This window comes from Amycolatopsis lexingtonensis (assembly GCF_014873755.1).
In the GTDB taxonomy this organism is placed as follows: Bacteria; Actinomycetota; Actinomycetes; order Mycobacteriales; family Pseudonocardiaceae; genus Amycolatopsis; species Amycolatopsis lexingtonensis.
The window spans coordinates 3,585,949-4,047,321 of the sequence record NZ_JADBEG010000001.1; the positions used below are offsets into that span (position 1 = coordinate 3,585,949).

At 70.8% G+C, this 461,373-nt stretch carries 363 protein-coding genes, 14 pseudogenes and 1 riboswitch (1 of these 378 only partly in view); of the genes and pseudogenes, 186 read left to right on the forward strand and 191 right to left on the reverse strand.

The window, feature by feature from the left end; translation table 11 throughout:
* The first annotated feature begins 99 nt into the window (after positions 1 to 99).
* The 4 genes from H4696_RS16260 to H4696_RS16275 all read left to right on the forward strand — a co-directional run bounded on the left by H4696_RS16260 (position 100) and on the right by H4696_RS16275 (position 4,200).
* Positions 100 to 510 carry a hypothetical protein gene (locus H4696_RS16260; RefSeq protein WP_086861295.1) on the forward strand — a complete coding sequence of 137 codons (411 nt, stop codon included), beginning with the start codon at positions 100 to 102 and terminating at the stop codon, positions 508 to 510.
* 899 nt (positions 511 to 1,409) lie between these two features.
* Positions 1,410 to 2,183 carry a polysaccharide deacetylase family protein gene (locus tag H4696_RS16265; RefSeq protein ID WP_086861293.1) on the forward strand — a complete coding sequence of 258 codons (774 nt, stop codon included), beginning with the start codon at positions 1,410 to 1,412 and terminating at the stop codon, positions 2,181 to 2,183.
* 4 nt (positions 2,184 to 2,187) lie between these two features.
* Complete coding sequence (locus H4696_RS16270) at positions 2,188 to 3,378, forward strand: YVTN family beta-propeller repeat protein (RefSeq protein ID WP_086861291.1); 1,191 nt, start codon at positions 2,188 to 2,190, stop codon at positions 3,376 to 3,378.
* Positions 3,379 to 3,798: 420 nt separating this feature from the next.
* Positions 3,799 to 4,200 (forward strand): transposase, encoded by a 402-nt coding sequence (locus tag H4696_RS16275; protein WP_225955709.1) that lies wholly within the window; start codon positions 3,799 to 3,801, stop codon positions 4,198 to 4,200.
* 425 nt (positions 4,201 to 4,625) lie between these two features.
* Here H4696_RS16275 and H4696_RS16280 read toward each other — a convergent pair whose 3' ends face one another.
* Entirely contained in the window at positions 4,626 to 5,552 is a 927-nt protein-coding gene (locus tag H4696_RS16280; protein WP_086861287.1) for a GlxA family transcriptional regulator, read from the reverse strand.
* On the opposite strand from H4696_RS16280, the gene H4696_RS16285 reads away from it, so the two are divergent.
* Complete coding sequence (locus H4696_RS16285; RefSeq protein WP_225955710.1) at positions 5,547 to 6,290, forward strand: HD domain-containing protein; 744 nt, start codon at positions 5,547 to 5,549, stop codon at positions 6,288 to 6,290. The two genes, H4696_RS16280 and H4696_RS16285, sit on opposite strands and share 6 nt — an antisense overlap.
* A gap of 26 nt (positions 6,291 to 6,316) precedes the next feature.
* Positions 6,317 to 6,739 (forward strand): Rid family hydrolase, encoded by a 423-nt coding sequence (locus tag H4696_RS16290; RefSeq protein ID WP_086861283.1) that lies wholly within the window; start codon positions 6,317 to 6,319, stop codon positions 6,737 to 6,739.
* A gap of 46 nt (positions 6,740 to 6,785) precedes the next feature.
* Here the strand turns inward: H4696_RS16290 and H4696_RS16295 are convergent, their stop codons facing one another.
* Both H4696_RS16295 and H4696_RS16300 read right to left on the reverse strand, forming a co-directional pair.
* Positions 6,786 to 7,541, reverse strand: coding sequence for an alpha/beta hydrolase fold domain-containing protein (locus H4696_RS16295; RefSeq protein WP_192782339.1), 756 nt, complete (start codon positions 7,539 to 7,541; stop codon positions 6,786 to 6,788).
* Positions 7,542 to 7,632: 91 nt separating this feature from the next.
* Positions 7,633 to 8,538, reverse strand: a complete 906-nt coding sequence (locus tag H4696_RS16300; RefSeq protein WP_086856630.1) for an alpha/beta hydrolase family protein — start codon at positions 8,536 to 8,538, stop codon at positions 7,633 to 7,635.
* 135 nt (positions 8,539 to 8,673) lie between these two features.
* Here H4696_RS16300 and H4696_RS16305 point away from each other — a divergent pair, with 135 nt between their 5' ends.
* Complete coding sequence (locus tag H4696_RS16305; protein ID WP_086856629.1) at positions 8,674 to 9,249, forward strand: TetR/AcrR family transcriptional regulator; 576 nt, start codon at positions 8,674 to 8,676, stop codon at positions 9,247 to 9,249.
* An 18-nt stretch (positions 9,250 to 9,267) separates the two neighbouring features.
* On the opposite strand, the gene H4696_RS16310 is transcribed toward H4696_RS16305, so the two are convergent.
* Entirely contained in the window at positions 9,268 to 9,846 is a 579-nt protein-coding gene (locus H4696_RS16310; RefSeq protein ID WP_086856628.1) for a TetR/AcrR family transcriptional regulator, read from the reverse strand.
* A 49-nt stretch (positions 9,847 to 9,895) separates the two neighbouring features.
* On the opposite strand from H4696_RS16310, the gene H4696_RS16315 reads away from it, so the two are divergent.
* Positions 9,896 to 10,822 (forward strand): SDR family oxidoreductase, encoded by a 927-nt coding sequence (locus H4696_RS16315; RefSeq protein WP_338064856.1) that lies wholly within the window; start codon positions 9,896 to 9,898, stop codon positions 10,820 to 10,822.
* 16 nt (positions 10,823 to 10,838) lie between these two features.
* Here the strand turns inward: H4696_RS16315 and H4696_RS16320 are convergent, their stop codons facing one another.
* The gene (locus H4696_RS16320; RefSeq protein ID WP_086856626.1) at positions 10,839 to 11,054 is read right to left on the reverse strand and encodes a hypothetical protein; all 216 of its coding nucleotides are present in this window, start codon (positions 11,052 to 11,054) and stop codon (positions 10,839 to 10,841) included.
* Between the two features lie 126 nt (positions 11,055 to 11,180).
* On the opposite strand from H4696_RS16320, the pseudogene H4696_RS51525 reads away from it, so the two are divergent.
* Both H4696_RS51525 and H4696_RS50090 read left to right on the forward strand, forming a co-directional pair.
* Positions 11,181 to 11,363, forward strand: a pseudogene (locus H4696_RS51525) (alcohol dehydrogenase catalytic domain-containing protein); the annotation flags it as partial.
* Between the two features lie 512 nt (positions 11,364 to 11,875).
* Positions 11,876 to 12,016, forward strand: a complete 141-nt coding sequence (locus H4696_RS50090; RefSeq protein WP_249026856.1) for a zinc-binding dehydrogenase — start codon at positions 11,876 to 11,878, stop codon at positions 12,014 to 12,016.
* Between the two features lie 213 nt (positions 12,017 to 12,229).
* Here the strand turns inward: H4696_RS50090 and H4696_RS16330 are convergent, their stop codons facing one another.
* A complete protein-coding gene (locus tag H4696_RS16330) occupies positions 12,230 to 13,141 on the reverse strand; it encodes a helix-turn-helix transcriptional regulator (RefSeq protein ID WP_086856625.1) in 912 nt (303 codons plus the stop codon).
* Between the two features lie 129 nt (positions 13,142 to 13,270).
* Between H4696_RS16330 and H4696_RS16335 the strand changes: the two genes are divergently transcribed.
* Positions 13,271 to 14,224 (forward strand): aldo/keto reductase, encoded by a 954-nt coding sequence (locus tag H4696_RS16335; RefSeq protein WP_086856624.1) that lies wholly within the window; start codon positions 13,271 to 13,273, stop codon positions 14,222 to 14,224.
* A 42-nt stretch (positions 14,225 to 14,266) separates the two neighbouring features.
* Here the strand turns inward: H4696_RS16335 and H4696_RS16340 are convergent, their stop codons facing one another.
* Positions 14,267 to 14,503 carry a hypothetical protein gene (locus tag H4696_RS16340; protein WP_143264931.1) on the reverse strand — a complete coding sequence of 79 codons (237 nt, stop codon included), beginning with the start codon at positions 14,501 to 14,503 and terminating at the stop codon, positions 14,267 to 14,269.
* 106 nt (positions 14,504 to 14,609) lie between these two features.
* On the opposite strand from H4696_RS16340, the gene H4696_RS16345 reads away from it, so the two are divergent.
* Positions 14,610 to 15,350, forward strand: coding sequence for a GntR family transcriptional regulator (locus tag H4696_RS16345; RefSeq protein ID WP_086856623.1), 741 nt, complete (start codon positions 14,610 to 14,612; stop codon positions 15,348 to 15,350).
* 191 nt (positions 15,351 to 15,541) lie between these two features.
* Positions 15,542 to 16,438: an oxidoreductase gene (locus tag H4696_RS16350; RefSeq protein WP_086856621.1), complete on the forward strand. Its 897-nt coding sequence runs from the start codon at positions 15,542 to 15,544 to the stop codon at positions 16,436 to 16,438.
* 41 nt (positions 16,439 to 16,479) lie between these two features.
* Here H4696_RS16350 and H4696_RS16355 read toward each other — a convergent pair whose 3' ends face one another.
* On the reverse strand, positions 16,480 to 17,532 hold the full coding sequence (locus H4696_RS16355) for an SDR family NAD(P)-dependent oxidoreductase (RefSeq protein ID WP_086856620.1): 1,053 nt from the start codon (positions 17,530 to 17,532) through the stop codon (positions 16,480 to 16,482).
* Positions 17,533 to 17,621: 89 nt separating this feature from the next.
* Between H4696_RS16355 and H4696_RS50095 the strand changes: the two genes are divergently transcribed.
* Positions 17,622 to 18,080 (forward strand): MarR family winged helix-turn-helix transcriptional regulator, encoded by a 459-nt coding sequence (locus H4696_RS50095; RefSeq protein WP_086856619.1) that lies wholly within the window; start codon positions 17,622 to 17,624, stop codon positions 18,078 to 18,080.
* Between the two features lie 62 nt (positions 18,081 to 18,142).
* Here H4696_RS50095 and H4696_RS51530 read toward each other — a convergent pair.
* Positions 18,143 to 19,213 (reverse strand): annotated as a pseudogene (locus H4696_RS51530) (MFS transporter); the annotation flags it as partial.
* Between the two features lie 151 nt (positions 19,214 to 19,364).
* Here H4696_RS51530 and H4696_RS16365 point away from each other — a divergent pair.
* Both H4696_RS16365 and H4696_RS16370 read left to right on the forward strand, forming a co-directional pair.
* Complete coding sequence (locus H4696_RS16365) at positions 19,365 to 19,820, forward strand: MarR family winged helix-turn-helix transcriptional regulator (RefSeq protein WP_169734828.1); 456 nt, start codon at positions 19,365 to 19,367, stop codon at positions 19,818 to 19,820.
* 87 nt (positions 19,821 to 19,907) lie between these two features.
* Positions 19,908 to 21,029: an epoxide hydrolase family protein gene (locus tag H4696_RS16370; RefSeq protein WP_086856618.1), complete on the forward strand. Its 1,122-nt coding sequence runs from the start codon at positions 19,908 to 19,910 to the stop codon at positions 21,027 to 21,029.
* Between the two features lie 66 nt (positions 21,030 to 21,095).
* Here the strand turns inward: H4696_RS16370 and H4696_RS16375 are convergent, their stop codons facing one another.
* Together H4696_RS16375 and H4696_RS16380 are read right to left on the reverse strand one after the other, a co-directional pair.
* Entirely contained in the window at positions 21,096 to 22,055 is a 960-nt protein-coding gene (locus H4696_RS16375; RefSeq protein ID WP_192782340.1) for an SMP-30/gluconolactonase/LRE family protein, read from the reverse strand.
* Between the two features lie 44 nt (positions 22,056 to 22,099).
* Positions 22,100 to 22,960 (reverse strand): SDR family oxidoreductase, encoded by an 861-nt coding sequence (locus H4696_RS16380; RefSeq protein WP_086856617.1) that lies wholly within the window; start codon positions 22,958 to 22,960, stop codon positions 22,100 to 22,102.
* A 125-nt stretch (positions 22,961 to 23,085) separates the two neighbouring features.
* On the opposite strand from H4696_RS16380, the gene H4696_RS16385 reads away from it, so the two are divergent.
* Positions 23,086 to 23,493: a winged helix-turn-helix transcriptional regulator gene (locus H4696_RS16385; protein ID WP_420831503.1), complete on the forward strand. Its 408-nt coding sequence runs from the start codon at positions 23,086 to 23,088 to the stop codon at positions 23,491 to 23,493.
* Positions 23,494 to 23,617: 124 nt separating this feature from the next.
* Here the strand turns inward: H4696_RS16385 and H4696_RS16390 are convergent, their stop codons facing one another.
* Positions 23,618 to 24,196, reverse strand: a complete 579-nt coding sequence (locus H4696_RS16390; RefSeq protein ID WP_086856616.1) for a TetR/AcrR family transcriptional regulator — start codon at positions 24,194 to 24,196, stop codon at positions 23,618 to 23,620.
* A gap of 72 nt (positions 24,197 to 24,268) precedes the next feature.
* Between H4696_RS16390 and H4696_RS16395 the strand changes: the two genes are divergently transcribed.
* Positions 24,269 to 25,084, forward strand: coding sequence for an SDR family NAD(P)-dependent oxidoreductase (locus tag H4696_RS16395; RefSeq protein WP_086856615.1), 816 nt, complete (start codon positions 24,269 to 24,271; stop codon positions 25,082 to 25,084).
* 198 nt (positions 25,085 to 25,282) lie between these two features.
* Here the strand turns inward: H4696_RS16395 and H4696_RS16400 are convergent, their stop codons facing one another.
* Entirely contained in the window at positions 25,283 to 25,492 is a 210-nt protein-coding gene (locus H4696_RS16400; RefSeq protein ID WP_143264929.1) for a hypothetical protein, read from the reverse strand.
* A gap of 38 nt (positions 25,493 to 25,530) precedes the next feature.
* Here H4696_RS16400 and H4696_RS16405 point away from each other — a divergent pair, with 38 nt between their 5' ends.
* Positions 25,531 to 26,436, forward strand: coding sequence for an NmrA family NAD(P)-binding protein (locus H4696_RS16405; protein ID WP_086856613.1), 906 nt, complete (start codon positions 25,531 to 25,533; stop codon positions 26,434 to 26,436).
* Positions 26,437 to 26,494: 58 nt separating this feature from the next.
* Here the strand turns inward: H4696_RS16405 and H4696_RS16410 are convergent, their stop codons facing one another.
* From H4696_RS16410 to H4696_RS16420, 3 genes are all read right to left on the reverse strand, one after another.
* Positions 26,495 to 27,400: an IS110 family transposase gene (locus H4696_RS16410; RefSeq protein WP_211299599.1), complete on the reverse strand. Its 906-nt coding sequence runs from the start codon at positions 27,398 to 27,400 to the stop codon at positions 26,495 to 26,497.
* A 759-nt stretch (positions 27,401 to 28,159) separates the two neighbouring features.
* Entirely contained in the window at positions 28,160 to 29,500 is a 1,341-nt protein-coding gene (locus H4696_RS16415) for a HAMP domain-containing sensor histidine kinase (RefSeq protein ID WP_086856612.1), read from the reverse strand.
* A gap of 20 nt (positions 29,501 to 29,520) precedes the next feature.
* Positions 29,521 to 30,198: a response regulator transcription factor gene (locus tag H4696_RS16420; protein WP_086856611.1), complete on the reverse strand. Its 678-nt coding sequence runs from the start codon at positions 30,196 to 30,198 to the stop codon at positions 29,521 to 29,523.
* Between the two features lie 167 nt (positions 30,199 to 30,365).
* Here H4696_RS16420 and H4696_RS16425 point away from each other — a divergent pair, with 167 nt between their 5' ends.
* The 8 genes and pseudogenes from H4696_RS16425 to H4696_RS16450 all read left to right on the forward strand — a co-directional run bounded on the left by H4696_RS16425 (position 30,366) and on the right by H4696_RS16450 (position 37,123).
* Positions 30,366 to 31,613, forward strand: coding sequence for a bifunctional glycosyltransferase family 2/GtrA family protein (locus H4696_RS16425; protein ID WP_086856610.1), 1,248 nt, complete (start codon positions 30,366 to 30,368; stop codon positions 31,611 to 31,613).
* Positions 31,610 to 33,751: an ArnT family glycosyltransferase gene (locus tag H4696_RS16430; RefSeq protein WP_086856609.1), complete on the forward strand. Its 2,142-nt coding sequence runs from the start codon at positions 31,610 to 31,612 to the stop codon at positions 33,749 to 33,751. Before H4696_RS16425 ends, H4696_RS16430 begins: the two co-directional genes overlap by 4 nt.
* Positions 33,752 to 33,987: 236 nt before the next feature.
* A pseudogene (locus H4696_RS50815) lies at positions 33,988 to 34,080 on the forward strand (sigma factor); the annotation flags it as partial.
* Positions 34,081 to 34,208: 128 nt separating this feature from the next.
* Positions 34,209 to 34,355, forward strand: a pseudogene (locus H4696_RS50105) (sigma factor-like helix-turn-helix DNA-binding protein); the annotation flags it as partial.
* 226 nt (positions 34,356 to 34,581) lie between these two features.
* Positions 34,582 to 34,737: a hypothetical protein gene (locus H4696_RS50110; RefSeq protein ID WP_225955712.1), complete on the forward strand. Its 156-nt coding sequence runs from the start codon at positions 34,582 to 34,584 to the stop codon at positions 34,735 to 34,737.
* A gap of 106 nt (positions 34,738 to 34,843) precedes the next feature.
* Positions 34,844 to 35,185, forward strand: a complete 342-nt coding sequence (locus H4696_RS51535) for a helix-turn-helix domain-containing protein (protein ID WP_086856608.1) — start codon at positions 34,844 to 34,846, stop codon at positions 35,183 to 35,185.
* Positions 35,089 to 35,457: a TetR family transcriptional regulator C-terminal domain-containing protein gene (locus H4696_RS51540; protein ID WP_476693091.1), complete on the forward strand. Its 369-nt coding sequence runs from the start codon at positions 35,089 to 35,091 to the stop codon at positions 35,455 to 35,457. Before H4696_RS51535 ends, H4696_RS51540 begins: the two co-directional genes overlap by 97 nt.
* A 397-nt stretch (positions 35,458 to 35,854) precedes the next feature.
* Positions 35,855 to 37,123 carry a recombinase family protein gene (locus tag H4696_RS16450; RefSeq protein WP_225955713.1) on the forward strand — a complete coding sequence of 423 codons (1,269 nt, stop codon included), beginning with the start codon at positions 35,855 to 35,857 and terminating at the stop codon, positions 37,121 to 37,123.
* A 148-nt stretch (positions 37,124 to 37,271) separates the two neighbouring features.
* Here H4696_RS16450 and H4696_RS16455 read toward each other — a convergent pair whose 3' ends face one another.
* Complete coding sequence (locus H4696_RS16455) at positions 37,272 to 38,567, reverse strand: SEC-C metal-binding domain-containing protein (protein WP_158104263.1); 1,296 nt, start codon at positions 38,565 to 38,567, stop codon at positions 37,272 to 37,274.
* Between the two features lie 1,110 nt (positions 38,568 to 39,677).
* Here H4696_RS16455 and H4696_RS16460 point away from each other — a divergent pair.
* Positions 39,678 to 40,088 (forward strand): PDDEXK family nuclease, encoded by a 411-nt coding sequence (locus H4696_RS16460; protein WP_086856605.1) that lies wholly within the window; start codon positions 39,678 to 39,680, stop codon positions 40,086 to 40,088.
* A 220-nt stretch (positions 40,089 to 40,308) separates the two neighbouring features.
* On the opposite strand, the gene H4696_RS51250 is transcribed toward H4696_RS16460, so the two are convergent.
* Positions 40,309 to 40,845 carry an Ltp family lipoprotein gene (locus H4696_RS51250; RefSeq protein ID WP_211299598.1) on the reverse strand — a complete coding sequence of 179 codons (537 nt, stop codon included), beginning with the start codon at positions 40,843 to 40,845 and terminating at the stop codon, positions 40,309 to 40,311.
* 240 nt (positions 40,846 to 41,085) lie between these two features.
* Positions 41,086 to 41,751 carry a hypothetical protein gene (locus tag H4696_RS16470; RefSeq protein WP_143264928.1) on the reverse strand — a complete coding sequence of 222 codons (666 nt, stop codon included), beginning with the start codon at positions 41,749 to 41,751 and terminating at the stop codon, positions 41,086 to 41,088.
* 363 nt (positions 41,752 to 42,114) lie between these two features.
* On the opposite strand from H4696_RS16470, the gene H4696_RS16475 reads away from it, so the two are divergent.
* Together H4696_RS16475 and H4696_RS16480 are read left to right on the forward strand one after the other, a co-directional pair.
* Positions 42,115 to 43,476, forward strand: coding sequence for an SNIPE associated domain-containing protein (locus H4696_RS16475; RefSeq protein WP_086856603.1), 1,362 nt, complete (start codon positions 42,115 to 42,117; stop codon positions 43,474 to 43,476).
* A 3-nt stretch (positions 43,477 to 43,479) separates the two neighbouring features.
* On the forward strand, positions 43,480 to 44,061 hold the full coding sequence (locus tag H4696_RS16480; RefSeq protein WP_086856602.1) for a DUF2510 domain-containing protein: 582 nt from the start codon (positions 43,480 to 43,482) through the stop codon (positions 44,059 to 44,061).
* A 94-nt stretch (positions 44,062 to 44,155) separates the two neighbouring features.
* On the opposite strand, the gene H4696_RS16485 is transcribed toward H4696_RS16480, so the two are convergent.
* Positions 44,156 to 45,043: a competence protein CoiA family protein gene (locus H4696_RS16485; protein WP_086856601.1), complete on the reverse strand. Its 888-nt coding sequence runs from the start codon at positions 45,041 to 45,043 to the stop codon at positions 44,156 to 44,158.
* Between the two features lie 325 nt (positions 45,044 to 45,368).
* Here H4696_RS16485 and H4696_RS16490 point away from each other — a divergent pair, with 325 nt between their 5' ends.
* From H4696_RS16490 to H4696_RS16500, 3 genes and pseudogenes are all read left to right on the forward strand, one after another.
* The gene (locus H4696_RS16490; RefSeq protein WP_225955714.1) at positions 45,369 to 46,784 is read left to right on the forward strand and encodes a recombinase family protein; all 1,416 of its coding nucleotides are present in this window, start codon (positions 45,369 to 45,371) and stop codon (positions 46,782 to 46,784) included.
* Between the two features lie 368 nt (positions 46,785 to 47,152).
* Positions 47,153 to 47,503, forward strand: a pseudogene (locus H4696_RS16495) (glycoside hydrolase family 15 protein); the annotation flags it as partial.
* A 151-nt stretch (positions 47,504 to 47,654) separates the two neighbouring features.
* Positions 47,655 to 48,056 carry a hypothetical protein gene (locus tag H4696_RS16500; RefSeq protein ID WP_225955715.1) on the forward strand — a complete coding sequence of 134 codons (402 nt, stop codon included), beginning with the start codon at positions 47,655 to 47,657 and terminating at the stop codon, positions 48,054 to 48,056.
* A gap of 62 nt (positions 48,057 to 48,118) precedes the next feature.
* Here H4696_RS16500 and H4696_RS16505 read toward each other — a convergent pair whose 3' ends face one another.
* Positions 48,119 to 49,042 (reverse strand): NADP-dependent oxidoreductase, encoded by a 924-nt coding sequence (locus H4696_RS16505; protein WP_086855742.1) that lies wholly within the window; start codon positions 49,040 to 49,042, stop codon positions 48,119 to 48,121.
* Between the two features lie 104 nt (positions 49,043 to 49,146).
* Between H4696_RS16505 and H4696_RS16510 the strand changes: the two genes are divergently transcribed.
* The 4 genes and pseudogenes from H4696_RS16510 (at position 49,147) to H4696_RS16525 (ending at position 52,524) form a co-directional block, all read left to right on the forward strand.
* The gene (locus H4696_RS16510) at positions 49,147 to 50,073 is read left to right on the forward strand and encodes an AraC family transcriptional regulator (protein ID WP_192782342.1); all 927 of its coding nucleotides are present in this window, start codon (positions 49,147 to 49,149) and stop codon (positions 50,071 to 50,073) included.
* Between the two features lie 83 nt (positions 50,074 to 50,156).
* A pseudogene (locus H4696_RS16515) lies at positions 50,157 to 50,708 on the forward strand (SDR family NAD(P)-dependent oxidoreductase); the annotation flags it as partial.
* A 319-nt stretch (positions 50,709 to 51,027) separates the two neighbouring features.
* A complete protein-coding gene (locus H4696_RS16520) occupies positions 51,028 to 51,516 on the forward strand; it encodes a MerR family transcriptional regulator (RefSeq protein WP_086855740.1) in 489 nt (162 codons plus the stop codon).
* Between the two features lie 139 nt (positions 51,517 to 51,655).
* A protein-coding gene (locus H4696_RS16525) for an IS5 family transposase (protein ID WP_249026799.1) occupies positions 51,656 to 52,524 on the forward strand; the annotation gives its coding sequence in 2 pieces (ribosomal slippage) (positions 51,656 to 52,027 and positions 52,030 to 52,524; 867 coding nt in all).
* A gap of 15 nt (positions 52,525 to 52,539) precedes the next feature.
* Here H4696_RS16525 and H4696_RS16530 read toward each other — a convergent pair.
* The 3 genes from H4696_RS16530 to H4696_RS16540 are packed head-to-tail and all read right to left on the reverse strand — an operon-like array spanning position 52,540 to position 54,424.
* The gene (locus H4696_RS16530; protein WP_249026798.1) at positions 52,540 to 52,884 is read right to left on the reverse strand and encodes a putative quinol monooxygenase; all 345 of its coding nucleotides are present in this window, start codon (positions 52,882 to 52,884) and stop codon (positions 52,540 to 52,542) included.
* Positions 52,881 to 53,636, reverse strand: a complete 756-nt coding sequence (locus H4696_RS16535; RefSeq protein ID WP_086855739.1) for an MBL fold metallo-hydrolase — start codon at positions 53,634 to 53,636, stop codon at positions 52,881 to 52,883. Before H4696_RS16535 ends, H4696_RS16530 begins: the two co-directional genes overlap by 4 nt.
* Positions 53,633 to 54,424, reverse strand: coding sequence for an alpha/beta fold hydrolase (locus H4696_RS16540; protein ID WP_086855738.1), 792 nt, complete (start codon positions 54,422 to 54,424; stop codon positions 53,633 to 53,635). The genes H4696_RS16535 and H4696_RS16540 overlap by 4 nt, the downstream gene beginning before the upstream one ends.
* Positions 54,425 to 54,489: 65 nt before the next feature.
* Here H4696_RS16540 and H4696_RS16545 point away from each other — a divergent pair, with 65 nt between their 5' ends.
* The gene (locus H4696_RS16545) at positions 54,490 to 54,912 is read left to right on the forward strand and encodes a MarR family winged helix-turn-helix transcriptional regulator (RefSeq protein ID WP_086855737.1); all 423 of its coding nucleotides are present in this window, start codon (positions 54,490 to 54,492) and stop codon (positions 54,910 to 54,912) included.
* An 86-nt stretch (positions 54,913 to 54,998) separates the two neighbouring features.
* On the opposite strand, the gene H4696_RS16550 is transcribed toward H4696_RS16545, so the two are convergent.
* The 3 genes from H4696_RS16550 to H4696_RS50115 form a co-directional block, all read right to left on the reverse strand.
* Positions 54,999 to 55,637, reverse strand: a complete 639-nt coding sequence (locus tag H4696_RS16550) for a hypothetical protein (protein ID WP_143264895.1) — start codon at positions 55,635 to 55,637, stop codon at positions 54,999 to 55,001.
* Positions 55,638 to 56,020: 383 nt separating this feature from the next.
* Entirely contained in the window at positions 56,021 to 57,199 is a 1,179-nt protein-coding gene (locus H4696_RS16555) for a serine hydrolase domain-containing protein (RefSeq protein WP_086855735.1), read from the reverse strand.
* Positions 57,200 to 57,665: 466 nt separating this feature from the next.
* Positions 57,666 to 61,043, reverse strand: coding sequence for a CHAT domain-containing protein (locus tag H4696_RS50115; RefSeq protein WP_249026796.1), 3,378 nt, complete (start codon positions 61,041 to 61,043; stop codon positions 57,666 to 57,668).
* Between the two features lie 303 nt (positions 61,044 to 61,346).
* Here H4696_RS50115 and H4696_RS16565 point away from each other — a divergent pair, with 303 nt between their 5' ends.
* Together H4696_RS16565 and H4696_RS16570 are read left to right on the forward strand one after the other, a co-directional pair.
* Positions 61,347 to 61,622, forward strand: coding sequence for a hypothetical protein (locus H4696_RS16565; RefSeq protein ID WP_086855734.1), 276 nt, complete (start codon positions 61,347 to 61,349; stop codon positions 61,620 to 61,622).
* Positions 61,623 to 61,655: 33 nt separating this feature from the next.
* On the forward strand, positions 61,656 to 62,312 hold the full coding sequence (locus H4696_RS16570) for a hypothetical protein (RefSeq protein WP_192782343.1): 657 nt from the start codon (positions 61,656 to 61,658) through the stop codon (positions 62,310 to 62,312).
* On the opposite strand, the gene H4696_RS16575 is transcribed toward H4696_RS16570, so the two are convergent.
* The 15 genes from H4696_RS16575 to H4696_RS16645 all read right to left on the reverse strand — a co-directional run bounded on the left by H4696_RS16575 (position 62,233) and on the right by H4696_RS16645 (position 73,163).
* Positions 62,233 to 63,693 (reverse strand): NF041680 family putative transposase, encoded by a 1,461-nt coding sequence (locus tag H4696_RS16575; protein WP_338064941.1) that lies wholly within the window; start codon positions 63,691 to 63,693, stop codon positions 62,233 to 62,235. The genes H4696_RS16570 and H4696_RS16575 overlap by 80 nt on opposite strands.
* 347 nt (positions 63,694 to 64,040) lie before the next feature.
* The gene (locus H4696_RS16580; protein WP_086865299.1) at positions 64,041 to 64,226 is read right to left on the reverse strand and encodes a hypothetical protein; all 186 of its coding nucleotides are present in this window, start codon (positions 64,224 to 64,226) and stop codon (positions 64,041 to 64,043) included.
* A 3-nt stretch (positions 64,227 to 64,229) separates the two neighbouring features.
* Positions 64,230 to 64,469 (reverse strand): hypothetical protein, encoded by a 240-nt coding sequence (locus H4696_RS16585; RefSeq protein ID WP_143265476.1) that lies wholly within the window; start codon positions 64,467 to 64,469, stop codon positions 64,230 to 64,232.
* 126 nt (positions 64,470 to 64,595) lie between these two features.
* Positions 64,596 to 65,087 carry a CHAD domain-containing protein gene (locus H4696_RS51545; RefSeq protein WP_086865300.1) on the reverse strand — a complete coding sequence of 164 codons (492 nt, stop codon included), beginning with the start codon at positions 65,085 to 65,087 and terminating at the stop codon, positions 64,596 to 64,598.
* Positions 65,032 to 65,838 (reverse strand): hypothetical protein, encoded by an 807-nt coding sequence (locus H4696_RS16595; protein WP_143265477.1) that lies wholly within the window; start codon positions 65,836 to 65,838, stop codon positions 65,032 to 65,034. The genes H4696_RS51545 and H4696_RS16595 overlap by 56 nt, the downstream gene beginning before the upstream one ends.
* A 102-nt stretch (positions 65,839 to 65,940) precedes the next feature.
* Positions 65,941 to 66,732, reverse strand: coding sequence for an FHA domain-containing protein (locus tag H4696_RS16600; RefSeq protein ID WP_086865310.1), 792 nt, complete (start codon positions 66,730 to 66,732; stop codon positions 65,941 to 65,943).
* Positions 66,729 to 67,877 carry a right-handed parallel beta-helix repeat-containing protein gene (locus tag H4696_RS16605; protein ID WP_086865303.1) on the reverse strand — a complete coding sequence of 383 codons (1,149 nt, stop codon included), beginning with the start codon at positions 67,875 to 67,877 and terminating at the stop codon, positions 66,729 to 66,731. The genes H4696_RS16600 and H4696_RS16605 overlap by 4 nt, the downstream gene beginning before the upstream one ends.
* 125 nt (positions 67,878 to 68,002) lie before the next feature.
* Positions 68,003 to 69,805 (reverse strand): serine/threonine-protein kinase, encoded by a 1,803-nt coding sequence (locus H4696_RS16610; RefSeq protein WP_158104446.1) that lies wholly within the window; start codon positions 69,803 to 69,805, stop codon positions 68,003 to 68,005.
* A 43-nt stretch (positions 69,806 to 69,848) separates the two neighbouring features.
* Positions 69,849 to 70,442 carry a PH domain-containing protein gene (locus H4696_RS16615; RefSeq protein ID WP_169735224.1) on the reverse strand — a complete coding sequence of 198 codons (594 nt, stop codon included), beginning with the start codon at positions 70,440 to 70,442 and terminating at the stop codon, positions 69,849 to 69,851.
* Between the two features lie 4 nt (positions 70,443 to 70,446).
* Positions 70,447 to 70,734, reverse strand: coding sequence for a hypothetical protein (locus H4696_RS16620; protein ID WP_169735222.1), 288 nt, complete (start codon positions 70,732 to 70,734; stop codon positions 70,447 to 70,449).
* Positions 70,686 to 70,979: a protein kinase domain-containing protein gene (locus H4696_RS51045; RefSeq protein ID WP_276328964.1), complete on the reverse strand. Its 294-nt coding sequence runs from the start codon at positions 70,977 to 70,979 to the stop codon at positions 70,686 to 70,688. Before H4696_RS51045 ends, H4696_RS16620 begins: the two co-directional genes overlap by 49 nt.
* Positions 70,892 to 71,101 (reverse strand): hypothetical protein, encoded by a 210-nt coding sequence (locus tag H4696_RS51050; protein WP_169735223.1) that lies wholly within the window; start codon positions 71,099 to 71,101, stop codon positions 70,892 to 70,894. The genes H4696_RS51045 and H4696_RS51050 overlap by 88 nt, the downstream gene beginning before the upstream one ends.
* Positions 71,102 to 71,249: 148 nt before the next feature.
* Positions 71,250 to 71,636 carry a DUF805 domain-containing protein gene (locus H4696_RS16635; RefSeq protein ID WP_086865307.1) on the reverse strand — a complete coding sequence of 129 codons (387 nt, stop codon included), beginning with the start codon at positions 71,634 to 71,636 and terminating at the stop codon, positions 71,250 to 71,252.
* Between the two features lie 40 nt (positions 71,637 to 71,676).
* Complete coding sequence (locus tag H4696_RS16640; RefSeq protein ID WP_086865308.1) at positions 71,677 to 72,663, reverse strand: hypothetical protein; 987 nt, start codon at positions 72,661 to 72,663, stop codon at positions 71,677 to 71,679.
* The gene (locus H4696_RS16645) at positions 72,660 to 73,163 is read right to left on the reverse strand and encodes a hypothetical protein (RefSeq protein ID WP_086865309.1); all 504 of its coding nucleotides are present in this window, start codon (positions 73,161 to 73,163) and stop codon (positions 72,660 to 72,662) included. Before H4696_RS16645 ends, H4696_RS16640 begins: the two co-directional genes overlap by 4 nt.
* Before the next feature lie 278 nt (positions 73,164 to 73,441).
* On the opposite strand from H4696_RS16645, the gene H4696_RS16650 reads away from it, so the two are divergent.
* The 6 genes from H4696_RS16650 (at position 73,442) to H4696_RS16670 (ending at position 82,114) form a co-directional block, all read left to right on the forward strand.
* Entirely contained in the window at positions 73,442 to 73,606 is a 165-nt protein-coding gene (locus H4696_RS16650) for a hypothetical protein (RefSeq protein WP_158104284.1), read from the forward strand.
* Between the two features lie 15 nt (positions 73,607 to 73,621).
* Positions 73,622 to 78,136 (forward strand): 5-methylcytosine restriction system specificity protein McrC, encoded by a 4,515-nt coding sequence (locus H4696_RS16655; RefSeq protein WP_158104285.1) that lies wholly within the window; start codon positions 73,622 to 73,624, stop codon positions 78,134 to 78,136.
* A 543-nt stretch (positions 78,137 to 78,679) separates the two neighbouring features.
* Entirely contained in the window at positions 78,680 to 79,591 is a 912-nt protein-coding gene (locus tag H4696_RS16660) for a hypothetical protein (RefSeq protein WP_086858385.1), read from the forward strand.
* 165 nt (positions 79,592 to 79,756) lie between these two features.
* Positions 79,757 to 79,882 (forward strand): hypothetical protein, encoded by a 126-nt coding sequence (locus H4696_RS50830; protein WP_264086325.1) that lies wholly within the window; start codon positions 79,757 to 79,759, stop codon positions 79,880 to 79,882.
* Between the two features lie 392 nt (positions 79,883 to 80,274).
* On the forward strand, positions 80,275 to 81,780 hold the full coding sequence (locus H4696_RS16665; protein WP_086858386.1) for a hypothetical protein: 1,506 nt from the start codon (positions 80,275 to 80,277) through the stop codon (positions 81,778 to 81,780).
* Between the two features lies 1 nt (position 81,781).
* A complete protein-coding gene (locus H4696_RS16670) occupies positions 81,782 to 82,114 on the forward strand; it encodes a hypothetical protein (RefSeq protein WP_086858387.1) in 333 nt (110 codons plus the stop codon).
* Positions 82,115 to 82,146: 32 nt separating this feature from the next.
* On the opposite strand, the gene H4696_RS16675 is transcribed toward H4696_RS16670, so the two are convergent.
* The 6 genes from H4696_RS16675 to H4696_RS16700 form a co-directional block, all read right to left on the reverse strand.
* A complete protein-coding gene (locus H4696_RS16675; protein ID WP_086858388.1) occupies positions 82,147 to 82,734 on the reverse strand; it encodes a zinc ribbon domain-containing protein in 588 nt (195 codons plus the stop codon).
* Positions 82,735 to 83,821: 1,087 nt separating this feature from the next.
* The gene (locus tag H4696_RS16680) at positions 83,822 to 84,076 is read right to left on the reverse strand and encodes a hypothetical protein (protein WP_086858389.1); all 255 of its coding nucleotides are present in this window, start codon (positions 84,074 to 84,076) and stop codon (positions 83,822 to 83,824) included.
* A gap of 771 nt (positions 84,077 to 84,847) precedes the next feature.
* Positions 84,848 to 89,338 carry a type VII secretion protein EccCb gene (eccCb, locus tag H4696_RS16685; RefSeq protein ID WP_086858391.1) on the reverse strand — a complete coding sequence of 1,497 codons (4,491 nt, stop codon included), beginning with the start codon at positions 89,336 to 89,338 and terminating at the stop codon, positions 84,848 to 84,850.
* Positions 89,331 to 89,729: a hypothetical protein gene (locus H4696_RS16690; protein ID WP_086858392.1), complete on the reverse strand. Its 399-nt coding sequence runs from the start codon at positions 89,727 to 89,729 to the stop codon at positions 89,331 to 89,333. The genes eccCb and H4696_RS16690 overlap by 8 nt, the downstream gene beginning before the upstream one ends.
* A 156-nt stretch (positions 89,730 to 89,885) precedes the next feature.
* On the reverse strand, positions 89,886 to 90,671 hold the full coding sequence (locus tag H4696_RS16695; RefSeq protein WP_086858393.1) for a hypothetical protein: 786 nt from the start codon (positions 90,669 to 90,671) through the stop codon (positions 89,886 to 89,888).
* The gene (locus H4696_RS16700) at positions 90,668 to 91,465 is read right to left on the reverse strand and encodes a hypothetical protein (RefSeq protein WP_086858394.1); all 798 of its coding nucleotides are present in this window, start codon (positions 91,463 to 91,465) and stop codon (positions 90,668 to 90,670) included. The genes H4696_RS16695 and H4696_RS16700 overlap by 4 nt, the downstream gene beginning before the upstream one ends.
* A 761-nt stretch (positions 91,466 to 92,226) precedes the next feature.
* Here H4696_RS16700 and H4696_RS16705 point away from each other — a divergent pair.
* Both H4696_RS16705 and H4696_RS16710 read left to right on the forward strand, forming a co-directional pair.
* Positions 92,227 to 93,324: a NucA/NucB deoxyribonuclease domain-containing protein gene (locus H4696_RS16705; protein WP_158104286.1), complete on the forward strand. Its 1,098-nt coding sequence runs from the start codon at positions 92,227 to 92,229 to the stop codon at positions 93,322 to 93,324.
* A gap of 38 nt (positions 93,325 to 93,362) precedes the next feature.
* A complete protein-coding gene (locus tag H4696_RS16710) occupies positions 93,363 to 93,821 on the forward strand; it encodes a hypothetical protein (RefSeq protein WP_086858396.1) in 459 nt (152 codons plus the stop codon).
* Between the two features lie 189 nt (positions 93,822 to 94,010).
* On the opposite strand, the gene H4696_RS16715 is transcribed toward H4696_RS16710, so the two are convergent.
* Positions 94,011 to 94,823, reverse strand: a complete 813-nt coding sequence (locus H4696_RS16715; protein ID WP_143265023.1) for a hypothetical protein — start codon at positions 94,821 to 94,823, stop codon at positions 94,011 to 94,013.
* 188 nt (positions 94,824 to 95,011) lie between these two features.
* Between H4696_RS16715 and H4696_RS16720 the strand changes: the two genes are divergently transcribed.
* Positions 95,012 to 97,912, forward strand: coding sequence for an AfsR/SARP family transcriptional regulator (locus tag H4696_RS16720; RefSeq protein WP_086858398.1), 2,901 nt, complete (start codon positions 95,012 to 95,014; stop codon positions 97,910 to 97,912).
* Positions 97,913 to 98,474: 562 nt separating this feature from the next.
* Here the strand turns inward: H4696_RS16720 and H4696_RS16725 are convergent.
* Positions 98,475 to 99,245, reverse strand: coding sequence for a squalene/phytoene synthase family protein (locus tag H4696_RS16725; protein WP_086858399.1), 771 nt, complete (start codon positions 99,243 to 99,245; stop codon positions 98,475 to 98,477).
* Positions 99,242 to 100,258, reverse strand: coding sequence for a terpene synthase family protein (locus H4696_RS16730; RefSeq protein WP_086858400.1), 1,017 nt, complete (start codon positions 100,256 to 100,258; stop codon positions 99,242 to 99,244). The genes H4696_RS16725 and H4696_RS16730 overlap by 4 nt, the downstream gene beginning before the upstream one ends.
* Before the next feature lie 481 nt (positions 100,259 to 100,739).
* On the opposite strand from H4696_RS16730, the gene H4696_RS16735 reads away from it, so the two are divergent.
* Complete coding sequence (locus tag H4696_RS16735; RefSeq protein WP_086858401.1) at positions 100,740 to 101,018, forward strand: hypothetical protein; 279 nt, start codon at positions 100,740 to 100,742, stop codon at positions 101,016 to 101,018.
* Positions 101,019 to 101,070: 52 nt separating this feature from the next.
* A complete protein-coding gene (locus tag H4696_RS16740) occupies positions 101,071 to 101,811 on the forward strand; it encodes a DsbA family oxidoreductase (RefSeq protein ID WP_158104287.1) in 741 nt (246 codons plus the stop codon).
* Here the strand turns inward: H4696_RS16740 and H4696_RS16745 are convergent.
* From H4696_RS16745 to H4696_RS16775, 7 genes are all read right to left on the reverse strand, one after another.
* Positions 101,790 to 102,080, reverse strand: coding sequence for a cupin domain-containing protein (locus tag H4696_RS16745; RefSeq protein WP_192782344.1), 291 nt, complete (start codon positions 102,078 to 102,080; stop codon positions 101,790 to 101,792). The two genes, H4696_RS16740 and H4696_RS16745, sit on opposite strands and share 22 nt — an antisense overlap.
* A 100-nt stretch (positions 102,081 to 102,180) precedes the next feature.
* A complete protein-coding gene (narI, locus tag H4696_RS16750; RefSeq protein WP_086858403.1) occupies positions 102,181 to 102,948 on the reverse strand; it encodes a respiratory nitrate reductase subunit gamma in 768 nt (255 codons plus the stop codon).
* Positions 102,945 to 103,586, reverse strand: a complete 642-nt coding sequence (gene narJ / locus H4696_RS16755) for a nitrate reductase molybdenum cofactor assembly chaperone (RefSeq protein ID WP_086858404.1) — start codon at positions 103,584 to 103,586, stop codon at positions 102,945 to 102,947. The genes narI and narJ overlap by 4 nt, the downstream gene beginning before the upstream one ends.
* Positions 103,583 to 105,277 carry a nitrate reductase subunit beta gene (narH, locus tag H4696_RS16760; protein WP_086858405.1) on the reverse strand — a complete coding sequence of 565 codons (1,695 nt, stop codon included), beginning with the start codon at positions 105,275 to 105,277 and terminating at the stop codon, positions 103,583 to 103,585. The genes narJ and narH overlap by 4 nt, the downstream gene beginning before the upstream one ends.
* Positions 105,277 to 108,978, reverse strand: coding sequence for a nitrate reductase subunit alpha (locus tag H4696_RS16765; RefSeq protein ID WP_249026935.1), 3,702 nt, complete (start codon positions 108,976 to 108,978; stop codon positions 105,277 to 105,279). The genes narH and H4696_RS16765 overlap by 1 nt, the downstream gene beginning before the upstream one ends.
* Before the next feature lie 95 nt (positions 108,979 to 109,073).
* A complete protein-coding gene (locus H4696_RS16770; RefSeq protein WP_086858406.1) occupies positions 109,074 to 109,547 on the reverse strand; it encodes a hemerythrin domain-containing protein in 474 nt (157 codons plus the stop codon).
* Positions 109,540 to 110,727 carry an MFS transporter gene (locus H4696_RS16775; RefSeq protein ID WP_192782345.1) on the reverse strand — a complete coding sequence of 396 codons (1,188 nt, stop codon included), beginning with the start codon at positions 110,725 to 110,727 and terminating at the stop codon, positions 109,540 to 109,542. Before H4696_RS16775 ends, H4696_RS16770 begins: the two co-directional genes overlap by 8 nt.
* Positions 110,728 to 111,019: 292 nt before the next feature.
* Here H4696_RS16775 and H4696_RS16780 point away from each other — a divergent pair, with 292 nt between their 5' ends.
* The 3 genes from H4696_RS16780 (at position 111,020) to H4696_RS16790 (ending at position 114,774) form a co-directional block, all read left to right on the forward strand.
* The gene (locus H4696_RS16780; protein ID WP_211299655.1) at positions 111,020 to 113,569 is read left to right on the forward strand and encodes a multicopper oxidase domain-containing protein; all 2,550 of its coding nucleotides are present in this window, start codon (positions 111,020 to 111,022) and stop codon (positions 113,567 to 113,569) included.
* Positions 113,566 to 114,015 carry a hypothetical protein gene (locus H4696_RS16785; RefSeq protein ID WP_086858409.1) on the forward strand — a complete coding sequence of 150 codons (450 nt, stop codon included), beginning with the start codon at positions 113,566 to 113,568 and terminating at the stop codon, positions 114,013 to 114,015. The genes H4696_RS16780 and H4696_RS16785 overlap by 4 nt, the downstream gene beginning before the upstream one ends.
* A 150-nt stretch (positions 114,016 to 114,165) precedes the next feature.
* The gene (locus tag H4696_RS16790; RefSeq protein WP_192782346.1) at positions 114,166 to 114,774 is read left to right on the forward strand and encodes a DoxX family membrane protein; all 609 of its coding nucleotides are present in this window, start codon (positions 114,166 to 114,168) and stop codon (positions 114,772 to 114,774) included.
* A 65-nt stretch (positions 114,775 to 114,839) separates the two neighbouring features.
* On the opposite strand, the pseudogene H4696_RS16795 reads toward H4696_RS16790, so the two are convergent.
* A pseudogene (locus tag H4696_RS16795) lies at positions 114,840 to 116,589 on the reverse strand (sensor histidine kinase).
* A gap of 121 nt (positions 116,590 to 116,710) precedes the next feature.
* Between H4696_RS16795 and H4696_RS16800 the strand changes: the two are divergent.
* Positions 116,711 to 117,709: an Acg family FMN-binding oxidoreductase gene (locus tag H4696_RS16800; RefSeq protein WP_192783036.1), complete on the forward strand. Its 999-nt coding sequence runs from the start codon at positions 116,711 to 116,713 to the stop codon at positions 117,707 to 117,709.
* Between the two features lie 66 nt (positions 117,710 to 117,775).
* Here the strand turns inward: H4696_RS16800 and H4696_RS16805 are convergent.
* Positions 117,776 to 118,040 (reverse strand): annotated as a pseudogene (locus tag H4696_RS16805) (universal stress protein); the annotation flags it as partial.
* Between the two features lie 1,902 nt (positions 118,041 to 119,942).
* Between H4696_RS16805 and H4696_RS16810 the strand changes: the two are divergent.
* The 3 genes from H4696_RS16810 (at position 119,943) to H4696_RS16820 (ending at position 120,754) form a co-directional block, all read left to right on the forward strand.
* Positions 119,943 to 120,113, forward strand: coding sequence for a hypothetical protein (locus H4696_RS16810; RefSeq protein WP_158104346.1), 171 nt, complete (start codon positions 119,943 to 119,945; stop codon positions 120,111 to 120,113).
* Between the two features lie 39 nt (positions 120,114 to 120,152).
* On the forward strand, positions 120,153 to 120,317 hold the full coding sequence (locus tag H4696_RS16815; RefSeq protein ID WP_158104345.1) for a hypothetical protein: 165 nt from the start codon (positions 120,153 to 120,155) through the stop codon (positions 120,315 to 120,317).
* 149 nt (positions 120,318 to 120,466) lie between these two features.
* Positions 120,467 to 120,754, forward strand: coding sequence for a hypothetical protein (locus tag H4696_RS16820; RefSeq protein WP_143265168.1), 288 nt, complete (start codon positions 120,467 to 120,469; stop codon positions 120,752 to 120,754).
* 223 nt (positions 120,755 to 120,977) lie between these two features.
* Here H4696_RS16820 and H4696_RS16825 read toward each other — a convergent pair whose 3' ends face one another.
* From H4696_RS16825 to istA, 3 genes and pseudogenes are all read right to left on the reverse strand, one after another.
* On the reverse strand, positions 120,978 to 122,150 hold the full coding sequence (locus H4696_RS16825) for a helix-turn-helix transcriptional regulator (RefSeq protein WP_249027059.1): 1,173 nt from the start codon (positions 122,148 to 122,150) through the stop codon (positions 120,978 to 120,980).
* Between the two features lie 80 nt (positions 122,151 to 122,230).
* Positions 122,231 to 122,647, reverse strand: a complete 417-nt coding sequence (locus tag H4696_RS50125) for an NUDIX hydrolase (protein WP_249027058.1) — start codon at positions 122,645 to 122,647, stop codon at positions 122,231 to 122,233.
* Between the two features lie 502 nt (positions 122,648 to 123,149).
* Positions 123,150 to 123,893 (reverse strand): annotated as a pseudogene (istA, locus tag H4696_RS16835) (IS21 family transposase); the annotation flags it as partial.
* A gap of 768 nt (positions 123,894 to 124,661) precedes the next feature.
* Here istA and H4696_RS16840 point away from each other — a divergent pair.
* From H4696_RS16840 to H4696_RS16850, 3 genes are all read left to right on the forward strand, one after another.
* Positions 124,662 to 128,936: a P-loop domain-containing protein gene (locus tag H4696_RS16840; RefSeq protein ID WP_086861894.1), complete on the forward strand. Its 4,275-nt coding sequence runs from the start codon at positions 124,662 to 124,664 to the stop codon at positions 128,934 to 128,936.
* A gap of 446 nt (positions 128,937 to 129,382) precedes the next feature.
* A complete protein-coding gene (locus tag H4696_RS16845; protein ID WP_143265166.1) occupies positions 129,383 to 129,874 on the forward strand; it encodes a hypothetical protein in 492 nt (163 codons plus the stop codon).
* Between the two features lie 257 nt (positions 129,875 to 130,131).
* Positions 130,132 to 133,110 carry a hypothetical protein gene (locus H4696_RS16850; RefSeq protein WP_143265165.1) on the forward strand — a complete coding sequence of 993 codons (2,979 nt, stop codon included), beginning with the start codon at positions 130,132 to 130,134 and terminating at the stop codon, positions 133,108 to 133,110.
* Positions 133,111 to 133,273: 163 nt separating this feature from the next.
* Here H4696_RS16850 and H4696_RS16855 read toward each other — a convergent pair whose 3' ends face one another.
* The gene (locus H4696_RS16855; protein ID WP_249027057.1) at positions 133,274 to 133,576 is read right to left on the reverse strand and encodes a peptide deformylase; all 303 of its coding nucleotides are present in this window, start codon (positions 133,574 to 133,576) and stop codon (positions 133,274 to 133,276) included.
* Here H4696_RS16855 and H4696_RS16860 point away from each other — a divergent pair.
* Together H4696_RS16860 and H4696_RS51550 are read left to right on the forward strand one after the other, a co-directional pair.
* Positions 133,548 to 133,973, forward strand: a pseudogene (locus H4696_RS16860) (transposase family protein); the annotation flags it as partial. The gene H4696_RS16855 and the pseudogene H4696_RS16860 sit on opposite strands and share 29 nt — an antisense overlap.
* Before the next feature lie 3 nt (positions 133,974 to 133,976).
* Positions 133,977 to 134,114, forward strand: a pseudogene (locus tag H4696_RS51550) (IS256 family transposase); the annotation flags it as partial.
* Between the two features lie 149 nt (positions 134,115 to 134,263).
* Here H4696_RS51550 and H4696_RS51255 read toward each other — a convergent pair.
* Positions 134,264 to 134,884 (reverse strand): helix-turn-helix domain-containing protein, encoded by a 621-nt coding sequence (locus H4696_RS51255; RefSeq protein ID WP_086861899.1) that lies wholly within the window; start codon positions 134,882 to 134,884, stop codon positions 134,264 to 134,266.
* A gap of 437 nt (positions 134,885 to 135,321) precedes the next feature.
* Between H4696_RS51255 and H4696_RS16870 the strand changes: the two genes are divergently transcribed.
* From H4696_RS16870 to H4696_RS16880, 3 genes are all read left to right on the forward strand, one after another.
* Positions 135,322 to 136,353, forward strand: a complete 1,032-nt coding sequence (locus H4696_RS16870) for an alpha/beta hydrolase family protein (RefSeq protein WP_225955718.1) — start codon at positions 135,322 to 135,324, stop codon at positions 136,351 to 136,353.
* Positions 136,354 to 136,444: 91 nt separating this feature from the next.
* The gene (locus H4696_RS16875; protein WP_086861891.1) at positions 136,445 to 136,960 is read left to right on the forward strand and encodes a hypothetical protein; all 516 of its coding nucleotides are present in this window, start codon (positions 136,445 to 136,447) and stop codon (positions 136,958 to 136,960) included.
* 377 nt (positions 136,961 to 137,337) lie between these two features.
* On the forward strand, positions 137,338 to 138,105 hold the full coding sequence (locus H4696_RS16880) for a hypothetical protein (RefSeq protein WP_086861890.1): 768 nt from the start codon (positions 137,338 to 137,340) through the stop codon (positions 138,103 to 138,105).
* A gap of 67 nt (positions 138,106 to 138,172) precedes the next feature.
* Here the strand turns inward: H4696_RS16880 and H4696_RS16885 are convergent, their stop codons facing one another.
* Both H4696_RS16885 and H4696_RS16890 read right to left on the reverse strand, forming a co-directional pair.
* Entirely contained in the window at positions 138,173 to 139,078 is a 906-nt protein-coding gene (locus H4696_RS16885; RefSeq protein WP_192782348.1) for an NUDIX hydrolase, read from the reverse strand.
* Positions 139,079 to 139,199: 121 nt separating this feature from the next.
* Positions 139,200 to 139,751 (reverse strand): hypothetical protein, encoded by a 552-nt coding sequence (locus H4696_RS16890; RefSeq protein WP_192782349.1) that lies wholly within the window; start codon positions 139,749 to 139,751, stop codon positions 139,200 to 139,202.
* Positions 139,752 to 139,801: 50 nt separating this feature from the next.
* Here H4696_RS16890 and H4696_RS16895 point away from each other — a divergent pair, with 50 nt between their 5' ends.
* From H4696_RS16895 to H4696_RS50140, 4 genes are all read left to right on the forward strand, one after another.
* On the forward strand, positions 139,802 to 140,035 hold the full coding sequence (locus H4696_RS16895) for a hypothetical protein (protein WP_143265164.1): 234 nt from the start codon (positions 139,802 to 139,804) through the stop codon (positions 140,033 to 140,035).
* Positions 140,032 to 141,846, forward strand: a complete 1,815-nt coding sequence (locus H4696_RS51260; protein ID WP_143265163.1) for a pentapeptide repeat-containing protein — start codon at positions 140,032 to 140,034, stop codon at positions 141,844 to 141,846. The genes H4696_RS16895 and H4696_RS51260 overlap by 4 nt, the downstream gene beginning before the upstream one ends.
* A 68-nt stretch (positions 141,847 to 141,914) precedes the next feature.
* A protein-coding gene (locus H4696_RS16905) for an IS3 family transposase (RefSeq protein ID WP_192782350.1) occupies positions 141,915 to 143,074 on the forward strand; the annotation gives its coding sequence in 2 pieces (ribosomal slippage) (positions 141,915 to 142,193 and positions 142,196 to 143,074; 1,158 coding nt in all).
* Positions 143,040 to 143,450: a 3'-5' exonuclease gene (locus tag H4696_RS50140; RefSeq protein WP_086857893.1), complete on the forward strand. Its 411-nt coding sequence runs from the start codon at positions 143,040 to 143,042 to the stop codon at positions 143,448 to 143,450. The genes H4696_RS16905 and H4696_RS50140 overlap by 35 nt, the downstream gene beginning before the upstream one ends.
* Before the next feature lie 60 nt (positions 143,451 to 143,510).
* Here the strand turns inward: H4696_RS50140 and H4696_RS16915 are convergent, their stop codons facing one another.
* From H4696_RS16915 to H4696_RS16935, 5 genes are all read right to left on the reverse strand, one after another.
* Positions 143,511 to 145,055, reverse strand: coding sequence for a peptide deformylase (locus H4696_RS16915; protein WP_225955719.1), 1,545 nt, complete (start codon positions 145,053 to 145,055; stop codon positions 143,511 to 143,513).
* Positions 145,056 to 145,496: 441 nt separating this feature from the next.
* Positions 145,497 to 146,672, reverse strand: a complete 1,176-nt coding sequence (locus H4696_RS16920) for a methyltransferase domain-containing protein (RefSeq protein ID WP_192782351.1) — start codon at positions 146,670 to 146,672, stop codon at positions 145,497 to 145,499.
* The gene (locus H4696_RS16925; protein ID WP_225955720.1) at positions 146,669 to 147,175 is read right to left on the reverse strand and encodes an MvdC/MvdD family ATP grasp protein; all 507 of its coding nucleotides are present in this window, start codon (positions 147,173 to 147,175) and stop codon (positions 146,669 to 146,671) included. Before H4696_RS16925 ends, H4696_RS16920 begins: the two co-directional genes overlap by 4 nt.
* Positions 147,176 to 147,186: 11 nt before the next feature.
* Complete coding sequence (locus tag H4696_RS16930) at positions 147,187 to 148,422, reverse strand: sugar ABC transporter substrate-binding protein (protein WP_158104279.1); 1,236 nt, start codon at positions 148,420 to 148,422, stop codon at positions 147,187 to 147,189.
* A gap of 876 nt (positions 148,423 to 149,298) precedes the next feature.
* Complete coding sequence (locus H4696_RS16935) at positions 149,299 to 149,784, reverse strand: tetratricopeptide repeat protein (RefSeq protein WP_086857897.1); 486 nt, start codon at positions 149,782 to 149,784, stop codon at positions 149,299 to 149,301.
* Between the two features lie 378 nt (positions 149,785 to 150,162).
* Here H4696_RS16935 and H4696_RS16940 point away from each other — a divergent pair, with 378 nt between their 5' ends.
* Both H4696_RS16940 and H4696_RS16945 read left to right on the forward strand, forming a co-directional pair.
* Positions 150,163 to 152,388, forward strand: a complete 2,226-nt coding sequence (locus tag H4696_RS16940; RefSeq protein WP_338078682.1) for an ATP-binding protein — start codon at positions 150,163 to 150,165, stop codon at positions 152,386 to 152,388.
* A 342-nt stretch (positions 152,389 to 152,730) separates the two neighbouring features.
* The gene (locus H4696_RS16945; protein WP_158104404.1) at positions 152,731 to 154,092 is read left to right on the forward strand and encodes a serine/threonine-protein kinase; all 1,362 of its coding nucleotides are present in this window, start codon (positions 152,731 to 152,733) and stop codon (positions 154,090 to 154,092) included.
* A 519-nt stretch (positions 154,093 to 154,611) separates the two neighbouring features.
* On the opposite strand, the gene H4696_RS16950 is transcribed toward H4696_RS16945, so the two are convergent.
* Together H4696_RS16950 and fxsT are read right to left on the reverse strand one after the other, a co-directional pair.
* Positions 154,612 to 154,827, reverse strand: a complete 216-nt coding sequence (locus H4696_RS16950) for a hypothetical protein (RefSeq protein WP_143265344.1) — start codon at positions 154,825 to 154,827, stop codon at positions 154,612 to 154,614.
* A 1,119-nt stretch (positions 154,828 to 155,946) separates the two neighbouring features.
* Positions 155,947 to 158,538, reverse strand: coding sequence for an FxSxx-COOH system tetratricopeptide repeat protein (fxsT, locus tag H4696_RS16955; protein ID WP_143265345.1), 2,592 nt, complete (start codon positions 158,536 to 158,538; stop codon positions 155,947 to 155,949).
* A 785-nt stretch (positions 158,539 to 159,323) separates the two neighbouring features.
* Here fxsT and H4696_RS16960 point away from each other — a divergent pair.
* Positions 159,324 to 160,211, forward strand: coding sequence for a 1-aminocyclopropane-1-carboxylate deaminase/D-cysteine desulfhydrase (locus H4696_RS16960; RefSeq protein ID WP_249027183.1), 888 nt, complete (start codon positions 159,324 to 159,326; stop codon positions 160,209 to 160,211).
* A gap of 3 nt (positions 160,212 to 160,214) precedes the next feature.
* On the opposite strand, the gene H4696_RS16965 is transcribed toward H4696_RS16960, so the two are convergent.
* On the reverse strand, positions 160,215 to 161,240 hold the full coding sequence (locus H4696_RS16965) for a hypothetical protein (RefSeq protein ID WP_143265346.1): 1,026 nt from the start codon (positions 161,238 to 161,240) through the stop codon (positions 160,215 to 160,217).
* A 329-nt stretch (positions 161,241 to 161,569) separates the two neighbouring features.
* Here H4696_RS16965 and H4696_RS16970 point away from each other — a divergent pair, with 329 nt between their 5' ends.
* The 14 genes from H4696_RS16970 (at position 161,570) to H4696_RS17035 (ending at position 175,894) form a co-directional block, all read left to right on the forward strand.
* On the forward strand, positions 161,570 to 161,926 hold the full coding sequence (locus H4696_RS16970) for a hypothetical protein (protein WP_086864001.1): 357 nt from the start codon (positions 161,570 to 161,572) through the stop codon (positions 161,924 to 161,926).
* A gap of 77 nt (positions 161,927 to 162,003) precedes the next feature.
* A complete protein-coding gene (locus H4696_RS16975) occupies positions 162,004 to 162,510 on the forward strand; it encodes a hypothetical protein (RefSeq protein WP_086864002.1) in 507 nt (168 codons plus the stop codon).
* A 245-nt stretch (positions 162,511 to 162,755) separates the two neighbouring features.
* On the forward strand, positions 162,756 to 163,055 hold the full coding sequence (locus tag H4696_RS16980) for a hypothetical protein (protein WP_143265318.1): 300 nt from the start codon (positions 162,756 to 162,758) through the stop codon (positions 163,053 to 163,055).
* 189 nt (positions 163,056 to 163,244) lie between these two features.
* Positions 163,245 to 163,715 (forward strand): helix-turn-helix domain-containing protein, encoded by a 471-nt coding sequence (locus H4696_RS16985; protein WP_086863713.1) that lies wholly within the window; start codon positions 163,245 to 163,247, stop codon positions 163,713 to 163,715.
* A 50-nt stretch (positions 163,716 to 163,765) separates the two neighbouring features.
* Entirely contained in the window at positions 163,766 to 164,716 is a 951-nt protein-coding gene (locus tag H4696_RS16990; RefSeq protein WP_086863714.1) for an SAM-dependent methyltransferase, read from the forward strand.
* A gap of 385 nt (positions 164,717 to 165,101) precedes the next feature.
* Positions 165,102 to 165,518, forward strand: a complete 417-nt coding sequence (locus tag H4696_RS16995) for a hypothetical protein (protein ID WP_086864767.1) — start codon at positions 165,102 to 165,104, stop codon at positions 165,516 to 165,518.
* A gap of 309 nt (positions 165,519 to 165,827) precedes the next feature.
* Positions 165,828 to 166,736, forward strand: a complete 909-nt coding sequence (locus tag H4696_RS17000) for a trypsin-like serine protease (RefSeq protein WP_086864766.1) — start codon at positions 165,828 to 165,830, stop codon at positions 166,734 to 166,736.
* Positions 166,737 to 166,995: 259 nt separating this feature from the next.
* Positions 166,996 to 167,220 carry a hypothetical protein gene (locus tag H4696_RS17005; RefSeq protein WP_086864765.1) on the forward strand — a complete coding sequence of 75 codons (225 nt, stop codon included), beginning with the start codon at positions 166,996 to 166,998 and terminating at the stop codon, positions 167,218 to 167,220.
* On the forward strand, positions 167,217 to 168,479 hold the full coding sequence (locus H4696_RS17010; RefSeq protein ID WP_086864764.1) for a hypothetical protein: 1,263 nt from the start codon (positions 167,217 to 167,219) through the stop codon (positions 168,477 to 168,479). The genes H4696_RS17005 and H4696_RS17010 overlap by 4 nt, the downstream gene beginning before the upstream one ends.
* A 42-nt stretch (positions 168,480 to 168,521) precedes the next feature.
* Entirely contained in the window at positions 168,522 to 169,322 is an 801-nt protein-coding gene (locus H4696_RS17015; protein ID WP_086864763.1) for a 2'-5' RNA ligase family protein, read from the forward strand.
* A 211-nt stretch (positions 169,323 to 169,533) separates the two neighbouring features.
* The gene (locus H4696_RS51265) at positions 169,534 to 171,123 is read left to right on the forward strand and encodes a helix-turn-helix domain-containing protein (protein ID WP_338078683.1); all 1,590 of its coding nucleotides are present in this window, start codon (positions 169,534 to 169,536) and stop codon (positions 171,121 to 171,123) included.
* A 121-nt stretch (positions 171,124 to 171,244) separates the two neighbouring features.
* Positions 171,245 to 172,117 (forward strand): hypothetical protein, encoded by an 873-nt coding sequence (locus tag H4696_RS17025; RefSeq protein WP_143265179.1) that lies wholly within the window; start codon positions 171,245 to 171,247, stop codon positions 172,115 to 172,117.
* Positions 172,118 to 173,000: 883 nt separating this feature from the next.
* Positions 173,001 to 175,553 (forward strand): Scr1 family TA system antitoxin-like transcriptional regulator, encoded by a 2,553-nt coding sequence (locus H4696_RS17030; protein ID WP_086862001.1) that lies wholly within the window; start codon positions 173,001 to 173,003, stop codon positions 175,551 to 175,553.
* Positions 175,550 to 175,894: a helix-turn-helix domain-containing protein gene (locus H4696_RS17035; protein WP_086862000.1), complete on the forward strand. Its 345-nt coding sequence runs from the start codon at positions 175,550 to 175,552 to the stop codon at positions 175,892 to 175,894. The genes H4696_RS17030 and H4696_RS17035 overlap by 4 nt, the downstream gene beginning before the upstream one ends.
* A 1,478-nt stretch (positions 175,895 to 177,372) precedes the next feature.
* Here H4696_RS17035 and H4696_RS17040 read toward each other — a convergent pair.
* Both H4696_RS17040 and H4696_RS17045 read right to left on the reverse strand, forming a co-directional pair.
* Positions 177,373 to 177,549 carry a hypothetical protein gene (locus tag H4696_RS17040; protein WP_158104321.1) on the reverse strand — a complete coding sequence of 59 codons (177 nt, stop codon included), beginning with the start codon at positions 177,547 to 177,549 and terminating at the stop codon, positions 177,373 to 177,375.
* Positions 177,550 to 178,362: 813 nt separating this feature from the next.
* Entirely contained in the window at positions 178,363 to 181,524 is a 3,162-nt protein-coding gene (locus tag H4696_RS17045) for an AfsR/SARP family transcriptional regulator (protein ID WP_143265113.1), read from the reverse strand.
* A 432-nt stretch (positions 181,525 to 181,956) separates the two neighbouring features.
* Between H4696_RS17045 and H4696_RS17050 the strand changes: the two genes are divergently transcribed.
* Positions 181,957 to 183,186, forward strand: coding sequence for a hypothetical protein (locus H4696_RS17050; protein WP_143265114.1), 1,230 nt, complete (start codon positions 181,957 to 181,959; stop codon positions 183,184 to 183,186).
* Between the two features lie 269 nt (positions 183,187 to 183,455).
* Here the strand turns inward: H4696_RS17050 and H4696_RS17055 are convergent, their stop codons facing one another.
* Positions 183,456 to 185,558, reverse strand: a complete 2,103-nt coding sequence (locus H4696_RS17055; protein ID WP_086861054.1) for an ATP-binding protein — start codon at positions 185,556 to 185,558, stop codon at positions 183,456 to 183,458.
* 1,119 nt (positions 185,559 to 186,677) lie between these two features.
* On the opposite strand from H4696_RS17055, the gene H4696_RS17060 reads away from it, so the two are divergent.
* From H4696_RS17060 to H4696_RS51555, 3 genes and pseudogenes are all read left to right on the forward strand, one after another.
* The gene (locus H4696_RS17060) at positions 186,678 to 187,076 is read left to right on the forward strand and encodes a DUF7715 family protein (protein WP_086861056.1); all 399 of its coding nucleotides are present in this window, start codon (positions 186,678 to 186,680) and stop codon (positions 187,074 to 187,076) included.
* Positions 187,077 to 187,114: 38 nt separating this feature from the next.
* Positions 187,115 to 188,086 carry a DNA-processing protein DprA gene (gene dprA / locus H4696_RS17065; RefSeq protein ID WP_086861058.1) on the forward strand — a complete coding sequence of 324 codons (972 nt, stop codon included), beginning with the start codon at positions 187,115 to 187,117 and terminating at the stop codon, positions 188,084 to 188,086.
* Between the two features lie 441 nt (positions 188,087 to 188,527).
* A pseudogene (locus H4696_RS51555) lies at positions 188,528 to 189,427 on the forward strand (IS5 family transposase).
* 200 nt (positions 189,428 to 189,627) lie between these two features.
* On the opposite strand, the gene H4696_RS17075 reads toward H4696_RS51555, so the two are convergent.
* The 5 genes from H4696_RS17075 to H4696_RS17095 all read right to left on the reverse strand — a co-directional run bounded on the left by H4696_RS17075 (position 189,628) and on the right by H4696_RS17095 (position 202,832).
* The gene (locus H4696_RS17075) at positions 189,628 to 189,891 is read right to left on the reverse strand and encodes a MafI family immunity protein (RefSeq protein ID WP_211299695.1); all 264 of its coding nucleotides are present in this window, start codon (positions 189,889 to 189,891) and stop codon (positions 189,628 to 189,630) included.
* Positions 189,892 to 190,242: 351 nt separating this feature from the next.
* A complete protein-coding gene (locus tag H4696_RS17080) occupies positions 190,243 to 190,728 on the reverse strand; it encodes a DUF2247 family protein (RefSeq protein ID WP_158104322.1) in 486 nt (161 codons plus the stop codon).
* Positions 190,729 to 190,733: 5 nt separating this feature from the next.
* Entirely contained in the window at positions 190,734 to 197,525 is a 6,792-nt protein-coding gene (locus H4696_RS17085; protein ID WP_143265117.1) for an RHS repeat-associated core domain-containing protein, read from the reverse strand.
* Between the two features lie 43 nt (positions 197,526 to 197,568).
* A complete protein-coding gene (locus H4696_RS17090; RefSeq protein ID WP_249027023.1) occupies positions 197,569 to 201,714 on the reverse strand; it encodes a LamG domain-containing protein in 4,146 nt (1,381 codons plus the stop codon).
* Positions 201,715 to 202,049: 335 nt separating this feature from the next.
* Positions 202,050 to 202,832 carry a hypothetical protein gene (locus H4696_RS17095; RefSeq protein WP_192782353.1) on the reverse strand — a complete coding sequence of 261 codons (783 nt, stop codon included), beginning with the start codon at positions 202,830 to 202,832 and terminating at the stop codon, positions 202,050 to 202,052.
* Between the two features lie 268 nt (positions 202,833 to 203,100).
* Here H4696_RS17095 and H4696_RS17100 point away from each other — a divergent pair, with 268 nt between their 5' ends.
* A complete protein-coding gene (locus H4696_RS17100) occupies positions 203,101 to 204,072 on the forward strand; it encodes a DUF4192 family protein (RefSeq protein ID WP_192782354.1) in 972 nt (323 codons plus the stop codon).
* Between the two features lie 220 nt (positions 204,073 to 204,292).
* Here the strand turns inward: H4696_RS17100 and H4696_RS17105 are convergent, their stop codons facing one another.
* Positions 204,293 to 204,808, reverse strand: a complete 516-nt coding sequence (locus H4696_RS17105) for a DUF4328 domain-containing protein (protein ID WP_158104433.1) — start codon at positions 204,806 to 204,808, stop codon at positions 204,293 to 204,295.
* A gap of 665 nt (positions 204,809 to 205,473) precedes the next feature.
* Between H4696_RS17105 and H4696_RS17110 the strand changes: the two genes are divergently transcribed.
* The 3 genes from H4696_RS17110 to H4696_RS51270 all read left to right on the forward strand — a co-directional run bounded on the left by H4696_RS17110 (position 205,474) and on the right by H4696_RS51270 (position 209,512).
* Positions 205,474 to 206,625, forward strand: a complete 1,152-nt coding sequence (locus tag H4696_RS17110; RefSeq protein ID WP_249027247.1) for a DUF932 domain-containing protein — start codon at positions 205,474 to 205,476, stop codon at positions 206,623 to 206,625.
* Between the two features lie 938 nt (positions 206,626 to 207,563).
* Entirely contained in the window at positions 207,564 to 207,944 is a 381-nt protein-coding gene (locus H4696_RS17115) for a hypothetical protein (protein WP_143265434.1), read from the forward strand.
* Positions 207,945 to 208,297: 353 nt separating this feature from the next.
* A complete protein-coding gene (locus H4696_RS51270; RefSeq protein ID WP_192782355.1) occupies positions 208,298 to 209,512 on the forward strand; it encodes an FAD-dependent monooxygenase in 1,215 nt (404 codons plus the stop codon).
* A gap of 120 nt (positions 209,513 to 209,632) precedes the next feature.
* Here H4696_RS51270 and H4696_RS50160 read toward each other — a convergent pair whose 3' ends face one another.
* Positions 209,633 to 210,346: a hypothetical protein gene (locus tag H4696_RS50160; protein WP_211299840.1), complete on the reverse strand. Its 714-nt coding sequence runs from the start codon at positions 210,344 to 210,346 to the stop codon at positions 209,633 to 209,635.
* 1,022 nt (positions 210,347 to 211,368) lie between these two features.
* Between H4696_RS50160 and H4696_RS17130 the strand changes: the two genes are divergently transcribed.
* Positions 211,369 to 211,512, forward strand: coding sequence for a hypothetical protein (locus tag H4696_RS17130; RefSeq protein WP_158104439.1), 144 nt, complete (start codon positions 211,369 to 211,371; stop codon positions 211,510 to 211,512).
* A gap of 19 nt (positions 211,513 to 211,531) precedes the next feature.
* On the opposite strand, the gene H4696_RS17135 is transcribed toward H4696_RS17130, so the two are convergent.
* Complete coding sequence (locus tag H4696_RS17135) at positions 211,532 to 212,986, reverse strand: protein kinase family protein (protein ID WP_086865156.1); 1,455 nt, start codon at positions 212,984 to 212,986, stop codon at positions 211,532 to 211,534.
* A 402-nt stretch (positions 212,987 to 213,388) separates the two neighbouring features.
* Between H4696_RS17135 and H4696_RS17140 the strand changes: the two genes are divergently transcribed.
* Complete coding sequence (locus tag H4696_RS17140) at positions 213,389 to 214,807, forward strand: RtcB family protein (RefSeq protein ID WP_192782356.1); 1,419 nt, start codon at positions 213,389 to 213,391, stop codon at positions 214,805 to 214,807.
* 178 nt (positions 214,808 to 214,985) lie between these two features.
* On the opposite strand, the gene H4696_RS17145 is transcribed toward H4696_RS17140, so the two are convergent.
* Positions 214,986 to 215,468 (reverse strand): hypothetical protein, encoded by a 483-nt coding sequence (locus H4696_RS17145; protein ID WP_086865158.1) that lies wholly within the window; start codon positions 215,466 to 215,468, stop codon positions 214,986 to 214,988.
* Between the two features lie 217 nt (positions 215,469 to 215,685).
* Between H4696_RS17145 and H4696_RS17150 the strand changes: the two genes are divergently transcribed.
* Positions 215,686 to 216,489, forward strand: coding sequence for a ribosome hibernation promotion factor (locus tag H4696_RS17150; RefSeq protein WP_338078684.1), 804 nt, complete (start codon positions 215,686 to 215,688; stop codon positions 216,487 to 216,489).
* Positions 216,490 to 216,502: 13 nt separating this feature from the next.
* Here H4696_RS17150 and H4696_RS17155 read toward each other — a convergent pair whose 3' ends face one another.
* Positions 216,503 to 217,831 carry a phosphoribosyltransferase family protein gene (locus H4696_RS17155; protein WP_192782358.1) on the reverse strand — a complete coding sequence of 443 codons (1,329 nt, stop codon included), beginning with the start codon at positions 217,829 to 217,831 and terminating at the stop codon, positions 216,503 to 216,505.
* Positions 217,832 to 217,998: 167 nt separating this feature from the next.
* Between H4696_RS17155 and H4696_RS17160 the strand changes: the two genes are divergently transcribed.
* Positions 217,999 to 218,919, forward strand: a complete 921-nt coding sequence (locus H4696_RS17160) for a sigma-70 family RNA polymerase sigma factor (RefSeq protein WP_225955722.1) — start codon at positions 217,999 to 218,001, stop codon at positions 218,917 to 218,919.
* A gap of 197 nt (positions 218,920 to 219,116) precedes the next feature.
* Here the strand turns inward: H4696_RS17160 and H4696_RS17165 are convergent, their stop codons facing one another.
* The 6 genes from H4696_RS17165 to H4696_RS17190 all read right to left on the reverse strand — a co-directional run bounded on the left by H4696_RS17165 (position 219,117) and on the right by H4696_RS17190 (position 224,100).
* Positions 219,117 to 219,356, reverse strand: coding sequence for a hypothetical protein (locus H4696_RS17165; RefSeq protein ID WP_086864835.1), 240 nt, complete (start codon positions 219,354 to 219,356; stop codon positions 219,117 to 219,119).
* A 125-nt stretch (positions 219,357 to 219,481) separates the two neighbouring features.
* Positions 219,482 to 220,117: a DUF2267 domain-containing protein gene (locus H4696_RS17170; RefSeq protein WP_086864834.1), complete on the reverse strand. Its 636-nt coding sequence runs from the start codon at positions 220,115 to 220,117 to the stop codon at positions 219,482 to 219,484.
* 71 nt (positions 220,118 to 220,188) lie between these two features.
* Positions 220,189 to 221,334 (reverse strand): CapA family protein, encoded by a 1,146-nt coding sequence (locus tag H4696_RS17175; protein ID WP_086864833.1) that lies wholly within the window; start codon positions 221,332 to 221,334, stop codon positions 220,189 to 220,191.
* Positions 221,335 to 221,337: 3 nt separating this feature from the next.
* On the reverse strand, positions 221,338 to 222,081 hold the full coding sequence (locus H4696_RS17180) for a universal stress protein (protein WP_158104430.1): 744 nt from the start codon (positions 222,079 to 222,081) through the stop codon (positions 221,338 to 221,340).
* A gap of 678 nt (positions 222,082 to 222,759) precedes the next feature.
* Positions 222,760 to 223,506, reverse strand: coding sequence for a calcium-binding protein (locus tag H4696_RS17185; protein ID WP_192782359.1), 747 nt, complete (start codon positions 223,504 to 223,506; stop codon positions 222,760 to 222,762).
* Positions 223,507 to 223,581: 75 nt separating this feature from the next.
* Positions 223,582 to 224,100: a GNAT family N-acetyltransferase gene (locus tag H4696_RS17190; RefSeq protein WP_086857956.1), complete on the reverse strand. Its 519-nt coding sequence runs from the start codon at positions 224,098 to 224,100 to the stop codon at positions 223,582 to 223,584.
* 215 nt (positions 224,101 to 224,315) lie between these two features.
* Here H4696_RS17190 and acsA point away from each other — a divergent pair, with 215 nt between their 5' ends.
* Both acsA and H4696_RS50165 read left to right on the forward strand, forming a co-directional pair.
* On the forward strand, positions 224,316 to 226,082 hold the full coding sequence (gene acsA / locus H4696_RS17195) for an acetate--CoA ligase (RefSeq protein ID WP_086857957.1): 1,767 nt from the start codon (positions 224,316 to 224,318) through the stop codon (positions 226,080 to 226,082).
* Positions 226,083 to 226,144: 62 nt separating this feature from the next.
* Positions 226,145 to 226,897: a thiamine pyrophosphate-dependent enzyme gene (locus H4696_RS50165; RefSeq protein ID WP_225955723.1), complete on the forward strand. Its 753-nt coding sequence runs from the start codon at positions 226,145 to 226,147 to the stop codon at positions 226,895 to 226,897.
* On the opposite strand, the gene H4696_RS17205 is transcribed toward H4696_RS50165, so the two are convergent.
* Complete coding sequence (locus H4696_RS17205; protein WP_086857958.1) at positions 226,861 to 227,706, reverse strand: GerMN domain-containing protein; 846 nt, start codon at positions 227,704 to 227,706, stop codon at positions 226,861 to 226,863. The two genes, H4696_RS50165 and H4696_RS17205, sit on opposite strands and share 37 nt — an antisense overlap.
* A 447-nt stretch (positions 227,707 to 228,153) precedes the next feature.
* The gene (locus H4696_RS17210; protein ID WP_143264999.1) at positions 228,154 to 228,630 is read right to left on the reverse strand and encodes an MFS transporter; all 477 of its coding nucleotides are present in this window, start codon (positions 228,628 to 228,630) and stop codon (positions 228,154 to 228,156) included.
* Between H4696_RS17210 and H4696_RS17215 the strand changes: the two genes are divergently transcribed.
* From H4696_RS17215 to H4696_RS17230, 4 genes are all read left to right on the forward strand, one after another.
* Positions 228,623 to 229,411, forward strand: a complete 789-nt coding sequence (locus tag H4696_RS17215) for an enoyl-CoA hydratase-related protein (RefSeq protein WP_086857966.1) — start codon at positions 228,623 to 228,625, stop codon at positions 229,409 to 229,411. The genes H4696_RS17210 and H4696_RS17215 overlap by 8 nt on opposite strands.
* A 61-nt stretch (positions 229,412 to 229,472) precedes the next feature.
* Complete coding sequence (locus tag H4696_RS17220) at positions 229,473 to 229,985, forward strand: dihydrofolate reductase family protein (protein ID WP_086857960.1); 513 nt, start codon at positions 229,473 to 229,475, stop codon at positions 229,983 to 229,985.
* A gap of 85 nt (positions 229,986 to 230,070) precedes the next feature.
* Entirely contained in the window at positions 230,071 to 230,454 is a 384-nt protein-coding gene (locus H4696_RS17225) for an RNA polymerase sigma factor (protein ID WP_143265000.1), read from the forward strand.
* A 107-nt stretch (positions 230,455 to 230,561) separates the two neighbouring features.
* On the forward strand, positions 230,562 to 230,906 hold the full coding sequence (locus H4696_RS17230) for a hypothetical protein (RefSeq protein WP_192782361.1): 345 nt from the start codon (positions 230,562 to 230,564) through the stop codon (positions 230,904 to 230,906).
* Here H4696_RS17230 and H4696_RS17235 read toward each other — a convergent pair.
* From H4696_RS17235 to H4696_RS17245, 3 genes are read right to left on the reverse strand one after another with little or no spacing between them, the layout of a single operon-like run.
* Complete coding sequence (locus H4696_RS17235) at positions 230,903 to 232,450, reverse strand: acyl-CoA carboxylase subunit beta (protein WP_086857961.1); 1,548 nt, start codon at positions 232,448 to 232,450, stop codon at positions 230,903 to 230,905. The genes H4696_RS17230 and H4696_RS17235 overlap by 4 nt on opposite strands.
* Positions 232,447 to 233,217 (reverse strand): SDR family oxidoreductase, encoded by a 771-nt coding sequence (locus H4696_RS17240; protein WP_086857962.1) that lies wholly within the window; start codon positions 233,215 to 233,217, stop codon positions 232,447 to 232,449. The genes H4696_RS17235 and H4696_RS17240 overlap by 4 nt, the downstream gene beginning before the upstream one ends.
* Positions 233,214 to 233,966, reverse strand: a complete 753-nt coding sequence (locus tag H4696_RS17245) for an SDR family oxidoreductase (RefSeq protein ID WP_086857963.1) — start codon at positions 233,964 to 233,966, stop codon at positions 233,214 to 233,216. The genes H4696_RS17240 and H4696_RS17245 overlap by 4 nt, the downstream gene beginning before the upstream one ends.
* Before the next feature lie 150 nt (positions 233,967 to 234,116).
* On the opposite strand from H4696_RS17245, the gene H4696_RS17250 reads away from it, so the two are divergent.
* Positions 234,117 to 234,887 (forward strand): hypothetical protein, encoded by a 771-nt coding sequence (locus H4696_RS17250; protein ID WP_249026906.1) that lies wholly within the window; start codon positions 234,117 to 234,119, stop codon positions 234,885 to 234,887.
* 34 nt (positions 234,888 to 234,921) lie between these two features.
* On the opposite strand, the gene H4696_RS17255 is transcribed toward H4696_RS17250, so the two are convergent.
* The gene (locus H4696_RS17255; protein ID WP_249026907.1) at positions 234,922 to 235,725 is read right to left on the reverse strand and encodes an alpha/beta hydrolase; all 804 of its coding nucleotides are present in this window, start codon (positions 235,723 to 235,725) and stop codon (positions 234,922 to 234,924) included.
* 78 nt (positions 235,726 to 235,803) lie between these two features.
* On the opposite strand from H4696_RS17255, the gene H4696_RS17260 reads away from it, so the two are divergent.
* Positions 235,804 to 236,766 carry a GNAT family N-acetyltransferase gene (locus H4696_RS17260; protein WP_086857964.1) on the forward strand — a complete coding sequence of 321 codons (963 nt, stop codon included), beginning with the start codon at positions 235,804 to 235,806 and terminating at the stop codon, positions 236,764 to 236,766.
* A gap of 87 nt (positions 236,767 to 236,853) precedes the next feature.
* Here H4696_RS17260 and H4696_RS17265 read toward each other — a convergent pair whose 3' ends face one another.
* On the reverse strand, positions 236,854 to 237,876 hold the full coding sequence (locus tag H4696_RS17265) for an aldo/keto reductase (RefSeq protein ID WP_086857965.1): 1,023 nt from the start codon (positions 237,874 to 237,876) through the stop codon (positions 236,854 to 236,856).
* Between the two features lie 116 nt (positions 237,877 to 237,992).
* Between H4696_RS17265 and H4696_RS17270 the strand changes: the two genes are divergently transcribed.
* Positions 237,993 to 238,562: an SbtR family transcriptional regulator gene (locus H4696_RS17270; RefSeq protein ID WP_192782362.1), complete on the forward strand. Its 570-nt coding sequence runs from the start codon at positions 237,993 to 237,995 to the stop codon at positions 238,560 to 238,562.
* Here H4696_RS17270 and H4696_RS17275 read toward each other — a convergent pair.
* The 3 genes from H4696_RS17275 to H4696_RS17285 are packed head-to-tail and all read right to left on the reverse strand — an operon-like array spanning position 238,559 to position 240,494.
* Complete coding sequence (locus H4696_RS17275) at positions 238,559 to 239,290, reverse strand: metallophosphoesterase family protein (RefSeq protein WP_086863444.1); 732 nt, start codon at positions 239,288 to 239,290, stop codon at positions 238,559 to 238,561. The two genes, H4696_RS17270 and H4696_RS17275, sit on opposite strands and share 4 nt — an antisense overlap.
* On the reverse strand, positions 239,287 to 240,096 hold the full coding sequence (locus tag H4696_RS17280; protein WP_086863445.1) for a nucleotidyltransferase family protein: 810 nt from the start codon (positions 240,094 to 240,096) through the stop codon (positions 239,287 to 239,289). The genes H4696_RS17275 and H4696_RS17280 overlap by 4 nt, the downstream gene beginning before the upstream one ends.
* A 29-nt stretch (positions 240,097 to 240,125) precedes the next feature.
* Positions 240,126 to 240,494, reverse strand: a complete 369-nt coding sequence (locus H4696_RS17285) for an STAS domain-containing protein (RefSeq protein WP_086863446.1) — start codon at positions 240,492 to 240,494, stop codon at positions 240,126 to 240,128.
* A 122-nt stretch (positions 240,495 to 240,616) separates the two neighbouring features.
* Between H4696_RS17285 and H4696_RS17290 the strand changes: the two genes are divergently transcribed.
* Together H4696_RS17290 and H4696_RS17295 are read left to right on the forward strand one after the other, a co-directional pair.
* Complete coding sequence (locus H4696_RS17290) at positions 240,617 to 241,207, forward strand: HD domain-containing protein (protein WP_086863447.1); 591 nt, start codon at positions 240,617 to 240,619, stop codon at positions 241,205 to 241,207.
* A gap of 5 nt (positions 241,208 to 241,212) precedes the next feature.
* On the forward strand, positions 241,213 to 242,115 hold the full coding sequence (locus tag H4696_RS17295) for an NADP-dependent oxidoreductase (RefSeq protein WP_192782363.1): 903 nt from the start codon (positions 241,213 to 241,215) through the stop codon (positions 242,113 to 242,115).
* 253 nt (positions 242,116 to 242,368) lie between these two features.
* Here H4696_RS17295 and H4696_RS17300 read toward each other — a convergent pair whose 3' ends face one another.
* Positions 242,369 to 243,139, reverse strand: coding sequence for a hypothetical protein (locus H4696_RS17300; RefSeq protein ID WP_086862748.1), 771 nt, complete (start codon positions 243,137 to 243,139; stop codon positions 242,369 to 242,371).
* Positions 243,140 to 243,240: 101 nt separating this feature from the next.
* Positions 243,241 to 244,119 carry an SDR family NAD(P)-dependent oxidoreductase gene (locus H4696_RS17305; protein ID WP_086862749.1) on the reverse strand — a complete coding sequence of 293 codons (879 nt, stop codon included), beginning with the start codon at positions 244,117 to 244,119 and terminating at the stop codon, positions 243,241 to 243,243.
* An 89-nt stretch (positions 244,120 to 244,208) separates the two neighbouring features.
* Between H4696_RS17305 and H4696_RS17310 the strand changes: the two genes are divergently transcribed.
* Entirely contained in the window at positions 244,209 to 244,850 is a 642-nt protein-coding gene (locus H4696_RS17310) for a TetR/AcrR family transcriptional regulator (RefSeq protein WP_086862750.1), read from the forward strand.
* A 27-nt stretch (positions 244,851 to 244,877) separates the two neighbouring features.
* Here H4696_RS17310 and H4696_RS17315 read toward each other — a convergent pair whose 3' ends face one another.
* Complete coding sequence (locus tag H4696_RS17315) at positions 244,878 to 245,981, reverse strand: serine hydrolase domain-containing protein (protein WP_086862751.1); 1,104 nt, start codon at positions 245,979 to 245,981, stop codon at positions 244,878 to 244,880.
* 92 nt (positions 245,982 to 246,073) lie between these two features.
* Here H4696_RS17315 and H4696_RS17320 point away from each other — a divergent pair, with 92 nt between their 5' ends.
* Together H4696_RS17320 and H4696_RS17325 are read left to right on the forward strand one after the other, a co-directional pair.
* A complete protein-coding gene (locus H4696_RS17320) occupies positions 246,074 to 246,730 on the forward strand; it encodes a TetR/AcrR family transcriptional regulator (RefSeq protein WP_086862752.1) in 657 nt (218 codons plus the stop codon).
* A gap of 51 nt (positions 246,731 to 246,781) precedes the next feature.
* Positions 246,782 to 248,623 carry a glycoside hydrolase family 5 protein gene (locus H4696_RS17325; RefSeq protein WP_086862753.1) on the forward strand — a complete coding sequence of 614 codons (1,842 nt, stop codon included), beginning with the start codon at positions 246,782 to 246,784 and terminating at the stop codon, positions 248,621 to 248,623.
* Positions 248,624 to 248,782: 159 nt separating this feature from the next.
* On the opposite strand, the gene bglX is transcribed toward H4696_RS17325, so the two are convergent.
* Together bglX and H4696_RS17335 are read right to left on the reverse strand one after the other, a co-directional pair.
* Positions 248,783 to 251,038, reverse strand: a complete 2,256-nt coding sequence (gene bglX, locus H4696_RS17330; protein WP_192782364.1) for a beta-glucosidase BglX — start codon at positions 251,036 to 251,038, stop codon at positions 248,783 to 248,785.
* A 78-nt stretch (positions 251,039 to 251,116) separates the two neighbouring features.
* Positions 251,117 to 252,064 (reverse strand): sensor histidine kinase, encoded by a 948-nt coding sequence (locus H4696_RS17335; RefSeq protein ID WP_086861493.1) that lies wholly within the window; start codon positions 252,062 to 252,064, stop codon positions 251,117 to 251,119.
* A gap of 160 nt (positions 252,065 to 252,224) precedes the next feature.
* Here H4696_RS17335 and glgX point away from each other — a divergent pair, with 160 nt between their 5' ends.
* Positions 252,225 to 254,396, forward strand: a complete 2,172-nt coding sequence (gene glgX / locus H4696_RS17340; RefSeq protein ID WP_086861494.1) for a glycogen debranching protein GlgX — start codon at positions 252,225 to 252,227, stop codon at positions 254,394 to 254,396.
* Here the strand turns inward: glgX and H4696_RS17345 are convergent.
* A complete protein-coding gene (locus H4696_RS17345) occupies positions 254,384 to 254,722 on the reverse strand; it encodes a DUF4383 domain-containing protein (protein ID WP_086861495.1) in 339 nt (112 codons plus the stop codon). The two genes, glgX and H4696_RS17345, sit on opposite strands and share 13 nt — an antisense overlap.
* A gap of 134 nt (positions 254,723 to 254,856) precedes the next feature.
* Between H4696_RS17345 and ctaD the strand changes: the two genes are divergently transcribed.
* Together ctaD and H4696_RS17355 are read left to right on the forward strand one after the other, a co-directional pair.
* Positions 254,857 to 256,566, forward strand: a complete 1,710-nt coding sequence (gene ctaD, locus H4696_RS17350; RefSeq protein WP_086861511.1) for an aa3-type cytochrome oxidase subunit I — start codon at positions 254,857 to 254,859, stop codon at positions 256,564 to 256,566.
* 78 nt (positions 256,567 to 256,644) lie between these two features.
* Positions 256,645 to 257,082, forward strand: a complete 438-nt coding sequence (locus tag H4696_RS17355) for an Hsp20/alpha crystallin family protein (RefSeq protein WP_086861496.1) — start codon at positions 256,645 to 256,647, stop codon at positions 257,080 to 257,082.
* Between the two features lie 57 nt (positions 257,083 to 257,139).
* Here the strand turns inward: H4696_RS17355 and H4696_RS17360 are convergent, their stop codons facing one another.
* The gene (locus H4696_RS17360; RefSeq protein WP_086861497.1) at positions 257,140 to 258,342 is read right to left on the reverse strand and encodes a PP2C family protein-serine/threonine phosphatase; all 1,203 of its coding nucleotides are present in this window, start codon (positions 258,340 to 258,342) and stop codon (positions 257,140 to 257,142) included.
* 176 nt (positions 258,343 to 258,518) lie between these two features.
* On the opposite strand from H4696_RS17360, the gene H4696_RS17365 reads away from it, so the two are divergent.
* The 6 genes from H4696_RS17365 to H4696_RS17390 all read left to right on the forward strand — a co-directional run bounded on the left by H4696_RS17365 (position 258,519) and on the right by H4696_RS17390 (position 262,856).
* Complete coding sequence (locus H4696_RS17365) at positions 258,519 to 258,935, forward strand: MarR family transcriptional regulator (protein WP_086861512.1); 417 nt, start codon at positions 258,519 to 258,521, stop codon at positions 258,933 to 258,935.
* Positions 258,936 to 259,009: 74 nt separating this feature from the next.
* Positions 259,010 to 259,870 carry an STAS domain-containing protein gene (locus H4696_RS17370; protein ID WP_086861498.1) on the forward strand — a complete coding sequence of 287 codons (861 nt, stop codon included), beginning with the start codon at positions 259,010 to 259,012 and terminating at the stop codon, positions 259,868 to 259,870.
* A complete protein-coding gene (locus H4696_RS17375; protein ID WP_086861499.1) occupies positions 259,867 to 260,256 on the forward strand; it encodes an STAS domain-containing protein in 390 nt (129 codons plus the stop codon). Before H4696_RS17370 ends, H4696_RS17375 begins: the two co-directional genes overlap by 4 nt.
* Positions 260,246 to 260,668, forward strand: a complete 423-nt coding sequence (locus tag H4696_RS17380) for an ATP-binding protein (protein WP_086861500.1) — start codon at positions 260,246 to 260,248, stop codon at positions 260,666 to 260,668. The genes H4696_RS17375 and H4696_RS17380 overlap by 11 nt, the downstream gene beginning before the upstream one ends.
* Positions 260,665 to 261,657 carry a SpoIIE family protein phosphatase gene (locus tag H4696_RS17385; RefSeq protein ID WP_086861501.1) on the forward strand — a complete coding sequence of 331 codons (993 nt, stop codon included), beginning with the start codon at positions 260,665 to 260,667 and terminating at the stop codon, positions 261,655 to 261,657. Before H4696_RS17380 ends, H4696_RS17385 begins: the two co-directional genes overlap by 4 nt.
* Complete coding sequence (locus H4696_RS17390) at positions 261,657 to 262,856, forward strand: PP2C family protein-serine/threonine phosphatase (protein ID WP_192782365.1); 1,200 nt, start codon at positions 261,657 to 261,659, stop codon at positions 262,854 to 262,856. Before H4696_RS17385 ends, H4696_RS17390 begins: the two co-directional genes overlap by 1 nt.
* A gap of 31 nt (positions 262,857 to 262,887) precedes the next feature.
* Here H4696_RS17390 and H4696_RS17395 read toward each other — a convergent pair whose 3' ends face one another.
* Positions 262,888 to 263,664 (reverse strand): GntR family transcriptional regulator, encoded by a 777-nt coding sequence (locus tag H4696_RS17395; RefSeq protein WP_086861503.1) that lies wholly within the window; start codon positions 263,662 to 263,664, stop codon positions 262,888 to 262,890.
* Between the two features lie 93 nt (positions 263,665 to 263,757).
* Here H4696_RS17395 and H4696_RS17400 point away from each other — a divergent pair, with 93 nt between their 5' ends.
* The 3 genes from H4696_RS17400 (at position 263,758) to H4696_RS17410 (ending at position 266,597) form a co-directional block, all read left to right on the forward strand.
* Positions 263,758 to 264,627 carry a Cgl0159 family (beta/alpha)8-fold protein gene (locus tag H4696_RS17400; protein ID WP_086861513.1) on the forward strand — a complete coding sequence of 290 codons (870 nt, stop codon included), beginning with the start codon at positions 263,758 to 263,760 and terminating at the stop codon, positions 264,625 to 264,627.
* Positions 264,628 to 264,676: 49 nt separating this feature from the next.
* Entirely contained in the window at positions 264,677 to 266,161 is a 1,485-nt protein-coding gene (locus H4696_RS17405; RefSeq protein ID WP_192782366.1) for a CoA-acylating methylmalonate-semialdehyde dehydrogenase, read from the forward strand.
* Positions 266,162 to 266,237: 76 nt separating this feature from the next.
* Positions 266,238 to 266,597, forward strand: a complete 360-nt coding sequence (locus H4696_RS17410) for a hypothetical protein (protein ID WP_192782367.1) — start codon at positions 266,238 to 266,240, stop codon at positions 266,595 to 266,597.
* On the opposite strand, the gene H4696_RS17415 is transcribed toward H4696_RS17410, so the two are convergent.
* Positions 266,594 to 267,160 carry a TetR/AcrR family transcriptional regulator gene (locus H4696_RS17415; RefSeq protein ID WP_086861504.1) on the reverse strand — a complete coding sequence of 189 codons (567 nt, stop codon included), beginning with the start codon at positions 267,158 to 267,160 and terminating at the stop codon, positions 266,594 to 266,596. The genes H4696_RS17410 and H4696_RS17415 overlap by 4 nt on opposite strands.
* A gap of 208 nt (positions 267,161 to 267,368) precedes the next feature.
* On the opposite strand from H4696_RS17415, the gene H4696_RS17420 reads away from it, so the two are divergent.
* From H4696_RS17420 to H4696_RS17450, 7 genes are all read left to right on the forward strand, one after another.
* Positions 267,369 to 267,821, forward strand: a complete 453-nt coding sequence (locus H4696_RS17420) for a (2Fe-2S)-binding protein (protein WP_086861505.1) — start codon at positions 267,369 to 267,371, stop codon at positions 267,819 to 267,821.
* The gene (locus H4696_RS17425) at positions 267,808 to 268,770 is read left to right on the forward strand and encodes an FAD binding domain-containing protein (protein ID WP_086861506.1); all 963 of its coding nucleotides are present in this window, start codon (positions 267,808 to 267,810) and stop codon (positions 268,768 to 268,770) included. The genes H4696_RS17420 and H4696_RS17425 overlap by 14 nt, the downstream gene beginning before the upstream one ends.
* On the forward strand, positions 268,767 to 270,941 hold the full coding sequence (locus H4696_RS17430; protein ID WP_086861507.1) for a xanthine dehydrogenase family protein molybdopterin-binding subunit: 2,175 nt from the start codon (positions 268,767 to 268,769) through the stop codon (positions 270,939 to 270,941). Before H4696_RS17425 ends, H4696_RS17430 begins: the two co-directional genes overlap by 4 nt.
* Positions 270,942 to 271,086: 145 nt before the next feature.
* Positions 271,087 to 272,517: a carboxylesterase/lipase family protein gene (locus tag H4696_RS17435; RefSeq protein ID WP_086861508.1), complete on the forward strand. Its 1,431-nt coding sequence runs from the start codon at positions 271,087 to 271,089 to the stop codon at positions 272,515 to 272,517.
* Positions 272,518 to 272,675: 158 nt separating this feature from the next.
* Positions 272,676 to 273,953 carry a sensor histidine kinase gene (locus tag H4696_RS17440; protein WP_086861509.1) on the forward strand — a complete coding sequence of 426 codons (1,278 nt, stop codon included), beginning with the start codon at positions 272,676 to 272,678 and terminating at the stop codon, positions 273,951 to 273,953.
* Positions 273,954 to 274,039: 86 nt separating this feature from the next.
* Positions 274,040 to 275,476 (forward strand): APC family permease, encoded by a 1,437-nt coding sequence (locus H4696_RS17445; RefSeq protein ID WP_086861510.1) that lies wholly within the window; start codon positions 274,040 to 274,042, stop codon positions 275,474 to 275,476.
* 153 nt (positions 275,477 to 275,629) lie between these two features.
* A complete protein-coding gene (locus tag H4696_RS17450) occupies positions 275,630 to 276,520 on the forward strand; it encodes a transposase family protein (RefSeq protein ID WP_192782368.1) in 891 nt (296 codons plus the stop codon).
* A gap of 150 nt (positions 276,521 to 276,670) precedes the next feature.
* Here H4696_RS17450 and H4696_RS17455 read toward each other — a convergent pair whose 3' ends face one another.
* On the reverse strand, positions 276,671 to 277,027 hold the full coding sequence (locus tag H4696_RS17455; protein ID WP_086865340.1) for a hypothetical protein: 357 nt from the start codon (positions 277,025 to 277,027) through the stop codon (positions 276,671 to 276,673).
* A gap of 135 nt (positions 277,028 to 277,162) precedes the next feature.
* Between H4696_RS17455 and H4696_RS17460 the strand changes: the two genes are divergently transcribed.
* Positions 277,163 to 277,588, forward strand: a complete 426-nt coding sequence (locus H4696_RS17460) for a DUF2269 family protein (RefSeq protein ID WP_086865339.1) — start codon at positions 277,163 to 277,165, stop codon at positions 277,586 to 277,588.
* Here H4696_RS17460 and H4696_RS17465 read toward each other — a convergent pair.
* Positions 277,585 to 278,262 carry a GNAT family N-acetyltransferase gene (locus tag H4696_RS17465; protein WP_169735228.1) on the reverse strand — a complete coding sequence of 226 codons (678 nt, stop codon included), beginning with the start codon at positions 278,260 to 278,262 and terminating at the stop codon, positions 277,585 to 277,587. The two genes, H4696_RS17460 and H4696_RS17465, sit on opposite strands and share 4 nt — an antisense overlap.
* Positions 278,263 to 278,337: 75 nt before the next feature.
* On the opposite strand from H4696_RS17465, the gene H4696_RS17470 reads away from it, so the two are divergent.
* On the forward strand, positions 278,338 to 278,970 hold the full coding sequence (locus H4696_RS17470) for a hypothetical protein (RefSeq protein WP_169735227.1): 633 nt from the start codon (positions 278,338 to 278,340) through the stop codon (positions 278,968 to 278,970).
* Here H4696_RS17470 and H4696_RS17475 read toward each other — a convergent pair.
* From H4696_RS17475 to H4696_RS17490, 3 genes are all read right to left on the reverse strand, one after another.
* A complete protein-coding gene (locus H4696_RS17475) occupies positions 278,889 to 279,527 on the reverse strand; it encodes a hypothetical protein (protein WP_086865337.1) in 639 nt (212 codons plus the stop codon). The two genes, H4696_RS17470 and H4696_RS17475, sit on opposite strands and share 82 nt — an antisense overlap.
* A gap of 309 nt (positions 279,528 to 279,836) precedes the next feature.
* Positions 279,837 to 280,394, reverse strand: a complete 558-nt coding sequence (pspAB, locus tag H4696_RS17485) for a PspA-associated protein PspAB (protein ID WP_086865336.1) — start codon at positions 280,392 to 280,394, stop codon at positions 279,837 to 279,839.
* A 224-nt stretch (positions 280,395 to 280,618) separates the two neighbouring features.
* Positions 280,619 to 281,608 (reverse strand): zinc-binding dehydrogenase, encoded by a 990-nt coding sequence (locus H4696_RS17490; protein WP_192782369.1) that lies wholly within the window; start codon positions 281,606 to 281,608, stop codon positions 280,619 to 280,621.
* A gap of 86 nt (positions 281,609 to 281,694) precedes the next feature.
* On the opposite strand from H4696_RS17490, the gene H4696_RS17495 reads away from it, so the two are divergent.
* The 5 genes from H4696_RS17495 to H4696_RS17515 all read left to right on the forward strand — a co-directional run bounded on the left by H4696_RS17495 (position 281,695) and on the right by H4696_RS17515 (position 286,258).
* Positions 281,695 to 282,015, forward strand: a complete 321-nt coding sequence (locus H4696_RS17495; protein WP_086864503.1) for an ArsR/SmtB family transcription factor — start codon at positions 281,695 to 281,697, stop codon at positions 282,013 to 282,015.
* Between the two features lie 70 nt (positions 282,016 to 282,085).
* On the forward strand, positions 282,086 to 282,526 hold the full coding sequence (locus H4696_RS17500; RefSeq protein ID WP_086864504.1) for a MarR family winged helix-turn-helix transcriptional regulator: 441 nt from the start codon (positions 282,086 to 282,088) through the stop codon (positions 282,524 to 282,526).
* On the forward strand, positions 282,523 to 283,326 hold the full coding sequence (locus tag H4696_RS17505) for an ABC transporter ATP-binding protein (RefSeq protein ID WP_143265385.1): 804 nt from the start codon (positions 282,523 to 282,525) through the stop codon (positions 283,324 to 283,326). The genes H4696_RS17500 and H4696_RS17505 overlap by 4 nt, the downstream gene beginning before the upstream one ends.
* Entirely contained in the window at positions 283,286 to 284,107 is an 822-nt protein-coding gene (locus tag H4696_RS17510; protein ID WP_086864505.1) for an ABC transporter permease, read from the forward strand. Before H4696_RS17505 ends, H4696_RS17510 begins: the two co-directional genes overlap by 41 nt.
* 72 nt (positions 284,108 to 284,179) lie before the next feature.
* On the forward strand, positions 284,180 to 286,258 hold the full coding sequence (locus H4696_RS17515; RefSeq protein ID WP_169735171.1) for a transglycosylase domain-containing protein: 2,079 nt from the start codon (positions 284,180 to 284,182) through the stop codon (positions 286,256 to 286,258).
* Here H4696_RS17515 and H4696_RS17520 read toward each other — a convergent pair.
* Complete coding sequence (locus tag H4696_RS17520; RefSeq protein ID WP_192782370.1) at positions 286,255 to 286,680, reverse strand: nitroreductase/quinone reductase family protein; 426 nt, start codon at positions 286,678 to 286,680, stop codon at positions 286,255 to 286,257. The two genes, H4696_RS17515 and H4696_RS17520, sit on opposite strands and share 4 nt — an antisense overlap.
* Before the next feature lie 154 nt (positions 286,681 to 286,834).
* Here H4696_RS17520 and H4696_RS17525 point away from each other — a divergent pair, with 154 nt between their 5' ends.
* Positions 286,835 to 287,278: a zinc ribbon domain-containing protein gene (locus tag H4696_RS17525; protein ID WP_192782371.1), complete on the forward strand. Its 444-nt coding sequence runs from the start codon at positions 286,835 to 286,837 to the stop codon at positions 287,276 to 287,278.
* A gap of 280 nt (positions 287,279 to 287,558) precedes the next feature.
* On the opposite strand, the gene H4696_RS17530 is transcribed toward H4696_RS17525, so the two are convergent.
* On the reverse strand, positions 287,559 to 288,170 hold the full coding sequence (locus H4696_RS17530) for a PhoU domain-containing protein (protein ID WP_192782372.1): 612 nt from the start codon (positions 288,168 to 288,170) through the stop codon (positions 287,559 to 287,561).
* Positions 288,171 to 288,295: 125 nt separating this feature from the next.
* Here H4696_RS17530 and H4696_RS17535 point away from each other — a divergent pair, with 125 nt between their 5' ends.
* The 3 genes from H4696_RS17535 to H4696_RS17545 all read left to right on the forward strand — a co-directional run bounded on the left by H4696_RS17535 (position 288,296) and on the right by H4696_RS17545 (position 290,292).
* Positions 288,296 to 288,730 (forward strand): single-stranded DNA-binding protein, encoded by a 435-nt coding sequence (locus H4696_RS17535; RefSeq protein ID WP_192782373.1) that lies wholly within the window; start codon positions 288,296 to 288,298, stop codon positions 288,728 to 288,730.
* 183 nt (positions 288,731 to 288,913) lie between these two features.
* The gene (locus tag H4696_RS17540) at positions 288,914 to 289,204 is read left to right on the forward strand and encodes a hypothetical protein (RefSeq protein WP_086865653.1); all 291 of its coding nucleotides are present in this window, start codon (positions 288,914 to 288,916) and stop codon (positions 289,202 to 289,204) included.
* A gap of 92 nt (positions 289,205 to 289,296) precedes the next feature.
* Complete coding sequence (locus H4696_RS17545) at positions 289,297 to 290,292, forward strand: pirin family protein (protein WP_086865654.1); 996 nt, start codon at positions 289,297 to 289,299, stop codon at positions 290,290 to 290,292.
* Here the strand turns inward: H4696_RS17545 and H4696_RS17550 are convergent.
* Positions 290,266 to 291,111 carry an alpha/beta fold hydrolase gene (locus H4696_RS17550; RefSeq protein ID WP_086865655.1) on the reverse strand — a complete coding sequence of 282 codons (846 nt, stop codon included), beginning with the start codon at positions 291,109 to 291,111 and terminating at the stop codon, positions 290,266 to 290,268. The two genes, H4696_RS17545 and H4696_RS17550, sit on opposite strands and share 27 nt — an antisense overlap.
* Positions 291,112 to 291,158: 47 nt before the next feature.
* Complete coding sequence (locus tag H4696_RS17555; RefSeq protein ID WP_225955726.1) at positions 291,159 to 291,821, reverse strand: GntR family transcriptional regulator; 663 nt, start codon at positions 291,819 to 291,821, stop codon at positions 291,159 to 291,161.
* Between the two features lie 14 nt (positions 291,822 to 291,835).
* Here H4696_RS17555 and H4696_RS17560 point away from each other — a divergent pair, with 14 nt between their 5' ends.
* Complete coding sequence (locus H4696_RS17560) at positions 291,836 to 293,470, forward strand: thiamine pyrophosphate-dependent enzyme (protein ID WP_192782374.1); 1,635 nt, start codon at positions 291,836 to 291,838, stop codon at positions 293,468 to 293,470.
* On the opposite strand, the gene H4696_RS17565 is transcribed toward H4696_RS17560, so the two are convergent.
* Positions 293,467 to 294,852 carry a pyridoxal phosphate-dependent decarboxylase family protein gene (locus tag H4696_RS17565; protein ID WP_086855824.1) on the reverse strand — a complete coding sequence of 462 codons (1,386 nt, stop codon included), beginning with the start codon at positions 294,850 to 294,852 and terminating at the stop codon, positions 293,467 to 293,469. The two genes, H4696_RS17560 and H4696_RS17565, sit on opposite strands and share 4 nt — an antisense overlap.
* Before the next feature lie 133 nt (positions 294,853 to 294,985).
* On the opposite strand from H4696_RS17565, the gene H4696_RS17570 reads away from it, so the two are divergent.
* Both H4696_RS17570 and H4696_RS17575 read left to right on the forward strand, forming a co-directional pair.
* Entirely contained in the window at positions 294,986 to 295,291 is a 306-nt protein-coding gene (locus tag H4696_RS17570; RefSeq protein WP_086855825.1) for a PadR family transcriptional regulator, read from the forward strand.
* On the forward strand, positions 295,288 to 295,878 hold the full coding sequence (locus H4696_RS17575; RefSeq protein WP_086855826.1) for a hypothetical protein: 591 nt from the start codon (positions 295,288 to 295,290) through the stop codon (positions 295,876 to 295,878). Before H4696_RS17570 ends, H4696_RS17575 begins: the two co-directional genes overlap by 4 nt.
* On the opposite strand, the gene H4696_RS17580 is transcribed toward H4696_RS17575, so the two are convergent.
* Entirely contained in the window at positions 295,866 to 296,780 is a 915-nt protein-coding gene (locus H4696_RS17580) for a phosphatase PAP2 family protein (protein ID WP_086855827.1), read from the reverse strand. The two genes, H4696_RS17575 and H4696_RS17580, sit on opposite strands and share 13 nt — an antisense overlap.
* Positions 296,781 to 296,890: 110 nt before the next feature.
* Here H4696_RS17580 and H4696_RS17585 point away from each other — a divergent pair, with 110 nt between their 5' ends.
* The 3 genes from H4696_RS17585 (at position 296,891) to H4696_RS17595 (ending at position 299,471) form a co-directional block, all read left to right on the forward strand.
* Positions 296,891 to 297,580, forward strand: a complete 690-nt coding sequence (locus tag H4696_RS17585; protein WP_086855828.1) for a response regulator transcription factor — start codon at positions 296,891 to 296,893, stop codon at positions 297,578 to 297,580.
* A 62-nt stretch (positions 297,581 to 297,642) separates the two neighbouring features.
* Positions 297,643 to 298,986, forward strand: a complete 1,344-nt coding sequence (locus tag H4696_RS17590; RefSeq protein WP_086855843.1) for a sensor histidine kinase — start codon at positions 297,643 to 297,645, stop codon at positions 298,984 to 298,986.
* Positions 298,983 to 299,471, forward strand: coding sequence for a hypothetical protein (locus H4696_RS17595; RefSeq protein WP_249026803.1), 489 nt, complete (start codon positions 298,983 to 298,985; stop codon positions 299,469 to 299,471). The genes H4696_RS17590 and H4696_RS17595 overlap by 4 nt, the downstream gene beginning before the upstream one ends.
* Here H4696_RS17595 and H4696_RS17600 read toward each other — a convergent pair.
* Entirely contained in the window at positions 299,459 to 300,067 is a 609-nt protein-coding gene (locus H4696_RS17600; RefSeq protein WP_086855830.1) for a TetR/AcrR family transcriptional regulator, read from the reverse strand. The two genes, H4696_RS17595 and H4696_RS17600, sit on opposite strands and share 13 nt — an antisense overlap.
* Before the next feature lie 65 nt (positions 300,068 to 300,132).
* Here H4696_RS17600 and H4696_RS17605 point away from each other — a divergent pair, with 65 nt between their 5' ends.
* Positions 300,133 to 301,368, forward strand: a complete 1,236-nt coding sequence (locus H4696_RS17605; protein ID WP_086855831.1) for an FAD-dependent oxidoreductase — start codon at positions 300,133 to 300,135, stop codon at positions 301,366 to 301,368.
* A 6-nt stretch (positions 301,369 to 301,374) separates the two neighbouring features.
* Here the strand turns inward: H4696_RS17605 and H4696_RS17610 are convergent, their stop codons facing one another.
* Entirely contained in the window at positions 301,375 to 301,965 is a 591-nt protein-coding gene (locus H4696_RS17610) for an NADPH-dependent FMN reductase (protein ID WP_086855832.1), read from the reverse strand.
* A gap of 90 nt (positions 301,966 to 302,055) precedes the next feature.
* Between H4696_RS17610 and soxR the strand changes: the two genes are divergently transcribed.
* Complete coding sequence (gene soxR / locus H4696_RS17615; RefSeq protein WP_086855833.1) at positions 302,056 to 302,532, forward strand: redox-sensitive transcriptional activator SoxR; 477 nt, start codon at positions 302,056 to 302,058, stop codon at positions 302,530 to 302,532.
* Here soxR and H4696_RS17620 read toward each other — a convergent pair.
* From H4696_RS17620 to H4696_RS17630, 3 genes are all read right to left on the reverse strand, one after another.
* Entirely contained in the window at positions 302,523 to 303,035 is a 513-nt protein-coding gene (locus H4696_RS17620; RefSeq protein WP_086855834.1) for a mycothiol transferase, read from the reverse strand. The genes soxR and H4696_RS17620 overlap by 10 nt on opposite strands.
* 72 nt (positions 303,036 to 303,107) lie before the next feature.
* Positions 303,108 to 303,638 (reverse strand): hypothetical protein, encoded by a 531-nt coding sequence (locus tag H4696_RS17625; protein ID WP_086855835.1) that lies wholly within the window; start codon positions 303,636 to 303,638, stop codon positions 303,108 to 303,110.
* 2 nt (positions 303,639 to 303,640) lie between these two features.
* Positions 303,641 to 304,303, reverse strand: coding sequence for a hypothetical protein (locus tag H4696_RS17630; RefSeq protein ID WP_086855836.1), 663 nt, complete (start codon positions 304,301 to 304,303; stop codon positions 303,641 to 303,643).
* 224 nt (positions 304,304 to 304,527) lie between these two features.
* Between H4696_RS17630 and H4696_RS17635 the strand changes: the two genes are divergently transcribed.
* A complete protein-coding gene (locus H4696_RS17635) occupies positions 304,528 to 305,271 on the forward strand; it encodes an SDR family oxidoreductase (protein ID WP_086855837.1) in 744 nt (247 codons plus the stop codon).
* A gap of 23 nt (positions 305,272 to 305,294) precedes the next feature.
* Here H4696_RS17635 and H4696_RS17640 read toward each other — a convergent pair whose 3' ends face one another.
* On the reverse strand, positions 305,295 to 305,732 hold the full coding sequence (locus H4696_RS17640) for a DUF6314 family protein (RefSeq protein ID WP_086855838.1): 438 nt from the start codon (positions 305,730 to 305,732) through the stop codon (positions 305,295 to 305,297).
* Positions 305,733 to 305,800: 68 nt separating this feature from the next.
* Between H4696_RS17640 and recQ the strand changes: the two genes are divergently transcribed.
* Positions 305,801 to 307,639, forward strand: a complete 1,839-nt coding sequence (recQ, locus tag H4696_RS17645) for a DNA helicase RecQ (RefSeq protein ID WP_086855839.1) — start codon at positions 305,801 to 305,803, stop codon at positions 307,637 to 307,639.
* A 1-nt stretch (position 307,640) separates the two neighbouring features.
* Here recQ and H4696_RS17650 read toward each other — a convergent pair whose 3' ends face one another.
* A complete protein-coding gene (locus tag H4696_RS17650; RefSeq protein ID WP_086855840.1) occupies positions 307,641 to 307,871 on the reverse strand; it encodes an antitoxin in 231 nt (76 codons plus the stop codon).
* Between the two features lie 128 nt (positions 307,872 to 307,999).
* On the opposite strand from H4696_RS17650, the gene add reads away from it, so the two are divergent.
* A complete protein-coding gene (add, locus tag H4696_RS17655) occupies positions 308,000 to 308,965 on the forward strand; it encodes an adenosine deaminase (protein ID WP_086855841.1) in 966 nt (321 codons plus the stop codon).
* On the opposite strand, the gene H4696_RS17660 is transcribed toward add, so the two are convergent.
* Both H4696_RS17660 and H4696_RS17665 read right to left on the reverse strand, forming a co-directional pair.
* A complete protein-coding gene (locus H4696_RS17660; RefSeq protein ID WP_192782375.1) occupies positions 308,943 to 310,307 on the reverse strand; it encodes a VWA domain-containing protein in 1,365 nt (454 codons plus the stop codon). The two genes, add and H4696_RS17660, sit on opposite strands and share 23 nt — an antisense overlap.
* On the reverse strand, positions 310,304 to 311,185 hold the full coding sequence (locus tag H4696_RS17665) for an AAA family ATPase (RefSeq protein WP_086863106.1): 882 nt from the start codon (positions 311,183 to 311,185) through the stop codon (positions 310,304 to 310,306). The genes H4696_RS17660 and H4696_RS17665 overlap by 4 nt, the downstream gene beginning before the upstream one ends.
* A gap of 63 nt (positions 311,186 to 311,248) precedes the next feature.
* On the opposite strand from H4696_RS17665, the gene mgrA reads away from it, so the two are divergent.
* Together mgrA and H4696_RS17675 are read left to right on the forward strand one after the other, a co-directional pair.
* Positions 311,249 to 312,277, forward strand: coding sequence for an L-glyceraldehyde 3-phosphate reductase (gene mgrA / locus H4696_RS17670; protein WP_086863105.1), 1,029 nt, complete (start codon positions 311,249 to 311,251; stop codon positions 312,275 to 312,277).
* A gap of 150 nt (positions 312,278 to 312,427) precedes the next feature.
* Positions 312,428 to 312,601, forward strand: coding sequence for a hypothetical protein (locus tag H4696_RS17675; RefSeq protein WP_211299767.1), 174 nt, complete (start codon positions 312,428 to 312,430; stop codon positions 312,599 to 312,601).
* A gap of 6 nt (positions 312,602 to 312,607) precedes the next feature.
* Here the strand turns inward: H4696_RS17675 and H4696_RS17680 are convergent, their stop codons facing one another.
* The 4 genes from H4696_RS17680 to sigC all read right to left on the reverse strand — a co-directional run bounded on the left by H4696_RS17680 (position 312,608) and on the right by sigC (position 317,397).
* Positions 312,608 to 313,831, reverse strand: coding sequence for a PucR family transcriptional regulator (locus H4696_RS17680; protein ID WP_086863104.1), 1,224 nt, complete (start codon positions 313,829 to 313,831; stop codon positions 312,608 to 312,610).
* Positions 313,832 to 313,967: 136 nt separating this feature from the next.
* A complete protein-coding gene (locus H4696_RS17685; protein ID WP_086863103.1) occupies positions 313,968 to 314,426 on the reverse strand; it encodes a (2Fe-2S)-binding protein in 459 nt (152 codons plus the stop codon).
* Between the two features lie 14 nt (positions 314,427 to 314,440).
* Complete coding sequence (locus H4696_RS17690; protein WP_086863102.1) at positions 314,441 to 316,687, reverse strand: xanthine dehydrogenase family protein molybdopterin-binding subunit; 2,247 nt, start codon at positions 316,685 to 316,687, stop codon at positions 314,441 to 314,443.
* 164 nt (positions 316,688 to 316,851) lie between these two features.
* Positions 316,852 to 317,397 (reverse strand): RNA polymerase sigma factor SigC, encoded by a 546-nt coding sequence (sigC, locus tag H4696_RS17695; protein WP_086863101.1) that lies wholly within the window; start codon positions 317,395 to 317,397, stop codon positions 316,852 to 316,854.
* A 58-nt stretch (positions 317,398 to 317,455) separates the two neighbouring features.
* On the opposite strand from sigC, the gene H4696_RS17700 reads away from it, so the two are divergent.
* On the forward strand, positions 317,456 to 318,145 hold the full coding sequence (locus tag H4696_RS17700; protein WP_169735091.1) for a hypothetical protein: 690 nt from the start codon (positions 317,456 to 317,458) through the stop codon (positions 318,143 to 318,145).
* Positions 318,146 to 318,163: 18 nt separating this feature from the next.
* On the opposite strand, the gene H4696_RS17705 is transcribed toward H4696_RS17700, so the two are convergent.
* Positions 318,164 to 318,646: a nuclear transport factor 2 family protein gene (locus H4696_RS17705; RefSeq protein WP_086863100.1), complete on the reverse strand. Its 483-nt coding sequence runs from the start codon at positions 318,644 to 318,646 to the stop codon at positions 318,164 to 318,166.
* A 71-nt stretch (positions 318,647 to 318,717) separates the two neighbouring features.
* On the opposite strand from H4696_RS17705, the gene H4696_RS17710 reads away from it, so the two are divergent.
* Complete coding sequence (locus H4696_RS17710) at positions 318,718 to 319,335, forward strand: winged helix-turn-helix transcriptional regulator (RefSeq protein ID WP_086863099.1); 618 nt, start codon at positions 318,718 to 318,720, stop codon at positions 319,333 to 319,335.
* 5 nt (positions 319,336 to 319,340) lie between these two features.
* Here H4696_RS17710 and H4696_RS17715 read toward each other — a convergent pair whose 3' ends face one another.
* The gene (locus H4696_RS17715; protein ID WP_192782376.1) at positions 319,341 to 320,081 is read right to left on the reverse strand and encodes a DUF427 domain-containing protein; all 741 of its coding nucleotides are present in this window, start codon (positions 320,079 to 320,081) and stop codon (positions 319,341 to 319,343) included.
* 139 nt (positions 320,082 to 320,220) lie between these two features.
* Between H4696_RS17715 and H4696_RS17720 the strand changes: the two genes are divergently transcribed.
* Positions 320,221 to 321,375: an ROK family protein gene (locus tag H4696_RS17720; RefSeq protein ID WP_225955728.1), complete on the forward strand. Its 1,155-nt coding sequence runs from the start codon at positions 320,221 to 320,223 to the stop codon at positions 321,373 to 321,375.
* Here H4696_RS17720 and H4696_RS17725 read toward each other — a convergent pair.
* A complete protein-coding gene (locus H4696_RS17725; protein WP_086863097.1) occupies positions 321,372 to 321,833 on the reverse strand; it encodes a pyridoxamine 5'-phosphate oxidase family protein in 462 nt (153 codons plus the stop codon). The genes H4696_RS17720 and H4696_RS17725 overlap by 4 nt on opposite strands.
* Here H4696_RS17725 and H4696_RS17730 point away from each other — a divergent pair.
* Positions 321,832 to 322,308 carry a MarR family winged helix-turn-helix transcriptional regulator gene (locus H4696_RS17730; RefSeq protein WP_086863096.1) on the forward strand — a complete coding sequence of 159 codons (477 nt, stop codon included), beginning with the start codon at positions 321,832 to 321,834 and terminating at the stop codon, positions 322,306 to 322,308. The genes H4696_RS17725 and H4696_RS17730 overlap by 2 nt on opposite strands.
* Positions 322,309 to 322,395: 87 nt before the next feature.
* On the opposite strand, the gene H4696_RS17735 is transcribed toward H4696_RS17730, so the two are convergent.
* Entirely contained in the window at positions 322,396 to 322,902 is a 507-nt protein-coding gene (locus H4696_RS17735) for a PaaI family thioesterase (protein ID WP_086863095.1), read from the reverse strand.
* A 124-nt stretch (positions 322,903 to 323,026) separates the two neighbouring features.
* On the opposite strand from H4696_RS17735, the gene H4696_RS17740 reads away from it, so the two are divergent.
* Genes H4696_RS17740 through H4696_RS17750 form a run of 3 tightly spaced genes read left to right on the forward strand, consistent with a single transcriptional unit; the run spans position 323,027 to position 326,538 of the window.
* Positions 323,027 to 323,395 (forward strand): ArsR/SmtB family transcription factor, encoded by a 369-nt coding sequence (locus H4696_RS17740; RefSeq protein ID WP_086863094.1) that lies wholly within the window; start codon positions 323,027 to 323,029, stop codon positions 323,393 to 323,395.
* 9 nt (positions 323,396 to 323,404) lie between these two features.
* A complete protein-coding gene (locus tag H4696_RS17745; protein ID WP_086863093.1) occupies positions 323,405 to 324,136 on the forward strand; it encodes an HAD family hydrolase in 732 nt (243 codons plus the stop codon).
* A complete protein-coding gene (locus H4696_RS17750; protein ID WP_086863092.1) occupies positions 324,133 to 326,538 on the forward strand; it encodes a glycoside hydrolase family 65 protein in 2,406 nt (801 codons plus the stop codon). Before H4696_RS17745 ends, H4696_RS17750 begins: the two co-directional genes overlap by 4 nt.
* A gap of 9 nt (positions 326,539 to 326,547) precedes the next feature.
* Here H4696_RS17750 and H4696_RS17755 read toward each other — a convergent pair whose 3' ends face one another.
* Both H4696_RS17755 and H4696_RS17760 read right to left on the reverse strand, forming a co-directional pair.
* Positions 326,548 to 326,730, reverse strand: a complete 183-nt coding sequence (locus tag H4696_RS17755) for a hypothetical protein (RefSeq protein WP_086863091.1) — start codon at positions 326,728 to 326,730, stop codon at positions 326,548 to 326,550.
* Between the two features lie 41 nt (positions 326,731 to 326,771).
* Positions 326,772 to 327,713 (reverse strand): Ppx/GppA phosphatase family protein, encoded by a 942-nt coding sequence (locus tag H4696_RS17760; RefSeq protein WP_338078686.1) that lies wholly within the window; start codon positions 327,711 to 327,713, stop codon positions 326,772 to 326,774.
* Between the two features lie 242 nt (positions 327,714 to 327,955).
* On the opposite strand from H4696_RS17760, the gene H4696_RS17765 reads away from it, so the two are divergent.
* Complete coding sequence (locus H4696_RS17765) at positions 327,956 to 328,552, forward strand: class F sortase (protein WP_249027206.1); 597 nt, start codon at positions 327,956 to 327,958, stop codon at positions 328,550 to 328,552.
* 10 nt (positions 328,553 to 328,562) lie between these two features.
* Here H4696_RS17765 and H4696_RS17770 read toward each other — a convergent pair whose 3' ends face one another.
* The 3 genes from H4696_RS17770 to H4696_RS17780 form a co-directional block, all read right to left on the reverse strand.
* Positions 328,563 to 329,603 carry an LLM class F420-dependent oxidoreductase gene (locus tag H4696_RS17770; protein ID WP_086864419.1) on the reverse strand — a complete coding sequence of 347 codons (1,041 nt, stop codon included), beginning with the start codon at positions 329,601 to 329,603 and terminating at the stop codon, positions 328,563 to 328,565.
* A 126-nt stretch (positions 329,604 to 329,729) separates the two neighbouring features.
* Positions 329,730 to 330,680 carry a quinone oxidoreductase family protein gene (locus H4696_RS17775; protein ID WP_086864404.1) on the reverse strand — a complete coding sequence of 317 codons (951 nt, stop codon included), beginning with the start codon at positions 330,678 to 330,680 and terminating at the stop codon, positions 329,730 to 329,732.
* Between the two features lie 9 nt (positions 330,681 to 330,689).
* Positions 330,690 to 331,193 (reverse strand): nuclear transport factor 2 family protein, encoded by a 504-nt coding sequence (locus tag H4696_RS17780; RefSeq protein WP_086864405.1) that lies wholly within the window; start codon positions 331,191 to 331,193, stop codon positions 330,690 to 330,692.
* A 103-nt stretch (positions 331,194 to 331,296) separates the two neighbouring features.
* On the opposite strand from H4696_RS17780, the gene H4696_RS17785 reads away from it, so the two are divergent.
* Positions 331,297 to 331,905, forward strand: a complete 609-nt coding sequence (locus tag H4696_RS17785; protein WP_086864406.1) for a TetR/AcrR family transcriptional regulator — start codon at positions 331,297 to 331,299, stop codon at positions 331,903 to 331,905.
* Here the strand turns inward: H4696_RS17785 and H4696_RS17790 are convergent.
* The 3 genes from H4696_RS17790 to budC all read right to left on the reverse strand — a co-directional run bounded on the left by H4696_RS17790 (position 331,879) and on the right by budC (position 333,924).
* The gene (locus tag H4696_RS17790) at positions 331,879 to 332,103 is read right to left on the reverse strand and encodes a hypothetical protein (protein ID WP_086864407.1); all 225 of its coding nucleotides are present in this window, start codon (positions 332,101 to 332,103) and stop codon (positions 331,879 to 331,881) included. The two genes, H4696_RS17785 and H4696_RS17790, sit on opposite strands and share 27 nt — an antisense overlap.
* A gap of 64 nt (positions 332,104 to 332,167) precedes the next feature.
* Positions 332,168 to 333,151, reverse strand: a complete 984-nt coding sequence (locus H4696_RS17795; RefSeq protein WP_086864408.1) for an alpha/beta hydrolase fold domain-containing protein — start codon at positions 333,149 to 333,151, stop codon at positions 332,168 to 332,170.
* 11 nt (positions 333,152 to 333,162) lie between these two features.
* A complete protein-coding gene (gene budC / locus H4696_RS17800) occupies positions 333,163 to 333,924 on the reverse strand; it encodes a meso-2,3-butanediol dehydrogenase (protein ID WP_086864409.1) in 762 nt (253 codons plus the stop codon).
* Between the two features lie 115 nt (positions 333,925 to 334,039).
* Here budC and H4696_RS17805 point away from each other — a divergent pair, with 115 nt between their 5' ends.
* A complete protein-coding gene (locus H4696_RS17805; protein WP_169735163.1) occupies positions 334,040 to 334,606 on the forward strand; it encodes a TetR/AcrR family transcriptional regulator in 567 nt (188 codons plus the stop codon).
* On the opposite strand, the gene H4696_RS17810 is transcribed toward H4696_RS17805, so the two are convergent.
* Positions 334,599 to 335,063 (reverse strand): MarR family winged helix-turn-helix transcriptional regulator, encoded by a 465-nt coding sequence (locus tag H4696_RS17810; protein ID WP_086864411.1) that lies wholly within the window; start codon positions 335,061 to 335,063, stop codon positions 334,599 to 334,601. The genes H4696_RS17805 and H4696_RS17810 overlap by 8 nt on opposite strands.
* Before the next feature lie 79 nt (positions 335,064 to 335,142).
* On the opposite strand from H4696_RS17810, the gene H4696_RS17815 reads away from it, so the two are divergent.
* Positions 335,143 to 336,117: an amidohydrolase family protein gene (locus H4696_RS17815; protein WP_086864412.1), complete on the forward strand. Its 975-nt coding sequence runs from the start codon at positions 335,143 to 335,145 to the stop codon at positions 336,115 to 336,117.
* Positions 336,118 to 336,148: 31 nt separating this feature from the next.
* Here the strand turns inward: H4696_RS17815 and H4696_RS17820 are convergent, their stop codons facing one another.
* Complete coding sequence (locus H4696_RS17820) at positions 336,149 to 338,089, reverse strand: pentapeptide repeat-containing protein (protein ID WP_086864413.1); 1,941 nt, start codon at positions 338,087 to 338,089, stop codon at positions 336,149 to 336,151.
* A 163-nt stretch (positions 338,090 to 338,252) separates the two neighbouring features.
* Here H4696_RS17820 and H4696_RS17825 point away from each other — a divergent pair, with 163 nt between their 5' ends.
* Positions 338,253 to 338,627: an IclR family transcriptional regulator gene (locus H4696_RS17825; RefSeq protein ID WP_143265379.1), complete on the forward strand. Its 375-nt coding sequence runs from the start codon at positions 338,253 to 338,255 to the stop codon at positions 338,625 to 338,627.
* Between the two features lie 449 nt (positions 338,628 to 339,076).
* Here the strand turns inward: H4696_RS17825 and H4696_RS17830 are convergent, their stop codons facing one another.
* From H4696_RS17830 to H4696_RS17845, 4 genes are all read right to left on the reverse strand, one after another.
* Positions 339,077 to 341,023: a hypothetical protein gene (locus H4696_RS17830; RefSeq protein ID WP_143265380.1), complete on the reverse strand. Its 1,947-nt coding sequence runs from the start codon at positions 341,021 to 341,023 to the stop codon at positions 339,077 to 339,079.
* A 1,065-nt stretch (positions 341,024 to 342,088) separates the two neighbouring features.
* A complete protein-coding gene (locus H4696_RS17835; protein ID WP_086864416.1) occupies positions 342,089 to 343,018 on the reverse strand; it encodes a YhjD/YihY/BrkB family envelope integrity protein in 930 nt (309 codons plus the stop codon).
* 67 nt (positions 343,019 to 343,085) lie between these two features.
* The gene (gene fahA, locus H4696_RS17840; RefSeq protein WP_169735164.1) at positions 343,086 to 344,291 is read right to left on the reverse strand and encodes a fumarylacetoacetase; all 1,206 of its coding nucleotides are present in this window, start codon (positions 344,289 to 344,291) and stop codon (positions 343,086 to 343,088) included.
* Positions 344,288 to 350,908 carry a DUF885 domain-containing protein gene (locus tag H4696_RS17845; RefSeq protein WP_086864417.1) on the reverse strand — a complete coding sequence of 2,207 codons (6,621 nt, stop codon included), beginning with the start codon at positions 350,906 to 350,908 and terminating at the stop codon, positions 344,288 to 344,290. Before H4696_RS17845 ends, fahA begins: the two co-directional genes overlap by 4 nt.
* Positions 350,909 to 351,042: 134 nt before the next feature.
* Here H4696_RS17845 and H4696_RS17850 point away from each other — a divergent pair, with 134 nt between their 5' ends.
* Entirely contained in the window at positions 351,043 to 352,077 is a 1,035-nt protein-coding gene (locus H4696_RS17850; RefSeq protein ID WP_192782377.1) for an AsnC family transcriptional regulator, read from the forward strand.
* Positions 352,078 to 352,308: 231 nt separating this feature from the next.
* Here the strand turns inward: H4696_RS17850 and H4696_RS17855 are convergent, their stop codons facing one another.
* The 9 genes from H4696_RS17855 to ileS all read right to left on the reverse strand — a co-directional run bounded on the left by H4696_RS17855 (position 352,309) and on the right by ileS (position 364,398).
* Positions 352,309 to 353,238 carry an RluA family pseudouridine synthase gene (locus H4696_RS17855; RefSeq protein WP_086862175.1) on the reverse strand — a complete coding sequence of 310 codons (930 nt, stop codon included), beginning with the start codon at positions 353,236 to 353,238 and terminating at the stop codon, positions 352,309 to 352,311.
* Positions 353,235 to 353,876: a signal peptidase II gene (gene lspA, locus H4696_RS17860; protein WP_338064935.1), complete on the reverse strand. Its 642-nt coding sequence runs from the start codon at positions 353,874 to 353,876 to the stop codon at positions 353,235 to 353,237. Before lspA ends, H4696_RS17855 begins: the two co-directional genes overlap by 4 nt.
* A 23-nt stretch (positions 353,877 to 353,899) precedes the next feature.
* Positions 353,900 to 354,514, reverse strand: coding sequence for a hypothetical protein (locus H4696_RS50175; protein WP_211299744.1), 615 nt, complete (start codon positions 354,512 to 354,514; stop codon positions 353,900 to 353,902).
* 16 nt (positions 354,515 to 354,530) lie between these two features.
* Positions 354,531 to 355,889: an aminotransferase class V-fold PLP-dependent enzyme gene (locus H4696_RS17870; RefSeq protein ID WP_086862174.1), complete on the reverse strand. Its 1,359-nt coding sequence runs from the start codon at positions 355,887 to 355,889 to the stop codon at positions 354,531 to 354,533.
* Between the two features lie 39 nt (positions 355,890 to 355,928).
* A riboswitch (SAM riboswitch) is annotated at positions 355,929 to 356,043 on the reverse strand.
* A 73-nt stretch (positions 356,044 to 356,116) separates the two neighbouring features.
* A complete protein-coding gene (locus tag H4696_RS17875; RefSeq protein WP_086862173.1) occupies positions 356,117 to 356,767 on the reverse strand; it encodes a M23 family metallopeptidase in 651 nt (216 codons plus the stop codon).
* Between the two features lie 447 nt (positions 356,768 to 357,214).
* Positions 357,215 to 358,693: a potassium/proton antiporter gene (locus H4696_RS17880; protein ID WP_086862172.1), complete on the reverse strand. Its 1,479-nt coding sequence runs from the start codon at positions 358,691 to 358,693 to the stop codon at positions 357,215 to 357,217.
* 97 nt (positions 358,694 to 358,790) lie between these two features.
* A complete protein-coding gene (locus tag H4696_RS17885) occupies positions 358,791 to 359,474 on the reverse strand; it encodes an ArsR/SmtB family transcription factor (protein WP_086862171.1) in 684 nt (227 codons plus the stop codon).
* Between the two features lie 66 nt (positions 359,475 to 359,540).
* Positions 359,541 to 361,163 (reverse strand): penicillin-binding transpeptidase domain-containing protein, encoded by a 1,623-nt coding sequence (locus H4696_RS17890; protein WP_086862170.1) that lies wholly within the window; start codon positions 361,161 to 361,163, stop codon positions 359,541 to 359,543.
* 76 nt (positions 361,164 to 361,239) lie between these two features.
* Complete coding sequence (gene ileS, locus H4696_RS17895; RefSeq protein WP_192782378.1) at positions 361,240 to 364,398, reverse strand: isoleucine--tRNA ligase; 3,159 nt, start codon at positions 364,396 to 364,398, stop codon at positions 361,240 to 361,242.
* Between the two features lie 371 nt (positions 364,399 to 364,769).
* On the opposite strand from ileS, the gene H4696_RS17900 reads away from it, so the two are divergent.
* Together H4696_RS17900 and H4696_RS17905 are read left to right on the forward strand one after the other, a co-directional pair.
* Entirely contained in the window at positions 364,770 to 366,539 is a 1,770-nt protein-coding gene (locus H4696_RS17900; protein WP_086857554.1) for an HSP90 family protein, read from the forward strand.
* The gene (locus H4696_RS17905; protein ID WP_086857555.1) at positions 366,536 to 369,253 is read left to right on the forward strand and encodes a hypothetical protein; all 2,718 of its coding nucleotides are present in this window, start codon (positions 366,536 to 366,538) and stop codon (positions 369,251 to 369,253) included. The genes H4696_RS17900 and H4696_RS17905 overlap by 4 nt, the downstream gene beginning before the upstream one ends.
* Before the next feature lie 39 nt (positions 369,254 to 369,292).
* On the opposite strand, the gene H4696_RS17910 is transcribed toward H4696_RS17905, so the two are convergent.
* Positions 369,293 to 370,594, reverse strand: a complete 1,302-nt coding sequence (locus H4696_RS17910; protein ID WP_086857556.1) for an MFS transporter — start codon at positions 370,592 to 370,594, stop codon at positions 369,293 to 369,295.
* Between the two features lie 64 nt (positions 370,595 to 370,658).
* Here H4696_RS17910 and H4696_RS17915 point away from each other — a divergent pair, with 64 nt between their 5' ends.
* Positions 370,659 to 371,405 carry an ArsR/SmtB family transcription factor gene (locus H4696_RS17915; protein ID WP_086857557.1) on the forward strand — a complete coding sequence of 249 codons (747 nt, stop codon included), beginning with the start codon at positions 370,659 to 370,661 and terminating at the stop codon, positions 371,403 to 371,405.
* 3 nt (positions 371,406 to 371,408) lie between these two features.
* On the opposite strand, the gene H4696_RS17920 is transcribed toward H4696_RS17915, so the two are convergent.
* The 11 genes from H4696_RS17920 to H4696_RS17970 form a co-directional block, all read right to left on the reverse strand.
* Entirely contained in the window at positions 371,409 to 371,948 is a 540-nt protein-coding gene (locus H4696_RS17920) for a hypothetical protein (protein ID WP_086857558.1), read from the reverse strand.
* 122 nt (positions 371,949 to 372,070) lie between these two features.
* Positions 372,071 to 372,919, reverse strand: a complete 849-nt coding sequence (gene wag31, locus H4696_RS17925; protein ID WP_086857559.1) for a DivIVA-like cell division protein Wag31 — start codon at positions 372,917 to 372,919, stop codon at positions 372,071 to 372,073.
* Between the two features lie 52 nt (positions 372,920 to 372,971).
* Positions 372,972 to 373,247 (reverse strand): YggT family protein, encoded by a 276-nt coding sequence (locus tag H4696_RS17930; protein ID WP_013224824.1) that lies wholly within the window; start codon positions 373,245 to 373,247, stop codon positions 372,972 to 372,974.
* Positions 373,248 to 373,363: 116 nt separating this feature from the next.
* Entirely contained in the window at positions 373,364 to 373,963 is a 600-nt protein-coding gene (locus tag H4696_RS17935; protein WP_086857560.1) for a cell division protein SepF, read from the reverse strand.
* Positions 373,964 to 374,060: 97 nt separating this feature from the next.
* Positions 374,061 to 374,789: a YggS family pyridoxal phosphate-dependent enzyme gene (locus tag H4696_RS17940; RefSeq protein WP_086857561.1), complete on the reverse strand. Its 729-nt coding sequence runs from the start codon at positions 374,787 to 374,789 to the stop codon at positions 374,061 to 374,063.
* On the reverse strand, positions 374,786 to 375,490 hold the full coding sequence (gene pgeF, locus H4696_RS17945; RefSeq protein ID WP_192782379.1) for a peptidoglycan editing factor PgeF: 705 nt from the start codon (positions 375,488 to 375,490) through the stop codon (positions 374,786 to 374,788). The genes H4696_RS17940 and pgeF overlap by 4 nt, the downstream gene beginning before the upstream one ends.
* Positions 375,491 to 375,571: 81 nt before the next feature.
* Positions 375,572 to 376,879 carry a cell division protein FtsZ gene (gene ftsZ, locus H4696_RS17950; RefSeq protein WP_086863006.1) on the reverse strand — a complete coding sequence of 436 codons (1,308 nt, stop codon included), beginning with the start codon at positions 376,877 to 376,879 and terminating at the stop codon, positions 375,572 to 375,574.
* A 243-nt stretch (positions 376,880 to 377,122) separates the two neighbouring features.
* A complete protein-coding gene (locus H4696_RS17955) occupies positions 377,123 to 377,893 on the reverse strand; it encodes an anti-sigma factor (RefSeq protein WP_225955730.1) in 771 nt (256 codons plus the stop codon).
* A complete protein-coding gene (gene sigK / locus H4696_RS17960; protein ID WP_143265254.1) occupies positions 377,890 to 378,495 on the reverse strand; it encodes an ECF RNA polymerase sigma factor SigK in 606 nt (201 codons plus the stop codon). Before sigK ends, H4696_RS17955 begins: the two co-directional genes overlap by 4 nt.
* Positions 378,488 to 379,222: a DUF1365 domain-containing protein gene (locus H4696_RS17965; protein WP_086863009.1), complete on the reverse strand. Its 735-nt coding sequence runs from the start codon at positions 379,220 to 379,222 to the stop codon at positions 378,488 to 378,490. Before H4696_RS17965 ends, sigK begins: the two co-directional genes overlap by 8 nt.
* Positions 379,216 to 380,484, reverse strand: a complete 1,269-nt coding sequence (locus tag H4696_RS17970; RefSeq protein ID WP_086863010.1) for an NAD(P)/FAD-dependent oxidoreductase — start codon at positions 380,482 to 380,484, stop codon at positions 379,216 to 379,218. The genes H4696_RS17965 and H4696_RS17970 overlap by 7 nt, the downstream gene beginning before the upstream one ends.
* Positions 380,485 to 380,566: 82 nt before the next feature.
* On the opposite strand from H4696_RS17970, the gene H4696_RS17975 reads away from it, so the two are divergent.
* Positions 380,567 to 381,832, forward strand: coding sequence for an SAM-dependent methyltransferase (locus tag H4696_RS17975; protein WP_086863011.1), 1,266 nt, complete (start codon positions 380,567 to 380,569; stop codon positions 381,830 to 381,832).
* Positions 381,832 to 382,593: a DUF1295 domain-containing protein gene (locus H4696_RS17980; protein ID WP_086863012.1), complete on the forward strand. Its 762-nt coding sequence runs from the start codon at positions 381,832 to 381,834 to the stop codon at positions 382,591 to 382,593. The genes H4696_RS17975 and H4696_RS17980 overlap by 1 nt, the downstream gene beginning before the upstream one ends.
* On the opposite strand, the gene H4696_RS17985 is transcribed toward H4696_RS17980, so the two are convergent.
* Entirely contained in the window at positions 382,580 to 383,086 is a 507-nt protein-coding gene (locus H4696_RS17985) for a DinB family protein (protein WP_086863013.1), read from the reverse strand. The two genes, H4696_RS17980 and H4696_RS17985, sit on opposite strands and share 14 nt — an antisense overlap.
* A 77-nt stretch (positions 383,087 to 383,163) precedes the next feature.
* Here H4696_RS17985 and H4696_RS17990 point away from each other — a divergent pair, with 77 nt between their 5' ends.
* Entirely contained in the window at positions 383,164 to 383,622 is a 459-nt protein-coding gene (locus tag H4696_RS17990; RefSeq protein WP_086863014.1) for a MarR family winged helix-turn-helix transcriptional regulator, read from the forward strand.
* Positions 383,609 to 384,043, forward strand: coding sequence for an OsmC family peroxiredoxin (locus H4696_RS17995; RefSeq protein ID WP_086863015.1), 435 nt, complete (start codon positions 383,609 to 383,611; stop codon positions 384,041 to 384,043). Before H4696_RS17990 ends, H4696_RS17995 begins: the two co-directional genes overlap by 14 nt.
* A gap of 96 nt (positions 384,044 to 384,139) precedes the next feature.
* Here the strand turns inward: H4696_RS17995 and H4696_RS18000 are convergent, their stop codons facing one another.
* Positions 384,140 to 384,679 carry a CGNR zinc finger domain-containing protein gene (locus H4696_RS18000; protein ID WP_086865016.1) on the reverse strand — a complete coding sequence of 180 codons (540 nt, stop codon included), beginning with the start codon at positions 384,677 to 384,679 and terminating at the stop codon, positions 384,140 to 384,142.
* Positions 384,680 to 384,752: 73 nt separating this feature from the next.
* Here H4696_RS18000 and H4696_RS18005 point away from each other — a divergent pair, with 73 nt between their 5' ends.
* Positions 384,753 to 385,922, forward strand: coding sequence for an MFS transporter (locus tag H4696_RS18005; protein WP_086865015.1), 1,170 nt, complete (start codon positions 384,753 to 384,755; stop codon positions 385,920 to 385,922).
* Here the strand turns inward: H4696_RS18005 and H4696_RS18010 are convergent.
* On the reverse strand, positions 385,919 to 386,749 hold the full coding sequence (locus H4696_RS18010; protein ID WP_086865014.1) for an NAD(P)H-binding protein: 831 nt from the start codon (positions 386,747 to 386,749) through the stop codon (positions 385,919 to 385,921). The genes H4696_RS18005 and H4696_RS18010 overlap by 4 nt on opposite strands.
* A gap of 58 nt (positions 386,750 to 386,807) precedes the next feature.
* On the reverse strand, positions 386,808 to 387,458 hold the full coding sequence (locus H4696_RS18015; protein WP_086865013.1) for an FG-GAP repeat domain-containing protein: 651 nt from the start codon (positions 387,456 to 387,458) through the stop codon (positions 386,808 to 386,810).
* Between the two features lie 251 nt (positions 387,459 to 387,709).
* Between H4696_RS18015 and H4696_RS18020 the strand changes: the two genes are divergently transcribed.
* Entirely contained in the window at positions 387,710 to 388,372 is a 663-nt protein-coding gene (locus tag H4696_RS18020) for a lytic polysaccharide monooxygenase auxiliary activity family 9 protein (RefSeq protein WP_086865012.1), read from the forward strand.
* On the opposite strand, the gene H4696_RS18025 is transcribed toward H4696_RS18020, so the two are convergent.
* Positions 388,369 to 389,838, reverse strand: a complete 1,470-nt coding sequence (locus H4696_RS18025) for an FAD-dependent oxidoreductase (protein ID WP_192782380.1) — start codon at positions 389,836 to 389,838, stop codon at positions 388,369 to 388,371. The two genes, H4696_RS18020 and H4696_RS18025, sit on opposite strands and share 4 nt — an antisense overlap.
* A gap of 86 nt (positions 389,839 to 389,924) precedes the next feature.
* Between H4696_RS18025 and H4696_RS18030 the strand changes: the two genes are divergently transcribed.
* Positions 389,925 to 390,527 carry a TetR/AcrR family transcriptional regulator gene (locus H4696_RS18030; RefSeq protein WP_086859790.1) on the forward strand — a complete coding sequence of 201 codons (603 nt, stop codon included), beginning with the start codon at positions 389,925 to 389,927 and terminating at the stop codon, positions 390,525 to 390,527.
* Here the strand turns inward: H4696_RS18030 and H4696_RS18035 are convergent.
* A complete protein-coding gene (locus H4696_RS18035) occupies positions 390,517 to 393,357 on the reverse strand; it encodes a P-loop NTPase fold protein (RefSeq protein WP_158104302.1) in 2,841 nt (946 codons plus the stop codon). The two genes, H4696_RS18030 and H4696_RS18035, sit on opposite strands and share 11 nt — an antisense overlap.
* A 193-nt stretch (positions 393,358 to 393,550) precedes the next feature.
* Positions 393,551 to 393,931, reverse strand: coding sequence for a winged helix-turn-helix transcriptional regulator (locus tag H4696_RS18040; protein ID WP_086859786.1), 381 nt, complete (start codon positions 393,929 to 393,931; stop codon positions 393,551 to 393,553).
* Positions 393,932 to 394,030: 99 nt separating this feature from the next.
* Here H4696_RS18040 and H4696_RS18045 point away from each other — a divergent pair, with 99 nt between their 5' ends.
* Complete coding sequence (locus H4696_RS18045; protein ID WP_420831504.1) at positions 394,031 to 394,873, forward strand: alpha/beta fold hydrolase; 843 nt, start codon at positions 394,031 to 394,033, stop codon at positions 394,871 to 394,873.
* Here H4696_RS18045 and H4696_RS18050 read toward each other — a convergent pair.
* The 4 genes from H4696_RS18050 to H4696_RS18065 all read right to left on the reverse strand — a co-directional run bounded on the left by H4696_RS18050 (position 394,853) and on the right by H4696_RS18065 (position 398,424).
* Complete coding sequence (locus H4696_RS18050; protein ID WP_420831565.1) at positions 394,853 to 395,770, reverse strand: ABC transporter substrate-binding protein; 918 nt, start codon at positions 395,768 to 395,770, stop codon at positions 394,853 to 394,855. The two genes, H4696_RS18045 and H4696_RS18050, sit on opposite strands and share 21 nt — an antisense overlap.
* A gap of 76 nt (positions 395,771 to 395,846) precedes the next feature.
* Positions 395,847 to 397,130 carry an NtaA/DmoA family FMN-dependent monooxygenase gene (locus H4696_RS18055; RefSeq protein ID WP_086859781.1) on the reverse strand — a complete coding sequence of 428 codons (1,284 nt, stop codon included), beginning with the start codon at positions 397,128 to 397,130 and terminating at the stop codon, positions 395,847 to 395,849.
* Positions 397,127 to 397,693 carry a TetR/AcrR family transcriptional regulator gene (locus H4696_RS18060; RefSeq protein ID WP_086859779.1) on the reverse strand — a complete coding sequence of 189 codons (567 nt, stop codon included), beginning with the start codon at positions 397,691 to 397,693 and terminating at the stop codon, positions 397,127 to 397,129. Before H4696_RS18060 ends, H4696_RS18055 begins: the two co-directional genes overlap by 4 nt.
* Positions 397,690 to 398,424: an alpha/beta hydrolase gene (locus H4696_RS18065; protein ID WP_086859777.1), complete on the reverse strand. Its 735-nt coding sequence runs from the start codon at positions 398,422 to 398,424 to the stop codon at positions 397,690 to 397,692. The genes H4696_RS18060 and H4696_RS18065 overlap by 4 nt, the downstream gene beginning before the upstream one ends.
* Before the next feature lie 173 nt (positions 398,425 to 398,597).
* On the opposite strand from H4696_RS18065, the gene H4696_RS18070 reads away from it, so the two are divergent.
* Positions 398,598 to 399,275, forward strand: a complete 678-nt coding sequence (locus tag H4696_RS18070) for a MerR family transcriptional regulator (protein WP_211299676.1) — start codon at positions 398,598 to 398,600, stop codon at positions 399,273 to 399,275.
* 103 nt (positions 399,276 to 399,378) lie between these two features.
* On the opposite strand, the gene eno is transcribed toward H4696_RS18070, so the two are convergent.
* The gene (eno, locus tag H4696_RS18075) at positions 399,379 to 400,662 is read right to left on the reverse strand and encodes a phosphopyruvate hydratase (protein WP_086859773.1); all 1,284 of its coding nucleotides are present in this window, start codon (positions 400,660 to 400,662) and stop codon (positions 399,379 to 399,381) included.
* 206 nt (positions 400,663 to 400,868) lie between these two features.
* Here eno and fbaA point away from each other — a divergent pair, with 206 nt between their 5' ends.
* The 4 genes from fbaA (at position 400,869) to H4696_RS18095 (ending at position 410,554) form a co-directional block, all read left to right on the forward strand.
* A complete protein-coding gene (gene fbaA, locus H4696_RS18080; RefSeq protein WP_086859772.1) occupies positions 400,869 to 401,900 on the forward strand; it encodes a class II fructose-bisphosphate aldolase in 1,032 nt (343 codons plus the stop codon).
* 101 nt (positions 401,901 to 402,001) lie between these two features.
* Positions 402,002 to 404,824 (forward strand): ATP-binding protein, encoded by a 2,823-nt coding sequence (locus tag H4696_RS18085; RefSeq protein WP_338078687.1) that lies wholly within the window; start codon positions 402,002 to 402,004, stop codon positions 404,822 to 404,824.
* A 160-nt stretch (positions 404,825 to 404,984) separates the two neighbouring features.
* Positions 404,985 to 407,849, forward strand: a complete 2,865-nt coding sequence (locus H4696_RS51275; protein WP_338078688.1) for a helix-turn-helix transcriptional regulator — start codon at positions 404,985 to 404,987, stop codon at positions 407,847 to 407,849.
* Between the two features lie 5 nt (positions 407,850 to 407,854).
* Positions 407,855 to 410,554 (forward strand): AAA family ATPase, encoded by a 2,700-nt coding sequence (locus H4696_RS18095; RefSeq protein WP_086864037.1) that lies wholly within the window; start codon positions 407,855 to 407,857, stop codon positions 410,552 to 410,554.
* A gap of 267 nt (positions 410,555 to 410,821) precedes the next feature.
* On the opposite strand, the pseudogene H4696_RS18100 reads toward H4696_RS18095, so the two are convergent.
* A pseudogene (locus H4696_RS18100) lies at positions 410,822 to 437,623 on the reverse strand (SDR family NAD(P)-dependent oxidoreductase); the annotation flags it as partial.
* Positions 437,624 to 437,921: 298 nt separating this feature from the next.
* Between H4696_RS18100 and H4696_RS18105 the strand changes: the two are divergent.
* Entirely contained in the window at positions 437,922 to 438,701 is a 780-nt protein-coding gene (locus H4696_RS18105) for a DUF2306 domain-containing protein (protein WP_158104344.1), read from the forward strand.
* A 203-nt stretch (positions 438,702 to 438,904) separates the two neighbouring features.
* On the opposite strand, the pseudogene H4696_RS18110 reads toward H4696_RS18105, so the two are convergent.
* Together H4696_RS18110 and H4696_RS18115 are read right to left on the reverse strand one after the other, a co-directional pair.
* Positions 438,905 to 445,018, reverse strand: a pseudogene (locus H4696_RS18110) (type I polyketide synthase); the annotation flags it as partial.
* A gap of 12 nt (positions 445,019 to 445,030) precedes the next feature.
* Positions 445,031 to 461,373, reverse strand: partial view of a type I polyketide synthase gene (locus tag H4696_RS18115; RefSeq protein WP_420831566.1) — the 3' portion only. The gene runs 3,169 nt beyond the window's last position; 16,343 of the gene's 19,512 nt are visible here — the last part of the coding sequence; the start codon falls outside the window, past its right edge; it ends in the stop codon at positions 445,031 to 445,033.

Below are 461,373 nucleotides of genomic sequence, written 5' to 3' on the forward strand. Positions count from 1 at the left end.
CGCGAAACGGGTTCGAAGCAGGCCTGGCCTATCGGGGGACAAAATGGACCACCCCACGAAAACTTCGCGCGCCGCGGCGCCGACCTGACCACCGCTGCGGTGCACGAGCTCGACCGCGGGCACGCGGTGCTGGCCGCTCAGCACCTGCTCGACACGGTCCTCACCACCGGCACCGCCACGTTCGGCCGCTACACCGCGAGCCCGGCGCACCGGCTACTCACCGATCCGGCCGTGCTCGCGTCCCGGATCCTGCGCACCGCCGAAGCGCCATGCGCCGCCGATCCCGATATCGGAGACCCGAGCGACGCCACCACCCGTGCTTTGTCCGTACTGGGCGCCGCCGACGAGACGAATGCCGTCGCCCTGCTGGCCTCCTTGTGCGCGTCTGGCAGTGCGGGCCGGAGTCTGGTCGCACCGCACCACTCCCGGCAGCGGCCAATCACTCCGCAGCTGGCCTGCGTCCTGCAACAGGCTCGCCGCACCCTGAACACACGTTCGATGACATCGTGAGCAACTCAGGTATATACCGTTATACAACTCTAAGTTTCGGCCTTCACGCATGGATCGCGCCCGCGCGCGTCAACGGCCAGATGGGTCTGGCTGCAGACGTGAGGAGCACAGTGATGTCGCCCCGGCCGGGCCCACCCGCTGTGGTCCATCCCCGCGGCGCTTCGGCACGGCGAACCGACGCCGGGCCGGACGCCTCAGCATGTACGGGTCGGTCGCGTGGCTGCTGTCCGGTTTCGGCGTCGTCGCCCTGCTCGTGTCGCCATGGTTCGGCAGCTTGTGGCGTGCTCTGGACGGCCGCCTTGTGACGGTGTCGTACAACCGACCCGCGCGAAGACCGGCCGGGTGATCCTGTGACTGGGCGCCTGCCGCGACGCACCGGGCGCGGGGAACGCTCGAGCGGCCTGTCGTTCGATCTGGCGAAGGAAGCGTGCGGCCGCGCGAACCGATCCGAATACCGCACGGGTGAAGATGGCCGAAGACGAGCCGACCAGGCGGACGGGCTCCGACTTCGGCGTCGCTTATGGTCTTTCATCATCTTTGCCTTCCCGGCGGCGGATTGATCCACCAGCAGCCGTATCGGCCGATCTGGCCGCTCGCCGCCGGGATCTTGGCCTTCGCCGGTGGGTGGGGGCGGCGGCTCCGGGCCAAGCGGAACAAGACCTGATTCCGAGCCGCCCTCATCTCCTGATCCGGCCGAAGTCGCGGCCGGCGCCGAGTACCGCGGCGGCCCGGACGCGAGCGTCAGCGACCCGAAGCCCGCCTGCGGCCGCCCGTGCCAGCCCGGTTCCGGCACACCGCTGTGAGGACACTAAGTCCGGCCGGCTTTCTCAGCGTCCTCACAGCGGTGTTCCGACAGGGTGCGGGTGCGGCAGCGTCTCCTCCGAGAATCGAGACCGGTTTTGAACGACCCCCTCACCCGCCGGGGCCTCTTCGGCTTCGCGCTGGGTGCCGCCGCGCTGACGGCGTGCTCGGCTCCCTCGCCGTCGCCCGCTCCGGGACCCGGCTCCGCGAGCCATTCCCCGGTCACGACGACGCCGTTCGCGACGTCGGCCCCGGCCTCCCCGCCGCCGTCCGGCCCGGCCACCGAGGTGAGCCGCTCGACCTCCGGCCGCCCCCAGGTCGGGCTGACCTTCCACGGCGCCGGTGACCTCCAGGTCACCCGCGAGGTGCTCGACGTCGTGCACCAGCACGGCGCGCGGATCACCGTGCTCGCCGTCGGGACCTGGCTCGCCGCGCACCCCGACGCCGCCCGCATGGTGCGCGACGGCGGGCACGAGCTGGGCAACCACACGTGGAGCCACCCGGCGCTGTCGGGGTACGCGGCCGAACCGATGTACGCCGAAATCCAGCGCTGCCGCGACAAGCTCGTCGAGCTCACCGGGTCCCCGGGCGGCTTCTTCCGCCAGTCCCAGGGCCAGCACGCCACCCCGCGGGAGCTCGCCGAAGCCGGGCACGCCGGCTATCCGAAGGTCCTCTCCTACGACGTCGACTCCCTCGATTGGACCGACCCTGGGCCCGCCGCCATCCGGGCGGCCGTGGCGAAGGCCCGCGCGGGCAGCGTGGTGAGCATGCACCTGGGCCACCCCGGCACCGTCGCCGCGCTGCCCGGCATCCTCGCCGATCTCGCCGACCGCGGCCTCGCTCCGGTCACCGCGTCCGAGCTGCTGGCGTAGCCCGATGCGCTTGCTCCCCGTCCTCGCCGTCGTCGCCGTGCTCGCCACCGGATGCTCGTCGGGAGGTGGCGACCCGATGTCCGGCATGCCCGGCATGAGCGACCCGCCGCCGGCCGGGCTCCCGCACGAGAGCACCCCGCCCATCCCGGGTACGCACCCGCTGCCCGGCATGCCCGCCGTCCCCGACCCGCACGACGTGGACGCCGCCGCCGGGGCCGGCATGCTCGCCCCCGCCGTCGCCGCGGACAAGCCGCTGGTCTACGTGCCCCACAGCGGGTCCGGTGACGTGTGGGTGATCGACCCGGCCACCTTCCAGGTCGTCGCGAAGTACCCGGCGGGCAAGGAACTGCAGCACGTCGTGCCCTCGTGGGACCTGCGCACGCTGTACGCCACCGACGACCGCGGCGACCACGTCCTGCCCTTCGACCCGCGGACGGGGCAGCCGGGCAAGCCGTTCCCGGTCGTCGACCCTTACAACATGTACTTCACCCCCGATGGCCGGTACGCGATCTCGGTGGCCGAGCGGCTGCGCAAGCTGGTCTGGTACGACCCGCATACGTGGCAGGTGCATGACGAAACGCCCGCCCCGGGGTGCGCGGGCATCGACCACGCGGACTTCTCGCCCGACGGCCGTACCGCGGTCTTCACGTGCGAGTTCGCCGGCCGCGTCGCGGTGGTCGACGTCGCCTCCCACCACCTGCTGCGGATGGTCGACATGCCGCACCGCAACACGCGCATGGGCCCGCAGGACATCAAGCTCGCCCCCGACGGCTCGGTGTACTACATCGCCGACTCCGACGCGAACGGCCTCTGGATCCTCGACGGCGCGGCGACGAAGGTGCTCCGCTTCATCTCGACCGGCCGCGGCGCGCACGGGCTGTACTTGTCGCGGGATGCCAAGCAGCTCTACGTGACCAACCGCCACGAGGGCAGCGTCAGCGTGCTCGACGCATACACCGGCGCACCTGTGACGGTGTGGCACATCCCGGGCGGCGGCAGCCCGGACATGGGCAACGTGACGTCCGACGGCACACAGCTGTGGCTGTCCGGCCGCTACGACCGAGTCGTCTATGTACTGTCCACAAAGGATGGTGCGTTACTGGCGAAGATCCCCGTCGGGAACGAGCCGCATGGTCTCTGCGTGTGGCCGCAGCCGGGCCGATATTCCCTCGGCCACACGGGGATCACCCGTTGAGTCAGCGGAATTCCCGTGACACGCGGCCGGTTGAGGCGCCTTCCGGTCCGGCATCACCGGCTCTGTTGCGCCACCGGCCGGCGTGGCCGCGTCGAAGACCTGGTTGGTGCTGACGTCAATGCCCCAGACGGTCTGAGCACGCTCTTCACCGCGTCGAGTTCGTTCTTCACGCCGGTCAGTTCCGCCCTGCTGTGCTTGAACTTTCGCCCAGTCAACCCCGCCGCGTGCACCTCGGCCACGGACGCGGGTGCTCAGGCCGAGGCCGCCGGCGAGGCCAGCGTCCCGATGCCGCGCAGGTCCAGCCACGGGCAGCCGCTGTGGGGGAGCGACATTCCGAGCACCTGAACCTGAACCTGAACCTCGCCGGGATACACCGGCAGCGAGCAGACCGTGCGCCGCTACTTGTACCCTTTCCGTGAGATGCTCATCCCACCCCCGGCGCCGCCGGTCGTGCCCAAGATCCGCCACGTTACCGGTTGGCTGCTGCGCCGTCCCGGCGATCTCGAGGACGACGAGCAGCGTCAACTTGACGGCATCCGGTCGCGCTGTTCGCACCTGGACCGCCTCGCCGAGCACGTCAAGTCCTTCGCGACCATGATGGTCCAACGACAAGGCCAAAACCTCGACACCTGGCTGTCCACAGTGGAAGCTGACGACCAGCCCCACCTGCACTCATTCGCCACCGGAATCCGCCGCGACCACGACGCCGTCACCGCCGGGCTCACCCTGCCCCACAGCTCCGGCAAGGTCGAAGGCAACGTCAACCGGCTCAAGGCCATCAAACGACAGATGTACGGCCGTGCCAGAGCCAATTTCGCTTAGCGCCATCATCTCGACGTACTAGTTGGTCATTTCGACTCCGATCCCGTTCCAGGTAGGCGGAGTCGCTGTCGGACGCTGTCCTGTTACTCGTGCAGGCGTCGCCGGCCGAACGGCCCGCGTGGTCTCGGAGGCACTGGTCGCCGCGTTCCGGGTCGCGTTCGAGTACTAGGGCGAGCACCCCGACCGGGAGCTGCCGCAACTGGTGGACGAGGCGATGGAGGAGCTGGGGAGCACCCTCGGGATCGCCGCCCGGTCGACCTGATGACATTGCATGCTGTCAGTCTGATTACTGCACGTAATCACGACAGTGCACTCGTGGGTTCCGTTCACTTCCGACTCGGCGGTCGCCGACCGAGTCGGGAGCGACCCGCGCAACCGCACCCTGTCGTTCGTGATGACATTGAATGTCGTCAGACGGCCCGCGATCAGTGCGCGAAGGTGCGACGGTACGCAGTGGGAGTGGTGCCCAGTGCACGCCGGAAGTGCAGCCGCAGGTTGGCTGCGGTGCCGAGGCCGCACTCACGGGCCACCGCGTCCACCGAGCGGTCGGTGGATTCCAGCAGTTCCCGTGCCCGGCCGAGGCGGGCGCCGAGCAACCACTGCAGCGGGGTCATGCCCGTCTCCTCGGCGAAGCGGCGCATGAAGGTGCGTTGCGAGACGCCGGCGTGCCGGGCGAGCACGCGCAGCGTGAGCGGCTCGCCGAGCCGCTGCAGCGCCCATTCCCTTGTCGCGGAAAGCGAGGCGTCGCCGGATACCGCTACCGGGACCGGCACATACTGGGCTTGGCCGCCGTCCCGGTGCGGAGCGGCGACCAGGCCGCGGGCGATCTGGTTGGCCACCACCGCGCCCAGGTCGCGGCGCACGATGTGCAGGCACAGGTCGATGCCGCAGCACACCCCGGCCGAGGTGAGCACATCGCCTTCGTCGACGTAGAGCACGTCGCGGTCGACCGTGACCGCGGGGAAATCCCGTTCGAGCTCGTCGGTGTGCTTCCAGTGGGTCGTGGCGTGGAGCCCGTCGAGCACGCCGGCCGCGGCCAGCGCGAAGGCACCCGTGCAGATCGACACCACCCGCCGGCCTCGCTCCCGGGCCTCGGCCAGCACTTCGACGACGGCGTCGGGCGGTCTCCCAAGTGGCTCATAGCCGGGGACGATCACGGTGCCGGCGGCGCGCACCTGCGCCAGATCCCCGCCGGTGTCCAGAGCGAAGCCCGCGGTGGTGGCCGCCCGCCCGCCGAGCGCACACACCGTCATCTCGTAGGGAGTCTCCGGCCGCGCGGTGAAGATCTGCGCCGGTATGGCGAGGTCGAGCGGGGTGACCCCGTCCAGCGCCAGTACCGCGACTCGATGCATGGCAAGATCCTATCGAAAGGTGGCAAACTTGCCACTCGCCAGGTCAGGACCGTGGCCACCACTCTGGAGCGCATGACCGGACCGACTTCCGCTGACCTGACCGCGCTGCCCCGCACGCCACTTGCCACGGCCGTCGTGAACCTGATCCAGCCGCTGGAAACGCCGTCCGTGTTCAACCACAGCATCCGCACCTACCTGTTCGCCCGGCTGGTGGCCGCCCGGCTCGGCCTGCTCGCCGCCGACGAGTACGACGACGATCTGTTGTTCGCCGCCTGCGCGATGCACGACCTCGGCGTGGCGCCGGACGGCCCCCACCGTCAGCGGTTCGAGGTCGAAGGCGCCGACCGGGCCGCCGAATTCCTCACCGCGCGCGGAGTCCCCGCGGCCGACGCCGACGCGGTGTGGCAAGCCATCGCCTTGCACACCTCGTCCGGCATCGCAGAACGCCGCGGCACCCTGTGCGTGCTCGTCCGCGAAGGCGTCGCCGTCGACTTCGGCGGACCGCTGGGAACCGACCACCTCGATGCCATCACCGACGAGCAGGCCGACGCCATCCACACCGCCTATCCCCGGCTGAACATGATCCGCTCACTCACCGACGCGATCGTCACGCAAGCCGCGAAAAACCCGGCGAACGCGCCGCGCTACGCGATTCCCGGAGAGTTCCTCCGCGAACGCGAGACCTCCGGCCGGACCCGGCTGGAACACGCCTGCCGTTCCTCTCGCTGGGGCAACTGACTCGACAAGGAAGGGACAACACCACGATGACCATCGACACCGTAGAGATCCCGGAGAACTCCGAAGTCTTCGGAGAGACCAGGAACGCCTTCGCGCGCTTCGGCTACTCCGCCGCGGTTCGCGCGAAAGGGCTGCTGTTCATCGCCGGAACGATCGGCCGCCGCAGCGACGGATCCATTCCGGACAGTATCCAGGAACAGACCGAGGCCGCGATCCGCCGCATCGAAGAGATCCTCCGCGTGGAGGACCTCGACCTGAGCGCCCTCGTCGACGTCACCAGCTACCACGTCGACATCCACCAGCACCTGCCCGGCTTCAGCGAGACCAAGCAGCGCCTGATCAAGCCGCCCTACCCGGCCTGGTCCATGATCGGCGTCAGCGGCCTGGCCAGCCCCGGTCTGCTCGTGGAAATCCGCGCGACCGCCGCGTATCCCGACACATCCCGGTAGGTCGGCGCTCAGGGGCCCGGCACGGCCCATCTCCACCTCCGGCTCGTCACCCCGAGGCCAGCAGCCGCCGGATCCAGGCGGACCGGGTCGCCGAGGCGGTCTGGACGCCGGCCCGCAGCAGCCGGGTGGCGTAGTCGATGGTCTCGTCGCGGAAGGTTTCGACAGAGCCGACGTCGAGGAACGCGGTGGGCAAGCCGGTGAGATCGGCCGCCCTGGCCGGTGCCGCGTAGCTGCTGACGTCGGCGCCGCCCCTGCGTTCGCCGAGCAACGAGTTCCATCCGGTCAGGTTGCTGGTGGCGTCCCAGATGCCCTCGCCGTCGAGTTCCCGGCTGCTCGGCGTGACGAGCCGGTCGTCGAGCATCGGGCACATGAGCACCTGGCCGAACAGCCGGGGGCCACCGCGGTCGCGGGCGAGCAGTGCGACACCAGCCGCGAGCCCGCCGCCGGCGCTGGCCCCGGTGACGACGATCCCGTCCGGGTCGCCGCCGATCTCCGCGGCGTGCTCATGAGTCCACAACAGACCCGCGTAGCAGTCCTCGATCGGCGCCGGGTCGGGGTGTTCCGGTGCCAGCCGGTACTCCACCGAGACCCAGTCGAGAACGGCGCCGACTCCCGTGCGGCTGTTGCCGATGATCATGCCGCCGCCGTGCATGTGGTAGAAGACAGGCGCTCCAGCCGCCAGGCCGACGGGCTTGAGCACCAACAGCGAAACGTCAGGAGCACCGGCCGGGCCCGGCACGGAGACGTTCCGCGGTTCGACGGTGCCGTCGCGCGTCAGGTCCTCCCCCGCTGCCGCGAACATCGGGCCGGCACCGCGGCGAGCTCCGGATCGAACGGTGGATGCGTCCTCGTCATCATCGTTTCCTCGGCTGTGGACGAAGAGTGCCGGCCGGTCACTTCGAGTCGATCCTGCCCAGCGGGTCGCCGCTCGCCGCCAAGTCTGCCCGGACTTCAGGCCACGCCACGGCGTCGAGACCCAGCGTGGTCCGCAGGTACGCCAGCGTGGCTCGCTGGACGAGCGCGACCCGCTCGGGGCTTTCGTCGGTGGTCCGCGTGTCGTGGGCGCCCTGGATGCCGCCGAGCCCGTGTTCGGCCCCGAAGAGGGTGAGCAGGTCGGTGGCCCCCGAGGCAAGGTGGAAACCGTCGGTGAACCAGTCCGGACCGCGCACCGTCAGCGGGGACTGGTCGTGGTCGCCGGCGACGATCAGGCTCGGCGTCTTCAGCTCGGCGAAATCCGGGCTCATGAAAGGGAAGTACTGAAGGGCCATCGGACTCAGGTCGGCGCCGCCGGTCCCGGGCAGGCAGAGCAGGACCGCGGCCCTGACTCGCGGGTCGGTCATGCTTTCCCCGGGCGTGCCGTCGGCGCCGACGACCCGCGCACCCACGAGGGTGCTCGCGGTCTGCGCGCCCCACGAGTGACCGGCGGCCGCGATGCGCTCGTGGTCGATGCGTCCGGCCAGGCCGGGCACGGCGGCTTCGATGGCGTCGAACCGGTCGAGAATGCCGGTCAGGTCGTCGGTCCGGATGCGCCAGATGAGCGGGGTGCGGGGGTCGTCGGGTGCCAGCCCGAGCGAGTCGAGGTGCGTGGGCTGGATGACGACGAACCCGTGCGCGGCCCAGAAAGCGGCGAGCGGGGCGTAGTCGTCCATGCCGAGGGTCATGCCGTGCGAGAAGACGATGACCGGCAGGTCGCCGCCCGTCGTGGGCGCGGTGACTCGCACCTGCAGGTCCTGCCCGCGATCGGGGGCGGCGAGCGTGACCGGGTTGACCGAGATGACCGGGGTTCCTGTGTCGTTCATGGAATGAGACCTTCCTGGTGGAGCGCATCCGGCTGCGCGGTGACGAATGTGAGAGGATGACCTATCCGGATCGGTGTTCCGCATCAGCGTAGCGGAACATTGATCCGCTTACCAGTGAGGAGGGAGACACCTCGAATGACGAGGGCTCACACGACGCCGTCCGGTAGGCGCAAGCGGTCCGATGCCCGCCGCAACGAGCAGGCACTCCTGGACGCCGCCGCCACCGTGTTCGTCCGCGCGGGGGTCGAGGCGCCCGTGCGGGACATCGCCGCCGAAGCGGGCGTCGGCATCGCCACCATCTACCGGCACTTCCCCACCCGCGCGGACCTGGTGGTCGCCGTCTTCCGGCACCAGGTCGACGCGCTCGCGGCCACCACGCCCGCAGCCGGGGAATCGCCAGAGGACACCTTGCGGAACTGGGTGCACCGGTTCGCCGACTTCCTGGTCACCAAGCACGGCCTCGCCGAGGCGCTCCACTCCGACCAAGCGGGGTTCGAGAGCCTGCACGCCGAGTTCGTCGACCGTCTCCTGCCCGTTCTCGACCGGCTACTGAAGGCAGCGGGCGCGACCGGCCGGACCCGCGACGACATCCGGGCCTTCGACCTGATGCTCGGCGTCGGCAACCTCTGCATCGGCGCCGGCACCTTCCCCGGTTACCAGGCCCGGACCATGATCGACCTGCTCCTCGCCGGACTCGCGCACACCGACTAGCGCCACGAGGCGCGGGGCTCACGCCAGGCGGGCACAGGGAGCGAGGGCCGACGCCAGCTCGCCGAGACCGTCGCGGAACATCGCCGGCAGATCCTGGTGCCCGGGGTCGGTGATCCAGCGCTCGAAGGACAGTCGAAACACGGCGACCGCCGTGTGCGCGATCAGCTTCGCGAGAGGCTCCGGTGTGTCGCGCCCGGACAGCGCCTCGGCCATCCCGGCGGCCAGTTCGGCGTGCTTGCTCAGGTCGCGTTCGCGCAGCTCGGCGTTGGCCGACACCAGGTTGTGCCGGATCAGGGCGGCGTCCGCGTGCTCCTGGATGATCGCGCAGCGCTGTTCCAGTGCCGCGGCGACGGCGTCGACGGGAGTGGTGCCTGCGGGTAGGCCGGCGATGACGGCGACAGCCTCCCGCTGCGCCGCTTCCACGGCGTGGAAGAAGACTTCGCGCTTGTCGGGGAAAAGACGGAAGAACGAGCGCTCGTGCATGCCGGCGCGCGCCGCGATCTGCGCCCCGGTGGTCTCGTCGAACCCCTGGGCGGCGAACAGCTCGACCGCGGCCTTGGCCAGCCTGCCCCGCGGATTCGGTTCCCATCGGCCCATGACCACGAGTCTAGGCGATAGCAGTGACTGCTATCGCGGTGCTACGCTGATGGCAGTCACTGCTATCACGGAGGTCGTCGCCATGAAGGTGTTCGTCACCGGGGCAAGCGGCGGGATCGGATCCCGGCTCGTCCCCGAGCTCATCGCCGGAGGCCACGAAGTGCTGGGGCTGGCCCGCTCCGACGCCGCCGCGCGGAAGGTCGCCACAGCGGGCGCCCGGGTGCTCCGCGGCGATTTCACCGACCCGGAAACCCTGCGCGCCGGCGCCGTCGAGGTGGACGCGGTGATTCACGTCGCGTTCAACCACGGCACCGACATGGCGCAGTCGGTAGCTGACGAGGCGATGGCCGTCGAGACATTCGGCGCCGCCCTCGATGGGACCGGCAAGGCGCTGCTCATCGCCTCCGGCACGCCGATCGTGCCCGGCCGCCTCGCCACCGAAGAGGATTCGCCCCTCGCCACCGATCCCCTGGCCGGTTCACCCCTGGGCCGGCGCGGGCGGACGGCCGAGTACACGCTCGCCTTGGCCGAGAAGGATGTCCGGTCCGTGGTCGTGCGGCTGCCCCGGTCGGTGCACTCCCGCGGCCACCGGTACGGACTCGCCTCCGCCCTCATCGCCACCGCCCGCCGCACCGGCGTGTCCGGCTACGTGGGCGACGGTGCCCAGCGCTGGCCCGCAGTGCACCACCTCGACGCGGTCCGGCTGTTCCGGCTGGCCCTGGAAGACGCCGAGCCGGGCACGGTCGTGCACGCGGTCGCCGACGAGGGCGATCCGATGCGGGCTCTCGCCGAGACCATCGGCCGGCAACTCGACGTGCCCGCCGTTTCGGTGCCCGCCGAGCACTTCGGCCCCGCTGGTGCCGTCTACGCCCTCGACCAGCCCGCCTCCGGCGAGCTGACCCGGAAGAAGTTCGGCTGGCAGCCCGCTCAGCCCACCCTGCTCGACGACCTGGCAGCCGGGAACTACCCGGAATGAGTCACGGTATCCCCGATCACCGTGCGGCTTCGATGTTGTTTTGCTCGTGGATCAGCCGCCGGGCCTCGACCTGGTCTCGGGCCTCGATCGCGTCGACGAGCCGCTCGTGGAGCAGGTAACGCGCGGCGACGTAGTCGGGCAGGGGCTGTGTCTCCGTGCCCCCGACGCCGCGGGTGTGCGCCTGGATCAGTTCCAGGAAGGAGATGCCGCCGCCCGGCCCCGATCGGGACACGACGAAACTCGGCTGACCCGGGACACGCCGAACAGCCACAGGATGAGAAAGCAGAACGAATTCATGCGACAAGTACGATATGACCGCTTCGGCGGGGTCGACCAATTGTCGATCGACGACGTGCCCATGCCGGAAGTGTCTCCAGGACAAGCGATAGTGCGGGTTCAGGCGTCATGCATCAACCCAGGCTCTCTGTCCGCGCTCCACGGAGCGCCCTACACGCCCATCCGCGACCTGGCGGGCGTAGTGGTGAGCGTCGGTGACGGCACCCAGGACGTGCGGGCCGGAGACGAAGTACTCGGCTGGTCACAGGAATGGTCCGCACACGCCGAGTACGTTGCCGTTCCGGCAACGCAGCTGATCCCCAAGTCGCTCGGACTGGCCTGGGACGTCGCCGGTTCCCTCTTCGTCACGCCCATGGCCGGTCTGGCCGGGTTCAACGCCGTCGGGCCCGCCGCGGGAGAGGTCGTCGTCGTATCCGGCGCCACCGGCGGTGTCGGCTTCACCGCCGCACAGCTCGCACGACGAACCGGCGCGACCGTGCTCGGTATCGGCAACCCCGCGAAGGCCGACCACCTGCGGGCGCACGGCATCACCCCGGTCCCCTTCGTCGGCGACATCGCCGAAGACGTCCGGAACGCCGCCGGCGGCCGCAAGATCGACGCCTTCATCGACGCGGTCGGATCGGGCTACGTCCAGCTCGCCCTGGATCTCGGAGTACCTCCGGAACGCATCACCACCGCAGTCGACTACCAGGCCGCCAAAGAGCACGGAATCGCGGCGAAGGCACCATGGACGCCGGCGGTCTGCCGGCCCTCCGCATGCTGGCCGACCTCGCCGTCGAGGGTGCTCTCGACATACCCATCGCTGCGACATACCCGCTGGCCGAGGTGAAGGCCGCGTACACCACCCTCGCCGAGCGCCGGCCGTTCGGCCGCGTCGTCCTGCACCCACAGGAGTAGGTGGCTTCCGCTCACCTGTTCCACCGGCGGAAGCCCGCGCCGGACTCTCGCCCGAGGTGACCGCGACCTGCACCGGCCCAGGCGAGAGCCGAACAGCACGAGACGTCATGCTGCACACCGGGTTCACGAACGCGGCGCCGTCCCGCTGGGGCGGAGGCCACGGCGTGTCCCGCCTGCTGGTGGCCCAGCGGTCCACCGCCGCCATCCGCGCCTTCAGGGAGACTCCGCGCGGCGGGTGGGCTCTGCCGCCTGCGATCGCGTCGCCGCCCAGCTGGCGAGGAGCTTGAGCCGGTCTTCGGATGCGGTGCCGGGTTCGGCGGTGTAGGTGATCAGGTTGTGCACGGCTCGGCCGGACAGGGGCAGGTCAAGGTCCTGGAAGTTCAGTTCCAGGTCGCCGACGTCGGGGTGTCGGAGCCGTTTGATGCCGTCGTGGCGGATCAGGACGTCGTGCGCGGCCCACAGGTCGCGGAACTCGGGGCTGAGGGTGGACAGCTCGCCGACGAGTTCGCGCAGTGCCCGGTCGCGGGGCTCGCGCCCGGCCTCGGCGCGCAGCAGGGCGGCGGTGGCATTGCCGGCGGCGTCCCAGTCGACGAAGAAGTCGTGTGCGCCGGAGTCGAGGAAAATGTAGCGGGCGATGTTGGGGCGGCCGCGCCGGTCGACGGTGGCGCTGCCGAACATCGGCGCGTACACGGCTCGGGCCAGGGAGTTGGCGGCGACGACGTCCGTGCGGCCGTTGCGCACGAACGCCGAGGACATCGTCATGGAGTCGAGCAGCCACTGAACCCGGGGCGGGACCTCGACGTCCCGGCGGCGCGACGGCGTGCGGCTCCCTCGCCGCGATGACCGGGCCACGTCGAACAGGTAAGTGCGTTCGTCGTCGTCCAGCCGCAGTGCGCGAGCGACCGCGTCGAGAACGTCCTCGGACACGCCGCCGATGTGCCCCTTCTCCAGCCGCGTGTACCACTCCGTGCTCACGCCGGCGAGGACGGCGACCTCCTCACGCCGCAGCCCGGCGACCCGGCGGCGGGCACCGGTCGGCAGTCCGGCCTGCGCCGGGGTGATCTTGGCGCGGCGGCTGACGAGGAAGTCCCGGATTTCGCCGCGGTTCCCGTGCTGCTGGTCCATGCCCTTGACGGTAGCCGCCGGTCACGGCCCGAGGGGGGTGGCGGTCGTACCCCCGATAACCGCGACCTTCTCCGGTGGCGGCGATCGCGGTCTCCTGGGGATCGACCGTTCCGTATGGAGGTAGGAGACATGACGAGCAAGACGCTGACCGCGTCGCCGGTGGCGCTGGGCACGTGGGCGTGGGGAGACAGCGGCGAGGTGGGCGACGGCCAGTTCGGCAGCCGGCTGACCGAGTCCGGTCTGCGAGAGGTCGTCGAGAAGGCGCACTCGAATGGGTTCACCCTGTGGGACACCGCCGTCGTGTACGGCATGGGCCGCTCGGAGACGGTGCTCGCTCAGGCGCTCAAGGGCTACGCCCGCAGCGAGTACCAGCTGTCGACGAAGTTCACCCCGCAGGCCGCGGGCGACGGCGGCAATCCGGTCGCGGACATGCTGGAGCAGAGCCTCGACCGATTGGGTACGGACTATGTGGATCTGTACTGGATTCACAACCCTGCCGACGTGGCCCGCTGGACGCCGCTGCTGATTCCGCTGCTGCGGAGCGGCACGATCAAGCACGTCGGCGTCTCGAACCACAATCTGACGCAGATCGCTCTCGCCGATCAGATCCTCGGCGAGGCCGGCTTCCGCGTGGAGGCGGTCCAGAACCACCACAGCCTCCTGTACCGGAGCTCCGAGCGCGCGGGCATCCTCGACCACTGCCGCGAGCACGACGTGCGGTTCTTTTCCTACATGGTCCTCGAGCAAGGGGCGCTGACCGGCAGGTACAGCCCGGCCCATCCGTTGCCGGAGGGCAGCGACCGGGCGGCCGTGTACAACGGCATCCTGCCCCGGCTGCAGACGCTGACGGACAGGATGGCGGCGATCGGCGAGGACCGGGGCGCGTCCGCCGCCGACGTCGCCACCGCCTGGGCCATCGCCAAGGGGACCACCCCGATCATCGGGGTCACGAAGGCCGGTTACCTCGACGGGCTGGTCCGAGCTCACGGCATCGAGCTCGCCGACGAGGAGATCGCGGAACTGGAGACGCTGGCGGATGCCGCGGACGTCGACACGCGCGGCTGGTGGGAACCCGGCATGTAGCCACTCGACGACCAGGAAACCGGTGCGCGGCGCGACGGTTCCTCAGCGTGCCCGCCGCAACCGGTCGTGTGGCAGGGTGAAGGCGTCGGGGATTTCCCGGGTCTTTTCGTCGAACACCAAGACCGGACGGGTTCCGGCGGCATAGGTATTCCATCCGGGTCTGCCGTCGCGCACGAAGCGCACGAGTGCGCCGTGCAGAGCGGTCGCCAGCCGAGCCGGCGCGTCGGGTCCCAGCAACTTGTTGTGCCAAGTACGGTGATCACGAGCGACCCGCTGCACAAGCGTAATCCTTGCTCTCTCAGGGACATTCACCGTGCATTCACCAGAGCAGCCGCGGGATCTCGGGTGTTGCTCAGAACATGTCCGAACAGGTAAGAATGGGTGCGTGACGACGTTGCATGTCGCGATCGCCGAGGACCTGCGTGAGCGGATCCGGGACGGCCGCCTCGAGGTCGGCGGGGTGGTGCCCTCCGAGGCGGAGCTCTGCGAGCAGTGGAAGACCTCGCGCGCACCGGTTCGCCAGGCGCTGGCGACGCTCCGGGCGGACGGCGTGATCTCGGGCGGGCGCGGCCGACGCGCGACGGTGAGCTCGAACGCCCTCGGGCAGCCGTTCGACGCGCTGATGTCCTACTCGGCCTGGGTGCGTTCCCTCGGCCGCACTCCCGGCCAGCGGACGCTGGAGCTGGCGCTGCGGCCGGCGGATCCAGCGGCGGCCGCCGCCCTGCACATCGAGGAAGGTGCGCTGGTGGTGCAGGGACTGCGGCTGCGCCTGCTGGACGGTGTCCCCGTGATGCTCGAACGCGCGACCTACCTGGAAAGCGTCGGCCGGCTGCTCTTCGACTTCGATTCGGACTCCGGGTCCCAGTGGGAGTACCTGCAGAGCCGCGGCGTGGAGTTCGCCGCCGCGTCCCACATCATCGACGCCGTGGCAGCCGACGAGACCGACGCGGCGCAGCTTGAGGTGCCCGAAGGCACTCCGCTGCTGCGGCAACGGCGAAGCGCGCGGAACCCGCGGGGCGTCATCATCGAGCACAACGACGACCGCTACCTCCCGACCGAGATCGCGTTCACGCTCGAGAACGCCCCGAACGTGCGCGCCCCTCTGGTCCGCCGCGCTCAGCCCTGAGCGGAAGGAACGGGAATGACTCAGTCCACAACAGACCTCGCCGGGCCCGGCATCGCCATCAGCCGCGCCAGGCTGAAGGCGGCCTACGCGGCTCATCCACCCGAGCCCCTGCCTGGTGTCGTCGAGGCGGTCGGCGGGCTCCTCGTGACCACTCCGGGCCCGGTGCCCCGGTACTCCGTGGCGCCCGCCCGATGACGGCCGGGGAACCCGCAGTCGCCGTCGTCGGGCCGGGAGCGATCGGCACGACGATCGCGGCGGCGCTGCATGAGGCGAGGCGTACGCCGACGATCTGCGGGCGCTCGGCGCGCGAGCACCTGGAGCTGCGCGACGATGACGGTGCTGCCGTCGTCGTGCCAGGGCCTGTGCGGACTGATCCGGCCGAGATCGGGAACACCGTCGACCTGGTTTTCGTCGCCGTCAAATCGACACAGGTGGAGTCGGCGGCGCCGTGGCTTTCCGCCCTGTGCGGCCCGGAAACCGTTGTCTGCGTCTTGCAGAACGGCGTCGAACAGGAAGAGCTTTTCGCGCCGTACTCGTCCGGCGGACCGCTGCTGCCCTCGGTGGTGTGGTTTCCCGCCCAGCGCGAGCCGGACGGTTCCGTGTGGCTCCGCGGCGAAGCGCGCCTGACCCTGCCGGACACGCCGGCGAGCGGCGTGGTGCTCGCGGCGCTGCGCGGCACCCGGTGCGCGGTCGACGTGGCAAGGGATTTCACGACCGTCGCGTGGCGGAAGCTGCTGCAGAACGCGGTCGCGGGTCTGATGGTGCTGACCGGCCGACGAGCCGGCATGTTCGCGCGAAGCGATGTCGCCGAACTGGCCCTGGCCTACCTGCGGGAGTGCCTTGAGGTCGCCCGCGCGGAGGGCGCGTCGCTGGGCGACGAGGTCCCGCAGGCGATCGTCGACGAGTTCCGCGGGTACCCGCCCGACCTGAGCACCTCGATCCTCGCCGACCGAGAGGCGGGCCGGCCCCTGGAATGGGACAGCCGCAACGGGGTCGTGCTGCGACGTGGCCGGTCCCGCGGCATTCCCACCCCGATCAGCGACCTGGTCGTGCCGCTCCTGGCGGCCGCCGGCGACGGACCGGGCTGACCCGCGGTCTTCGCCGGCGGCCGTGCGTTCAGGTCGGTGTCCTAATCGAGCACGGGTTCGAACAGGGCCGGTGGCACCGGGGGCTTCGCCAGGAGGGCGGCGAGCCGCGGGATCTGGTCGGCCACGGTCGCGCTGTGCTGCCTGAACCCCTCGATCGAGGTGAACTCCTGGATCACCAGCAACGGTCCGTCCGCCTCGCCGTGGGTGCGGTGCACCGTGTACCGCAGGCATCCCGGTTCGGCGCGGATCCGCGGGGCGAGTTCGGCGAGCAGCGCGACGAGGTCCTCACGTCGTCCGTCCTTGGGCTCCATTGTGGACACTGTCACCACCGTGCCCGGCACGGCTACAGGCCGGCCGGCCTGTAGCCGTGCCAGCGCCTCGTCCGCTTCGGCCCGGTTGCCCAGCCTGAACTCCCGGCTGCCGACCTCGATGGCGGCCGAGGCGGCGACGGCGATCGCGCCGACCTGGTCGGCGCTCACCCAGTCCGGTGCCGCGGTGTCGGCGAGGCGGGTGCCGACCGGGCCGAGCACGAGGGCGTGGGCCCGCTGTGGACCGGTGAGTTCGGCTTCGGCGACTCGTCGCATCATCAGCAGGGCGGACTGCTCCATGCTGACCAGGCCACTGCCGGGAACCGGCGTGAGCGCAGAAGTCCCGACGATCAGCGTGTAGGTGCCGCGGGTGCTCAGCTTGGGCAGGAAGGCCCGCAGGACGGCCATGTGAGTGGAGGCGAGCCCGACGAAGGCGCTCTGCCAGTCGCTCTCGTCGATCTCCCAGAGCGGTTTGCCGGCCCACCAGCCACCGATCGGCGCCACCACGTCGTCGACGGCGCCCAGCCTGCGCTCCATCTCGTCGGCGAGTTGCGCGGCTCCGGGGAACGTCGTGTAGTCGTGCACCACCAGGTGCAGCCGATCGCCGGCCGCGTCGCCGAGCACGTGCCGGAACTCGTCGGCCCGTTCCTGGCTGCGGGTCGGTACCACGACGTCCGCACCGGCGGCGAGGTAAGCGCGGACGACACCTTCGCCGACGGCGCCTGTACCACCGGGCACGACAACGCGGTGACCGGACAGATCGGGATGCGCACTGCTGTGGTTCATGAGACCACTCCTCCATGAATGTTGGGGTGACCAACGTTGGTGATCCCAACATAACACATGTTGGGGCCACCAACGGTTAGAGTGGGTGCATGGTGGTCACGAATCACGCGTTGCAACCCCCGGCCCGGCTGCGCGGGCTTGTGAGCTGGCAGGCGAACAAGGTGGCCACGCTGGGCGCCCGGCTGACCGCGGAACGCATGCCGTTGGGTGCCCGCGCCGATTTCGCCGTGCTGGCCGCGCTGGAGGAGTACGGGGCGCTCAGCCAGGCCGAGATCGGCCGCCGCCTCGGCCTGGACCGCAACGACGTCAGCGGCATACTCGCCCGGCTGGAAAGCGGCCGCCGGGTCGACCGTCAGGCCGATCCCGACAACCGGCGTCGCAACCTCGTGACCCTCACCGCCGCCGGAAGGCAGTACCTCGAAGAACTCCAACAGCACGCCGGCACCGTCCAGGCCGAACTCCTGGCCGGCCTCGACCGGACCGAGCAGCGGCAACTCCAGTCGTTGCTGGCCAAACTGCTCGACAGCCACGCGGCGCAACCAGCGTAGGACGCTCGCCGCAGGGCGGCGTCTGCCTCGTCGAGGAGGGTTGCGACGGCTTGGAACACGTGGTGGACGCCGGGAGTGATGTCGAGGGTGATGGCCACGTTGTCGGTCGCGGCGCGTCCGGCGAGTCTGACGGCGTCGTCGAGCAGGCACTCGTGTGAGCCGGCCTGGATGAGCAATGGCGGGAAGACGTCGAAGTCGCCGAAGAGCGGGCTGACGAACGGGTCGGTGCGGGGTCGGTTGCCTGCGTACTCTTGGGCGCGCAGCTCGAGCGCCGCGCGGTAGATGACGGGATCGATATCGGCCTTGGTGTCGATGCTCGCGCCGGAGAGGGTGAGCTCCACCCACGGAGACATCACGAACGCGGCGGCGGGCATCGCCAGGCCCCGTTGTTTGGCGGCCAGGAGCGTGGCGAGGGCGAGTCCTCCGCCGGCCGACTCCCCCGCGACAACCAATCGGGTTGGTGCGTAGGCATCGAGTGCGGCTTGGTAGGCGTCGAGTCCGTCGGAGAGTGCTGCCGGGAAAGGGTTTTCCGGTGCGAGGCGGTAGTCCACGGACAGGACCGTGACGCCGTTGCGGGCGGCGATCCGGCCTGGCAGTCCGATGGTCTCGGCCGCGGTTCCGATCGCGTACCCGCCGCCGTGGAAGTACAGGACGGCCGGCCTGGCTTCGCCTGTCCGATGGAGATTCGAACGGCCGGCGTGTCGCCGAGTCGGATGTCGTCGGTGACGAGATCGGCCGGGCGCGGACGTGAAGCCATCAACTGCGCGAACAGCGCTCGCTGCGCTACCGCCTCGCCACCGACATCGAGGGGTGAGTCTCGCAACGTCCGAGCGATGGCTTCGGCTTGCTCTCTGCTCATGAGCGTTCTTTCTGGTTGGAGTGGTCATCGGGTTGGCTGGCGTGTCAGGCGGCGTCGTCTTCACCCCAGCAGGGTCCTCGCAACGTTCGCTGCGGTGGTGTGGGCAGCCGTGGCCGACCGGGTCCAGGCGACGTGGCCTGGGCGCCCGTGACTCGGGAACGAATCGGGCAGTCAACGCGATCGCGGCCGCGGCGACCGGGACGTCGACCCAGAAGATCGACCGCCATCCCGCAGAGCTGACGAGCGCGCCACCGACGATCGGGCCGAGCGCCACCGGCGCCCGCTCGCACGGCGCCCCCTCATCGCCGGTCGTCGCTCATCGCTTCGCTCCTGTCGCTCTTGGAAGCCGCGATCCGCACCGTAGCTAAAAGTCTTGATGAGGATCAAGTCCTTGATCTACCTCAAGGCATGTCTACACTGACGCCGTGAGCCAGCCACCAGACGTCATCCCGGAACAAGCGCTCCAGCGAGTCGGCTGGGCGTTACGCCGCGCCGACCTCACGCTCCAATCCGCCAAGGAGCCAGCCCTGCGAGCGGTCGGGCTCTCCACCGCCTCGTACTCGCTGCTGATGCACGTCCACGTCTACCCGGGACTCAACGGCGCCGAGCTGGGACGCCGCCTTGGCGTCACCACCCAGGCGGTCGCGCTGCTGGCGGCCAAGCTCGAAGCCAGCGGACTGGTCGAACGACGCACCCACCCCCGGCATCGCAACATCCAAGAGCTGCACCTCACCGACGAAGGCCACCGCACCCTCCAGGCCGCCTACCAGCACGTCGGCAAAATCGAGGACAAGCTCACCGACGCGCTGGGCCCCGAAGACGCCCAACACCTCCGCGACCTCCTCGACACGGTGATAGCCGCGCTCGCAGACATCGAATGAGGCCAAGCACCCCGCGAGCCTGAGCCGCCGCCCCGGAGCCTGACCGACATCCGATCCGACAACGCCATACGAGGAAGGAGCCCCGTCATGGCCGCCGAGCCGTTCGAGGTCAGCATCACCAAAGCCGAGATCGCCGATCTGCGTGAGCGACTGCGACGAACACGGTGGCCCGAGCCCGAGCCCGTGGACGACTGGTCACAGGGTTTGCCGCTGGCCTACGCACAGGAACTTTGCCGCGCCTGGGCCGAGGACTACGACTTCGGGTTCGCCGAGCGGCTGAACGCCTTCCCGCAGTACCGCGACACCATCGACGGGCTCGGCATCCACTTCCTGCACGTCCGCTCCCCCGAGCCGGACGCGTTCCCCCTGGTGCTCACGCACGGGTGGCCGGGCTCGGTACTCGAGTTCCTCGAGGTCCTCGGCCCGCTCATCGACCCGCGCGCGCACGGCGGGGACCCGGCGGACGCCTTCCACGTCGTCGCGCCATCGTTGCCCGGGTACGGCTGGAGCGACAAGCCGTCGACGACCGGGTGGGGCGTCACCCACATCGCCCGCGCCTGGGACACGCTGATGGTCTCGCTGGGCTACCTGCGGTACGGCGCGCAAGGCGGTGACTGGGGTTCGGCCGTCTCCGGCGCGCTGGGCGAGGTGGCACCCGAGCGCGTCGCCGGCGTGCACCTGAACCTCGGATCCGTGGCAGCGGGCACCTTCGACGACCCCACACCCGCGGAACTGGCGAACCTCGCGGCCGAGAAGGAGTTCCAGCGCACCGGCCGCGGATACTCCGCGATCCAGGCGACCCGGCCGCAGACGCTCGGCTACGGCCTCACCGACTCCCCCGCCGGCCAAGCCGCCTGGATCGCCGAGAAGTTCTGGGCCTGGACGGACAACGACGGCCACCCCGAAGACGCGGTGACGCGGCAGCAGATCCTCGACGAGATCTCCGTCTACTGGTTCACCGCATCGGCTACGTCTTCCGCACGCCTGTACTGGGAAAGCTTCGCCAACTTCCGCGACAAGGTCACCGCACCGACCGGACTGTCGATCTACCCACGTGACATCACCCGCCCGTCGCGGCGGGAGGCCGAACTGCGGTTCACCGACCTGCGCTGGTTCGAGGAACTGCCGCGAGGCGGCCATTTCGCCGCGCTGGAGCAGCCGAAGTCGCTGGTCGAGCAGGTGCGAGGGTTCTTCCGCCTCTTCCGCTGACCGGCCCCGATCACCGGCACGACGATCAGGTCCGGGTGGCGCTCTTGGTGGCAAGCGTCGCCGTCGTCATCGGAGCGGCAGGCTTTCGAGGGTGAACACCGGGCTGGTCAGCGGAGTGCCGTACAGGTAGGTGTCCATCTGGGAATTGGTCACCAGCAACCGATCGCCGCTCACGACGACGCCGGTCGTGGTGTCGGCGCCCGGGTAGGTGCGTTCGGAGACGACGGTCGCCCGGGTGCTGTCGCCGGAGAGCCGCACGGTGTCGACTTCGTCGTCGACCGAGCGGGCGATGTAGAGGACGTTGCCCCGCAGCGCGATGCCGTCGGCGCTGGGCAGGGGCGGCGCGACGATCTTGCGGACTTCACCGGTGGCGAGGGTGAGCCGGTAGAGCGCGCCGCTGTACCAGTAGCCGATGATCAACGACTTGCCGTCGGGGGTGGCGACGATGCCGTTGCCGTTGGACTGGCCGGCCACGTAGTCCGGCAGGCGGTAGGCCACTTCCAGAGTCCGGTGGGCGCCGGTGGCGGGGGCGCGCACCTCGGCGGCCGGGATCCGATAGACCACGGCGCGGAAGGAGTCGGTGATGTAGACGTCCCCGTCCGGGGTGACGGCGGCGTCGTTGACGAGAGTCGGCTCGCCCGTTTCCGGGACGGTGTAAGCGGAAACGAGCTTTCCGGTGGCGGTGTAGGTGAAGAAGCGTCCGGTGAAGGCGCCGGCGACCAGCAGGCGATCGCCGGCGATCTTGATCCCGGCGGCCTGGGTGCGCCCGTCCTGGCCGCCCGGCAGGAACGGCTCGAGCGTCTTCGCCCCGGCGCGCCCGCGGTACACGGTGCCGTCGCCGATGCTGGCGGTGTAGACGTACTGCTGGTCGGCCGTGACGCTTTCGGGGAAAGCATTGCCGCCGTTGATCGTGATCGCGTAGCCGCTGCTCCCGTGTGCAGTGGCGGGAGCGGCGAGGGTGGCCAGAGCGGCAGCCGTCGTGGTGAGGGTGAGCAGCGTGCGCCGCAGGGCGGTGCGGGTGGACATCGTGCTGGACCTTTCCGGTCGAGTCGAAGAGAAAGTGCGGCTGGTCAACGCAGTGCGTCGGCGACCGCGGTGGCCAGGGACGTGGTCGGGCGGCCGAGCAGGCGGCTCAGGTCGCCGGATTCGGTGAACAGCTCACCGCGGCCCAGGCCCAGATCCGCGTCGGCGAGGACGTTCGCCAGCTCGGCGGGCAGCCCCGCGCCGATCAGCGCCTCGGCGAGCTGGTCCGCCGGCAGATCGGTGTAGGCGATGGGCTTCCCGGTGGCGGCCGAGACCGTCGCGGCGAGCTCGGCCAGGGTGAACGCCTCGTCGCCGCCCAGTTCGTACACCGCGCCGTCGTGCCCTTCGGTGGTCAGCACGACGGCCGCGGCCTCGGCGTAGTCGGCGCGGGTTGCGGCGCTGACCTTTCCCTGGCCCGCGGCGCCGATGACCGCGCCGTGCTCGCGGACCGCGGGCAGGGTGGCGGTGTAGTTCTCCAGGTACCAGCTGTTGCGCAGCAGCACGTGGGTAACACCGCGCTCCCGCAGGTACTCCTCGGTGGCCCGATGGGTCGCGGCGAGGATCGTGGTGGCCGTGTCGGCGTGCGTCATGCTCGTGTAGACCACTGAGGACACTCCCGCGGCCAGCGCGGCGTCGATGGCACGCCGATGGTGGGCGACGCGCTCGTCGACGGGGAACGAAGCCGAGACCAGGAGCAGTTTCCCGGCTCCCGCGAAAGCCGCCGTGAGGCTGTCCGGGTCGGCGAAATCGGCCCGGCGCGCCACGACGCCGCGATCGGCCAAGTCCTTGAGCGCCGCGAGGTCCCGGCCGGTCGCGACGATCCGCGAAGCGGGAACTCCGCGCCGCAGCAACGCTTCGACGGTGAGCCTGCCCAGCTGGCCGGTGGCTCCGGTGACGACGATGGACACGTGCGATCCTCGTTTCCGCCGCGGCCCTTCCGCGGCACGGGGTCCACGATGACTCCATGGCTTACCATCGGGAAGTAGCCACCTTTTGGTAAGGTAGCCACCCGCCGGAAAGGGAAGAGGTGGGCGTGGTGACGACCGGCAAGGCTGTGACCGGGAAGACAGCATCGTGGGATCCGTATGCGCGCGGCTGCCCGTCCCGGGATCTGCTCGACCGGATCGGCGACAAGTGGTCGATCCTGGTGCTCGGCGAGCTCGGCAAGCAAGGGCCGTGCCGGTTCACCCAGCTGCGCAACCGGCTGTCGGGCGTGAGCGAGAAGATGCTCACCCAGACGCTGCGCGCCCTCGAGCGTGACGGCCTGGTCCGGCGAACGGTCTACCCGGCGGTGCCGGTGCGCGTGGAGTACGGCCTGACCCCGCTGGGCGAAACCCTGCGGGTGCCGCTGAAGGCGCTCACGGAGTGGTCGGTGCAGCACCTGCCGGAGGTTCTCGCGGCCCACGATGCCTACGACAACCGCGACGAGCACGCCGGCTGACGGCCTGCGCACCGATCCCGACATCCGCCGGCACCATCTACGCCGGCTCGTCCCAAGTGCAACGGGACCGTGGGAACTCCTGCTCGGCCTGCGCAAGGAACCGAAACGAGCCTGATCGAGAAGTTCAGGTGCGGATGGCCCGGACGGCGGTGTCGTAGAGCTCGAGCATGTCGGCTTGCCCGCGCAGGCGGACCCATTCCTCGTTGGCGATCTGCAGGCAGACGATCGCCGCCGCGGCGATCGCGCGGGCGTTGAGAGCGCGCTGGTCGGAGCCGGGCAGCCGTGGCTCGATCAGCGGGGCGAACAGGTCTTGCCAGCGGGCTTGTTTCTCGGCGTGCCCGGCGCGCAGGGAGTCGTTGCCGAACAGTAGCGAGATGAACGCCAAACGGTCTTCGGCGGTCATCTCGATCTCCTCGAGCACCCCGAACGCCGCACGCAACGCCGTCCACGCATCCTCACCGGCCGGACGCTCCGCGAGACGCGCGGCGATCAGCTCGCCCTGTTCGGCCAGGCTGCTCAGCGCGAGATCTTCCTTGCTGCGGAAGTAGTTGAACAGCGTCCGCCGGGACACTCCCGCCGCGGCGGCGACCTCGTCGAGGGTCGTGTTGTCGTAGCCCTTCGCGGCGAACAACTCGATGGCGGTCCGGGCGAGCAGTGAGCGGACCACGGAGCGGGTCTGTTCCCGAAGAGGTTTGGCAGCCATGCACCCATGGTACGTCACGTCACACCATGCACTGTCTTGCACTCAGTGCACGACAGTGCGTAGGGTGAAGCCATGAGCAAAATCGACTACCACCGCCAGACCGTCATCGTCACCGGCGCCAGCTCCGGCCTCGGCGCCGAATTCGCCCGCCGGCTCGCCCGCCGCGGCGCCGACCTCGTCCTCGTCGCCCGCCGCGCCGACCGGCTGGAGAGCCTGGCCGCCGAACTCACCCGCGCCCACGGCGTCACCGTCACCACCGTCGCCCGTGACCTGGGCCGGCCCGACGCCGGCCGCACCCTGCGCGCCGAGCTCGAATCCCGTGGCATCCACGCCACCGGGCTGGTCAACAACGCCGGCTTCGGCACCCACGACGCCTTCACCGACGAAGACCCCGACCGCCTGCAGAGCATGATCGCGCTGAACATCAGCGCCCTGGTCGACCTCAGCCGCGCCTACATCGGACCGCTGACCGCCGCCGACACCGGCATCCTCATCAACGTCGCCAGCCTGCTCGGCTTCCAGCCCATCCCCTACATGAGCGTCTACGCCGCCACCAAAGCCTTCGTCCTGAACTTCACCGAAGGACTCTGGGAAGAAGCCCGCGGCACCGGCCTGCGCGTCCTGGCCGTCAACCCCGGCGCGACCCGCACCGAGTTCTACGACGCCGCCGGCAGCCAGACCGCCGACCTCGGCACCAAACGAGCCACCCCCGAACAGGTCGTGAAGATCGCCCTGGACACCCTCGACCGCCGATCCGCACCCCCCTCCGTCATCACCAACAGCGGATCCCTCGCCCTCCTCGGCAGGCTCCTGTCCCGCCGCCACATGGTCCGCCTCATCGGCTGGATGGCCCGCCGCTCACAGACCGCCGCTCCCGCCCACAGCTGAGGAACACCGCCATGACCACCGGAGAAGTCACCACACCGGCCACCGACGCCGAGCGGTTCCTCCTGATCCGGCAAACCCAGCGCGCCGAGGCGGCGATCGACACCGACTTCGGACATCGCTCGCGACACGAGACCGCGATGAGGGAACTCGTGGCCGTCGTGCAGGGCATCGGCTACCCGCACCGCAACCTCCGCCGGTTCATGCGCCCGGCCCGCCGCCGGCGAGCACCTCGTCCCCGTCACGCTCGGCCCCGCCCCGCCGCAAGGTCCTCGACCGCACGACCTCCGGCAACGTCACCCCAAGAGCATCCGCGGGCAAGATCGCCGGAACGCCGCCCGCCTGCTCTACTCCCCCGTCGGCCAGCGCGCCGAAGCTCTCCTCGGCTTCTTCCTCCGCTGAAGGAAGCACCACCAGCACCCGCGAACACTCCTGGCAGGAGACCATCGATGGCTGATCACGACCTCGTTCTCGTCACCGGCGCCGGCGGCATCGGGCGCCGCGTCACCGAGCTGCTGCGCGCGCAGGACGTGCCGGTCCGCGTCCTGGTCCGCCGCGACGACGACCGCGCGGCCGCGGTACGGGCACTCGGTGCCGAGGTCGTCACCGGAGACCTCACCCGGCCCGACACCGTGTCGGCCGCCCTCGACGGCGTCCGCCGGGCGTACTTCGGGCTCAGCGTGTCCCCGGACCACCTGCTGGCGGCGACCATCATGGCCACGGTCGCTAAGGCACACGGCGAACTCGACCTGCTGGTGGACATGTCGCAGATGACGGTGTCCCAGATGACCGCCACCAGCACCGCGGAATCCCACCAGCAACGGCTGCACTGGCTGGCGGAACAGGTACTGGACTGGTCCGGCCTGCCCGTGGTGCACGTACGCCCGACCTCATTCCTCGACAACCCGCTGTTCACCGCCCTCGCGGCGCGATCGATCCGCGAAAACGGCACACTGGCACTGCCGTTCGGCACCGGACGCACCTCGCCGGTCGCCGCCGAAGACGTCGCCCAGGTGGTCGCCACTGTCCTGCGCGAGCCCGAAGAGCACGCCGGGAAGGTGTACGAACTGACCGGGCCCCGGGTGCTCGACATGGCCGGAGTGGCTGCGGAGTTCTCGACCGCACTCGGCCGACGAGTGTCCTATGTGGATGTCCCGTTGGCACGGTGGCGCACGGAGGTCCTCGCGAACGCGGGCCTGCCACCGCACACCGAGCAGCACATCGTGACCATGGCAAAGCTGCACCGCGAAAACCGGTACGACCGCGCCACCGACCACGTCGAACGCCTCACCGGGAAACGGCCCCTGACCGTCGAGGAGTTCGTCACCGCCCGCAAGGACCGCTACCTCGGCTGACCGCCCGTGTTCTCTACGCCTTGTCCGGTGGCGACGGTGCTCTTGTGCATCTTGGGTTCTAGCGGTCGTCGCAACACCTGACACTGGAGGTGTTGCCATCACAGAAAAACGTCGACGAGGATGCCGCTGCCCTATCCTTGTAGTCGGCAGGCTCGGGAAGTGACTGTTCCGAAGTGCTGACCACGGGGTTCAGGTCAGCCGCGCTGGAGTCAGGAGCCGCCCCCGAATGTCCTCCCGAGCCTGCCGCCAAACGCTCCGCGTCACCGACCATCCGACGGTAGACGACATCGGACAGACGGCGTTTCAGACACCGCATCGCTTCCATGCTCGTCTTGCCCTCCGCCAATCTCCGCCGGTAGCAGGCACGGCCGGGGGTGTCGTGCCGGAGCTGGACAATGGCCACCACGTGCAAAACCCGATTGATCCTGCGGTTTCCCGCCCGCGACAGCCGGTGCCGACGACGATCACCATAGGACGCCTCCAACGGTGCGGTGCCGTTCCAGGACGCGAACAGCTCCAGCAGGGTGCTGCCGGTGGAGGCGACCAGCTCGCCCAGTTCGGCGTTGGCTGTCTTGATCCGCTTGTCGATGCGGTCCAGCTCGGTGATCAGGTCCGCGGCCGGCCGCCGGCGGGTCCTGCCCACGACATCACGCGGCCGCACCGAGGACAGCAGCGCGCGGGCCTGGGTGGCGGACAGGAACTTCTTCGCCCCGCCGGCAAGCAGCTCGAACAGCAGGCGATGCAACCGGTTGACGACCTGGGTGCGAGCGTGGCCCAGCTCGTCACGGTGATCGACCAGCAAACGCAGCGCCACCGTCGCGTCATCGACCTGAACGAACCGCAAACCCTTGGCGCGTAGGGCAACCACCGCGACCGAGTGCGCGTCGACCGGGTCGGTCTCACGGCCCTGACCGGTAGCGAACACCCGCACCCACGCCGACAGTTTCGCCGGCACATCGACCACGGGTCTCGCTGTCGGCGACCAAGCGCTGCGCGAGATGGTGGCCGATGCCCCTGACAGCCCTCGACCGCCCACAATCGCTGCGAGTGCCGGCGACCGGTGGCCAGCATGCGGTGGTAGCCGTCCTGATCGGTGCCGAACCGGCCGGTGTGCAGCACGTGCTCGTGTTCGTCGATGATCTCGATGGTGGCGGACCGCTTGTGCGGATCCATGCCGATGACCACTGGCGTCACGGAGTTCTCCTCGCTGTACCTGGGTTGGTATCAGGCGAGGTGGGCAGCGCTACTTCGAGCTGAGCAGACCCCTCCTGAGCCACATCCCGCGTCGAACACCTCGACCAAGCCTGGCCCGGCATCGGTCGTACCGCCATTCAACAAGTAGCCGATGTGCGGACGAGGTACCTCGAGGAACGGGGCACCGGAAACCGGGTCTCTCTGGCCCGCAACCGCACCACCGGCTGTCCCGTGCACGCCGTACCGAAAGACCGGGAGCACGCGCGGTCAACGGGAATCCGGTCTGGGGATGTGGATGCCGGCGGCGCGGAGCTTGGTCTCGAACAGCGCGGTCAGCCGCGCGACCGCCGGGGTCGGCTCTTCGCCGTGGCGGGCGATCAGCATGTAGCGGGTCGCGGCCTCGGTGCGGGCTTACAGACCGGTCACGATCGGTCAAGTCGGTTCCACGACGTCGCCGCCTGTTGGCCCGCTGCACGACATCCACGATTCCGGCCGCTGGCACGCCGAACAGCCGATTTCGAGTCGGCGGTCAGACCGCCAGCTCGACGACCACCAGCGTACCCTCGCCGCACGGAGGATCCTCGAACCGGGCGCGTCCGCCGTGGGCGGCTGCGGTGTCCGCGACGATTGCCAGGCCCAGGCCCGATCCCGGCAGCGCGCGGGCCATCGGGGCGCGCCAGAACCGGTCGAACGCGGGTCCTCTGTCCTCCGGAGCGACCCCGGGGCCGTCGTCCGCGACGGAGATCCGGCCCGGCGTCGAGCGGACCGTCACCGCGGACCCGGCCGGCGAGAACTTGATCGCGTTGTCGAGCAGGTTGAGGACCATCCGCTCCAGCGCGGCCGCGTCACCGCGGACCGACCACTCGGCGTTTTCGACGTCGAACGTGTGGTCCCGGGCGCGGCTCGAAGCCCGCCGGACCGCCTGCCGGACCACGGTGGCCATGGCGACGTCGGCGTACTCCAGTCCGTGCTCGTCGCGGGCGAGCACGACGAGTTCGGTGACGAGGTCGCCGAGCTCCTCCGCCTGCACCTGCAGCCGGTCCAGCGTCCGCGCGCGCTGCCCGGCCGCCAGCGGACGGCCGGTGTGCTCGCTGCGGGCGAGCAGCTCGATGTTGGTGCGCAGACTGGTCAGCGGGGTGCGCAGCTCGTGGGCCGCGTCCGCCACGAGCGCCCGCTGGCGACGGCGGGACTCGGCGAGCGCGCCGGTCATCGCGGCGAACGCGCGGCCCATCCGGCCGACCTCGTCGCGGCCGGACACCGCCACCGGGAGCTCGAGGTCCTGGGTCCGGGCGATCTCCTCGGCGGCGCCGGTCAGCCGCGCCATCGGCTCGAGCGTCCGGCGGGTGAGCAGCAGGCCCGCCGCGGCCGCGAGCGCCGCACCCAGCACCGACACCACGACCAGGACGTTGCGCAGCCCGGTCAGCGTGCTCTCGACCTCGGCGAGGCTGCGCGAGATGGCCACGACGTTCCCGTCGCCCGCCGGGCCGAGCAGCACCCGCACCGGCGTGCCGGACTGCGTGTGCCCGTCCCGCAGCGTCACCGTCCGCGTCGTGCGGTCCGACGGCTCGAGGACGACCGAGTCCACGCCGGCGGGCGAGCACGTCGTCCCGTCGGCCTTGAGCAGCTGGACCCCTTCGAGGAACCGCTGCAGCGGGCGGCCCCGGTTCACCGCGCGGCACAGGTCGGTCCAGTCCGGCTTCGGCAGGGCGGGGTCCTGCGCGCCGGGTGGCGGCCAGCCGCTGAGCAGCGTCTCGTCGAGCTGAGCGCGCAGGTTGTGCTGCGTGGTCACGTACGTCACGGTGCTGATCGACGCGATCGCGAACGCCACGATCGCCGCGGTGATCAGCGCGACGCGGCTGCGCAGCAGCATCCGGCGCTCTCCACGGCGTTTCACGGCGCCCGCAACACGAACCCGACACCGCGCACGGTGTGCAGCAGCCGGCTCGCCCCGCCCGCCTCGGTCTTGCGCCGCAGGTACCCGACGTAGACGTCGAGGTTGTTGGTACGGCTCGGTTCCGTCCCCCACACCGCCTGGCGCAGCTGATGCTTGGTCAGCACCTTGCCCGGGGCGTCCAGGAAAGCCGTCAGGAGGTCGAACTCGGTCGGCGTCAGCTCCATCCGCTGCCCGCCGCGGGTGACCTCGCGGGTGCGCGGGTCGAGCTCCAGGTCGGCGAACCGGCGGACCTCGGGCACGGACCGGCGGCCGCGGTTCTGCTTCAGCAGCGCCCGGACGCGGGCGAGCAGTTCCTCCAGGGCGAACGGCTTGACGAGGTAGTCGTCGGCCCCGGAGTCGAGGCCGGTGACCCGGTCGCCGAGCGCGTCGCGCGCGGTGAGCATCAGCACCGGCAGCCGCTCGCCCGCCGCGCGGATGCGCCGGCACGTCTCCAGGCCGTCGACCCCGGGCATCATCACGTCGAGGATCACCAGGTCGGGCTTCCGTTCGCCGGCAACGACTTCGAGCGCCGTCACACCGCAGATCGCCGTGTCGACGCCGTAACCCTCGAACTCCAGGCTGCGCTGAAGGCTTTCCCGCACGTCGGGATCGTCGTCCACCACCAGCAGTCGCACCCGGCGGAGGCTACGCGGTCAGCCTGTGCGTGAGCTGTAGATCCACTTCTCATGATTCTCTCAGGTAAAGACCAGGTGCTTCTCACGATCAGTAGTCCACCGTATGGGCAACGTAACCGGTCACACAGCGTCGTGCTCGGCCGCGAACCAGCGAGAACGGAGGAAGCATGTCGGTCGGCGCGACCGGAGGTCTGCGGACCTCCCCCGAACACCGTGCCGCGACGGCCACGGTGGACATCGTCATCCCGGTGTACAACGAGGAACGCGCACTGCCCGGCTGCGTGCGCGTACTGCGCGAGTTCCTCCGCGACCAGTTCCCCTTCGGCTGGACCATCGTGATCGCCGACAACGCCAGCACGGACCGGACACTGGAGGTCGCCGAGGCACTCGCCCACGAGCACGACGCGGTCCGCGTGTGCCACCTCGACCGCAAGGGCCGCGGCCTGGCCCTGCGCGAGACCTGGCGGGCCAGCACCGCCGACGTCGTCGTGTACATGGACGTCGATCTCTCCACCGGGCTCGACGCGCTGCTGCCGCTGGTGGCTCCGCTGGTCAACGGGCACTCCGACCTGGCCATCGGCTCGCGGCTGGCCCCCGGGGCACGCACGGTGCGCGGGCCGAAGCGGGAGTTCGTCTCCCGCTGCTACAACGGGCTGATCCGGCTGAGCCACGGCGCGCGGTTCTCCGACGCGCAGTGCGGGTTCAAGGCCGCGCGCACCGACGTGATCCGGCCGCTGCTGGACCACGTCGAGGACGACGCCTGGTTCTTCGACACCGAACTGCTGCTCCTGGCCGAGCACAACGGGTTGCGCGTGCACGAGGTACCGGTCGACTGGGTCGAGGACACCGACAGCCGCGTCGACGTCGCCAAGACCGCGCTCGACGACATCCGCGGGCTGGTCCGCGTCGCCCGGGCGAAAGCGGCCGGGACCGCACGGGTGCCGGACCTGCCTCGGCGACCGGCGCCGCGCGCGGCCCACCCCGACGCGGTGCTGGGCGAACCGAACGGCGGCCGGCTCTGGGAAGTCCTGTCGTTCGCGGCGATCGGAGTGATCTCCACCGTCGCGTACCTCGTGCTGTACGGGCTCTTCCGGCTGTGGTGGCCGGTACTGGTGGCGAACCTGGCCGCGCTGGTGCTCACCACGCTGTTCAACACCGAAGCCAACCGCCGCTTCACCTTCGCGGGCGCGGGCGTCGCCCGGGGCATGGCGCATCTGCAGGGGCTCGTGGTGTTCGGGCTCTACTACGCGTTCACCTCGGCCGCGCTGCTCGCGCTGCACGCGTTCGCCCCGGAACCCGGGCGCGTGCTGGAGCTGACGGTGCTGTTCGCGGCCTCGGTGCTGGGCACCGCGGGCCGGTTCGTGCTCCTGCGCAGCTGGGTCTTCCGCAAGGACAACCGAAAGGACGAACAATGACAGTCGCCGCCGAACACGCGGCACCCGCCGGCCGTGTCGCAGTCCCGCCCAGGACGAGGTGGCAGGTCTGGGCGTTCGCCGGGATCTGCGTCGCCGCGGGTGTGCTGTACGCGTGGCGAATCGGCGCGGGCCAGCTGGGCAACACGTACTACTCGGCCGCCGTGAAGTCCATGACGGGCAGCTTCACGAACTTCCTCTTCGGCTCGTTCGACCCTTACGGCGTGTTCACCGTGGACAAACCGCCGATGTCGCTGTGGCCGCAAGCACTTTCGGTGCTGGTGTTCGGCTTCCACGGCTGGGCGCTGCTGCTTCCCCAGGTACTCGAGGGCGTCGCGGCGGTGTTCCTGCTGCACCGCGCGGTGCGGCTCTGGGCGGGCGAGAACGTCGCGCTGCTGGCCGCGCTGATCCTCACGCTGACCCCGATCACCGTCGCGATCAACCGGGACAACAACCCGGACACGCTCCTCGTGCTGCTGCTCATCGCGGCGGCCTACGCCTTCACGCGCTCGGTGAAAGCGGACACGAGCCGCGCGCGGACGAAGTGGCTGCTGTGGTGCGCCTTCTTCGTCGGCTGCGGGTTCGTCACCAAGATGATGCAGGCGTGGATCGTCGTCCCCGGGTTCGTGGTGGCGTACCTGGTCGGAACGAGCGCGCCGGTCAAGCGGCGGATCCTCGACCTGCTCGGGGCCGGGGCCGTCCTGTTCGCGTCGTCCTTCTGGTGGGCGGCGCTGCACGACTGGTGGCCCGGGGCCAAGCCGTACATGGGCGGCAGCACCGACGGCACCGCCTGGAACCTGATCTTCGGCTACAACGGCTTCGGCCGGATCTTCGGCAACGAAGGCAACCCCGGTGGCGGCGGACCGCGCCCGGACCTGCCCGAGGGAATCACCCTGCCGTCCGGGATGGGCGGCGGCGCCGGCGGGATGTTCGGCGGTGACACCGGTCTCGGCCGGATGTTCAGCACGTCCGTCGGCGGGCAGATCTCGTGGCTGCTGCCGCTGGCGCTGGTCGTCCTCGTGGTCGTCGCCGTCCAGGGTGTTTCGCGGATGGCGGCCAAGCAACCGGGCGACGCGGCGCTGCGGGCCGGCTGGTTCGCGTGGGGCGGCTGGCTGCTGGTGACGGCGGTGGTGTTCAGCTACGCGCAGGGCATCTGGCACCCGTACTACACGACGATGCTCGCCCCGGCGATCGCCGCGATCTCCGCGGCCGGGCTGGCGCGGTTCTGGCGCGCTTACCGCGGCGACGGCGCCGCCGGGTGGCTGCTGCTGCCCGCCGCGGTGGCACTCACCGCGGTGTGGGCCTTCGTGCTGGCGAGCCGCGATCCTTCGTGGCAGGGCTGGACGCGCTGGGCGGTCCTGGTGGCGGGCGTCGTCGCGGTGGTCGCGCTGCTCGCGGGCCGGCTGGCCGAGGCGCGCCGCGCGGTGCTCTCGCGCGTCTCGCTCGTGCTCGGGCTGGTCACCGTGCTGCTGGTGCCGGCGGTGTGGTCCACGGCGACCGCCGCGACCGGCGAGAACCTCGGCGTGATGCCGGCCGCGGGCCCGAGCGGCGGCTTCGGCGGTATCCGACCGGGCGGCACGGGTGGCCCCGGCGGCTTCCCGGGCGCCGGCGACCTGCCCGGTGGCACCGGCGCAGGCTTCCCCGGAGCTGGTGGGCTGCCGCAGATGCCGGGCGGCACCGAACGACCGTCCGGCGGCTTCGGCGGCATGCTGGGCGCCATGGACGGCAAGCTCACCGACGAGCAGCACCGCGTCCTGGACTACGCGAAGCAGCACAGCGGCGGCGCGGAGATCACCCTGGCCGTAGACGGCTCGGCGACCACGGTGGCGGGCTTCATCATCGGCTCCGACGAGACGGTCATCGGCATGGGCGGCTTCTCGGGCAGCGACGACTCGCCCTCGGTCGGCCAGCTCCAGCAGTGGACGGCCGAAGGAAAGCTGAAGTTCGTCCTCGGCGGATCCGGCGGCGGCATGCCGGGCATGAGCGGCGGCGCCGGTCAGCGGCGGCAGCAGTGGACCGCGCAGCACTGCACCGCCGTCGACCCAGCGGCCTACGGCGGGCAGGCCGCACAGCAGGACGACCAGAACGAGCAGACCGGGCCGATGGGCATGGCGCAGACCCTCTACGAGTGCCACGCCTGATCCCGCCCTGACGAACAGCCCGGTGTCAGCGACGGCACCGATCAGAAATCCTCCGCCACGCCGTCAGTTCCGGCAGCCCACTCGCACCGGTGGAAGGATCGATGACCATGACCGACGCTGGACCGCTGGACGCCGACGAGGCCACGTTCATCGCGGCGGCCCGCTCAGGCGACACAGCTCGGTTCGCAGTGGTCACCGAGCGCCACCGGCGTGCGCTGCAGACGCACTGCTACCGGATGCTCGCGAACTACGAAGACGCCCAGGACATGACGCAGGAGACGTTCCTGCGGGCGTGGAACAAGAGGGAGACGTTCAAGGGCCACGCCGCGCTGCGGACCTGGCTGTACCGGATCGCGACGAACGTCTGCCTCGACTTCCTGGACAAGCGCACCCCCTGCCGTCCGGGTTTTCGGACTCCGGCTCCGAGCTGCCGTACCTGCAGCCGTACCCCGACCGGATGCTCCCCGAGGACCCGCAGGAATCGGCGGTGGCGAGGGAGACGCTCGATCTGGCGTTCATCGTCGCCGTCCAGCACCTGCCGCCGCGGCAGCGGGCGGTGCTCGTCCTGCGCGACGTCCTCGGCTGGCCGGCGCCGAAGGCCGCCGACGCGCTCGAGCTGACCGTCGCCTCGGTGACCAGCGCACTGCAGCGGGCACGCGTGACGATGCGCGAGCAGCTGCCCGGCCGCCGCCTCGACTGGCGGAGCCCCGCCACCCACGAGCTGACGAACGCCGAGCGCGGCGCGGTGAAGTCGTACATCGACGCCCACGAGCGCAACGACCTCGACGGGCTGACGTCCCTGGCGCGGTATCACCACGACGGTCAACCGCATGCCGGCCGCCGTGCTGTACCTCCGCACCCCCGACGACCCGGAGTACCGGCCGTTCGCCATCGCGGTCCTGCACATCGTCGACGGGCAGATCGCCGAGCTCACCGGATTCGACGTCGCCGGCAAACCATGGCTGGACCTGCCCCCGACGCTGTGATCACCGGCGGCTCATCGCTTCGTCTCGTATCGGGTCAGCACCGCGCCGCCCGAGAAGCAACTCCAAAGTTGGTGGCGGGTCATCGGCGACGAGGTAAGGAAGCTCCATGGAGACAGAGGCGTGGACCTCGAAGGGCGCGGCCACCCGCGCACGGATCATCGACGCCGCGGCGGCGCTGCTGTACGAGCGTGGCATCGATCAAGTGGGGATCAACGACATCCGCAAGGCCACCTCGACCAGCCACGGGCAGGTCTTCCACTACTTCCCGTCGGACGTGCGCAGCTCCTGCAGGCAGTCGTCGAACGGCAGACCCGGCAAGCGCTCTCGGACCAGCAGCCTCCGCTCGAAGAACTGGACACCTGGGAGTCCTGGCTCGCCTGGAAGGACCGGCTTCTCGCCGTGCACACCGAGCGCGGCGCGATCGGCGGGTGCCCGCTCGGGTCATTGACCGCTCAGCTCGCCGAGGAAGATCCCGAAGCACGCCGCCTCATCGAAGCCGGGTTCCACCAGTGGACCGGGTACCTGGCACGCGGCTTGAGCCGCATGCGGGAAAACGGGCACCTGCTGCCCGACACGGATCCCACCGCCCTTGCCGAGAACATCCTCACCATCGTCCAGGGCGGATTCGTCCTCATGCAGGCCTCGCGGTCCATCCGCCGACTGTCCGACGCACTCGATCTGGCCCTGCGGGTGCTGGCCGCCGCTATGCCACCGGCCTGACCGCCGGCCGGCGCCGCACCCGGACCTCGTGGCGCCCAGAGGAGTTCGACCGGCGGCTCCCCACCGCAAAGGACACCACGGTCCCGCCGAGAAGGTCAACATCCGACCCTCCCCGACGGCTGCCCACGGACAAAAGGGCGGCCACTTGCAACGCAACATGGGTGGTACCGGCGGCAATGCGGCCATTCGAGTGCAGATCAGCCTCAAACTCGTCATCAGTGCCGGGAGACTGCGTTCCGCCGTCGACCCGAACTCGCCTCAAGCACCGAGGTGCACAATGATCAGTACCGCTCGCAGAGCCAGCCCGACACGCGCAGTCTCCCCGCGCCGATCCGGTGCCCGGCGCCGCCGACAGGCCATCGAGGGCCATGGGCTGAGGTTCGCGTTCTACGGGCGGATGTCCACGGTCGAGTTCCAGGACCGGGCGACGTCGTTGGGGTGGCAACGGGAGGTCGCCGAGGCAAGGCGGCCCTGGTGCGAACGCCAGGCCGCAGCCCAGCTGATCGCGGCCGCGAAACAGCCGAACCGTTCGTTCGACGCGGTCATGATCGGAGAACACGAGCGAGCGTTCTACGGAGACCAGTTCGACGCCGTGCTGAGCACGCTCCAGGCGCAAGGTATTCAGCTGTGGCTCCCCGAGGCGGACGGTCCGGTGAACCTCAAGGACCCTGTGCACCAGGCATTGATGCTCCTGCTCGGGTCCCAGTCGCGCCGCGAGGTGCTGCGGGCCCGGCATCGGGTGCTGGCCGCGATGCACATTCAGACCTCCGTGCAGGGCAGGTTCCTCGGCGGCAGGCCACCCTACGGCTACCGCCTCGCCGACGCCGGCCCCCACCCCAACCGCGCCCACGCGAGCTGGGGTCGCCGTCTGCACCGCCTGGAACCTGATCCGGCCACCGCACCGTGGGTGCGGTGGATCTTCCAGCAACGCGCTACCGGACGCAGCGTGGCCGGCATCGCGCGGGAGCTGAACGACCGCAGCATCCCGTGCCCGTCAAGCGCCGACCGGGACCGAAACCGGCACCGGACGAAGCACGAGTGGATCGTCCGGACCGTCGTCGGCATCCTCGAGAATCCGAGGTACACGGGCCGGCAGGTATGGAACCGACACGGCGCCAGAACACCCGGCCCGGCTCACCAGGGTTCTCCAGTCCGGCCATCGGCGGCACGAGGCTGGGCCGAGTCGAAGGAGGTGACACACCCAGCTCTCGTGGACGAGGCCACCTTCGTGGCGATCCAGGGCATGCGCGCGGCCCGACCCACCCAGGACGGCGGCACCAGGACGTCCATCCTGACAGGACTCGTGCAATGTCAACTCTGCGGCCGCCGACTCGACTCCCACTGGGTGAACGACCGCCCCGGCTACCGCTGCCGCCACGGCCACACCAGCGCCCGCAACCGCCCACCAGAACTCGCCAGGAACGTCTACGTCCGCGAAGACCACCTACTCGACGACCTTCGGGCCCGGTTCCCCGAGACAGCCGATGAGGATGGTTCCGCGATCGCGAACTACCTGAGATTGAATGACCTGACCATCATGTGCGGCGGTCCCACGCGCGAAGTCAAACCCTGCGCTCCACAACCCACACGAGCCGCTGCAACCGAACCGTCGGCGGACAGTTGCTGTTACTCTGACCTCGCCGCGACGCGCGGCTCCATGGGGTAATTGAGTGTCCGAAGACGATCTTGCTCACTATCTACACGGCTATTCGTCGGCAGAGCCACACTGGAACACCAGGGTCGCTGAACCCGTCCATGACTCATGGCGATAAGTGATTTATCGCAGGCGCTTAAGCAACCGTCACGCGCTAACTCTAACTTTCCTCTGATGCCACACTTGGCAGCCCGTGGCACTTTTTGAATTTTTTTCCAGAGCTACATGGACATTGTTCGTTTCTTCCCACCTTCAACTTATCGGTCCTGAAAGTACGAAAGTTCGCAAACCCGAAAGTCCACTCGGTCATCTTCCTTACATCTCCCGGAACCTCGATCTCTGGCCGCATGAGAATGTACGTGTACTCTTTTTCGCTCTCTTCAATATATCTAACCCCTACACCGACCACGTCATGCCTGGCCTTCATTTGCTCACGCCATTCAATCGCCCGCACGGCCGTCAAGCCCCACAGTTGCGTAAACCAATCTTGTCTATCGGGTTGATTTTCAAAGAAGTCACACATGTAGACTAGAGGCCGATAGCCCAATAGCGTGGTTCCACTGACGCGATGCCTGACCCGCCGCAAAGTCGCATCCTGTTCACTAAGCCACAAACCTACATATTCCTGAACACTTGCGGGTGCGTCGTCAAAGAAGTCCAAGATCGCGCGATAATCGCCGATTGGAAGCCCGGGCAACTCTTCATTTGGGCCCCACGTATTGTCAATTAGCTGCCGATAATTGGCGACCGCCCTCGGATTACTAGTGGCAGCCGACGATACGACCGGCACGGCGAGATGAGACCCTCGGTAAGTTCGCGTACGAGATAGCTCCAAGGAGGCCACCTCAGAAAACCTCTCCGATTCGTGACCTAGCGGGAAGTGTGCCTCAGAACCAGCTTCCAGCACAGCATTGACATACCGAAGCAGTCCATGCACCGACCGAATACGACGATTCAACTCGAGCCAGTCTGATAGAGTGACACAGAAAGCGTCTTCATATTGCGGTAATTCGACACCCACAGACTTCGGGTGATCAACAACAACTATTATTGGCCAGTCTGAACAATCACTATCGAGAACAACCTCGAATCCGGCACGTACGTCATCGCCGAGCACCATCGATCTGAATGGCACTATTGAAAGTGGATCACCATTGCCTTGGTAGCTAATTATCGTACGCTTGGACCCCCGCCCTTGGCGCACGGCTCGTTCTACGTGCTTTACTATCCATCGAACAGCATCTCCACTTGAATCGCGACGCCCTTCACGTCGAGCCCGAGCCTTCACCTGCAAGACGGCGCCGCCGGCACCACAATACAGAATGCCATCCCCAACTTCACGGACCGCGCCGCTCTTGCGCACAAGTGGAGGTACATAAACAAATTCTGGCACTCCAAGCGTGGCCGCAACGTATCGCACGCGACGTTCAACCATAATCCCGTAAGTGGTCGACATGGAACTCACATTAGCCTGAATGAGGCCCTGCGACCAACGACCGGGCGTTCCGATCCGCCCGCTCTTCATCGGTCAGAAACTTCCCCGATCCATGGTCGCGGACGCTGAGCCGCATAACTGACGGTGCAGACACAGTGGTTGATCTCGTCACTGTTCTTCCCCGTCGTAGGCGGCACTGCGACGCGGGTTCCTGTCGGGCTGTCGCGGATCAGCCGTCACACCCCCGGCCCGCGAGGCGTCACGCCCACCACACGTGCTGTGACAGCGATAAATGCTGCTCGACCTGCTGAGGCGTTGCCCGTGACGGCTGAGACGGGCCTCGTCAAACTCCGTCACAGCCGTCACTGCAAGCCCGCCGCACAGGGCTTTGGCTACCGGTGGAGCGACTGTGACGGCTTGCGAGGCGGCCGGAGAGCTGTGCGCTGGGCGGTGACGAGTGCGGCGGCCGCGACTCTGTCGAGCGCGGTTACGTGCTCGACCAGCCGATCGAGCCCGAGCGTTGTGAGTCGGAGCTTTACGCTGCGTCGTTTCGAGAACTTGTGTTACACCGCTCGGCAGGTGTGGAACCGGCACGACACCAGCACAACCGGTCCGGGCCGCCCCAGGGATCCAGTCCGCTCGTCGGAGACACGAGGTTGGGCAGAGTCGGAGAAGGTGGCGCATCCGGCTCTCGTGGATGAGGCGATGTTCCTGGCGGTGCAGGGCATGCGGTCCATCACGCGCAATTGCCACGATGGACGAGACCGTCGGCGACCAGCTGCTGTTACTCTGACCCGGCCGCGACGCGCGGCTCTATGGGGTAATTGAGTGTCCGAACCGAGTTGATCTACAACCCCAGCTTGAGGTTCGCGATAGACCTGCAGTTGTAGTCACGGCTGTGCTGGCCGAAGAAGCACTCTGCCCGACCATGCGAATCTGCGAGCTACATACAAACGGCATGGAAAACCGCAGTTGCCTGGGCTGCCGCAGACAGAGCCTGCCCTGTCCCCGGTTCCGGTGCAAGCGGCATCGGCGGATTCTGTCGGACCTTGCTGAGAGAGTCCTCGTGTGTACCGACACCTGGATCCCGGCCCCGCACCGCCGGCATCATCTGCAGCCACTGCAACCGTTATGCGCCGGACCAGGAGGTCGGGCACACGTCCGGAAATCGAGCTCCGGCGTGCGTTACACCGCCGAGGTCTTCGGTTCGTCGTCGATCAGCCGGTTCCGGGCGGGAATCGGCGTCGGCGGGTCGATGTGCTCCTGCGAGGCACGCGCATCGCGGTCTTCGTCGACGGTTGTTTCTGGCACTCCTGCCCCGAACACGGTCACCTCCCCATCGCGAACAGGAGCTGGTGGCGGCTCAAACTCCGCGGTATCGCCAGGCGTGACCGTGACACCGACTCTGTCTTGGCTGCGATGGGGTGGTTGGTCGTCAGAATCTGGGAGCACGAAGACCCCGTCGAGGCCGCAACACGTTTGGAGCACGTCGCCCGCGCGAGAAAGCTAGTGGTGAACCGAAGCACCCGCAGCGGCACCTAACGAATGTCAGCCAACGACCTCGTTGGACCTCGCGCAGCAAGATTTTACCAGGATTCTCACAGAATCACGTCAAAGAGTCGTCTAGGTGCGCCCAACCGCCGTGGTCAGTACACCTAGTCCGCCTCCAGCAAGTCAGGAACTCGCCGACCTCCCCGGCGCGGGGTGGACTCGCCAGGCGGACTTCTGTCGACCGACCATGATGGGAATCAGGCGCTCGGCCTCACTTGCACGCGTCGGTCTGGCCAGCGCCGTAGGCGGCCTGCGCTTTGGTGTAGCCCTCACCGGCGGACGACGAGAGCTGCTGCTTCAGGCCTGAGCAGGAGAACGATGTGAAGCTCAGGTAGCTCTCGGCAGACTTGACGGCCTGCACGTTCCAGTCGACCGACAGGCTGTCCACGGCTTCGGTGGCCACGGCTTTCGGAAAACCTTCACCAGCATCCGAGGACAGTTGCCGAATCAGGCCGTTGCGTGAGAACGCGCTGAAACCGAGGTAGCTCTGCGCCTTGTCGCGGGCCATTTCCACCTGTGGCGAGAACTGTGCAGCCGCCTCCACGGTGCTCGTTTCGTTGGTGGGGCTCGGGCTGGGCGGCGACGGCGTGCTGGGCGGGTAGGTGACCGGCTGGGTAGTAGCCGGCTGGGTAGTAGCCGCGGCGGGCAGCTGGCTCGGCGCGGTCGCCCGATGTGCCGGGCTGTTGCACGCCGTGGCGATCACGAGCAGGGCAAACCCGGCGCTGACGCCGATCAGGATCTTCTTCACTGTGCTTCTCTCTCTGAGTTGTCGACCCCCAGTTGGTCGCCGGGGCGGTGCGGGCGGAGGTGGTGCACCGCCGATCGCGGGCTGGCGGTGGCTACGCGCAGCGGAGACAGAAGATCAGCGGTGCTTCACGGTGACGCCCGGCCATCTGGCGGTGGTCCAGCGCGACAGGGCGGCGGCGTTGTCGATAGCGTCGGGTGATCGCACTGGCGGTCAAGCTGGCTCCAAGTGACCGGAGACAGATCAGAAGGGCCATTCCCAGCCCTTGACGTTGTCGATGCCCGCACCGTTGAGCTGCAGCTTTCCTGAGGAATCTGCGGTCGCGAGGGCGATCTGGCCGGTGTAGGTGCTGTTCAGCGCGTACACGTTCGGCAGCCGCTTTACCTCCGGGTGGCAGGAATCCCACTCCGCCTGATTCTTCACCCCCGCCGGGCCCTCGGTCGAGAATGCAAACTCGTTCAGCAGGCCGGGCATCGCGTTGATCGATCCATAGCCGTCGTCCTGGTGGGTCTTGACCGTCACGTCAAGGATCAGCGAGTGGGTGCCGGGTTTGCGCTGACTGTAGGGATTGCACTTCGAGTCGACGGCGATTTTCGTGATCCAGAACTCGACCGCCGGCTCGGTGCCCGCACCGAGTCCGGCGCGTTCGCCGACCTTCTTGGTCAGATAGCCCGTGTTGTTCGGCACGACCGTCGGAACGGCGGACGTCGTCGCGGTAACGGTGGCCGGCGCCGCCGCGGCCACGTTCATCGTCGGGCTGGGCTGCGTAGGCTGAGCGGTTGTCGCCCGGGTTACCGCGATTGTGACCGCGACGATCGCGACCACCCCTCCAGCAGCGAGCAAGATCCGCGGCCACCGTTTGTGCCGCGACTGGGCGATGAGGGTGTCCGACGCGGCGTCGCTGGTCATGGATACAGCCTCTCGGTGACAGTGAGTGCGAATGAGAGGTCGCAGTGGCTACCCTGCGTGTTACGTCCGTGTTCGCGGCGCTGCTGAACTGTGATCAAGTGCAAATAGGCACGATTCCGGCGCAGTCCGCCCGCGAGCAACTGCGTGTCCGCCATCGCTCTACCGGAATCCGCACGGTCGCAGCGCCAGACCGTCACCGTTCAGCGACCTCTTCGGCGGGTGTGGCCGGCGCGGCGTAGTCCGTTACCCATGACGCACCTGGAGCGACGTTGTAACAGGCCATGAGGTGCTGCCGATCTCAGGTGAGCCGTCCGGGTCCGTTGTGACCGGATACGAGTTTCACTGGGTGAAGGGGCAACGGCAGTGGCGCTGTTCGGCGGTCGGGAGAATGCGGATTTGGCCGCGTTGCAGCAGCAGCTCAGTGCCGCGCACGCGACGATCGCGGAGTTGCGCGGATGGGTCACCCAGCTGCGTGGCGCGGGAACGCCTGCGCTCGAAGCCGATTTGCGGCGGCTACGTTCGACCGTCGAGAACGCGAAGCAGGAACGCGCGGCACTGGACGCCTCGGTCGGACAGCGGAGATCCGAGGTCGCGGCGTGGCAGTCAAGACTGGTCGAAACGCGAGAACTCGCGCTGCTGCAGGAAGTCGGCGTCTACGAGTACGCCCACCCGCTCGACGACGCCGTCGCCTACAAGGACGAACTGAAGCGGCTGCGCGAGCAGATCAAGGTCGAGGCGCGGGGCAGCGCGGTGTCCTGTCAGGTCGACTGGGCCGTCAACGGTTCGGTCAAGGAGGGCCAGAAGCTCGGCCGGGACATGGCCAAGTTGATGCTGCGTGCCTACAACGCCGAAGCCGACAACGCTGTCCGCGTCGTCAAGCCACACACCCGTGAGGCCGTGAAGAAGAGGCTGACCACCACCCGGGACACGATCGGCCGGCTCGGCGTCCTGATGCGGATCGCCGTCTCGGACAGCTATCACCGGCTCCGGCTGCGCGAGATCGACCTGACCGCCGATTACCTGGTAAAGGTCGAGGCCGAACGAGAAGAGGCTCGGGCGGAGCGCGAGCGACTTCGCGAAGAGGCCAAGGTGATGAAGGAGATCGAGCGGGAACGCGCTCGTCTGGCCAAGGAACGAGCCCACTACGCCACCGCCATCACCAAGCTCGAAGCGAAAGGCGACCTCGACGGGCTCGCGAGGGCGAAGGAACAGCTCACATCGATCGACGACGCCATCGCCGGCGTCGAACGGCGGGCCGCCAACATCCGGGTCGGGCACGTATACGTGATCTCGAACATCGGCGCGTTCGGCCCGGACGTCGTCAAGATCGGCATGACCCGACGGCAAGAACCCCTCGACCGGGTCCGCGAGCTCGGTGACGCGTCCGTGCCGTTCCGCTTCGACGTCCACGCTCTGATCTTCTCCGACGACGCGGTGACGCTGGAGACCGAACTGCACCGGCGGCTCAGCCACAAGCGCGTCAACCTGGTCAACATGCGCCGGGAGTTCTTCTACGCCACACCGGCGGAGGTGAAGGAGCAACTTCTCGCCATTCGTGACGCCCACGTCCTCCAGTACACCGACACACCGGAGGCCGTCGAGTGGCGCGCGTCCGAGCCGAGCCGCCGCGGCGCCGGTGAGGTGGCCGTGCCCGTAGGGGCGCAGGCGCTGCCGACCATCGCGCTGCACGCCAACGGCGATCTGTCCGACGACGGTGGTGAGTGACGCATGACCCAGCCACCGATCGCCCCGGTCCGCCCACCTGGATGGTTCACCGATCCGCTCGACGAGCTGCTGCTCCGCTACTGGGACGGCCGACGCTGGACGTTCCACACCACCGAAGTGCCGGTTCCGGCGCCAGTAGCTGCGCAGGCGGCTCCTGCGAAGCAGGCAGAAGCGGCTCCTGCTCTGCGACCGGACATCGCGCACGCTGTCGGCCGGGTGAGTGGCTTGCTCGTCGGCTCGATGAAAGAGGTCAACCTCCTGGCCGGCTACCTTCGTCCCGAGGAGCGGGTCTTGGCACTGACCGGAGCGCAGGGAGAAGGCTTCGGCGTCCTCGCCTGCACGAGCCAGCGGCTGCTGTTCCTCTTCGTCGGCGTCGTGCGCAAGCAGGTTCTCGAGGTTGACTGGAACCAAGCCAAAGCGGCGATCTACAACCGCTCGACGAAGTTCCTCGCCGTGTACACGACCCGGCCGACGAAACGCGCGGTGCCGGCCATGGCGGTGCGCGTGAGCAACGCCGCCGACGCACACGCCATCGTCGACGCCGCGGAGGCAGCGTCGGCCGCTCCCCGACTCGACGTCATGTGACTGTCACAAGGGTTCGCTTGCACGCGGACGTGGCGCCAACGAATAGAGCGTTATACGCGATCGCCCTGGCGGTGGGCTGGACCGCATCGCGAGCTCAACTCGGCTGCGGCTTGTAGCATTCGCGGGCCGGCCGGGTCTCCATGGCGCGCGTGCAAGCGAGACACAGCACGCCGCCGGGACCAACTGGGGCACGATCACACTTGAAACAGGTTCGTTCGACGATCTGCTGGTCGTGGATTGGATTGACGCAGAGCGCACTGTCCGCGGCTCGCCCACCTCGAGGACGACGGGTGTCCGGGACGTACGCGCCGTTCTGTCCAGTCAGCTCCTCGAACCAAGTCAGGGTCTCGGGTGCGACAAGGTGGACGTCACCCCGCAGCGCCCTCATGGGCACGATCTGCTCGGCCGGGAGCATGGCCGCGACGTCATCGACGGTCAGCCCGGGCCACGGCTCGCGATACGGGTGGTACTCCCGGCCGTGGGGCTTCGGACGCTTCTTCGTGCCGTTCGGACAGGTCCCGAAATTCGTGACCGTGCAGGCGCGCGCAACGAACCGGCTCGGTCCCAGCGCTGTAGCGGACCGCCTCGGCGGCAGCGAACTCCACGGCAGTTTGTTGCAACCGAGCGCCGGAACTTCGTGAAACCACGGCGGTGTCCGGTCGGAGTCCAGGAACCAGACAGATAGCCAGCCGGCACGGAAAGACTTCGTGGTCCGCGATTTGGCTACCCGGGACTGCAGCTGTGAATGCTGGACCTCGATGCCCGTTCGGCGGGGGCCGTCGATCGCTACGTCAAGGATCGTGCCCGCCCCGGTTCGCACCTCCTGCGACGTTCGGTAACCGGCGTCCTCGGCGGCCCGCTGCCAATAGTCCTTCTGGCGTCGGTGCTCTGGCGACTCCACGGAAATCTCGTGGGTTTGTGTGCACTCGCTCCCTCGGAAATGCACCGCAGCGTAGCGGCCGTACTTGAGCCGGACGAACATCTCGGCTCCCTCGTCCTCGAGCGAAGCCCGCTGACAGAGCAGAATCCGATCGCCGCGCTTGATCTTGTATTGCAGCGAGCTGATCAGCGCGAAGTCACGTTCGGCGAGCCTGGCCAGGTCGAGCAGCCGATTCTGCGGCGTGTACAGACATCCGACGCCTCCCGACGGCTACCGACGGACAAAGGTCGACCACTTACAGTGCAACACGCGTGATCGGGTCTGCAACACGGCCATTCGGGTGCAGGTCGGCCCCAACCTCGTCATCGGTGCAGGGCGACCGCGTTCCGCCCTCAACCCGAACCCGGCTCAAGCAGCGAGGTGCACGATGATCAGTACCGCACGCAGAGACACCACGACATGCGCCGTGTCGCCGCGTCGGGCCGGCGCCCGACGCAGCGAGAAAGCCTTCGAAGGTCGTGGGCTGAGGTTCGCGTTCTACGGTCGGATGTCCACGGTCGAGTTCCAGGACCGGGCGACATCGTTGGGGTGGCAGCGCGAGGTGGCCGAGGAGACGATCCGACGGCGCGGCGTGATCGTGGCGGAGTACTTCGACGAAGGGTGTTCACGTCGGCTGCCCTGGCGCGAACGGGCCGCCGCGGCCCAGCTGATGGCAACCGCGGAGCAACCAAACCGTCCGTTCGATGCCGTCGTCATCGGCGAGTACGAGCGGGCATTCTACGGCGACCAATTCAACGCCGTGCTCGCCGCGCTCCAGACGCAAGGCATCCAGCTATGGCTACCCGAAGCGGACGGTCCAGTGAACCTCGACGACCCCATACACCAGGCGCTGATGCTCCTACTCGGGTCCCAGTCACGCCGCGAGGTACTGCGCGTTCGGCACCGGGTACTGGCGGCGATGCGCATCCAGGCTCGTGTTCAAGGCAGGTTCCTCGGCGGCCGGCCACCTTACGGCTACCGCTTGGCCGACGCCGGGCCACACCCGAACAGGGCCCAGGCGAGCTGGGGCCGCCGCCTGCACCGCCTCGAACCCGATCCGGCCACCGCACCATGGGTGCGGTGGATCTTCCAGCAACGAGCCACCGGACGCAGCGTGGCCAGCATCGCGCGGGAACTGAACGACCGCGGCATCCCGTGTCCATCAAGCTCCGACCGAGACCGCAACCGCCACCGGACGAAGCACGAGTGGATCGTCCGGACAGTAGTCGGCATCCTCGAAAACCCGCGCTACACCGGATGGCAGGTGTGGAACCGACACGGCACCAGAACAACCGGACCGGCCCACCACGGTTACCCAGCCCGACCGCCGACGGCACGAGGCTGGGCCAAGTCGGACAAGGTGACACATCCGGCGCTCGTGGACGAGGCGACTTTTCTGGAGGTCCAGGGCATGCGCGCGGCCCGGCCTACTCAGCACGGTGACACGAGGACGTACGTGCTGGCGGGGCTTGTGCGATGTCAGTTGTGCGCTCGCCGCCTGGACTCGCACTGGGTGAACGGCCGACGGGGCTACCGCTGCCGCCACGGCCACACCAGCGCACGCAACCGCCCACCGGCGCTCGCGAAAAACGTCTACGTCCGCGAAGACCACCTACTCGACGATCTCCGCGCGCGATTCGCCGAGACCGTCGGTGATGATGGGTCCGCGATCGCCGACTACCTGAGGTCGAACAACTTGACAATCATGTGTGGCGGCCCGATTCGAGAAGTCAAGGCATACGCCCCACAATCCGCACTTGCCACGATAGACGAGACCATCGGCGACCAGCTGCTGTTACTCTGACCTCGCCGCGACGCGCGGCTCTATGGGGTAATTGAGTGTCCGAGGACTTGAACCCCCACGCGTGGGATATCTCCCGTGTTTGGGGAGATCATGCATTTACAGTAGCGCAGAGTAGCGACTCTCGCACGGACCATCGTTAGCCCCAGACGGTTCGGTTGCGTACCGTCCCGGACTGCCCTCACACGACACCAGTGCAAGACCGCGAGCACTGCCTTTCGCTCGAGGTCGAACGGCTACCGACTGGTGCCATCGGCTCGGTCTCAACGTGTAAGGGTTACCCGCTCTCGACAGACGCTTCAGGGCCCGACTAAGCACAACCGTTATCGCGTCGACCATGTCGTGATTGGAATCGACATCAGCCGACGGCACAGCTCCAGCTCGACATCTACGGCGAAGCCCTGGACAGCATCTTCGCCACCGACCGCGCCGGGTTCGGGCTGCCCCACCAGGACTGGGAGGCCGTGCGCGCCGCCCTCGACTGGCTCGGCGAACACTGGGACCAGCCCGAAGAAGGCATTTGGGAAACCCGCGGCGGCCGCAAGCGCTTCACCTACGGCCGCTTGATGAGCTGGGTCGCGTTCGACCGCGGCATCCGCCTGGCCGCCGCGCACGGCCGTCCGGCTCCGGTCGAGGACTGGACCTGGCAACGCAACAGCATCCACGGCCAGATCCTCGCGCGCGGCTGGCACCGGACGCGCAACGCCTTCGTCCAGCCTGACCACCGAAGCCGTCGTCGCGGACAAACCCGAGGCGAAGGACAAGAACCCGGCGCCCGCCGACGACCCGGACTACTGACCGGTGCCCACGCACACCGCCGGGCGATACCGCCTTGGCGGCCGAGCAGCTCGCGACGAACGGAGGAACAACCCCATGGGGCTGAGCAAAGTCTGGATCCGCACCCTCAGCGACAGTCTCTTGCGCGCCGACCAGGTCGTCGGCCTGACCTCGCACGCCGCGCCGTCGCTTCCCGGCAAGGCACCGCGGTGGCTGCTGGACGCCACCGTCTCCGTCCCCGCGGGCAGCGGTGCGGGCGGAAGCGGCTGGGACATCGGCATCCTCCACCGCACCCTCGCCCAGACCCGGGTCGAACCGGTCGGCGCGCCGCAAGAGCTCGACCGGCTCCTCGCCCGCCTGGACCGGCCGGAAACCGCCGGCATCATCACGCCGTCACCGGCCGACGGAAGCATCCTGTTCGCCTTCACCTCGTTCACCGGCGACCCCGATCTGGCGGGAGTCCCCGATCCGGCACGGCGAGAGGCACTGGTCGGCTGACGAGCCGAAACCCGGCAGGCTGCGGCCCGGAGAATTCGTCCCGGGCCGCACTTGCGTTCCGGTCACTGGGGAACGAGCACGATCTTGCCGCGCGTGTGCCGGCGCATCAGGGCGCGATAGGCCTCTCGGACCTCGCCGAGCGGGTAGGTGGCGGCGATCGGGACCTCGAGATCGCCCGCCGCGACCAGCTTCACCAGTTCGGTCAGCACCTCGACGTTCGCGGAGCCGGTCATGCCCTCGGCCTTGACGCCGGTCCGCGCCGCGCCGGCGAAGTCGATGATCGTGTTGATCCGGTCCTTCGCCACGCCCAGCTCCAGCGCCAGGTCGACGTAGCCGTCGCCGAAGTTGTCGACGAACGCGTCGACGCCCTCCGGCGCCAGCTCGCGGATCCGGTTCAGCACGCCGTCGCCGTAGGCCACGGGGAGCACGCCGTGCTCGCGCAGCCAGGCGTGGTTGAACTCGCCGGCCAGCCCGATGACGGTGGCTCCGGTGTGGCGGAGCAGCTGGACGGTCAGCGAGCCGACCCCGCCTGCGGCACCCGCGACGACGATCGTGTCGCCCGGACCGGCGCCGACGGCCCGCACGTTCGCGTGCGCGGTGGTGCCCGCGACGAACAGCGAGCCGCCGGCCTTCCACGACACCGCGGGGTCTCGCGGCACGAGGTGGGCGGCGGGAACGACGACCAGCTCGGCATGGCTGGACCGGGTGTCCACCCAGCCGATCACCTCGTCGCCTGCCGACCAGGTGCGCACCCCGCGGCCGACCTCTTCGATCACGCCGGCCAAGTCGCTGCCCTCCCCGGACGGGAACGTCGCGGGCCAGCGCTCGTGCAGCGCGCCGAGCCGGATCGCGTTCTCGCCGGGGTTGATCCCCGCGGCCCGCACGCGCACCAGCACCTCGCCGTCGGCCGGCGACGGCCGGGGCACCTCCCGCACCTCCAGCACGTCGATGTCGCCGTAGTTGTCGAACCGCACTGCCTGGGGCATGGGCCTCTCCTTCCGGGCTCTTTGTTCCGAGAGCCAGCAAACCCGAGCCGGAAGGCATGATCCATGCTGGATCCGCGCGAAAAAATATGCGATCGTCTCATGCCGTGGACGTCCTGACGGATCTGTTGCAGCGCTCACGGGCGCGCGGTGCCGCGTTCTCGCATTCGACCGCGCGCGGAGCATGGGGCGTCGAGTTCCCCACGGGCGCCAAGCTCGCGATCCACGGCATCCTCGGCGGCGAGGCGTTCGCCTGGACCGACGACCCCGGCCGGTCCCGCCGGGTGCTCCCCGGCGACGTCGTCCTCATCCGCGGCCCGGTCCGGCAGTTCATGGCCCACACTCCGGGCGCCGCCGTGGTGCCGTTCGCCTACGAGCTCTGCACCACCACGGCGGGAGGTGCGCGGCGGATGAAGTTCGGCGGTGAGTCGGGCGACCCCACCACGTTCTTCTGCGGCGCGTACACGTTCGAAGGCGAACTCTGCGCCGGGCTGCTCTCCGGGCTACCGGAGCTGACCGTGGTGCGCCCGCGCGCCGGATCGAGCCTCCGGGCGATCCTCGACGTGTTCGCCGCCGAAATCCTCCGCGACGCGCCCGGCCAGCAAGCCTTGCTCGACAGCCTGCTCGACGTCGTCCTGGTGCAGGCGCTGCGCGAACAGCTCACTGCCGACGTGCAGGCCGCACCCGCCTGGTTCCGCGCGATGGACGATCCGGCGGTCGGAGCCGCGTTGCGTGCCGTGCACGAAACCCCGGCCCGCGCCTGGACGGTCGCCGACCTCGCCGGCGAGGCGTCGCTGTCCCGCGCGACGTTCGCGCGCCGGTTCACCTCGCTGCTCGGCGTGGCCCCGCTGACCTACGTCAACGACTGGCGGATGGCGCTGGCGCGCGAGCAGCTGCGCGAAGGCGACGCAAGCCTGGCCGCGATCGCGCATTCCCTGGGATACGCCTCGGAATTCTCCTTCGCCGCGGCCTTCAAACGCCACCACGGCACCCCGCCCGGCCGCTGGCGGACGTCGAAGGCGATCGCGGGCTGAGCCGAGGGTCCGCGGAAGCCGGGGCACGGCACCCGGAGTGCGGGCTTGCGTTCGAGCGCGCTCGAAGCCATAGCGTCGCCGCCATGACGACACAGACCTGGATCATCACCGGCGCGACCCGCGGCTTCGGACGCGCACTGGCGGAATCGGCACTGGCGGCGGGCTACAACGTGGTGACCGCGGCGCGCCGGCCCGAGAGCGTGTTCGACCTGGAGGCCGAGTACCCGGACCGCTGCCTGGGCGTGAAGTTCGACGCCCGCGACACCACGGCGGCCGCGGACCTGGTCAAGGACACCATCGACCGCTTCGGACAGCTCAACGTCCTGATCAACAACGCAGGCCGCGCGGTGGTCGGCGCCGTCGAAGAGTTCAGCGACGCGCAGCTGCGTGAGCTGATGGACCTGCATCTGTTCGGAACGGCTGCGCTCGTACGTGCCGCGCTGCCCGGGATGCGCGAACGCGGATCCGGGACGATCGTGCAGCTGAGCAGCCAGGGCGGGCGGCAGTCCTTCCCCGGCGTGGCCGCGTATTCGGCGTCGAAGTTCGCCCTCGAAGGCTGGTCGGAGTCGCTGGCGGGCGAGGTCGCCGGTTTCGGCATCCGGGTGATGCTCGTGGAGCCGAGCCGGTTCCGGACCGGGTTCAACGAGACCGACGTGCTGGAGTTCGCGGAGCCATCGGAGGTCTACCGCGACGTGCTCGCCAGGGTGCGCGCGGACATGGCCGGTGCCGACGGCCGCCAGGAAGGCGATCCGGTGCGGGCCGCGGACATCATCGTGTCCCTCGTGCACGGCGACGACGTGCCGCTGCGGCTGCCGCTGGGCAGCGAGGCCGTCGAGCGGCTCACCCGGGCCTACCGGCGCGACCTCGACGGCGTCGAGCGGTGGGCCGAGACCGCCCGCAGCGCCGACTTCACCGACGTCCCGCCGTCGTCGCGGCCGATCGAGGCTGCACGGCATGGCCACGGACGAACTGCTGACCAGGGCGCTGGCGATGCTGGGCGAAGACGACGTGTCGGTCGATGCCATCCACCGGCTCACCGACGTGGGCGGGATGACCGGGCCGATGACAATCGCCGAGGTCGCCGACATGCTCGACGTCTCGCCGCACACGCTGCGCTACTACGAACGTGCCGGGCTGGTCGAGGTCGGCCGCGACAGCAGCGGATACCGCGTCTACGACGAAGAAGCGGTGCGGCGCCTGGTGTTCCTGACCCGGATGCGGCTGTCCGGGATGCCGATGCGCGACCTGCAGCACTACATCGCGCTCCTCGACGCCGGCGACGGCACCGTGCCCGAGCGGCTCGACATGCTCATCGAGCACCGCGACACGATCCGCCGCCGGATCCGGGAGCTGACGCTGTCCCTCGCGGCAACCGAGTACAAGATCGCCACCTACGGCGGTGCGACGGGGCCGGACGTGACCGTCCGGGCGGAGCAGTCCTGACCGTCGCTTTGCCGGACGGAGTCACCCAGCCGACTCCGTCCGACACCTTCGTGATGCCGCAGCAGTCTTTGGTTGGGACGTACTCCGCCTAGGGCGTGTCCTGTAAGCGGTTGAGCTGGACCTCTGGTAGTTGTGCCCGGTGGTTGGTCGCGGTGAGTTGACGGACAAGGCGTGGGCGGTGATCGCGCCGTTGCTGCCGCCGCAGCAGGGCGGTGGCCGGCGGTGGCGGGATCACCGTCAGGTGATCAACGCGATCCTGTGGAAGCTGCGCACTGGTGCTCCGTGGCGTGACCTGCCCGAACGCTATGGCCCGTGGAAGACCGCGCACGAACGGCTGCGGTTGTGGACCAAGGACGGCACCTGGGACAAGATCCTCGACCGGGTGATCGTCAAAGACGACGCTGTCGGCGACCTCGAGTGGATCATCTCGGTCGACTCCAGCGTGGTCCGGGCACACCAGCATGCCGCTGGCGCCCGGAAAAAAGGGGATGCAGCGACGGAATCGAAGCCCTCGCCTGCGACGGGGAAGGACTCGGCCGGTCCCGCGGCGGACTGAGCACCAAGATCCACCTCGCCGTCGAAGGGCGAGGCCTGCCGATACGGATCCTGCTTACCCCAGGCCAAGCGGGAGACAACCCGCAGTTGCTTCCGCTGCTGGACGGCATTAGCGTCGCCCGGATCGGACCAGGCCGGCCCCGCTGTCGTCCGGAGACGGTGATCGCGGACAAGGCGTATTCGCATCCTTCGACCCGCCGGGCGATGCGAGACCGGCAGATCGCCTTCGTCAGCCCGGAGCGGGACGACCAGATCGCCCGCCGCGCCGCCAAAGGCTCCCGCGGCGGGCGACCACCCGCATTCGATGCTGAGGTCTACAAGCAGCGCAACGTGGTCGAACGGTGCTTCAACCGGCTCAAGCAGTTCCGTGACCTGGCCACCCGCTACGCCAAACGCGCTGCCTACTACCAGGCCGAACTCACCATCGCCGCCATCGTGCTCTGGCTCCGATGACTTACAGGACAGCTCCTAGCCCGGCAGCTCGACGAGCTGGACCAGCGCGCCGGCGTCGGCGGTGCTGTGCTGGGCCAGCTCGGTGAAGAAGTGCGCCACGTGGCCGGTCGCCAGGTGCGCCCGGAACGCCTCTGTGTCGGCGTAGATCTCGTACAGGTGGAAGACGCCCGGCTGCGCGGCGTCCCGGAAGGACCGGAACTCGACGCAGCCCGGCTCCCGCCGGACCGCCGCGGTGAGCCTCGAGATCGCCGCCGCCAGTTCGTCTTCGTGCCCGGGGATCGCCCGGACGACGGCCACCATCGGCCGCTCGCCGGGCGGGAGGTCGTCGGCGACCTCGGGCATGTACTGCCGCTCGCTCACCGGACCACCACGGGGGTTCCGGGCAGGACCATGCGGACTTCGGTCTCCGGGGCGAGCCGGGCCACGGCGTCGGCGTAGTGCCGCGGATCCTGGTCTCCCTTGGTGATCATCTTGTCGCCCAGCCGTCCACTGTGGAACGCGTAGTGGTGCGGGATGGCCATCGCCGGCTTCAGCGCGGCTGTCAGCCCGGCGGCCTCTTCGGCGTCCATGACGACCTGGGCGAGGTTCATCGGCCGGATGCACAGGCCGTTGGTCGGCAGGATGGCCAGGTCGACGGGTCCGAACCGGTCCGGGATTGTATCCAGCTCCGGGACGCGCAGCGAGTCGCCGCCGAAGAAGACCGTGCGCCCGCCGGCCTGGAGGACGAACGTGACCTCGTGGACGCCGTGCTTGCCGGGCGTGGCGGTCACCGTCAGGTCGCCGACCGTCGCGGCTTCCCAGGCCTCGACGACGCGGACGTCGCTAAATCCCCTGTCCCGCGCGATGGTCGCCACCGTGCCCGGGCCGATCAGCGGCGTGCCGAGGTCGAACCCGCCGTCCACGAGCGCGTCGAGGTCGCAGTGGTCGTAGTGCTCGTGGGTGACGACGAGTGCGTCGATCCGGCCGAGCGATCCGACGGTCGCCGCGACCGGTTCGCCTTGGTAGTAGGTCGCGGTTTGGGTGAACCACGGGTCGGTGAGGACGCGGCTGCCGCCGATCTCGATCAGCTGGCAGGCGTGCCCGATCCGGGTCACGGTCAACGAAGTGCTCATGCCTGCTCCCCGAGGTCGAGCAGCGCGCCCAGCAGTTCTTCGGGCGTTTCGAGCTGCGGTAGGTGGCCGGTGCGCGGGAGCAGGGTGAAGGTCGACATCGGGATCGCCGCGGCGTAGGCCTTTCCGTAGCCGGGGTCGACGATGCGGTCGCTCTCGCCCCACACCACGTGCACGGGGAGGTCGATGTCGCCGAGCCGGCCGGCGAGCGTCGGGTCGGACATGCTCGGGCCGGTGTAGCCGATGAGTGCCTGGATGTCCGGGCTGGGCCCGGTGCCGCCGCCCGGCGGGACGGGCGCCTTCGCGGGGTCGTGCCAGGAGTGCGCGCGGATCTCGTCGAGGCTCAGGCCGCTGACATCGGTCGGCGGGTGGCTGTCGACCTCGATGCCGATGCCGTCGATGATCACCGCGCCACTGACGCGTGGGCTTTCCTGCAGGGCGATCTCGGCGGCGAGCCAGCCGCCGAAGGAGTTGCCGATCACCGTCACGTCGGTGAGGTCCAGCTCTTCCAGCAGCGCGACGTACAGGCGTGCCAGCTCGGCCACGCCGGTGAGGCTTTCGGACTTGGGGGTGCCGCCGAAGCCCGGGTGGGTGGGCAGCAGCACCCGGGCATGGGTGCGTTCGGCGAGGAGGTCGGCGAAGCCGGACATCGTCGCGACCCCGCCTCCGCCGTGCAGCAGCAGGTACGGACGCGTGCGGTCGCGGTCTTCGACGGTCACTTCGACCGGGCCGAGGGTGTGGGTTTCGGTGCGGGTGGGCCGGAGCGAGCCGGCAGCGGGAAACTTCGTCATATCAGGAACCTTATATAAGGTTTCTTAGATAAGCAACCTGTCTTTCGTGAGTTACAGTGAGGCCCATGAAGTACCACCCGGGCGAAGTCTCGCTGGCCGTCAAGCGTCTGCAGCACCGGCACCACCGCGCACTGAGCCGCGCGCTGGCGCCGCTGGGCCTTTCCCTCGTGCAGTGGGACACCCTGCGCCACCTGCACCGCAAGCCGGACGCGTCGCTGCACGACCTGGCGGTGCTGACGTTCCAGACCGACCAGTCCTTCGGCTCGCTGGCGACGCGGATGGCCGAGCGAGGCCTGATCGAACGCGTCCCGGGACCGGGCCGGGCGGTGCGGCACCGGCTCACCGAGAAGGGCGCGCGCCTGCGCGCTGAAGGACAGGAGCTCGCCGACAAGGTCATCGAGTCTTCGTTCCGGGACTTGTCACCGGCCCAGATCGACGCGCTGGGCGACCTGCTGGCCATCGCGCTGGGACCCGATCCGACCGCTTAGCGCGGCGCCCGCAGCCCCACGCGTTTTCGGCCCCGCGCAAGTGTCGTGTCCGGGCCCGCACGCCCGGAGGCACCACCGGTGTCCGGTCAGCGTGCGTAGGTCTCACCCCAGATGCACAATTCGCGCAGCACGGGCCCGAGCGCCTCGCCGGCTTCGGTGAGCTGGAGATCGTCAGCCTGCTGGACCCGAACGGTGTTCCAGCCGTGGTGTTCACCGCCTCCCCCGTACTGCAGTGGCTCGGTAATACCGTCGGGCGTCCTGTCGGCGAGGACGACGCGCGGGATGGCCTGGCGTGCCTGCACCGGTTGAGCCTGATCACCTGTAAGCCGGATTCCGTGCCCCGGGCGGTGCGGGCCCATGCTTTGGTGCAGCGCGCCACCCGCGACAGCTTGTCCCGGGCTCGGCTGGCGGTCCTCGCGCACGCGGTAGCCGACGCTTTGGTCTTGGTGTGGCCGGCCGTCGAGAGGGATACTTTCCTGGGTCAGGTATTGCGGGCCAGTACCGATGCGCTGTCCGCGGCCAGCGACGCGTGCCTGTGGGAGCCGGCCGCGCACCCGCTGTTGTTCCGCGCCGGAACCAGCCTCGGACAGGTAGGTTCGGCCGCCCAAGCGATGCGCTACTATCAGAGGCTGCATGCCACTGCGGTTCGTCGCCTGGGTTGTGACCATCCCGACGCCCTGGCTGCCCGTCACGGCCTCGCTCGATGGCGTGGCGAGGCGGTACACCAGCTGAATGAACCTTGGTTGCGACCGCAATTACCGCAGCGGCGCAAACGTACTTTCGTGCCGTCGAGCGAGCCGCTGGGACGCACGCACGTGCCGATGGACGGACGTTGGCGGAGCGCGATTGATCTCGAGGTGCTAGCTCGGCGGTCGCTGAGTTCGCGGGCCGGGCTGCGGGTGACCAGGCTAGGGGGCAGCCGTGCTGGGGACTCACAAGACCCGGCTGCGCGGCCGCCGGATAGCCGACTGGTCCCGGATACGATGCGAGTCCGCATCGCCGCCCGCCTCGACGAACTCGTGGAAACCGGCCGCCGGGGTGGCTGCCCGGCGTCATCGGCCCTGTGGCGGAAGCCCAGCGCTCGGCGTGTCACGAAGGCCTCGCGTCGTCAGCGGATCGCCGCCTGGATACCGGCGGCGCTCGCCCGGGCGCCAGGGACGTTCGGCGTGCAGAACTCCGCCACCATCGCCAGGAGCCGCCCCGAGGCCGCGTCCTGCGAAGCTGTCACGTCCGGGCTGGACCCGACCGTGATCCCGCGAGTGCCGGTCTCGTCGCTCATGCTCCACGTGTTGTACCCGGGCACGTCCCCGGCGTGCCCCCAGACCTCGGGAGCGCCCGGACCGCAGGGCCCCACCAGGGAGATCCGCATCAGCCCCAGCCCATAACCGATCCGCCCCTCCGTGTCCGGCCACGGAACCGTGGTCTTCATCTGCGCGAGCAGGCCGGCCGGCAGCAGCTCGCCGCCGAGCAGTGCGTGGAAGAAACGGTTCAGGTCGGTCCCGCTCGAAATGATGTCCCCGGCGCCGAAGTAGCGGCTGAGGTTGTAGGCGGTGACGTCGGTGAGCCCGTGCGGGGCCGGGTAGAGCTGCTCGTAGCCGTGCATGGCCGGGTTCGGCACGAGCGGGAAGTCCCTCGGCAGGAAGGTGTCGGCCAGGTGCAGCGGACCGGTGATCCAGTCGGCCAGCACCTGCTCGAACCGACGACCGGTGAGCTTTTCCACCAGCAGGGCCAGCACGTTGTAGCCGGTGTTGGAGTACGACCAGCCCGTGCCCGGCGGGAACAGCAGCGGCTGCACGGTGCTGTCGTGGATCGCCTCGACCTCATCGAAGTGCACGAAGCGTTCGGTGTCCAGTTCCGGCAGGGTCGTCCAGGTGTACTGCGGGGCGAGGTCCCGGGGCAGGCCGCTGGTGTGTTGCAGCAGCTGGCGGACGGTGATCGGCTCCGGGTAGGGCAGCAGGCCGGGCAGGTACTCCGAGATCGGCGCGTCCAACCGCAGTCGGCCCTTCGCGGCGAGCTTCAGCACGAGGGTCGCCGTAAACGTCTTGGACACGCTGCCGATGCGGAACCGCCCGCCGATGTCCGGCTTCGCCCCGGTGATGATGTCACCGGATCCGGCCCGCCCCCGCCAGTGGCCGGCCGGATCCGCCGCGATCGCGATGATTCCCACGTTTCCGGCCTGCACGGCCGCGTCCAGTGCGGTCTGACGTGGATCGGTTCCCGCGGCGGCGGTACCGGTTCCGGCGAGCAGAAGCACGGCGCAAGCAGCGGCTACGATCGATCGGCGCATGGTTCCCCCCGGAGTTGTGCGGTCGCGAGACCGTAGCGCAGTCCGGCCGATGCCGTAAGGGATTCCGTCCTGTTGATTCGTCTTTTCCTTGCGCAGTATGAGGTTCTCACACAGTCGCGACCGTCCATTGCGTGCGGGGTTGGTCGAGATCGAGTTCGCGTTTCGTGGACGCGATCGCAGGTATGCCGCATTGCTCGACCAGCGCGTCACATCGTCCTGTGCCGTCAGCTCCTACCGCAGCTCGAACGTTCTCAACTGCCGATTTGCGAGCGTTCGCGCCTTGTGCCTATACCGTGCAGGGTGAGCATTGGCGCACGACCCTCGTGATTCTCGCTCTGACTGCAGTCAGAGCGGCTCCGAAAGGAGCTGGTCGACCTTGAGCCATCCGGCTGCCGGCTGAGGGCAAGCGATAGGCGAACTGCTCTTCGGCGCTGTCTCGCCTGCTCTGTAGACGTTGCGGCGCCGGTCAGCTGGAGCCTACGCACACGAACGGTCGCCGGTACGGGTCCTGCGCAGTGACCAGGGCAAGTGCGCTCGCCGGGCGGCTTCCCGCGGCGACCCGCCGGTGAAACTCGGTCATGGCTTGCGTCGCGGCGTTCCTGCCGACCCTTGTCACCGCGGCCACGACCGTGCTGACACCGGACGCCAGCAATGCGCCGGCGAAGCCCAGCGGCTCGTCGCCCGGCCTGACGTGGGTCAATGCGAGTTCGCTCGCCGCCAAGACTACCTGCGCCGGCGGCACGCCGAGCCGAAGCACGTCATGAGCGAACAGAGGGCCGTCCGCCAGTTCGAGTCGTGAGAACAAGGCATTTTCTGGCTCATGCTGGCCCTGGACCGCCAGATGAGCCATTCCCGCCCCATCCAGGCACTCCAGCACCGCCGCGACGGTTGCGTCTCGCCCGCTCAACGACACCGCGTGCGGATAGAGCCTGAGCAGGCCTTCGAACTCACTCCCGTCGGTCTCGACACCGGGCCCACGGATCAGGACCGTCTCACCCACGCGGTCGCGCTTCGGCGGAAGCTCCGCTGCCAGCCACGCCGTCGCGGAAGGAGTGACCACGTAGGGACGGCTCTGCAATGACGGTAGGGAGCCCCACGAGACCGAATGCAGCGGCCCGCTGGGAACGATCACCAGTTCGCGATCGGATAGCAGCTTCGCCAGCGGTGCCAGCAGCAGGTCGTCCAAACAGCCAGCTCGCCTGCGCGCCGATGCGATCACCACCTCGGCGATCGGCTGCGGTAAGTCGTCCGGCGCGTACGCGTCGATGTCCGCGTAAAGCTCCCACGCAAGTTCCTCCGCGCGACGACGGCTGCCGATCTGCACGACGTGGGCGTTCCGCCCGACGATCACCACCGCGAGCTGGGTCTCGCCGATCGCGAGGAAGTTGACGAAGGCGCGGTCGCCGAGCTGGTCCGTGAGCTGAAAGAAGCTGGCCCGTCGTCGGGAACCACCTCGCGTGTTGGCCTGCCGGCCGAGGCGGGAGATCTCGTGCTGCAGGGTGTTGTGGCGGGAGACCAGTTCGGCGGCGGGCTCACCGCGTAGCTGGGCCAGCTGGAGCGACCGCGTCAGCTGGCGGAACGCGTCGACGCGTTCAGCGAGCGCCGGGTCGTCGATCGGTGACTCGTACCGGTAGGCCGTCGCACGAGCGAGTTCGACCCACGCGAAAAGCCGTTGCGGGTCCTGATCAGCCGGCCGGTCGCTGAGCATCATCTGGATCCCCAGCTGTCCCAGTTCGCGGGCGTGCATCGCGGTGCCGCCGGCCAAGTCCGGACCGGCAGGACGGTCGTTGCGGTGATCCAGCTCGATGAGCCCGTTGCGCACACACGACAGGGCACGGCGCCGGTTGCCCATCGCAACCGCGATCTCTGCGCGGCAGAGCCAGCGAAGGACCTGGTGGTCGGTCGGCGTCATGTAACGCGGCTTGGGCACTCTGTCCATCTCCGCTTCGGCCTCTCCCACCCGACCCAGCCTGAGGAGCACCCGAACGGCCAGCAGACGCGCCGCCGCCGACTCGTCGACCAGCCTCAAGTTGTGGAGGCGGTCGGCCAGCCGCACCGCACATTCGGCCAGCCACCCGGTGACCGCTCCGTTAGCCAGTCCGAACTTGACGTCCGCCCGCAACCGGGTCAACGCCGCGACCGCAGACCACCCGATGTCACCGTTGGTCGAGAACCTCCGTTCGGCAGCGTGCGCGAACTCATGGGCGACACGGCCGTTCCCGTCGAGCAACGCCGCCACAGCGCGGAGCAACTCAGCCTCCGCAAGATCCGCGTCGTCGACCGCGTGCTCGGCCGCCGCGATCACTTCATCCAAGCTGTTGGCCGCCTCGTTCGACAGTCCGGCCAGCAGCAGAGCTTCGGCCTGGTCCAGCCAGATCCGTCGCAGGTAGCTGGGCTCCGACGACGCCAGTGCCCGGCTCGCCCGCTCGAAGTGCTGCAACGCGCCGGGTACGTCGCCGACGTGGCGCGCGAACAGCCCCAGATTGTGCTCAGCGGCAACTCGGCAAAGCGCGGTGACCGGGCTTTGCTGGTCTCCGGACTCCTTCTCGCGGAAGCGCCTCGCGATCGCCACGACGTTCTGGCGCTCGGCCGCCAGCCAGGCGATGGCCTGCTCGTCATTCTTCAGCTTCAGCGTGGGGCTGGCCGGTCCGGGTATCACCGGCCGGTTGCGACCGTGCTGAGGGTTGAGCAGGTCGAGCGCCCGACACGACATGTAGGTGTGATAAACGAAGAGGCGATCGAGCGCGTGTTCTCGCTCATCGCGATGCGACCCTTCCCCGCCCAGTTCCGCGGAGTAGGCCCGCAGGAGGTCATGGAGGAAGAATCTGCCGTTCGCGGCCTGCCGGACGAGGTTGACGCGCATCAAGCTGTGCAGCGCATCGCCTGCCTCAGCGCGGGTGATGTCTCCGGTCAGGGCCGCGAGCCCATAGTCGTCGATGGCGCAGCCGGAAGGCGGCACACTCATCAGCCGGAACGCTCGAGCTTGCAGCGGACTCAGTTGCTGGTACGACCACGAGAACACCGAACGCACGGCAATGCGCGCGTGACCGTGCGAGCCGAGAAGAGCCAGCTTCCGCCGCTCGTCGGCGAGCTCGCCAGCGAGATCACGCAGTTTGGTCTGGGGCCTCTCCAGGGCCAGCTCGGCCACGATGCGGAGCGCGATCGGCAAACAGGCGCACTGCTCGACCAGCTCGTCCGCTGCGGCAGGCTCGTCGTCCACGCGTGTCGTGAGCCGCCGTCTCAGGAGATCTACCGCATCTTCGTGCGAGAGCAGGTCGACGGTTACCCGGGACGCCCCCTGGGTGACTGAAAGGCCTGGGAGGGCGTCGCGGCTTGTCACGACGACGAAGCAGCTGACCGTGCCCGGCAGCAAGGGCTCGATTTGATCGACCGTGCGAGCGTTGTCCAAGATGACCAGGATGCGCCGATCGGCCACCATCGACCGGTACATGCTGGCCCTGCGGTCGAGCCCAGCCGGCATCGTCGCCTCGGCGATACCGAGCGCGCGCAGGAGATCGGCGAGCACGTCTTCGGGGGCGGCGGGATCTTCGGTGTCGTACCCGCGCAGGTTGACGTAGAGCTGCCCATCGGGGAATCTCCCACTCACCCGATGGCCCCAGTGCACGGCCAAGGCGGTCTTTCCCACTCCCGCCGTGCCGGAGAGTGACGAGATCACGACCGACGTCGTGGTTCTGGAGCCGTCGAGCAACCGGTCAAGCTCGTCGAGCTGCTCGGTCCGGCCGGTGAACCCGGAGATATCGGGCGGGAGCTCTCGCGGAACCGGCAACTGTGGTCCACGAAGGGTCGCCGACTCGAAGGGCGGTGCGCCGTCGTGCTCCGCCACCCAGCCTCCTGATCACCCTCTCGCTGACGTACCCGATACGGTAGCGCCTCGCCAGCTGTCGGGCAGGAACACGTGACGATGACGTCGGGTTGATCGCCCGTCGACCGACGCGACGGCGGCCGGTGCCCAGGTCAAGCAGCGAAGCCTGCGGCTCGTAGATGACGAGCAGGCCCGGTAACGAACTGCTCCGCCCACGGCGGTTTCACTAGCTCTCGACAAGCTATTTTGTCCCGCTTTTGTCAAGTACCGACGCCTCGCTCTACGCGAGCTGCACAACGTTGACCCGCCATTCGCGGCTTTATCATGGTCCTGGCGGCGACCTTGACACGGGAAGCCGACGCAATCGAGCGAAATGACCAGGTGGCGGAGAACTCGGCTTCGGGCAGATTCACGGGTCCGGTGGTCCAAGCCGCCACCGTGCACGGCGGCGTGCACATCGGTAACGCCGAACCAGTGCGCAGTTACTACCTAACGCGGGTCGAGTCGTTCGCACCTCGAAGCCTGATCGGCCGCGACGACGAACTTGCCGAACTGGCCCGGTTCTGTACCTCGCCCGACACCGCAGGCGCCTACGCCTGATGGCGCGCTGACGCTTGGTCGAGCAAGTCGGCGTTGCTGAGCACATTCGTCCTCGAACCGCCGCCCGGGGTCCGGGTCGTCGCCTTCTTCATCACCGGCAGCCAGCCCGACCAGAGCGACCGTCGAGCGTTCGTCGACAACCTACTCGAGCAGCTCTGCGCACTCCGCGGAATCCCCCTTCCGCAAGTCACCGATTCGACCAGGGAGACCCGCATGCTGGGGCTTCTGACCGAAGTGGCGCAGGACTGCGTTCGGCGTGGTGAACAGCTCGCGCTGGTCGTGGACGGCCTGGATGAGGATCGCGGACTCGACGGCACTCCCGACGCACACAGCATCGCCGCCCTGCTCCCGATGAGACCGCCAGCAGGGATGCGCGTGATCGTCTCCGGACGAGACAGCCCACCCCTTCCCGACGGCGTGCCTGACGACCACCCACTGCGCGACCCGGCGGTCATCCGCCGGCTCGCCCCGTCCGAAAAGGCTCGCGACGTGCGCGATGCAAAAGAGCGCGATCTCAAACGGCTCCTCCACGGTTCATCCATCGAGCAGGACCTGCTCGGGCTGCTCACGGCGGCCTCCGGCGGACTCACAACGCCCGCTAGCTTGAGTTTTAACCTGTTTGGCGGGGTCGTGGGTTGCTGGACTTGGTTTTCTTGCCGTGTTTGGGTTTTTGCTTGTTCGTGCCGGTGACGGTGTGGACGTCGTGGCGTGTGGCGGGCTGCTGGTTGGGCAGTCCCGCGGGTCGTCCGGGGCCGGGCCGGGAAGGTTTCGGGACACGGGCGGGACAGGCCAGTTGTGGACGCAGGTTGCGAAACCCCCGTCGGATCCGTGCCGGGCTGAGTCGCTGGGCGGGGCGGGGTTTCTCCCAGGGGCGGCGCAGATCCTCGGTGAGGTCGCGGGCGAGGCGGAGCTGGGTGTAGGCGATCAGAAGAAGCCAGGTCCAGCGGTCGGCGGCGTCGGCTGAGCGCAGTTTCGGGGTGGTCCAGCCGAGGGTTTGCTTGAGCATGCGGAAGGTGTGCTCGATGTCGAACCGGCGCAGGAAAGCCTGCCAGGCCAGATCGACCTCGGCGACCTCGAGGCCGGTGCGGGAATGCCAGAGCCACACGGGTTTCGGGATCGCGCCGGAAGGCAGCCGCTGGACCTGCAGAAGGATGACGGTGCCGTCGAGGATGGGCAGGTCTCCGGTGTGGCCGGTCCAGGCGGTGCGGGAGGTGAGCTTGGGGTGCAGCCGGTCCCAGGCCCGGATCAGTGCTGGGCCGTAGAGCCGGGTCGTGGTCTCGATGGTGATATCCGGCTCGCCCCAGGTGGCCGGGTCGCCGAAGGCGAACTCGGCGCCGTGGCGGGCGGGGCGGCCGGGGCTGGGGCCGGGCCGCAACGGCGGCGCGGGACGGCGCAGCACCCGGTCCGACCGCATCCGCACCAGCACGACGACCGGGAGATCGGCCAGCACGTGCGCGAGCCGGGGTCCGTCGTAGCCGGCGTCGGCCACGAGCAGGATTTCCGGATCCCCTGGTGACCAGTGTCCGGCGGTGATCAGCCGGTCCACGACGTCGCGGATCTGGCGGGCGGTCACGCTCGCGGTGTCGTCTCCGGGCGCGAGCCGGACCGCGTCCAGCGGCGCGGTCCACGAGTGCCGCCCGCTCTCCAGAGCGACGACGATCGAGTAGGGCCAGCCCGGCACCATGATGTGCTGGTCCTTGCCCCGGCCATAGGTGTGACACAGGATCCGTTGCGGGCTCGTGTGTGCTTCCGGGCGCAGCCAGCAGGTGACGTCCACCGCCAGTACCAGCCGCCCGTCCGCGGCACGAGGCAGCGACACCGTGGTCAGGGCGGTGCGTAACCGGTGGAAGTCGACCCGGCCCTGGGCCAGCGCGGCATAACCGCTGCCATGCCCGCGGCGATGCTCACCGGTCAGTGACAACTCCGCGACCGAGCGGACCGGGCCGTCCACGCACAACACCGCGTCGGTCAGCTCGAACAACGCGTCCGCCCGCCGGGGCAGACAACGGTAGAACTCCTGCCGCAACGCCGACAGCTCCCCGGCCGCATCGACGTCCCCAGCATGGTGCACACTGATCAACTGAAGCCCTTGGTTCGATCTTCCATCTGTCGCAAGAGGAATGATCGAACAAGGGCTTCACTCATGATCAACCAGGGTCTCACCCAGCCACGCAAACGTTAAAACTCAAGCTAGGGGGCCCGTGCCTCCATGCCGCAGGCACTCTGGCCCGGTTGCGAGAGGCGAAAGCCTGCTTGTTCGGCCCACGTTTCCCGGTCCCGGACAGCTCCCTCCGGGTCGCCGAGTTTCCTGACGCCAGCAGAGTCCGCCGCCACGCTCTCCGTGATCGTCGAGGAGATCGACGAGTACCAGAAACCATCGCGATCAGTCCCGGCCCAGACCACGACAGTCCATCTCCGTCACTGCAGCGCGGCCCGGGATCGGTCGCGGTCGCGCAGATAGGCGCTGAGCCGGATCCGCAGCCCGCGCACATCCGGCAACGGGACGCTGAAGCTGTAGACCGGCCGATAGCCGGCCGTGTTCTCCCAGCTGGAGCAGGGACCGCTCACGTACACGAACCCGTCTTCGGTATCCGGCCGGGGCACCGACTAGACCTGCTCACTGCCCCGGCCAGCCCGGGTTCCTTTCGACTGGCGTTCTCGCCAACAGCGGCGGGTCTTCATCACCTCGCCCAGCGCGGCGACGAAGCCGGAGATGTCCTGTTCCGGCAGCCCGGGGCCGCGTCCCGGCCAGACGTCAAGGTGCGCGGTCCAGCGTCGCATCGCCTTCGTCGCCGGGACAACCAGCATGGTCAACTCTGCTGCGATCACTGTCAGCAGCGAAGTCAAGCACACTGAAAGCACTGCCCCAACGGGTGATCAGACAGTGCGGACCCGTGTCACCGCTCCGGCGCGGCCTGCGAGCCGCCACGAGCGCAGCGGCTCGTCCCGCTCTCAGCAGCCCACCTTCCGTACCTAGGATCGTTGGCTTCGCAGCCGGTGGGTGAACTCGGAGCGGGTGGCCCGGGACCAGAGGTGGCCGAATTGGGCCTGGTTGGCGCGGGCGGCGGCGCGTTCGCGTTCGATGAGCCGGCCGCAGGTGGGCGTCACCGCCGGGTCGTCCGGGTGCCGTCCGGCGAGTTCGGCCCATTGCTGGGCGGCGATGACGGCGTCGTGGTGCTCGCCGAGGCCTTCCTGGACTTCGGCGATGGCGCCGGCCAGCCGGGTGGCCTCCCGGCCGATTACCGGGGCGACGGCTTCGGCCGCGTAGCGCGCGGACGTCGATGCCGGTTGAGTCTCAGCGCGAGTCGGCCGCTGCCGACCGCGAGGTCGTGGTCGACTTCGGTCGGTTCCGCGGCCGCCGGCGTGCACTATCTGATCAGCTCGTCCGATTGTGTGCGCGGCCCTGCGGTCACCACTCAATGCTCGCTCGGTCCCCGGCGCGGGCAAAGCGCAGGCTGACCGCATGGGAGTTGAGCAGCTGGCTCACGTGCTCGCAGGCGGCGTAGAAGCCTCCGCCGAATCCGCTGCCGGGAGTCGCAGACCGGCGCACGGCCGTGCTCAAAGTCGTCAGTTCGCTCCGGAGGAACGAACTGACCGATCGGTTCGTCACCACAAGATCACCGGGCGCCCGGAGTGCGCCGGTCAAGTCCGCGATCTCGGTCTGGACCTCACTAATGTGCGCTTGGGCGACGCTAAGGGACTCCTGGGCCACCGAGGTGGTCACCGATGCCAATCGCACGGCCGCTTTGGCGCTGTCCGCCGGCCGACCACCGCGCAGCCAGCTCGACAGCAATTCGGTGACGCCTGCTGCGGCTGTTTCGGGATCGGGCAGTTCAATATCGTGGTCATAGGGCCGCAGCAGATAATCCGGAACGCAAGCGGGGGGTAGCGGAGGAGATCCGAGTCGCTCGGACAGGTGATGCCGACGTGCCGCAAGCATTCCCGCGGCGTATCCTTGGCCGAATTCGCTACGGCCCAGCCGGGGCAGATTCATGATCTGCACGTCGACGGAATGCAGGGCGACCTGGCCGGTAAACCTCCGAAGCTGAGCAGCCACCGACAGCGCTTGCTCGTACACGGCGACCAGGCGCTGGGCTTCGACCCACTCAGGCTGATTGTTGAGAATCGCTTCGGCCAGCATCTGGTAATGTGATTGCCGCGAAGCTTGGATGTACGAATCTTCTGATAGCGCTTCGGTGAGCCGATCCAGCCACATTATTTCTCCTCAGGCGGTGTCCACGCCGGACCGAGGTCGCAGGGCGGGTGGTAAGTCCCGATCGGCCGTTTCGCCGGGCTGGTCGCGGAGCGTGGCGCGGCCTCATCCGGGGAGCAGCGGCGGATCGGGAAGCTCGAGCCATTCGAGGTCCATCGGCACCAGGGTCGTCGAAAGCACCAGCTCCCGCAGCAGGTTCACGGTCAGGGTCAGCCCCACCGGCTCCCCCACCTCCTCCCGCCGCAGCCCGTGCACCCCGGCGTCGGAAAGCCGTTGCCGGACCCGGGAAACGAGGTGCTCGACACGCTTGGCCGTCCAGTTCTCGCGAGGCCGCCGTTCGGCGAGCTCGGCGGCCGCCTGCTGACGGGACAGCGGCAGCGGGTGGGGGTCGTAGCCGAGGTAACGCTGCCCGAGCACCGCCAGCACAAGGTGCTCCTCCGGGGACAGCCGCCAGCGTTTCGGCGGTGCCGTCGGGTGCGTCGGGCGGCGCGTGGCGACACCGGCCTCGCCGTCGGAGACGAGCAGCTCCAGCACGTGCTCGCGGGTGCCGCGCAGGAACACCGCGGTGTAGCCGTCGGCCAGTGGCAGCGGTTCGCTGTCGCGGTGCAGCAGGACGTTATCGGACAGCCGGATCGGCGAGCGGCCGGTGTTGCTGAGCCACCAGCGGTCCCGCTCGCGCACGAGCAGCCCGTGGACCCGGCTGATCCGCACGTCTTCCTCGCCGACGCAGACGTCGACCTCCAGCCGGTTGCGCCCGAAGCTCACCCGGCTCCCCGGTGACGGGGGCACCGCGACGCCGCCGGAGACAGTGAGGGCGCTCAACATGCCCGGCACGGTGCCGGCGACGCCGTGCCGCAGGCTGCGCTGGTGGTGTGGGTCGAGCCGTCCGGTGGTCACGGCCACCTCCGTTCGTAAGCACCGATGTCGAAGCCCGCGCCGGCGGGCCGGGCGACACCGTCGAGATCGAACGCGGGCGCGCGCTCGGGACTGCCGGCGTCGACTGCGGCCGAACCCTTCGCGAGGTGGTAGTCACCGCGGACCGGATCGGCGAACCCCGGGTTCCCGGCGAAGTTGTGATCGGCCGCGAACGGCCCGGGGTCGACCGGTCCGTCCCCGAACACGTTGTTGCGCAGGGTGTTCACCCCGGTGAACCGGTCGGCGTCGATCAGCAGCGAACCACGGGCGTTGCCGTCGAAGGTGTTGTTGACGATCTCCAGGTTCCGTATGGTCCCGGTCGACTCGGCCCAGAGGCTAAGCCCGGCCTGCGCGTTGCCGGTGGACAGGTTGTCGAAGACCCGCACGTCCGACAGCAGCCGGGTTTCCGAGTAGTCCTCGACGGCGAGCCCGATACCGGCCTTGGTGGCCTCGCGGGTCCCGCCGACGACGTTGGCATAGACGTCCACAATGGACGAGGAGTCGACGTAGATGTCCGGGCCCCGGTTGCCGGTCACGACGTCGTGGTGGATCTTCACCCGGGCGGCATCGTCGTACTTGACGTCGATACCTTCTTCGCCGTTGTCGTGCACGCGGCACCCGGACACCTCGACGTCCGACGAGCCGGAGGCGATGCTCAGCGCTTCGTGGTCGGCCGAGGTGCCGCGGGCGTTGGCGCCGCGGATGTCACAGCCGGTGATCCGCACCCGCCGGGTGCCGACCAGCACGAGCCCGCCGTCGCGGGAGCCGTCGACGCCGAACCGGTCGAACACGAGGTCGTGCGCGCCGGCGGCGTACACGCCGAAGCGGGTCGAGCCGGACACGGTCACATCGGTGAACTCCAGCCAGCTGTGCCCGCCCACCGCCAGGCCGCCGGCGCCGGTCAGCACCGCGGTGCCGCCGGTCCCGGTGAACCGGATCGGACGGCCCGGGGCGCCGTCGCGGCGGACGGTCAGCCCGCCCGGGTACCTGCCGGCCTCGATCGCGATCGTGTCGCCCGGCCGGGCGAGGTCGGCCGCGGCCTGCACCGTGGCGTACTTCCCGTGCGGGCCGACGTGCCAGGTGCGCGGCACCGGTCCGGCAGCCCCCTCGGCTGCCGGACCGGCCATTGCCACCACCAGGAGCGCCCCACCGGCCAGTACCCGTATCGCCACTTCTCGTCCCGTCTGCTCCGGCCCGCGAACCCGGCCTCGGCTCCCTTTCTAGCCGGGGCCACCGGGGACCGGTCCCCGGTTCACGGCAGCCGCCGGACGAGGACCTCCGCCAGGGAGCGTGCGGTGGCGCACAGCGCGTTCCCGTCGGCCGCCGCGGTGTCCTCGACGGCGACCGTGGCGACCTCCTCCCGGTCCTGGGGCGTACCGCGCATCATCGGCGCGGCCGGGGTGTAGGAGCGGTGCACGACCTCGACGGAGCACTCCGGGTTCCCGCCGGGCACCGGCGCCACGACGGCGTTGCGGTTCCCGATGCGGATCCGGTCGCCCGGCACCTCCTCGTCCCTCTCGATCGGCCACTCCCGGCTGTACTCGACGGTGATCGTGCGCGGATCGTGCTCCCAGGTGCAGCCCCAGCCGCCGAACGCGCGGTCCGGTTTCTTGGCCCGGCCCAGCACGCCGGTTGTCGTAGCGTCGTCGAGCAGCCCGCAGGCGTCGACGTGCGCCAGCGACCACTCCGGGAGCTGGGCGCGCCGCGGCAGGGGCCCGTTGGCGAGCGTGGCCAGCACGCCGGACAGCACCGACTCCGAGTAGGAGCACACCGGCGCGTCCCGCGCGCGTTCGATCGCGCGTGAGGTGACGACGATTCGATTGGCATCGGCCAGCGAGATGGCGCGCTCGCAGGAGCCGTCGTGCATCTCGGGGTACTCGATTTCGCCCATCTTGCCGGGTACCGGCGGCCGGGGCGGGTACCGCAGCGGGCCGGTCAGGTCGAGCCGGGTCTGGACCTGACCGGCCTTGCCGGTCAGCGTGGTCGTGACAACGCAGGTGCCGAAGTTCGACACCTCCGGGTCCACGAACGGCTCTCCGAACCCGGTGAGCGAGTTGAGCGAGATCGCCGCGCACGGGTCCGTCCCGGCCGGGTCGGCGCCGAGGGTGTTCGCCCCGGCCGGGGCGCTGTGGGTGGGCGGCCCGGTTGGAGCGCTGCCGGTGGTGGTCCACAGCGGCCGGGCGAGGACGAACCCGGCCACCAGCGCGGCCACCGCAGCCACCGCGGCCCCGGCGAGCACCCGGCGGCGCAGGAGGCGGCGCGGCCGGGGCACGGGCGCGTCCGCCGTGAGCAGCGTGACCGCTTCGGCGGCGCCGGGCCGGTCGGCCGGGTGCCGGGCCATGAGCGCGGCGAGCACCGGCGCGAACCGCCCGGCGCGCTCGGCGGGCTCGGGGCGCCCGGCGGCCGCGCGGCGCATCTGCGCGAACGGGCCGTCCTCGCCCGATCCCCACGGCGAGCGGCCTTCGATCGCGGCGTAGAGGGTGGCCCCCAGGGAGAAGACGTCCGAGGCGGGTCCGGCTTCGGCGCCGTCGGCCACCTCCGGCGCGACGTACCCGAGCGTGCCGGTGAGCTGCGCGCCGCCGGTGCGGGTGACCTCGGTCCAGCGGGCGATGCCCAGGTCGGTGAGCTTGGCGACGTCGTCCGCGGTCACCAGGACGTTGCCGGGCTTGACGTCGCGGTGGACGATGCCGCGGGCGTGCATGTCCGCGAGCGCCGCGGCGAGCTGCGCGCCGATCCGCCGCACCCGGTCCTCGGGTAGCGGCCCGCCGTCGTCGACGAGCTCCTCGAGGCTCCGGGCGGCCAGGTACTCGGTGACCAGCCACTGGGCGTCCCCGTCGGTGACCGTGTCGAACACGGTGACGACGTTCGAGTGCAGCAGCCCGGCACCGATCCGCGCCTCACGGCGAATCTGCCCGGCGTCCTCGCCCAGCGCCCGCTTGAGCGTCACCTGCCTGCCGAGTTCGAGATCGACCGCCCGCCAGACGACGCCCATGCCACCCCGGCCGAGCTCCTCCTCCAACCGGTAGCGGTTGGCCACGACTCGCCCCTTGCCCACCCGGGGAGTGTACGAAATCCCGTGTCGATCCGCTGACACCGCGTCACTGCTGCGGTCGGCCGAACCAGTTATCACTCGGTTGGCCGTGCCCGCTCCGGAACACGAGCGGTCGCCGGCCGGTCGACGTTTCAATGCTCGCCACGAGTTCGCGTGCGGCATAGGTGAGGCTAGTGACGACGATCTTCTCGCCGTCCGCCAGGTGGATGAAGCACCGGAAGTCGCCGCCGGTCCACTGCGTGAATGCAGTACCCCTGACGATGGGTTGCGGTTCCACATCCACGATTTCGGTCCAGTCGTAGGTTCGTGTCCGGCCGGCACGCTCCACGCGAAGGCCGTTCTGATGAACTTCGTAGACCTCACCGCGGTGGCGTAGCGCCCAGACACCGAAGACCACCGCGGCGATCAGCATGCCGATCGCCGCGCCTGCGAGCACGCCGGACAGCGGCCCGAGATGATCCAATGGGTCCTCGCCGGCCGCGGCGTTCAGCAGCCACAGCACCCAGGTCGGCAGAGATAGGAGAACCCCCGTGATCAGGAGGGCAACCGCGAACCACCCCCGGCGGTGGGTCAGGGTGTGATGCATCCCCAGCAGCTCGCCGAGTTCCGTATCCGCTGTCACGAGCACCTCACTTTCCATCCTGTCACGACGACACCACACAGTGGCGGGATGCGCCGGGGACCGGTCCCCGGCGCATCCCGCACCACGACAGGAATCCACTCCAGGAAGAACCCGGCCACGAGCGCGGCCACCACCGCCACCGCGGCGCCGGCGAGCAGCCGCCTGCGCAGGCGACGTCGGGGCCGCCGCGGCACCGCGCGTCCTCGGTGAGCAGCGTGATCGCGTCGGCCGCGCCGGACCGGTCGGCGTGGTGGCAGGCCATCACCGCGGCGAGCACCGGCACGAACCACCCCGCGCGTTCGGCCGGCAAGGGGCGTCCGCCGCGTAGAGGGTGACCCCAGGGAGAAGGCGGGCGTGGCTTCGCCGCCGTCGGCCACTTCGCGCGCGACGTACCCGAGGGTTCCGGTGAGCTGGGCGCCGCCGGAGGGCGATGCCCAGGTCGGTCAGCTTGGCGACGTCGTCCGCGTTCACCAGGACGTTGCCCGGCTTGACATCACGGTGGACGATGCCGCGGGCGTGCATGGCCGCGATCGCCCCGGCGAGCTGCGCGCTGATCCCGCGGACGGGCGGTTCTCGGGCAGCGGCCCGCCGTCGTCGACGAGCTCCTCCAGGCTCCGCGCGGCCAGGTACTCCGTGACCAGCCACCGGGCGTCGCCGTCGACGACCGTGTCGGACACGGTGACGACGTTCGCGTGCAGCAGCCCGGCACCGATCCGCGCCTCACGGCGGATCCGCCCGGCGTCCTCATCCAGCGAGCGCTTCGGCCAGCCAATACCGGCCGGCCACGACGCGCCCCTCGCTCACGCGGGCAATCTACGAAACTCCTCATCCCGGTGGCGGGCCGTACCGGTTCTCCCCCGGCGTGCCCCGTTCGCTCCAGAAGACGGTCAGGACGATCCAGCCGATGCAGGAGATGACGCCGACGCACCACCAGCCGGACCGCCCGGTGTCGTGCAGCCGCCGGATCCCGACGCTGACGAACGGCACCAGCCACGGCAGGTAGAGGATCGTGCCGACGGTGTAGAGCCACTCCTCGTCGACGACGTTCTCGACGCCACCGAGGATCAGCACCAGCGGCACGTAGGCCATGAAGAAGTACCAGAACTCCGGCCGAGAGGCCCGCCCGCGGGGCCGGAAGCTCAGGCGCACCGCGCGGGCCAACGCGGCTCCGAAGCCGATTCCGCGGAACCCGGTAACGCTTTCGAACTGCATTGGCCGAGCTTGGGGCGTCGCGCCGGGGACCGGTCCCCGGTCAGCGCGGCACCCCGCCGACGAACGGGCTCAGGTGCGTGCCGAGGTTCTCGCTCTCGGGGAGGTCGTAGTCCTTGCGTCGCTTGGTATCCGCTTCGGAGGCCGGGACGAGGAGACGCTCCCCGCAGCCGGAGCGGGCCTTCCCGGCTTCGATCGGGAACGAGCCGACCAGCCGGCCGGTATGCGCTTCGACGACGTCGACCCGGTACTGACCCCGGTAGTCCACGGTGGTGTAGCCGTCTTCGTAGTCGCAGTGCCCGGCCTCCCTGCCACCGGTGATGACGACGCAGCCGACCAGCTGCACCGCGGCCGGGTCGCCCTTCGGGGCCGAGGAGTACCGCTCGGTTCCTTCGGCGAAGACGACGACCGGGTGGGGCGCGGCCCCTTCGTAGGCGGCGGTGCTGCCGAACGCGCGGCCGCCGTCGCAGAGCCGGGCCAGCTGGTCGGTCTTCGCCGGCGCGTCACCGACCAGGTAGTTCCGCGCGACCGGCACCGCGGTGAACCAGACGGCGGCCGCGCCAAACAGGGTCAGTGCGGCCAGGCTGGTGATCCTCCTCGCCGTCCAAGCACCCACCGGGGCCCGCCGCAGCCGCGAAGTCGCGAGGTCGCCGGCACCGCACATGGTGTCTTCATTGAGCTGCGGGGTCTCCGCCCAAGTCGCGGTCCAGCCGGAATCGCGTTGCCAGACGACCACCCCGCCTTCCGCGACGGCGATCCAGTGTCGCCCGCCGTGCACCGGGCCGAAGTGCGTCACGAGGACGGCCAGCCCGACCAGCGCGCTCCAGGCCAGCAGCGGCCACTGCCAGATCGTCGACTGCTCGTAGCGGAGGATGATCGTCACGATCACGGCGACGACGGCGCCGATCCCGGCCAGGACCCACAGCCCGATGGCCACGCCGCTGTGGCTCCGGTGGATCCGGACGACCTCCCCCAGCCCGGCGGCGCGGGCGGCGTCGCGGATGGCCTGCCGTCGCCGCCCCGGGCTCACTGCGGTGCCCCCGCCTCCACGTGTGCCACCAGCCCGCGGGCGTCCGCGGTCAGCCCGGTGACCACGAACTTGCCGCCATCGGTCAGGTGGACGACGCAGCGGAAGTCGCCGCCGGTCAGCCGGGTGAGCGCGGTGTCCTTGGTCTGCCCGTGGACGACGCGGGCGATCTCCGGCCACGGCACCACCCGCGTCCGCCCGCTGCCGGTCAGCCGCAGGGCGTGGTCGTGGACCTCGAAGGCCTCCCCGCGGTGCCGGACGGCCCAGGCGCCGAACACGACCGTGCCCCCGAAGCAGCCGATCGCCAGGCTGATCATCGCCGCCGGTACGACGAACGGATCCGCGGCCAAGCGCACTTTCCCGTTGACGGTATCGGCGATGCCCCAGAGCACGACGCCGGGCAGGCCGAGTGCCACGCCGGCGGCGAAGAGGATCACCGCCGCCCAGCCGCGCGGGCGGACGTTCGTGCGGTGGGTTCGCACCGCCGGGCCGAGTTCCGTCACCGTTGTCCCCTCGCGCGGTCCGCGTTGTCTCGCGCCATGATTCCCGGAGTGCTCGGGGACCGGTCCCCGCAGGCCGGGTCGGCCGGCCGCCACCGCAGCGGCCCGGCCGATGACGCGGCCTCCCGCCCCCCCCCGTCACGACCAGCGCCACCGCCGCGCTGCCCGTCTTGACCACCTCGAACGGCATCACACAAACCAACGCGCCGACAGTCGCCGCGGTTTCGCGCAGCAGCATGCCTTTCGCCTGCATGCCGTTCGAGCCCAGTAGCGCCAGGACAGTGCACGCGTTGCACATCGGCCCCAACGCCGGACTCGGCCGCTCCCGAGACTTGCCGCTCGCGGTGTCATACCAGTCCCACGACGAGGACATCCTCGAAAACCAGCTACTGGCCGCAGCCGTCGAGAAACTGGCCAAGGTCCCGACGCACAGCACCAGGACTTAGCGCTCCCTGGCGCGCTTGCGACGCCTCTTCGAAGGCATCACTGCTCACCCACTGCACCAGGCCCACCTACCTGAGATGCGGTGGACCCGGCTCAACGAGCACTACCGACCAGCCGTCGAACTCGCCCGGCTCATCCTCACCGAAACAGAGGCCGACCTCGGCGCCGGCCAAGTAGCGGCGCCCGGTCTCGTGGTCACGATGCACAACGTCTTCGAGAAGTTCGTCCGCACCGCCACCCGACGCACCCTCGGCCTCACCGAACACGAATTTCCCGCCGGCAAGCACGCCCCAGCGCTGCACCTGGACGACCAGCGGAAACTGAACGTCCAGCCCGACCTGAGCCTCTGGGTCAACGGCCGGTGCCGGTTCGTCGACGAACTCAAATACCGCATGGACACCAGCGCGGAGACGCCCAGCACCTCTACCAAACCCTCGCCTACGCAACCGCCACCGGACTGCCCGACGCAACACTCATCTACGCCGACGGCCCGCCGACCGACAGCATCCACACCCAGCCCCTCGCCGGCACCAGAATTCACGTACGACACCTCGACCTCGCCGCGAGCACCAACGAGATCCTCGGACAGATCAGGCGACTTGCCCAGCACATCAAACATGACGTCGCGCATCCCGCCATCCCGGGTCGCTCCGGGCCCTAATCCAGCGCTTCCGACGATCACGATTCCACGGAAGGGCGGCGTTGCCGGAGAAGCGGCCAGGGTTCCGATCGTGACGGCCTGGATCGTGATCGGCGCGCTGGACAGCTCCCCCGGGCGTGTCGACCGTCTCACGATCCCGAGATCCCGCACACTCGGAGAGCGCGGAACAGCACAGCCGAACAGCCGAGGAACGTGGATGACCAACGCCGACGTCGACCAGCCGTCGCCCGAAGGCGCGCGGACCGAGCCCGCCCCCGCACCTTTCAAACTGCTGTCGTTGTCCTCCGAGTACATGACCGACCAGCACGGGACCTACTTGCGGCACCTGCAGGAGGCGGTGGCGGCGCCGAAGAACTTCAACATCGCGCTCGCCGGCCGGTACGGCACCGGCAAGTCGAGCGTGCTGGACCGGTTCGCGGCGCTGAACAAGAAGACCACGATGCGCATCGCGATCTCCACACTCGGACCCGACATCGACGATAAGAGCAAGGACATCACCAACCGCATCCAGAAGGAGCTGGTCAAGCAGCTGCTCTACCAGGCTGTGCCGCGGCAGTCCCGCTTCTCGCGGTTCAACCGCATCGTCGCCCTGTCCCGGACGCGCGCAGCGGTGGAAACCGCCGCGGCGGTGGCGGTCGCCGGTGCGATCCTGGCATCGCTCGGCTGGCTGCCGAACGTCATCTGGACCGGGCCGGGCAACCCGGGAGCGGTCCGCGCGCTGGCCTGGGCCGGTTTCGCGATGCTCGTCATCGTGGTGCTCACCACCCTGAGACTGGTCATCTACGGACGCTTCCTCATCTCCGACGTCTCCGCCGCCGGTGCCACGGTGAAGCTCACAAAAGACTCGTCGACCTATTTCGACGAGTACCTCGAAGAGATCGTCTACTTCTTCGACCAGCGGAAGACCGAGGTGGTCATCTTCGAGGACCTCGACCGTTTCGACGACCCGCACATCTTCGAAGCAGTCCGAGAGCTGAACACCCTTCTCAACCAGACGCCGAAGCGCGTCAAGAAGAAACCGCTCCGGTTCGTCTACGCCGTGAAGGACAGCTTGTTCGAGCGGCTGGGTAGCGAGGCAGGCGCGCCGCCGGAAGACGCCACCGCGGACGAGACCGTTCGCGCCAACCGCACCAAGTTCTTCGACGTCGTCATCCCGGTCGTCCCGTTCATTTCCCACCACAACGCCCGCGAGCTCCTCGCCCGCCTGATCGCCGACGGCGGGTTCACGGGAATCGACCGCCAGCTCGTCACACTCGTTGCCCAATACGCCACCGACATGCGGCTGCTGAAGAACATCTGCAACGAGTTCGCCGTGTTCGCCGAACGGCTGCTGCTGAACGGGAAGACGGCTCCCGGGCTACGACCGAGCGTCCTGTTCGCACTAGTGGTATACAAGAACTTCCACCTCAAGGACTTCGAGGACATCGCTGGCCGCCGTAGCGACCTGGATGCCTTGCAAAGCCGGCGCCGCGAGCTGGTCCGTGCGACCATCGAAGACTGCGAGCGGCGACGGCGCGAGATCGTCGACGGGGTCCGGCGATTCGACACCAGGCAGGCGTTGGCGAGAAAGCTGGGCGACCGCCTCGTTGCCGCCGCGCAGCTGTTCAAGGACACTTCGGGACACAGTGGATACCGGCATGTCTTGTTCAACGCCGGTGCTCGGTGGAATTCCGAGGAGGAAACCCGGAAGTCGGAGTTCTGGGCCGCCGTGTGCGAGTCGGACCAACTGGCATTGGCAGCCTCGAACGACCCGAAGAACGTTCAGACCGGCCTGCCCTGGCGGCTGACACGTGCTCACATCGATGCGCTGTTCCCCGAAGCAGCCGACGCCGACCGATGGGCGGAGTTCGACCGGAAGCGGCAACAAGAGGAGATCACCAAGATCGACTCGGACATCGCGTTCCTGCGCGGGGCAGACTTCAAGGATCTGGCCGGCCGGACCCGGTTCATGACGCCCGCGGCCGACGAGGAAGCGTTCGGCGATTTCATCGAGCGGAAGTTGCGATCTGAGCTGGCCGTCCAGCTCGTCAAGCAAGGCTACCTGGACCGGAACTTCGCACTCTACGCGGCGCAGTTCTACGGCGACTTTACTGGCGTCGACGTCGCCAACTTCATCGTGCAGACCGTGCAAACCAACGCGATGGACGTCGACCACCCGTTCAGCGGGCCGGCCGCCATCGCCAATCTCCTCGAAGAAGCCCCGGACTACTTTCCCGACACGATCAGCGCCTACCACCCGGCCGTGCTGGACTACCTTCTCGAGCGAGACGACGCGCGCGCAAGGAGGATCGTCGGCACGATCGTGGCTGACTTCGGCGATGAAGCCCGGAAGTTCGTCAGCGTCTACTTCAACTCGGGCACATGGCGGGTGAAATTCGTGATGTGGTTGACGGCGCGACCTTGGCGAGATGTCTTCACCTACCTGACACAGGCCGCGGACATCCCGAGCGACGTCACGCCGGAACTTGTCGGCGCCGCGCTGCAGGCGGCTACCGAGCCCAGGAACTACCAGCTCGGCCCCGAAATTCGGGACTTCATCGTCGAGCACTTCCGCACGATGCCGGTCTTCACATCCCGTATGCTGGTCAAGAGCGCGAGCAAGATCGTCGGGCTGCTGAAACACATCGGAGTCATCCTCCCCGAACTCGACGGGGTGGACGCGGTCATGCGGGGTTGCCTGGTCGAGGAACACTTGTACCGGCTGACCGCGGACAACCTGCGGAAGGCACTCGGCGGCGCGGGCGACATCAGCCTCGACCGTGTGCGGCAGAACGCCGACGTCCACGAGTTCTGCCTGAACTCCCCGGCTGAGTACCTGGCCGCCGTGGCGAGCGACACAGACCGCACTCCCCACACGGTCGTCTCCGAGACAACCTTGGTCGAAACGCTCACAAAGATCGCCGAAAGCTGGACCGAGACCCACGCCCGTGAACTCATCGCGAAGGCCGCGCCCAGCTGCCGGGTGGCACAGCTGGATTCGGCGCCGGTCGTGTGGTGGCCCCTCCTTGCCGACAACCACTTATTCCGGGCCACCGCCGGGAACGTCCTGGCTTACCTCGACACTGTCGGTTCCTTCGGGCAATCGCTGGCGGACTTGATCGTCGAGGCAGGGAGCATCGACGCCCCGCACGCCGACGCCGACGTCGGCACGCGTGTCGCCGTTGTGGTGCTCAACGCCGCTGCCGTGATCCCCGACGCGCGGCGGAGGGTCTCGCTGGTGTGCGGTCTCCCCCTCGACCTCCCGCTGCCCGTGGCGGAGCTGACTCCTGAGGCCGGCGACCTCTTGGCCCTCCTGCTCAAGCACGGCTTGGTGGCGGATTCCCTCGAGACCTTCTGGCACTTCCGTGGCTGCGGCTGGAGCGCGTTCGAACGTGCGATCCCGCAGTCGAAGGGCTTCGTGGACTTCATGACTCCTGACCTGATCGACGGCTTCACCGGAGCCGTCCTCGGAGCGCGGCACCTGCCCGAGCAGATCCGGGACAAGATCATCAACAATCTCCGGGAGTACGCCAGCGACGGTGACGCCACGACGTTCGACGCCGCTGCCCGGTACGTCATTGATCAAGGACGCGGCCTCCCGCCGATCGAGACGTCCCGGGTCGCGGCAGCGACCCGGGACGCCAACCTGACGATGCAGTTGTTGAGCGTCGGCACGCTGTCGCCCGAGGAAATCGTCTCGTCACTGAACTCGCTAGGCGCGCCCTACGACAATCTGGGGGCCAGAAGCGAAGGGAAGTTCGACGTGCCTTTCGAGGCCGAGCACCGGAAGGCGTTCGAGAAGACCCTCGCGCGGCTGAAGCGGGCCAGAGTGATCGCCGACTACAAAAAGCCGCGGATGAGAGACGTGTTCACGGTGTCACTGGGAAGTTGAGCACGCGAGTGTTACAGCGCTCCCTCTTCGACCTCGCCTTCCGGCCCCGACAGCCGGGGTTCCGGCGGCTTTCGATAAGGCCACCGGTGTAGTAGTGCAGCACCACTTTCTCGGAACGAGCGCGTGACGGACGAGTTCGGGACTACCGAGGGCCGGGGAGCCGGGGCCGACGGTCGAGACGCGCAGCAGCCGCGCGGGACCGGCTGAGGCACCAGGACCGGTTCGGGTTCATGGACGTACCGCGGGCTTCGGGTTTCTGACTCGCGACCTTCCCCGCACGGAACCCACACAGTGCTCGCCCCGGTGGTCGTCATGCGCCTGGCCGGTGCGACGGTCCGGGTATATCACTGAAGCAGCGCAGTGGACATTTACAGAGGTGAGGTATGAGCGCACACCAGCAGTACCGAACCCGGAATGTTCACACGGGGCTCATACCCAGTACAGGCTGTCTAGCAGCCCGCCCTAGCACAAGATCGAGTTCGTCGAAGTACCGTATGCCCCCGATAAGGTCGGATGGTCAGATCCGGCGAGAGGGGATTGGGTATGGCGGAGCTGCGCGAGCGCCTGAGAAACGGCCGCTTCCGCGAGCACTCAATGGGTCTCTTCGGGGTACTCGTCGACGAAGGGCTGTGCTCGGCCGCCGAAGCTCGTCGGGCTCGCTGGAGCGCCCATCGAGCCGAGTACGGGTCTCAATACCTCATCCTGTCGAGCGTGATCCTCGCCTCGTTCGCGTACCGACTGGTCGAGCCGCTCCCGCCCGAAGGCCGATCGGCGACTATGCCGTTCGTGATGGGGCCCAGCGTGCTGCTCGTCGTGTACGTATTCGCCGGTGCGTGGGGAGCCCGGTTCGCGGGCAGCCGGATCCATCGTCAGGTCGCGAAGCTGCTGGACGAGCTGGGTGATGTGGACGCACTGGCGTCCGGCAGGTCCCGCTGTCGCCTGGGCAATCCGGCGCGTCTCGAGCAGATGCGGATCCGAACGCTTCGTGCACTTCTCCGCCGAGCGGCTGTGACCGTTCCCAGGGAGTTGCTGCTCCTCAGCGGCCGTGGCCATCAATCAGGTGACCTCGTAACGACCGACAAGGTGATGAACGTTTTCCTCGACGCGCTGATAGCTGTGCCGAGGCCGGAATCTGTGGCTGAGCGGAAGGAGTTCCGCGGATTCCTGGCAACCCTTTCCGTTGCAGTCATGGAAGCTGACCCGTACTCGCGTCTGGAGCGCGCGGTCCGGGCGGTGCCGGCCGCTTGCTCGGCTCGATCCGCGCCGCTGAAGACGTGGAGGTGGCAGCTGAGTTCGCTTTCCATCCCGGTGCTGCTGTCGATCATCGCTGTCCCGGTTGCGGGCTTCCTGATCATCAAGTTCGCCGGATCTTCTACGCCGACCGGCCTGGTCGTCGCGGCTGTCGCCACGGCGTTCCAAGCCGCGATGCGGTACCTCAAGAACCACAGGGACTGACCTCGGTGCTTAGTCGGGTTGAAAGAGAGGCTCTTTCCGGTCGCCCGTCGACCTGGTTTCGCCAGCGAAGGTTGCGCGGGACTGTCTCAGGATCGGTGTTTCGGGCCCGACACGCCAGGCTGAGGTCCGGCGGGATGGGCACTGTGAGTGATGCCATCGGAGCTTGTGAGTCCACGCAAGCGTGAGTCCAAGTCGGCGCGGGAGCTGTCGCCGGAGCAGGCCGCCGCGGCGGCGATGGTGGCCGAAGCGAAAGCCCGCGGGCTGGCGCTGACCGGGCCGACGAGTTGCTGAATCTCGCTACTCCGTCCTCGGGTCTCCCGTCGCCCGTTTGCCACCCGCCGTTACTCACCGAGACCGGATCGCGATCAACTCGGCCCACCTGGCGAATCGCGCGATTCTGTAACGCGGCACAGCCGGCTGGACGACTCCTGGGTGGGGTCGGACCGGAAAGGAATTCCATGGCTGTCGGTGTCGAGGCCGAGCGGAGCCGGCATTGCCGTCGCTGCCGGTCCGTCAATCAAGCCGGTGACAAATACTGCCAGCGTTGCGGCGCTTCCCTGGCGAAACGGGACATCACCACGCGCTACCTCTGCGCGGCGGCGCAGCTCAGCGAGAAATTCGCCGACACGGCGATCAGGGAATTCCTTGTCGAGCCTTGTCGCGCCCTTCCCCAGACGCCCGGTGTGGACACCACCGCCGTGCTGCGCGAAGCCGTGGCCGCCCGTGCGCGGCGGCGCATCCGCGACGGCGCGCTGCTGGTTCTGCAACTGGTGCTGCTGGTCCTCAATCCGGTGGTGTTCTTATCGTGGCTGGTGGTCGCCGTGGGGCTGACCGTCGCCATCGGCCGGCGGGAGCTCGGCAAGCGGGGCGGCCTGCTCGCGGCCGTAGTTGCCCTCTTCGTCGTCGTGCCGCTCGCCGCGATCGGCGTTTTCGGCGTCGGCCTGGCGGCGATGTTCAGCTCGGAAGGCGGCTCGTCGGTCGCGGCCGTCGGCGCCGAGGTGGGCGTGGCCGCCTTCGTCTTCCCGGTCGTTGTGGTGCTGCTGATCATCGGCGTGCTGACCTTCGACGAGTTCTCCGTGCACTTCCTGGTCTTCGACCGGTTCCGCGAGAACACCTTCGTCCCCAACCGGGTCATGAGCAGCGACGAACGGGAGCGGCGGCTGCGCGGGCTCGGGCAGGATCAGTTCGCCGGGCCGCTGGGCGACATCGCGCGCGTGGAACAGGAGCTGGCCCGGCACCCCGGCAAGGTCGACGTCGTCGTGCACCGCGGGTTCTCGCCGTTCGTCGGGGCTGGGATCCCACTGCACCAGCAAGTGATCACACTGCCGCTGGAACCCGCCGACGACGCCGAACCCACCACCATCAGCGTCCTGGAACTGCAGGACCAGGTGAGCGAGGCGATGGCGCGGCTCCGCGGAACGTCGTCGCTGGGCCCCGGCCGTCGCCTCGAAGACCTGACGCTGCGAGAACAGGTCCTCATCCCAGCGGACCGGCTCGTGGCCGATCCGGATGCGGTGCCCGGCGTGCTGCCCGGCCTGCACGAGCGGCCGGCCGTGCAGCTCGACCCGGACGTGGCCCGCGACCTCGCCGACGCCTCGGTCGAGTGGGCGCGGTACTACCGGTGCTACCGCATCGAATCCTGGGACCGCGACCTGGCGACGTCGTGCTACCTCCACGTCGGCACGAACCAGCGCATGCTTTTCCTCGAATGGCAGTTCCTCGCCCTGCTGCCAATCGACCCGCGGTACCGGACGATCGACCAGCACCGCGCACCAGTCCTCGGCCCGCTTCGCGACACTTTCGCCGAGCTGTGCCTGCTGCCGGCGACGATCCTCCAGCGCGCCACGAGGGTGTTCCGCTCGTTCAAGGCCATCCCGCAGCGGCCCGGCGAGATCGCGCCAGCCAAGTACGGGGCCGACCGGAGCCTGCGGGAACTGGCCCAAGCCGACCGCGTGCAGAGCTACTTCCAGGACGTCGACGTGGAACGGTACGTGCGCATCCTCGACGCGACGCTGTTCCGCGCGGTCGGCGCCTACCTCCAGGAACGCGGCTACTCCGTCGTCGAGTTCACCAAGCTGGCCGATCCGGTCCACAACACCTACGACCTGCGGGGCAGCACTCTCGTCGACTCGGCCGTCGGCACTCACAGCAGCGCGGGCGGCCGCGCCAAGACCACGAAGGAGAAGTGAGATGGGTGACCAGTTCGACCTGCGCGGCGCGCACGTCAGCGGCAGCGCCGTCGGCTCGCACTCGCGCGTCTACCACCAGTCCGGGCCGGAGCTGTCGGTAGCGGATCTGTTGGCCGCCCTCGCCGCAGCACGGCCGGACATCGTCGCCGCCGCAACCGAAGCCGACCGCGACGAGGTGCGGGCCGAAGTCGGCAAGATCGAAGCGGAACTCCGGCGGGACACCCCGCGCGGCACGGTCGTCGCAAACCGCTGGCAGACCATCACGACCGTCGTCGGGGCCATCAGCGAGCCGCTGACGAAGATCACCGAGCTCATCGCCAAGCTCTTCGGCTGACAGCATTAGTGCGGCACGTCAGTACGGAACCGTCAGCGCGGCTTGGAGTTGCCGGCCGGGCCACCCGTGTGGGTGAGCCGACCGGCGTGGCAGTCCTCCGGCGCGAAGCCCTGCTGGTCGCACCAGGCGTTGGCCAGGTCGGCACTGGCGAAGGTTTCCGCCTTCAGGGTGACGAAGAAACCCTTGCGGGAGAAGTTGTTGTAGTCGCCGGAGTCTACCATCACGGCGTCGGGATAGTTTCCCTGCAACCGCCGGAAGTCTTCTATGATCGCGGGGTAGTCGTAGGTCACGCCGTGGACCACCAGGCCGACGCTCTTCGACGACAGCTGCGGAACCCAGCTGCCGACCAGCCGTTCCGCGACGTCGTGGTCGTGCGCGATCTGGCGCCGCACGTCGGCCTCGGTGACCGTGGTGCTCGGGGTGACCGACGGCGTCGTCGTCCAGATCGAGTCCGTGGTCGTCGTCGGCGGCGGCGCCCATTCCTGCGTGGGAGTGACGATCGGCTCGGGTGCCTGCTGCCCCGCGGGCGCGGCCGTCTCCTTCGAGCGGGAGACCGCGAAGACCACGGCCGCCGCGGTGATCAGCGCGACCACCGCTCCCCCAGCCACCAACGGGGTCATCACATTCCGCGACGGCGGTGCGGTGGAGGGCCCGGGCAACACCGGGGAAAGGGGATCGACCGGTGTCCCGCAGGTTCCGCAGAACCGCGCCTCGGGGCTGAGTTCTCGTTCGCACGCCTTGCAGGAGCTCATAGCCTTAAGTCCTCGTCGCGCCGCGGCTTGTTACAGCCGGAACGCACCGACCGCGCAAGCGTCACGATCCCGGAATACCAGCACGAGAAGATCTTCACATCATTTCTGCCCGAATTCGGCGGACCAGATTCCCGGAAAAGCGCGGCTTCGCGGACACGCGGGTGCGAAGGCTGGCACAGATCAGGACCTGTGGGATTCCATAAGTCTGCCACCGGCTCTGACCAGCAGTTTTACGGCGCCTGTTCGTGCTCGTTGATCAGACCCCCGAGCAACTACTGTCGCTTGATCCGGTGGGAGTTGACGTTCGCCACGGGGTGGGTCGGCCGTGGTGGGCGAAGCTCGCGGGAACGACGCGGCCGTCGACCGTTGTAATGCCGGATGTGCCCGTAGCACCTTGGGCAACAGCCGAGCCAGCGCGGCGAGAACAGCCCGGTCGGCCCAGTACAGGGGAGGTTTCGAGTTACTTCTGCGCAGCACAGCAACCTCATGGCGTAACACCAGCAACTCGACGTCCTTCGACTCCGAGGAACGGCCAAGCAACCCCAGCAGACCTACCAGCCGGAGGAAGATCAGGTAGAGCAGACGCAGCGCCATGGCTGCCGATCATGCCCTGCCCGTCGAACTTGCCCGCCGCCGCAGGTCAGATACGTGGGCCGGCTTCTGGAACCCCACACCCTCGTTCGGTACTACTCCCTCTACTGGGTGCTCGCCGACCTCGCAGGGCGGCGGGATTGGGATACCAGCATGTGCCAGACGGTTCTCCGACGGTCGGAAGTTGCATTTGCCCTGGTTTCCCGCGGCATGAAGATCGCCGCGCATGGAGTCGACCGTGTGGAAGCCATGCTCATCCGAGGACAGACCGAGGAGGTCGCCGAAGTCGGCCGCGCCTCCTACTCACCCCGTCCGTGGGGTTTCTGGTCGCGGTACAACGGACCCAGCGCCGTCTTGAGCACGGTCACCGTGGACAGCGGCGCCCTGCGACCCAGCAGAACCCGAAGCGCTCGGCGGAGCAGTCCGCGCCCGAGCCGAACAACCGGACGAGCGCCTCGTCTCCCCCGTCGTCTTCCTCACCGACACAGCCCGATGCCAGCCCCGCGAGGACACCACCGACTCGCCGCGGATGACGTTCATCGCCGAGGACGACGCCGTCTTGACCGATGAGGTGCTCGCGCGCCGGTTCAACGCCGACCTGCTCCGGCTGCTCAGTCACGTTCAGGAGCGGACGATGACCACCGGGTCCTCGGCCTTGTGCTCGGGCACCGGCACCACCGCAGCCGCCACGCCGCCCGACGACCGGTGGGGCGTGTGGCTGGAGTCGGTGGAACGCAGCCTGGGGCCACACCTCACCGGACTGCTGTTTCCCGGTGTACTCGCCGCCCCTGGCCTGGGGAGCACCGGCTGGTCCGTCGATACCGACGTCGACGACACCGAGCTGGCGGATGGCAAGAGCGACGACGCGGTCGAAGACCTGACCGAAACCGCCTCAGCCGGCTCGGTGCGGACCGCCCCCGACATTCCCACGTCACAGCGGACTCAGTACCGGTCCTGGGCCCGCCGCTGGACACGCGCCGCGACCGCCGCACCGCGTCCACCGCTCGAGCTGCGAATGCTCGTCACTCGCACCTACCTGGTGCTGCTCGCCGCCGCGGTATGGGGTACCGACGAGACGTGGCGCTTCCGACCTCGGCGACATGACGCGCGCCCTAGTGCCGGATGCGGCCGAGCAAGAGGATGTACCTGGTCAAGCTCTGGACTTCGTCAGCTCGCTGACTGCAGTCTCTCTCGCTCTGCTGCTGCAGGACGCCAGCCTCCACGGCGGCGGAGAACACGACATCATCGCCAAAGCAGCCTGGACAGACGCCGCCGAACTCGCGGCCTACGTCAGCCTGGAACTCGCCCAAGAATACCTCCACGTTCCCGACAAGCCATACGCCCGCGTGCCCACCTGGACCGGCGGACTTTCGCGGCGGACCGCGGCGATTCAAGGGTTTTCTGTCTCGGCCGAACCGGTCGGATCAGGCAATGAACCGGCCACCTCGCGATCCGGCGCGGCTTCGGGCGTAGCGACGACCGCAGCAGACTCGGGTTCGGTCGGCTCGGCCGCCGATGCCGCCAGCTCGCCGTTATCCGGTTCAGCCGAGGGGGTGACGTCCGGCTCGCTCTTCGGACTTGCCTCGACGTTGGCCTCTGGTGGCACCCACGGCAGCCGCACGAACTGCTCGCCGTACTTCCGGCTGACGAGCGTCCCCCGCCCCCGCGGCAGTTCCGCAGGCCGCACCTGACCGATGACGGTCATTTCCAGCTCAGACGCCGCTCCCTGCAGCGCGGGGCTCTTCAGCTCCTTCAACGTCCCCAGCACCCCACCGGACGCTGCCTCCGCCGGGCCGCCGGAGCGCCGCGCGACGACGAGGTGCAGCCCGATGTCCTTGGCCTGCCACAGGTAGACCGCCGCGAGGCTTAGCGGATCCTCGCTTCCCATCGGACAGACCAAGTCGTGGTCGTCGACGACGATGAACAGCTCAGGTCCCTGCCACCACGAGCGGTCACGCAACTGCTCTCGCGTGACTTCTGGCCCAGGCAACCGCTTGCGCATCGAACCGGCAACGTCCCTCATCATGCTCTTGAGCTGCTCGGGAGATACCGCATAGCCGAGGAGGTGCTCGCTCCGAACGAAATCCAGCATCGTCCGGCGGTAGTCGACCAGGAGGATGAGTGCTTCTTTCTCGGTGTAGCGCGACGCGATGCCGCGCACGATCATCCGCAGCAGGTTCGTCTTGCCGGCTTCGCCGTCCATGAGCGCGAAGAAGTGCGGCTCGCGGTCGAAATCGAGGAAAACCGGAGCGAGGTCACTCTCTTGCAGTCCGATCGGGATCGCCCTCGGGCTGTCAGCCGATTGCTCGTTCTCGACCACGTCGTGGGGCAGCGGATCGGGCAGCACACGCACTCGCGGCGCCCGCGCGCCGGTCCAAGCCGCGGCAATCCGGTCGACCGCGGCGCGCACCGCGGAAGTCAGATCCTCCGTGCCGGTCTGGCCGTCGAGGCGAGGTAACGCGGCGAGAAACGGTAGCTTTTCCCTGGTCAAGCCGCATCCAGGCCGTTTTGGGACCGTCGCGGCCGCCCGCGAGTCGATGTGGGAGTCATCCGGGTCGGCGAGGCGCAACTCCAGCCGGGTACCAACCAGGTCGAGGAGCTGCGACTGAATTCCTGACCATCGGTAACCGGAAAGGATCACGTGCACGCCGAACGCCAGACTGGCCCCAGCGAGGCCCGCCACCTGGCCGGCCGTTTCCGGAAACCGGTCGGCGAAGGTCTCCCAGCCCGCGATCACGAGAAAGACATCCCCTCTCGGATCACCGGCGAGCTCACCAGCCCGCTCCCGCCGGCGGAACGTGGCCGGCGCGTCTATTTCTTCAGCGCGGAATAACCGCTCCCGCTCGGCGACCAGAGCACCGATTTCTCCGACTGTCCGTCGCACCAGCTCGTCCGGGGCGCGGCTGGTCGTCACCTCGCCCACGTGGGGCAACCCCACCAGCTGCTGCAGTGAACCGTCGTCGAAGTCGAGACAATAGAACTGCGCTTCCTCCGCAGTCTGCGTCAGCGCTACTGACAAGATCAGCGTACGCAGAAGCGCCGATGCCCCCGATGCGTAACCGCCGACGATCGCGGCATGTCCCGCCGCGCCGGAGAAATCGGCCCAGAGAATGTCCCGACGCTGGTCGAGTGGCCGGTCGATCACACCGACGGGCACCAGGAACTTCCCGTTGCCGATGAACCCGCTCGGGGAGAGGCCGCGGTCGGCCGTCTCTTCGAGCCTCGGCAGCAGGCGATCCAGCGGATATGGCTCGGTCAGAGGTGGCAGCCACACTTGGTGCGTCGTCTCGTCTCGCTGCGCCACTCGTGCGATGAGGACTTCCAGTTCGGATGGCGTGTCCAGGGCAGTCCTCCCCGATCCGGCAGCGACGTTTCGGACGCTCGGATCCGACGCGTTCGATGCTTGCGGCAAGTACGGCGCAGAGACGTAGGCCGCCTTGAACTGCACCAAGGACGCAATCTCGAACCGCAAGTAGCCACCCCCCGGCGCGGAAGGCAGCTCATACGCGTCTGGCACGCCGAGGACGTTCCGGGACTCGGCTTGGGTGAACGTACGCAAGCCGATCCGGTACGAGAGATGCGTACCCAGCCGGCCCAGCAACTCTTCGTCCACATGCTGGGTGGCGAGAAGCAGGTGCATGTGCAAGACCCGGCCGACCTGCCCGATGACCCGGAACGCTTCAGTCATCTCCGGCTTCGCTGCGAGCAGTTCGGTGACCTCGTCGACCACGATGAGCAGCATAGGCAGGGGCTCGATCTCCGCGCCGAGTTCCCGGGCGCGCTCGTAGTCGCCGACGCTCTTGTAGCCGCCCTTCGTCAGGGCCTCCTGTCGACGCGTCATTTCGCCAGCAAGCGTGTCGCGCAGCCGGTCGACCAGGGTCAGGTCTCCGGCCAAGTCGAAAAGGTTGCCACTCACATGCGGCGATCGGCTGAACTCCGGGAACCCGTTACTGCCCTTGTAGTCGATCAAGAAGACGCTCAGCTCGCTCGGTGCGTGCGTGATCATCAAGCCGGCTATGATCGTCTTGAGCAGCTCCGTTTTGCCTGAGCCGGTCGCGCCCGCGCACAACCCGTGTGGGCCCATACCGCCGATCGCGGCTTCCTTGAGGTCCAGCATCACAGGCCGGCCTTGCTCGTCGACGCCGATGGGCACCCGATAGCGATCTTGCAGCGGCCGACGCCGCCGCGCCTGCTCGAGGTCGAAGGTCATCGCGTCGCCCGGCAGGCCGAACAACTCCAGGAAGGTCGGGTCCTCCAGGAGAGCTCCGCCGCCGACGTCGAGCATCTGAGTCGTCTCACTCAGCCGCTTGAGCGCGGCGTCGATCGCTTCGAGCTCGTCATCACTGTCTTCGAGGTGGGTAGTCGCCACCAGGAACGGGCGGCCGTTGTGCAGCCCCCATCCTGGCCGAACGGGCAAGGCCCTGGCGAGTTCCGCGTCGACTCTCGACGTGGACGGGTCGTCCAGGGCCAGCTCGATCCGGCCGATCAGGAAGCGGTCGACGGGTTCGGGGATCTCGACCCAATGCCGCGCGGCGAGAATGAGGTGCACCCCCTTACTCAGCCCCGCGATCGCGAGCTGACGCACCTGCCCAGCGAAGGTCGGCTCGTACTCTGCGAATTCCTCCCACCCGTCGATGACGATGAAGATATCGGCGTTATCCCCGGGTGGGAGCTTGTCCTTGGCCCGCAGCGCGCGGAACCGCCGCATCGTGCCGATACCCACCGATCGGAAAAGCTGGTCGCGACGCTCCATCAGTTTCGAGACCTCGGCGAGGGACGAACCGACCGCGCTCGGCGCGACATACTCACGTACGTGCGGTACTGCCGCCAAGTCGCTGAGCTGGGCGCTTGCGTCGAGTAGCACGAACGAAACTTCTTCCGGCGTACGACCGAACCGCAGGCCAGCGATCAGCGTGCGGAGCAACGTCGTCTTGCCGGACCACGCCTTACCGACGATGCCGACGTGCCCGTCCGGACCAGCCAAGTCCAGTCGGACCACCTCTGAGCCGGGCGAAATGGAGCGGTGGACCTGGCCGATCGGCACCGTCAGCTCCCGCACGGTGTTTGGCGGTTCAAGGCTGATCAGCGTCTCGAGGAGCGGCGACGACGCCGCCTCGTCCACGGCCAGTGTGCGTGACCGCGCCTTCGCGACGACGAAGGCACCCTGGCCTTGATTCAGCCGGTGTGGCACCTGCACCCGCGCCCCCAGGCGGGGCCGGGACAACTCTTGGTGCAGGTAGTCGTAGAGAGCGTCGATCGTGATGACGTCCGCGTCGGCCGCTGCGGCGGCCCCTGTGTCCAGCCCCTTGATCAGCACGTCAGTGAAGAGCGAAAATGGTTGGCTGTTGCCGAACACGACGCGGTCGTCTTCGAAGGCTGGATCGAAGGCGCTCGTTGCCGTGACGATGTAGGTGCCCTCGCCCAGCAGGCTGACGTCTACCGAGTTGTCCGACTTGGCGATCGGCCCGGCTGCGAAGGTACCGCTGTAGCAGCAGTCGAGCACGATCGCCTTGTACTGAGCCTGGCACTCGTGTAACAGCCGCTGCACGACGACTACCGGGATCGCCGTCGAATACGGCCGTTGCTGCTTCGTGTCCGTCGTCGCGAAGAAGAGCTCGTTCTCCCCGTTCTTAAGTCCATGCCCGGAGATGTAGAGCAGCACGTGGTCGTCTGGCCGGCTGTCGGCGAACAGCTCTTCGATCTCGCGCTCGACGACCTGCTTGCGCTCGTCGATCAGGTACTTGGCCCGGAATCCGCCGATCGACGGGTCCTTCAACAGGTTCCAGAGCCGCCGCGTTTCGATCGCTGGTGCGCGCAACGAGGGCAAGGTGACATCGTCGTACGAAGCGGTGCCGATCAGCAGGGCGCGGCGCTCACCCATCGTGCTCCGGCTTGTTAGCGTCGGCGGCGTGCTTCATCGCGAGCGCCAGCGCCTCGGCGACTTCATTCTTCGTCGCTGCGTTCACGACGATCTCGGCGTCGCCCAGTTTCACCGTGACGGAACGGGCCTTGCTGCGGTCGAGGAACCCCATCAGCGTTTTGTACAGAAGGGCTGCGGCGGATGCGGCCACTCCGTTGACGGTCAGATCACCCAGGACCGGGACGACACCAGACTTACTCCCGTGCTCCGCCTCCGCAGTGGACCGTGCGACGCGGCCTATCCGCGCCGCACAGAGTTCACCCATGAGCACGGTGCTCAGTCGATCGAGCGCCGCACGGGAGCCCCCGCCGGAGTCAATCTGTAGCATTAGACCGACAGTGTCCTCGTTCATGAGCCCTCCTCATCTCATCGCGAGTACGCCGATTCTATTGCCTTCGTCGGCTCAGCGCCTCGAGCAGGCCCGTTCCAGGCGATCTGGGATCCTGAGCGAGTGCCACGGCCCCTTGCGAAGATCAGCGGGATGCCCAGTTCCGCCGGGCACCACTTGTCACCCCACCGCGACCAATATCGCCCGGCGCCGCCGCCAATTCACGAAGCCGGCGACGGCCTGCGTCGCAACCGCGAGGGCCGCGTACCCAATCAGCCACGGGATGTACCCCGGCGGCTGCGCGTTGTCGATTATCGGATCGAAGAGCATCGGCACCGCGTAGACCGCGGGCATCGCGATGAGGAAGTCCTGGAGCCGCACGGCGGCGTCCACCGCCAAGGACGTCTCGTCCTCGGCGATGACCGGGCGCCGGAGGATGCCGGTCAGGATCACCGAAGTGACGGCGCCGCCCAGCGCTAGGAAGCCGAGCCAGCTCACCGCGTACGTCCGGAATGGTGTCGTCACGAAGATCGTCACGGCGAGTGCGGCGGCTCCGCCGAACGTGACCAGCAGCGCCGCGATGTCCCAGCCGCCCATTGCGGGGCCCGGCGCGCGCTTGATCGCTCGTATCCCGAGCAGCGCCCGCGCCTGGCGGTCGCGCGCCCGCACCGGCCCCCAGAGGGATAGCTGCATGACGATCATGAGGAAGAACAGGTACGCGCCACTGGTCAGCTCCTCGCCGCGGACGCCGGGCAGGAACGCCAGGCTCAGGTAACCGACATTGGCAGCGGTCACCACCAGGATCGCCGGGACGATCCACCGCCACGACCCGGGCGGCCGGGCGCCCCCGCGGAAGCCGAGGCGCCACGCCAGCAGGTCGGTCAGCGCCGGCACCTCGACGCCGTGCTTGACCAGCCAGCGGCCGGCTGCCGCGCGCTCCGCGTCCGTCACCGCCGGGGCGCTCACCGGGCCACCGTCCCGTCGCCGCTCGACGGCACGCGGCGATACCTGCGCCGGAACGAGAACGCGGCGGCGACCAGCGTCGCGAACGCCAGCCCGATGTACCCCACCCGCACCGAGAACCACGGCGGCACGGACGGCCAGGTGGCGGCGAAGTCGATCCAGGCGAGGAGCGTGAACCCAGCGGGCTGCGCGAACAGCAGGGCGGACTGGGCGCGCAAGGCCGCGTCGACGCCGAGCGACGTCTCGTCCTCGGCGATCACCGGGGCATGCAGCGCCGGGACGAGGACCAGCGCCACGCTACCGGCCCCGAGCGCCAGCGCCGCCGCCCAGCCCGCGCCGGCCGCCGGACTCGAGACGAACGTCGCGACGCACAGCACCGCGCCGCCGCCGAACGTGATCACCACCGACGCCAGGTACCACCAGCCCACCTGGGCAGCCGCTGCCCGCAACGACGGCCGGGCTCCTGCGGCTGCCAGCCCGGCGGCAACGCGTTCGCGCGGGCGGACCCGACCCCACTGCAGCACCGGGAAGACCGCGTAGACCGCGCCGACCACCACGAACCGCGCCGGCACCGGAACCGGCGGCAGGATCACGACGCCCCAGACCGAGCCCAGGAGCAGGCCGTAAACCGGATAGGACCGCCGGGCCCGCACACGGGACCCGACGCGCAGCGCAAGCAGCCGCGTCAGCCGGTCCGCCGCGACGCCGCGCCGGGCCAGCCACGACCGCGCCGCCTGCACTTCGGCGACCGTCGGCTGGTCCAGCGTTACCGGTCTCGCCGGTCCCTCCACCACCATCGAACCTCCCTTGTCCCGCCATACACGCACGCAGCGCCACAAAGGTTTACCTGCCGCAGAAAAGCAGGCAACGGACGGACGGCAACCGGCCGGCTGCATGCAGGTCAGAAGCGACCTCGCAACACCGCTCATCTGGCATCGAAGACAGAGTCTGCGTGTGTCGCAGGCGCGCGATCGACGCGTAGTAGTCGGTAGACGCCGTCCCATCACGGAAGGCGTTTGAGGACGACCTCGCTGCGTCCTCGTTGCGCAGCAGGGATTTCGACCGCCACAGGTACGTCTCCAATCCCGCCAACGTCCGTTTTGAGCTGTTTGGGTGATTTGCGCTCGAAGGTCGAGAATCGCCACCCTACTGTGGGACTCTGTGGCCAGAACGCCACGCACTTGGGGGAGTCATGACGGCAACGTTCTGTCCGCGCGACCTGCAGCTTCCATCCGCGGCGCCGCCGGCCGGCAGCCGATGTTCCGCGGCACCGGACGGTCGCGCTTCGGCGTAGCGGGCAGGTATCGATTCCCAGCGTCGCCCTGACCTTCCTGACGGGGTGGGAGTTCAGCAGGCCATCCCGGTCCCTCGCCGGTCACGGGTAGATCCGGCGGTGGACATGGACGCACATCGGCGTTCTCACACAGATGATCAACGATTCGCGGGGAGGACATTCATGCGCGAAAACAGCCGACCGGGCCGAGCAGTGAGCAGACCGCCGTCGACGGTGCAGGGCCGGGCCAGACGCGCTCTTGGCGTCGTCGTGGCGTCCGCGACGATGCTGGTTCCCACGGCGCTCATCGCGGGACCGGCGTCGGCCGCGCCGCCGACGCCGCACGCCGGCCAGGCGATGGTTGCAGCGGGTGTGCAGGACAGCTGCGCTTCGGTGCGGGCGCGCGCGAGCATCCTGGCCGCCCACGGCACCCAGCGGGCCATGTGCCTACGCCCGGTGCCCGCCGACCAGGTCCCGCCGAGTACACGAGCCGCGGCGGCGAAGGCGGTCCCCGACTCGTGCCTGGGAGCGATGCCGGAGCTGACCTGGGTGATCGACCGATTCTCCGGGTGCCGTCAGGAGTTCGGGGCGGTCGACATCCTCGTCGTCCCCCAGGGCACCTGGATCGGCACGATCGACATCGTGACCATCACCTCCGTCCGTGCCGACGCCCGCGCCCTCACCTGGACCCACGACATCCAGATCGTCAAGCTCGGCGGCAGAGGCGACATCAACGGCGTCATTCCCGAGGGCGTGGCCTCATGCCCGGTCGAATGCACCGTGACCGCTCAGAACTTCCCCTACCGGCTGATGGACAGCAGCCCCGCCGGCACCTCGACCATGACCTCGGCCGTCGTGCCGGGCACCTCCGGTCAGGTTGTCGCCGAGCAGGCCCAGTGGACCGTGATCTTCACTCAGATGGGCAGTCTGCCGTCGCCGCCGGTCACGTTCACCAGCGAACCGGTGCGCTGCGACACCAACACACCCAACGCCACCGCCGGGTGCGTCCTGTCCCGGCACACCCCGACACTGCACTACACCACCGCCGTGCACGGCGAACTCGCCGCGCACATCAGCACCGCCCAGGCCGGCAACCTGCCCGGCGCCCCCGGCGGGACGCCGCTGACCCGGCTGGTCGACCCGGTCCAGCAGCAGAAGAACCGGGACACCGCCTGCCCGTCGAGCATCCCTCGCCCCGAAGGCGAGGAATGCGACGAGTACCCCTTCGCCTCCACCAACCAAGGCGCCTTCACCTCCGGCGGTGCCTACTCCAGCATGATGATCGACAAGGACGACAACCAGCGCGGTGGCACGGACCTGGCCGGGTTCTATCTCGACAACCGCATCATGAGCAACGACCCGTTCTACGTCCAGATCGACTGACCACCACCTAGCCCACCGGGCTCTGCCACCATGCTGGCATGACCGAACAGCCCGAACGGCGCGCTGGGGACCTCCACGTCAGCCATCACCGGTTCTTCCTGATCGACGACAGCGCGCACCTGTCCGACATCACCGCAGATCTGCAATGGGAAGACCAGCGCATGGCTACCACCGGGCCGGGCGCCCTCGCGGTCAACACAGAAGTACACACAGGGTTGATCAACCTGGTGGTGGAGCGGCACACCGTCGCTCCACCACCCGACCCCGGCCGATGGGAGACCATCGAAGAACACCGGATCGACTCCTCCACCGGGCGCCTTCGACCGGCCACGTTGTTCAACCCGCCGCCACCCGAGCTGTACGCACCCGTCACCGGGCCGCCGGGCGACTACATCGTCCGAGTCCACCGCCACATTCACGAGGTCGTCGACGACCCCGCTTTCGACCCCGCCGAGAGCTACCTCCTCCAATGCTGGCCCAAGACCACGGACAACTAGCCACAAGAAAGATCAGCCATCTTCGCCAGGTCGTCCTCCACATCCCTGTACGCGCCACGGCGATGGAGAGCAATGGCCGGAGCCTGCCTGCTTTTAGCCACCACTCAAGTCGGCCTGGCGCTCTAGGGTCTGCCCAGCCCCCTATGTCGTCGAGCCAGGCGCCACCAGCGAAGGCCTCGACATCGACGTTCAGCCGGGCTGGCGCAGATCTCCCGAAGGGCCGTCACCATACTTGGCATAAATCCACGCCGGCGCCACAGTTTCCTTGACGTGGACCATGACCCGCACGTACCGGCCCGGCTGACTGAGGGCACTGTGACGAATGACTTCGTCGTAGAACCACGCCGAGGTTATCAAGGCCAGGCAGCCCGGCGACTGCGCGAGTTCCTGCTTGATCGCCAGGGAATCAAGTAGCCGAAACGCGTGAACGATCGCCTGGCCGGTCGCTCCGTGGGCGTCGTAGCTGACTTCGCCCGCATGCAGCACCAGCCGGAGCCGGATCTGCTCGGCCAGCAAATGTTCCTCGTTGTAGCCGACGAGGGCTCCCGCGAGGGCGGGAACCACCTGTTCGCTGAAGATGGCCTTCGGGTATGCGGATGGCACCAGCACGAGGATGCCGTCGCCGAGATCGGCATGATGACACTCGCCCCAGACGACACCGGAGTTCAGCATCGCGTGGTGGACGGCCTCGTACAGTCCGGAGCGGATGGTGAGGCGGTCAGCGTTGGTACGCCACGGGGAGGAGAACTCTTCGACGTCAACGGCCATGATCGTCCGATGAAGTGCTGCCGGGCCAGGCCGTTGTAGTTCTGGCGCAGCCGACGATGTGGCGAGCTTCTGCGCCACGACTTCAGCGGTGTCCATTCGCAACCGTCGCAGCCAGCGCCGCAGCGAACTCGTACTGGCGGCCGCGACGAACGCGGTGGCGGGTAGGCATCGTGGACTGTCGCACACGATCAGTTCGTTCTGATTCCGACGGTAGACGTCGTGTGGTGTTGGCATCTGGCCACCTCCGCTGGGCCGGTCGTACGATCCCGATCGTGCGGCCCGGAGGTTGACACTGCGGTTGCCATCAACAGGACAGATCCTTGACAGCCGCCGTCACCAGCGGCGCGGCCCGGTTCACCGGCGTTAGGGTGCACGTCATCGCGACCCTTGGCCGGCACTCCGTGGGGTGACAAAGGAGCCCGATGGAGTTGAACATCCTGGGCAGCGTGGAGCTGCGAAGTGACGGCCGGAAAGTCGACTTCAAGCGCGCGAAGGAACGTTTCCTGCTCGGTGTGCTGGCGATGCGCCACGGCAAGCTCGTGAGCACCCAAACGGTCATCGACGCGCTCTGGGATGATCCGCCCCTGCACGCGAGAAAGACGCTCCACGCCTACGTCAGCCGGCTGCGCGCGACGCTACGCACGGTCGGCTCCAACGCCGAGATCCTCACCCATGACGGCGGCTACACGTTCATCCAGGGCTCGGACACCCTCGATTACCTCCACTTCCAGAACCTTGTCCGGGCTAGCCGAGCGGCCCGCGAAGCCAACGATCTTGACGGAGCCGCCGAGGCACTTGAGAAGGCAGTTGCCCTGTGGCGCGGCGAGGTCGTCCGTGGCCTGGACACGCTGTGGATGGAACGCGAGCGCGAAGATCTTGAGGATCGCGAGTTGCTGCCCAGCTACCAGGCCTTGTGCACGATCGAGCTGAAACGCGGCAACCTCCACGAAGTACTAAGCCATCTCGACGCAGTACCAGAACGGCACGAGCAGGACGTTACCTTCGCAGCTCTGCGACTCAGCGCATTCAACGGACTCGGGCACTTCGAGGATTTCGACGCCTGCTGGAGACAGATCCGGGACCGGTGCGCCGAGTCCTACGGTACGAGCCCTCCTCGGGAGCTGCAGGAGCACTACCGCAGGCTTCTTCAGGATCGTGAGCTGGTCGAACCTGCCGATTACCGCCGTACCCACGCTGCGTTGCGCGCCATCCCGCCCGCACAGCTACCGCTCACGGTCAGCGGATTCATCGATCGGGCCGGACATCTCGCCGAACTGGAACAGCGGCTGATCAAGGCACACATGAACGGGCCGACCTCGACGCTCGTCGTCGTGATCACGGGGCCGGTCGGCGTCGGGAAGTCCCAGCTCGGGCTGCGCTGGGGGCACATGATCGAGGAGCAGTTTCCCGACGGTCAGCTCTACGCCGACCTCGCCGGCTACTCCCCCGCGCCAGCGCGTAACCCGGATGACATTGTCACGGAGCTGCTGGAATCGCTCGGAGTTGCTGCACCGGACCTACCGAGTTCACCGGCACTGCGGGAGCGCGAGCTGCGGACGAAGCTGGCGGGACGGCGGGTTCTGGTGTTTCTGGACAATGCGCTCAACTCTGCACAGGTGACACCCCTGCTGCCCGGCAGCGCCGCCTCGGTGGTGATTGTGACCAGCCGGCATCGTCTCACCGATCTGGTCAACGATCACGGCGCCTACCGGCTCGTCGTCGAGCGGTTCACCGCCGCAGAGACGGCGAGCCTGCTGACGGCATTGGTGCCTGACTCGCACGCACCAGCCGGGAGCCTGACGGCCGAGGCAGCTGCAGAGCTGACCGGCGGTTTGCCCCGAGCGATCCGCATCCTCGCCGACGCGCTCACCACCACGACGGCCTCAGCTCACCCGCCCGGCCCCGTCGATCTGCTCTTGGCTGGTGAGTCCGACACCCGGACGTTGCTGGCGTCGATCGTGTGGTCTTACGACCGCCTCTCCGCCGGCGCGGCCAGGACGTTCCGGACGCTGAGCATGCACATCGAGCCGATGCTCAGCCTGGCTGCGGCGACGGCGCTGGACGGCACCAGCCCGGAAACTACACGCGCTCACCTCAAAACGCTGAGTGACCTGCACCTGATAGACGCGCGCGGCGACGGCTACACCATGGACACCTTGACGCGCGCCGCGGGCGAGCACTTAGCCACCAAGATGGACTCCGCCGACAGCCGGACCCGCGCCCAAGCCCGCCTCCTCGACTGGACCAGCAAGCTCGCCACCGACATCGCCGAAACCCTGTCCCCCACGCGCCCGCGCCCCGAGATCGACCTGCCCAGCCCAGAGAACGGCCACGGCGACTCCTACGCGGATGCGAAGACCTTGCTCGAGCGCGAGCGCGCCAGCATGGCCGCGAACGTGCGGCGCGCCGCACGGACCCACCTTGGGCATGCTGTCGCCATTCTGCGCACGCTGCGCCCGCATCTGCAGATCGGCGACAACCTGTACGACTGGCGCCGCACCCACGAGACGGTTCTGGCCGCAGCGGTTGCCGCTGACGATCGCTACGGCGAGGCCGAGACGCACGTCGGTCTCGCTCAGCTCCACCATCACGTTGGCGATCTCGACGCGACCCTGGAGTCGGCCTACCTGGCCGCAGCTCTGTTCCGGGCAACGGCCGACCAACGGGGCCTCGCCGAAGTCCTGCTGTTGCTGGCCACCCACTACAGCACGACAGGCGAGCACGAATTGGCTACCGCCCGAGCCCGTGAAGCGCTGGAAGCCCACAGCGACATCGACCAGCCCGCACTGGCCGCGCGTACGCACCTGCAGCTCGGGATCGACCTGCAACACCTCGATGATCTCGCTGTGGCACTCAGTCACCTGACCGCCGCCGAGCAAACCTTCCAACGTCTGCCCGACCACCGACGACGAGCACAAGCGCTGCTCCAGCTCGGCCGACTGGCCCGACGGCAAAACCGGGCCGACGACGCAGCCACATACCTGCGGGAAGCAGCGGAGCTGCACACCCGCCACCCGGCTGACCACGCTCAAACCGTGGCAGTTCTTCTCGAACTGAGCGAGGTCAGCCTCGAGCGACGCGACTACGTCGAGGCAGTGCTGCGGGGACGGGAAACCGTGGGCCTGTGCCGGTCGCGCGAGGACCACACCAGTTCCGTCCGCGCACATGTCACGATCGTGCGAGCACACGCCGCGACCGGACGACAAGCCGAAGTCTGGGCCGAATCCCGCCGGACACTTGAACTGATTGACGAGATCCAGGACGAGGTCAACAACTACGTTCGAGAACAGTTCACCAAGCTCGGGCTCTGGCCCACGCCGTGAATGCCGCCCGAGCGGAGCCCAGACGGAGCCGCCCGCCCGCCACGACCCGCCGGCGACACCCTGACCGGGCCTTCAGACGTTCCTGCCCTAGCACCAAGGTCTACGGCCAGGTCGAGCGTCCGCTGTGCTCGTTCGACCGGCGTGGCCTACGGCTTGGCGTGCATATCGAACGCCTGCACCGTCGATACTCAGCCGAACCGATGACGACTCGCTATTGAGGTCCGGACGTACGCATCGACGACCGGCACCGAAGCCTGTGTGACCTGCTTTAGGAGAGCCGTGCTCTATCCCCTGAGCTACGAGGGCTTTACACCCAAACCCTAGCACTCGCCAGCCAGTCTTCTCCCGCAGTCGCGGGAAGTGCGTGGCGAATAAGGACTTCGTCCATAAGGCTGCGGTGTTGCACACAGGCACGGGGAGCACAATTCGTCGAGCCGGGCGCGCGAGACCTTGCCCGGATCATCCCCGCAGGCGCGGGGAGCACCTCCTCGTCGGCCACGGTGGTGAGGCACTCCGCGGAGGATGCTCCTGCACGGCACCGCAAGCAGCGCGGTCAGGCTGACTACCCCGCTTGGCTCGTTTGCCGTACCTCAGCCAGCTTGCCCAGGTAACGCTGCAGGGGCGGTCCGAAGAAGCGGCGGGCGTGGCTCTGCTCGGGCATGGCATCGATGTACGCCTGTGCGCCGGCCAGGTTGCTGCGGATGTAGCGGATCATCTCGGCCGCGTGCCAGCCGTTCGGCCAGTAGTCCGCGCCACGGGTGAGGTCTTCGTCGTGGTCGAGGTAGATGTTGCCTGCTTGCAACGCTCTGCCGTAGTGCAGCCCGTTGGTCCGGTCGGTGTCGGTTCCGTCGTACCAGGACCAGAAGTCACTGTAGAGCATCACGACGGTGCCGGACACCGCATAGGTGTAGCGATCGAGGTCCTGCTCGGTCCGGATGGTCACCCCCGGACGACACCAGGCGGACATGCGGGCGGCCATGACAGCGACAGTCTCCAGCGCCCGAGCTTCAATACCGTCCGGGATCACCGCCGCCCACTCGGCCAGGCGCAGAGTGACCTCAGGCAGGCTCTCACGGTGCGGGGCGAACACGCGGTCCAGCCGGGGATCGGTGATCGAGGACTCCAGGGTGCGGGCCACCCCTTCCAGCAGCGCACTCCGATCCTCCGCGCCGAGTTCGGGGTGATCCTCGATCTCGTCGATCGCGCGCAGGCACAGGTAAGCGCCCGTGATCGCCTCGTCCAACCCCGCCGGCATGGCCAGAGTCGGTTCGTACCAGGTGGTGGAGTAGCGGCGCAGCATCCGGTGCGCCTCGACCAACGCCGGCGCGGTCATACCGCGTCCCGCACGGGGAGGTGGTCCCACCACCAGGCGATCGCCGCGATGTCCGGTGGCACGTGGGCGTCGGCGGGGGGAATGCTGGTGATGGTCAGAGGCTCGTCGGTCTGAACGGCCGCGTATCGAGGGGAGCGTAGTTGCCACGGAATGAACACGCCCACCAAGCGGATCATGGACCGCACATAAGCGCGCAGTGCAGGACTTCCTTCGCGCAGCAGTATCTGCGAAAGCTCGTTCATGGCGTAGAGGGCCCTGCTGATCACCGCCACGGCGGCGTCGACACTCTCGCGCGCGTCGCGACCTGACCGATGGGCCAACACGGTGACCAGGTTGTGGTGGCCCTCCCGAACGTCCTTGGCGAAAGCGACGACGTCGTTGGTCCAGCCCGCTGCAAGGTGAGCAGCCTGGGAGAATGCCCGCACCTGCGGTCTGTGGTATTCGTGCTCGGGAATGTCCATGCCGCTGGCAAACTCCACGACGGCCGAGAGGGCAGCCATGATCGATGCGGCCTCGCGCACCCCGGCGTACACCTCCACCGACGGCGATTGCTCCACGGTCTCGAGCAGGTGCTCGGTGACAATCGCGGCGAAGTACTGCTGGTGTGTCGCCCTCAGCCGCTGGCGCTGCGCGGGTGTTGCCAGTGTCAGCAGCTCCCGGGCGTTCTGCTGCACGACAGCGGTGATCGGAGTATCAGGCACGGGTCCGTTCGGGTCATCCCAGACGCGCTGGCCGCAGGCGGCCATGATCGCAGCCTCCTCGCTGGGCGCGGCCTCGAGGACGTCGTCGACGAGGAGGTAAACCGCGGACCACACCGCGGTCGGCTTGAGCAGTTCCGGGGTCGCCGGTGACGCCAGGAACGCCGTCGCCGCGGCCACGCGGGAACCCACGATCGCATCCAGCTGCTCCTGCGGCAGGTCGCTGCACCGCGACAACCACCTCGCGGCTTCCCGGTCGTAATCCTCGTGCCCGATCTCGGAATGAACGGGGAACGGGAAGTACAACTCCGCCACAGTCACCACCTGCCCACGGAAGACCGGATGCGGACGTTGTACATGGATCATCCTCCTGCGGTCGAACGTTGACGGGCCTCAACAAGGGGCGGGTAAACCGCATTCTCCGGCGTGGTTCCGGCGACCGAACAAGTGTGGGCCGGCTTGGACAGGGTCCGGCACCGCCGAGCAGGTTTGCCAGCCCTCCCTATCCGGGTGACAAAATGATCACACCAGGGCCGGGGAACCATCCGATCGATACCGGCCGGGCCGCCGGAGGTCGCCAGATCAGGTGCTGTAGCGACGAAAAGCGTGATTACGCAGGAACACCGCACCGGATCCGCGAGATGCTGGTTTGCTCGAGACCACCCGACCCCGCCACCGCCTCGCGGAATAGATCACCAGAGCGCCGCACGCGGGGTCTTTCGTCTCTCCCGACCGGGCCGGCGCCGGAGCCAGCATGGTGGCGGCCGATCGCCCGAGCAGGCCGACGAGGGACGCGATGACGGAACTGACCGATACCCCGGGCCGGTCGTGGTCGGCGTGGACGGCTCCGCACGACCGGCCGCTGGTGATCGTGCACGTGTGCGCCCTGGTCCCGCTGACGGTGCCGTACGTGGCGGCGTTCGGTGGCTACAAGTCCACCCTGGCCGAGGAAGGACTGCGCTGGCTCGCCGCGGCCAAGGAGGCGGCGAGCTTGCCGACGCTGAACGCGGCGCGACGGGCAGCATCATCGCCAAACCGTGAATTCCAATCCGCTTCCGACTGGAAGGTGAATTGATAACGATCGCGCCACGCGAATGATGTACGCGACCTTCTCCGAGAGGAATCAAATGAACCTGATCGTATATGCGGATTTCAGCAGCCCGTTGTGCTATTTGACCAGCGGCCGGGTGGACGCGCTGCGTGGAGCCGGGATCGACGTGGACTGGCGCGCTGTCGAGGACGCACCGTGGTTGCCGGTAACCGGCCGTCGACTCGACAGTGACAGCCGGCTCACGCTGGAGGCCGAGCTCGCCGAAACACTCGACATGCTCCAGCCCGACGAACAACTGGACTGGACGATGCCCGACTTCGTACCGAAGACGGAAGCCGCCGTCGTCGGGTATGCCGAGGCATACGGCGCGGGCGTGGCCGACGACGTGCGACGACTGCTGTTCCGGGCGTACTGGTGCCGCAAAGCGGACATCGGCGACCCCGAGACGCTACGGAACCCGCTGGCCGGACCCATTCTTCGTGGCCATTCCACTTCCGACCCCTTGCGATTGTACGGCTACGCGGTGAGCACGGGCCGCGGACCGATCACCACCAGCGCATGGCGACGCATTCAAGCGTGGCAGGACGAATGGTCCACTATCGGCGCGGGCGCCCTGCCGGTGCTCGTCGAGAACGGGTTGCCCATGTCCGGCCCGGCCGTTCCTCGACACCTGACCAAGATGATCTCCCAGCTGAGTATTCCCTTCAGCCCGGAACTCCCCGAGCCGGAACGCTACCCCCTGCCTCGTGTGCGGCCACCGAAGTGGTGGGCAGCCCAAACCGGTGGCCGGTGGCTCTACCCCAGCAGGTGCCGGTAGCCCTCGTCGGCTCCACACTTCCCACGCTGAGCGGTCCGGGGTTTCGCCGCGGTGGTCAGTGGAGCGCGAATGGTGAGCGGGACGGCGGTGTCGGCGAGGACGGTCAGTCCGTGTCGTTCGGGTGGGACGCGGACAAGGTCGTCGTGTTCGAGGCCCCATGTGTAATCGCGGGTGTGCAGCGGCACCCGTCCGGTGCCGATCCGCGAGGGCGCGTCGTGTTCGGCGAGCTCGGCGCCCTCGGCCGGCGCGATGAGGGTGGCTCGCTGCACGGGTGCCGGTGACGAGGGTCCGCGCGGTCCGGTGGGCGCGGGCTTCTTTGAGAAGCTCACCGGCGAGTTCACTCACTGGGGTTGACGTTCGGGTGAGCGGTCATTTGGCGCTTTCCCAGCCACGGTGGGGTTTGCGGTTACCGAGCTGGGCGTCGCGGCTGCGGTAGACGATGTAGGGGCGGGTGAGGTAGCCCAGCGGCATCGAGAACACGTGCACGAGGCGGCTGAACGGCCAGAACGCGAACAGCGCCCAGGCGGCCAGGACGTGCAGCTGGAACCCGAGCGGAGCTTCGAGCATCAGCGATGTCTTCGGTTGGAAGGCGAAGATCGACCGGAACCAGGGGGCGACGGTTTCGCGGTAGTCGTGCGGGTGGCCGGTGAGGTTGCCCAGTACGGTGGTGCCGAGCCCGAGCAGGATGGTGCCGACCAGCAGGACGTACATGACCTTGTCGTTGCGGGTGGTGGCGGAGAAGACCGGCCCGACCGTGCGGCGGCGGTAGACGAGGATCGCCGCGCCGGCGAGGGTGCAGAACCCGGCGAGCACGCCGAGCGTCACGGCCATCGCGTGGTAGGCGGTCTCGCTGACACCGAGGGCTTCGGTCCAGGACTTCGGGATCAGCAGGCCGCCGACGTGGCCGAGGGCGACGAGCAGGATGCCGAAGTGGAACAGCGGGCTGCCCAGGCGCAGCAGCCGGCGCTCGTAGAGCTGCGAGGAGCGGGTGGTCCAGCCGAACTTGTCGTAGCGGTAGCGCCAGTAGTGGCCGACGACGAACACCGCGATGGACACGTACGGCACCGCCACCCACAGCAGAATGTCCAGTGCGCTGAGCGGCGCGTCGGCGGCTTCGGCGAGGAGCTGCGTGGTCATCGGCGGGCTCCTTCGGGGTCGGGCATGTACTCGGGCGGGGCGAAGGGCGCCAGGCCGACTTCTTCTTCGGGAGGCCCTTCGGCGGCCAGGCGGGCGACGGCGTCGTGCTCGCGGCCGCTCAGCGGGGGCAGGGTGGCGGAAACGGATTCCAGCACGTGCGCCCACGGTGAGCCGGTTTCGCGCAGGCCCAGCCGCATCAGCTCGAGCCCGGCGCGGTGTTCGGTCAGCAGCCGCAGACCGGTCTTGGCCTGCCCGGCGGCGGCGAACTCGAGGACGACGGCGAGGTGGTCGGGCAGTTCGCCGTCGTCCAGCTCCAGCCCGGCAGCGCGGTACGCGTGCTTGAACCGCAGCAGGGCCATGCCGCGTTTACGGGTGTCTCCGTAGGCGAAGTAGGTGAGGTAGGGGCTGAAGCGTTTGCGGTGGTCGAACGTCGCCACGTAGTCGGCCGCGAGCTCGGTGAGCGGGGTGGCCGCCACGTGGTCGAGGAAGGCCGCCAGCGGCTCGCCGAGCGGAGCGGGCAAGGTCGCGGACGCGGCCCGCAGGAGCGGGATGCGCTCGAGCAGCAGCTCGTCGGGGTAGCTCAGTAGCAGCGACTGGACCTGCCAGGCCGTCGCGCGGCCGGTGTCGGTGACGGTCATGGCTTCGGCTCCCCCTCCCCCGCGGGATCCCCGCCGCCGGGGCGGTCGCGGGGCGGGAAGAGCCCGTCGGGCTGTCCCTTGCCGTCCCAGTTCAGGAGGTTGACGCGGCTGCCCTTGTCCACGGGCGCGGCGACGGTGTCGGTGGTCTGGCGGTCGCGCAGCATGCGGAAGTTCTCCACCGCGATCGGCGACGGTCCGCCGGAGCTTTCGCCGAACGGGCCGGAGCCGGTCATGCCCGGGCCGCCTTCGTAGTCGAGGCTGCATTCGGTGGCGAGTTCCTCGAGGCCGTGGGCCTGCTCGGCGTGGGCGGGCGGGATGACGTAGCGCTCGTCGTACTTGGCCAGCGCCAGCAGCCGGTACATGTCGTAGAGCTGTTCACCGGTCATGCCGACCTTCTCGGCGATGGACTCCTGCGGTTCCCGGCCGAGGTTGATGTCGCGCATGTAGCAGCGCATCGCAGCCAACCGCCGCAGCACCGCGTTGACCGGCTCGACGTCACCCGCGGTGAACAGCTCGGCGAGGTACTCCACCGGGATGCGCAGCGCGTCGATCGCGGCGAACAGGTTGCCGTGGTCCTCCGCGTCGTGGCCGGTGTCGCGCACGATGTCCACGACCGGCGACAGCGGCGGGATGTACCAGACCATCGGCATGGTGCGGTATTCCGGGTGCAGCGGCAGCGCCACCCGGTAGGTGTTGATGAGCGCGTGGATCGGGGACCGGCGGGCGGCCTCGATCCAGTCCCGCGGGATGCCCGCGCGTTCGGCTTCGCGTTGCACCCGCGGGTCTTCCGGGTCGAGCAGGACCTCGCGCTGGGCTTCGCAGAGGTCGTGTTCGTCCGGGGTGGACGCCGCTTCGAGAACCTTGTCGGCGTCGTAGAGCACGAGGCCGATGTAGCGCAGCCGGCCCACGCACGTCTCCGCGCAGACCGTCGGCAGGCCGACCTCGATGCGGGGGAAGCAGAACGTGCACTTCTCGGCCTTGCCGGTGCGGTGGTTGAAGTAGACCTTCTTGTACGGGCAGCCGGACACGCACATCCGCCAGCCGCGGCAGCGGTCCTGGTCGACCAGCACGATGCCGTCCTCGCTGCGCTTGTAGATCGCACCCGAGGGGCAGGACGCGGCACAGGAGGGGTTGAGGCAGTGTTCGCAGATCCGCGGCAGGTAGAACATGAAGGTCTGCTCGAACTCGAACTTCACCTTGTCGGCGATGTTCTTCAGCAGTGGGTCCTTGGCGCCGTGCTCGGGGGCGCCGCCGAGGTCGTCGTCCCAGTTGGCCGACCAGGAGATCTTCATGTCCTTGCCGGAAATCAGCGACTTCGGCCGGGCGACCGGGGTGTGCTCCTGCTGCGGCGCGGTGGTGAGGTTCTCGTAGTCGTAGGTCCACGGTTCGTAGTAGTCGTCGATCGAGGGCAGCTTGGGGTTGCTGAAGATGGTCAGCAGCTTGCGCAGCCGGCCGCCGCCCTTGAGCTTCAATCGGCCCCGGCGGCCCAGCGTCCAGCCGCCGCGCCAGCGTTCCTGGTCCTCGTAGGTTCGCGGATACCCTTGCCCGGGCCGGGTTTCGACGTTGTTGAACCACACGTATTCGACACCCGAGCGGTTGGTCCAGGCCTGCTTGCAGGTGACCGAGCAGGTGTGGCAGCCGATGCACTTGTCGAGGTTCATCACCATCGCCATCTGGGCCATGACGCGCATCAGTAGATCACCTCCTGGCTGCGGCGGCGGATGATCGTGACTTCGTCGCGCTGGTTGCCGGTCGGACCGAGGTAGTTGAAGGCGAAGGACAGCTGCGCGTAGCCGCCGATGAGGTGCGACGGTTTGATCAGCAGCCGGGTCAGGGAATTGTGGATGCCGCCGCGCTTCCCGGACGTCTCCGCGAGGGGCACGTCGATGAGGCGGTCCTGGGCGTGGTGCATGTAGACGGTGCCCTCGGGCATCCGGTGCGACACGATCGCGCGGGCGACGACGACGCCGTTGCGGTTGACCGCTTCGATCCAGTCGTTGTCGGCGATCCCGGCCTTGTCCGCGTCCTTGTCCGACATCCAGATCGTCGGCCCACCCCGGGACAGGCTGAGCATGAACAGATTGTCCTGGTACTCGGAGTGGATGGACCACTTGCTGTGCGGGGTGAGGTACCGGACGGTGATGCCCAGTTCGGTCCGCTCGCCGATGCGGGGTTCGTCGAACAGGGCGGTCATGTCCAGCGGGGGCCGGAACACCGGCAGTCCTTCGCCGAGCTCGGTCATCCAGTCGTGGTCGAGGTAGAAGTGCTGCCGGCCGGTGAGGGTGTGCCACGGTTTGAGGCGTTCGACGTTGATGGTGAACGGCGAGTACCGGCGGCCGCCCGTCTCGGAGCCGGACCATTCGGGTGAGGTGATCACCGGGACCGGCGCGGCCTGGGTGTCGGCGAAGGTGATCTGCTTGCCTTCGTGCTCGGCGGCCAGGTCCGCCAGCCGCGTGCCCGTGCGCTGTTCGAGGGTGTGGAACCCCTGGGTCGCGAGATGACCGTTGGTGGTGCCGGACAGCGCGAGGATCGCCTCACAAGCGTGCACATCGCGGACCAGCGACGGGCGGCCGTCGGCCGGACCGCCGCGGATGGCGCCGTTTTTGTGCCGCAGGTACTCGACCTCGCGGCCGACGTCGAAGGTGACGCCCTTGGTGGTGGCGCCGAGTTTCTCCGCGAGCGGGCCCAGCGCTTGCATCTTCGCGGCGATGGCGCCGTAGTCGCGTTCCACCACGACCAGCTTGGGCATGGTCACCCCGGGCACCGGCTCGCACTCACCGGTCTTCCAGTCCCGGACCCGCCCGTGCGGCGTCGCCAGTTCGTCGGGGGTGTCGTGCAGCAGCGGCACCGCGACGACGTCCTTGCGCACGCCGAGGTGGTTCTCGGCGAGGCGACTGAAGACGTCGGCGATGGCCTGGAACGCGGCCCAGTCGGTGCGGGTCTGCCACGGCGGCGCGATCGCCGGGTTGAACGAATGCACGAACGGGTGCATGTCGGTGGTGTTGAGGTCGTGCTTCTCGTACCAGGTCGCCGCCGGCAGCACGACGTCGGAGAAGACGGTGGTGCTGGTCATCCGGAAGTCCAGCGTCAGCAGCAGGTCCAGCTTCCCCGCCGGTGCCTCGTCATGCCACACTACGTCCTTCGGCCGCTTGCCCGGCGGGGTTTCCTCCGCGCGGACCGAGGAATCGGTGCCCAGCAGGTGCTTGAGGAAGTATTCGTTGCCCTTGGCCGACGAGCCGAGCAGGTTGGCCCGCCAGATGCTCAGCACGCGCGGGAAGTTCTCCGGCGAGTCCGGGTCTTCGCAGGCGAACCGGAGGTTCCCGGCCTTCAGCTCCGAGACGACGTACTCCCCGGCCGGCTTCCCGGCGCGCTCGGCGTCGTCGGCGAGGTCGAGGGGGTTGCGGTCGAAGGTCGGGTACGACGGCATCCAGCCCAGCCGGGCGGCCTGCGCGATCACGTCGGCGGTGGTCTTGCCGGCCAGCTGCCCGCCGGCGGTGGCCGCGGCCAGGGTGTCGGCACCGAAGGCGTCGTAGCGGAACTGGTCGGTGTGCAGGTACCAGTAAGCGGTCTGGATCATCTGCCGGGGCGGGCGCGACCAGTCCAAGCCGAACGCCAACTGCGACCAGCCGGTGACCGGCCGGCACTTCTCCTGCCCGACATAGTGCGCCCACCCGCCGCCGTTCACGCCCTGGCAGCCGGTGAGGGTGGTCAGGGTGAGGAAGGCCCGGTAGATGGTGTCGGAGTGGAACCAGTGGTTGGTCCCCGCCCCCATGACGATCATCGACCGGCCGCGCGACTCTTCAGCGTTGGCCGCGAACTCTCGGCCGATCCGCGCCGCGGCCTGGGCCGGGACGCCGGTGAGCGCCTCCTGCCACGCCGGGGTGTAGGGCTCTTCGGCGTCGTCGTAACCGGCGGGCCAGGTGCCGGGCAGGCCGTCGCGGTGCACGCCGTACTGGGCCAGCAGCAGGTCGAACACCGTGGTGACCAGGTGACCGCCGACGCGCCGCACCGGCACCCCGCGACGCAGGGTGGCGGCCGAGCCGTCCGGTGCGTCGAACCGCGGCAGCGTCACCTCCACCGCGTCCCCGCCGTGCAGCGACAGCTCCGGGACGACGTCGCCGAGGTCGAGGTTCCAGCGGCCGGCGCCCTGCTCGCCGAAGCGGTCCCCCAGCGTCCCGTTCGGCACCACCGGCTCCCCGGTCGCCGAATCCAGCAGGACGGTCTTGAACGCCGCGTTCTCCACCCCAGCGTGTTCGTCGAGATCGGCCGCGGTGAGGAACTTACCCGGCACGAAGCCGGTTTCCCGTTCTTCGAGCCGGACGAGGAACGGCAGGTCGGTGTAGCGGCGGACGTAGTCGGTGAAGTAGGGCACCTTCCGGTCCACGAAGAACTCGCGCAGGATCACGTGCCCCATGGCCATGGCCAGCGCACCGTCGGTGCCGGGCCGGGCGGGCAGCCACTCGTCGGCGAACTTGACGTTGTCCGCGTAGTCCGGGGCGACCGCGACGACCTTCTGGCCGCGGTAGCGGGCTTCCGCCATCCAGTGCGCGTCCGGCGTGCGAGTCACTGGCAGGTTCGAGCCCCACATGATCAGGTAGCCGGCGTCCCACCAGTCCCCCGACTCCGGCACATCGGTCTGGTCGCCGAACACCTGCGGCGAGGCGACCGGCAGGTCCGCGTACCAGTCGTAAAAGGACAGCATCGACCCGCCGAGCAGGGACACGAACCGCGCGCCGGAGGCGTGGGAGACCATCGACATCGCCGGGATCGGCGAGAACCCCGCGACCCGGTCCGGGCCGTAGCGCTTGATCGTGTGCACGTGCGCGGCCGCGACCAGCTCGGTGGCCTCGTCCCAGGTCGCCCGCACCAGCCCGCCCTTGCCGCGGGCCGCCTTGTACCGGCGCGCCCGGTCGGGGTCCTCGACAATCTCGGCCCAGGCTTCGACCGGGTCGCCGGTGCGGGCTTTGGCCTCCCGGTACATCTCTAGCAGCACGCCGCGGACGTAGGGATACCGGACCCGGGTGGGTGAGTAGGTGTACCAGGAGAACGCCGCGCCGCGGGGACACCCGCGCGGCTCGTACTCGGGCCGGTCCGGGCCGACCGACGGGTAGTCGGTCTGCTGGGCCTCCCAGGTGATGATCCCGTCCTTGACGTAGACCTTCCAGGAGCAGGAACCGGTGCAGTTCACGCCGTGGGTGGAGCGCACGACCTTGTCGTGGCTCCAGCGGTCCCGGTAGAAGTCGTCGGCCTGTCGGCCGCCGATCTTGTGCAGCGTGCGCAGATCGTCCGACACGTTCGCGCGGGTGAAGAACCGGCGGGTGCGGATCAGCGCGTCGGTCAGTTCGGAGTCCAGGCCCGCTGCGTGCGGCCGGGGCTCGGCTTCGCTGGTCACCGTGTCGTACCTCCTGGCCAGGGCGAGGTGGGTCGATCAACCGGGGCCTCTCGACGGTAGTGGCTCCGGCTCGGTGACGCAGCTCTCATGTTCGGTCAGTGCAGTTGTTTGACCAGTCCGGTTCCCACTCGCCGGCGGACTTCCTCGATCGCGTCCCAGTCGGCGGTGTCGAGGTGGCCCAGCGCGGCGGGGAAGACGCCGTCCTGCTCGGCGAGGATGTGCTCGCGCAGCACGTGCAGCGTGTCGATCAGCCGGGTGGGCCAGAGCGGGTCGGCCGGCACGCCGTCGGCGGCCGCTCCGAGGACGTTTTCGATGAGCCGGTGCTGGGCGGTCAGCTCGGCGACGTGGTCCGGGAAGTCGGCGGCCAGCGCCGGGAACAGCCCTTCCTCCTCGACCGCCGTGTGCGGGCCGAGCACCGTGGCGATCCGGCCCGCCAGGTCCGCCATCTCCTCGACGTCGCCGCGGGCGTGCGCGGCGCGCACGTGGCTGATCAGCGTGACGACGTGGTCGTGTTCCCGGGTCAGGTCCGCGATCGCGGTCAGGGACTGGCACCCGCAGTACTCACACATGGGGCGGCTCCGCCTTCTCGTTGCTTTGGTGGGCGTGCAGCGAGCGCCGCACGGTGGTCGAGGTGAAGGCGAGGGTGCCCGCGGCGACCACGGTCAGCGCGGCCAGGCCCAGCGCGTACGAGCCGAAAGCGCCGTAGAGGGCGCCCATGACCAGCGGCGGGATGAACCCGCCGAGGCCACCGGCCGCGCCGACCACGCCGGTGACCGAGCCGACCTTGTTCGCTGGGGCGAGCATGGCGACCAGCGCGAACACCGCGCCACTGCCCGCGCCGAGCGCCGCGGCCATGGTCAGGAACGCGACCGTGCCCAGCGGCATCAGCTCCGGGGCGAAAGTCTGCAGGGCCGCGCCGAAGGTCACCGCTGTGAAGACGCCGACGAGGACCCGGACCGGACCGAAACGGTCCGACAGCCAGCCACCGACCGGGCGCATCACCACGGCGAGCAGCACGAACCCGGCCATCCGGTTGGCCGCGTCGGCCTGCGCCAGCCCGTAGCCGGTCTTCAGGTAGGCCGGCAGGTAGACCGAGAAGGCGACGTAGCCGCCGAAGGCCACGGCGTAGAGCGCCGACGCCTGCCAGGTCACCGCCAGCCGAGCAGTGTCCCGCAACCGGCGCGTCACCGGCTCGGTCGGCACCGTCCGTCCGGGCGCGTCCCGCAGCAGCAGCGCCGCGGCGAGGGCGTACACGGCCAGCACGATCGCGGTGACGAGGAACGGCGTCGCCACTCCGTTGGCTTTTACCAGCGGCACGGTGGTCAGCGCGCTGATCGCCGTACCCCCCATGCCCGCGCCGAAGACGCCGATCGCCAGCCCGCGCCGCTCGGGCGGGAACCAGGCATTGACGAACGGGACACCGACCGCGAAGGACGTGCCGCCGAGGCCGAGGAAGAACCCGCCGATCAGCAACGCGGCCAGCGACGAATGCCCGGCAAGGCCGAGGAACAGCACCGGCACGATCGTCAGCCCCGAGATCACCGGGAACATCACGCGCCCGCCGAACCGGTCGGTCAGCGCGCCGACCGGGATCCGGCCGAGGGAGCCGACCACCACGGGGACGGCGACCAGCAGCGCCTGCTGGAACGCGGTCAGCTTCAGGGCGTCCTTGAACAGCGGGCCCAGCGGGCTCAGCAGCGCCCACGCCCAGAAGTTGATCGCGAACCCGGCGGTGGCCAGGCTCAGCATCAAAGTCCGCCGAGCCACGGCTGGCTCGGCGGGTGGTGCGGCCGGTGGTGGTCCGGCAGCCGTGTGGTGTGTCGAGGTCATCGGTGTCTCGTCCGTGAGTAGTGCAGGTGTCCCGGCCTGCCGGTCGGTGGGTATACCCAGATTGGGACGACCAGTCATGCCGCGAACAGGGGCCATGGCCTTCACACGAGTGGACCAACGTCCCTACCCGGTTCCCCCGAGGCCGGGATTTCCTGGACGGCGTGAACCAAACCGGAACCGGATTCACCGCTGCCCGACGGCGGGTGTGCCGGTGACCCAGTTGATCGACCTCGCCCCGCCCTCCCCCGGCCGTCGCCGCGCCGGTCCGCGGGGACCGGTGTTCGTGTGGGCCAACGTCGTGGTGCTCGGCTGGCTCGCCGTCGCCGTCGCGCTGCTGGCCGTCCACGACGGACTCGGGCTGCCGGCGTGGGTCGCGCTCCACGCCCTGCTGCTCGGTGCGGTGACCAACGCGATCGTGATCTGGTCGGAGCACTTCACGGTGACGTTGTGCCGAGTCCCCGGCCCGGCACCGCGACGGCTCGCGCTCGGGCTGACCGTGCTGAACGCGTTCATCGTCGCCGCGCTCGCCGGCGTCACCGCCGACCTCACGCCACTCGCCGGCGCCGGCGGAACCGGCGTCGCGGTCATCGCCACCGTGCACACGGTCCACCTGCTCCGCATGAGCAGGAACGCACCGGCGGGCCGGTTCGGCTACCTGATCGGCTTCTACGCCGCCGCGAGCGTTTCGCTGATCGCCACCGCGGCGCTGGGCGCCGGGCTCGCGGCGGGAACCGGCACCTGGTACAGCCGGTTGTGGGGCGCGCACGTGCACCTCGCGCTGCTCGGCTGGGTCGGGCTGTCCGTGCTCGGCACCCTGTTCACCCTGTGGCCGACCACCACCGGCACCCGGATCACCCCGGACGCGATCGTCGCCGCCCGCCGGGCACTGCCGACGCTGACCGCCGGGCTGGCCGTGCTCACCGGGGGCGTGCTCGCGGCGAACGTGTGGGTGACCGTGGCCGGCCTGGCGGGCTACGCCGCGGGTGTCGTCATCGCACTCCTCCCGCTGCGCCCGCGCACCAGGCCCCACGGTCCCGCCGCGTGGATGCTGGCGGCGGGGACCGGCTGGCTCGCCGTCGCGGTGCTGATCGACGCCGTCCGGCTGCTGGTCGCCGGGACGGTCGACGCGCTCCCCGACGTGGTCGCCACGGTGGGGCCGATCCTGGCGGCGGGCTTCGCGGCGCAGGTCCTCGTCGGCGCGCTGACGCAGTTGCTGCCGGTCGTGCTGGGCCGCGGTCCGGCCGAGCACAAGGCGGTCGCCGAGGTGCTGGCGCGAGGCTGGCTCCTACGGGTTCTCCTGGCCAATGCCGCGGTTCCGCTGATGACTCTCGGCCTGCCGGAGATCGGGTGGGCGCTCGCGGCCCTGAGCCTCGCCGTGTTCCTCGTGCTGGCCCTGCGCGTGGCCGTCCCGGTGGCCCGGCACGGCTCGCTCGGCCTCGAACCCGGCCCGGTGCCCGCGCGGGGCACCACGACCGGGGTCCTGGCCGGCCTGAGCGCCGTCGTGTTCGCCGTGGCCCTGGCCACCAGCGGGCCGGGCACCACCAGCCCGTCTCCCGCCGCGGCCGACGCCCACACCGTCGAGGTGACCTTGAGCGGGATGCGGGTGCGGCCCGGCACGGTCGAAGTCCCGGCGGGGACGCACCTGGTCCTGCGCGTCACCAACCAAGACGCGATGCCGCACGACCTGCGCCTGGACAGCGGCGAGCGCACGCCCCGGCTCGGCCGGGGGGAAAGCGCGCTGCTGGACGCCGGGCAGATCCGTGGCGACCGGCAGGCCTGGTGCGACATCGCCGGCCACCGCGCCGCCGGGATGACGATGGCCATCCATGTCCAAAGTGGACACACGCACGCTTCCCCGGGCGGTGGCGACGATTCGGCGGCCGCGGGCCTCGACCTCGGCGCCGACCCTTCACCGGGCTGGACGCCCCGCGACGCCGCGCTCGCGCCGGCGACCGGCACCGTGCACCGGGTCGAACTCCACGCCCGCGACCAGGAAGTCGAGGTCGCCCCGGGCCGGCGGGAGACCCGCTGGACGTTCGGCGGCTCCCTTCCCGGCCCGACTCTGCGGGGCCGGGTGGGCGACCGGTTCGAGATCACCTTGGTCAACGACACCGCCATGGGCCACGGCATCGACTTCCACGCCGGCGCCCTGGCCCCGGACGGCCCGATGCGCACCCTCGCGCCGGGCGAACGGCTGGTCTACCGGTTCACCGCACAGCGCGCGGGCGCGTGGCTCTACCACTGCAGCAGCATGCCGATGTCCCAGCACATCGCCAACGGCATGTACGGCGCCGTGATCATCGACCCACCCGGCCTGCCCGCCGTCGACCGCGAATACCTCCTGGTCAGCTCCCAGCTCTACCTCGGCGACCCCGGCAGCGACGCCCAGGTGGCCAAGATCCGCGCCGGACAACCCGACGGATGGACGTTCAACGGCACGGCCGCCCAATACGACCACGCCCCGCTCACCACCCGCGCCGGCGAGCGCGTCCGGATCTGGGTCGTCAACGCCGGCCCCGGCGACACCACGGCGTTCCACGTCGTCGGCGCCCAGTTCGACACCGTCTACCGCGAAGGCGCCTGGCTCCTGCGTCCCACGGACACCTCGGGAGGAGCCCAGGTGCTGGACCTGGCCCCGGCCCAAGGCGGCTTCGTCGAACTCACCTTCCCCGAACCCGGCCACTACCCGTTCGTCGACCACGACATGCGGCACGCCGAAACCGGCGCCCACGGGATCTTCACCGTCACGGAGCACCAGTGATCGACATCTGGACCGGGATCCGGTTCGTCCACGTCCTCGGCGCGATCGTCTGGGTCGGCGGCCAGCTCACCATCACCGTGGTGGTTCTCCCACCCGTGCGGCGCATCCTCGCCACAGCCGAGCAGGCCGCCGTGCTCCGCACGGTGGGCAGACGATTCGCGCTGATCACCGGCGCCGCGTTCCTGCCCCTGCAGATCACCACCGGGATCCTCTTGGCCGCGCGGCACGGCGTCACCTGGGGGACACTGCTGCAACCCGGCTACGGCCGCACGCTCGCCGCGAAGCTGCTGTTGTTCGCGGTGGTCATGGCCGCCGCGAGCGTCCACGGCGTCGCCCAGGCCAAGCGACAGCCAGGCCGGGCCAGAACCGTCTCCATCGCGGCACTGGTCGGCTCGCTCGGCGTCGTACTGCTCGCCATCGCCCTGGTCGAGGGTGGCCCGGGGTGAACCACGCGGCAATCCGGGCACCCGGCCACCGGCCCCTTGCCTCCGACCTTCCGAACCGGAACCGAAGGACACCCGGGGCGAGGACCTCCGGCACCAGAAGCACCGGCTGCTCCCGCCGACACTGATGCCAGAGCAAAAACGGAGGTTGCCATGTCCACCCGCCCGACGGAAAAGAAGACCACCACGGGTCAGATCCCGGTCCAGCGAGCTACCGAACCGGCACCGGTCCCCGACTTCGTCGCCGCACCCACCATCGCCGGGAAGTCCCTGGCCGTCCTGCGCGTCGCCACCGGCTTCATCTTCCTGTGGGCGTTCCTGGACAAGCTGTTCGGCCTGGGCTACGCGACCCCGTCGAAGGGCGCCTGGCTCAACGGCGGCTCGCCGACCAAGGGCTTCCTCAGCAACGTCCACGTCGGCCCGTTCGAGTCGATGTTCCACGCCTGGGCCGGCACCTGGTGGGCCGACTGGCTGTTCATGCTCGGCCTCGGCGCCATCGGCCTCGCCGTCATCGCGGGCGTCGGGCTGCGCCTGTCCGCCGCGGCGGGCGCGCTGATGATGCTCATGATGTGGGCCGCCGAATGGCCGCTCGCGCAGAGCATGAGCACCGGCGAAGCAACGCACTCGACCAACCCGCTCATCGACTACCACATCGTCTACGCGCTGATCCTCATCGCGCTGGCCGCCGCGTCGGCCGGGAACACGTGGGGACTCGGCCGCCGCTGGTCCGCCCTCGTCGGCGACCGCACGTGGCTGCGCTGACACCGATCCGTTCCCAGGGCGCCCGCCGACCGGCGGACGCCCGTTCGCGTTCCCGGGCACCGGGCTCAGCGGAGCGGCGCCGTCCACTCCACCTTCAGGCCGCCCTCGGGGCCACTTCCCAGCGTGAACGAGCCGCCGACCGTCGTGGCTCGGTCGCCGAGGTTGCCGAGCCCGCTCGGCGAGATGTCCTCGGCCAGGCCCTTGCCTTCATCGATCACCAGGATCCGCAGCAGGTCGTCCTTCGCCGCGACCGACACCGACACCGTCGAGGCTTCCGCGTGCCGCACCGCGTTGCTGACCGCTTCCCGCACCACCGCCTCGACGTGCTCGGCCAGCTGCGCCGGCACCGTGTCGATCGAACCTGACATGCTCACCGTCGGCTGCAGCGGCGCGTCGTCGGTGAGCTCGGCGATCGCGTCGTGCAGCCGGTGCCGCAGCCGCAGGCCCGTCTCCCCCGCCACACCGCCGTGCAGGTCGAAGATCGCGGTGCGGATCTCCTGCACAATCTCGTGCAGCTGCTCGATGCTGTCCCCGAGCCGCTTCTGCAGCTCCGGCGACTTCGTCCGGCGCTGCGTGCTCTGCATCGACAACCCCACCGCGAACAGCCGCTGGATGACGTGGTCGTGCAGGTCACGCGCGATCCGGTCGCGGTCGCCGAGCACGTCCAGCTCCCGCGCGGTCCGCTGCTGCGCCGCCAGCTGCAGCGCCAGCGCCGCCTGGTCGGCGAACGACGCCACCACCGACAGCTGCGCCGACTCGAACTCCGTAGCCCCTCGCTCCCGGATCGCGATGAGCACGCCGGTCGTCCGGTCCCCCCGCGCGCAGCGGCACCACCAGCGCCGGCCCGTAGCGGTGCTCCCGCAGAGCGAGCTCCGGAACGCTGCGCGGCGTCCGGTCCCGGTACACCGCGCCCGGCACGCTCTCCTCGAGGTCGATGTGCGTGCCCGACAGCTCCGCCGACCGCGCCCCCGCGCACACGGTGACCGTGAGGTCGCCGACGTCCTCGCCCCAGTCCTCGTCGACGTCCAAGCGCCCGGAGTTCGGCAGCGCCAGCATGGTGACCTCCGAGCCGGTCAGCTCCAGCGCCCGGCTCGCGATCAGGTTCAGCGCCTCGGCCGGGTCACCGCCGCCCAGTAGCTCGGTGGTGACTTCACTGGTGGCGGCGAGCCACTGCTGCCGCATCTGCGCCTGCTCGTAGAGGTGCGCGTTCTCGATCGCGATGCCGGCCGCCGCGGCCAGCGCCTGGACCACGACCTCGTCGTCGTCGGTGAACGGCTCGCCGTTCTTCTTCTCCGTCAGGTACAGCCGCCCGAACACCTCGTCGCGCACGCGGACCGGCACGCCGAGGAACGAATGCATCGGCGGGTGGTGCGCCGGGAAGCCGACCGAGGCCGGGTGCGCGGAGATCTCCTCCATGCGCAGCGGCTTCGCCTCGTCGATGACCACGCCGAGCACGCCGTGGCCGGTCGGCAGGTCACCGATCAGCTGCCGGGTCTCGTCGTCGATGCCGACGTAGACGAACTCCGACAGGGAACCGTCCTCGGCCAGCACACCGAGCGCGCCGTACTTCGCCTCACCGAGTTCCATCGCCGCCTGCACGATCCGCCGCAGCGTCGTGTCCAGCTCCAGGCCCGACGCGACCGCGAGCACGGCGTCGAGCAGGCCGTCCATCTTGTCGCGCGTGCCGATCAGCAGCTCGATCCGGTCCTGCAGGTCACCCAGCAGCTCTCGCAGCCGCAACCCGGACAACGTCCCTGCCATCCGCCGGGGGTTCGGCCCGTCTCCGGCAAGTTCCTTCACTGACACGCTGCCCACAACCTCCGCGTCGCTCGCATCGCTGGTGACCTTCTCCCCTTTCCGGAGCCCAGCGACCTGAGGGATCGTCGCGATGAGCCGTCCGAACCACAGTGTGCCGTGCCGCGGCACGAGGGAAAACATGACATCAGCCATCAAGCCGATCGGCCTGTTAGGTCCCGACCAGGTGAAATCCGTGATCAGCGCCGCGACGCTCGCCCCGTCGACGCACAATACGCAGCCCTGGCGCTTCCGCTGTACTCCCGCGGGCCTCGAGCTGCACGCGGACCCGGAGCGTGGGCTCCCGGCGGTGGACGCGGATGGCCGGGAGCTACTGCTGTCGTGCGGGGCGGCGCTGTTCAACCTGCGCACCGCCATCCACGCCCTCGGTGCCCACCCGGCCACGACGCTGCTCCCCCGGCGCGACGACCCGACCCTGCTGGCCCTCGTCCGGCCTTTCGCCGCCCGCAAACCCGACCGGCGGCTCGTTCAGCTGGCCGACTCGATCCCGCGCCGCCACACCAACCGGACCCCGTTCAAAACGGCCGCCATCCCCGCCTCCGTCGTAGCCGAACTACGCCACGCCGCCGAGGTCGAGCAGGCCTGGCTGCCCCGGCTCGACGCGCGCCAGCTCGACCAGCTCCGCGAACTGGTGCACAAGAGTCACCAGGTCCAGCTGAACAATCCCGAGTTCGTCGCCGAGTGGCGATACTGGACCGGACGCGACCGCACCAGCCGCGACGGCGTCCCCGACTACGCCGCCGGCGCCATGCCCGCCGACGACGGCGGCTGGATCCTGCGCGACTTCGGCGCCGAACCTTCTCCCCGGCGCGGCCGCATCGACGAATCCGACCCGCTCGTCGTGGTCATCGGCTCGTTCGACGACACCCGGCTCGACCAGCTCCGGGCCGGTCAGGCCATGCAGCGGGTCCTGCTCACCGCCACCACCGCCGGCCTCGACGCCTCGTTCATCTCCCAGCCGATCGAGGTCACGGACGTGCGTTCCGAGCTGCGTCAGCTGCTCGGCGGCGGCTTGTGGCCCCAGATCGTGCTGCGGCTGGGCCGCGGCGCGCCGGTGTCGTGGACTCCCCGCCGGTCCCTGACCGACGTCATGCTCGAGCCGGACCGCCCAGTTGCCTGAACCTGAGAGCGATACGGGAACGCCTCGGCGACGCCAGTGCTGCCAGGCATGGACGTCGCCGGATGGTCAGGCCTTCCGCTCCGGCCGGACCACCAGCACGGGGCACTGGGCGTGCTGGACCAGCGCCTGGCTGGTCGAGCCGAGCAGCATCCCGGCGAAGCCGCCGTGGCCATGGCTGCCGACGACCAGCTGGGCGGTCCGGCTCGCCTCGAGCAAGGCCTGCGGGACGGGCCCGAACCAGCTCACGGCGGATCTCCATGTCGGGATACTTCTCCTGCCACCCGGCCAGCCGCTGGCCGAGCAGCCGCTCCTCGTCCTCGCCGAGCGTCTCCGACCTGATCGCCAGCCCGGAAACCCGTCCAGCTTCGCCCGAAGCCCACCCATCCGAGATCGACAACTCCAACCTGCCCGCGATCCACGCCCTCGGCGGCGCCATGGACTTGATTACGTCGATCGGCGTCTTGGCCATCTCCGAGCACCTGCTCGATTTGAGCGACCACTTTCATCGAGCACCTCGACTGCCTCGGCATCGAGCTGGCCGACCCCGCGAACGCGAGCAGCGCAGCCACGTTCAAGTAATGAAGCTTGCGGACCCCGGCCGGCAGCGAGGTCCGCCGATGAGCTACTCGGAATTCACAGGCCCGACCATGACAACCCAATCCTCCAGCGGTTATTCTCAACCCCGTCCACGAGATCAAGAATTACCATCAGCAGCTCATCGATGCTTCCTTCGAGGCCAAGTAAGGTACAGCAAAATCGTTGATACAGTAGCCAGTAAACCTACCCCGATCCACCAGAACAAGGCACCAGAAACCAGACCTGGCGATAATGCGATAGCGATTCCCGCACCCAGCGCAGCACCGCCCGCAAGAGTTCCAATTCCCAGTAGCCAAGCCTGCCTTTCAGACTCGATATTTCCGATCACGCATCTATACGCCGAATCAACGTCGGCAACGTCGACCGCGGACGCACCTCGCTCCCCGGAAATATCGATTGCCTTGCAGCCCAGCCGTGCAGCAATTTCCTGAGAAAGAACCGACAATCGATTTTCGGCAGACTTCAGAAACCCTGCCGATCTGGGTGCATGAACAGCCAGGTGATTTGATATCTCATAGAAAGCCCCGCATCCACACCCTTGCGGCACCCCAGCCTCCGCACGCGGTAGATCTGCGTCATCGCGCGCAGAGGGGTCACTTGCCATCTTGACCGACACTCAATTCTTGATTTCCAATTCGATAATTGTAAACCTCACACGAGGTTAATTCAGTATCTACAAAAAGTAAGCATGCAAGTTGGATAAAATGACTTGCCTTCCGCACATGGATGCTTCACTCCCGGCATCCCTCCACACCTGCCATCAGCAAGTGCATCTCGATCGATCACACATGAGTCGGTCGACGCCATCGACCAACCCACCGTGACGCATCCGACGCCGCTAGACTCACCCAGCCGCCCATGAACTTCATAGAACAACGATCACTCAGAACCCGATATCGAAACATCCGTCAACCGACGTACAGACGAACGCGGATCGCCAACGTGAACCCGACCAGCCTCACGTTCACGTGCATTCGCACATGAATTATCACGTTTAATAAGTATCGGAAGGCGTCGCTCGAGTCTCCACGCCTAAGCGATCAGGTTGAGACATCCGTCAATCGACCGATCTCGAACACGGTCCGACTCGAGCCGTCAGCTAGCGAGCGAACACACGTGCACTTGCACGTGCATTCCACATGATCGGGTGGCACCGCGGGGCGCACTCCACTGAGGGGTCTTTGAGCACAAGTGACGAAGGCCAGCGCAGCCGCAGATACGCGGGTTTACGACGCGAGACGGCGGGTGCTCGGTAGCCAGGTGCAGCTTGGTCGGCCAGTCTCCCCCGTAACCGGCCGATCGCGTGGTCGGCGGTTCCGGCTCGCCGACACCGCCGGGCGGTTCTTTCTGCAGATCACCCTCGATGCGGGCGCCTGACCTGGCCGCCACACCACCGCGCCAACAGGAGCTGTCATACCTGCCGGCCGGCATGAGGCGCTGCTGACCGGCGCCGACTACCAGCACCATTTCATCGGCAGGCCGCCCGCCGACACTGTCGGCGACCTGTCGCTGCGGCACTGGAAACGCGCCGAGCACCCCGGCGCGCCGGACGACACTCGCCGGGCGGTGTTCGCAACTTGACTGGATCCGGCCTCGCTGCGCCAGCCCATGCACCACTCCCTCACCCGGGACTGGGATGCGAAGCGGCGGCGAGCGCTGTTCACCGGCGCCCTCATCGACGTCGGCGACACCGGCGCCGCCCCGGAACTGCTCGCGGCGCTGGAGCATCTACCTCGACCGCGACCGCCGGCTGCTGCTGGAGCGGGGCGAGAAGGTGATCGTGGCGCCCGAGCTCGCGTCCGGCTAGACGGTCGCCGGTCTCGTTATCGGCCGAACCTTGCTCAAGGTGAAGTGGTCGGTCGAGCCGACCGCCGAGGACGTCGTGATGTGGCTGCGCCGGCTACGGGGGTACGCGCTGGCCGACCGGCACGACACCTTCGCCCTCGACACGATCGCGGTCTGCTGCGGCTGGTCCGGGCAGCTGCTGATCTGCCCACTGCTGGCCTGCTGAAAGCCTTCGGCCACCGGTCGGACTACAGCACCATGGCGCGGCTCGCAATGACCAGGTGTAACCGATCGAAGCGTTCCAGCGATTCTAAACGTATCGGTGAAGCAGCCCGCCGAACGCATTCATTGGCACGTCGTGGGAGGCCTACCGTGATGAACGGTCGTTCACGCCGGGTACTCGTGCAGGTCGAGCACCGCACCGCCACCCTTAGTGAATCCTCGGCGTCTCCAGGTGACTCGCAGCCGAGCCACCGCGTCGACGAGCTGTACTATCCCGGGATCCTCGTGTCGCACCTTCAAGACGGCGTCGTGGACCACGAGATGTGGCTGCCGATGGGCGAGACGCCGACCCTCGCCGACGAGGAAGCCCTGATCGCCGCGCTGCACGCGGCGATGCGCTGGAACCGGGGCGAGCTCCCCGAACACCTCAGGACCACCTAGCTGCCCGTAGGTTCACCGCCCGCCGCGGCACTTCTCTTTACCGTCCTCCTTGGCCTCGAGCTTGGCCTTCCCGGCGACCTTGCCACTCCTGGCGCCCGGACCGCCGTCCGGGCCCGGCCGGCCACGGTCCGGCGAAGCGAACGCGGCGCCCCTCGGCGCACATTTTGCCTGGTCAAGTCAGGTATCGCACTTCCCTGACACGGAAGAGGTCACACGCACGTTGCTAGGCAGCGGGCGAGAGCAGACCGCGAAGACGTTGCAGTGCAAGGCGACCGGCCTCGGCGATGGCCGGGAGATGGCCGTGCTGGGCGGCGCGGACCGCCCGCTGCAGCTGATGCGGCAGGCGGCGCTGCTCAGCCGTCGCGATCGCCGTGCTCAGGGCTTCCTCCGCGCCGGCGCGCTCGCCGGTCGCGGCAAGGACTTCTCCGGCGGTGACTCGCTCGATCACCTGCCACTGCGGCGCGGCCGGTTCTCCCGCAACCGAATCGAAGACTCGGAGTGCATCGCGTGGCCGGTTCAGGGCAAGCAAGCCCCGAGCGTGGATCTCACGCAGCGTGAAGGGATTCAGCAGCAGTTCGGTCCCGCTCGCTGAGTCCAGGCGTCGTCGGCATCCGTCGATGGCGCCGGCGAACTGGTCCGGCAATCCAGCATCACCAGCGGCCCGGGCAAGCAGCGCGAGCGCGGCACCGTGCCCAGCCGCGGTCGTGGACACCGCGGCAGCACGTTCCAGCCGGGCGACAGCGGCGCGGAGGCGACCCGCTTTGCGGAGCTCGTTGCCGTGCATCCGCAGCGTGTCCGCGAGAAAGTCGTTATCACCGAGGTGGCGGGCGAGGACGAGGGCTTTGCCGGTCCAGGCTGCGGCGCCGGTGAGGCGTTCCTCGGGCAGCACGGTACCGAGGGAGACGCCGAGGGCCAGGCGGGCGGACGCGAGCAGGGACAAGGTGTCGCGTTCAAGACGGCCTTCGGCAGCACGGGCCTCGAGCCGAGCGGCCAGCGGCCACAGCTCGTTGACGGCTTCGACAGCCCGGCCGGACTGGCGGGCGATCTCGGCCAGCCGGACCACGCTGTCGCCGAACTGCACCAGCGCAGCGAAGTCTGCGTCGTCCGGGTCGGTAACGCCGAACAGGTGGAACGGCAGCCCGAGGGCACGGGCGATGTGCCGCCGCCCGGCTACATCACCGGGCGTGCGTTTGCGGGTTTCGATCATCGCGACGTACGACTTGTCGTAGCCGAGCAGCGCGGCAAGCGCCTCCTGGCTCAGCCCACTCGCCGCCCGGTACGCGCGCAGGACCGACGCGAGATCCCGCGAGCCGAGTGCCGCCGCAGCGGCAGGGTCGGACCACATCCAGACCGCCGGCGCCAGCCGGGGCGGCCGCGGAGACAGGCTGGTGGTCACGGCGCGGCAGGCCGGGCAGACCGCGCCGCGGACGTAGCGGCCCAGGGGCGTCCCGCAGCGTTCGCACCCGGCCATGGTCGCTACCGCGCAGCTTGCAGGGTGCGAAGCCGGTCGAACCAGGCGGCGATCGAACGCTTGTACCCGTCCGGCATGCGCAGCCCGGAAACCTCGTGCTCGGCGAACTCGGCGATCCGGCTGTGCTCGTGGCTGAGCACCGGCGCCGCGTCCGAGGTGCAGGTACAGCCGTAGGTCACGATGAACACGTCCTTGCCGGCCACGGCGATGTGGTATACCCACGCGTCGAGAATCTCCTCGACGTCGACCGGCAGCCCGGACTCCTCGGTGATCTCCCGCGCGACGCACTGTTCGGGGGTCTCGCCGGGTTCGATCCGGCCCCCGGGCAGCTCCCATTCGTCGCGCTCGTTGTGGACCAGCAGCACCCGGTCGTCCCGGATCAGCACGCCCTTGATCGACACCGGGTATCGGGACTCCGCCACCGGCACCACTCTCCTGCCCTCGGCACCACCGCTGTCACCGACCGTAGCAGCGCGCGGTCGTCCACCAGGCCGCCGCGGGGTTGACGATCTGTCAGTGGACGCCGCGCTGCTGGAGCCGGTGTGCTGGCCGAGCCGACGAACCACCACCGGAGGGGATGCCACCATGCTGATGACTGCGCTGTCGGAGTGCCGCGTCGACATCGGCGCGGCAGGCGGCGTCGGCGAGCTGGCCGCCGTGCTGGCAGGTGACGGTATCGCCCTGTTCGACGGCGTGCAGACCGAACAGCAGATGCTGCAACTGGTCGTCCGGCTCGGCCGGCTCGTGCCGCACCGGGACAGCGCGCGCTCGGGCATCACCGTGCTCTCCGACCGCGGCGCGGTTCATCCGTGTGCCGGGCAGGCCGGGTTCAGCCGGCACGCCTTGGCGGCGCACACCGACTGCTCGGACCTCCCCCGGCCCCCACTGCTCGTGGCGATAACCTGCGTCCGGCCCGCCGACCGTGAACGAACGGCCGGGCAGGAACGAGGTCTCCAGATAGCCGTTGACCCGCTCGACCAGGCCTTTGGCCTCCGGGTCACCGGGCCGGCACTGGATCACCCGGATCCCCAGCGTCCCCCGGAAGGCGTTCATCGCCTCCGTGAGCTGCGGTTTCCCTCCCCGCCACTGCCCGATCGCGGACTCGTTGTCCCAGACCAGCGCCTTCGGGACCCTGCCCCAGCCCGAGAGCAGGCGCCAGTGCCCGGCCAGCAGATCCGGGGACTGCCGCGACGGCAGCATCACCGCAGTGATCATCCGCGAATAGCCGCTGACCAGCACCAACACCGGAGGCCGCCCGGTCTGGCCGAACCCGAGCGGGACATCCGCCGGCGGGAACCACAAGTCGCACTGAGCCAGCTCGCCCGGCCGATACTCCGTCCGCGACGCCGGATCCGCGGGCTTGAACAGCGGCCGCAGCGCCTGGACCCGTTCGAAGAACACCGTCTTACCGCGGTCCCAGCCGACCCGTTCCATGATCACCGTCGAGGGCATCTCCGGGAACTCGGCCAGCAACGCCCGGATCTGCGGCTCCACCGCGTCGACTATCGAGCCCTTCGCCTGCCGCTCATAGCGTGGTGGCTCATGCGCTTCCAACGCTCGCCGCACCGTGTTTCGCGCGATCCCCAACCGCCGGGCTATCGCCCGGATCGCCATCCCCTCGGCGCGATGCAACCGGCGGATCTCCGCCCAGTCCTCCACGTTCAACACCTCATGATCGTTCACGGGTGGGTCAAGGTTCACCCGGAACCAGAGGGTCAGTATTCAGCCGGAACCGACAGCAGCTGGGAGCAGTCGGGTGAGCTCGGCGAGGGAGTCCTTTCGTCCGATCCGGGTCACCACGACGAGCGGGACTCGGCGACGATACGAGCGGCTACAGCTGTCCAAGGGCCAGCCCGCGTATCTGTAACCAAGTCACATAACCAGGAGCGCCGGCGTCGGATTCTGCGATGTTCGATTAGCTCCGACTATCGCTGTCGTGGCTGTTGAGCGCGCAGAAGGCTGCCCGCTCATCCTGTTGCAGTCTTCCTGTGATCCGCGGTTGAATCTGGTATGACAACCGGACGTATCGCGATGATCGTCACTTGCGTGCTGGTGGCGGGGTTGGGCATGTGGCTCACACTCGCACGCTGGGATGATGCCAACAAGGTCGCCACGTCGGTATCCGCTCTTGGCGCCGTCGCTGCGGTCGGTGTGGCGGTGTGGGCAGTGGTGCGCGCCCCCCGATCCGGAGGCTCGATCGTGGTCTCCGAGTCCGGTCGAGCGAGTGCGACTTCCGAGGGCTCAGCTGTGACGGGTGTCTCCGGCAAGGCGAGCGTGGACATCGGCTCAATACGAGCCGAACGGACGGGAGATGCAGAGGCTTCCGGAGGTGGAAACGCAACGAGCGGCGTAGAGCTGGACTGATTCGAACGTCGAACGGGGGTGTCAGACTGGCGGGGTGAGCGAGGGATGACCGCACGCCCAGGACGTGTCACGGTGACCGGCAGCGGCTCTGCGACCGCGACAGGCGGGTACGCCAATTCCGGCGTCCACACGGGTGATGTCAACCTGCTGACGGGTACCCCGGTCCGGACCCGGTACCGCCAGCAGGTCCAGCGGATCACTCCAGGGCAGCTCATCGGGCGGCACGCTGAGCTAGCTCAATTAGCTGAGTTCTGCACGTCGAAATCAACTTCAGGCACCTATGTCTGGTTGCGCGCGAAGGCGTGGTCGGGCAAGTCGGCCCTGACGTCCTGGTTCGTGTTGCATCCCCCGGAAGGGGTGCGGATAGTGTCGTTCTTCGTCACCGCGCGGTTGGCAGCACAGAACGACCGCAGCGCCTTCATCGACAATGTCATGGAACAGTTGCTGGCGATGCTCGACGAAACGCCGCCCAGCCTTCTGACCGAATCGAACCGTGAGGCGCACCTTCTCGGTCTGCTCGCCGAGGCGGCCGAGCTTTGCCAACGTCGCGGAGAACGATTTGTACTGCTGGTCGATGGTCTGGACGAGGATCGAGGAGTCCACGACGGGCCCGACTCCCACAGCATCGCCGCCCTCCTCCCTGCCGAACTGCCCGCTGGAATGCGGGTCATCGTTACCGGCCGGCCGAATCCTCCGATCCCGTCAGACGTACCGGCGCACCACCCGTTACGAAGCGAGACCACGATCCGACCGTTGAGTCCGTCGCGGGAAGCACAGGCAATACAGGTAGAGGCCCAGCGCGAACTGAAGCGGCTACTGCGTGGAACGGTCGCGGAACAAGATCTACTCGGCCTGGTGACCGCGGCCGGCGGCGGCTTGTCCGCAGCAGATCTCGCGGAGCTGACAAGCTTGTCTGAATGGGAGATCAACGAGCATCTACGCACTGTATCCGGACGCAGCTTCACCATCCGCGGCAGTCATTTCCAGCCGGACGGTCCCGAGGTCTTCCTGCTGGGGCACGAAGAACTGCAGCTCACGGCACTCGTGATGCTGGGACCTCGCAGGATGGCGGGCTACCGCGACCGCGTGCACACCTGGGCCGAGCTGTACCGGGCACGACGGTGGCCCGCGGACACCCCGGAGTACCTGCTGCGTGGCTACTTCCGCATGCTCCAAGCGACCGACGACTGGCGGCAGATGACAGTCGTCGCCATCGATCCCGCTCGTCAAGACCGGCTGCGCATCCTTTCGGGAGGCGACGCCGGCGTCCTGGCCGAGATCACCACGACCCAGGACGCCATCGCAGCCGACGAAACCCCGGATCTGAGCGCCATGGTCCGCCTGGCCATCCATCGCGACCACCTCTTGGCACGAAGCAGCAACATCCCTCCCGAGTTGCCCGCCGCGTGGGCGGCACTCGGCCGCCTCGGCAGAGCCGAATCGTTGGCAGAATCACTACCCGACCTCGGTGATCGCGCACACGCGGTGGCGTTGATCGCCCAAGCCCTGTCGACGACACGAAATCACCAGCGGGCGAGCGAGCTCTTCGACCAAGCCGAAGAGATCGCTCGGACCATCGAACCCGGTCATCAGGAAGCCGCACTGCATTTGTTGGCCGAGACCGTGGCGAAGACAGGCGACCACAACCGAGCGGAGGCGATCGCACGCTCCATCGCCGAACCCGACGAGCAGGCGGCGGCTCTGAGCACGTTGACCGAGCGGCTGGCCGCAACCGGCGATCACGAACGCGCCGAAACGATCGCTCGCTCCATCCACTGGCCCAACCACCAAGCACATGCGCTGGCAGCGGTGGCCAGGGCAGTGTTCAAGACCGGCGACGACGAGCGCACCCGCGACGTTCTCGACCAAGCCGAGGCCGTAGCCGGTTCCATCACCCGGCCGGCCCGCCTGGCACGTGCATTGATGTCGGTGGCAAGGGCGGTGTTCGAGACCGGTGATCACGAACGCGCCCGCCGACTCCTTGATCAAGTCACGACGGTCACCCACTACATCAGCCAACCTAGCGTGCAACAGCAGATATCAGCGTCGCTCGTCAGGGAAGTGGCCAAGACGGGCGACCACGAACACGCCGAGGCAATCGCCCACTCCATTTCCCGAACCGACCACCGCGCACGAGCGCTGATGTCCCTGGTCGAGGCAGTCGCCGAAGCCGGCGATCACGAGCACGCCCAACGCCTCCTCGACCACGCAAGAGCACTAATGCATCCAAGCAACCGGCCCAGCCTCCAGACGAGGGCTTTGGTGTCGGTCGTCAGGGCGGTAGCGAGAGCCGGCGACTACGCGCGCGCCGAGACGATCGCCCGCTCCGCTCCCCGGTCCAGCCTCCAGAACCAGGCGTTGGTGTGGCTCGTCCGGGAAATGGCGAAGGCAGGCGACCACGAGCGCGCAGAGACGATCGCCCACTCCATCCCTCGAATCGGCCACCAGGCGCGAGCGCTGATGTCAGTGGCCAAGGCCGCCTCGCGGGCCGGCGACCAAGAGCGCGCTCACAGGCTTCTCGAGCTGGCCGAGACAATCGCTCACTCCAACACCCGGCCCAACCATCAGGCGCGAGTGCTGATGTCAGTAGCCGAAGCAGTCTCAGGCGCCGGTTACGACAAGCCGGGGCGTCAATTTCTCGACCAAGCCGAGGAGATCATCCGTTCCATCGTCGACCCCGATGAGCGGGCACAGGCCATGACGTCCTTGTCGAGATCAGCGGCGACGGTGGGCGACTACGACCGCGCCGCGGCGCTCGCGCGCGCCGACCCCCGGCCTAGTGACCGAGCACGTTCTCTGATGTCGTTGGCCGGAACAGCGGCCAGGGTGGGCAAGCACCAAGACGCGGAAGGTATCGCCCGCTCCATCACCGAACCCGACATACAGGCAGCGGCGCTGAAGTCACTGGCCGAAACCATCGCCGAAGGCGGCGAACATCAACACGCCGAAGCGATCGCCCGCTCCATAGCCGAACCCGACCAGCAAGCTCAGGCACTGGCATCCCTGGCGGAGACGACGGCAGAAGCCGCCAACTACGACTACGCGAAAGCACTCGCGTACTCCATCAGTCAACCCAGTCACCGGTTCCTGGCACTGATTTCAGTGGCCGAGGCCATTACTGATACTGGCGACTATGAGCTCGTCCGCCATCTTCTCGACCAAGCGAAGGAAAGCACCACACTCATCACTGATCCTGACGACCACGCGCAGGCGCTGACGGTCTTGGTCGAGACCATGGCTGAGATCTGCGACCACGAACCCACCGGCGACCTTGTCGACCAAGCCGATACGATCGCCCGTTCGATCACCCGCCCCAGCCACCGGACACACGCGCTGATCTCGTTGGCTACGGCCGTCTCCGGAACCGGAAACCACGAGCGTGCCGAAAACATCGCCCACTCCATCACCGATCGCGGTTCGCGTGCGCGGTTGCTGGTCTCGGTGGCTGGAAGGGCGGCCAGAACCGGGCAACACGAATACGCCCGCGAACTTATTGACCAGGTCGAGTCAGACACCCGCTCCATCACCAACCCCGACGAGCAAGCTGAGGCACTGGTCTGGCTGGCTGGATCGGTGGCCAGAACCGGCAACCTCGAACGCGCCGAGGCAATCGCCCGCTCCATCACTCAACCCGGCCGTCAGTCACGAGCAAGGGTCTCGCTGGCCGGAGCAGCCGCCAGAACCGGCAACTCCGAAATCGCGGAGGCAATCGCCCGCTCCATCACCCAACCCGGTCAGCAAGCACAGGCGTTAGTATCCCTGGTGAAGACTCTGTCCAGAGTGGGCCAGCACCGGCGCGCCGAAGCGATCGCTCGATCGATCGCCGAACCTGGTCAGCAGGCGCGTGCGCTGGTGTTGGTGACTGGCGCAGTCGCGGGGACTGGTGAGCACGAACACGCGGAGACAATCGCGCGCTCCATCACTGAACCCGGTCAGCGAGCACGGGCCCTGGCATCTCTGGTAGAGGTGATGACTGAAGCTGGCGACTACGAACACGCCGAGACGATCGCCCGCTCCATTACTCGCCCCGACCATCAAGGACAAGCGCTAATTTTCTTAGTAGGGGCAACGGCGGAAGCTGGCGATCTCGACCGCGCCGAGGCGATCGCCCGATCCATCAGCCAGTCGACACATCAAGCCGAAGCACTGCTATTGGTGACTCGCAGGAGTGATCATCAGCGAAGCGTCCGCACCCTTGCTGATATATTGAGGCTCACCAACTGGTATCACCCAGTTCAAGAATTGACTCGAATTGAACCAGAATTGATCGCGGATATCATGACAGAACTGGCGACCGCCTGGCGATCGCAACCCTTTCACACCGGCCCCTCAAGCGGCATTAACTGAACTCATTTCGGGGACGTGGTGCGTCCAGCAGCATGCCTCGGGCACGCGGTTCGCGCTGCGGAACGCCGGTCGATCCACTCCATGCGATGCGTCTCACGCGACTAATCCTGAGAGGCGTAACGTGCGTTCACATTCTCGTTCCGTCGCAGCGGGACGCTGGCCAGGCTGGGTCAGCCATCACCACCAACGGCTCGCACTCGAGGCGGTCCGCGCGAACTTCGCTCAGATACTCAACCTTGCCTCGACCGCCGAAGTCGTCGACGACACCGCCCGTTACCGGGTCAAGCCAGGAGCCGACCACCCATGACCCGCCGGCCCCCGCGCATGCTTCCCGCGCTGTTGCTGGCCGCGGCCACTGTCGCCTGCACGCCACATCCCCGGCCACTCCCCCAACGTTGTCGGTGTCGGTTCCGCCGATCCCCGGCACCGGGCTGCACGTAGACCGGGTGACAGCCGATCCGTGCGCGGCGGTCACCCTCGATCAGCTCCACGACATCGAATTCACTGGCGGACACCAGCAAGCGGGCAGCGACCGCCGTTGCACGGCACGCTTCGACGCCACCACCGTTAGCGTCTGGATCGACGGCGCCACCCTCGCCTACCTCTATACCGAACGCGCCCGCGGCCACTCCGGCAGCGGCAACCACTTCGACCCGATCACCATCGACACCTACCCCGCTGTTATCATCTCCGTCGCCGACTTCCTGGCTCCACCGGCACGGACACCGACGCCTGCACCGTCGCCCTGGACGTCCGCGACGACACCCTTATCAACGTCGCCGTCGACATCGACTACGCCAGCACCAACCCCGCCGACCCCTGGAAAAACGACGCCCGCGGCGCGGCGCAGAAGATCACAGCTCTGGTCATCGCCAATCTCTCCCGATGAAACAGCCCTTCGGGGCAACACGTCCGGTTATCACCCCACGAAGCAGTAACGATGGGTAGTCGTACCGCCTTTCGAGTGAACAATTAGCAGGCAATATGGAGTAATTTCCGCCAGTGCCGCGCACAGAGTGAGAACTTTGCGAGAAATCTGCACGTGCATTTACCGGTGCAGGCACCCGTGCTAGCCTCTGCTAGCGAGCGAACGCACATGCATGTTTGGTTCTGGAACAGTCGGTGCGGTAGCCGAGGTACACGAGCGATCGCCTTGCTCGCAGCGATTCTTCCGAGAAATGAGAGCTTCGAGTTCGTGGACGTGACCGTTCCAGACGACATGACTTCGTCCGTTCACGCGTCGCTGGCAAAGTTGATCGAATGTCCTCCGCGACGGCTGGAGATCATGCCGATACGCGGGCACTCTCAACGACTGCCTGAGCTCACCGCCTACACCGAACGTGAGCACGATCCTGTGCTACGCCAGACGGTCACGAATGCCGCCTGCGGGAACAGTGGCATGTTGACCCTTGTCAGCCGGTCCCCTGCCGGGAAGAAGAGGTCGCTGTGGGAAGCGCTCCGTACCCCTCTTCCAGGCACCCAGACACCCCTGCTGCGCGACTGGCATATCTGGCCCAGCACCAGCCCGGAAAATCCCGCGGTCTTGCTCACCGTAGCCCGACAACTACCGCCACGGTGCGTGCTGTGGCTGCCGCGTGCCGTCCGCTATTTCGCCGTTGACGGCAGCGACCTCGGGAACCTCATCGCCCGCGAGCTGCGTACCATTCTCGACGACGACCATCATCGGCCAACCCTCATCCTGGCCACGATGACACCCGCCGAGTGGCGGCAACTGACCAAGCCGCACCAAGACAGCGGGCCCGACCCGTACTCGCACGTACGGCTACTGCTCGCCGGCACCGATCTCAGCGTTGCTGACCAGTTCACCCCGAATGAGGTCGAACGTGCTGCCGCATCGACCGACCCGCGCTTGATCGCCGCGGCCGGCGCCGCAGAACGCTACGTAATCCAGGAGCTCGTCGCCACCCCCGACATGCAGGCCCGATACGACAACGCGAGCCCCGCCGCGAAGGCGGTTCTGCAGTGCGCGGTCGACGCCCGCCACGCGGGTCACGGCCTGTGGCTCACCCGCGAATTGCTCGAACGCGGCGCGCCCAGCTATATGCCGACACGGACCTGGAGCCAGCTGACCCACGACTGGTTCGAGTCCGCGATCACCGAGCTGACCGAACTCGGCCCGGGTGAAACCTGCCTGCTTACTCACCGCCCTGTGGCCGGGCCGGAGTCGTCGATGGCGCCCGGCCAACGCTTTCGGCTCGACAACTACCTCGAGTGCCGGTTCGTGACCGAGGTGGACCATCCTCGGCTGCCCCAGCGACACTTGTGGCCGATCCTGATCGAAACCGCTGACCGCGACAGCCTGCTGCCCATCGCCGCCGAATGTCGCCGCCGATATTTGCTCCAGCAAGCGTCGTCTTTCTACCAGCGAGCCGCCGAGCTCGATCTGCCCGGCGCACGTCGCGGCCTCGCCGACATGCTTCGCCACTCTGGACGTCTTGCAGAAGCGCACGACCAGCTGTGGGAGCTCGCTGAGGCCGGCGACCGCGACGCTCGTCTTGAAGCCGCCGAGGTCTCATTGGCAGACGGCCGGCCCGGCAACGTCATCGAATCCCTGCGCGCGCTGGCCGACGCCGGAAACCGAACCGCCCTGAAGCTCACTGCCATGGCGCACATCGATCTCAAACAACGCGCCGTCGCCATCGACACCTACCGCCGATTGGCCGAGCTCGGTGACGAAGATGCTGCGGCCGTCGCGGCCGCACTGATGGTCGAGGACCGTAACGACGAGGCGGCGATCGACTGGCTTCTTCTTCTCCACGACAAGCACGACCTAAACACGATCCCGATCGCCGCGGACCTGCTCATCGACCGCAACGGAGTAGACGACGCGATCCAGCGACTGCAGAAACGGGCCGACGCCGGTGACTACCACGTCTACCTCCTCGGAGCGCAGATCTTGGCAGGCAACGGACGAGCTGAGGAAGCTGTGGCATGGAGCGAACGCGCCGTCGACCGCGAGGTTCCCGGCGCTCACGCGATCGCAGCCGTCATTCACGCACGCGCGGGGCTGTATGAAACCGCGATGGACCTCGCCACAACGGCAGCGAACATCGGCACTCCGCGCGTACTTATCGAGATCGCCGAAGCCTTGGCACAACGACGACTCACCCAGCGAGCACTGATTTGCTGCAACCGTGCCGGAGAACGCGGCGATCCCGCCGCATGGCCTCTTGCCGCCACCCTAAGTGCGTCCACCGGAGCGATCGCCGAGGCCACCACCTACTACCACCGGGCACAACAATCCTTGGCAAGCTCCCCAGACGACCTCGCGGCCGTGATCACCGTTCGCTTGTGTCGCGCCGGCTCCGCAGAGAAGGCAATCGACTGGTACATCCGCACCGTCGACATCAGCACCTCCGACGTGCTCATTCCCGTCAGCGACTTTCTCCTATCAGACGACTTGCTCGACATAGCCGCCAATGGATACCAGCAACGTGCCCACGTCAGTCGTAGTCGCGCGCTCACCTGGATCGCAGAGGGTCTTGCCCGCGCTGGAGAATTAGATGCGGTAGCCACTCAGGTACTTGGCGGCAACAGTGGTGGCGCTGTCGGTGCCGCGACGCCCACCACGTCGTTGAAGCAGACCCAAGCGGTCTACCTACTCTACGAAGCTGGAGAGAGATATCCCGCCGCGCGGATTCGCCTCGCAGAGCTGCAAATTCAACTCGGTCGATACCTCGAGGCCGCCACCACAATCCGCGAAAACCAGAACAAGGGATTACTTGCCGAAGCCGACCCGCGACTAGCAGTCGCCCTCGTCCACCAGAAAGACATCGCCGGAGCACGGGCCCTCGTCGAGCAACACCTACGAGAATCGCGTACCGCCGTCATCGCCCCCGTCGTCCACGCCATGTTCGCCGTGGAAAAGTCCGCCGATGCAGTGGAAATTCTGCTTCGGGGTGTGGACGCCGGCGACATCAGAGCACACATCGTGTACGGCGACTACCTCAGTCGCGAAGGCCACTATCCTGACGCTCTCCACCACTACCTCACCGCACTCGCCCACGGCAACAACGAGGCTATCGACAAAGCTACCCGCATCCTCACCATCACCGACACCGACGCACTACGGGACCTCACGACCTACGGTATAACTCTCGACTCCTTCATCGCTCGGCCTTGGCGCGTCCAGAACACGTCACGCCACGCTTAGACAGACCCGCGATGATTCTCGTCGTGGTATCGGCGACGTCGCCGTAGAAGCTGTGTGCTAGGAGGTGGACAACACCCACGCAACTGCGGCACTTGTCGATGACCGGCGATATTCCACACGGCCGCCGCGCGACAACGGCGCATCGACTGAGCTCGGCGAGCCGTCAGTACTTCCAGTTCGAGCCGGTGCCGCAATACTGTTCGACGGGGATCGGGTCGACGTCCTCGCGCATCTGGTCGGTATTGAGGATGCCGTGCACGTGGTCCACCTCGTGGGCGACCAGGCGGGCGTCTCCATGCTCGAACAAGGTGATCTTGGTCTGCCCGTCGACGGTGGTGTGCTCGACGTGGATCACGTGCGAGCGCGGGACCTGGCCACGGACGTCGAAAAAGGACAAGCAGCCCTCGTACTGCTCATCGACGTCCCCCGCGGACTCGATGGCCGCGTACTGGCGGACGAACCTCACCCTGCGGCAGCTGGCCCCGCTGTTCGGGCTCTCGAAGTCCGCCGCGGACCGGATCCTCGCCCACCTCGGGCCATTGCTCGCCCAGCAGCCTTGCAAGAGGTTCCGGAGGGACACCGTGCTGATCGTTGACGGCACTCTGGTTCTCACCCGTGACCACGCGATCGCGAAGCAGTCGAAGAACTGCCGGTCCTTCACCAACCACCAGGTCGTCATCGACGCCGACATCCGCCTGGCCGTCGCCGTCGGCCGGCCGGTCCCAGGGAACCGCAACGAGTGCAAGGCGTGGGAGGTGTCCGGTGCGAAGGATGCCGTCGGCCGGACCATCGTGATTGCTGACGGTGGCTACCGGGGAACTGGCCGGATCATCCCTGGCCGCCGTGAACCCGGCCAGTCCGAACGTCGCACCGCCGTCATCCGCCTGGTCGGCGCGGTCCTGGCCGAGCAGAGCGACGAGTGGCCCGAAGCCCGCCGCTACATGGGCCGCGCGCTCCTCGCCAGGGCCCGACTCCACCCGATCGGGTCAGAAACCGACGACCCCGCCCTGCCCACCGAACTCACCGCACAGCCTCAGACCGAGATCACCGAGTGGCCGTCTATACACCACTCCAGCGGACGTGACCCGGCCCACCGGTCAGCGTTTTCCCATGAGGGCCGACAAGGTGGCAGTTGAGCCAAGACACCGCAGGTCTACCGTACGCTCCTGGCATAGCCACCTGCACTCAGGCCGAACTCCCGCCGGAAGTGCCGATTGAGCTGGCTCTGGTCACAGTAACCAAGCTCGGCGGCGGTCTCTGCCACGGATCGTCCCGCTGCCAGCATGGACTTGGCGCGCGCCAAGCGCAACAGGGTCCGGTAATGGTGTGGCGGAACCCCGTAAGCCTGCCGGAAACTCCTGATCAAGTGGCGTTTGCTGCAACCGGCGACTGCCGCGAGGTCGTCGAGCTTGATGTTGGAGTTCAGTTGGCTGTGGAGCATCTCCCGTACTTGACGAAGCGATCGAGGACGAAGTGTCGGACTCGCTGCGCCGGGAGCATCCGCATGCCTGGTGAGCAGGACATTCAGCAAGCGGATCAGCGACGACTCAAGATCCAACTCGTCCTCGCCGTGCGCCAAATCCCTGTGCAGCGCAGCGATGCCGTCGAAGAGGCCGCGGTCTGAATAGGTCACCTCGTGAAAGCGCGGCCGGCCTGTGCCGACCGGCATGAGGTCGGCGTCGAGGAACATCAGTTGCACAATGGCCTGGTCGTCAGCGGCGGCTTTGTCCTGTTCGAGGCAGCTCACGACCTCATGGGGCTCGATCACCGTCACCGCGCCAGGAACAGGGGGGCTCTGGGTTCGCCCGAGGTACTGAAAAGGGGGCGCGGAGCCGCCATGCGTGATCTTGACGGTGTACCCGCCGTTCACAGCGGTCGGGAAGTCACCATCCGCAGCGCGCACAACCAGGCTCTCGACTCCGAACCGTGCTCTTCTGCGACGCCCATCGGTTGCGGACTCAGCCATGTCACTTTCGCCCTAGTTCGGTTTGTTCGATTGATCCTACAGTTCCCGGTAGAGCAAGTGCACCCGTCGTGCTAGGGAGGCATGACAGTCGATGATTGAGCCAGTCGTCCTCCCCTGCCGCAGGACCGCGGGACGAATACCTGACGAGATCTGTGCACCGCTGCGGAGATCGCCGTCCACACCGACCCCAGGTGCCGGGTGGCCGTCCCTGGCCGATCAGGCTCGCGGCCACGACCGCCGATTCCATGCCTACCACCAGTTACGACAGGCGCTATATCGACACCCATCTCGAAAGGGCTCCGATGAGCAAGCCGTACAGCGACGCCGCCAACATCCCGGTCAACGCGTCGCAACCCGTCCTCACCTACCACCCGGTCACCCTCGACGTTCCCGGCCGGCCCGTGCCGCTGGAGGTCAAGGTGTCGATCCCCGCGACCGGCACCGACCTGCCGCTCATCCTCCTGTCCCACGGGCACGGGCTGGCGAACTTCCTGTCCTCCTACAACGGCTACGGGCCGCTGGCGAACTTCTTCGCCGCCCACGGGTTCGCGGTCATCCAGCCCACCCACCTGGACTCGACGGCCCTCGGTCTGCGCGACACCGACCTCAAGGACGCGCCCCTGTTCTGGCGTGACCGCGCCACCGACATGCACAACATCCTCGACCACCTCGACGACATCGAGGCCGCCGTACCCGGTCTTGCCGAACGGCGGATCGACAGGGACCGTGTCGGTGCCGTAGGGCACTCCATGGGTGGCAACACCGTCTCCCTCCTCCTCGGAGCCCGGATGCTGGACCCGGAGGACGACCGGCCGAAGGACCTCTCCGACTCTCGCGTCAAGGCGGGAGTGCTCATCGGAGCTCCCGGCATCGGCAACGACGAGCACTTCGCCGAGTGGGCCAAGACGAACTACCCGGTGCTGTATTACACCGACTTCGAGCAGATGGCAGGCAGCGCCCTGATCATCGTGGGCGATCAGGACCTCAACCCCAACTTCTCCAACCGGCTCAGCTACCGTGCGGACGCTTACTCGGCCAGCCCCGGCGGCAACAAAACCATGGTGACCATGTACGGCGCTGGTCACATCTTCGGTGGCATATCCGGATATGACGCGGCAGAGACGAACGACGAGAATCCCGAGCGCGTGGCGACTCTGCGGGCTCTCGTGTGGGCCTACTTGCGCAGCCAGCTCTACTCGGGCGACCCGTCCTGGAAGGACGCGGTGAATGCTCTGGAGAACGGTGAAGACCCGATGGCCATGGTCGAAACGAGGTAGTTCCGCGAGGTGGGCGGCGGTTCGACGGGCGCCGCCCACCGCACTTCATCGACACCATCCACCCCGCACGGATCGCACAGGAGCAACCGCCATGTGGACCACGTTCGCCGCGACCGTCGGCGGAAGCGCCGCCGGCCTCACCGGCCTCACCTTCATCGTTGTCGCCTTCCGCTTCGACGTCGTCGCCACCTCCCGGGAATACCGCAACCGCGCCGCGCAAACCGTCTCCCTGTTCCTGACCACCACAGTCACCGCGTCGCTGGTCACCCTGCCGCAGCCGACCTGGGCACTCGGGGTCGAGCTGTTGGTCGCCGCAGCGGCAAGTGCAAGTCTGCTCTCGGTGCTCGACTACGCAGCCCGCCGTGGCACGTCCCAGCATGCGCAGCCCATCCTCGTCCTCGCGCTCGTCGTGTTCACGGCAGGTATCGCCGCCGCTGGACTGTTCGCCACCGTCGGCTCCACCGACGGAATGGGCTTCTACGCCGTAAGTTCGCTGCTCGGCCTCGTGTGGGGCGTCTACGGGACGTGGGTCTTCCTCACTCAGGCGGGCACAGATCAGATCAACGAACACCAACTCGAGGACCTCGACCAGGCAGTTACCGGTTAACGGACCATTATCGGCAGAGTGATCCACAGCGGCGGGCGGCGACCTGCGGCGGCCGCCCGGCAGGAGATTCGCGACTCGTGCACGTGGCGCCGGGGCACGTTCGAGGGACGTCGCCGCCGGGCGCCACGCCTGCGGTGCCGGTCGCCGGTAGCAGAGGGCGGTCGGGGTCCGGGGTAGATCGTCGGGGTCGGGGGCCGCTGTCCCGCTGAGCTCCGGGCGCCGGCGCGTCCCCCAACTCGGTGATCCGCGGTCCGGGGCGTCATCCCGGACGCGGCCAGCTCTCCGGAGTGCTGCTCGACAGCTACGCAGGGGCGGCGCGCGACAACACGGAGTTCGAATCCGCCAGCCCGTCGACCATGACCGGCTAGCGTGACCGGGTGAGCATCGAAAGCCACGACGCCGCCGATCCTGCCGTCGAGCCGGCGCCGCAGCGCGCAGGGGCGCACTGGTCGGCCCGCGACAGCGGGATCCTGCTTGACGGGCTCCGCAGCGGGATCCCTCTCCCCGATCTGGCTGTGTCCCTGCAACGCCGGGTCAGCGCTCTGCAGGCCCGCTGCAAGAAGATGCTTCCGCCGCACCTGCAGAACACTGTGCTGCGCGCCGACGCCGACGTGGTGCTGCGGGACCTGCTCGCCGCCGACCCGGCCTTCGACGTCGAAGCGAACCTCGATCGCACCACCTCCCGGCGCTGGAATCCCGCACGGGAAGAGATCCTGACCCAGGGCTGGAAAGACCGTCGGCCGCTGGCCGAGCTGGTCACCGCGGCGGCGGCGTCGGAGACCGAGATCGCCGGGCGGCTGATCCAGCTCGGGCTGGCGGCCGACAGCCTCGCCGTGGCCGAGCGGCTCGGCTACACCCCCGGCGGCGCCCTGGACCTGCGCTGCCGGATGATGCGCGACCGCGCCGCCGCGAGCGTCTGGGTCCTGGTCGTCGACGGGCTCGAGGACGGCCGTCACGTCTCCCTGCACCCGACGCGCGGTGACGCGTGCGATCACGCCGACATGATCATCGCGGCCGATGACGTCGACGCAGGTGCCGTCGTCGCCACCGTGGCGCAGCGGGCGATCGGATCGTCCCAAGGCCCCGTCGAGATCATCAGGCAGCGGCAACCGCCGGCCACGACCGACGCCGCAGCCGGCGGCTGACCGGCGAGGCGTTTACTCAGGTTCGACCGGCGTCGCGGTCCGGGTCGCTGCGGAGTCGCGCCGGTGGTTAGGCCAGGGCGGCGAGCAGGCCGCGCCGGTGGTCCGGCCAGAGCCAGTGCAGCACGTCCTCGTGCAGCTCATCGACGCCGACCCAGCGGTCGCCGACGCTGTCCGGCAGGGCCGGGCGCTCGCTTCGCCCGAGGTCGACGTGGACGGTGAAAGTGCAGGTCCAGGCGTTCAGGGTGTGCGGGCTGCTGATCGGCCGGACCGCGCGCACGATCCGCATCCGCGCGTCGACCGGCACCCGTAACCCGGTCTCGTCGCCGACCTTGCGGGCCGCGGTGGTGAAGATCCCGCGCGTGGTGACCGTCCGGTCGCCGGCGCGCCACTGCGCGGGCGTGCGGCCCTCGTCGGCCGGGATCGCGTAGCCGCCGGTCAGGCACGGGATCCGTCCGCGGTCGGTGTCGCGGGTGGTCAGCAGCACCGCCCCGACCGCGGTGACCACGGCGTCGACGACCGCGGTCTCGCCCAGCCACCAGGCGAAGCCCAGTCCGGTCGGCAGGCCGATCCGCTCGTCGGCCAGCAGCTGCACGTGGTGCGGGTGCAGCGGCCGGCCGTGCTGGTCGAGCACCCACCCCCGCGACCGGAAGTACGCCTGCAGCCCCGCGGCCGCCTGGACCGGCTGGTTGCCGACCGAGGTCAGGAACTCCGGATCCGCCTCGGCGGCCGCGGCGCGGTGGCGGTTGGGGTGCCCGACGGCGTCACAGCCCGGCGGGACCCGCGCCGGGGCGCCCTGGGCTCCCGGAATGTAGCCGGGGCTCGTGGCGCGCAGCCGGTTCCCGTATCCGGGCTGGCGGGTCTCGCCGACGTACTGCGCGAACTCCCCCAGCGTCTTCGCCGGGTAGGGCCGGGTAGGGCCGGCCAGGGCCATAGCCTGGGCCCCAGCAGCGATCATCAGGTACCAGCCGGACATCGAGATCGTGGACCGTGGTCATCTCGAAAGCCCACCGCGTATCGGCGACGACGGGGAGTAGTTTCCCGTTTCCGCATCTTGATCGCCGCCGGACGGACCGCTGGGTGGGACTCGGGTTCGGTCAGCCGATCCCGAGCACGGACTTTGCGGTGGTCCAGTTGTTCAGCATCGCCGTCTGGGCGGCGGACAGCGTGACCTGGTGGGCGCAGACGGCCTTCTTGACGGCGTTCTCGACGGAGTCCTTGCTGTAAGAGTTCGGGCTGCCCGAGTGCGGCTCGGGCCAGAGGTTGCGCGGGTCCTTCGGGGCGCCGCCGAGCTCCAGCGGGAGGAAGTGGTCCTCTTCGTAGTCGGACATGCTCGTGTCGCTGTAGCCGTAGTCGATGATGCCCTGCTGCTTCAACCCGTTGGTGTAGCTCGTCGACGGGCGGATCGTGGCCGTCCAGCCGGACACGCAGATCGTCGAGCCGATCGTCGACTGGGTGACGTCCGGGTTCTTCGCCCCGGGCGTGCAGGCCGGGTCCGGCAGCGGCAGGTAGGCCTGCGAGCACGACGCCGTCGTCGACAGCGGGCCGGCGGCCACGGCACCGGCGGCGTAGGCGGGAACATCGATCAGGCCGACGGTGACGGTGACCGCGGCGGTGGCGAGGCAGGCACGAAGACCGAGGTGGCGCATCCGAGTCCTTTCCGGAACGACAGCGAGCCCTCGGGGCTCAGCTTTGCTTGGTGGTCATCACCATGCGCAGCGTCGGCGACGCCACGATGACAGTGAAGAAGCCACCAGATGACCACACCACTGCGAAACTGTTCACCGGGACGACTTTGTGTCACATCGTCCGGAACATCCCGACCTTCGACGGGTCAGCCATCACGACCTGCACGACGCCGGCTTTGGCTGGCACCGCGCTGCCTAGCGCGGTCGTAGCGGCAGGCCGCGCCGCAGCGACTGACCATCCGTGACGAAGCGGAAGCTGATGCTCTTCGGATCGGTCGGGCGGGGCTGGGCGCCGGCGCGTGGGCCGCTGGTGCTCAGCGGGGTGGCGCTATTGGCCGGGATGGTGGTGCTGTTCGAATGGGTGGACTGGCCCGCACTCGGTGACTGGGCGCGCCCGCTGGCCGTGCCGCTGTCGCTGTTCGCCGTTGCCACCGGTGGGTTGGCGGTCGCGGTGGCGCGGCGGCGGGACGAGCAGGCGCCTCGGACCCGGCCTGTGGGGATGAGCTGGTGGGTCGTGGTGGCCGCCGCGGTCGTGGTGGCCGCGGTGGGGTGGGCGGCGACCAGCTGGTTGCTCGGCGAGGCCAACCGAGCCGGCGATGCGGACAAGAGGGCGGCGGCGCGGGTCGAGGCGATCAAGACCGGGCTCGGGGTCGGTGCGGGCACCACCGGTATCTTCGCGCTGCTGTTGGCGGTGCGGCGTCAGCAGCACAACGAGAGCGACGCGACGGAGAAGAACGTCACCGAGCTCTATACCAAGGCCGCCGACCAGCTCGGCTCCGAAGAGGCTCCGGTCCGACTGGCCGGGCTGTACGCGCTGGAGCGCCTGGCCCACAACAACCCTGGCCAGCGCCAGAGCATCGTCAACGTCATCTGCGCGTACCTGCGGATGCCCTTCACATCGCCGGACGCCCAGCCGCCCGCCGTGGCCGACGAGGCGCAGTTCAAGGAACACCACAGGCGGGTACAAGAGCGGGAAGTCCGGCTCGCGGCCCAACGCATCATCACCGAGCACCTGAATCCCGAGGAACGCCGGCCGTTCTGGCCAGACATCGACCTCGATCTCACCAACGCCCACCTGATCGATTTCACGCTAGAAAACTGCCGAGCACGGTCGGCGTGCTTCGACAGCACGACTTTCGTCGGCAACGTCTTCTTCAGCTACGCGAACTTCACCGGCCCCGCCCGGTTCAACGTGGCGACCTTCACCGGCCGAGCCACGTTCTTCGGCGTGAGGTTCACCGGCGCTTGGTTCCGCGGCGCGAACTTCACCCGCAGCGTTCAGTTCAACGGCGCGAACTTCACCAGCGACGCCCTGTTCAACGGCGCGAACTTCACCGGCGACGCCTTGTTCGACGGCGCGAACTTCACCAGGGGTGCCACCTTCAACGGCGCGACCTTCACCGGAAACGCCCTGTTCAGCGGCGCGCACTTCAGCGGCGTCGGGTTCAGTGGCGCGGCCTTCACCGGTAACGCCCTGTTCAGCAACGCGACCTTCACGAGCGGCGCTTATTTCCGCAGCACGACCTTCACTGGCGAAACCCGGTTCGACGACGCCACCTTCAGTGGCGAAACCCGGTTTGATGGCGCCACTTTCATCGGCGAAACCCGGTTCGACGACGCCACCCTCACCGGCGGCGCCTCGTTTGACGGCGCGACGTTTGTTGGCGATGTCCAGTTCTGCGGCGCCAAGTACAAGGCCCACGAGAGGATCGCAGAGATTATTGAAGAGGATCCAGTTGGCCGGCTCGCGGCCGCCGAAGTCGATGCCGCCGAGGTTAGAAGACACGACTCAATCGGCGGGTTCGGCAACGTAACCGTTGTAGGGGGCGCCACGTTCGCCCGCGTGACTCTCCTCGATAGCCAGGAGAGGCGACGCGCTGTTCTCCGGGCGACCTTGCGGGGCTGTATCGCGTCCTGTAGCGCGATTGTCGATAGGCAGCACTTCAGGACCGTCATGTCCGAGCAGCCTGCTCCGGCGGCGAACAGAGTCCTCGGCGACCTGATGCGGTCTGCATCACGTGCGCTTAAGGCATTCCGAGGGAGATCGACTGACTGATGGGTCTGCCCAGGGTCTGGTTGACACCTCACCTGTGAGGTTCCGGCCTCGCCTGGAAGGATGTCACCGTGCCCAAGCCCTACCCCCGTGAGTTCCGTGACGACGTCGTCGCTGTGGCCCGTCGCGGCGAGACCCCGTTGAAGCAGGTCGCGAAGGACTTCGGGATCTCCGAGTCGTGCCTGGCCAACTGGCTGCGCACGACCGAGATCGAGGACGGCACCCGCCCCGGCGTGACCCGCGAGGAGTCCGCCGAGCTGCGCGAACTGCGTAAACGTAACCGGCTGCTGGAGCAGGAGAACGAGGTTCTGCGTAAGACGGCGGCTTATCTGGCGCAGGGCAATCTGCCGGGAAAATAGCGTTCCCGCTCGTCCGTGAACTGGCCGCGGCCGTCGCCCCTGTGCGGGTGTCGGTCGCGGTGACGTGCAGGGTGCTCGGCCTGTCCCGGCAGGCCTACTACCAGTGGCGCGCAGCCCCGGTCTGCCAGCGCGACTGGGATGACGCGTATCTGATCAACGCCGCGCTCGAGATCCACGCCGACGACCCAGCCGACGGGTACCGGTTCATCCCCGACGAGCTCGCCCGCCGGGGTTTCATCGCCTCGGAGAACCGGGTGTGGCGGATCTGCTCGATGCAGCAGATCTTCTCGCTGCACGCCAAGAAGAAAGGACGTTCCCGCAAGGCCGGGCCGCCGGTGCACGACGACCTCATCCGCCGCGACTTCACCGCCTCTGCACCGAATATCAAGTGGTTGACCGACATCACCGAGCACTCCACCAGGGAGGGCAAGCTGTACTTGTGTGAGGTCAAGGACTGCTACTCCAACAAGATCGTCGGGTACTCGATCGCCTCGCACATGCGGGCCTCACTCGCCGTCAGCGCGTTACGTAACGCGATCGCGCTGCGGGACCCGCGCGGCACTGTCATCCACTCCGATCGAGGCGCCCAGTTTCGATCCGCGAGCTATCGTCGTCTGCTGCGCGCCCATGGGTTGTCCGGATCGATGGGCCGGGTCGGTGCCTGCGGGGACAACGCGGCGATGGAATCGTTCTTCTCGTTGCTGCAAAAGAATGTTCTGGACACGCGGCGCTGGCGCACCCGCGAGGAACTCCGGTTGGCGATCGTGTCCTGGATCGAGACGAAGTACCACCGCAAACGCCGGCAACGAGGGCTGGGCAAGCTCACCCCGGTCGAGTTTGAGACCATCTACACCACCGCAGCAGCGGCCTGAGAACAGTCAGCTCCGGTGTCAACCGAAGTCTGGGCAGCCCCGTCAACCAAACTCGGGGCAGTCCCCCCTGCTGCACGGCCAGCGCAGCCATTGCCCGCACCTTGCCGATACCCCGCTGCTGGACACCGTGCGGCTCGCCCGCACGTGCCTGCCGGAACTCGCCTCGCACAGCCTCGACCACCTTGCCCGGCACCTTCAGCTGCAGATCCCCCGCGACCGGCACCGTGCACTCGCCGACGTCCGACTCACCCTCGCCGTGCTGCAGCGCCTCATCAACCGAGGACATTGGTCCACCCTGATGGACCTCGAGCGCATCGCCCTCATGCCGGCGAAGAAGCCAGGCCCGTCCGTTGCCGACCAGCCCGGCCTGTTTTGACTGGAAACGCCGCGACGTGATTTCTTCGGTTTCAGTTCACCCGCACCGGTGTCGTCACCCTCAAGCCGATCCGCCGACGCCGTACTTCCAGCTCGAGCCGGTGCCGCGATACTGCTCGACGGGGATCGGGTCGACGTCCTCGCGCATCTGGTCGGTATAGAGAATGCCGTGCACGTGGTCCACCTCGTGGGCTACGAGCCGGGCGACGCCGCGCTCGAACACGGTGATCTTGGTCTGCCCGTCGACGGTGGTGTGCTCGACGTGGATCACGTGCGAGCGCGGGACCTGGCCGCGGACGTCGAAGAAGGACAAGCAGCCCTCGTACTGTTCATCGACGTCCCCGGCGGACTCGATGATCGCGGGGTTGAACAGCGTGATCGTCTCGCCGTCCGGCGTGCGGACGATCGCCGCGGCCCGGTCGATCCCGATCTGCGGCGCCGCGATACCCATTCCCTTACCGAACGTGTGGGCCTGGGCGACGCGCTCGCACGCCGAGTTCAGCTCGGTCACCACCCGGCGGGCGTCCTCGGCCTCGGCCGGGAGGTCGAAGCGGCGGGCGACGCGGCGCAGGGCGGGGTCGGTGTCCTGCACGATCCCGAGCGAGGCCATCACTTCGCTCGGCGATGGCGGTGGCCCGTCGACGAGGGCAGCGCGACCGCGGAAGTCCCATTCGAGCCGGTAGCGGGCGTGCAGCGGCGGATCCTCGCATGACCAGGAGAACACGTGCCGGTCGCCGGTGTCGTCGCGGGCGATGGCGGTGGCGAACGGCATGGCTTGGGCGGTCATCGAGGTGTGCAGTCCCCACACTACCGCGGCGAGGTCGGCGGGGAAGTCCAGGCACACCGACAACGTCCGCGTCGGTAGCCGGACGGCGCGCTGGAACCAGTTGCCCCAATGGACTTCGCTGACGGTGTACTCGTACTCGATCCAGCAGGATTCCCCGGGGTACAGCGGAAAGTGCCCGTGTTCGCCGGCGAACTGCAGCCACACTTCCTTGAACGCGTCGCGGTCGTGGTGGGGTGTCCAGTCCATCGGGCTCGCACGGGTCCGGCCATGCCAGGCGTGCAGGTTGATCTCGTCCCACGCCAGCGGGTTTTCGCTGTAGAGCTGGTTCGAGCGCTCGGGGTCACCGGGGTACCGGTCGACGGAGATGCGGATCAGGTAGCGGGTGATCGGTTCGGTGCCGTGGTTGACCAGGTGGCGGCGCTGGGTGAGCCGGTAGACGCCGTTCTCGTAGCGCAGGGTCGCGTCGTCGTGGTCGACCACGAGACTTCCCGTCGTGGCAGCTGCCTCGGTGACCGGTGGTGCCGGCGGGCGGGTCTTGACCGGGCGGTGGGCCTCGAAATCGCGGAAGGCGGCGGGCAGAGCTCCGCCGGTGCGCAGTGCGGCCTCGGCGTGGGCGGCGAAGGCTTCCGACGGGCGCTCGGCGCCGGTGAGCACCTTGGAGACGTAGGAGCGGTCGTATCCCATGGCCTTGGCGAGTGCGGCGCGGGAAAAGCCCCGGACGTCGCGCCAGCGTTCGAGTTCGACGGCGAACACGTTCACCTCGGCGTCCGCGTCGCCGGCGGTGCTGGTCGTGCCCGTCGTCATCGCCGCCTCCGCCATCCGCCAACTGTGGGTGTGCGTGAACGCACCGTGAGTCGCTTCTCAGTCTAGTTGCCCACCGGCCCGACGCGGTGTTCTCGACCGCGCAGCGACCACCAGCTCACCCGATCCGCCAATGAAAGCAGCGGGCTGCGGTCGTGAGCTAGCTCCTCGTCCACGCAGGCAGCGGGCGCCTCGATATGTCGCTGCGGATGACGGGCGTGGTCAGGCCACCGTTCGTCCGCTAGCACTCCGCACAGAGCGGATGCGGCCCGAGTCGCACGTTCATTCGGCCGCCGGCCGTTGCCCAGGTACGACTCCCGGCTTCGTGTCGGTGGCAAGAACCTGCTTTGCGATCACACGCACCTTTCGTCCGCCGAAATCTTCCACTTTGTTTCATACGAATGAGGCTCCCGCAGGCCCACACCGGTCCCGCCGGAGCCTCATTGTCATCTCTTCCCGCTACAGCGGTAGCGACCACCGCTTGTCCGCGGCCGGATGGGTTACGACCTGTTCGCCGTCGGGCGTGACCAAGATGGTGAAGTCTTCCGGATGCGGCTGCCTGAGCTGGAGCCACAGCTCGTGCGCGGCTTCGAGCTCATCCCACAGGGGCCGGTCGCCTCCTTGTGTCACCTGGCGGTCGGCGGCCGGGTCACCGGTGGTGGCTTCGACGCGTGCCCATGATCCGCTGGGCGGGTCAGTGAGGCAGAAATACATCGGTCCATCCTGGACCTTGACATGCCCGGACTCAGTACCAGGCATGGCGAGTTGGGCGAAGAACGCGAACACGCGCCCGCGCTCGCGCAGCACGGTCGGGGCCAGCCGAGTCGTGCGGTCCTCGCCGGCCTCGTGGACAGCGCGGCTGAACAGCGCCGGCTGCTGGCGGAAAGGCTGCTCGGGGCTTCGCAGCGGCATGAAGTTCAACCGCGTGGGCAGAAACCGGCCATGCGCGGACTGGTTGGTATCCACGGTCAGGCAGGCCAGGTTGCCAGCGAAAGCACCGCGGATATCGGTGAGGATCGTCCCGCCCCGCCGGACCTGTGCGAGCCACGCCGGGGGCACCTGCCGCAGCGATGCCGTCGCGATGATCCGGTCGTATGGGGCACGCAGCTGGTAGCCGAGGTAGCCGTCCGCGATGCTGAGCGTCGGGGCCAGGCCGAGGCCGCCCAGTCGCTTGCGGGCTTGGTCCACGTACGCCGGGTTGACGTCGACGGAAGTCACCGACTCGGGCCCCAGCCGGCGCGACAGCAAGGCGGCAGTCCATCCCGTGCCGGTGCCAATCTCCAGCACGGAGTCCCCCTCGGTGGCCCTGCTTTGCTCCAGCATGGTGGCTACGACCGTCGGGGCGGAACAGGAGCTGACGAGTACGCCCTGCTCGTCGAAGTCGGTGAGCAGGGCGTCATTGTGGTAGACCGCGCGCAGCCATTCTTCCCGCTTGGCGCTGTCGGCGGCGTCGTGGAACTGGCCGCCCAAGTTGTCAGGCAACGTGAACCGGGGTGCGAACAGGTGCCGGGGCAGGGCCTCGAACGCCGCTCGCCATGCGGGCGTGGTCAGGGCCCCCTTGGCAACCAGCTGCTCGACCAAGGCGCGGTTAAGATCGTCAGCCAAGCGCTGCAGCTGGCTGTCGAGACGGGTCACAGGTCTTCTCCTGTCAGGTGGGCGGCGAGGGCGGCGGCGATGGGAAGCCCGGTCGCTTCCTGAATCCAACCCCATTGCCCGCTTGGGTTCAGGTCGACGAAGTGGTGCTGACCGTCGGCGGCCACGACGAAGTCGGCCGCCGCGAAGACGAGGCCGAGCCGGTCCAGCAGGGCGAGCAAGGCAGCTTCGACACTGCTCGGGAGGCTGACCGGTTCGTAGCGCAGCGCCGAATAGTTCGTCCGCCAGTCGATCGGACCCGCGTCGGGCGACAGGATGCTGGCCGCGAACACCCGGCCGCCGACCACCGTCGCCCGCACGTCGCGGACTTTCGGCACGCGCTGTTGGAACTGGTGCGCGGTCAGAGCCACGCGCAGGTCGGCCAGGTCCGAAGCCGCCACCTCGGTCGTGGGAATGAAGGCCATCTTGTTGCCAGTCACCGACTGGGCACCCGCAGCGATCGACCGACGCTGGACATGCTCGATGAGGGCACCAGCCAGACGCACGCCGACAGCATTCAGGACACAGTCCGCCGTATCGCGTCGGCAGCTCTGCGCGCAGAGACGCCGGGGTCCGCACCTGCGATGACTTCGACTTCCGCCCTTGCCAGATGCCCCCACACCTCGGGCATCTCCGCAAAGGATGGCATGAGCATAGTTTTGTCGCGAGCGGACACAAGTTCACTCGTCGTAGAGTCGGTCAGCGCGGTGGCTTCTTTGCGCGCCACCGGCGATCCGATCCGGGCCGACAGTGCGGACATTACATCGAACCGGGTCAGGTAATCCGGAAGGAGATCGCTGGCAATCACTCTATTGCGACCGAAGGGTGCTATATAGAATCCATAAATTGTAGTAAAGGATCTCGCTGGGCCGCCGTCCCGAAATCCGGGAACAGGACTTACGACCACATTCATGCCGGCATCACGAGCTCTGGCCACGTCGCCATAAGCCCCCAACATGAATGGGCACGTGCCGCCAATGAACGTGCGCTCAACCCAAGCCTGATCCATCTCACACCGAATAATCCCCTCGCCAGCTTCGCCAAGTGCGGCAATTCTCTCGAAGGCCGAAATCGACTCCGGGCTATCGATTCCCACCTGGTGGATATCCCACGCGCCGTTGGGTTCCATACCGAAGAGCCAGGCGCCACCCGAAGAGAGCAGAGGCCAAATCAGGAAGGGATCACCTTCAGGGCCAACTCTAACCACGATGATCTCTTGCCCAACGTTCGCACGCTGCAGTGCACGGCCGACTTCCACTACTTCTTCAAAGCAGGACGGCTCATCGCCGACAAGGTCGACATTTATTATTAACATTACAGTGTCCATCGTGGCCGGAATCCCATAGATGTCACCATTGAAGCAGAAAGGTTGAAGTGAAAAATCGAGCAAGTTCTGACGCTGTTCTTCGGAAAGAGCCACAGGCTCCACTGCCTGCTCTGAGACGAGTTCGCCGACCCAGTCATGAGGTCCGACGAACACGTCGACATTTCCGGCTTGCCGTGCCTCTGCGATATACTTGCGTCGAAGACGTTCCCCGACGTCCGTGATGTCCAACTTGACGTCAACGCCATACGAGGACTGGATGTCTGCCCGAAACTCGATAAATATCTTTGCAATGTCGTCGCCGACCCACATGACCAACTCGGACCGCAGGCAGTCGAGACGACCATACTCGTCTCTGATCCAGCGGGCCCCGGTTGCGTCGGTGAAGGTAAGGCGGGTTCGACAACGTTCCAATTCAGTGTCGCTCACTCGGTAGAATGACGGCCGATCACTGGGAGGTATCAAATCGAGCCCAATCTTTGTGACGGTTCTCCGATCATCGGCCCGTACGAAAGCGATGTGAGCCTGGTAGATGGGCGCCTGCGACGCATTACGAACGTATGCGCCCCACTCTCCCGCGCCCGAGTCGCGCCAACCCCACCACACCGACACGAGTGAGGCCTGCGCTCTTCGTTCCGCTTCGACGCCAGCCCGGTACTGGCTCGACTGAATCCCGAATGTTCGCCTGGACAAGACCGCCGCCGTTGCGGCAAATATGAGAGCCAGAACCGCCGCAAGCGAGGATAGCCAGGCGGGGACGCTACCCCAGTCCGCGGCGGCCAACGTAAACTCGAGTCTGATCATAGCTCATTGTACCGCCAGACGGCGTCACTGACTGCGAGGTAAATAACTGGCCGAGACCGGTGATCCAAACCGTGGTCAACCACAATTTCCGTGGTGATCTTGGAATGATTTTTCGATAGCGCAAGCAAGGTTCATCCGAACGGTGAACCGGGGCTTTCGAGGTTTCAGGCAGCCCCTCGGAGCGACCGCTCGAATTTTTCGGGACTTTAGTCTCGATCGAGAGCGCCGCCACTGGATCAGAGTTGACGCCGTTGGAACGTACCGATGAGCGCACTGTAGAGACGTACCGAAATGGTCGATCTCCAGCAGTACCGCCCGAAGGCTCTGCTACACGACGATCGCGAAGCTGGCCGCGCACGTGGCGGCGGCCCGCGCAGGCGGAGCGCGTCACGATCCACGGGGCAATCATGGCGAAGGCGATCGAACGTCCGCTATTGCCGAAGAGCGGACGTTCGGCGCCGCCGTGCAGTCAGTTCCGTAGCGAATAGCAGGGTGGCGGCTTCAGGCCGATCGCACACCGTCGAGGCTCGATCGGATGGTCCTGGTTGTGGGATGGTCGGCGCCCAGCACCCGCTCGCTGTCGGTGAGAGTGGCCTCGTACAGCGGGATCGCCCGTCCCGAATCACCCGCTGCCTGGTAGGCGTAGGCCAAGTTGTTCCGCGACACCAGCGTATCGGGGTGGTCCGGTCCAAGCACCCGCTCGCGATCGGCGAAAGTCGCCTCAGACAGCGGGATCGCCCGCCCCAGATCACCCGCCAAGTCGTAGGCACCAGCCAGGTTATTCCGCGCAGTCAGCGTGTTGGGGTGGTCAGGGCCGAAGAGAGGTTGGTAGCGGTCGCCGGCTCGGGTTAGGTAGCCAATGGCGGTGCGTAGGTCGCCCTGCCCTGCGAGGTAGAGGCCCAGCTCGTTGAAGAGTCGGCTGGTCTGTGTTGTGTCGGTGTTGGGCGTGGTGCGTTCCAGCAGAGCCCGCGCATGCGGCAGGACCATCCGATAAACAGGCCAGTCCGCGGGAGCGCGTGGATCCAGATCGGCGAAGGCGGCCGCCAGAAGAAGTGCGGTGCTGTCGCGGGAGTTGCGATGTCGGCGACCTGGCGGTGCGGGTCGGTCGGATCGGGGGTGCGGGTAACCGCCTGAACCAGACGATGCACGGCCACGGCGTTCCCGGTCAGGGTGATCATGCTGTAGGCCGGGAGGCGGCCCAGCGCCTCGGGCAGCTCGGGTTCCCCCACCGCGGCGGCCAGCAAGTCCCGCGGGATGCCGTCCGGATGCCGGTCGGGTGAATTCCGCCGCCGCCGGGCTGCGCAGCGGCGGGGCGGTGCCACGCTGTGTGCCATCGGACGGCGACCGGACCGGAGGTGGCTCGCGGTGGTGACGCCCGATCTGCGGCAGCCCGAGGACCCTGCGGCGCAGGACCCGCCGCCCGACGCAGGCGACGACGGCCCGCTGCGGGTGCGCAACACGGTGTCGGGAACCGTGGGCGTGGTGGTGCAGGCCGGTGTGGTGCACGGCGACGTGTCGCTGCACACCGCGCCGCTGCCGCCCGCGCCGGTGGTGCCGCGGCAGTTGCCCGCCGCGCCAGCCTTGTTCGCCGGGCGGAGCGCGGAGCTGGCCCGGCTGAATCGCGTGCTGACCGCCACCACAGCGCCCGCCGACCCGGCGGGTGCGGGGCAGGGCGCGGCGGTGCTGGTCTCGGCGATCGGCGGTGCCGGCGGCATCGGCAAGACCTGGCTCGCCCTGACCTGGGCATACCGGCATCTGGAGCGGTTCCCCGACGGGCAGCTGTTCGTCGACCTGCACGGCTTCAGCCCCACCGGCGAACCGGTGCAGCCGGCGGTGGCGGTGCGCGGGTTCCTCGACGCCCTGGGCGTCGAGGCGAACCGCATCCCCACCGACCTCGACGCCCAGGCCGCGCTCTACCGCAGCCTGGTGGCCGGGCGGCGGATGCTCATCGTGCTGGACAACGCCGCCACCAGCGACCAGGTCGCACCCCTGCTGCCCGGCTCGCCGTCCTGCACGGTGCTGGTCACCGGCCGGCACCGGCTGGACTCGCTGATCGACCGGCACGGCGCCCGCCACCTGCCCCTGGACGTCCTGTCCCCCGAGGAGGCCCGCGGCCTGCTGGCCGCCCGCCTGGGCGACGACCGCGTCGCCGCCGAACCCGAGGCGGTGGACGAGCTGATCGGGCTGTGCGGGGGCCACCCGCTGGCGTTGTCGATCACCGCGCGCACCGCCGATACCCGCCCCGGCGCCGCGTTGGCCGAGGCCGCCGCCGAACTGCGCGACCTCGGACTGGAGGCGCTCGACCACGACACCGACCCGGCCGCCAGCCTGCCCACCGTGCTGTCCTGGTCCCTGCGCCACCTCACCGACCAGCAACGCACCGTGTTCGCGCTGCTGGGCATCGCCCCCGGCCCCGACACCACCCCACCCGCCACCGCCGCCCTCACCGCCCTGCCCGACCGCCTCGCCCGCAGGACGCTGAGCGGACTGGAGAACGCCTCCCTGCTGGAACGGCGGCCGAGCGGCCGCTACGCCATGCACGACCTGGTCCGCCGCTACGCCACGGACACCGCCCACACCACCCTGACCAAGGAGGTGCGGGAAGCGGCCCTGACCCGGGTGGGGGACCTCCACCTGCACACCGCCCATGCCGCTAACCGCCTCCTGGACCCCCACTACGTGCTCGTGCCGCCCGAGCCGCCCGCGCCCGGCGTGCACCCGCACCCGCTGCCCGACACCGCCGCGGCACTGGCCTGGATGGACGCCGAACACGCCACCCTGCTGGCCACCCAGCGCACCGCCGCCACGCTCTGCCACCACCACACCGTCTGGCACCTCGCCTGGAACCTGCACACCTTCCACCTCCGACGGGGACACCGGCACGACACGTTCACCACATGGCAAGCCGCACTGCACGCCGCCGACCACCTGCCCGACCCCGCCACCCGCAGCCGCACCCACCGGCACCTCGGTGACGCCTGCTCCCGGCTGGGCCTGCACGACCAGGCCAGCACCCACCTGGCGCAGGCCCTGGACCTCGCCTTGCGCCACCACGACCCCGCCGAACAGGCCCACACCCACCATGCACTCGCGGTCGCCTGGGAACGACGGAGGGACAACCAGCAGGCCCTGGAGCACGCCCACCACGCCCTCGACCTCTACCGCGCCCTCGACCAGCCGGTGTGGGAAGCCTGTGCGCTCAGCGCGGTAGGCTGGTACGCCGCGCGCCTGGCCCGGTTCGACACCGCCCGCGAGCACTGCCAGGCCGCCCTCACCCTGCACCGCCACCACCACAATCCCGACGGCGAGGCAGGCACCCTGGACAGCCTGGGCTACATCGCCCACCACACCGGCGACCACCACCAAGCCCTCGACCACTACCACCACGCCCTCACCCTGCTCCGCGGCGTCGGCGCCGCCTACACAGTCGCGGACACCCTCGACCACGTGGGCCATCCCCACGCCGCGCTCGGCCGGCACGAGCAGGCCCGCACGGTGTGGCGGGAGGCGCTGGAGCTGTACCGGGAACAAGGCCGCGACGCCGACGCCGAGCGCGTCCAACACCAACTCGACAACCTCGACCACACCTGAACCACGACGCTGCCTACCAGGCAGTTACCGGATCGCGGAGCACTATCGGCAGAGTGATCCACAGCGGCGGCACCACCGGCATCTTCAAGCGGGGCGAAGGTTCCGTCAGCTCGTCGATAGCGGACGGTGCCGTCGGGCAGGACATACCAGCGGTCACCTCTCGTGCTGCCCTTCACCGCGTAGGCGGTGGCCTTGGTGAGGTCCGGCGCGTCGTCGCCGTCCCACACACATCGGCGGGAACCGGTCAGGTCCCGCTGATGTCGTATGGGAGCTTCTATGCTGCTCTGAACAGCGGAGAGAAACTCGGGGGCGGCAGGGATGGCGGAGGGGCAACCGGACCTGGTGATCGGCGGCCGGTACCGGCTGATCAGCGAGCTCGGAGCTGGCGGTTTCGGGCGGGTGTGGCGGGCCCACGACGAAACACTCGGTGTGGACGTCGCGATCAAGGAAATGCGCCTACCGCCGTCCTCCAGCGAGGTCGAGCGAGCCGAACGACTCAAGCGCGCCGAACGGGAAGCGCGACACGCCGCCCGCCTGCGCGACCACCCGAAGGTCGTCGCCGTCCACGACGTAGTCGTCGAAGACGGAACGCCGTGGATCGTGATGCGCCTGGTCGACGGCCACACACTGGCAACCCGGCTGGACTCCGGCCCGCTCTCGCCCGAGCAGGCGGCGCCGATCGCGACGGCGCTGCTGGAAGCACTGCGCGCGGCCGGCGACGCGGAGATCGCGCATCGGGATGTCAAGCCCGGCAACGTCCTGCTGACCGAGCGGGGCCAGGTACTCCTGACCGACTTCGGGATCGCCACCCACGACGCCGACACCCGGCTGACCTCCACCGGCATGTTCATCGGCTCCGTCGAGTACACAGCCCCCGAGCGGCTGGAGGGCCGGGGCCGGGGCACCGTCAGCGACCTGTTCTCCTTGGGCGCCACCCTCTACCACGCTGTCGAGGGCGTCTCCCCGTTCCGCCGCGACACCGCCAAGGCGTCGATGGCCGCGATCCTGTTCGACCAGCCACCGCACCCAGCACGCGCGGGCGGCCTCACCCAACTCATCACACGCCTGCTGGAAAAGGACCCGGACCGCCGCCCGAGCTTCCCCGAAGCCCTGGCCCTGGCCCTGGCCCTGGCCACAGTCGACTCGCCGCAGCGCGAGACGCTCCCTCCGACGCGGCGGGAGCACCAGCCACCGCCGACCTCAGGACCGATGACGTTCGCAGTCCACCGTTTTGGTTCCTACCGCGCCATCGCCATCGCAGTAGTGCTGTTCTTCGCCGCTCTGGGCCTAGGGTTCATGATCACCGCGGCGATCGAGAGCGGGGACAAGAGCCTCAACTTCTGGGTCGGGATTGCGTGGCTCGGCTTCGCGGCCGTCCTGGGATGGGTCATCGCCAGGAACCGGAACCAGTTGGTCATCACCCCGGACGACGTGGGGATCAGACAAGGGAGCGGGCAAACCCTCAGCCTCGAATGGCCCGCCGTGGACACCGTCACCCTGTTCTCCCACAACGCCCGATCCCGGACGTTCACGCAGGTCCAGATCAAAGCCCATCCCGACCGCGCCGACGTCCACGGGGGCGCCGGCGCGGCGGTCAAACGCAATCACCTGGGGCACTGGGTCATCCCCTACGTCGACGCGGACCTCGCCGAGCTGACCGAGGCCTTCCGCAGTTACGCCCCGACAACGGTACGGATCCGCTGAGCTCCCAACGGGACCGACGCCATATTGGACCTCGCGCTGTCGGGTGCGTCGTATTCACCGTGCACACAGCCCGGTCTCGGTGGGTGTTTCATCGAACGCCGCCTCGACCGCAACAAACCTGCACCGGTCTGCCCGACCGGTCCTCGACGGAGTCCTCGCACGCATGATCACTACGGTCCGCTCGCTCCCCGACACCCTCCCCACGGTCGCAAACGGTCACACTTCGCGCGGGTTGTCCTCAAGGCGACAGGAGAAGCCGTGCGAAGCTCAGCTTCGGAGATGTCGAGCATGTACGAGCTTCGATGTGCGTGCGGCATCCGTCCCTACCAACACACAGTCCCGCTCACGCAGCGGAGCCGCAAGCGCACCCATCAGGGCAACGGCACGACGCCGACGGCGGTGCCGGAAGGGAACACTTCGCAGTTCAATAGGCGGCTGTAGGGGGCAGAAAGCCGGGCTGGGCCCGGGGCTGCGTCTTTCAGCCCCGGGCCCAGCCCACCTTCTTTCCGACAGTTCCGATCAGCCGAGGCGCGCCCGGCTGGCCTGGTAGCGGCTCAGCCGCAGCAGCCCGATCAAGCTGACGACGGCGCCACCAGCAGCCGCTAGGGCCACCGAACCGGCCAGCAGGACGCCGCAGACCACCACCCCGAGCGCCACCAGCAGCAGGACCGATCGGCGGACGTGCGCAGGATGTCCCAGCAGGATCTGCCGCAGCAGGTCCCAGCCAGGGTGCACCCGACCGTCCGCGGTATCGCGTGGCATCTGCCGACAGGCCGGCTCGAGCACGGTGCCGGACGGGGTCAGCTCCGTCACCTGCTCCGCAGCGGACTCGAAAAGCTCGTCGAAGCTGACGTAGTCGGGACTCGTACTGAATGTGATCCGATCGGGGGATCGTCGCTCTGGCATGTCGCCACCCCGCGGCGGTAACGTCGACATGTTCGTTGCCCTTCTTGATCTATGCGTGTCGAGTGGTGCTACGGATTACTACGCGGCTCCCAGTGACAGCTGGGAGCCGCGTCTTCGCGTTCCGGGACGAGCCCGGCGGCGCTCTCGTCATCTTGGCGAAGGTCTCGAAGTTACGGCTCGGTAGGCACCGGATTTACACGGTTAGTCGCCGACCGGTATTTCCCGGACGACGAACGGTCCCCAAGGTAATTTTGCGTGACTTTGCGCTGATCAGGCACCTTTTCGGATCAGCCCAAGTAGCACTTTGGAGTGAAAGCACTCATTGCGCGGGCAACGCTGTAGCGAATTTCGTCCGAACGTTAACTCGTTCGAGTGATCTTGTGCGAGCACATCAGCCTGACGGCCAATTGAGCAGTAACCAGGGGGTGCAAACGCCCGTGCAGGTGCAGTGGCACCTGCACCGACCGGCCATCGCTCGACACCGGCACGCGCGGCGGCAGGGTCGGACGACGTCCGGACCGCGGGCGCCAGCCGAGGCGGCGCGACACAGGCTGCACCGGACGTGCCGCACCGCAGGAACCGCCGCGCTATAAGGCCGCCGTAGCGGGGGGCCATCGTGTTGGTCGGGCTACGCCAGGGCTCCGCCGACGATGCCCCCGAGCACACCGGCACCGAACTCGCCACCGGGTTGCCCGCCCACGGTCCGACCGCGCAACAGGTGCGAACCGGCTGGCTGCTGTCGGACCGCCGGCTGCCGGGCTCCGCACACATACGACGAACCTGCCGCGCTGGTATGCGCCCCCGCAGGCGCGCTGCCTGCCGTCGCCGACGTCGCGCGATGACTCGGCAGGAACGGATCGTCGTAGCAGACCTCGACCAAGGCCGCATCTACGCCCTCGTCCGCCGCTGAGTACGTCCCCTGACGCGATCGACAGGACTTTGCCTGACTTACGAGACGGTGTTGGGGTGGTCGTCGCCCGAGAGACGTTGGCGGCGGGCGAGAGTGTCCTCGTCCAGCTCCCGAGCCCGCTCGTACTCGCCCAACGCCTTCAGGTCGGCGGCGAGGTTGCTGGCGGAGCTGAGAGTGTCGGGGTGGTCCTCGCCGAGGACGCGTTGGCGGCGGGCGAGAGTGTCCTCGTCTAGCTCCCGAGCCCGCTCGTGCTGGTCCAAGTTGGTGAGGTTGCTGGCGAGGTTGTAGGCGGAGCCGAGGGTGTCAGGGTGGTCCTCGCCGAGGACGCGTTGGCTGCGGGCGAGAGTGTCCTCGTTCAGCTCCCGAGCCCGCTCGTACTCGCCCAACGCCTTCAGGTCGGCGGCGAGGTTGCTAGCGGAGCTGAGGGTCTCGGGGTGGTCCTCGCCGAAGAGTCGTTGGCGGCGGGCGAGAGTGTCCTCGTTCAGCTCCCGAGCCCGCTCGTACTCGCCCAACCTCCTGAGGTCGACAGCGAGGTTGTTGGCGGAGATGAGGGTGTCGGGGTGGTCCTTGCCGAAGAGTCGTTGGCGGCGGGCGAGGGCGTCCTCGTCCAGCTCCCGAGCCCGCTCGTACTCGCCCAACACCTTCAGGTCGACAGCGAGGTTGCTAGCGGAGCGAAGGGTCTCGGGGTGGTCCTCGCCGAAGAGTCGTTGGCGGCGGGCGAGAGTGTCCTCGTTCAGCTCCCGAGCCCGCTCATGCTCGCCCAATGCCCGGAGATTCACGGCGAAGTTGCTAGCGGCGGCGAGAGCGACGGGGTGGTCGTCGTTGCCAACGTCTTTGACAAGCACGTACACGCGTTCCAGCAAGGGCAGCGCAGCGCGAAGATTGCCGCGGGCCTGAAGGTATACCCCGGCGCGGTCGAGCAGATACACGACCTGTGCTCTCAGAGCGGCAAGAGCGCGCTCAGAGTCGCAAACAGCGAGCACATGTGGCAGGAGTGCTTGCCAGCGGGGCCAGCTCGCCGGGTTGTTCCAAGGGTTATCGGGGAGCCCGGCGTCCAGCAGGCGGACCGCAATGGCGGGCCAGGTGGAGTCCTCGTCGTCTTCGGCCGTGATGTCGTGGCGGGTACGGGCCCGCAGCAGGGCGGCGGGAACACGATGGAGCTGGATCGTGGTCGTGGTGACCTCGGCCATGCCGCGGCTGCGTAGGGCGGCCGTGACGTCAGCGAAGGCCAGCGGGTCCCGCGCGGCGGCTCCGGCGTCGCCAACCTGGTGGGTGAGCAGGGCCAGCGGCACCGGCTCGGGCGCCAGCCACGCCACCAGGGTCAGCGTGTTCAGCGCGGCGAGGTTCTCGCGGCCAAGCTGGTCGAACGACACCGTCCACGCCGCAGCCACCGAGACGGGATAGCCGCTGCCCTTCTCACGGCGGGCCAGGAGCTCATGGGTGCGCTTGGCGTGCAAGTCGAGGTAGGTTTCGGCGGTCCAGCCAGTCGTCGCGAGCAAGCGAGCGGCTTGGTCGACGGCCAGGGGCAGGTCACCCAGGGCGTCGGCGATACGGTCAGCGTCGATGGCGGTGAGCCGGTCACACCGGGATCGCAGGAGATTAATCGACTCGGAGCGAACGAACTCCCGCACCGGCAGCGCGGCGCCGATATCGTCCCAGTCAGGGTTGCGGGACGTGATGATCACGTGCCCCCCGGCGGGCAACAGTGGTCGCAGGGCGTCCGGGTCTTCGGCGTTGTCGAACACCACCAGCCACCGCCCGCGCGACCGCAACGCCCCGGACAGCAGCGCCAGCGCACCGGCGGTCGAGTCCTTCTCGGTGGCGACATCCAAGGTGTGGGCAAGGTCGGCGAGGTGCCCGGCGACGAGGGACGAGTCCTCCGACGGGACCCACCAGGCCACGTCGTAGTCCTCGGCGTGACGGTGGGCGTACTCGATCGCCGTGGTGGTCTTACCGACCCCGCCCATCCCGTTCAGCGCCTGCACCACCGCCGGGTGCCCCGAACACAACGCGGCCCGCAGGCCGGTCAGCAGCTCGTCGCGGCCGGTGAAGGTGACCGTGCGGGCGGGAATGTTCCAGATCCGGGTCGCCGGCATCGACTCCTGCTGGGGCCGGGCGAGCTGGGTCAGCGCCTGGAACAGCTTGATTTCCAGCTGGGCGGGTGAGGACACGGCGGTGACGGTAAGGCCGCTGTCGTGCAGCCGCTGCCGGAACGCCTCCTGCTCGCGGCCGTAATCCAGGTCCCGCGTCAACGCGGGCGGGCCTTCGGTGTCCTCGGAGAGGATGAACACCAGCCGCTCCATGCCTGTCTCGGTGGCGGTTTGGAATTCCTGCTCGGTGTAGGACACCTCCGGCCGGTCCCGGACCGGCATCCCATAGCGGAAGCCCGCGATCAGGACGTAGATGTCGGCCTTGGCCAGCATCTCCCGGTCCAGCTGCTCCGGCGTTGCGTCGCGGGCGGTGAAGTCCTCCATCTCCAGCACCGCGTCGCCGGCCTTGGCCACCGCCGCCTTCGCCGCCGCCACGAACGACCGTTCCTTCGGCCACTTGCCGAGCTCTTTGGTGTGGCTGAGGAACACCCGCCGCGCCGGCGGCTTCCGCCCGTGTCCCTCGGCAGATTCGTCCGCCAACACCCGCTCCCTACGCCGCCATCACTGAGAAAAGAGTCTCCGCGTTCCAACCGAGTGTTACGGCATCGAGGATCGCAGATAAACGGTCCTGTGGGACGACCGCGCGACCGACATCGCGATCGCGTTCGTCGGCGGCGACTGCTACCAGGTACTGCGCCGGGAGCCGATGCTCTCCAGCCGGGTGTACGTGGAGCCAGTAGCTCCAGTGGACTCCCGCCGACCAAGTGCAAATCATCACGGCCTATCACCCGACCTGGACGAACACCGACCCTCAAGGTGATCACCTTCGCAGACGCGCACGCCGGGCACGGCAACTTCCGGTCGTGGGCGAAGATCACCACGCCCGCCACCCGCGCGCTGATTCAGCTGGAGTGCTCCACGGTGGACCGCGACGTCCTGGCTGGGCAGTCGCCAAGCTCACCGGCCGGTCCGCATGACCACGACGGCACCAGGCTCGCAGGTGCTCGACGACGGGACAGGCGACATCGGCGCCGACGCGGCGGAGCGACCGCTACCCCCCGGTGACGGTGCTGCTGGACCCGGCCGACGACGCCGGGCGCACCGCGCGGCTGCTCGCGGCGCACGATCCGGCAGCGGGCCGGGTCACTGTGCACCCACCCCTCGGTCACGAGCCCAGGCAACACCGAGAACCCGCGGACACTTCCAGGCAGATGCTCATGTGTCCCAGCGAGCGCCCGATTGGTTGCGAACTCGCACGTCGAGCTGCCCGACCTCTAACCGGCAGCAAGGCAGCGCGGATCCAAAGAAGTACTAGGCTGCGGTGGGTGAGTCCCAACGAAGACGGGAAGGGCGGTTTCGCGAACCTCCCGTCGCCGCTCGTCGAGCTGAACGACGAGCGGCTTACACGTCACGGGGTCCACCTCCGGCTGAAACGAGATGACCTCATCAACCCGGAGATACCGGGCAACAAGTGGCGCAAGCTCCGCTACAACCTCCAGGCAGCCCAACAAGAAGGTTTCCCAAGGCTACTGACCTTCGGCGGCGCATATTCCAACCACATCCGCGCGACGGCGGCCGCCGGCCACCACTTCGACTTCGAGACGGTCGGCGTCATCCGCGGCGAGGAACACAACCCGCTCAACGAATCGCTCGCCTACGCCGTCGAACACGGCATGGTCTTGACCTACCTGGACCGCGCCACCTACCGCCGCAAGACCGAACCCGACGTGCTCGCCGCGCTGCAGGACCGGTTCGGCCCCTGCTACCTCCTCCCCGAGGGAGGCAGCAACGGCCTGGCCGTACGTGGCACCGCCGAACTCGTCGGCGAAATCACCACGGACTTCGACGTCATCTGCTGCGCGACCGGAACCGGCGGCACGCTGGCCGGTATCGCCGCCGGGTTGACCGGCCAGCAACGCGCGCTCGGCTTCGCAGTGCTCAAGGGTGGACAGTTCCTGGAGGAAGAAGTCCGCCGCCTGCAATGGGAAGCCTATGGCACGGCTACCACGAACTGGACCATCGAGGTCGACTTCCATTTCGGCGGTTACGCGAAGCGCACCTCGGCGCTCGACAGCTTCATCGCCGACTTCCGCGAGCGCCATAGCGTCACACCGGATTGGGTGTACGAGGCGAAGATGCTCTACGGGCTGTTCGCCCGCATCGAGGCTGGCGCCTTCCCGCCGGGGACTCGGATTATCGCGGTGTTGAGCTAGCGCTCAAGCCTTGCCGTAGTAGGCCTGCTGGGCGGCCTGCGAAACATCGGTGCCACACCGCTCCAGGCGCCACTCGCCGCTGTTGATGGTGAAGTCCCGGCCGAATCCGAGCCACATTCCGCTCATCCGCCGCCCGGCAGGGTCGACCATCATCTGAAGCGTGCCGTGGTAGGACGCTCCTTTGTAGTAACCAGTCGGAGAGGTTTCTTCACGCCATGTGCCGGTCGCGACCGCCATGTCCTTGCTCAGCTCCAGGTGCAAGCGAGAGCCGCTCGAATGCGGCAGGCTGTGACCGAGGAGCCGGGAACCTTGCGTGCGCAGCACCACGTAGTGCTCGCCGGTCAGGACTTTGCGGCGACCAGAACTGGGATACTCGTACCGGCTGTGCCAAATTCCCGTCAACGTGCCGCCGGATTCAGTTACCTCGGTTACCGGATGGGCGGCAGCGGTATCGGTCGCCAACGCCCAACCAGCCGAGGCCAAGGCCAACGCCGCGCTCACCTTCAGCAGCAGAGACCTTCGGCTGACCGCGTTGGTCCCGGCGTGGGACCACGTCGAAGCCATCTGCGCCAGGTCACGCACGTCGATGCCCTCGAGCTGGGTCACGATTTCCTGCAACCCGTCCGGACCCGCGGGTTTCAGCTCGACCAGTTGCTGGCGCATTCGATGCGCCTCGTCCGACGCCCTGAAGTCGGGAGCATCTGCGATGAGGTCGGCGACGCTGCATTCGTAGAGCGCAGCCATTCGCCCGAGTACGGCAAGAGAGGGCGCATGCCCGGTGTCCGACGGCCACAACTCCCAATACGAGAAGTTCTTGAAGGTTTTCGGATCATCGGGCCACCGCGAATTCCAGCAGTCGGCGACGTCTCGCTGGCTCCAATCGTGCACGAGCCGCAACGCCACGCGCATGTTCACGTTGTAGCGCTCAGTGAACACTTGCGCGATCTCCACCCAGGTCTTTGACTGGGCACGGAGTTCAGCAGACAATTGCCGCTGTTCCTGTCGCAGGCTGCGCGTCGCGGGTGGCATTTTGGGCAGGCTCCTCTTACCGGGTGCTGCGCACCGTATCCGACTTGGATTATGCCCCAGAATCTCCCCGTTGAACAGGGAGATCCTGCGCCCCAAGATCACGACTGAACTGGGTGGTTTGCCGTACTGAACTGCGGTTTTGTGGTCACCAGCACCCGGTGACCGACCACTTCGGTCACCTGAACGGGTGTCGGAGCGTCCAGCCGTCTTCAAGCCTGCACGTTGAAAGGGGTGTCGACGATGAATCCCACGGGCCCAATAGACCTAGCTGGCGGCCGGAACGGACCTTCTCGCGATGCCCGACTCGACAACTCCGGGCGTGATCGCCGATGACCCCACCCGGCACCAGTCCGTTCGCGTTCCTCTGGGACGACCCAGCCCTCGAGCCATTCACGACCTTGCTGAGACGTGGCTGGGACTTCAACCCAAAGTTCGACACCAACGGCCTCCTCGAACGGTTCACAGCCTCGTTCACGTGGGACACCGACGGCTTCGTCGACGCTCTCCGCATCAAAAGCGAGACCGACGCCGCCGCCATCCGCATGGACCACGCCGACCGGAAAGTCTGGGAATGCAACGGCGACGCCCTCACCGTCCTACACCAGCTCCTCGAGCTCCCCGAACCCAGCGACCCACACGCACCCCTCCTTGTAACGGACTCGGCTCCCCGACCACCGACTCCATGAAACCCGCCATGGCCGCGGCGACAACCGCGACAACAGCCCGCCGCCCTCCGTCCACGACACGTCGCTGGAACACACCGATGACCGACGCCGAACGGCGACCACTCGCGGGTGAACCCGGCGCCCCGCCGATCACACTGCTCCGCCTGATCACCGACACCTACACCGACGCCCTGACGCGACTCGCCTACGCCGAGCGTGACCGGCACGACTGGACGTCCTACCGGAAGCTCGGCTACGACCTCATCGGCGTCGGGGCCCGCGTCATCGTGCACGCCTACGCCCGTCGCGAGCCGCCCGCCGATACCCCTCACGAAGTAGTGAACCCGCGCGCAGTGGCGGCGGAAGCCGCCCGGCAGTTGCGGACCACACTCGCACTCGCCGAGCAGGTCGCCGGCACCCCAGCGAGTGCCGAATCGGTGGCGATGGAGCTGGAGGCCTTGGCCGAAGACTGCGCAACAACCACCGGGCTGCTCTACCGGAACTCCGCCGGAGCCTCCCCGGCCGCGATCGTCGAAATCAACCCCATCGGCGAGGACGACGGCAGCGACGACCGCAGCCGGCAATCGGGTGGTGAACCCGCATGAGCAGCGACCCGACCCTGATTTCCCCGCCCGTCGCCGCCCGGATCGACGACGGCCTCCTCACCGCCGCACGCGGGCCCTCAGCCCGGCCGACACCCGCGGAGGACACGCCTGGCTCACCTGAACCCGGCCCGGACAGGCCGCCGGTGCTCCATCCTGTCCGGTCCGCGCGCCTCGACCGCCCGCGAAATCCCCCCGTTCCGGGCGGTCGAGGCGCACCCACCCACCCCACCGGGGAGGCAGCCGGCATGACCAACCGCACAGCACCCCCGCCCACCGGCACGGTTCTGCGGTCACCCACCGGCAACCACCCGCGAATCCACGGTGTCCATGCCGCCACGTTCGCCTCCGACGGCGTGCTCGCCCCGGCGTGCGCGTCGGCGCAGGCCTGCCGCGAGATCGTGCGGGCCACACGCACACGCGGCGGAGCCCGCTACCGCGCGACATCCGAAGCGATCACCTGCAAAAACACCCCCTGCGCAGCGCACACCAGCGGCCACCACGCCGACGACACGGCAAGAACCGATCCGCCGACGGTGCAGGTATGAGGCCAGTGAGCGACGGCAGGGACGCCGAGTCCATCTGGTGGAGCGTCCCCCGCGCACGCCCCTTCTACGACCACTTCACCGCCCAGGCACCCACGGTCCGGCTGCCCTACGCCACCCGGCACTGGCCCACCCGCGACCCCGACCACCCGCACACCATCCACCCTCTACAGCGAGCACTGGACGACCCTGATGGCGACGAGCGACACCGACACCGGCGACCTGGCCCGAGCCACCGGAGCGGAACTGAAATCCCACCGCGAACAGCACGGGTGGTCCCGCAGATCCCTGGCGATCTGGTCCGGCCGCGACTGCCCAGTGAGCACGCTGGCCTCCTGGGAACAGGGGACCCGGTCGATGAGCCTGCGTCAGCTGGACCGGGCCGGCCACCTCTACGACATCGCGCCGTCGGAGCTTCTGCGCCGAGCTGAGCACCGCATCTCCTGGGCCCCCGGCATCCCGGTCGACCTCGACGCCCTCGCCGCCGTCGAGGTCCGCTCCCTCATCCCGGCGGCGCGGTGGGCCCGCTACCAGATCCAGGCCGGAGGGGACTCGGTCCGCCGTCTGTCGGTGGCCGAGATCGCCTCGCTCGCCGCGCAGTGCGGGATCGCCACCGCCGAGCTGACACTTCTGCTGGCGCCCGATGCGGCGGTGCGCCCGTGACCCACACGCGCCGTCGCCCACCTGCGCCCGTCACCCCGGCACGGCGGGACATGCCGCGATGGTGGATCCCCGCCGGGGCCGACCCGACCCGAGTCAACCTCGCCTACCTCTACGACGCCTTCCGCGAAGCCCGCAGCAACGACCCCGGCGACGACCGCACGTACCCCTCCGGCAAAGTCGCCCACGAGAACGAACGCGACGCCGCCCGGGATCTATCGGCACGGGTGCCACATGTCGGTTTCGTGTTCCGATCCGAGCAGGCGTTCCTCGACCGCGTCACCACCTACCTGGTCAAGTACCAGGACGTCGGGACCGTCATCGTCGCCGGCGCGGGCCTGCCCCACCTCGATCCCCGCAATGACCTGCATCGCCACATCCGCACCTGCGAAGCCAACTACCGCAAACCTCACCGCGCCAGCGTCGTCTACGCCGAACGCGACCCCCTGGTCCTCGCGGCCCTGCGCACCATCGCCGACGACGACGCCGACATGCACGTCGTGGCGGCCGATCCGTGGGATCCCGCCGCGATGTGGAACGCCCTGCACGCCCACAACGAACGCAGCGGCATCCTCGCCCGCGACCACCAGCCCGTCGCGCTACTGCTGGCCGGGTTGATGTCGTTTCACGGCGGCACCCGCACCGACGTCGCCGAGGCCGTCCAAGAGCACCTCGCGCAGCTGCCCGCCGGGTCGTTCCTGGCCATGACGCACCTTTATCTTCCTGAGCATCCGGACATGACCGCTCCAGGCCGCACGTTCGAACGGGCGCTGCGCACGTTCGGGCCCGGCACCGGCAGCCTCGCCACCCACGCCGAGATCGAAGCGATGCTCGCCGGGACACATCTGCTGCCGCCCGGAATCGTCCCGGCGTTCAACTGGTATCCGGAGGGCCCGCCCGACCCGCCGGTGTGCGGGCACTTCAACGCCGCGGTGCTCGCCCAGAAACCGCTGCCTGACGCCAAGCTGCCCGGCCCGCCCTGGCGCCCGCGAGAACCGCCCTGACCTCCTGGCCTGTCCGGGGCCCGACACCCCGGGCAGGCCAGGAAGGCCGGCCCTGACGACCGTCGCGCCCCCGCGGATTCATCGCGACGACACGTCGGGTTCCGGGAACGACCGGTCACCGTGGCTGCCGGTCACCCGCGCACCGGAAGGTCGAGAACCCGGCCCTTCCGGTGCGCGGGGCCTGGGGGTGTGCCTGGCCGTGCACGCCATTCCCGTGCACGGCCAGGCACCCCCGCGCCCCACTTCGCACTCCCCGGGCCCCGGTCCGTACCCGACTGTCCACAAGAGAGGGACATCTGCTCGTGCGTCTCAGCACCACCCGCCCGTCCGCCGCGATGCCCGCACCGCCGCTCCCCGCCGACCCCGCGGCGCCGGGAGCGCGGTCGTGACGTCCGGTCTGCCGTGCCCGTGCGGCATCGCAGCCCGCGGCGTCCTCGAGGCCACCGATCCTGCCCAGGCGATCGCGGCCTACGAACACGCCGCGCTGCACGCGCTCGCGGTCGGCGCACAGCTCGACGCGGACCGGCACGCCACCGACGACACCGCCACCGAACAAGCCGGCGAGCTGAACCTGATCGCGCGGCAGCTGCGGACCGCCCACGCACACTTCGAGCAGCACCTCGCCGACGCCCCGCCACAGCAGAGCACTCCCGCACGCCGGGGAGACGAGCTGCGGTTCCACGCGCGTGCCCTCACCCAGATCGCAGCCCGCCTCTACCGCCACGCAGCTCGGGAAAATACCCGCGGCAACGCACCACCCGCGCCTGCGCCGGAACCACCGCGGTGGTCGACAGGCACATGAATTTCCTGACCGCCCGCGCCCCCGACAGCGCAGGTTGGTCAGGATCCAGGAGCCGGTGCCGCCACACGAGACTCGGGATACCCGAGTGACAGCACCGCCCCCTGGACGACCGTCCACTGAGGAGTGGCCGGTCAGCTCTCGCCGACCACCGGGGTACCAAATCGAACCCCGCAGGTGGGTGAGATCCCGCGAGTGCCTGGCCGCGCACAGCCATTCCCGCGCGCGGCCAGGCACTCGCAGCAGCACCGACCACGACACCGGTCGATCAAGTCCACGCACAACCCTCAACCGCTCAAGGAGAAATCGTTCGTGTCCACCCCCACGGCCGCCGGCGCCACCGAGATCGCCGCGACCAGCACCGCCCACATCATCAGCCGGCTGGACGCGCAGATCGGCGACCTGACCGCGCAACGTGACGCCGCCCTCGCGACCGCGATCGACACAGCCACCCACGTCCTGACGACGCTCCCGATGACCCCTTGCATCGCATCGACCGCCGTCGCGGCGCCGTGGATGGTCGCCACCCGCTGGGACTGCCCCGACCGCGGCCGGTTCGACGAGGCCGAAAGCGTCGGCGTGCTGATCGGTCCCCGCCATGTCCTGACCCCCGCCCACTTCTTCGACACCACCCTGACCGTCCCACCGGCCATCCAGCAGAAACCCGACTTCGTCCCCTTCGCCGACCGCGCACGGTTCATCCAGGTCGGCGCGTTCACCCCCGGCGGCGGCGAACGCTACGAGATCGTCGACGTCCTCAGCCGCGGCTTCGACAGCTCACTCACCAGCATCAGGCCGGACGAGGCGAGGAACGACATCGCCATCGCCGTGCTCGACCGACCGGTCGCGTACCCGCCGATCCGGCGGGCAACCACACCCGCCGCCGTCGGCGAACGTGTCAGCCTGCTTGGCATCACCCCGCCGATCAGCAACGGCCGCCGCCTTGTCCAGGTCGACACCTGCGTCATCGACCGAGCCGCCTGCGGTATCCACGTGAGCGCCGACGAGTTCTGCGCCGCCAACCTCTCCGGCCCACTGCAGGTCGGGGCAGGATTCTCCGGCGGAGCACTGTTCCGGATCGGTGAGCAGGACGCGGACGCCGAGCTGCTCGGCATCTGCAGCCGCGGAGTCCACGTCAGCGCCGAGGTCAGCCCGCCGGTCGTCATCGTCGACACCGTTCGCGCGCACCGCGACCTGTTCGACGAGGCACTGCAGACGTGAAACCCACCGACGCCGACGCCGACGACGCTCCCGCCCGGCAGCGGTCTCACGACCTCCTCGCCGCTGCCGCGGACGTCCTCATGACCGCGCTGCTGAGCTGGACGCCCTGGTAAACCGCGCCGTCCCCGGACCGCAGCAAGCACCGAACACGCCGGCGACCAGTGCGTCGCCGCGACTGCCTGCCCCTCCGACGCTGACTCCGGCGTCCTGATCCGCCGACCTGCTCCTGTCCGCTCCTCCATGAAACGACGTCTTCCCGATGGATTTCCTGTTCACCCTGCTGCTGACCGCCTGGTACCCGGCCATCGGCATCTACACCGCCCGCACCATCCTGCGCGAGGACACCACCCCAGGGGCCTGGGATTGGCTCTACGCCGCGGCGATGGTGCCGCTGTGGCCCGCGGTCGAGGTCGTCCCGCCCTCGGCAATCTGGTTGCGTACCTGTGCCGCTCGGCTGTCCCGGACTATCGGGCGGACTCGGTGAGTCTCGTCCACGGGCACCTGCCCGACCCCGCCCAACGCGTCTACGAGCTGCTGGCCGACCTTCCCGGCCCTGACACCACCGCCGCACCCCTGGCCTGCGCTCTCGGCTGGCCCGACCACGAGGTCACCGCCGCGCTGCAGGTCCTGCACGCCGCCCGGCTGGTCGAGCACCAGCCCCCAGACCGCTACCGGCTCGCCGACCGATATCGCCGCCACGCCATCCACCTCCGCCATCAGATATCACCGCCGGTCCGCGCCGCCCAGCTCGCGGGGGTGCTCGGCTGGTACGCCGCCAGCGCGGGCACGGCCATCCCCGCGCTGGCCCCGCACGCGCACCGGTTCAGCCCATCCGCCGCCCACCACGGCGCCGTCCCGGCCACCTTCGCCAGCGCCGATCAGGCCCGCACCTGGTTCGGCCGCGAACACCACGTCCTTACCTCCGTCGTGATCGCCGCCCTCGACACCCGCCACGACGACCTCGCGCTCGAGCTGGCCGAAGCCTGCTGGCACCTGGCCCGCCCCACTTACCACCACGACGACCTCGCCCACATCCAGCACGCCGGCCACACCGCCGCCCACCGCACCGCCCCGGAGATCGCGGCAGTCTTCCAGGCCCGCCACGCCGTCGCCCTGGCCGACCTCGGCCACCACGACGACGCCCGCACCGCGGCCGCCGACACCACCGACCTCGCCCACACCACAGCCGATCCGCGCCTCGCCGCGCTGGCCCACGCCGCGGCAGGCCGGGTCCTGCTGACCGCCGGCTCCCCCGAGGCCGCCCTGCGCGACCTCGCTCTCGCGCTGCGCCACCAACGCCGCCTCGCCGACGACACCCACGGCCACGCCGTCGTCCACCGCCGGATCGGCCAGGCCCACCTCGCCCACCGCCGATTCACCGACGCCATCCGGCACCTGCGCGAGTCCCGCGACGCCATGACCCGCGCCCGCAACCCGCTCGGCACCGCCCAAGCCGTCACCCCCCTCGCCGAGGCCCTCATCGAGACCGGGCGGACCGGGGAAGCCATGGGCGAACTGGGCCGGGCCCGCCGCCGCCTCGGCGACACCACCGCCCTGCGTTACCGGGCCGGGCTCGACCTGGCCGCCGCCCGCGCCGCCCACCTGCTCGGCGACACCGGCATCACCCGCCGCCTGACCCACGACCTCATCGACCAGCTCACCGGTGCCGGCCCCGGCGCCGCCACCGACCTGCAGACCGCCACCGACCTCTACGCCGCGACCGCCCCGCACGGGCAGCGCTGAGCACCACCGATATCCGACCGCTCCCCGGAGGACACCGAACTCGTGGAACCGTTCTTCCAGCCCGACCGGCTCTGGCCCGCCGGAACCCGCCAGCTCCAGCTGATGATCATCCCCGACCTGGCCCGCAACCCCGCCCTCGCCGAGCTCACCGCCGCCGGCCGCACGATCATGCGCGCCCACGCCGCCACCACGCAGCCGGTGCCGGACGAGAGCCTGCACCTGACCGTGCAGCCCATCCACTCACCCGGCCACCCGCCGCTGGGCGCCACCACCTCCGCCCAGCTGATCGCCGCGCTCGAGCGGGAGCTGGCCACCGTGCCGGCGTTCGAGCTGCTGATCGGCTCACCGCTGGTGTACCACCGCGGTGTCGTCGCCGACACCCACCACCGCGCCGGCTTCAACCAGCTGCTCGACCGGGCCCGCCCCGTCATCGCACGGATCTGCGGGCCCGAGGCCATCGCCTACGACACCCGCCCCGCGCACATGGCGCTCTGCTACGCCGGCGGCCACAGCTCCAGCGACGACCTGCAACGCCAGCTCCGCCACCACCTGCACCCCAGCCACGCCACCCTCACCGTCGAGCAGATCCATCTCGTCGAGACCTGGCAAGTCCCAGACCTGTGCCGGTTCGACTCCACCATCCGCCGCACCTTCACCCTCGCGCCGCCAGCCGACACCACCGGCACCACCGCCGGTGCCGAGGCCGCGGCCGCGGCCTCGGCAGCGGCAGCAGAGCCCGGGGGCGTGGTGATGGACGTCCGTGGACTAACGCCGCCGGGGCGGATCAGCGACATCGGCCCGGCCTACCCGACCACCGCACCCGGCGGCGGCACCGCGTGCTGACACCCCGGCATCGTCCCACCCCGACATCCCTTCCCGTGAAAGGACAACGGTCATCGTCGCCGCGGCACCCCAGCACAACCGCACCGCCACGCCGGCCCCGCAACCGGTGTCACCGGCCGGGATACTCGCACCGGTCACCGACTGCGGCGCCGCAGTCCGCGCGGCCGTGCATGCCCTCGGGGACGAGCTCGCCGAGGTCCCGTTCACGCTGATGCGGCAGCGGCTGATCGTCGCGTTCCGGCTCGACACCACCTGGCGGGCCTGGCGCGTCACCATCGCCGCCACCGTCGCCGAGATCCGCATCGCCGCCCACGCCGCCGCCGAGTCCACCGGCAGCCACACCCCCGCCACCATCACCGAACCCCTCACCACAGGCCGCCGACGCCGGGTGACCTCAGACGCCTTCGCCGCACCTCAGCACCGATCCGACGGCGTCGCCGTCGAAGCCCAGGACCAGCTGGCGGCACGCGCACACGCTCTCGCGGCGGCGCTGCGCGCCGTCGCCGGGACGCTGGCCGAACAGCCGTCCCCCCTCCGCAAGCGCCTCGTCCGCGACCTGCGGACCTGGCAACGGCAGTGGGACCGCGCCGTGAGCACCTCCGTACTCGGGGTCATCGGCGAGACGTGCGTCGCCGCGAAAACGAAGAACTGGACCTTCCGGGACATCTCCACCGCCACCGGAATCTCCTGCAGCACGGTGTATCGCCGCGCGGCCGAAGCGGCGCGCCCGGTCCGAGGCCAGACCGCCGCACCACCCGCAGAGATCTCCGCGTGGGTCGGTGATCTGGTCGCCGCCACACACGACACCCCTGACGATCCGACCACACCCGAGGATGGCAACAACGTGGTCTCCGTCCCGCAGCGCCGCCCCAGCGCGGCCGACCAGCCTGGTACCCCGGCCCGCCCGGACACCCCCGCAGCCCGACGCGGCCTCACAACACCCACATTCCCACCACAGAGCCACACCCCGGCGAAGCCGACCCAGTACTTCCCGGCTCCGGACACCCGGACCGACTGGACCGACCGGACAGCCCGAGCCGCCGGAGGGTCCTCGCCGACGACCGCCCGTCTTCCAGCCGACACCACCGGCCATCCGCGCCGCGATCCGTTCAGGATCGAATTCAGCTCCGCTCTCACACCATCCACAATGGACGCCCCGGGTCAGAGTCTGGTCGACGCTGGCCGGGAACCAGTCGCCGGACCAGCATCGGATTTCCCAACAAGTCCCCGAGCCGCAGCCACTCCCGACGTACCGCCACCGCCTGACCCCACCGCACCCGCGCCCGCCGACGACCTCACCGCCGAGATGGCACACCGGTGGGCTGAATCCGGTCCCGCCTTCTTCGACGAGGATCGCTACCAGAAGATCCTCGGCGACGAACTTCGGAAGCTGCGCCGCCAACGTGGCTGGACACGCAAACACCTGCGCGAACAACTGAGGTTCGATATCTCGCTGCAAACCCTGTCGACCTACGAGCACGGCACCCGCCGGATGTCGGTGCTGCGCCTGATCGAGCTCTCCCTTGCTCTCGGCGAACGTCCCCAGGACCTGATCGCCAGAGTGCACCAGCGCGCCACCCGCGATCCGCTCACCGTGGACCTCACCGTGGACCTCTCCGCACTCGCGGCCCTCCCGGAACCGCACCTGGCGCCGCTGCGCAGCTGGGCCACCCAGCTGCTCCATCAGCCCGATCCGCCCACCCACGTCCGCCTGAACCCCGACGCCGTCGGTCGCATGGCTCAGCTGTGCGGTGTCCCGCCCGCCGACCTCCTGACATTCCTGGGCGAGCACGCCCGCTGACACCCACCCTCAACCACACGCACAACCGATCCTGCCCCAGCCACAAGGACTCTCGATGACTGCCGCGGACCCGGCCACCAGCGGACCGGCACCAGCAACCGCCAAACCCTCAGTGACCCCCGTGCCCACCGCCCCGGGCACCGGCGTGGCGACCACCGGGCACGCCGCAGTCGAGAACACGGCCTTCGCAGGTCCCGGTCGCACCGTCGCACCCCCGGCGCGGCACGGGCTGCTGGTCACCTCCTACCACCTCGGCACGCCGGCCCCGCAGTGGCGGGCCACCACCCACAGCCACACCCTGACCCTCGCCGCACACGACATCCGCGCCGGCCGATCCCTGTTCGTCAAACTCATCCGCGGCGACGACCCCGACCTCGATCCCGATCTCGCCCCCGACTGGGCTGTCCTCGCCGCCGCCCGCGACACCGAGAACCTGGTCCTGGGCGCCACACCGCTGGCCGCGCAGCTGCGAGACCAGCTGGCCGACGGTGCTGCCGGGCTGCGCCTCCTTCCCGTCCCGGGACCGGCAGTGCCTCTGCACCTGCTCACAGTCCCGCTGACCACCGCGACCCGGCTGTCGCTGGAACGCGCCGGGTTCCGCTCGGCCGACGAGCTCGCCGTCGTGTCCGACCCCTGCTGGGACCAGCTGCCCGGCTTCGGTCCGAAACGCCGCGAAGTACTTGCCCACGTCTTGTTCCGCAAGCAGCAGGCACGTCCCCACCGCGACCCGATCACCCGCCGTGCCCTGCTCGTCGCCGGCCTCACACGCACCGACGTCGCTCGGCATAGCGTCATGATCGAGCTGATGGCGCGCTCCGCCCTGCCCGTCGAAACGGCCCGGCAGGTCTGTGCCCGGCTCGCACGCGAGGACATTCCGCCCGTGGACCCCGAGATCATCGCCATGCTGACCGAGGACGACGCCGACCCGGCCCTGCTCGACCACTACCACCACACCCATCGCCCGGCCGTCCCCATCCTCACTGAGACGCCATGACCGCCGTTCCACCCACCCGGCTGGCGCGGGAGGCTGACGTGAACGACGCCGCAGAAGCCGAGGGGATGCCGGTTCTGGCCTGTGGTCTCCTGCGCGACACCGCCGGGCAGGTCCTGCTTGTCCACATCGGACACGATCCGGGTGGGGTGCCGATGTGGTGGCTGCCCGGCGCGCACGTCCCGCCCGCTCGCAGCGCGACCGAGACCCTGCGGGCGTTCCTCACCGCCGACCTCGGGATCCACCGGCCGCGCATCCGCGGGCAACACCTCATCTCCTGCGATCCCTCACCGGCCGAACCCGCCGGCCAGCTGCTGATCCTGTTCGACTGCGCCACCATCGACCCACGCCAGCTCGACCGCCGCCGCCTGCGCCCCGACGCGTTCGTCCACGACGCGTGCTGGGCTAGCATCGAGCACGCCCCGGGCCGTGCTGCCGCGGGTCGAATTCCTCGCCCTGACTCTCGCGCTCGCCCACCGGCCCGCCGGGCTCTACCGGCATCTCCCCTCCGCCCCGCCAGACCCAGCAGCAGTACCGCCGCGCGGCGCCCCATCGCGCGGCAACCGGTTGCCGGAGAACACGATGGTGCTGCCGGGAACGTCTCACCTCATGCCGGTGGTTCCCGACCGCCGCACACCGCCGCCAGCCCTGCCCCGCCGGCAACCCGCGGGCCCCGGCCCGGCCACGCCGCCAGGCGAACCGCATCCCCATACAGCGCCCGACCCCGGCCGCGGGCACGCCGGCACACCCTCGGCCAAGGAACCCGGTGAACAGCAGCATCGATCGCGCGACGAGGCCGCACGCCTCGCCGCCGGACACTCACGCATCGGACCTGCCCCACTTCCAGCCCGCCGCAACGACGCACCCGAGGCGACCGCCCGGTCCCGTGTTCTCGCCGACCGGCACGTCCTCGACTGCCCTGCACTTCCCCTCCTACCTCCCGACAGCGCCTCGCACCCCCGCCGCGGCCCTGACCGGGCACGCGCTGCGCCAGATCCGCGCCGCCCACGACAGCAGCCTGCGGGAATTCGCGCGCCGCTTCACGCTGAATCCCGGCGAGCTCCTGGCGTGGGAAACGGGAACCCGCGTCCAGCCCCTCGCCCGGATCGCGTGGCTGCTGGGAGCCCTCGACACCGACCTCACCGTCGCTGCGCGCATCCTCAGCCACGCCGCCCATGCCGGATACCCGCACCTGATCACCGACCACCTCGACCACGCCACCGCAGCCCAGTGCTACGACACGATCGCCAGCCACATCACCCACTGGGCCCCTGCCCGGCTACCCGACCTGCTGCGCACCCACGAGCACGACCACCTCCTGTCCGGCTACCCGCTCCTCGACGCCGGCCACGCCGACCACCAGCGCCAGATGCTGCTCCACCGCCGCCGCGCACTCACCGCCCCGGGTACCGGCGCTCACCACACCTTTTTCATCGGCGACACCGCCCTGCACGCCTGCCCCGCCCCGGCACGCACCCGGCAGCTCGACCTGCTCCAGGCGCTGTCGGACCACCCGGACATCACCATCCATATCGTGCCCGCCGAGCGGTGCCCGCCCGACCTGCTCAGCCCGTTCACCCTCTACCACCTCGACGGCACGGCCATCGCCGTCGCTCTCCACCACCAGCACGCCGGCACCTACACCGCCGCCCGCGACATCCTCGCCCGCTACGCCGCCACCACGACCTGGCTCGCCGCCAACGCACTCGACCCCGCCAACACCGCCGCCGCACTGGGACACCCCGCCCAGCACCCGCCACCGCCCGGCCCGCCGTCCGACGACGCGCGCGGCGCGGGAAGCTCGCGCTGTGGCGACAGCCGACCCGCATCCGGCGGCCCGCCCGACGACGTCGCCTGCCACGTCCCGGGTCCATCGATGCCGCCCGGCATCGACCGTCAGACCACCGGACGTCCCATCCGCACCCCGGCAGCCGTCGGTGTCGGTCTCCAGCTGCGCCAGGCCCGCGAAGCCCGCGGGCTGGGCCTGCGCGCCTTCGCCCGCACCCTCGGCATCCCCGTCTCCCACCTCTGGAGCCTCGAACTCACCCACGCCCTGGCAGAACCGGTTCCCACCGCGTTCATGCTCGGCGCACTCGGCGCCGACCACGCCACCACCCGCCGCATCATCACCCAGGCCCAGCACTCCGCAGTAGCCGAGTTTGTCGACACCGACCCCCGCAATCACGCCGCCGTCGCCTGGTACTACGAACATATCGCCGACCGCGTCACCGTCTGGGCCCCCACCCTCATTCCCGACCTGCTGCGCACCCCCGGCCACGACCTCGCGCTGATCACCCACCCGCTCTCCGACACCGACCTCGACGACGCCCGTACCGAAGCCCTGCCCCAGCGCCGCGACGACCTCACCGACCCCCGGCGGCACTACACCTTCCTCATCGGCGACACCGCCCTCCACGCCTGCCCGACACCGCTACGCCAGGATCAGCTCACCCACCTGCGGTCCCTGACCACCCGGCACCGCAACATCACCATCTGGATCGTGCCCGCCGACCAGTGCCCACCGGGCCTACTCACCCCTTTCACCCTCTACCACAGGGCGAAACGCCCGATCGCCATGGCGAGCCACCATCACGGGGCCAGCACCTACATCACCGACCCCACGGTCCTCGACCGCACCCGCCAGCTCGCCCGGCAGCTGAGCAAGCTCGCCACCAGCACGACCACAGGCATCACCGACCACGCCACCCCTCCGGAGCGCTACCCCGGCGCCGGCCACACCAGAACGCAGGGACCGCAACCCCGTCACCCTCGCCCATCCCCCGCAACGTCGGGTTCCCCGGCCCAGCAACGAGTTCCGACCCTGCCGTGCGACGCCGCGTCACCCCCATCGACTGTGCCGGCTGCCGAGCCCAGCCAGCTGATCCTCGGCCGCCACGTCGAGCAACTGCGCACCGAGCGGGGACTGTCGCGGCTCCGGCTGGCCACCGCGGCCGGCATTCCGGCATCCCGCATCGAGAGACTGGAGCGCCACACCGCCACCTGGACGTCACTCGCCGACACCGCGGCTGTGGCCGACGCCCTCGCGACATCACGTGCCGAGCTCGCGACATCAGCGCTGCACGACTACCAGATCCACTACAACCAGCCACCGAAACGGCTCTACGACCGGCTCGTCACACCCATCGACGCCCTCGCAACCCAGCCGGTCGGGGACTGGATCAAGACCGAACGCGAAGCACGCGGGCTGAGCATCACCGACCTGCACTACCTGTCACGACTGCCGCCGAACACGATCCTGCAGATCGAAAACAACGGACTCCCCGACTCCTTCGCCCCCATCATCACACTCGCGGATACGTTCAGCATGCCCCGTCCGGCGCTGGTCATCGCCGCCGTCGGCAGTTTCCCGGCACGCCCACCCTCGGCCCGCCGGAGCGATCCTGCGCCCCAAGGACAAGCCAGAGGCGGCATCCGATGACACCCGAGGAACGCGACGAGCACGAACGGCAGCAACGTGCCGCCCGCAACGCCAAGATCGTCGCAGCCCGCGAAGCCGGCGACTCCATCTCCGAGATCGCGGCGCGGTACGGCCTGTCAGCGAACAGGACTGGCGCGATCATCCGCGCCGAAGGCGGTCCGGCACCCGAGACCGGCCGAGGCTTCGCTCTCGACATCGACTTTCGCCCTCACCGCGAAGCGTACGAGGATGGCCGTTCGGTGCGCGAGCTTGCCGCCGAGGCCGGAATCTCCTACGGCTCCATGCACCGAGGCCTCACGGAGGCCGGTACGGAATTCCGCCGTCGCGGCGGCCACCGATGACCGGCAACGAGCGCCAGCTCCGCGAGGGCGATTCGCCCGCCGGATACCGCCGCGCCGACAGTGCCGGTTGCCCGGCGCGACGGATCCGGATATCGCTCGGCGGCGATGTCGACGCGACCGAGCAGGTCCTGACCGATCTTCACATCTGTTGCCGCGGGCTGTACGAGGGTTGCGGCGCCGTGACGGAAGTCGTGCAGTCACGCCGGCAGATGACCAGGAGTCTCGGCGACGACCTGGACGGCGTCGCTGAGATTGGCCGGGGACAGCAGGCCAGCCACGACTGCACCGTGTCCAGCGTCGCCTGTCAGAAACCGCGCACGACCTCCCCAGCAAGTTTCCGGTTCCAGTCCGGCTACCGGCCCACCGGGTGTAACAGCCGGGGCCGCCACAACGTCTTTGACAACGCCCGAGTAGCTCGCCGGTGCCGAAAAGCATCCGAACGCCGTACCTTTCCGCCCTTGGTGACACAGCTATGCCGAACAGCGTCCGCGCGGCCGCGGGTCGGGCGCGCCCTCATGCCCGACCCGCCCACTGCCGCCCGGAGCAGGCAGCCGCGTTGGCTCTCATCTCACGAGAGAATCAACGCACGCGCCGATCATGCCGGCGGCGGTGCGGACGTCGGCCGGCATGCCGGCCAGCTTGTGCAGCAGAGCACGCCTCATCGGCAGCCCTGCACTTCGAGGTACCTGCTGGCCTTACCAGCTCTCCTCGCGCGGCGCATATCGCGTCCGGGATCCGCGAACGCAAATCGCATCATGGGCCGCCGTATCGCCTGTCCCATCACCAACGACAGGTCCTACGGCAGCACAAACACACTCGTGAGTCGGGAAGTGACCATGCGGTGACCACGACAACGTCATATGTCGCCTACACGGGCGAACGAGTAGAACTCCTTTGGCGGTGCACACGCCCGCGCGCATCGCCTTGCCTGAAAGAGCACCTCAGATCGCCTGAGGCAGTAGCAACGTCGCACCCCGCCTCGGCGATGCCGGATCGGATTTCGGGACGGGGATGATCTCATGAACGACCCCGGAAACCCGCACGCCCCTCACGGGCGACCACCGCGACTGGCGGCAGATGTGCCCGCCACGGAAGCCGCCGAGTTGCGGCGTAGATATCTGGCCGGAGCGACCCTGAGTGCCCTGATGGAGGATTTCGACGGCAGCTACCGAACGTTGCGCAACGTGTTGGAGGATCAAGGCGTCAGGTTCCGGGCACCACAGCCGATCATGCCGCCTGCGCCTCCGGGAATGGTCGAGACCTACTACAGTGGCAAGTCGATCGTCGAGACCGGAAAGGCCTTCGGACTCGGCCGAGAGATCACCAAACGTATGCTGCTCGACGCGGGTGTCGTCCTTCGCGGCCGGGGGCGGCCACCGAGAAGATCGTCTCGGATCCTCGCGCGTGACCCTGACCGGCGAAGCGAGCCGTCGCGTCACCGGCGAGGCGCCCAGCCTTAGCCGGGCGCCCTTCCCACCTCAGTAGTACCGCCAGTAGTCACACGACATCTGGTGCGAACCGGTGGCGCTATAGGTCGACGCCAGGTTGGTAGCCGTGGCGTCGTGCGCCGGCACCTGGATGGTGCTGGCAGCACTGTGCGTCGACACCTCAGCGGAGGCGGGCGTCACGGAGAGCACCCATACCGCGCCGGTCACGACCAAGACCGAAGCCATCGTACGATTCACTCGTCACCCTTATGGCGTAAGCGGCCTGCGTATCGGCAGCCGCGCTTTACTTGAATGACGAGACTCTAACCGCAACGATTCCACGTTCGTTCGTGGCCCCCCGGTACCGATGTGACGACCCTTGGCAACTCCGAGATACCGATTTCGCCGTCAAACAGGACGACACTGACGTTACTTTCCAGTAATGCCACCCGATCAGGCGAAATCAACTTTTTCTTTCAGTGAAAGTTGATCATGATGCTCGATCACCGGGTTCGACCACAACGAGTGACTGCCATGAGTTGACCGCGAAGTAACACAGCGTCACCGTTGCGGGTGAGCCCGGCCCGTCCATGTTCCTAAGCACGCCGAGGCCATCCGCGACACCGGCGACTCAGCATCTGCCCTCGCAAACCGCGCGCCGTTCGCGGGCGACGAACGCTCAGGGAGACTCCCGACGTGACAAATCCTCAGTATTAGTCACTTCTCGCGTTCCGGGATGACGATCGAGGTCCACTACGACCCGCTCGTGATCCATTTCCACCCTTGCCAGGGACGCTGTGTGCCTCGGCGTACATCCTGCCCCACGCGCCGTGCCAGCTGCCCGGCGCAGCGACGATCACCAACACGTCTCGGTCCAGCCACGCCCACGATCAGCTCCGTCACGTGCCCGCCCAGCAGGGGCGGGCACGTGACCACCGCGCAATTCCCGACGCCCCCGGCCATCAGGTTCATCCCAGCGACAAGGCACAGCCGAGGAACGGCCGGTGACCACTACGACTAACCGAGGACAGCGGCAGCGCCCTACGCCAGCTCGTCGAAATCGGCCGGCGACCGCCGGCGCCACACCCGCGTCGACAACCGCGGGGACGGCATCGCCACGGTGTCGCGGTCGCCGTCACGAGCCTGTGGAATCACCGCGAAATCCAGCTCCTCCAGCAGCGCCTCGATTCGCCGCGCCTGCCCGACCCGTTCCCGGTCACGGAATAGCTGCGCCGCACGCTTCCACAACGCCCGCGCGTCATCGAGGTTGCCCCGATCGCACAGAATCCGAGCAAGCGTGTCCAGCGCTCTGCCGCGGCCAGTCGCATGCCCGGACCGATCCGCGAGCTCGACCGCCTGATGCGCGTGCCTCAACGCTGCGCGGTCATCACCCTCCGCATGGCGCAGCCGCGCGAGAACCGTGTTCAACTTCATCGCCGCCGGCAGGTACTGGTTGGCGCTGATCAGCGCAGACGCCTTCCTGCACTGCTCGGCCGCTTCCTCACGTCGTCCCATGCGAATCAGCAGGTCACCCAGGGCAATGTGGGTCAGGATGCGACCGGGCCCGTCCTCGATACGTTCCCGCAAGGCCAGAGCCTCCCGATACAGGTCGAGCGCATCGGCGTGGTGTCCCCCCTGCTCCAACAGCGCATCGGCCAGCCGATGCAGCGCTGCCGCGCACCGCTCCGGCTCTCCCAGCGTTCGCGCCGCCGCCAGCGTCTCCCGCGACATCTTCACCGCCTGCGCCACCCGGCCAGCGTGCAAGTGCCGGCGCGCCATGTTCAGCATCACCGTCACCCGCCCGATTCCGATGCCGTGCGCATCGACCAGCCGTAATGCAGCTTCCAGGTACGGCTCCGCCCGCGAGTCCTGCCCCATCAGCAGCAGCACATGCCCGAGATCGTTCAAACTTGACGCCTCGGCATCGACGTCACCCACCGCCGCAGCCGAAGACGCCGCGACCGTGAACCCGGTGATGATGTCGCCGAAGTAGCCATGCCGGTCGAACACATCCGCTGTGAGCGATGGCAGCGTGAATGCGATCTCATGCAGCTGTTCCCGCGCGGCAAGTTCCACCGATGCTGTGAGAGTCGTGCGCTCACGCAAGAACCACTGCCGTGCCGCTGCCGCGGTGGCGAACCGCGCCGCTACTACACCGTCGCTGATCTGCGGCATGTCCAGACGCCCTCGCCCCGGATACACCATCCGATGCGCTTCGAACGCAGTCGCCACGTAGAACTCGAGCAATCTGCGCCGCGCCGCGTCGGCATCGGAGAGCATGCGCGCCAGCGATCCCGCGAACAGCTGCAACAAGTTGTGCATGCGGTAGCGGTCAAGATCGCCGGGCTGCTCGATCAGATGCGCCGCCACCAACACATCCAGCGAACGCCGCACGCTCGACACCGACCGCCCATCCGCCGCCGCGACGGCCTCCGAGGCCACCTCGATGCCCGGATGCAGCCCGAGCATCGCGAACGTCCGCTGCTCGGCAGGCGCCAATCCCTGAAACGACAGCGTGAACGCCGACCGCAGGCTCCGCCCCGGCCCGTCGCCGTCGTTGCCCAGGTCCAGCAGCATGTCCGCGTCCCGCAACGCCTCAGCCAGGGTCGTGAGCCGCATGCCCACCCGGGCAGCCGCGCGCACAGCGACCAGGGTCAGTGCCAGCGCGTTGCCCTGACACAACCGGATCAGCCCCATCACACCAGCCGAGTCCTGCCGGACCCGCACTCCGACGCGGCGCTCCAGCAGCTCGCGCGCTGCCTCCGCCGACAACGGTGTCACCGTCACCACCGGACTGGGCCGCACCGCCAGCAACGCCGAGAGCCGCTGCCGAGTCACCACCACGACCGTGCACCCCGCCAGAACCCCCAACAGCGGCTCGACCTGATCCGTCCTGGCCACATTGTCCAGAATCACCAGCATCCTCCGCTGCTGCAGCAGACGGGTCAGCCGCGCCGCCCGCGCAATCGAGGACACGATCTGATCGACCTGGACATCCAGCAGCTCCAGCAGCAACTCGACAACATCCGCCGCGGTCGCCCCCGCGGTTTGACCATCACCGCGCAGGTCGAGCATCACCACCCCATGCGGGTAGCGACCAGCGACCCGATGCGCCCATTTCAGCGCAACCGTCGTCTTGCCCACGCCGGGCCCGCCGGTCAGCATGACCACCTCCGAGCGAGGAAAACCGGCCGAATCGGTGGTGAAAGCATCAAGCTCCGCGATCACGCTTTCCCGACCCACGACACCATCGACATCCGGTGCAAGGTGCCAGACAGCAGGAAGCAGCTGATCATCGGCAACCGGTTTCGCCGCCGCCGGCGGCGAAACCGGCCTCGTCAAGGCCGGGAACGTGACCGCGCCGGGTTTGATCACCTCGTTGTAGACGGCAAGCAGCTCATCGGCCGCCTGCGGGTCACCACTGTCCTGGAACTCACGATGGACCCGCCGGAAATACTCCGATGCTTCCAGACCCCGACCAGCCGCAACCAGCGCGCGGATGCGTAGCTTCGCCAAGCTCAGTTCCATCGGGTGTGCCGCATCCAGCTCCTCCAGGCGAGCCACGACCAGTTCCGTCTGCCCGAGCAGCAACTGCTGGGCGGCCACGAACGCGTTGGCCGGTATCCATTCGTTGCGCAGCCAGCGACGGCGCCACTCCCCGGCAGCATCGGTCCGTAGGTCCACCAGAGGCTCGTCGCGGCGCAGCCGCAACGCCGCCAGCGCCTCGACGTGAGCCCGGTCGTGCTGCCCCTGGTCGTGAAACTCGCGCGCACGAGCGATCTTCGCCCGGAACTGCCGATAGTCGATGCGCTGGTCATCGACATCAAGCCGGCAACCGCCCTTGGCGATGCTGATGCTGCGCGGATCAACACGTTCGGCTTGGAAGATCTGCCGCAACCGGGCACCCACCTGATGCAGTGTCGCCAGTCCGTCTCGCGGCAGGTTCTCCCGCTCATCCCACGCCCAGGCAACAACGGTGTCCACCGGCACCCGCTGATTTGGCTGGGCCACCAGCGCCGCCAGTACCTTGCCCGGCCGGCCTCCCACAGGCTTCACGCCCGGATTCCCGTGCAGAAGCAAGGCCGTTTGCCCAAGAATTCCGAAACCGATTTCCACCCAGACCCCTCCCCTGGCAAAACCGCATCGCCAACCCCTCGCCGCCTCGGGCATTTTCCCATTCATCCGGAGCATCAGCCAGTTCACGGCCCCAAGTGTCCCAAAATGATGATCACCACCCGCCGAGCGCACTACCACCGAACGGCTGGCCAGCACGTCATTTCCACGCTACGGCCCGACAGGATGACAAATTCGGGACACCCGATCACAAGCAGCCGACCGGCAGCGGATCCGTCCACTGCTGGCAGCACGCCAGCACCTCAGATCACGAATACACAACATACTCCGATTATTCCAAGATTGGATTTCCGCGACCGCAAGAAGTCAATCGTTTAATCCCGCCCGCACCGTTGCAGGCTCGTGCTCGCGAGAAGAAGCGTTGGTTCAACCATCGAAAAGCCCCACGCTGACGATCACAGTTGATCAACTGTCAACGACCAGACAGACAGGCCGAAAGCTCTTTCTCAACCTCTCCCCGCAACCTTGATGCGAACCCGCGATGCGAGGGAGAACCGCACGATGAACGCCACCATCTGGATACGCAGCCCCATCGACCGCACCGATCAGCACCTGCTCACCCGGCGCGGCACGAAATCCGTGCTCGTGCTCATGCCACACATCGTCGCCGGCACCCGCCTGCTGGATCTGCTGCCGCTGCTGGACGCCGACCACCGCATACAGGTCGTATTCACCAACCCGCACGCCGACGACAACTGGCAAGCCACCCACGACTTCCTCCACGCCCACGGCGCCGCCGTGCTCCCCTGGGCACAAGCCCGCCGCAGCAATCCCGACCTCGTCCTCGCCGGCAGCGGCGCCGGGCTCGACCAGCTCGCCGCCCCGACGCTGCTCATCCCACACGGCGGCGGATTCGGCCAATACCGCAACGGAAGCCCGCCCGGCACCACCTTCGACCAGCCACCTCAGCTGCGCACCAACCTCGGCCCCGATCAGCTAATGCGCGAAGGTCGCCTGCGCGCCGACACGATCGTCCTGGTCCACGACCGCGAACACGCCCTGCTCGCCCAGATCTGCCCGCCCGCGCTACCGGCAGCCATCGTCGCCGGCGACATCGCCCTCGACCGCCTCACCGCCAGCCTCCCCTACCGCCGCCAGTACCGGCGATCCCTCGGCGCCACCGACGACCAGCAGATCGTCGTGGCCACCTCCACCTGGTCACCCCGATCGGCCTTCGGCCGCAACCCCGACATGTTCGACCGCGTCATCGCCGAACTCCCCCGCGACCGCTATCGCGTCGTTGCCGCTTTGCACCCGCAGATCTGGTCCCACCACAGCCCCTGGCAGGTGCGCTCCTGGCTCGCCGACGCCCTGCGCGCCGGCCTCACCCTCCTGCCCCCAGAGGAGGGCTGGCGCGCCGCCCTGGTCGCCGCCGACCACGTCATCGGCGACTACGGGTCTGTCACCGGCTACGCCGCCACCACCGGCGCGTCAATCCTGCTCGCCGACACCCCCGACCGGCCACTGCTGCCCGGAACCCCTACCGCAGTACTCGCCGACCACGCACCCCGCTGGCAGCTCGACCAGCCCCTTGTGCCACAGCTGCACGCCGCGACCCAGACCTGCCACGCCAGCAGGCTCCCGGACCTCATCCGGGAACTGCTCACCTCGCGGCCCGGACAAGCCGGCCAAATTCTGCGCCGCACCATGTACCGGCTACTCGACCTGCCCGAACCCGCCCGCACCGTACCGATCTCCCCCGTCCCATTACCCAGGCCGGTGAGGTCATGAACACCGACCCGCCGGTCATCACCGTCCACCCCGCCCGCGCAACCGGTACGCGCTGCGACATGATCCGCTGGCACTACACCCGCGGCCGGCAGCACGGCACGCTCCTCGCCGCCCGCCGCGACCGCTGCCCGCCAGAACGCCAAACCCTCGCCGACGTCCTCATCACCTCGCCGCAGCCGTGCCGCGCCGACGGCCGAGCAGAACTCGCCACCGTGCTCGACCGGTTTCCCGGCCTCACCCTCGGTACCACCCCGATCGGCTCCGCAGAACTACTGATCGGCGATCACACCGGAAACGTCGCCCTCATGACCAACGGTCACGGCCTTCCCGTCGAGTTCGCCGCGGTCGGCGCCTTCGTGTGGCTCGCCACCGGCCGCCGACTGGGCGCCCTCGCCACGATCGACCGCATCGAGCCTGCTCAGCGCCGCCTTCGCCCGCTCCAACGCAGCACCGCCGACCTCGCTCAGCAACCTCACCGCTTCGGTGAGGTAGCCACGGGCCTCGACACACTGGTCATCACCTTCGGCAATCTCGGCCAGCACAACCAGTACATCTGCCTCATAGACCACCGATCCTGACCTACCCAGCACATCTCGGGCTTGCCGCAGACGACTCACCGCCGCCGCACGACGCCCGGATCGCGCATCGATCCGGGCCAGCCCCAGCGCGACCTGCGCCTCGCTCTTCTCATCCCCCAGCTCAACGAACAAGTGCGCAGCCGCCTCCAAATGCCGCCTCGCCTCCACCTCGCGACCGGCCTGACGTAGCACCTCCCCGATCCGCCGATGGCGCAACGCCACCCCGCGCTCGATGCCCAGCTCTTCCTCCAGGCGCAAGCTGTCGGTGAACAACCTCACGGCTGCGTCCAGATCACCATGCTGCTGGGCCACCATTCCCAGCTGTTGCAGCGCTGCGGACTCGTTGCGCCGATCCTGAGCCTCTCGCGCCAGCTCGGCCGCCCGACGCGTCTCCTGCTCGGCAGGCCCCAGCTGCCCGAGATCCAGGTGGGCGCGTCCCAGCTGGTGACGCAGCCGCGACTCCGCCACCCTGTTTCCGCACCGCTGCGCCGCGGTGATGCCCAGCTCATGGGAGCGCAGCCACTCCGGATAGTGCTTGCGGTTGAGCATCAGCTCCCACAATGCCTCACACAGCTGCCACGCCAACTCGTTCTGCTGGTCGGCGACCGCACCCTCCAGCACCGCGAGCACGTTCGGCAGCTCCCCCGCCAGCCAGTGCAACGCCTCTCTGCCGGAGGTGAACCGCGCCGGCTCGGTAGCCAGCTGGTCGGCCACCGAACTGACCCGCCAGCGCATCGGGATCACGACAACGTTGGCGCGCGTCATCTCCTCCAAATACCACTGCCCGATCCGCACCACGACCTCGTCGCGGTCAGGGTCACGCTGCGCTCGTCCATGTAGGCGCACCAGATCGTGGAAGCGATACCGGTCGATGTCGAGTTCCTCCAGCAGGCTCGCATCCACCAGCACCTGCAGCCCCTCGGCGGCTTGACCTGGACTCTCCTGACTGGCCGCCCCGGCAACGTCAGCGCCGAAATCCAGTCCCGGATACGCGCTCAACAGCCGATACAGCCGGGCCGCGTACTCCGGAAGAGCCTGATATGACCAATCGAAGGTCGAGGCCACCAGTGGATCGCCGTCAGCCGACAGCCTGCTCAGGCGAGAGTGTTCATCCCTCAGCTCGGCAACAACCCGCGACACACTCCAGCGCGGACGTGACGCCAGCCGGGCCCCGGCGATCCGCAATGCGATCGGCAGCCGCCCGCACAACCGGACCAGGTCTAGGACGTCCTGCTGCTGACCGGCAACCCGCTGCCGCCCCACCGTACGAACGAGCAACTCCACCGCATGCGCGTGCGGTAGCGGATCCAGTTCCACGAACTGCGCCCCTTCGGAGAACAGGCCATCCAGGCGCAGCCGGCTGGTGACCACCAGCATGCATCCGGCCTCGGCCGGGACCAGCGGCCGCACCTGTGCCGCCGACGCCGCGTTGTCTGCCAACACCAGTAGCCGCCGACCGGCCGTGAGCGTCCGGAACAACGTCACCTGCTCGGCAAGCCGCGCAGGCACATTCCCCGGTTCAATGCCCAACGCTCGCAAGAACGCGGCCAGAACCTCCTGCGGCAGCGCAGCCGACTCCGGAGAGAAACCCCGCAGGTCGACGTAAAGCTGCCCGTCAGGAAACAGATCGGCGTTACGCGCCGCCCACGTGATCGCCAAGGCGGTCTTGCCGACCCCGCCGGGACCGACAATCACCGCCACTGGCGCAACTGGGCCCGGCACACCATCCACGGCCCCGGCGATGCGGTCCAACTCGTCCAGCTCATCCCCGCGGCTGGTGAAGTACGCCGGCATCGGCGGCACCTGCCGGGGAACCATTCTCCCACGCACAGACCCTGCGCCGGACCAGCCGACCTCGTGTGCCCGCCGCTGTGGCCCAAGCTCAGCCACTGACCGAACCCGGTCATCGTCAGATCCGGCCAGCCGGTCCGCCTGCACGCGCTCGACGTCATCAACAGCCACAACGCCCGTCCGCTCTCGCGTACAACGCAGGCAAACCGCCTGAGGTAACCACGCAAACAAACACGCTTGTCGAGACCACCACAGTGCCCGCGCTTGGCACAACCCGGCTACTGCCGCGCATCACATCGAAACCAGCCATCCGAGAACTCTCCCCACAATCCCCGAACTTCCCTGTCTACCGTGACCGCCGCCTGCGGCGACACTCCCACGCCGAGGCCCACCCAAAAGCAGCAACGCTCGACCACCCGAACCTCGCCGGAATCCGCGCAGGCTGCTCAGCGAGCCAGTTACGCTCCCGTAGCCGGCACGGCATCCGGATGACACCCGCTCGTCGACCCGCGAATCGACGAGCGGGCGCCGCAACGCAGAGTGGCACCGGCCGCCATCCCTCGAGCGTGGCTGCACATCGGTATAGGAGACCTCGTTCCGATAACCAGTCACCCTGCGATCGACAGAACGGGTTGCTTTGTTGACAGGCACGTCGACGACGAACGGTCGACGTCGGCCACTGAAGATTTTGGCTCGGGAGAGGCGCCCTCCCCAGTGCCCTCTCCCGAGCCGGGAACCCTTATACCGCCGGTGGTTGAGAACGGTCCGGATCCCCGGAAGGGTCCACTGTGGCTACTCCCTGCGAACCACAGTGGATCACCTTCTAAAACCAGAGTGCCCCAGAAACCAGTAATTCGCCACAAGTGTGGCGAGTTTTCTGGAGCTAACTTTCCGTGCTGATTCCTGCACGAAACGCGGATGCTGACGCTGGTTCTCGTGCTGTGTCGACCGGCCAGGGCGACGTGGCTGCAGCTCAGTGCAGCAGACCCGCGGTCCGGGGCAAGCCCACCGTCACCGCGCCCGTGCCGGTTACCGAGTGCGCGGCTTGCCCCGGACCCCGGGGCCCGCTCGCGAAGGCCGCGGCCACCGCCCACCCGGGCGACGGCCACCGAGGAGGAAACCATGCTCAAGTACTTCGTCTCCACCCATCACACGCAAGGGCAGCGCACCAACGACTCCAACAGCATCCCCGGAACCGAAATCGTCGACCTGGCCAGCCTCTCCCACGAAGACCCGGACTCCCCGATCTGCGGCTGCGCCCGCAGCTTCGTCGGCATCACCAGCCACCAGACCACCACCACCGCAGAGATCGTCGAATCCGACATGACCCCCGCGCAGTACATCGGCCGTTTCCACGCCGCATTCCTCGCCCGCGGCGGGCAAGACAACGCCGACACCCGCAACGGTGTCATCAACGACGCAGTGGAGCTGCTGCTGCTCGCCTCGATGTGGCCGGCCGGCACCGTCGTCGAACGCCGCCTCCACGAGATCCGCGTGCGCAGCTTCCCCGACGAAACCTGAGCCCCCTCACGCCCAGCACATCGTCTGAAGGAGTACCCATGTCCAGCTCCACCGACGCACGGCGCGCCCGCGCGTTCCTCCAGCACGCCGCCGAACCCGGCTTGTGGTCGCTCGCCCGCTACGTCACCCGAGTCGGCGCCATCGACGCCGCCCACCGGATCGCCGAACGCACCGCACCCTCGGGCGTGCTCGCCGACTGCTGCGACGAGGCCAGCTGGGAGCTCGCCGACACCAGCCTCGATGCCGCAGCACAGGCCGGCGGCCGCTTCGTGATACCCGAGGACGACGAATGGCCCACCGACGTCCTCACCGGCCTGACCCACGACGACGACCCTCCCGGCGTCCCGCCGCTGGGCCTGTGGGTCCGCGGCGACGCGCGTCTGAACGAACTGGCAGGCGCGCGCTCAGTCACGATCGTCGGTTCCCGCGCAGCCACCCAGTACGGCGAACACCACGCCGCAGAACTCGCCTACACACTGGCAACCCGCGGTCTCACCGTCTGGAGCGGCGCGACCTACGGCATCGACGGCGCCGCCCACCGCGGCGCACTCGCCACCGACCGCCCCGGCTCCACCGTCGCGATCCTCGGCTGCGGGTTCAGCGTCGGCTATCCCGCCGGGCACGCCGGCCTGCTCAAGCGGATCGCCGGCAGCGGCGCGGTCGTGTCGGAGTACCCGCCCTGCACCCCACCAACACGGCACCGGTTCATCGCCCGGAACCGTCTGCTCGCCGAGCTCACCCGGGCAACAGTCGTCGTCGAGGCCGGAGTGCGCAGCGCCGCCCGCACCACCGCCCGGACCGCCGCCCTCCTCGGCCGTCCGGTGCTGGCCGTACCGGGTCCGCTCAGCTCGGCGCAGTCCGCAGGCTGCCATCGGCTGATCCAGGACGGCACCGCCCGCCTGGCCACCTCCGCCGACGACGTCATCGCCGTGATCGAGCGTGGCGCGGAGACGGACGAGGACCAGGAGACCGAGACGACCTTCCCGGTGCCTGAGACCGGCCGACGCTAGCACGCGCTCCGGCGGTGGCAGCTCACACCGCGTGAGCCGCCACCGCCTCCCACGGCCCATACGCCGGATGGGCCGAGCCGAGGAGCGCCGACCGCGACCGCGTACCCGACCCCGGGTGAGCTGATCGGGCCCCTGCCCGACACCCTGCACGTCATCGCCCTGCCCGCCCACGCACGCACCATCACCTGAGGACGACTCACCTCACCGACCGGTGCATCGTTCACCGCGACCAGGGTGCGCAGCCTGACCACCCACGAGGTCACCCAGCACGTGCAGGTCGCGCTGCCGGGCTGACCTCGACATCGACCTGGAGCCTGTTTCGTTGCACTGACCAGCGGAGCTTCTGGCTGGCGTTGTGGGTGCGGCGTGCCTTGGATCAGATAGACGAGGTCTCCGGTAGACCGGTCAACGACCAAGCTGATCAAGAACACCGGGGACCTAGTGCCCAGCCTAGCGGCGACGGGGCGAGCCGATCTGACCGACGCGCAGTGGGCGATCCTGGAACCGCTGCTGCCTGTCGGCAAGAAGCCCGGCCGCCCGCCACTGTGGAGTAAACGCCAGCTCCTGGACGGCATCCGCTGGCGGGTCCGTGTCGGTTCGCCGTGGCGTGACGTCCCACCCGTGTATGACTGCTGGCAAACTGTCTATGGCTTGTTCCGGCGCTGGCAGCGCGCTGGCGTGTGGGCGCTGATCCTGGCCGGGTTTCAGACTCGGGGCCGACGCCGCCGGGCTGATCACCTGGGAGGTGAGCGTGGATTCCACGATCAACCGGGCGCACCAGCATGCCGCAGGCGCCCGTATCGAGGGCGACCTGCAGAAAGAATCGCCCGGCGGTATCGGCGTACCCGAACCGGCCGACCACGCGCTGGGCCGGTCGCGGGGAGGCTGGACGACTAAGCTGCACCTGGCGACCGAAAGGCCAGAAACCATTGTCGTTGCTGGTGACCGCCAGGCAGCGTGGATTCACCGCAGTTCGAGGCGGTGCTGGCCAGGGTCCGGGTCGCCCGGATTTGTGGTGGGCGAGCCCGGAGCAGGCCGGATCGGGTTCTGGCGGACAAGGCCTACAGTTCTCGCGCCAACCGGGCCTATCTGCGGCGGCGAGGGATCGCGTGCACGATTCCCCAGCCCGCTGATCAGGTGCGGCATCGCCGCAACCGCGGCCAGGCTGGCGGCCGACCACCAGCGTTCGACTCGGAGATCTACAAGCAGCGGCACGCGGTCGAATGCGGCATCAACAGGCTCAAACGGAACCGAGGCGTCGCCACACGGTTCGACAAACTCGCGGTTCGTTACGAGGCAACTGTGCACATCGCGGCGATCAACGAGTGGCTACGACATTGAAACAGGCTCTAGCCGTCATCGTGATCGCCTAGGGCCGCGCCCAGAGGTGGCGGCCACCGCGGGCCGCAATCGCCACACTCGAGACCGAAATGCGCCCCGCCGGACACATCGACGTCGCCCACGCGCCGACCTCGACTTCTCCCAGCCGATCCAGCTCGCCAGCCGCGCTCCACGCCAGCGAGCTATCACCTCATCCATCGTCATTCAGTTAGCAGCTCGTCGAGCTTCTCAATTGATTTGTTCTCCCCGAGCTCAGATGCCGCACGCCGTAACTTTTCGTAGAACTGCGCCGATATACGCAATTCGTCTTCATATATCCATGAGCATAAAGTCCCGAAAGCCAACTCTTCCTCGCCCGCAGATACTAAGTGGCGAACATCCGATATCACCTCTTCCCTCACAATTGGAGAATCAGCAAGCAAGCCGAGCACTAATTCTTTGACGTATTCGTAACGCTCTACCACAGAAGTTCATACCTCGGAAACACCGTAAGGACAGTGCCAGTCAATGGTTCGTAGCGAACTTCGATTTTCACACCCCGAACTTGCCCAGTGATCGCCTGCACGGCCAGGACCGGCGTCGAGGCATGGTTGCCGATCTTCACCTTACCGCCGAGCCGGGACCCGACATGGCAGTCATGCCCAGCGCGCACTCGGCGCCGACCACGACATCGTCAGCGGCCTGCGGGTGACGCCGCAGCGAGCAAGGCAAGAAGGTCCCCAATCTTGAGATCAGCACATCGGTCCACTACAGTCAGCACCTGGCCAGCTTGAAGGAACATTCGGCGAAGGCCGAAAATTGCACTGGCGCTAGACTTACCGTTTCCGATAAAGGTCTTCCGCATACCTCAGAAACGCTTCCAATCTTTCAATCATTCCAACAATTCCTCCCACACCTCCGACCGGAGGTGGCATGTACTTTACAAATCCTTCCATCTCCTCGGGATATTCGAAGTCCGAATACAACTCCTCAATAACATTAAGTAAGGCATCTTCAGTAAGATTACTTTGATAAATCCATGCCAACGAGAGATAGATCCATACTGCCCGCAACTCACGATCACAGCCAGAGTCACCAAGGGGAAGATCTGGAAGACCTCCAGATGCCACGTCCCCCGACAGCGCGAGCGCCCATTTTTCTTCCACGCCAGAAAGGGCGCGGCCGAGACGCATCTTGTGTTCGTAGATCTGCGCGACAGCAGAATCATCCAACCAACCCCGGCGCCTCCCATAGGCAACTTCGCCGGCAGTCAAGTCGACGCGATCTATAACAAAGTTGCCGGGAATTTTGAACTTAGCCATCGCATTCATGGTTTGTTCGGCAATCCATTAATTGACCCTCCATCAACGAATCTTTGATGGGTGACCAGGTAGCCGCTCCCACCGCGCTCGACCAGCCATTCGAAGCGCCCCAGCTTGCCATCCATCTCTCCAGGCATCTGCACCAGCAAGCGCACTACTTTATCTCCTCCTTCAAGTGTCGTAACTACACCAGAGGTTGAAATTTCATCCACAACCAGATCTGCAGCTCTATGCCCGCCATCCTTCTTCAATCCGGAACCGATCCTATTAGCATTCTGGATGATTTCCTGAGCCTCCGCCGGACCGATCCCGCACCACGTTCCATTGTTGTGCACGAGTACAGGGGTGACCTTTGTCAGCACATAGTACATGTGCAGGCCATCGATGCTCAGATCGTAGGTCGCACCAGCAGCAGAGTGATGCTCGACCTCGGCAATGGTTGCACTGGCGCCGAGTGTCTGAACTTGGTCGCCTGCTTGCAGCTGGCCAGCTTCGACCCAGTGATGGCTACGAGCTTCCCAGATCTGATGATGCTCAGTCGTCCGGATCGGCTCATCGCTACCAGTCAGCAGCAAGTCCACCCGATCACGGTCGTCCTGCGTGACGTGTACCGCGGTCACCTTGTGGTGCTCGATCGTCTTGCCGTCCGGGCCGGCGTTCGAGATCTCGTCTCCGACCTTCACCTCCGAGATCGGCTTCGCCGTGCCATCGGCCATCAACACCTGCGTGTCACCGGTGAAGCTGTGCGGAACACCGCACGCCGCCCGAGCCAGATCCCACAGCCCGTCTTCGCCCCTGACGGCGTCATCGATCATGCCCACGAACCGCGCGACCCGGCCCAGCTTCGCCGAGTTCGCCAGCGCCTCGATCGCCTTGCCACCCTTGAGGTACGGCGCGATGGTCAACGCCGCCCCCAGACAGGACCCCCAGGTCGGGTCGTTGCTGCAGTCGACGATGTCGGGGATGCCGGTCATCTGCCAGCCGAGCTGCAGGATCTCCTGCAGCGTCATGCCCTCGGTGTGATACTCCCGGTAGATCGCCTCGGCACGCTCCCGCGTCGGCGGCTTACTCCCCTTCCGGGTGACGTCCCGGTTGCTCGCCAGGCAGTACCGGCTCCAGTTGCACCCCCAGATCGACGACGACTTGTACTGCCCGTAATACCGGTCGTCGCTGGCGTTGCCGGTGCTGGCCGTGTAGCCGTAGTTGAGGCACGCACGACGATCATCAGCCTTGTCGCAGTAGCTCAGCTGAGGCTCAAGCCCGGTCGGGTCCGAGTTGGCGAGCGGATTGCCGAACCCGTAGGTGTAGGCGTTGAGATGGGCCGGCTTCCCGGGATCCAGCAGCGGGTCCGGGGTGATGAAGCTGCCGGTGGCCGGGTCGTACTCGCGAGCTCCCAGGTGGGTGAGCCCGGTTGGGTTCTGGTAGCCGCCCAGGAAGCCGTGGTTGTCCACCCACGGACCTGCCGGTACGCCGCGCGGAAGACCGTAGGGGTCCTGAAAACGCTTGCGCACCGTCATCTCGTCGTTGTCGTCGACGCTGGCGTAGGTGGTGCCCTGCTCGTCGGTCAGCAGCCACGACACCCCGCCGGTGGCCTTGCGTTCCGCGATCGGGCGACCGTTGTAGCTGTAGAACCGGGTGCCGGTGGAGAAGCTGCTGCCCGCCGGCACCCGCAGCTCGATGTCGCCGACGGTCAGGGTGACGCCGGAGGGGTCGCGGGCGATGAGCCGGTTGCCGTCGGCGTCGTAGACGTAGGTGCTGGTCTTGCCGTCGGCCTCGGTGACCGAGGAGAGCTTGCCTTCGGCGTCGTAGGCGAAGCTCTGGCCGCCGGTGTCCGGACCGCGGGTTTTGGTGCGGCCGTCGTCGAAGTAGGTGTTGCCGGTGGTGCCCCCGGGGCCGGTCACGGCCTGCGCGGCGTGCGGGCGCGGGTCGCCCGGCGCGGGGTAGGTGGTGGTCGTGGTGGCGTCGCCGCCGGTGGTGTGCTGGACCTGCCTGGTGCGGTTGCCGCTGGTGTCGTAGTCCCACGACGTCCAGTACTTGGCCGCGCCGCCGAGGCCGCCGACGGCCGGCTCCGGTGCGCAGTCGCCGGAGTTCGGGGTCCATGCTCCGGTGAGGCGCTGGGACCAGTCGTACTGGAAGCACTGCACGTCCGCGGTGCCGTCCTGCGGCGTGTCGGCGAGCTTGGTCAGGTTGTCGTCGGGCCGGTAGGTGTAGGTCCGGTTCGTGACGTCGTGTCCAGCGGTGGTGGCGCGCTGAGCCAGTGTCGTGGCGAGGCGGCCGGTGCCGTTCTCGTAGGTGTTGGTCACCGACACCTGGTGCGGGTTCACCGGGTCCTGGAAGTCGGTGCGCAGGACCTGCGCCTGGGGGTTGTACTGGGTGTTCGACACCAGGATGAGCGGGGAACCGCCGACGACCGCGGTACTCAGCTTGCTCGGCTGCCCGAGCGAACCGTAGTCGTGGAAGATCGTCTCCGCCGGGAGACCGCCCCTGGCCGGGCTCGAGGTGGTGGCCACCGCGCCGCTGAGCGGGTCGTAGGTGGTGCCGAAACTGTAGGTGCCGCCGAGACCGGTCTCGAACGCCGGGATCGTGTAGCTGACGCCGGTGACACGCCCGGCGGTGTCGTAGCCGGTGACCGCGGTCGAGTAGGCGCGGCCACCGACATAGTGGGTGGAGCCGCTCGGTTGTCCGGCCAGCACGGTGTCGTAGGTCCAGTCGGCGAGCTTCGTGCCTGTGACGGTGTTCTGGTATTCGCCGGTCTTGCGGCCGAGGTTGTCGTAGCTGTAGGCCAGCGTCCGGTGCTGGGCGTCGGTCGTGGTCGCAAGCCGGTCGACCTCGTCGTAGGTGTAGGACGTGGCACCGGTGTCCGGATCCGTGGCGGAGGTCTTGCGGCCGCGCAGGTCGTAGGTGGTGGTCCAGACGTTCTTGCCGGTCGCGTCGGTGACCGTGGCCAGCTGCCCGGCCGGGGTGTAGGTGTAGCTGGTGACGTCGGCCGGGTCGTTCGGGCCGGTGTGGTCGCGGTCGTGGTACTGGACCGTCCGGATGTTCTGGCCCAGGCCGTTGGTCACCACGGCGGTGGCGATCCCGCCGGCCGGCGGGATGGTGACGGCGCGGTCGCCGTCGTAGCGGGTCGTCGTGCGCCACTGCTCGGCACCGTTGAGCACGAACGCCGAACCGGTCGTGCGGCCCGCGCTGTCGAACGTGGTGAACGTGCTGTTCGGTACGGCGTTGTGCTGGACGACCTGCAGCGTCGCCGATGGGCCGGATGCGCCGTTCCAGTAGGCGTTGTGCGTGATGTAGGTACGCCCCTGGGAGTCGTAGAGGGTGTCGGTGATCAGCCGGCCGCCCTGCGCGTAGGGCGTGGGTGTCTGGGTCTGGACCGTTCTGCCCAGCCCGTCGACGAGGGCATAGCTGGTGGCATACGAGCCGTTGGCCAGCAGGGTCTTGGTCGCGACCGAGCTGACCTTCCCGGCGTCCGCGGTCACCGTGTAGGCGTAGGTCGTCGACGCGGGCTCGTTCTTCGCCTTGCTGTGTCCGGGGCTCCACACCGAGGTGAGCCTGGCCAGCGGGTCGTAGGCGGCGTCCGTGCGAAGACCGCTGTTGTCCGTTTCGGCGAGGATCGCGCCGCTCACCGGATCCAGTTCCTTGACGGAGGTGAACGTCTTCTGGTTGGTCGCGCTGATCTGCGGCGTGGTCGTCGCGATGCGCGTCACCGGTCCACCGGTCGCCGGGGTGTAGACGGTGCGCGTCGGGAGGTTGCGGTGATCGGCCACGGTCAGGTTGCGGCCGTAGTTGTCGAACGTCGCGGTGTGTGCCGGGCTCTGGAACTGCTCGGCTCCCCCGGCCGGCCAGCTGTCCAGAACGTCGGTCGCGGTGACGTCACCGACGGTGGGGGGTGTTCCGAACGCCGTCGTGTCGAAGGAGTTCTTGGTGTCGGAGATGATGTTCGCGCTGGTCACCGGCGTGTCGCAGGTGCCGGTGAAAGTCTGGGATCGCTGCACCGCGTTCAGCAGCCAGGCGCCGAGGTTGGGCAGGTAGGTCGTGGTCGTGCACGTCACCTGGTCCGGTGCCGGGGTGTCGCCGACGAGGACACCGGCGTTCTCCGTGGCGACTTCGAGGCCGTAGTCGCCGAACGTGGACTTCTTCCGGCTCACCCGCCACTGCTGTGTCGCCTCGATCCACGTGCGCGTCCGCTGCGCCGATGTGCCGGTGTAGAAGGACTGGAACCCGTCGGTGTCGGTGGCGGTGGCGTCCTGGCTCCGCCACGGGTCGCTGAGCTTCTCCTCGATGACCTTGCCGTCGAGGTAGGTGAGCTCTTCGCGGACGAATCCGGCGTACTGGTCGAGGTCGGTGACGCTTTCGCCCCAGTAGCTCGGCACGGGCGTCCCGTCCATGCCGCGCAGGTAGCGGGTTTCGGTGACGGTGCGCGGACCGGAGGGGTCCCCGGTCGCGGCGCCCTTGGTGGTTTTGACCGTGCCGTAGCCGCGGAACTGTGACCAGGTCCGGTAGTTGGGGTTGACCAGCGGGTTGTCGTCGTGGTGCCAGGCCGCGCCGCCGAGGTAGTCGTAGTGGGTGACGGTCTGCTGGGACAGCACCGTGTTCCCGTCTTCCTTGACTTCGGTGACCGGGAACTTGTTGAACCAGTCGATGATCGGGTCGGTCGCTCCGCCGGGGGTCCAGTAGATCGGGTAGCAGGCGAGGGTGTTGCCTTCGGGCGCGGCGGGCATCTTCACCCCGGTGACGCATTCGGGCTCGGCGTAGGTGACGGCGGTGACGCCGCCGGTGGAGTTGGTGACCGAGTCGATCCGCTGCCGGGTCAGGGCCGTGTAGCCGGTCGTCGTGTTGACCCGGTTGGCTTTCGCAACGCCGTGGAATTTCGTGGGCGGCAGTGAGATCGCCGGGCGAGTGCTGGTGACGCCCGCCTGACCGGTCTCGGTGACCGAGTCGAGCCAGAGGGCAGGGCTGCCGCCGCTGCCGGGGGTCGGGAAGGACTGCGCCAGTGCCCACGACACGACGGGTTTCCAGCCACCCGCTCCGTCGGTGACCTGCGAGGTGATCGTGGTGTAGCGCTTGCGGCTGAAGAAAGTCGGTGACGCGTTCAGGCATTTGACGCCGGTGGCGCAGATGCGGTCGAACGGGACGTCGGGCCAGCGTGTCGCGTTGTCCTTGGTCAGCAGTGCCGGGTCGCAGGTGAAGGTGCTGGTGGGCAGGCACCGTTCCGCGGTTCCGAACACCACCCGTGCCGGCGGTGTGGTGTAGACGTTGGCGACGCGGGTGTTGAAGCCGTACTCGACGCGGGACAGGTAGCCACCGCGGGTATACGCGGTGGAGGTGGTGGTGTTCCCGTTGACCGCGTAGGCGTTGTTCTCGACGTCGTAGTAGAAGGCCGTGGCGTTGCCGTGGGTGTCGACCGAGTAGTCGAGGTTCCACCGCCACGCGGTGTTGGCGCACAACGAGTCGGCGAAGGCGGTGTGGTTGCACGGCTCGCCGGTGTTGTTGCCGTACACCGGCTCGGTCCACGTCGAGCGGGTTTCCGGATTGCCTTGCTGCCAGCCGGGAAGGTGGTTCAGGCCGAAGAAGTACTGCGTTCCGTCGGCCGTGGTGACCTTCCACGCTTCGCCGCCCTGCGCGCCGTTCGCGGCGTTGGCGAGCTTCTCGATCTTCGCGCCTTTGTCGATCTTGGTGTGCCAGCTCTTGGCGTCGTTCTTGTCGTGCACGAGCATGTCGCTGGCGCCACCGAAGGACAGCGTCGCGTTGTCGGAGAACCAGCAGAGGTCACCGTTGAGCTTGTTCTGCCCGTTGTTGCCACCGAGGTCGTCCGCGCAGGACTTGTACGACCGTTCGATGAACCCACCGCCGGACAGGGACCACCCGTCCCCGATCGCCGAGGCCTGGTTGTTCGTCGCCGAGGTCAGCCCGTCCACGGCGTCGGAGGAGTAGTCCAGGCTCAGCGCCGGCCCGGTGCCGCTCGGGCCGGCCGGCGTCTTGAGGGGGTAGGAGTAGGTGAAGGCGCCCGTGGACCCGCCGGAACTCCACGACCCTGACGGTTTGAGGTCGGTGGCCTTGAAGTCCCCGCCGTCGCCCTTGTCCCCGGCTTCGGCTGCGACCAGCGCCGAGGTCTCGGCCGCGGCGAAGCCGACCTGCCCGCTCACGTGACCGGCCTTCGAGTCGTTGTGCGACAGCAGAGGGGTCTTCTGCCGGCACTCCGGCACGTCCGGGGTGGTGAGCACGCACGCCGGGTAGGTGAACAGCTGGAGCCTGCTGCCGTAGTCGCCGCCGTAGGCTGCGGCGAACGACCGGTAGTCGACGTCGAGGTCGAGCGGGCCCGCGGTGTCGCCGCTCAACCGGGACAACCGCACGAGGGTGCCCTGAACGCCGGACCGGTCTGCCTCGGCTTTGCCGAGGACGTCCACCCGCACCGAGCCGGCCGCATGCGAGGCCTGCTTACCGGTGGCCACGTCACGGCCGCTACGCGCGACCGTCACCGGCAGCGCCGACGCCGCCTTGCTCGCGGGTGCGCCCGCAGCCACTGGGGGCAGCGCGACGTCCGCGGTCGCGGCAGCTAGCCACGACGCCGACGGCGTGGCAGCAGCGGCCGCCGCGACCGGCGGAGTCCGGAGACCGCCGGGCTGGACGTCGACGGAATTCGTGGCTTGCAGAGCGGGCAGGTCCCAGCCAAGGCCGTGCCAGCCGGACGCCGTCGCCGGTGCCGCGACCGCCTGCTGACCGGCGCCCAGGAGCACGACGACAACCGCGCCGGCGACGACTCTGACGCGTCTGCTCGTCCTCGAGAATGTGCGCATGACCTGTTCCGCTCTCTGAAGATTCGAAGTGACGGCGCTGCGTTCAGCCTTGGAACAGCAGCTGGGGATTGTCGTTGAGGGAGTCGTTGCGCACATCGGACCCGCTGCGCACCCCGGAGTAGACCCTGATACCGGCGATGGAACCGATGAGGTTGTTGGTGTGCTGGCCGGTCCACACCCCGCCACCCATCAGCAGGGTGCCGGTGCTGGCCCCCACGTCGACCCCGGTGGCGTTTCCGGAGGCGGTGTAGAACACCCCGCGTTGCAAGACGCCGTTGACGTAGAGGGCGATCGTCTTGGTGGAGATGTCGTAGGTCGCCGCGAGGTGGGTCCACTGGTTGTCGACCGTGTCGAGGTCGCTGTACTCGGTGGAGGCGAAGATCCCGTTGCCGGTGGGCACGGTGACGATCAGGCTCCACGCACCGTGATCACGTCCGCCTGCGTCTTTGTAGGGGCGGTAGCCGAGGAAGAACGGCGAGTACTGCGACTCGTCCGTGCTGATCATGGTGCGGGTTTCCGGATCAACCGGCCCGCGGGCGCTGACGTCGGCGTCGGTCCAGGTGTGCTTGACCCAGCCCTCCACGGTGAAGGACTTCTCGGTCCGCAGGTTCGCCGGACGCGGCCCGACGACCCGCCCGGTCCCGCTGCTGTCGAACCGCGCCGCGCACCCGACCGGCGTGCCGGCGCTGTCGGTTTCGCTCGTCAGTGCCACTCCGCCGCTCGCCGTGGCCGCGGACCGCGTGACCGAGTCGAAGTAGCGCAATCCGCTCATCGACGCGACCTGGTCATCGGTCAAGGCGGCGGACCAGACACGGGCCTGGTCGAGCACGCCCTTGAACGGCTTTTTCCCACCCGGTTCGGCTCCGAGCAGCAGTGGTCCGGTGCCGGTCCAGGCGGTGGTGACAGCCGCGTCCGCCTCACGCACGCCGTTCACCGCCACGCCGAGGCGCAGGGTCGCCCGGTCGAACGACGCGGTGAGCAGCGTCCAGGTCCCGGCCTGCGGCGCCGACGTGCCGGTGGCCCACGTCCAGGGCGCGGCGGTGTCGTCGGCCGAGGACATGCCGAACGCCCACCGGTTCGCGGCTTTGTCGTAGCGCAGGACGAAGCTTGCCGCGTTGCCGCCGGCCTGGGACAGGACGGTGTAGTCCCCGCTGAGGTCCGCCGGATTCACCCACGTGGACACCGTGAACGAGTTCGCGGTGTTCGCGACGGGCCCGCTGGTGGCTCCGTAGCCGCTGGCGCCGTCGAGCTGCAGCCCGCCGCCGCCGTGACCGGGCACCCACGCATAGCCGCCGGTGAGGCTGATGGCGTGGCCGTGACCGGTGCTGTCGGCCGCGATGTTCCCGCTGGTCTGCCCCAGCGCCCAGCTGCCTTGCAGGGAGGGAACGCGTGACGTCGCGGAGATCAGCTCCGGACCACAGCCTTCCGCGAGGCCGTAGTTCGCGAGCGGAACCACGGTGCCGGCGAGGTCGTGCACGTCCTGCGCCGAGAGTGCGCGCTGCCAGACCTGCGCGTCGTCAAGTGAGCCGTGGAAGAAGTCGGTGCGGGCTCCGGCCCACTTCCCGGCGCCCAGCACCGTCGGGCCGGTCGCGGCCCAGGGCTGAGCGATCACCGTGCTGTGCTTGGCTCCGTCGACATACAGCGTCGCGACGCGGGTGGATGCGTCGTATGTTGCGGCGAGGTGTGTCCACACTCCTGTTTGCGGTGGCCTGGCCGAGACCGCGCGTAGCTCGCTGGGCGCGGCTTGGTCTCCTGCGGTGATGCGCAGTGCCCAGGCGTTGCGTTCCTTGTTGTACTGCAGGATGAACGGCGCCGACTGAGTGCCGTCCTGGGCGATGACGGTCTGCGAATGTGCGGTGTCCGTGAGCTTGGCCCACGCCGCCACGGTGAAGGACTTCGACGGGTCGAGTACCCGGTCGCCGGTCTGGGCGTAACCGCTGTTGCCGTCGAGGGTGATCGCGCCCTTCACGCCGTCGCTGTAGCCACCGGTGTCGGGGTGGGACCAGGTGTTGCCGTGGTTGTACCCGGGTGACCGGGTTGTCCCGCCGGACACGGTCGCCGCGTGGGCGGCCAGGGTTGCGTTGTCCGGCGTGGACGACGCGGTGTCGGTCAGCGTCGCGCCGGACGGTTCGTCGGCGCTCCACGCCGCCACGAGGTTCTTGCCGGGAGTCAGTGGCTGGACGTGGTAGGAGCAGGACGGGCCGTCCAAGGCGGGGTTGGAGTCGGCGAGCACGACGCAGGAAGCGTCAGGGCTGGGCGTGCCGGCTTTGTTCACCGACTTGACCTTGATCAGGTTCTGGTTGCCGTTGGCAGCAACCACCTTCAGCGCCGTCGTCGCGACCATCTTGCCGTTCGCGTCAACACCCTGGGTGGCCGGTGCGGTCGGAGAGCCTTGGGGCTGCGGCTCGGAACCGTCCGTGGTGTAGATGAAGTGGTCGATGTCGTAGAAGTTGTCGGTGGCCATTCCGGTCCACACGCTGAACTCCACGGCATCACCCTGGACTTTCGGGTCGGTCGACGACGCCATCGCCACCACCGGCGGCTTGGGGATCTTGGTGTCCACGGTGAACTCGCAGTTGCCGACCCAGCCCGACCATAGCTCGCCGTCGGTGACCTGCATCGACCAGTTGTAGATGCCGTCGTCGTTGATCCACCCGGCCGGTACGGCGGCCAGTTGCGCGGTCGCCTGCTGGTTCGGCCCCGCGGTGCCCACCGACACCAGGTTGGCAGCGTTGTCGTGGGTGTAGACGTTGTGGCCGAGCGCGCCGAAGGCGACGGCGAACTTGCCGTAGACGGTGCCGCCGTCCGGGTCGGACACCCGGCCCGCGATCTGCGGGGTTTTCGTGTACACCCACGGCCGGTTCGCACCCGACGTGCACGGCAGCAGGCCGTTCTGCATCGACAAGCTCGCCGGCGGGTTCGGGTAGGAGTCGTAGTTCACCTGGAAGTACGGGTTCAGGTCGAACCGCCGCCACGCCGCCATGCCATCGCCCTCGTTGGCGGCCGCGAGCGCAAACCAGGTGCTCTGCCAGCGGTTCGCCGCGGCGTCCTTCGCCGCCCGGGTGGCATCGAACTCCCCAGCGACGCCCGTAGCGTCATGGCAGTTCGCGACGTTCATCGTCGACACTTGATAGGCCCAGCCCGGCTGCGCTTCCCAGCTGGTGTCGGGGGTAGCGGGATTGGACAACCACAACCCGGTCGGCGCCGGATCACAACTGGCACTGTGCTGAATCGTCGTGTTCAGCGTTGCGCTGTGCACCACGGTGCCACCGAGCCGAGCGGAGCTCATCTGAATGTACGACCGCGACGTTCCCGCACTGTCATAGCTCTCGTAGCCTGCCTTGAGGTTCGACAGGTCCCCGGTCGAGGCGTTCCAGTTGTGCGCGCGCGGAAAACCGGACTGGACCACCACGTGCGATTGGATCCCGCAGGAGGTGCACCAGTTGTCCGGGTCCAGCGACACCGGATACCGGGTCGCGGGATCGGCCAGGAACGCCTGATCCGGGCTGATCGTCACCTCGCCCTGCCCCAGCGCGACGTCCATCACCGCTTCACGACGGCCACCGCCCTCGCCGAGCTGCTGCTCCGCGGGTGAACCGGCGCCGGAGGAGTCCCACATCCGCGACGCGTCGCCGGCGAATACGACCTGTCCGGCGGTGTCCTTGACCTCGAGCCCATCGGTCGGGGCAGCCTGTGCCGGTGTGCCGCGCCCCTCCCCCTCGGCCACCGAGACCGTGGTGTTGCGGGTGTGCAGGCCGAACGAGATCTCGCGCAGCTGCGAGTTTTTCGCTGCCTCCGGGGTCTTGATGACCAGGTTCTCGGTGTACCCCTGAGGCGCCGCCTTCACCGTGAGGTCGACATCCGGGAGGACGTTCGCGTAGACGGCGGTGTCGCCCGTCAGCGTGGGCACGGGCAGGTCGCTGGCCCATTTCAGGCCGACTTCCTTGTCGTCCTGTCCTTGCTGCACGATCGGCTTGGTGGCCGAGCCGGCACCGCCGGGGTTGAGCGTCACCTCGACGGTGACCGCCTTCGGCCCGATCGACCCGTCCGCCCGCCGCACCAGCGTGGTGTCCACCGGCGTCCACTCCCCGGCTTGCTGCACGCGGACCGGGTGGACGTACTGCGTCATCGTCCACGAGCCGTCCGGGTTGGCCAGGGTCTGTGATGTCTCGGTGGTCTCTGAGGTCACCTCGACCTGCTTGCCACCCTCGCGGGCGTATGCGGCTGCCGTGACTTCGTCAGGAGCCGAATCCGGCACCGAGGGCGCCGCCTGAGCCGGCGCGACCGCGACGACCGTTGCCGCAACCGTCGCGGCGCAGAGAAAAAGAGCGCGCCAAGGCGCACCGATGACAGACACGAGATCCCCCTCGTCAAGAGCAACCAGCACACAGCCGGGCCCCCGACGAACCCGTGATCACACTGCCAAACCCGACGGCGATCCGGAATAGGCCAACAGGCGTATTCCGGTCACCGAAATTTTCTCACCGAATACGGACTAGCGCCCACCAACAGTCAAAGCGGACATTATTCGTGATCGAACGCTGCCGCGTACAGCGGTGCCGTCTTCGTGGCCAGTGCCTTCACCGCTTTCAGGCTGTCGCTCCACTTGCCCTCGAAGGTGATCGAGGTGGCACGGTTGCCATGGCCCAGGATCAAGACGCAGCGCACCAGGAAACCGGGGCGCTGGTTCGCGCAGAAGCCCGCCTGCGGGTCACCCAGGCCGGGTACCGAGAAGTCGCCGACGATCGGAAACTGCTCGTCGTGGAACGTCGCCTTCCGGCACGCGATCGCCTGCTTCACGCTCGCCACGACATCGGCTCCGGTCACACCTGCGTACTCCGCCACCAGCTGGTGGAAAGCACCCTTGCCGCCGCCGGGAACGTAGTTGATGCCCTGCGCTGCCCGCTGCACCGAGTGGTCCGAGGGCAGACCACCGCACGCCTCGAGCAGGTGGAACGGCGTGTGCTCACCGATGACGTAGGCGATCGGCTGCGTTTCCACGGCCAGACCCGCCTTGTTCACCTCGTCCTCCACCGGCAGGTAGACCGTGGCGTCCTTCACCGCCGGCGCCTGCGACGTGCTTGCCGTCACCGACGGAGCCGGAACCGAGGTCGACGGCGCCGGCGGGGTGGCGGCTTCGGTACCCGCGCAGCCGGCGAGGACCAGCGCCAGGCACGTGAGCGCAACAGTCTTGTACATGTCTCCCCCTTGGTCGGCAGCTTGATCGTCAGCTCTCGCGCAGGCGTTACCGCGCAACCAACAGTTTTCGGGGACACGCCCCACGTAGGTGCGCGCGCGATCGGCCACGTGCCCATCGGCGAGCTGTCCCCACCACCGCGCTCGAGGAGCGAGGAAATGGGTGAGGAGAGAGCAGGCACTCCCCATCGGGTGAGGCCGGCCGACGCTAGCGCACGCCGACGGCGGCCCAGGCCTCGCCACGCCCGGTCATCTCCACGCCGCCAGGGGCCGCCACCGGGCGCGCGCACGGGCGAGAGCGGCTCACCCCGGAGGTGAGCCGCCACCGCTCCGCCCGCGCCACACGGGACGGGGCCGACCGACGGGAGCTGCTCCGCCCATGACCAGCTATCTGACCCCCAGTGAAGCGATCAGCTTCCTGCCCGACACCACCTCGGACACCCTGTTCGTCCTCGGATTCCCCACCCGCGCCACCCCCACGGCACCAGCGGTCCTGGCCTTCCCCTCCCCAGACCTCGCCACCCTCCACACCCCGGCGCTCGCCACAAACGTCCGCGACCAGCTGCCCGCCGGCAGCGACGCCGACGTGCTCATCGTCGTGATCGGCGACGGCCAAGACAACCAGGATCCACTCCCCCACCGCGCCGCAATCGCCGCGCTCGAGACCGCGCTGCGCCCCGCCGGACACACCGTGACCGGCTGCTACTGGACCCCGCACACCCAACCGGGCGCCCACCTGCGCGACTACCGCAACCCCCGACGCATCACGACCATCATGCCGGCCACCACCCCCATCGACCTCGCACCGCCACTGCGGATCATGGCCGACACCGCGCTGCCCTGGGGACTGCCGTTCACCGAACGCGGCGAGACCATCCCCGCCCGCCTCGGCCGCTTCGCCCGCACCGTGCTGCCCCTGCTCGTGCGCTACGACGACCGCACCCACGACGCCGTCGCACAAGCCCTCGACGACGCCGCCCGCGGCGAGCTCCCCGACGACGAGAACGGCTTCGCCCTCACCTGCGCGCTACGCGACAACACGATCTACGGGCCGCTGCTCGTCCCACCAGCCGACCTCGACCTCCGCCGGATCGAGCAGCTGTGGCTGGCACTGCACCGCGGTACCGCTGACCCCGCCATCCGAGCCAAGCTCGCCGCCCTCACCGCAGCCAGTGCGCTGCGCCGGCGGGCACGGCACTTCGCCGCCTTCGCACTCGCCCACGCCACCACCGCGCCCGGCACGAACACCCTCGGGATCCTGCTGCAGCAACACACCAGCGGCGCAGCCCTCGATGAAGAACTGCAGCACCTCGCCGAACGAGTCGCCATGCAGCGGGGTAACCACTTCTGACCCGTTGCCGGCCGCGGCGTCCTGCTCAGTGCACGGGAGCAGGACATCGCGGCCCTCCAGTCCTTGAGGGAGCGTCCCTGTGCAGCACGTGATCCGATGGTCCGGCGGCATCGGATCGTGGCCACCGGCGAGCTGGCCCACCGGCCGCTACCCCGATGAACGCCGTACGGTGTGGCACGAACGGGGCGTGGGAACCGCGGTTCGAGCCGCGCGGAAATCCTCAGCGGGCGTTCGTCTGCCAGGCGGTGACTCGGGCGCTGATCATGATGATCAGCGCAGCGGCCGCGACTTGGGCGACCGCCGCCACGGTGTCGAGGTCGCGCGCCGTCATCGCGTCCTCGGTGAGGCGGCCGCCGATCGTCGACAGCACCTGGTTAGTGAGGAAGGCGGCCCACCACCAGGAGACCAGCTCGGCGCCGGGCGTTGGGTACAGCCGGCCCGTACCACGCGGCCGCTGGGGGTTGCTGGCGTTCCAGACGTCCCGGACGACCATCTGCGGAAACCAGAAGCTGACGATCGGCACGATCCAGCCGAGCACCACCCACATCGGCGAGTGCCGGTGCTGGGCGGATTCGATCACCTCGGCATTGGCGCGGGCGAGCCACAGCCACCGCACGAAGACGATCCCGGTGACGACCTGGATCCCCAAGGAGGCCCAGCCCACGACCAGCCAGACCGAAATGGGGAACGCACCCCACTCGCCCGCGACATCCGCGACGCCGACCGCGGTGGTCACGATGATCAGGATCGCGGACGCGCTCTGCCACCCGGCAAGTGCCCGAACCCGCGGCATCGATCTTTGCGGAACGGGCGCGGAGAATTGTGGCTGCATAGATCCCCCAGTCCAGTGCGTGAATCACGAAGAGAAGCAAGTGCGGTCGCGCGTGTCAAGAGGCCCTCACCTGCGCCCCGCACCGACGCCCTCGCTGGCCTCGAGCCGAAGACGGCGATGGCGCACCAGATCGTGTCATATGGGTGTCGCCGACGTGGATTGCGTCCGGGTCTCGGTCCGCGCGGAAGCCTGCACTATGCGGAACAGCCGTGGTGGAACGTCGCCAGTGCGGAGCCGACACGATCACGATGACGCGGTTGTCGGCAATCACCGGCCTGCCGAGGCCGCTGGCATCTGGCTGGTGAACAGGGTGTCGCGAGGTCGGCGCTTACCCCGACTCCGTGTGACCCGCCGCCGTCGGCGGTTCGGCAAGCACTGGCCGCGCGGTATCAGAGCCGACGACCGGCTCGATTGCCCAGGCATCGGACAGCCGACAACGGTGCCGGTCACGTTCCCTTCGCCACGTCACCGGATTCGTAGCGACGTTGCGCCGCGGTTCACCCCGAGCGCGCCAGGCGATCGGCCGTCGTTGTGCGGATCGGTCCCAGTGAACCAGGCGAGCGCCGGCGGTGCCCACGCGCGAGTTCAGACGCCAGCGTCGACGCAGCGCAGGGGCAGGTGCACCGCCGGCGCTCCGCCTGGTGAGCCGTGACCCGTCCACCCGCGAGCCCGCCGCCCCTACGCACCCGCTCGCCAACAACGAAAGGGCGATCCACATGTCCAAAGAAACCAGCACGTGGCTCAACACCAACGTCCTCATCGGATTCACCGACAAACGCGGACACGCCTGGCACTACCGCGCCGAAGACCAAGGCACCGAACCGAACCACTACCCCGGACCGATCCCCATCACCGACGTCAAACGACGCCTCTTCAGCTGGACCGCCGAACCGGCCCGGGTCCTGGTCGAAGACCGCTTCGGGCTCCGACCCGCCACACACCACCTGGGCGTCACCGCCTCCGACACCGGCGACGTCCTCGCCATCCACACCAACGAATACGAAATCCACCAATACAGCACCTGGCTGCTGGACAACGTCGCCGCCCTGCTCGACGACGGCCTCACCATCGGCTCCGCCGGCCTGCTGCGAAACCGCAAGCAAGCCTGGGTCAGCGTCGAAGTCCCCGACAACATCACCACCCCCGAAGGCGTGGAGTTCCGGCCCAACCTGCTCGCCTGCTCCAGCCACGACGCCAGCCTCAAAACCCGCTACAAGCGAGTCGTCACCAACGTCGTCTGCGACAACACCATGGCTGCCGGACTCCGCGAAGACGGCCAGGACCACGCCATCATGCACAAGCGCAACAGCACCCTGCAGCTGCTCACCGCCCGCCAGGCGCTGCAGATCGTGCACACCCTCGCCGACGACTTCGCCGCCGAAGTCAAGACACTGTGCCAGACCACCGTCACCGACCGAGCCTGGAAAGCCTTCCTCGACGCCCACACCCCCATCCCGGCCGCGCCCGGCCGGGGGCGCACCAACGCGGCCACCAAGCGCTCCGCCCTCACCCGGCTGTGGACCAGCGACAGCCGGGTCAGCCCGTGGAAGAACACCGGCTGGGGCGTGATACAGGCGGTCAACACCCACCTCACGCACGAAGCGATCATCCGCGGCGCCAGCCGCCCTGAACGGAACATGACCCGGGTCATAACCGGCGAGCTGGCCAAGCACGACCGCGCCGCCGCCGAGACCCTACGCAAAGTCCTCGCCACCGTCTGAGCGCTCTCCGGTACCCGCCTTCGCGCGTGGACAGTCGATCGCGACCCCGCGGCCGATGCCGCAGCCGCCCGGGCATCCGTGACCTCGCGGCGTCGTGCGACCTCGATCACGCGACCAGGTCCCGCGACACCGGTCAAGGCCCACCCCAGAACATCGACGTCCCGGCCGCAGGACCGGGGCCTTGACCGGCGCCACGGCGGGACCTGGATGACCGGAGTCGTCCGCACACCACCCCACATGAGGCCACCTGAATGAACCGGGAAACCCCGAGTCGGCACGCCTTCCCCCGGGCGAGCCGAATCCCGGTTCGAGGCCGGCCGGGACAGCGCACGCGCCGCGCTGCCCCGGCCAGCCTCCTCTAACGCCTCTCGCCGAACGCCGTCGGAGGTCCGACCATGCCACGCGCGACCGAATTGACCGCCATCGAACGCGACGTCCTCTGCGACGCCGCATGCGGGCTGAACAACATCTAGATCGGAGCGAAGTCGACAATCCTCAACTATCAAGGGTCGATCCGTCTTTTCTGTGACTACATCACGTCGCCGCACTACCGTTGGAACGAGGAGTGTGAGGCGCGGTTCGGTACACATCTGCTGAACTGGCTACGCACCCACGGCCAAAGCCTGTCCAGCTGCACCCAGGATGACATCGACGAGTGGCTCACCCACGACACTTTCTCCCGTGCTCGCGGATTCGTGTCCTGGGCAGTCCGGAGCGGTCACACCCACGGCATCGACCTACCCCATTTCAAGAACTAACCCACCTGAGAGGTATTCAACGACCACGACCGGCGGTGGGCCCTGGCCCGTCGCCTGCTGACGGAGGACACCGCCGCGCTGGCCGACCGCGTCGCCGGGCTGCTCATACTCCTCTACGCCCAGCGCGCCCCCGAAATCACCCGACTCACAACGAACCATGTCCGGCTCACCGACCACGGCATGGAGATCCGGCTTGGTGACCAACCGATTGTTGTGCCGCCATCGTTCAGCGATCTCGTGGGCGATCTGCTCACTGATCTGCCAGTCACCACGACCGGCGGCTCTACCGACGCCGCTTGGATATTTCCCGGATTCCGAAGAGGCCAGCCGTTGTCACCGAAGATGCTGCTGCGCCGGCTGGCAACACTCCGAGTCCCCGCCACCGTCGGCCGCAGCAGCGCTCTGATCGAACTGGCGGCCGACATGCCAGCCACGGTGCTCAGCGGACTCCTCGGCATCAGCCTCAACCAAGCAACGCGCTGGACACAGGACGCAGGCAACACCCGACCCGGCTACGCCGCAGACGTCGCCAACCGACCGTCCACCTCGCGCGACGATTGACCCACTGGGCAAAGAACTTCGCGCCTACCAGCACGGCAGCCAAGTATGGCGGCAAATCGAAACGGCTGGTTCGGTGATCGGTTATCCCGCTGCACCGCGTTGGTTGTCGGCATCAACGTGCAGAGGCTGGCCTGACCAGAAGTCAGTGCGCTTGTCAACAAGCATGGCCAGAGCGGATCCTCACACTGCGCACTGTGCGAACTGGTAGCTAAAATCAAGACGCACACGAAACTGCATCCCGGTTGGTAGTCCGGGTCGCTGCCCGGTGACAAGTTTCCCCGGCCGCGCAACCTCCCTGCCCGACGGCAGGGCCCCGGTGTGTTCCGAGTACGCGACTATGCACTGGGAGCACTGTGTCCAAAGCACGTATCGTCATCGCCGGCGCCGGGTTGGCCGGCTTGACTTTGGCCCACTATCTGCACCGTCACGGCATTCAGGTCGCCGTCTACGAGCGCGACAACGGCCTCTCGGCACGCGAGGCCGGGTACCGCGTGCACATCAATTCGACCGGTACCTCTGCCTTGCACGCCGCCCTGGAACCGCGGTTGTGGGAGTTGTTCCTGGCGACCTGCGGCATGCCCGACGATGACATGCTGCTCTTCGACGAACAACTCAACCTGCGCCCACCCCGCGACAAGGCCGCGTCCACAGGTACCGGAGTACCCACCGAGATCCCGGAACACCTCGCGGTGTGCCGCTCCACCCTGCGCCGAATCCTTTTCCTCGGCCTCGAAGAGGTCGTGCACTTCGGCGCGAAGGTCACCGGCTACCGGAGCAACCCGGGCTCGACGGTCACCGTGCTGCTGGAGGACGGCGGCACGGCCGAGGCCGACGTGCTCATCGCCGCGGACGGCATCAATTCCGCCGTGCGAGCCCAACGGCTGCCGCAGGTCCGGGTCGCCGATCTCGGTGCCCGATCGATCGCCGCCAAGATCCCCCTCACCGAAGAGACCAAGGCGAAGCTCCCGGCTCAGCTGTACAACGCGTTCTCCATGGCCTACGACAGCGACTACACCGGCCTCACCCTGGGCCCCCTGGAACGCACCAACCCGCGCTCACCTCTGGTCACCCAGCAGGACCCCGAGTTCCAGCAGGAAGCCCGCGAGAACTACGCGCTGAGCATCTTCAACTCGACGGCGGAACACATGCTCCCCGACGCCGATCTGTTCAGCGCCGGACCGGACAAGCTAAAAGCCTACGTGCTGCAACGGCTGAGCACTTGGCACCCCGCCCTGGTGGAAATCGCCCGGCTCTGGGACACCGCCACAGTGCAAGCCCTCGCCGTCCGCAGCTGCGTGCCGATCGCCCCATGGGAATCGTCGAACGTGACCGTCATGGGTGACGCCATCCACGCGATGAGCCCGGCACTGGGCATCGGCGCCAACACGGCACTGCGGGACGCACACGTCCTCGGCAACCACCTGTTGGCAGCGGCCGACGGCGACCCGACGCTGCTCGACGCGATCGCCGCCTACGAGCAATCGATGCGCGAGTACGCCTACCAGGCGCTGCGGAAGTCAGCGTTCGTCGGTCAGAAGGTGGTCGGCCACCTCCCGCTGCCCGAGTAGTCCGAGCGATGGTCCAGGGCACGTGCCGGTACTGGCATCTGCCCTGGACCACGTCGTTCACCCGGATTCCGCCCCGAGCCGGGAAGATCGACAATCATCTCGATTCAACTGATCATCGGATCACCAAAATCCAGCGCACATACAGTCCCCGACCCCTCGAACAGAGTCAATCCCGTAATTCTCGGTGGACGCGCTTCCTGGCGAGCCGACTGCAACCAGCTCTCCATCATCACGTCGATCGATCGGCGGGATTGCGTCGCTTGGTGCCGAAACGGCGCCTTGCGCCCTCATCTGGTGCCGCTCGTCTGCCCCGGTCGAAGTGACCAAAGACCTTTCTGCTGCGCTTGTGACCAGGCCTGCGCCGATGAGGTAGAGCAGGGCCGTGCCTGCCGGGAACCGGCCGTCGGGCGCGAAGCCGTGCAGGGCGAACCGGAACAAGGCGAACGTCATCACGCCGACGCCGACGAGGAGAACCGGCCCCGCCCGCTGCCCGACAGCCGGCTGCCACCGCGCGCTCACCTTCCGGACGGCCGCGAGCAACGCCAGCCCGGCGGCCATGACTGCCGCCAGCAGCAGGAGCCACGGCACCCGGAACGCCCACCAGCCGGGCGAGCCGAGGTGCGGCCGCGGGAACAGGCCCAGGGGGTAGCCGACGAGTGCCACGACGACCACCGGCACCATGTGCCACAGGTAGAGCGCCAGCACGGGCGCGTTCACCCGCGCCAAGCGGCCGCGGATCCGCGCGGTCACCGCAGGAGCGGCGCTCACCAGCAATCCGGCCTGCACCGCGGCAAACGCCAGCAACGCCGCGTTCGGCGGCGACGTGTTCCGCACCGCCTCCCCCCGGCACTCCGACCATGCTGACCGGATAAGGACCCAGCCACACCAGGACCGCCAGAACGCCCAGAGCTCCACCTGCCAGCACGAGCGGCCGCCTGCCGGCCAGCACCCCCGCCTGCCAGGCGATGCCGAGCTGGAATATCGCGCCCCAGCCCAAGAGGTAGTTCGCCCAGCCGAGCACCGGAACCAAGCCGGTCAGCGAAAGCACGTCGACGAGGACCACCGCCACGGCGGGCAGCACGGGCGCCGCGGCCCAGCGCCGCTGCAGCGTCACCGCCGCCGGCGTGAGCAGCACGAGCACCAGGTACACCGGCAGGAACCACAGATGCAACGCGACCGCCCAGGCACCGTAGGCCAGCTGCGGGCCGCTCGCTCCACACCAGCGGACGATCTCGGCCGCCACGAGCATCGCCACGACGTACGCCGTGACCGGCCCGGCCACGCCGCTCAGGCGGTGCCGCAACCAGTCCGCCCAACCGCCTCGCCACCGCGTCCACGGCAGCGCGGCGAGCACGTTCTCGTCGGCGAACCGGCCGCCGGTGTAGGTCACCGACGCCGCCAGCCAGTGCCCGAGCACCACCACGACCACCGCGACGACGCGGTAGAGATCGACAGCCGGCTCTCGCCCCGACGCCGACGGCCCGGGCCGGCCCCCTCGCCCGGGCCGCGGGACCGCCCACCGAGGCGCCGGCCGCCGCCGGAACCCGGCGTCGTTCGACCTGGACGGCTCCGCCATGCCGGCACTGTGCGGCACCGGCGTCCGGCCGGGCCAGTGGCTTTCGCCCCCGGCCCAGGGGCCCGAAGCACCGACCCGCGCACGGGCATCCCTTGGGCGGGTGGTTCCGAGGTGTGCTTCCGGCTGTCGCACTGCCCCCGTGGACCGGTGCGGGTCTAATGGTGTCGGTTCCGGAGGCGCAGGTGAAGACAAGGGGGCGCAGCCGATGGTGAGCAACCCGCTGCCGATTCCCAACGGTCCGCCGGGCGTGGAAACCTTCCCGGACGGTGCTCGCGTGCAAGTGACCGGCGGTCTGTACCACGGCGCTCGCGGTGTCGTCATCGTGCAGGATCCGGACCTGCGACCGGGCTCGGTGTGGGTCCGGTTCGACGACGGCCGGCCGGTCCTCGTGCCCGGCTACCGCCTCGAACCGGAAGACTCGTGAACCGGACCGGCAGTTCCGCTCAGCCGGTGTCGCCGAGGTAAGCGATCTCCTGGATCGTGCTCTGGTAGCCCCCGGGGCCGGGAGCGAGGCGGACGAGCCAGACCAGCACGACCGCACTCGCCGCACCGGACGGCACCGGGATCATGGTCGTGCCCGGTGCCAGGGTCGCGGTTGCCACCGGCACCGTCTCGGCGAGGGTGGGCTGCGCGGTGGCCGCGACCCGGATTTCCACCACCGATCCGGCGCTGGGTGAGGTGACGTCCACCCCGCGCACCCGCAGCGGACGCCCGAAGCCCGCGAGCAATCCGACTCCCGGCGCGAACTGCGGGAACTGCTCCCGATACTGATCGGTGGGCCACGCGGTCGCCGGATCACCATCGGCGGCCAGCCCGGCCTCACGCGAGTGGTCGGGGCTTCCGGTCACGCTGAACACGGCCACGCGGTCGGGCCGGACCGCGACGGGAGCGGCCGGCGGCGTCGAAGACGGGACCGGCGAAACCGGAGCGGGACGCGGCAGGACCGCCGCCGGCGCCGGGGAAGGCAAGGACAGCGGGACCGCGGCGGGAGTGCGGTCGAACAGCCCGCTCACCTGCGTCACCCCGCCCGCGACCAACACCACCACCGCGATCGCCAGAATCGCCGTGAGCGCCGAGCGCGCGTCCATGGGACGGAGGCGCACCGGCCGGGACGGCGGCTCCGCGGCCGGTTCCGGAACAGGGCGAGCCACTGACGGCTCGGGGATGACGGCATCGGTCTCGAAGCGCGCCATCGCCTCGAGCAGCGGGGTGGCCGTGTGGATCTCCCCCAGGCCGGCACAACCGAGGCTGAGCTGCACCACGAGCCGCAGCCGCTCCGGCACGGCGTCGGGTAGCCACTCGGCCGCGTCGGGCGCGGGCCACTCCCCGACGATCAGCGCGTACAACAGCGCACCGAGACCGTAGACGTCTTCGCGTTGCGTGGCAGTCGGCGCCGGGCCGGGGAAAGCCAGGACGAGGGTGCCGTCCGCGCCGATCCTGATCCGTTGTGGACAGTCGATCCCGGCGAGCAGGCCCCGGTGGTGGAGGCGGTCGGCTGCGGCAGCCAGCGGACGCAGCATCCGGCAGGCACGCTCGGCCGGCACCGGAGCCTGCCGCACGGTGTCGAGCACCTCCGCGCCAGGGGTCCAGGTGGCGACGACCAGGCCGGCCGCTCCCGCGCCGAGTTCGGTTTCCTCCGCCGGGCCGAACACGTCGAGCACTGGGGCCACGGCCGGCTCCCCGGCGGTGGCGGTCAGCCGGGCGTGTTCCAGCACGCGGGCGCCGCCGTCGAAGAGGTGCCGCCCACCGGGATCAGCCGTCAGGACCGTCAATGCCACGTCCCGCGCGTTCGCTTCGTCGTGGGCGAGCCAGAACTCGGCGCCTCCGTTGCGGGTGGCGCCGCACGGGTTCAGCAGGCGGTAGCGGCCGTCGGCGAGACACGTGTCCGTGACCAGCATGGCTCCAGTGCATCCGGGCACCGCCGCAACCCACAAGAGCACAAAGTCGTCGGCGGCGAGACGAGTGCCTCGAAATCGACTTAGGTCCCTATCCGATCATCCCTCACCCGCGAATGCTCGCCATCGGTGGCACACCGTCGCCGGGCACGACTGGAGAACCAGATGACCGAAAGATCCTCGTCCGGGCACCGCGCCGTGGCGCACACACCGCCGGCCAGATCCCGGTCCACACCGACATCCAGGCCGCCCCCGGCGGGCTGCGCGCCCGGTTCGCTGTGATCGACGCCGCAGCCGCGACCCACATCGGATCCATCCCGAAAGCCGTGTCACTGCACGAGCTGCGCTGCGCACCCGGACGGCACGGCTGGTCGTGCTCGGTCACCACCGACGTGTGAGGACACCGTGGACCTCATCCCCGAAACCCCGTACCGCTTCCGCATCCCCCGGCACGGCCCGATGCGGGTGCCCGGCATCGTCTACGCGACCCGCGACCTCCTGCCCGAAGCGACCGGCGACAAGTCGCTGGAGCAGGTGGCCAACGTCGCCACCCTGCCCGGCATCGTCACCGCCTCCTACGCCATGCCGGACGTCCACTGGGGCTACGGCTTCCCCATCGGCGGCGTCGCCGCGACCGACGTCAGCGCCGGCGGTGTGGTCTCTCCCGGCGGGGTCGGGTTCGACATCTCCTGCGGGGTCCGGCTGCTCGCCGCCCGCCTGGACGCCGACCGGCTCCCGGCTGTCCTCGGCCCGCTGATGGACACCCTCGGCCACACCGTCCCCCGCGGCCTGCACCACGGCGGCACCTGGCAGCTCGCCGACCGCGCCCAGCTCTACGACGTGCTGCTCGGCGGCGCCCGGTACGCCGTCGACGCCGGACACGGAGTTCCCCGCGACCTGGCCCGCTGCGAAGACGCCGGCCAGATCCGAGGCGCCGCACCCGGCCGCATCAGCACCCACGCGCTCGAACGCGGCCTCGGCCAGCTCGGCAGTCTCGGGTCCGGCAACCACTTCCTCGAAGTCCAGGTGGTCGACGACATCTTCGACGAGGCCACCGCCGCGGCGTTCGGCCTCCACCGGCACCAGGTCTGCGTGCTGATCCACACCGGCTCGCGCGGGCTCGGGCATCAGGTCTGCACCGACTACATCCGCACCATGGACGAGGCGATGAACCGCTACGGGATCCAGCTACCCGACCGGCAGCTCGCGTGCGTCCCGGTGACCTCCACCGCGGGACAGGCCTACCTCGGTGCCATGGCCGCCGCGACGAACTTCGCCCGCGCCAACCGCCAGCTGCTCACCGAAACCGCCCGCCGCGCGTTCGAGCGGCACACCGGCGCCGAACTCGACCTCGTCTACGACGTCTCCCACAACCTCGCCACGATCGAGCACCACGAGCTCGACGGCCAGTGGCGCCGGTTGTGCGTGCACCGCAAGGGCGCGACCCGGGCGCTGCCACCGCACCACCCGGATCTGCCCGCCGAACTCGCCGCGACCGGCCAGCCCACGCTCATCCCCGGCACGATGGGCACCGCCTCCCACGTCCTGGCCGGGGTGGCCGGCTCCCCCGCGTTCCACTCCACCTGCCACGGCGCCGGACGGACGCGCAGCCGCCACGCCGCGGCCCGCGAAGTCGACGGCCAGCGGCTGCGCGACGACCTCGAATCCCGCGGCATCGCCGTGCGGGGAACGTCGTGGCGAAGCCTGGCCGAAGAGACGCCGACGGCTTACAAGGACGTCGACGCCGTCGTCGACGCCGCCGAGGGCGCGGGCCTGTGCCGCAAGGTCGCCCGCCTGGTCCCGGTCGGTGTGGTCAAGGGGTGAGCAGCTCGGCGCAACCCACAGCATCCTCACCACGGCGTCGTTCGGCTGGGACAGCCCACCGCCGCGCCCGCATCCTCCGCGGATCCGCGCCCGCGGCGACGCACTCGATCAGGATGTCCCGATCGCCGCATGCGCCGGGCGGCCGCTTCCGGTTTTCGTTCGCGCCGAGGCTCCCCCATCAGGGGGTGGTCACCGCGGCGATGACGGTGCGGGCCTGGACGCGCGTGAGATGCAGCGTCTCCATCAGCTCGTCAGCGCCGGCTCCGGTCGAGGCGAGCACCGCGGCGGAACAGAGGACACCGGGCCGGACGCCGGGCAGGGTCACGCCGAGCCGGTCCAGCAGGTCCGCCGGACCGTCGTCACCGGCCGGCCCCAGCCGAGCCCGCCACAGCAGCATGGCGACATCGTCGCCCCTGACACATTCGTCGTCCGCCAAGCGGGCCATGGCGTCGCGATAGCCGGCCTGCGTCAGTTCTCCGGTGAGCAGCCGCGCGGTCAGTTCCCGTTCCAGCGCAACCGCCTGGCGGCCGGCACCGCCCGAGTGCGAGCCCGAGCTATTCGGTTCTCCGGAGCGCCGCCACCACCCGCGGCGCGGGCTGGGCGAGAAGTGGGCCACGAGCAGAACCAGCACAAGGATTCCGGCCAGCAACGTGATCGCCATGGTTGGACCTCCCCCTGCGACGTCGGGCACGGGACTTCCGGTTTCGATGCTGGCAGCCCGGGACGACCGAGCGGAGGGCCGAAAGTCCACACCGACCGGCCGAGAGCCCCTGCGACAGGCGGAAGCGTCGAGGACAGATGTCCTTCGGCCCTTTTCGTCGAACCCGATTCGCCGTACCCCGGGAGTACGGGTTCCTCGCAGCGAAAGGACGGCAGCCGTGACTTCACCCCGGATCTCCAGCACCGTCACCATCGAAGTGACCACCGACGGACGCGAACTGTCCGGCGCACCCGGCTACGCCCGCCGCAAGGTCGGCGCGCTGCTCCACCTCGCCCACCGCCCCGTGCTCGCCGCCCACGTCCGGCTGGCCCGCCACCCCGACCCCGCCGTGCCCTACCCCGTGACCGCACGAGCCGACCTCGACGTCAACGGCCGGCTCGTGCACGCACACGCCGACGGCGAAAACTCCACCGAAGCCATCGACCGGCTCGAAGGCCGGCTGCGGCACCGCCTCGAACGCGCCGCCGAACACTGGGAAGCCCGCCGCGGCCGCACGCCCACCGGCGAACCGCACGAATGGCGGCACGAGTCCGAACCCGCCCGCCACGACAGCTGGTACCCGCGACCGGAAGCCGAACGCGAAATCATCCCCCACTTCTCCTTCACCCCGCACCCCTGCACCGTCGACGACGCCGCCCACGACCTCGGCCGGCTCGGCCACGAATTCCAGCTGTTCACCGAAGCCGGCACCGGCCGCGACGCCATCCTCTACCGCGCCGGGCCCACCGGATTCCGGCTCGCGCTCGTCACCCCGCCACGGAAAGGCGAACTGGCCCCGTTCCAGCTCCCCCTGACGGTCAGCGCACAATCCGCACCGCTGCTGTCCACCTCCGAGGCCGCCGCGCGGCTCGATGACCTCGGCCTGCCGTTCCTCTTCTACACCGACGCCGACCACGGCCGCGGCGCCGTGCTCTACCACCGCTACGACGGCCACTACGGACTCAGCACCCCCGCGGAATGAGTCCCCGCCACGCTCAGGAGCGCAGGAGCAAGGCGGAGTCGCCGGTCACCGTCAGATGGGTGAGGAACCAGTCCCGGGCCAGGCACGCCGCCTTGTCGAGGGTGCCGGGTTCCTCGAACAGCGTCCCGGTGGCCGGCACCAAGGCGAGTTCGTTCACGCACGCGAGGTGACTCCTGGCCCGCCAGCCCAGATCGATTCCGGTGTAGTCGGCGGCGCCGACGATCAGCAGGGTCGGCGCGTGTACCCGGCCGAGGCGGTCGGCAATCCGGTCCGGCCTGCCGCCATGCGAAACCACAGCCGCAATCCGGCTGTCCGGATCGGCGGCCGCCAGCAGCACCGCCTCCGCGCCGGGACCGGTGCCGTGGTAGCCGACGGGAAGGTCCTCGCACCCGGGCTGGGCCCGCAGCCACGACGTCACGGCGGCGAGCCGGCCGGCGAGCAGATCGGCGTCGAAGACCATCCGCCGATCGGCCTCTTCCACGCGAGTGAGCAGGTCAATCATCAGGGTCCCCAGCCCCGCCGCGACGAAGACGTCGGCGATCCGGCGGTGGCGGGGGCTGTACCGGCCGCTTGCGCTGCTGTACGCCTGGATCACCAGGCCGCCGGGTTCTTCGGGCAGGACGATCCGGCCGATCAGCGGCGTCGGCCCGGCGAACACCTCGACCCGTTCGTCCTGTACCGGCGGATCGTCCGTGCCCGCGGCGACCGGATGCGGCTCCGGCTGAAGCAGGGCCAGCACCTCCTCGTCTCGCACCTGGGGGAAGTGGTCGTACCACTGTCCGACGGCGGAGAACCAGGCCGGCGCCTCCAGGCAGACAACCTTGTCGGCAACGGACTCCAATGCGGCAACGGAATCCGGCGCACCCACGGGAACTGCCAACACCACCCGAGCCGCTCCTTCGGCTCGGGCGACCTGGCAGGCTGCCCGAGCCGTGGCACCGGTCGCGACCCCGTCGTCGACGATCAAGGCGACCCGGCCCCTGATCGGCTCCCGTGCCCGGCCGCCGCGGAACCGGCGAACCCGGCGGCCGAGTTCCGCGCGCTCGGCGCGCTCCACGCAGTTCAATTCAGCCTCGGTCACCTCACACGCCTGCATCATCCCGGGATTCGTCACCCGGACTCCGCCCTCGCCGATGGCCCCCATCGCCAACTCCGGCTGGAACGGGACACCGATCTTGCGCACCACGAGGACATCCAGCGGAGCGTTCAACGCCCGAGCGACTTCGAACGCGACCGGCACGCCCCCGCGGGGAAGCCCGAGCACCACGACATCCGCACCGCGGAACTCCTCCAGCACCTCGGCAAGCCGAAGTCCCGCGTCGGTTCGATCGGCAAACGGCATGAACCGACGATCGGTGCACCGCACCACCGCGGGCAAGGGCCATTGGTCACCAAACGTGCCGAAGACACCCCTTCTGCCCCCATGAGGGGAATTCCGTACGGATTGCGGACGTTTCACACATAGCCGGACAGGAGGTGAGAAAGAAGGTGAAGGAAAATACGAAAAAATTGCCGGTAATCGAGAACGAAGTCGACAAGGTCGGCCGGTACTACGCGGAGATCGGCTCGACCCCGCTGCTCACGGCGGCAGACGAGGTGGTCCTCGCGAAACGCATCGAAGCAGGCGTCTACGCCGCGGAACTCCTGCGCCGGTCGGAGACCGGGAGCCGGGAACTTCCGGCAGCGGCCGGAGACCTCCGGGCGATCGCCGACGACGGCCGGCGCGCCAAGGACCACATGATCCGGGCGAACCTGCGGCTCGCCGCCGCCGCCAAGCGGTTCCGCCACCCGGATCTGCCGCTGCCGGACGCGATCCAGGAAGGCAATCTGGGCCTGATCCACGCGGTCGAAAAGTTCGACTACACCAAGGGGTACAAGTTCTCCACCTACGCGATGTGGTGGATCCGGCAGGCGATGCAGCGCAGTGCCCGCCTCACCGCCCGCACGATCAGGGTACCCGTGCACGCTGCGGAGCAGCTCGCCAAGCTCGACCGGCTCAGTGGTGAGCTGTGGGTCCGGCTTCAGCGCGAGCCCACCGACGGGGAACTCGCCGAAGCAGCAGGAATGACCACGGAACGAGTCGTGGAGTTGCGTACCGTGGCCCGGGCCACCGCGAGCCTGGACGCGCCGGTGGACGACGACGGGAAGGCCGTGCTCGGTGACCTCGTCGCGCAAAGCTCGGCAGCGCCGGCGGCGGAGAACGAGCCCGATTCCGCTCGCGCGCACGAACTCCTCGAGCGGCTGCGGCCGCTGGAACGGCTGGTCATCACAATGCGATACGGGCTGCACGACGGCCGGCCGCACACCCTGCAGGAGACCGCCGACCGGCTCGGGCTGCCCCGAGAACGGGTCCGCCGGCTGGAACAGCGGGCACTGGCTCGGCTGCGCGAGCCGGACGAGCACCCACGTGCACTCGCCCCCACGGGGTGATCGGCATACGGAACTCCGGTCCCGGAGGTCGAGGGCCTTCGCCTGTACGGACCGGGCCGGATCCGCGCCACGCCGGTGGGTCGCGGGAAACCCGGTGACCCGCTCGAAGAGATGGCCGGGGATTCGACCGTTCCGGAACTCGGACTCCCACGTCGTCGGACGAAAGCCGCTCGATCCCCGGGCGGCCTTGTCGTCTGTCAGATCCGGTCCCGCACGCCCACGACACCTGCCGCCGCCGCGCAGCTGGCGCTGCAATACATGGCGTCAATGGCTTCGACGCCGTGGCCGATGATCCGGCAGTGGCACCGCACGCACACCGGCGCGAGCTGGTGGATGGCGCACTCGAAGCTGTCGAACACGTGCGGACCCGTACCGTCCGGTGTCGTGACCTGGAACGCCTTGTCGTAGTCGTTGCCGCAGACTTCGCATTCAGCCATGACTCTTTGCTCCTCTCCTTGTCCTGAGCGGGCACCACGTCGTGGCGACCCGCTGATCCGGTAAAGGATCTCGCCGGTGCTCCGGCAGCCAAAAGGGCCGGAACGACGTGGAGCCGGCACATCCGCTAGGTCTGCACGGTGTCCCGTGACATCAGGATGCGATGTGCCTCTTGCGCCGCCGTCGCGACACGGCCGCCGCCGGGTTCGCTGGTGGGGAGTTCTTCCAGGCCGCGCGCAAGCGCCGAGACCGCGTCGGTCAACAGCAGCACCGTGTCCTCCAGGGCGTTGAGCCGCAGGTGTTCGGTACCGCGGCTCGCCGGCTCCGCGGCAGGGACCGCGGGCCGGCCTTCGAGCTCACTCCGGAGCCCGGCGGGCAGCATGGCGAAGACGTGATCGAGCTGGCCAGGCGAAAACAGTCCGTTCATCGCCGCCGACACCGCACCGGCGATGGCAGGCACCTCGGCGATGCCGACCCGCGCCTCACCGGCGAACAAGGCGCTGAACCGCTCGGCGTCGTAGCGGACCGGGACCTTCGCCGGCGCCCAGCCTTCGTAGTAGACACCGCGCAGGAACTGCGGCAGCTGCGCACCGAGGTGCACCGCGCTGTCCACGGTCAGCCGATCGCGGACCAGGTGCAGCCAGGCACGCGTCGCGCGGTAGGCAAAGTGACGGTCTTCGGTGCCCAGCTGCGCGGCGACGGCGGTCAGCCACTCGTGGGCTCGCTGCTGCGCATGGGCGAGCGGATCACGATGCGGGCTCATGGCACACCTCCTGATCGTCGGAAACCACCAGGCTCACCCTTCTTCCGAGCACGGTAAAGGGACCAAGGGCCTCAATGCGGCAGCCGGTCCTGATCGAGGTGCAGCATGCCGGACGGCTCCCGGCGGACTCGGACGCCGAACGGGCGGCACACGCGGTCGAGCCGCGAGCGCAGCCATTCGACGTTCCGGTCTTCGGGGTGCTCGAGCCGCATCTTCCGCGCCTGCACGGGCAGCATGCGCAGCGATACCAGCTCCCCGCTGTCCGATGAGAACGAAGCGAAATACAGCAGCCGAAGATCATCCCGATAATAGTCGTGTCCGGGTATCCCTTCGTAATCATTGATGGCATCCCCGCAGCCGTAGAGGATCAGCCTGTTGCGATACAGCTCGATCGGCCGCGGATGATGCGAGGAATGCCCGTACACGACGTCGACGCCGGCATCGATCAGCCGATGCGCGAAACGCACCTGACCCGGATCCACCCGGTACCCCCAGTTGGTGCCCCAGTGCAGCGACACGATCCCGATGTCGCCGGGCCTCTTGAATTCCAGCACCCTCCGGCTCACCTCCGCGGCGCTGCGGCCGGAGAGGCCATGGACGAACGAGACCCCGGGCCGGTCCCCCGTCGCGGCCCAGCGCCGGGGAGCACCACTGCTCGCCATACCCGCGGCGAAGACCACGACCCGCCGGCTCCCGTCGACCGGGACGATGACAGGCTCCTTCGCCTCGATGACGTCGTAGCCGGCACCGAGCCCGCGAAGCCCCGCTTGGTCCAGGAAGCCGAGGGTGTCGGTGAGCCCGGCCATACCGAAGTCGAGGACGTGGTTGTTCGCCAGTGCGCAGGCGTCCGGCCGGACCGCGGTCAGCACCGGCAGGTTGCCGGGACTCATCCGGTAGTGCAGTTGCTTGTCCAGCGCGAACTCGCCGCCGGCGGTGACGCTGGTCTCCAGGTTGAGCAGCCGGACGTCCGGCGCCTCCGCCTCCAGCACCGGGATCGCCGCACCCCACGGCCAGGAAAAATCGACCGGCCGCGGGATGGGTCCGTTCGCCTTCTCGGCCAACGCGACATACGTGCGCGCGTCGTCGACGGCGGGCTCCCGCAACGCCGGATCACCGGGACACGGGAGGATCTGATCGACCCCGCGGGCCGGCATCACGTCACCGCACAAAAACACGGTTACCGCCACGTCTCCTCCCGCCACGGCAGGCACGTTCATCGCTCATGACGTTCTCCGTGAACCACGCAGCCGATTGTCGCGCGACCGGAAAGCGCTCACCCCATCTGAGGGGAAACGAAAGTCCCTCCCGCATGAGTCCTTCGCCCCTTCGAGAGAGCGGTCGGATGCGCGACCCTCTTCGCAGGGAGGGACCGGGACCCGTCCGGGGAGGGCGAACATCCGGCGGAGCAGAGTGCCGGATTGTCCTCGGGCGGGTCCTCGTTGCCGACGCACGGTCAGAGTCCTCGGGATTTTCCGGATTTCGGGGTGATCGCGCGGCCGGTCCGGATGAGCCCGGTCGTCGACGCCGATGTCGCAGGGCACGACCACCACCGGGCACGTCGCCTCCCGCAGACACTGGTCCGCGACCGAGCCGACGGCCACCGGCGGCGACGCGCCGTGCCGGCGGACGCCGAGGACGAGCATCGCCGCCGCCCGGGAAGCTTCGACGAGCGCGACCGCGGGTGAATGCCCGATCACCTCGGGCCGGATCCGCACGCCGGGAAGGCCGGCCCTTACTCGCGCGATGATTTCGTCGAGTTCGCGCAGTTGCCGCGACTCGGCGGTTTCCGGCCAGCCGGTGACCCCGGCGCTGAGGTCGTACCCGGGCTCGCACGTCCAGGCCCGTAGTGCGACGACCCGGCGCCCGCTCACGGCGGCCTCGGCGGCTGCCCAGCCGAGCACCACCTCGCCGGCGGTCGAACGGTCCACACCGACGACGATGTCGTCCCGTCCTGGCGTTTCCATGCCCCTTCGCCTCCTGCCGTGGCCGCGGTACCACAAGCGGTTCCCTCGTCGAGGATCGCTGCAGCGAGGCGCGCATCCAAGAGGCATTGGACGTCTCTTGGCCGGTCGCCGGTCACCACGTCCTCATGGCACTTCGCCGACAGTTCCAGGACTTGGTGCCCTTCGTTCTCGCCGAGCCGGAAGAAGGGGTCGGTGACGACCGCACGTGGTTTCACCAGCCTGCCGGTGATCGAGTCGGACGGCCGGCGACCCCGGCTCCGGAGCGGTGCCGGAAGGCCGGACCCGGACAGCCGCTTCCGCGATGCGTCCGGGCCCGGCCGTCCCGGCAGGCACTCGCGTGCGCGAACTGGCGAACCACGTGGCGGAACCCGGCACCCGCTCATTGCCGGTGGTCGGAGCCGGGGGTGTTGGTCGGCATCGTTACCGCGGGCGACGTGGTGCGTGCATTGGCCGGCACTCACGGACGCTCACGGACCACTGCTCGATGACGTCCGTGCCGCCGCGGTGAGCGATGGGGCCGCGGGCCGCGGAATGTCTCCGTCCGCCACGGGTGTCAAGCGACGGCCGACCGTGCTTTCCCGGCTTTCCCGTCACGCCGGGCGGGAGCTTCGTGCTCGACGATGGCCGGCTGCCCGGAACATTCCCGTGTGCGTAGGGGTACCGGCCGCACCGGCCCGGTCAGAAGATGACCTCGCACCGGGCCAGTGCCTCGAACCGCGAATCGCAGCGGTCGGCCGCACCGGGACCGCCATCCCCGAAGTCCACGCCCTCCGCGTCGGTGAGCGTGTCGTTGCCTTCGGCGCCGCGGACGATGTCGTTGCCTTCCCCGCCGTCGAGGTTGTCGTTGCCCGCACCGCCGTCAAGGGTGTCGTCCCCGGCGTCACCGCTGATGCGGTCCGGCCCGGCCTGTCCGTTCAGCGTGTCGGCGCCCGCGCCCCCGTTGACGGTGTCGCCGCCGGCTCCTCCGTCGGCGGTGTCGTCACCCGCGCCGCCTTCGATGACGTCGACTCCCTGGCCGCCGCTGAGCGTGTCGGCGCCGTTCCCGCCGTCCAGCCGGTCAGCGCCCTGACTGCCGAACAACGTGTCCGCGCCCGCTTCGCCGTTCAGCGTGTCGGGGCCGGCCTCGCCGTCCGCCCAGTCGGCCCCGTCACCGCCGAAGAACTGGTCGCTGCCGTCGCCGAGGCAGGCGGTGTCGTTGCCCCCGAGGCCGAACACCACGTCGTTGCCGCCGAGCGTCACGAACACGTCCGCGCCGGGCGTGCCGTACAGCACGTCGGCGCCGGCCGTGCCGACCTCCGTGGCGGGCAGCCCGTGGCAGGTCGGTGGCGCCTGCGCCACTGCCGTTCCCGCCGGCACCAGCACGAAGCCCGCCGCCAGCACCACCGGGCCGAGCACCCGGTTCACGCCGCACCACTGATTGATCATCGAGACCTCCCTTTTCCGGCAGCCGGCGAGAATTTCGCCGTCCGCCGGAAAAGTACGAAGCCACACCGCCCGGCCCTACCCCTCGGCGTGTGATACCGCGGGCATTCTTCGACCGACGGGCTGATCCGGGGATGCGCCGCTGTGGCCGCCGGCTTCGTCGAGCAGCTCGCCGACCGGGACGTTGTCGGCCAGACAGGTGGCGGTGAACTTCGTGAAGCCGTGCGCCACCGCGGCTTCGCCGAGCATCCGGACGAGCGCGGTGGCCAGGCCGGCGTGCCGCCACGCGGGATCCACGACGACGGCGACGTCCGCCACCCCCGGTTCGGCGGTGGCCTCGTACCGCGCGACCGCGGCCCCGTGCCCGTCCGGAGCGCGCGCGACGAGCGCGTAACGGCGTTCGTGGTCCAGTTCGGTGAGCCGCCGCAGCAGCTTCGGGATGGCCCGAGGCGGTGGCCCGCGGAAGCGGCGGTACCGGGTCTCCGGGTCGGCGTGTTCGATCGCCGTCCCGAGCTCGGGGGCGTCGGCCGGGGTGAGCAGGTCGATCGAGACCTGCCGCCCGTCGGTCAAGCGGACGCTTCGGTACGCGGTGGGCATCGTCCATCACTCACCTCCCCCGACGCCGATCCGGCCACGATCGCCGGGGTGAGGACTTTGTACCACCACAGGCCGTGACCTCCAGCCCTCCCACGTCGCCGGTCCGGCGGGGAGGGTGCGGGCACGGCCACACGGTGGGAGGCAGTCATGCGATACCGCACCCGAGGCGACACCGGCCCGCCGCACGAACCAGCCCGCAGCGGGGAGGCCGGGTCATGAGGTGGGAGCCGATCGGCAAACCGGCGGCCGTGCGGGCCGCGGCCAACCTCACCGACTACGCCCAAGCACGCCGGGACTTCAGCTGGGACGCGGCCGGATCGGCACTGTCAGGCCTGCCCGGCGGCCGCGGGCGCAACATCGCTCACGAAGCGGTCGACCGGCACGCCGGGGGCCCGCTCGCCACGAAGGTCGCTCTGTCATTCGTGGACCGGCACGAGACCGTCACGGAGATCACCTACGCCGAGCTGAAGGAGCGGTCCGACCGGTTCGCCGTGCTGCTGGGGAATCTCGGCGTCCGCCCCGGTGAGCGCGTCTTCACCCTGCTCGGCCGCACCCCCGAGCTGTACGTCGCGGTCCTCGGCGCGTTGAAGGCCGGCTGCGTGCTTTCGCCGCTGTTCCCCGCGTTCGGTCCCGAACCGATCCGCCAGCGCCTGACCCTCGGTGAAGGCAGCGTGCCCGTGACGACGCCGACGCTGTACCGGCGCCGGATCCGGAGCATCCGGGACCGCCTGCCCGCCCTCCGGCACGTCCTGGTGACCGGGACCGCCGAGGAGCCGGACGTGACCGCACTGGCCCCCGCGCTGGCGGCGGTGGATCCCGCGTTCACCATTCCCCCGACGTCGCCGGAGGACCCGGCGCTGCTGCACTTCACCAGCGGCACGACCGGCACGCCCAAGGGTGCGGTCCACGTGCACGCCGCGGTGCTCGCGCACCACGTGACCGCCGGGTTCGCCCTGGACCTGCACACCGAGGACGTCTTCTGGTGCACCGCCGACCCCGGCTGGGTCACCGGCATGTCCTACGGCGTCATCGCGCCGCTCACCCACGGCGCGACCGTCGTCTGCGACAAAGGCGACTTCGACGCGAAACGCTGGTACCGCGTGCTCGCCGCCGAGCGCGTGACGGTCTGGTACACCGCGCCCACCGCGCTGCGCATGCTGATGCGCCACGGCCCCGAACTCGCGAAAGACCATGACCTGTCCGCGCTGCGGTTCGTCGCCAGCGTCGGCGAACCCCTCAACCCGGAGGCCGTCGTCTGGGGCCAGGAGGCGCTCGGGCTGCCCGTGCACGACAACTGGTGGCAGACCGAGACCGGCGCCATCATGATCGCCAACCTCGCCGCGGAAGAAGTGCGCCCCGGCTCGATGGGCCGCCCGCTGCCCGGTGTCGACGCCGGTCTGCTGGAACGCGGCGAGGACGGCCGCGCCGCGGTGACCGACGGCCACGTCCGCGAGATCACCGAGCCGGACGTCGAAGGCGAACTCGCCCTGCGCCCGGGCTGGCCGTCGATGTTCCGCGGTTACCTCGGCGAGCAGGCCCGGTACGAGAGCTGCTTCGCCGGGGGCTGGTACCTGAGCGGGGACATCGCGCGCCGCGACGCCGACGGCTATTACTGGTTCGTCGGCCGTGCGGACGACGTGATCAAGTCAGCCGGTCACCTGGTCGGCCCGTTCGAGGTGGAAAGCGTGCTGATGGCGCACCCCGCCGTCGCCGAGGCCGGGGTGATCGGCACCCCGGATCCGGTGGCCGGCGAGCTGGTCAAGGCGTTCGTGTCCCTCGTTCCCGGGGCCGAACCCACCGAAGAGCTGCGACGGGAACTCGTCGCGTTCGGCCGGCGCGAACTCGGGGCCGTGGCCCCGAAGGAAATCGTGTTCGACCAGAACCTGCCGCACACGCGCAGCGGCAAGGTGTTGCGCCGGCTGCTCAAGGCGCGCGAACTCGGCCTGCCCGAAGGTGATCTGTCCACAGTGGAGCAACGATGACGAGCGAACCGGAAAGCGCGGTCACCCCGAGAGCGAAAGAACGGGTCGAGCTGCTCCGCCAGATGGTGCGGATCCGGCGGTTCGAAGAACGCTGCGTCGAGCTTTACAGCGCCGCCGAAATCCGCGGGTTCATGCACCTGTACATCGGTGAGGAAGCGATCGCTGCCGGTGTGCTCCAAGCGCTGGACCCCGGCGACGCCGTCGTGTCGACCTACCGGGAGCACGGGCACGCCCTCGCCCGCGGCGTGCCGATGGACGCGATCCTCGCGGAGATGTACGGCCGGACGACCGGCTGCAGCCGCGGCCGGGGCGGCTCGATGCACTTGTTCGACGCGAGCCGCCGCTTCTACGGCGGCAACGCCATCGTCGGCGGCGGGCTGCCGATCGCGACCGGGCTCGCGCTGGCCGCCTCCAGCAGCAGCGCCGCCACCGCTGCGCTGACGTCAGCCCGGCCTGACCGCTCAGGTCTCGGCACTTCACTTCCTGTGACGTCGATCGTCGGCTTCGAGCCATCGGGTGAGCTTGGACCTGGTGGCCTGAGCCCGGATGCCGTCGAACTGAGCCCGGTTGACGCGGGCGGCAGCGCGTTCGCGCTCGACGAGGCGGCCGCAGCTGAGCATCACCGCCGGGCCGCCCAGGTGCCGCTCGGCAAGTTCAGCCCACTGCTGGGCGGCGATGACGGCGTCGTGATGCTCGCCGAGGAGGTCCTGGACTTCGGCGATCTCGATCGTCAGCCCGGCTCACTTCGATACCACGGACATCCGCGCGCGGGTCCGGCTCAGGGTTCGAGGCATTCGGGAATGGAGTCGACGTAGCCGTCCGGACGTTCGGTCTGACCGGCCGGGTCGTAGATCTTGACCCAGCGCACCGACGGGAACTGCTTGAGCGTCCGCATGATCTCCTCGGCGATGCTGAAGGTCGAGCCGTGGCTCGAGCAGCCCCCGGTGAGCCGGACCCGCGCGATCGAGTCGCTGATCGTCAGGCCGGTGAACCCGGTGGCGTCGGAGCTGACGAACGCCAGCCGCCGGCCCAGCTCGGCCTCGGTGGGCCCGGCGAACAGCCGTTGCAGGGCGCCATACGCGGTCGCGGGCGGGATCACCGGCCGGGCCACCGCACGCGTGTACGGCTCGGTCCCGGCTTCGAACCGAGCGACGTCGAGGAAGTACGCCTGGACCGGAACCGTCTGGAACGGGGTGTCGATGTCGATCACGACGCGGCTCGGGTTGCTCAGGACGGACAGCCGGACCGGCGATTGGCGGGCGAGGCCGATGCCGAAGTTCAGCACCCCTTCGAAGTCGCCGGCATTGACGACCTGGATGACGTTCGGCAGCGGATACGTGCGCTGCGGTGCGCCGTAAGTGGGGTTTCCGTTGTCGTCGTGACCGGCGGCGAAGGCCATGCGGACCTGCAGGAAGGCTTGGCCGACCACCGGGACCGGCAGCCCGGACGGATCACCGATCACTTCCGGCACGTAACGGACCTCCCGCTCCGCGGGGAGCGGGCCGTCGAACTCGAAGACCACGCGGTCGTGGTCCGTGTGGTGGGCGGCACGGATGGCCACGAGCGTGGCCTGGTTCTGCGCCGCGGATCGCGAGCCGGGCGCACCGGCCGCAGAAGAGTGCATCGGATCTCCCAAGAGCGGACGAAGAATCTCGGGCAGGTCTTGCTGTCGCACCATGGTGACCGTCGCCGCACCGCACGGGACAGGGCACAAAGTCACTCGGGCATGGGATCAACGGCGATCCCGGCGGCGGCTCCCACACCTGGCAGTTCCACAGTGGACGGCGACATCCCGGAGCCGGAGGTCACCCCCGGCCGGAGCCGTTGTCCTCTCACCACCGCACCCGGCGGGCGCGACGCTGTGCGCGCACGACTCGAACGGCGCTGGAGGTGCCGATGAAGGTCCTGATCGCGGCCGCCGGGCGGCACGGTGCCACGCGGGCGATCGGCGCGGAGATCCGCCGTCCGCGGCGCGTGCAGGGTGCGGATGCGGGGACCGCCGAGGTCCACGAGCTGGCCGCGCACGCGAAGCTCGAAGGGGCGCAGCACGGGGAACGTCCGCACGGCTCACTCAGGCCGTGGCGGCGATCGCCGCTGTGTTCCGGGCCTGCCTGCGCCCGACGGTGATGAGCCCCGTCGCACCGGCCAGCAGCACCACCGTGCTCACCGGCCAGAACCAGATCCGGCCGGTGCTCGAGCCGTCCAGCAGCAAGCCGGACAGCAGGCCCGCCAGTGCCGCGCCGACGCCCCAGGACATGGTCGTGTAGCCCAGGTAGACGCCGGTCGCCCCGTCGGGAGCCAGCTCGGACGCAACGACGTCCGCCGCCACGATCAGCGCGAGCTCGCCGAGGGTGACCACCAGCATCCCGGCATAGAACCAGGGCGTGCCCGTCGGCAGGCAGAGCAGGCAACCGGCGGACATCGCCAGCGACCCGCCGCCGAGCAGGACCAGCCGCCGGGACATCGCCCAGCCTTCCGTCAGCCGGCCCGCCACGTGGCCGAGCCCGCTTAGTATGGGGCCCGACCACGAGGAGGCGGCCTTGTCCACGGTGGATGGCGTGCGGTACGCGGCGGACGGCGCGGTCGCGACCCTGACGTTCGACAAACCCGACCGCAGCAACGCGATGGACGTCCCGATGCAGGCCCGCTACGGCGCCCTGCTGCGGCAGGCCGACGCGGACGCCGGGGTCCGCGCGGTCGTCGTCACCGGGGCGGGCAAGGCGTTCTGCCCCGGCGCCGACCTGGGGCTGCTCGACGACATCGCCGCCGCTCCCCCGGCCGGGGGCGGCGGGCACGAGAACTTCCGCGACGTGCTCGCGGCGGCGTCGGTCGGGGTCCCGGTGGTCGCCGCGATCAACGGCGGCTGCGCCGGGCTCGGGTTCGTCATCGCCTGCTCGGCGGACGTCCGGTTCGCCGCCGCGGGCGCGAAGTTCACCACGGCGTTCGCGCGGCGCGGGCTGATCGCCGAGTACGGCGTCGCGAAGCTGCTGCCGGAGCTCGTCGGTCAGGGCCGCGCCCGCGACCTGCTGCTGTCCGGCCGCACGTTCACCGCGGAGCAGGCCTTGGACTACGGCCTGGTCCAGGAGGTCGTGCCGGCCGGGGAGCTGGCGCTGCGCGCGCACGCCTACGCGACCGAGCTGGCGACCTACAGCGCGCCCCGCTCGATGGCCGTGATGAAGGAGCAGTTCGGGCGCGAAGCGTCCCTGACGCTCGAAGAGGCTGCGCGCGAAGCCACGGCGCTGATGATCGAGTCGTTCGGCCGCCCCGAGCTGGCCGAGGGACTGGCCAGCTGGAACGAGCGGAGGCCCCCGAAGTTCCCGGACCGATGAGTTTCCGTGGCCCGGCCGGTCAGTACTCCCGTCCGAGACGCCACCACGGAAAGCAGGTCCCATGGCCAAGCTGCTCTACGCCTTCAGCACCTCCCTCGACGGGTTCATCGCCGGCCCGGGCGGGGACATGTCCTGGCTGACGCCCCACCTCGGGCCCGACCCGCTCGTCGACGAGCTCATCCCCCGCATCGGCGCCCTGCTCGTCGGGCGCCGGACCTACGGCGGCGACGACCCCCACCGCGGCACCGAAGGCGAGGGCAAGGCGTTCGGCGGCGGCTGGGAGGGACCGCAGTTCGTGCTCACCCACCGGCCCGCAGCCCCCGCGCCAGGGGTCACCTTCCTCAGCGATCTGAAGGAGGCCGTCGGGCAGGCGAAGAAGGCGGCCGGCGACAAGTACGTCAACGTCCTCGGGGCCGACATCGCCCGGCAGTGCCTCGAAGCGGGTCTGCTGGACGAGATCCTCGCCCTGCCGGTCCCGGTGCTCCTCGGCGACGGCGTCCGGATGTTCGACCGGCCCGGCGGCGAGCCGGTCGCACTTGAGTTGCTCCGGCCGCACTGGTACCGGGTCCGCTAAGGCGTGTGCCGGCTCGGGGAACGGGACGCGTTCCCCAAGTTGGTGCGGGCTCTGGCACCACCCGCTGTGGCGCTATGTGCGGAGCATGGTGGGCTCCCCGCACGTCGCGGACGACCTTGCCCAAGAGACGTGGGTCTCCGTGGTGCGCGGGCTCCCGCGCCCGCACGAGCCGCAGCGGTTCGCCCCGTGGCTGTTCACCATCGCCCGGCGCACCGTGACCGATCACCTGCGCCGGAGGTACGGGGCGCCGCGGATCACCGAAGTCGAGACGGACGCCGTCGCCGCCGACGACGGCCTCGGTGACGTCCTGACCGCGATGGAGATCGAAGCCGGCCTGAGCGGGCTGCCGCCGCTGGAACGCGAGGTGCTGATCCTGTTCCACCTGGAGGATCTGCCGGTCAAGAGCAGGCTGCACCGCGCGCGCCGCATGCTCCGGGACGTCCCGGTGGAGAAGGGATACGAGACATGAGTGAGCACGACGACGCGGCACGCCGGGCTGTGCTGGAGGAACTCCCGGATGCGGCACGTGGCCGTTGAGCTCGCGGGCGGGTGCGGTGCGGCGCTGATCACCGTGCTGTGGGTGACCGAACCGCACCCGCTCGCACCCAGGCCGCCTTCGCCGCGTTGATCGCGGTCGGCCTTGCCTGGGCCGCCTTCGCCGGGTGGGTCCTGAGCCACCGCCGGCCGCTGTTCGCCCGGGACCAAGTGGTGGGCGCCCGGCTCGCGCTCGCGGTCAGCGTGGGCACCTGCGCTGCCGGTACGGCTTTGGCCGCGACCCGCCGCACCACGGCGGAAATCCTGGCCACCGCCCTGGCCGGCGGCGTCCTCATCGCGGTGGCGGGACTGCTGCTGGCACGAGCACACGCTCGTCGCCGTGCACTGCTGCGCTTGCGGGACACCCTCAGCGGCAGCACCGCCTAGGGCCGCATCCCGAACGACGGCGGGCCGGCAAGTCTTGGCAGCACCGCGTAGGCGTCCCCGATCCAGTCGCACAGCCGGGACCGGGTCTCGCGCGGGTCGATGACGTCCTCGACCGAGAAGCGCTCCGCCGTCCGGAACGGCGATCGCACCGCGTCCAGGCGCGCGCGGATCTCCTCGATCCGCGCCGCCCGGTCGTCGGCCGCGTCCAGTTCCGCGCGGTAGGCCGCTTCGATGCCGCCTTCGACCGGCAGGGAGCCCCAGTCGCCCGAGGGCCAGGCCCAGCGGCGGACCAGGCGGTGGCGGTTGACCTGGCCCGCGCCGCCGACGCCGAACACGCGGCGGACGATCACCTCGGCCATCGGGACCCGCGCCTGGTAGACCGCCGTGACCGCGCGGACGCCGTGGCGGATCGCGCCCGCGCGCTCGGCCGCCGCGCCGATCACCATGCCCGCCTGGTCGGTCAGCGAAACCAGGGGCAGGTGGAACGTCTCGCAGAGGTCGACCAGCCGGGTCATCACGTCGGCGCCCTCGGGGGTCAGCGTCGCGCCGCGGTAGGGATCGGTGGCCAGGACGCCGACCGGGTGCCCGTTCAGCCGCGCCAGTCCCGCGTACGCCGAGCCGCCCGACACGGCGTAGTCGAACACCGAGCCCGCGTCGAAGACGCCGTCCAGCAGCGGCCGCAAGCGGTAGGGCTGACGCCGGTTGCGCGGCACCAGCGAAAGCAGTCCCTCGTCGGCGCGGTCCACGGGGTCCGATGTGGACGTCACCGGCGGCAGGCAGTCCACAGAGGACGGAAGGTACGACAGGAACTGTTTCGCCACCGAGAAAGCCTCGGCTTCGGACGCCACGATCCGGTCGACCGCGCCGCTGCGCCGGTGGACGTCGGCGCCGCCGAGCTCTTCCTTGGTGAGGTCCTCCCCCGTCGCGTGCTTCACCACCGGCGGCCCGGCGACGAACAGCTGCCCGGCGCCTTCGACCAGCACGTTCAGGTGCGACATCACCGCCCGCGCGGCCCCGAGCCCGGCCACCGGGCCGAGGCAGAGCGCGACCACCGGGACCGTCGAGAGGTTGTCCACCACGAGGTCCCAGCCCGGGTTGACCGGGACGTAGGTGAACCCGTGCTGCTCCAGCATCTTGACGCTGCCGCCGCCCCCGGTGCCCTCGATCAGCCGCACCAGCGGCAGCCGGAGCTCGTTGGCCAGGCGCTCGGCGTGGACCTGCTTCTCCATGATCGCGGCGTCGGCGGCACCGCCGCGGACGGTGAAGTCGTCACCGCCGATCGCCACCCGCCTGCCGTCGAGCCGGGCGGTGCCGATGACGAAGTTGGCCGGGGTGAACGACTCCAGCGCGCCGTCCACATAGGACGCCGTGCCGGCCAGCGCGCCGATCTCGTCGAAGCTGCCGGGGTCGGCGAGCGCCGCGATCCGCTCGCGGACCGTCGACCGCCCGGCGGCGTGCTGGCGGGCCACCTTCTCCGGACCGCCCATGCGCTCGGCCAGCTCGCGCCGCCGGGCCAGCTCGTCGACCTCCGGCTGCCAGCTCATTCCGCCTCGAGCGCCGCTTCGACCTTGCGCTGCAGCTTGTTCATCCCGCCGAGCCAGCGGTCGGTCTGCGTCGCGCGCGCGGCGTAGTACTCCGCGACCTCCGGGTGCGGCAGGACCAGGAACTGCTTCGACTCCATCGCCGCGAACAGCGCGTCCGCGACCTGCTCGGGTTCGATCGCCGAAGCGCCCATCAGCAGTTGACCCGCGGTGCCGGTGCTCTCGAGCATCGCCGTCCGGACGCCCTGCGGGCAGATCGCCTGCACGGTGATCCCGCGGTGCCGGTAGGTCGCCGACAGGTACTCGGCGAACGCGAGCGCGCCGTGCTTGGTCACCGAGTACGGCGCCGAACCGAGGCTGGTCAGCAGCCCGGCGGCGGACACGGTCGCGATGAAGTGCCCCTCGCCGCGTTCGAGCCACGCCGGCAGCAGCTGGTTCGCCGCGCGGACGTGCGCCATGACGTTGACGTCCCAGGTGTGCGCCCAGACCTCCTCGGGGCTTTCCGCGCCGCCGAAGGGCGCGATCCCCGCGTTGGCGCAGAAGACGTCGATCTCGCCCAGCGTCGCACGGGCGCTTTCGATCAGCTTCGCGACACCGTCGACGCTCGCGACGTCGCCGACGAACGCCGTCCCGCCGATCTCCTTCGCGACTTCGGCGGCTTTGTCCCCGTCGAGGTCCGCCACGACGACCTGGGCGCCGCCGGCGGCGAACCGGCGGGCCAGCGCGGCGCCGATGCCCCCGCCGCCACCGGTGATGACGACGCCGGTCACAGGCCACCGCCGAGGGTCACGCCGCCGTCGAGCACCATGGTCTGGCCGGTGATCCAGCCCGCGTCGTCGGACAGCAGGAACGCCACCGCGCCCGCGATGTCGGCTGGCACGCCGAGCCGCTTCATCGGGTACGCCGAGGCGACCTCCTCCTCGCGGCCCTCGTAGAGCGCGGTCGCGAACTTCGTCTTGACCACGGCCGGGGCGACGGCGTTCACGCGGATCTTCGGCCCGAGCTCGGCACCGAGCTCGACGGTCAGCCGGATCAGCGCGGCCTTGCTGACGCCATACATGCCGATGCCGGGCGAAGCGCCGAGGCCGGCGACGGAAGCGACGTTGACGACGGCACCGCCGTGCTCGCCCATCCACGCGTCGCGGGCGCGCTTGGTCCAGCCCAGCGGCGCGAGCACGTTGACGCCGAGGATCTTGGCCGCGGCGGCCGGGTCGATGTCCAGGGTGGAGCCGTAGACCGGGTTGATGCCGGTGTTGTTGACCAGGTAGTCGAGCCGGCCGAAGGTCTCGATCGTCTTGGCGACCGCCTCGTCCTGGTGGTCGGTGTCGTCGGCCTTCCCGGGCACGAACATGGCGACGTCCGGGCCGCCGAGGGAGTTCACGGCCTCTTCGAGGGCCTCCGGCTTGCGCGCGGTGATGCACACCTTGGCGCCGCGTTCGACGAGCGTCTTCGCGATCCCGAGGCCGATGCCCCGGCTGGCCCCGGTGACGATCGCGACGCGATCCTTGAACGAGTTCACGGCAGTGTGTCTCCTTCGTGTGGTGCCCGGCACATACCAAGCAGTCGGTCAGTGGCCCATTATGCGCGATGGGACCACCGCGCACACCCTGCCCGGATTGTGACCTTCCCCGATTACCTTCCCCCGGAACACGACTTCGAGGGGGCCCGGGTGCGCAAGTCCGTCCTGACCGTCGCCGCGGCGGCACTGGCGTTGACCGCCTGTTACCCGGCCCCGGTGCCGCCGCCGGCCCCGCCGGCGCTCGCGCCACCGGCCACCGACGTCGCCGGCCTGGTGGGGACCGCCCGGACCGGCATCGGCCGCGGGCCGTCCGCCGGCTTCACGACGACCTCGGTGTCCGGACCCACCACCCAGGAGCTCACCGGCTCGATCCGGTTCGACGGCGGGGAGACCTCGCTGTCGATGGCGTTCGACGGCGGCGAGACGCGGGTGATCGGCCCGCGGACCTTCACGCGGACGCCGCAGGAAGCGATCCCCGGCAAGCCCTGGGTCGGCACCGACGCGGGCAGCGCCGACCCGGTCGCGCAGGCGCTGGGCACCGGGTTCCTGCTCTCGGTCAAGCTGCCGGACCTCGGCCGGGCCCTGACGGAGATCGAGCGCACCGGCCGGATCGTCTCGGCCGGCCAGACCAAGCTCGGCGACGTCGCCGTCAACCACTACCGGCTCGAACTCGACCCGGCGAAGGCGCCGGAGCTGTTCCCCGAGTTCGGGCCGCAGCCGGGCGCCGTCAAGGTCCCCGCCCAGCTGTGGCTCGACGCCGCGGCCCGGCCCGTCCGCTACGCCGTCGACTTCTCCGCCGCCCCCGCGCCGGCCAAGGGCACCACCGACTACCGCGACTGGGGCAAGCCGGTCGACATCCCGGCCCCGCCCGCCGGCCAGGTCGTGGACGCGGCGGAGTTGCTGAAGCAGCTGGGCCGGTGACGGCGGCGCGCTGCGGTCTTCCTCGTCCGGCCGATCAGCGCGGCACCAGCGCCAGGACCGCCTCGATCAGCTCCGGGCCGTCCAGGAGGACCGGGTCGTTGTGGTCGGCACCGGGGATCTCCACCACCCGCGCCGACGCCGCGGCCGCCACCGCGCGGCTCTGCGACGGCGGCACGATCGAGTCCGCGCCGCCCAGCACCACGGTCACCGGCACCCGAACCCGCGCGACCTGCTCCTCGACCGGGAAGCGGTCGCGCAGCAGCAGCCGCACCGGCAGGTACGGGTAAGCCTCGGCGCCCACCGCCGCGAGGTCGGTGAACGGCGAGCGCAGCAGCAGCCCGGCCGGCGGGTACGCGGTGGCCAGCTCGGTCACGACGGCGCACCCGAGGCTCTCGCCGAAGTACAGCAGCCGCTCCGGCGAAACCCGCCGCTCTTCGACCAGGAACCCGCGGGCCGCGCGGACGTCGAGGGCCAATCCGGCTTCGCTGGGGTCGCCCGGATTGCCGCCGTAGCCGCGGTAGTCGAACAACAGCACCGCCAGCCCCGCCTCCGTCAGCTTCGCCGCCAGCGGCGCGCGCCCGGCCCGGTTCCCGCCGTTGCCGCCGGCCACCAGCACCGTCGCCGACGGCTCGCGGTCGCGGGGCCGGACGTACCAGGCGCCCAGCTCCAGGCCGTCGGCCGTGCGGAGGCGGACGTCTTCACCACCGGGCAGCACGCTCGCGGCGGCCGGCACCGGACCGGCGTCGGGCAGGTAGATCAGCCGGCGCTGGAACACCCAGACGAGCCCCAGCACCAGCACCACGACCAGCACGGCCACCACCAGCACCCGCACGACCACACGCCACCTCCTCCCCGCGAGTATCCCGGCCGAAAACGACTCGACGGCGCAAACCGCCCTCTGACACAGTGCCGCTCCATGATCACCGTCGACGACCTGCGGCTCATGCAAGGCCTCGCGCAGCGGGTCACCGCCACCCGCCCCGAGCTGGTGAACGGCGACGCGTCCTACGGCGAGCTGGCCTGGAACTGGGGCAAGGACCACACCGCCGCCGGCGCGAGCTGGCGCCGGGAACTGTGGTTCTCCGGCGGCGAACTGGTGGCGTGGGCCTGGGCGCGCCTCCCCCGCCGGGTGCGGCGCAGCGACGGCACCGTCAAGGACGTCACCGGCGCTTCCCTCGCGCACCAGGTCCACCCCGGCCACGCCCCGCTCATCGACGAGGTGATCGCCTGGTACGAAGCCACGGCGGGCGACGTCGAGCGCTCGGCGCTGGCGGGCGCCGCGGACGAGTTCGCCTTGGCGCGCTGGGCGGCGCACGGCTACGAGACCGACCCGGACGCGCTCGGCGACACCGGCTCCTGGACCCAGCTCAACGAGCGCGACCTCGCCGACGTCGCCGGGCCGGTCCTGCCCGCCGGGTTCCGGTTCCGCACCGCGGGCGAAGCCGGGCCGGCGGCCGCGGTCCAGTCCCATGTGGACGCTTGGGCTCCCACCACGTACACGGCCGAGAGCTACGAAGGCGTCCGGCAGGCCCCGGCGTACCGCGACGACCTGCACGTCCTGGTGGAGGCACCGGACGGGACGATGGCGTGCTCGGCGATCCTGTGGCTCGACGAAGCCAACGAGACGGCCGAGTTCGAGCCGGTCGGGACGCACCCGGGCTTCCGGCGCCGCGGCCTGGCCCGTGCGCTGCTCCTGCAGGGCATGCGCCTGGCGCGCGCGGCCGGCGCCAGGCACGCGACGGTCGCCTGCCTGGGCGCGCCGGGCCACCCCGCGGCACGCGAGCTGTACTACGGCGTCGGCTTCCGCGAGCTGTGCCGGGACGCCCCGCTCGTCAAGACCCGCCCCGGAGCGCCGGCTGGTGTCACGCGTCTTGAATGAGTCATTCAGGACCTCCGAAGACCTGAATGACTCATTCAAGACGTTCGCACGCGCCGCCGGCCGTCACCGAACCTCGGACGCGTGACACTAGGCCGCGGCGCGCTCGGCGAGCGGGCGGCGGCGCAAACCAGGGTCGTGCACGGCCGGCGGCTGGTAGTTCTGGTCGAGCGCGCCGATGTTGGTGCCGGGCGGCACGATTGCGTCGATGCGGTCGAGGACGTCGTCGGTGAGCCGGACCTCGACGCCGGCCAGCAGGTCGTCGAGCTGGGGCATGGTCCGCGGCCCGAGCAGCGCGCTCGTGACGCCGGGGTGGGCGATGACGAAGGCCATCGCCAGATGGGTCATCGGCAGGCCCGCTTCGGCGGCCAGCGGAACGAGCTGCTCGACGACGTCGAGCCGGCGTTCGTCGGTGAGGTGCTTGAGCAGGTGGGCCCGGCGCAGGTCGTTCCGCTCGCCCTTGCGGACGCGCCCCGTGAGCAGGCCCTGCCCGAGCGGGCCCCAGATCAGCGTGCCCATGCCGAAGCGCTGGGCCAGCGGCAGCACTTCGCGTTCGACGCCGCGGTTGAGGATCGAGTAGGCCGCCTGCTCGGCGCGGAACCGCGCCAGGCCGCGCCGTTCGGCGACCCACTGGGCTTCGACGATGTCGGACGCGAGGCTCTGGGACGTGCCGATCGCGCGGACCTTGCCGGCGCGGAGCAGGTCGGTCAGCGCGGAAAGCGTTTCCTCGACGTCCGTCGCGGGATCGGTGCGGTGCACCTGGTAGAGGTCGATGTGGTCGACCCCCAGGCGCCGCAACGAGTTCTCGACGGCGGTGACGATCCAGCGCCGGGACGCGCCCTGGTGGTGCGGGTGGTCGCCGACCGGGCGGCCGAACTTGGTCGCGAGCACGACGTCGTCGCGGCGGCCCCGCAACGCTTTGCCGACGACCTCTTCGGAATCGCCGTACGCGTCGGCGGTGTCGATGAAGTTGAGGCCCGCGTCCAGTGCTTTGTGGATCATGCGGGCGGAGTCGTCCGGGTCGGGGTTGCCGAAGGACGTCGCGAACATCATCGCGCCGAGCGCGTACGGGCTGACCTTGATCCCGGTCCGGCCGAGGGTGCGGTACTGCATGGGTTTTCTCCCGCCGAGGTGCCGGCCGGCGCGGATGCCGTACGCTGGCCGTAAGTGGAAAGCTATTCCGGAACTATACGGAAAGCTTTTCCGGTTACGCAACCGAGAGGGGCGAAGTGACCCAGGAAACCCGACGGCGGCGCGCCGACGCCCAGCGCAACGTCGAGGCCTTGGTCGAGGCGGCGCGGACGGTCTTCGACACCTCCGGCGTGGACGCACCGGCCAAGGAGATCACCGACCTCGCCGGAGTCGGCGTCGGCACGCTGTACCGGCACTTCCCGCAGCGCTCGGACCTGGTCAAAGCGGTGGTACAGACCGGGATCGACGCGGTCGCCGACGCCGGCCCGGAGCTGAGCGACGCCCACCCGCCGGAGCGGGCGCTGTCGCTGTGGATCGACCGGTTCGTCGAGCTCCTCGGGGCCAAACGCGGGCTCGCCTCGGCCCTGCACTCGGGCGATCCGGCGTTCGAGGGGCTGCCCGGCTACTTTATGGAGCGCCTGGGCCCCACGCTCACGGCCCTGCTCGACGCGGCGGCCGCCGACGGCGCGATCCGCGGCGACCTCGGCGCCGAAGACCTCCTGTACGCGATCGCGTTGCTGTGCCAGCCCGTACCCGGCCGCGAGCCGGGGCACGGCAAGCGCATGGTCGGCGTTCTCGTCGACGGCCTCCGCTACGGCGCCGGCTAGCGCCGCGCGGACACCTCGGCCGGGTGGAGTTCGTAGAGCGCGTACGCCTTCCGGATCACCGGCTGCGCTACGTTCCGCACCCGGACCCCGCCGGGCGTGACGCCCTGCTCGCACCCGAAGTGGGCGTGGCCGTGCAGCGCCAGGTCGGCCCCCACCTCGTCGATCGGTTCGCACAGCAGGTACGAGCCGAGGAACGGGTGGATCTCCGGCGGCTCGCCGTGCAGCGTGCCGGGGATCGGCGCGTAGTGGGTCAGCGCGACGACGACGTCGGTGTCGAGGCTCTGCAACGCTTCGCGCAACGATTCGGCCGACGCCATCGTGTGCTCGACAAAGTTCTTCATCTCGCGCTCGCCGAAGCGGCTGGCGCACTTGCCGGCGAACCCGCCGCCGAACCCCTTGACCCCCGCGACGCCGAGCGAGCCGTCCGGCAGCTCGAACCGGGCCGCGTCACCTTCGAGCACCGTGACACCCGCGTCCCGGAGCACGCCGGCGATGGCGTCCGCGGCGTCGCTGTGGTGGTCGTGGTTGCCCAGGACGGCGACGACCGGCACGCCCAGCCCGGCGACCTCGTCGGCCACGACGCGGGCTTCCTCGAGCGTGCCGTGCCGGGTGAGGTCCCCGGCCAGCAGGAGGACGTCGGCAGTGCCGTCCAGGTGCCCGAGGGCCGGCCGGAGCAGGCCGCGGGAGTCTTCGCCCAGGTGCACGTCCCCGACCGCGGCGATCCTCATCGGCCGATCTCCTCCGCGCTCGCCGGCTCGCGGACGTCGGCGACCCGGACGTCGTTGTGCACCAGCTCCCCGGTCAGGTACTCGCCGACGACGGCGTCCACCTCCGCCTTCCGCGCGGGGCAGGTCACTTCGCCGGTCAGGTGGACGTGCTCGCCCCGCACGGTCACGTGCACGCCGAGTTCGGCGGTGCGGGGGTCTTCGGCGAGGGCCCGGCTCAGCCGGGCGACGAGGTACTGCGGTGGTTCGGGCACGAGAGCCTCCTCCGGATCGATCACGGCCAGGTCACCGAGCAGCGCCAGGAGCGCGCGGGCGTACGGGGACGCCGACACCTGCACGGCGACCTCGGTCCAGTCGACCTGCTCGCGCAGGTCGCGGGCGATCTGCAGCAGCGGCACGAAGTCGCACCGGTGCGCGCCGAGCACGAGCAGCTTGTCGACGAGCAGGTCGGTGCCGGACACGACCGGCGCGGCGGTCGACCCGACCCGCATGAAGGCGGCGCGGTCCAGCAGCTCGTCGGTCACCGGCCGGTGGTTGGGCCGGTGGATCAGGTCGACGAGGATCTCGCCGTCGTAGACCTTGGTCAGCCAGTCCTCCGGCGGGTGCACGCGGCGCAGCCCGGCGGCGGTGAGCACCTCCGCCGCCCGGTCCGCGTCGCCGGGCTTGAGGAACAGGTCGACGTCGTGGTCGGACGGCGGGCCGCCGCGGGCGTACACCGCCAGGCCACCGGCCACGGCGAACCGGATACCGGTGCCGTCCAGCGCGGTCACCACCCGGGTCAGGCTCTGCAGCAGCGCCTCCGCTTCCATGGCGGAGGACTACCCGGCCGAACTCCCGTTCATGCCCGCTCGCGCAGCCACGCGCGGGCACCGGCCAGTGTCGGGTGCAGGGCGAGGGTGGTGTCGAGCCGCGTGAGCTGCAGCGCGCGCAGCACCGCGCGCCGGTCGGTGACCAGCGCGAACGGCACGTCCGCCGCGGTGGTCGCGGCGACGAGCTCGGCGATGACCTGCAGGCCGGCCGAACCGCAGAACCCGACGCCGCCGAGGTCGACGACGAGCGCCTCCGGCCGCCCGTCGAGCGCGGCTCCGGCCCGGGTGCGCAGCACCGGCGCGCTGCCGAGGTCGAGGTCGCCCTCCGCCGCGACTACGACGGCTTCGGGGACGGCGCGCACGTGCACCGTCAGCACGGGCAGGCGGTTCTCGGGCACGGGCTCTCCTTCCCTCTGGCGCCCGAGCCTAGAGGCGTTGCATCGATTTGTCATCGATTCACCCAGCGCCGCGTAAGTTACGTTACATACATTGGTCGTAATGTAAGGCGTACCCTCGGGCCATGGACCTTTCCCTTCCCAGCGGCCCGGCCTGCACGACCGCGGCCGAAGTGGCGGCGGCGTACTCGTCGCCGTCACTGCTGAACCATTCGATGCGGGTCTACGCCTGGGCGGTGGCGCTCGGCGAGGCGCACGGGGTGCACTTCGACGACGAGCTGCTGTTCGTCGCGGCGATGCTCCACGACGTCGGGCTGGCCCCGGAGTTCGACAGCCACACGAAGCCGTTCGAGGTGGCCGGTGGCCACGTCGGGTGGGTGTTCGCCGCCGGCGCCGGGTGGCCGGCCGCGCGCCGGGACCGGCTCGCCGAGGTGATCGTCCGGCACATGGCGCCCGAGGTGGACCCGGCGGAGGACCCCGAAGGCTTCCTGCTGTCGAGGGCCGCCGCGGCCGACATCGCCGGGCGCGGGGTGGCCGAGCTGCCCGCCGGCTTCCGGTCCGACGTGCTGGCCTGCTACCCGCGGCTGGACCTCGTCGGCGAGTTCCTGCGCTGCTTCCGTGACCAGGCGGACCGCAAGCCGGACAGCTCGGCCGCCGCCGCGATCCGCAACGACCTCGCCGCCCGGATGGCGGCCAACCCCCTCGAACGGAGCTGATCGCCATGCGTGCCATCACGGTCCGGGACCGCACCGCGGAACCCGCCCTCACCGAGCTGCCGCACCCGCACGCCGCCGAAAACGACGTCGTCGTGCGGGTGCACGCGGCCGCGTTCACCCCCGGCGAGCTGACCTGGCCGGCCACGTGGACCGACCGCGCGGGCCGGGACCGCACGCCGAGCGTGCCCGGCCACGAACTTTCCGGCGTGGTCACGGAACTCGGCTACGGCACCACGGGCCTGACCGTCGGCCAGCGCGTCTTCGGCCTGGCCGACTGGACCCGCGACGGCACCCTGGCCGACTACGTGGCGGTGGAAGCGCGCAACCTCGCCCCGCTGCCCGCGGATGTCGACCACGTGACCGCCTCGGCCCTGCCGATCTCGGGATTGACGGCCTGGCAAGCGTTGTTCGACCACGGCGGCCTCACCGCCGGCCGCACGGTCCTGATCCACGGCGCGGCGGGCAGCGTCGGTTCACTGGCGGTCCAGCTCGCCCGGCAGGCGGGCGCCCGAGTAATAGGTACCGGCCGCCCCGCCGACCGCGACACGGTGCTGGGTCTCGGCGCTTCGGCCTTCTTCGAGCCGAGCCGACTGGAGGAGATCGGCGAAGTGGACCTGGTCCTCGACGTCCTCGGCGGCGAGATCCTCGACCGGTCGGCGGCTTTGGTCCGCGCGGGCGGGACGCTGGTCACGATCGCCGAGCCGCCCCGGGTGCGTCCGAAGGACGGGCGAGCGGTCTTCTTCGTGGTGGAGCCGGACCGGGTGAGGTTGGCGGACCTGGTCCAGCGCGTACGAGACGGCCGCCTCGAAGTCCGGGTCGGCGCGGTGCGGCCGCTCGAGGAGGTGCCGGCGGAGTTCGCCCAGCGGACCCGCGGGAAGACCGTGATCCGGGTGGCGGACGGGGATTGACGGGTGTCAGGCGAGCGCCGGGTTCCCGCGCGCGGGCATGCGCGGCGGTTCACCGCAAGCTGCGGTCCCCGGCCCGCCCGCCCAGGCCCAGACCAGCACGCCCACCCCGCACCGGGGCGCCCGCCAGCCCGCACTGGGATGCGCAGCAAATTCACCGCGAACTGCGGTCCGGCCGACCCCGGCGCGAGTCGTTCTCCGCGCACACCACTGCCCGCACCCGTGATCACTCGGGTGCGGGCAGCGGCAACCGGGCTCAGCGAGCCTTGTGCTGGCCCCGCCCGGCCGGCTCACGGCCGTTCTTCGCGCTCTCCGCCGGCTTCGGCGCGGGCTTCGGCGCGGCCGGATCCGCCTTCGGCGCGACCGGCTTGTCGGCCGGTGCCGACGCCGCCGGGGTCGGCTTCGGGGCCACCGGCTTCTCGGCCGGGACCGCCGCGGGCTTGTCGCCGGACAGCGTGGCCGCCGTGTCGGCAGCCGGTTCCGTGGCGGGGTTTTCCTGCTCCGCCAACGGGTTCGGCCGCCGGACCTGGACCACGGCCACGATCGCCGCGGCCACCGCGCCGAGCGCCACCAGCCACGGCCAGCGCGCCCGCTTGGTGCGCTCGCCGCGGGCCACGCCCTTCGCTTCCTGGAGCGCCGCGGCCAAGTCGCGCTTGGCCGTCGACACCGCCTTGCGCTGGCGGCGGCCCGACTCGTTCGCCGAACCCACCACCGCCGCGACCGCTAGGGCGGCCTTGCGGCCCGGGTCGCGCAGCTTCGCCGCGCGGGCCAGCACTTCGTCGCGGGCGGCCGTGGAGCTGGACAGCACGTCACGCCGTGACGCCCGCGTGCTCTTGTCCAGGTCCTTGGTCGCCGCGCGGCCGACCTTGGTCAGCTCGTCCTTGCTCTCGGCCAGTTTCCGGTCGGTGATCTCCACCGCCCGCGCGGCCGCGGCCGCACCCACTCGCGCGGCCTCCGCGGCGAGATCCCGAACGCCGGCCGCCGCCGTCTTCACCGATCGCCCGACCGGGGCGTCGCCCTGGCTCATGTGATCACCTCTCACTCGTCGCAGCAGGCACCACCTGCTCAGCCTCACACCTGTGGGCTACCCAGTGCCGGGCCGTCCGGAACCTCGACCACCCATCGGCGTCACGCGCGTACGTCGGGCAGGCTCTTGCCGCGCTGAGCACGCCATGCGTCATCGGCGTCGTCGTGGTCGGTCGAGCGGGTCAGCCCGGCCCACTTCTCGTCGGTCTCGACGCGGTGCCGCCACGCCTCCCGGCCGAACTCGTAGGCGTCGCTGCCGGCGAGCAGGCGCAGCGGCGGATCGTCGAGGCCGGCGACGGTGAGCACGAGATCGGCGACCTTCCGCGGGTCGCTGTTCGCGTGCTCTTCGAAGCCGGCCATCGCCCGCTCGGACGCACCGACGGTCGCCTCGTACGGCTCGCTGATCGGCGGTGTGGTCATCGAGACGCCGCCCCAGTCGGTGCGCATCCCGCCCGGCTCGAGGACGGTGATCTTGATGCCCAGCGGGCCGACCTCGGTGGCCAGCGCCTCGCTGAACCCGCCGACGGCCCACTTCGCCGACTGGTAAGCGGTCAACCCGGGACTGCCGACCCGCCCGCCGAGCGAGGAAACCTGGATGATCCGGCCGCCGCCCTGCCTGCGCAGGACCGGCACGGCCGCCTTGGTGACGTGCACCGTGCCGAAGAAATTGGTCTCGACCTGGCGGCGGAAGACGTCGAGGGAAGTGTCCTCGAGCGAGGCCCGGTCCGCCTGCCCCGCGTTGTTGACCACCACGTCGAGCCGGCCGAACGCGGCCACCCCGGCGGCGATCGCGGCTTCGGCCGCGGCCGGGTCGGCGACATCGAGCCGTTCGACGTGGACCTGCTCGCCGTACCGGGCGGCGAGGTCGTCGAGCGTCCGCGGATCACGGGCGGTCGCGACGACCTGGTGCCCGGCGGCGAGCGCCTGCTCGACGATCCGGCGGCCGAGCCCGCGGGACGCGCCGGTCACGAAGAAGATCATGATTCCTCCTTAACGCAATGTCTTTGCGTTAATTCCACCGTAGGCGCGTCCCGCAGTTAAGTCAAAGCCGTTGCGTTAAGCTGGCGGACGTGCCCCAGCCCCGTCAGCGCGCCCGCTCCGAGCAGGACAAAGAGGCCCGCAAGACCGCACTCCTGACCGCCGCGCGCGAGCTCGCGGCGGAGCGCGGTGTGCGCGAGGTCACGCTGACCGAGGTGACGAACCGGGTCGGCCTGCACCCGTCGGCACTGCGCCGCTACTTCGAATCCCGCGAGGAGCTCCTCCTGGAGCTGGCCGAACAGGGCTGGGCCGACTGGCGCGACCAGCTGCTGGCCGACCTCGACGGCCGGCACGGACTGACCGCGGCCGAAGTGGCCGACGTCGTCGCGGGCTCGATGGAACGGTTGCCGCTGTTCTGCGACCTGCAGACGCACGTGGTCCTCAGCCTGGAGGGCGCGGTCCGCCTGGAGCGCGCCCGCCAGTACAAGACCGCGGCGACCACGGCGTTCGACGTGATGACGAAAGCCCTGACCGAGGCGGCCGACCTGACCGAGCCGGGCGCGCAGACGCTGCTGACGGCGGCCATCAGCGGCGCGGCGTACCTGTTCCAGCTGTCGCAGCCGTCCCCGACCCTGCGACAGCTCTACGACGAGAACCCGAAGTGGGCACACAGCGCACTCCGGTTCCGCGCCCAGCTGACGACGTTGCTGACCGCGGTCGCCCACGGCGTCTGATTCGCCTCGCCGCGCCGGGGCCGCTGCTCACTCCCCGTACAACGCGATCCGCTGGAAAGCCGCCAGCGCGGCGTCGATCGGGTGCGGCTGCGGCCGGCCCGAGGCGTCGAGGGTGTTCCACCGCTGCAGGTTCAGCCCGAGGGCCAGCTGCCGCCCGCCGTCGGCCCGGGTCATGGCCAGGGCGCCGCCGCCCCAGACCGTGCCGCCGTGCCCCCAGAACGTCGGCCGGCCGGGCGCCTCCGTCGGGTGCAGGCCGAGGCCGTACGGAATCACCTTGCCCTCCTGGGAAATCACCGGCACCGTGCGCTGCATCTCCGCGAGCGAAGCCCGGCTGACGATCTCACCGGCCAGCAGCCGCGCGTAGAAGCGGTTGAGGTCCGCGACGGTCGAGATCAGCGACGCCGACGGCCCGACCCACGACATGTCGTAGACGCTGTAGTCGCGCGGCGGGTCGATCATGCCGAACCAGGACTCGTAGAGCCGCGAGTGCGGGCCGTCGATCTGCGTGCCGCACGGGAGTTCGGTGTCCCGGAGCCCGGCGCGCTCGATGACGTCCCGCGTGATCACCTTCTCGGCCGCGACGCCGGTCACGTGTTCCAGGAGTGCGCACAGGAGCAGGTAATTGGTGTTCGAGTACAGCCCGGGGGTGGCGCCCGGCGCACTCGCGGGCGGCGCGCCGACGCCCAGCTTGATCAGCTCCACGGGGTCGAACCGCGTGAACCGGTTGTCGTCCAGGCTCTGCGGCGACGTGTTCGCCAAGTCGGGGAACGCGCGCAGCGACGGATAGGCGTAGGGCAGGTATTCGGCGAGCCCGCTGGCGTGGTCGAGGAGCATCCGGACGGTGATCGCGTCGCCGGGCACGAGGTCCGGCAGGTAGTCGCGCACCGGCCGGTCGAGCTCGAGCCGGCCGGCTTCGACCTGGAGCAGCACGGCGGCGGCGGTGAACGTCTTGGTGATGCTGCCGACGCGGTGCCGCATGCCGGCGGTGACCGGCCGCCCGGTCTCGACGTCGGCGACCCCGGCGGCGCCGCGCCAGACGTCGCCGCCGTCGCGGACGTCGGCGAACAAGCCCGGCACGCCGGCGCGGTGGACGTCTTCGAGAGCCGCGTCGAGTGCGGCGAAGTTCTGCATGGTTCCTCCCAGTGCTGATGTGTCCTCATTATGCACGCGGTGCGTGCAACAGCAAGTGCATAGGCTATGCTGACGACGTCGAAAGGGGCGAAATGGCGGGCCGCAGGCGTTGGACGACCGAAGAAATCCTGGACACGGCGGCGGAGCTGCTGCGCACGAGCGACGCGGAGTCGTTCAGCGTGCGCAAGCTCGCCGCGGCGCTCGGGACGGACTCCTCGAGCCTCTACCGGCACTTCCGCACCAAGACGGAACTGCTGCGCGCGCTCGCCGACCGCATCCTGGTGTCCGCCGTGGACGGCTTCCGCCCCGAAGGCGACTGGAAGCAGCGCCTCACCGCGCTGGCCCTGCGCCTGCGGGAGGCCTTCGGCACGCAACCGCAGATCGCCGCGATCTGGGGCCGCTATGCCTCGGGCGGCCACGGTTCCCGGCTGGTCATGGAGCAGGTCCTGCAGGCGTTGCGCGAAGCGGGCCTGCCCGACGAGGAAATCCCGGCGCGCTACCACCGGCTCGCGATCCTCATCGCCGCGCTGATCTCGGCCGAAGCCGGCGTCACCACCATCACGCCCGAGGAGCGCGAGCAGGGCATGGAACTGTTCCGCGTCGCGGTGCTGGGCGCCGACCCCGAGCGCTTCCCCGCGCTGGCCCACTTCGCCCGGGACGTCCGCCCGCTCGGCGCGGAACGCGGCGAGGCGTTCGAAGAGCTCATCGCGGCCCAGCTCGCCGACATCGAGGCCGCGATTCCCCGCTGAGCCACCGCATGGCCGTATACACCCGCCCTCGTGGTTGGTTAACCTCCGCCGGTGAGGTTCCTCAGTGCCGTGCTCACCGTGCTGTCGGCCGTCGGCTTCGTCGTTCCCCTTTCCCATCCCGCGTCGGCTTCGACGGCGGAGTGGGCCGGGCCGCTGAGCACCCGCGGGCGCTACATCGTCGACGCGAACGGCAACCGGTTCAAGCTGAAAGCCGCCAACTGGCACGGCGCGAGCGGGACGTGGACCGGGTCGGGCGACACGAACGACCCCGCCAACCACCACGCCGGCGAAATCGCCTACCAGACCCCGCTCGGGCTGGACCGCGCGTCGATCGACGCCGTCATCGACGGGCTGGCGCAGCTGGGCCTCAACAGCGTGCGGCTGCCGTTCTCCAACGCGATGATCCACGACACCGCGGCGGTCCCCGACCTGCCCGCCAATCCCGGTTTACACGGGCTGACGCCGCTTCAGGTGTACGACCGCGTCGTCGAGCGGCTCACCGCGCGCGGGTTCGCCGTCATCCTCAACAACCACACGACGACGTCTCGCTGGTGCTGCGGGCTGGACGGCAACGAACGCTGGAACACCGCGCAGAGCGAGCAGCAGTGGCAGGACGACTGGCTCTTCATGGCCCGCCGCTACGCCGCGAACAAGCGCGTCGTCGGCGCCGACCTGTACAACGAGGTCCGCCGCAACACCTTCGACGACCCGAACTGGGGCTGGGGCAACGGCACCGACTGGCAGCGCGCGAGCCAGCAGGTGGCCGACCGGATCCTCACCGAGGCCAACCGGGATCTGCTGATCATCGTCGAGGGCATCAACTGGACCGGCCTGCCCATCGACGGCTTCGCCCACGGCCGCCCCACGCTCGAGCCCGCGCGCACCCTGTCGCACACGCTCGTCGACTCCGGGAAGCTCGTCTATTCGGCGCACTTCTACGGCTACACCGGTCCGAACCACTCCGGCGCCACCGGCGTCGGCGAGACGCACGACCCGCGCTACCGCGACCTCACGCCCCAGCAGCTGCGCGATACGTTGTACCGCCAGGCGTTCTTCGTCGAGGCGGAGACCGGCAAGCACTACACCACGCCGCTGTGGATCAGCGAGTTCGGCGAAGGCCGCGGCACCACCGACGCCGCTTCCCGCGCCTGGTTCGAGAACTTCGTGGACTACCTCGCCGAGACCGACACCGACTTCGCCTACTGGCCCGCGGTCGGCTTCCACACGAACGGCTCGGGCGACGGCTGGTCCCTGCTGGCGTGGGACGCGGCGGGCCGGCGCATCGACGTCCTCGACGGCACCGACTGGCGCGGCCCGGCCTGGCAGCGGCTGGTGAACGCGCCGTCGCGGACCGGGCAGATCGCGCCCGCCGAGCACTGGTCGATGCTCAACCTCGACTACGCCGACTTCCCGGCTTCCCGCGCGATGCGGGCGCAGCCGGACTGGGATCCGGGCGCGCGCAAGGGTTCCTGCCCCGACGGCCAGCGCCTCACCGGCCTGGCGCACACCGGCAACCGCGGCCTCTGCACCGGCACGCTCGCGACCCCGACGGCGTACACGGTGGTCCGCGACGAGTCCTATGTGGACACCGACTGGGCGTCCGGCTACACCAAGGCGCAGTGCCCGCCCGACCACGCGGTCGTCGGCTACAGCGTCAAGGGCGCGGCGGTCTCCGCGGTCCTGTGCGGCCGCTCCCCCACCCCGCTCGGCCGCACGGGCCGCACAGTCTGGTTCGACCGCGGCGACAACCGGCCGTCCGGCGACCTGGGCGGCGACTTCGCTTCGGGCAACTACAAGGGGCAGTGCGCCCCCGGCGAGTACGTCGCCGGGGTCGCCTACACCGGCCGGATCGGGTCGAACCGGACGCCCGACGCGCTGCTCTGCCGCTCCTAGGGTCACGCGTCGAAAGTTGGTTGACGCTCGGGCCGAGTACCCCAATGTGGCGTTCGGTGCGTCCAGCGCACCCAATGTGGCGTTCGGTGCGTCAGACGCAACCAACGCCACATTGGGGCGCACGCCGGGACACTGTCGACGAACATCGGACGCGCGACACTAGGTCACCGTGAAGCTCGACGACAGCGTCGCCGCGGCGCTGTTGCCGACGTACACCTCGATCTTCCCCGGCTCGACCCGGAACGCGGCCCCGTTGTCGTAGAACCCGACGTCGTCCGGGGTGAGCGTGAACGAAACCGTCGTCGACGCGCCCGCGGCCAGGGTCACCCGCTGAAACCCGCGAAGCTTCCGGACCGGCTGGACGATGCTCGCGACGGGGTCCCGCAAGTACAGCTGCACGACCTCGTCACCCGCGCGGCCGCCGGTGTTGGCGACCCGGACGCTCACCTGGATCCGTCCGCCGCGGGCCGGCATGCGCGTGTCCGAAAGCCGGAGGCTGTCGATGCGGAACGTCGTGTACGACAGGCCGTGGCCGAACTCGTACAGCGGGCCGGATTCCAGGTCGAGGTACTTCGACGTGTACTTGTTGGCCGGGTCGGCCGGGCGCCCGGTGTTCTCGTGGTTGTAGTAGATCGGGATCTGCCCGACCGCGCGCGGGAAGCTCACCGGCAGCTTGCCGCCCGGGTTGACCGTGCCGAACAGGACGTCGGCGATCGCGTGGCCGCCCTGCACGCCCGGCGCCCACGCCTCGAGCACGGCGGGCGCGTTGTCGTGCAGGTACGGGATGGTCAGCGGCCGCCCGTTGACGAGCACGACCACGAACGGCTTGCCGGTCTCCTTGATCGCGGCCACCAGCTGCTGCTGCACGCCCGGGAGGTCGATGGAGCTGCGTGCCGCCGCTTCGCCGCTCATCGCCGCGGTCTCGCCGACCACCACGACCGTCACGTCGGCCGCGCGCGCCGCTTGCTGCGCGGCGGCGAACCCGCTCGTGTCGGTGCCTTCCACCGTGCAGCCGGCGGTGTAGGTCACCGTGGCGCCGGGCGCCGCGGCCTTGATCCCGTCGACGACCGTCACCGGCGGCGTCGTGCCCGCGCCGGCGCCCAGGCCCGCCCAGGTGCCGTTGAGGTCGTAGGTCGCCGCGCCGAGCGGGCCGACGACCGCGACCGAGCCGACCGACTTCGCCAGCGGCAGCACCGGGCCGTCGTTCTTGAGCAGCACCATGCACCGCCCGGCGGCCTGCCGTGACGCCGCCAGCGCGGCCGGTGACGGCGCCTTGACCTCGCCGGACTCGTCGACGTAGGGACGTTCGAACAAGCCGAGCCGGAACTTCACCAGCAGGATCCGGCGGACGGCGTCGTCGATCTGCTCGCGGGTGATCCGCCGCTGGTCCAGCAGCCGCTGCGCGAACTCCGCGTAGTTCGTGCTGACCATCTCCATGTCGACACCGGCGGGCAGCGCGGCCGCCGCGGCGTCGGCGCCATCGCCGGCCAGGCCGTGCAGGATCAGCTCCTGGATGCCGGTGTAGTCGCTGACGACGAACCCGCCGAAGCCGTAGCGGCCCTTGAGGACGTCGTGCAGGACGTAGCCGTTGCCGTGCGCGGGCACGCCGCTGATGGTGTTGAAGCTGGCCATCACGGTCGCCACGCCCGCCTCGACGCTGGCCTTGAACGGCGGCAGGTAGAAGTTGTGCAGCCGCTGCAGCGAGACGTCGACGGTGTTGTAGTCACGCCCGCCTTCGGCCCCGCCGTAGGCGACGAAGTGCTTGGCGCAGGCGGCGACCCGGTCCGGTTTGCCGTAGTCGTCACCCTGGTAGCCGCGCACCTTCGCGACGGCGAACTTCGTGGCCAGGTAGGGATCTTCGCCGTACCCCTCGGCGATCCGCCCCCACCGCGGCTCGTGGGTGACGTCCATCATCGGGGCGTAGGTCCAGTGGATCCCGCTGCTTCGGGCTTCCTTCGCGGAGACCGTCGCGTCCGCGGCCGCGACGGCGGGGTCGAAGCTCGCGCCCTGGGCCAGCGGGATCGGGAAGTTGGTGGTGTAGCCGTGGATCACGTCGAGGCCGAAGATCAGCGGGATCTTCAGCCGCGTCCCCTCGACGGCGAGCCGCTGCAAGGCGTTGAGCTTCGCCGCGCCGACGACGGAGAAGACACCGCCGAGCCGCCCGTCCGCGAGGGCCGCGCGGGCGGCGTTCTCGTCGCCGACGAGCTGGAGCTGGCCGATCTTCTCGGCCAGGGTCATCTTCTTGAGCAGCGCTTCGACGCGTTCATCGTGCGGCGGCCGCCCACTACTTTCGTCGGCGGTGGCGGTGGGGGCGAGCAGCCCCATCGAGGCGACGCCGCCGGCGAGCCCGGCGAGCACGCTGCGCCGGTTCACCCCGTCCGCGGCCGAAGTTGCGTGAGTTACCTGCTGCGACATGGCGGGGACCCTTTCGCGAGGCGAGCGCGAACAGCGTATGCCGCCGCGACGCCGGTCGCAGTGCTCGTCAGGAGCGGGTCAGCGCCACGGGTTCCCGGCGGTCAGCCGGACCGTGAACCCCGTGTCGTCGCGGTGCAGCGTGACCTGGTTGCAGATCTGGTGCGTGATCCACAGCCCGCGGCCGCCGACTTCGCGGTCGGCGGGCAGCAGCCCGGCGAACGGGTCGGCGGGGCCCTCGCCGGCGTCGTGCACGGTCACCACCAGGCAGCCGGGGCCGGACCAGACCCGCAGGGTGACCGGTGGGCGGCCGTGGCGGAGCGCGTTGTCGGCGATCTCGCTGACCGCGAGGACGAGGTCGTCGACCTCGTCGGCGGGCAGCCCGGTCCGGTTCGCGGCGAGCACCGCTTGGCGGGCCTCGCGCGGCTGCGGGTCGGTGAGCGTGATCAGCGGCTCGGCGCGCTGGATCGGGTGCGGCGTCATCGGCCGCGGGACGGCCAGGAACGCCAGCGGGTCGACGTAGCCCTCGTTCGCGCGGTACGCGCCGCCGGTGGTGGCGACGAACGGATGGGTGCGGGCGACGTCGTCGAGCACGTGGCGCGGGGTCGTCCGGACGTCGTAGGCGCACACGCTGCGCAGGGGGAACTGGTCGTAGGCGTGGTTGACCGCGGCCTCGTAGCGCGCCCACCAGTCCCACGACGTGTCGATCGCGGCGCGCGGGATCTCGCCGAAGATGCGGATGCCGGTCGCCCCGCCGTCGACGAACCCGGCCATCAGCTCGCGGTAGGACCGGATCGCGGCGGCGGGCCGCACGTAGAGGTCGTTCGTCGTCAGGAAGTGCGTACCCGAGTCCGGCGGGAGCGCCTCGCGCATCAGCTCGGCGCGGGCGGGCTCCAGCGAGACGGCGGTCGTTTCGCCCGCGGCGATCCCGGCCAGCAGGAACGGAACGCCGACGGCGAGCAGTTCGGCGTCGGACGCGTACTGGACAGCGGCGTGGTCATAGCCCCTGGCGGCGGTTCCGGTGCTCATCCCGCGGCCTCGGAGGCCGCCGGGGAGGGCCGGTGGGTCGGCAGCTGCACGATCCGAGCGTACGCCGCGCGGCCGTCCGGGTGAGAGAGGCACGTCACGGGTTCGCGGCGGGCCGGCCGGGTACCCGGTCCGGAATTCACCCGCGCACTGTGGAGGCCCTGTGCAGCCTTGGCCCGGCTCCCCCTATCCGCTCGGAGCCGACTACGACGGTGTCGGCACCAACTTCGCCCTCTTCTCCGAGGTCGCCGAACGCGTCGACCTCTGCCTGTTCGACCCCGACGGGACCGAGACCCGGATCCGGCTGCCGGAGGTCGACGGCTTCGTCCACCACGGCTACCTGACCGGCATCGGCCCTGGCCAGGAGTACGGCTACCGGATCCACGGGCCGCACGACCCCGCCCGCGGCCTCCGGTGCAACCCCGCCAAGCTGCTGCTCGACCCGTACGCCAAGGCCGTCACCGGCCGCGTCGACTGGGACGAGTCCGTGTTCGGCTACCGCTTCGACCGGCCCGACGAGCGCAACGACGACGACTCCGCGGCGCACACCGTCCGCGCGGTCGTCGTCAACCCGTACTTCGACTGGGCCAACGACCGGCCGCCGAACGTGCCCTACAACGAGACCGTGGTCTACGAAGCCCACGTCCGCGGGCTGACCAAGCTCCACCCGGACATCCCGGAAGAGCTGCGGGGCACCTACTCCGGGCTGGCGCACCCCGTCATGATCGACTACCTGCGGACCCTCGGCGTCACCGCCGTCGAGCTGATGCCGGTCCACCACTTCCTGCACGACCACGCCCTGACCGAGCGCGGCCTGGCCAACTACTGGGGCTACAACACCATCGCGTACTTCGCGCCGCACAACGAATACGCCGCCTCGATCCGGCCCGCGACACCGGGCAGCGAGGTGCACGAGTTCAAGGCGATGGTGCGGGCGCTGCACGAGGCCGGGATCGAGGTCATCCTCGACGTCGTCTACAACCACACCGCCGAGGGCAACCACCTCGGGCCGACGCTGTCGATGCGCGGTATCGACAACCAGGCCTACTACCGGCTGGTCGAGAACGATCCGCAGTACTACATGGACTACACCGGCACCGGCAACTCGCTCAACGTGCGCCAGCCGCACACACTGCAGCTCATCATGGACTCGCTGCGGTACTGGGTGACCGAGATGCACGTCGACGGCTTCCGCTTCGACCTCGCCGCCACGCTCGCCCGCGAGTTCTACGACGTCGACCGGCTGGCCACGTTCTTCGACCTCGTGCAGCAGGACCCGATCGTCAGCCAGGTGAAGCTGATCGCCGAACCCTGGGACGTCGGCCCCGGCGGCTACCAGGTCGGCAACTTCCCGCCGCTGTGGACGGAGTGGAACGGCGCCTACCGGGACACCGTCCGCGACTTCTGGCGCGGCGAACCCGCGACGCTGGGCGAATTCGCCTCGCGCATCACCGGCTCGTCCGACCTCTACCAGAACGACGGCCGCCGCCCGTTCGCCTCGATCAACTTCGTCACCGCGCACGACGGCTTCACCCTCACCGACCTGGTTTCCTACAACGAGAAGCACAACGAGGCCAACGGCGAAGACGGCCGCGACGGCGCCGACGACAACCGCTCGTGGAACTGCGGCGCGGAAGGCCCGACCGAGGACGAGAAGGTCCTCGACCTGCGCGCCCGCCAGCGCCGCAACCTGATCGCCACGGTGCTGCTGTCCCAGGGCGTGCCGATGCTGCTGCACGGCGACGAGCTCGGCCGCACCCAGCAGGGCAACAACAACGCCTACTGCCAGGACAACGAGCTGTCGTGGGTCGACTGGTCGCTGCTGGAGCGCAACCGTGAGCTGTTCGAGTTCACCTCGGCGGTGATCGGCCTCCGCCGGCGGCACCCGGTGTTCCGCCGCCGCCGGTTCTTCGCCGGCCGGCCGATCCGCCGCGGCGACGAACTGCGCGACATCGCGTGGTTCACCCCGGCCGGCGACGAGATGACCGACCAGGACTGGGAAGCCGGCTTCGGCCGCAGCATCATGGTCTTCCTCAACGGCACCGCGATCCCCGACCTGGACGCCCGCGGCGAGCGGGTGGTGGACGACTCGTTCCTGCTCTGCTTCAACGCCCACGAGGACGACATCACGATGACCGTCCCGGACGGCGAGTACGGCGAGGAGTGGGCGGTCGTGCTCGACTCCACCACGGGCGAGGTGTTCCACCGGTCGGTGGGCGGCGTCCTGGTCGGCGACCGGCTGACGACCCCCCGCACGGTGCCCGGCGGCGGCACGCTCGTGGTCGGCGCCCGCTCCCTCGCCATACTGCTCCGGACGACGGGTCAGGAGGTGTAGCCCGGCCCGCGGCCCGCCCGCGCGGTCAGCAGGCCCAGCGCGATCATGCCGATGCCCAAGCCCAGGTGCAGCCAGTTGTCCGCGGTGTTGACCGGCACGAAGTTCGCGTCACTGCCGCGGTCGATGACCAGGCCGTACAGCCAGAGCACCAGGTAGACGGCGCCACCGGCGATCAGGAACGCCCGGGCGCCGCGCGCGGTGCGGGCCGCGGCCAGGCCGATGACCCCGAACAGCAGGCCCATCGAGTCGTGGCCGGCGAAGCCGAGCCGGTCATGATCCGTGGTGATGCACGGGACGAAGCCGAGGACGCCGACCAGCAGGAACATGGCGTTCCTTTCGGCGGTCCGCGCCGTGTCCGGCACCGCGGGTGACGGAAACCCGGCTCGTCGCGTGTAACCGCGGTCACCTGGGGGTACGCGCGCGAGGACCGCTGTTCCGCCGTCCCCAGGTGGCGAGTTCGATGACCGAAACGGTGCACCGCACGACCCCGATCGCCCACCGGCCGGTGCGGCGCGGCCGGCGCGGTGCCACGCTCCTCAAGACGATCGGCACCACCGACCACAAGACGATCGGCGTGCTGTACCTGTCGACGTCGTTCGGGTTCTTCCTGATCGGCGGCCTGACGGCGCTGCTGATGCGCGGCGAGCTGGCGCGCCCGGGCCTGCAGTTCCTGTCACCCGAGCAGTACAACCAGCTCTTCACCATGCACGGCACGATCATGCTGCTGCTCTACGCGACGCCGAACGTGTTCGGGTTCGCGAACTTCGTCCTGCCGCTGCAGATCGGCTCGCCGGACGTCGCGTTCCCGCGGCTCAACGCGTTCTCCTACTGGCTGTACCTCTTCGGCGGCCTGATCGTGCTCTCCGGCTACGTCACTCCCGGCGGCCCGCCCGACTTCGGCTGGACCGCCTACACCCCGCTGTCGAACGCGATCCACTCCCCCGGCGTCGGCGGCGACCTGTGGATCACCGGGCTGATCGTCGCCGGGCTCGGCACGATCCTCGGCGCGGTCAACATGATCACGACCGTGGTGTGCCTGCGCTGCCCGGGGATGCTCATGTGGCGCATGCCGATCTTCACCTGGAACATCCTGCTGACGTCGGTGCTGATCCTGCTGGCGTTCCCGATCCTGACGGCGGCGCTGTTCGGGCTGCTGGCCGACCGGCACCTCGGCGCGCACGTGTTCGACCCCGAAAACGGCGGGGCGATCCTCTGGCAGCACCTGTTCTGGTTCTTCGGCCACCCCGAGGTCTACATCGTCGCGTTGCCCTACTTCGGGATCGTCACCGAGATCATCCCGGTGTTCAGCCGCAAGCCCTTGTTCGGCTACCGGACCATGGTGTTCGCGACGATCGGGATCACGGCGCTGTCGGCGGCGGTCTGGGCGCACCACATGTTCGCCACCGGCGCCGTGCTGCTGCCGTTCTTCTCGATCATGACGTTCCTCATCGCGGTGCCGACCGGGATCAAGTTCTTCAACTGGATCGGCACGATGTGGCGGGGACAGCTGACGTTCGAGTCGCCGATGCTGTGGTCGGTCGGCTTCCTCGTCACGTTCCTGCTCGGCGGGCTGACCGGGGTCATCCTCGCCGCCCCGCCGCTGGACTTCCACATCCACGACACGTACTTCGTCGTCGCCCACTTCCACTACGTGCTCTTCGGCACGATCGTCTTCGCGACCTTCGCCGGCATCTACTTCTGGTTCCCCAAGATCACCGGCCGGATGCTGGACGAACCGCTGGCGAAGTGGCACTTCTGGACGACGTTCGCCGGCTTCCACACGACGTTCCTCATCCAGCACTGGCTGGGCGACGCGGGCATGCCGCGCCGCTACGCCGATTACCTGTCCTCGGACGGGTTCACCTGGATGCACATGGTGTCCACGATCGGCGCGTTCCTGCTGGGGCTTTCGGTGCTGCCGTTCATCTGGAACGTCGTCAAGAGCTACCGCTACGGCGAACCGGTCGGCGTCGACGACCCGTGGGGCTACGGCAACTCGCTCGAGTGGGCCACCACCAGCCCGCCGCCCCGGCACAACTTCCTCGACCTGCCCCGGATCCGCTCCGAGCGCCCGGCGTTCGAGCTGCACCACCCGCACATGGTCGAGCGCATGCGCGCGGAAGGCCACGTCGCCAAGGGCCACCCGGAGCGAACGTCATCATCTGGATGACTTGAAACTTGTCATCGCTTCGATGACATGCTAAAAACGTAGGTGCGTGTTGACACCCCGATCGCGAAGGAGGAACCGATGTTGATGCGCACCGACCCGTTCCGCGAGCTGGACCGCTTCGCCCAGCAGGTCCTCGGCACCCCCGGCACCTGGACCAAGCCGGCCGCGATGCCGATGGACGCCTACCGCGCCGGCGACGAGTTCGTCGTCTGCTTCGATCTGCCCGGTGTCTCCCCCGACGCGATCGAGCTGGACATCGAGCGGAACGTGCTGACCGTCAAGGCCGAACGGCGCCCGGTCGCCGGCGGCGACGACGTGCAGATGCAGGTCTCCGAACGCCCCCTCGGCGTCTTCTCCCGGCAGCTGTTCCTCGGCGACACCCTGGACACCGACCACATCGCCGCCGACTACGAGGCCGGCGTGCTGACCCTGCGCATCCCGGTGGCCGAAAAGGCCAAGCCGCGGCGCATCGAAATCAGCGGCGCCGCCTCCGACCGCAAGGAAATCCAGGCCTGACCTGCTTCGCCGCGAGACCTCGGCGGGCCACCGTCCGTGCCCCGCCGAGGACCTCGTTCAGTCCGCCCGCCGCACCGAAATCCCGGCTCCGCTGCCCGCCACCGGGGCCGGGCCGAACCAGTCGAGGCACACGACCATCGCGTCGTCCTCCGCCTGGCCACCGTGCCGGCGCGTCGTCAGCTCCCGCAGGACCGCGCCCGGGACGTGCGCGGCGGGCAGCTCGGCGGTCGCGGTGACGGCCTCGGCGAGTTCGCGGTCGCCGTAGCGCTCGCCGTGCGTGCCGACCGCGTTGTAGACGCCGTCGCTGACGAACACGAACCGGTCGCTTTCGGCCGCCTGGAGGCTTTCGACCTCGTAGATCGTGCCGTCGAACGTGCCGAGCGGCAGCTGTTCGTCGAAGAGGACCCGCTCGGCCTTCCCGTCCCGCAGCCGCCAGAGCCGGGGCGAGCCGGCGTCGACCACGGCCACCGCGCCGGTGGCGAGGTCGAATTCCAGCAGCAGCGCGGCCACGTGCTCGGCGCCGCGGTAGTGCGCGTAGAGCGCCTGGTCGGCGAGCTCGGCCTGCGCGTCGAGCGGGATCCCGGCGCGGCGGGCGTTGCGCAGCGCGTTGATCGCGAGATTCGTCAGCAGCGCCGCCTCGCTGCCCTCCCCCATGCCGTTGATCAGCGTGACGGCGAGCTTGCTCGCGGACGCCGACCAGTCGAAGCAGTCGCCGTAGATGGCATACGCGGGTTCGAGCTGGCCGCCGAGCGCGAACTCCGCGCGGGTGCAGGCGCGGCCGGGCAGCAGCTGCCACTGCATCTCCGCGGCGAGCGTCAGCCGCGACGACCGCCGGGCCTGGATGTAGAGGTCGGTGTCGCGGTCGGCCACGAACAGTTCGTGGGCCACGGCTTCGGCGAACCGCTCGAGCTCGGCCCAGACGGGCGGCTCGGGTTCGGCCGGCAGCGTGACCGCCAGGACGCCGAGCCGGTCCCCGCGCACGCTGACCGGCAGGTACCCGGTGACGCCGTCGCCGGCCGGCTCGAACGCGGCCGCCTGCGCGACGAACGCCGCGCCCGGCGTGGTCCCGTCGACCGGGATCGGCTCCGACGTGTACGGCTGTTCGCCCACCTGGCACAGTTCAGTCAGTGCGTAGTCGGCCATCAGCAGTTCCACCGACTCGGCACCGAAGTGCTCGCGCAGCGCCGCGCGCAAGGCCCGGGGCAGGTCGTGCGGCGGTACGTCACGGAGGAGACGCTCCACCGCCAGGGATCTGTCCAACGCCTGCCTCCTGCTCACGGGTCCCGCGCGCGGCGGCGCGGGCAAGTCTGTCGAGTCTGCGCCGCTCCCGGCGCGCCGGTCTACGGCGATTCGCGTGAGCTGTGCTGCCGGTTCAGCATAGGGATGCGAGAGTGGACGCCGTGGATCGATCCCGCGAGCAGGCCGCCCCGGACGAGGTGGCCGATCTCGCGCGTCTCTTCGCATCGGTCCTGGAAGGCGTCACGGATGTCTCGCCGCGGCCGCTGTCGGTGTCCCAGCTGCGCGCGGTCGTCGCGCTCGACCGCCGCGACGGGGTCAACCTGCGGGAGCTGGCCGAGCAGCTCGGTTCCACCCCGCCGCTGGTGAGCAGGCTGTGCGACCGGCTGGAAGCCGTGGGTTTCCTCGAGCGCCTCCCCAGCGCGCGCAGCAGGCGGGAGCTGACGCTGCGGCTGTCCGACCGCGGCCGCGCCTACCTGCAGGACCTGCGGTCCCGGCGCCGGGACCGCGTCGAGGCGCTGCTGGCGAAGATGACGCCCGCCGGCCGGGACGCGCTCGCGGCCGGCCTGGAGGAGTACCGGGCCCTCGCCGACGAGACCCCGGATTTGCATCGCTGACACAACTGTTGTTATATGACAACAGTCAACCGGCGTACAACAGAGCGCGCCCTCGATCATCGGAGGAGGGCTCGGTGCTGGGCACGGACGACAGCCAGGTCCGCACGGTGCTGGCGCGAGTGCTGGCGGAGGACCGGGCCGCACTGGCCCGGGACTGGGCCGGCCAGGAACCCGAGGGCGGCCGCACCGGTCAGGAACTCCGCCGTGAAGCCGAGGACCTGCTGGAAGCGCTGGGCACCGCGATCGGCGGCTCCCTCCCGGTGTCCCGGATCGTCGAGCAGGACCCCGCGGTCCGCGACGCGCTGACGTCGCTTTCGGAGCGCCGGGCCCGCGCGGGTGCCGAGCCGAGGGCCACCGCCATGGCGATCCTCGCGCTCAAGCGCACGATGCTGGGCGCGATCGAGCGGCACACCGAGGATTCCGCGCTGCGCTACCGGGCCGCGCTGCTGGTCGACGAACTGCTCGACAGCGCGGGCGTGCTGACCTTCGAGGTCTACGCGGCGGGCCGGGAACGGATCATCCGCGAGCAGCACAGCCAGGTGCTGGAGCTGTCCACGCCGGTCGTGCGGCTCTGGCGCCACGTCCTCGCGGTGCCCCTGATCGGCACGCTGGACAGCGCCCGCACGCAGGTCGTGATGAACAACCTCCTCGAGTCGATCCAGGCCAACGAGGCGCGGGTGGCGATCATCGACATCACCGGCGTCCCGACCGTCGACACCGCCGTGGCGCAGCACCTGCTGCAGACCGTCAGCGCCGTCCGGCTGATGGGCGCGGAGTGCGTGATCAGCGGTATCCGCCCGTCGATCGCGCAGACCATCACGCAGCTGGGCATCGACCTCTCGCACATCGTCACCCGCGGCTCGCTCGCCGACGCGCTGGCGACGGCGCTGCACCTCATCGGCGAGGGCACCGGCCGGCCGGGCGTGTCCGGGTGAACGCCGGCCTGCCCATCCTGCGGCTCGGCGACATCCTGCTGAGCGGGCTGATGAGCGATCTCGACGACAAGACCGCGCTCGCGTTCACCGACGAGCTGACCACGCGGATCGCGGACGAGGAGATCCGCGGGGTCATCATCGACATCTCCCGGCTGGAGATCGTCGACTCCTTCGTCGCCCGCGTGCTCATGCAGCTGGCCGGCACCGGGCAGCTGCTCGGCGCGCGGATGATCGTGGCGGGCATGCGCCCGGCCGTCGCGCTGACGCTGACCGAGCTCGGCCTGCAGCTGACCGGGGTCCGGACCGCGCTGAACGCGGAACAGGCGATGGAGCTGCTGGGCTGGCGCCGTCCCGAGGCCGCCGAAGAGGCGCCTCATGCTTCCTGACGAGCGGACCGTCCCGCCCACCGAGCACCCCGTCCGGGTGGAGGAAGACCTCCTCGCCGCCCGCCACGCGGTGCGGGCCGCCGCGGTCGCCGCCGGGTTCTCGATCGTCGACCAGACGAAGATCGTCACCGCGGCCAGCGAGCTGGTCCGCAACGCCTACATCCACGGCGGCGGCGGCACGATGACCGTCAGCGTGGTGCGCGACGCCGCCGGGCGGACCGGGCTGCGGCTGCGGGTCCGCGACGAGGGCCCGGGGATCGCCGACGTCGAGCAGGCGATGACCGACGGGTTCAGCACCGGCGCGGGACTCGGCCATGGCCTCGGCGGCACCCGCCGCCTGGTCCACGACTTCGACCTCGACACCGGGCCCGGCCGCGGCACCACCGTCACGGTCGCGCGCTGGCAGCCGTGACCGCCACCGTCGCCGAGCCGACCCTCCGGATCCGCGTCGACCACCCCAGCGCCGGGTACGCCGCCGCCCGCGTCGCCCGCGAAACCGCGCGCGCGGCCGGGCTGCCGGACGTGCTGGCCGAGCGCGCCGCGGTCGTGGCCACCGAGCTCGCGGGCAACATCGACAAGCACACCATCGGCGGCTCCCTGTTCGTGCAGCGCTCGCTCACCGGGCGCGGCGTCGAAGTGCTGGCCGCCGACGACGGTCCCGGCATGGCCGACCTCGACCACTGGCTGCTGGACGGCAACACGACCACCGCCACGCTCGGCGCCGGGCTGGGCGCGGTGCTCCGGATGGCGACCGAGTTCCGGATCACGTCCTCGCCCGCGGCCGGCACGCTCGCCGCCGCCCGCCTGCTCGCGCCCGCGCCGGCCCCGCCCGGCGGCGCGGTCGGGCACTTCCGCCTGGCGCGCGAAGACGAGCAGCACTGCGGTGACGCCGTCGCGCTGGCCGACGTCACCGGCAGCCGGACCGCCGTCGTCGCCGACGGGCTCGGCCACGGGCCCGACGCCGCCGAAGCCGCTGAAGCCGCGGTGCGCGTGTTCACCGAGAACCCGGACCGCCCGCTGTCCCACCAGCTCACGAACATGCACCGGGCGCTGCGCACGACCCGCGGCGCGGCGGTCGCGCTGGTGCGGATCGCGCCGCGGCGGCTCGAGTTCTGCGGTGTCGGCAACGTCAGCGGCGCGAGCGTCGGCAGCGGCGCGTCCCGGCTGCTGCTCAGCACCCCCGGCGTCGTCGGGTTCACGCTGCCATCGGCACCGGTCCGGCACGTCGAGCTGGCCGACGGCGACGTCGTGGTCCTGCACACCGACGGCGTCGGCACCGGGTGGCGCGTCCCCGGCCGGGTCCCGGACCTGCTGCTGCTCGCCGCGGAGCTCGCCCACCGGCACCGGAACCCGCGTGACGACGCGGCCATGCTCGCCCTGCGCGTGGACCGGTCCGGCTGATGCGCCCGGACCTGGCCCGGATCCGGGCGCGGCTGCGCACCGCCTGCGCCGAAGCGGGCGTCGATCCCGGCGACCGCGCGCGGCTCGTGCTCGCCGTGACCCTGCTCGCCGAACCCGCCCTCACCGCGGGCGAAACCGTCGACGTGGCCACCGCGGCCTCGGACCGCAGGCTCGCCGTCACAGCGCGGCTTGACCACGCGGTGAGCCAGCGCAGCCGCAACGCCTTGCCGCTGCTGCCCGACACGGGCGACGACGAGACGCTCACCTGGCACCTCGCCGGCGGCGGCCCCGCGGCGCCCGCCGACCTCGACGACGACCGTGCGACGCGCGAGGAGATGCTCGCGCTGATCGCCCGCGCCGACACGCTCACCCAGGAACAGCGGCAGCTCAAGCACGAGCTGGCGGAGACCAACAGCGGCGTGCTCGCGATGTACGTCGACCTCGAGCAGCGGGACGAACAGCTCCGCCGCGCGCACGCGGTCATCTTCCGCGAGCTGGAGGACGCGCTGCGCCCGCGCCCGCCCGCCGTGGCCGGCCTGGAACTGGGCGTCCACTACTCCCCGACCGACCAGGACTCCCCCACCGGCGGCGACCTCTACGACTGGTTCGTCCTGCCCGGCGGCCAGGTCCACGTGACCCTGGTCGACGCGGTCGGCCACGGCGTCACCTCGACGCGCCACGCCCTCACCGTCACCCACGCGATCCGCACCCTGGCGCTGGAGGGGCACCCGTTCCCGGACCTGATCGCGCGCGCGTCCCGCACCCTGGCCTCGATCGAGCCCGACCTGATGGCCACCGTCGTCCTCGCCCGCATCGACCCGGCGACCGGCCGCACCCACCTGGCGAGCGGCGGCCACCCGGAACCGGTACTGGTCACCGCGTCCGGCCCCGCCCGCCTGCTCCCCGCCCCGGTCGCCGGCCGCGGCGTCGGCTTCCCCGACCCCGGCAGCCGCGGGCTCGTCGAGTTTGACCTCGCACCGGGCGACACGCTCCTGCTCTACACCGACGGGCTGGTCGAGAGCCGCAAGGACATCGACGAAGGCCAGGCCCGGCTGCTGGCCGTGGCGGAGAACCACCGCACCCACCCGGCGGCGACGCTGCCCCGCGAGCTGGTGACGAGGATGCACGACGTCGTCCGGCACGCCGACGACACGGTGGTCCTGGCGCTCCGCCGCCCCACTGTCCTTTCCGGACGTTAGCCGGCCGCCGAGTCCGCGGCTGTGTGCTCCGCTACTGCGGCCCGTTCGTCAGCGAAAGGTTGAACGTGTACCGGGACGCCCGATACACATGCCACCCGTACTCGACCACCCGCCCGGTGTCGTCGTAGGTCGTCCGCTGCATCGTGAGCAGCGCCGCCCCCGGCTCCTCGTGCAGCAGCTCCGCGTCCTCCTCGGTCGCCAGCCGCGCGCCGATGTTCTGCTCGGCGGCGTGCAGGCGGACCCCCGCCGAACGCAGCAGCTGGTACAGGCCGCGTTCGCGCAGTTCGTCGTCGGTCGGGTCGATGACGTCGGCGGGCAAGTAGTTGTTCATCAGCGCGAGCGGTTCGCCGTCCGTGGACCGGATCCGCGTCAGGCGGCGCACATGAGCCAACCCGGGCGCCTCCAGCAGCTCGGCCACCTTCGCGTCGGCGTCCTCGACGCGGTTGGCCAGCACCGCCGACTCGGGCTTGCCGCCGAGGCCGGCGAGGTCGTCGAACAGGCTGCTCAGCCGCAGCGGGCGGGCGACCTTGGTGCGCACGACCTGCGTCCCGACCCCGCGCCGTCGCACGAGCAGCCCCTGGTTGACCAGCGTCTGGATCGCCTGGCGGACGGTCGGGCGCGAGAGGCGCAGGTTCGCGGCGAGGTCGACTTCGTTGCCCAGCCGGGCCCCCGCCGGCAGCCTGCCGTCCTCGATCGCGGCGTGCAGCTGCCGCGAGACCTGGAAGTACAGCGGCTCGGGGCTGCCCGGGTCCAGGACGATCTCCCGCCCGGGGTCCCAGGCCGGGAAGGTCACGTCGGGCTTGCTCATCCCCGGATGCTACCGCCTCGGCGTCCACTGTAGGGATGACGTGTTGTCCATATGTCTTGACAAATGTCCGGCCCGCTGGAATCGTCGATCACCGTGACCGAGATGGTGCGGCGGATCGTCGCCAAACGCGTGCACGACCCGGAAGCGATCGCCGAGGCGGCCGCGAACCGGGTGCGAGCCGAGTCGCCGTTCAACGACAAGGGCCGCACGATGATCATCGCCGCGGACCACCCCGCCCGCGGCGCGAACGCGGTGGGCGGCAACCCGACGGCGATGGCCGACCGCGGCGAGCTCCTCGAGCGGCTGTGCCTCGCGCTGGAGCGCCCCGGCGTCACCGGCGTGCTGGCGACCGCGGACGTCATCGACGACCTGCTGCTGCTCGGCGTGCTGGACGGCAAGACGGTGCTCGGCTCGATGAACCGCACCGGGCTGGCCGGCTCGAGCTTCGAGATCGACGATCGCTTCGCCTGCTACGACGCCGAAGAGATCGAGCGGATGCGCTTCGACGGCGGCAAGACGCTGACCCGGATCTGCCTCGACGACCCGGCCACGCCGGGCGTACTGGAGAACACCGCGCGGGCGGTCAACGACCTGGCCCGCCGCAAGCTGATCGCGATGGTCGAGCCGTTCCTGTCGGTCTGGGCCGACGGGCGTGTCAAGAACGACCTCTCCCCCGACGCCGTGATCAAGTCGATCACCATCGCTTCCGGGCTCGGCCATTCGTCGGCCTACACCTGGCTCAAGCTGCCGGTGGTGGACGAGATGGAGCGTGTGCTGGCGTCCTCGACACTGCCCGCCGTCCTGCTCGGCGGCGAGGTCAAGGACGCGGACGCGGCCTTCGCGGCGTGGCAGCGGGCCCTCGCGCTGCCGACCGTGCAGGGCCTGGTGGTCGGGCGGTCGCTGCTCTACCCGCACGACGGCGACGTCGCCAAGGCCGTCGACACCGCGGTGGGGTTGCTGTGAACCCGCACCGCGACCAAGAGACCCGGCGGCACAATCTGGAGGAACAGGCGTGAACACCATCGAACACTGGATCAACGGCACCGCCACGTCCGCGGGCTCCACCCGCACGGCGCCGGTCTACGACCCCGCGACGGGACGGCAGCAGGCGTCGGTCCTGCTGGCCGAGGCGTCCGATGTGGACACTGCTGTCACGGCCGCGAGCAAGGCCTTCGAAGCGTGGGGCAACTCCTCGCTTTCCCAGCGCACCAAGGTGATGTTCGCCTTCCGCGAGCTGCTGGTGAAGCACGAGGACGAGCTGGCGCGGATCATCTCGGGCGAGCACGGCAAGGTGATCGAGGACGCCCGCGGCGAGATCGTGCGCGGCCGGGAAGTCGTCGAGTACGCGTGCGGCATCGCCGACGCGCTCAAGGGCAGCTTCTCCGACCAGGTCTCCCACGACGTCGACGTGCACGACTTCCGCCAGCCGCTCGGGGTGGTCGCCGGGATCACCCCGTTCAACTTCCCGATCATGGTGCCGCTGTGGATGCACCCGATCGCGATCGCCACCGGCAACACGTTCGTCCTCAAGCCGAGCGAACGCGACCCGTCGGCCTCGAACTTCGTCGCGCGGCTGTACGCCGAAGCCGGCCTGCCGGACGGCGTGTTCAACGTCGTGCACGGCGACAAGACCGCAGTCGACGCGCTCCTCGACCACCCGGACGTCGCAGCGGTGTCGTTCGTCGGCTCGACGCCGATCGCCAAGTACGTGCACGAGCGCGGCACCGCGGCCGGCAAGCGCGTCCAGGCCCTCGGCGGCGCGAAGAACCACGCGGTCGTCCTGCCCGACGCCGACCTGGAGTACGCGGCCGGCCACCTCACCGCGGCGGCGTTCGGCTCGGCCGGCCAGCGCTGCATGGCGATCTCGGTCGGCGTGGCGGTCGGCGCGGCCGGCGACAAGCTCATGGAGATCCTCGAACGCAAGGCGAACGAAGTGAAAGTCGGCCCGGGCAGCGACCCGGCGAGCGACATGGGCCCGGTCGTCACCGAAGCCGCCCGCGAGCGGGTGGTGAACGCCGTCGCGCGAGGCGCCGAGCAGGGCGCGACGGTGGTGGTCGACGGCCGCGGCCTGCAGGTCGAAGGCCACGAGGAGGGCTTCTTCGTCGGACCGTCCTTGCTGGACAAGGTGACCACGGAGATGGACGCCTACCGCGAGGAGATCTTCGGCCCGGTCCTGGCGATCGTCCGCACCGACACGGTCGACGAGGCGATCGCGGTCATCAACGCCAACCCGTACGGCAACGGCACCGCGATCTTCACCGGCAGCGGCGAGGCCGCCCGCAAGTTCCAGCGCGAGGTCAAGGTCGGCATGATCGGCGTCAACGTCCCGATCCCGGTCCCGATGTCGTACTACTCCTTCGGCGGCTGGAAGGACTCCCTCATCGGCGACAGCCCCATCCACGGCCCGGCAGGCGTCCGCTTCTACACCCGGGCCAAGGTGGTCACCACCCGCTGGCCGCGCACGGAGGCGGGATTCAACTTCCCCACCTCCAGCTGATCCCGGCCCACCTAACCGGAACACTCATCTCCGGTTTCCGGTACGGTGGGCGGCGGCACCGACGAAGGAGGCCACCGTGGGATACCGAGGCCCGCTCCCGAAGAACGCCGTGACCCGCTTCAACACCTGCGTGGGCTCACTGCGGACGTCGCCGCGCTGGGGGAACCTGGTCCGCCGCCACCTGACCCAGGTGACCTACACCGGCCGCCGCTCTGGCCGCACCGTCAGCACCCCGGTCGGCTACCGGCGGACGGGCGACGTCGTCACCATCGGCGTCCGCCTCCCGGACGCGAAGTCGTGGTGGCGCAACTTCACCGGCGACGGCGCCCCGCTGTCCCTCGAACTCGACGACACAGAACGCACCGGCCACGCCGTCGCCCGGCGCGACGAGAAGGGCCGGGTCACGGTGACCGTCCGGCTGGACGAACCCGCCTAGCGGGCCATCCCGTGCCAGAGCAGATCGGCGAGGTTCGCCGCCTCGTCCCGCCAGTCGCCGCCCGGGTCGAGCAGCAGCAAGCCGGCCAGGCCGCGCAGCACCACCACCGGGTCGAGGCCGGGCCGCACCGTGCCGGCCGCCATGTTCGCTTCGAGCAGCGTCGCCATCGCGCCGATCATGGACTCGTACGCGCTCGCGGGCAGCTCGCCGCGCGAGGCCGTCGCGCGGCGCAGGGCGTCGGCGAGTCCCTTCTTCGTCATCATGTAGTGCGCCAGGTGGTCGGTGACCCACACCCGGAACGCCTCGTCCGGCCCGTGCTTCTCCAGCAGCACCGGCACGATGTCCACGATGTGCCGCACCTCGCGCTGGTAGACCGCCAGGATCAGCGACTCCGGCGTCGGGAAGTGCCGGTACACCGTGCCGACGCCGACCTCGGCCTGCTTCGCGATCGCGTTGAACGAGACCTCGCCCGTCCGGGCCAGCGACTCCCCCGCCGCGACGAGGATGCGCTCGTGGTTGCGCCGGGTGTCCGCGCGCCGGGGGCTGACCGAACCCGTCGTCATCGTCCCTCCCGTTCCTCGTACCGTCCGCGGGCTTCCGTCCGCCGAATCTAACCCAGACCTGGAGCAACTCCAGCGTGAGCGGTTCATTGCGAAGCGGATTGTAATCCGCTAGCCTCGCGAACGGGTGAAGCGGATGACTATCCGCTCCCTTGATCGCCGCCACCACCACCGTCCGGAACCGATCCTGACGAGCTGCGGAAAGAGACCAGTGGACATCTCACTCGAAGTCAACGGCAGTACCGAACACCTCACCGTCGATCCCGGCGGGACGCTCCTGGACGCGCTGCGCGAGCGCCTCGCCGTGACCGGCCCCAAGAAGGGCTGCGACCGCGGCCAGTGTGGCGCCTGCACGGTGCACGTCGGCGGACGGCCCGTGCTGTCGTGCCTGACCCTCGCCGCCACCGTCAAGGAGCCGGTCACCACCGTCGAAGGACTGTCCACAGAGGACGCACTGCACCCGGTGCAGCAGGCGTTCGTGGACCAGGACGCGCTGCAGTGCGGGTTCTGCACCGCCGGGCAGATCATGTCGGCGGTCGCCGCCGTCGAGCAGGGCGTCGAAGACGTGCGCGAGTTCATGTCCGGCAACCTCTGCCGGTGCGCCGCCTACCCGAACATCGTCAAGGCCGTCGAGCAGGCGAGGAGCGCCGATGCGTCCCTTTGAGCTGACCGCTCCCACCACCGTCGAAGCGGCGCTCGCGACCCCCGGCACCTTCCTCGCCGGCGGCACGACGCTCGTCGACCTCATGAAGCTCGACGTCCTCACGCCCGAGCACGTCCTCGACATCAACCAGGTCCCGCTGCGCGGCATCGACACGAGCGACGGCCTGCGCTTCGGCGCGCTGGAGCGGATGAGCGCCATCGCCGCGCACCCGCAGGTGTACCCGGCGATCTCGCGGGCCCTGCTGCTCAGCGCGTCCCAGCAGCTGCGGAACATGGCCAGCATCGGCGGGAACCTGTTGCAGCGCACGCGCTGCACGTACTTCCGCGACGTCGCCTCGCCGTGCAACAAGCGCGTGCCCGGCAGCGGCTGCCCCGCGCAAACGAGCGCGAACCGGATGCACGCGATCCTCGGCACCAGCGACTCGTGCGCCGCGACGCACGCCAGTGACGTCGCGGTCGCCCTGGTCGCGCTCGACGCCCGCGTGAAGCTGGCCGACGCCGAAGGCACGCGCGAGGTCGCCCTGCGCGACTTCTACCAGCTGCCCGGTGAGACCCCGGCGCTGGAGAACGACCTGCGCCCGGGCGAACTGATCACCGAGGTGATCGTGCCCCGGCTGGACTGGGCGGCGAACTCCACCTACGTCAAGGTGCGCGACCGGCAGTCCTACGAGTTCGCGCTGTGCTCCGCCGCCGTCGCGCTGGACGTCCGGGACGGCGTCGTCGCCGACGCGCGCGTCGCGGCCGGGGGCGTGGGGACCGTGCCGTGGCGGCTGCCCGAGGTCGAGGCCGCCCTGCGGGGCCGCCCGGCGACCCAGGCCGCCTTCGAAGAAGCCGCCGCCGTGGCGGCCGACGGTGCCCGACCGTTGTCCGACAACGGGTACAAGGTGCCGCTGCTCAAGCGGACCATCGTCCGCGCGCTGCTCGAACTGACCGAGGAGGGCTCCCGATGATCACCCGGCTGGACGCGCCGCTGAAGGTCACCGGCCAGGCCAAGTACGGCGCCGACCACCACTTCCCCGGCATGGCCTACGGCTACGTCGTGCTCAGCACGATCGCCCACGGCGAGATCGAAGCCATGGACTTCTCCGCCGCGCGGGAGGCGCCCGGCGTGCTCGGCGTGTACTCGCCGTTCGACCCGCTGGAGATGCGCACGGCCACGTCGCCGCTGTTCGGCGAGACGTGGGTTCCGCTGCAGGACAAGGAAGTCACCTACTACGGCCAGCCGATCGGCTTCGTCGTCGCGGAGACGTTCGAGCAGGCCCGTGACGCGGCGTCGCTCGTGAACGTCGCCTACCGCGCGCTGCCGGCCAAGACGTCGCTGATGGACGGCCTCGCCACGGCCGAAGACGCGCCGCCGGCCCGGGACGGCGCGCCGCCGTCGCTGGAGGTCCTCGCCGACGGCGTCGAATCCATCGAAGACGCCTTCGCCGCGAGCCCGGTCGTCGTCGAGGCCACCTACGTCACCGCGACGCAGAACCACGCGGCGATGGAGCCGCACTCCGCGGTCGCGGTGTGGGACGACGGCGAACTGACCGTCTACAGCGGAAACCAGGCGTCGGACCTGCAGGCGGTGGAACTGGCCAGCGCCCTGGGACTCGAGCTGACCGCCGTCCACTGCGTGAACCCCTTCGTCGGCGGCGCGTTCGGCGGCAAGGGCCGGACGTCCGCGCCGGCGTTCCTCGCCGCCGCGACGGCCCGGGCCCTCAACCGCCCGGTGAAGGCCGCACTCACCCGCGAGCAGGTGTTCACCGCGACCGCGGGCCGGGCCGCGACGGTCCAGACGATGAAGCTCGGCGCGGAACGGGACGGCACGCTCGTCGCGCTCAGCCACGACTCGTGGTGCAGCACCGACACCGCCCGCTCGTTCGTCGAGCCGACGTCGCACGGCACCTCGCGCGAGTGGTACGCCACGCAGAACCTGGCCATCAGCCAGAAGATCGTGCCGCTGAACATCCCGCCGACGACGTTCATGCGCGCCCCCGGCGAGGCACCCGGCTCGTTCGCGCTGGAAAGCGCGATCGACGAACTCGCCGTCGCGCTGAACATGGATCCGATCGAGCTGCGCATCCGCAACAACTCGACCGCCCCGCCCGGCAAGGACCTGCAGTGGTCGAGCAAGCACCTCGACGAGTGCTTCCGCATCGGCGCGCAGCGCTTCGGCTGGGCGCACCGCCCGCCCGGCACGCGCACCGACGGCGACTGGCTCGTCGGCATGGGCGTGGCCACCGCGATGTTCCCGGCACTGCGGTTCCCGGCCACGGCCGGGATCACGCTGCGGGCGGACGACACCGCCGACGTCGCCATGAGCGGCGCCGACCCCGGCACCGGCCTGCTCACCGTGCTCGCGCTGGTGGGCGCGGAATCGCTCGACATCCCGGCCGACCGGATCACGCCGCGGCTCGGCGACTCGGCGTTCCCGTCGGGCGGGCTGTCCGGTGGCTCGACGGCGACGGCGAGCGCGGGCACGGCGATCATGATCGCGGCGGTCAAGGCCATCGACGAGCTGGTGGCGCTCGCCGCCGACCCCGGTGCGCCGTTCGAAGGCCACGAGGTCACCTACGCCGACGGCAAGGTGTTCGCGGACGGCCGAAGCATGACCTTCGGCGAGCTGCTGCGCGCCGTGGGCCGCGAGACGCTCGAAGTGACCGGCTCGTCGGCGCCGGGCGAGGAGCTCACGAAGCACTCGTTCAGCTCGTGGGGCGCCCAGTTCTGCGAGGTCCGGGTGCACAAGCTGACCCGCGAAGCCCGCGTCTCGCGGATGCTCGGCGTGTTCGACTCGGGCCGGATCATCAACGACAAGGCGGCTCGCAGCCAGATCATGGGCGGCATGATCTGGGGCGTCTCCGCAGCGCTGCACGAGGGCCTGGAGATCGAGGCCAGCGGCCGGCTCGCCAACGGCGACTTCGCGAGCTACCTGCTCCCGGTGAACGCCGACATCCCGGAGGTCGACGTCCACTTCGTCGAGTACCCGGACACGCTGCACAACGCGGTCGGCGCGCGGGGCCTCGGCGAAATCGGCACGGTCGGCATGGCGGCGGCGGTCGCCAACGCCGTGTACAACGCGACCGGCACGCGGGTCCGGCACATCCCGATCACCATCGAGGACCTCCTCGAAGACTGACCGGGGAGCGGGGCGCCCGCGGGCGCCCCGCTCCGCCGTTACCCATCCGCGACAACGGCGGGGACGATCGCCCATGACGGCGACCGGTCCGCGGTCCTAGGCTGTCGGCACTCCTCCTCCGGTGTGCCACGAAGGGATCCCCCGCATGACCGACCCGGTCGTCCCCACCACTTCCGGCGCGGTCCGCGGTCAGGTCACCGCCGACGGCGTCGCGCTCTTCCGCAGTGTCCCGTACGCCGCCGCGCCCGAAGGCGACCTGCGCTTCGCCGAGCCCGTCCCCGCGCCGCCGTGGGAAGACGTCCGTGACGCGAGAAGACCGGGGCCGACCGCGCCGCAGCGCCGCCACGACATCCCCGGCCTGGACCTGACCCCGCTCGCCGGCACCGGCTGGCGGCCGGGCCCGGAGTACCTGACGGTGGACGTGTGGACGCCGCAGCCGGGCGCCGCCGCGCTGCCGGTGCTGGTGTTCGTCCACGGCGGCTCGTTCCTCGGCGGCACCGGCTCGGCCGCGGCCTACGACGGCACGGCGTTCGCCCGCGCCGGCGCGGTGCTGGTGACCGTGCAGTACCGGCTCGGCATCGACGGCTTCCTGCCGCTGGAGGGCGGCAGCACCAACCTCGGGTTGCGCGACCAGCTCGCCGCGCTGCGCTGGGTCCAGGAGAACATCGCCGGGTTCGGCGGCGACCCCGCCAACGTCACCCTCTTCGGCGCGGCCTCCGGCGCCGTCAGCGTCGCCTGCCTGCTCGGCTCGCCGCTCTCGCCGGGCCTGTTCCGGCGCGCGATCGTCCAAAGCGGACACCCGGACATGGTGCGCGACGGCGTCCAGGCCCGGCGGCTGGCCCGGGTGGTCGCCGACGAGCTGAAGGTCGAACCCTCCGCGGAGGCTTTCCGGAAGGTGTCGACCGAGCAGCTGCTCGACGCCCAGGACGCGGTCCTGCGCCCCGGCGGCGCACCCGACCTGCGCGACGCGCTGGGCTACGACCGCGGCTACGGCCTGAGCCCCTTCCTCCCGGTGATCGGCGACGACGTCCTCCCGCACCACCCGGCCAAGGCGATCCGCGCGGGCGCGGGCCGCGACGTCGACCTGATCGCCGGCAGCTGCAGCGAGGAGATGCGCCTCTACCTGGTGCCCACCGGCGCGCTGGAAGCGGTCACCGACGACCAGGCGATCGCATCGCTGGCGGTGTCCCACCCGGACCCGGCCGGCATCCTGCACGCCTACGGCCTCGGCTCCGGCGCCGCGGCCGGCCAGGTCCTCGTCGACGCCCTCACCGACCTGGTCTTCCGCGACGGCGTCCGCGACCTGGCCGACAACCACACCGGCCGCACGTTCCGCTACGAGTTCGAGTGGGGTTCCCCCCTGCTCGACGGCCGCCTGGGCGCGTGCCACGGCCTCGAGCTGCCGTTCGTGTTCGACGCGCTGGCCGCGGTGCCCGGCCCCCGCGGCCTGCTCGGCGAGAACCCGCCACAGGAACTGGCGACCGAGCTGAACGGCGCCTGGCACAGTTTCGCCACGACCGGCTCGCCGGGGTGGCCGGAGTACGCGGGCGAGGACACGGTGTTCCACGCGTACTGAGGCCCACCCGGCCGCCCGGTGATCCGCCGCCTCAAGGTCACGAACCCGTCGCGCACCTTGCTCCACCGGGCTGGACTCCGGGCCCGGACGGTTGACGGCTCCCCCGCCGCGCTGCCAGGCTCAGGCCGCCCGGACGGCCGGATGAATGGGGACCACCGATGCCCGAGGCGGGCTCTGCCGCACCGCCGCGCGCCTTCGTCCGCACGCTGGTGCGCAGCGGCACACCCGCGGAACCGGCCGGCCCCGTCGCCGACGACGGCGACCTCACCGCGGTCGGGGACGCGACGCTCGCGCGTGCCTCGCGCTACTGGGTCCTCGTGCCGCTGGCCTACCGGATCGCGGCGTTCGTCAAGGTGTTCATCGGGTTCGCCGCCGCCAACGGCGGGCTCGGGCTCGGGCCGGTGCTGGGCGCGACCGTGTTCGCGGTGCTGGCCAACACCGCCGCGGCGGTCTGGGTGCTGCGCTCCGGCGGGCTGCGGGCCCGCATCACCACCCGCGCCCTCGGCCTGGACCTGGCCGTCGGCGTCCTGCTGAACTTCGTCGTGGCCATGACCGCGCCGGCCGCGGTGCAGCCGTTCGCGGTGGACGTGTCGTGGACCTGGCTGGTCAGCGCGGTCGCCATGTGGGCGGGCACGTCCGGGCTGCCGGCCGCGCTGTGGCTGTTCGCGGCGGCCGTGCCGCTCAGGGCGGCGCTGACCCTGGCCGGCGGCCTCCCGCTCGGTCACCAGCTGGCCATGACGCGGTCGATCGGCTGCCTGGTCGCGCTGGCGGTCGCGATCGTGCTCGCCGTCACGATCCTCATCCTGCTCGGCGTCGGCACCCGGTTCGCGGTGGACATCGGGCTGCGGCGCGGGCGCGAGGCCGAACGCCGCCGCACCCGGCGGATCATGCACGACAGCGTGCTGCAGACGCTCGAAGCGCTGGCCATTTCGGCACCCGGCGACGAAGCGCAGGCCGTCAGCCGGCTGGCCGAACTCCGCTCGGTGGCCAAGGCGGAGGCGGCCGACCTGCGCCGCCGGATCACCGAGCCGGTGCCGACCGGCCCGACGCGCAGCTTCGCGGTCGAACTCGCCGACGTCGCCACCGAGCTGGCCCGCGACGGCCTGCGCACGCAGCTGGTCGCCGCGGACTTCGCCGACGACCACAAGGTTTCCTCCGACCGCCGCACCGCGCTGGTCGAAGCGGTCCGCGAAGCGTTGCGCAACACCGTGAAGCACTCCGGGACCAAGCAGGTCGTGCTCCGCGTGGAGGAACGCGACGGCGGGATCGCGGTGGTCGCCCGCGACCAAGGCCAGGGCTTCGACGTCCGAGACCGGCCGCCGGGCTTCGGCATCAGCCAGTCCATCGTGGCCCGGCTAGCCGAAGTCGGCGGCCACGGCACCGTGGACTCGCAGCCCGGCCGCGGCACCCGCGTGACGATGTGGGTGCCGGGCTAGGCAACGGTTCTGCGCTGCGGCACAAGACTCCCGCCACGACCGGGGCGCACCATGCCCGGACAAGTCCCCGCGGGAGGAGCAACCCCATGGCCGGATCGGGCTCCCTGCGCCGCGACGCGCTGGGCACACCGGGCGTCGTCTTCCTCGTCCTCGCCGCCGTCGCGCCGCTCACCGGCATCGTCGTCATCGCCTCGCTGGGCATCGCGCTCGGCAACGGCGGTGGCATGCCCGGCGCGTTCCTGCTCGCCGCGCTGATCCTGGTGCTCTTCGGCGTCGGCTACGCGCAGATGAGCAAGGTGGTCACCGGCGCGGGCGGCTTCTACGTCTACGTCACGAAGGGCCTCGGGCGCCCGATGGGCCTGATCGCCGCGCTCATCGCCCTGCTGGGCTACAACTGCTTCGTCGCCGGCGCGGTCGGGACGAGCGGTTTCTTCACCGCGAACGTCGTCGAGCTGGTCTTCGGCCTCCACACACCGTGGCAGCTGTGGAGCCTCGCCTCCGCCGTCGCGGTGTTCGCGCTCGGCCGCCGCGGGGTCGACGTCAGCGCGAAGGTGCTCGGCGTTTCGCTCGTCCTCGAGGTGTCGATCCTGCTCGTCCTGGACGTCGCGGTGGCCGTCCGGTCCGGACTGGACGTCGACGCGTTCGCGCCCGGCGTGGTGTTCTCGGGCTCGGTCGGGATCGCGTTCTTGTTCGCCTTCAACGCTTTCGTCGGCTTCGAGGCCACCGGGCTGTTCAGCGAAGAGGCGCGCGACCCGCACCGGACGATCTCCCGCGCGACCTACACCGCGATCGTCCTGATCGGCGGGTTCGCCGCGGTCACGACGTGGGCGATCGTCAGCGCGACGAGCGTCGCGCAGGCCGGGCAAACCGCCCAGGACCACCTCGCGACCGGGGACCTCGTCTTCTCGATCAGCCGGACGTACCTGGGCTCGTTCCTCACCGACGTGATGATACTGCTGCTGGTCGTCAGCCTGTTCGCGGCGCTGCTCGCGCTGCACAACTCCGCGACGCGGTACCTGTTCGCGCTCGGCCGGGCCCGCGTGCTGCCCGCCGTCCTCGGCCGGACGAACGCGGCGAACGGGGCGCCGTACGTCGCGAGCGGGACGCAGATCGGGCTGGCGACCCTGATCGCGGCGGGGTACGCGCTGGCCGGGCTGGACCCCCTCGCCGACCTGACCGCCAGCATGACCGGCATCGGCACCCTCGGCGTGCTCGCGCTGCAGGCGCTGGCCGGGATCGCCGTCGTCGCGTTCTTCCGCAAGCGGCGCGACCCCCGGCTGTGGCGCACCGCGATCGCCCCCGGCCTCGGCGGGCTCGGCCTGCTCGCCGTGACGGCACTGGCGATCGTCAACTTCCCCACGCTCGCCGGCTCCGAAGCGCCCGCGATCGCGTTGCTGCCGTGGCTGCTCGCGGTGGCGGTGGCCGCCGGGCTCGGCCTCGCGGCCTGGCTGCGGCGGCGCCGGCCGGACGTCTACGCGGGCCTGGACGAGCTCGGTCTCGACGCCGAACCCGCCCTGCGCTGACCCGGACCCCGAGCGCCCCAATGGGGTTGTTTCATCCTGGTTGTGGCTGGTCAGGGTGTCGGTTTTGTGGTGGTTTCCTGTCGTGACAGGAAGTGGTGCTGGGACCAGCGTGGCGAACCTGGAGATGGGTGAAGCCCTCGGCAGGATCGAGATGTGAGTCAACCATCCGCCGAGGGCTTCGGTCCTCTTTCCTACCAGGTCGCCCTTCCGCTGTCCCGGCAGACCCTGCAACTGGTCGCGGGGTTGATCTGTGCCCACCGACGGCGGTTGCGGTCGCGCTGGCGCAAAGCCGGCCCCGCCCAGCAGGCTCTGGTCGTACTCGCCGTGCTGCGCGACGACCCGCGTCTGGCCCACCTCGGAGCCGGCATGGGCGTCTCCGCGGCCACGGTCCGGCGGTGGGTGCTGGAAGTCATCACCCTGCTCGCCGCCCGCGCCACCCGCCTGAACCGGGTCCTGCGCCGCCAAGCAGCCCGGGGTGCGCAGGTGGTTCTGGTGGACGGCACCCTGATCCGGACCCGCCGCCGCACCGGAAAAGCCAACCGAGCCAATTACAGCGGCAAGCACAAACACCACGGCCTGGTCGTGCTCGCCCTGACCGACGAGACCGGCCGGCTGCTGTGGATCTCGGCGGCGCTGCCAGGCCGCACCGCCGACATCACCGCCGCCCGCCGGCTACGCCTGCGGGAACGGCTGCACGCCCACGGCCTGACCCCGGCCGGAGACAAAGGCTTCCACGGCTGGCACAAAGACGTCCGCACCACCCGTGACTGCCCAGACTGTGAGGGACCGTGTGAGCAGATCGTGCTCACCCCCTACAAAGCCGAAGCCCGCCGACCGCTGACCAAGGCACAGAAGCAGGCCAACGCCGCATTCGCGGCGATGCGATGCGCGGTAGAAGGCGGCTTCGCCGCCCTCAAACACTGGCACATCCTCGACAAACTCCGCCTCGACACCCGCCACGCCACCACCCTGCTGCGCGCTCTGCTCGTGCTCACCCAGCACGAGCAGAGCGTCCGCGACACCGCCCGGACAGCAGAAGCCTGAGCATTACCAGACCTGATCAGCCCATCCTGACCAGCGCAAATCACGATGAAACAACCCCAATGTGGCCTTCGGTGCGTGAGACGCACCGAAGGCGGCCTTGGGTGCGTCTCACGCAACCAAGGCCGCCTTGGGGCGCTTCGAGCCGGCGCGTCAGGCCGCGCGGCAGATGTCGCGTTCGGCGGCCAAGCTCGCCCGGCAGGCGGCGGTCAGCCGGGTGGTGGCGGCGCTGACGCCGTCGCCGCAGCGCGGGCAGGACATCGCCACGGCCAGGGACAGCTCGTCCACCGCGACCGACAGCGCGGTCCGGCAGCCGCGGCACCAGCGGTGCCGGGTGACCGGGCTGACGTGCGCCGGCGAGGCGACGCACTGGTGGATCCACCGGCCGTGCACGTGGCAGGTCAGGCGGTCGTCGGGCGCCAGCAGGCCCATGTCCTCGGCGTCGTCTTCGGTGGCGAGCAGGACCGGCAGGCTGCGGACCCGGGTGGTGGGGCAGGTCGTGGTGGTCATCGTGGTCCCCTTTCGCTACTTGTTCGTCGAAGGGGGACCGCCGGATTCGACATCCCGGCGAGGTTGGCCGGAACCCGGTGGTTCTTGGCATTCCAGCCACTCCCGGGCCGCCCCGTGACCCAGTAGGTTCGCCGCGTGTCGAAATTCCTGCTCTCGGTCCACGTCCTGGCGGCGGTGCTGGCCGTCGGACCGGTCGCCGTCGCGGCCAGCATGTTCCCCGCCGCCGTCCGGAAGGGCGAGGTCAAGGTGACGGCGATGCTGCACCGGATCTGCCGCGTCTACGCCTACGCCGCCATCGCCGTCCCGGTGTTCGGGTTCGGCGTCGCGGGCACCATGCACGTCATGGGCGACCCGTGGCTGCTCACGTCGATCGGACTGACCGCCCTCGCGGCAGCCGTCCTCGCGCTTCTGGTGCTGCCACGCCAGAAGCGGCTCCTGACCGGCGAGTCCACTTCGGACAAGCTGAGCCGCCTCGCGATGGTCACGGGCGTGTTCAACCTGCTGTGGGCGGCGGTGACGGTCCTGATGATCGTGCGGCCGGGCTCCTCGACGGGCGCTTAGCCGGGCACGCGGACCGCGACGAAGTCCGGCCGCCGCCGCAGGGCGAACCCGAGCGACAGGTACAACCGGATCGCGGAGGTGTTGCTCGCGGCGGCGTGCATCATCGGCGTCTCGCCGCGTTCGCGGATCCCCGCCGCCACGGCGAGCACGAGCCGCGTCGCCAGGCCCTCCCCGCGGTGGGCCGGATCCGTGCAGACCGCGCTGATCTCGGTGAAGCCCGGCGGGTGCAGCCGCTCGCCGGCCATCGCGACCAGCGCGCCGCCCCGCCGGATCCCCAGGTACGTGCCGAGTTCGACGGTCCGCTTCCGGAACGGCCCGGGCTTCGTCCGCTCGACGAGGTCGAGCATCTCGGGCACGTCGGCGAGCCCCAGCCGCACGGCCTCCGGCTCCGGCGCGGCCGCGACGCCGTCGTCCACGAGCTGGACACCCGGGGTCACGCCGAGCACCTCCCAGCCGGACGGCGGCCGCGCGGCGGTGGCGGCGAGCACGACGGTCGTCCCCGGCCCGGCGAGCTCGGCGACGTCCCGCCAGTCCTGCTCGCCGGGATCGTCCGGCAACGCCAGGAAGGGGGCGACGTCTTCGGGGTAGCGCAGCACGCGGCCGCGCTGTTCGGCGAAGCGGGCGTGCGGCCCGGTCAGGGACGCCAGCGCCGGGTTGTCGAGCGGAGAAGCCATGCCACCAGGATCCCTGCCCCGGCGGCCGCGGCGGCACCGGTCCCACATCTTGAGCGCCGCCGGTAGGGTGCGCTCGTGGGTTCCCAGGTCCCGGTGTGGATACCGATCGTCGTCGCGCTGCTCGGCCTGGCCGGGGTGATCACCACCCAGGTGCTCTCGGGACGGCGTGAGTCCAAGCGGATGGCCGAGGAAGCCGCTCGTGAAGAGCGCCGGTGGCAGCGCGAGCGCGAGGCCCGCACCCACGAAACCCGCGCCGGCGCCTACGCCGAACTCCTCGGTGTCCTCGAGGCGTTCGACATGGTCCTGTTCCGGGCGCTCCGGTCCCGCGAGCTGCGCAAACCCGTCGACGAGCACCAGGTCACCGAGCTGCGCGAGGTGCGGAGCGAAGCCCAGCACGCGCTCGGCGCGGTCGCGCTGCACGCACCCGAGCCCATCCGGGAACTCGTCAGCGACGCCATGCTGCCGCGGCTGCGGCTCGCCTCACGGCTGATGGACTCCGAGAACACCGGCGACGACCGCACCTTTTGGACGGCGGGCCAGCGCGGCTATCGCCTCTTGCGCGCGAAGATGCGTCTCGACCTGGGGTTCGACGCGGAATCGATGGACGTGATCGAGGCGATCGGCGCTCAGCCGACGGGCGTCAGCGGCTCGTCGGAGAGCACTTCGGCCCCGGCCGACACGACCAGCCTGCCGCCGCCCACCTTGTAGCGGTAGTCCCCGTTGACCGCGACGAAGCCGTCGCCCGAGGCCTCGGCGGGCAGCGTGATGTGGGTGTCACCCGACGCCGCCTGCCCGCGGGCCTGGCCGTCGTAGAAGATCCGGCCGTCGGGGGTCCGGCAGATCGTGATCTGCGACTTCGCGGTCTGCCCGACGAGCAGCGCCGTCCCCTGGCCACCAGGCAGGTACTGCGCGGCGTCGCCGGGGCACGGCTTCCCGTCCGGCGGGGAAGCCGTGGTGGCAGGCGTGGACGGCGTGACCGGCGGCGTGAGGGCCTCGGCGGTCGTGACCACGGTCTTGGTCGTGGGCAGCGCGGGTGTCGTGTACGCCGGGAACGGCCCGGACGCGGCGGGCTTGGGATCCGAACGCCCGGTGAACAGCAGGACCCCGCCCACCGCGACGCCGGCGACCACCATCAGGGTCAGCAGCACCCACAGCGCCCGCGCGCGGGCGCGCCCCGGAGCGAGGGCCGTGCAGGTGCCACAACGGCCGGCGGCGGGGTCGTTGACCGCACCGCACTGCGCGCACATCCACGGGGTACCCGCCATCGGGCCTCCTTCGGCCCGGCGCCTCGCAGGCGCCGTCACCTCATCGTCACCGACGAGGGCGCCCGCTGCAACGGTCCGCTACGCCCCCTGGACGACGTTGACCATCCAGGGAATGCCGAACTTGTCGACGAGCGCGCCGAATTCGTCGCCCCACATCTGCTTTTCGAACGGAACCGTCACGGTGGCGCGGTCGTGCCGACCCCTTCGGGTGAACCGAATTCCCCGAAGGTGTTCACCGTCGGCGTGCCGCCGAAGACGCTCTCGCAGAACGCCGCCACAGCGCCAATCGGCGGATTTTCAGCGTCACCCTCAGAGCACGAACCGGCGCTGCACGTCGGGTTCGAGCGGCAGCGCGCCGTGCAGCGCGGCACGGGCGCGCAGCTCCAGCGCGCGGTCCAGCGGCCGGGTGCCCGGGGCCGGCGCGGTGTGGAACGTGCCGCGGTCGAACAGGTACACCAGGGCGAGCTTCCGGTCGAGGCGGCCGGTCTGCTCGCCGAACTCGACGGTCGCGAACCGCAGGCAGCCACCGTAGCCCGCCCGCGACAGGCGGTCCGCGACGTCGACCAGGTCGCCGGTCAGCACGCGCAGGTCGCGGTTGCGGCGCCAGCACCGCACCGTCGACCGGCCGTTCAGGTCCTGGGTCACCAGCGGGTGCACCGGCAGCCGGGCCGACGTCGCGGCCAGCAGCTCCGCTTCGGTGCGGGCCAGCGCGTCCCCGTCCACCTTGAAGCCGACCGTGCCACCGCCGGTGGGCGCGAGGCCGAGCGCGGCGCGCATCCGCGGGGCGGCCGCGGCGAGGGTGTAGAGGGACTGCAGGTGCGGGCGGGACGTCCAGCACCGGACGAGCTTGCTGTCCAGCAGGGTCACGACGATGTGTCCTATCTCCGATCGAAAAGACCGCCGGGCCGGGCGCACTGGCAATGTCCACAGTGGACGTCAGGCGCGGGGACACCGGGGTCGGAGAGGACAGCATGCGCCCGCGCCGCGTGGTTCCGGTCCGGAACCACGCGGTCACGCGGTGAACGGCAGCACTTCGCCGCCGAACGGTCACGCCGAGTCAGGTTCAGCCGATCAGCGGTACCCCTTTCACCTCACGGCACCGAAATGACGACCTTCCCGAGGTTCTGCCTGCTCCGGAACCGCTCGAAGGCCCCGTCCGCGTCGTCGAACGGGTGAACGCTGTCGATAACCGGTTCCAGCGGCCGGACGGCGAGCCACCGGAGGAGGTCCTCGGTGTCCTCGCGGCTGCCGACCCAGATCTTCCGGATGGTCGCGCCGCTGCGGAACAGGTCCATGAAGCCGACCGGTGGCCCGTCGGCGCCGACGAACCCGACGAGCGCGATCTCGGCGTGGTGCGTCCCGGCCGCGACGAGCGACTGCGCGAACGTGCCCGGCCCGCCGACCTCGACGATCCGGTCCGCGCCCCGGCCACCGGTGGCGTCGAGGACGGCCCTGCCCCACTCCGGCGTCGCCCGGTAGTCGATCACCGTGTCCGCGCCGAGTTCGGTCAGCCTGGCCGCCTTTTCCGCGCTCGACGTCGTCGCGACGACCCGCGCGCCGTGCTGCCGGGCGAGCTGCAGGGCGAACAGCGAAACGCCGCCGGTGCCGAGGGTCAGCACCACGTCGCCCGGGCGCACGCCGGCGAGCGACGTCCACGCGGTGACCGCGGCGCACGGCAGCGTCGCGCCTTGTTCGTAGGTGAGCGAATCCGGCAGCGCGACGAGCGCGTGCTCCGGCACGGCGCGGTACTCCGCGAGCCAGCCGTCTTGGCCGTTCCCGTAGCCGACCAGCGTGTCCGGCAGCCGTCCCGCGATCCAGTGCGAGTGGAAGTTCCCGAGCACCCGGTCGCCGGCGGCGAAGCGCGTGACCCCCTCCCCGACGGCGACGACCTCGCCCGCGGCGTCGGACACCGGGATCAGGTCGCCCGGCCCGTTGGTGAAGTGGTCGCCGTCGAGGATGAGCAGGTCGCGGTAGTTCAGCGACGTCGCGCGGACGCGGACGAGCACTTCCCCGCGCTGCGGCTCGGGCTCCGGTTCGTCGTGGCGGATCAGCTTTCCGGCCTCGGGACGATAGACGCGCACCGGGGAACCTCCCTCATGTTAACCAATTGGCTAACATCGACCATGGCACAGCGCCGCGCGTCCCGGCAACCGGGGATACTCGGGACATGGCCAGCCGCACTGCGACCCCGTTGGACCACCCGGCCCTCGACGACGTCCCGTTCAGTGCGGCCCTCGAAGCACTGCGCGACCCGCACCGGCTGGCCATGGTCGCCACCCTCGCCCGCGAGCCCGGCCAGTCGTGCGGCGCGATCATGCCGCCGGTCAGCAAGCCCGCGGCGTCCCGGCACTTCAAGATCCTCCGCGCGGCCGGTCTGCTCAAGCAGTGGGACAGCGGCACGCAGCGGCTGAACGCGCTGCGCCGCGAGGAGTTCGACGCCCGCTTCCCCGGCCTGCTCGACCTGGCCCTCGCCGAAGCCGCCCGCTGATCCGGGAGCTTCCACGCCAACCGGACATTTAGCGTTGCTAATAGATCTGAGTCAGAGCTACTTTGGCGGCATGACCGAACTCGCCGACCGGCTGCTGGGGGCCGTCCAGGGGATCCGCCGCGTGGTGCGCCGCCGGGTGCGCGCCGAGGTACCCGGCTTCCCGCTGCCCGGCGCCCAGGTCGAAGTCCTGCGCGTGGTGGCCGACCACCCCGGCATCGGCGTCGCCGCGGCCGCGCGCGAGCTGCACCTGGCGAACAACTCGGTCAGCACGCTGGTCAACCAGCTCGCCGACGCCGGGCTGCTGCGCCGCGAGCCCGACCCCGCCGACCGGCGCGCGGTCCGGCTGGAGATCACCACCGCCGCGCGCGACCGGATCGCGTCGTGGCGGCGCGCCCGGACCGGGCTCGTCGCCGAAGCCCTCACCGCACTGTCCGAAGAGGACCTCGAAGCCATCGAGAACGCGTTGCCGGCGTTGGAAAAACTCGTGGGCGTCCTGAAGGAGCAGGCATGACCGAACCCGCGGTGCGCTGCACCGGGCTGAGTCATTCGTTCGGCACCACCCGCGCGGTCGACGGCGTCGACCTGGAGATCCGCGCGGGCGAGGTGTTCGGCCTGCTCGGCCCGAACGGCGCGGGCAAGACCACCACCCTCCGGATGATCACCACCCTGCTGCCCACGGCGCCGGACCGGATCACCGTCTTCGGCGTCGACGTCGCCCGCCGCCGGATGGCCGTGCGGCGGCTGATCGGCTACGTCCCGCAGCAGCTGTCCGCCGACGGCGCGCTGACCGGCCGCGAAAACGTCGCGCTGTTCGCCCGGCTCTTCGACGTCCCGCGCGCGCACCGAGCACAGCAGGTGCGGAGCGCGTTGGAGCTGGTCGGGCTGGACGGCGACGCCGACCGCACGGCCAAGACGTACTCCGGCGGCATGATCCGCCGCCTCGAACTGGCCCAGGCCCTGGTCAGCTCGCCGCGGCTGCTCATCCTCGACGAGCCGACGATCGGCCTCGACCCGGTCGCCCGCTCGTCGGTGTGGGACCGCATCGCCGAGATCCGCGCGGCGACCGGCATGACCGTGCTCGTCACGACCCACTACATGGACGAAGCCGAGCAGTACTGCGACCGCGTCGCGCTGATGCACGCCGGCCGGATCCGCGCGCTGGGCACCCCGGCCGAGCTGGAAGCGGGCCTCGGCCCGGAGTCCACTTTGGACGACGTGTTCCGCGCGGCGACCGGCGACCGCCTCGACGGCGACGAAGGAGGGATCCGCAATGTCCGTGCCACTCGCCGCACCGCCCGCCGTCTCGGCTGATCCGGGCCCGCTCGGCCGGCTGCGCGTGCTCGCCGCCCGCGTCGGCGCGATGTGCCTGGTGGAGCTGCAGAAGCTGCGCCGCGACCAGGCCGAGCTGCTCACCCGCGCGATCCAGCCCGCGTTGTGGCTGCTGATCTTCGGGGAGACGTTCACCCGGCTGAAGGCGATCCCGACCGGCTCGACGCCCTACCTCGACTACCTCGCGCCGGGCATCCTCGCGCAGTCGGCGCTGTTCATCGCGATCTTCTACGGCATCCAGATCATCTGGGAGCGGGACGCGGGCGTGCTCGCCAAGCTCCTGGTGACCCCGACCCCGCGGGCGGCGCTCGTCGCCGGGAAGGCGTTCGCCGCCGGGGTCCGCGCGCTCGTCCAGGCGCTGATGGTGCTGGTGCTGGCCGCGGTCCTCGGCGTCGGGCTGACCGCGAACCCGCTGAAGCTGCTCGCGATGGCCGTCGTCCTGGTGCTCGGGTCGGCGTTCTTCTGCTGCCTGTCCATCGTGATCGCCGGGATCGTGCTGTCCCGCGAACGGCTGATGGGCATCGGCCAGGCGATCACGATGCCGCTGTTCTTCGGCTCCAACGCGCTGTACCCGGTGGACCTGATGCCGTCGTGGCTGAAGGTGATCGGCCACGTCAACCCGCTGAGCTACCAGGTGGACGCGCTGCGCGGCCTGCTGATCGGCACGCCGGCACACCTGGGCCTCGACTTCGGCGTGCTGGCCGGGGCGACGGCGGTGGCGATTTCGGTCGCTTCGGCACTGCTCGGCAGGTTGGCCCGGTGAGGTCCATGTCTCACCGAACGGAAGCTTCATTCCCGGGTGGCTAATCTCGGTTTCGTGAATGGTCGCCCTGGCGTGTTCTCTTTGGTCGGATTGTGCGTTCTCGCCGGAATACTGGTGGCGGGCACGGTGGCACCCGCCGCCATCGGAGCGGGACTGGTGTCGAATCAGGTGAGCGATTCCGTCGACGCCATTTCCGCCCGGCTCGCGGCGGCCGATCCCCCGCTCACCACCACCGTGACCGACCGCGACGGCACCCCGATCGCGACGCTCTACGCGCAGTACCGCCTCCCCGTCACCGCGGCCGGGATCGCGACGACGATGAAGGCCGCGATCATCGGAGTGGAGGACCGCCGCTTCTACACCGAAGGCGGCGTCGACCTGCAAGGAACCCTGCGCGCGGCGATCAACGACAGCACCGGCGGCGCACTGCAGGGCGCCTCGACGCTGACCCAGCAACTGGTCAAGAACTACCTGATCAACGTCGTCGACCGGACCGATCCGGCAGCCCAGCAGGCCGACCGCGAAGACTCGCTCGCCCGCAAGCTGCGGGAGGCGAAAATGGCCGTCCAGCTCAACGAAACGATGAGCAAGGACGACATCCTGGCCGAATACCTCAACGTGGTCGAATTCAGCGGAACCGTGTACGGGGTCGGCGCGGCGGCGAAAGCGTACTTCGGGACGACGGCGGACAAACTGACCGTGCCGCAGGCGGCGTTGCTCGCCGGAATGGTGAACAACCCCAGCGTCTACAACCCGTACACGCACCCGGACAAAGCACTGCAACGCCGCAACCTGGTCATCGACGACATGGTCACCAACGGTTCCCTCCCGGCGTCCTACGCGGCGACGGCGAAAGCGGCACCGCTCGGCCTGCTGCCGGACGGGCCGGTGACGCCGTCCGGCACCTGCCTGGGCGCGGCGCCGGACGCGGGGTTCTTCTGCGCCTACGCGGAAAGCTACCTCGTGCACGCCGGGTTCACCGCGGACCAGCTGGCCACCGGCGGGTACACGGTCAAGACGACGCTCGACCCGCGCGTCTCGCAGGTGGCGAAGGACGCCGTCGACGCGAACGTGCCGACCACGCAGGACGGCGTGGCGAACACCTTCGCCGTCGTGCAGCCGGGTTCGGCCGGGCACCAGGTGCTCGCCATGGTCGCCAACCGGAACTACGGCACGGATCCGGCGCGGGGCGAGACGTCCACCGACATCGTCGCGGACGCGAGCAACGAGTTCGGCGCCGGCTCGTCGTTCAAGATCTTCACCTCGGCCGCGGCGCTCGTCACCGGCAAAGCCGGCCTGGACACGCCCCTGCCGAACCCGGACAGCCAGTGCTTCCCCGTCCCCGACGCGCATTCGGCTTGCTACACCGTCCACAACGACGGCCACTACGCGGATCCGATCAGCCTCGCCGACGGGCTGGCGACGTCGCCGAACGTGGCGTTCGTCGGGCTGGAGAGCCAGGTCGGGATGCCCGCCGTCCTCGACATGGCGTACAAGCTCGGGCTGCGCAACACCCTCGCGACCAACGACGCCGGCGCGGCGCCGGACCCGAGTTCGAGCAACCCGCAGTACAGCCAGCCGCAGTCGAAGTACTTCCAGAACCTGCTGTCGTTCACCCTCGGCAACAGCCCGGTCAGCCCGCTGGAGATGGCGAACGTCTCGGCGACCCTGATGAGCGGCGGCGTCTGGTGCCCGCCGGACCCGATCCTGTCGGTGACCGACCGGAACGGGAACGCCGTGCCGGTGCCGCAACAGGCGTGCGAGCAGGTCATCCCCACGGGGGTCGCGAACACCCTCGAAGCGGGGCTGAGCAAGGACACGACGGACGGCACGTCGGCCCAGGCCGCCCACGCGGCCGGCTGGACCCGCCCCGACATCGGCAAGACGGGCACGACCCAGCAGAGCGAGTCGGTCGCGTTCGTCGGCGGCGTCGACGGCTACGCGGTGTCGTCCATGGTCTTCGCCGACGGCCCGCACCCGCGCGAGATCTGCCCGGGCACCCCGGTGCACCTGGGCGACTGCGGTCATGGGGCGTTCGGCGGCACGGTCGCCGCGCCGCCGTACTTCCACGCCATGAGCCAGCTGCTGGCCGGAGTCCCGGACCAGCCGATCCCCGGCCCGGACCCGGCGTACCTGCAGGCGCGGAGCTAGCGCGGTTCGAGGAAGACGAGCGGGATCTCGCGCTCGGTCTTCGTCTGGTACTGCGCGTAGTTCTTGAAGTCACCGGCGATCTTCGGCCAGAGCTTCGCACGCTCTTCGGCGCTCGCGACCCGCGCGCGCATCGGCCGCTTCGGCGCGCCCTTGAGCGACACCTCGACGTCCGGCTGGTCGCGCAGGTTGAGGAACCACGCGGGGTGCTTGTGGTCCCCACCCCGCGAGGCCACGACGACGAGTGCGTCGCCCTCCTGGTGCGGCGAGGTCAGCAGCACGGTCCGCGGCTGCCCGCTCTTGCGCCCGACCGTGGTGAGCTCGAGAACGGGCATGGCGACCTGCCAGCCGACCTTCCCGCCGCTGAGCTTGATCAGGCCGCGGTGCACGGCGTTCATCGTCTTCAGGACGCGGTCGCTCGGCATGATCCCAATCTAGCCCGGTGAGCCGGCCGTCACAGTCGGGCCCCCGATGTCCCTTTTGCCCGCTCCTGGTCCGGACCAGTTCCCGAAAACCCCCACGCGGCGCGGGAGCGGTGTGCGAGGCTGCGGCGAACACGGACCGAAAGAGAGAAGACCGATGCTGATCTGGGGCTGGCGGACACGGATCTACGTGCTGGCGATGACGACGTTCCTGTGCGGCCGCTGCGGCAACCCCGCCTCGCACGCGGTCCGCAAGGCGGTCACGAAGTTCACGCTGTTCTTCATCCCGCTCTTCCCGATCGGCGTCAAGTACACCGCGCAGTGCACCTTCTGCGGCATCGAAAACCGCATCCCGAAGGAGGACGCGGTCCGCCTGCAGGCGCAGGAGGAGAGCCAGTCCCAGCCGCCGTCCGGCTACCCGCCGCACCCTTCGCAGGGCTTCCCGGCGCAGGGCGCCGGACAGCAGGGCTTCCAGTCCCCGCACCCGTCCCAGCCCCAGGGTTTCCCGGCACCGCAGGGCTTCCAGCCGCCGCACCCGTCGCAGCCGCAGGGCTTCCCGCAGCCGGGCCAGCCGGGCCAGTTCCCCCAGCAGGGCCAGTAATCCCAGGTCGGCGGCGCAACCGACCCGATCGGACCGAGCCCGGCACCAGTACGACGGTGCCGGGCTCCGCTAGGGTCTCGACCGCGGCCGCTTTGCCGCACGTCCGCCACGGATTCCCAGCTGGGACAAGGCCGCCCCGCCTCCAGCCGAAGCGAGCCCCGCCCACTGCTCCCAACCCGGCAGCCCGCAACGCCAGCTCCGCAGCCCCACCACCAGCTTCCAGCGGTGGCAAGTCCCGCCCACCCAGCACCACGCGCCGGTCCCAGCCGTCGCGAACCCGCTAAGCCCCGACCGGCACAAACCCGGCAGCCCGCCGAGCAACCCGAGCCGCCATCGCCGCGAAGCGCGCGTGCACGGCACCCAGCAGCACGACATCCACCGCGGCCCGCACCCCAAACGGCCACTCCGGACCACCGGCCCACTCCCGCAACTCCCGCTCAACCTCCCCGGCGAGCGCGACCGCATCCCCAACCCCGCCACCATCCCCACCACCGAGCAACTCCCGCAGCGCCCGAGCGGCCCCAGCAGCCTGCGCCCCCAACCGCGCCACCACAGGCCGCACCGGCTCCGGCACGACTCCCCGCGCGTCCGCGACCTCCCGCGCAAGTCCACCCATCCGAGTGACTTCCCCGGCAATGTGGACGGCGGCGAGCACCGCCTTCACCTCTTCTTCCCGCGGCGCGTGCAGCGCCAGCAGCGCCCCCGCCTGGTCCTCGCACGCGGCCCCGAGCGCGGCCACCGCCGCGGCCTCTTCGCGGGCACGTCCGCCCAGCGTGGGGTCACTTTCGAGCACCGAGCGCGTGGCCTCTTCGAGCGCGATCGCGACGAGCGCGCACAGGTCCGCCAGCCGGTGGGCGAGCGTGACCAGTTCCTTCTGAAACGCCGTCGGCATGGCGGCAGGAAACCAGCCCGGCCGGGTTCCGGCATCTCGTCGCCCGGCCCGGAATTGTCGGACCCCCGTGCTCTCCTCGTCGGCGAGAGCGGTGCACCCCGCACCCGGAGCGGAAGGAGAGCCCGATGGCGGGCGAAACGATGGTCACGGTGATCGGCAACCTGACGGCGGACCCGGAACTGCGGTTCACCCCGGCCGGCGCGGCGGTCGCGAACTTCACGATCGCGTCCACCCCACGGCAGCTCGACCGCGAGTCCGGCGAGTGGCGTGACGGCGACCCGGTGTTCCTGCGCTGCAGCGTGTGGCGGCAGTACGCGGAAAACGCGGCGGAGTCCCTCAACCGCGGATCCCGCGTCATCGTGCACGGCCGGCTGAGACAGCGGTCGTACGACACCGCGGAAGGCGAGAAGCGCACGGTGACGGAGCTGGAGGTCGACGAGCTCGGCCCGTCGCTGCGCTACGCGACGGCCAAGGTGACCAAGCTCAGCCGCCCGGCCGGCACCGGAGGCAGCAGCACCTGGACCCCGGAACCGGCGGCCGCGGGATGCCCGCCGTTCTGACCCTATCCGTTCACGCCCGGCATCCGAACGCCTGTCGACGGGGTTTCGAGCCGTACTGGATCAACGGCGGTGACGATGGAGGGGCGCTCCGGCCGGACCGAACCCGGGTGTGCTGTCGAAATCGGCTCGACCGGTTCGACGCACGGGTAGGACGAGGCCGAACCACGAGCGGGAGGGACCGAGATGAACGGGAACGAGAACACCGGATCACCGGAAGCACGCCCCGAGCTCAACCACCGGATGCGGGCGATGCTGAGAGCGGTGGCCGCGGGCCGGGGCCTGGTGTCGTGCAGCAGCGAACCGGACCTGTTCATCGACGGCCTCTCGTGCGGCGACCAGTTCTCCGCCCACGCCTTGGCCCACCAGGGACTGGTCCGCCCGTCCCGCCCCGGCCGCCCCGGCGAGCTGGTCCCGGCCATCCTGACGACGGCGGGCCAAGCCGTCCTGACCGAGAAGCACCGCCCGGCCGCCTGACAGCTGTTTGACAACTCCAGAAAGCAAAGCGCCGACCCCGCGGGCGGCGGCCACCAGGCCCCACCCGCCCCACCGCGACTACCGTGGCGGACATGAGCAACACCGAGGCCACCCCGGCCGAGCTCGCCTGCGCCGACCGGCCGACGGCCACCGATCCCGACCGCCCCGCCGTCGAGATCCTCGCCCCGCGCGAAGTCCCCCTCGGCGGCCCCCGCGCGATGCGCGTCCGGCGAACCCTCCCCCAGCGCGCCCGTTCCCTCATCGGAGCCTGGTGCTTCGCCGACCACTACGGCCCCGACGAAGTCGCCTCGATGGACGTCGCACCGCACCCGCACACCGGCCTCCAGACGGTGAGCTGGCTCTTCGCCGGCGAAATCGAGCACCGCGACAGCCTCGGCACGCACGCGATGGTCCGCCCCGGCGAGCTCAACCTGATGACCGGCGGCCACGGCATCTGCCACTCGGAAGTCTCGACCCCGGCCACGAAAACCCTGCACGGCGTCCAGCTCTGGGTCGCGCTGCCCGAGCGGCACCGGAACACCGCCCGCGCCTTCGACCACTACGTGCCCTCGGTGAACCGGATCGAAGGGGCCGAGATCCGGGTGTTCCTCGGTTCGCTGGCCGGGCGCACGTCGCCGATCCCGACGTTCACCCCGCTGCTCGGCGCGGAGATCGTCCTGAACCCGGACGCCCACATGTCCCTCGGCGTCGACCCCCGCTTCGAGCACGGCGTCCTCGTCGACACCGGCGACGTCGAGGTGGCCGGTTCCCGCGTCCGCGCGGCCGAGCTGGGCTACGTGGGCATCGGCGTCCGGAGCTTGACCCTGAGCAACCGCGGGAGCGTCCCGGCCCGGTTCCTCCTGCTCGGTGGCACTCCGTTCGAGGAAGAAATCCTCATGTGGTGGAACTTCGTCGGCCGCACCCACGAGGAGATCGCGGCCTTCCGCGAAGCCTGGGAAGCCGGATCCGACCAGTTCGGCAGCGTCACGGGCTACCCGGGCGAGCGGCTGCCCGCACCGGCGCTGCCCGCGGTCCGCATCAAGCCGCGCCGCAACCCGGCGTCAGGCCAGGAAACCGCCCACGGCTGAGGTGAACGCGGGCGCGTCGTCCAGCCACGGGTAGTGCGCCGCACCGGCCATCACGACGACCCGGCCGCGCGGGAAGAGCGCGGCGATGTCGGCGGCGACGGCCGGGCTGACGATCCAGTCCAGTTCGCCGGCCAGCACGAGCACCTCGGCGGTGACAGCGCCAAGCGCGGCACGGGTCACCGACGGCTCGAAGGCACCAGGGGCGTTGTACATCCGCGCGGCCGCCCCGTTGCGCTGACCGGGTTCGGTGGCCTGGTGCTGCCGGGCGGCATCGTCCCAACGGCCGTAGTACATCGGCGCGAAGGCGGCCCAGTCGGCGCGGGTCGCCGTCCGGGTGGCGATGGACTCGTAGGCGGCGGCCGCGGCCTCGAACCACGGCGCGCCGGCCCGCCGCGCCATGATCCGCCGCCGTTCGGCGACCGGCAGCTCGAAGCCGACGGCCCGCGGGCTCGGCGCGATGAGCGCGAGCCGGTACAGGCGCTCCGGGTACCGCTCGGCGTAGCAGAGCGCGAGGCTCGCCCCGGCCGAGTGCCCGAGCAGGTCGAAGCGGTCGAGGCCGAGGTGCTTGCGCAGCGCCTCGACGTCCTCGACCTGGCGGTCGCACCGGTAGGTGCCCGGGTCCACCGGCTCCGCGGAGTCACCGGTGCCCCGCAGGTCGAGCACGGCGGTCCGCCGGGACGCGCTCAGCCCGCCGAGATCGCCGAGGTAGGCGCCGGCCCGCATCGGCCCGCCGGGCAGGCACACCACCGGCGGCTCGGCCCCGGTGCCGGAAAGGCGGACGGCGAGCGCGGTCCCGTCCGGCGCGGAGAAGATCGGCATGGCCCGACCCTGGCACCCGGCGGCGGCCGGGACAAGCGGGTGCGCCCTCACCGGGTCCGGGCGAGGTAGGCCTCCAGCGTCGCCAGCCGGTGCTCGCGGGCGAACCGCTCGACCTCGTCCGGCGCGGCACCGCCCTCGATCAGCGCGAGCAGCCGATCGTGCTCTTCGACGGACTTCGGCGCCCGCCCCGGCACGGAGGAAAACGTGCTGTCGCGGACGGCGGCGAGCCGGGTCCAGCAGCGCTGCACCAGGTCGACCAGGTTCGGGTTGGGGCACGCGCCGAACAGCACCTCGTGGAACTCGGCGTTCAGCGCGGTGAACGCCAGCGGGTCGAACTCGGCGAGGCTGCGGCGCATCCGGTCGTTGAGCGTGCGGGCCCGCGCCAGCTCGTCCGGCGTGAGCAGCGGCGCGGCGAGGCCGGTGGCGGCGCCCTCGACGATCGCGACCGTCTGCATCGCGTGCTGGTAGGCGACGGGGTCGATGGCGGTCACCCGGGCGCCGACGTTCCGCTCGAACTGGATCAGCTCCTCGGCCTCGAGCCGGCGCAGGGCCTCCCGGACGGGCACCGCGCTGACGTCGAGTTCGCGGCCGATCTGGTCCAGCACCAGCCGGTAGCCCGGGCCGTAGCTGCCGTCCAGGATCCTGGCTTTGATCGTCTCGTAGGCCAGCTGGGACTTCGTGACCGGTCTTCCCGCGGACGCGCTGATCATGTAGGAAACAATATATGGTCTCCCCTGCGTCTCCGGCCCCGACCGCGGCCGACCTGATCGTCGGCGGGCTGCGCGCCCACGGCGTGGACACCGTCTTCGGGCTGCCCGGCGTGCAGACCTACGACCTGTTCGACAGCCTCGCCCGCGCCGGCGACGAAATCCGGGTCATCGGCGCCCGGCACGAGCAGACCGTCGCCTACATGGCCTTCGGGTACGCGCAGGCGACCGGCCGGACGGGCGTCTACACCGTGGTGCCGGGTCCCGGCGTCCTCAACGCGTCGGCCGCGCTGCTCTCGGCGCACGGGGCGAGCGCGCCGGTGCTGTGCCTGACGAGCGAGATCCCGCGCGCCTACCTCGGCCGCGGGCTCGGGCACCTGCACGAGATGCCCGACCAGCTGGCGACCCTGCGCACGATGACGAAGTGGTCGGCGCTGGTCGAGCACCCGTCCGGGGTCCCGGACGCGCTGGCGACCGCGTTCCGGGAAGCGGCGGGCGGGCGGCCACGGCCGGTTTCGCTGGCGGTGCCGTGGGACGTGCTGGGGATGCGCGCCCCGGCGGAAGTCGCCGGCCCGTTGCCGCTCCCCCGCCCGGCCGTCGACCCGGTCGCGGTGGAGAAGGCCGCGGAGCTGCTGAGCGGCGCGAAGCACCCGATGATCATGGTGGGCGGCGGCGCCCGGCACGCGGCCGCCGAGGTCCGGGCGCTGGCGGAGCGGCTGCAGGCACCGGTGGTCGCGTTCCGCGGCGGGCGCGGCATCGTCGGCGACGACCACCCGCTCGGCTTCACCTGCGCCGCCGGCTTCGAGCGGTGGGCCGAGACGGACGTCGTGATCGGCATCGGGTCGCGGATGGAGCTGTCCTGGTTCCGCTGGCCGGACAAGCCGCCCGGCCTGAAGACGATCCTGCTCGACATCGACCCGCGGCAGGCGACCCGGCTCGAAGCGGACGTCGCGGTCGTCGCCGACGCGGCCGACGCCACGGCCGCGCTCACCGAGGCCGCCGGTCCACAACGGACGGATCGGACGGCGGAGTTCGCCGCACTGAAAGCCGAGGTGGCGCAACGCTTCGCCGACGTCGGGCCGGAGCTGGAGTACCTGCGGGCGATCCGCGACGTGCTGCCCCGCGAGGGCTTCTTCGTCGAGGAGATCTGCCAGGTCGGCTTCGCGTCCTACTTCGGCTTCGAGGTCTACGCCCCGCGCACCTTCATCACCTGCGGCCACCAGGGCACGCTCGGCTTCGGCTACCCGACGGCGCTGGGCGTGCAGGCCGCGTTCCCGGGCCACCCGGTCGTCTCGGTGGCCGGCGACGGCGGCTTCATGTTCGCGGCGCAGGAGCTCGCCACGGCTGTCCAATATGGACTCAACGTGGTCGCGGTGGTGTTCGACAACGGCTTCTACGGCAACGTCCACCTCGACCAGGAGCGCCTGTTCGAGGGCCGGGCGCTGGGCGGCCGGCTGCGGAACCCGGACTTCGCCCGGCTGGCCGAGACGTTCGGCGCGCTCGGCCTGACCGCGCGCACCCCGGACGACCTGCGCGCCGCGCTGGACAAGGCGTTCGCGTCGGGCCGCCCGGCGCTGGTGCACGTGCCGTGCGAACTGGGCACCGGCGCCTCGCCGTGGAAGTACCTGATGCCGAAGTCGGACCGCAGCTAGCCGGCCGCGACACGCTCCAGCGCGGCGAAGACCAGCTCGACGTCGGCCGGCGTGGTACGCCAGTTGCTGAACGCCGCGCGCAGTGCCGGGCGGCCGTCGAACACGGTCGGGGTGAGGAACGTGGTCCCCTCCTCGGCGATGGCGCGGACGAGGCTGTCGACGCGGGCCTGGGTGACGTCACCGGCCGGGGCGAAGCAGACGACGTTGAGCCGCACCGGCGCGAGCAGTTCCCAGTGCGGCGAGCCGTCGATCCGCGCGCCGAGGTCGCGCGCCAGCGAGACGCAGCGCTCGACGATCTCGCGGTGCCCGTCGCGGCCGTAGGCCGTGAGCGAGAACCAGGCCGGGAGCGCGCGCAGCCGCCGCGAGTTCTCGGGCGTCAGATGCAGGAAGTCCGGCGTCTCGCCGATTTCGCCGAGGTAGGCGGCGTTGTTGCTGAACACCCGCAGCTGCAGGTCTCGGCGCCGGGTGAACTGGACGGCCGAGTCATAGGGCACGTTGAGCCACTTGTGCAGGTCGACGACGACCGAGTCGGCCTGGTCGAGGCCCGCGGTCAGCGCGGCATGATCCGGCGCGAGCGCGGCGAACCCGCCGAACGCGGCGTCGACGTGCAGCCAGAAGCCGTGCCGCCGCTTGAGTTCGGCGATCGCGCGCAGGTCGTCGAAGTCGACGGTGTTGACGGTCCCGGCGTTGGCGACGACGACGGCCGGCCCGTCGAGACTCTCGAGCACTTCGGCGAGCTTCCCGACGTCGACGGCTTCGCGCCCCGGCAGCACGGGCACCTTCCGCAGTGCGGAGCGGCCCATCCCGAGGAACGACAACGCCTTCAGCACACTCGAATGCGGCGCCCCGGACAGCACGGTCACCGGCCCGAGCGCGGCGGCGCCGTCCTCGGAAACCGTCACCCCAGCCTGTTCGCCGAGCCACTCGCGGGCGATGGCCAGCCCGGTCACCGTCGACATGGTGGCCCCGGTGACGAACGCCCCGGAGAACTCCGCCCCCAGCCCGAACAGCTCGGCCAGCCAGCCGACGGTCTCGCGTTCGAGGTCCTGCGCCGACGAGTCCATCCCGCTGGCGGGATTCTGATCGTGCGCCGAGGTCAGCCAGTCCCCAGCGAGCGCCGCCGGCGTCGCACCGCCGGTGACGAAGCCGAGGTACCGAGGCCCCGCACTGGCCGCGAACCCGGGTTCCCACCGCCGCGAAAACTCGTGCAGCGCCCCGCGAGCCCCCACCCCACCGACTGGCAGCGGCGCGGGCCTCACGCCGACCGGCGGCACGGCGGCCGCCCGCTCCCCCACCCCGCCCAGCGCCTCGGCGGCGAGCTTGCTCGCGGCATCGAGCAGATCGGGCAGCGAGTCCAGGTCTTCGGCAAGCCTCGGGTGCATTCCCCGAACGCTAGGCCGCACCCCTGCGGCTGTCGCGGGCCAATCCCCCGAAACTGGCCCGCTCGAAACCCGGCGACACGCCGCGCGTCCCGGCGTCGGACGATCCTTCCGCGACATAGGTCAAACTTGCCCCATGCGGACCACCCACGCCTTGGTGCAGCTCGCCGCTGCGCTGATGGTGGCACCTGACGACCGGCATTGGGGCTACCAGTTGTCGAAGGCTTCCGGCGTCCAGTCCGGCGCCATGTACCCCCGGCTCAGTGCGATGCTGGCCGAAGGCTGGCTCGACGACGGCTGGGAGGACCAGCACGAGGCCGGCGGAAGGCCGCCTCGCCGCTACTACACCCTCACTGAAAAAGGGAAGGTCGAACTGGGCGCGCTGCTGAGCAGGGCCGAGCAGGACCAGCGGTTCCGCGGAATGAACCTGGGGTACGCGTGACCAAGGAACTACTCGCTCTCGTCACGCAGTGGGGCTTCGGCACGGTACTGACCGTCGCGGCGCTCTTCGGCTTCTTTCCCAAGTTCGTCGTGAACCTCATCGTGCTGGTCTACCCACCGGACCACCCTCGCCGCCGGGAACTCCCGGCCGAGCTGGAGGCCGTTCCCTTGCGGGAGCGGCTGACCTGGGTGTTCGGGCAGTGCGCCACCGTCTTGTTCGACGGGGTGCCGGCTCGCGTCCGCGACCTGCGTTCTCGAATCCGGCCCGCCGCCGGGCCCGACGCACCGGAGAGCCCCGAACCGGCCACGCCGCCGCTCTCCCCCGAAGAAGCACGCCGGGCGAGCTTCCTCGCCCGCGCCGCCGAAGTCACGATGGGAGGCGCCGTCTTCGGCCCGCCGATCGCACCGACCACTCCTCCGGACCGAAGGCTGCACACCACCCGGGTGTCCGGCGGCCGCTTCGCCGGCGCTTACGTTTTCGGGGCCGCAGACCCCATGCGTCCGCTTCTCGACGAAGCGGCTCGCAGGCGAAACAACCGTGACGCCGCCGACCTCGCAGAACGGCTCAAGGCCTTCTACGAAGCCTGACGACCCCGGACCCGGCGCACGCGCCCCTCCGCCGGGTCGAACGTCACCCGGCGCAGCGGGCCCGTCAGCAGCAGCACCACCGCCATCGCCGACAGCGCGGCCAGCACCATCGCGGCGACGAACTGCGCCGCGCCGGACGTCGCCGTCCCGAGCACCGCGTAGCCGGCCAGCACCAGAACCAGCGGCGCGAACAGGCCCGACAGCACCGGCAGCAGCGGGACCCGGTCACCGTCGGGGCGGCGGGCGGACACCACCGCCGCCCCGGCGCAGGTGACCGCGGCGACCAGGAGACAGCCGCCGACGGTGTCGCTCAGCCGGTGCCAGCCCAGTGCCACCGCCGCGGCCGAGACCCAGGCGACGACGATGCCGCCGGTCACCAGGGCCGGCAGGCGGAAGCGGCGGGGCAGGACGATCGCGAGGGCCACGAGCATGGCCATCGCCGCGCTGACGTGTCCGCTCGGGAAGCTGTTGTGGCTCGCGACGCCGAACCGGTCACCGGTGCTCGGCCGGTCCAGGACGTAGAGCTTGAGCAGCTGCGCCACCATCAGCGGCGCCGCGAGCAGCGCGAGGGCCGTGACACCCAGCGCGAGCCGCCGCCGGAACAAGGCGATCACGACGACCAGCAGCGCGACGCCGCCGAGCACCACCACCTGGTCCGACTGCCGGAGCGGGTCGGCCCACTCCACCACGTGCCCCGCGGACTGGGCGCTGCGGACGACGCCGTTCTCGACGCCGCGGCCGGCCTCGGTGCGGACGAACAGGAGGTAGGCCGCGACGAAGGCGAGGGCGAACCCGGCCGCGCTCGCGGCGAGCACGGTCGTGCGGGACGCGGCCCGCGTCACGAGTGCGTGGCGTCCGGCCGGCGGGGTCACAGGGCGTACCTCGGAACTGATCACTGCCATGTCCCCGAGTCTGGATCCGGCGTTTCGAGATCCCGTCAGCGTGATGTCATGGTTTTGCTACAAGATCGGCCCGGGTCGCCACGACGTGCGGTTTTCCGAATAATGGCGCCGTGGCCGAGGTACTGGTGGTGGAAGACGACGCGGCGGTGCGGGAAGGACTGCAATTGGCCCTGCGCCGGCAGGGACACGTGGTGCGCACCGCGGAAACGGGCGAGCTCGGGATCGAGGTGCTCGTGCACCACCGGCCGGACATCGTCGTGCTCGATCTGATGCTGCCGGGCATGGACGGTTTCGAGACGTGCCGGCGGATGCGGGCGTCCGGCCCGGTCCCGATCATCATGCTCACCGCCCGCACCGACGACTTCGACATCGTGGCCGGGCTCGAAGCGGGCGCGGACGACTACGTCGCCAAGCCGGTCGAGCCGCGGGTCCTGGACGCGCGGATCCGGGCGGTGCTGCGGCGGGCCGTCGCCGAGCGGCCGGGTGAGCCGCCGCAGCCAGACGAGCGCCACGGTGACCTCGTGATCGACCGGGCGTCGCTCGAGGTGACCAAGCGCGGCGCGGCGGTTTCGCTGACCCCGACCGAGCTGAAGCTGCTGCTGGAGCTTTCGCGCACGCCCGGGCAGGTGTACAGCCGGCAGCAGATCCTCTCCGCGGTGTGGGACCACGACTACCTCGGGGATTCGCGGCTCGTCGACGCGTGCGTGCAGCGGCTGCGCGCCAAGATCGAGGACGTGCCGGCGAAGCCGGAGTACGTGCAGACCGTCCGCGGGTTCGGCTACCGGTTCGGCCGGTCGTGAGCCGGCTCCGCTCGTGGCTCACCGGGCTGCGGTTCCGGCTGGTCGCCGCCTTCGCGGTGATCATGATCCTCGGCGCCACCGCCGCGGCCGGCGCGAGCTACGTTTCCGCGCGCACCGCCATCCTCAGCGGCATCCAGGACCAGACGATGCTGAAGCTGCGCGACCAGATCACCGCGTACCTGCCGACCGTCTCGCTGCCGCCGACGCAGGGCACGCTCGACGCCTTCGCCACGGCGCTGAAGTCCAGCGGCGCGCTCGTCGTCTACCACGACATGCGCGCGACGTCGGGCATCGGCTACGACGACGTGCCCGCCGAGCTGCGAAACGCCGTGGCGCACAGCACGAACATCCAGTTCCAGCGGGTCGACATGCAGGGTTTCCCGATGTTCTTCGTCGGGATCCCGGTGCAGAGCGGCCGCAACGGCGGCGAACCCAGCGGGCTGGAGGTGTACGCGACGGTCTCGCTCAGCCAGCAGCAGGAGGCGATCGACGACCTGGCGCGCAATGCCTGGCTCTATTCGGCGCTCGCGCTGCCGTTCGCGGTCGCGGTGGCCCTGCTCGCGGCGCGCCAGGTGCTGCGGCCGGTGCGCGCGCTGAACACCGCGGCCAGCCAGCTCGGCCGGGGACGGCTGGACGTGCGGCTGCGCGCCACGGGTTCCGACGAGCTGGCCCAGCTGGTCGCGACGTTCAACAACACCGCGGCGGAGCTCCAGCGCACGGTCGGCACGCTGCAGGCGATGGAAGCGGACGCACGCCGGTTCGTCGCCGACGTCTCGCACGAGCTGCGCACGCCGCTGGCCGCGATGAACGCGGTCACCGACGTCCTCGACGAAGACGCCGGCCAGCTGCCCGCGGACACCGCGGTCGCGGCGCGGCTGGTGTCGGCGGAGACCAAGCGGCTGACGCGGCTGGTGCAGGACCTGATCGAGATCTCGCGGTTCGACGCCGGGCGCGCGGAGCTGCGGCGCGAACAGCTGGACGTCGCCTCGGCGGTCGCCGACAGCCTCGCCGCGCGCGGCTGGGAAGCCGGCGACGAGCTGGTCGCCGAACTCCCGGTCGGCATCGTCGCCTCGCTCGACCGGCGGCGGCTCGACATCGTCGTGGCGAACCTGGTCGGCAACGCGATGCGGCACGGCGCCCCGCCGGTGGAGGTGGTCCTGCGGGCCGAGGGCGGCGATGTCGTGCTGACCGTCACCGACCACGGCCCGGGCATCCCGGAGGAGGTCCTGCCCGCCGTGTTCGACCGGTTCACCAAGGCCGACACGGCCCGCGCGCGCTCCGAGGGCAGCGGACTCGGGCTGTCCATCGCCCGCGAGAACGCGCGGCTGCACGGCGGCGACATCACCGCGGCCAACACCGGTTCCGGTGCCCGGTTCGAGCTGCGGCTGCCCCGGGAGGCGTGGTGAAGAAGCTCCTCGTCCTGGCGGTCCTGCTGCTGGTGAGCGCCTGCGGGGTCAAGCCGACGCCGGTCGTCGGCGCCGGGCCGGCCCCGACCCTGCGCAACCCGGAGGGCGGCGCGCGCGGCGCCGAAGTGATCCTCTACTTCGTCCTCGACGGACGGCTCACCCCGGTGACGCGCCCGATCGCGAGCTCGGTGGGCGTCAACACGACGTTGTCGCTGCTGCTGGGCGGCCCGTCCTACGCCGAGACGGCCGACGGCTACACGACGATGCTGCCGCCGGCCGGCGGGGAGATCACGCTGTCCCCCGAACCGCCGCCGACCATCACGCTGCCGTTCCCGGTGCAGCAGCTCAACCCGACCGCGATCAACCAGCTGGTCTGCACGACGTTCGCGGCGCTGGCCGCCCAGAGCCGGTACGTCATCGACAACGCCATCGTGCTCGCCGGGACCGACGCGAAGCTGCCGCCGCAGACCTGTCAGGCGTTCTGACCGAACCCGCCCACGACCAGCCGGAGCGCCTCGGCGACCACTTCGGGTTCCGGGCGCCGGGCCCGGCCGTGCTCGTCGATGTTGGCCTGCAAGGCCGCTTGCAGGCCGCCGAGCACGGCGCCGGTGATGGTCGCGGCTTCGATTTCGCCGAGCTCGGGGCGCGCCTCGCGGAGCAGGCGGGCCCAGGAGTCCGCGACGAAAGCGTTGCGCAGCAGGAATCCCGCGCGCAGGGCGGGTACGGACGCGATGAGCCGGGTGCGCACCGCGGTGAGCGGGTGGTCGAGCGGGAAGCTCCAGGCGTCGGCGGTGGCGAGCGCGCCGAGCGTGCGGAAGACGAGGTCGGCGACCGGCTCGTCGGCGGGAGCCGCGGCGAAGGCCCCGGCGAGGATTTCGTCGTAGAGGTGCTGGTCGGCGAAGACGACGTCCTCTTTGCCCGCGAAGTAGTTGAAGAAGGTCGCGGGCGAAACCCCGGCCGCGGCGGCGATCGCGACGGTCGTGGTGGCCTCGTAGCCGTGTTCGTCGAACAGCAGCAGCGCGGCCTCGATCAGCGCCTTGCGCGTCCGCTGCTTCTTCGCTTCCCGCAGTCCTGGTGCCACGGGACCGAGCTTAGCGTCACTCCAATTTTAGAGTGTCTCTAAAATTATGTGCTACGGTCGGGCTCATGGAACGGGTGCGGTGCTGCATCGCCGGGGGCGGACCGGCGGGGGTGATGCTCGGGCTGCTGCTGGTCCGGGCCGGGATCGAGGTCGTGGTGCTGGAAAAGCACCACGACTTCCTGCGCGACTTCCGGGGTGACACCGTGCACCCCTCGACGCTGCGGCTGCTGGACGAGCTGGGGCTCGGCGAGCGGTTCGCCGCCTTGCCGCGCGGCCTGCTGACGAAGGCGCGGCTGCGGGTCGAGGACGAAGCGGTCGTGGTCGCCGACTTCGGCGGGCTGCGCGGCCCGCACGCGCACATCGCGATGGTGCCGCAGGCGGACTTCCTCGAACTGCTCGCCGGCGCCGAGCCCGGGATGTCGCTGCGCATGGACTGCGAGGTGACCGGCCTGCTGCGGGAAGGCGGGCGCGTGACCGGCGTCCGCTACCGGGACGACCGCGGTGAGGTCCGCGAACTGGCCGCGGACCTCACCGTCGGCTGCGACGGCCGCTGGTCGGCGGTCCGGCGCGCGGCCGGGCTGCGGATGCGGGAGTTCGCCGTGCCGATGGACGTCTGGCAGGTCCGCGTCCCGAAGGGTCCCGAACCGGGCCCGGACGGCGCGGTGTTCATCCGCATGGCGGGCGGCCAGGCCGCGGCCACGATGGACCGCGGCGACTACTACCAGACGGCGTACCTCATCCCGAAGGGCCGCGACGCCGAGCTCCGCCGCCGCGGCCTCGCGGAGTTCCGCACCCGCCTCGGCGCCCTGATGGGCTGGGACGCCGGCCGGCTCGCGGCGATCCGGTCCTGGGCCGACGTCCACCACCTGGACGTCCGGATGGGCCGCCTCCGCCGCTGGTACGGCGACGGCGTGCTGTGCATCGGCGACGCGGCCCACCCGATGTCCCCGACGGGCGGGGTCGGGGTGAACCTGGCGATCCAGGACGCGGTGGCGACCGCGACGCTGCTGGCCGCCCCGCTGCGGCAGGGCCGCGTGCCGACGGCGAAGCTGGCGGCGATCCAGCGCCGCCGCGCCCTCCCGACCGCCGCGGTCCAGCAGTCCCAGCGCGGCGAGCAGGCGATGCTGCTGGCGCCCTGCCTGAACGGGACCCTCCGCCGGCTCCCGGCCCCGCTGCGCTTGATCGGCCGCACCCCGCTGCTGCAACGCTTCGCGGGCTTCCTCGGCGGCGTCGGCTTCCGCCCGGAGCACGCGCCGGCCTTCGCCCGCCGGCCGTCCACTGTGGACGGCTCGAACCGCTGAGCCGGCTCAGCCCGGGTAGGGGCGGGCCGCCCTGGCCTCCGTCAGGGAGCGGGCCCACCACGCCAGCTGGTCGAGCATCGCCTTCGCCGCGACCCCGGCCGCTTCGTCGGTCGGCGTCCCGTCCGGCCCGAAGCGCGTGTGGGCGCCGTGGAAACTGACCGTCTCGCGGATCGTCACCGAGTGGAGCTCGGCGAAGACCGCCCGCAGGTGCTCGACCGCGCGCAGCCCGCCCGAGATCCCGCCGTAGGACACGAACGCGACCGGCTTCGCCCGCCATTCGTCGCGGTGCCAGTCGATCGCGTTCTTGAGCGAGGCCGGGTAGCTGTGGTTGTACTCCGGGGTCACCACCACGAAGGCGTCCGCGGCCGCGAGCCGCGGGGTCACCTTCCCGATCTCCGCGACCACCGCGGGCGCCGGCGCCGACCCGAAGGCGGGCATCGCCAGCGGGAGGTCGGGTTCGGCGAGGTCGACGACGTCGACGTCGAAGCCGCCGCTCTCCGCCGCCACACCGGCCAGCCAGTCGGCCACCACCGGGCCGAACCGTCCCTCTCGGACACTTCCCACGATCACCGCGACCCGCACGGGTGCTTCGGACACGCTTTCCTCCTTGCCACTGCGGCGTTGTCGCCGTCCGGGCCAGGATGGGACTTCAAGCTCGCTTGAAGTCAAGGGTGCGGCTGTGGTTGCATGACGGGCATGGCGAACGCGACGCTGCCCGATCTGACGGTCGGCGAACTTTCCCGGCGCAGCGGGGTACCCGCGTCGGCCCTGCGGTTCTACGAAGACGAAGGCTTGATCCGGAGCCGCCGCACCGCCGGGAACCAGCGGCGCTACTGCCGGGACGCCCTGCGGCGGGTGACGTTCATCAGGATGTCGCAGCGGGTCGGCATGCCGCTGTCCACCATCCGGGAAGTGCTGGCCCTGCTGCCCGACGACCGCACCCCCACGCGCGCCGACTGGGCGCGGATCTCGCAGTGCTGGCGGGAAGACCTGAACGCGCGGATCCGCCAGATGGAACAGCTGCGCGACGACCTGACCGACTGCATCGGCTGCGGGTGCATGTCACTGGCCAAGTGCCGGTTGGCCAACCCGGGCGACCGGCTCGGCGCCGACGGCCCGGGGCCCCAGCGCCTCGCCGACCACCGCGCGGACGGCTATGCCTGACGTTCCAGCACGCCGCGCAGGAACATCGCCTGGCCGGCGTGCTGGATGTCGTCGTCGAGGACGCTGATCAGGCGCACGCCCAGCGTCACCGGCGGGTCCCAGGCCTCGTCGACCACCCGGTCGAGTGCCTTGGCGTCGAGACCGGTCACGAACCGGACGGTCTGCTCGTGCACGGCGTCGTAGTAGCCCGTGAGCAGGTCCGGCTTGTCGACGCGGACCGCCTCGACGTCGGCGGGGCGGTGGCCGTAGCCGGTGTCGCCGGCCGGGAACGGGAGGCCGAAGCGCGACAGCCAGTCCTCGCCGGTCCACACCTGTTCCGTGCCCGCCACGTCCGCGACGTGGTCGTCCTGGACCCGGGTCAGGTGCCACACCAGCCAGGCGATCGAGTTGGCCTCGTCGTCCAGCCGGGCCCGGAGCCGGTCGGCGGTGAGTCCTTCCACCGCCGCGTGCACCGTGCCCTGGACCCGGCTGAACCCGTCGACGAGCAGATCGGCCACGTTCATTCGGCTGCCTCCCGTTGCTGACGCCGTTCTCTCGCGTGCTACCCGATCATGCCCGCCGGCAAACGGTTCCCGCTAGCGCGGCAGCAGCTGGTCGAAGAACGAGCGGTAGCGCCGCAGCGCGATCCGCAGCTCCTCGGTGGCCGGTTCGCCCTGCTGCCACTGGGCTTCCAGGTCGCTCTTGTGCTCGGCGAACGTGGTGGCCAGCGCGCTGATCACGGCGGCGACCAGCTCGTCGGCCTGCCGCACGGCCTGCTTCGGGTCGTCGACGAAGCCGGTCTGGACGTTCTGCCAGCGGTCGCGGAAGCCGGTGACCTTCTCCTCGTCGATCAGCGGGGGCGTCTCGACGTCGCCGCCCGACTCCGCGGGCGCGGTGCCACTGTCCGCCGTGCCGGAGCCCGCGGTGTCAGAGCCCGCCGATGCCAGGTCCGCGGTGCTCAGGCCGTGGTCCTGGCCGGTGCCCGGCTCGCGGAACTCGGCCTGCTCCTGCTCGGGAACCCCGGCGGTGTCGTCGCGGGAGTCGCGGGACGAGTCGTCGTGCGCGAGGTCGTCGCGGCCGAGGTCGTCGTCCTGGTCGGTGCTGTGCCGCGTCAGGTGGTCAGTCATGGTCAGCGTCCTCCGTTCCACTCGGTCCGCGGCTGCGCGGACGCCTGGTGCTCGTGCTGGTCGGTGTCGCCACGGCCGTCGCGGTCGTGGTCGTGGTCGTGCTGGTGACCGTTCCGGCGGTCGTGGTGCTCGTCGTCGGCGCCGTCGGTCAGCAGGTCCTCGACCACGGTCCGGTAGCGGACCATCGCGTCGCGCAGGTCCTCAGTGGACGCTCCGTCGCGCTTCTGCTGCGTGGCGTGCGCGGCGCGGTAGTGCTCCAGCGTCTTGGCGTGGCGCACGGAAAGGTCGGACAGCTGCTGCTCGTACCCCTCGGTCGGGTAGCCGCGTTCGGCCATCAGTGCGACGAGGAGCTGGTCCGCTTCGGCGACCGCGGCGGACGGCTGGTCGACGAACTTTTCCTGTACCTGCGCCCATTCCCGGGCGTAGCGCTCGCGGGCCGAGGCCGAGAGCGGGCGGATGTCGAGCTCCTTGTGGCGGCGTTCCCGCTCGGCGAGCTCGCGTTGCGCGGCGCGCGGGTTGTCGCTTTCCTTCACGGCGCGGTCGTACTCCGGCCCGAAGCGCTGCTGCAGCCGTTTTCGCTGCATCTCTTGTGTCACAAGCCAGATCACGGCGCCGAGCACCGCGACGGCCACGACGACGATCACGACGATCAGCCAGGTGGGCATCACACAACTCCTTCATGGATGTCGCCCCCGATGGGACCGGTGTGCCCGCTACCCGGGTGCCGAAAACCACGGCCGCCCGCGATTCGGCCGACCGGCCGCGCCGATGCCGCCGGATGCGCGGTGTAACGACGGTAACACCAGGAAAATAGCGTCGTTAACATCCGAGTGCTATCGTCGATAACAGAACGACGAAATCAGCGTTACCAAGCAGGAGGCAGGCACCGATGAGCACCACCACCGAACCCCGCGTCGCGATCGTCACCGGCGGCTCCCGCGGCATCGGCCGCCAGGTCGCCGAGCGGCTGGCCGCCGACGGCATGGCCGTCGTCGTCAACTACGCCGGCAACGAGAAGGAGGCCACGGCCGCCGTCGACGCCATCACCGAACGCGGTGGGCGGGCCATCGCCGTCCGGGCCGACGTCGCCGCCCCGGCCGCGGTCGCGGAGCTGTTCGACACCGCGGAACGCACCTTCGGCGGCGTGGACGTCGTCGCGCACCTGGCCGGGGTGATGACCGCGCCGACGCCGATCGCGGACACCGACTTCGAGGTCCTCGACCGGGTGCACCGCACCAACATCCGCGGCACGTTCGCGGTGGCCCAGCAAGCCGCGAAGCGGGTGCGCGACGGCGGCGCCGTGATCACCACCTCGACGTCCGTGCTCGGCCTGAACCTGCCCGGCTACGGCATCTACAACGCGACCAAGGGCGCGGTCGAGGCGATCACCATGATCCTGGCCCGCGAGCTGCGCGGGCGCGACATCACCGTCAACACCGTGGCCCCCGGCCCGACCGCGACCGCGCTGTTCCTCGACGGCAAGGACGAGGAGACGATCACGCGGATGGCCAAGCAGCCGCCGCTCGAGCGGCTCGGCCAGCCCGAGGACATCGCCGAGGTCGTCGCGTTCCTGGCCGGCCCGGCCCGCTGGGTCAACGGCCAGGTGCTGCGCGCCAACGGCGGAATCGTCTGAGGAGGACGGCCACGCCGACCTGCTCAGCCCGGCGCCCGCGTGAACCGGGTGACGATCAGGTGGTCCTTCGCCGGCCCGCGGACCGCCCACTCCTGACGCCAGCGCCGCGCGTCGAGCACCTGGTAGCTCCCGCGGTAGAGGTCGTCGCGGCAGGGGTGGTCGGTGGCCCAGTGCCCGGCGCGCAGGTCGAGCTCGTGGAAGAAGCCGCCGTGGTCGAAGTGGACGTCGGCCCGGCCGGGCGCGGTCGGGCGGTAGTGCAGGGTGCGTGTGACCGGGCCGGTGTAGCTGCCGAGGCGCATCTCGCCGGCTTCGCGGTAGACGAGCTCGCCGTTCTCTTCGGTGAAGCTCGCGGTGCCGGTCACCTCACCCGCCGCCTCGCCGTCGGCGGTGAGGATTTCGCGGTCCAGCCGCCACGCACCGGCGAAATGCGCGACGAGATCGGGAACGGGCCAGTACTCCACCCCGCCAGTCTGCCACCCGGCGGCGGGGCGGCCCGGAACTGTCGGACCCCCGCTCTATAGTCGGCCGGGTGGCAGAGACCGACCTCGCACCCGCGTCCGACGCGCTGGAGACCCTCCGGCGCGTGTTCGGCTACGACAGCTTCCGCGGCGACCAGGCGGCGATCGTCGAGCACGTGATCGCCGGCGGCGACGCGCTCGTGCTGATGCCCACCGGCGGCGGGAAATCCTTGTGCTACCAGATTCCCGCGCTCGTGCGCCCGGGCGTCGGCGTGGTGATCTCCCCGCTGATCGCGCTGATGCAGGACCAGGTCGACGCGCTGCGCAACGCCGGCGTCCGCGCCGGGTTCCTCAACTCCACCCAGGACTACGCGGCCCGCCAGGAGGTCGAGTCGGCGTTCCTGAGCGGCGAGCTCGACCTGCTCTACCTGGCACCGGAACGGCTTTCGGTCGAATCCACCGTGCGGCTGCTCGACCGCGGCAAGATTTCGCTGTTCGCGATCGACGAAGCGCACTGCGTCGCCCAGTGGGGCCACGACTTCCGGCCCGACTACCTCCAGCTCTCCGCGCTGCACGAGCGCTGGCCGGACGTACCGCGGATCGCGTTGACGGCGACCGCGACCGAGGCCACGCACCGGGAGATCTCCTCGCGGCTGGGGCTCGACGAAGCCCGGCACTTCGTCGCGAGCTTCGACCGGCCGAACATCCAGTACCGGATCGTCGGGAAGAACTCGCCGCAGCGGCAGCTGCTCGAACTGCTGCGCACCGAACACCAGGGCGACGCCGGGATCGTCTACTGCCTGTCCCGGAACTCGGTCGAGAAGACCGCGGAATTCCTGGTGCAGAACGGGATCCCGGCGGTCCCGTACCACGCGGGCCTCGACGCGCGCACGAGGGCGAAGCACCAGTCGCGGTTCCTGCGCGAGGACGGGCTGATCGTGGTCGCCACGATCGCGTTCGGCATGGGCATCGACAAACCGGACGTCCGGTTCGTCGCGCACCTCGACCTGCCGAAGTCGGTCGAGGGCTACTACCAGGAAACCGGCCGCGCGGGCCGGGACGGCCTGCCTTCGACCGCCTGGCTCGCATACGGGCTGCAGGACGTCGTGCAGCAGCGCAAGATGATCGACACGTCCGAGGGCGACGACGCGCACCGCCGGCGGCTCGGCGCGCACCTGAACGCGATGCTCGCGCTGTGCGAGACGGTGGAATGCCGCCGGGTGCAGGTGCTCAACTACTTCGGGCAGCAGGCCGAGCCGTGCGGCAACTGCGACACGTGCCTGAACCCGCCGGAGAAGTGGGACGGGACGATCGCGGCGCAGAAGCTGCTCTCGACGGTGGTGCGGCTGCGCAACGAGCGGCGGCAGAAGTTCGGCGCCGGGCAGATCATCGACATCCTGCTCGGCAAGTCCACGCCGAAGGTCACGCAGTTCCAGCACGACACGCTCAAGACGTTCGGCATCGGCACCGACCTGCGCGAACAGGACTGGCGGGCGGTCGTGCGCCAGCTGCTCGCCCAGGGCCTGCTCGCGGTCGAAGGCGACTACGGCTCCCTCGTGCTCACCGAGGCCAGCGCCGAAGTCCTGGGCGGTGACCGCCAGGTGATGCTGCGCCGCGAGCCCGAGCGCGCGGCGGCCGCGAAGGTCCGCGGCACGCGGAAAGCCGCCGCCGCGGCGGTGGACATGCCCGCGGAAGCGGCGCCGCTGTTCGAACGCCTGCGTGCCTGGCGGGCGAGCGTCGCGAAGGAGCAGGGCGTACCCGCGTACGTCATCTTCCACGACGCCACCCTGCGCCAGATCGCCACGCGAAAGCCGTCTTCGCTGGCGGATCTGGGCACGGTCAGCGGGGTCGGCGAGAACAAGCTCGCCAAGTACGGCGAAGGGGTCCTCGAAGTCCTGACCGCCGAGTGACCTAGCGGGCGGCCGGCCCCGGCTGCCCGGGCTGTCCCGGTTCGCCGGTCACGGAGTTGACCTTGCGGACCGCGCCGGCGATCTGCTCGTGGTACTTGCCCTTGGTCTTGTCGTCGACGAACTTGGCCGCCTTGCCGACGGCGCCGTTCACCTTTTCGGGGTTTTTCTTGGCGTACGCGCGGGCGGCGCCGGCCGCGCCGGCCAGCACGGTGAGCTTGCGCAGGAAAGCCATCGTCGTCTCCCTCGTCGGTGTGCGGTCATCCTGACAACGCGGACGAACCACCCGGAGGTTCCCCGTGTGACGATGGCCAAACAAAATTGCCGCGCGAGCGGCGCCTGTCGGCCTCTAGGGTCGGGCTCATGCGCGACCTGGCGGCCCTGCCGAAAGCCCACCTGCACGTCCACCTCGAGAGCACGATCCGGCCGGGCACGCTGCGCGAACTCGGCGAGGCGAACGGCGTCGCCGTCCCGGCCGAACCGCCGGAGTTCGACGGCTTTCGCGCGTTCGCCGACTACAACGCGCTCATCCGAGCCTGCCTCCAGCAGCCCGGGGACTTCGAGCGCATCGCACGCGAGTACTGCGAAGACGAGCTCGCCCAAGGCACGCGCTACGCCGAAGTCACGTTCACCGCGGCCTCGCACGGGGAACGACTGGGCGACCTCGAAATGCCGCTGGCGTCCGTCCTCAACGGACTGTCCGGGCTCGAAACCCGGCTCGTGCTCGACCACTCCCGGCGGCGCTCGGTCGAACGCGCCGAGCGCACCCTCGACCTCGCCCTGAAGTACGACGAAGTCTTCGCGATCGGCATGGCGGGCGAGGAAAACCACTCGCTGAGGCCGTTCGCGACGCTCTTCGAAAAGGCCCAGGCGGCCGGGATCCGCCTGCTGCACCACACCGGCGAGGACGCCGGGCCGGACAGCATCCGCGAAGCACTCGAAGTGGGCCGGACCGAACGGCTCGGGCACGGCATCCGCGTCCTCGACGACCCGGCGCTCGTCGCCGAGGTCCGCGAACGGGGCCTGGCGCTGGAAGTCTGCCCGTCGTCGAACGTGACGCTGGGGCTGGTGCCCTCGCTGCCCGAGCACCCGCTCCCCCGCCTTCGCGAGGCCGGGCTGACGGTCACGATCAACACCGACGTTCCTTCGGTGACCGGCGCGCAACTCGCCGAGGAGTACGCCCGCGTCCGCGACGCCTTCGGCTACGACGACGCCACGATGGCGGACTTCGCACGCGCGAGCGTCAAAGCGTCCTTCGCCCCCGAAGCGACGAAGCGGAAGCTCCTGGCGGACATCGACGCGTGGCTCACACCGGCAGCAGGCGGGTGACCAGCGCGGACAGCTGCTGCACCGTGCGGCACTCGTGCATCTCGACGACGTCGGCGTACTCCAGCGCCGCCGAGTCGCCGGTCGACCAGAGCGAGCGCCGTTCCGGGTTCAGCCAGTAGACGTGGCGGGCGCGCGACTTGATCGCGCGGACCGCGTCGAGGTTGGGGTCGCCGCCGTTGGTGCGGGCGTCGCCGAGGATCAGCACCGACGTGCGGGGGCCGACGGCGTCCAGCCAGTTGTCGGTGAACTGGCGCAGGGAGCCGCCGTAGTCGCTGTGGCCGTCCCAGCGCACCAACGCCGCTTCGGACAGCATGCGCGCGCCGAGGTGCTCGGGGTCGGCCGTGCCGGTGGTGACCAGGTGGGTGACCTCGTCGGCGCTGTCCACGAAGGCGAACACGCGGATCTTGCTGAACTGGTCGCGCAGCGCCTGCACCAGCAGCATGGTGAAGTTCGCGAACCCGGCCACCGACCCGGAAAGATCGCACAGCAGCACGATTTCCGGCCGGCCGGGCCGCCGGTGGCGGTAGGCCGGGCGCAGCGGGACACCGCCGGTCGACAGCGAACGCCGCAACGTGCGGCGCAGGTCGATCTGCCCGCGCGTGGTGCGCTTGCGCCGGGCGGCCAGGCGCGTCGCCAGCTTGCGGGACAGCGGCTGGATCGTGCGGCGCAGCTCGGCGAGCTGGTTGCGGCTGGCGATGAGGAAGTCGACGCGGTCGGGCGCGGGCGCGATGGCGTGCTTGGCGACGCGTTCGCGGCCGCGGACCTCGGCCGCGCGGCGGCGTGCTTCGGTGCGGACCCGCCCGCGGAAGCCCTCGACGCGGCGGCGGATCTCGTCGCGGTCGAGCCGGTCGGTGAACTCGCCGCGCGCGCCCCCGCCGCGGACCGCGGCGAGCACCCGGGCGATCAGCGTCTGCGGCTGGAGCCGCTCCAGGGTCTGGTGCGCCGAGAACCCGCCACCGGGACCGGACGCCGAGCCGTATTGGCCGAGCATGTCGACGGCCAGCCCGGCGAGCTGGGCGAGCGCCTGCTCGTCCCCGTCGGCCAGCGCGGCGGCCAGCTCTTCCCGCAGCTCTTCCAGCGTCGACGGCTCTTCGCGGGCGCGTTCGGGCGCGCCGATCCCGGCCGGGAAGTACAGGTCGAAGGCGGCGTCGAAGACCGCGCGCTGCCCACCGCGGCGGACCAGGGCGGCGGCCAGGCCTTCGCGGACGAGCGCGCGGTCGTCCATGCCGAGGACTTCCAGCGCGGCCGCGGCGTCGACCGTCTCGGCGGGGCCGGCCGGGATGCCCTGGGCCCGGAGTGCCTTGACGAACGACGCGAGCCGCTCCGGCACGCCGCCGGTCACGACGCGTCCAGGACCTGTTCGAGCTGCAGCCCGGCGCCGGCCTTGGCGATGTCGTCCTGGTGCTTGAGCACGACGCCGAGGCTCTCCCGCACGACCCGCTCGTCCAGCGTCGACGCGCCGAGCGCGAGCAGCGTGCGCGCCCAGTCGATGGTCTCCGCGACCGACGGCAGCTTCCGCAGGTCCATCGCCCGCAGCGCGGCGATCACCCGGACGACGGAATCCGCGAGCGCGGCGTCGATGCCCGGGACCTTGAGCCGGACGATTTCGCGTTCGAGCTCTTCTTCGGGGAAGTCGATGTGGAGGAACAGGCACCGGCGGCGCAGCGCTTCGGACAGCTCGCGCGTGGCGTTGGAGGTCAGCACGGCGAACGGCGCGCGGGTCGCGGTGATCGTGCCGAACTCGGGGACGGTGACCTGGAAGTCGCCGAGCACCTCCAGCAGCAGGCCCTCGACCTCCATGTCGGCCTTGTCGGTCTCGTCGATGAGCAGCACGGTCGGCTCGTCGGAGGAGATCGCGGTGAGCAGCGGGCGGCGGAGCAGGAACTCCTCGCCGAAGATGTCGGTGCGGGCCTGCTCCCAGGTCTCGTCGCGGCCGGCGGTGATCCGCAGCAGCTGCTTCGCGTGGTTCCACTCGTAGAGCGCGCGGGCCTCGTCGATGCCCTCGTAGCACTGCAGGCGCACCAGCCGCGAGCCGCTGACCTGGGCGACGGCCTTGGCGAGCTCGGTCTTGCCGACACCGGCCGGGCCTTCGACCAGCAGCGGCTTGCCGAGGCGGTCGGCGAGAAACACCGTGGTCGCCACGGCCGTCGACGCCAGGTAACCGGCTTCGGCCAGCTTGGCCGACACGTCGTCGACGGAGGTGAAGAATCCGGTGCCCACCACGTGCCTCCTAAGCGGTCGCTCACCAGGAGCGTACCCGACAAGCGGGTTAGGCTCGGCCGCGTGACCTACCTTGCGGCATCCGGCCGATACGACTCGATCCCCTACCGGCGCTGCGGGCGTTCCGGGCTGAAGCTGCCGGCGATCTCGCTCGGGCTGTGGCACAACTTCGGCCACGACCGGCCGCTGCAGACCCAGCGCGACATCACCCGCCGCGCCTTCGACCTCGGCATCACCCACTTCGACCTGGCGAACAACTACGGCCCGCCCTACGGCTCGGCGGAGGAGAACTTCGGGCGGCTGCTGGCCACCGATTTCAAGCCCTACCGCGACGAGCTGGTGATCTCCACCAAGGCGGGCTACGACATGTGGCCCGGCCCGTACGGCGAGTGGGGCTCCCGCAAGTACCTGCTGTCCTCCCTGGACCAGTCGCTCGGCCGGCTGGGCCTGGACTACGTCGACATCTTCTACTCCCACCGCTTCGACCCCGAGACGCCGCTGGAGGAGACCGTCGGGGCGCTCGACCGCGCGGTCCGCGCCGGGAAAGCGCTTTACGTCGGGATCTCGTCGTACAGCTCGGAGCGGACCGCCGAAGCGGCGCGGATGCTGCGCGAGCTCGGCACGCCGCTGCTGATCCACCAGCCGTCGTACTCGATGCTCAACCGCTGGATCGAGGAGGACGGCCTGCTGGACACCCTGGACGAGGCGGGCGCGGGCTGCATCGCGTTCTCGCCGCTGGCCCAGGGCCTGCTGACCGACAAGTACCTCCAGGGCGTCCCGGCAGATTCGCGGGCCGCGCAGGGCAAGTCCCTCGACCCGGGCACCCTGGACGAGAACCGCCTGAACCGCGTCCGCGCGCTCAACGACATCGCGGGACGGCGCGGCCAGTCGCTGGCCCAGCTGGCGCTGGCGTGGGCCCTGCGCGACCACCGGGTGACGTCGGTGCTCATCGGCGCGAGCAGCGTCGCGCAGCTCGAGGACAACGTCGGCGCGCTCGGCAACCTCGACTTCTCGTCGGAGGAGCTGACCGAGATCGACGGCCACGCGACCGACGCGGACATCAACCTCTGGAAGCGGTCCTCGGACGCCTGATTCGTCCGGGGCAGTGGGGCGCTGTCCGCGCCCGACCGCCCCGGATCAGCGGGCGCCCTGCGCCCGCTGATCCGGTGGTGCGGTGGATGTGCGAGCACGAACGCCAGCCGCCCGAAGTGCGGGTCCACACGGCGAACCCTGTCGGCCGGGGTGGCCTCCACAGCGTCGAGCGAACCACCCACCGAAGAGCGGTTGCGCGAGTCGCAGCGGCTGCTCGGCGACGTCGAGCGGGACCTGAAGGCCGCCGCGCTGGGGTGGGCCGGCCGGGTCACCGCATCCGTCCACGCGCCGATCGAGGTGCGCGCGCTCGCCTGGTTCGCCTGAGCCGGCTTAGCGCGGCGCCGGCAGGTGAGCCGTCTCCGGGAACAGGTTCAGCGCCCGCAACGCCGCGCCCAGCTCCGCGATGTCCGCCGGGTTCGTCAGCGACCGGCCCAGTTCCTCCGTGATCCGCTTCAGGCGGTGCCGGATCGTGTTGGGGTGGCAGAACATCCGCTCCGACGTCAGCTTCGTCGAGCCCTGGCAATCGAACCACGCGCGCAGCGTCAGCAGCAGCACGTTCCGGTCGTCGCCCGGGAGGTCCAGCACCGGCTGGAGGACGTGGTGGGCCAGCTGCACCGACGCCTCCGGGGCGCTGGCCACCAGCCCGGCCAGCGGCGACTCGGTGAACTGGACCAGGCCGGGCGTGCCCGGCGTCATGCTGGACAGCGCGACCCGGGCCAGGTGCAGCGCGCGGGCGGTGTTGCCGAGGCCGGTGAACACCGGGCTGATGCCCACCCGGCCCACCGGGTGCTCGCGCACCAGCTCCACGACAGCCTTCGACGCGGCCGGGTCGCGCAGGGACACCACGCCCACCTGCAGGTCCGGCGTCAGCCGCCAGGCCGACGCGTGGTGCAGGCCGCGCAGCCGGGCCTCGATCTGGGGCAGCGGTTCTTGGCCGAGGCGCGGGGTTTCCGCCGCGACGACGACGAACGTGCCGTCCAGCGACAGCTCGAGCACGCGGGCGATGTCCCACAACGTGCCCTCGGTCGCAGTGCCGCCCGCGAACAGCGCCTCGACCAATGCCGAGCGCCGGTTCTGGTGCGCCACCGTGACTTCCGCCGTCGTGTCGCGGTAGGACGTCGTGAGCGCTTCGGCGAGGTCGTCGATGAGCGCCCAGATCGCCGTGGTCGCCGCGACCAGGCCGGCCAGGTCCTGCTCGCGGGCGGTCAGCTCGACGAACCGGTGCCACACCTCGGTCAGCCCGATCCGGTACGCCCGCAGCAGCTCCGGCAGCGGCGCGCCCTGCAGTGCCCGGGCCCGGGCGGTCGCGTGGGCCTGCGCCAGGTCCGGCTCGTCCGAGCCCCGCAGCGTGCGCATCACGTGCTCGAGGTTGGCGCGCACCGACGCGCGCAGCTCGGCGTGCGTGACGAACCGGGCGTCGGCGTAGACCGGCATCTCGGCGCGGATCTGCCGCACGGTGCTCTCGATCAGCTCGGGTAGCTTCCGCTCGACGTCCGCGGCGAGGACGGCGACCCGCGGGGCGAGCCCGTCGGACAGCAGCGCCTGGTAGTGCATGGGTGCCCTCCGGTCCCCGACCTCCTCGTCGAGGTCTGAGACCCGCATCTAACCCGAAAGCACCAGCCACGACCGGGTGAACTTGCTACAGGTACCGCGAATGCGGAGGTTCTTCTGTAGAACCTCCGCATCCGCGTCAGGCCATCTTGGCGGCCGCGCTCTTGATCGCCTCCCGGATCCGGAAGTAGGTGCCGCACCGGCACACGTTCTGGATGGCGTCGATGTCCGCGTCCGTCGGGTTCTTCGTCTTCTTCAGCAGCGCCACGGCCGCCATGATCTGTCCCGGCTGGCAGTACCCGCACTGGGCGACGTCCTGCTCGAGCCAGGCCTCCTGGACCGGGTGCAGCTCGTCGCCGTCGGCCAGCCCCTCGATCGTGGTGACCTCCTTGCCCGCGCAGTCGGAAACCGGCGTGACGCAGGGGTTGAACGCCTCGCCGTCGAGGTGGCTGGTGCAGGCCTTGCAGACGTTGATGCCGCAGCCGTACTTCGGCCCGCGGACCTTGAGCTTGTCGCGCAGCGCCCACAGCATCGGCAGGTCGGCGGGCGCGTCGACGGTGACGGTCTTCCCGTTCACCACGAAGGTGTAGTTCGGCATGGCAGGGGCACTCCTCAGCGCGGGAACGGGTCGAAGTCGACCGGGAAGGTGATCGGGAAGCTGCGGGGCTTGATCCCGGTCGCCCGGGCGTAGGCGTTGGCGATCGCGCCGACCGGAGCGGGCAGGCCGAGCTCGCCCGCGCCGCCGATGTCGTCGCCGGTCGCCGGCATGACGTGCACGGTGACGTCCTTCGGCGAGTTCTTCTGCCGCGCGTAGTGGAACTGCGAGTAGCTGCCCTCCAGCGGCAGGCCCTTGTCGATGTGCAGGCCGGCGGTGAGCGTCGTCGAAATCGCGTCGGTCAGGCCGCCGAGCATCTGCGCCTGGATCCCGCGCGGGTTCACCGGCTTGCCGACGTCGACCGCGATGGTCGCCTTGGTGACGCGCGGGTGCTTCGGGTCGCGCGCGTCCAGTTCGACCAGGCAGGCGGTGTAGGACTTGTACTCGCCGTGCACCGCGATGCCCTGCGCGAACCCGGCGGGCATCGCCTTGCCCCACTCGCCGAGCTCCGCGACCTTGTCCAGCACCGCGCGCTGCCGCTCTTCCTTGATGAACTCGCGGCGGAAGGCCACCGGGTCCTTGCCGAGCTTCTTCGCGATCTCGTCGACCATGATCTCTTCGGCGCCACGGGTGTTCGCCGAGTAGACCGACCGCCACGCGGAGGTGTGGAACTTCAGCGGGACCTCGTTGAGCAGCTGCGTGGTGACGCCGAAGTTGTACGGCGACTTGATGGTCAGCAGGAACACCGTCTGCGCGAAGCTCAGGTTCCCGCCGACGGGAAGCTTCGCCGCGAACGCGGTGAGGATCTCGCCGAGGCCGTGGCTCCAGTCGGTTTCGACGCTGGCGACGCGGTGCTCGAACGTCAGCACCTGCCCGAGCGCGAAAGTGGCGCGGATCCGGTGGAAGCTGGCCGCGCGCGCCCGGCCGTGGCGCATGTCGTCGATCCGGCTCCACATCAGCCGGACGGGCTTCTTCATCGCCTTCGAGATGTGCGCGGCTTCGAGGGCGGCGTCGAAGAACAGCCGCCGCCCGAACGAGCCGCCGCCCTGCTGGACGTGCACGGTGACCTTGTTCTCCGGCAGCCCCAGCTCCTGGGCGATGGTCTGCTTGGCCACGATCGGCGACTTCAGCCCGGCCCAGATGGTCGCGCTGTCCTCCCGGACGTCGGCGACCGCGGAGTTCGACTCCATCGGCGCGTGGCTGGCGAAGGCGAAGTCGAACTCGCCGTCGACGTACTGCGTCAGCAGCGGCGGCACCACGAACGGCAGCGCGGCCCCGCGCAGCTTCTTCTTGATGCTCTCGTTGTCTTCACCGTCCACTGTGCCCGGACCCCAGGTGACGTCGAGGGCGTTCTTGCCGTCGAGGGCCTGGCCGAACGTCTCGGCCATCACCGCGACGCCGGTGGGCACGACGGCGATGTCGATGATCCCCGGCATCGCGCGGACGGCGGCCTCGTTGTTGACCTTCTCGACGGTGCCGTTGATCGACGGCGGCCGCCGCACCATCACCGGGTTCGCGCCGGGGATGTCGAGGTCGAGCGTGTAGACCTGCTTGCCGGTGACCATCGCGCGGGCGTCCTTGCGCGAGGTCGGCGTCCCGACGAGCGTGTGCGCCGACTCGGCCTTCGGCACGATGGCCCCGGTGGTCAGGTCCGTGCGCGAAGCCGGCCCGGCGAGGACGCCGTAACCCGCGCTGCGGCCGTCGGGTGCCCACACCGCACCGTCGCGTGTGGACAGCCGCGTCGCGTCGGTCCCCCACTGCGCCGCGGCCGCGGCGACCATCCGGGCGCGCGCGGTCGCCGCGGTGGCGCGGACCGGGTCGTAGAGCGAGCGCATCGTGTTGGAACCGCCGGTCAGCTGGTTGAACAGCAGCTCGGTGCGGGCATCCGACAGCACGACGTCGACGCGGTCGAGCGGCAGGTCCAGCTCTTCGGCGACGAGCATCGCGGTCGCCGTCGTGATGCCCTGCCCGACTTCGGCGCGGGGCAGCTGCAGCCGTGCCCGCCCGTCGGACGTCATTTCGAGCACGAGCATCCCGGCGGTCGGGGCGCACGACAACGTCAGCACGTCGCCGAGGTCGAGGATCTCCGCGGGCTGCGGCAGGGTCGGGACGACGGCATCGGCGGTCGCCGGGGCCACCGCGTCGGCGGTGAGCTTGGTGGCGACGGTGAGCGTGGGCGCGGCGACGAGGTAGGTCAGGAACCGGCGGCGGCCGACTTTTCCGGCTTCGGCGGGCTCGGCGGGTTCGGTGGTGGGACTGGCCATCGGGAATCCCTTGCAGCGTGGTGGCGGGGTGCGCGCCACGCTAAGCAGGCGTTGTCAGGCCGTCAACGCGGCGTAGTCGAGTTCGCCCATTCCTGTGACGAGATGACAGCCGAAGCCGCCGAATGTGTGCGCCGCCACAGTGCCGGACGGCCTAACGGACTGGTTCAGCCGGCGTCCGAGCCGCGTTCGCGCCGGGCTTCGAGCAGGTCGTCGCGGGCCCGCGCGACCCGCGAGCGGACGGTGCCGACCGGCACGCCGCAGACGTCGGCGGCCTCGGCGTAGGACAACCCGAGCACCTGCGTCAGCACGAGCACCTCGCGCCGGTCCGGGTCCAGGCCGTCGAGCAGCACGCCGAGCTCGACGAGGTCCTCGAACCCGGCGGCGGCGCGCCCCTGGTCGACCGGGGCGTCCCAGTCGATCTTCGGCCGGGCGGCGGCGGCCCGGATCTGGTCGACGACCACCCGGCGCGCGATGGCCAGCAGCCACGTGCGCGACGACGAGCGGCCGGCGAAGCGGCGAAGGCTGCCGAAGGCGCGGAGGTAGGTCTCCTGCGTCAGGTCGTCGGCGGCGGCCGGGTCGGTGAGGTGCGCGAGGAAGCGCCAGACGTCGGCCTGGGTCGCGCGGACCCACTCTTCGAGGGCGCGCCGGTCACCCCGGCCGGCGGCCAGCGCGAGAGCCGTGACGCGTTCGTCGTCCTCACCGCGGGTCATGATCCGGAACGTAGCAGTAACCGGGAACTTTGTGACCCCGCCTTCCGACTGGTGGACCATGAGGTGCGAGGACTGCCGCGAAGCGCTGTCGGCCCGGCTGGACGGCGAGAGCGAACCGGTTTCCCCCGACGAGCACCTGGCGTCCTGCGCGGCCTGCCAGGAGTGGTTCGCCGGCGCGGAACGGCTGCGGCGCGCGATGCTGCTGCGCCCCGCGCCCCCGGTCCCGGACCTCACCGCGGCAATTCTCGAGCGCACCCCGGCGCCGTCCGGCGAAGGCTGGGGTACGCGGATCGCGCTGGCCGTGGTCGCGATCGCCCAGCTCGGCCTGGCGTTCGCCCAGCTGCTCGGCACCGCGGGCGGGCACGCCGGCCTCCACTTCGACCACGAAAGCGGCGCGTGGAACCTGGCGGTGGGCATCGGCCTGCTGGCCGCGGTCCTCCGCCCGAAGACCGCGGCCGGCCAGCTGCCGCTGCTGACCGGGTTCGTCGGGGTGCTGCTGGTGCTGTCGGCGGGCGACCTGGCGGCCGGTCAGGTGACGCTGGCCCGGCTGGCAACGCACCTGCTGGTGGTCCTGGGTTTGGCGCTGCTGTACGCGGTCCACCGCGGCCACCGCGGCCGCGGCACCCCGCTCCCGGCGGCGACCGGCGAGGACCAGGCGACGTCCGGGTCCACAGTGGACGCACCGGCCCCGGAACGCCCGCGTCCCCGCGGTTTCCGGCGCCAGGCCCACGGCCGGCACGCGGCTTGAGCCACGCGGTATAGGGCGTTATACGAGCTTGGGCACCAAGCGGTCCGCCGTACGGAAGACGAAGGCGAGCGGCCGGGCGAAGACCGCCACGAGCAGGCCGACCAGCGGGCCGCGACGGCGGGCCGCCACGCGGGGCGGCAGCGCCGAAAACAGCGTCGCGAGGCCCGGGAGCGGCCGGGCGAACACCTTGCACTCGGCGATCTGCCCGTGCTCGTCGACGCGCACCACGTTCATGGCTTCGAACTCCGCCCCGCGGACGCGAGCCCGGAAGGAGAACGACGCCGTGTCGCCGCGCACGAGCGGCTCGGTGGTTTCGACGTCCTCCAGCACGGCGAAGATGTCGCGGTGCAGGGCCGCCACCTGCTCGCGGCCTTCGAAGCGCACTCGCGCGGTGAGCGGGGAATGGAAGACGACGCCGGGGGCCAGCAGGCCGGCGACCGCATCGGCGTCACCGCTTTCCCCGGCCGCGCGCAGGGCGGTGATCGCCGGCGGGACGGTCATGACAGACTCCTCAAGCTCGTCGGGTGACTTGATATAGTCAGGCGCGCTTGAGATTGTCAAGTGAGGGAAGCATGAGCCGAAGCTACGGTCAGTACTGCGGTCTCGCCCGGGCGCTGGACGTCGTGGGCGACCGGTGGAACCTGCTCGTCGTCCGCCAGCTCCTGGTGGCCCCCGCGCGCTACCGCGAGCTGCTCGACGGGCTCCCCGGCGTGGCCACCAACCTGCTCGCCGGGCGGCTGCGCGATTTGGAGGACGCCGGTGTCGTCGAGCGGCGGCTGGCCGCGGACGGCAACGCGATCGAGTACGCCCTCACGCCGTGGGGCGCCGGGCTGCGCGAGCCGATCGAGAGCCTCGTGCGCTGGTCCGCGCCGCTGATGGTGCGCGGTCCCGGGAACGACCGCTTCCGCCCAGAATGGTTCGTCGTCGCCCTCCCGGCCCTGCTCGGCGGGCGGAAGACCGCGGGCAAGCCGTCGACGGTGGGGATCGCGGTCGACGACCGGCTGGTCCAGGTGCGGGCGACGCGCTCCGGCGTCGAAGTCGCCCCGCACGACGGCCGGGACCTCGACGCCGTCGTGCGCGCCGACCCCGCGACCGTGCTGGGGCTGGCTGCCGGCGTGCTCACCCTCGACCAGGCCGCCGTCGAAGTCGACGGCGACGAGGCCGCGGTGCGGGCGCTCTTCGGCGGCTGAGGCGCTCAGGCGAACTTCGTCTTCGGGCGCTCCTGCCGCACCCCGTCGACGAAGACGTCCACCTTCTCGTCCAGGAACGCCACCAGCCCGGCGGCCCGGCTGCTCTCCGGCAGCGGCGTCGGGTAGCTCCACGCGAGGTCGGCGTGCCCGGCCACGTCGAAGTGCTCGGCCGCGCCCTTGTACGGGCAGTGCGTCACGGTGTCGATCTTCTCGAGCAGGTCCATCCGGACGTCGACGCGGGGCAGGTAGTAGCGGACCGGCAGGCCGGTCTCGAACAGCAGGTGCGGGCGGACGGAGTCGGCGACCGTGACGCCGTCGACCTCGATCCGGACGTGCCGGGAGCTCGGCAGGATGTCGACGCGCACGCCGGGGTCGCGCGGGTGCGTGAAGATCTGCTCGTCCTCTTCGAACCAGTCGAACGCGGCGAAGTCGAAGCGGACGTGGTCGCGGAGCTCCTCAATGGGCGAATCGGGGTGTTCCAGCGCGGCGTCCACCGCCTCGGCGCGGCCGACCTTTATCGTCGACAGAACACCATCTCCCCGGCTCGGCGAGTGCGTCGTCCGGCCGGAGGGGGTGAAAACGCCGCTCACGACGTCCGCGCGCGGGAAGTAGTACGTGGGGTAGTACGGAACTTCCCACACCAGAAGGGGGTGCACGGTGTCCGCGACGAGTTCCCCGCCGAGGAACACCCTTACCCGCTTCGCGCCTTGTGCCACGCGGACCCGGCCGCGTACCGGAGTGCTCATGCCCCGGTCAACGGGTCCGGAAGCGGGCGTATTCCGGCGGAACCGGGGGCCGGGCGGCTAGCGTGGCGGGGAGTACGAAGACGAGAGGCGGGCACGGGTGACCGGCGTAGGAGCTCCAACGGTCGGGACCCCCGCCGGGATGCGCAAGATCAACCAGCGGGCGGTGCTGGACCTGCTGCGCCGAAGCGGACCGGCGACGCGGCCGCAGGTCGCGAAGGACACCGGGCTGTCGAAGCCGACGGTCAGCCAGGCGCTGCTGGCGCTCGAGGCCGCGGGACTGGCGCGCCCGACGGGGCAGACGTCCACCGGCACCGGCCGGTCGGCGGTGCTGTACGAGGCCGACCCCACGGCGGGGTACGTGCTGGGCGTCGACATCGGCCGCGAGCACATCCGGGTCGCGGTGTCCGACCTCGGGCGCGTGCTGGTGGCCCGCCGCGACGAGCGCAACACGGCGCGCTCCGGGGCGGCGCTGGTGACCGCGGTCGGGAAGATCGCCGCCGACGCCGTCGCCGAAGCGGGCCTGACGCCGTCCGACATCGTTGTCCGCGTGGTCGGCTCCCCCGGCGTCGCCGATCCGGAAAAGCGCTGCTTCCGGCACGCGCCGAACCTGCCGGGCTGGGGCCGGGCCGGGCTGATCGACGACCTCGAAGCCGCGCTGGGACCGGACCTGATGGTCGAGAACGACGCGAACCTGACCGCGGTCGGCGAGTGGGAAAGCGGGGCCGCGCGCGGTGCGTCGGTGTTCGGCTGCATCACGATCGGCACCGGCGTCGGCATGGGCATGATGGTCGACGGCCGGGTGTTCCGCGGCGCGACCGGCGCGGCGGGCGAGATCGGCTACCTGCCCTACGGCCGCACGCGCGCGGCGGAGGAGCCCACGAGCCCGCCCGCGCGCGGCCACCTCGAAGAGGCGACGGCGGCGCAGTCGGTGGTCCGCGGGGCCCGCGAACTCGGCCTCGGCACGGCGAAATCGGCCCGCGAAGTCTTCCGCCTGGCCCGCGAAGGCGACGAACTCGCCCGGCGCGCGGTGGAAACGGAAGCCGACCGCCTCGCCTACACGGTCGCCTCGGTGGCGGCGGTGATCGACCCGGAGCTGATCGTCCTGGGCGGCGGCATGGGCACGGCGGCCGACCTGCTGCTGGAGCCGATCGACCGCGCCCTGCGCGCGTTCACGCCGCTGGTGCCGAAGGTGGTCCAGGGCGAGCTGGGCGAGGACGCGGTCCTGACCGGCGCGATCAGCGTGGGACTGCGGGCGGCGGAAGGCCTGGTCTTCGACCACCGCGTCGGCGCTTAAGCCGCCCGCCAGGCCTCGCCGGCGGCCGAGAGGCGCCAGGGTGTCAGGCGCAGCACCGTGATCTTCGGGTCGAGGTGGTCCTCGCCGCCCAGGATCTTCGGGTCGAAGCCGAGCGGTTCCGGCGTCGAGGCGAAGAGGTCCCATAGGTCCTTTCGGCTCTCCTCGTCGTCGGCGAACTCCGCCCGGCACTCCGCGATCGCGACTTCGTGCCGCGGGTCCCAGTACGAGCACGACACGTACGGCGACGCCGCCAGGTGCGCGAGCTTCAGCGGCGTCGGGCGGGTGAAGAGGCGGCCCCGCAAGCCATCCGGCGTCCGCTCCCAGATCGGGTGGACGACCCGGGAGCGCGGCCTGCCCCGCCGGTCGACCGTCACCAGCGTGCACCAGACGATCCGGTGCGCCACGCGCACGAACGCTTCGGCCAACCCGTCCGGCACTCTGCTAGATTCCACAACCATGGTTGTGCATCCTAGCAGCCTCGACCTGTCCCTGACCGCACTCTTCGCGGGCTGGGCCATGACCGACGAGGTCCAGCGGCGCCTCGCCGGGCGGGGCTTCGACGAACTGCGCTTCAACGACGGCGTCGTGATCCAGCACGTCCTGGCCGCCCCGCTGTCGATCACCGCGCTGGCCGAGCGGATGGGCGTGACGCAGCAGGCGGCGTCGAAGGCCGTCGCGGACCTCGAACGCCGGAACCTGCTGCGGCGCGAACCATCACCGGACGACGCACGGACGAAGCTGCTGCACCTGACCGAACACGCGGTCGCTGCCGTCGAGGCGACCCGGGTGCTACGACAGGAGCTTCAGGAGGAATTGGTCGCGGAGTACGGCGCCGGGCGCGTCGAGGACGCCCGGGCGTTGCTGGCGTCGGTGATCGGGCGGTTCGGTGGCGAGGACGCGATCCGCGGCCGCCGCGTCCGGCCGCCCCGCTGATGGCCCCAATGTGGCGTTCGGTGCGTCGGACGCAACCAACGCCACATTGGGGCGCATTTCCAGGCCGCTCAACGAACGTCGCAACACTCAGCGGGTGATCACGCACGTCCCCGACGCCGTCGCCAGCAACCTGCCCTCGGCGTCGCGGATCTCCCCTTCGGCGAACGCGATCCGCGCACCCTCCTTCACCACGCGGCCGACCGCCCGGATCTCGCCGCGACCCGCGTGGATCGCGCGCAGGTAGCTCACCTTCAGCTCCACCGACGCATAGCCGACGCCGGCCGGGAGCGTCGTGTGGACCGCGCAGCCGACGACCGAGTCGAGCATCGTGGCCGCCACGCCGCCGTGGACCATGCCGATCGGGTTGTACAGCGACTCGTCCGGTTCGGCGACTGCTTCGACCTCGCCGTGCTCGATGCGCTCCCAGCGGAGCCCGAAGTGGGCGGCGATCGGCGGGCCCGGGATGCGGCCGTCCTTGATGGCCGTCAGGTACTCCAGGCCGGACATGGCCGCGCCGAGCCGGGCCGTGGGCAGCGGGTCCTGCCAGGTGATCGTCTTCGAGCGGGTTCCCGCTTCGGCGGCCACGTCGGTCATCTCGGGCTCCTCGACTATGACAGGTGTCTTAATCGCAGCTTCGCCCGGGCGCCGGGACGACGTCAAGCGCGCGTGACCCAGGCCACCGGTGGTCGGCCCCGGGCGCGGGTGGAATCATCCGGGGGTGAGCACCGAGCGCAAGCTGATCGACCCGGAACGCGTCTCGGCGGCGGTCGACGGGCTCGGCGACCGCGCCGTCATCGACGAATGGGCCCGGCGCTTCTCCGTGGTCGCCGACCCGTCCCGGCTGGCCCTGCTGGTCTCCATCCACTACGCCCGCGAGATCAGCGTCACCGATCTCGCCGCGGCCACCGGCATGACCGACACCGCCGTGTCGCAGGCCCTGCGGCTGCTGCGGGCCCACGGCCTGGTCACCCCGCAGCGCACCGGCCGCGTCGTGCGCTACCGGCTCGCCGACGCGACCGTGCACGAACTCATCCACCACGTCCGCCCGCACCCCGAACATCCCGCGAACGACGACGAGGACCGGTAGCGTGCGGGCATGACGGGATTGCCGGAAGCCATCACCGCCTGCCTGTTCGACCTCGACGGAGTGCTGACCGGGACGGCGATTCTCCACCGCGAAGCGTGGAAACGGACATTCGACGAATTCCTCCGCGCCCGCGACGGTGCCGGGTTCGCCGAGTTCACCGACCACGACTACGCGGCCTTTGTGGACGGCCGCCCCCGCGCCGACGGCGTGCGGGAGTTCCTGCGGTCACGGGAAATCGAGCTGCCCGAGGGCACGCCGGACGACCCGCCGGACGCCCCCACGGTCAATGGCGTCGGCAACCGCAAGAACGAACTGGTGCTGAAGATCATCGACGAGCGCGGCGTCAGCCCCTACCCCGGCTCGATCCGCTACCTCGAAGCGGTCAAGGCCGCCGGGCTGCGGATCGCCGTCGTGACGTCCTCGGCGAACGGCGCCAAGGTCCTCGACGCCGGCGACCTGAGCAAGTACATCGAGGCCCGCATCGACGGCGTCGTCATCCGCGACCGGCACCTCAAGGGCAAGCCCGCCCCCGACTCGTTCCTGGCCGGCGCCGCGGCGCTCGGCGTCGAGCCGGCGCACGCGGCCGTCTTCGAGGACGCCCAATCCGGTGTCCAGGCCGGGAAAGCCGGCGGTTTCGGGTACGTCGTGGGCGTGAACCGGGCCGACCAGGCCGCCGCGCTGAAGGCCCACGGGGCCGACATCGTCGTCGACGACCTCGCCGACCTGCTGGAGGACCGATGACCGACGAACCCCGCGGCTACGAGTGCGCCCCGTGGGAGCTGCGCTGGCGCGGCATGGACGTCGACGCCCTGCAGCGCACCGAATCGGCGTTCGCGGTGTCCAACGGCCACATCGGGCTGCGCGGAACCCTCGAAGAGGCCGAACCGCGCGGGCTGCCCGGCACCTACCTCAACGGGTTCTACGAGCAGCACGAACTCCCCTACGCCGAAGCCGGTTACGGCTACCCCGAAGAGGGCCAGACCGTCGTCAACGTGACCGACGGCAAGATCATCCGGCTGCTGGTCGAGGACGAGCCGCTGGACATGCGCTACGGCGCGGCCACCAAGCACGACCGCGTGCTCGACTTCCGCAAGGGCACGCTCAGCCGCAGCACCGAGTGGTCGTCGCCGACCGGGCGGCGGGTCCGCGTGCGCACCGAGCGGCTGGTTTCCTTCACCCAGCGCGCGATCGCCGCGATCCGGTACGAGGTCGAGCCGCTCGACGAGGACCTGCAGCTGGTCGTGCAGTCCGACCTGCTGGCCAACGAGCCGATCGAGTCCGACACCAGCGACCCGCGGGTGGCCGCCGCGCTGGAATCCCCACTGGTGGGCGAATTCCACCGCGCGTCGGAGTACAACGCCGTGCTGGTGCACCAGACCCGCCGGTCCGGGCTGCGGATGGCGGCGGCGATGGACCACAAGATCGAGGTGGACGACGGCATCCGCGCCCGCATCCACTCCGAAGAGGACCTCGCCCGGCTCACGGTCGCGGTCGACGTCCCCAAGGGCGGCAAGCTCCGGATCACCAAGTTCCTCGCCTACGGCTGGTCGGCGCAGCGCTCGGTGCCGGCGTTGCGCTCGCAGGTCGAGGCGGCGCTGGCGGGCGCGCGCCAGACCGGCTGGAAGGGCCTGATCACCGAGCAGCGCCAGTTCCTCGACGACTACTGGGCCACCTCCGACATCGAGATCGACGGCGATCCCGAGCTGCAGCAGGCCGTCCGCTTCGCCCTCTTCCACCTCCTGCAGGCCGGGGCCCGCGGCGAAAGCCGCGCGATCGCGGGCAAGGGACTGACCGGGCCGGGCTACGACGGGCACGCGTTCTGGGACACCGAATCGTTCGTCCTGCCGGTGCTCACCTACACCATCCCGGACGCGGCGCGCGACGCGCTGCGCTGGCGTCACTCCACAATGGACAAGGCGCGGGAACGCGCGCACCAGCTGGGATTGCGCGGAGCGGCGTTCCCGTGGCGCTCGATCAACGGCGCCGAATGCTCGGCGTACTGGCCGGCCGGCACGGCGGCGTTCCACGTCAGCGCGGACATCGCCGACGCCGTGCTGCGCTACCTCAACGCGACCGGCGACGAGGAGTTCGAGCGCGACTACGGCACCGAGCTGCTGCTGGAAACCGCGCGGCTGTGGGCGTCGCTGGGCCACCACGACCGGCACGGGACGTTCCGCATCGACGGCGTCACCGGCCCGGACGAGTATTCGGCGGTGGCGGACAACAACGTCTACACGAACCTGATGGCGCGCCGGAACCTGCTGGCCGCGGCGGACTCCTGCGAACGGCACCCGGACGTGGCTGCGCACTTCGGCGTCGACACCGTCGAACTGGACTCGTGGCGCGCCGCCGCGGCGGCGATGTACCTGCCCTACGACGCGGAAATCGGCGTGCACCCGCAGTCGGAGGGGTTCCTCGACCACGACGAGTGGGACTACGAGAACACCGACCCGGCGCACTACCCGCTGCTGCTGCACTACCCGTACTTCGACCTGTACCGCAAGCAGGTCGTGAAGCAGGCGGACCTGGTGCTGGCGCTGCACCTGTGCGGCGACTCGTTCAGCCCCGAGGAGAAGGCGCGCAACTTCGCGTACTACGAAGCGAGGACCGTGCGGGACTCCTCGCTGTCGGCGGGGACGCAGGCCGTCGTCGCGGCCGAGGTCGGGCACCTGCAGCTGGCCTACGACTACCTCGCCGAAGCCGCGCTGACCGACCTGCACGACGTGCACAACAACGTGCGCAACGGCCTGCACATGGCGTCGCTGGCCGGGGCGTGGCAGGGCGCGGTGGCCGGGTTCGGCGGGCTGCGCGACCACGGCGGGACGCTGGCGTTCTCCCCGCGGCTGCCGGAGCAGCTGGGCCGGCTCACCTTCCGGCTGATGTTCCGCGGCACGCGGTTCCAGGTCGAGATCGACCCCGACCAGGTCACCTACCACGTGCTCGACGGCGAGCCGCTGGAAGTGCTGCACCACGGCGAGCGCATCACGCTCACCCCGGAGCCGCGGCGGTTCCCGATCCCGAAGATCGACGCGGGCGACCCGCCGAAGCAGCCGCCGGGCCGCGCCCCGATGCGGCGCGACTCGGAAATCGTGCGGCAGTACGCGGAACCGGCCAACCCGATCAGCGAGGTCTACGCCACCTGAGCCGGGCGGCTACTCCGGGAGGTCGCTGAGGGCGTCCCGGCCGGGCGGGGCCGGGACTTCTTCGGTCCCGCTCGGACTCACGTCCGGGTCGGGGGCGGTCGGCACGTCGTGCGTCAGGCTGCCGGGGGTCGGGAGCTTCGGGAGCTCTTCGTCTTCGTCGTCGCGGCCGTGGATGCGCTGCTGTTCGCTCATGGTTTCCGGAATACCCGGTTTTCCCGGTCCCGGCCAGGGGATCAGGCCGCCCGGTGGTCCCCGGCGGCCTTCGCCTTGTCCTGGAGGGTGAGCAGCAGGCCGTCGCGGGTCGACCACGGGCAGATCGCGACCTTCCCGCCCGCGACCGTCAGCAGCGCCTCCGCCACGATCGCGCCGGCCAGCGCCTGGTGGGCGCGACTGCGCGAAATGCCCGGCAGCTCGGCGCGCTTCGACGGCGGGAGCGCGGCGAGCCGCGGGATCCAGGCACGCAGGTCGTCGAGCCGCAGCTCACGGCGCTTCCCGGGCCGGGCACCGGACAGCCGGGCCAGCTGCTGCAGCACCTTCGAGCAGCCGACGACCCGCGGGTCGTCGACGCCGGCGGCACCGAGCGTGGTGCTGACGACGTCGAGCGCGTGCGTGCGCAGCGCCTTGACCTGCTTGTTCGACACGCGCTCGGACGGCAGCCAGTCCCGCGTCATCGACCGGGCGCCCAGCGGTAGCGACCGCGCGAACGTGGCCTGCTCACCGCAGCCCGCGGCCAGCTCGACCGTGCCGCCGCCGATGTCGAGCACCAGCAGCGGCCCGGCGTCCGCGCCGTACCAGCGGCGGGCGGCCAGGTAGGCGAGCCCGGCTTCGGCCGGCCCGGACAGGAACCGCAGCTCGACCCCGGTTTCCCCGGCGACGTGCCGGACGACGTCGGCGGCGTTGGCCGCGTCGCGGATCGAGGACGTCGCGAGCGGGTACACGCCGTGGACGCCGTGGCGGTAGGCGGTGCTCATCCCGGCGGCGACGGCGGTGGTGACGGCGACCACGCCCCGGTCGGTGAGCCGGCCGCGGCCGTCGAGTTCGCGGTCGAGGCGCAGCCGCGTCTGGTGGTTCAGCACCGGCTCCCGCGGGGACCCGGAGACGGGCACCACCACGAGCCGGGCACTGAACGAACCGACGTCCAGCACGCCCACCGCGGGCTCTTCGATTTTTCGCACGACTCGGCGCACCTCACTTCCGCCTGCTGAATATCCCCAGCGGGGCTGGTTGAAACCAGCAATGATGTCGGATCTCACCGCGCGCTGCCGGGTGTTTCACGAGATTGGACCCTCCGGCGGTGTGTTCTTGACGCGAAGGTCACAGCGAGATAACCCGAACGAGTGAATTGGACACGATTCGGTAACGTCGAGGGCGGCGCTGCGATCAACCGGTCGTCAGCACCGGTGTGGAGCGGGGAAAAGTGATCGAACGGCCCGAGCGGCGAGCCGCGCTCGCCCGGCCGGCCGCGGCCGTGCTCGCGGTCGTGGCCGGGCTCGGCTGCGTCCTCCTGGGCGTGACCACGGTCCTCGCCCCGGCCACGACGGTCCCCGCGGGAGCGGCGGCGGCTCCCCTCCCGGCCCTCGGCGCGCCGGCGTCGATCGGGATCCCGGACCTCGGCCTGGCGCTGGACCACGTGACGGCTTTGGGGCACGTCGGTGGCCGGCGTGAGCAGCCCGGGACGGCGCTCGGGGTCGGCTGGTTCGCCGACGGCCCGGCCCCGGGGGCGCCCGGCGTCGCGGTGCTGTCCGGCCACGCCGGCTTCGGCTACTCGGCCGGCGCGTTCGCCCGCCTGGCGGCGCTCCGCCCGGGCGCGCCGATCACGGTCCGCGACGCCGACGGGCACGAGTCCCGCTTCACGGTCCGGCGGACGGCGCAGTTCCCGCCGGACGAGCCGGACACCACGCTGGTGGCCCCCGAGGGCGCGGGCCCGCAGCTGCGCCTGATCACCAGCGACGGGACCTATGACGGCGCAGGCTTCAACGGCGCACGGGTCGCCGTCTACGCGACTCCCGCCTGACGCCCCGGGGTCAGCCGATCAGGTCGCGCAGCTGGGAGACCGCGGCCACGCGGGCGTCGCGGCCCGGGAGGAGGGGGTTGACCACCAGCGTCGTCGCGCCGGCCTCCTTGAACGCCGCCAGGCGCTCCTTCACGTACCCGGCCGGGCCGACCAGGGAGATCGCGCGCAGCAGTTCGAGGGGAACGGCCGCCGCCGCTTCCTCCTTCTTGCCGTCGAGGTAGAGGTCCTGGATCAGCTTCGCCTCGGCCTCGTAGCCGTAGCGGCGGGCGAGGTCGTTGTAGAAGTTCTTGCCGCGCGCGCCCATCCCGCCGATGTACAGCGCCAGGATCGGGCGCAGGTGGTCGAGCAGCGGCTCGACGTCGTCGCCGATGGCCAGGGCCACCGACACGTACGTGTCCAGCTCGCCCAGCTCCGGAGCGCGCTTCGCCTTGCCCTCGGCCAGCGCCGCGCCCCAGGCGTCGGCCGCCTTCTCCGGGTGGAAGAAGATCGGCTGCCAGCCTTCGGCGATTTCCGCGGTGAGCGCGACGTTCTTGGGGCCGAGCGAAGCCAGCAGCACCGGGATGCGCTCGCGCACCGGGTGGTTGATCAGTTTCAGCGGCTTGCCGAGCCCGGTCCCCTGCTCCGGCGGCAGCGGGATCGTGTAGTGCTTGCCCTCGTGCACCACGCGCTCACGGCGCCACACTTGACGGCACACCTCGACGATTTCGCGAGTGCGCCCGAGCGGCGCGTCGTACTTCACGCCGTGGAAGCCCTCGATGACCTGCGGACCGGACGCGCCGAGCCCCAGGATGAACCGCCCGTCGGAGACGAAGTCGAGTCCGGCCGCGGTCATCGCCGTGAGCGTCGGCGTGCGCGTGTAGATCTGGAAGATCCCGGAGGCCAGTTGGACGCGTTCGGTCTTGGCCGCGAGGTAGCCGAGCTGGCTGACGGCGTCGAACGAATACGCCTCCGGCACGAAGGCGACGTCGAGGCCCACCTTCTCCAGTTCGACGATGTCCGCGACGCTGTCGGCGAAGCCTCCGGCGTAGTTGATCGCGGTCCCGATCCGCATGTCCACCTCCGTTGCTGAGCAAGCGCTTATTCGTCCTGGTCCGTCATACCGCACGGGCCCCTTGATCTCAGCACGTGGCGGACACCCGGCCGAGTGGCGGTGGTCACGCCCCACCGCCCGGTCGCCTCAGAAGGCGGTGAAGTCCAGGACGAGACGGCCGCGGACGCCGCCACCGGCCAGCCGCCGGTGGGCGTCGGCGGCGCGGCCGGCCGGCAGCACGTCGGCCACCCGCAGCGTCAGCTCGCCCGCGGCGGCCTGATCCCGCAGCCGCAGCAGGCGGGCGTGGTCGGTCACCGCCGCGGGGACGAACACCTTGTGCAGCCGGATGCCGCGGTCGACCGGGCCGTCCCAGCCGCGGACGACGGCCAGCCCGCCGCCGTCACGGATCGCCGCGACGATCAGTTCGTGCTGCGCCGCGCCGTCGAGCACGGCGTCCACACCGTCGGGCGCGAGCGCGCGGAAGCGGGCGGCGACGTCGTCGCCGCGGGGCACGACCTCGTCGGCGCCCAGTTCCCGTACGAGCCGGACGTCGGCCGCCGAGGCGTCCGCGAACACCCGCAGCCCCTCGGTCTTGGCCAGCTGCACCGCATACCCGCCGAAGGCGCCGACCGCTCCGGTCACCGCGATGGTGCCGCCGGCCGGCACGGCGACCGCATCCAGCGCGAGCCGGGCGGTCAGCGCGTTCATCAGCAGCGTGGACGCGGCCGGGAAGTCCACGCCGGGTGGCATCGGGACCACCGATTCCACCGGCGCCACGACGAGTTCGGCGTAGGCGCCGCCGCGTGGGCCGTAGGCGTGCAGGATCGCCATCACCCGGTCCCCGGGCCGGAGTGCGGTGTCAGTGTCCGGGCCGATCGCGTCGACCACGCCGGCCGCGTCCATCCCCGGCACGTAGGGGCCGGGGCGGCCTTCGAACCAGGCTGGCACGACCCCGGCGCGCAGCATGGTGTCGGTGGGGTTGACCGCCGCGGCGTGCACGCGGATGCGCACCTCACCGGGGCCCGGGACGGGGTCGGGCAAGTCGATCACCCGCAGCACGTCGGGGCCACCGAACTCGGTCAGGCCGATCGCACGCATGCCCGGTCCTCAGTTCTCGATCGCGGTTTCGGCGGGGATCCTGGCGGCCGCGGGATTGCCCACCGACCAGCGCGAGCTGACCCGGTTGCGGCGGACCCGCCACACGTGGCCGTGCTCGCGGACCAGGTCGGTCTCGAACCGGTTGCCCAGCAGCAGGTGGTCCTGGAACTCGACCGACGGCCCTTCGCCGCTCCGGTGGTGCTGCCCGATCAGGTAACAGGTCAGCTTGGCGGTGTCGCCGTCCACCCACACCCGGATGTTGGCCAGGGCGTGGAAGGTGTCCATCGCGGTTCCCACGGTCCGCATCAGGGTCTCGACGACCTGTTCGCGGCCGACGTAGGGCTCGAACACGTGGATGCTGGGGTCGATGCCGCCGAGGTCGAACACCGCGTCCTCGGTGAAGGCGGACCGCAGCAGGTCCTCGTCGCCGAAGTCGATGCCCTCGACGATCCGCGTGACCGCGTCCACGACGCCGTCCCGGTCGGTGTAGGCCGTCGCTTCACTCGGCTTCATCGGCAATCTCCTGTCTCGAACCAACGCCAACGTTGGTGTTGGTTCGACCGTAACACCCGACTTTCGCCAACGGCAACGTTGGCGTCGGTGTTAACCTCCGGGGATGAAGCGAACCGTCGACGACACGCGCCGTCTGCTGCGGGAAGCGGCGATGGCCGAGTTCGCCGCGCACGGGTCCGACGGCACCACCGTGACCCGCATCGCCGCCCGCGCCGGTGTCAACAAGGAACGCCTCTACGCCTACTTCGGCGACAAGGACGCCCTCTTCGACGAGGTGCTCACCGAAGCGCTGGAGGAACTCTCCCGCGTCGTCACGCCGGAAGGCGTGGACTTCGGCGACATGGGCGAAGTCGCCGGACGCACCTTCGACTACTACGGCGAGCACCCCGAACTGGCGCGCCTGCTGCTGTGGGAAGGCCTGCGCGGGGCGCCGCCGGTCAACGCCACCGCGCGCGTCGAGCACTACAGCCGCAAGGTCGCCGCCACCGGCCGGGCCCAGCGCGACGGGTCCATCGACGGCGGCATCGACGCCGGCCACCTCATGTTCATGATCATCGGGCTCGCGGCGTGGTGGTTCAGCGTCCCGCAGCTCGCCACCATGCTGACCGGCACCGAGGCCGACGACGCGGACGAGCGAGCCCGGAGGCGAGCGTTCGTCGTGGAGGCGGCCCGGCGCCTGACCCGGTCACCGGCGGACGTCCCGGCTCCCTGAGGGAAGCTGGGCCGGGTCCACGAGCGTGACCTCCTCGAGCGTCTCGAACCGGCCGTCCGGCGCGAAAGTGCCGAACACATACGACTCCCGCACCTGCCGGGTGCCGTCGCGCATCTCGATCGTGAGCACGTGGCGGTCCGCGTAGGCGGATCCGAGGACCAACTCGTCCAGCAGGTCGATCTCCACCGAGCGGATCATCGTGCGGATCTGGGCTCCTCGAGCACGAACGCCATGCTCCTCATCGTTTCCTCCGTCAGACCGGCTACGAACGACTTTCGCCGGGGGTGCCGCGCCGGAGGAACGCGTGCCAGGTCTGCTCGAACGAGCGGGTCAGGGCCGACGCCGGGGCGAAGCGGTCCCAGGCGTGGAACGCCCGCGCGTAGAGGTGCAGGTCGACCGGAACCCCCGCGGCGGTCAGCCGTCGCGCGAAGTCGATGCCCTCGTCCCGCAGCAGGTCGAACTGGGCCACGGCGACGAAGGTGTCCGGCAGGCCCGCGAGATCGGTGGCCCGGCCGGGCGCGGAGTACGGGTCCACGTCCTCCGCACCCATCCGGTCGCCCAGCACCGCGGCCCAGGCGTACCACATGTCCGCGTGGGTGAAGACGACCTCGGAGACGGCCTCCGTGCTCGACGCCGTCTCGAGTCGGTCGTCGAGCATCGGGTAGAGCAGGGACAGCGAGCACGGCGGCACGGCCCCGCGGTCGCGCACCATGAGCGCGGTGGCGGCGGCCGGTGCGCCGCCGCCGCTGGCGCCCGCGAGCCCGATCCGGTGCGGATCGATCCGCTGCTCGGCGGCTTGCTTGACGAGGTGGGTGTAGGCGAGATAGCCGTCTTCGGCCGCGCCGGGAGCCGGGGTCTCCGGGGCGAGCCGGTAAGCGACGGCCGCCACCACGCAGCCGAGGCTCAGGGCCAGCGCGGTGTGGTACGCGTCGTCGGCGCGGACATCGCCGCCGAGGACCTGGGCGCCGGCGTGGAACCAGAGCAGCGCCGGCAGGACGTCTCCGGCGTCCGCCGGGCGGTACAGGACAACTTCGAGCTCGGTCCGGTCGTCCCGCGGGATCCGTAGCGCCGAAATCGTCACTCGCGGGTCCGGGGGCGCCGCGGGCAGGTTAGCCATGGCCGCGGCCAGCTGCGCGCGCAGCGCCGGGATGTCGGAGAGGTCGAGCAGGGTGCCGTTCGCGACCTTGGGCAGGGCCGCGAACGCGGCGGCGAGGTCCTGGTCGAGCAGGCTGTGGGTGCCGGGCATGAGAAGTCCTTTCAGAACAGGGAAGGCTGGCCGCTGCCGGCGGTGATGCCGCCGTCGACGGGCAGGACGGCTCCGGTGATGACCCGGGCGTCGGCCGAGGCCAGGAAGGTGACCGCGCCGGCGACGTCGGCGGGCGTGCCGGCGCCGGCCAGCGCCCGGCGCCGGTCGAAGCGTTCGACCAGGCCGGCGTACTTCGTCGCCAGCTCCGCCGAACCGGTCAGCGACGGGGCGACTGTGTTCACCCGGATGCCGAACCGGCCGAGGTCGAAGGCGAGCCCGCGGGTGAGGTTCACGACCGCGCCCTTGGCGGCGTTGTAGGCGGTGAGCCTGCGGTCGCCCCCGAGCCCGGAGGCGGAGGCGATCTGGACGATGCTGCCGCGGCTTTCCTTCAGGTACGGCACTGCCGCCTGGGCACCGAAGAAGCAGCTGTCGACGTCGGTGTCCATGATCAGCCGCCAGTCGGCCGCGGTGGTCTCCTCGAACTCCTTCACGAGGCCGACCCCGGCGTTGGACACCAGCACGTCGATCCCGCCGAACCGCTCGGCACCGGCGTCGATCATCGCCCGCACCTGGTCCGGGTTCGTGACATCGGTGGCGACGGGCAGCGCGCGGTCCGCGCCGATCTCGGCCGCGAGGGCCACCAGCCGGTCCATCCGCCGCGCGGCCAGCACGAGCGCGGCCCCCTCGGCGGCGAACCGCCGGGCGATCCCGGCACCGATGCCGGAACTGGCACCGGTGACCACGACCACCTTCCCCGCGAAACGTTGCTCCACTACATCTCTCCAACGTCAGTAACTGACACTTTCTCGGACAGTCACTGACGCTAGCGTGAGTCAGTCACTGACGCAAGAAGCATCAGTGACTGACACTTGTGATAGGTTTCCGGACGTGTCACGAAGAGGCGATGAAGTGCGGCTGCGGCTCCAGGAGGCCGCCCTCGACCTGTACCTGGAGCGGGGCTACGACAAGACCACGACCGGGGACATCGCCGCCCGCGCCGGGGTCACCGAGCGCACCTTCTTCCGCCACTTCGCCGACAAGCGCGAGGTTTTCTTCGACGGCGAGACCGAGCTGCGGGATCTGCTCACCGGCGCCGTCGCCGAGGTCCCCGCCGGCGTCAAGCCACTGCCCGCGCTGCGAACCGCGTTCCACGAAGTCGTACCGCTGATCGAGCGCAACCTGCCGGTCACCGAGCGGCGGGCGCCCGTCATCGCCACCACGCCGGCCCTGCAGGAACGGGCGCTGTCCAAGACCGCGTTCCTGGTCGCCTCGCTCGCCGACGCGCTGCGGGCCCGCGGCGTCCCCGGCCCGCAGGCCGCCCTGTACGCCCAGGTGGGCATGGACACGTACTCGATCGCCATCCGTCGCTGGGGCGCCGACCGCGACGAGGACCTGCACACCCACATCGACCGCGCCTTCACCGATCTGCGGCTCGCCGCGAACGCCCTCAAGTGACGCCGGACCGGCGCCTAGCCCCGTCGTGGACGCGGGCTACCAGCCGAGTTTCGATCTTGCGTAGCGTCGCGATCGCGGCGTCGATCTCGGCGTCGTCGGCGACCGTCCCCTCGAGCAGCCGGCTCCAGGCCACACGTAGCCGCCGCAGGTTGTCGTGCGCTTTCTCGGTGGGGTAAAGGCGAACGCGCCGTGCGTCGTGCCGGTCGACGTCCCGCCGCACGAGACCCGCCGCTTCGAGGCCGCGCACCGCCCGGCTGAAGTTGCTCGAGATCAGCTGGGTGGCCTCGGCGGCCGCGCTGACCGTGGTTCCCGGGTTGCGGTCGATGTAGCGCATCACCGCTCCCTGCAGCGGCGTCCCCGCCTCGATCTCGGCTTCCTTGGACGCCACGATGTGCCGGCCCACGGCCAATACCACGTCGGCGAGCTCGAACAGCCTCGACGTCTGCTCCTCGTCCATCTGCCAGAACCTCCCGGGATCACTGTCAGATGAATGCTATCATTTGACAGGTACCCGTGACCCGCACGAAGGATCGGCCATGACTCTTGTCGCCATCGAGGAGCATTGGATCCACCCTGCTCTCACCACCGCGCTCAAGGGCATGCCGCGCCCGGACGAGAGCCTGGCCTTCAACGAGCTGGGCGACCATTCGCAGCGGCTGACCGACCTGGACGAGGGCCGGCTCGCCGCCATGGACGCGCAAGGCATCGACGTCTCCGTCCTCGCCCTGACCCCGCCGGGAACCCAGCCGCTGCCGCCCGCCGAAGCCGTGCGGTTGAGCCGCACCGTGAACGACGTCGCCGCGGCCGCCGCCGGCCGGCATCCGGCGCGCTTCCGGGTGCTCTCGACCCTGCCGATGTCTTCTCCGGAGCACGTCGTCGACGAGCTCGTGCGCGCGAAGAGCCTCGGCCACGTCGGGACCATGGTCTACAGCCGCTCCGGAGAGCGCTTTCTCGACGATCCCGCCTACGACGAGTTCTTCGCCGCAGCCGCCGACCTCGGCCAGCCGGTGTTCATCCATCCCCAGATCCCCTCGGACCGCGTCCGCGACGCCTCCTACCGCGGTCTCGGTGACATGAGCGACCTCGCGCTGGCCACCTTCGGGTGGGGCTGGCACGTCGACACCGCGACCGCGGCACTCCGGCTCATCCTGCGCGGCACCTTCGACCGGCACCCCGCACTGCAGGTCGTGCTGGGCCACTGGGGAGAGCTGCTGCTGTTCTGGCTGGACCGGGCCGACAGCCTCTCGCGCGTCGCCGACCTGCGGCACCCGGTCTCGCACTACATCAGGGCGAACTTCCACATCACCGCGTCCGGCATGCTCAACCCGGCCCTGCTCCGCCACGCCCTTTCCGTGACGACCGCCGACCGGTTGCTCTTCTCCACCGACTACCCCTTCCAGCACCCGAGCCGCGACGAGATCGGCTCCTTCCTCGCACACTTCGACACCGAAGCAGACCGGCGGAAGTTTTCCTCCGCCAACGCGGCGGCACTCTTCGGCCTCACGCTCTGACCGGCCGGAGCCGGGGCGATGGCGGGCGCTCCTACTCCGCGGCTTCCTCCGCCGGCGCGAGTTCCAGCACTCCCCATCCCTCGGGAAGCGCGTCGGCCTCGCCGGGCACCCGGATCACCGTGCCGGGCGGCCAGGTGCTTTCCACGTCCACCTTCCGCTTGTGCCCGACCAGGCGGACCCACACCCCTCCGATCCGGGGCGGCCGCGCGAAGTGCGCGCCGGCGAACCCGACCGGGCCGTCGAAGCGCACGTCGTCGAAGACGGTTTCACCGTCGAAGCGTGCGCGGGCGAACCCGCCGACGTCGTCGAATCTCGTGTGGAGGAACCGCGCAGTTTGGCCGAACTCCGCCTCCCGGAACCCGGCCAGATCGGCGAATTCCGTGTTCTCGAACCACACGTCCGCGGCGAACCGGGTGCGTTCGAAGTCGGCCGCATCGGCGAAGCGGCATTCGTAGAACCTCGTCACGCCGCCGAACGCCGCCTCCTCGAACACCGCGAACCGCGCGAACCGGGTGCCGCCGAAGTTCACGCCGGCGAACTCCGTCCGGACGAACTCCACTCCTTCGGGGAACTTCGCCATGTTGAACGAGACGTCGCCGGTGAACCGGGTTTCGGTGAAGTCGGTGTTCCGGCCGAATTCGGTGGTGAAGAAGTCCGCCCCGGCGAGCGTGGCGTTGCCGAACTGGGTGAACGCGCCGCCGAACCGCACCTCCTTGAAACTGGCGTAAGCGCTGAACTCCGCGTGGGTGAAGTAGGCGTTGCCGGCGAACCGGGCGCCGCCGAACCAGCACCGGCCGAAGCGGGCCCGGTCGAACTCGGCCCGGTCCCCGAACCGCGTTTCCGTGAAGGACCCCTCTTGGGAGAACTTCGCCCGGGTGAACAGCGCGGGCGCGCGGAAGTCCGCCCGGTCGAACTTCGCGCTCGTGCCGAAATCGGCGTCGTCGAAGCGGGCGTAGCCCTCGAAGGTCACCCGCCCGAACCGGGCTTCGTGGTCGAACCGCGCGTGGTTGAAGCCGGCTTCGCCCATGAACCGCGCCCCGGTGAACACGGCGTTCAGCCCGAAGCGCGTCCGGTCGAACCACACGTCACCGGTGAAGGTGACGCCGGTGAAGTCCGCGGCGACGACGCGGCAGTCGATCAGGTTGGCCGGCCCGAGCACGGCGCCGGTGAGGTCGAGGCTGATGCCCGCCCAGAACGTGGCGGCCGGCTCGTCCTCGCCGCCGTGCACGAGGTGGCGGAACAAGATGCCCTGCGCGGTCCGCCGGACCTGGTACTCCGCCTCCGCCTCCGCGGGGGCGGGAGCTGCGGCGCGGGGCGCGGGCGGGGCGAGCCGCAGCGACGCCCGTTGCCGGGCCGCGCCGCCCAGCAGCGGCCGCGGCACCCCCGGTGGCCGGGCCGACGGCCGCGGCGCCGGCTCGCGCCGCGGCGGGGCGTACGGCATCCGGAGGTACGCGCACAGCAGGTCGACGATGGTCTGGCGCTGGGAGGGGTTGTCCTGGGCGAGCCGCTCCAGCGCGTACAGCCCGGCCAGCCGGGCCGGGGCCTGCGGCGAACCGAGCTGGTCGGCCGCCTTGCCGTACAGGTCGGTGATCCGGCGGGCCTCGGCGTCGGCGACGGTGGCGGCGTGGGCCGCGCGGACCTGGTTCAGGCTCAGTTCCGAGGTCCGCTGCCGGCGCGCGGTCAGCCACAGGGCCGCCGCTCCCCCGGTGCCGACCACGATCGTGCCCGCGGTCTTGATGGCGTCCAGCTGATCCGAGTGCCCGCCGCCGCCGAACGCGACGAGCAGCCCGGCCGCCAGCCCGACACCGAGCACGACCAGCGCCACGCCCGCCCAGGCCATCGCCCGGTGGGACAGCACGGGCAGCTCCTCCGGCGGCGCCACGGGCGGCCGGTAGGTCAGCAGCGACAGCGGCGGGGAATCCGGCGGCGGGACGGGCTCGAGCGGGTCCGGGACGGGCGGCTGCGTGCTCACCCGCCCATCATGGCGGCCTCCGGCCACCGACGGGGCTCGATCAGGACACCTGACCGGACCTCAAACCCGAAACGCCGGACGCGGTCCCGCTACCGGCCCGCCGCCGTGCGATCAGCTCCGGAGCAGGTGTCACGGCCGGGTGCCGAAGGGGCAGGTGTGGCCGATGCGCACCACGTCCTCGCCGAACAGGGAGGCCGCCCAGCCACGACTGCTGAGCCTCGCCGAGGATACCGGCGAGTCGGCTTCACTGGTCGTGCTGGACGGTGCCGAGGTCGTCTACGTCGCCCGCACTGGTCGACGAAGTGGTGGCGGCCGTGGAGGAGCTGGAGGAGGGTCTGCTCTCTCGGTGTCGGCGCTCGTCCGCGACGCGAGCGGCGCGGTGGTGGCGGCGCTGGCGTCGTCGACGTCGAGCGGCCGGTCGGACGTCGAGACGCTGCGCCGGGAAGTGGTGCCACTGGTCGTCCGCACCGCGGCGCGGATCAGCGCCGACCTCGGGCACCGCGTCGTGCCGGGCACCGGCCGGGAAGGGTTCTTCTAGACCGCGGTAGCCGGCGACCCCCGCCCCGCACCCATCGCTGATGACCGTCGCGAACGACCACCGGCGTGATCCGCGCGTGCCGCAGACGATTGATACCACCTCACCCGCGAAGGTGAGTTCTCGACTGAGAACGAATGCGCACTCCGGGTGGTGGGTCATGACCGAGTCGAGCCCTCGACGAATGATGAACCCCGAGACCTCAAGTCGACGCTCCCGCGACGGGCACTCGACGCGCAGGGGGTCAAAGTGTGCAAGTTCCTGATCGAAACGTAACGCCTCAGCACACCCACGCCGAAGCGAGCGGTTACGCCCCCATACAACGCCCGGATCAACCCACCACCACGCAGAGCCGCCTGATGCCAACATCGCGAAGTACCGTCGGCAGCCAGCGAGCCATCGATAACTAAGTCTGTTGAGTCGCCGCTGGCTTACAGCAAGCAACCGAAGCCTCAACCAGCTTCCGCACCCAGACGCGATTGATCACCGTGTAGGAACTTGATGATCTCTTGAGTGACTTTGTGGGAACCTCCGAGCAACTGCTTGAAGTTCAACTCAATTTCGAGACTTTGTCGGCGAATTGGAATAGATCGATCACGCTGCCCATAGAAACCAGTGTTACAAAGAAGCAACCGTGCGATCTCAGCGTCAGAGCCTTCGGAGTCGAGCAGTCGTCGCCATTCATCAACCATCTTATTCAACAGAACTTTTGCCAGTTCTTTCTTGCCAGCCTGGGCGATACATTGGGCTTCACTGTATCGATGCACGAAAACCCAGGCATTACTGCGGTCGACACCCAGCGTCCGCTCGACATCGCATGCGAGCCGCCGATACATTTCCGCTGCACGTTCCGGATCGCCCGCCCGGGCAGTAAAATTCGCGAGGCCGCCACGCGTCTGGAAGACACGAGGGTCGTCAATTCCGAGAATACGTTCTCGATCACCAACCAAGTCGCTGAGCAACGCGGCCGCTCGACGAGGGCTACCCGCGTCACCAATACATGTGGCCATGCAGTGACGGGTCATCAGCGTGTCGGGATCATCTACACCCAACGCGAGCTGTTGCTCCTTGAGGAGCACAGTGAACTCTGCCAGCGCAGCAGAGTGATCACCCAAGGTCATGAGGTGGTCTGTGCGCTCATGACGTGCATCAAGTGTATCCCGGTGCCTCGGACCCAATATTTGCTCTTGGTCAGCAACCAAAGCGGTGTACAACTCGACAGCTCGCGCAAGATTACCCGAGCTTGCAGTGTTCAAAGCTAGAAAGTAACGAGCACGCAGAGTGCCGGCAATATCAGGATCGTTACTTTGCTCGCGCCGTCCCACAATTTGCTCGAGCATCCGCACGGCCGTCCCGTTGTCACCCGTAGCTCCTATCGCGCTCGCCCATTTCCAGTCCGCATTAGCGATTCCATAGTCGGCAGCCTTTCGATAAGCGGCGACCGCAGCGTCAACCATAAACCGCCTGGATGCCGATTCACCGATAGCATCGACAACATCGGGAGTAGCTCGATCGATCAACACGTCCCACGTTGCCCGAGGAACGCGGTCCGCGCCAGGAAGATCGACAAGGTAGTCGAAAGCGATGAAATGGTTGCTGATACCACAAGGCAGCAGGAGGCTACTGGTGCCATGACTCGGCGTAGTGGCCCAAGCCAAGGCCTCGTCAACAGGTTCCGGGCGCAGGAGCGGACCTCCCTGAGCCTCTAGATAGTGTGTCGACAACTCGATCAGCAAGTCGAGACTCACCGGTTCGTGATGGCCCGCGCGCCGACAGTCGACACCTGCCGCCACGAGAGCAGCGCCACGGGGATGAGCTCCGGCGCGCCATGCATTGCGCCAATCTTTGGCCAATTCCGGGCCTGCGGCGAGCATCTCGGCTAGCCCGAAATGCGCAACATGAGCGAGTGCTCCTCGAATGCGCGGATCATCGGCATGCTCGTGAGCCCGGTCAAGCTCGGCCGCACTCCACTTCCGGCGGATCTCGACCACATGGGCCAGCTCGAGAGCGTCACGAGCTGCCCGCCAGGACTCGCGGTCGAGCCCCGACAAAACTGGTTCCTCCCGTGCACTATAGCGGTCGAATTCCGCGCTTCGCAGGGTCGCCACTACGACACGTCGGTCACCGCCGCCCGCGAGCCTGCGCACCATGCTCACCGTCAATCCCGCAGGGCCGAGAAACCGCTCCAAGTCGTCTAGCCACACCACACATCGACGCTGGTCCAGCGCTGTCTGCAAGGCGGTCGGGAGCGAATCACGGCTCGCCGGAACGACAAGCACATGATCAGGAAAAAGTCTCCGAATCGCTTCATAGGCTGCACGCGACTTACCGGCGGTCGAATCTCCGGTCAGCAAAACAAATCCGCAGCTCAACAGTAACTCGTCGAGCCGAGCCTGCACGTCGCGAGGAATATAGGGTGGAACCCGATCAATGGTAGTTCTATGTCCGTCAGCCCTGTCAAGCGAAGCTGCGGGATGTATCCGCAGAGCGATCGGATCGTCCCAATTACGCACTCGACGCAATCGTCCTGATCCTTTGCCTGCGAGAACGTGATCAGGGACGGCCTCCCGATAGGCATCCGCTCGCTCCAGGGAAGCTCTACTACGAGCGCTGACAAAGCTGAAAACCGCAGTTGCGAGGACCGACCCCACTGCGGCAGCTGCTGGCCCGCTCACCCACGCAGCCGCGACTGCGCCCGCAGCGACGCCCAGGACGACCGCGACGAGGAGCGCCAACCAGATGATCAGGCGGCGCGAACGGGATCGTATCCGCTGCATACTCCTCCTCATCTATCGAGCGACGTCGTCGCGACTGCATCCAATCTGACCAGCCAGCTCGCGCAGGCACAAGTGGCACCACATCGAACAGCCATGGACCGCGTTACTCGCTGGGGCCCGCGCTGATCACAAAGAAGAAGCGGCAGTCATGATCGACCACGGAATCGCCGCTCTGAGACCGAGCCGAGCCCAGCTCAACCGCAACATCCTGCTCGTTACACTCCGACGCGGTGCGACTAGCGACATCGCACCGTCCCAGGCTTCAGATATGCCGGCACCCTCCTTCCCCACGCGCCGCCGTGAAGAAACCAGTCGGCGCTGGCGGCTGGAGCACCGCGTTTGGGCCACTCTCACTGAAGCTGGCACGGCTCAACGCTGCCATAGACGGGCAGCTGGCCGCCGCTGGCGTACAACTGCTGCCGTGCATCTAGCCCATCGTGCCGGCCCCCGTGGCAGCGCAGCATCAACAGTGCGGCTGAGTGGGCGCACTACAGCGCTGCGACGCCATTTACGGCCTGCGCCTGCAGATCTCATCTGCGCGTTCGCTGGCTAGAACGTGGTCATGATCCCGCGCATGCAGTCACCATACTGGGAACAGACCTCGAATTGCCCGCAAAGCAAGCGCTTAGCCGTGGATCCTACGGTGGTCTGGCGGCCTCCGCCGCAGGCGCTGTACGGCCGCCACGCTCAGCGGCCCGACAGGGTGCGGACCACCAGCTCCGCCGACGCGCCCGCGCCCAGCGTCGTGCCCGCGTAGCGGACGTCCGCCGCGAGCGTGCCCGTCGGTTCGTCGCGGACCGTCAGCCACACCGTGACCATCAGGAGCCAGCGGACGATCAGGTAGCCGAACAGCAGGAGGCCGACCAGGGTGCCGAAGGCCGCGACCGCCGGGGAGCGGCCCAGCAGGTGCAGGTACAGGCCGCCGGCCTGCTGGATCGCGCCGAGGCCGACCGCGGCGGCGCCTGCCGGGCGGAGGGTCGAGCGCAGGGGTAGTGGGCGGCGGGGCAGGCGGGCCAGGCACCAGGCGATGACCAGCCAGTTCGCCGCGAGCCCGAGCAGCAGCGAGCCCGCGACCAGCACGAAGTGCGCGAACCCGCCGTCCAGGCCGGTCAGCCGGAGCAGGGCCGCGCCGGCCGCGCCGGTCAGGGACGCCAGGCCGAAGGAGAGCGCCATCGCCAGGCCGACCCCGACGAGCACCAGGACGTCGGTGACGATGCCGCGCAGCAGGGGCCGCGAGGTGCGTTCCTGGCCGAGCATCGCGGTGACGGCGTCGCGGACGTTGCTGATCCAGCTCCAGCCCGAGTACCCGGCGACGGCCAGCGCGAGCAGCCCGATCCGGCCGCGCTCGCCGACCACGGTGTGCACGACGTCCGTGGCCTGGCCCGCGAGTTCGGGCGGCAGCGAGCTGCCGATGACGTGGTCGAGCTCGGCGGCCAGGATGCGGTCGCCGGCCAGCACGAAGCCGGTCACCGAGACGGCGACCATGATCAGCGGGACGAGCGCGAGCAGGCTGAAGAACGTCACGGCGGCGGCGTAGTGGTCGCCGTCGCGCTCCCGGTACCGGGCAAGCGTCGCCCCGGCTCGCCGGAACCCCTTCTTCACCACTCCACGCACCACCGGCCGACCCTCTCATCCGCACGTGTCCTCCGCAGTCCGGACACGGCGGGAGCCGGATCGTCACGCGCTAGCCGGGCACCACCGTGCCCCGCACGTCGCCGAACCCGATCCGCGTGCCGCCGGGGCCGGGCGCCGTCGCGCTGATGACGACCTCGTCGCCGTCCTCCAGGAACGTGCGGGTCTGACCGCCGGGCAGCTCGATCGGTTCCCGCCCGCCCCAGGACAGTTCGAGGAACGAGCCGCGCTGGTCGCGCTCCGGGCCGGTCACCGTGCCCGACGCGTAGAGGTCGCCCGTGCGCAGGTGCGCGCCGTTGACGGTCAGGTGGGCCAGCTGCTGCGGAGCCGTCCAGTACTGCGTGGCGAACGGCGGGCTCGACACCAGGTGGCCGTTGAGCCGGATCTCCAGGGCCAGGTCCAGGCCCCAGTTCTCACCGGTCCGCAGGTATTCGAACGGCTCCGGGTCCTGCGGCGGGCCCGCGACGCGCGCGTGCTCCAGCGCCGCCAGCGGGACGATCCACGGCGACACCGACGTCGCGAACGACTTGCCGAGGAACGGGCCCAGCGGCTGCATCTCCCACGCCTGGATGTCGCGGGCCGACCAGTCGTTGACCAGGCAGACGCCGAACACGTGGTCCGCGAAGTCCGCAGTGGACACTCCGGTGCCCGGCGTGGACGGCACGCCGACGACGAAGCCCACCTCCGCCTCGATGTCCAGCAACCGCGACGGCCCGAACGAAGGAGCTTCGGCGGTGCGCGGCTTGCGCTGCCCGTGCGGCCGGACGACCGGCGTACCGGACGCCACGACGGTGCCCGCCCGGCCGTGGTAGGCGATCGGCACGTGCTTCCAGTTCGGCGGCAGCTCGGTGGCGTCCGGCCGGAAGATCCTCCCGGCGTTGAGCGCGTGGTGCTCGCTGGAGTAGAAGTCGACGTAGTCGGCGACCTCGAACGCCAGGTGGGTGTTCACTTCGGCGAGCGGCACGAGGTGCGGCCGGAGCTGGTCGGCGTACCGGGGTTCGGTCAGCCATTCCCGGACGCTCTCGCGGACCTCCCGCCAGGTGCCCGGCCCGGCGGCCAGCAGCGGGTTGAGCACTCCGCCGGTGAGCAGCGGCGCGAACGCCGCCGCGGTCTCGGCCGCCGCGGCGGTCAGGTCGAGGACCTGGTCGCCGACGGGCACGCCGATCCGGCGCTCGGGCGCGCCGGCCACCGAGAACACGCCGTAGGGCAGGTTGTCCAGGCCGAACGGCGTGTCCTCGGGGAGTTCGAGCCAGGTCACGAGGGCTCCCCCGCCCGGGCGGCCACCCAGTCGGCCACGACCGTCGCCAGCACGGAGAGCGGGAGCGTTCCGCTGCCCAGGACCGTGTCGTGGAACTCGCGGATGTCGAACCGGTCGCCCAATGTCTGCTCCGCTTCGGCACGCAGGCGCTCGATCTCCAGGCGGCCCACCATGTAGCTGAGGGCCTGGGCGGGGTGGCCCGCGTAGCGGTCGATCTCCGCTTCGATCTCGATCGGCGCCATCGGGGTGTTGTCCCGCAGGAAGTCCACCGCGCGCTGCCGGCTCCAGCCCAGCGCGTGCATGCCGGTGTCGACCACCAGCCGGCCCGCCCGCATCGAATCCTGCGTCAGCAGCCCGAACCGCGAGACGTCGTCGGAGTACAAGCCCATCTCGTCGGCCAGCCGCTCGGCGTACAGGCCCCAGCCTTCGACGTAGGCGTTGAACATGCAGATCCGGCGCAGCAGCGGCACCCCGGTCAGCTGCTGCGCGAGCGTCAGCTGGAAGTGGTGCCCCGGCACGGCTTCGTGGAACGCGACGGACTCGCTCAGCGTCCGCTGCCGCTGCTCCGCCTCGTTCGTGTTGGCGTAGTAGGTGCCCGGCCGCGAACCGTCCAGCGACGGGTCGATGTAGTACGCGATCGAGCCGCTTGCGGCCTCGGCCGGGGGCACCGGCGCGACCTCGCAGCGCTGCTCCGGGACGCGCAGGAACCATTGCGGTGCCACGGCTTCCGCACGGGCGATCGTCCGGCGGGCCGCCTCCAGCAGCTCCTCCCCGTCCCGCCAGCGCAACGCCGGGTCGGTGCGGATCCGCTCGAAGATCTCGGCGAGCTCGGTGGTGCCGAACACCTTCGCGCCCAGCTCCCGGTACTCCCCCGCCAGCCGCTCGATGATCGCCAGCCCGGTGTCGTGCAGTTCCTGGGCCGTGCGCTCGGTCGTCGTCTCGGCGCGGATCAGGGCCGCGTACCGCTCCGCGCCGCCGGGCAGGTCACCCAGGCCCGGCGACGTCTCCGGCCGCGCGACCGGGACGACCTCGCCGGCCAGGAAGTCGCGGTACCGCGCGTAGGCGGGCCGCACCACCTCGGCGAGCAGCCGGTCGCGCTCGGCCTCGAGCCCGTGGACCGGGACCTTCAGCGGGTCGTCGTCCGGGGCGCCGAGGTAGCGCTCGACGTACCCGATGCCGATGCGCGCCAGGAACTCCGGCGGCGTCAGCCCCTCGGCCAGCGCCGCGCGCTGCCGCTCGATCAGCTGGTCCAGGTACGTGCCGACGGCCGCGAGCCGGCTCAGGTAGCCGCGCGCCTTGACCTCGTCGTCCAGCACCGTCTGCGGCAGCTCCACCAGCAGCATCAGCGCCGGGGCGGCCAGGCCGTCGCTCACCGCGATGTCCGCCCGGCCGGAGTCGAGCAGGTCGATCTCGGTGCGCGCCTGCCAGATCACCACGTCCCGGGTGACGCGCTCGGCCGGGGCCAGCGCCGTCGCGTCGAGCGCTTCGGCCCGCGCGATGATCCCGGCGAGCCCGGCGCGGTACCGCCCGGCCGCTTCGGCGGTCTGATCGGCCAGCTTGTCGTGCGCGCCCGGCAGGCCGTAGAGCGACGGGATCAGCGGCTGCGCCTCGAACATCAGGTCCAGGCACTCGTCGGCGAGGCGGTCGGGCGTGTCGGCCTGCCCGGCCACCCACTCGGCGACGACGCCGGCCAGCACCGGCAGCGGGAGCGTCCCGCTGCCGAGCACGACGTCGTGGAACTCGCGGATGTCGAAGCGGTCGCCCAGCGCCGCTTCGGCTTCGGCGCGCAGCCGCTGGATCTCCAGGCGCCCCACCATGTAGCCGAGCGCCTGGCCCGGGTTGGCGGCGTACCGGTCGATCTCGGCCTCGATCTCCAGCCGCGCCATCGGCGTGTGCTCGACCAGGTAGTCGACCGCCTGCTGCCGGCTCCACCCCAGCGCGTGCAGCCCGGTGTCGACCACCAGGCGGCCGGCGCGCATCGAATCCTGGGTCAGCATGCCCAGCCGCGAGACGTCGTCGGAGTACAGCCCCATCTCGTCGGCCAGCCGTTCGGCGTACAGCCCCCAGCCCTCGGCGTACGCGTTCACGTGCGCGATCCGGCGCAGCAGCGGCAACCCGGTGAGGCCCTGGGCGAGGCACAGCTGGAAGTGGTGCCCCGGAACGGCTTCGTGGAACGCCACGGCCTCGCTGGTGAACCGCGGCCGCTTGTCGGCCTCGTGGGTGTTCGCGTAGTAGACGCCTGGGCGCGTCCCGTCGAGCGACGGCTGGAGGTAGTACGCGATCGTGCCGCTGGCCGCCTCCGCCTCGGGCACCGGCGCCACCGCGCACTGCTGCGCCGGAACCCGCGAGAACCACTGCGGGGCAACGGCTTCCGCGCGCGTGATGGCGGCCCGGGCGCCGGCCAGCAGCTCCTCGCCGTCCCGCCAGCGCAACGCCGGGTCGGTGCGGATCCGGTCGAAGATTTCGGCGAGGTCGGTCGTGCCGAAGAGCTTCGCGCCCAGCTCGCGGTACTCCTCCGCCAGCCGCTCGATCAGCGCCAGCCCGGTCTCGTGCAGGTCTTGCGCGGTGCGGTCCGTGGTCGTTTCGGCGCGGATCAGCGCCGCGTACCGCTCCGGGCCGCCCGGCAGGTCGCCGATGCCCGGGGACGTCTCCGGCCGCGCGACCGGCGCGACCTCGTCGGCCAGGAACGCGCGGTACCGCTCGTACGCCGGGTGGACGACCTCCGCGAGCAGCCGGTCGCGTTCGGCTTCGAAGCCTTCGAGCGCGTACGGCGGTGTGACCCGCAACGGGTCGCTCTCCGGCGCGGCGAGGTAGCGCTCGACATAGCCGATGCCGGTGCGCACCAGGAACTCCGGCGGCACGAGCCCCTCGGCCACCGCGGCGCGCTGCCGGGTGATCACGGCGTCGAGGTAGTCCCCGACGCCGGCGAGCCGGCTCAGGTAACCGCGGACCTTCCGCTCGTCGTCCAGCACCGTCTGCGGCAGGTAGAGCAGCAGCTGCAGCGCGGGCGCGCCGAGGCCGTCGCTGACCGCGATGTCGCCGCGGCGCGAGTCGATCTCGTCGATTTCCGTTCGTGCCTGGGAAAGCACGACCTCGCGGGTGACCCGCTCGGCGGCCGGCAGGCCCGTGGGGTCGAGCGCCTCGGCACGTGCGGCGATCGCCGCGTACGCGGCCCGGAAGCGGTCTTCCGCGCCCGGATCGGGCAGCTTGTCGTGCTCGCCCGGCAGCCCGAACACCGACGGGTAGAGCGGCTGCCGCTCGAAGTTGAGCGCCACCAGGTCGTCGGCGAGCCGATCGGGCGTGTCGCCCTGGCCCGCCACCCAGTCCGTGACCACCTTGGCCAGCGCGGACAGCGGCAGCATGCCGTGGCCGAGCACGACCTCGTGGAAGCCGCGGATGTCGAACCGCTCCCCCAGCGCCGCCTCGGCTTCCGCCCGCAGCCGCTGGATCTCCAGCCGGCCCACCATGTACCCGAGCGCCTGCGCCGGCCAGGCCACGTACCGGTCGATCTCGGCCTCGATCTCCAGCCGCGCCATCGGCGTGTGCTCGACGAGGAAGTCGATCGCCTGCTGCCGGCTCCAGCCCAGCGCGTGCAGGCCGGTGTCCACCACCAGGCGGCCCGCCCGCATCGAATCCTGCGTCAGCATGCCGAAGCGCGAGACGTCGTCGGAGTACAAGCCCATCTCGTCGGCGAGTCGCTCGGCGTACAGGCCCCAGCCCTCGGCGTAGGCGTTGAACATGCCGATCCGGCGCAGCAGCGGCAGGTCGCGCAGCTCCTGGGCCAGGCTGAGCTGGAAGTGGTGCCCCGGCACGGCTTCGTGGAACGCGATGGCCTCGCTGGTGAACCGCGGCCGCTTGTCCGCTTCGTGGGTGTTCGCGTAGTAGGTGCCCGGGCGCGTGCCGTCGAGCGCCGGCGGGAGGTAGTACGCGATCGTGCCGCTCGCCGCGTCGGCCTCGGGCACCGGCGCGACCTCGCACTTTTCCGCCGGCAGGTGCGAGAACCAGCGCGGGGCGACGGCTTCGGCACGGGCGATGGCGTCCCGCGCCGCGGACAGCAGTTCCTCGCCGTCGCGCCAGCGCAGGGCCGGGTCGGTGCGCAGCCGCTCGAAGATCTCCGCGAGTTCGGTGGTGCCGAAGACCTTCGCGCCGAGTTCGCGGTATTCCGCCCCGAGCTTTTCGATCAGCGCCAGCCCGGTCTCGTGCAGTTCCTGTGCGGTGCGCTCGGTCGTCGTCTCCGCGCGGATCAGCGCCGCGTACCGCTCCGCACCGCCCGGAACGTGGCTGATCCCGGGCGCGGTGTCGGGCCGCCCGACCGGCTCGACCTCCGCGCGCAGGAAGTCGCGATAGCGCGCGTAGGCCGGGCGGACGACCTCGGCGAGCAGCCGGTCGCGGTCGGCTTCGAAGTTCTCGACGGCCGCCGTCGTGCCCACCTTGAGCGGATCGCGGTCCGGTGCGGCGAGGTAGCGGTCGATGTATTCGGCGCCGACGCGGGCGAGGTACGCCGGCGGCAGGAGCCCTTCGGCGAGGCTCTCGCGCTGCCGTTCGGTCAGCGTCGCCAGGAACGTCTCGACCGCGGCGAGCCGGGCGAGGTAGCCGCGCGCCTTCTTTTCGTCGTCCAGTTTGTAGTACGGCAGGTACATCAGCAGCTCGAGCGCGGGCGCGGTGAGCCCGTCGCTGACCGCCATGTCGGCCGTGCGCGCGCCCAGCCTGTCGGCCTCCACCTCGGCGGCGGCGATGACGACCTCGCGCGTGACGGCTTCCTCCGGGGACAGGCCGGCTTCGGGCAGCGCCCGCGCGCGGGCCGCGAGCCCGGTGTAGGCGGCCCGGAAGCGCTCCTTCGCGGCCCGGGTCTGGTCGGCGAGCCGGTCGTGGCCGCCGGGCAGGCCCAGCACCGACGGGGTCAGCGGGTCCTGCTCGAACGTCAGCTCGACGAGCTCGCCCGCCAGGCCGTCGACGGTGTCGCCGTGCCCGGCCACCCACTCGTCGACGACGGCGGCCAGCACCGACAGCGGCAGCGGGCCGCCGGCCAGGACGAGGTCGTGGAACGCGCGGACGTCGAACCGCGAGCCGAGCCGCTCCTCGGCGCGGGCCCGGTTCCGCTGGATCTCCAGCCGCCCCACCATGTACGCCAGCGCCTGGCCGGGCCACGCGATGTAGCGGTCGACCTCGGACTCGATCTCGGCGCGTGCCTCCGGCGTGTGTTCCAGCAGGTAGTCGACGGCCTGCTGCCGGCTCCAGCCCAGCGCGTGCAGCCCGGTGTCGACGACCAGCCGGCCCGCCCGCAGCGAGTCGCCGGCCAGCATGCCGAGCCGGGCGATGTCGTCGGAGTAGAGCCCCATCTCCCCGGCGAGGCGCTCGCTGTAGAGGCCCCAGCCCTCGAGGTAGGCGGTGAAGCCGCCGATGCGGCGCAGCAGCGGCAGCTCGGTGAGCCCTTGCGCGATGCTGAGCTGGAAGTGGTGCCCCGGCACGGCTTCGTGGAACGCGGTCGTCTCGGCCATGTGCCGGAGCCGCTCGGTGGCCTGGTGGGTGTTCGCGAAGTAGATGCCGGGCCGGGAGCCGTCGGCCGCCGGGCGCAGGTAGTACGCCGCGGGCGCGCCGGGCGCGACCTCCGCCGGCACCGCTTCGACCGTGCACTCCTGCTCGGGGATGCGCCCGAACCACTTCGGCGCCTCGGCGGCTGCCCGGGCGACGGCCGTGCGTGCGGTGTCCAGCAGGTCGTCGGCGCTGGCCCAGCGCAGCGCCGGGTCGGTGCGCAGGCGCTCGAAGATCTCGGCGAGGTCGTCGGTGCCGAACACCTTCTGCCCCAGCTCGCGGTACTCGGCGGCGAGCGAGTCGATGACGTCGAGCCCGATCCGGTGCAGCTCTTCGGGCGTGTGCCGGGTGGTCGTGTGCATCCGTGCCAAGCGCGCGTACATCTCATCGCCGCCGGGCAGCCACGAGAGGCCGGGCCGGTCTTCGGGCCGCCCGTGCGGCTTCACCTCGTCGGCGAGGAACGCGCGGTACTCCGCGAAGGCCGGGCGCACGACGTCGGCGAGCAGTTCCTCCCGCCGCCGCTCGAACTCCTCGTCCGGCGCCGGCTGGCGGCGCAACGGGTCGGTGGCCGGGTCGGCGAGGTAGCGGTCGAGGTGCGCGATCGCGGCGTCGACCAGGTGGGCCACCGGGACCAGGCCGTCGGCGATGCCCTCGGCGTGCCGCCGGGCGGACTGGCGGAGGAACTCCGGGATGGCGGCGAGCCGCCCGAGCTGCGCCTCCGCGGCCTCGCCCGCCGTCACGGTCGTCATCGGCAGGGCCAGCAGCAGGCCGGCCGCGGGGCCGATCGAGAGGTCGGTGACGGTGAACTCGGCCATCCGGCTGTCGGCCGACGCGATGCGGTTCTCGGCCGTGGTGATCAGCACCTCGCGGGTGACCCGGTCCTCGGCCGAGAGGCCCTCGGCGGCGATCGCGCGGGCGCGCTCCAGGAACTCCGCCAGCCGGGCGCGGAACGCCCGCTCGGCCTCGGCGGACTGGTCCGGCAGACCGGGTTCCGCCGGGCGGATGCCCATCAGCGCGGGCGTCAGCGGATCGGCGGCGAACAGCGCTTCGACGAACTCGTCGGCGAGTTCGGTGACCGCGGTCATGGGCAGGACCCCCAGCTTCGTTCGGTGTCTCGCCGGTGACCCTAACGGAGATCACCGACAGAAACGGTGTGCGTTTCGCCGGGGGCGGACAGCCTTCGGCACGGCCGGACGGGCGAAGCGGTAGCGTTCCGGGAGTGGCCGTGACCGATCCCGTGGATACCCGCCTGCTCGCCGCGCTCGCCGAACTCGGCAAGACCGCGGTGCACGAGCTCGCGGCCAAGGTCGGCATGGATCCCCGCGAGGTCGCCTACCGGCTGGTCGCCCTGTCCGGCAGCGGGCTCCCGCTGCTCGTCGGCGTCGAAAGCGACCCGCAGGGGTTGCGCGCGGCCATCGCGGGCGCCCCGCCTTCGTGGGCGAACCGGCCGCCGCAGCAGTACCCGGCGCCGCCGCCTTCGCAGCCGGTTCCGCAGCAGCCGCCTGCGCCGGGGCCGGGGCCGGGGCCGGGGCCGTACAACGTGCAGGGCGCGCCTTCGGGGCCGTACAACGTCCAAGGCGCGCCATCCGGGCCGTACAACGTCCAAGGCGCGCCATCCGGGCCGTACAACGTCCAAGGCGCGCCATCCGGGCCGTACAACGTCCAGGGCACGCCGTCCGGGCAGTACCCGGGGCCGCCGCCGCGCCCGCCGCAGCCACCGCGCCCGTTCACGCCGCCGCCGGTGCCGCTGGACCCCGCCGTGAGCACCTGGGGCCTCCCCCAGACGGCGTCGTGGGCCCGCGGCGACGAACCGGTCAAGCCGGCCGGCACGGGCAAGCGCGGCCGGCTCGGCGAGGTCATGGAGACCCAGGGCCTCGAGGGCGAGCAGCTGTCGGTGCAGCTCCTGGAGGTCCAGGACCCGGCGGACTACCTGTTCAGCGCGGCCGGCTACCGCCTCGAGGACGGCGAACGCGCGGTGGTCGTGCACACCGAGATCACCAACCGCGGGTCGATCCCGTTCGCGTCGCTGCCGGACAACTACCTCGAGCTGCTGACCGCCGACGGGACGGCGATCGGCAAGGCGCCGGTGTCGCTGACCTCGCGGCCCCCGCACAAGATCGGCGTCAAACCGGGCGAAACCCTCGGCGGGCACACGGTGTACGTGCTGCCGGACGCGACGCGTGTGGTGTCGGTCCGGTGGAGCCCGCGGCCGGAGCCGGACGAGCGCACGCTGACCTGGTCGATCGAGGACTAGTAGCTCTCGTCCCGGGGGTCGTGAACGACCCGTTCATCACGGCCAACGTCGGGGCCCCGGAAAGTCACGCCGGTGCATGCGCCAGCGTCCTGAATGACTCATTCAGGTCTTCGGAAGTCCTGAATGAGTCATTCAAGACGCTGCTGCAACGCTGCGGGCTGCACCGACGCGACTTTGCCGGAGCCCTGTCGCCAGACGCCATGAACGACCCCTTCATGCCATCCCCGGCCGCTAGTAGCTTTCGTCCCGCAGGATCTCGAGCGCCTTCGCCAGGTCGTCCGGGTACTCCGACTCGAACTCGACCCACCGGCCGTCCGCCGGGTGGGCGAAGGCCAGGGTCTTCGCGTGCAGCCACTGGCGGCTCAGGCCGAGGTGGCGGGCCAGGACCGGGTCGGCGCCGTACGTCAGGTCGCCGACACACGGGTGGCGCAGCGCCGAAAAGTGGACGCGGATCTGGTGCGTGCGCCCGGTTTCGAGCTTGATGTGCGCCAGCGACGCCGCCCGGAAGGCCTCGACCACTTCGTAGTGCGTCACGCTCGGGCGGCCGCCCTGGACCACCGCGAACTTGTAGTCGTGGCGCGGGTGGCGGTCGATCGGGGCGTCGATCGTGCCGCGCGTCGGGTCCGGGTGGCCCTGGACGATCGCGTGGTAGCCCTTGTCGACCGTGCGTTCCTTGAACGCGCGCTTCAGCACCGTGTACGCGTGCTCGCTCTTGGCCACCACCATCACGCCGGTGGTGCCCGCGTCGAGGCGGTGCACGACACCCTGGCGCTCGGCCGCGCCCGACGTCGCGATGCGCAGGCCGGCCGCGGCGAGGCCGCCGACCACCGTCGGGCCGGTCCAGCCCGGGCTCGGGTGCACGGCGACCCCGACCGGCTTGGAGATCACGACGATGTCGTCGTCGTCGTGGAGGATCTGCATGCCTTCGACCGGCGCCGCCACGACCTCGACCGGGTTCGCCGGCTCGGGCAGCGTGATCTCCAGGAGGCCGCCGCCGGAGAGCCGGTCGGACTTGCCCGCGGGACGGCCGTCGAGCAGCACGTCGCCACTCTCGGCCAGCTCCGCGACGACCGTGCGGGACAGGCCCAGCAGCTTGGCGAGGCCGGCGTCGACCCGCATCCCGTCGAGCCCGTCGGGCACCGGGAGCATCCGCGAGCTCACGCCTGGTCCTCCTGCTGCTTCTTCTTGTCCTTGGTCGACGTGCCGTCGTAGTCCTTGCCCAGCAGGGACAGCAGCACGATGAGCGCGCCGCCGACGCAGATCGCCGAGTCGGCGATGTTGAAGATCGCGAAGCCCTTGCCGTTGGGCGCGAACGCCGAGATGAAGTCGACGACGTGGCCCTGCAGCCCGCCGGGCGCGCGGAAGATGCGGTCGGTCAGGTTGCCGGTGGCGCCGGCGAGCACGAGCCCGAGGCCGATCGCCCAGCCGATCGAGCGCAGCCGCCGCGACAGCCAGATGATCGCGATGACGACGGCGAGCGCGACCAGCGCCAGCACCCACGTCATGCCGGTGGCCATCGAGAACGCGGCACCGGGGTTGCGGATCACCTGCAGGTAGATGAGGCCGCCGAGGATCTTGACCGGCTCCTTGCCCTCCAGGTTGGCGGCGACCAGGTTCTTCGTCACCAGGTCGATCGCCCAGAACACGACGGCGATCGCGAACACCCAGCCGACCCGCCGCTTCGGCAGCAGCGGTTTCGCCGGGACTTCGGGGTTCTCCGGGGCGTCGGCCGCCTGGTCGGGCACCGCCTCTTCGGGCGTGGCGGTGTCGGGTTCGGAACGGCTGGGCTCGGTGCTCACCGGTCCATTGTCCACGGCCCTGGTCAGGCGGTGTCGCGGCGGTGCCGCAGGAGCGCGGCGAAGGCGGCGGCGAGCAGGACGATCGCCCCGAGCAGGACGCCGACGAGGTCCGCCGAAAGCACGACGGCGAAGACCGCGAACAGGGCCGCGGTGACCAGGACGAGCACACTGCGTTCGTACGCGGCGAGCACCAGCAGGCCGAGCGTGGCCAGCAGCGGACCGCGCAGCCCGTCGCCTAGCCGGAACTGCCAGGACCCGACCAGATCGAGCAGCGGGATGGCGAGCAGCGCGGCGATCGTGCCGAGGACGAACCACCCGGTGCGAGCGGGGCGCAGCGCGAGGGCGTACCAGACGGCGGTGCCGGCGAGGGCCACACCGAGCGCGCCGAGCCACAGCGGCCCGGCGGGCAGGCCCGCGCCCGGCGCGTAGTAGTCGTCCTGGCTGAGCCACTGCAGCTGTGCGTAGCCCGTGCCGCCGACGCCCCCGGTGCCCAGCGATCGGCCGGGAGTCAGCAGCGCGCCGACGTTCACGGAGGCGCCGACCGGGCTCCGGCGTGACAACAGCTGCACGACCGCCAGGCCGAGCTGCGCGAATCCCAGCAGTGCCAGCGGAAACCAGTAGCGCGGCCCTCTCCCCATCGGGCCAGGCTAGCGCTCAGCAGAACGGCGGGAGCTCGCGCGGGTCGCCGACCGGGGCCCAGCGGCCGTCCACCTTCGCGTACTCCCAGTCCGCCCCGCGCGCGACGATCCGGCGCAGCGCCAGCAGCACGCGGTCGACGTGCTCTTCGGTGCTGCCCAGGCCGAGGCTGACGCGGATCGCCTGCTGCCCGTCGCCACCGGCGACGGCGATGAGGCGCTTGGCCGCGATGTGGGCGCAGAACGCGCCGTCGCGCACGCCGATGCCGTATTCGGCGGACAGCACCGCCGCGAGCCAGCCCGGGTCGAACCCGGCGACGGTGAAGCTGACCGTGCCGACGCGGTCGACCGGCGCGTCGAACAGCCGCAGCTCGGCGCAGCCCGGGATGCTCTCGAGGCCCTTGCGCAGCCGGGTGAGCAGGGCCTGCTCGTGCGCGACGACGGCGTCCCAGTCGCGGGAGAGGGTCTCGCACGCGACGCCGAGCGCGTACACGCCGACGGTGTTGGGCGAACCGGCTTCGTGGCGCTCCGGCCCGTCGTTCCAGACGACGGCGTCTTCGGTGACGAGCTTGGTCGCCCCGCCGCCGGCGAGGTACGGGCGGGCGGCGCGCAGCCAGTCGGCGCGGCCGATCAGCGCGCCCGCGCCGAAGGGCGCGTACAGCTTGTGGCCGGAGATGGCGACGTAGTCGACGTCCAGCTCCCGGATCGAGATCCGGCGGTGCGGCGCGAGCTGCGCGGCATCGAGGGCGATGCGAGCGCCGTGCTTCCGCGCCACGGCGGCGATTTCGGCGACCGGGAGCAGCTCACCGGTCACATTGGACGCTCCGGTGACGACCACGAGCCGGGGCCCCTGCGGGGAATCCGCGAGCGCTTCGTCCACAGCGGACACCGCGGCGAGGCGGGTACGCGGGGTCGGGATCCGCCGGACGTTCGGGCCCAGCCACGGAAGCAGCGCGGCGTGGTGCTCGGTGTCGAAGACGACGACGGTGGTGTGCCGCGGCAGGCTGCGCGCGAGCAGGTTGAAGGAATCGGTGGTGTTGCGCGTGAAGACGACGGTGTCGGTCCGGCGGGCGCCGACGAACCGGCGCAGGACGTCGCGGGTGCGCTCGTAGAGCTTGGTGGAGACCTGCGAGGCGAAGCCGGCGCCGCGGTGGACGCTGGCGTACCAGGGCAGGAACTCGTCGACCTTGGCACGGACCGCGTCGAGGCAAGGGGCACTCGCCGCGTGGTCGAGGTTGGCGTAGCCGACGGTGCCACCGGTGACGAGCGGAACCCGCAGCGCCGCGCCGGCGACCGTCGGGATGCCTTGCCGGACAACGGTTTCGACGGTCTTCGCGGGGTGAACGGTGACGCTGGTGCGGTCGATGGCGAGAGTCATCGGGTGCCTCCTCGGCGATCCGGGGGACCCCCGGCGAGGGGCCCGCGCTTGCCCGTCGCGGGACGCGACCGGCCCGGTCTTCACCCGGGGCACCCCACCGCGGTAGGAGGGTTGCCGGCCAGCAAGCCGGGGCTTCGCGCTGGCACTCATGACCTGGCACAGAAGGTAACCGAGAACGCGCCGGGCGGCCAACCCCCGACTCACATTCTGAGACGCCGCTCACAGAATCACGGTTTCGCGCGGAACCGCCCCGGCAGTTCGGTGACCGCGTTGTCCGCGAGGTGGGTCGCGGTGCCCTCGTACTGCCCGGCGCCCGCGGCGAACCGCCAGCCGCCGAGGGACTTGCCGTCGACCGGCTCGCCGTACGCCGTGGCGAGGGTGGTCGAGACGGCACCGAACGCGACGCCGTCCCAGTTCGCCGCCGGGGCGTCGGGGATGGTCCAGAGCGTGAAGTGCACGTGGGCGCCCGTGCTGGTGCCGCCGCACGGCAGCGCATTGCCGGTCGAGCCGAGTTCGGCGCCCGCCTCGACGTGCTCACCGTCGGTGACCTTGATGCCCTCCATGTGGTAGTAGCCGGTGCGCCAGCCGCCCGCGTGGTCGATGGTCACCCAGTCACCGCCGGCGCAGTGCTGCAGGTGGACGGTGCCCGCGAGCGGCGCGCGCACGGTGCGGTCGGCGGGGCTGAAGTCGATGGCGTTCTTGACGCCGGTGCTGCCGTCGTCGGAGTGGATGCCGGCGGAGTAGACCTGCTGGCCTGCTTTGAACGGCAGGGTGAGGGTTGGGAAGGGGGCTATTTCGGCGGTTGCGGGCGGGGTGTTGAGCAGTCCGAGAGCGGCGGTGAGTGCGACAGCGATGGCCGTCTTGCGCAGTTTCGTCACTCTGAGTACCCCTTTGGCTAGCTACTCACCCGTTTGAATGAGCGCACGGTAAGCCAAAGGGAGTAGAGATGGAAGATCGAGTGAGGTTTTTGTGAGGTGTGCGGCTCTGCCGATGACGTGAACGACTCGTTCACCGCGTCCGGCGTCAGGGTCCCGGCAAAGTCGCGCGGCCAGGCCACTCCGCCGCCGGTAACCCGCTCACCCCACGTCTTGAATGACTCATTCAGGTCTTCGGAGGTCCTGAATGACTCATTCAAGACGCCGGCGCACCGCTGCGGACCGCACCGACCCGACTTTGCCGGGACCCTGACCTCCGGCGTCATGAACGACTCGTTCATGACGTTCGTGGCGGACCGCGACGGGGCGAACTCCGGGGCGAACCGAGGCGCGCGGCTCCGCGACCGGCGAGGCGGCTCGCCCGTCAAAAGCGTCGCGACCGGGGTCAGGTCAGCGACCCGACTCGCCCTTCCAGCGGGCCAAACGCCCGGCTCGGTCCACCGCGCGCAGCCGTCGCTCGACCGAATCGCGGACCACCGATGTCGTGACCACCAGCAGCTGGTCGTGCTCCTGCAACCGGCTGGTCTTCTGCGGCGTGAAGCCCGCGCCGTCGCGCACGACCAGGCTGATCGTCGCTCCAACAGGCAGCCGCAGCTCCGACAGGTACACGCCGTGCAGCTTCGAACCGGGCTGGATGCGTACCTGCAGCAGTTCGGCGCCGAGTTCGTCCAGCGGGGCCGAGTCGACCTCGATCTCGTGCGGCTCGGACTTCTTCGCCAGACCCAGCCAGCGCGCGAGCGGGCCGAGCGTCGCGCCCTGCAGCAGCGTCAGGACGATGACCAGCACGAACACCGCGTCGACCAGCCGCTGGGCGCCGGGCACTCCCTGGGACAGCGGGATCATCGCGAGCACGATCGGCACCGCGCCGCGCAGGCCGGCCCACGACAGGAACGCCTGTTCCCGCCACGGCAGCCGGAACGGCAGCACCGACAGCACCACCGAGATCGGCCGCGCCAGCAGCAGGACGACCGCGCCCGCGACCAGGCCCGGCACGATCGCGTCGAGCAGCCGGCCCGGCGAGGCGAACAGCCCGAGCAGCACGAACAGGCCGATCTGCGCCAGCCAGCCCAGTCCCTCGGCGAACGAGAGCGTGTCCGAGCGGTGCGGCAGCCGGGAATTGCCGAGCACCAGCGCCGCGACGTAGGTGGCGAGCAACCCGGACGCGTGCGCCAGCTGTCCGGACGAGTACGCCACGACGCACACCGCGACCGTGGCCAGCGGGTACAGGCCGGTCGCCGGCAGGGCGGCGCGGCGCAGCGCGATCCCGCCGAGCCAGCCGAACGCGAGCCCGATGGCCAGGCCCGCGCCGAGCTCGTAGACCGCGAGCAGCGGCAGCGTCCAGTCCACAGTGGTGCCTTCGGCCAGCACGACGACGGCGATGTACGCCGGCGCGTCGTTGATGCCCGACTCGAGTTCGAGCGCGCCGGTGAGCCGTTTGCCGATGCCGGCCGAGCGCAGCACGGAGAACACCGCGGCCGCGTCGGTGGAGGCGAGCACCGCGCCCCACAGCAGCGCGATCCGCCAGTCGAGGCCCAGCAGCCAGTGCAGGGCCGCGCCGGTGACCGCGATGCTCACCACTACGGCCATTGTGGACAGTGCGATCCCGATGCCCAGCGCGGGTTTCACCGCCGACCAGCGGGTGGTCAGGCCACCTTCGGCGAGGATCATGACCAGCGCGGCGAGGCCGAGCGACTGGGTCAGTTCGGGGCTGTCGAACCGGATGCCGAAGCCGGCTTCGCCCAGCAGCACCCCGATCGCGAGGTAGAGCAGCAGCGAGGGCAGGCCGAGCCGGATCGAAACCCGCACGGCGAGCACGGAGGCGAGCAGCACGACGCCGCCGACGCCGAGCAGCACGGGAAGCTGGTCCATGCCGCCTCCCTCCCGAGTGCCGTGGGGCCCTCAGAATAGTGAAGCGGCCTGGTTAACTCGTTCGTGTACCGCTGCCGCGCGCCGGACACCCGGTGTGTTAAGGACCGCCGAGCGCGTCGAGTTCGACACCGAGCGCCGCGAACGGCCGCCGCGCCGCCGGGAGGACCTTGACCGCGCGGTGCCCGTCGCGGACGACCCAGCCGGCGTCGACGGCCCGGTCCAGCAGGGCCGCGGGGAGCGCGCCGGCGAGGTGGTCGCGGCGCTCCGTCCAATCGAGACAGTCGCGCAGCAGCGCCCGCCGCCCGGCGGCGACCGGGACGCCGAGACCGGCCAGCACCTCGCGGCCGGGCCCGGTCAGCGTCAGCCCGTCGGCGGTGTCCACCAGCCCGGTCGCCAGCATGCCGTCGCGGAGTGCGACGCCGAGGACGCCGGCGAGGTGGTCGTAGCAGGTCCGCGCGAAGCCGAGCCGCTTCACCCGCAGCGACGCCTTCAGCCCGGTGACCGGCCGGTGTTCGGCGTGCTGGGCCAGGTGCTCGATCAGCTCGGCCACGCGCGGGTCGGCGATCCGCACGTAGCTGGCCCGGCCCTGCTTGACGCGGGCGACGAAGCCGGCGTCGGTCAGCCGGGTGACATGCTCGCTGGCGGTCGAGAGCGCGATCCCGGCCGTCTTCGCGAGTTCGCCGACCGTCCAGGCCCGGCCGTCGAGCAGCACGAGGCACATGGTGGCCCGGCTCGGGTCGGCGAGCACCGCGGCGACCTCGGCGAGGGCGATCGTCTCCATGCCCCCACGGTACGAGCCGCGCGCTTCGGCCCCCGCCGAAGCGTCACTTTCACGTGAAAGTGACGCTCAGAGCGCCTTGAGGAACTTCGCCGCCAGGGTGACCGCCGGGCCCGAGTCGTTCGAGTTCTCCAGCACCACCGCGAACGCCACGCTCCCCCGGTAGCCGACGAACCAGCCCGTCGCGTTGGAGCCGTCGCCGAACTGGGCCGTGCCCGTCTTCCCGAAGACGGTCCCGGCGCCCGCCGCGGCCCGGCCGGTGCCGCTGGTCACCACCGCGCGCATCAGCTTCCGGACCTCGCCGAGCACCGCACCGGGCGGCGCCGAATAGCCCTTGACCACCGTGGTCGGCAGGTCGTGCCACAGCCTCGGCGTGATCGCCTTGCCCGCCGCCACCGTCGCGGCCATCATCGCGCCACCGAGCGCGCTGGCCTGGATGCGGCCCTGGCCGAAGCCGTCCTCGACCTGCTCGTCCTTGCTCGCCGCCGGCTCGACCTTGCCCAGCTCCGTCTTGATGCCGGGGATCTCGTAGTCGGCGTTGAGCCCGAGCTCGTCCGCCGCCTTCTTCAGCCCGTCGGCCGGCAGCGCCAGCGCGAGCTGCCCGAACGTCGTGTTGCAGGACCGCGCGAACGCCGTCTGCAGGTTCGTCGCGCCCAGCTCGAAGCCCTCGTTGCGCACCGTGCGCGTGCCGATCGTGGCGACGCCGGGGCAGTCGACGGGCGACCCCGCGTTCAGCCCGCTCTGCTGGACCGCCGCGACGGCCGTCGCGATCTTGAACGACGAACCGGGCTCGTACAGACCGCTGAGCGCCTTCGGCGAGTTCCCGGCGGCCGCGTTCTGGGCGACGGCGAGGATGTCGCCCGAGCCGGTGTCGAGCGCGACCAGCATGGCCGACCCCGAGTAGCCGTCGACCGCGGCCTGCGCGGCGTTCTGCGCGGCCAGGCTCAAGCTCGACGTCAGCGGCTTGGTCCCGTCCTCGGCCGGCTTGCCGAACAGCGTCTCCAGGCTCTTCCCGCTCGTGTCGACGCGCTGGACGGCGAACCCGCTGCCCGAAGCGGCGGTGACCTGCCCGGTGAGCGCCGAACGCAGCAGCGGCGCCGGGTTCCCGTCCACCGGGCGCGTCCCGCCCGCCCCGGCGATGAGCAGCGGCTTGCCGTCGCGGTCGGCGACCGCCGTGGTGTCCGTGGCGGCGGTGCTGACCACCAGCCGCTGGCCGGCCTCCAGCTTCGGGTGCAGCAACGACGGCGCCCAGTGCACGAGCCACTTCCCGCCGGCGAGGTTGAGCTGGAACGGGACGTCGTAGTTCCACACCCCGCCCTTCAGCGACCACGCCATGCTGAAGGTCCCGCCGGTCGTCTTCGCCCCGGCCGGCGTCGGCTGCAGCACGGTCAGCTTGGCGACGACCGACTTCGGGCTCAGCGTGTTCCGCGCGTCCCGCAGCGCCACCGCGGCCGCGGCGTTGTCGTCGGTCAGCCGGGCGGCCGCGTCGGGGTTGTTCTCGGTCAGGTCCTGGACGTACTCGGTGATCGCCGAGTGCGGGTCGAGCGCGCCCGGGCTCTCGACCGAAGTCGCCCCGGCCTCCGCCGTCGGCGCCGCGTTCCCGCCGTTCAGCACGAAGAAAGCCGCCACCACGACCACGACGACCAGCAGCGCGCCGCCGATCAGGATCCCGCGTCTCTTGCCAGGACTCATCCCGGTTTCCCCTCCCCCAAGGAATGCCACCGTCGTGGGTGACCGGCCGAGCTTACCGGTCACCCACGACGGTTCGTCAGGCTTTTTCGACCGCGGCAGTCACCTTCGTGCCGTCGCCGACCGTGCCGGCGAAGCCCGCGCTCGCCGGCTCGTACGCCACCGACGTCGCCAGCGTCTCCGAGGCCAGGAACTCCTGGTACGCCCGAGCCGCTTCGACGACCTCGGCCGGCGCGTCGACGGTCAGCGCGATCCGGTCCGCGACGTCGAGCCCGGCGTCGCGGCGGGCCTGCTGCACGACCCGGACCAGGTCGCGGACCACGCCTTCGGCCGCCAGCTCCGGCGTCACCTCGGTGTCGAGCAGGACCAGCCCGGACCCGCCGGGCAGCTCCGCCGCCGCGCCGCCGCCCTTGGCGACCAGCCGGCGGTCGAACTCGCCTTCCTGCAGTGCGATCCCGGCCGCGACCACGGTGTCGCCCTGCAGCGACCAGTCGCCCGCCTTGACGGCCTTGATCACCGTCTGGACGTCCTTGCCCAGCCGCGGGCCGGCGGCGCGGGCGTTCACCGCGACCTCGAACCCGCCGTGCGCGGCGACGTCGGTGGTCAGCTCGACCGCCTTGACGTTCACCTCGTCGCGCAGGATGTCGGCGAAGGCCGCCAGCGACTCGGCGTCCTCGGCCGCCACGACCAGCGACGACAGCGGCAGCCGCACGCGCAGCTTGTTCGCCTTGCGCAGCGACAGCGCCGACGACGCCACCTGCCGCACCCGGTCCATCGCGGTCACCAGCGCCGCGTCCGCGGGCAGGTCGAGCGCGTTCGGCCAGTCGGTCAGGTGCACCGAGCGGCCACCGGTCAGGCCGCGCCAGACGACCTCGGTGGTCAGCGGCAGCAGCGGCGCCGCCACCCGCGAAGTCACCTCGAGCACGGTGTGCAGCGTGTCGATCGCGTCCTTGTCGCCGGCCCAGAAGCGGTCCCGCGAGCGGCGCACGTACCAGTTGGTCAGGACCTCGAGGAAGTCCCGCACGGTCTGGCACGCGCCCGCGACGTCGTAGCTGTCCATCGCGTACTCGACGTCGGTGACCAGCTCGTGCGTCTTCGCCAGGACGTACCGGTCGAGCACGTTCGGCGAATCCGTGCGCCACCGGCCTTCCACGCCTTCGGCGTTCGCGTACAGCGCGAGGAAGTAGTACGAGTTCCACAGCGGCAGCACGGCCTGGCGGACGGCGTCGCGGATGCCCTTGTCGGTGACGACGAGGTTGCCGCCGCGCAGGATCGGGCTCGCCATCAGGTACCAGCGCATGGCGTCGGAGCCGTCGCGCTCGAAGACCTCGTTGACGTCCGGGTAGTTGCGCAGCGACTTGGACATCTTCTGGCCGTCCGAGCCGAGCACGATGCCGTGCGACACGCAGGTGCGGAACGCCGGCCGGTCGAACAGCGCCGTCGCGAGCACGTGCAGCAGGTAGAACCAGCCGCGGGTCTGCCCGATGTACTCGACGATGAAGTCGCTCGGGTAGTGGTGCTCGAACCAGTCGGCGTTCTCGAACGGGTAGTGCACCTGGGCGTAGGGCATCGAGCCGGAGTCGAACCAGACGTCGAGGACGTCCGGCACGCGGCGCATGGTGGACTTCCCGGTCGGGTCGTCCGGGTTCGGCCGGGTCAGCTCGTCGATGTAGGGCCGGTGCAGGTTGTCCAGCCGCACGCCGAAGTCGGCCTCCAGCTCGTCGAGCGAGCCGTAGACGTCGGTGCGCGGGTACTCGGGGTTGTCGGACTGCCACACCGGGATCGGCGTGCCGAAGTACCGGTTGCGGGAGATCGACCAGTCGATGGCGTTCTCCAGCCACTTCCCGAACTGGCCGTCCTTGACGTTCTCCGGGTACCAGGTGATCTGCTGGTTCAGCTCGACCATCCGGTCCTTGAACTGCGTCACCGCGACGAACCACGACGACACCGCGCGGTAGATCAGCGGGTTCCGGCAGCGCCAGCAGTGCGGGTAGCTGTGGTCGTAGGTCTCGTGCCGCAGCAGCACGGCACCCTGCTGCCCGGCCGAGCCCGTGCCGTTCTTGAGGTCCCGCACGATGTTCGGGTTGGCGTCGAAGACCTGCTGGCCCTCGTAGTCCGGCACGGTGGCGTCGAACTTGCCGTGCGCGTCGACCGGCGTGACCGGCGGGATGCCCGCCGCGTCGGTGACCACCTTGTCGTCGGCGCCGTAGGCCGGGGCGATGTGCACGACCCCGGTGCCGTCGTCGGTGGTGACGTAGTCGGCGGCGAGGATCTGGTGCGCGTTCTCGGTGCCGGTGAAGTACGGGAACGGCGGCGCGTACCGGGTGCCGAGCAGCTGGGTACCGGTGTAGCGCGCGACGACCGCGGGCTCTTCGCCGAGTTCACGCTCGTACGCGGCGACGCGCGCTTCGGCGAGCAGGAACCGCTTGCCGTCGCTCTCCACGACGACGTAGTCGACGTCCGGGTGCACGGCGGTGGCGAGGTTCGACGGCAGCGTCCACGGCGTGGTCGTCCAGATCAGCAGGTAGGTGCCGTCGAGGTCGTTGTCGTTGCCCTGCAACCGGAAGCCGACCGTGACGGCCGGGTCCTGGCGGTTGCGGTAGACGTCGGCGTCCATGCCCAGCTCGTGGTTGGACAGCGGCGTCGCGTCGCGCCAGCAGTAGGGCAGGACGCGGTAGCCCTCGTAGACGAGTCCCTTGTCCCACAGGCGCTTGAACGCCCAGAGCACCGACTCCATGTACGTGACGTCGAGGGTCTTGTAGTCGTTGTCGAAGTCGACCCAGCGCGCCTGGCGCGTGACGTACTCGCGCCACTCGTCGGTGTAGCGCAGCACGGACTCCCGCGAAGCCTCGTTGAACTTCGCGATGCCCATCTCTTCGATCTCGGACGTCTCGGTGATCCCGAGCTGGCGCATGGCCTCGAGTTCGGCGGGCAGGCCGTGGGTGTCCCAGCCGAAGCGGCGCTCGACCTTGCGGCCCTTCATCGTCTGGTAGCGCGGCACCAGGTCCTTGACGTACCCGGTGAGCAGGTGGCCGTAGTGCGGCAGGCCGTTGGCGAACGGCGGGCCGTCGTAGAAGACGTACTCGTTGTCGCCGTGCTCGCCCGCCGGGCGCGCGTCGATCGTCGCCTGGAACGTCCGGTCCGTCTCCCAGTAGGCGAGGACCTGCTTCTCCAGCTCGGGGAAGGACGGCTGCGACGGGACGCCCGCACCGTCGTTCAGCTGGGCCTGGGGGTACATCCGGGTGCTCCTCGGTTCGTCGCTCTCGTACGGACGACCGGGTTCCCGGTCACCCACACGGGGACGAGACGCCTGGCGGCGTTCCGCGGTACCACCCCGCTTGCCCGCTCGCGCGGACCGCTTCGTTCGGCGGCTGTCACGGGCCGCACCCGTCCGGTTCTACTGAGAGCGGTGAAGCTCGGTTCTTCCGGAGGCTCCCCGGTGATGGCCGGATCGGCGCCTTGCTGGTACCAGGTTAACCGCCCCGCGCAACCCGGTTGTCACGAGGGGCGCACCGGAAACGAACACGACCGCCGCGGCGATCCCCCGTTAGCATGACCGCGTGCCGCCGAGAGGGTTCGCGGCCCGAAACCACAGGGGAACTTTTCACGGTGAGCCGCACTTTTCAGGTGGATCTTCGCGGGGTCGTCGACCTCCTCAGCCGCCACCTCTACTCGAGCCCGCGCGTGTACGTGCGGGAGCTGCTGCAGAACGCCGTCGACGCGGTGACTGCCCGCCGCGCGCGGGAACCCGGCGCGCCCGCGGAGATCGCGGTCGAGGTCGGCGACGGCGTCCTGAGCGTCACCGACACCGGGATCGGCCTGACCGAAGCCCAGGTGCACGAACTGCTCGCGACGATCGGGCGAAGCTCCAAAAGGGACGAACTGGGCTTCCAGCGCCACGAGTTCCTCGGCCAGTTCGGGATCGGGCTGCTGTCGGCGTTCCTCGTCGCCGACGAGGTGCGCGTCGTGACGCGGTCGGTGGACGGCGGCCCGGCCGTCGCGTGGACCGGCCGGTCCGACGGCACGTACGCCATCGGGCCGGGCGAACGGGACGAGCCGGGCACCACGGTGACCCTCGACGCGCGTCCCGGCGCCGAGCAGTGGTTCGTCCCCGGGACGGTCGCCGAGCTCGCCACGCTGTACGGCTCGATGCTGCCGTTCGGGATCACCGTCGACGGCCGGCCGGTCACCACGCCCGTGCCGTGGGCCCACGACGACCGCGCGCCCGGGCAGCGGCAGGCCGACCTGGTCGGCTACGCGCAGGACACCCTGGGCTTCACGCCGTTCGACGTCGTCGAGCTGGACGTGCCCGCCGCCGGGCTGACCGGCGTGGCGTACGTGCTGCCGTTCCCGGCCAGCCCGGCCGAGCACGGCGGCCACCGCGTCTACCTCAAGCGGATGCTGCTCGCGGAGAACGCGCCCGGGCTGCTGCCGGACTGGGCGTTCTTCGCCCGCTGCGTCGTCGACGCGGGCGAGCTGCGGCCGACGGCGAGCCGGGAAGCGCTTTACGACGACGGACAGCTGGAGTCGGCGCGCGAGGCGCTCGGCGACCGGCTGCGCGGCTGGCTCGCCGGGCTGGCGCGGACCGCGCCCGACCGGCTGAACCGCTTCCTCGGCATCCACCACCTCGGCGTCAAGGCGCTCGCCCTGCACGACGACGAGATGCTGCGGCTGGTCGAGCAGTGGTGGCCGCTGGAGACGAACGTCGGCCGGATGACCATGGCCGAGTTCCGCGGCCGCTACGGGCTGCTGCGCTACTGCGCCACCACCGACGAGTTCCAGCAGCTGGCCGGCGTCGCGGCCGCGCAGGACATCGCCGTGATCAACGGCGGCTACACCTACGACAGCGAGCTGGCCGAGCGGATGCGGTCGCTCGAACCGGACCTGGTGGTGACCCGGCTCGACCCGAGCGACCTCACCACCGCGTTCGACGAGCTCGACAGCGCGACCGCGCTGGCCACCCGGCCGTTCGTCGCGGCCGCGCAGCGCCACCTCGACCGGCTGGGCTGCGAGGTCGTGCTGCGCGAGTTCCAGCCGTCCAGCCTGCCGGTGCTCTACCTGCTCAACCGCGCCGCCGCGTTCGCCGGCGAGCTGCGGTCCACCAAGGAGCAGGTCGACGAGCTGTGGGCGGGCGTGCTCTCGGCGTTCGAGAAGCCCGCCGAGGACCGTCCGCAGCTGGTGCTCAACCACCGCAACCCGCTGGTGCGGCGGATCAGCCTGCTGCGGGACGACACGCTGCGCGGGCTGGCCGTCGAATCGCTCTACGGGCAGGCCCTGCTGTTCGGCAGGCACCCGATCCGGCCGGCCGACGCCGCGCTGCTGAACCGTTCGTTCCTCGGCCTGCTGGAGCAGGCCGTCCCCGAAGAGGAGACCCGATGAGCACCCCCACCGCCGGCGAGCAGGAGGTCTGGGACCGGCTGTGGGCCGCCGAACGGCTGCCGCGCGGCCGCGCCCAGATCGCCGCGCTCGAGGACGGGCTCCGGGAGGCCGACGCCCTCGGTTCGCCCGAGCTGCGCTTCGGCGCCCGGATCTTCCTCACCAGCGCCTACCAGCAGGGTGGCGAGCCCGCGAAGGCGTTCGTGCCGTTCGCGTGGTGCCTGGCGGTGCACGACCGCGGCGAGGCCGACCCGCGCTGGACCCACGACCTGCACTGGTACTTCAAGTTCATGGCCGGGTCGATGGCGACCTTCCCGGAGGTGCCGCTCGACCGGACCCGCGCCGTGCTCGACGACATGGAACGCCGCTACCGCGCGGCCGGGTACACGATGAACCCGGTGCACCAGTACCGCGCCGTGCTCGCCCGGCACGTCGGCGACCGCGAAACCGCCGCCGAGCAGTACCGGCTGTGGTCGGCCGCGCCGCGCGGCCAGATGTCCGACTGCGTCGGCTGCGAGCCGAGCGACAAGGTCGCGCACCTGAGCTGGCTCGGCCGGTACGCCGAAGCCGCCGAGGTGGCCGAGCCGGTGCTGGGCGGGCAGTTCAGCTGCGTCGAGCAGCCGCAGCACATCCTGACCGAGCTGCTGCTCCCCTACGTCCACATCGGACGGTACGACGACGCCGTGCAGGCGTACCGCCGCGCGTACCGGGCGATGCGGCACGACCCGGCGCAGCTGCAGTCGATCGCCACCCACCTCGCGTTCTGCGCGCTGACCGGGAACCACGCCCGCGGGCTCGACCTCGTCGAGCGGCACCTGGGCTGGCTCGACGCGCCGCCGACGCCGTACGCGGAGCAGGAGTTCGCCGCCGCGGCCGCGTTGAACCTGCGGCTGGTGGCCGAAGGCGGCCACGGCGACGCGCCGGTGCGCCGCGCCGGCGGCATGACCACGGTGGCCGCGCTGCGCGACGAGCTGGCGGACCGCGCGCTGGCCATCGCCGCGCGGTTCGACGCGCGCAACGGCACGGCCGAGCAGAGCGACCGGGTCCGCGCGATGCTGGCCGCCGAACCGCTCGTCGAGCACCTGCCGCTGTCCGGGACCGCCGCGCCGGCCCCGGTGCCCGCGCCCGCTCAGGTCTACCCGGACTCGCCGGAGGAGCTGGCCGACCTCGGCGAGCAGGAGGCGCGGCTGGGCCGCTCGCCCGACGCCGTCTGGGCCCGGTTCGACGAGGTGTGCCCGGAACCGTCGGGGGCGCTGCGCGCCCGGCGGCTGACCGCGGCGGCCGACGCCGAGGTGCCCGGTGACCTCGAGGCCGCGAGCCACGGCTTCGCGCACGCGGCCGGGCTGTTCGAGGAAGCCGGCGACGCCGTGGGGGCGGAAGCCGCGCGCGGCAAGGGAATCCTGTTCTCGGCGCTGGCCGGGGACCGCCCGGACGCACCCGCCGAGCTCGAAGCGTCGGCGGCGCGCATCGCGGAAATCGGCGAGCCGGCCGAACACGCCCGCGCCCTGCTGCGGCTGGCGATGCTGCACTTCGCGCGGCAAGACCTCGAGGCCACCGCGGAGGTTCTCGACCGAGCCGGCGACCCGGTCCGCGCCACCCCCGAGCTCACGGGAGCGTGGCTGGAGCGCCGGGCGCTCGTGCTGGCGAACCAGGGCGACCTGCCGGGCGCGATCGAACTCGTGGCCTCGGCGGCGGCGCGGTACACGGAAGCCGGGTCTCCCGAGCGGACCGCGAACGCCCGGCTGCTCGGCGTCCGGTTCCGCGCCGGCCTCGGCGACCGGCAGGCGGCGTTCGCCGAGGCGACGTCGATCGACCCGGGCACCAGCCGGTCGACGCGGGCCCAGCTGCAGCAGGTGCGCGGGCACCTGGCGAACGACCTGGGCCGTCCCGAGGACGCCGCCACCGCCTTCCGGGCGGCCGTGGGCGACTTCGCCGCGCTCGGGGCCGAGGTGGACGCGGCCGTGACGCGAGTCGAGTTGGCGGCCGCGTCGCTGGACGCCGGCCGTCCGGAAGACGCGGCCGAAGCGATCGAGGACGCGGAAGCGGTGCTGGAGCGGGCCAGCGCGGGCCACGAGCTGGCGCGCGGCCGGTACCTGCTGGCGAGGGCTTGCCAGGAGCTGGACCGCGAAGTCCAGGCGGTGGAGCTGTTCGCCGCGTCCGCCGGGCAGTTCGCGGAGATGGGCAACGAAGCCGCGGCAGGGCAGGCGACCGAGTCCCGCGCGGAGGTCCTCGACGGGCTGGACCGGGACGCCGAAGCGGCGGAGGGCTTCGCGGCCGCGGCCGAGCGGTTCAAGACCGCCGAGTTGCCGGCCGAAGAGCTGCGCAACCGCCGTCGCGCGGCGCTGTCGTGGCTGTGGGCCGGCGAGCCCGCGCGAGCGGAGGAAGCGCTGGTGGCGGCGGACGCGGTCACCGGTGAGGGGCCGCAGTTCGAGTGGGAGCGCGCCTTGGCGGCGTACGACGGCGCCCGCCTGCTGGCCAATCTGGACCGTCCGGCGGAGGCCCTCCCCCGCGCGACGGCGGCGGCGGAAGCCTTGCGGGCCATGGAAGCCGAGGGCCCGGCGGTGGCGGCCGACGTCCTCAGTGGACGGTTGTGGCGGGACCTCGGCAAGGTGACCGAGGCCCGGGAGGTGCTGACCGCGGCGCTGGCCCGGCTGCCGGAGGAGGCGGCGGGACAGCGCGCGGACATCGAGAACCTGTTGGCCGAGCTCGACACCTAGTGGTCGTGAGTGTTTAGTCGGGCTTGGGTTCCAACCCGACTAAACACTCACGACCCGGACCCCCGCGAGCGTGACGCCGATCGCCACCAGCCACAGCGCCGCCGCGATCACGCCGGCCTCGCGCAGTCCCGGGAGAAAGCCCGCTCCCGGCGCACCCGCGACCGTGCCGAGGACCGCCACCCCGAGTGCGCCGCCCGCTTGCCGGGCGGTGTTGTTGACCCCGCTGGCCACCCCCGCGCGCCCGGGCGGCAGGCCGGAGACCGCGGCCGTCACCACCGCCGTCGTCAGCAGGCCCATGCCGACGCCGAGCCCCAGCAGCGTCGGCAAGAGGTCCGCGTAGCCGCTGGTTTCCTTGAGCCGCACCAGGTTCAGCATCCCGAGCACGCCCAGCGCGAGCCCGGCGACCATGAGCGGCCGCGGGCCGAACCGGCCGGTCAGCCGTCCCGCGATCGGCGCCAGCACCGACAGCGGGCCGAACAGCGGCAGGACTTCGAGCCCCGCCGCCAGCGGGGACGCGTGCCGCACGCCCTGCAAGTACAGCGTCAGCACCAGGATCGCGCCGATCCCGACGAAGTTCATCGCCGCCGAGACGAAGTTGGCGCTCAGCGTCCGCCCGGCGACGTCCAAGGGCAGCATCGGGTCCGCCGTCCGGCGCTCCACGGCCACGAAGGCCGCCAGCGCGGCGATCGCCACCACCGCGGCCACGGCACTCCCGCCGATGACCGCGTACACCCCGGCGCCGAGGGCGGGCGCCGCGGTGACGACGCCAGCGACGTCGACCCGCCGGCCGGGCGCGCGCGTGCCGCGTGGGACGAGCCGCCAGGTCGCGAAGGCCGCCGCCAGCACGATCGGGACGTTGAGCCAGAACACCGGCCGCCAGCCCGCCGCCGACACGACCGCGCCGCCCAGCACCGGGCCCGCCGCCAGCGCGAGCGCGGACACCCCGGCCCAGACTCCGAGCGCCCGGGCCCGCTCGGCGCGTCCCGGGTAGGCGTTCGTGATCACGGCGAGCGTGCCGGGCAGCAGCAGCGCCGCGCCCAGGCCCTGTCCGGCGCGGGCGGCGACGAGGACCGGTGCGGTGGCCGCGAGCCCGCACGCGGCCGAGGCCACGCCGAAGAGCCCGAACCCGGTGAGGACGACCCGGCGGTGGCCGAAGACGTCGCCGAGGGCGCCGCCGGTGAGCAGGAACGCGGCCAGGACGACGGTGTAGCCGTCGACCACCCACTGCTGCGCCGCGAGGTCCGCGTGGAGGCCGGTGCCCAGCGTGGGCAGGGCGACGTTGACGACCGTGACGTCCAGCTGCACCAGGAACATCCCGGCGCACATGGTGAACAGGAGCATGCGCCCAGTGCACCGCGCGGACGCTTCCGTCGCGGTGGAAGCGTGCCGGGGGCATCCTGGAGACGTGGAAGGGGACGCCGACATCGCCCGCACCGCCGCGTTGTTCGCCGACCCGGCGCGGGTCCGGGTGCTGCTCGCCCTCGGCGACGGCCGGGCGCTGGCGGCGTCCGTGCTGGCCGCCGAGGCGCGGCTGTCCGCCCAGGGTGTCAGCGCGCACCTGGCGAAGCTGCGGGCGGCGGGCCTGGTCGTCGCGGAGAAGTCGGGGCGGCACCGGTTCTACCGGCTGGCCGGGCCGGATCCCGCCGAGCTGCTGGAGACGCTGGCGCGGTTCTCGCCGTCCCAGCCGGTGACGTCGTTGCGCGAGGGCACGCGCGCGGAGGCGCTGCGCACGGCCCGGACGTGCTACGACCACCTGGCCGGACGGCTCGGGGTCGCGGTCACGTCAGCGTTGCTGTCGCGGGGCGCGCTGGCCGGAGCACCGGACACGCGGCGGCGGGCGGGTGACCGGATTTCGGCCCCGCTGCGCGAACACCCGTACACGCTGGGGCCGTCGGCGGAGGCGGTGTTCGGCAAGCTGGGCATCGACGTCGACGCGGTCGCGTCCGGGCGGCGGCCGTTGCTGAAGTTCTGCCTGGACTGGAGTGAGCAGCGCCATCACTTGGCAGGCGCGTTGGGTGCGGCGGTGGCGACGCGGTTCATGGAAGCGGGCTGGGTCCGGCGGCGCGCGGAGGCCCACCGCGCGCTGCGGCTCACGCCGGAAGGGGCCCGGGCGCTGGAGGTGCACCTGGGCCTGGCCGACCTGGCGGCTTGACCGTCAGCGGTGGGCCGCCACCAGGGTTGCGTCGGGGGCGCAACGGGCGCAGGGGGTGAAGCCGAGCTGGCGGGCCTCGCCGATGCCGATCGGGATGAGTTCGCGGCTGCCGAGCCACGGGCAGGCTCGCAGGTGGTAGCGGGGGTGCTCGTCGACGACCACGACCTCGTCGTCGAGGTCCGCCAAGACGGCGATGTCGTCGGCCGGGGTTTCTTCCTCCCCCGGCTCGGCCGGTTCCGCGGCCTCTTCGACAGGCTCGGGCGTGTCGGCCGGGTCGCCCAGCTCACCGGCCTTCGGGATGAGGGTGGTCTGCTCCGCCTCCGGTTCCGGCTCGGCCTCCGCTTCAGCGGGTTCCGGAGCCGGCTCAGGTTCAGGAGCGGGCGCGGACCGGCGACGGCGGCGCAGCCAGTCGGCCACCAGGAGCAGGCCCGCCAGCACCGACAGGCCGATGGAAACCCACGCCCACAGCGAAGAAGCGGTGATCAGCGCGGTGACGAGCAACCCCAGAGCCGCCAGTACCAGTACCAGCACGATGTAAAGCACGCTGCATTACAGCACGAACCGGGCAAGATCGGACCGCGACCCACCCACGTGCCGTACCGGATCGACTCCGAACCGTGGCCTGCCCCGCCGGCTCATGCCGACGGGGCGGGCCCGGGGGAAACTCAGCCGGCTTCGGCGCGCGGGCCGAAGGAGTAGCCCTGGCCGCCGCTGGACGAGCCGGAGGTCTGGCCGGAGCCCGACGAGGCCGACGCGGGCGCGGCGGAACCGCGGTCGTCGAGCTCGCGCAGCTGGGACTCGAGGAACCCGCGCAGCCTCGTGCGGTACTCCCGCTCGATCGTGCGCAGCTCTTCGATCTTCTTGCCCAGCCCGCTCTTCTCGGAGTTGAGGCTGTTCATCGTCTCGGTGTACTTGCGCTGCGACTCGCGCTCGAGCGTGGTGGCCTTGTCGCGCGCCTGGCGCTCCAGGGTCTCCGCCCGGGTCCGCGCGTCGTTCAGCATCGTGTCGACGCGGGTGCGGGCCTCGTTGACCATCGAGTCGGACTTCGCCCGGGCGTCCGAGAGCAGCTGCTCGGACTTGGTGCGGGCCTCGGCCAGCATCCCGTCGGACTCGGTCTTCGCCTCGGCGGTCAGCCGGTCGGCCATCTCCTGGGCGAGGCCCAGGACCTTGGCGGCCTGCACGTTCGGCTCCGTGCTGTCACCCACCATCGAGTGCGCCTGGGTCTGCTCCATGGCGGACTGCGGCGGCGGCACCGGGGCAAGCCGGCGCGAGGGCTCTTCGCGCATCGGGGGCTGCGCGGACTTCGCACTGTCGAGCTCGCTTCGAGTCGACTCGAGCTCGGCGTCGAGCTGCTCCATCTGCTGGCGCAGCTCGTTGTTGTCTTCGATCAAGCGGGCCAGCTCGGTCTCCACCAGGTCGAGGAACGCGTCCACCTCGTCCTCGTTGTAGCCCCTCTTGCCGATGGGCGGCTTGCTGAACGCAACGTTATGCACGTCAGCGGGGGTCAACGACATCAGATCACCTCACGCACTCCATGGCCTGCAGGGTCCACCCAAGTTTCCCCGATCAACTTGGAGTCGCCAGTTGCATCGCGAAGAACACAACCAACAGCAGCACCATAATCGACAAGTCCAGTCCGACGCCGCCGATCCGGACCATCGGAATGATCCTTCTGAACAACCGGACCGGCGGGTCCGTCACTGTGTAGATGGTCTCGAGCGTCACCGCAACCCCTCCGGCGGGATGCCACTCACGCGCGAACGTCCGGACGAGTTCGACCACGATCCGCGCCGTCAGCAGCAGCCAGAAGGCGAACAGCACGTACCAGACGACCAGCCACACAGCTTCCACGTACCTACTCTAACCAGGCGTCCGGGCATAAGACGCAGTCAAGGGGGGTCGACGCCGCATCGAGTCGACAAAATCACGTCTGCTTGCGCTCAGCGGTCCACTCGACTTCAGCCCCGCAAAAACAATCCCCCTTCGGCGATCCGCCGACGGTCTTCGGCCGTCACGTCCACATCGGGCGGTGAGAGAAGGAACACCTTGTTGGTGACCTTGTCCATCGACCCGCGCAGCGCGAACGCCAGCCCGGCGGCGAAGTCGACGAGCCGCTTCGCGTCCGCGTTCTCCATCTCGGTGAGGTTCATGATCACCGGGATGCCCTCGCGGTAGTGCTCCCCGATCGCCCGCGCCTCCGCGTAACTGGTCGGGTGCAGTGTGGTGATCCGGCTCAACGGGTCACGCACCGGCTGCCGCACGACCGGCTCGGTGACCGGTCGCAGCCGCGCCACGGGCTCCGGCTGGCGGTCCATCGCGAGCGCGCCGTGGACGGCCGGCTCCGAGGCAGCCACGGAGCGTGACCGGCTGCGGCTGACAGGCTCGTCGTACGTGTCGTCGACGTCGCGGTAGCGTGAGCGCGACGACCGAGGAGCCGGCTCCTCGTAGGAGTCGTACTCGTCGTCGTAGCCGCGTCGATAGTCGTCCTCGACTTCGTAGCCGTCGTCGTCAGCGGGCACCATCCCGAAGTAGGCCTTCAGCTTCTGCAGCGCGCTCATGCCTCTCCCTAGCCCTAGCCGCTCCCGCACCAACGCTTCTCCACGCCGTCAGTGCCCCGCCCGGGCGACCACTAAACGTGACGACCGGGCGAGCTCCCTACGGCGAGGCTAAACCGCGTCCACCGAGCAACGCGGTTCCGACACGCACACAGGTGGAGCCGTGCGTGATCGCCTGCTCGAGATCATGGCTCATCCCGGCGGACACGTCTGCGGCATTCGGGTGATCTTTTCGGAGAGCCTCACCCGCGCGAGCGAGGCGTTCGAAGGCGGCGGCGGGGTCGGCGCCGAGGGGTGCGACGGCCATCAGCCCGCGAAGCCGCAGCTCATCCATGTGGGTGACATGCTCGGCGAGCGCGCCCAGCTCATCGAGGGGGCAGCCGCCGCGCGAAGGGTCGTCGTCGAGGCTCGCCTGGAGGAGCACGTCGAGGGGTTCGTCACGTATCTGGGCGTCCCGGGCCGCACGCACCGCCTTCGCCAACGCGTCGGCGAGCCGGGCCGAGTCGAGCGACTGCACCTCGTCCGCCCAGCCGACCACGGAGCGTGCCTTGTTCCGCTGGAGCCGGCCGACCATGTGCCAGCGCACGGTGGCCTCCGGCCGCAACTCGGCGACTTCCAACGTCTTCGGGGCGGCGTCCTGGTCGCGGTTCTCGCCGAGGTCGGTGACGCCGAGGTCGGCCAGCAGCGCGGCGTCCGAAGCCGGGAACGTCTTGGTGACCGCGAGCAGCTTGACCTCCTCCCGCGCGCGCCCGGCGGCGCGGCACGCGGCGGCGATCCGCGCCTCGACCTCGGCGAGGTTCGCGGCCAGCTCGGCCTTGCGGTCGGTCATGCCTCCACCCACGTGATGCCCGCGATCCGCCCGGTCGTCCCGTCGCGGCGGTAGCTGAAGAGCGTCTTGTCCTCGTTCGTGCACCGCGGGTCGACGCCGATCTTGCCGACGCCGAGGTCGGCGAGCTGGCGCCAGAGACCGGCGCGCAGGTCGAGGCCGGGGGTTCCCTTGCGGGTCTTGCACGCGCTGCCGGGGACGTGCTTCTCGACGTCGGCGGCCATTTCGGCGGGGACCTCGTAGCAGTCGCCGCAGATGGCCGGCCCGAGCAGGGCTTCGATCCGGCCCACCTCGGCACCGGCCGCCCGCATGGCCTCGACCGCGGCCGGGACGACGCCGACGCGCGTGCCGACGCGGCCCGCGTGCACCGCGGAGACCACCCCGGCCTCGGCGTCGGCCAGCAGGATCGGCACGCAGTCGGCGACCAGCACGACGAGCGCGACGCCCGGGGTCGCGGTCACCAGCGCGTCGGTCGCTTCGGCGGCCCGGGTCTCGGAGCCGTCCACTGTGGTCGCGGTGCGGCCGTGGACCTGCTCCATCCAGGCCAGCTTGTCCTCGGCCAGGCCCAGCTCGGCCGCGAGGCGCTTGCGGTTGGCGTAGACGTTCCCCTCGTCGTCGCCGACGTGGTCCCCCAGGTTGAACGTGTCGTAGGGCGGCCGCGACGCGCCGCCCGCCCTGGTCGTCACCACTCGCCGAACCCGCATGCCTTCATCCTCCCAAACGCCGTGAAGGCCTCCTTCCCGGCCTTGCGAGCCGGTAAGGAGGCCTTCACGGACCACCTGTGTCTAGCGGCGCATGAACGGCGGGACGTCGACCTCGTCGTCCGACGGGTCGTCGTGGACCGGCATCGCGCGCCCGGGCAGGCTGCCCTGGGTCGGGTTGGAGCCGATCGGCGAGTAGCCGCGCGAGCCGCCGCCGGGCTGCGGGAGACCGCCGGACGGCTGTCCGCCGGTCGCCGACGGCAGCGGCGAGTGCGAGCGCGGCGGCGCCACCGGGTAGCCGGAGCCGCCCGTGGACGGCACCGGCGTGGCGCCCGACGGCGGGGTCGGCGGGTTCGAGACCTGGCCGGCCGCGGCCGACGCGGTCGTCGACGACTGGCGCGAGCCGGAGCCGAACGTCGACGGGTCGAGCTTCTTGTGGGTCGGCGCCCCGGCGTCGAACCCGGCCGCGATCACCGTGACGCGGACCTCGTCGCCGAGGGAGTCGTCGATGATCGTGCCGAAGATGATGTTGGCGTCCGGGTGCGCGGACTCCTGCACCAGCGAGGCGGCCTCGTTGATCTCGAACAGGCCCAGGTCGGAGCCGCCGGCGATGGAGAGCAGCGCGCCGTGGGCGCCGTCCATGGACGCCTCCAGCAGCGGCGAGTTGATCGCCTTCTCCGCCGCCTGGATGGCCCGGCCTTCTCCTCTGGCCGACCCGATGCCCATCAGCGCGGAGCCCGCGCCGGACATGACGCTCTTGACGTCGGCGAAGTCGAGGTTGATCAGGCCCGGGGTGGTGATCAGGTCGGTGATGCCCTGGACACCGGACAGCAGCACCTCGTCCGCGGAGCGGAACGCGTCCATCAGCGAGACGCCGATGTCGCCGAGCTGCAGCAGCCGGTCGTTCGGGATCACGATCAGCGTGTCGCACTCGTTGCGCAGCGACTGGATGCCGTCCTCGGCCTGCTTGCCGCGGCGCTTGCCCTCGAAAGTGAACGGGCGGGTCACGACGCCGATGGTCAGCGCGCCCAGCTTGCGGGCGATCTGCGCCACGACCGGGGCGCCACCGGTGCCGGTGCCACCGCCTTCGCCGGCCGTCACGAACACCATGTCGGCGCCCTTGATGACCTCTTCGATCTCTTCGCGGTGGTCTTCGGCGGCCTTCTGGCCGACCTCGGGGGCGGCACCCGCGCCGAGGCCACGGGTGAGTTCGCGGCCGATGTCCAGCTTGACGTCGGCGTCGGACATGAGCAGTGCCTGGGCGTCGGTGTTCACCGCGATGAACTCGACACCCTTGAGGCCGACCTCGATCATGCGGTTCACGGCGTTCACGCCGCCACCGCCGATGCCGACCACCTTGATCACCGCAAGGTAGTTGTGCGGGGGCGTCATCGAAGTCCGCCTTCCTGATCGTTGTGCCCGTACAGCCCGCCGGCGGATGATCGACTCTCAACCTCAACCGCAGATCGAGAGTTATGTCAACTGCCGACGTTAGGCAGGACGGTAGGCACCAGGCACGCTCTAATCCAGTAGGCACGCCGTGTGTCGCAAAGGTGTTTTGCCACAACACGTTCGAGCGCGCAAGAGCGAGGAGCCGCGAGCACCGCCGGCGCCCCGTCTGCTATGGCGCCCGGCTCAGGCCGGTACGGGCATGCTCATGAGCACTTCGGTGGGCGCCCCGGTGGGCGATCCGCCGGCCTGTTCGAGGCTCACCGCCAGGTGATCGGCCGTCCCGACGCCGTCCGCGACGACCAGTCCCCCGTCCGACGGCGGGGCGAGCACCCCGGCCGAGCGGGGCGCGTCCTTCCCGGTGATCAGCCAGGCCTCGTAGACCTTCCCGCCCGGCTGCGCCGGCAGCCCGGCGTCCATCACCATCACGCGGTTCAGCGTCTTCGACAGCACGACCGTCACGCCGCCGCCGGTGGGCGCCACGCCGTGCGCGGTCTGCGCGTCCGGCGCGGCGAGCAGCGCCGCCACCGGGGCGTAGCGTTCCTTCGCCTGGTCGAGCTGCGTCTGCGCGGACTGCAGCTCCTGCCGCTGGGTCAGCGCGATCCCGCCGAACACGCCGCCGGCGGCGAGCCCGACGACGGCGGCCGCGGCGGCCACGAGGACCGCCCAGCGCGGGGCCCGCACCGAACGGCGGGACCGCTCGGGCGAACCAGGCCGCGTCCGCGGCGGCAGCTGGCGGGTGGCGTGCATGGCCGCCAGGACGCGGTCCTTGAACTCCGGCGGCGGCTCCTCGGCCATCGCCGCGCCCAGCCGCGCCGCGGTCGCGCGCAGCTCGGCGACCTCCTGCGCGCAGGACTCGCACTGTTCGAGGTGGCGGGCGAACTCCGCGCGCTCGACGTCGTTGACCGCGTCGAGGGCGAAGGCGCCGGCCAGGGTGTGCATTTCGGGCGTGCTCAAGCGGTCACCCCCAGGCAGTCCCGCAGGCGGATCAGCCCGTCCCGCAGCCGCGTCTTGATGGTTCCTTGCGGCGTCGACAGCACTTCGGCCACCTCGCGATACGTATAGCCCTGGTAGTAGGCGAGCAGCACGGACTCGCGCTGCAAATCGGTCAGGAAGGACAGGCACCGGCGTACCTGGGAGCGTTCGAGCCGCGCGGTGACGGACTCGGCGACCTCGTCGAAGGGACGGCCGCGGGCGGCTTCGAAGGTCGCCTTCTGCTCGCGTTCGGTGCTGGCCCGCGCGGAGCGGACCCGGTCGACCGCGCGGCGGTGCGCCAGCGTCATCGCCCAGTTCAGCGCGGAGCCCTTGGCCGGCGCGTACCGCGTCGCGGTGCGCCACAGCTCGACGAGGACCTCCTGGGCCACCTCTTCGGACTGGGCCGCGTCGCGCACGATCCGCCGGACGAGCCCGAAGATCGGTCCCGCGAACTGGTCGTAGAGCAGCTCGAAGGCGCGCTCGTCGCCCTTCGCGACGCGCACCATGAGCTCCTCCGCGGTGGGGCCGGGAGCGGCTTCGGCGGGCACCGGAGCCATGTGGCGCGGGCGGGCCGGCTCATCCATGCAGCTGTCCTCCGGCGTTCTGCGGGGTGCGCGCGATGACCGGCGCCTTGCGCAGCCACAACGCGATGCCGTGGCGGCGGATGAGCGCGGACACCCGCTGCGGGAGCAGCGGCCGGGCCAGCACGAGCCGGGCCAGCCACCGCGGGTCCACCGGGCGGCGGACTCCCCGAAGCGTAGCGACCAGCGGGGTCGAGCTCCCGCGGCGCAACGCCACCGTGAGGTCGAGCAACGCTTCCGGGTGCGGCAGGCGCATCCGGTACTCGCCGTCCATCTCCTGGAACGGCGAGACGTAGAACTCCTTGGCCGCCCGGGCGAGCCCGGCCTCGTCGGGGCGCAGCAGGTAGGCGTGGCGGCCGCCGTAGGTGTTGTGCACCTCGGCCACGACGCACTCGAGGCGGCCGTCCGGGCCGTGGCACCAGTAGACGCTGATCGGGTTGAACACGTACCCGAGCACGCGCGCGGCGGCGAGCATGACGACCTTGCCCCCGCGCAGGTCGACGCCGCGCTCGGCGAGCCAGGCGTCCAGCTTCTCCCGGATCCCGCGCGGGTCGGACGCCACGAAGTGGTCGCGGCGGTCGAAGCGGGCGAACGGCCGCAGCCACCACGGTAGCCGCGGCGGCGCGTCCAGGTCGACCAGCCACAGGTACACGCGGTGCGCGAAGGAGTGCGGCGGGTCGATCCGCCGCACGTGCGCGACCGTGGCGTCGTAGAGCGCGTTCGTCACCAAGCCACTCCGAGGCTTTCGGCGGCGCGGGCGCCCGAGGAGCAGCCGTCCTCGTGGAAGCCCCAGCCGTGGTAGGCGCCGGCGTAGGCGAACACGCCGTCGTTGAGCTCGGGCAGCCGGCGTTGCGCGGCAACGGATTCCGGCGTGTAGACCGGGTGCTCGTACCGCATCCGCGCGACGAGGTGCTCCTTTTCGGGGCCGTCGCCGGGGTTCAGCGTGACGACGTAGCCGGTCGGCTCGTCGAGCCGCATCAGGCGGTTCATGTCGTAGCTGACCTGGACGGCACCGGTGGGCGCGCCGCAGGCGGGCGCGCGGTAGTTCCACCCGGCCCGCGCGTCGGCCAGCGAGGGCAGCACGCTCGTGTCGGTGTGCAGCCAGGCCTCGTTGGCGGAGTAGCGGAACGGGCCGAGCACCTCGCGCTCGGCGGCGGTCGGGTTGGCCAGCAGGGCCAGCGCCTGGTCGGCGTGCGTGGCGACGACGACCTTGTCGACCCGGTGCGGCGTGTCGGCGTCGTCGCGGATCTCGACGCCGTGCGCGGTCCGCAGCACCGAGCGGACCGGCGTGGACAGGTGGACCGCGGTGAGCTGCTTGGCGGCGCGCTCGACGTATTCGCGGGAGCCGCCGACGACGGTCCGCCAGGCCGGCGAGTCCTTGACGCTCAGCATGCCGTGGTTGCGGAGGAACTCGAACAGGTACCGCGCGGGGTACCGGAGGGTGTCGCTGCGGTCGGCGGACCAGACCGTGGACACCAGCGGCAGCATGAAGTGGTCGACGAAGTAGCGCGTGTAGCCGCCGATGGCGAGGAACGCGCCGAGGGTGACGTCCCCCGCGTCCGGAGCCGCCAGCAGCCGTTTCGCGTGCCGGTGGAACCGCTTCACTTCGGCGAGCATCCGCAGGTAGCGGGGCCGGGTGAGGTTGCCGCGCTGGGCGAACAGCCCGGCCAGCCCCTTCGCGCCGGCGTACTGCAGGCCGCAGCCGTCGCAGCGGATGCTCATCGACATCTCGGTGTCGCGCGTGCGCACGCCGAGCTCCCCGAACAGCCTGAGCAGCGTCGGGTAGGTGCGCTCGTTGTGGACGATGAAGCCCGAGTCCACGCCGATGGTGCCCCCGTGCGCGCTGGGCACGTCGTGGGTGTGCGCGTGCCCGCCGAGGCGGTCGTCCGCCTCGAACAGCAGCACCTCGTACTTGCGTTGCAGCAGGTATGCCGCCGTCAGCCCGGCCACCCCGCTGCCGATGACGGCGATGCGTTCTCCCGTGATCTCCACACCGGTACTTCGCGGCCGGGCCGGATGTGGATTGGATGGACCCGGTACCAATCCACGACGCAGGGGAGAGCGAATCCCGGACATGCCGAACAGCACCGCGCACCGCCTCGCCTCGTTCGCCGGGAAGCTCCTCGGCGGGCCGCTCCCCGTCGGCCTCCGGACCTGGGACGGGACCCGGGTGGGTCCCGTCGACGCGCCCACCGTGGTCCTGCGCAACCGCCGCGCCCTGCGCCGCCTGCTCTACGCGCCGGGTGAGCTGGGTCTCGCCCGCGCCTACGTCACCGGTGATCTCGACGTCGAAGGAGATCTGGCGGACGGCTTCCGCCGGATCTGGGCCCTCACCCGCGCGGGGGAGCTGAACCCGGTGAAGCTCGGGCCACGCGACTGGGCCGAAGCCGTCAAGCTCGCCGCCGCCCTCGGGGTCGTCGGGCCGCCGCCGAAGCCCCCGGCCGAGGAAGCCCGCCTGACCGGCAAGCTGCACAGCCTGCTGCGCGACAAGTCCGCCATCGCGCACCACTACGACCTCGGCAACGCGTTCTACCAGCTGCTCCTGGACGAGTCGATGGCGTACTCGAGCGCGTACTTCACCTCCGAGTCGCAGGGCCTCGAACAGGCGCAGCACGACAAGCTGGAGCTGATCTGCCGCAAGCTGGGGCTGCAGCCGGGCATGCGGCTGCTCGACATCGGCTGCGGCTGGGGCTCGCTGCTGGTCCACGCGGCCAAGCACCACGGCGTCCACGCCGTCGGCATCACGCTCTCGGCCGAGCAGCTGCAGCACATCCGCGGCCGGCTCGCCCAGCACGACCTCGAAGACCGCGTCGAGGTCCGGCGGCAGGACTACCGCGAACTGCCGGACGCGCCGTTCGACGCGGTCGCGTCCGTCGAGATGGGCGAGCACGTCGGCGAGGTCAACTACCCCACCTACGCGGCGACGCTGCACAAGATGGTCAAGCCCGGCGGCCGGGTGCTGATCCAGCAGATGTCGCGCGGGAACGTCGCACCCGGCGGCGGCGCGTTCATCGAGCGGTACATCGCCCCCGACATGACCATGCGGCCGGTCGGCCGGACCGTCGAGCACCTCGAGACCGCGGGCCTCGAGGTCCGGGACGTGCACGCGATGCGCGAGCACTACGTCTGGACGGTGCGCGCCTGGGCCGCCACCCTGGAGGAGAACTGGGCCGACGTCGTCGCGCTGATCGGCGAGACCGGCGCGCGGGTCTGGCGGCTGTACCTGGTGGGCGGGGCACTGGCGTTCGAGGAGAACCGGATGGGCGTGGACCAGATCCTTTCGGTGCGACCGCACCCGGACGGCACGAGCGGGATGCCGGCGACGCGGGAGTGGCTCTGATGCCGCAGCTGCTCGTCACGGCCGCCGTCACGCTCGTGGCGGTCGCCGTGACCTTCGGGATCGCGCGGGCGCGCAAGCGGTACGACACGATCGACACGTTCTGGGGGCTCGGCTTCGCGATCCTCGCGGTCGCCGCGTTCCCGTTCGGCGACGGCCCGCTGTACCTCCGGCTCGTCGTGGTGCTCCTGACGGTCGTCTGGGGCGTGCGGCTCTCGGTGCACCTGCACCTGCGCAACCACAAGCTGCCCGAGGACCCGCGGTACGCGCGGATGGGCTACGGACCGCTGAAGATGTTCGCGCGCGTCTACCTGTTCCAGGCCGTGGTGCTGTACTTCGTCTCCCTCCCGGTGCAGTTCGCCGTGGACGGCACGGGGATCGGCGTGCTCGGCTGGCTCGGCGTCGTCGTGTGGCTGATCGGCTTCGGGTTCGAGACCGTCGGCGACGACCAGCTGCGCCGGTTCAAGGCCGCCCCGGCGAACAAGGGCAAGGTGCTCGACACCGGGCTGTGGCGCTACACGCGGCACCCGAACTACTTCGGCGACGCGTGCGTGTGGTGGGGCCTCTACCTGCTGGCCTGCTCGACGTGGCCGGGCGCGCTGACGATCCTCTCCCCCGTGGCGATGACGTTCACCCTCGCCCGCGGCACGGGCAAACCCATGCTGGAGAAGGGGATGGCGAAGACGCGCCCGGCGTACGCGCACTACGTCGAGCGCACCAGCGGCTTCTTCCCGCTGCCGCCCAAGAAGGTCACTCCCCGGTGAGGCCGTCGGTCAGCTCGCGCAGGACGTCGAGGTGGCCGACGTGCCGGGCGGTCTCCTCGATCATGTGCGTGAGGACCCAGCGGACGTTGAAGGTCTCGCCCTTGTGCGTCACCTCGTCGTCCAGGCTACGGCCCGCGACGATCTCGCGGCTGCGGGCGCACTGTTTTTTGTAGTCGGCGAGGAGTTTCTCCACGGTGGTCCCGAGCGGGACCCGGAACTCGGCGTCCGGGTCCTGCTCGAGCTTTTCCTCCCAGGTGTCCTCCTCGCCGTCGACGACCACGCCGAACCAGAACCACTCGTTGAGCGTGAGGTGCGCGACCAGTCCGGCGACGGTGGTCAGCTCGCTCGGCAGGTGGGCCCGGCGGGCCTGCTCTTCGGTGAGCCCGCCGGACTTCCACGCGACGGTGGCGCGGTGGTAGTCGAGCAGGCTCGTCAGGATCTCGCGCTCGCCGCCGGTGAGCGGAACCTTCGGGCGCTGCGGTCGTTCGGTCATGGCCGGGACTCTGCCAGAGGGGTCCGACACTTTCCGATACCTTGCGCACGATGTAATCGTGGGCTAGGTTTACGGGCGTGCCGGATGAGTTCCTCTTGGAAGAGCAAGCCTGCTTCGCGCTCTACGCGGCGTCGCGCGCGGTGACGGACACCTACCGTCCCCTGCTCGGCGAACTGGGTCTCACCTACCCGCAGTACCTCGTGCTGCTGGTGCTGTGGGAGTCCGACGCCCGGCCGGTCAAGGAGATCGGCGAGGCGCTGCACCTGGACTACGGCACGCTTTCCCCGCTGCTCAAACGACTCGAGGCCAACGGGCTGGTCACGCGGGCGCGCCTGCCCGAAGACGAACGCACCGTGGTGGTCAGCCTGACCGAAAAGGGCCGCTCGACGCGCACGCGCGCCAAGGGCGTCCCCTCGGCCATCGGCTGCGCCCTGGGCCTCGACGACAACGAGCGGCGTCAGCTCATAGACACCCTGCGGCGGCTGACGGCGTCGGCCGCCGCCTACTCACCTGGAGGCCCTGATGCCCAGCCGTGACGCGACCACCCACTGGGTCGGCGGACTGCAGAACGGAAAGGGCGAGGTCACGCTAGACTCGTCCAACGCAGGCACGTTCTCCGTCTCGTTCCCGACCCGCGCGGGCAACCCGGACGGCCAGACGAGCCCCGAGGAGCTCATCGCGGCGGCCCACTCGTCGTGCCTGGCGATGAACCTCTCGGGCGTGCTCGAGGCCCAGCAGCTCACCGCGGACTCGATCGACGTGAGCGCGGAGGTGACGCTCGGCCCGGCCAAGGGCGGCGGCTTCGAGATCAGCGGCATCGCGATCACGCTGCGCGCGTCCATCGAGGGCGTGACGGCGGAGCAGTTCGCCGAGTACGCCGAGACGGCGGAGAAGACGTGCCCGGTGTCGAAGGCACTGGCGGGCACGACGATCACGATGGACGCGGCCCTCAGCTGACGCTCACCCCAAGCGCCCCAATGTGGCGTTCGGTGCGTCTGACGCACCGAACGCCACATTGGGTGCGCTGGACGCAACCAACGCCACATTGGGGCGCTAGCCCTGCGCCGTCGCCTTGGCTCGATAAGCCGACTTCTTCGCGTGGTTGCCGCAGATCTCCATCGAGCACCACCGGCGCGTGCCCGGCCTCGACGTGTCCAGGAACAGCGCGCCGCACGCCGGCCCCGCGCAGCGGCGGACCCGCGCGAACTCCGGGGACGTCGCCAGCTCCAGCGCGTCCCGGGCCAGCAAGGACAGCATCGCCGCCGCGGGATCCTCGGCCTGCCAGCGCACTCCGCCCGACGGCGCCAACGACGGCGCCGGTACCGGCAGCGCCGCGAACCGGTTCAACCGCTGACGCGACGACGGGCGCAAAGAGCCGGTGAGCAGTTCGTAAATCGCTTCGCGCACGGCTCGTGCGTCATCCGCCGCGGCCGGGCGGACCGGCGCGGAAAACGGGCCCAGCTGGTCGATCCACGCGCCCCACGCCGCCGCGTCCGGGAGCTCCTCGGTCTCCGCGGGCGTGCCGCGGTAGCGCAAGGTGCGGATGAAGTCCAGGCACAGCCTGCCCGCACCCGAGCGGAAGCGTTCCGTCATGGAGCTCACAGTACGCCGGAACCGGTTTGACTGGTACCGTCGGGAACCGATCAAACCGGTTCCAGGGGGCACGATGACCGACACGAAGCAGGAAGCACCACCCGGCTGGCTCGTGCTGCTGCTGGCCGTCTCCTGTGGACTGACGGTCGCGAACCTCTACTACGCCCAGCCGCTGCTCGCGGAGCTGCGCGGGACGTTCGGGGTGGGCGAAGCCGCCGCCGGCGGGGTCGTCACCGCCACCCAGATCGGGTACGCCGCGGGGATGCTGCTGCTCGTCCCGCTCGGCGACCGGCTCGAGAACCGCGGGCTCGTCGCGACGCTGCTCGCGGTCGCCTCCGCCGGCCTGGTCGTCACCGGGGTCGCGCCCGGGTTCGCCGTGCTGCTGCTCGCTTCCCTGCTCGTCGGGGCGACGTCGGTCGTCGTGCAGATCCTCATCCCGTTCGCCGCCGACCTCTCCCCCGACGACATCCGCGGCCGGATCGTCGGGCGGGTGGTGAGCGGGCTGCTGTTCGGCATCCTGCTCTCGCGCGTGGTCGCGAGCTTCCTGGCCGAGGTGACGAGCTGGCGCGTCGTGTTCCTCATCTCGGCGGCCGCGATGGCCGCGCTCGCCGTCGTGCTGCGGTTCACCCTGCCGCGACGGGCACCCAAGACCGACGTCCCCTACGGGCAGCTGATCCGCTCGACGCTGGCCATGTGGAAGAAGCACCCGGCGCTTCGCCACCGCGCGCTGTACCAGTCGGCGATGTTCGGCGCCTTCAGCGCGTTCTGGACCACCATCGCCTTCGTGCTCACGGCGCCGCCGTTCAACTACAGCCAGCTGGGCGTCGGGCTGTTCGCGCTGGCCGGGGCCGCGGGCGCCGCGGTGGCACCGCTGGCCGGGCGGTGGTCGGACCACGGCCACGGCCGGCGGCTCACCGCGGGCGCCTTCGTGCTCTGCGCGGCGGCCTTCGCGCTCGCCGGGTTCGGCGCGCACAGCGTCGTCCTGCTGGCGATCGCCGCGATCGGCGTCGACATGGCGGTCCAGGCGACGCTGGTGACCGGCCAGCACGTGATCTACCAGCTCGACCCGTCCGCCCGCGCCCGCGTCAACAGCGTGTACCTGGGCACGTTCTTCATCGGCGGCGCGATTGGCTCCCAGGCGGGCTCGGTCGCGTTCCACCTCGGCGGCTGGACGGCGGTGGCCGTGTTCGCCGGCGCCCTCCCGCTGCTCGGCCTGGCCGGGATGACCCGCACGCGGGTCTAGGCGAAGACGTCCCGCCGCGCGGCGGCCCATTCCGCGTACGTCGTTCCGGGACGGCCGAGCAGCTCTTCGACGACACCGGTCGGCACCTCCGGGTGCCGCAGCGTCTCCTCGAAGCCGTCGAGCAGCCAGTCGACGGCCGTTTCCGGGACGCCGTAGCCGATCCACTGCGCACGCTGCTCCTCGCGGGACAGCTCGCGGAAGCGGATCTCCTTTCCCAGCACCGATCCCAGCGTCGCGACCTGCCCGCGCAGGCTGATCGCCGCCGGTCCGCTGAGGACGTACGTGGCTCCGACGTGCCCGTCCGAAGTGCACACGCGGGCCGCCACCGCCGCGATGTCGCCCAGGTCGATCGGCGTCTGCGTGGCGTCGCCGAAGGCCATCCGGACCTCACCGGCGCGGACCATGTCCGCCCAGTCGAGCGTGTTGTTCATGAACGCCCCGGGCCGCAGGAAGGTCCAGGCGAAACCGGCCTCCCGCACGGCCGCCTCGACGGCACCGTATTCGTTGCCACTGGACCCCTCGTGCCCATCCCCGACACTGCTGCCCGACAGCGCGACCACCCGCTCGACCCCGGCGCCGGCCGCGAGCTCGCAGAACCGCCGCACGGTCCGCGCCATCGGCGCCAGGTAGACCGCCGAAACCCCCTCGAGCGCCAGGGGCAGCGTCGACGGCTTCGCGAGCGAACCGACCACCACCTCGGCTTCCGGTGGCAGTTTCGCGCGTCCGGGGTCGACGGTCAGCGCCCGCACCGGCACCCCCGTGGCCAGCAGTTCGTCGACCACCAGGCGCCCCACGCTGCCGGTCGCGCCCGTCACCAAGATCGTCATCACCAGTCCCCTTCTCGTATGCCGTACGACATCGTACGGCATACGAGAAGACGGTGGGTCAGGCGCAGCTGCCGGCGTCCACGGCGAGCAGCGGGTCGTTCGCCGGCCGGGCGGTGATCGGCGTCGACTCCTGGACGCTCAGCGCGCCGTCGCGCAGGGTGTAGACCGTGCGCGTGCCCGAGTAGGTGAACCGGTCGGTCGGGCGGCTGACGTCGTCGTTCTCGCTGGCGACGACGACGAACGCGCGGCCGCCCTCGAACGGCGTGCACGCGTAGCCGAGGTGGGCGGCGACACCGCCGCCTTCGGCCAGCGAGAACGGCTGGTCGTCCGGGCCGACGACGGGACCGAGGTTGCGGCCGTCGAAGTGCAGCGCGGAGAAGAACGTCGTGTTGGCGCCGACCGACTGGGTCACGATCAGCTCGGCGCGGCCGTCGCCGTTGAGGTCGGTCACCCGCGGGGCCTCGACGCCGAACTGGCTGTCCGCCGGGAGATGGATCGAGGTGTAGCTGCCGTTCACCGTGGCCGAGATCAGCTGGTCGTCCCCCACCTGCCGCGCGGTCACGGTTTCGAGTTCGCCGTCGCCGTTCAGATCGGCGGCAGTGGTGACCGGGTCGGCGGGTGCGGCCAGCGCCGGCACGACGGCGGCGAGGCTCAGCGCGGCGGCGACGCCGGCGACAGTGGCGGTGCGGACGATTCCGGTGCGGTTCATGAGATCTCCCTCCACCTTCCGGTGATCTTTTCACCGGAAGTGCTCTCATGAAGAAAGACGGCCACGCGAACGTCAGGTGCGCCCGGGGTGTGATGCGCCACACAAACGCAACCAGGCCCGTGCGGAACAGTCCAACAGCCTCGCGTCGCTGTTGGTTGAACTTTGCCCGATTCGCCGCTAAGCTCCGTTCCGCACTGGGAGCGCTCCCACATGGATCAGCACCACTCATCGCCGAGAATGGAGGCCCATCCATGCGCAAGTGCAGCAGCTCCAGGTCCGTCACCCGACGGCGGAGCGTCCTCGCGCTGATCATCGCCACGCTGGCCGGACTGCTCGCCTGGACCCCGGCGGCGTCGGCGCACGGCACCATCGTCAGCCCCGCCACCCGCGCCTACCAGTGCTGGTCGGACTGGGGCAGCCAGCACACGAACCCGGCCATGCAGCAGCAGGACCCCATGTGCTGGCAGGCCTTCCAGGCCAACGCCGACACCATGTGGAACTGGATGAGCGCGCTGCGGGACGGGCTCGGCGGCAACTTCCAGGGTGCGACGCCCGACGGGCAGCTCTGCAGCAACGCCCTGTCCCGCAACAACTCCCTCAACACCCCCGGTGCGTGGAAGACGACCAGCCTCGGCAGCACCTTCTCGATGCACCTGTACGACCAGGCCAGCCACGGCGCCGACTTCCTCCGGGTCTACGTCAGCAAGAACGGGTTCGACCCCACCACCCAGCGCCTCGGCTGGGGCAACCTCGACCTGGTCACCCAGACCGGGAAGTACGCCCCCGCCAAGGACATCACGTTCACCGTCCAGACCTCCGGGGCCTACCGGGGACACCACGTCGTCTTCACGATCTGGCAGGCCTCGCACCAGGACCAGACGTACATGTGGTGCAGTGACGTGAACTTCGGCTAGCGGAGCGCGGCGAGGTAGGCCGAAACCGCCTCGCCGTCCCCCGTGTCGGAGATCAGGCCGAGGTAGCCGTCAGGACGGATCAGCACGAGCGTGCGATCGGTCGCGCCGTAGGCCGCGGCCAGGTGACCGCCGGTGTCGGCGAGTTCGCCGGCACCGGCCAGCCGGTCCACCACGCGGAACGTCCGCACGCCGGGCGGCAGGGCCGCGGTGCCGAAGTCCAGCACCGTGAAGCGGCCGCCGCGGGTCAGGTCGAACAGCCGGCGGTCACCGTCCACTGTCGACAGACCGGGCGCGTCCGGGGCCCGGTCGCCGGCGCGGAGGGCCGCCGTCTCGTCGCGGTCGTCGCGCGCCAGGACCGAGCCGCGGTAGTTCACGGCGAGCTGGGACGTCTCGGCGTCGCGGCGGATCGGGACGCGTTTCTCGTCGATCGCCTGCTTGAGGCGCGCGTCGGACAGCGCGAGCACGTCCGCGGCGACCGGCCGCCGTTCGGCTTCGTAGCTGTTGAGCAGCACCGGCGAGGCACCCATCGCGAGCTTCCAGCCGAGGTTGTGCGCGTCCTGGATGCCGGTGTTCATCCCCTGCCCGCCGGCGGGCGAGTGGATGTGCGCGGCGTCGCCGGCGAGGAACACGCGGCCCTCGCGGTAACGGGCGGCGAGCCGGACATTGGCGCGCCACAACGAAGTCCACTCCGGCTCGCGGAGGCGGAGATCGGTGCGGCCGCTGCGCCGTTCGAGGACCGCCTCGAGGTTCGCGAGGCCGAGCCCGGGATCCTGCCCGGGCGCGAGGCTCGCCTGGTACTGGAAGAGGTCCGTCGACGGCAGCGGGCAGAGGGTGACGAGCCCTTCCTCGTGGCGCCACATGTGCCAGGCGTCGCGGTCGAGGCCTTCGACGCGGACGTCGGCGACGAGCATCCGCACCTCGTCGCGGGTTTCGCCCTCGAACGGGATCCCGGCCCGCTTGCGGACGGCGCTGTGGCCGCCGTCGCACCCGGCCAGCCACCGCACGGTGACCGTCTCGGTCCCGCCGTCCTTGACGAGCACCGCCGACACACCGTCGGCCGACTGCTCGAAATCCACGAGCGCGGTGCCGAACTCGACCGCGCCGCCGAGTTCCGCCAGCCGCAGCCGCAGTGCTTCTTCGACCCGCCATTCGGGCGTGATCAGGCTTGCCGGGTAAGGGATGCCGGGCTGCTCCGGCAGTGGTCCGGCGCCGCTCAGCGTCACCTCGCCGCCGGGCGTGGTCGACCGGATCGGCATCGCCTGGCGGCCGTGGGCGAGCACGCGGTCGACGACGCCGAGGTCGTCGAACACCTCGAGCGAGCGCGGCTGGACCCCCTTGCCGCGCGAGCCCGGCCGGGGACCGGGAGCGGCCTCGACCAGGCGGAACGGGACGCCGCCGCGAGCGAGTTCGCAGGCCAGCGTGAGCCCGGTCGGGCCGGCCCCGGCGATCAGCACTTCGAGTGACATCGTTCCCCCCGCACGTAAGAAAGTCATTCCTTTCTTATCAGGCTAACCCGGGTTGTCAAGAAAGGAAAGACTTTCTATCGTGTGGTGTGCCCACCGAACCCGTCCGCCGTCGCCGGCACGGCAAGCAGCTCGAAGCCGAACTGCTCGCCGCGTGCTGGGACGAGCTGGTCGAGACCGGGTACGCGCGCCTGACGATGGAGTCGATCGCGGTCCGCGCGCGCACCAGCGAGGCCGTGCTCTACCGCCGCTGGGCCCACAAGGACGAGGTCGTCCTGGCCGCGATCGAGCACTACGGCGCCACCCACCCGGTCGCGGCCCCCAACACCGGCACCCTGCGCGGTGACCTGATCGCCGGGCTGACGGCACTGGGCGAAACCCGCGCCACGTTCTTCGCCATCGCCGCGGCCACCGCGTTCTCGGGGCTGCTGGCCAGCACCGGCCTGACCCCCGCACAGGTCCGGACCAAGATGATGGGCGAAAAGGCCCGCCCACGCGAACGGCCCCTCTACCGGCGCGCCCACGACCGCGGCGAGATCGACCTCGAGCGCTTGCCCACCGCCCTGCTCGAAATGCCGTTCGACCTGGTGCGCCACGACCTGCTGATGGAGCTGAAGCCGCCCGCGCCCGCCCGCATCCGGGCGATCGTCGACGAGCTGTTCCTGCCTCTGGCCGGCCGGGCTAGAGGGTGAACCCGAACCGCGCGATCACCGGGCCCCAGCGCCGGTAGGTGGCGAGGTCGTCGAGCATGCCGGTCCGGCGGCTCGCTTCGAGGCCGCGGTGCAGGCGCACCCACTCCGCGAAGTCGTGCGGCAGTTCGCCGGGCTCGGTGTCGTTCGCCAGCTGCGCGAGGAAGCCGGCCCAGCTGTCCCCGTCCGCGGCCTGGAGGGCGACGAGCAGCCGGTCGGCCAGTGCCGGGTGGCCGGCGACCGCCGCGAGCAGGGTCAGCACGGCCTGGAACTCACCCGGCCGCCCGTCCCCGCCGAGGAAGCGCGACCGCGACCCGACGTGCCGGGTCGCCCGGATCAGGCGGTAGGTGTTCATCAGCCGCTTCGCCGCCCGCGGGCTGGTGACCAGGGCACCCAGCCGCTGGGCGAACTCGACCTCGGGCTCGGTGAGACCGATGCGCTCCCCCGGGACGGCGGCGGCCGCGGAGCCCGGCTCGACGTCCAGCCGGGCCCGCGCCGGCGTGCGTTCTTCGCTGGTGGTCGCGGCCGGTTCGCCGGGGTCGAGCGGGGCCGGCGGGTCCGCCGGCGCGGGCGGCAGCGGGAGGTCCGCGACGCTCCCGATCAGCCGGGCGTAGGCCTCCGGCTCCATTTCCGGCAGGGTGAACGGGATCTGGAAGATCTTCTCCAGGTACTCGACCGGCATGCCGCGCAGGTAGGCGTCCGCCCGGGGGTCGCCGCCGGCCGCGAGGTCGCGGTACTGGTGCCACAGGCTGCTGCTCAGCCAGCGCGGGTCGACGCCGACGACGACCACGAACAGCTCGAGCGCGAGCAGCAGGTGCACGGCTTCGAGCACTTCGAGGACCTTGGCGGGCGGGCACCGGTCGAGGTCGTCGATGTAGAGCACGACCCGCGAGACGGGCTTGACGCCGGCCTCGAGGCTCCGGCTTTGGCTGCGCAGGAGGGCGTCCAGGAAGCGGAAGTCGCGGTGCAGCGTGCCGACCACGCCCTGGTGCTTCTGGTACCCCGAAGCCCGGTCGTTCAGGAACTCGTACAGCTTCCGCCCGACCGAGAGCGCCTCGGCGGCGGCGCGGGTCGTCGCGATCTTCTCGTCGAGCGCGGTGATCGCCTGGGTCGTCTCGGCGATGGCGTGTTCGGCGTCGGCGAGCTTGAGGTCGAGGACGCGTTCTTCGCGGCTTCGTTTGCTCCGCAGGGTTTCCCGTGCTTCGTTGGCGATGCGGATGGCGTCTTGGACGTGCCCGAGCGCGGTGTTGACCCGTTTCGCGGCCGGACGGATCAGCTGGGTGACGCCGACGATCGAGGCCGCGGTAGCGCCCAGGGAATAGAGCCACTCCACTCCCCCGCGCCCGGCGAGCGCGATGGTGAGCACGGCCAGCACGGCGAACGCGGCGGCGAGCGTCCCGAACAGGGATTTGTGCTTGATGCCCCGCCAGAGGGCCGGCAGGTAGCCGGCCGTGGTGCGGAGGTCTTTGCCCAGTCCGGTGAGCTCGTCGATGGCCGGTTCGAAGCCCAGCTCTTTCGAGATGTCCTTCAGTTTCCCTTGGACTTCGGGGTTTTTCGCGAGTTCCTTGGCGACTTCGGTGAGCGGTACTTTCTCGATCTCCTTCCGGCGCTCTTCTTCCGCGTGGCTCCGCTTGGTGACGAGCTGCCGTCGCTCGTGCTCCAGCTGGATCCGCTCGGCGTCCAATGTGGACTTGGCGTCGCGGTAGGTTTCGAGCTCGGACAGCAGCGCCTCACGCTCGGCTCGGTTTTCGTCGCCGTGGCTGCGGTGCCAGTCCTCCCGTTCGCGGGGGTCGACGGGCTCGGGGTCGGCCAGGCGTTCGAAGATCTCGATCGCGAGGCTCGCCCAGAGGCTCGTGTCCGCGTAGTGCCAGGCGTTGAAGCGGATCTGGACCACGGTGAACCCGTCGTCGCCGGGGGCGCGCCCGGCGATCCGCTCGCGCATCTTCTCCATGAAGAAGCTCTTGCCGGTGCCCCATTTGCCGAAGAGACCGATGGACAGCGGGGGCGTGACGGCGGGGTCGGTGATCACCTCGCAGACGGCGTTCACGTAGCCCTGGACGTCGAGCTGGTCGGCGCCGCCGGTGCCGTCGTTGTGGTAGCCGTGGGCGAAGCGGACGCCGTTCAGGACCGGCCAGAGCGGTGAGCCTGGTGGGGCCACGGCCTCGTCGATCTCCGTGATCAACGCGGTCCAGGCGCCCTCGCTCTTGAACGAGTCCAAGAGGTTGGGGGCTTCGAGGCCGAGGCCGAGCAGGAACAGCCGCCCGTCGAGCACCTCGTGGCGGGTCTTCGCGACGACGTCGGCGTCGAACCAGCGCGCGACCAGCTCATACCACTCATGCCAGTCGCGCTGTCGGCGTGGGCTTCGGGTGATGACCGACCCCAGCCGGCCGGCGGCGTATTCCGGGTGCCGCCGGGCGATCGCCCGGACGATTTCCACCGTGGTCAGTCCGGTCGAGGGGAGGCTGTCGGCCACTGCCTGCATGCTGCGCGACAACGGAACCAGCCGGCGGGCGTGTGGCCCGGCGAGCCGCGAAAGGCGGGCCAAGGCAGCATCGACGTCGGCGCCCATCTGCCTCAGCCGTTCCGGCAAAGCGCCGCCTCGTCCGTCACGGACCGACCGCATGATCGCGACCGCGATGTCGGCCAGGTCGACGACTTGCTGGTCGCGGGGCAATGACCGCAGGTGGGCGGCCAGGGCGCGAGCGAACCACTCGTGCACCGCTACCTCTTCGCCGGCCGGGCTGAACGTGACTCTCTCGAGTGCGAGGATCGAGCCGAGCCGATCAGGCTCCACACCGCTTTCGAACAACGCGAGCCTGATGTCCTCGTCCATCATCATAAGCGCCAGGAGCGCGGTAGACCTGGTGATCCCGGCGGTGTCACTCGCGCCCGTCTCGCGGCGGTACCGCTGCGCAGCCGAGACTGTCGAGGCGAATTCGGCGATCCGGGAGCCCGGGGCGCGGCCGGCCTCCTCGATGATTCGCCTGACCGTGGGCGGAGTGTCGTTCACCCCCGGTGAGTCGCCGTCAGCCGGGTGATTGTTTCAGGGCGCGGTCGATCGCCGGCATGTTCTCCTCCGCCCACGTTCGCAACGCGGCGAGCGGGACCTCCAGGGACAGGCCCAGCTCGGTCAGGCGGTAGTGCACCTTCGGTGGGACCGTCGGCTCCACGCGGCGCGCGACCAAGCCGTCCTGGGTGAGGCTCTGCAACGTCACCGAAAGCATCTTCTGCGAGACGCCCGGCATGCGGCGCTGCAGCTCCGCGAACCGCACCTCGGCCGGGGCGGCTTCGGCCAGGACCTTGACCGCCATCGACGTCCACTTCGTGCCGATGCGGTCGAGGAGCTTGCGGGTCGGGCAGGCGGGGTCGAAGAGGTCGCCGCGCGTGCCTTTCGGTGAGGGGGTCACCTGGAGCTCACCACCTGTCGGGGAAGTGCCGTCTTGGCTCGGCCTCGCTGGTTTCTTACGCTCAGCCGGTAACCAATGGTAACCACTGAGGAGAGTCACGTGCGCGAGCAGCGGGTCAGGGCGAACGGCATCGAGATCACCGTGGCCGTCGCGGGGCAGGGGCCTGCTTTCCTTCTGCTGCACGGCTTCCCGCACACGTGGCGCTTGTGGACCGAAGTGATTCCCCACCTGGCCCGGCACCACCGGGTCATCGCGCCGGACCTGCGTGGCCTCGGGGCGACCACCCGCGCCGAGGGCGGCTACGACGCGGGAACCCTCGCGGACGACGCCGAAGCGCTCCTCGACGCCTTGGGTGAGCCGGACGCGACGGTCGCCGGCATCGACGCCGGGACGTCGCCCGCGTTCCTGCTCGCGATGCGGCGGCCCGGGCGGGTGCGGCGGCTCGTGCTCATGGAGTCGCTGCTCGGGCGGCTGCCCGGCGCCGAGGACTTCCTCGCCGGCGGGCCGCCGTGGTGGTTCGGCTTCCACGCCGTCCCCGGGCTCGGCGAGACGGTGCTCGCCGGGCACGAGGCCGAGTACGTCGACTGGTTCCTCGACGCCGGCACGCTGGGGCGCGGGGTGCCGACGGCGATCCGGGACCACTTCACCGCGGCGTACACCGGACGCGAAGCATTGCGGAACGCCTTCGGCCATTACCGCGCCATGCCGGAAAGCGCGCGGCAGATCGCCGAAGCCGTCGCGGCCGGACGGCTCACCGTGCCCACGACGGCGATCGGCGCGCACCCGGTGGGCGACGCCCTCGCGCGCCAGCTGCGCCCGGTGGCCGACGACCTCACGGAGCACCTGATCGACGACTGCGGGCACATCATCCCGCTGGACCGGCCCGACGCCCTCCTCCCGCTCCTCCTCGGCCGGACAGCGTCAGCCGAGGCCCTGCTGTGACAGCCAGTCCTTGGCCACGTCCGCGGCCTTCTCGCCTTCGGAGTCCACTCGCTTGTTCAGCTCGCGCATCCCCTCCGTCGTGAGCTTCGCGCTCACGGCGTTGACCACCGCCGCGAAGTCGGCGCCGCGTTCGTCGAGGACCTTCTTGTTCACCGCCGGAACCACGTTCTCCGTGGGCACGATGGCCAGGTCGTCCTTCAGCGCCACGTACTTCGGGTCGCCGGCCAGCGGGCTGACCGAGTCGACCGGGATCACCGTGACCGCGCCGGAATCGAGCTGCTGCGCCCGCGGCCCGAGCTCCTGCACCGTCTGGAACGTCACGTTCGTCAGCTTGTAGACGTCCGTGAAGCCCTTGAAGCACGTCGTCCGCTTCTCGCACTCCGGGCCACCGGCCAGCACGACCTTGTCGAGCTTCTTCAGGTCGCCGATGGTCGCGATGCCCTTCGATTGGGCCAGGTCCGCCTTCACGATGTAGGTGTTCTTGTCTTCGGCCGGGGCGTAGTCCAGCAGCGAGACGCCGCTGGGCTCGAGCAGCTTCGCCAGCTGCTCGTGTTCGCCCTTCGCGTCCTTCACCGGCTCCTTGCCGAAGCCGGCGGCGATCGCCGAGCCCTGGTACTCCGGGATGAACTGCAGCTCGCCCGATTTCAGCGACGGGTAGATCAGCTCCCGCGAGCCCAGGTTCAGCTTCTTCGCCACCGGGTAGCCCTTGGCTTCGAGTGCGCCCGCGTAGATCTCGGCCAAGATCTGGCTGTCGGTGAAGTTGAAGGACGCGACGACGATCGGCGCCCCGCCCTTGCCCGCAGCGGCGGGTTTGTCGTCCCCGCCGCCGCACGCTGTCAGGCCCAGAGCGGCCACCGCCACCAGCGCGGCCACTCGGATGTTCCGGGTCCAGCCCACGTCCCACACTCCTGTCGTCAAGATCGGACGGTCAGGACCCTAACCAGCACCACCGACAGAAACCACATACCGGGATTCACTCGGCCAGGTGTTCACGCAGCGTCGAGCCGGCATATTCGGTCCGGTACCGGCCCTTGCGCTGCAGGATCGGCACGACGTGGTCGACGAACGCGGTCAGCTCGTAGGGCAGCGTCGATCCCATGATGGTGAACCCGTCGACGGCGCCGGCGTCCTGCCAGGTGAGCACGTGGTCGGCGAGCTGCTCCGGCGTGCCGACGAAGTGGACCTGCCCCGCTCCCCCGGTGATCCGCGCCGCGATCTCGCGCAGCGGGGCCTCGGGCCGCTCCCGAGCCGCCGCCGCGAGCTGCTGCAGGCGGGACGAGCCGCCCTCGGCCCGCAGTTCGGCGGGCAGCGGGGCGTCCGGGTCGAACGCGTCCGGGTCGAGGCCCGCGGTGTACAACGCGTTCTGCCAGCGGAACTCCGGGCTGGCCAGCTCTTCGAGCCGCTCCGCACGGGTCTTCGCCTCGGCCTCGGTGCCGCCCAGCGTGACCATCAGCGCGGGCAGGACGCGCACTCCTGACGGGTCCCGGCCCGCCGCGACCACCTGGGCGTCCAGCCCGGCGCGGAACTTCACCGCCGCCTCGAGCGACGGCGGCCCGGAGAACACCAGCTCCGCGTACCGGGCCGCGAGCCCGATCCCGGCGGCCGACTGTCCCGCTTGGACGAGCACCGGCCGCCCCTGCGGCGACCGCGGGAACGGCAGCACGCCTTCGACGTCGTAGAACCTGCCGTGGAAGCGCGGGGCGTGCAGCTTGGCGCGGTCGGCCCACACGCCGTTCTCGCGGTCGCCGACGATCGCGTCGTCGTCCCAGCTGTCCCACGCCCGCGTGACGACGTCGACGAACTCGTGCGCGCGCTCGTACCGGTCGGCGTGGTCGGGGTGGGCCTTCTCGCCGAAGTTCGCCGCGGCCAGCGAAGTGATGGTGGTGACGATGTTCCAGCCCGCGCGGCCGCCGCTGAGGTGGTCCAGCGTGGCGAACCGCCGGGCGAGCTCCCACGGCTTGTTGTAGGTCGTCGAGCCGGTGCCGATCAGGCCGATCTTCCCGGTGACCGCGGCCAGCGCGGACAGCACGGCGACCGGGTCGAACTGCGTCTGCGGCAGGTGCGTCACGCGGTATTCGGCGATGGCGATGTTGTCGGCCAGGAAGATCGAGTCCATCAGGCCGCGCTCGGCGGTCCGCGCGATGTCCGCGTAGTACGGCAGCCCGAGCACCCCGCGGACGTCGTCGTCGACCACTCGCCACGCGGACTCGTGGTAGCCGTTCGGCCAGATGAAGGCGTTGAAGTGCAGGGAATTCACCGGGTTGCTCCTTCGCTCGCGCCCGTGCGGCGGAGCCCGTTGACCAGGAGCCGCACGAGCCGGCGCGGGTCGTAGGCGCTGCCCGCGCCGGCGCACAGGCTGCCGACGCCGCGCATCAGCTCGTACGGGTCCTGGCCGGGCTCGATCTCGCCGGCCGCCGCGGCCGACTCCAGCAGCTCCGTGCACACCGGGCCGAGGCGCTCCAGGAAGTAGGCGTGCAGCGGGTCGTAGCACGGTTCGTCGGACTGCAGCACCGACGCGAGCCCCTGCTTGGTGATGACGAAGTCGACGAACCGGTCGATCCACGCCACGAGCGCCCGGTGCGGCCCCGGTTCGCCCGCGAGCAGCGCCGGGCCGGCTTCGGCCAGCGACTCGACCTGCAGCCGGTACACCGCGAGGATCAGGTCGGCGCGGGTCGGGTAGTGGCGGTAGATGGTCGCCGTGCCGACGCCGGCCCGGGCGGCGATCTCGCGGATCGGCGCTTCGACGCCGGAGCTCACGAACACCGCGGCCGCGGCCTCCAGGACGTTCTCGGCGTTGCGCCGCGCGTCGGCACGCTTCACACCCGCAGGCTACCGGCCCCGACCCGGTCGCCGACGTCCAGCAGCAGCTCGGCGAGCTCCGCGGGCGCGGTGATCATGCAGTCGTGGCCGGTGGCCAGCTCCCGCACGTCCGACGGCTCGCCGTTCGGCTGCACGGCGGGCACCGGGCGGCGGTCGAACCCCTCGGGCTTGACCGTGCAGTGGATGTGCGTGCGCGGGATCTCCCGCAGCGCGGGGTTGTCCATCGCGACCGGTTCTTCGAGGCACCGCAGCGACTGGTCGGACAGCATGGTCCGCACCCAGGCGATGTCGCCGGGATCGGTCACCCCGAACAGGCCGTGGGGCGCGGGCAGCTCGGGCAGCGGCGGCACGCGCCAGCTGTCGACCGGCATGTTCCGGGTGATCGGCATGACGTCGAGCGCGTTCTCCCCGTCGGTGGGCACCATCGCGTCGAGGTAGACCAGCCGCGCGATGCGCTCGGGCACCTGGTTGGCGACCGCGGAGATCACCATCCCCGCGTAGCTGTGCCCGACCAGGACGACGTCGTGCAGGTCCGCCTCGACCAGCAGCCGCACGACGTCGGCGGTGTGCGTGCCGAGCCCGACGTCGGGGCTCAGCAGGTGCGTGGTCTCGCCGTAGCCGGTCAGCGTCGGGGTGAAGACCCGGCGGCCGCTGGCCGCCAGGTGGGGCACGACCCGCGCCCAGGCCTGCCCGGTGTGCCAAGCGCCGTGGACCAGCACGTACGTCGTCATGAACGATCACCCTTCAAGTGGGACATTGTCCCGGTTACTATATGGGACGCTGTCCCACTTAAGTCAAGGGCCGCGAAGTCTGGGCATCCCACCAGACTTCGCGCCCGGCGCTGGGCCGGGCGCGGCCGTGGGCGGTTCACTGGGCCTCCCCGCGGGTGCGGGCGGAGAAGGGGGTGCCTGGCGCAATGCGGATGGCCGAGCTCAGCGCGGAAACGGGTGTTCCGGTCGCGACCGTCAAGTACTACCTGCGCGAGGGACTGCTGCCCGCGGGCCGCCGGGTCGGGCCCAACCAGGCGCAGTACACCCCCGAGCACGTCAAGCGGCTGCGGCTCGTCTGCGCGCTGCGCGAGATCGGCGGGCTGTCGCTGGCGGAGGTGGCCGACGTGCTCGGGGTACTCGACGCGGGGCGCGCGGCCCGAGTCGTGCTCGGCGTCGCGCAGGACGGCCGGGTCTCCGTCCGCCCGGTTTCCGCGGCGGCGCGGGCGTGGGCGCTGGGGCGCGTCGGCGAACTGCTCGGCGCGCCGGCGGACGACACGGATCCCGCGGTGGCGAACCTGGTCACCGTGCTGGCCGTCTGCCACGGGCTCGGGCACGACGCCGTCTCCGGCAAGCTCGCCGAGTACGCCGCCCTTGCCCGCGAGGTCGCCGCCGTCGACGCGGCCTTGATCGACGACGTCGGGCCCGCGCGGCGGCCGGGCGAGACCGCGCTCATCACGACTCTGCTGGGCGAGCGGCTGTTCGCGGGGTTGCGGCACTTCGCGCTCGTGGACGCGCTGGGCGCGGCGCCGGCCGAAGCTCAGCGCGACCGGTCCGGCCCTGCCCGTCTGGCGACCGGCTCACCGACGTCTTGAATGACTCATTCAGGTCTTCGGAGGTCCTGAATGACTCATTCAAGACCATTGGCGCACCGCCGAAGCCTGACGCCGGGACGCGAACGCCCCGGCGCCGGCCCGCTCAGCGCTTCCGGTTCAGCGGCGCGCGGCCCGCGTACTCCGCCGCCGCGCCCAGGTCCTCCTCGATCCGCAGCAGCTGGTTGTACTTCGCCGTGCGGTCGGCCCGCGACAGCGACCCCGTCTTGATCTGGCCGCAGTCGACCGCGACCGACAGGTCGGCGATCGTCGTGTCCTCGGTTTCCCCCGAGCGGTGCGACATCACCACGCCGTACCCTGCGCGAGACGCCACCTCGACCGCGTCGAGCGTCTCGGTCAGCGTGCCGATCTGGTTGACCTTGACCAGGATCGCGTTGGCGACGCCCTGCTCGATGCCCTCGGTCAGCAGCGCCACGTTGGTGCAGAAGACGTCGTCGCCGACGAGCTGGATCTCCTCCCCCAGCGCCCGCGTCACCAGCTGCCAGCCGTCCTTGTCGTCCTCCGCCATGGCGTCCTCGATCGACGCGATCGGGTACCGGGCGACCAGGTCGCGCAGGTAGCCGGCGTGCTCGGACGCCGAGCGCTTCACGCCTTCGCCGCGGTAGTGGTAGATCCCGTCCTCGTAGAACTCCGACGCGGCCAGGTCCAGCATCAGCGCCACGTCGTCGCCGGGCACGTAACCGGCCCGCTCGATCGCCCGCACCACGAAGTCCAGCGCCTGTTCGGCCGTGTCGAGCTGCGGCGCGAACCCGCCTTCGTCGCCGACGTTCGTGTTGTGGCCCGCGTCGCGCAGGATCCCGCGCAGCGTGTGGAAGACCTCGGCGCCGACCCTGACCGCTTCTCCGAAGCTCGGCGCGCCGACCGGCGCGATCATGAACTCCTGGAAGTCGATCCCGTTGTCGGCGTGCACCCCGCCGTTGACGATGTTCATCATCGGCGTCGGCAGCCGGTACGTGCCCTCCCCGCCCAGGTGGCGGTACAGCGGCAGCACGTGCGCCTGCGCGGCCGCCTTCGCCACCGCCAGCGACACCCCGAGGATCGCGTTCGCGCCGAGGCGCGCCTTGTTGGGCGTGCCGTCCAGCTCGCACAGCACCCGGTCCACCTCGACCTGCGACCGCGAGTCGAGACCCACGACCGCATCGGCGACTTCGCCGTTGACCGCGGCGACCGCCTTCCGGACCCCCTTGCCCAGGAACCGGCCCGGATCACCGTCCCGCAGCTCGACGGCCTCGCGCGTGCCCGTCGACGCACCCGACGGCACCGCCGCGCGCCCGAACGACCCGTCGGCCAGCTCGACGTCGACCTCGACCGTCGGGTTGCCGCGGCTGTCCAGGATCTCCCGGCCGGTGACTTGGACGATGGCAGTCATTTTTCTCCTCAGCGGCACGACGGGATCGCACCTCGGGGTCAAGGGAAGGCCGGCGGGACGAACACGGCACGGGCGGGACGACGTCGTCACCTGCCACCGGCCGGACCGGTACCCACCGTTCTACCGGGCCGCCACTGGGGAAAACCCCAGCATCGCGCCGCTAGCGTTCGCCCCGAAACCCCGCCCGAGTCCGAAGTGGAGCCCGCATGCCCATCGCCACCCCCGAGGTCTACGCGGAGATGCTCGACCGGGCCAAGGCGAACGAGTTCGCCTACCCGGCCATCAACGTGACCTCGTCCGAGACCGTGAACGCCGCCATCCGCGGCTTCGCCGAGGCGGAGAGCGACGGCATCATCCAGTTCTCCACCGGCGGCGCCGAATTCGCGTCCGGCCAGAAGGTCAAGGACATGGTCACCGGCGCCACCGCGCTGGCCGAATTCGCGCAGGTCGTCGCCGCGAAGTACGACGTCAACGTCGCGCTGCACACCGACCACTGCCCCAAGGACAAGCTCGACGGCTTCGTCCGCCCCCTGATCGAGATCTCGGCCGAACGCGTCAAGAACGGCCAGAACCCGCTCTTCCAGTCCCACATGTGGGACGGCTCGGCGATCGACCTCGACGAAAACCTCGAGATCGCCACCGAGCTGCTCGCCAAGACCGCCGCGGCGAAGATCATCCTCGAGGTCGAGATCGGCGTCGTCGGCGGCGAAGAAGACGGCGTCGAAGCGGAGATCAACGAGAAGCTCTACACCGCCGAAGGCGACTTCCTCAAGACCATCGACGCCCTCGGCGCCGGCGAGAAGGGCCGCTACCTGCTCGCGGCGACCTTCGGCAACGTCCACGGCGTCTACAAGCCGGGCAACGTCAAGCTCCGCCCGGACGTCCTGAAGGGCGGCCAGGAAGCGGCGGCGAAGAAGCTCGGCCTCGACGCCGGCGCGAAGCCGTTCGAGCTGGTCTTCCACGGCGGCTCGGGTTCCCTGCCGGAGGAGATCCGCGAGGCGGTGTCCTACGGCGTGGTGAAGATGAACGTCGACACCGACACCCAGTACGCGTTCACCCGCCCGATCGTGGACCACTTCTTCAAGAACTACGACGGCGTCCTGAAGATCGACGGCGAGGTCGGCAACAAGAAGGTCTACGACCCGCGCTCGTACCTCAAGGCGGCCGAGACCGGCATGGCGGCGCGGATCGTCGAGGCCTGCGAAGCACTCGGGTCGGCCGGCACCCGGCTGAAGTAGCCGGCTTCCCGGAGGAGCCCGGTGCCGCGCCCCTCCGGCCGATGGGCCAGGCTGGGAACCGCCGGCACGGGCTCCGGCGATCGCGCGCGGACGGGAGGACTGTGGCTGTTCGGAGTGGGGTGCGGGGATCGGCCCGGCCGGATCTGGCGGGGCGGGACTGGGAACTGCGGGTGCTCACCGACCGGGCGCGCGCCGCCGCCCTCGGCGAGGGGCAGGCGGTCCTGGTGCGCGGGCCCGCCGGGATCGGGAAGACCGGGCTGCTGGCCGTCGCGCTCGAGGAGCTGGGCCGCGGCGCCGCCACCGTGCTCACCGTGACCTGCGCCGACACCGGGGCCGGGGCCTACGAAGCGGTCCGCGCGCTGTTCGGTCCACTGTGGCCGCGCGGGGACGCCGGCGAGGCCGGCCTGCTCGCCGGCAGTGCCCGGCTCGCCCTGCCCGCCCTCGCCCCCGGGCGCGGCGACGGCACCGCCGACACCTACTCGGTCATGCACGGCCTCTACTGGCTGGTCGCCGGCCTGGCCGCCCGCGGGCCGGTCGTGCTCGCGGTCGACGACGTCCAGTGGTGCGACGAAACTTCCCTGCGCTGGCTGGGCTTCCTGCTGCGCCGGGCCGAAGACCTGCCGGTGCTGGTGCTGCTGGCCCAGCGCACCGGGTCCGACGGGCCGGGCCCGGCGGTGCTCGCCGAGATCGGCACGGCGGTGAACTGCCTCGCGGTCGACCTCGCGCCGCTGACCGCCGAGGCGGTCGCCGACGTCCTGGCGGCCGGGTTCGGCGCGGCGCCGGACCCCGAGTTCGTCCGCCACGCGGTCGACATCACCGGCGGCAACCCGTTCCTGCTCGACCGCGTGGTCGGCTCGCTGCGCGACCGCGTGCCGCCGGACGCCGGGCACGTCGGCGAGCTCGAGGAGCTCGGCCGGGAAGCCGTGGTCCGCCCGCTGCTGGACCGGCTGTCCCCGGACGCGCTGGCCGTCGCGCGCGCGATCGCGGTGCTGGGCGGTGAAGAACTGGAGACGATCGCCGCGCTCGCCGGCACCCGGCCCGGGCCGGCGCGGCACGCCGTGCAGGCGTTGCGCGACGGCGAGCTGCTCGAACCGGACCGGCTGGACTACGCCCACGACCTGATCCGCGCGGCCGCGCTGAACACCGCGGCGCCGGCCGAGCTGGCCCGGCTGCGCGAACGCGCGGCCACGCTGCTCAACGACAGCGGCCGTTCCAGCGAGGAGGTCGCCGTCCACCTGCTGGTGCTCGACGGCCCGCCGCAGCCGTGGATGGTCACCGTGCTGCGGGAAGCGGCCGCGGCGGCCGAAAGCCGGGGCGCGCCCGCGGCGGCGGCGCGGTACCTGACGCAGGTGCTGCGGGCGCACGAGGACGACGTCGCGGTGCTCGTGCACCTGTCCCGGGTGCTCGGGCAGACCGACCCGGCGGCGTCGCTGCGGCACCTCGAACACGCGCTCGAGCTCGTGGCCGACCCACGGCGGCGGGTGCCGATCGTCATGCAGTACGTCATGGTGTCGCTGGGCGCGCAGAACTCCCGGCGGTCCTACGCGCTGGCGACGGAGGTGGCCGACGCGCTCGAAGCGGTGACCGATCCCACCCCCTCCCCCGCCGACCGGGCGCTGCGGATGGTCGGCCAGTCGGCGCTGCTGCTGTCCGGATTGGACGAAAAGGCCACGGTTTCCCAGGTCGGCGCGCGGTTGCGCGACGTCGTCCCGCCGCCGGGCGACACCGCCGAGGAGCGCGAACTGCTCGGCATGCTCTCGTCGCTGGGCACGTTGCAGGGCCGCCCGGCCGGCGAGGTCGTCGCCCAGGCGGCCCAGGTGCTGCGCATCGGCGACGTCGCCCCGGGCGGCTGGGCCGTGCTCGGCGCCGTGCTCACCCTCTACCTCGCCGACCGGCCCGAGCCCGCGCTGGCGGCGCTCGGCGGCGTGCTCGACCACGCGCAGCGCCGCGGCCAGGGGTGGACCTACGTCCTCGGCGCGACCACGCGCGCGCTCGTCCACCAGTTCTGCGGCAACCTCACCGACGCGCTGGCGGACGCGCAGTACTCGTTCGACGTCATCACGCAGGAGCGCTGGGCGCCCGGCACCGCGATGCCGCAGACCGTGCTGGCCTCGCTGCTGGTGCGTCAGGGCGACCCGGCCGGGGCGGAGGAGGTGCTGGCCGCGATCGTGCGGCCGCGGCTCGAGCACTTCACGCTCGAGTACCACTGGTACCTGATCGCGAAAGCCCGCGCCCGCGCCGCTTTCGGCGACGTCGAAGGCGCGCTCGCCGTGCTGCGGACCTGCGGGGAAAGCCTGGCGGGCAACGGGATCGGCAACCCGGTACTGGCGCCGTGGTGGTACGAATCGGCCGAGCTGCTGGCCGGGCTCGGCCGTCGCGCCGAGGGCGAGGCCGTGCTCGACGGCGTCGAGCCCGCGGTCCGCCGCTGGGGCACCAACCGGGTGCTGGGCATGCTCGAGACGTCACGCGGGGTGCTCGCCGACGGGGGCGCGGCGATCGAGCGGCTGCGCGACGCGGCCGAGCTCCTCGCGGATTCGCCCGCGAAAGTCGAGCAGGCGAAGGCCGAGTACCTGCTCGGCAGGCGGTTGCTGGCCCGCGGCGACGCCGAAGGCGCGCGGGAACGGCTGCGCCGGTCCATCGACCTTTCCGTGCTCAGCCGGGACAAGCAGCAGCTCGGGCTTTCGCTGCCGGCGCTGGCCGAAGCGGGCGGCCGGATGCGCCACGGCACCGATTCGCCGTCGGACGCCTTGAGTGGAAGCGAGCGGCGGGTGGCCGAGCGGGCCGCGGAGGGCGCGACCAACCGCGAGATCGCCGAGTCGTTGTTCATCACCCAGCGCACGGTCGAGGTGCACCTGACGAGCGTCTACCGGAAGCTCGGCATCGGCGGCCGCGCCGAACTGGCGGAAGCGTTGCGCGACCACTGAGTCACGGTCGGTCGCCGATTGCCCGCCCGTCCCCGGGAATTCTGGCCGCGCGGGCAGAGCTCCCGCCTCCGGCGCCCGGCCCCGGGCCGCGGCCGCCGGCGCGGCTTACGCTGCCCACGGCCAGGGTCGCCGTGGACCGGCCGCCGGAGGAGGTCGTCCTGTGCGCCAATCGCGTCTCGTCGGCCGGGAACGCGCGGTGAGCGTGCTCGACGACTTGGTCGCGGGACTGTCGCGGGGCCGCGGGGCGACGGTGGGCATTTCGGGGGCGGCGGGGGTCGGGCGGACGGCGCTGCTGTCGCGGGTGCGCGGCGCGGTGGCTTCGTGTGTCCCGGACGGGATTCCGTTCGGGGCGGTGACGCAGCTGGCGGCCGCGTTGTTGTCTCCGGCTGCTTTCGGTGAGCTGGTGGGCGGTTGTCTCGAGGATCGTGAGCGTGCTGCTGGGCTTTTGTGCGATGCGTTCGCGGGGCTCGCGGCGGAGCGGCCGGTGGTGCTGGCGGTCGATGACTTGCAGTGGGCGGATGAGTGGTCGCTGCGGTGGTTCGCGGAGATGGCCGGTCGGACTGGTGACGTGCCGGTGTTGTTGATCGGGACGGCGTACGAGCCGATTGCCGCGGGGCACCGGATTTCGTTGGCACCGTTGAGTTCGTCCGAGACGGCGATGCTGGTGCGGCAGGTGCTGGGTGAGTTGCCGGCGGAAGCGGAGACGGCGGTCCTGGACATCGTCCGCGGACGACCGGCGGTGCTGCACGAGCTGGCTGAGCAATGGGCGGCGGCGCATGATCCGGCCGGGGCGGCTGCCGGGCTGGCGGTGACCTCGGCCGGGCAATACAACGCAGCGGCCGTTGAGCGGGCGGTGACCCCGGCCCAGCAATGGAATCCGGCGCGAGCAGCCGCTGCAGGGCGCGCGATGTCCTCGGCCGGGCAATACGACGCGGCGGCCGTTGGGCACGCAGAGACCTCGGCCGAGCAGTGGAATCCGGCGCGGGTAGTCGCTGCGGGGCGGGCGGTGTCCTCGGCCGGGCAATACGACGCGGCGGCCCTTGGGCGCGCGGGGACATCCGCCGAGCAGTGGAATCCAGCGCGGGTAGTGGCTGCCGGACGGGCGGTGATGTCGGCGCGCACGGCCCGGATCCGCCGTGGACTGCCGCCCGGGGCGTTGGCGCTCTTGCGGGCGATGTCGGTTTCGGAGCGGCTGGATGTCGTCGCCGCGGTCGGGCTGGCCGAGCTGGGGGCGGCGGATGTGCCCGCGGCGCTGAGTGCGCTGGAGGCGAGCGGCCTGGTGACGGACGGGCGTCCGGCGGAGCCGCACCTCGCCGCGGACGTGCTGGCGGAGCTGGCCGAGCCGGATCGGGACGAGCTGTACCGCCGGGGTGCGGAACTGGCGCACCGGACCGGGGCGGGTGCGCTGGTCGCGGCGGAGTTGCTGCGCGCGGCGCCGCCGGTCGGTGAGCCGTGGGCGCGGGCGGTGCTCGCGGAGGCGGCGGAACAGTGGTCGGCCCAGGGGAACCCGGTGGCCGCGGCCGAGTCGTTGCGGCGCGCGCTGGCCGAGCCCGCCTCCCCGGCCGACCGTGCGACGCTGCTGGTCCGGCTCGCATCGGCGGTCGTCCGCCGCGATCCCGACCACGCGGACCGCCGGCTAATCCAGGTCCTGGCGGAACCCGCACTGGCCGCACTCCCGGCCGCCACGACGGCGGCAGACCTCCTCCTGGCCCGCGGCGACGCCGAGACGGTGCACCGGCTGGTGGCGGAACCCGGCCGGGCGTCCACTGTGGACCCAGCGCTGGTCGCTCTGGGGCGGCTCGCCCGGGAGGAAGCCGCGGCCGATCCGGAGATGCCGGTGCCCGTACTGCCCGGCTCGGACACGATTGGCCCGGACACAGCCCGCCCAACTGCGGCCCGCCTGGATACCACTGGCCCGGTCGCGGTCCACCCAGCCGCAGTCGAACCCAGCGCAACCGGCGCTGAAACGAGCAAGAACCGCACCGCCTCACTCCCCGCCTTCCCCGGCACCAGCACACCGAACCCCGCCGACGCCGGCGTCACCGCCTTCCGGCTCGCCGTGCGCGGGGAACAACGAGGCGCCGTTCTCGATCTCGCCTCCCGCGCGCTCGTCGTGCGGGAAGAGGCACCCCTCATGCCGCGGATCGCCGCCTGCCGGGCCCTGATCTGCGCCGGGACCCTGGCCGACGCCGCAGACGCGCTCACCGCCGTCATCGCGGCGGCCAGGCGGCGGGATGCCCGGGCCGCCGCCGCGCAGGCGCTCGTCCACCGGGCCGCCGCCGCGCTGCGCGACGATCGGCCTGAAGAAGCGCTGCGGGATCTCGCCGCCGCTGATCGGGAGCTGCCCGTGCGGTGCTGGCACCCGCTTGCCGTGCCGGTGCGGGCCGCCGTCGAGATCAGTGCGCGGTTGCGGGTCGGGCGGCTTGAACACGCTCGGCACCTCGGCGCCGAGCCGCTGCCTCGCGGGAGTGAACACGGGGCGGCCGCCGCGTTCCTGCGGCACGCCGAGGCGGAACTCGCCCTCGCCGAAGACGATCCGGCCACCGCGCTTCAGGCGGCCCTCGAATGTGGACGCGTCCTGCGCGCACGCGGGTGGGTCAACCCGATGGTCGCCACTTGGCGCACGACGGCGAGCCTCGCCCTGCGCCGGCTCGGGGAGCACGCGGCCGCCGCCTCGCTGGCCGCCGAGGAGGTGGCCCTCGCCGAACGGTGGGGGACGGCCGCCGCGCTCGAAGGGCTGCGGGAGCGGGCACCGGATCGGCGGGCCGTGCCCGTGCCGCGGCGGCCTGCCGATTCGCTGCCCGCGCCGCGGTTCCCCGTACCTCGCCCCGACGCGCTGTCGCCGGCCGAACGTGATGTCGCCGAGCTCGCCGCCCGCGGGCTTGCCAACCGGGAGATCGCACGGGAGCTGTCGATCGCGCTGCGGACCGTCGAACTGCGGCTGACCAAGGTGTACCGCAAGCTCGGGCTCAAGGGCCGGGCGGCGCTCGCGGACCACTGGCCCACCCGCACGGCGGGGAGCTGACCCGGGTGCTGTTCGAACGCGAAACCCAGGAAACCGCGCTGGCCGGCGCATTACGGCAGGACGGCGGGGTCGTCGCGATCAGCGGGGAAACCGGGACCGGCCGCACGGCGCTGCTGCGGCTCCTCGGCCGTCTCGCCGCCGGCCGCGGGGCGCGGGTGCTGCGGGCGGGCGGGGCGCCCGGCGAGCGGGACTTCCCCTTCGGTGTCGTGCGGCAGCTCGTCCTGCCCCTGCACGGCGACCCGTGCGAAGCCGGATTGCCGCCGCTCGCCGGGAAGCTGCTCCGGTCCGCGGCCGGGGCCGGCTGCGACGACGCCGTGGCGCTGCTCCACGGCCTGCACGTCCTGCTGGTTTCGCTCGGCGCCCGCGAGCCGGTCGTGGTGCTGGTCGACGACGTGCGCTGGGCCGACGAACCTTCCTTGCGCGCCTTGGCTTTCCTCGCCGGACGGCTGCGCGGGACCCGGGTGCTGCTCGGCGTCGTGCTGCCGGACGCCCCGCGCGCACCGGCGCTGCAGGACCTCGCCCGGGCCGCCGGGCCCGCCGTCCGCGCGCTGCCGTTGTCGGCCGGCGGCACGCGCCGGGTGGCCGCCGCGCGGCTCGGCGCCGGGGTCGATCCCGCGTTCGCGGCGGCCTGCCACGAGCTGACCGGCGGCCGGCCGAAGGAGCTCGACGAGCTGCTGTCCCGCGCCTTCGCCCAGCGCCTGGCCGGGCGGGCCGAGGACTGCGAGCCGCTGCGCGACCTCGGCGCCGCCGTGCGCCGGGAACGGCTGCGGCTGCTGGTCCGGCGTGAACCGGAGGTCGAGGCGCTGGCGCGGGCGGTCGTCACACTCGGGCGGCACGCGGAACCCGAGCTGGTCACGCGGCTGGCCGGGCTGGACGCGGCGGCGTGCGCCGAAGCCCGCGCCCTGCTCGGCGACGCGTGGCTGAGCACCGCCGTCGACGGGCGGCTGGTCCCCGAGCCCGCGCTGGTGCGGGTGGTCGAGGAGACGCGGAGCGCGGCGAGCACCGCGGAAGCGCACCGGGCCGCGGCGGCTTTGCTGACCGCGCAAGGGTTTCCGCCCGAGCACGTCGCCGCGCAGCTGCTCAGCGTCGACGCCCTCCGCGGCCGCGAAGACGTCGCGACCCTGCGGACGGCGGCCGTCGCGGCCCAGCGCCGCGGTGCCCCGGACCTGGCCGCGCGCTACCTGCGGCGCGCCCTGCTGGACGTGCCGCCCGGCGATCCCGGCCGGGCCCGGCTGCTCACCGAGCTGGCCGCCGCCGAACCCGATCCGCGCGCGGCCGTGCGGTACCTGGTGCAGGCCGCGCCGCTGCTGCCCGCGGGCCGCGAACGGGCCGAAGCGGTCGCCCGCATTCCGCTCACCGCCGCCGCGCGCGGGCCGCTGGTGACGGAGCTGGTCCGCACGGTCACCGACCCGGGCGATCCCGACCTCGGGCTGCGCTTGGAGGCCCGCGACTGGTTTGCCGCGCTCGAAGAGCCCGGACGGCCGGCCGCGGCGGCGGAGCGGCTGCGGCAGCTGCCCGACCGGCCGGCCGGGCCCGGCGAGCGGGAGCTGCGCGCGGTGCTGCTCCTGGCCGCCACGCTCGGCGGGCGCGTCACCGCCGACGAGGCCGCCCGCCACGCCGGCGTGCTGCTGGACCACGAGCCGGCGCGGACCGTCCGGGCCGGGACCGCGCTGCGGATCGTCCCGCTCGTGCTGATCGCCGCGGGCCGGCCGGACGCCGTGACGCCGTGGCTGGCGTCGGCGGGCGGGCCGCGGGCCACCACCGCGACGCGCGTGCTCGTCGACGTCCACCAGGCGCTGGCGCTGCTTTCCCGCGGCCGGTTCGCCGAGGCCGGGGAGCCGGCGGAGCGGGCGTTCCGCGCGGCCGAGCCGGGTGGCTACGACGTGCTGGCGCTGCCGGCCACGACCCTGGCACTGGTCGCGGACTCCGCGCGCAGCCGCGACCTGGCCCGCCAGGTGCTCGACGGCCTGCCCGACGCCGACGACCTCGCGGTGTTCGCGGTCCGGCGCGGCCTGCAGGGCATGCTGGCCGCGCGCGAGAACCCGGAAACGGCGCTGGCGCAGTTCCTCGACCGCGGCCGCCTGCTGGACCGGGCGGGCTGGCGCAACCCGGCGATCTACGCGTGGCGCGGGTCGGCGGCGCTGCTGGCCCGGCGGCTCGGGCGGACCGACCAGGCGCGGCAGCTCGCCGAGGAGCACCACCGCCACTCCCTCGCGTGGGGCGCGCCCGCGCTCGTCGGGCGGTCCCTGCGGGTGCTCGCCGCGCTGGCCGGCCGGCAGCACGCGGTCGAGCTGCTGCGGGAGGCGGTCGAGCTGCTCGACGGTGCGCCGGACGAGCTCGAAGCGGCCAAGGCCTGCGCCGACCTGGGGACGTGCCTGCGCGAGACGGAACCGGTGGCGGCGCGGCGGTTGCTGGCCCGCGCGCGGGCGCTGGCCGAAGGCTGCGGCGCGGGCCGGCTGGAGGAACGCGAGGACGGCACCTTCGGCCACGCGGAGCTGCCCCGGCCCACGGCGGAGCTGACCGCGGGCGAGGCGACCGTCGCGCGCCTGGCGGCGGGCGGGCGGACCAACACCGAGATCGCCGGTGAGCTGAGCATCAGCCGCCGGGCCGTCGAGAAGCACCTGACGAGCCTGTACCGCAAGCTGAAGATCGACGGCCGCGCTCAGCTGGCCTCGGTGCTGGGCGACCGTTCCACAGTGGACTGAAGGGTCCGCTCAGTCGCCGGCCCCCAGCTTTTCGTCGAGCAGCGCGAACATCTCGTCGTCGCTGGCGTCGTCGAAGTCGAAGCCGTCGTCGACGTCGTCGCGGGCGCTCCACGCCCCGCGCACCTGCTCCAGGCGCGCGGTGATCTCCTCGTGGGCGCCGGGGTCGATCGCCGTGTCCCGCAACGCCTTTTCGAGCCGGGCCAGGTCGGCCAGGATCGCCTGCTCGGGCTTCTCGTCCGGAGCGAGCAGCTCCGCCAGGTGCGTGGCGAGGTCGCGCGGGGTCGGCTGGTCGAACGCCAGCGTCGCCGGCAGCGCCAGGCCGGTCACCGCGGTCAGGCGGCGGCGCAGCTCGACCGCGGTCAGCGAGTCGAAGCCCAGTTCCGTGAACGCCTGATCGGGCCCGACGCTGTCCTGGTCGCCGTGTTCGAGCACCACCGCGACGGCGTCGGCGACCACGTCCAGCAGCAGCTCGACCCGCTCGGCCGCGCCGAGGCCGGCCAGCCGGGGCGCGAGATCCGGCACAGCCGCCGTCGCGCGGGTCACGGCCCGCCGGGGCGGGACGAGCGCGCGCAGCACCGGCGGCACGTCGTCGAGGGCGCGCAGCGCGGGCAGGTCGAGGTGCACCGGCACCACCAGCGGGTCGGTGCCCGCGCGGACGGCGTCGAACGCGGCCAGGCCGTCGTCGGCGGCGAGGAGCCCGACGCCCGCGCGGGCCAGCCGCCGGATCTCCGCTTCGGGCAGGTTCGCGGTCATGCCGGTCTCGGCCGTCCACGGTCCCCACGCCAGCGACAGCGCGGGCAGGCCGCGGCGCTGCCGGTGGACGGCGAGTGCGTCGAGGACCGCGTTCGCGGCCGCGTAGTTCGCCTGCCCGGCCCCGCCGAACGTGCCCGCCAACGAGGAGAACAGCACGAACCCGGCGAGGTCGCGCCCGGCGGTCAGCTCGTGCAGGTGCCGGGCGCCGTCGGCCTTGGGCCGCAGCACGGTGTCGAACCGCTCCGGCGACAGCGTGCCGATGACGCCGTCGTCGAGGACGCCGGCCGCGTGCACGACGGCGGTGAGGTCGAGACCGTCCAGCAGGGCCGCGACGGCCGCGCGGTCGCCGACGTCGCAGGCCCGCACGTCGGCTTCGGCGCCGAGGCCCGCCAGGTCGTCGAGGAGGCCGGGTTCGGGCCGGCCGGACCGGCTGACCAGAACCAGGTGCCGGTGCCCGCCGGCCGCGAGGCGGCGGGCGACCAGTGCGCCGAGGCCGCTCGTGCCCCCGGTGATGAGCACGGCGCGGTCGCGGTCCCATTCGGGGCCGGGCTCCCCCTGCGTGGCCCGGCCGACGCGCGCGGCCGACGCCACTCCGTCCACGATGGACAGTTCTGGTTCCCCGCTGCCGAGGACGTCTTGTGGGGCCAGGGATCCGTCGGAGTCGACGAGCACGAACCGGCCCGGGTTCTCCTGCTGGGCCGAGCGCACCAGGCCCCAGACGGCGGCCGCGGCGAAGTCTTCGCCGTCGAGCGCACCGGTGGTCCGGACGACCAGTTTCGCGGCGTCAAACCGGGAATCGGCCAGCCACGTCTGCACGAGCGTCAGCACTTCGGCGGTGACAGTACGGATGTCCGCTCCCGACGGGACGGCCACCTCGACGAACTCGGGGACCACGGCCAGTCCGTCCAGCGCGTACCCGGGAACCGTGACGACGTCGGCGGGTGCGGCGGCGACCGGTGTCCAATTCAGCCGATAGAGGTGCGCGGCCTGCGGCTGCCCGGCCTCGCGCACGGTGAGTCCCTCGACCGACGCCACCGGTGCGCCGGACGCGTCGGCGATGGCCAGGCTGATGGTGTCGGGCCCCGCCGGGGCGAGCCGGACGCGCAGGTCGGCCGCGCCGGGCCGGTGCACCGACACCCCGCGCCAGGTGAACGGCAGCGCGGGCGGGCCGTCGGGGTCGGCCACCAGCTGGGTGTGCAGGACGGCGTCGAGCAACGCCGGGTGCAGGCCGAAGCCCTCGGTCTCGTCGACCCGGACTTCCGCGAACAGCTCGTCCCCGCGCCGCCACAGCGTTTTCAGGCCCTGGAACGCCGGGCCGTAGGCGAACCCGCGCTCGGCCAGCGCCTCGTAAGCACCGTCCACAGTGACCGGTACCGCGTCGGCGGGCGGCCACTCCCCCACCTCGAAGTCCGGCGCCGGGTCCGGGGTGAGGACGCCGGTCGCGTGCCGGGTCCACGTGCCGTCGTCGTCGCGGGCGTGGATTTCCACCGGGCGGTGGCCGTTCGCGTCGGGCGCGCCGGTCGAGACCTGCACGGTGACTCCGCCGGTGAGGACCAGCGGCGCCAGCAGGGTCAGGTCGCCGACGCGCGGGCAGCCCGCTTGGGCGCCGGCGTGGCGGGCCAGTTCGAGGAACGCCGTGCCGGGCACGAGATTCGTGCCGAAGACGGTGTGGTCGGCCAGCCACGGCTGCGTGGACGCCGACAGGCGGCCGGTGCTGACGAGCGTGCCGGTCCCCGCCACTTCGACGGCCGCGCCGAGCACCGGGTGCCCGCCGCGCGGGTCGCCGGCCGGGCGGGCCGGAGGCCAGAACCGCCGGTGCTCGAACGGATAGGTGGGCAGGTCGGCCCCCGGCCCTTCGGTGGCCCAGTCGACGTCGAGCCCCGAGACGTGCAGCCGGGCCAGCGCGGTGAGGAACGTCCGCTCCTCGGCGCGGTCGCGGCGGGCGACCGGCACGACGACCGCGCCGGGCACGTCGACCAGGCCGGACAGCACCGCGTCCGGGCCGACCTCGACGAACCGGGCCGCCCCGGCGAGCCGCTCGAGGGCGTCGCCGAAGCGGACGGTGTCGCGCACGTGCCGGACCCAGTACGTCGGGTCGGTGACGTCGCCCGAAGCGATCAACGAGATCTTCGGCTCGGCGAAGGAAAGCCCGGAGACGACCTCGCCGAACTCCGCCAGCATCGGGTCCATCAGCAGCGAGTGGAACGCGTGCGAGACGCGCAGCCGCCGATGCTTGCCGAACTTGTCCGCGACCGCGGTAACGGCGTCTTCAAGGCCGGACAGCACGACCGACGCGGGCCCGTTGACGGCGGCGAGGTCGACGCCCTCGCCCAGCAGCGGGCGAACGTCCACTTCGGATGCTTGGACAGCGATCATCACGCCACCTTCGGGCAACGCGCCCATGAGCCGGGCGCGGGCCGACACCAGTACGCAGGCGTCGTCGAGGGTGAGCACACCGGCGAGGTGCGCGGCCGCGATCTCGCCCACCGAGTGCCCGGCGACGAAGTCCGGGCGCACGCCCCGCGATTCGAGCAGCCTCGCGGCGGCGACCTCGAACGCGAACAGCGCCGGCTGCGTGTATTCGGTGCGGTGCACCCGTTCGTCGTCCCAAGCGGACCGGACGGCCGGGTCGAGGCGGTCCAGGATTTCGTCAAGCGCAGCGGCGAACACGGGGAAGCGCGCGGCCAGCTCGCGGCCCATGCCCGGCCGCTGCGCGCCCTGCCCGGAGAACAGGAAGGCGGTCCGGCCGGTCGTGGCGACGCCTTCGACGACGTCCGGAGACGGTTCACCGGCGGCGAAGGCCGCCAGCGCTTCGGCAGGCCGCTCGGACACGACGACCGCGCGGTGCGTGAACCGCGAACGCCGGGTCAGCGCTCGGCCGACGGCACCCACGGGCAAATCGTCCACAGTGGACACCAAGCGGGCCGCGTGGGTCCGCAGCGCCGCGGCCGACCGCGCGGACAGCGGCCAGATCGCCGTCCCCACAGGATCTTCGGCCGCAGCGGGCACCTCGGTGCCCTGCTCGATGATCACGTGTGCGTTGGTACCGCTGATGCCGAATGACGAGATCCCGGCCCGCCGTGGCCGTGCCACCGAAGGCCAGGCACGGCTTTCGGTGACGACCTCGACAGCACCCGCTTCCCAGTCCACATGGGACGACGGCGTTCCGGTGTGCAGGCTCGCCGGGACGATGCCGTGCCGCATCGCCTGGATCATCTTGATGATGCCCGCGACCCCGGCTGCGGCCTGGGTGTGGCCGATGTTCGACTTCACCGAACCGAGCAGGAGCGGCGTCGAGCGGTCCTGGCCGTAGGTGGCCAGCAGCGCCTGCGCCTCGATCGGGTCGCCCAGCGCGGTGCCGGTACCGTGCGCCTCGACGACGTCGACGTCCGAAGTGGACAGCCCGGCCCCGGCGAGCGCGGCGCGGATGACCCGCTGCTGCGACGGCCCGTTGGGCGCCGTGAGCCCGTTCGAAGCACCGTCCTGGTTGACCGCGGAACCCCGCACCACGGCGAGGATCCGGTGCCCGTTGCGAAGTGCGTCGGACTGCCGTTCCAGCACTAGCAGGCCGACGCCTTCGGCCCAGCCGGTGCCGTCGGCGTCGTCGGAGAACGCCTTGCAACGCCCGTCCGGCGAAAGCCCGCGCTGGCGGGCGAATTCGACGAACGTCGCCGGGGTCGCCATCACCGTGACCCCGCCCGCCAGCGCCAGGGTGCACTCCCCCGACCGCAGGGCTTGCGCGGCCCAGTGCAGTGCCACCAGCGACGACGAACACGCCGTGTCCACGGTGACCGCTGGGCCTTCCAGCCCGAGGGCGTAGGCGACGCGGCCGGAAGCGACGCTCGGCGCACTGCCGTTGCCTTGCTGGCCTTCGTAGTCGCTGCCGGCGAGCAGGCCGCCGTAGTCGCTGTACATCACGCCGGCGAACACGCCGGTCGCCGAACCGCGCAGCGTCGCCGGGTCGATGCCCGCGTGCTCCAGCGCTTCCCACGACGTCTCGAGGAGCAGCCGCTGCTGGGCGTCGGTCGCGACCGCCTCGCGCGGGCTCATGCCGAAGAACGCGGCGTCGAAGTCCGCGGCGCCGGACAGGAACCCACCGGCCCGCGCGTAGGTCGTGCCCGGGTGGTCGGGATCCGGGTCGTAGAGCGCGGACAGGTCCCAGCCGCGGTCGGCGGGGAACGGGCCGACGGCGTCGCGCCCGGCGGCGACCAGGTCCCAGAACTCGTCGGGCGACGCGGCACCGCCCGGGTAGCGGCAGCCCATGCCGACCACGACGATCGGGTCGTCGTCGCGGGCGCGGACCGGGCGGTTCTCGGCGGCCGGTGCGTCGGCGCCGGTCAGCTCGGCGAGCAGGAACGCGGTGAGCGCGGCACTGTTCGGGTGGTCGAACACCAGCGTCGTGGGCAGCCGCAGACCGGTCGCGGTGGCGAGCCGGTTGCGCAGTTCGACGCCGGTGAGCGAGTCGAAGCCCAGCGCGGAGAACGCCCGCGACGGCTCGACGGCCGCGCGGTCGGCGTGCCCGAGCACGGCCGCGACCTGCGCGGTGACCAGGTCGGCGACGACGTCGTGGCGTTCAGGCTCCGGCAGCGCGGCCAGGCGCTCGGCGAGCCCGCCGGTGGCGCGGCGCGTGGTCGTCCGGACCAGCCCGCGCAACGGGGCCGCGACCTCGCCGGACGCGGTCGCGGCCAGCCGGACCGGCACCAGCGCCGGCGTCCCGGCCCCGACCGCCGCGTCGAACAGGGCGAGGCCGTCTTCCGCGGTCAGCGCCGTGATCCCGGCGCGGGCCATCCGCGCGACTTCGGCGCCGCTGAGCTGCGCGGTCATGCCGCCGACCCCGGTCCACGGGCCCCAGGCGAGCGACACCGCGGGCAGCCCGCGGGCGGCGCGGTGCTCGGCCAGGGCGTCCAGGTAGGCGTTGGCGGCGGCGTAGTTCGCCTGCCCGGCGCCGCCGATCGTGCCCGCGACCGACGAGAAGAGCACGAACCCGTCGAGGTCCGCGGTCAGCTCGTGCAGCAGCCACGCGGCTTCGGCCTTCGGGCGCCACACGCGGTCGAACTGCTCGGCGGTCAGCGTTTCGACCGTGCCGTCGTCGAGGACGCCGGCCGCGTGCACGACGGCGGTGAGGCGGTGGCCGTCGAGGACCGCGGCGAGCGCGGCGCGATCGGTGACGTCGCAGGCGGCGACGGTCACCTCGGCCCCGGCGTCGGTCAGGTCGGTGACGTCGGCCTCGCCGGTGCGGCTGAGCAGCAGCAGGCGGCGCATCCCGTGCGTGGTGACCAGGTGCTTCGCCAGCAGGCGGCCGAGACCGCCGGTACCGCCGGTGATCAGGACGGTGCCGTCGGGGTCCCAGCCCAGCGGCGCGGGTTCGGCGGGTGCTTTCGCGAGCCGCGGGACTTCGACGACGCCGTCGCGCACGCGGGCTTGCGGCTCCCCGGCGGCCAGCGCCGCGTCGGCCGGGTCGGCGCTGTCGACGAGCGCGAACCGGCCCGGGTGCTCGGACTGCGCCGCCCGGACCAGGCCCCACACGGCGGCGGCTTCGAGGTCGGTGCCGTCGGTGGCGCCCGTGGTGTGGAAGACGAGTTCGGCGTCCCGGGGCTCGGCGAGCCAGTCCCGGACCAGCTCCAAGGCCTGCGCCGGACCGGCGGCCGCGACGACGACCTGCTCGCGCGGATCGCGGCGGACCGGGGTGGCCGGGAGCCAGCCGAGCCGGTACAACGCGTCCTGGGTGCGGGCGGCGGCCGCGGGCCGGAACGTCACGGCGTCGACGCCGGCGACCGGGTTGCCATCGGAGTCCACAAAGGACAGCGAGACCGCGTTGTCCCCGGCCGGGGTGATGCGGACGAGCAGGAGCGTCACGCCCGTGGTGTGCCGCCGGACGCCGCGCCAGCTGAACGGGACGTGCGGCCGGTCGTGCCCGGCCGTGAGCGCGACCGCGTGCAGTGCCGCGTCGAGCAAGGCCGGGTGCAGGCCGAACGCCGTGGCCGGTTCGTCGCCGAGGCTCAGCTCCGCGAAGACGTCGTCGCCGTGGCGCCAGGCGCGCCGCAGGCACTGGAACGCGGGGCCGTAGCCGAGGCCGAGCGCGGCGAGCCGGTCGTAGGCGTCGCCGACGTCCAGGGGTTCGGCGTCGTCCGGGAGGGTCACGGCGCCGGGCGCGGTGTCGATGTCCGGTTCGAGGACGCCGGTCGCGTGCCGGGTCCAGGCGCCGTCGCTGTCCTCGGCGCGGGAGTACACGCCGAAGTCGCGCAGACCGTCGTCGTCCGGCTCGGCCACGCGGACCTGCAGGTGCACGGCGGCGTCGGCCGGGAGGACGAGCGGTTCGAGGACGGCCAGCTCGCGCACCGCGCCCAGCGTCAGCGCCAGTTCGGCGAAGGCCGCGCCGGGCAGGACGGTCGAGCCCAGCACGGTGTGGTCGGCCAGCCACGGCTGCGCGGCCAGGGAAATCCGGCCGGTGAGCAGGCGGCCGGTGCCGTCGGCGAGGTCGACCGCGCCGCCCAGCAGCGGGTGCCCGGCCGCGCCGAGCCCGAGGCCCGCGGGGTCGCCGGCGCCGCGGCGGGCGGCGGGCCAGAACCGTTCGTGCTGGAAGGCGTAGCCCGGCAGCGGAACCGCGCGGCCGTCGGCGAGGCCGGGCCACTCGACCGGCAGGCCGGCGGCGAAGAGGCGGGCGAGCGCGGCGCGGAAGGTGCGGGGTTCGTCGCGATCGCGGCGCAGCAGCGGCACGACCACGGCGTCGTCGCTCTCGGCGAGCCCGGCGAGGACGGCGTCCGGCCCGACTTCGACGAACTTGTCGACGTGCCAGGCCCGTAGCGCGCGCAGGGCGTCGGCGAAGCGGACCGTGTCCCGGACCTGCCGCACCCAGTACGCCGGATCGGTGACGCTTCCGTTCGCCACCACGGGAATCACGGGCTCGTGGTAGGTCAGCCCGGCCGCGACTTCGCCGAACTCGGCGAGCATCGGGTCCATGAGGGACGAGTGGAAGGCGTGCGAGACCGAGAGCCGTTTGGCGTCGCCGAACTTTGCCGCGACCGCCGCGACGGCGTCCTCCGGACCGGAAATGACGACCGAGCGCGGGCCGTTGACGGCGGCGATGTCCACGCCGTCAACCAGCAGCGGCCGGACGTCGGCCTCGGCGGCTCGCAGGGCGACCATCGCCCCGCCGGGCGGCAGGGCCTGCATGAGCCGGCCGCGGGCGGTGACCAGCCGGGCCGCGTCGGCCAGGGAGAACACCCCGGCGACGTGCGCGGCCGCGAGCTCGCCGATCGAGTGCCCGGCGACGTAGTCCGGGCGGACGCCCCGCGCGGTCAAGGTGCGGAACAGCGCGACTTCGACGGCGAACAGCGCGGCTTGGGCGTACTCGGTCCGGTCCAGCGCGGCGGCGTCGTCGCCCCACATGATGTCGCGGACCGCCGGGTCGAGTTCGGCGAGCACGGTGTCGAGCGCGGCGGCGAAGTCCGGGTCGGCGGCCAGCTCGCGGCCCATGCCGAGGCGCTGGGAACCCTGGCCGGAGAACAGGAACGCGGTCCGGCCGGGTGCGGGCGTGCCGGTGACGACGTCCGGGTGCTCGGTGCCCGCGGCGAGCGCAGCCAGCGCGTCTTCGCCGAACACGACGGCTCGCTCGTCGAACCGGGCGCGGCCGTGGGCCAGGGTCCAGGCGACGTCACGAGGGTCGTGCTGTCCGATGTGGACCTTGAGCCGTTTTGCCTGTTCGGTCAGGGATTCGGGAGTCCTAGCGCTGAGCAGCCATGGCACGTCGAGCGCCGCGGGCCGCTCGGGAACCGGGCGTAGGGCGGGCTGTTCCAGGATGACGTGGGCGTTCGTGCCGCTGATGCCGAAGGACGACACGCCCGCGCGGCGGGGTCGGCCCCGGTCGGGCCAGGCCGTTTCGGCGGTGGCCAGCTCGACCGCGCCCGCGGTCCAGTCGACGTGCCCGGACGGCTCGGTGACGTGCAGGGTCCGCGGCACGACGCCGTGGCGCATCGCCTGCACGACCTTGATGATCCCGGCGACCCCGGACGCGGCCTGCGTGTGCCCGATGTTCGACTTCACCGACCCCAGCAGCAACGGCGTCTCGCGGTCTTGCCCGTAGGTCGCGAGCAGGGCCTGGGCTTCGATCGGGTCGCCCAGGGTGGTGCCGGTGCCGTGCGCCTCGACGACGTCGACGTCCGAAGTGGACAGTCCGGCGCCCGCGAGCGCGGCGCGGATGACGCGCTGCTGCGAGGGGCCATTGGGGGCGGTGAGGCCGTTGGACGCGCCGTCCTGGTTGACCGCGGATCCCCTGACCACGGCGAGGATCTCGTGGCCGTGGCGCTCGGCGTCGGACAGCCGTTCCAGGACCAGCATGCCGACGCCTTCGGACCAGCCGACGCCGTCGGCGCTGCCGGAGAAGGGCTTGCAGCGGCCATCGGTGGCCAGCCCGCGCTGGCGGGAGAACTCGACGAACGCGGCCGGCGTCGACATGACCGTGACGCCACCGGCGAGAGCGAGGTCGCAGTCGCCGGAGCGCAGGGCCTGCGCGGCCCAGTGCAGCGCCACCAGCGACGACGAGCACGCCGTGTCCACGGTGACCGCGGGGCCTTCGAGACCGAGGGTGTAGGCGACCCGGCCGGACGCGACGCTGCCCGCGCTGCCGCTGGTCTTGTACCCCTCGGCGTCTTCGCCGCCGTCGAGCAGGCGGCTGTAGTCGCCGTACATCACGCCGGCGAACACCCCGGTCGCGCTGCCGCGTAGTGACGACGGGTCGACGCCCGCGCTTTCCACCGCGGCCCACGACGTTTCGAGTAGCAAGCGCTGTTGCACGTCGGTCGCGACGGCCTCGCGCGGGCTCATCCCGAAGAACCCGGCGTCGAAGTCGGCGGCGTCGTGCAGGAACCCGCCGTGGCGCGTGTAGGAAGTGCCGGGGTGGGCCGGGTCCGGGTCGTAGAGCGCGGTGAGGTCCCAGCCGCGGTTCGCCGGGAAGCCGGAGATGGCGTCGCCGCCGGTTTCGACCAGCCGCCAGAGGTCCTCGGGCGAAGCGACCCCGCCCGGGTAGCGGCAGGCCATGCCGACGATGACGATCGGGTCGCCGTCGACGGCCTTCGCCGCGGGTGCGGTCTCGGCCGGGGCGTCGCCGGCGAGGTGGTCGGCCAGCGCGCCGACGGTCGGGTAGTCGAAGACGAGCGTCGCGGGCAGCCGCAGGCCGGTGGCGGCGGTGAGCCGGTTGCGCAGCTCGACGGCGGTGAGCGAGTCGAAGCCGAGTTCGGCGAACGACTTGGCGGCGGTGATCCGCGCGGTGCCGCGGTGCCCGAGGACGTGCGCGACCTCGTTCGCGACGACGGCTTCCGCTTCGGCGCGGTCGCGCAGCCGCCGTTCCCGCGTGGCCGCCGCCCGGCGCGCCGGGGCCCGGACCAGGCCACGCAGGGGGTGCGGGAGGTCGTCGCGGCGGCGCAGGACGGCCTTGTCCAGCCGGACGGGCAGCACCACGGGCGACCCGGCGGCGAGGGCGGCGTCGAAGAGCGCGGTGCCCTGCTCGACGGTGAGCGGCGGGTAGCCGGCACGGGCCAGCCGGTCGAGACCGGCGTCGCCGAGGTCGGCGGTCATGCCGGACGTCGGCGCCCAGGGTCCCCAGGCGAGGCTCACGGTGTGCGGGCGGTGGCGGGCGAGCGCGTCGAGGAAAGCGTTTGCGGCGGCGTAATTGCCCTGGCCGGGGAGGCCGAGGGTGCCGGAGACGGAGGAGAACAGGACGAGCGGGGTGTCGTCCGGGATGAGTTCGTGCAGGTGCCAGGCGGCTTCGGCCTTGGGGCGGTGCACAGCCGCGAGGCGCTCCGGCGTCAGGTCGGCCAGAAGTGCGTCGTCGAGGACCCCGGCGGCGTGGACGACAGCGGTGATCTCGCGGTCGCGGAGCAGTTCTTCGAGGGCTCCCCGGTCGACGACGTCGCAGGCGGCGACGGTGACGTCGGCTCCCGCCTCGGTGAGTTCGCCGACCAGCTCGGCCGCGCCAGGGCTCTCGGCCCCACGACGGCTGACGAGCAGCAGACTCCGGGTCCCCTTCGCAACAAGGTGCCGGGCGATGACCGCGCCGAGCCCACCAGTCCCGCCCGTGATCAGGACCGTACCCTCCCAGAAGGCGTCACTTTCACGTGAAAGTGCGGGGCCCAGGGCGGCACTTTCACGTGAAAGTGCCGGGGTCAGGCGGGCGGCGAGGAGGGTGCTGTCGCGGAGGGCGAGTTGGGGTTCGTCGCTGGAGAGGGCAGCGAGGAGCAGGTCGGGTGACGCGGATTCGTCGAGGTCGACCAGGCCGAAGCGGCCCGGGTGCTCCGACTGTGCCGCGCGGATCAGGCCCCACACCGCCGCCGCGGGCAGGTCCGTGCCGTCCGTCGCGCCGCGGGTCAGGAACACCAGCTTGCCCGTCTCGGACTCCGCGACCCAGCGCTGGGCCAGTTCCAGCACCCGGCTGGTCAGGTCGTGCGCCGAGGCCGGGACGTCCGCGCCGCCGGTCAGGCACGTCGCCACCAGTGGTGACGTGAGGTCGTCTGCGGTGGGCAGCGCGAGGCCGAACGGGTTTTCGCCCCACAGGACCGCGGGGGAAGCGGCGGGGGCGGGCACCGGGGTCCAGTCCAGGGTGAACAACGCGTCGGTGCGCGGGGCCGCCGGGCGGTGTTCGCGCAGGTCGAGGGCGTCGATTGTGGCGACCGGGGTGCCATCCGTGGCGGTCAGAGAGAGGGCGTCGCCGCGGATGTGGACCCGCAGGGCCACCGCGCCCGACGCGTGCAGGGACACCCCTCGCCACGAGAACGGGAGCACTCGCGACGGCGTGCCCGGGCGGAGTGTCAGGGCGTGCAAGGCCGCGTCGAGCAAGGCCGGGTGCATGCCGAACTCCGCCGCCTCCGCGTGGTGCTCGTCGTCGAGCGCGACCTCGGCGAAGACCTCGTCACCGCGGCGCCACGCCGCGCGGAGGCCGCGGAACCGGGGACCGTACTCGAAGCCGTCCGCCGCGAAGTCCGTGTAGAAGTCCTCCAGCGCGACCGGTTGCGCGCCGGCGGGCGGCCACGCGCCGGAAGTGGCCGCGGGAGCAGGCGAAGCCGCGCTCAGCGTGCCGGTCGCGTGTTCGGTCCAGGCGTCCCCTTCGGACTGTCGCGAGTGGATAGCGACCGCGCGGGTGCCGTGCTCCCCCGGATCGCCGACGCGCACCTGCACCCGCGCGGGCACCACCAGCGGGACGGCCATGGTCAGCTCGTCGAGCCGCGGGCAGCCGCACTCGTCGCCGGCACGGATCGCCAGTTCGGCCAGCGCGGTGCCCGGCAGAAGGGTCGCGCCCGCCACGACGTGCTCGGCCAGCCACGGCTGCGCGGCCACCGACAGCTGGCCGGTCAGCACGACCTCGTCCGACCCGGCCAGCGCGACGACGTCGTCGAGCAGCGGGTGCGCCGACGAGCCGGTCGCGCGGACCGGTCGTGGCGCGGGCCAGAACCGTTCGCGCTGGAAGGGGTACGTCGGCAGGTCCGCCGTCCGGCCACCGGTCGGCCAGCCGACGTCGACGCCGGCGACGAACAGCCGGGCCGCGGCCTCGACGAACGCGGCTTCTTCACCACGGTCGCGGCGCAGCAGCGGCACCGCGAGCCCGTCCGGGACCAGTGCGGACAGCACGCCGTCCGGACCGGCTTCGACGAACCGGGTCACCCCGGCGCCGGTCAGCGCCGTGACGGCGTCGGCGAACCGGACCGCCTCCCGCGCGTGCCGCACCCAGTACTCCACCGTGGTCGGCTGCGTGCCGGACTCCACAGTGGACACGAACGGGATGCGCGGCGGCTCGAACGTGATTCCGCTCAGGACTTCCGCGAACTCCGCGAGCATCGGCTCCATCAGCGGCGAGTGGAACGCGTGCGACACCGTCAGCCGCCGCGTCTTCTCGAACCGCGCGGCGACCGCGTCGACCGCCTCCGCCGAGCCGGACAGCACGATCGACCGCGGCCCGTTGACGGCGGCGATCGCGACGTCCGGACCCAGCAACGGGCGGACGTCGTCCTCGCTCGCCACGACCGCGACCATCGCGCCGCCGTCCGGGAGCGCCTGCATCAGCGCGCCTCGGGCGACGACCAGGCGGCACGCGTCGGCCAGGGAGAACACCCCGGCGGCGTGCGCGGCCGCGATCTCGCCGATCGAGTGCCCGGCGACGGCGTCGGGCGTGACACCCCACGATTCAGCCAGCCGCAGCAACGCGACCTGCAGGGCGAACAACGCGGGCTGCGCGAATTCGGTGCGGTCCAGGCGAGCCTGGTCGTCCCCGCGCACGACCGCCACGACCTCGGGCCCGAACTCCGCGAGGACGGCGTCGTACGCCTCGGCGAACACCGGGAACCGCGTCGCCAGTTCACGCCCCATGCCGGTGCGCTGGCCGCCTTGGCCGCTGAAGAGGAACGCGGTCTTCCCGGGCACCGCGGTGCCGATGATGGCGGCCGGGTGGTCGAGCGTCAGCGCGTCCCGAGTGGACACCGGATCGGTCGCGAGCACCACGGCCCGGTGCGCGAACCGCGACCGCCCGGCCAGGGTGTGCCCGGTGGCCAGTGGCTCGTCGGCGAACACGGCCAGGCTCGCCGCCTGTGCGTGCAACGCGGCCTCGGACTTGGCCGACAGCGGCCACGGGACGACCGCGGGTGTGGGTACCGAAGGTGTGTCCGGGGTGGCCGGGGGCTGTTCCAGGATGGCGTGGGCGTTGGTCCCGCTGATCCCGAACGACGAGACCGCCGCTCGCCGGGGCCGGCCGCGTTCGGGCCACTCGGTCGCGTCGCCGAGCAGCACGACGCCGCCGTCTTCCCAGTCGATGCGTGACGACGGCGTGTCCGCGTGCAGGGTCCGCGGCAGCACGCCGTGCCGCATCGCGAGGACCATCTTGATCACGCTCGCGACGCCCGCGGCGGCCTGCGTGTGCCCGATGTTGGACTTCACCGAACCCAGCAGCAGCGGGGTTTCGCGGTCCCGGCCGTAGGTCGCGATGAGCGCTTGCGCCTCGATCGGGTCGCCCAGCGGGGTGCCGGTACCGTGCCCGTCCACCGCGTCGACGTCCGAAGTGGACAGACCGGCGTCGGCCAGCGCGGCGCGGATGACGCGTTGCTGTGACGGGCCGTTCGGCGCGGTGAGGCCGTTGGACGCGCCGTCCTGGTTGAGCGCGGATCCCTTGACCACGGCCAGGATCCGGTGCCCGTTCCGCTCGGCGTCGGAAAGCCGTTCCAGCAGCAGCATCCCGGCGCCTTCGGCCCAGCCGGTGCCGTCCGCGCCGTCGCCGAAGGAGCGGCAGCGGCCGTCCGCGGACAGGCCGCGCTGGCGGGAGAACTCGATGAACGTCGACGGCGTCGCCATCACCGTGACACCCCCGGCGAGCGCGAGGTCGCACTCCCCCGACCGCAGGGCCTGCGCGGCGAGGTGCAGCGAAACGAGCGACGACGAACACGCCGTGTCGACGGTGACCGCCGGGCCTTCGAGACCGAGCACATAGGACACCCGGCCGGACGCGACGCTGCCCGCGCTGCCGCTGGTCAGGTAGCCCTCGGCGTCTTCGCTGCCGGTGAGCAGGCTGCTGTAGTCGTGGTACATCACCCCGGCGAACACTCCGGTCGCGGTGCCGCGCAGGCTCGCCGGGTCGAGGCCCGCGCGCTCGACCGCCTCCCATGACGTCTCGAGCAGCAGCCGCTGCTGGGCGTCGGTGGCGAGGGCTTCGCGCGGGCTCATGCCGAAGAACTCGGCGTCGAACTCGGCCGCGTCGTGCAGGAAACCGCCGTGGCGGGTGTAGGACGTGCCGGCGTGAGCGGGGTCCGGGTCGTACAGCGCGTCGAGGTCCCAGCCGCGGTCGGCGGGGAACTCCGAAACGGCGTCGACGCCGTCGCGGACCAGGTCCCAGAGCTGTTCGGGCGTGCGGACCCCGCCCGGGTAGCGGCAGGCCATGCCGACGATGACGACCGGGTCGCCGGTGACCGCGCGACGCGTTTCGGCGACCGGCGTGTCGGTGTCGAACAGTTCGGCCAGCAGGTACGCGGCGAGCGCGGTGACCGTCGGGTGGTCGAACACCAGCGTGCTGGGCAGGCGCAGGCCGGTGGCGGCGGTGAGGCGGTTGCGCAGGTCGACGCCGCTGAGCGAGTCGAAGCCGAGGTCGGAGAACGCGCGGGCGGGGTCGATCGCGGCGGCGTCGGCGTGCCCGAGGGCGAGCGCGACGTGCGTGGCGACCAGCCCGGCGAGAGCTTCGGCACGCTCGGACGCGGGCAGCGGTGCGAGGGTGCGGGTCAGGTCGCCGGCCTGCGCGGACCCCGCGGCGGCGCGGCGGCGGGCGGGCCGGACCAGGCCGCGCAGGACGTGCGGGATCTCCGGCTGCCGCCGGACGGCGGCGAGGTCGAGCGGCAGCGGGAGGAGCGCGGGCTCGCCGGCGCCGCGGGCGGCGTCGAACAGGGCGAGCCCGGTTTCGACGGTGACCGGTGGCATCCCGGCTTCGGCGAGCCGTCGGAGGTCCACTTCGGACAGTGTCGACGTCATGCCGCTGCGGGATTCCCACGGGCCCCAGCCGAGGGAGACGGTGTGCGGGCGGTGGCGGGCGAGCGCGTCGAGGAAAGCGTTTGCGGCCGCGTAGTTCGCCTGGCCGGCTCCGCCGAACGTGCCGACGACCGAGGAGAAGAAGACCAGCTCGGTGCCGGGCGCGGTCAGTTCGCAGAGGTACCAGGCGCTGTCGGCCTTGGCGCGCAGGACGTTCTCGAACCGCTCGGGGGTGAGGGACGCAAGGGTGCCGTCGTCGAGGACACCGGCGGCGTGGACGACGGTGCTGATTTCGCGGCCGTGGAGCAGTTCTTCGAGGGCTTCTCGGTCGCCGACGTCGCAGGCGGCCACCTCGACGTGGGCGCCGAGGTCGGCGAGCAGCGCGGGGTCCGCGGTGCCGGAGCGGCTGACGAGCAGCAGGTCGCGGTGGCCCTGGCTCGCGAGATGGCGGGCGACGGCACTGCCGAGGCCGCCGGTCCCGCCGGTGATGAGGACGGTGCCGTCGCGCTCGGCGGGTTCGGCGGGCGGCGCGGTGACGCGGGCGAGCCGGGCGGCGAAGAGGCGGCCGTCCTCGATCTTGAGCACGGGTTCGTCCGCGGCGACGGCCGGGTCGAGGGAACCGTCGGTCTCGACGAGCGTGAAGCGGCCCGGGTGCTCCGCCTGTGCGGCGCGGACGAGCCCGCCGGCGGCGGCCGCGACCGGGTCGGCGGCGGGGATGACGACGACCAGCGCGCGGTCTTGGGCGAGCGCCTCCTGGAGTGCGGTCAGGACGTGGGTGGTGACCTCGCGCAGGGACCGCGGGACGTCGGTCAGGTCCCCGCTGACGGTGAGGACCTCGGCTTGGATTGCCTGGGGCGAAACGGGAGTCCAGTCGAGACGCAGGAGCGGTTGCGGCGCCTTGGTCGCGCCCGGGCGGCGGAGGACGAGCCGGTCGACGGAGACGACGGGGGTGCCGGCCGGGTCGGTGGCGGTGAGCCGGACGCCGCCGTCGGCCGGGGTGAGCCGCACGCGGAGGGTGGCGGCACCGGTGGCGTGCAGGGCGATGCCGTGCCAGGAGAACGGGACGCAGCCGGTGAGGTCCGGGTCGAGGAGGGCGACGAGCCGGAGGGTCGCGTCGAAGAGCGCGGGGTGGAGGTTGTAGGCGCCCGCGTCGGGACGCTGCGGTTCGGCGAGGGCGACTTCGGCGAAGATCTCGTGGTCCCGGCGCCAGGCGAAGGTGGGGCCGGGGAAGGCGGGACCGTAGCCGAGCCCGTCGGCAGCGAGGCGGTCGGTAAGGCCGGTGAGATCGAGGGGTTCGGCCCCGACGGGCGGCCAGGTGTCCGGGAAGTCCTCCGGCTCCGCGATCTCCGGCGCCAGACGTCCACTCGCGTGCTGTATCCACGGCTCGTCCGTCCCATCCGGACGTGAGGAAACGACGAACTCTCGCGCGCCGTCGTCCGCGGGGCCCAGCCGCACCTGCAGGCGACGGTCCGCCGTCAAGGCCAGCGGGGACTCGATCGTCAGCTCGTCGACGCCGAGGTCCGCGCCCGCCGCCAGGGCCAGCTCCGCGAATGCCGTGCCCGGGAGGACCGGGGTGCCGTGGACGGTGTGGTCCGCCAGCCACGGCTGGGTCGCCGTCGTCACGACGCTCGTCCGGACCACGCCGCCGTCGGTGAGGTCCACCGCCGGGCCCAGGAGCGGGTGGCCCGGGGCCGACGGCCAGAAGCGCCGGTGCTGGAACGGGTACGTCGGCAGGTCGGTCACCCGCGCGCCCGAGCCGGTGAACCACGCCGGCCAGTCCACAGTGGATCCCGCGACGTGCAGGCGGCCCAGCGCCTCGAGGACGGCGACCGGCTCCGGGCGGTCGCGGCGCAGCACGGCGGTGACCACCGCGGCCGGGTCGTCGACCAGGCCGGCCAGCACCGCGTCCGGGCCGATCTCGGCGAACGTCGTCACGCCCGCCTCGCGCAACGAGCCGAGCGAGTCGGCGAACCGGACCGTCGCGCGTACGTGCCCGACCCAGTACTCCGGGGACGTCACGTCGCCGGCCGCGATCACCGGAATCTCCGGCGGGGCAAACGACAGCTCCGCCACGACCTCGCGGAACTCGTCCAGCATCGGGTCCATCAGGTGCGAGTGGAACGCGTGCGACACGGTGAGCCGCTTGGACTTCCCGAAACGGGAAGCCACTTCGAGGACCGCGTCCTCGACGCCGGAAACGACCACCGAGCGCGGTCCGTTCACCGCCGCGAGATCCGCGCCGTCGATCAGCGCGGCCCGAACGTCCTCTTCGGACGCTTCGATTGCCACCATCGCCCCGCCGCGCGGCAGGGCCTGCATCAGCCGGCCGCGCGCGGCGACCAGGGTGCACGCGTCGGCCAGCGACAGCACCCCGGCCACGTGCGCGGCCGCGATCTCCCCCACCGAGTGCCCGGCGACGAAGTCCGGCCGGACGCCCCACGACGCCAGCAACCGGGCCAGCGCCACTTCGATCGCGAACAACGCCGGTTGCGCGACTCCGGTTTCGGCCAGCGCTTCGGCGTTGAAACCCCACACCACCGAGCGCACCGCGGGATCGAACGCCGCCAGGACCTCGTCGAAGGCCTCAGCGAACACCGGGTACTCCGCGGCCAGTTCCCGGCCCATCCCGATCCGTTGCGCGCCTTGCCCGGTGAACAAGAACGCCAGGGGTCCCGGCGATGCGACACCCCGGGCGACCTCGCGCACCCCGTCGGCACCGGCCACCAGCACGGCGCGGTGCGCGAACCGGGCCCGGGCGGCCGCCAAGGTGAACCCGGCGTCGAGCGGCGCGGGGGAAACGGCGGTGACGCGGACGATCTGGTCCGTCAGAGCGTCTTCCGAACGCGCCGAAAGCACCCACGGCACCAAGGGACGCTCGGCGGCAGCGGGCACCGGAACGACGGCCGGAGCCTCGATGACGACGTGGGCGTTGGTGCCGCTGATCCCGAAGGACGACACCCCGGCCCGCCGCGGCCGGTCCGCGACCGGCCACTCCCGGGCGTCGGCGAGCAGCTCGACCGACCCCGACTCCCAGTCCACATGGGACGACGGCGTCCCGGCCCACAACGACTTCGGCACGACGCCGTGGCGCATAGCGAGGATCATCTTGATGATCCCGGCGACCCCGGCAGCGGCCTGGGTGTGGCCTATGTTCGACTTCACCGACCCGAGCAGCAACGGCGTCGAGCGGTCCTGGCCGTAGGTGGCCAGCAGCGCCTGCGCCTCGATCGGGTCGCCCAAAGTCGTGCCGGTCCCGTGCGCCTCGACGACGTCGACGTCCGCTGTGGACAGTCGGGACTCGGCCAGCGCGGCGCGGATCACGCGTTGCTGCGACGGCCCGTTCGGCGCGGTGAGTCCGTTCGAAGCCCCGTCCTGGTTGACCGCGGACCCGCGCAGCACGGCCAGCACGCGGTGCCCGTTTCGGACGGCGTCGGACTGCCGTTCCAGCACGAGCAGGCCGACGCCCTCGGACCACCCGGTACCGTCGGCGTCGTCCGAAAAGGACTTGCAGCGGCCATCGCTCGCGAGACCGCCTTGGCGCGCGAAGTCGAGGAACGTCGTCGGGGTCGACATCACCGTGACGCCACCGGCCAGCGCCAGCGAACACTCCCCCGACCGCAGCGCTTGCGCCGCCCAGTGCAAGGCCACCAACGACGAGGAGCACGCCGTGTCCACTGTGACCGCCGGGCCTTCCAAGCCGAGCGCGTAGGCGACCCGGCCGGAGGCGATGCTGCCCGCGGTGCCGTTCACGTCGAAGCCGCGCGCCTCCGGATCCTGCGCGAGCGCCGCGTAGTCGTGGTACATCACCCCGGCGAACACGCCGGTGTCGGAGCCCTTCAGCGACGTCGGGTCGATGCCCGCCCGCTCGAACGCCTCCCACGAGACTTCCAGGAGCAGCCGCTGCTGCGGGTCGGCGCTGAGCGCGTCACGCGGTGAGATGCCGAAGAAGTCGGCGTCGAACCCGGTGGCCTCGTGCAGGAAGCCCCCTTCGAAGCCGGCCCCGGGGACGTGCCAGCCGCGGTCGGCCGGGAACGGCGTGATGCCGTCGCGGCCCTCGGTCAGCAGCTCCCAGAAGTCCTCCGGCGAAGCCACTCCGCCCGGGTACCGGCAGGCCATGCCGACGACGACGATCGGGTCGGCCTCACGCGGCGCGCTGACCCGCGTCGGCCGCAGCGACAAGCCGTCTTCGAGGAACGCGGTGACGGCGTCCGGGGTCGGGTGGTCGAACACCAGCGTCGCGGGCAGCCGCCGCCCGGTCGCCTCCGCGAGCCGGTTGCGCAGCTCCACCGACGTCAGCGAGTCCAGGCCCAGCTCGCGGAACGTCAGCGAGGAGTCGACCGACGCCGCGGACGCATGGCCCAGGACGTTCGCCACCGTCGCCACGACGAGCGCGCCGAAGTCGGTCGCCGCCGCGGCCGCGCGACGCGGGCGTGGCGGAGCCAGGCGGTGGAACACCGGCGGCACGACGTCCAGCGCACGCAGGGCGGTGCGGTCGACGTGCGCGGCGACGACCGCGGGCGCGGCCCCGGCAAGGGCCGCGTCGAACCAGGCCAGGCCCTCCTCGACCGTGTGCGTCGGCAGCCCGGCGCGAGCCATCCGCCGCAGCGCGGCCTCCGACAGCGTGCCGGTCATCCCGCTTTCGCGCGCCCACGGGCCCCAGGCGATCGCACGCGCGGGCAGCCCGGCGGCGGCACGGACGCGCACGAGGTCGTCGAGGGCCGCGTTGGCGGCGGTGTAGGCGCCCTGGCCGCCGTTGCCGAGCACGCCGAACACCGACGTGAACACGACGAACGCGGACAGCTCCGGCGCGAGTTCGTTCAGGTGCCAGGCCGCGTCGACCTTCGGCGCGAGGACGCGGGCGAGCCTGGCGGGAGTCAGCGCGTCGAGCACGCCGTCGTCGAGGACACCGGCGGCGTGCACCACACCGGTGATGTCGTGCGCGGCGAGCAGGGCGGCGACGGCGCCGCGGTCGGAGACGTCGCAGGCGGCCAGAGCCACCGACGCGCCGAGACCGGTCAGCTCGTCGGCCAGTTCACGGGCACCGGGCGCGTCGGCACCCCGGCGACCGGCGAGAACCAGCCGCGTGACGCCGTGGGTGGTCACCAGGTGCCGGGCGACATGGCCACCGAGGCCGCCAGTGCCGCCGGTGATCAGAACGGCGCCGTCACCCCACTCGACCGCGCCCGGTTCGGCGGCGGCCACCGGCGCGAGACGCGGGACCTCGACGCGGCCGTCGCGAACCCGGACCTCGGTCTCACCGGACGTCGGGAGCGCGGCCAGCTCCGCCGCCGAGGGCACGCCGGAGAGCAGGAAGAACCGGCCCGGGCGCTCGGCCTGGGCCGAGCGGACGAGCCCTTCGGCGGCCGCGGCGGCCGGGCCACCGTGGGTGAGGAACACCAGTCGCTTGTCGTCCTCGAGGTGCCCGCGCAGGTGGCTCAGCACCGTCGACGTCGCCAGGCGGACGCCGTCCGGAACGGGCAAGCCGACCGGGTCCGGCACCGGGATCAGCAGCACGTCGGCCGACGACGGGACCGCGTGGCGCCCGGTCAGCAGCGCGCCGAGGCCGTGGTCGTCCGCGCCGACGACGGCCCAGGTCAGCTCGGCCGGGGCGCCGAGGTCCTTGGGAGTCCACTCGACGTGCAGCAGCGGCGGGGTCGCCGCGATCGCGTCGGCCGGGGGCCGCAGCACGAGGGACCCGACGGTCGCGACCGGCGCGCCTTCGGGGTCGGTGACCGCCAGGGTCACGGTGTCCGGGCCGAGGCGGCGGAGCCGCAGCCGCAGCGTGGACGCGCCGGCCGCGTGCAGGCCGACGTCGGAGAAGACGAACGGCAGCCGGGCGCGCGGGCGCGGATCGAGCCCGAGGAACGGGACCAGGTGCAGGGCGGCGTCGAACAGCGCCGGGTGCAGCAGGTAGCCCACCGGGTCGCCGGCTTCCTGGGGCAGCACGAGGTCCGCGCACAGGTCGTCGCCTTCGTGCCAGGCCGCGCGGACCCCGCGGAACGCCGGCCCGTAGGCCAGCCCGGCCGCGGCCAGGGTCGGGTACAGCTCGTCGACGTCGATCGCTTCGCCGCGCTCGCCGGCCGGGAGCACCGGGGCCGCGACGGCCGGGACCAGGCGGCCGGTAGCGTGCTCGGTCCACGCGCCGCCCGCGGCGCGGGAGTGGACGGTGACCGGGCGGCCGCCGTCGTCGGCACCGACGCGGACCTGCACGGTCACGCCGTCGTCCGGCAGCGGCAGCGGCGCGGTGAGGGTCAGTTCGGCGAGCGCGCCGCAGCCGAGTTCGGCGCCGGCGCGCAGCGCGAGTTCGACGAACCCGGTGCCGGGGAACAGGATCCGGTCTTCGACGACGTGGTCGGCCGGCCACGGCAGCGCGTCCGGCGAGACGTGCCCGGTGAGCACGACGCCGTCCTCGCCGGGCAGTTCGACGGCCGCGCCGAGCAGCGGGTGGTCCGAGCGGTCGACCGGGCGAGCCGGGGGCCGTGCGGTGACCCAGAAGCGTTCGTGCTGGAAGGGGTAGGTGGGCAGGGTGACGCGGCGGGCGCCGGTGCCGGCGTAGAACGCCGTCCAGTCGAGCTCGGCGCCGAGGACGTGGAGGCGGCCGAGCGCGGTCGCGAACGCCGTTTCTTCGGGGCGGTCCGAACGCAGCAGCGGCACCGGGGACGCGTCCGGCAGCGTGCGCGCGACCAGGCCGGCCAGGGTGCTGTCCGGGCCGAACTCGACGAACGTCTCGATGCCGTTGTCCCGCAACGACTCCAGCGCGCCGGCGAAGCGCACGGTCGCGATCACCTGGGCGACCCAGTAGCCGGGGTCGGTCAGCTCGCCGGGCCCGGCCGGGCGGCCGGTGACCGTCGAGACGACCGGCAGCACCGGCTCGCGGAACGTCAGTTCTTCGGCCACGCGGCGGAATTCGTCAAGCATCGGCGTCATCAGCGGCGAGTGGAACGCGTGCGACACCGACAGTCGCCGAGCCTCCTCAAAGGACGCCGCCAGCCGCAGCAGCGCGTCCTCCTCGCCGGAGACGACCAGCGACTCGGGCGCGTTGACGGCGGCGATCGCGATGCCGTCGCTGAGCAGCGGCCGGACCTCGGCTTCGGTGGCCTGCAAGGCGATCATCGCACCGCCCTCGGGCAGCGCCTCCATCAAGCGGCCGCGCGCGACGACGAGCGCGCACGCGTCCGGCAGGTCGAGCACCCCGGCGACGTGCGCGGCGGCCAGCTCGCCGATCGAGTGCCCGGCGACGCGGTCCGCGCGCACCCCGAGCGACTCGGCGAGCCGGAACAGCGCGACTTCGAGGGCGAACAACGCGGGCTGGGCGACGCCGGTGCGGTCGAGCACGGCCGGGTCTTCGGTGCGGATCGCCTCGGCCACTTCGGCCGGGAAGTGCGCGCAGACCTGGGCGTACGCGGCCGCGAAGACCGGGAACCGCGAGGCCAGCTCGCGGCCCATGCCGGGACGCTGGGTGCCCTGCCCGGCGAACACCGCGGCGACGGCGGGCGCCACCGCGGGCGCGGTGCCGCTCGCGATCTCGGCCCCGCCCAGCAGGACGGCACGGCGGTCGAACGAAGACCGGGTGGTGAGCAGGGAATGGCCGACGTCGGCCGGGTCGGCGTCGAGCGTCCGGATCCGGTCCACGGCCGCCCGCAAGGCCGCTTCGGACTGCGCCGAGACGACCCACGGGACGGCGGTGGCGACGACTTCGCGCGCGGGCTCGGCGACGGTTTCCGCCGGAGCCTGCTCCAGGATCAGGTGCGCGTTGGTGCCGCTGATGCCGAACGACGACACGGCCGCGCGGCGCGGGCGGCCGGCCTCGGGCCACTCGCGGGCCGCGGTGACGACGTCGATCGCACCCGCCGTCCAGTCCACATGGGACGATGGCGTGTCGGCGTGCAGCGTGCGGGGCACGATTCCGTGGCTCATCGCCGCGACCATCTTGATCACGCCCGCGATCCCGGCCGCGGCCTGCGTGTGCCCGATGTTCGACTTGATCGACCCCAGCAGCAACGGCGTTTCGCGCTCCTGCCCGTAGACGGCGAGCGCGGCGCGCGCTTCGATCGGGTCGCCGAGCCGGGTACCGGTGCCGTGCGCTTCCAGGACGTCGACGTCGGCGGGCGCGAGTCCCGCGTCGCCGAGCGCCTCGCGGATCACGCGCTGCTGCGCCGGGCCGCTGGGCGCGGTGAGGCCGTTGGACGCGCCGTCGGAGTTGACCGCCGAGCCGCGCACGATCGCGAGGACGTCGTGGCCGAGTTCGCGGGCCCGCGAAAGCCGTTCGACGACGACCATGCCGACGCCCTCGGCCCAGCCGGTGCCGTCCGCGCCGTCGCCGAAAGCCTTGCAGCGCCCGTCTTCCGACAGACCGCCCTGCTTGGCGAACTCGACGAAGATGCCGGGCTCGGCCATCACGGTGACACCGCCGGCGATGGCCAGCGACGTCTCCCCCGACCGCACGGACCGGACGGCCAGGTGCAGCGCGACCAGCGACGACGAGCACGCCGTGTCGACGGTGACGGCCGGGCCGCCGGTGCCGAGGACGTAGGCGACCCGGCCGGAAACCAGGCTCGGCGAAGTGCCGGTGAGCACGTACCCTTCGGCCTCGCCGGTGCCTTCGGCCAGCCGCGGGCCGTAGTCCTGCGCGGTGGCGCCGACGAAGACGCCGGTGCGGGTGCCGCGCAGCGACGACGGCGCGATCCCGGCGCGTTCCAGGGTTTCCCAGACGACTTCGAGCACCAGCCGCTGCTGGGGTTCCATCGCCTGGGCCTCGCGCGGCGAGATGCCGAACAGGCCGGCGTCGAACCCGGCGACGTCGGCGAGGAACCCGCCCGGCCGTCCGGTGCCGAGCACCGAGGCGGGCCAGCCGCGGTCGGCGGGCATCGGGGTGATCGCGTCCACTTCGGACTCGACCAGCCGCCAGAGTTCTTCGGGGGAACCGGCTCCGCCCGGGTAGCGGCAGCCGAGGCCGACGATGACGACCGGATCCGCGTCGCCGGCCGAGACGATTTCGGGCGCGGTCACCAGCGCGGCGCCGGCGAGGTGCTCGGCCAGCGCACGGGCGGTGGGGTGGTCGAACAGCACGGTCGTGGCCAGCGTGCGGCCGGTGGCGGCGCCGAGGCGGACGGCCAGGTCGACGTTCATCGCCGAGTCGAAACCCAGTTCGCGGAAGGACGTCGAGGGATCGACGGCGGCGCCGAGGACGGCGGCGGCCTCGGCGGTCACGAGCTTCAGCAGGTCACGGTCGACGGGGGCCGCCGCGGGTTCCGGTTCCGGTGCGTCGAACCAGTGGCGTTCGCGGTCGAAGGCGTAGGTCGGCAGGTCGACCGGGCGGCCGCCGTCGGTGAGCTTCGTCCAGTCGACGTCGATGCCGTGGACGTGCAGCTCGGCCAGCGCGGCCACGGCACCGAAGTCCTCCGGACGCCGGGAGCGCGCCGAACGTACTGTCACCGCTTGGTTTTCCAGGCAGGCGCGGACCAGCGAGGTGAGCGTGCCGTCCGGGCCCAGCTCGAGGAACGCGGTGATCCCCTGACGGGACAACGCGGTGACGGCGTCGGCGAAGCGCACGGTGTCGCGCGCCTGACGGACCCAGTATTCGGGGTCGCACAGCTGGGCCTGGCGGATGACGCGGCCGGTCACCGTCGAGACGATCGGGCGTCGCGGCGGGCGCAGGTCGAGCTGCTCGACGACCCGCCGGTACTCGGCCAGCATCGGGTCCATCAGCGGTGAGTGGAAGGCGTGCGAGACGGCCAGGCGGCTGACCTTGCGGCCGTCGGCCTCGAACCGCGCGGCCAGCGCCAGCACCGGCTCTTCCGGGCCGGCGAGCACGACGTGGCTGGGGCCGTTGACCGCGGCGAGCACGACGTCGTCGCCTTCGCCCAGCAGGGGCTCGACCTCATCGGCGGCGGCGCGGACCGACACCATCGCACCGCCCGGCGGCAGCGAGCCCATCAGCCGGCCGCGGGCGGTGACGAGCACGCAGGCGTCGTCGAGCGACAGCACGCCGGCGACGTGGGCGGCGGCGATCTCGCCGACCGAGTGCCCGGCGACGTACTCCGGCTCGACGCCCCACGAGGTGAACAGCCGGTACAGCGCTACTTCGTACGCGAACAGCGCGGGCTGGGTGTGCCCGGTTTCGGCAAGCACGGCGGCGTCCGCCGAACCCGGCTCGGCGAACAGCACGTCCCGCAACGGGCGTTCGGTGTCGCAGCGCGCGCAGATCTCGTCGAGGGCCTCGGCGAAGACCGGGAACCGCTCGTACAGCTCGCGGCCCATGCCGGGGCGCTGGGCGCCCTGGCCGGGGAACAGGATCGCGAGGCGGTGCTCGCCCGCCGTCCCGGTGACGACGTCGGCCGACGGTTCGCCCGCCGCGAGCGCGGGCAGAGCGGCGGGGTCGAGCACGACGGCCCGGTGCGGGAACGCGCTGCGGGTGGTGGCCAGGGAATGCGCGACGTCGAGCGGGTCGGCGTCTCGTCCGGTCAGGGCGGCGGCTTGGCCGCGCAGGCCGCCCGGGGTGCGGGCCGACAGCACCCAGGGGGCTTCTTTCCGCACGCGTGGGAGCGGCTCCGGGGCCGGGGGCGCGGCGGAGACGACGAGGTGGCAGTTCGTGCCGCCCATGCCGAACGAGGAGACCCCGGCGTAAGCGTTTTCCGGCCAGGGCACGGATTCGCGGGCGACGCGCAGGCGCCAGTCGTCGAAGCGGATGGCCGGGTTGGGGTGTTCGTGGTTGCGGCTGGGCGGAACTTCGCCGTTTGACAAGGAAAGCGCGACTTTGAGCAGGCCCGCGATGCCCGCGGCGCCTTCGAGGTGACCGATGTTCGTCTTGACCGAGCCGACCCACAGCGCGTCCTCGCCGCGGCCGGGCGCGAAGACGGCGCCGAGCGCGGCGGCTTCGAGGGGATCGCCGACGCGGGTGCCGGTGCCGTGCAGTTCGACGTACCGGACGGCGTCGGCGGGGACGTCCGCGCGCTTGAGCGCGGCCCGGATGACGGCTTCCTGGGCTTCGGCGCTGGGCGTGGTGAGGGTTTCGCTGAAGCCGTCGTTGTTGACCGCGCCGCCTTCGATGACGCAGTGGATCCGGTCGCCGTCCCGCAGCGCGGCGGCGAGGGGCTTGAGGACGACGAAGCCGCCGCCCTCCCCGCGGACGTAACCGTTGGCGCGCGCGTCGAAGGTGTAGCAGCGCCCGTCGGGCGAGAGCCCGCCGAACCGGTCGGCGGCGATCGTGCTCTCCGGGGCCAGGTTCAGCTGCACGCCGCCGGCCAGCGCCAGCTCGGCTTCGCCGCTGCGCAGGGCTTCGCAGGCGAGGTGCACGGCGACCAGCGACGACGACTGCCCGGTGTCGACCGACAGGCTGGGCCCGCGCAGACCGAAGGCGTAGGAGATGCGGTTGGCGACGACCGCGCGGCTCTGCCCGGTGAGCGTGTGGTGCCCGATCGCTTTCGGGCCGCCGTGCTTGAGCAGGGTGGCATAGTCGTCCGCGCTGGCGCCGACGAAGACGCCGGTCGAGGAGCCTTCGAGGTTCTTCGGGACGATCCGCGCGTCTTCGAGGGCTTCCCAGCCGAGTTCGAGGGCGAGGCGCTGCTGCGGGTCCATCGTGGCGGCCTCGCGAGCCGGGATGCCGAAGAAGCCGGCGTCGAAGGTGTCCACTTCGGACAGAAACCCGCCGCGCCGGGTCCCGGGCGGGACCGAATCGCGGCGGTGCGGCGGGACCTCGGTGGTGCCGTCGGCTCCGTCGCGCAGCAGGGTCCAGAAGGCACCGGGCGCGGGCGCCGAGGGCAGGCGGCAGGCCAGCCCCACGATCGCGACGGCACCTTCGCGGACAACGTGCTCGGCTCGATCCACCGCGGCGCTCCCAGTGATCCGGTTCGGGCGGGCGCCCGGCCGCCTCGCGACGCCGGAGCCACCGCCGGGGTTCAGGTCGAAGGCGACTATGCCGGGAGCGGGCCCGGTTTTTCCCCAGAGATCGGCGCGGGTACGGGTCTGCGGCCCGAGGTCTTGAATGAGTCATTCAGGACGTCCGGAGACCTGAATGAGTCATTCAGGACGTCCGCGGCGGCCGGCGGACCCGCGAAGTCTGCGGTTTTCCGTGGTTTCCCGGCGGCATGCTCGTCGCGCCGGATGTCCCGAAGGAAGGCGAACCATGGCAAGCATCGGACGGGCGTTGAGACGCCCCTGGATCATCCCCTTCTACTTCCTGGTGTTCGGGTTCCTCCTGTACCGGCTGCCCAACTACCTCGGCTTCGACCCGAGCAAGTCCACCGCGGCCACCCGGCTCGACCTGCCGTTCTACTACCCGCTGCTGGTCGCGCACATCCTCTTCGGCTCGGTGGCGTTCGTGACGGCGTCGATCCAGGTCTGGCCGTGGCTGCGCAACCGCAACCCGAAGCTGCACCGCATCTCCGGCCGCGTGTACGTCCTGGGCGGCGCGCTGCCGGCCGGGCTCGCGATCCTCACGATCACGCCGTTCCTCACCCACGGCGCCGGCCAGAAGGCGGGCAACGCGCTGCTGGGGCTGCTGTGGCTGGGCACGACGATCGTCGGCTTCCGGCGGGCGCGGCAGGGGCGGATCGTCGAGCACCGCGAGTGGATGCTGCGCAGCTTCGCGCTGTGCTTCTCGATCCTGGCGTCGCGGTTCTGGCTGGGCCCGGCGATCCTGTGGCTGGAGCCCGAGGTGTTCACGATGGGCGTCGACGGCCCGCCGGCGGTGCAGGACCAGGTGTCGACGCTGACGTCGTGGGTGCCGTGGGTGGTCAACCTGCTGATCGCGGAGTGGTTCAACCACCGGGCGCGGTACAAGGCACTGGGCCGCCAGGCAGCCAAGCGCGCGGCGGCGAAGGTCGCCGTCCCGGTCGAGCCGGCGCTGGCCCCGAACACCAAGACCCCGGTTCTGGAGCGGCCCGCCCCCGACCCCGTCCCCTAGTCTCGCGGCTGCCTTCCCGCGGCGGAAAGACCCCGGCACGACCCCAGGTGCCGGGGTCTTTTCGCGCGCTCGATCCAGCGGGACGAAGTCGTGGTCACGAGAGTCGAAGCGCGCGTCAGGAAGCGTGCCCGCCCCTCCCGCCACCTCGGCAGGGCGCCGATCTCGTCGGTCACCACTGCCGAGGGGATGTCGAGCACTCCCGGTCAGCCGACCGCAGGCAGCCAAGCCTGCACCGCCGCGACCGCGTCCGCGATGTGCTCCTCCACGATCGTGAAGTGGTTGCCCGGCACGTCCGTCACCATGTCCGCGTGCGGCCACGCCGAGCGCCAGTCCACCGACTCCTGCGCCGCCACGATCGGCTCCGACGCCCTGACCAGCAGCGTCGGGCACGGCAGCGGCCCCAGCTCCCAGCCCTCCATCAGGTCGAAGCACCAGGCCATCGCCGACAGCCCCGCGCTCGTCACCTCGGTGTACTGCTGGTTGCGCTTGTACAGCCCCTGCATCAGCCCGCCACCGGCACTCGCGACGAACTCGCTGTCCACCGCGTACGGGTCCAGCAGCGCGACGCCGGCCGGGGGTGTGCCGCGGCGGCACAGCTCCGTCGCGATCGCGTGCACCAGCAGGCCGCCGGTGGACACGCCAAGGACGATCGCCGGTTCGCCGCCCGTGTACGCCGAGATCGCGTCGGCCTCGGCCGACACCAGCGCGGCGCGGTCGGCAGGGAGTGCCTCGCCGTCGGTGAAGCCCGGGATCGGGACCGCCGAGACGTCGTGGCGGCCGCGGCAGGACGCCGCGAACAGCGAGTACTGCTGCACCCCCGCCATCGCCACCAGCGCCGGGACGCAGATCAGGTGCGGGCCGGGCTCGGCGTCCGGGGCCCGGCGTGCGAGCCGCAGCGGGCGGATCGGGCGGGTCAGCTCCTCGGTCGTGCGGAACTTCGGGCGCAACGTCGCCGCCGCGCGCAGGAACGCGATCGCGTCCGCCTGCTGCCCGGCCTTGAGCGCCTCGGTGAACAGGCCCGAAATCGTCTCCGGCGCCTGCACGGACACCGTCGAAACGACCTCGCCGGACGCCGGTTCAGCGTCCAGTTCCGCGGCCAGGTGGGCGGCCAGCTCCTCCGGCGTCGGGTGGTCGAACACCACGCCGACCTGCAGGATCAGGTCCGTCGCGGTCTGCAGGCGATTGCGCAGGTCCATCGCGGTCAGCGAGTCGAAGCCCAGTTCCGGGAAGCTGCCGTCGACCGGGACGGCGGCGGCACTCGGGTGCCCGAGCACCGCCGCGGCCAGGCCGCGGACCAGCTCCAGCACCGCGGCGGGCCGGTCGGCGGCGGGCAGCTGCGCGTACGTCCGGGCGAACGAGCCCGTGTCCTGTTCGGCCGCGGCCGCCGAACGGCGGGACGGCGGCGGGAGCAGCGCGTGCATCATCCGCGGGACCTCGCCGGCCGCGCGCATCGCGGCCAGGTCGAGCCGGATCGCGGCGAGCACCGGTTCCGGGCGCGCGAGGGCGGCGTCGAACAGCGCCACGCCCTGCTCGGGCGACAGCGCCAGCGCTCCCCCGCGTTCCTGACGGCGGCGGCTCGTCTCGTCGAGCTGCGCGGCCATCACGCTGCGGTCCCCGGCCCAGGTGCCCCACGCGATCGACGTCCCCGGCAGGCCGAGGGCACGCCGATGACGGGCGAGGGCGTCGAGGAAAGCGTTTGCGGCGGCGTAGTTGCCCTGCCCCGCGTTGCCCGCGAGCCCGGCGAAAGACGAGAACAGCACGAACGCCGTCAGCTCGCGGTCGCGGGTCAGCTGGTGCAGGTGCCAGGCCGCGTCGAGCTTCGGCGCGAACACCGTGTCGAGCTTCTTCGGCGTCAGCGAACCGAGGACACCGTCCTCCAAAGCACCCGCGGTGTGCACGACCGCTCGCACCGAGGGTTCGGACTCGAGCAGCCGGGCCAGCGCGTCCCGATCGGACACATCGCACGCGCGAATGTCCACAGTGGCGTCCAGCTCGGCGGCGAACTCCGCCGCACCCGGCGCGTCCGGGCCGCTGCGGCTGACCAGCAGCAGGTCGCGGACGCCGTGCTCGCTGACCAGGTGCCGCGCGACCGTCCGCGCCAGCGCCCCGGTACCACCCGTGATGAGCACCTTGCCCGACCAGTCCACAGTGGATTCCCCGCCGCGGGCGCGGGTCAGGCGGCCGACGTGCGGGACGCCGTCGCGCAGCACCACCTGGGGCTCGCCCGAGGCGAGCAGGCCGGGCAGCAGCGGCAGCAGGTCGCGAATGGACTGGTCGCCTTCGCGTTCGAGGTCGGCCAGCACGATCCGGCCGGGGTTCTCCGTCTGCGCCGAGCGCAGCAGGCCCCACGCGGTCGCGCCGGCCAGCGCGTCTTCGGTCGCGCCGCGGGTGACGAACACCAGCCGCGTGGTGCGCAGCCGGTCCTCCTCGAGGAACGCCTGGACCTCGCCCAGCACCCACTTCGTCAGGTCGCGGGCAGCCTCGCGGTCGTTCTCCGGGCGCACCGGCACCAGCGGCATGAGGATCACCTGGGGCGCGGGCAGGCCGTCGTCGAGAGCGCTGGTCAGGGCGCCGATGCCGAGGAACGTCTCGACCGCGCGGCCGAGGGTGTAGACCGCGCCGGTCAGCCCGAACTCGTCGGCGCCGGCGACGACCCACGTGCCGTCGACGAGTCGGCCGGGTTCCGGGGCCGGCACCGGCTGCCACTCCCAGCGGAAGAGGCTGTCGCCGTACGTCGGCGTGGTCTCGATCGCGCCCGCCGCGCGCAGCAGCAGCGAGCCGACCGAGACGATCGGCGTGCCGGTGGTGTCGGCGAGGTCGACGCGGACGCTGTCCGTGCCGGTCGGGCTGATCCGCACGCGGGCCCGGGACGCGCCGACCGCGTACAGCTCGACGTCCGTCCACGAGAACGGCAGCCGGCTGCGGCCTTCGCCGGTGAACGACGCCGCGTGCAGCGCGGCGTCGAGCAGCGCGGGGTGCAGCGCGCACGCGGTCGCTTCGGGACGGTTGGCCTCCGGCAGCGCGACCTCGGCGTAGACGTCTTCGCCGTGGCGCCAAGCCTTTTCGAGGCCGCGGAAGAGCGAGCCGTAGCCGAAGCCGTTCTCGGCGGCCGTTTCGTAAAAGCCAGTCAAGTCGATCGGCTCGGCGCCGGCCGGGGGCCACTCTGCCGGGAACTCCCCCGCCTCGGGCACTTCGCCGGCGCGCAGGACGCCGGTGGCGTGGCAGGTCCACGGCTCGTCGCCGGCGTCGGGCCGGGCGTAGACGGACAGCGTGCGCCGCCCGGCCGGGGTCAGCGGGCCGAGCACCACCTGGGTCCGCACAGCCTGGCCGGGCGGGACGACCAGCGGCACGGTGAGGGTCAGCTCGTCGACGACCGGACACCCGGCCTCATCGCCCGCACGGACGGCCAGCTCCAGGAACGCGGTGCCGGGCAACAGAACCGCGTCGCCGAAGGTGTGTTCGGCCAGCCACGGGTGCGTCGGCACCGACAGCCGTGAGGTGAACAGGAAGCCTTCGGTGTCGGGCAACGCCGTCACCGCGCCGAGCAGCGGGTGGTCGGCGGACGCCAGGCCGAGCGCGGTGATGTCGCCGGTCGCCTGCATCGTGCCGCGCGGCCAGAAGTCCTTGCGCTGGAAGGGATACGTCGGCAGCGCGACGCGGTCACCTTCGGGGAGCTGCCAGTCGATGTCGGCGCCGCGGGCGAACGCGGCGCCGAGCGCGGCCAGGAACCGGTCGGGGCCGCCGTGGCCGAGCAGCAGGGTCGCCGACGCCGTCGCGCCGGTGCCCGACTGCTCCAGCAGCGCCTGCAACCCGAGGCTCAGCACCGGCTGCGGGCTGATCTCGACGAAGTGACGGGCGCCGCGGTCGAGCGCGGCGAGGACACCGGCGTCGAACCGCACGGTGCGTTCCAGGTTGCGGTACCAGTATTCACCGTCCATTTCGGAGCCGTCGAGCCAGCGCTGATCGGCCGTGGAGAAGAACGGGATCTCCGACGCACCGGGGTGCAGTTCGCCCAGGACGTCGAGGAGTTCGTCGTGCAGCACGCGCACCTGGGGGCTGTGCGCGGCGAAGTCGACGCCCTCGACGCGCCAGCGCATCAGCCCGGCCGCCGAGAGGCGCTTTTCCAGTGTGGTCAACGCTTCCGGCTCACCGGCGACGGTGACCGTGCGCGGCCCGTTGACCGCCGCGATCGACAAGGTGCCTTCGAAGTCGCCGAGCAGTTCGGCGACCTCTGCTTCGGACGCCATCACCGACAGCAGGCCGCCGTGGCCGGCCAGCCGGTCGCCGATCAGGCGGCTGCGCAGGGTCACGATCCGCGCGGCTTCGGGCAGCGACAGCACCCCGGCGAAACACGCGGCGGCGATCTCGCCCTGCGAGTGCCCGAGCACCGCGGCGGCCCGGACGCCGTAGGAGCGCCAGAGGTGCGCGAGCGACACCATCACCGAGAACAGCACCGGCTGCACAACGTCGACCCGGTCGACCGAAGGCGCGCCCTCGACGCCGGTCAGGACGTCCAGCAGCGACCAGTCGACGTACGGCTTGAAAGCCTCGGCGCACTCTTCGACGCGGGCGCGGAAGACCGGCTGGGTTTCGAGCAGCGCCATCGCCATCTCGGGCCACTGCGAACCCTGACCGGGGAACACGAACACCGGGCCGGGCGCGGCGGTCACCGTGCCGGTGGCGACGGTCGAGGCCGGGACGCCGGCCGCGAGCGCGGCGAGACCTTCGCGGAAGGTGGCGTGATCGGTCCCGGCCACGACGGCGCGGTGGTCGAACCGGCTGCGGGACAGCAGCGTGCGAGCGATCCCGGCGAGCGGCTGGGCGGGGTGCTCGTCGAGGTGGGCCAGCAGCCGGGAAGCCTGCGCGGCCAACGCTTCCGGTGACTTCGCCGACAGCACCCACGGGATCGCGGCCGGTTCCGCCGCGGCCGCAGCTGGCTCGCCGGGCGGGGCTTGTTCCAGGACGACGTGCGCGTTGGTCCCGCTGACGCCGAAGGAAGACACGGCGGCCCGGCGCGGGGCTCCGGTGCGCGGCCACGGCCGGGGTTCGGTGAGCAGCTCGACGTCGCCGGCAGTCCAGTCGATCTTCGTGGATGGCTGCTCGGCGTGCAGGGTGCGCGGCAGAACGCCGTTGCGCATGGCGAGGATCATCTTCAGCACCCCGCCGACGCCGGCCGCGGCCTGGGTGTGCCCGATGTTCGACTTCAGCGAGCCCAGCCACAGCGGCCGGCCTTCGGGCCGGTCCTGGCCGTACACCGAGATCAGCGCCTGCGCCTCGATCGGGTCGCCGAGCGCCGTGCCGGTGCCGTGCGCCTCGACGACGTCCACATCGGACGGTGACAGCTTCGCGTCGGCCAGCGCGGCGCGGATCACTCGTTGCTGCGACGGGCCATTGGGGGCGGTGAGGCCGTTGGACGCGCCGTCGGAGTTGACCGCGGAACCCCGTAGCACGGCCAGGATCTCGTGGCCGTTGCGCCGCGCGTCCGACAGCTTCTCCAGGGCCAGCATGCCGACGCCTTCGGACCAGCCGGTGCCGTCGGCGCCCTCGGCGAACGCGCGGGAGCGGCCGGTCGGCGAGAGCGCGCCTTGGCGGCTGTACTCGATGAACACCATCGGCGTCGACATGATCGCGACCCCGCCGGCCAGCGCGAGCGAGCATTCGCCGCGCCGCAGGGCCTGGGCGGCGAGGTGCAGGGTGACCAGCGACGACGAGCACGCGGTGTCGACGCTGACGGTCGGGCCTTCGAAGCCGAAGGTGTAGGAGATGCGCCCCGACGCGACGCTGCCGGCGCTGCCGTTGCTCTGGTAGCCCTCGAGGTCTTCGGTGACGCCCTGCAGCGCGATCGCGTAGTCGTTGTACATCACGCCGACGAACACGCCGGTGTCGCTGCCGCGCAGGGAAAGCGGGTCGATGCCCGCGCTTTCGCAGGCCTCCCAAGCGGTTTCGAGCAGCAGCCGCTGTTGCGGGTCGGTGGCCAGCGCCTCGCGCGGGCTCATCCCGAAGAACGCCGCGTCGAACCCGCCGGCGCCGTGCAGGAAGCCGCCCTCGGCGGTCGCCGACGTGCCGGGCCCGCCGACGTCGCCGAGCAGGTCGGCCAGCGGCCAGCCGCGGTCGTCCGGGAAGCCGGAGATCGCGTCGGTGCCGTCGTCGACCAGCCGCCACAGGGCTTCGGGGGTGTCGACGTCGCCGGGGTAGCGGCAGCTCATGCCGACCACGGCGATCGGCTCGTCACCCGCGGACTCCGCGGCGACCAGGCGCTCGCGGGTGCGCTGCAGGTCGGCGGTCACCCGGCGGAGGTAGTCGAGCAGCTCGGCTTCGGTCGCCACGGGTCACTTCACCCCCAGATCGTTGTCGATGAACGCGAGGAGCTCGTCGGCGCCCAGCGCGCCGGCGGACGGCGTTTCGGCCGCCTCGCCGGGTCCGGTCCACTTGACGAGCAGGGCTTGCAGCCGCACGGTGATCGCCGTCCGGGCTTCGTCGTCGGAGGCCACGGCCGACAGGAGGTCTTCCAGCTTCTCGATCTCGGCCAGCGCCGGGCGGGCGGCGGCGCCGTCCCCGAGCGCGGCGGCGACGAGGAACTCGGCGACCCGGGTGATCGTCGGGTGGTCGAAGACCAGCGTCGCGGGCAGCCGCAGGCCGGTCCGCGCTTCCAGGCGGTTGCGCAGCTCGACCGACGTCAGCGAGTCGAAGCCGAGGTCGGTGAAGCTCACCTCCGCCCCGACCGTGCCGTCGTGCCCGAGCACGGCCTCGACCTGCTTGCCGACCAGGCCGATCGTGACCGGGAGCCGTTCGTCGGCCGGCAGTGGCGCCAGCCGGGCGGCCAGGTCGCCACCGGGCTCGACGGCGGTGGTGCGCCTCGGCGTGGTGGTGACCAGGCCGCGCAGGGCGGGCAGGAGCGGGTCCTGCCCGCGCAGCACGGCGAGGTCGAGCCGCAGGGCCGCGACCGCGGGCAGGCCGGTGCTCAGCGCGGCGTCGAACAGCGCGACACCGTCCTCCGTGGACAACGGCGGCAGGCCGGAGCGGTGCATCCGGGCCAGTTCGGCTTCGGTGAGCGTGCCGGCCATGCCGGTGCTCCACGCACCCCAGGCGATCGAAAGCCCGGACTTGCCCTCGGCGGCCCGCTGGTGGGCGAGCGCGTCGAGGAAGGCGTTGGCGGCGGCGTAGTTGGCCTGCCCGGCCGCGCCGAGCGTGCCCGCGATCGAGGAGAAGAAGACGAGCCGGGTACCGGGGGCGGTCAGCTCGTGCAGGTGCCAGGCCGCGTCGACCTTCGGTGCGAACACGGTGTCCAGGCGTTCCGGGGTGAGGGCCCCGAGGACGCCGTCGTCGAGGACGCCCGCCGCGTGCACGACCGCGGTCGGCTCGACCGAGTCCAGCACCTTCGCGAGCGCGTCACGATCGCTGACGTCGCAGGCGACGACGCGGGCTTCCGCACCCAGCTCTGCCAGCTCGGCGACGAGTTCGGCGACTCCCGGCGCGGCTTCCCCGCGGCGGCCGAGCAGCAGCAGGTGCCGCACCCCGCGGCCGGCGAGGTGCCGGGCGAAGGTCGCACCCAGCCCACCGGTGCCACCGGTGATGACCACGGTCCCGCCCAGGTCCCAGGATGCGGAGCTTTCACGTGAAAGCGCCGCTTTGTCGCGCAAAGCGTCACTTTCACGTGAAAGTGCCGGGGCGAGGCGGGCGGTGTGGAGGCGACCGGCGCGCAGCGCGACCTGGGGTTCGGCGGCCGCGAGGGCGCCCGCGATGGCGGTCTCCGGGACTTCGCCGGTGTCCGAGTCGGCGAGGACGATCCGGCCCGGGTTCTCCAGCTGGGCCGCGCGGAGCAGGCCCCAGACGGCGGCGTGGGCGAGGTCGACGTGCTCGTCGGGCTCGACTGCGACGCCGTTGCGGGTGACGACCACGAGGGTTGGCTCGTCGGCGAGCGCACGCTGGACGTCCGCCAGCACCTGGGCCGTGACCGAGCGGACGGCAGCCGGGACCGGTCCCTCCGCGGAAGGCACCTGGAGCAGCGTCACCGGAGGTTTGCCGGGTGGTAGCGGCGCTTCGGGCAGGGGGGGCCAGGTGAGCTGGTAGCCGGTCGGCGCCGGGGCAGCCATCGTGGGCACGGCCCGCAGGGCCAGGGAGCGGACGGCGACCACCGGCGTGCCGTCCGGTGTGGTCGCGGTGACTTCGAGCCCGCCGTCGACCGGCGCGAGCCGGACCCGGAGCGCGGTCGCGCCGGAGGCCAGGAACGCCGCACCGGACCAGCTGAACGGCAGCCCGCCGCCGATCTCCAGCAGCGACGCGGCGTGCAGCGCGGAGTCGAGCAGCGCGGGGTGCACGACGAACTGCGCGGCCGCGTCGTGGTCGTCCTCGGCCAGCGCGACTTCGGCGTAGACGTCGTCGCCGTGCCGCCAAGCCCGCGTCAGGCCCTGGAACATCGGGCCGTACCCGAGGCCGCGGTCGGCCATCGTGTCGTAGAAGCCTTCCAGGGCAACGGCTTCCGCGCCCGCCGGTGGCCACTCGGGCCACGAGACGACCGGTTCGTCCACAGCGGACACGAGCGTGCCGCTCGCATGGCGGGTCCAGGCCGCGCCCGGCTCGCCTTCGTCGCGGGAGTAGACGCGCAGGGTGCGGACGCCGTCCTCGGCGCCGCTGACGGCGACCTGGACGACGACCCGGCCCCCGTCCGGGACGACCAGCGGGGCTTCCAGCGTCAGCTCGTCGACGCGCGGGCACCCGGCCTGGTCGCCGGCGCGCACGGCCAGCTCCAGCAGCGCCGTCCCCGGGACCACCACGGCCCCGCCGACGGTGTGCCCGGCCAGCCACGGCTGGGCGGCCAGCGACAGACGGCCGGTGAACAGCAGGCCGCCGGAGTCCGGCAGCTCGACCGCGGCGCCGACCAGCGGGTGCCCGGCGGCCCAGAGCCCGGCCGCGGAGACGTCGCCGACCTGGGCCAGCCCGCCACCCGGCCAGATCCACTGGTGCTGGAAGGCGTAGGTGGGCAGCGGCACGGCCCGCGCGTCCGGACCGGCCAGCGCCCGCCAGTCGAGGGCGACGCCGGCGACGTGCCACCGGCCGAGGGCTTCGGCGACCGCGTCGGCTTCGGCCCGGTCGCGGCGCAGGAACGGGACGGCGAAATGAGCGGCGCCGAGGGACTCCGCGGCCATCGCGGACACCGTGGCGTCCGGGCCGATCTCGGCGAACGCGGTGACGCCCAGCTCGGTCAGGCGACGCACGGCCGGGCCGAACAGCACGGGCCGCCAGACCTGCTCGACCCAGTGCTCGGCCGACGCCAGCACCGACGCGGTGACCAGCTCGCCGGTGACGGTCGAGACGATCGGCAGCGACGGCGCCGAGAAGGTGATCCCGGCGACGACCTTGCGGAAGTCGTCGAGCATCGGGGTCATCAGCGGCGAGTGGAAGGCGTGGCTCACGCGCAGCCGCCGCGTCTTGCGGCCGTCGGCGGCGAAGTGCGCGGCGATCTCCTCGACGCGGCCGGCGGCGCCGGAGACGACGACCGAGGCCGGCCCGTTGACCGCGGCCAGCGCGACCTCGTCCTCGCGCCCGGTCAGCAGCGGCCGGACCTCGGCTTCGGTGGCCTGCACGGCGATCATCGCGCCGCCCGCGGGCAGCTGCTGCATGAGCCGGCCGCGCGCGGCGACCAGCGTGCACGCGTCGTCGAGGCCGAACACCCCGGCGACGTGCGCGGCGGCGATCTCCCCGATCGAATGCCCAGCCAGGTACTCCGGCGTCAGCCCCCACGAGCGGACCAGGTGGTACAGCGCGACTTCGAAGGCGAACAGCGCGGGCTGCGCGTACTGGGTCTCGTCGAGCGCGTCCGCCTCCTCGGCGAAGAGCAGCTCGTGCAGCGGGCGGTCCAGCTCCCGGTCGAGCCGCGCGAGCACGGTGTCGAGCGCTTCGGCGAACACCGGGAAGCGCTCGTAGAGGTCACGGCCCATGCCGGCGCGCTGACTGCCCTGCCCGGCGAAGAGGAACGCGGGCACCTGCTCCCCCGCTGTCCCGGTGACCAGCCCGGCGACGCTGCCGCCGCGGGCGAGCACCTCCAGGCGGGTCTCGAGGTCGGTCCGGGTGGCGCCGGTGACGACCGCGCGTTCGGCGAACTGCGTCCGGGTGGTGGCCAGGGCGAACCCGATGTCGGCCGGGTTCTCGTCGCGATGCTCGGCGAGGTGCGCGAGCAGCCGGGAAGCCTGCTCCCGCACGGCTTCCGGGGTGCGTCCGGACAACGGCCAGGCCAGTACGGGCGGCGCCGGTTCGGCGCGCGGCGGGACCGGCACGGCCGGCGGTGCTTCGAGCACGGTGTGGGCGTTGGTGCCGCTGATGCCGAACGACGACACGGCGGCGCGGCGCGGGCGGCCGTGGTCGGGCCAGGCACGCGGCTCGGTGAGCAGCTCGATCGCGCCGCCCGACCAGTCGACGTGCGTGGACGGCTCGGTGACGTGCAGCGTGCGCGGCAGCGCCCCGGCCCGCATGGCCTGCACCATCTTGATGATCCCGGCGACGCCGGAGGCGGCCTGGGTGTGGCCGAGGTTCGACTTGATCGACCCGAGCAGCAGCGGCGTTTCCCGGTCCCGGCCGTAGGTGGCCAGCAGTGCCTGGGCTTCGATCGGGTCACCCAGCGTGGTCCCGGTACCGTGCGCCTCGACGACGTCGATGTCCGAAGTGGACAGACCGGACGCGGCGAGGGCCTGGCGGATCACGCGTTGCTGGGCCGGGCCGTTCGGCGCGGTGAGGCCGTTGGACGCGCCGTCGGAGTTCACCGCGCTGCCGCGGACGACGGCGAGGATCTCGTGGCCGTTGCGCTTCGCATCCGACATCCGTTCCAGGACCAGGACCCCGGCGCCTTCAGACCAGCCGACGCCGTCGGCGGTGTCCGAAAAGGACTTGCAGCGGCCGTCGGCGGACAGGCCGCGCTGACGGCTGAAGCCGATGAACGTGCTGGGCGTCGACATCACGGTGACGCCACCGGCGAGGGCGAGCGAACACTCCCCGTTCTGCAACGCGCGGGCCGCGAGGTGCAGGGCGACGAGCGACGACGAACACGCCGTGTCGACCGTGAGCGTCGGGCCTTCCAGGCCGAACGCGTAGGCGACGCGGCCGGAGGCGACGCTCGGCGCGCTGCCGTTGCCCTGGTAGCCCTCGGTGTCCGGGCTGCCCTGCAGCAGCAGGCCGTAGTCGGAGTACATCACGCCGACGAACACGCCGGTCCGCGAGCCGCGCAGCGAGCGCGGGTCGACGCCGGTCCGCTCGACGGCCTCCCAGGACACCTCCAGCAGCAGCCGCTGCTGGGAGTCGGTCGCGAGGGCTTCGCGGGGGCTCATCCCGAAGAACGCCGGGTCGAATTCGCCGGCCTCGTGCAGGAAACCGCCGCTGCGGGTGTAGGACGTGCCGGGGTGGTCGGGGTCCGGGTGGTAGAGGCCGTCGACGTCCCAGCCGCGGTTGGCCGGGAAGTCGGTGACGGCGTCGACGCCCTCGTTCACCAGGTTCCAGAGGTCTTCGGGCGAGCCGACGCCGCCCGGGTAGCGGCAGCCCATGCCGACGATGACGATCGGGTCGCCGTCCACCGCGGCCGTCGTGGTGACCGGTTCGGGGACGTCGACCTCGCCGAGCAGGAACGCGGCCAGCTCGGCCGGGGTCGGGTAGTCGAACGTGAGCGTGGCGGGCAGCCGCAGCCCGGTGGCCGCGTCGAGGCGGTTGCGCAGCTCGACCGCGGTGAGCGAGTCGAAGCCCAGCTCGCGGAACGGCCGGTCGGCGGCCACCCCGGCGGTGCCGGCGTGGCCGAGCACGGCGGCGACCTGCGCGCGGACGAGGTCGAGCACCGCGCGGGAACGCTCCGGGCCGCTGAGGCCGAGCAGTGGGCCGTCGAGGCGCGGGAGGTTGGCCGCCGTCTGCCGGGCGGGGGTGCGGACCAGGCCGCGCAGCAGGTGCGTGACCTCGGGCAACGCGCCGAGCGCGGTGAAGTCGAGGCGCACCGGCAGGACGGTGTCGAGCCCGGACGCGCAGGCCGCGTCGAACAGCCGCAGGGCGTGGTCCGGTTCGAGCGCGGGCATGCCGGTGGCGGCCATCCGGCGCAGGTCGGCGTCGGTGAGGGTGGCGGTCATGCCGCCCGCGCGCGACCACGCGCCCCAGCCGAGGGAAAGCGCCTGCTGCCCGCGGGCCCGGCGGCGCCGGACGAGCGCGTCGACGGCCGCGTTGGCCGCGGTGTAGTTCGCCTGCCCGGCCGCGCCGAACGTGCCGGCGACCGAGGAGTAGACGACGAACGCGGTCAGGTCGAGGTGGCGGGTCAGCTCGTCGAGGTGCCAGGCGGCGTCGAACTTGGGCGCCAGCACGGTGTCGAGCCGCTCGGGGGTGAGCGAGCCGAGGATGCCGTCGTCGAGGACGCCCGCGGTGTGCACGACGGCGGACAGCGGGACGCCGTCGAGGACGCGGGCCAGCTCGGCGCGGTCGGCCACGTCCGCCGCGGCGACGTCGACTTCGGCACCGGCGAGGGTCAGCTCGGCGACCAGGTCGGCCGCGCCCGGAGCGTCGAGACCACGGCGGCTGACCAGCAGCAGCCGCCGGGCGCCGTGGGTGGTCACCAGGTGGCGGGCCAGCGCGGCGCCGAGCCCGCCGGTGCCGCCGGTGATGAGCACGGTGCCTTCGTCCCACTTCGGCGGGACGACGTCGTCGGCGTACGGCACGCGGGCGATCCGGGCGGCGCTGATCTCGCCGCCCCGCACGATCGTCTGCGGTTCGCCGGACGCCACCACGGCGGGCAGCGCGGCGAGGGACTCCGGTGCTTCGTCCACATCGGACAGGAAGAACCGGCCGGGGTGCTCGCGTTGCGCCGAGCGCACCAGTCCCCAGACGGCCGCGGCGGCGGGATCGTCCATTCCGGACGTGACGAACAGCAGCCGGGAGTCCTCCGAGGACTGCAGCACCGCCAGCGCGTCGGCAGTAGCGGTGCGCACGCCCTCGGGTCCGCCGGCCGCGACGTGGTGGACGGCGAACTCGGCTTCCTCGGCCGGGCGCGGAACCGGGACCCAGTCCAGGTGGTACAGCGAGTCGACGGGCTGGGTCCGCGCCGGGGCGGCTGGGCGCAGCACGAGCGAGCCGACCGAAGCGACCGGGTCACCGGCCGCGTCGCGCAGCTCGATCGCGACGGAGTCCTCGCCGAGCCGGGTCAGCTTGGCCCGCACGACGGCCGCGCCCCCCGCGTGCAGCGTGACGCCGCTCCAGGCGAACGGGAGGCGGCCACCGTCCACTTCGGTCAGCCCGGCGTGCTCGGCGGCGTGCAGGACGGCGTCCAGCAGCGCCGGGTGCAGCCCGAACGCGGCCGCGTCCCGCTCGGCTTCCTCGGGCAGCACGACGTCGGCGTACACCGCCTCGGGGGTGCGCCAGACGGCTTTGAGCCCGCGGAACAGCGGCCCGTAGGCGAACCCGCCCGAGGCGAGCCGCTCGTAGAACCCCTCCAGGGCAACGGCTTCGGCTTCCGGCGGCGGCCACGCGGCCGAGTCGTCCGGCGTGGCCGTACCCGTGCCGAGACGGCCGCTCGCGTGCCGCGTCCACGGCTGCTCGCCGCCGCCGGACGGGGTGGAGTACACGGCCAGGGCGCGTTCGCCCGCGGGACCGGCCGGGCCGACGGCGACCTGGAGCCGCACCGCGCCTTCCGGCGGCAGGACCAGGGGGACTTCGAGGGTCAGCTCGTCGACGCGGTCGCAGCCCGCCCGGTCGGCGGCGCGGATCGCGAGGTCGAGGTAGGCGGTGCCGGGCAGCAGCGCCGCGCCGAGCACGAAGTGGTCGGCCAGCCACGGCTGCGTGCGCAGCGAAAGCTGGGCGGTGAACAGGAACCCACCGGAGTCCGGCAGTTCGACGCCGGCGCCGAGCAGCGGGTGCCGGGCCGCGTCGAGACCGGCGGCACCAAGGTCGCCGGGGACCGCGCCGGACGTGCGCGGCCAATGGCGTTCGCGCTGGAAGGGGTAAGTCGGCAGGTCCGGGCCGGGGCCGCCGGCCGGGCTGAAGAACGCGGGCCAGCCGACCCGCACCCCGGCGACGTGCAGGCGGCCGAGCGCCGTCACGAACGCGGTCTCCTCGGCCTGGTCACGGCGCAGCAGCGGGACGCAGGCGACGTCGGAGCCGAGGACTTCGCTCGCGGCGGCCGACAGCGACCCGTCCGGGCCCAGCTCGACGACGGCGGCCGCGTCCTGCTCGCCGAGCACGCGCACGGCGTCGGCGAAGCGGACCGGCTCGCGGACGTGCGCGACCCAGTACTCCGGCGTGTGCGGGTCGGCGAGTTCACCGGTCACTGTGGACACGATCGGCAGCCGCGGCTCCGCGAACTCCAGGCCCGCCAGCACTTCGGCGAAGTCGTCGAGCATCGGATCCATCAGCGGCGAGTGGAACGCGTGGCTGACGGCGAGGCGCCGGACGTGGTGCCCGGCCGCCGCGAGGGCGTCGGTGGTCCGGGTGACGGCGGCTTCGGTACCCGCGACCACGACGGCGTTCGGCCCGTTGACCGCGGCGATCGTCACGCCGTCGACCAGGAACTCGCGGACTTCGGCTTCGGACGTGCGCACCGCGGCCATCGCGCCACCGGCCGGGAGTGCGGCCATCAAACGGCCGCGGGCGGCGACGAGCGTGCACGCGTCCTCAAGGGACAGAACCCCGGCGACGTGGGCCGCGGCGATCTCGCCGACCGAGTGCCCGGCGAGCCAGGACGGCTTGACCCCGAACGATTCCAGCAGCCGGTACTGCGCGACGCCGAGGGCGAAGGTCGCCGGTTGCGTCCAGTCGGTGCGGTCCAGCAGCGTGCCGTCCTCGCCGAAGACGACGTCTCGCAGTTCCTCGCCGAGGTGGGCGCACACGGCGTCGAAGGCTTCGGCGAACACCGGGAAACGCCGGTACAGCCCGGCGCCCATGCCCGGCCGTTGCGCGCCCTGCCCCGCGAAGACGAACGCGGTCTTGGCGCGGGTCCGCGCCGGAGTCACGACGGGTGTCTCGGCGAGCGCGGCCAGCTGCTCGAGGGGGTCACCGACGATGGCCGCGCGGTACGGGAACGCGGTGCGGGTGGTGGCGAGCGCGCGGGCGATCCCGGCGGGGGCGCGGTCGCTGAGCAGCGCGTGCAGCTGAGCGGCCTGCGCGGACAACGCCTCAGGCGTACGCGCGGACAGCAGCAGCGGCGCGGTCGGGGGCTCTTCGGCGACGACGTCGTCGAAAACCGGAGCCTGTTCGAGGATCGCGTGCGCGTTCGTGCCGCTGAGCCCGAACGACGAGACCCCCGCACGGCGCGGTCGCCCGGACTCCGGCCAGGCGCGGTGCTCGGTGAGCACCCGCACGTCGCCGGCGGTCCAGTCGACGCGGCTCGACGGCTCGTCGACGTGCAGCGTCCTCGGCAGCTCGCCGTGCCGCAGGGCGAGGACCATCTTGATGATCCCGGCGACACCAGCCGCCGCCTGGGTGTGGCCGAGGTTGGACTTGACGGCGCCGAGCCACAGCGGTTCTTCGCGGTCGCGGCCGTAGGTGGCCAGCAGTGCCTGCGCTTCGATCGGGTCGCCGAGCACGGTGCCGGTGCCGTGCGCCTCCACCGCGTCGACGTCCGTTGTGGACAGTCCGGCGTCGGCGAGGGCCTGGCGGATCACGCGTTGCTGGGCGGGCCCGTTGGGGGCGGTGAGTCCGTTGGACGCGCCGTCGGAGTTGACGGCGGTGCCGCGGACCACGGCGAGCACCGGGTGGCCCTGCTCCCGCGCGGTGGAAAGCCGTTCGACGACGAGGATCCCGGCGCCTTCGGACCAGCCGGTGCCGTCGGCGCCCTCGGCGAACGGCTTGCAGCGGCCGTCGGCGGCGAGGCCGCCCTGCCGGGCGAACTCGGCGAAGGAGTTGGGCGTGGCCATGATCGTGACGCCGCCGGCCAGCGCGGTCGTGCACTCGCCGCGGCGCAGTGCCTGCGCGGCCCAGTGCAGCGCGACCATCGACGACGAGCACGCGGTGTCGACGGTGACCGACGGGCCTTCCAGCCCGAGCGTGTAGGACAACCGTCCGGAAAGGACACTGGCGGTGGTGCCGGTGGCCAGGTGCCCCTGGACGTCTTCGCCGGAGGTGGCCAGCAGGGTGCCGTAGTCCTGGCCGTTGGTGCCGACGAACACGCCGGTGTCGCCGCCGTGCAGCGTCGCCGGGTCGATCCCGGCGCGTTCGAGGGCCTCCCAGGAGACTTCGAGCAGCAGCCGCTGCTGCGGGTCCATCGCCAGCGCCTCGCGGGGCGAGATGCCGAAGAAGTCGGCGTCGAAGTCGGTGACGCCGTCGAGGAAGCCGCCGGTCAGCGCGTACTCGTACCCGGAGGCGAGGGTGGCGAGGTCCCAGCCGCGGTCTTCGGGGAAGGCGGTGATGCCGTCCCCGCCGCCGGCGAGCAGGCGCCAGAAGTCCTCGGGGCCACGGACGCCGCCGGGGAACCGGCAGCCGATGCCGACGATGACGATCGGGTCGTCGTCGGCCGACGCGCGCACCGGTGCCGCGGCCTCGACCAGCGTGCCCGCGAGTTCGCCGAGCAGGTGGCGGGTGAGGATCTCCGGGGTCGGGTGGTCGAACACCAACGACGGCGGGAGGTCGAGCCCGGTCGCCAGCGCGACGACGTTGCGCAGCTCGACGGCGGTGAGCGAGTCGAAGCCGAGGTCGCGGAACGCGCGGTCGGGCGCCACTCCCCCGGTGCCGCTGTGGCCGAGCACCACCGCGACCTGCTCCAGCAGCAGCCCGAGCAGGAAGTCGAACCGGTCGTCCTCGGGGACGGCGGCGAGCCGGGCGCGCAGCTCTTCGTCCCCGCGCGGGGCATCGACACGCGCGGCCGCCGGGATGCCGCTGAGCAGCGGGCTCGGGCGCAGCACCTGCGCGTAGCGGGTCCAGTCGATGTCGGCGACGACGACGGTGGGGTCCGCCAGCGCCCGGTCCAGCGCGGCGGCCGCGCGTTCCGGGTCGAGGGGGTTCAGGCCGCCGCGGCGGGCGCGGTCGGCGACGGCCGGGTCGGCGGCGAGCATGCCGCCGCCCGCCCACGGGCCCCAGGCGATGGACGTCGCGGGCAGGCCGAGGCCGCGGCGGTGCTCGGCGAGGGCGTCGAGGGTGGCGTTGGCTGCCGCGTAGGCCGCCTGCCCGGCCGAGCCGAACGTGCCCGCGACGGAGGAGAACAGCACGAAGCTGCGCAGGTCGGCGGTCAGTTCGTGCAGGTTCCACGCGGCCTCGGCCTTGGCGCGGAACCCGGCTTCGAAGCGGTCCGGGGTAAGAGTGTCGAGAACGCCGTCGTCGAGGACCCCGGCGGTGTGCACGACGTCGGTCAGGTCCGGGATGTCTGCCAGCACGGCGGCGAGGGCGTCCCGGTCGGCGGCGTCGCACGCGGTGATGGTGACCTCGGCGCCGAGCGCGGTCAGCTCCTCGCGCAGGTCGGCCGCGCCGGGGGCGTCGGGACCACGGCGGCTGAGCAGCACCAGGGTGCGGCCCGTCTTCGCGAGCCGGCGGGCGATTTCGGCACCGAGCGCGCCGGTGCCGCCGGTGATGAGGGTGGTTCCGCCGCCGGGCGCGCGGCCCGGTGCCGGGGGCGCGGCGACGACCCGGCGGCCGAACAGCCCGGCCGCGCGGATCGCGAGCTGGTCTTCGCCGTCGGCGCCGGTCAACGCCGCCGCGAGCCGTCGGGGCACTTCCGCGTCCAGCTCGGCGGGCAGGTCGACGAGACCGCCCCAGCGCTGCGGAAGTTCGAGCGCGGCGGCGCGGCCGAGGCCCCAGACGGCGGCTTGGGCGGGCCGTCCGACGGGGTCGCCCGGGGCCACCGCGAGGGCCTCGCGGGTCACGCACCACAGCGGGGTGTTGCCGAGGGCCTGCAGCAGCGTGGCCGTGGCGGTGAGCCCGGCCGGGACGCCCGGGAAGCCGGTTTCGTCGAGGGCCAGCAGGGAAAGCACGTGGTCGAACTCGCGCTCGCGCAGGCGGTCGGCGATGGTGTCGTCGAAGACCACCGGCTCGCCGTCGAAGTACCCGGCGACGGTGGTGACCCACGGGTCGCCGGCCAGCGCGGCCGGGACGACCACGAGCCACGATCCGGTGCCGGGACGGGCCGCGGTGACCGGGACCCAGGTCGCTTTGTAGCACCATCTGTCCACAACGGACTCTTCGTGGCGTGAACGACGGTAGGAGGACAGCGCGGGCAGGACGGCGCTGAGGGACGCGTCGTCGACGTCGAGCCGCGCGGCCAGTCCCGCGGCGTCACCCCGATCCACGGCAGCCCAGAACTCGGCGTCGGCCGTCTCGCCGGTGGGTGCGGCGGCCGAGGGCCAGAACCATTCGTGCTGGAACGCGTACGTGGGCAACGGAACCCGGCGCGCGCCGGTCCCGGCGAAGAAGGCGGACCAGTCGATCCGGACGCCGGAGACGTGCAGCTTCCCGACGGCGCCGACCAGGGTCTCGACGTCGTCGCGGCCGCGACGGGCCACCGGGATGCCGTCGGTCATCGCGGACAGGACCGCGTCCGGGCCGATTTCGACGATCACGCCGGTCCCGTGCAGCTGCTCGGCGGTGTCGGCGAACCGGACCGGCTCCCGGACGTGCGCGACCCAGCGTTCCGGGTCGGTGACGTCGCCCTCGGCGATCATCGGCACGGCGGGCGCTTCGAAGGCCAGCCCGGCGATGGCGTCCCGGAACGCGGGCAGCATCGGGTCCATCAGCGGCGAGTGGAACGCGTGCGACACGGTGAGCCGTTTGGTGTCGGCGAAGTGCTCCGCCGCGGCGAGCACGGCGGCCTCGGCGCCGGACAGCACGACCGAATCCGGGGCGTTGACCGCCGCGAGCGCGACCTCGTCGTTCAGGTAGGGCGCGATTTCTTCCTCGGTGGCGCGGACGGCGACCATCGCGCCCCCGGGCTCGAGGTCCTGCATCAGCGACGCGCGGGCGGTGACCAGCGTGCAGGCGTCCTCCAGCGTGAGCACGCCGGCCACATGCGCGGCGGCGATCTCGCCGACGGAGTGGCCGCCGACGAAGTCCGGCCGGATCCCCCACGTGCCCAGCAGCCGGACGAGCGCGACCTCGACCGCGAACAACGCGGGCTGCGCGAACCCCGTCTGCGCCAACGCGTCGGCGTCCTCACCCCAGAGGACTTCGCGCACCCGCGGGTCGAGGCGGTCGAGCACGGCGTCGAGCGCGGTGGCGAACGCCGGGAAGCAGTCGTAGAGGCCGCGGGTCATGCCGGGCCGCTGGGCGCCCTGGCCGGTGAAGACGAACGCGACCTTCGGGACGCCCTTCGCCTCGCCGGTGGTGACCAGCGGCGACGGGCGGCCCTCGGCAAGCGCGGCGAGCCCCTCGGCGGTGAAGACGACGGCGCGGTGGTCGAACGTCGAACGCGTCGTGGCCAGGGAGTACCCGAGATCGACCAGGTCCGCGTCGACGTCCCGGAGCCGGGCGGCTTGGTCGCGCAGCGCTTCCGGCGTCCGTCCACTGAGGACCAGCGGAACGCACGGCAGCTCGCGCTCGGCCTCGTCACGGGCCGGGATGACGACCGGCGGTTCCTCGATGATGGCGTGGGCGTTGGTGCCGCTGATGCCGAACGACGAGACACCGGCGCGGCGCGGGCGCCCGGCCTCGGCGGGCCACGGCCGAGCGTCGGTGAGCAGCTCCACGTTCCCGGCGGCCCACTCGACGTGCGTCGAGGGCTCGGTGACGTGCAGCGTGCGCGGCAGGGTCTGGTGGCGCATCGCCTGGACGACCTTGATGATCCCGGCGACGCCGGCCGCCGCCTGGGCGTGCCCGATGTTGGACTTGATCGAGCCGAGCAGCAGCGGGTTCTCGCGGTCCTGGCCGTACGTGGCGAGCAGGGCCTGCGCTTCGATCGGGTCGCCCAGGGTGGTCCCGGTGCCGTGCGCCTCGACGACGTCGACGTCCCTCGTGGACAGTCCGGAGGCGGCGAGTGCTTGCCGGATCACCCGTTGCTGCGACGGTCCGTTCGGCGCCGTGAGGCCGTTGGACGCGCCATCGGAGTTGACGGCGGAGCCGCGCAGCACGGCCAGGATCTCGTGGCCGTTGCGGCGTGCGTCCGACATCCTTTCCAGGACGAGAATCCCGGCGCCCTCGGACCAGCCGACGCCGTCGGCGGTGTCCGAAAAGGACTTGCAGCGGCCGTCGGCGGCGATGCCACGCTGGCGGCTGGACGCGACGAACGATCCGGGTGTCGACATGACCGTGACACCGCCGGCCAGCGCGAGGGAGCACTCCCCCTGCCGCAGGGCCTGCGCGGCCCAGTGCAGCGCGACCAGCGACGACGAGCACGCCGTGTCGACGGTGACGGTCGGCCCTTCGAGGCCCATCGTGTACGCGATCCGGCCGGAGGCGACGCTGGGGGCGCTGCCGTTGCCCTGGTAGGCCTCGGCTTCCGGGCTGCCCTGCAGCAGCATCCCGTAGTCGGAGTACATCACGCCGACGAACACGCCGGTCCGCGAGCCGCGCAGCGACACCGGGTCGACGCCCGCGCGCTCGACGGCTTCCCACGACACTTCGAGCAGCAGCCGCTGCTGCGAATCCGTGGCAAGCGCTTCCCGCGGGCTCATCCCGAAGAACGCCGGGTCGAACTCCCCCGCGTCGTGCAGGAACCCGCCGTGACGCGTGTAGGACGTGCCGGGGTGGGCAGGATCCGGGTGGTAGAGGCCCTCGACGTCCCAGCCGCGATTGACCGGGAAGCCGGAGACCGCGTCGACGCCGTTTTCGACCAGCCGCCACAGGTCTTCGGGCGAGCCGACCCCGCCCGGGTAGCGGCAGCCCATGCCGACGATGACGATCGGGTCGTCGGACACCGGCCGCGCGGTCACCGTGGTCTCCTCGGCGACCGCGCCGGACAGCTCCCGGTCGACGTGCGCGGCGAGCGCTTCCGGCGTCGGGTAGTCGAAGACGAGCGTGGCGGGCAGGCGCAGGCCGGTCGCCGCGTCGAGGCGGTTGCGCAGCTCGACGGCGGTCAGCGAGTCGAACCCGAGGTCCTTGAACGCGCTCCGGCCGTCGACGGTGTCGGTGGCCGCGTAGCCGAGCACAAGCGCGGCCTCGGTGCGGACCAGGTCTTCCAGGGCCCGGGCGCGGTCGGCTTCGGTGAGCCCGCCGAGCCGGTCGGCCAGCGCGGACACGGGACGGCTCGTGCCCGGCGCGGCGCCGCCGGGCACCAGCCCGCGCAGCAGTGCGGGCACGCCCGGGCGGCCGCGCAGGGCGCCGACGTCCACGCGCATCGGCAGCACGGCCGGTTCGGCCTCGGTCAGTGCCGCGTCGAACAGCGCCAGGCCCTCGGCCGGGTCGAGCGGGGGCAGGCCCGCCGCCGCGAGACGGCGGTGGTCGGCGTCGGACAGCCGGGCCGCCATCCCGGCGTCCCCGGCCCACGCACCCCAAGCCAGGGACTGGCCCGGCAGGCCTTCGGCGCGCCGCCGTTGCGCGAGGGCGTCCAGGTAGGCGTTGGCGGCGGCGTAGTTGGCCTGCCCCGGGCTGCCGAGCACGCCGGCGGCCGAGGAGAACAGGACGAACGCGCCGAGGTCGCCCGTCAGCTCGTGCAGGTTCCAGGCCGCGTCGACCTTCGCCCGGAAGACCGTCGCGATGCGTTCGGGCGTAAGGGTTTCGACGACACCGTCGTCCAGCACCCCGGCCGCGTGCACGACAGCGCCGATCGGGTGCTCGGCCAGCAGCGCGGCGAGGGCGTCCCGGTCGGCGGCGTCGCACGCGGCGATGGTGACGTCGGCGCCGAGCGCGGTCAGTTCCGCGTGGAGTTCTTGCGCGCCAGGGGCTTCCGGGCCGCGGCGACCGGCCAGCAGCAGGTTCCGGACGCCGTGCTCGGTGACCAGGTGCTTCGCCACCAGGGCACCGAGCCCGCCGGTGCCGCCGGTGACCAGGACGGTGGCGCCGTCCGGGAAGTGCGCGGCCGGGCCGTCGCCGACCGGGAGGCGGGCCAGCCGGGGCAGGACGATCCCGCCGTCGCGCAGGGCGGCCTGGGCTTCCCCGGAATCGAGGACGCGCCGCAGCGGCGCGGTCAGCTGCTCCGGCTCATCCACGTCGATGAGGACGAACCGCTCGGGGTGCTCGGCCTGCGCCGAACGGACCAGGCCCCAGACCGCCGCGGCGGCCGGGTCGACGACGTCACCCTCGGCGGCCGGCACGGCGTGGGAGGTGACGAAGACCAGCCGTGACTGGGCGAAGTCCGGCTCCGCGATCCACGTCTGCAGCAGTTCGAGGGCCCACGAGGTGGCCGCGTGGGCGGCGGCAGGGTCGCCGTCGCCGGCCGCGACGGGGGCGAGCACGACGGCCGGGACCGGGTCCGCGCTGATCCGGACGGTCGCGAGGTCGGGGAACACCGCCGGGGCGGTGAACCCCAGCCCGGTGCCGAGCACCACCCAGTCCGCGTCGTCGGCGGGCTGAGTCACGGCGACCGCGGGCGCGGGTGTCCACACCGGACGGAAGAGGGATTCGTGCCGGGTCGCCCGCAGTTCCCCGGCGGCGACCGGGCGGAACGTCAGCGCGTCGGCGGCCAGCACCGGCGTGCCCGCGGGGTCGGTGACGGCGAGCGCGACGGCGTTCTCGCCGACCGGGGTGAGCCGGGCGCGCAGGGTGGTGGCGTGCGCGGGCTGCACGCCGACGCCGGTCCACGAGAACGGCAGGCCCTCACGGCCTTCGAGGTGCGCGGAGGCGTGCAGGACGGCGTCGAGCAGGG

Bases quoted from the DNA above. Each gene is read 5' to 3' on its own strand.
- H4696_RS16460 (WP_086856605.1), top strand. From the start codon at position 39,678: ATGCGCCGGACCAGGAGGTCGGGCACACGTCCGGAAATCGAGCTCCGG.
- H4696_RS16415 (WP_086856612.1), bottom strand. From the start codon at position 29,500: ATGCTGCTGCGCAGCCGCGTCGCGCTGATCACCGCGGCGATCGTGGCG.
- H4696_RS17750 (WP_086863092.1), top strand. From the start codon at position 324,133: ATGACCGACGAACCCCGCGGCTACGAGTGCGCCCCGTGGGAGCTGCGC.
- dprA (WP_086861058.1), top strand. From the start codon at position 187,115: ATGTCCAGCTCCACCGACGCACGGCGCGCCCGCGCGTTCCTCCAGCAC.
- H4696_RS16980 (WP_143265318.1), top strand. From the start codon at position 162,756: ATGACCAACCGCACAGCACCCCCGCCCACCGGCACGGTTCTGCGGTCA.
- H4696_RS17680 (WP_086863104.1), bottom strand. From the start codon at position 313,831: ATGCACTACCAGGCGCTGCTGTCCGACGGGCTCGCCCCGCGGGTCGCC.
- H4696_RS17605 (WP_086855831.1), top strand. From the start codon at position 300,133: ATGGAACGGGTGCGGTGCTGCATCGCCGGGGGCGGACCGGCGGGGGTG.
- H4696_RS17115 (WP_143265434.1), top strand. From the start codon at position 207,564: ATGGAGATCCGGCTTGGTGACCAACCGATTGTTGTGCCGCCATCGTTC.
- H4696_RS16425 (WP_086856610.1), top strand. From the start codon at position 30,366: ATGTCGGTCGGCGCGACCGGAGGTCTGCGGACCTCCCCCGAACACCGT.
- H4696_RS17810 (WP_086864411.1), bottom strand. From the start codon at position 335,063: ATGGACGAGGAGCAGACGTCGAGGCTGTTCGAGCTCGCCGACGTGGTA.
- H4696_RS17295 (WP_192782363.1), top strand. From the start codon at position 241,213: ATGCGTGCCATCACGGTCCGGGACCGCACCGCGGAACCCGCCCTCACC.
- H4696_RS17725 (WP_086863097.1), bottom strand. From the start codon at position 321,833: ATGGTTGTGGAATCTAGCAGAGTGCCGGACGGGTTGGCCGAAGCGTTC.
- H4696_RS17790 (WP_086864407.1), bottom strand. From the start codon at position 332,103: ATGATCCGCTCGGTGGAGATCGACCTGCTGGACGAGTTGGTCCTCGGA.
- H4696_RS17705 (WP_086863100.1), bottom strand. From the start codon at position 318,646: ATGACCGTCCCGCCGGCGATCACCGCCCTGCGCGCGGCCGGGGAAAGC.
- H4696_RS16545 (WP_086855737.1), top strand. From the start codon at position 54,490: ATGAAGTACCACCCGGGCGAAGTCTCGCTGGCCGTCAAGCGTCTGCAG.
- H4696_RS17870 (WP_086862174.1), bottom strand. From the start codon at position 355,889: ATGACTCTCGCCATCGACCGCACCAGCGTCACCGTTCACCCCGCGAAG.
- H4696_RS17395 (WP_086861503.1), bottom strand. From the start codon at position 263,664: ATGAGCAAGCCCGACGTGACCTTCCCGGCCTGGGACCCCGGGCGGGAG.
- H4696_RS17415 (WP_086861504.1), bottom strand. From the start codon at position 267,160: ATGACGACGGGTTCGGTCAGCCCCCGGCGCGCGGACACCCGGCGCAAC.
- H4696_RS16820 (WP_143265168.1), top strand. From the start codon at position 120,467: ATGAACGGTCGTTCACGCCGGGTACTCGTGCAGGTCGAGCACCGCACC.
- H4696_RS16305 (WP_086856629.1), top strand. From the start codon at position 8,674: ATGACGAGGGCTCACACGACGCCGTCCGGTAGGCGCAAGCGGTCCGAT.
- H4696_RS16315 (WP_338064856.1), top strand. From the start codon at position 9,896: ATGGCAGTCACTGCTATCACGGAGGTCGTCGCCATGAAGGTGTTCGTC.
- H4696_RS17880 (WP_086862172.1), bottom strand. From the start codon at position 358,693: ATGGACCAGCTTCCCGTGCTGCTCGGCGTCGGCGGCGTCGTGCTGCTC.
- H4696_RS17530 (WP_192782372.1), bottom strand. From the start codon at position 288,170: ATGCCGACGGCGTTTCAGAAGGAACTGGTCACGCTCGCCCACCGGCTG.
- H4696_RS17390 (WP_192782365.1), top strand. From the start codon at position 261,657: ATGCGCCCGGACCTGGCCCGGATCCGGGCGCGGCTGCGCACCGCCTGC.
- H4696_RS16555 (WP_086855735.1), bottom strand. From the start codon at position 57,199: ATGCGCCGATCGATCGTAGCCGCTGCTTGCGCCGTGCTTCTGCTCGCC.
- H4696_RS16885 (WP_192782348.1), bottom strand. From the start codon at position 139,078: ATGTCCGGCTGGTACCTGATGATCGCTGCTGGGGCCCAGGCTATGGCC.
- H4696_RS16800 (WP_192783036.1), top strand. From the start codon at position 116,711: ATGACATCAGCCATCAAGCCGATCGGCCTGTTAGGTCCCGACCAGGTG.
- H4696_RS17265 (WP_086857965.1), bottom strand. From the start codon at position 237,876: ATGCAGTACCGCACCCTCGGCCGGACCGGGATCAAGGTCAGCCCGTAC.
- H4696_RS18105 (WP_158104344.1), top strand. From the start codon at position 437,922: ATGGCAAGCATCGGACGGGCGTTGAGACGCCCCTGGATCATCCCCTTC.
- H4696_RS17055 (WP_086861054.1), bottom strand. From the start codon at position 185,558: ATGCCGGCGTACTTCACCAGCCGCGGGGATGAGCTGGACGAGTTGGAC.
- H4696_RS16635 (WP_086865307.1), bottom strand. From the start codon at position 71,636: ATGCAGTTCGAAAGCGTTACCGGGTTCCGCGGAATCGGCTTCGGAGCC.
- H4696_RS16775 (WP_192782345.1), bottom strand. From the start codon at position 110,727: ATGCTGAGCCTGGCCACCGCCGGGTTCGCGATCAACTTCTGGGCGTGG.
- H4696_RS17935 (WP_086857560.1), bottom strand. From the start codon at position 373,963: ATGAGCGCGCTGCAGAAGCTGAAGGCCTACTTCGGGATGGTGCCCGCT.
- H4696_RS17905 (WP_086857555.1), top strand. From the start codon at position 366,536: ATGAGCACCCCCACCGCCGGCGAGCAGGAGGTCTGGGACCGGCTGTGG.
- H4696_RS16490 (WP_225955714.1), top strand. From the start codon at position 45,369: ATGATCAGTACCGCACGCAGAGACACCACGACATGCGCCGTGTCGCCG.
- H4696_RS16710 (WP_086858396.1), top strand. From the start codon at position 93,363: ATGACCGAACAGCCCGAACGGCGCGCTGGGGACCTCCACGTCAGCCAT.
- H4696_RS17980 (WP_086863012.1), top strand. From the start codon at position 381,832: ATGCCGCAGCTGCTCGTCACGGCCGCCGTCACGCTCGTGGCGGTCGCC.
- H4696_RS17540 (WP_086865653.1), top strand. From the start codon at position 288,914: ATGAACGGGAACGAGAACACCGGATCACCGGAAGCACGCCCCGAGCTC.
- H4696_RS16990 (WP_086863714.1), top strand. From the start codon at position 163,766: ATGCCGCGATGGTGGATCCCCGCCGGGGCCGACCCGACCCGAGTCAAC.
- H4696_RS17845 (WP_086864417.1), bottom strand. From the start codon at position 350,908: ATGACCGCGGTCACCGAACTCGCCGACGAGTTCGTCGAAGCGCTGTTC.
- H4696_RS17780 (WP_086864405.1), bottom strand. From the start codon at position 331,193: ATGAAGCCGAGTGAAGCGACGGCCTACACCGACCGGGACGGCGTCGTG.
- H4696_RS17755 (WP_086863091.1), bottom strand. From the start codon at position 326,730: ATGAGCGAACAGCAGCGCATCCACGGCCGCGACGACGAAGACGAAGAG.
- H4696_RS16975 (WP_086864002.1), top strand. From the start codon at position 162,004: ATGACCGACGCCGAACGGCGACCACTCGCGGGTGAACCCGGCGCCCCG.
- H4696_RS17730 (WP_086863096.1), top strand. From the start codon at position 321,832: ATGGTTGTGCATCCTAGCAGCCTCGACCTGTCCCTGACCGCACTCTTC.
- H4696_RS17185 (WP_192782359.1), bottom strand. From the start codon at position 223,506: ATGATCAATCAGTGGTGCGGCGTGAACCGGGTGCTCGGCCCGGTGGTG.
- H4696_RS18065 (WP_086859777.1), bottom strand. From the start codon at position 398,424: ATGACGACGTACGTGCTGGTCCACGGCGCTTGGCACACCGGGCAGGCC.
- H4696_RS18020 (WP_086865012.1), top strand. From the start codon at position 387,710: ATGCGCAAGTGCAGCAGCTCCAGGTCCGTCACCCGACGGCGGAGCGTC.
- H4696_RS18015 (WP_086865013.1), bottom strand. From the start codon at position 387,458: ATGAACCGCACCGGAATCGTCCGCACCGCCACTGTCGCCGGCGTCGCC.
- H4696_RS16540 (WP_086855738.1), bottom strand. From the start codon at position 54,424: ATGACGAAGTTTCCCGCTGCCGGCTCGCTCCGGCCCACCCGCACCGAA.
- H4696_RS16295 (WP_192782339.1), bottom strand. From the start codon at position 7,541: ATGTTCGCGGCAGCGGGGGAGGACCTGACGCGCGACGGCACCGTCGAA.
- H4696_RS16350 (WP_086856621.1), top strand. From the start codon at position 15,542: ATGACGGCCGGGGAACCCGCAGTCGCCGTCGTCGGGCCGGGAGCGATC.
- H4696_RS17890 (WP_086862170.1), bottom strand. From the start codon at position 361,163: ATGAGTCCTGGCAAGAGACGCGGGATCCTGATCGGCGGCGCGCTGCTG.
- H4696_RS16300 (WP_086856630.1), bottom strand. From the start codon at position 8,538: ATGAACGACACAGGAACCCCGGTCATCTCGGTCAACCCGGTCACGCTC.
- H4696_RS17525 (WP_192782371.1), top strand. From the start codon at position 286,835: ATGCTGATCTGGGGCTGGCGGACACGGATCTACGTGCTGGCGATGACG.
- H4696_RS16355 (WP_086856620.1), bottom strand. From the start codon at position 17,532: ATGAACCACAGCAGTGCGCATCCCGATCTGTCCGGTCACCGCGTTGTC.
- H4696_RS17550 (WP_086865655.1), bottom strand. From the start codon at position 291,111: ATGCCGATCTTCTCCGCGCCGGACGGGACCGCGCTCGCCGTCCGCCTT.
- H4696_RS17555 (WP_225955726.1), bottom strand. From the start codon at position 291,821: ATGATCAGCGCGTCCGCGGGAAGACCGGTCACGAAGTCCCAGCTGGCC.
- H4696_RS16890 (WP_192782349.1), bottom strand. From the start codon at position 139,751: ATGCGCCACCTCGGTCTTCGTGCCTGCCTCGCCACCGCCGCGGTCACC.
- H4696_RS17630 (WP_086855836.1), bottom strand. From the start codon at position 304,303: ATGCCCACCTGGCTGATCGTCGTGATCGTCGTCGTGGCCGTCGCGGTG.
- H4696_RS17275 (WP_086863444.1), bottom strand. From the start codon at position 239,290: ATGAGGATCGCCGCGGTCGGGGACGTGCACCTGGGCGAAGACTCCCGC.
- H4696_RS16275 (WP_225955709.1), top strand. From the start codon at position 3,799: ATGCTCATCCCACCCCCGGCGCCGCCGGTCGTGCCCAAGATCCGCCAC.
- narI (WP_086858403.1), bottom strand. From the start codon at position 102,948: ATGACCACGCAGCTCCTCGCCGAAGCCGCCGACGCGCCGCTCAGCGCA.
- acsA (WP_086857957.1), top strand. From the start codon at position 224,316: ATGAGGTGGGAGCCGATCGGCAAACCGGCGGCCGTGCGGGCCGCGGCC.
- H4696_RS17770 (WP_086864419.1), bottom strand. From the start codon at position 329,603: ATGCGGATCGGGACCGCGATCAACTACGCCGGAGGCTTCGCCGACAGC.
- narJ (WP_086858404.1), bottom strand. From the start codon at position 103,586: ATGACCGTCACCGACACCGGCCGCGCGACGGCCTGGCAGGTCCAGTCG.
- H4696_RS17060 (WP_086861056.1), top strand. From the start codon at position 186,678: ATGCTCAAGTACTTCGTCTCCACCCATCACACGCAAGGGCAGCGCACC.
- H4696_RS17500 (WP_086864504.1), top strand. From the start codon at position 282,086: ATGACCGAACTCGCCGACCGGCTGCTGGGGGCCGTCCAGGGGATCCGC.
- H4696_RS17290 (WP_086863447.1), top strand. From the start codon at position 240,617: ATGGACCTTTCCCTTCCCAGCGGCCCGGCCTGCACGACCGCGGCCGAA.
- H4696_RS50175 (WP_211299744.1), bottom strand. From the start codon at position 354,514: ATGGGGAGAGGGCCGCGCTACTGGTTTCCGCTGGCACTGCTGGGATTC.
- H4696_RS17380 (WP_086861500.1), top strand. From the start codon at position 260,246: ATGCTTCCTGACGAGCGGACCGTCCCGCCCACCGAGCACCCCGTCCGG.
- H4696_RS17625 (WP_086855835.1), bottom strand. From the start codon at position 303,638: ATGACTGACCACCTGACGCGGCACAGCACCGACCAGGACGACGACCTC.
- H4696_RS17785 (WP_086864406.1), top strand. From the start codon at position 331,297: ATGAAGCGAACCGTCGACGACACGCGCCGTCTGCTGCGGGAAGCGGCG.
- H4696_RS16985 (WP_086863713.1), top strand. From the start codon at position 163,245: ATGGCGACGAGCGACACCGACACCGGCGACCTGGCCCGAGCCACCGGA.
- H4696_RS17315 (WP_086862751.1), bottom strand. From the start codon at position 245,981: ATGCAGAACTTCGCCGCACTCGACGCGGCTCTCGAAGACGTCCACCGC.
- H4696_RS16970 (WP_086864001.1), top strand. From the start codon at position 161,570: ATGACCCCACCCGGCACCAGTCCGTTCGCGTTCCTCTGGGACGACCCA.
- H4696_RS50165 (WP_225955723.1), top strand. From the start codon at position 226,145: ATGGTGCGGATCCGGCGGTTCGAAGAACGCTGCGTCGAGCTTTACAGC.
- H4696_RS16595 (WP_143265477.1), bottom strand. From the start codon at position 65,838: ATGTGGCTGGATCGGCTCACCGAAGCGCTATCAGAAGATTCGTACATC.
- H4696_RS16330 (WP_086856625.1), bottom strand. From the start codon at position 13,141: ATGGACCAGCAGCACGGGAACCGCGGCGAAATCCGGGACTTCCTCGTC.
- H4696_RS17700 (WP_169735091.1), top strand. From the start codon at position 317,456: ATGAGGTGCGAGGACTGCCGCGAAGCGCTGTCGGCCCGGCTGGACGGC.
- H4696_RS16470 (WP_143264928.1), bottom strand. From the start codon at position 41,751: ATGACCAGCGACGCCGCGTCGGACACCCTCATCGCCCAGTCGCGGCAC.
- H4696_RS17510 (WP_086864505.1), top strand. From the start codon at position 283,286: ATGTCCGTGCCACTCGCCGCACCGCCCGCCGTCTCGGCTGATCCGGGC.
- H4696_RS17085 (WP_143265117.1), bottom strand. From the start codon at position 197,525: ATGCGCACATTCTCGAGGACGAGCAGACGCGTCAGAGTCGTCGCCGGC.
- H4696_RS50090 (WP_249026856.1), top strand. From the start codon at position 11,876: ATGCTGGCCGACCTCGCCGTCGAGGGTGCTCTCGACATACCCATCGCT.
- H4696_RS17430 (WP_086861507.1), top strand. From the start codon at position 268,767: ATGATCACCCGGCTGGACGCGCCGCTGAAGGTCACCGGCCAGGCCAAG.
- H4696_RS51535 (WP_086856608.1), top strand. From the start codon at position 34,844: ATGGAGACAGAGGCGTGGACCTCGAAGGGCGCGGCCACCCGCGCACGG.
- H4696_RS16430 (WP_086856609.1), top strand. From the start codon at position 31,610: ATGACAGTCGCCGCCGAACACGCGGCACCCGCCGGCCGTGTCGCAGTC.
- H4696_RS16310 (WP_086856628.1), bottom strand. From the start codon at position 9,846: ATGGGCCGATGGGAACCGAATCCGCGGGGCAGGCTGGCCAAGGCCGCG.
- H4696_RS17260 (WP_086857964.1), top strand. From the start codon at position 235,804: ATGATCACCGTCGACGACCTGCGGCTCATGCAAGGCCTCGCGCAGCGG.
- H4696_RS17080 (WP_158104322.1), bottom strand. From the start codon at position 190,728: ATGGCTAAGTTCAAAATTCCCGGCAACTTTGTTATAGATCGCGTCGAC.
- H4696_RS17975 (WP_086863011.1), top strand. From the start codon at position 380,567: ATGCCGAACAGCACCGCGCACCGCCTCGCCTCGTTCGCCGGGAAGCTC.
- H4696_RS17335 (WP_086861493.1), bottom strand. From the start codon at position 252,064: ATGAGCACCGGAACCGCCGCCAGGGGCTATGACCACGCCGCTGTCCAG.
- H4696_RS16770 (WP_086858406.1), bottom strand. From the start codon at position 109,547: ATGTGTGAGTACTGCGGGTGCCAGTCCCTGACCGCGATCGCGGACCTG.
- H4696_RS17910 (WP_086857556.1), bottom strand. From the start codon at position 370,594: ATGCTCCTGTTCACCATGTGCGCCGGGATGTTCCTGGTGCAGCTGGAC.
- H4696_RS16660 (WP_086858385.1), top strand. From the start codon at position 78,680: ATGGCGGAGCTGCGCGAGCGCCTGAGAAACGGCCGCTTCCGCGAGCAC.
- H4696_RS16810 (WP_158104346.1), top strand. From the start codon at position 119,943: ATGCGAAGCGGCGGCGAGCGCTGTTCACCGGCGCCCTCATCGACGTCG.
- ctaD (WP_086861511.1), top strand. From the start codon at position 254,857: ATGACCGAAACGGTGCACCGCACGACCCCGATCGCCCACCGGCCGGTG.
- H4696_RS16700 (WP_086858394.1), bottom strand. From the start codon at position 91,465: ATGGTGGTGGAGGGACCGGCGAGACCGGTAACGCTGGACCAGCCGACG.
- H4696_RS18035 (WP_158104302.1), bottom strand. From the start codon at position 393,357: ATGGACGAGGACATCAGGCTCGCGTTGTTCGAAAGCGGTGTGGAGCCT.
- H4696_RS17815 (WP_086864412.1), top strand. From the start codon at position 335,143: ATGACTCTTGTCGCCATCGAGGAGCATTGGATCCACCCTGCTCTCACC.
- H4696_RS17175 (WP_086864833.1), bottom strand. From the start codon at position 221,334: ATGAACGTGCCTGCCGTGGCGGGAGGAGACGTGGCGGTAACCGTGTTT.
- H4696_RS17520 (WP_192782370.1), bottom strand. From the start codon at position 286,680: ATGCCGAGCGACCGCGTCCTGAAGACGATGAACGCCGTGCACCGCGGC.
- H4696_RS16915 (WP_225955719.1), bottom strand. From the start codon at position 145,055: ATGGCGGAGGCGGCGATGACGACGGGCACGACCAGCACCGCCGGCGAC.
- add (WP_086855841.1), top strand. From the start codon at position 308,000: ATGCGCGACCTGGCGGCCCTGCCGAAAGCCCACCTGCACGTCCACCTC.
- H4696_RS16935 (WP_086857897.1), bottom strand. From the start codon at position 149,784: ATGGTCCTGCCGCATGCGCGGGCTCTGCTGGAACGCACCACGCCCAAC.
- H4696_RS16370 (WP_086856618.1), top strand. From the start codon at position 19,908: ATGGCCGCCGAGCCGTTCGAGGTCAGCATCACCAAAGCCGAGATCGCC.
- H4696_RS16740 (WP_158104287.1), top strand. From the start codon at position 101,071: ATGAACCTGATCGTATATGCGGATTTCAGCAGCCCGTTGTGCTATTTG.
- H4696_RS17205 (WP_086857958.1), bottom strand. From the start codon at position 227,706: ATGCACTCTTCTGCGGCCGGTGCGCCCGGCTCGCGATCCGCGGCGCAG.
- H4696_RS16270 (WP_086861291.1), top strand. From the start codon at position 2,188: ATGCGCTTGCTCCCCGTCCTCGCCGTCGTCGCCGTGCTCGCCACCGGA.
- H4696_RS17100 (WP_192782354.1), top strand. From the start codon at position 203,101: ATGACCAGCTATCTGACCCCCAGTGAAGCGATCAGCTTCCTGCCCGAC.
- H4696_RS17345 (WP_086861495.1), bottom strand. From the start codon at position 254,722: ATGTTCCTGCTGGTCGGCGTCCTCGGCTTCGTCCCGTGCATCACCACG.
- H4696_RS17635 (WP_086855837.1), top strand. From the start codon at position 304,528: ATGAGCACCACCACCGAACCCCGCGTCGCGATCGTCACCGGCGGCTCC.
- H4696_RS16290 (WP_086861283.1), top strand. From the start codon at position 6,317: ATGACCATCGACACCGTAGAGATCCCGGAGAACTCCGAAGTCTTCGGA.
- H4696_RS16790 (WP_192782346.1), top strand. From the start codon at position 114,166: ATGTCCACCCGCCCGACGGAAAAGAAGACCACCACGGGTCAGATCCCG.
- H4696_RS17235 (WP_086857961.1), bottom strand. From the start codon at position 232,450: ATGAGCTGGCAGCCGGAGGTCGACGAGCTGGCCCGGCGGCGCGAGCTG.
- H4696_RS50095 (WP_086856619.1), top strand. From the start codon at position 17,622: ATGGTGGTCACGAATCACGCGTTGCAACCCCCGGCCCGGCTGCGCGGG.
- H4696_RS17650 (WP_086855840.1), bottom strand. From the start codon at position 307,871: ATGGCTTTCCTGCGCAAGCTCACCGTGCTGGCCGGCGCGGCCGGCGCC.
- H4696_RS17165 (WP_086864835.1), bottom strand. From the start codon at position 219,356: ATGGCTGAATGCGAAGTCTGCGGCAACGACTACGACAAGGCGTTCCAG.
- H4696_RS18000 (WP_086865016.1), bottom strand. From the start codon at position 384,679: ATGACGGAACGCTTCCGCTCGGGTGCGGGCAGGCTGTGCCTGGACTTC.
- H4696_RS17005 (WP_086864765.1), top strand. From the start codon at position 166,996: ATGGATTTCCTGTTCACCCTGCTGCTGACCGCCTGGTACCCGGCCATC.
- sigK (WP_143265254.1), bottom strand. From the start codon at position 378,495: ATGGATGAGCCGGCCCGCCCGCGCCACATGGCTCCGGTGCCCGCCGAA.
- H4696_RS17685 (WP_086863103.1), bottom strand. From the start codon at position 314,426: ATGCCGAACTACACCTTCGTGGTGAACGGGAAGACCGTCACCGTCGAC.
- H4696_RS16605 (WP_086865303.1), bottom strand. From the start codon at position 67,877: ATGGCCGGTCCGGCAGCCGAGGGGGCTGCCGGACCGGTGCCGCGCACC.
- H4696_RS17495 (WP_086864503.1), top strand. From the start codon at position 281,695: ATGGCCAGCCGCACTGCGACCCCGTTGGACCACCCGGCCCTCGACGAC.
- H4696_RS16390 (WP_086856616.1), bottom strand. From the start codon at position 24,196: ATGGCTGCCAAACCTCTTCGGGAACAGACCCGCTCCGTGGTCCGCTCA.
- H4696_RS17885 (WP_086862171.1), bottom strand. From the start codon at position 359,474: ATGGAGACGATCGCCCTCGCCGAGGTCGCCGCGGTGCTCGCCGACCCG.
- H4696_RS18025 (WP_192782380.1), bottom strand. From the start codon at position 389,838: ATGTCACTCGAAGTGCTGATCGCCGGGGCCGGCCCGACCGGGCTCACG.
- eccCb (WP_086858391.1), bottom strand. From the start codon at position 89,338: ATGGGTGAGCGCCGCGCCCTGCTGATCGGCACCGCTTCGTACGACGAT.
- H4696_RS17475 (WP_086865337.1), bottom strand. From the start codon at position 279,527: ATGGCGGGTACCCCGTGGATGTGCGCGCAGTGCGGTGCGGTCAACGAC.
- H4696_RS17225 (WP_143265000.1), top strand. From the start codon at position 230,071: ATGGTGGGCTCCCCGCACGTCGCGGACGACCTTGCCCAAGAGACGTGG.
- H4696_RS17580 (WP_086855827.1), bottom strand. From the start codon at position 296,780: ATGGCAGTGATCAGTTCCGAGGTACGCCCTGTGACCCCGCCGGCCGGA.
- H4696_RS17050 (WP_143265114.1), top strand. From the start codon at position 181,957: ATGAACGCCACCATCTGGATACGCAGCCCCATCGACCGCACCGATCAG.
- H4696_RS16450 (WP_225955713.1), top strand. From the start codon at position 35,855: ATGTCCACGGTCGAGTTCCAGGACCGGGCGACGTCGTTGGGGTGGCAA.
- H4696_RS17825 (WP_143265379.1), top strand. From the start codon at position 338,253: ATGCGCACCACGTCCTCGCCGAACAGGGAGGCCGCCCAGCCACGACTG.
- H4696_RS16675 (WP_086858388.1), bottom strand. From the start codon at position 82,734: ATGACCCCGTTGGTGGCTGGGGGAGCGGTGGTCGCGCTGATCACCGCG.
- H4696_RS16670 (WP_086858387.1), top strand. From the start codon at position 81,782: ATGGGTGACCAGTTCGACCTGCGCGGCGCGCACGTCAGCGGCAGCGCC.
- H4696_RS17545 (WP_086865654.1), top strand. From the start codon at position 289,297: ATGAGCAACACCGAGGCCACCCCGGCCGAGCTCGCCTGCGCCGACCGG.
- H4696_RS16705 (WP_158104286.1), top strand. From the start codon at position 92,227: ATGCTGGTTCCCACGGCGCTCATCGCGGGACCGGCGTCGGCCGCGCCG.
- sigC (WP_086863101.1), bottom strand. From the start codon at position 317,397: ATGACCCGCGGTGAGGACGACGAACGCGTCACGGCTCTCGCGCTGGCC.
- narH (WP_086858405.1), bottom strand. From the start codon at position 105,277: ATGCGCGTCATGGCCCAGATGGCGATGGTGATGAACCTCGACAAGTGC.
- H4696_RS16690 (WP_086858392.1), bottom strand. From the start codon at position 89,729: ATGAACGAGGACACTGTCGGTCTAATGCTACAGATTGACTCCGGCGGG.
- H4696_RS16735 (WP_086858401.1), top strand. From the start codon at position 100,740: ATGACGGAACTGACCGATACCCCGGGCCGGTCGTGGTCGGCGTGGACG.
- eno (WP_086859773.1), bottom strand. From the start codon at position 400,662: ATGACTGCCATCGTCCAAGTCACCGGCCGGGAGATCCTGGACAGCCGC.
- H4696_RS17940 (WP_086857561.1), bottom strand. From the start codon at position 374,789: ATGACCGACCGCAAGGCCGAGCTGGCCGCGAACCTCGCCGAGGTCGAG.
- H4696_RS17440 (WP_086861509.1), top strand. From the start codon at position 272,676: ATGCCCGAGGCGGGCTCTGCCGCACCGCCGCGCGCCTTCGTCCGCACG.
- H4696_RS17135 (WP_086865156.1), bottom strand. From the start codon at position 212,986: ATGCTGGTCACGGACACGTGTCTCGCCGACGGCCGCTACCGCCTGCTG.
- H4696_RS17720 (WP_225955728.1), top strand. From the start codon at position 320,221: ATGCGCAAGATCAACCAGCGGGCGGTGCTGGACCTGCTGCGCCGAAGC.
- H4696_RS17305 (WP_086862749.1), bottom strand. From the start codon at position 244,119: ATGATCTTCTTCGTGACCGGCGCGTCCCGCGGGCTCGGCCGCCGGATC.
- H4696_RS17355 (WP_086861496.1), top strand. From the start codon at position 256,645: ATGTTGATGCGCACCGACCCGTTCCGCGAGCTGGACCGCTTCGCCCAG.
- H4696_RS17455 (WP_086865340.1), bottom strand. From the start codon at position 277,027: ATGACCACCACGACCTGCCCCACCACCCGGGTCCGCAGCCTGCCGGTC.
- H4696_RS16965 (WP_143265346.1), bottom strand. From the start codon at position 161,240: ATGCCACCCGCGACGCGCAGCCTGCGACAGGAACAGCGGCAATTGTCT.
- soxR (WP_086855833.1), top strand. From the start codon at position 302,056: ATGACGGGCATGGCGAACGCGACGCTGCCCGATCTGACGGTCGGCGAA.
- H4696_RS17735 (WP_086863095.1), bottom strand. From the start codon at position 322,902: ATGACCGACGTGGCCGCCGAAGCGGGAACCCGCTCGAAGACGATCACC.
- H4696_RS16720 (WP_086858398.1), top strand. From the start codon at position 95,012: ATGGAGTTGAACATCCTGGGCAGCGTGGAGCTGCGAAGTGACGGCCGG.
- H4696_RS17505 (WP_143265385.1), top strand. From the start codon at position 282,523: ATGACCGAACCCGCGGTGCGCTGCACCGGGCTGAGTCATTCGTTCGGC.
- H4696_RS17570 (WP_086855825.1), top strand. From the start codon at position 294,986: ATGCGGACCACCCACGCCTTGGTGCAGCTCGCCGCTGCGCTGATGGTG.
- wag31 (WP_086857559.1), bottom strand. From the start codon at position 372,919: ATGTCGTTGACCCCCGCTGACGTGCATAACGTTGCGTTCAGCAAGCCG.
- H4696_RS17445 (WP_086861510.1), top strand. From the start codon at position 274,040: ATGGCCGGATCGGGCTCCCTGCGCCGCGACGCGCTGGGCACACCGGGC.
- H4696_RS17170 (WP_086864834.1), bottom strand. From the start codon at position 220,117: ATGAGCCCGCATCGTGATCCGCTCGCCCATGCGCAGCAGCGAGCCCAC.
- H4696_RS17620 (WP_086855834.1), bottom strand. From the start codon at position 303,035: ATGAACGTGGCCGATCTGCTCGTCGACGGGTTCAGCCGGGTCCAGGGC.
- H4696_RS16335 (WP_086856624.1), top strand. From the start codon at position 13,271: ATGACGAGCAAGACGCTGACCGCGTCGCCGGTGGCGCTGGGCACGTGG.
- fbaA (WP_086859772.1), top strand. From the start codon at position 400,869: ATGCCCATCGCCACCCCCGAGGTCTACGCGGAGATGCTCGACCGGGCC.
- H4696_RS17425 (WP_086861506.1), top strand. From the start codon at position 267,808: ATGCGTCCCTTTGAGCTGACCGCTCCCACCACCGTCGAAGCGGCGCTC.
- H4696_RS16715 (WP_143265023.1), bottom strand. From the start codon at position 94,823: ATGCCAACACCACACGACGTCTACCGTCGGAATCAGAACGAACTGATC.
- H4696_RS17280 (WP_086863445.1), bottom strand. From the start codon at position 240,096: ATGGAAGCGGAGGCGCTGCTGCAGAGCCTGACCCGGGTGGTGACCGCG.
- ileS (WP_192782378.1), bottom strand. From the start codon at position 364,398: ATGTACCCCCAGGCCCAGCTGAACGACGGTGCGGGCGTCCCGTCGCAG.
- H4696_RS17745 (WP_086863093.1), top strand. From the start codon at position 323,405: ATGACGGGATTGCCGGAAGCCATCACCGCCTGCCTGTTCGACCTCGAC.
- H4696_RS17985 (WP_086863013.1), bottom strand. From the start codon at position 383,086: ATGACCGAACGACCGCAGCGCCCGAAGGTTCCGCTCACCGGCGGCGAG.
- H4696_RS17690 (WP_086863102.1), bottom strand. From the start codon at position 316,687: ATGGCCAGTCCCACCACCGAACCCGCCGAGCCCGCCGAAGCCGGAAAA.
- H4696_RS16480 (WP_086856602.1), top strand. From the start codon at position 43,480: ATGACCCAGCCACCGATCGCCCCGGTCCGCCCACCTGGATGGTTCACC.
- H4696_RS17775 (WP_086864404.1), bottom strand. From the start codon at position 330,680: ATGCGTGCGATCGGCCTGACCGAGTTCGGTGGCCCCGACGTGCTGCGG.
- H4696_RS16725 (WP_086858399.1), bottom strand. From the start codon at position 99,245: ATGACCGCGCCGGCGTTGGTCGAGGCGCACCGGATGCTGCGCCGCTAC.
- H4696_RS16500 (WP_225955715.1), top strand. From the start codon at position 47,655: ATGGGGCTGAGCAAAGTCTGGATCCGCACCCTCAGCGACAGTCTCTTG.
- H4696_RS17155 (WP_192782358.1), bottom strand. From the start codon at position 217,831: ATGCCGTTTGCCGATCGAACCGACGCGGGACTTCGGCTTGCCGAGGTG.
- H4696_RS17995 (WP_086863015.1), top strand. From the start codon at position 383,609: ATGCCCAGCCGTGACGCGACCACCCACTGGGTCGGCGGACTGCAGAAC.
- H4696_RS51545 (WP_086865300.1), bottom strand. From the start codon at position 65,087: ATGCGGTCAGCCTGCGCTTTGCCCGCGCCGGGGACCGAGCGAGCATTG.
- ftsZ (WP_086863006.1), bottom strand. From the start codon at position 376,879: ATGACGCCCCCGCACAACTACCTTGCGGTGATCAAGGTGGTCGGCATC.
- H4696_RS17590 (WP_086855843.1), top strand. From the start codon at position 297,643: ATGATCCTCGGCGCCACCGCCGCGGCCGGCGCGAGCTACGTTTCCGCG.
- H4696_RS16870 (WP_225955718.1), top strand. From the start codon at position 135,322: ATGCCTACCACCAGTTACGACAGGCGCTATATCGACACCCATCTCGAA.
- H4696_RS16375 (WP_192782340.1), bottom strand. From the start codon at position 22,055: ATGTCCACCCGCACCGCCCTGCGGCGCACGCTGCTCACCCTCACCACG.
- H4696_RS18010 (WP_086865014.1), bottom strand. From the start codon at position 386,749: ATGACGATCTTGGTGACGGGCGCGACCGGCAGCGTGGGGCGCCTGGTG.
- H4696_RS17320 (WP_086862752.1), top strand. From the start codon at position 246,074: ATGGCGGGCCGCAGGCGTTGGACGACCGAAGAAATCCTGGACACGGCG.
- H4696_RS17715 (WP_192782376.1), bottom strand. From the start codon at position 320,081: ATGAGCACTCCGGTACGCGGCCGGGTCCGCGTGGCACAAGGCGCGAAG.
- H4696_RS17465 (WP_169735228.1), bottom strand. From the start codon at position 278,262: ATGGCTTCTCCGCTCGACAACCCGGCGCTGGCGTCCCTGACCGGGCCG.
- H4696_RS17180 (WP_158104430.1), bottom strand. From the start codon at position 222,081: ATGGAAACGCCAGGACGGGACGACATCGTCGTCGGTGTGGACCGTTCG.
- H4696_RS17710 (WP_086863099.1), top strand. From the start codon at position 318,718: ATGAGCCGAAGCTACGGTCAGTACTGCGGTCTCGCCCGGGCGCTGGAC.
- H4696_RS17035 (WP_086862000.1), top strand. From the start codon at position 175,550: ATGACACCCGAGGAACGCGACGAGCACGAACGGCAGCAACGTGCCGCC.
- H4696_RS16395 (WP_086856615.1), top strand. From the start codon at position 24,269: ATGAGCAAAATCGACTACCACCGCCAGACCGTCATCGTCACCGGCGCC.
- H4696_RS16535 (WP_086855739.1), bottom strand. From the start codon at position 53,636: ATGAGCACTTCGTTGACCGTGACCCGGATCGGGCACGCCTGCCAGCTG.
- H4696_RS16485 (WP_086856601.1), bottom strand. From the start codon at position 45,043: ATGTTCGTCCGGCTCAAGTACGGCCGCTACGCTGCGGTGCATTTCCGA.
- H4696_RS51265 (WP_338078683.1), top strand. From the start codon at position 169,534: ATGCGGCAGCGGCTGATCGTCGCGTTCCGGCTCGACACCACCTGGCGG.
- H4696_RS17190 (WP_086857956.1), bottom strand. From the start codon at position 224,100: ATGCCCACCGCGTACCGAAGCGTCCGCTTGACCGACGGGCGGCAGGTC.
- H4696_RS16615 (WP_169735224.1), bottom strand. From the start codon at position 70,442: ATGGAAAGTGAGGTGCTCGTGACAGCGGATACGGAACTCGGCGAGCTG.
- H4696_RS18005 (WP_086865015.1), top strand. From the start codon at position 384,753: ATGACCGACACGAAGCAGGAAGCACCACCCGGCTGGCTCGTGCTGCTG.
- H4696_RS16565 (WP_086855734.1), top strand. From the start codon at position 61,347: ATGGTCCTGGCGGCGACCTTGACACGGGAAGCCGACGCAATCGAGCGA.
- H4696_RS17300 (WP_086862748.1), bottom strand. From the start codon at position 243,139: ATGAGCCAGGGCGACGCCCCGGTCGGGCGATCGGTGAAGACGGCGGCG.
- H4696_RS17435 (WP_086861508.1), top strand. From the start codon at position 271,087: ATGACCGACCCGGTCGTCCCCACCACTTCCGGCGCGGTCCGCGGTCAG.
- H4696_RS17795 (WP_086864408.1), bottom strand. From the start codon at position 333,151: ATGCCCGGCACCCACAGCCTGCTCGACCAGGACCTCGCCGCCGCGTTC.
- H4696_RS50110 (WP_225955712.1), top strand. From the start codon at position 34,582: ATGCCGGCCGCCGTGCTGTACCTCCGCACCCCCGACGACCCGGAGTAC.
- H4696_RS16455 (WP_158104263.1), bottom strand. From the start codon at position 38,567: ATGTCGACCACTTACGGGATTATGGTTGAACGTCGCGTGCGATACGTT.
- H4696_RS17220 (WP_086857960.1), top strand. From the start codon at position 229,473: ATGGCCAAGCTGCTCTACGCCTTCAGCACCTCCCTCGACGGGTTCATC.
- H4696_RS17565 (WP_086855824.1), bottom strand. From the start codon at position 294,852: ATGCACCCGAGGCTTGCCGAAGACCTGGACTCGCTGCCCGATCTGCTC.
- H4696_RS16405 (WP_086856613.1), top strand. From the start codon at position 25,531: ATGGCTGATCACGACCTCGTTCTCGTCACCGGCGCCGGCGGCATCGGG.
- H4696_RS17145 (WP_086865158.1), bottom strand. From the start codon at position 215,468: ATGGCGATCACGTTGCTGGCCGGAATCCTTGTGCTGGTTCTGCTCGTG.
- bglX (WP_192782364.1), bottom strand. From the start codon at position 251,038: ATGTCGCAGCAGGTAACTCACGCAACTTCGGCCGCGGACGGGGTGAAC.
- H4696_RS16280 (WP_086861287.1), bottom strand. From the start codon at position 5,552: ATGCATCGAGTCGCGGTACTGGCGCTGGACGGGGTCACCCCGCTCGAC.
- H4696_RS16505 (WP_086855742.1), bottom strand. From the start codon at position 49,042: ATGCCCCAGGCAGTGCGGTTCGACAACTACGGCGACATCGACGTGCTG.
- H4696_RS17560 (WP_192782374.1), top strand. From the start codon at position 291,836: ATGGTCTCCCCTGCGTCTCCGGCCCCGACCGCGGCCGACCTGATCGTC.
- H4696_RS16875 (WP_086861891.1), top strand. From the start codon at position 136,445: ATGTGGACCACGTTCGCCGCGACCGTCGGCGGAAGCGCCGCCGGCCTC.
- H4696_RS16520 (WP_086855740.1), top strand. From the start codon at position 51,028: ATGGCCACGGACGAACTGCTGACCAGGGCGCTGGCGATGCTGGGCGAA.
- H4696_RS17535 (WP_192782373.1), top strand. From the start codon at position 288,296: ATGGCGGGCGAAACGATGGTCACGGTGATCGGCAACCTGACGGCGGAC.
- pgeF (WP_192782379.1), bottom strand. From the start codon at position 375,490: ATGCGGGTTCGGCGAGTGGTGACGACCAGGGCGGGCGGCGCGTCGCGG.
- H4696_RS16285 (WP_225955710.1), top strand. From the start codon at position 5,547: ATGCATGGCAAGATCCTATCGAAAGGTGGCAAACTTGCCACTCGCCAG.